Annotated in this window: 423 protein-coding genes, 10 tRNA genes, 4 pseudogenes and 1 riboswitch (2 of these 438 cut by a window edge); of the genes and pseudogenes, 188 read left to right on the top strand and 249 right to left on the bottom strand. The window is 66.5% G+C overall.

The features are described from left to right. On the top strand, positions 1-693 hold the 3' portion of the coding sequence (locus ETR14_RS24800) for a phosphatidylserine decarboxylase (RefSeq protein ID WP_129390402.1). 45 nt of this gene lie to the left of the window's left edge; only the last 693 of its 738 coding nucleotides appear in the window; its start codon lies off the left edge, out of view; its stop codon occupies positions 691-693. A 13-nt stretch (positions 694-706) separates the two neighbouring features. Next, positions 707-1,501: a phosphatidylcholine/phosphatidylserine synthase gene (locus ETR14_RS24795; RefSeq protein ID WP_129390399.1), complete on the top strand. Its 795-nt coding sequence runs from the start codon at positions 707-709 to the stop codon at positions 1,499-1,501. Here ETR14_RS24795 and ETR14_RS24790 read toward each other — a convergent pair. After that, positions 1,449-1,631 carry a hypothetical protein gene (locus ETR14_RS24790; RefSeq protein WP_129390397.1) on the bottom strand — a complete coding sequence of 61 codons (183 nt, stop codon included), beginning with the start codon at positions 1,629-1,631 and terminating at the stop codon, positions 1,449-1,451. The genes ETR14_RS24795 and ETR14_RS24790 overlap by 53 nt on opposite strands. Before the next feature lie 572 nt (positions 1,632-2,203). On the opposite strand from ETR14_RS24790, the gene ETR14_RS24785 reads away from it, so the two are divergent. The 12 genes from ETR14_RS24785 to fabZ all read left to right on the top strand — a co-directional run bounded on the left by ETR14_RS24785 (position 2,204) and on the right by fabZ (position 14,517). Next, the gene (locus tag ETR14_RS24785; RefSeq protein ID WP_129390395.1) at positions 2,204-3,124 is read left to right on the top strand and encodes a hypothetical protein; all 921 of its coding nucleotides are present in this window, start codon (positions 2,204-2,206) and stop codon (positions 3,122-3,124) included. A 182-nt stretch (positions 3,125-3,306) separates the two neighbouring features. Further along, a complete protein-coding gene (rpsB, locus tag ETR14_RS24780) occupies positions 3,307-4,065 on the top strand; it encodes a 30S ribosomal protein S2 (RefSeq protein ID WP_129390392.1) in 759 nt (252 codons plus the stop codon). 199 nt (positions 4,066-4,264) lie between these two features. Further along, complete coding sequence (tsf, locus tag ETR14_RS24775) at positions 4,265-5,197, top strand: translation elongation factor Ts (RefSeq protein WP_129390389.1); 933 nt, start codon at positions 4,265-4,267, stop codon at positions 5,195-5,197. Between the two features lie 252 nt (positions 5,198-5,449). Beyond that, positions 5,450-6,172: a UMP kinase gene (pyrH, locus tag ETR14_RS24770; RefSeq protein ID WP_129390386.1), complete on the top strand. Its 723-nt coding sequence runs from the start codon at positions 5,450-5,452 to the stop codon at positions 6,170-6,172. Positions 6,173-6,175: 3 nt separating this feature from the next. Next, entirely contained in the window at positions 6,176-6,733 is a 558-nt protein-coding gene (gene frr, locus ETR14_RS24765) for a ribosome recycling factor (protein WP_129390383.1), read from the top strand. Positions 6,734-6,792: 59 nt separating this feature from the next. Then, positions 6,793-7,533, top strand: a complete 741-nt coding sequence (locus tag ETR14_RS24760) for an isoprenyl transferase (protein WP_256370218.1) — start codon at positions 6,793-6,795, stop codon at positions 7,531-7,533. Next, positions 7,530-8,372, top strand: a complete 843-nt coding sequence (locus ETR14_RS24755) for a phosphatidate cytidylyltransferase (protein ID WP_129390380.1) — start codon at positions 7,530-7,532, stop codon at positions 8,370-8,372. The genes ETR14_RS24760 and ETR14_RS24755 overlap by 4 nt, the downstream gene beginning before the upstream one ends. Then, positions 8,369-9,535, top strand: coding sequence for a 1-deoxy-D-xylulose-5-phosphate reductoisomerase (locus ETR14_RS24750; RefSeq protein WP_129390377.1), 1,167 nt, complete (start codon positions 8,369-8,371; stop codon positions 9,533-9,535). Before ETR14_RS24755 ends, ETR14_RS24750 begins: the two co-directional genes overlap by 4 nt. Further along, positions 9,433-10,662 carry an RIP metalloprotease RseP gene (gene rseP, locus ETR14_RS24745; protein WP_129390374.1) on the top strand — a complete coding sequence of 410 codons (1,230 nt, stop codon included), beginning with the start codon at positions 9,433-9,435 and terminating at the stop codon, positions 10,660-10,662. The genes ETR14_RS24750 and rseP overlap by 103 nt, the downstream gene beginning before the upstream one ends. Before the next feature lie 80 nt (positions 10,663-10,742). Then, a complete protein-coding gene (gene bamA, locus ETR14_RS24740; RefSeq protein ID WP_243455678.1) occupies positions 10,743-13,406 on the top strand; it encodes an outer membrane protein assembly factor BamA in 2,664 nt (887 codons plus the stop codon). Further along, positions 13,406-14,041 (top strand): OmpH family outer membrane protein, encoded by a 636-nt coding sequence (locus ETR14_RS24735; RefSeq protein WP_243455677.1) that lies wholly within the window; start codon positions 13,406-13,408, stop codon positions 14,039-14,041. Before bamA ends, ETR14_RS24735 begins: the two co-directional genes overlap by 1 nt. Continuing rightward, positions 14,038-14,517 carry a 3-hydroxyacyl-ACP dehydratase FabZ gene (fabZ, locus tag ETR14_RS24730; protein WP_256370190.1) on the top strand — a complete coding sequence of 160 codons (480 nt, stop codon included), beginning with the start codon at positions 14,038-14,040 and terminating at the stop codon, positions 14,515-14,517. Before ETR14_RS24735 ends, fabZ begins: the two co-directional genes overlap by 4 nt. 3 nt (positions 14,518-14,520) lie before the next feature. On the opposite strand, the gene ETR14_RS24725 is transcribed toward fabZ, so the two are convergent. From ETR14_RS24725 to ETR14_RS24710, 4 genes are read right to left on the bottom strand one after another with little or no spacing between them, the layout of a single operon-like run. Next, a complete protein-coding gene (locus tag ETR14_RS24725; RefSeq protein WP_129390371.1) occupies positions 14,521-15,243 on the bottom strand; it encodes an ABC transporter ATP-binding protein in 723 nt (240 codons plus the stop codon). Continuing rightward, on the bottom strand, positions 15,240-16,208 hold the full coding sequence (locus tag ETR14_RS24720) for an iron ABC transporter permease (RefSeq protein ID WP_129390368.1): 969 nt from the start codon (positions 16,206-16,208) through the stop codon (positions 15,240-15,242). The genes ETR14_RS24725 and ETR14_RS24720 overlap by 4 nt, the downstream gene beginning before the upstream one ends. After that, the gene (locus ETR14_RS24715) at positions 16,205-16,993 is read right to left on the bottom strand and encodes an ABC transporter substrate-binding protein (protein WP_165356604.1); all 789 of its coding nucleotides are present in this window, start codon (positions 16,991-16,993) and stop codon (positions 16,205-16,207) included. The genes ETR14_RS24720 and ETR14_RS24715 overlap by 4 nt, the downstream gene beginning before the upstream one ends. Next, complete coding sequence (locus ETR14_RS24710) at positions 16,962-18,842, bottom strand: TonB-dependent siderophore receptor (RefSeq protein ID WP_129390362.1); 1,881 nt, start codon at positions 18,840-18,842, stop codon at positions 16,962-16,964. Before ETR14_RS24710 ends, ETR14_RS24715 begins: the two co-directional genes overlap by 32 nt. 91 nt (positions 18,843-18,933) lie before the next feature. Continuing rightward, a riboswitch (cobalamin riboswitch) is annotated at positions 18,934-19,106 on the bottom strand. Between the two features lie 106 nt (positions 19,107-19,212). Here ETR14_RS24710 and rpmE point away from each other — a divergent pair. Both rpmE and ETR14_RS24700 read left to right on the top strand, forming a co-directional pair. Next, entirely contained in the window at positions 19,213-19,446 is a 234-nt protein-coding gene (gene rpmE, locus ETR14_RS24705) for a 50S ribosomal protein L31 (protein WP_129390359.1), read from the top strand. A 17-nt stretch (positions 19,447-19,463) separates the two neighbouring features. Continuing rightward, positions 19,464-19,985, top strand: a complete 522-nt coding sequence (locus ETR14_RS24700) for a GNAT family N-acetyltransferase (RefSeq protein WP_129390356.1) — start codon at positions 19,464-19,466, stop codon at positions 19,983-19,985. Between the two features lie 6 nt (positions 19,986-19,991). Here the strand turns inward: ETR14_RS24700 and ETR14_RS24695 are convergent, their stop codons facing one another. The 7 genes from ETR14_RS24695 to ETR14_RS24665 form a co-directional block, all read right to left on the bottom strand. Further along, the gene (locus ETR14_RS24695; protein WP_129390354.1) at positions 19,992-21,125 is read right to left on the bottom strand and encodes a hypothetical protein; all 1,134 of its coding nucleotides are present in this window, start codon (positions 21,123-21,125) and stop codon (positions 19,992-19,994) included. A gap of 53 nt (positions 21,126-21,178) precedes the next feature. Next, a complete protein-coding gene (locus ETR14_RS24690; protein WP_129390351.1) occupies positions 21,179-22,024 on the bottom strand; it encodes a MoxR family ATPase in 846 nt (281 codons plus the stop codon). Positions 22,025-22,123: 99 nt separating this feature from the next. After that, positions 22,124-22,795 carry a hypothetical protein gene (locus ETR14_RS24685; protein ID WP_243455676.1) on the bottom strand — a complete coding sequence of 224 codons (672 nt, stop codon included), beginning with the start codon at positions 22,793-22,795 and terminating at the stop codon, positions 22,124-22,126. A gap of 181 nt (positions 22,796-22,976) precedes the next feature. After that, the gene (gene rpoD / locus ETR14_RS24680; RefSeq protein ID WP_129390348.1) at positions 22,977-25,016 is read right to left on the bottom strand and encodes an RNA polymerase sigma factor RpoD; all 2,040 of its coding nucleotides are present in this window, start codon (positions 25,014-25,016) and stop codon (positions 22,977-22,979) included. 20 nt (positions 25,017-25,036) lie between these two features. Beyond that, positions 25,037-26,941, bottom strand: a complete 1,905-nt coding sequence (gene dnaG, locus ETR14_RS24675) for a DNA primase (RefSeq protein ID WP_129390345.1) — start codon at positions 26,939-26,941, stop codon at positions 25,037-25,039. Then, complete coding sequence (locus tag ETR14_RS24670) at positions 26,938-27,354, bottom strand: endonuclease domain-containing protein (protein WP_129390342.1); 417 nt, start codon at positions 27,352-27,354, stop codon at positions 26,938-26,940. Before ETR14_RS24670 ends, dnaG begins: the two co-directional genes overlap by 4 nt. Before the next feature lie 44 nt (positions 27,355-27,398). Continuing rightward, positions 27,399-27,857, bottom strand: coding sequence for a GatB/YqeY domain-containing protein (locus ETR14_RS24665; RefSeq protein WP_129390339.1), 459 nt, complete (start codon positions 27,855-27,857; stop codon positions 27,399-27,401). 143 nt (positions 27,858-28,000) lie between these two features. Here ETR14_RS24665 and carA point away from each other — a divergent pair, with 143 nt between their 5' ends. The 4 genes from carA (at position 28,001) to ETR14_RS24645 (ending at position 33,781) form a co-directional block, all read left to right on the top strand. Further along, positions 28,001-29,167, top strand: coding sequence for a glutamine-hydrolyzing carbamoyl-phosphate synthase small subunit (carA, locus tag ETR14_RS24660; protein ID WP_129390337.1), 1,167 nt, complete (start codon positions 28,001-28,003; stop codon positions 29,165-29,167). A gap of 76 nt (positions 29,168-29,243) precedes the next feature. Beyond that, the gene (carB, locus tag ETR14_RS24655) at positions 29,244-32,582 is read left to right on the top strand and encodes a carbamoyl-phosphate synthase large subunit (RefSeq protein WP_129390334.1); all 3,339 of its coding nucleotides are present in this window, start codon (positions 29,244-29,246) and stop codon (positions 32,580-32,582) included. Between the two features lie 79 nt (positions 32,583-32,661). Next, positions 32,662-33,141, top strand: coding sequence for a transcription elongation factor GreA (gene greA, locus ETR14_RS24650; RefSeq protein ID WP_129390332.1), 480 nt, complete (start codon positions 32,662-32,664; stop codon positions 33,139-33,141). Positions 33,142-33,199: 58 nt separating this feature from the next. Continuing rightward, positions 33,200-33,781 carry a rhomboid family intramembrane serine protease gene (locus ETR14_RS24645; RefSeq protein ID WP_243455675.1) on the top strand — a complete coding sequence of 194 codons (582 nt, stop codon included), beginning with the start codon at positions 33,200-33,202 and terminating at the stop codon, positions 33,779-33,781. Positions 33,782-34,182: 401 nt separating this feature from the next. Here the strand turns inward: ETR14_RS24645 and ETR14_RS24640 are convergent, their stop codons facing one another. From ETR14_RS24640 to ETR14_RS24620, 5 genes are read right to left on the bottom strand one after another with little or no spacing between them, the layout of a single operon-like run. Beyond that, a complete protein-coding gene (locus ETR14_RS24640) occupies positions 34,183-34,401 on the bottom strand; it encodes a DUF4170 domain-containing protein (protein WP_129390326.1) in 219 nt (72 codons plus the stop codon). Positions 34,402-34,459: 58 nt separating this feature from the next. Then, positions 34,460-34,981, bottom strand: a complete 522-nt coding sequence (locus ETR14_RS24635; protein ID WP_129390323.1) for a hypothetical protein — start codon at positions 34,979-34,981, stop codon at positions 34,460-34,462. Further along, the gene (locus ETR14_RS24630) at positions 34,978-35,361 is read right to left on the bottom strand and encodes a hypothetical protein (protein WP_129390320.1); all 384 of its coding nucleotides are present in this window, start codon (positions 35,359-35,361) and stop codon (positions 34,978-34,980) included. Before ETR14_RS24630 ends, ETR14_RS24635 begins: the two co-directional genes overlap by 4 nt. Next, positions 35,358-35,741 carry a phage holin family protein gene (locus ETR14_RS24625; RefSeq protein WP_165356603.1) on the bottom strand — a complete coding sequence of 128 codons (384 nt, stop codon included), beginning with the start codon at positions 35,739-35,741 and terminating at the stop codon, positions 35,358-35,360. Before ETR14_RS24625 ends, ETR14_RS24630 begins: the two co-directional genes overlap by 4 nt. 2 nt (positions 35,742-35,743) lie before the next feature. After that, positions 35,744-36,415, bottom strand: coding sequence for a hypothetical protein (locus tag ETR14_RS24620; protein ID WP_129390315.1), 672 nt, complete (start codon positions 36,413-36,415; stop codon positions 35,744-35,746). A 155-nt stretch (positions 36,416-36,570) separates the two neighbouring features. Between ETR14_RS24620 and eno the strand changes: the two genes are divergently transcribed. The 6 genes from eno (at position 36,571) to ETR14_RS24590 (ending at position 42,208) form a co-directional block, all read left to right on the top strand. Next, a complete protein-coding gene (gene eno, locus ETR14_RS24615; RefSeq protein WP_129390312.1) occupies positions 36,571-37,857 on the top strand; it encodes a phosphopyruvate hydratase in 1,287 nt (428 codons plus the stop codon). Between the two features lie 130 nt (positions 37,858-37,987). Beyond that, positions 37,988-38,305, top strand: a complete 318-nt coding sequence (locus ETR14_RS24610; RefSeq protein ID WP_129390309.1) for a septum formation initiator family protein — start codon at positions 37,988-37,990, stop codon at positions 38,303-38,305. A gap of 186 nt (positions 38,306-38,491) precedes the next feature. After that, positions 38,492-39,553, top strand: a complete 1,062-nt coding sequence (gene pdhA / locus ETR14_RS24605; RefSeq protein WP_129390306.1) for a pyruvate dehydrogenase (acetyl-transferring) E1 component subunit alpha — start codon at positions 38,492-38,494, stop codon at positions 39,551-39,553. Then, positions 39,553-40,959 carry a pyruvate dehydrogenase complex E1 component subunit beta gene (locus tag ETR14_RS24600; RefSeq protein WP_129390303.1) on the top strand — a complete coding sequence of 469 codons (1,407 nt, stop codon included), beginning with the start codon at positions 39,553-39,555 and terminating at the stop codon, positions 40,957-40,959. Before pdhA ends, ETR14_RS24600 begins: the two co-directional genes overlap by 1 nt. A 54-nt stretch (positions 40,960-41,013) precedes the next feature. Continuing rightward, on the top strand, positions 41,014-41,673 hold the full coding sequence (locus ETR14_RS24595; RefSeq protein ID WP_129390300.1) for a squalene/phytoene synthase family protein: 660 nt from the start codon (positions 41,014-41,016) through the stop codon (positions 41,671-41,673). Between the two features lie 73 nt (positions 41,674-41,746). Next, positions 41,747-42,208, top strand: coding sequence for an EF-hand domain-containing protein (locus ETR14_RS24590; RefSeq protein ID WP_129390297.1), 462 nt, complete (start codon positions 41,747-41,749; stop codon positions 42,206-42,208). Positions 42,209-42,217: 9 nt separating this feature from the next. On the opposite strand, the gene ETR14_RS24585 is transcribed toward ETR14_RS24590, so the two are convergent. Continuing rightward, the gene (locus tag ETR14_RS24585) at positions 42,218-42,661 is read right to left on the bottom strand and encodes a GFA family protein (protein WP_129390295.1); all 444 of its coding nucleotides are present in this window, start codon (positions 42,659-42,661) and stop codon (positions 42,218-42,220) included. A gap of 143 nt (positions 42,662-42,804) precedes the next feature. On the opposite strand from ETR14_RS24585, the gene secA reads away from it, so the two are divergent. Then, positions 42,805-45,534 carry a preprotein translocase subunit SecA gene (gene secA, locus ETR14_RS24580; protein WP_129390292.1) on the top strand — a complete coding sequence of 910 codons (2,730 nt, stop codon included), beginning with the start codon at positions 42,805-42,807 and terminating at the stop codon, positions 45,532-45,534. 81 nt (positions 45,535-45,615) lie between these two features. On the opposite strand, the gene ETR14_RS24575 is transcribed toward secA, so the two are convergent. The 3 genes from ETR14_RS24575 to ETR14_RS24565 form a co-directional block, all read right to left on the bottom strand. Next, positions 45,616-46,248, bottom strand: coding sequence for a hemerythrin domain-containing protein (locus tag ETR14_RS24575; RefSeq protein ID WP_129390289.1), 633 nt, complete (start codon positions 46,246-46,248; stop codon positions 45,616-45,618). A 184-nt stretch (positions 46,249-46,432) separates the two neighbouring features. Then, positions 46,433-46,507: transfer RNA gene (locus ETR14_RS24570), tRNA-Asn, on the bottom strand. Between the two features lie 76 nt (positions 46,508-46,583). Continuing rightward, positions 46,584-47,366 (bottom strand): NAD kinase, encoded by a 783-nt coding sequence (locus tag ETR14_RS24565; protein ID WP_371416732.1) that lies wholly within the window; start codon positions 47,364-47,366, stop codon positions 46,584-46,586. A gap of 179 nt (positions 47,367-47,545) precedes the next feature. Here ETR14_RS24565 and ETR14_RS24560 point away from each other — a divergent pair, with 179 nt between their 5' ends. Beyond that, a complete protein-coding gene (locus ETR14_RS24560; protein WP_206185909.1) occupies positions 47,546-49,582 on the top strand; it encodes a bifunctional diguanylate cyclase/phosphodiesterase in 2,037 nt (678 codons plus the stop codon). Next, positions 49,582-49,980 (top strand): hypothetical protein, encoded by a 399-nt coding sequence (locus ETR14_RS24555; protein WP_129390286.1) that lies wholly within the window; start codon positions 49,582-49,584, stop codon positions 49,978-49,980. Before ETR14_RS24560 ends, ETR14_RS24555 begins: the two co-directional genes overlap by 1 nt. An 18-nt stretch (positions 49,981-49,998) precedes the next feature. Here the strand turns inward: ETR14_RS24555 and mfd are convergent, their stop codons facing one another. Then, positions 49,999-53,454 carry a transcription-repair coupling factor gene (gene mfd / locus ETR14_RS24550; RefSeq protein WP_129390283.1) on the bottom strand — a complete coding sequence of 1,152 codons (3,456 nt, stop codon included), beginning with the start codon at positions 53,452-53,454 and terminating at the stop codon, positions 49,999-50,001. Then, positions 53,455-53,721: a succinate dehydrogenase assembly factor 2 gene (locus ETR14_RS24545; RefSeq protein ID WP_129390280.1), complete on the bottom strand. Its 267-nt coding sequence runs from the start codon at positions 53,719-53,721 to the stop codon at positions 53,455-53,457. 71 nt (positions 53,722-53,792) lie between these two features. On the opposite strand from ETR14_RS24545, the gene recG reads away from it, so the two are divergent. Then, a complete protein-coding gene (gene recG / locus ETR14_RS24540) occupies positions 53,793-55,853 on the top strand; it encodes an ATP-dependent DNA helicase RecG (protein ID WP_129390277.1) in 2,061 nt (686 codons plus the stop codon). 29 nt (positions 55,854-55,882) lie between these two features. Here recG and tyrS read toward each other — a convergent pair whose 3' ends face one another. Next, a complete protein-coding gene (gene tyrS, locus ETR14_RS24535) occupies positions 55,883-57,097 on the bottom strand; it encodes a tyrosine--tRNA ligase (RefSeq protein ID WP_129390274.1) in 1,215 nt (404 codons plus the stop codon). Between the two features lie 105 nt (positions 57,098-57,202). Between tyrS and ETR14_RS24530 the strand changes: the two genes are divergently transcribed. From ETR14_RS24530 to ETR14_RS24510, 5 genes are all read left to right on the top strand, one after another. Continuing rightward, on the top strand, positions 57,203-57,847 hold the full coding sequence (locus tag ETR14_RS24530) for a DOMON-like domain-containing protein (RefSeq protein WP_129390271.1): 645 nt from the start codon (positions 57,203-57,205) through the stop codon (positions 57,845-57,847). Continuing rightward, entirely contained in the window at positions 57,844-59,046 is a 1,203-nt protein-coding gene (locus ETR14_RS24525; RefSeq protein WP_129390268.1) for an exo-beta-N-acetylmuramidase NamZ domain-containing protein, read from the top strand. The genes ETR14_RS24530 and ETR14_RS24525 overlap by 4 nt, the downstream gene beginning before the upstream one ends. A 106-nt stretch (positions 59,047-59,152) precedes the next feature. Beyond that, the gene (locus ETR14_RS24520) at positions 59,153-61,018 is read left to right on the top strand and encodes a S8 family peptidase (protein ID WP_206185907.1); all 1,866 of its coding nucleotides are present in this window, start codon (positions 59,153-59,155) and stop codon (positions 61,016-61,018) included. A gap of 54 nt (positions 61,019-61,072) precedes the next feature. Continuing rightward, the gene (locus tag ETR14_RS24515; RefSeq protein WP_129390265.1) at positions 61,073-61,963 is read left to right on the top strand and encodes a serine protease; all 891 of its coding nucleotides are present in this window, start codon (positions 61,073-61,075) and stop codon (positions 61,961-61,963) included. Then, positions 61,933-62,223: a carboxypeptidase-like regulatory domain-containing protein gene (locus ETR14_RS24510; RefSeq protein WP_129390262.1), complete on the top strand. Its 291-nt coding sequence runs from the start codon at positions 61,933-61,935 to the stop codon at positions 62,221-62,223. Before ETR14_RS24515 ends, ETR14_RS24510 begins: the two co-directional genes overlap by 31 nt. Positions 62,224-62,228: 5 nt before the next feature. Here the strand turns inward: ETR14_RS24510 and ETR14_RS24505 are convergent, their stop codons facing one another. Beyond that, the gene (locus ETR14_RS24505) at positions 62,229-63,407 is read right to left on the bottom strand and encodes a VWA domain-containing protein (RefSeq protein WP_129390259.1); all 1,179 of its coding nucleotides are present in this window, start codon (positions 63,405-63,407) and stop codon (positions 62,229-62,231) included. Between the two features lie 108 nt (positions 63,408-63,515). Between ETR14_RS24505 and ETR14_RS24500 the strand changes: the two genes are divergently transcribed. Further along, on the top strand, positions 63,516-64,931 hold the full coding sequence (locus ETR14_RS24500) for a methyl-accepting chemotaxis protein (protein WP_129390256.1): 1,416 nt from the start codon (positions 63,516-63,518) through the stop codon (positions 64,929-64,931). Positions 64,932-64,946: 15 nt separating this feature from the next. Here ETR14_RS24500 and ETR14_RS24495 read toward each other — a convergent pair whose 3' ends face one another. The 9 genes from ETR14_RS24495 to ETR14_RS24460 all read right to left on the bottom strand — a co-directional run bounded on the left by ETR14_RS24495 (position 64,947) and on the right by ETR14_RS24460 (position 71,523). Next, complete coding sequence (locus tag ETR14_RS24495; RefSeq protein ID WP_129390253.1) at positions 64,947-65,951, bottom strand: inorganic phosphate transporter; 1,005 nt, start codon at positions 65,949-65,951, stop codon at positions 64,947-64,949. Positions 65,952-65,958: 7 nt separating this feature from the next. Further along, a complete protein-coding gene (locus tag ETR14_RS29450) occupies positions 65,959-66,603 on the bottom strand; it encodes a DUF47 domain-containing protein (protein ID WP_243455674.1) in 645 nt (214 codons plus the stop codon). A gap of 47 nt (positions 66,604-66,650) precedes the next feature. Further along, entirely contained in the window at positions 66,651-67,079 is a 429-nt protein-coding gene (locus tag ETR14_RS29445) for an NUDIX hydrolase (RefSeq protein WP_243455673.1), read from the bottom strand. Positions 67,080-67,135: 56 nt separating this feature from the next. Next, complete coding sequence (locus ETR14_RS24485; protein WP_129390251.1) at positions 67,136-68,266, bottom strand: CaiB/BaiF CoA-transferase family protein; 1,131 nt, start codon at positions 68,264-68,266, stop codon at positions 67,136-67,138. Next, on the bottom strand, positions 68,266-69,456 hold the full coding sequence (locus ETR14_RS24480; RefSeq protein WP_129390248.1) for an acyl-CoA dehydrogenase: 1,191 nt from the start codon (positions 69,454-69,456) through the stop codon (positions 68,266-68,268). The genes ETR14_RS24485 and ETR14_RS24480 overlap by 1 nt, the downstream gene beginning before the upstream one ends. 61 nt (positions 69,457-69,517) lie before the next feature. After that, complete coding sequence (locus ETR14_RS24475) at positions 69,518-70,801, bottom strand: lipopolysaccharide assembly protein LapB (protein WP_129390245.1); 1,284 nt, start codon at positions 70,799-70,801, stop codon at positions 69,518-69,520. Next, entirely contained in the window at positions 70,767-71,033 is a 267-nt protein-coding gene (locus tag ETR14_RS24470; protein WP_129390242.1) for a hypothetical protein, read from the bottom strand. Before ETR14_RS24470 ends, ETR14_RS24475 begins: the two co-directional genes overlap by 35 nt. 83 nt (positions 71,034-71,116) lie before the next feature. Then, positions 71,117-71,302 carry a hypothetical protein gene (locus ETR14_RS24465; protein ID WP_129390239.1) on the bottom strand — a complete coding sequence of 62 codons (186 nt, stop codon included), beginning with the start codon at positions 71,300-71,302 and terminating at the stop codon, positions 71,117-71,119. A gap of 131 nt (positions 71,303-71,433) precedes the next feature. Next, positions 71,434-71,523: transfer RNA gene (locus ETR14_RS24460), tRNA-Ser, on the bottom strand. A gap of 108 nt (positions 71,524-71,631) precedes the next feature. Here ETR14_RS24460 and ETR14_RS24455 point away from each other — a divergent pair. The 9 genes from ETR14_RS24455 to ETR14_RS24415 all read left to right on the top strand — a co-directional run bounded on the left by ETR14_RS24455 (position 71,632) and on the right by ETR14_RS24415 (position 80,827). Further along, positions 71,632-72,681, top strand: coding sequence for a lytic transglycosylase domain-containing protein (locus ETR14_RS24455; RefSeq protein ID WP_129390236.1), 1,050 nt, complete (start codon positions 71,632-71,634; stop codon positions 72,679-72,681). Positions 72,682-72,768: 87 nt separating this feature from the next. Next, the gene (locus ETR14_RS24450; protein ID WP_129390233.1) at positions 72,769-73,941 is read left to right on the top strand and encodes a D-alanyl-D-alanine carboxypeptidase family protein; all 1,173 of its coding nucleotides are present in this window, start codon (positions 72,769-72,771) and stop codon (positions 73,939-73,941) included. 48 nt (positions 73,942-73,989) lie between these two features. Further along, entirely contained in the window at positions 73,990-74,616 is a 627-nt protein-coding gene (gene tmk / locus ETR14_RS24445; RefSeq protein ID WP_129390230.1) for a dTMP kinase, read from the top strand. A 31-nt stretch (positions 74,617-74,647) separates the two neighbouring features. Continuing rightward, a complete protein-coding gene (locus ETR14_RS24440) occupies positions 74,648-75,646 on the top strand; it encodes a DNA polymerase III subunit delta' (RefSeq protein WP_129390227.1) in 999 nt (332 codons plus the stop codon). A 50-nt stretch (positions 75,647-75,696) separates the two neighbouring features. Continuing rightward, positions 75,697-77,253 (top strand): methionine--tRNA ligase, encoded by a 1,557-nt coding sequence (metG, locus tag ETR14_RS24435; protein ID WP_129390224.1) that lies wholly within the window; start codon positions 75,697-75,699, stop codon positions 77,251-77,253. A gap of 1 nt (position 77,254) precedes the next feature. Beyond that, complete coding sequence (locus tag ETR14_RS24430) at positions 77,255-78,028, top strand: TatD family hydrolase (RefSeq protein ID WP_129390221.1); 774 nt, start codon at positions 77,255-77,257, stop codon at positions 78,026-78,028. Beyond that, the gene (locus ETR14_RS24425; RefSeq protein WP_129390218.1) at positions 78,028-78,792 is read left to right on the top strand and encodes an MBL fold metallo-hydrolase; all 765 of its coding nucleotides are present in this window, start codon (positions 78,028-78,030) and stop codon (positions 78,790-78,792) included. The genes ETR14_RS24430 and ETR14_RS24425 overlap by 1 nt, the downstream gene beginning before the upstream one ends. Further along, complete coding sequence (locus ETR14_RS24420) at positions 78,789-79,403, top strand: TIGR02281 family clan AA aspartic protease (protein ID WP_243455672.1); 615 nt, start codon at positions 78,789-78,791, stop codon at positions 79,401-79,403. Before ETR14_RS24425 ends, ETR14_RS24420 begins: the two co-directional genes overlap by 4 nt. Positions 79,404-79,585: 182 nt before the next feature. Beyond that, positions 79,586-80,827, top strand: a complete 1,242-nt coding sequence (locus ETR14_RS24415) for a class I SAM-dependent methyltransferase (RefSeq protein ID WP_371416839.1) — start codon at positions 79,586-79,588, stop codon at positions 80,825-80,827. A 3-nt stretch (positions 80,828-80,830) separates the two neighbouring features. Here the strand turns inward: ETR14_RS24415 and ETR14_RS24410 are convergent, their stop codons facing one another. Then, positions 80,831-82,252, bottom strand: coding sequence for an ATP-binding protein (locus ETR14_RS24410; RefSeq protein ID WP_129390211.1), 1,422 nt, complete (start codon positions 82,250-82,252; stop codon positions 80,831-80,833). A gap of 667 nt (positions 82,253-82,919) precedes the next feature. On the opposite strand from ETR14_RS24410, the gene ETR14_RS24405 reads away from it, so the two are divergent. Next, a complete protein-coding gene (locus ETR14_RS24405; RefSeq protein WP_129390208.1) occupies positions 82,920-83,591 on the top strand; it encodes a response regulator transcription factor in 672 nt (223 codons plus the stop codon). On the opposite strand, the gene ETR14_RS24400 is transcribed toward ETR14_RS24405, so the two are convergent. From ETR14_RS24400 to ETR14_RS24290, 23 genes are read right to left on the bottom strand one after another with little or no spacing between them, the layout of a single operon-like run. Next, positions 83,588-84,124 carry a hypothetical protein gene (locus tag ETR14_RS24400; RefSeq protein WP_129390206.1) on the bottom strand — a complete coding sequence of 179 codons (537 nt, stop codon included), beginning with the start codon at positions 84,122-84,124 and terminating at the stop codon, positions 83,588-83,590. The two genes, ETR14_RS24405 and ETR14_RS24400, sit on opposite strands and share 4 nt — an antisense overlap. 28 nt (positions 84,125-84,152) lie before the next feature. Next, positions 84,153-84,788, bottom strand: coding sequence for a hypothetical protein (locus ETR14_RS24395; RefSeq protein WP_129390204.1), 636 nt, complete (start codon positions 84,786-84,788; stop codon positions 84,153-84,155). 11 nt (positions 84,789-84,799) lie between these two features. After that, positions 84,800-88,696 carry a hypothetical protein gene (locus ETR14_RS24390; protein ID WP_129390202.1) on the bottom strand — a complete coding sequence of 1,299 codons (3,897 nt, stop codon included), beginning with the start codon at positions 88,694-88,696 and terminating at the stop codon, positions 84,800-84,802. A gap of 18 nt (positions 88,697-88,714) precedes the next feature. Next, on the bottom strand, positions 88,715-90,001 hold the full coding sequence (locus ETR14_RS24385; protein ID WP_129390201.1) for a hypothetical protein: 1,287 nt from the start codon (positions 89,999-90,001) through the stop codon (positions 88,715-88,717). Continuing rightward, positions 89,998-91,602: a hypothetical protein gene (locus ETR14_RS24380; RefSeq protein WP_129390199.1), complete on the bottom strand. Its 1,605-nt coding sequence runs from the start codon at positions 91,600-91,602 to the stop codon at positions 89,998-90,000. The genes ETR14_RS24385 and ETR14_RS24380 overlap by 4 nt, the downstream gene beginning before the upstream one ends. A gap of 20 nt (positions 91,603-91,622) precedes the next feature. After that, complete coding sequence (locus ETR14_RS24375) at positions 91,623-93,614, bottom strand: phage tail protein (RefSeq protein WP_129390197.1); 1,992 nt, start codon at positions 93,612-93,614, stop codon at positions 91,623-91,625. Beyond that, complete coding sequence (locus tag ETR14_RS24370; RefSeq protein WP_129390195.1) at positions 93,611-95,482, bottom strand: baseplate J/gp47 family protein; 1,872 nt, start codon at positions 95,480-95,482, stop codon at positions 93,611-93,613. Before ETR14_RS24370 ends, ETR14_RS24375 begins: the two co-directional genes overlap by 4 nt. Then, positions 95,479-100,446 (bottom strand): baseplate J/gp47 family protein, encoded by a 4,968-nt coding sequence (locus ETR14_RS24365; protein WP_129390193.1) that lies wholly within the window; start codon positions 100,444-100,446, stop codon positions 95,479-95,481. The genes ETR14_RS24370 and ETR14_RS24365 overlap by 4 nt, the downstream gene beginning before the upstream one ends. Continuing rightward, entirely contained in the window at positions 100,443-100,859 is a 417-nt protein-coding gene (locus ETR14_RS24360) for a GPW/gp25 family protein (RefSeq protein WP_129390190.1), read from the bottom strand. The genes ETR14_RS24365 and ETR14_RS24360 overlap by 4 nt, the downstream gene beginning before the upstream one ends. A 1-nt stretch (position 100,860) precedes the next feature. Then, positions 100,861-101,160 (bottom strand): PAAR domain-containing protein, encoded by a 300-nt coding sequence (locus tag ETR14_RS24355; RefSeq protein WP_129390187.1) that lies wholly within the window; start codon positions 101,158-101,160, stop codon positions 100,861-100,863. Continuing rightward, positions 101,160-101,795 (bottom strand): phage baseplate assembly protein V, encoded by a 636-nt coding sequence (locus tag ETR14_RS24350; RefSeq protein ID WP_129390184.1) that lies wholly within the window; start codon positions 101,793-101,795, stop codon positions 101,160-101,162. Before ETR14_RS24350 ends, ETR14_RS24355 begins: the two co-directional genes overlap by 1 nt. After that, positions 101,792-102,910: a phage late control D family protein gene (locus tag ETR14_RS24345; RefSeq protein ID WP_129390181.1), complete on the bottom strand. Its 1,119-nt coding sequence runs from the start codon at positions 102,908-102,910 to the stop codon at positions 101,792-101,794. Before ETR14_RS24345 ends, ETR14_RS24350 begins: the two co-directional genes overlap by 4 nt. Continuing rightward, positions 102,888-103,589, bottom strand: coding sequence for a LysM peptidoglycan-binding domain-containing protein (locus tag ETR14_RS24340; protein WP_129390178.1), 702 nt, complete (start codon positions 103,587-103,589; stop codon positions 102,888-102,890). The genes ETR14_RS24345 and ETR14_RS24340 overlap by 23 nt, the downstream gene beginning before the upstream one ends. Positions 103,590-103,599: 10 nt before the next feature. Then, positions 103,600-104,658 (bottom strand): hypothetical protein, encoded by a 1,059-nt coding sequence (locus ETR14_RS24335; RefSeq protein WP_129390175.1) that lies wholly within the window; start codon positions 104,656-104,658, stop codon positions 103,600-103,602. Continuing rightward, on the bottom strand, positions 104,655-105,104 hold the full coding sequence (locus ETR14_RS24330; protein WP_129390172.1) for a phage tail protein: 450 nt from the start codon (positions 105,102-105,104) through the stop codon (positions 104,655-104,657). Before ETR14_RS24330 ends, ETR14_RS24335 begins: the two co-directional genes overlap by 4 nt. A gap of 1 nt (position 105,105) precedes the next feature. Beyond that, a complete protein-coding gene (locus ETR14_RS24325; RefSeq protein WP_129390169.1) occupies positions 105,106-105,285 on the bottom strand; it encodes a DUF6760 family protein in 180 nt (59 codons plus the stop codon). Then, positions 105,285-105,671, bottom strand: a complete 387-nt coding sequence (locus tag ETR14_RS24320) for a hypothetical protein (RefSeq protein WP_129390166.1) — start codon at positions 105,669-105,671, stop codon at positions 105,285-105,287. The genes ETR14_RS24325 and ETR14_RS24320 overlap by 1 nt, the downstream gene beginning before the upstream one ends. A gap of 12 nt (positions 105,672-105,683) precedes the next feature. Then, the gene (locus tag ETR14_RS24315) at positions 105,684-106,118 is read right to left on the bottom strand and encodes a phage tail protein (RefSeq protein ID WP_129390163.1); all 435 of its coding nucleotides are present in this window, start codon (positions 106,116-106,118) and stop codon (positions 105,684-105,686) included. A 22-nt stretch (positions 106,119-106,140) separates the two neighbouring features. Continuing rightward, entirely contained in the window at positions 106,141-107,673 is a 1,533-nt protein-coding gene (locus ETR14_RS24310; protein WP_129390161.1) for a phage tail sheath family protein, read from the bottom strand. Positions 107,674-107,704: 31 nt separating this feature from the next. Then, positions 107,705-108,802, bottom strand: coding sequence for a hypothetical protein (locus ETR14_RS24305; RefSeq protein WP_129390158.1), 1,098 nt, complete (start codon positions 108,800-108,802; stop codon positions 107,705-107,707). Positions 108,803-108,841: 39 nt separating this feature from the next. Then, positions 108,842-109,534 (bottom strand): hypothetical protein, encoded by a 693-nt coding sequence (locus ETR14_RS24300; protein ID WP_129390155.1) that lies wholly within the window; start codon positions 109,532-109,534, stop codon positions 108,842-108,844. Beyond that, positions 109,531-110,103, bottom strand: coding sequence for a Pvc16 family protein (locus ETR14_RS24295; protein WP_129390152.1), 573 nt, complete (start codon positions 110,101-110,103; stop codon positions 109,531-109,533). The genes ETR14_RS24300 and ETR14_RS24295 overlap by 4 nt, the downstream gene beginning before the upstream one ends. Next, complete coding sequence (locus ETR14_RS24290) at positions 110,103-112,730, bottom strand: ATP-binding protein (RefSeq protein ID WP_165356602.1); 2,628 nt, start codon at positions 112,728-112,730, stop codon at positions 110,103-110,105. Before ETR14_RS24290 ends, ETR14_RS24295 begins: the two co-directional genes overlap by 1 nt. Positions 112,731-113,025: 295 nt before the next feature. Between ETR14_RS24290 and mazG the strand changes: the two genes are divergently transcribed. After that, positions 113,026-113,754 (top strand): nucleoside triphosphate pyrophosphohydrolase, encoded by a 729-nt coding sequence (mazG, locus tag ETR14_RS24285; RefSeq protein WP_243455954.1) that lies wholly within the window; start codon positions 113,026-113,028, stop codon positions 113,752-113,754. On the opposite strand, the gene hflX is transcribed toward mazG, so the two are convergent. The 5 genes from hflX to dusB all read right to left on the bottom strand — a co-directional run bounded on the left by hflX (position 113,751) and on the right by dusB (position 120,455). Next, the gene (gene hflX / locus ETR14_RS24280; protein WP_129390143.1) at positions 113,751-115,067 is read right to left on the bottom strand and encodes a GTPase HflX; all 1,317 of its coding nucleotides are present in this window, start codon (positions 115,065-115,067) and stop codon (positions 113,751-113,753) included. The genes mazG and hflX overlap by 4 nt on opposite strands. Further along, positions 115,064-115,561, bottom strand: a complete 498-nt coding sequence (gene hfq / locus ETR14_RS24275) for an RNA chaperone Hfq (RefSeq protein ID WP_129390141.1) — start codon at positions 115,559-115,561, stop codon at positions 115,064-115,066. Before hfq ends, hflX begins: the two co-directional genes overlap by 4 nt. A gap of 154 nt (positions 115,562-115,715) precedes the next feature. After that, positions 115,716-117,104 (bottom strand): sigma-54 dependent transcriptional regulator, encoded by a 1,389-nt coding sequence (locus ETR14_RS24270; RefSeq protein ID WP_129390138.1) that lies wholly within the window; start codon positions 117,102-117,104, stop codon positions 115,716-115,718. A gap of 2 nt (positions 117,105-117,106) precedes the next feature. Beyond that, positions 117,107-119,356, bottom strand: a complete 2,250-nt coding sequence (locus tag ETR14_RS24265) for an ATP-binding protein (protein WP_243455671.1) — start codon at positions 119,354-119,356, stop codon at positions 117,107-117,109. 100 nt (positions 119,357-119,456) lie between these two features. Further along, on the bottom strand, positions 119,457-120,455 hold the full coding sequence (gene dusB / locus ETR14_RS24260) for a tRNA dihydrouridine synthase DusB (protein ID WP_129390135.1): 999 nt from the start codon (positions 120,453-120,455) through the stop codon (positions 119,457-119,459). Between the two features lie 65 nt (positions 120,456-120,520). Between dusB and ETR14_RS24255 the strand changes: the two genes are divergently transcribed. Genes ETR14_RS24255 through ETR14_RS29435 form a run of 3 tightly spaced genes read left to right on the top strand, consistent with a single transcriptional unit; the run spans position 120,521 to position 122,721 of the window. Next, positions 120,521-121,684, top strand: coding sequence for a bifunctional 2-C-methyl-D-erythritol 4-phosphate cytidylyltransferase/2-C-methyl-D-erythritol 2,4-cyclodiphosphate synthase (locus ETR14_RS24255; protein ID WP_371416731.1), 1,164 nt, complete (start codon positions 120,521-120,523; stop codon positions 121,682-121,684). Further along, the gene (locus ETR14_RS29440) at positions 121,685-122,194 is read left to right on the top strand and encodes a hypothetical protein (RefSeq protein ID WP_243455670.1); all 510 of its coding nucleotides are present in this window, start codon (positions 121,685-121,687) and stop codon (positions 122,192-122,194) included. Next, the gene (locus tag ETR14_RS29435; RefSeq protein ID WP_243455669.1) at positions 122,191-122,721 is read left to right on the top strand and encodes a CinA family protein; all 531 of its coding nucleotides are present in this window, start codon (positions 122,191-122,193) and stop codon (positions 122,719-122,721) included. The genes ETR14_RS29440 and ETR14_RS29435 overlap by 4 nt, the downstream gene beginning before the upstream one ends. Here ETR14_RS29435 and ETR14_RS24245 read toward each other — a convergent pair. After that, entirely contained in the window at positions 122,664-123,167 is a 504-nt protein-coding gene (locus ETR14_RS24245; protein WP_129390129.1) for a type II toxin-antitoxin system RatA family toxin, read from the bottom strand. The two genes, ETR14_RS29435 and ETR14_RS24245, sit on opposite strands and share 58 nt — an antisense overlap. A 24-nt stretch (positions 123,168-123,191) precedes the next feature. After that, on the bottom strand, positions 123,192-124,139 hold the full coding sequence (gene lipA, locus ETR14_RS24240; RefSeq protein WP_129392349.1) for a lipoyl synthase: 948 nt from the start codon (positions 124,137-124,139) through the stop codon (positions 123,192-123,194). Positions 124,140-124,219: 80 nt separating this feature from the next. On the opposite strand from lipA, the gene ETR14_RS24235 reads away from it, so the two are divergent. Further along, on the top strand, positions 124,220-124,855 hold the full coding sequence (locus tag ETR14_RS24235) for a carbonic anhydrase (RefSeq protein ID WP_129390126.1): 636 nt from the start codon (positions 124,220-124,222) through the stop codon (positions 124,853-124,855). Here ETR14_RS24235 and ETR14_RS24230 read toward each other — a convergent pair whose 3' ends face one another. Beyond that, positions 124,856-126,226, bottom strand: a complete 1,371-nt coding sequence (locus ETR14_RS24230) for an amino acid permease (RefSeq protein WP_129392346.1) — start codon at positions 126,224-126,226, stop codon at positions 124,856-124,858. Between the two features lie 190 nt (positions 126,227-126,416). On the opposite strand from ETR14_RS24230, the gene ETR14_RS24225 reads away from it, so the two are divergent. Further along, positions 126,417-126,722 (top strand): hypothetical protein, encoded by a 306-nt coding sequence (locus ETR14_RS24225; RefSeq protein ID WP_129390123.1) that lies wholly within the window; start codon positions 126,417-126,419, stop codon positions 126,720-126,722. 37 nt (positions 126,723-126,759) lie between these two features. Here ETR14_RS24225 and ETR14_RS24220 read toward each other — a convergent pair whose 3' ends face one another. The 5 genes from ETR14_RS24220 to ettA all read right to left on the bottom strand — a co-directional run bounded on the left by ETR14_RS24220 (position 126,760) and on the right by ettA (position 131,300). Then, positions 126,760-127,440, bottom strand: coding sequence for a DnaJ domain-containing protein (locus ETR14_RS24220; RefSeq protein ID WP_165356601.1), 681 nt, complete (start codon positions 127,438-127,440; stop codon positions 126,760-126,762). 52 nt (positions 127,441-127,492) lie between these two features. Then, positions 127,493-128,014, bottom strand: coding sequence for a ferritin-like domain-containing protein (locus tag ETR14_RS24215; protein WP_129390117.1), 522 nt, complete (start codon positions 128,012-128,014; stop codon positions 127,493-127,495). Between the two features lie 72 nt (positions 128,015-128,086). Continuing rightward, complete coding sequence (locus ETR14_RS24210) at positions 128,087-128,716, bottom strand: hypothetical protein (RefSeq protein WP_129390114.1); 630 nt, start codon at positions 128,714-128,716, stop codon at positions 128,087-128,089. A gap of 56 nt (positions 128,717-128,772) precedes the next feature. Continuing rightward, positions 128,773-129,597, bottom strand: a complete 825-nt coding sequence (locus ETR14_RS24205; protein ID WP_165356600.1) for a prephenate dehydrogenase/arogenate dehydrogenase family protein — start codon at positions 129,595-129,597, stop codon at positions 128,773-128,775. Between the two features lie 23 nt (positions 129,598-129,620). Next, entirely contained in the window at positions 129,621-131,300 is a 1,680-nt protein-coding gene (gene ettA, locus ETR14_RS24200) for an energy-dependent translational throttle protein EttA (RefSeq protein ID WP_129390108.1), read from the bottom strand. A gap of 153 nt (positions 131,301-131,453) precedes the next feature. Here ettA and ETR14_RS24195 point away from each other — a divergent pair, with 153 nt between their 5' ends. Continuing rightward, complete coding sequence (locus ETR14_RS24195; protein WP_129390105.1) at positions 131,454-132,851, top strand: M20/M25/M40 family metallo-hydrolase; 1,398 nt, start codon at positions 131,454-131,456, stop codon at positions 132,849-132,851. Between the two features lie 3 nt (positions 132,852-132,854). Here the strand turns inward: ETR14_RS24195 and ETR14_RS24190 are convergent, their stop codons facing one another. After that, positions 132,855-133,268, bottom strand: coding sequence for a cupredoxin domain-containing protein (locus tag ETR14_RS24190; RefSeq protein ID WP_129390103.1), 414 nt, complete (start codon positions 133,266-133,268; stop codon positions 132,855-132,857). A gap of 165 nt (positions 133,269-133,433) precedes the next feature. Between ETR14_RS24190 and ETR14_RS24185 the strand changes: the two genes are divergently transcribed. The 4 genes from ETR14_RS24185 to ETR14_RS24170 all read left to right on the top strand — a co-directional run bounded on the left by ETR14_RS24185 (position 133,434) and on the right by ETR14_RS24170 (position 138,236). Further along, entirely contained in the window at positions 133,434-135,317 is a 1,884-nt protein-coding gene (locus ETR14_RS24185) for a TonB-dependent siderophore receptor (protein ID WP_129390100.1), read from the top strand. After that, complete coding sequence (locus tag ETR14_RS24180; RefSeq protein WP_129390097.1) at positions 135,317-135,880, top strand: YfiR family protein; 564 nt, start codon at positions 135,317-135,319, stop codon at positions 135,878-135,880. The genes ETR14_RS24185 and ETR14_RS24180 overlap by 1 nt, the downstream gene beginning before the upstream one ends. Then, a complete protein-coding gene (locus ETR14_RS24175) occupies positions 135,880-137,628 on the top strand; it encodes an ATP-binding protein (protein ID WP_129390094.1) in 1,749 nt (582 codons plus the stop codon). Before ETR14_RS24180 ends, ETR14_RS24175 begins: the two co-directional genes overlap by 1 nt. 167 nt (positions 137,629-137,795) lie before the next feature. Continuing rightward, entirely contained in the window at positions 137,796-138,236 is a 441-nt protein-coding gene (locus ETR14_RS24170) for a hypothetical protein (protein WP_129390091.1), read from the top strand. Between the two features lie 203 nt (positions 138,237-138,439). Here the strand turns inward: ETR14_RS24170 and ETR14_RS29430 are convergent, their stop codons facing one another. After that, a complete protein-coding gene (locus ETR14_RS29430) occupies positions 138,440-138,778 on the bottom strand; it encodes a hypothetical protein (RefSeq protein ID WP_243455668.1) in 339 nt (112 codons plus the stop codon). On the opposite strand from ETR14_RS29430, the gene ETR14_RS24165 reads away from it, so the two are divergent. Then, complete coding sequence (locus ETR14_RS24165) at positions 138,680-139,285, top strand: Crp/Fnr family transcriptional regulator (RefSeq protein ID WP_371416838.1); 606 nt, start codon at positions 138,680-138,682, stop codon at positions 139,283-139,285. The genes ETR14_RS29430 and ETR14_RS24165 overlap by 99 nt on opposite strands. 241 nt (positions 139,286-139,526) lie before the next feature. After that, positions 139,527-140,744, top strand: coding sequence for a serine hydrolase (locus ETR14_RS24160; RefSeq protein ID WP_129390086.1), 1,218 nt, complete (start codon positions 139,527-139,529; stop codon positions 140,742-140,744). On the opposite strand, the gene ETR14_RS24155 is transcribed toward ETR14_RS24160, so the two are convergent. Further along, entirely contained in the window at positions 140,741-141,643 is a 903-nt protein-coding gene (locus ETR14_RS24155) for a LysR family transcriptional regulator (RefSeq protein ID WP_129390084.1), read from the bottom strand. The genes ETR14_RS24160 and ETR14_RS24155 overlap by 4 nt on opposite strands. Positions 141,644-141,736: 93 nt before the next feature. Here ETR14_RS24155 and ETR14_RS24150 point away from each other — a divergent pair, with 93 nt between their 5' ends. Together ETR14_RS24150 and ETR14_RS24145 are read left to right on the top strand one after the other, a co-directional pair. Further along, entirely contained in the window at positions 141,737-142,591 is an 855-nt protein-coding gene (locus ETR14_RS24150; protein ID WP_129390081.1) for an SDR family oxidoreductase, read from the top strand. A 43-nt stretch (positions 142,592-142,634) separates the two neighbouring features. Beyond that, positions 142,635-143,048 (top strand): RidA family protein, encoded by a 414-nt coding sequence (locus ETR14_RS24145; protein WP_129390078.1) that lies wholly within the window; start codon positions 142,635-142,637, stop codon positions 143,046-143,048. Between the two features lie 80 nt (positions 143,049-143,128). On the opposite strand, the gene ETR14_RS24140 is transcribed toward ETR14_RS24145, so the two are convergent. The 5 genes from ETR14_RS24140 to ETR14_RS24120 form a co-directional block, all read right to left on the bottom strand. After that, positions 143,129-143,205 (bottom strand) — tRNA-Pro (locus ETR14_RS24140). A 70-nt stretch (positions 143,206-143,275) separates the two neighbouring features. Further along, positions 143,276-143,350: transfer RNA gene (locus ETR14_RS24135), tRNA-Ile, on the bottom strand. Between the two features lie 337 nt (positions 143,351-143,687). Next, entirely contained in the window at positions 143,688-145,346 is a 1,659-nt protein-coding gene (locus ETR14_RS24130; protein ID WP_129390075.1) for a HAMP domain-containing sensor histidine kinase, read from the bottom strand. 176 nt (positions 145,347-145,522) lie between these two features. Then, complete coding sequence (locus tag ETR14_RS24125) at positions 145,523-146,743, bottom strand: tetratricopeptide repeat protein (RefSeq protein ID WP_129390072.1); 1,221 nt, start codon at positions 146,741-146,743, stop codon at positions 145,523-145,525. Positions 146,744-146,779: 36 nt separating this feature from the next. Continuing rightward, positions 146,780-148,009, bottom strand: coding sequence for a lipopolysaccharide assembly protein LapB (locus ETR14_RS24120; RefSeq protein WP_129390069.1), 1,230 nt, complete (start codon positions 148,007-148,009; stop codon positions 146,780-146,782). Between the two features lie 199 nt (positions 148,010-148,208). Here ETR14_RS24120 and yaaA point away from each other — a divergent pair, with 199 nt between their 5' ends. Together yaaA and gyrA are read left to right on the top strand one after the other, a co-directional pair. After that, positions 148,209-148,967: a peroxide stress protein YaaA gene (gene yaaA, locus ETR14_RS24115; RefSeq protein WP_129390066.1), complete on the top strand. Its 759-nt coding sequence runs from the start codon at positions 148,209-148,211 to the stop codon at positions 148,965-148,967. Positions 148,968-149,098: 131 nt separating this feature from the next. After that, complete coding sequence (gene gyrA / locus ETR14_RS24110; protein WP_129390064.1) at positions 149,099-151,822, top strand: DNA gyrase subunit A; 2,724 nt, start codon at positions 149,099-149,101, stop codon at positions 151,820-151,822. Positions 151,823-151,899: 77 nt separating this feature from the next. Here the strand turns inward: gyrA and ETR14_RS24105 are convergent, their stop codons facing one another. Then, on the bottom strand, positions 151,900-152,289 hold the full coding sequence (locus ETR14_RS24105; protein WP_129390061.1) for a VOC family protein: 390 nt from the start codon (positions 152,287-152,289) through the stop codon (positions 151,900-151,902). A 40-nt stretch (positions 152,290-152,329) separates the two neighbouring features. Here ETR14_RS24105 and trmFO point away from each other — a divergent pair, with 40 nt between their 5' ends. After that, positions 152,330-153,703, top strand: a complete 1,374-nt coding sequence (trmFO, locus tag ETR14_RS24100; protein ID WP_129390058.1) for a methylenetetrahydrofolate--tRNA-(uracil(54)-C(5))-methyltransferase (FADH(2)-oxidizing) TrmFO — start codon at positions 152,330-152,332, stop codon at positions 153,701-153,703. 39 nt (positions 153,704-153,742) lie between these two features. Here trmFO and trxA read toward each other — a convergent pair whose 3' ends face one another. Both trxA and addA read right to left on the bottom strand, forming a co-directional pair. After that, entirely contained in the window at positions 153,743-154,063 is a 321-nt protein-coding gene (gene trxA / locus ETR14_RS24095) for a thioredoxin (RefSeq protein WP_129390055.1), read from the bottom strand. A gap of 49 nt (positions 154,064-154,112) precedes the next feature. Further along, positions 154,113-157,562, bottom strand: a complete 3,450-nt coding sequence (addA, locus tag ETR14_RS24090; protein WP_129390052.1) for a double-strand break repair helicase AddA — start codon at positions 157,560-157,562, stop codon at positions 154,113-154,115. Between the two features lie 301 nt (positions 157,563-157,863). On the opposite strand from addA, the gene ETR14_RS24085 reads away from it, so the two are divergent. From ETR14_RS24085 to ETR14_RS24075, 3 genes are all read left to right on the top strand, one after another. After that, positions 157,864-158,418: a hypothetical protein gene (locus ETR14_RS24085; RefSeq protein WP_129390049.1), complete on the top strand. Its 555-nt coding sequence runs from the start codon at positions 157,864-157,866 to the stop codon at positions 158,416-158,418. Between the two features lie 215 nt (positions 158,419-158,633). Further along, positions 158,634-159,209 (top strand): hypothetical protein, encoded by a 576-nt coding sequence (locus ETR14_RS24080; RefSeq protein WP_129390046.1) that lies wholly within the window; start codon positions 158,634-158,636, stop codon positions 159,207-159,209. A gap of 217 nt (positions 159,210-159,426) precedes the next feature. After that, positions 159,427-160,479, top strand: a complete 1,053-nt coding sequence (locus ETR14_RS24075; RefSeq protein ID WP_129392343.1) for an NAD(P)-dependent alcohol dehydrogenase — start codon at positions 159,427-159,429, stop codon at positions 160,477-160,479. A gap of 58 nt (positions 160,480-160,537) precedes the next feature. On the opposite strand, the gene ETR14_RS24070 is transcribed toward ETR14_RS24075, so the two are convergent. The 3 genes from ETR14_RS24070 to ETR14_RS24060 form a co-directional block, all read right to left on the bottom strand. After that, a complete protein-coding gene (locus ETR14_RS24070; RefSeq protein WP_129390043.1) occupies positions 160,538-160,867 on the bottom strand; it encodes a YciI family protein in 330 nt (109 codons plus the stop codon). Positions 160,868-160,905: 38 nt separating this feature from the next. Then, a complete protein-coding gene (locus tag ETR14_RS24065; protein ID WP_129390040.1) occupies positions 160,906-161,085 on the bottom strand; it encodes a hypothetical protein in 180 nt (59 codons plus the stop codon). 101 nt (positions 161,086-161,186) lie between these two features. Further along, positions 161,187-161,783, bottom strand: coding sequence for an NADPH-dependent FMN reductase (locus tag ETR14_RS24060; RefSeq protein ID WP_129390037.1), 597 nt, complete (start codon positions 161,781-161,783; stop codon positions 161,187-161,189). A gap of 117 nt (positions 161,784-161,900) precedes the next feature. Between ETR14_RS24060 and ETR14_RS24055 the strand changes: the two genes are divergently transcribed. The 3 genes from ETR14_RS24055 to ETR14_RS24045 all read left to right on the top strand — a co-directional run bounded on the left by ETR14_RS24055 (position 161,901) and on the right by ETR14_RS24045 (position 164,765). Continuing rightward, positions 161,901-162,095 (top strand): hypothetical protein, encoded by a 195-nt coding sequence (locus ETR14_RS24055; RefSeq protein WP_129390034.1) that lies wholly within the window; start codon positions 161,901-161,903, stop codon positions 162,093-162,095. An 87-nt stretch (positions 162,096-162,182) separates the two neighbouring features. Beyond that, positions 162,183-162,488 carry a glycine zipper 2TM domain-containing protein gene (locus tag ETR14_RS24050; RefSeq protein ID WP_129390032.1) on the top strand — a complete coding sequence of 102 codons (306 nt, stop codon included), beginning with the start codon at positions 162,183-162,185 and terminating at the stop codon, positions 162,486-162,488. A gap of 312 nt (positions 162,489-162,800) precedes the next feature. Then, positions 162,801-164,765 carry a prolyl oligopeptidase family serine peptidase gene (locus ETR14_RS24045; RefSeq protein ID WP_129390029.1) on the top strand — a complete coding sequence of 655 codons (1,965 nt, stop codon included), beginning with the start codon at positions 162,801-162,803 and terminating at the stop codon, positions 164,763-164,765. Between the two features lie 157 nt (positions 164,766-164,922). On the opposite strand, the gene addB is transcribed toward ETR14_RS24045, so the two are convergent. From addB to ETR14_RS23995, 10 genes are all read right to left on the bottom strand, one after another. Then, on the bottom strand, positions 164,923-167,904 hold the full coding sequence (gene addB, locus ETR14_RS24040) for a double-strand break repair protein AddB (protein WP_129390026.1): 2,982 nt from the start codon (positions 167,902-167,904) through the stop codon (positions 164,923-164,925). A 15-nt stretch (positions 167,905-167,919) separates the two neighbouring features. Next, positions 167,920-168,678, bottom strand: coding sequence for a nucleotidyltransferase family protein (locus tag ETR14_RS24035; RefSeq protein WP_371416837.1), 759 nt, complete (start codon positions 168,676-168,678; stop codon positions 167,920-167,922). Positions 168,679-168,680: 2 nt separating this feature from the next. Then, entirely contained in the window at positions 168,681-169,679 is a 999-nt protein-coding gene (locus ETR14_RS24030; RefSeq protein WP_371416730.1) for an aminoglycoside phosphotransferase family protein, read from the bottom strand. Continuing rightward, positions 169,664-170,104 carry a tRNA (adenosine(37)-N6)-threonylcarbamoyltransferase complex ATPase subunit type 1 TsaE gene (gene tsaE / locus ETR14_RS24025; RefSeq protein ID WP_129390019.1) on the bottom strand — a complete coding sequence of 147 codons (441 nt, stop codon included), beginning with the start codon at positions 170,102-170,104 and terminating at the stop codon, positions 169,664-169,666. Before tsaE ends, ETR14_RS24030 begins: the two co-directional genes overlap by 16 nt. After that, a complete protein-coding gene (locus tag ETR14_RS24020) occupies positions 170,101-172,455 on the bottom strand; it encodes a PAS domain-containing sensor histidine kinase (RefSeq protein WP_129392338.1) in 2,355 nt (784 codons plus the stop codon). Before ETR14_RS24020 ends, tsaE begins: the two co-directional genes overlap by 4 nt. Positions 172,456-172,612: 157 nt before the next feature. Then, positions 172,613-173,869 (bottom strand): ATP-dependent Clp protease ATP-binding subunit ClpX, encoded by a 1,257-nt coding sequence (gene clpX / locus ETR14_RS24015; RefSeq protein WP_129390016.1) that lies wholly within the window; start codon positions 173,867-173,869, stop codon positions 172,613-172,615. Positions 173,870-174,102: 233 nt separating this feature from the next. After that, complete coding sequence (gene clpP, locus ETR14_RS24010; RefSeq protein WP_106515254.1) at positions 174,103-174,750, bottom strand: ATP-dependent Clp endopeptidase proteolytic subunit ClpP; 648 nt, start codon at positions 174,748-174,750, stop codon at positions 174,103-174,105. A gap of 137 nt (positions 174,751-174,887) precedes the next feature. Further along, positions 174,888-175,811 carry a glycosyltransferase family 2 protein gene (locus tag ETR14_RS24005; protein WP_243455665.1) on the bottom strand — a complete coding sequence of 308 codons (924 nt, stop codon included), beginning with the start codon at positions 175,809-175,811 and terminating at the stop codon, positions 174,888-174,890. Between the two features lie 154 nt (positions 175,812-175,965). Beyond that, the gene (tig, locus tag ETR14_RS24000; RefSeq protein WP_129390010.1) at positions 175,966-177,606 is read right to left on the bottom strand and encodes a trigger factor; all 1,641 of its coding nucleotides are present in this window, start codon (positions 177,604-177,606) and stop codon (positions 175,966-175,968) included. A gap of 59 nt (positions 177,607-177,665) precedes the next feature. After that, a tRNA-Leu gene (locus tag ETR14_RS23995) sits at positions 177,666-177,750 on the bottom strand. A gap of 112 nt (positions 177,751-177,862) precedes the next feature. On the opposite strand from ETR14_RS23995, the gene ETR14_RS23990 reads away from it, so the two are divergent. Further along, positions 177,863-178,795 (top strand): aldo/keto reductase family protein, encoded by a 933-nt coding sequence (locus ETR14_RS23990; RefSeq protein ID WP_129390007.1) that lies wholly within the window; start codon positions 177,863-177,865, stop codon positions 178,793-178,795. Here ETR14_RS23990 and ETR14_RS23985 read toward each other — a convergent pair. From ETR14_RS23985 to ETR14_RS23940, 10 genes are all read right to left on the bottom strand, one after another. Further along, positions 178,792-180,102: an ATP-binding protein gene (locus ETR14_RS23985; RefSeq protein ID WP_129392335.1), complete on the bottom strand. Its 1,311-nt coding sequence runs from the start codon at positions 180,100-180,102 to the stop codon at positions 178,792-178,794. The genes ETR14_RS23990 and ETR14_RS23985 overlap by 4 nt on opposite strands. Positions 180,103-180,134: 32 nt before the next feature. Beyond that, a complete protein-coding gene (locus tag ETR14_RS23980) occupies positions 180,135-180,854 on the bottom strand; it encodes a response regulator (RefSeq protein ID WP_129390003.1) in 720 nt (239 codons plus the stop codon). A 78-nt stretch (positions 180,855-180,932) separates the two neighbouring features. Further along, on the bottom strand, positions 180,933-181,322 hold the full coding sequence (locus ETR14_RS23975; protein ID WP_129390000.1) for an RcnB family protein: 390 nt from the start codon (positions 181,320-181,322) through the stop codon (positions 180,933-180,935). 140 nt (positions 181,323-181,462) lie between these two features. Then, positions 181,463-182,797: a nicotinate phosphoribosyltransferase gene (locus ETR14_RS23970; RefSeq protein ID WP_129389997.1), complete on the bottom strand. Its 1,335-nt coding sequence runs from the start codon at positions 182,795-182,797 to the stop codon at positions 181,463-181,465. 74 nt (positions 182,798-182,871) lie between these two features. Next, positions 182,872-183,135, bottom strand: coding sequence for a hypothetical protein (locus ETR14_RS23965; RefSeq protein WP_129389994.1), 264 nt, complete (start codon positions 183,133-183,135; stop codon positions 182,872-182,874). A 125-nt stretch (positions 183,136-183,260) separates the two neighbouring features. Further along, the gene (locus ETR14_RS23960; RefSeq protein WP_129389991.1) at positions 183,261-183,527 is read right to left on the bottom strand and encodes a hypothetical protein; all 267 of its coding nucleotides are present in this window, start codon (positions 183,525-183,527) and stop codon (positions 183,261-183,263) included. 201 nt (positions 183,528-183,728) lie between these two features. Next, positions 183,729-185,201, bottom strand: coding sequence for an Asp-tRNA(Asn)/Glu-tRNA(Gln) amidotransferase subunit GatB (gene gatB, locus ETR14_RS23955; RefSeq protein WP_129389988.1), 1,473 nt, complete (start codon positions 185,199-185,201; stop codon positions 183,729-183,731). Between the two features lie 130 nt (positions 185,202-185,331). After that, positions 185,332-186,813, bottom strand: coding sequence for an Asp-tRNA(Asn)/Glu-tRNA(Gln) amidotransferase subunit GatA (gene gatA / locus ETR14_RS23950; protein ID WP_129389985.1), 1,482 nt, complete (start codon positions 186,811-186,813; stop codon positions 185,332-185,334). After that, positions 186,813-187,100, bottom strand: coding sequence for an Asp-tRNA(Asn)/Glu-tRNA(Gln) amidotransferase subunit GatC (gene gatC, locus ETR14_RS23945; RefSeq protein ID WP_129389982.1), 288 nt, complete (start codon positions 187,098-187,100; stop codon positions 186,813-186,815). Before gatC ends, gatA begins: the two co-directional genes overlap by 1 nt. Positions 187,101-187,164: 64 nt before the next feature. Further along, positions 187,165-188,853 (bottom strand): DUF4153 domain-containing protein, encoded by a 1,689-nt coding sequence (locus tag ETR14_RS23940; RefSeq protein WP_165356599.1) that lies wholly within the window; start codon positions 188,851-188,853, stop codon positions 187,165-187,167. Positions 188,854-188,986: 133 nt separating this feature from the next. On the opposite strand from ETR14_RS23940, the gene ETR14_RS23935 reads away from it, so the two are divergent. The 3 genes from ETR14_RS23935 to ETR14_RS23925 are packed head-to-tail and all read left to right on the top strand — an operon-like array spanning position 188,987 to position 191,529. Continuing rightward, positions 188,987-190,096: a DUF3089 domain-containing protein gene (locus ETR14_RS23935; protein WP_129392333.1), complete on the top strand. Its 1,110-nt coding sequence runs from the start codon at positions 188,987-188,989 to the stop codon at positions 190,094-190,096. Beyond that, a complete protein-coding gene (gene ruvX, locus ETR14_RS23930) occupies positions 190,093-190,554 on the top strand; it encodes a Holliday junction resolvase RuvX (protein ID WP_129389977.1) in 462 nt (153 codons plus the stop codon). Before ETR14_RS23935 ends, ruvX begins: the two co-directional genes overlap by 4 nt. A 48-nt stretch (positions 190,555-190,602) precedes the next feature. Continuing rightward, positions 190,603-191,529 (top strand): aspartate carbamoyltransferase catalytic subunit, encoded by a 927-nt coding sequence (locus tag ETR14_RS23925; protein ID WP_129389974.1) that lies wholly within the window; start codon positions 190,603-190,605, stop codon positions 191,527-191,529. A 29-nt stretch (positions 191,530-191,558) separates the two neighbouring features. Here ETR14_RS23925 and ETR14_RS23920 read toward each other — a convergent pair whose 3' ends face one another. The 3 genes from ETR14_RS23920 to ETR14_RS23910 are packed head-to-tail and all read right to left on the bottom strand — an operon-like array spanning position 191,559 to position 194,264. Then, positions 191,559-192,911 (bottom strand): SPOR domain-containing protein, encoded by a 1,353-nt coding sequence (locus ETR14_RS23920; RefSeq protein WP_165356598.1) that lies wholly within the window; start codon positions 192,909-192,911, stop codon positions 191,559-191,561. A gap of 13 nt (positions 192,912-192,924) precedes the next feature. Then, positions 192,925-193,521 (bottom strand): hypothetical protein, encoded by a 597-nt coding sequence (locus tag ETR14_RS23915; RefSeq protein WP_129389968.1) that lies wholly within the window; start codon positions 193,519-193,521, stop codon positions 192,925-192,927. A 14-nt stretch (positions 193,522-193,535) separates the two neighbouring features. Then, positions 193,536-194,264, bottom strand: a complete 729-nt coding sequence (locus ETR14_RS23910; RefSeq protein ID WP_129389966.1) for a ParA family protein — start codon at positions 194,262-194,264, stop codon at positions 193,536-193,538. A 205-nt stretch (positions 194,265-194,469) separates the two neighbouring features. Between ETR14_RS23910 and ETR14_RS23905 the strand changes: the two genes are divergently transcribed. From ETR14_RS23905 to greB, 3 genes are all read left to right on the top strand, one after another. After that, positions 194,470-195,522 (top strand): SPOR domain-containing protein, encoded by a 1,053-nt coding sequence (locus ETR14_RS23905; protein ID WP_129389963.1) that lies wholly within the window; start codon positions 194,470-194,472, stop codon positions 195,520-195,522. 167 nt (positions 195,523-195,689) lie between these two features. Then, on the top strand, positions 195,690-195,944 hold the full coding sequence (locus ETR14_RS23900) for a hypothetical protein (RefSeq protein ID WP_243455664.1): 255 nt from the start codon (positions 195,690-195,692) through the stop codon (positions 195,942-195,944). A gap of 52 nt (positions 195,945-195,996) precedes the next feature. Then, positions 195,997-196,497, top strand: coding sequence for a transcription elongation factor GreB (gene greB / locus ETR14_RS23895; protein WP_129389958.1), 501 nt, complete (start codon positions 195,997-195,999; stop codon positions 196,495-196,497). A 36-nt stretch (positions 196,498-196,533) separates the two neighbouring features. Here greB and ETR14_RS23890 read toward each other — a convergent pair whose 3' ends face one another. The 3 genes from ETR14_RS23890 to aspS all read right to left on the bottom strand — a co-directional run bounded on the left by ETR14_RS23890 (position 196,534) and on the right by aspS (position 199,752). Further along, complete coding sequence (locus ETR14_RS23890; RefSeq protein WP_129389955.1) at positions 196,534-196,929, bottom strand: hypothetical protein; 396 nt, start codon at positions 196,927-196,929, stop codon at positions 196,534-196,536. Positions 196,930-197,080: 151 nt separating this feature from the next. Beyond that, the gene (locus ETR14_RS23885; protein ID WP_129389953.1) at positions 197,081-197,860 is read right to left on the bottom strand and encodes a polyphosphate kinase 2 family protein; all 780 of its coding nucleotides are present in this window, start codon (positions 197,858-197,860) and stop codon (positions 197,081-197,083) included. Between the two features lie 74 nt (positions 197,861-197,934). Further along, entirely contained in the window at positions 197,935-199,752 is a 1,818-nt protein-coding gene (gene aspS / locus ETR14_RS23880; RefSeq protein ID WP_129389950.1) for an aspartate--tRNA ligase, read from the bottom strand. A gap of 160 nt (positions 199,753-199,912) precedes the next feature. Between aspS and rnd the strand changes: the two genes are divergently transcribed. From rnd to ETR14_RS23865, 3 genes are read left to right on the top strand one after another with little or no spacing between them, the layout of a single operon-like run. After that, a complete protein-coding gene (gene rnd / locus ETR14_RS23875; protein WP_129392330.1) occupies positions 199,913-201,088 on the top strand; it encodes a ribonuclease D in 1,176 nt (391 codons plus the stop codon). A 2-nt stretch (positions 201,089-201,090) separates the two neighbouring features. Further along, entirely contained in the window at positions 201,091-201,399 is a 309-nt protein-coding gene (locus tag ETR14_RS23870; RefSeq protein ID WP_129389947.1) for an I78 family peptidase inhibitor, read from the top strand. 44 nt (positions 201,400-201,443) lie between these two features. Further along, on the top strand, positions 201,444-201,821 hold the full coding sequence (locus ETR14_RS23865; protein WP_129389944.1) for a putative quinol monooxygenase: 378 nt from the start codon (positions 201,444-201,446) through the stop codon (positions 201,819-201,821). Between the two features lie 22 nt (positions 201,822-201,843). On the opposite strand, the gene ETR14_RS23860 is transcribed toward ETR14_RS23865, so the two are convergent. From ETR14_RS23860 to ETR14_RS23845, 4 genes are read right to left on the bottom strand one after another with little or no spacing between them, the layout of a single operon-like run. Then, a complete protein-coding gene (locus ETR14_RS23860; RefSeq protein WP_243455663.1) occupies positions 201,844-203,307 on the bottom strand; it encodes a Ppx/GppA family phosphatase in 1,464 nt (487 codons plus the stop codon). 14 nt (positions 203,308-203,321) lie between these two features. Further along, positions 203,322-205,484, bottom strand: a complete 2,163-nt coding sequence (locus tag ETR14_RS23855) for an RNA degradosome polyphosphate kinase (protein ID WP_129389941.1) — start codon at positions 205,482-205,484, stop codon at positions 203,322-203,324. Continuing rightward, positions 205,481-206,110 carry a DnaA ATPase domain-containing protein gene (locus tag ETR14_RS23850; protein WP_243455662.1) on the bottom strand — a complete coding sequence of 210 codons (630 nt, stop codon included), beginning with the start codon at positions 206,108-206,110 and terminating at the stop codon, positions 205,481-205,483. The genes ETR14_RS23855 and ETR14_RS23850 overlap by 4 nt, the downstream gene beginning before the upstream one ends. A gap of 1 nt (position 206,111) precedes the next feature. Continuing rightward, entirely contained in the window at positions 206,112-207,350 is a 1,239-nt protein-coding gene (locus ETR14_RS23845; RefSeq protein ID WP_243455661.1) for a heavy-metal-associated domain-containing protein, read from the bottom strand. 114 nt (positions 207,351-207,464) lie between these two features. On the opposite strand from ETR14_RS23845, the gene purM reads away from it, so the two are divergent. Genes purM through ETR14_RS23825 form a run of 4 tightly spaced genes read left to right on the top strand, consistent with a single transcriptional unit; the run spans position 207,465 to position 211,059 of the window. Beyond that, a complete protein-coding gene (gene purM, locus ETR14_RS23840) occupies positions 207,465-208,559 on the top strand; it encodes a phosphoribosylformylglycinamidine cyclo-ligase (protein WP_129389938.1) in 1,095 nt (364 codons plus the stop codon). Next, positions 208,552-209,184 carry a phosphoribosylglycinamide formyltransferase gene (gene purN / locus ETR14_RS23835; protein ID WP_129389935.1) on the top strand — a complete coding sequence of 211 codons (633 nt, stop codon included), beginning with the start codon at positions 208,552-208,554 and terminating at the stop codon, positions 209,182-209,184. The genes purM and purN overlap by 8 nt, the downstream gene beginning before the upstream one ends. Positions 209,185-209,233: 49 nt before the next feature. Beyond that, complete coding sequence (locus ETR14_RS23830; RefSeq protein WP_129389932.1) at positions 209,234-210,133, top strand: hypothetical protein; 900 nt, start codon at positions 209,234-209,236, stop codon at positions 210,131-210,133. Next, the gene (locus tag ETR14_RS23825) at positions 210,133-211,059 is read left to right on the top strand and encodes a hypothetical protein (RefSeq protein ID WP_129389929.1); all 927 of its coding nucleotides are present in this window, start codon (positions 210,133-210,135) and stop codon (positions 211,057-211,059) included. The genes ETR14_RS23830 and ETR14_RS23825 overlap by 1 nt, the downstream gene beginning before the upstream one ends. 82 nt (positions 211,060-211,141) lie before the next feature. On the opposite strand, the gene ndk is transcribed toward ETR14_RS23825, so the two are convergent. From ndk to ETR14_RS23810, 3 genes are all read right to left on the bottom strand, one after another. Beyond that, a complete protein-coding gene (gene ndk, locus ETR14_RS23820) occupies positions 211,142-211,564 on the bottom strand; it encodes a nucleoside-diphosphate kinase (RefSeq protein ID WP_129389926.1) in 423 nt (140 codons plus the stop codon). A 328-nt stretch (positions 211,565-211,892) separates the two neighbouring features. Then, complete coding sequence (locus ETR14_RS23815) at positions 211,893-213,419, bottom strand: M20/M25/M40 family metallo-hydrolase (RefSeq protein ID WP_129389923.1); 1,527 nt, start codon at positions 213,417-213,419, stop codon at positions 211,893-211,895. A 109-nt stretch (positions 213,420-213,528) separates the two neighbouring features. After that, a complete protein-coding gene (locus tag ETR14_RS23810) occupies positions 213,529-214,839 on the bottom strand; it encodes a L,D-transpeptidase family protein (protein WP_129389920.1) in 1,311 nt (436 codons plus the stop codon). A 180-nt stretch (positions 214,840-215,019) separates the two neighbouring features. Between ETR14_RS23810 and ETR14_RS23805 the strand changes: the two genes are divergently transcribed. Both ETR14_RS23805 and ETR14_RS23800 read left to right on the top strand, forming a co-directional pair. Next, positions 215,020-215,814, top strand: coding sequence for a polysaccharide deacetylase family protein (locus ETR14_RS23805; RefSeq protein ID WP_129389917.1), 795 nt, complete (start codon positions 215,020-215,022; stop codon positions 215,812-215,814). Positions 215,815-215,908: 94 nt separating this feature from the next. Then, positions 215,909-216,403 carry a glycine zipper 2TM domain-containing protein gene (locus tag ETR14_RS23800; RefSeq protein WP_129389914.1) on the top strand — a complete coding sequence of 165 codons (495 nt, stop codon included), beginning with the start codon at positions 215,909-215,911 and terminating at the stop codon, positions 216,401-216,403. 61 nt (positions 216,404-216,464) lie between these two features. Here ETR14_RS23800 and ETR14_RS23795 read toward each other — a convergent pair whose 3' ends face one another. From ETR14_RS23795 to ETR14_RS23780, 4 genes are all read right to left on the bottom strand, one after another. Further along, the gene (locus tag ETR14_RS23795; protein WP_129389912.1) at positions 216,465-216,854 is read right to left on the bottom strand and encodes a VOC family protein; all 390 of its coding nucleotides are present in this window, start codon (positions 216,852-216,854) and stop codon (positions 216,465-216,467) included. 81 nt (positions 216,855-216,935) lie between these two features. Next, on the bottom strand, positions 216,936-218,843 hold the full coding sequence (locus tag ETR14_RS23790; protein WP_129389909.1) for a patatin-like phospholipase family protein: 1,908 nt from the start codon (positions 218,841-218,843) through the stop codon (positions 216,936-216,938). 13 nt (positions 218,844-218,856) lie between these two features. After that, on the bottom strand, positions 218,857-219,984 hold the full coding sequence (locus ETR14_RS23785) for an alpha/beta fold hydrolase (protein ID WP_129389906.1): 1,128 nt from the start codon (positions 219,982-219,984) through the stop codon (positions 218,857-218,859). A gap of 50 nt (positions 219,985-220,034) precedes the next feature. Beyond that, positions 220,035-221,324 (bottom strand): ATP-binding protein, encoded by a 1,290-nt coding sequence (locus ETR14_RS23780; RefSeq protein WP_243455660.1) that lies wholly within the window; start codon positions 221,322-221,324, stop codon positions 220,035-220,037. 213 nt (positions 221,325-221,537) lie between these two features. Here ETR14_RS23780 and ETR14_RS23775 point away from each other — a divergent pair, with 213 nt between their 5' ends. From ETR14_RS23775 to ETR14_RS23750, 6 genes are all read left to right on the top strand, one after another. Beyond that, entirely contained in the window at positions 221,538-222,287 is a 750-nt protein-coding gene (locus ETR14_RS23775) for a response regulator transcription factor (protein WP_371416729.1), read from the top strand. After that, positions 222,284-223,603, top strand: a complete 1,320-nt coding sequence (locus ETR14_RS23770) for an ATP-binding protein (protein ID WP_129389897.1) — start codon at positions 222,284-222,286, stop codon at positions 223,601-223,603. The genes ETR14_RS23775 and ETR14_RS23770 overlap by 4 nt, the downstream gene beginning before the upstream one ends. A gap of 90 nt (positions 223,604-223,693) precedes the next feature. Beyond that, positions 223,694-224,389, top strand: coding sequence for a carbonic anhydrase (locus tag ETR14_RS23765; protein WP_129389894.1), 696 nt, complete (start codon positions 223,694-223,696; stop codon positions 224,387-224,389). A 10-nt stretch (positions 224,390-224,399) separates the two neighbouring features. Next, on the top strand, positions 224,400-225,896 hold the full coding sequence (locus tag ETR14_RS23760) for a SulP family inorganic anion transporter (RefSeq protein ID WP_129389891.1): 1,497 nt from the start codon (positions 224,400-224,402) through the stop codon (positions 225,894-225,896). Between the two features lie 110 nt (positions 225,897-226,006). Further along, positions 226,007-227,020, top strand: coding sequence for an aspartyl protease family protein (locus ETR14_RS23755; RefSeq protein ID WP_165356597.1), 1,014 nt, complete (start codon positions 226,007-226,009; stop codon positions 227,018-227,020). A 57-nt stretch (positions 227,021-227,077) separates the two neighbouring features. Continuing rightward, positions 227,078-227,863, top strand: a complete 786-nt coding sequence (locus tag ETR14_RS23750) for a carbon-nitrogen hydrolase family protein (protein ID WP_129389885.1) — start codon at positions 227,078-227,080, stop codon at positions 227,861-227,863. A gap of 16 nt (positions 227,864-227,879) precedes the next feature. Here ETR14_RS23750 and ETR14_RS23745 read toward each other — a convergent pair whose 3' ends face one another. After that, positions 227,880-228,899: a pyridoxal-phosphate dependent enzyme gene (locus ETR14_RS23745; protein WP_129389882.1), complete on the bottom strand. Its 1,020-nt coding sequence runs from the start codon at positions 228,897-228,899 to the stop codon at positions 227,880-227,882. A gap of 179 nt (positions 228,900-229,078) precedes the next feature. On the opposite strand from ETR14_RS23745, the gene ETR14_RS23740 reads away from it, so the two are divergent. Next, positions 229,079-229,540, top strand: coding sequence for an Lrp/AsnC family transcriptional regulator (locus ETR14_RS23740; RefSeq protein WP_129389879.1), 462 nt, complete (start codon positions 229,079-229,081; stop codon positions 229,538-229,540). Here the strand turns inward: ETR14_RS23740 and ETR14_RS23735 are convergent. Both ETR14_RS23735 and ETR14_RS23730 read right to left on the bottom strand, forming a co-directional pair. Further along, complete coding sequence (locus ETR14_RS23735; protein WP_129389876.1) at positions 229,537-230,151, bottom strand: glutathione S-transferase; 615 nt, start codon at positions 230,149-230,151, stop codon at positions 229,537-229,539. The two genes, ETR14_RS23740 and ETR14_RS23735, sit on opposite strands and share 4 nt — an antisense overlap. A 132-nt stretch (positions 230,152-230,283) precedes the next feature. Then, positions 230,284-231,234, bottom strand: a complete 951-nt coding sequence (locus tag ETR14_RS23730) for a LysR substrate-binding domain-containing protein (RefSeq protein WP_129389873.1) — start codon at positions 231,232-231,234, stop codon at positions 230,284-230,286. A 94-nt stretch (positions 231,235-231,328) separates the two neighbouring features. Between ETR14_RS23730 and ETR14_RS23725 the strand changes: the two genes are divergently transcribed. Then, positions 231,329-232,435, top strand: coding sequence for a hypothetical protein (locus ETR14_RS23725; RefSeq protein WP_129389870.1), 1,107 nt, complete (start codon positions 231,329-231,331; stop codon positions 232,433-232,435). Positions 232,436-232,555: 120 nt separating this feature from the next. On the opposite strand, the gene ETR14_RS23720 is transcribed toward ETR14_RS23725, so the two are convergent. The 3 genes from ETR14_RS23720 to ETR14_RS23710 all read right to left on the bottom strand — a co-directional run bounded on the left by ETR14_RS23720 (position 232,556) and on the right by ETR14_RS23710 (position 233,891). Then, positions 232,556-232,816 (bottom strand): hypothetical protein, encoded by a 261-nt coding sequence (locus ETR14_RS23720; RefSeq protein WP_129389868.1) that lies wholly within the window; start codon positions 232,814-232,816, stop codon positions 232,556-232,558. Positions 232,817-232,954: 138 nt separating this feature from the next. Beyond that, complete coding sequence (locus ETR14_RS23715; protein WP_129389865.1) at positions 232,955-233,449, bottom strand: helix-turn-helix domain-containing protein; 495 nt, start codon at positions 233,447-233,449, stop codon at positions 232,955-232,957. Positions 233,450-233,564: 115 nt separating this feature from the next. Then, on the bottom strand, positions 233,565-233,891 hold the full coding sequence (locus ETR14_RS23710) for a hypothetical protein (RefSeq protein ID WP_129389862.1): 327 nt from the start codon (positions 233,889-233,891) through the stop codon (positions 233,565-233,567). A gap of 188 nt (positions 233,892-234,079) precedes the next feature. On the opposite strand from ETR14_RS23710, the gene ETR14_RS29690 reads away from it, so the two are divergent. Continuing rightward, entirely contained in the window at positions 234,080-236,590 is a 2,511-nt protein-coding gene (locus ETR14_RS29690; RefSeq protein WP_165356596.1) for a pre-peptidase C-terminal domain-containing protein, read from the top strand. A 414-nt stretch (positions 236,591-237,004) separates the two neighbouring features. On the opposite strand, the gene csgH is transcribed toward ETR14_RS29690, so the two are convergent. The 9 genes and pseudogenes from csgH to ETR14_RS29590 form a co-directional block, all read right to left on the bottom strand. Then, a complete protein-coding gene (gene csgH, locus ETR14_RS23700) occupies positions 237,005-237,388 on the bottom strand; it encodes a curli-like amyloid fiber formation chaperone CsgH (RefSeq protein WP_129389856.1) in 384 nt (127 codons plus the stop codon). Next, complete coding sequence (locus tag ETR14_RS23695) at positions 237,385-238,113, bottom strand: hypothetical protein (protein ID WP_129389853.1); 729 nt, start codon at positions 238,111-238,113, stop codon at positions 237,385-237,387. Before ETR14_RS23695 ends, csgH begins: the two co-directional genes overlap by 4 nt. An 88-nt stretch (positions 238,114-238,201) precedes the next feature. Further along, a complete protein-coding gene (locus ETR14_RS23690; protein WP_129389850.1) occupies positions 238,202-238,780 on the bottom strand; it encodes a hypothetical protein in 579 nt (192 codons plus the stop codon). Between the two features lie 60 nt (positions 238,781-238,840). After that, positions 238,841-239,341: a hypothetical protein gene (locus ETR14_RS29800; protein ID WP_371416836.1), complete on the bottom strand. Its 501-nt coding sequence runs from the start codon at positions 239,339-239,341 to the stop codon at positions 238,841-238,843. A gap of 612 nt (positions 239,342-239,953) precedes the next feature. Next, positions 239,954-240,316 (bottom strand): annotated as a pseudogene (locus ETR14_RS29795) (hypothetical protein); the annotation flags it as partial. A 104-nt stretch (positions 240,317-240,420) separates the two neighbouring features. Further along, positions 240,421-241,836 (bottom strand): hypothetical protein, encoded by a 1,416-nt coding sequence (locus ETR14_RS23680; protein WP_129389844.1) that lies wholly within the window; start codon positions 241,834-241,836, stop codon positions 240,421-240,423. A gap of 249 nt (positions 241,837-242,085) precedes the next feature. Continuing rightward, positions 242,086-243,012: a CsgG/HfaB family protein gene (locus ETR14_RS23675; RefSeq protein ID WP_243455659.1), complete on the bottom strand. Its 927-nt coding sequence runs from the start codon at positions 243,010-243,012 to the stop codon at positions 242,086-242,088. A 51-nt stretch (positions 243,013-243,063) separates the two neighbouring features. Further along, complete coding sequence (locus ETR14_RS23670; protein ID WP_243455952.1) at positions 243,064-243,414, bottom strand: curli assembly protein CsgF; 351 nt, start codon at positions 243,412-243,414, stop codon at positions 243,064-243,066. Between the two features lie 317 nt (positions 243,415-243,731). Then, positions 243,732-243,863, bottom strand: coding sequence for a hypothetical protein (locus ETR14_RS29590; protein ID WP_256370189.1), 132 nt, complete (start codon positions 243,861-243,863; stop codon positions 243,732-243,734). Positions 243,864-243,920: 57 nt separating this feature from the next. Between ETR14_RS29590 and ETR14_RS23665 the strand changes: the two genes are divergently transcribed. From ETR14_RS23665 to ETR14_RS23640, 6 genes are all read left to right on the top strand, one after another. Beyond that, positions 243,921-245,804: a non-ribosomal peptide synthetase gene (locus tag ETR14_RS23665; protein WP_165356595.1), complete on the top strand. Its 1,884-nt coding sequence runs from the start codon at positions 243,921-243,923 to the stop codon at positions 245,802-245,804. Position 245,805: 1 nt separating this feature from the next. Then, complete coding sequence (locus ETR14_RS23660) at positions 245,806-247,068, top strand: cytochrome P450 (protein WP_129389832.1); 1,263 nt, start codon at positions 245,806-245,808, stop codon at positions 247,066-247,068. Further along, a complete protein-coding gene (locus ETR14_RS23655) occupies positions 247,065-251,096 on the top strand; it encodes a non-ribosomal peptide synthetase (RefSeq protein ID WP_165356594.1) in 4,032 nt (1,343 codons plus the stop codon). The genes ETR14_RS23660 and ETR14_RS23655 overlap by 4 nt, the downstream gene beginning before the upstream one ends. Positions 251,097-251,143: 47 nt before the next feature. Next, positions 251,144-251,824, top strand: a complete 681-nt coding sequence (locus ETR14_RS23650) for a 4'-phosphopantetheinyl transferase superfamily protein (RefSeq protein ID WP_129389826.1) — start codon at positions 251,144-251,146, stop codon at positions 251,822-251,824. 6 nt (positions 251,825-251,830) lie between these two features. Further along, on the top strand, positions 251,831-253,276 hold the full coding sequence (locus ETR14_RS23645; RefSeq protein WP_129389823.1) for a DUF6880 family protein: 1,446 nt from the start codon (positions 251,831-251,833) through the stop codon (positions 253,274-253,276). A 69-nt stretch (positions 253,277-253,345) separates the two neighbouring features. After that, entirely contained in the window at positions 253,346-253,648 is a 303-nt protein-coding gene (locus ETR14_RS23640) for a DUF6665 family protein (protein ID WP_129389820.1), read from the top strand. A gap of 27 nt (positions 253,649-253,675) precedes the next feature. On the opposite strand, the gene ETR14_RS23635 is transcribed toward ETR14_RS23640, so the two are convergent. Together ETR14_RS23635 and ETR14_RS23630 are read right to left on the bottom strand one after the other, a co-directional pair. After that, positions 253,676-254,104, bottom strand: a complete 429-nt coding sequence (locus ETR14_RS23635; protein WP_129389818.1) for a DNA polymerase III subunit chi — start codon at positions 254,102-254,104, stop codon at positions 253,676-253,678. Between the two features lie 5 nt (positions 254,105-254,109). Continuing rightward, positions 254,110-255,591, bottom strand: coding sequence for a leucyl aminopeptidase (locus tag ETR14_RS23630; RefSeq protein WP_129389816.1), 1,482 nt, complete (start codon positions 255,589-255,591; stop codon positions 254,110-254,112). 174 nt (positions 255,592-255,765) lie between these two features. Between ETR14_RS23630 and ETR14_RS23625 the strand changes: the two genes are divergently transcribed. From ETR14_RS23625 to rsmA, 4 genes are read left to right on the top strand one after another with little or no spacing between them, the layout of a single operon-like run. Continuing rightward, the gene (locus tag ETR14_RS23625; RefSeq protein WP_129389813.1) at positions 255,766-257,997 is read left to right on the top strand and encodes an LPS-assembly protein LptD; all 2,232 of its coding nucleotides are present in this window, start codon (positions 255,766-255,768) and stop codon (positions 257,995-257,997) included. A gap of 55 nt (positions 257,998-258,052) precedes the next feature. Next, a complete protein-coding gene (locus tag ETR14_RS23620; protein ID WP_129389810.1) occupies positions 258,053-259,429 on the top strand; it encodes a peptidylprolyl isomerase in 1,377 nt (458 codons plus the stop codon). A 13-nt stretch (positions 259,430-259,442) separates the two neighbouring features. Beyond that, positions 259,443-260,432 carry a 4-hydroxythreonine-4-phosphate dehydrogenase PdxA gene (pdxA, locus tag ETR14_RS23615; protein ID WP_129389807.1) on the top strand — a complete coding sequence of 330 codons (990 nt, stop codon included), beginning with the start codon at positions 259,443-259,445 and terminating at the stop codon, positions 260,430-260,432. A 7-nt stretch (positions 260,433-260,439) separates the two neighbouring features. Then, complete coding sequence (gene rsmA / locus ETR14_RS23610) at positions 260,440-261,276, top strand: 16S rRNA (adenine(1518)-N(6)/adenine(1519)-N(6))-dimethyltransferase RsmA (RefSeq protein WP_371416728.1); 837 nt, start codon at positions 260,440-260,442, stop codon at positions 261,274-261,276. Here the strand turns inward: rsmA and ETR14_RS23605 are convergent. From ETR14_RS23605 to ETR14_RS23585, 5 genes are read right to left on the bottom strand one after another with little or no spacing between them, the layout of a single operon-like run. Continuing rightward, entirely contained in the window at positions 261,273-261,779 is a 507-nt protein-coding gene (locus ETR14_RS23605; protein WP_129389804.1) for a tetratricopeptide repeat protein, read from the bottom strand. The two genes, rsmA and ETR14_RS23605, sit on opposite strands and share 4 nt — an antisense overlap. Positions 261,780-261,810: 31 nt before the next feature. Then, positions 261,811-262,992, bottom strand: a complete 1,182-nt coding sequence (locus ETR14_RS23600; protein WP_129389801.1) for an RsmB/NOP family class I SAM-dependent RNA methyltransferase — start codon at positions 262,990-262,992, stop codon at positions 261,811-261,813. Positions 262,993-263,031: 39 nt separating this feature from the next. After that, positions 263,032-264,489: an IMP dehydrogenase gene (guaB, locus tag ETR14_RS23595; RefSeq protein ID WP_129389799.1), complete on the bottom strand. Its 1,458-nt coding sequence runs from the start codon at positions 264,487-264,489 to the stop codon at positions 263,032-263,034. Positions 264,490-264,516: 27 nt separating this feature from the next. Continuing rightward, a complete protein-coding gene (locus ETR14_RS23590; protein ID WP_129389796.1) occupies positions 264,517-265,995 on the bottom strand; it encodes a M28 family peptidase in 1,479 nt (492 codons plus the stop codon). Between the two features lie 58 nt (positions 265,996-266,053). Continuing rightward, positions 266,054-266,860 carry a CoA ester lyase gene (locus ETR14_RS23585; RefSeq protein WP_129389793.1) on the bottom strand — a complete coding sequence of 269 codons (807 nt, stop codon included), beginning with the start codon at positions 266,858-266,860 and terminating at the stop codon, positions 266,054-266,056. Between the two features lie 127 nt (positions 266,861-266,987). On the opposite strand from ETR14_RS23585, the gene ETR14_RS23580 reads away from it, so the two are divergent. The 3 genes from ETR14_RS23580 to ETR14_RS23570 are packed head-to-tail and all read left to right on the top strand — an operon-like array spanning position 266,988 to position 268,911. Continuing rightward, entirely contained in the window at positions 266,988-267,950 is a 963-nt protein-coding gene (locus tag ETR14_RS23580) for an SPFH domain-containing protein (RefSeq protein ID WP_371416834.1), read from the top strand. Then, positions 267,947-268,447: an NfeD family protein gene (locus ETR14_RS23575; protein WP_129389787.1), complete on the top strand. Its 501-nt coding sequence runs from the start codon at positions 267,947-267,949 to the stop codon at positions 268,445-268,447. The genes ETR14_RS23580 and ETR14_RS23575 overlap by 4 nt, the downstream gene beginning before the upstream one ends. Beyond that, positions 268,444-268,911, top strand: a complete 468-nt coding sequence (locus tag ETR14_RS23570) for a cytochrome c (protein ID WP_165356593.1) — start codon at positions 268,444-268,446, stop codon at positions 268,909-268,911. The genes ETR14_RS23575 and ETR14_RS23570 overlap by 4 nt, the downstream gene beginning before the upstream one ends. Positions 268,912-269,117: 206 nt before the next feature. Here ETR14_RS23570 and ETR14_RS29415 read toward each other — a convergent pair. The 3 genes and pseudogenes from ETR14_RS29415 to ETR14_RS23555 all read right to left on the bottom strand — a co-directional run. Beyond that, positions 269,118-269,351, bottom strand: a pseudogene (locus tag ETR14_RS29415) (DUF2171 domain-containing protein); the annotation flags it as partial. Between the two features lie 24 nt (positions 269,352-269,375). Then, the gene (locus tag ETR14_RS23560) at positions 269,376-269,858 is read right to left on the bottom strand and encodes a hypothetical protein (RefSeq protein WP_129389778.1); all 483 of its coding nucleotides are present in this window, start codon (positions 269,856-269,858) and stop codon (positions 269,376-269,378) included. Positions 269,859-269,934: 76 nt separating this feature from the next. Further along, positions 269,935-271,518 (bottom strand): phosphoenolpyruvate carboxykinase, encoded by a 1,584-nt coding sequence (locus ETR14_RS23555; protein ID WP_371416727.1) that lies wholly within the window; start codon positions 271,516-271,518, stop codon positions 269,935-269,937. A gap of 180 nt (positions 271,519-271,698) precedes the next feature. On the opposite strand from ETR14_RS23555, the gene ETR14_RS23550 reads away from it, so the two are divergent. From ETR14_RS23550 to ETR14_RS23515, 8 genes are all read left to right on the top strand, one after another. Then, complete coding sequence (locus ETR14_RS23550) at positions 271,699-272,409, top strand: response regulator transcription factor (RefSeq protein WP_129389772.1); 711 nt, start codon at positions 271,699-271,701, stop codon at positions 272,407-272,409. A gap of 28 nt (positions 272,410-272,437) precedes the next feature. Then, positions 272,438-273,943, top strand: coding sequence for an ATP-binding protein (locus ETR14_RS23545; protein ID WP_129389769.1), 1,506 nt, complete (start codon positions 272,438-272,440; stop codon positions 273,941-273,943). Further along, complete coding sequence (locus tag ETR14_RS23540; RefSeq protein ID WP_129389766.1) at positions 273,940-274,365, top strand: HPr kinase/phosphorylase; 426 nt, start codon at positions 273,940-273,942, stop codon at positions 274,363-274,365. The genes ETR14_RS23545 and ETR14_RS23540 overlap by 4 nt, the downstream gene beginning before the upstream one ends. Further along, positions 274,362-275,318 carry an RNase adapter RapZ gene (gene rapZ / locus ETR14_RS23535; protein WP_129389763.1) on the top strand — a complete coding sequence of 319 codons (957 nt, stop codon included), beginning with the start codon at positions 274,362-274,364 and terminating at the stop codon, positions 275,316-275,318. Before ETR14_RS23540 ends, rapZ begins: the two co-directional genes overlap by 4 nt. Next, positions 275,318-275,722 carry a PTS sugar transporter subunit IIA gene (locus tag ETR14_RS23530; protein WP_129389760.1) on the top strand — a complete coding sequence of 135 codons (405 nt, stop codon included), beginning with the start codon at positions 275,318-275,320 and terminating at the stop codon, positions 275,720-275,722. Before rapZ ends, ETR14_RS23530 begins: the two co-directional genes overlap by 1 nt. Further along, complete coding sequence (locus ETR14_RS23525; protein ID WP_371416833.1) at positions 275,722-275,991, top strand: HPr family phosphocarrier protein; 270 nt, start codon at positions 275,722-275,724, stop codon at positions 275,989-275,991. Before ETR14_RS23530 ends, ETR14_RS23525 begins: the two co-directional genes overlap by 1 nt. After that, positions 275,991-276,794 (top strand): RNA methyltransferase, encoded by an 804-nt coding sequence (locus ETR14_RS23520; RefSeq protein ID WP_129389754.1) that lies wholly within the window; start codon positions 275,991-275,993, stop codon positions 276,792-276,794. Before ETR14_RS23525 ends, ETR14_RS23520 begins: the two co-directional genes overlap by 1 nt. 100 nt (positions 276,795-276,894) lie before the next feature. Next, entirely contained in the window at positions 276,895-277,299 is a 405-nt protein-coding gene (locus ETR14_RS23515) for a hypothetical protein (RefSeq protein ID WP_129389751.1), read from the top strand. Between the two features lie 59 nt (positions 277,300-277,358). Here the strand turns inward: ETR14_RS23515 and ETR14_RS23510 are convergent, their stop codons facing one another. The 4 genes from ETR14_RS23510 to recR all read right to left on the bottom strand — a co-directional run bounded on the left by ETR14_RS23510 (position 277,359) and on the right by recR (position 280,965). Further along, entirely contained in the window at positions 277,359-277,781 is a 423-nt protein-coding gene (locus ETR14_RS23510; protein ID WP_129389748.1) for a hypothetical protein, read from the bottom strand. A gap of 45 nt (positions 277,782-277,826) precedes the next feature. Continuing rightward, the gene (gene rmuC / locus ETR14_RS23505; RefSeq protein ID WP_243455658.1) at positions 277,827-279,503 is read right to left on the bottom strand and encodes a DNA recombination protein RmuC; all 1,677 of its coding nucleotides are present in this window, start codon (positions 279,501-279,503) and stop codon (positions 277,827-277,829) included. A 276-nt stretch (positions 279,504-279,779) separates the two neighbouring features. Next, positions 279,780-280,319, bottom strand: a complete 540-nt coding sequence (gene def / locus ETR14_RS23500; protein WP_129389745.1) for a peptide deformylase — start codon at positions 280,317-280,319, stop codon at positions 279,780-279,782. A 49-nt stretch (positions 280,320-280,368) separates the two neighbouring features. Further along, positions 280,369-280,965: a recombination mediator RecR gene (gene recR / locus ETR14_RS23495; protein WP_129389742.1), complete on the bottom strand. Its 597-nt coding sequence runs from the start codon at positions 280,963-280,965 to the stop codon at positions 280,369-280,371. An 83-nt stretch (positions 280,966-281,048) separates the two neighbouring features. Here recR and fmt point away from each other — a divergent pair, with 83 nt between their 5' ends. Together fmt and truA are read left to right on the top strand one after the other, a co-directional pair. Continuing rightward, positions 281,049-281,954 (top strand): methionyl-tRNA formyltransferase, encoded by a 906-nt coding sequence (fmt, locus tag ETR14_RS23490; RefSeq protein WP_129389739.1) that lies wholly within the window; start codon positions 281,049-281,051, stop codon positions 281,952-281,954. Then, complete coding sequence (gene truA, locus ETR14_RS23485) at positions 281,951-282,688, top strand: tRNA pseudouridine(38-40) synthase TruA (protein WP_129389736.1); 738 nt, start codon at positions 281,951-281,953, stop codon at positions 282,686-282,688. The genes fmt and truA overlap by 4 nt, the downstream gene beginning before the upstream one ends. Here truA and ETR14_RS23480 read toward each other — a convergent pair. The 12 genes from ETR14_RS23480 to ETR14_RS23425 all read right to left on the bottom strand — a co-directional run bounded on the left by ETR14_RS23480 (position 282,664) and on the right by ETR14_RS23425 (position 298,123). Continuing rightward, positions 282,664-284,592: an XrtA/PEP-CTERM system amidotransferase gene (locus ETR14_RS23480; protein WP_129389733.1), complete on the bottom strand. Its 1,929-nt coding sequence runs from the start codon at positions 284,590-284,592 to the stop codon at positions 282,664-282,666. The two genes, truA and ETR14_RS23480, sit on opposite strands and share 25 nt — an antisense overlap. Continuing rightward, positions 284,592-286,148, bottom strand: a complete 1,557-nt coding sequence (gene xrtA, locus ETR14_RS23475; RefSeq protein ID WP_129389731.1) for an exosortase A — start codon at positions 286,146-286,148, stop codon at positions 284,592-284,594. Before xrtA ends, ETR14_RS23480 begins: the two co-directional genes overlap by 1 nt. After that, a complete protein-coding gene (locus ETR14_RS23470; RefSeq protein WP_129389728.1) occupies positions 286,145-287,350 on the bottom strand; it encodes a TIGR03087 family PEP-CTERM/XrtA system glycosyltransferase in 1,206 nt (401 codons plus the stop codon). Before ETR14_RS23470 ends, xrtA begins: the two co-directional genes overlap by 4 nt. After that, positions 287,347-288,372: a FemAB family XrtA/PEP-CTERM system-associated protein gene (locus ETR14_RS23465; RefSeq protein ID WP_129389725.1), complete on the bottom strand. Its 1,026-nt coding sequence runs from the start codon at positions 288,370-288,372 to the stop codon at positions 287,347-287,349. The genes ETR14_RS23470 and ETR14_RS23465 overlap by 4 nt, the downstream gene beginning before the upstream one ends. Further along, complete coding sequence (locus tag ETR14_RS23460; RefSeq protein ID WP_129389722.1) at positions 288,369-289,214, bottom strand: XrtA system polysaccharide deacetylase; 846 nt, start codon at positions 289,212-289,214, stop codon at positions 288,369-288,371. Before ETR14_RS23460 ends, ETR14_RS23465 begins: the two co-directional genes overlap by 4 nt. A gap of 15 nt (positions 289,215-289,229) precedes the next feature. Then, positions 289,230-290,276: an ExeA family protein gene (locus ETR14_RS23455; protein WP_129389719.1), complete on the bottom strand. Its 1,047-nt coding sequence runs from the start codon at positions 290,274-290,276 to the stop codon at positions 289,230-289,232. A gap of 16 nt (positions 290,277-290,292) precedes the next feature. Next, on the bottom strand, positions 290,293-291,900 hold the full coding sequence (locus ETR14_RS23450) for a hypothetical protein (protein WP_129389716.1): 1,608 nt from the start codon (positions 291,898-291,900) through the stop codon (positions 290,293-290,295). 35 nt (positions 291,901-291,935) lie between these two features. Beyond that, entirely contained in the window at positions 291,936-292,871 is a 936-nt protein-coding gene (locus ETR14_RS23445) for an exopolysaccharide biosynthesis protein (protein ID WP_129389713.1), read from the bottom strand. A gap of 11 nt (positions 292,872-292,882) precedes the next feature. Next, positions 292,883-294,415 (bottom strand): XrtA system polysaccharide chain length determinant, encoded by a 1,533-nt coding sequence (locus tag ETR14_RS23440; protein WP_129389710.1) that lies wholly within the window; start codon positions 294,413-294,415, stop codon positions 292,883-292,885. Positions 294,416-294,468: 53 nt separating this feature from the next. Beyond that, positions 294,469-295,113: an XrtA/PEP-CTERM system exopolysaccharide export protein gene (locus tag ETR14_RS23435; protein ID WP_129389707.1), complete on the bottom strand. Its 645-nt coding sequence runs from the start codon at positions 295,111-295,113 to the stop codon at positions 294,469-294,471. 320 nt (positions 295,114-295,433) lie between these two features. After that, a complete protein-coding gene (locus ETR14_RS23430; RefSeq protein ID WP_243455656.1) occupies positions 295,434-296,669 on the bottom strand; it encodes a pyridoxal-dependent decarboxylase, exosortase A system-associated in 1,236 nt (411 codons plus the stop codon). Next, complete coding sequence (locus tag ETR14_RS23425; RefSeq protein WP_129392309.1) at positions 296,666-298,123, bottom strand: acyl-CoA ligase (AMP-forming), exosortase A system-associated; 1,458 nt, start codon at positions 298,121-298,123, stop codon at positions 296,666-296,668. The genes ETR14_RS23430 and ETR14_RS23425 overlap by 4 nt, the downstream gene beginning before the upstream one ends. A 92-nt stretch (positions 298,124-298,215) precedes the next feature. Here ETR14_RS23425 and ETR14_RS23420 point away from each other — a divergent pair, with 92 nt between their 5' ends. The 4 genes from ETR14_RS23420 to ETR14_RS23405 are packed head-to-tail and all read left to right on the top strand — an operon-like array spanning position 298,216 to position 300,923. Next, complete coding sequence (locus ETR14_RS23420; RefSeq protein WP_129389704.1) at positions 298,216-299,184, top strand: GNAT family N-acetyltransferase; 969 nt, start codon at positions 298,216-298,218, stop codon at positions 299,182-299,184. Between the two features lie 31 nt (positions 299,185-299,215). Further along, positions 299,216-299,494, top strand: coding sequence for an acyl carrier protein (locus tag ETR14_RS23415; RefSeq protein ID WP_129389701.1), 279 nt, complete (start codon positions 299,216-299,218; stop codon positions 299,492-299,494). Then, complete coding sequence (locus ETR14_RS23410; RefSeq protein ID WP_129389698.1) at positions 299,491-300,150, top strand: hypothetical protein; 660 nt, start codon at positions 299,491-299,493, stop codon at positions 300,148-300,150. The genes ETR14_RS23415 and ETR14_RS23410 overlap by 4 nt, the downstream gene beginning before the upstream one ends. Next, positions 300,135-300,923 (top strand): hydrolase 1, exosortase A system-associated, encoded by a 789-nt coding sequence (locus ETR14_RS23405; protein WP_129389695.1) that lies wholly within the window; start codon positions 300,135-300,137, stop codon positions 300,921-300,923. Before ETR14_RS23410 ends, ETR14_RS23405 begins: the two co-directional genes overlap by 16 nt. Before the next feature lie 3 nt (positions 300,924-300,926). Here ETR14_RS23405 and trxB read toward each other — a convergent pair whose 3' ends face one another. Further along, complete coding sequence (trxB, locus tag ETR14_RS23400) at positions 300,927-301,892, bottom strand: thioredoxin-disulfide reductase (RefSeq protein ID WP_129389692.1); 966 nt, start codon at positions 301,890-301,892, stop codon at positions 300,927-300,929. 139 nt (positions 301,893-302,031) lie between these two features. Here trxB and hppD point away from each other — a divergent pair, with 139 nt between their 5' ends. The 5 genes from hppD to ETR14_RS23380 all read left to right on the top strand — a co-directional run bounded on the left by hppD (position 302,032) and on the right by ETR14_RS23380 (position 306,328). Next, a complete protein-coding gene (gene hppD, locus ETR14_RS23395) occupies positions 302,032-303,117 on the top strand; it encodes a 4-hydroxyphenylpyruvate dioxygenase (protein ID WP_129389689.1) in 1,086 nt (361 codons plus the stop codon). Between the two features lie 227 nt (positions 303,118-303,344). After that, complete coding sequence (locus tag ETR14_RS28605; protein WP_165356592.1) at positions 303,345-303,518, top strand: hypothetical protein; 174 nt, start codon at positions 303,345-303,347, stop codon at positions 303,516-303,518. A gap of 55 nt (positions 303,519-303,573) precedes the next feature. Next, a complete protein-coding gene (gene msrA, locus ETR14_RS23390; protein WP_129389686.1) occupies positions 303,574-304,188 on the top strand; it encodes a peptide-methionine (S)-S-oxide reductase MsrA in 615 nt (204 codons plus the stop codon). 430 nt (positions 304,189-304,618) lie between these two features. Next, positions 304,619-305,767, top strand: a complete 1,149-nt coding sequence (locus tag ETR14_RS23385; RefSeq protein WP_129389683.1) for a zinc-dependent alcohol dehydrogenase — start codon at positions 304,619-304,621, stop codon at positions 305,765-305,767. Positions 305,768-305,785: 18 nt separating this feature from the next. Continuing rightward, positions 305,786-306,328: a hypothetical protein gene (locus ETR14_RS23380; RefSeq protein ID WP_129389680.1), complete on the top strand. Its 543-nt coding sequence runs from the start codon at positions 305,786-305,788 to the stop codon at positions 306,326-306,328. 90 nt (positions 306,329-306,418) lie between these two features. On the opposite strand, the gene ETR14_RS23375 is transcribed toward ETR14_RS23380, so the two are convergent. From ETR14_RS23375 to ETR14_RS23350, 6 genes are all read right to left on the bottom strand, one after another. Beyond that, a complete protein-coding gene (locus tag ETR14_RS23375) occupies positions 306,419-309,478 on the bottom strand; it encodes a TonB-dependent receptor domain-containing protein (protein WP_129389677.1) in 3,060 nt (1,019 codons plus the stop codon). A gap of 39 nt (positions 309,479-309,517) precedes the next feature. Continuing rightward, positions 309,518-310,420, bottom strand: a complete 903-nt coding sequence (locus ETR14_RS23370) for a N(4)-(beta-N-acetylglucosaminyl)-L-asparaginase (protein WP_243455655.1) — start codon at positions 310,418-310,420, stop codon at positions 309,518-309,520. Between the two features lie 294 nt (positions 310,421-310,714). After that, the gene (locus ETR14_RS23365; RefSeq protein ID WP_129389671.1) at positions 310,715-312,634 is read right to left on the bottom strand and encodes an alpha-L-fucosidase; all 1,920 of its coding nucleotides are present in this window, start codon (positions 312,632-312,634) and stop codon (positions 310,715-310,717) included. 10 nt (positions 312,635-312,644) lie between these two features. Continuing rightward, on the bottom strand, positions 312,645-314,963 hold the full coding sequence (locus ETR14_RS23360) for a GH92 family glycosyl hydrolase (protein ID WP_129389668.1): 2,319 nt from the start codon (positions 314,961-314,963) through the stop codon (positions 312,645-312,647). Positions 314,964-315,015: 52 nt separating this feature from the next. Next, positions 315,016-317,580, bottom strand: a complete 2,565-nt coding sequence (locus ETR14_RS23355) for a glycoside hydrolase family 3 C-terminal domain-containing protein (RefSeq protein WP_129389665.1) — start codon at positions 317,578-317,580, stop codon at positions 315,016-315,018. Next, complete coding sequence (locus ETR14_RS23350) at positions 317,577-320,189, bottom strand: glycoside hydrolase family 2 protein (RefSeq protein ID WP_129389663.1); 2,613 nt, start codon at positions 320,187-320,189, stop codon at positions 317,577-317,579. Before ETR14_RS23350 ends, ETR14_RS23355 begins: the two co-directional genes overlap by 4 nt. Positions 320,190-320,437: 248 nt before the next feature. On the opposite strand from ETR14_RS23350, the gene ETR14_RS23345 reads away from it, so the two are divergent. Both ETR14_RS23345 and galA read left to right on the top strand, forming a co-directional pair. Continuing rightward, entirely contained in the window at positions 320,438-321,175 is a 738-nt protein-coding gene (locus ETR14_RS23345) for a GntR family transcriptional regulator (RefSeq protein ID WP_129389660.1), read from the top strand. A gap of 38 nt (positions 321,176-321,213) precedes the next feature. Further along, positions 321,214-324,183 (top strand): beta-galactosidase GalA, encoded by a 2,970-nt coding sequence (gene galA / locus ETR14_RS23340; RefSeq protein WP_129389657.1) that lies wholly within the window; start codon positions 321,214-321,216, stop codon positions 324,181-324,183. 444 nt (positions 324,184-324,627) lie between these two features. On the opposite strand, the gene ETR14_RS23335 is transcribed toward galA, so the two are convergent. Beyond that, positions 324,628-324,704: transfer RNA gene (locus tag ETR14_RS23335), tRNA-Met, on the bottom strand. A 231-nt stretch (positions 324,705-324,935) separates the two neighbouring features. On the opposite strand from ETR14_RS23335, the gene ETR14_RS23330 reads away from it, so the two are divergent. Then, positions 324,936-325,358, top strand: coding sequence for a DUF3775 domain-containing protein (locus tag ETR14_RS23330; RefSeq protein ID WP_129389654.1), 423 nt, complete (start codon positions 324,936-324,938; stop codon positions 325,356-325,358). Between the two features lie 21 nt (positions 325,359-325,379). Here ETR14_RS23330 and ETR14_RS23325 read toward each other — a convergent pair whose 3' ends face one another. Further along, positions 325,380-325,904, bottom strand: a complete 525-nt coding sequence (locus ETR14_RS23325; protein WP_129389651.1) for a 2'-5' RNA ligase family protein — start codon at positions 325,902-325,904, stop codon at positions 325,380-325,382. Further along, a complete protein-coding gene (locus tag ETR14_RS23320) occupies positions 325,901-327,844 on the bottom strand; it encodes a potassium transporter Kup (protein WP_371416726.1) in 1,944 nt (647 codons plus the stop codon). Before ETR14_RS23320 ends, ETR14_RS23325 begins: the two co-directional genes overlap by 4 nt. Positions 327,845-328,005: 161 nt before the next feature. Here ETR14_RS23320 and ald point away from each other — a divergent pair, with 161 nt between their 5' ends. Next, on the top strand, positions 328,006-329,106 hold the full coding sequence (gene ald, locus ETR14_RS23315) for an alanine dehydrogenase (RefSeq protein WP_129389645.1): 1,101 nt from the start codon (positions 328,006-328,008) through the stop codon (positions 329,104-329,106). Positions 329,107-329,194: 88 nt separating this feature from the next. After that, on the top strand, positions 329,195-329,407 hold the full coding sequence (locus ETR14_RS23310; protein ID WP_129389642.1) for a DUF3072 domain-containing protein: 213 nt from the start codon (positions 329,195-329,197) through the stop codon (positions 329,405-329,407). 56 nt (positions 329,408-329,463) lie between these two features. Here the strand turns inward: ETR14_RS23310 and ETR14_RS23305 are convergent, their stop codons facing one another. The 8 genes from ETR14_RS23305 to ccmC form a co-directional block, all read right to left on the bottom strand. Next, positions 329,464-330,612 carry a serine hydrolase gene (locus tag ETR14_RS23305; RefSeq protein ID WP_206185905.1) on the bottom strand — a complete coding sequence of 383 codons (1,149 nt, stop codon included), beginning with the start codon at positions 330,610-330,612 and terminating at the stop codon, positions 329,464-329,466. A gap of 70 nt (positions 330,613-330,682) precedes the next feature. Then, positions 330,683-331,315: a tetratricopeptide repeat protein gene (locus tag ETR14_RS23300; RefSeq protein WP_129389636.1), complete on the bottom strand. Its 633-nt coding sequence runs from the start codon at positions 331,313-331,315 to the stop codon at positions 330,683-330,685. Continuing rightward, positions 331,315-331,737 carry a cytochrome c-type biogenesis protein gene (locus ETR14_RS23295; RefSeq protein WP_129389634.1) on the bottom strand — a complete coding sequence of 141 codons (423 nt, stop codon included), beginning with the start codon at positions 331,735-331,737 and terminating at the stop codon, positions 331,315-331,317. The genes ETR14_RS23300 and ETR14_RS23295 overlap by 1 nt, the downstream gene beginning before the upstream one ends. Beyond that, a complete protein-coding gene (locus ETR14_RS23290) occupies positions 331,734-332,261 on the bottom strand; it encodes a DsbE family thiol:disulfide interchange protein (protein WP_129389631.1) in 528 nt (175 codons plus the stop codon). The genes ETR14_RS23295 and ETR14_RS23290 overlap by 4 nt, the downstream gene beginning before the upstream one ends. Continuing rightward, positions 332,258-334,177, bottom strand: a complete 1,920-nt coding sequence (locus ETR14_RS23285) for a heme lyase CcmF/NrfE family subunit (RefSeq protein ID WP_129389628.1) — start codon at positions 334,175-334,177, stop codon at positions 332,258-332,260. Before ETR14_RS23285 ends, ETR14_RS23290 begins: the two co-directional genes overlap by 4 nt. Continuing rightward, positions 334,174-334,614 (bottom strand): cytochrome c maturation protein CcmE, encoded by a 441-nt coding sequence (ccmE, locus tag ETR14_RS23280; protein ID WP_129389625.1) that lies wholly within the window; start codon positions 334,612-334,614, stop codon positions 334,174-334,176. Before ccmE ends, ETR14_RS23285 begins: the two co-directional genes overlap by 4 nt. A 10-nt stretch (positions 334,615-334,624) precedes the next feature. Then, a complete protein-coding gene (gene ccmD / locus ETR14_RS23275; protein WP_129389622.1) occupies positions 334,625-334,756 on the bottom strand; it encodes a heme exporter protein CcmD in 132 nt (43 codons plus the stop codon). Continuing rightward, entirely contained in the window at positions 334,753-335,469 is a 717-nt protein-coding gene (gene ccmC, locus ETR14_RS23270; RefSeq protein ID WP_129389619.1) for a heme ABC transporter permease CcmC, read from the bottom strand. Before ccmC ends, ccmD begins: the two co-directional genes overlap by 4 nt. A 170-nt stretch (positions 335,470-335,639) precedes the next feature. Here ccmC and ETR14_RS23265 point away from each other — a divergent pair, with 170 nt between their 5' ends. Next, complete coding sequence (locus tag ETR14_RS23265; protein ID WP_129389616.1) at positions 335,640-336,551, top strand: DMT family transporter; 912 nt, start codon at positions 335,640-335,642, stop codon at positions 336,549-336,551. 3 nt (positions 336,552-336,554) lie between these two features. Here the strand turns inward: ETR14_RS23265 and ETR14_RS23260 are convergent, their stop codons facing one another. The 3 genes from ETR14_RS23260 to ETR14_RS23250 form a co-directional block, all read right to left on the bottom strand. After that, positions 336,555-337,601, bottom strand: a complete 1,047-nt coding sequence (locus ETR14_RS23260; protein WP_129389613.1) for a Glu/Leu/Phe/Val dehydrogenase — start codon at positions 337,599-337,601, stop codon at positions 336,555-336,557. 38 nt (positions 337,602-337,639) lie between these two features. Then, positions 337,640-337,716 (bottom strand) — tRNA-His (locus ETR14_RS23255). A gap of 170 nt (positions 337,717-337,886) precedes the next feature. Then, complete coding sequence (locus ETR14_RS23250) at positions 337,887-339,146, bottom strand: DUF763 domain-containing protein (protein WP_129389610.1); 1,260 nt, start codon at positions 339,144-339,146, stop codon at positions 337,887-337,889. 213 nt (positions 339,147-339,359) lie between these two features. Between ETR14_RS23250 and ETR14_RS29410 the strand changes: the two are divergent. Then, positions 339,360-340,124 (top strand): annotated as a pseudogene (locus ETR14_RS29410) (S8 family serine peptidase); the annotation flags it as partial. A gap of 155 nt (positions 340,125-340,279) precedes the next feature. Here the strand turns inward: ETR14_RS29410 and ETR14_RS23240 are convergent. After that, on the bottom strand, positions 340,280-341,662 hold the full coding sequence (locus ETR14_RS23240) for an MATE family efflux transporter (protein WP_165356591.1): 1,383 nt from the start codon (positions 341,660-341,662) through the stop codon (positions 340,280-340,282). Positions 341,663-341,759: 97 nt separating this feature from the next. Between ETR14_RS23240 and ETR14_RS23235 the strand changes: the two genes are divergently transcribed. Continuing rightward, positions 341,760-342,764: an LLM class flavin-dependent oxidoreductase gene (locus tag ETR14_RS23235; RefSeq protein WP_129389604.1), complete on the top strand. Its 1,005-nt coding sequence runs from the start codon at positions 341,760-341,762 to the stop codon at positions 342,762-342,764. Here ETR14_RS23235 and ETR14_RS23230 read toward each other — a convergent pair. Next, a complete protein-coding gene (locus ETR14_RS23230) occupies positions 342,761-343,126 on the bottom strand; it encodes an MmcQ/YjbR family DNA-binding protein (protein ID WP_129389601.1) in 366 nt (121 codons plus the stop codon). The two genes, ETR14_RS23235 and ETR14_RS23230, sit on opposite strands and share 4 nt — an antisense overlap. A gap of 68 nt (positions 343,127-343,194) precedes the next feature. Between ETR14_RS23230 and ETR14_RS23225 the strand changes: the two genes are divergently transcribed. Further along, positions 343,195-343,383 (top strand): hypothetical protein, encoded by a 189-nt coding sequence (locus tag ETR14_RS23225; protein ID WP_129389599.1) that lies wholly within the window; start codon positions 343,195-343,197, stop codon positions 343,381-343,383. A gap of 21 nt (positions 343,384-343,404) precedes the next feature. On the opposite strand, the gene ETR14_RS23220 is transcribed toward ETR14_RS23225, so the two are convergent. From ETR14_RS23220 to ahcY, 5 genes are all read right to left on the bottom strand, one after another. Next, positions 343,405-343,704, bottom strand: coding sequence for a DUF167 domain-containing protein (locus tag ETR14_RS23220; protein WP_129389596.1), 300 nt, complete (start codon positions 343,702-343,704; stop codon positions 343,405-343,407). A gap of 13 nt (positions 343,705-343,717) precedes the next feature. Next, positions 343,718-343,792: transfer RNA gene (locus ETR14_RS23215), tRNA-Val, on the bottom strand. A gap of 183 nt (positions 343,793-343,975) precedes the next feature. Next, a complete protein-coding gene (locus tag ETR14_RS23210) occupies positions 343,976-344,251 on the bottom strand; it encodes an HU family DNA-binding protein (RefSeq protein ID WP_129389593.1) in 276 nt (91 codons plus the stop codon). Between the two features lie 226 nt (positions 344,252-344,477). Beyond that, positions 344,478-346,883, bottom strand: coding sequence for an endopeptidase La (gene lon, locus ETR14_RS23205; protein ID WP_129389590.1), 2,406 nt, complete (start codon positions 346,881-346,883; stop codon positions 344,478-344,480). A gap of 175 nt (positions 346,884-347,058) precedes the next feature. Further along, the gene (gene ahcY / locus ETR14_RS23200) at positions 347,059-348,471 is read right to left on the bottom strand and encodes an adenosylhomocysteinase (protein ID WP_129389587.1); all 1,413 of its coding nucleotides are present in this window, start codon (positions 348,469-348,471) and stop codon (positions 347,059-347,061) included. Between the two features lie 190 nt (positions 348,472-348,661). On the opposite strand from ahcY, the gene ETR14_RS23195 reads away from it, so the two are divergent. The 3 genes and pseudogenes from ETR14_RS23195 (at position 348,662) to trxC (ending at position 351,622) form a co-directional block, all read left to right on the top strand. Then, complete coding sequence (locus tag ETR14_RS23195) at positions 348,662-350,254, top strand: NAD(P)/FAD-dependent oxidoreductase (RefSeq protein ID WP_129389584.1); 1,593 nt, start codon at positions 348,662-348,664, stop codon at positions 350,252-350,254. A gap of 149 nt (positions 350,255-350,403) precedes the next feature. After that, on the top strand, positions 350,404-351,132 hold the full coding sequence (locus tag ETR14_RS23190) for an EAL domain-containing protein (protein WP_129392303.1): 729 nt from the start codon (positions 350,404-350,406) through the stop codon (positions 351,130-351,132). Positions 351,133-351,176: 44 nt separating this feature from the next. Beyond that, a pseudogene (gene trxC / locus ETR14_RS23185) lies at positions 351,177-351,622 on the top strand (thioredoxin TrxC). Positions 351,623-351,628: 6 nt separating this feature from the next. On the opposite strand, the gene ETR14_RS23180 reads toward trxC, so the two are convergent. The 3 genes from ETR14_RS23180 to ETR14_RS23170 form a co-directional block, all read right to left on the bottom strand. After that, entirely contained in the window at positions 351,629-353,428 is a 1,800-nt protein-coding gene (locus ETR14_RS23180) for an acyl-CoA dehydrogenase C-terminal domain-containing protein (protein WP_129389581.1), read from the bottom strand. Between the two features lie 58 nt (positions 353,429-353,486). Further along, positions 353,487-353,903 carry a MerR family DNA-binding transcriptional regulator gene (locus tag ETR14_RS23175; RefSeq protein ID WP_129389578.1) on the bottom strand — a complete coding sequence of 139 codons (417 nt, stop codon included), beginning with the start codon at positions 353,901-353,903 and terminating at the stop codon, positions 353,487-353,489. 70 nt (positions 353,904-353,973) lie between these two features. After that, positions 353,974-354,480: a hypothetical protein gene (locus ETR14_RS23170; protein ID WP_129389576.1), complete on the bottom strand. Its 507-nt coding sequence runs from the start codon at positions 354,478-354,480 to the stop codon at positions 353,974-353,976. 250 nt (positions 354,481-354,730) lie between these two features. Here ETR14_RS23170 and purF point away from each other — a divergent pair, with 250 nt between their 5' ends. Both purF and ETR14_RS23160 read left to right on the top strand, forming a co-directional pair. After that, positions 354,731-356,188: an amidophosphoribosyltransferase gene (gene purF, locus ETR14_RS23165; RefSeq protein ID WP_129392301.1), complete on the top strand. Its 1,458-nt coding sequence runs from the start codon at positions 354,731-354,733 to the stop codon at positions 356,186-356,188. Between the two features lie 217 nt (positions 356,189-356,405). Beyond that, positions 356,406-357,116, top strand: a complete 711-nt coding sequence (locus ETR14_RS23160; RefSeq protein ID WP_129389573.1) for an SDR family NAD(P)-dependent oxidoreductase — start codon at positions 356,406-356,408, stop codon at positions 357,114-357,116. A gap of 36 nt (positions 357,117-357,152) precedes the next feature. Here the strand turns inward: ETR14_RS23160 and ETR14_RS23155 are convergent, their stop codons facing one another. The 6 genes from ETR14_RS23155 to tpiA form a co-directional block, all read right to left on the bottom strand. Then, the gene (locus ETR14_RS23155) at positions 357,153-358,175 is read right to left on the bottom strand and encodes a 2-oxoacid:ferredoxin oxidoreductase subunit beta (RefSeq protein ID WP_129389570.1); all 1,023 of its coding nucleotides are present in this window, start codon (positions 358,173-358,175) and stop codon (positions 357,153-357,155) included. Further along, positions 358,172-360,052, bottom strand: a complete 1,881-nt coding sequence (locus ETR14_RS23150; protein WP_129389567.1) for a 2-oxoacid:acceptor oxidoreductase subunit alpha — start codon at positions 360,050-360,052, stop codon at positions 358,172-358,174. Before ETR14_RS23150 ends, ETR14_RS23155 begins: the two co-directional genes overlap by 4 nt. A 233-nt stretch (positions 360,053-360,285) precedes the next feature. Continuing rightward, positions 360,286-360,609 (bottom strand): hypothetical protein, encoded by a 324-nt coding sequence (locus ETR14_RS28600; RefSeq protein ID WP_165356590.1) that lies wholly within the window; start codon positions 360,607-360,609, stop codon positions 360,286-360,288. A 130-nt stretch (positions 360,610-360,739) separates the two neighbouring features. Further along, positions 360,740-362,368 carry a CTP synthase gene (locus ETR14_RS23140; RefSeq protein WP_129389564.1) on the bottom strand — a complete coding sequence of 543 codons (1,629 nt, stop codon included), beginning with the start codon at positions 362,366-362,368 and terminating at the stop codon, positions 360,740-360,742. A gap of 130 nt (positions 362,369-362,498) precedes the next feature. Further along, positions 362,499-362,906 carry a preprotein translocase subunit SecG gene (secG, locus tag ETR14_RS23135; protein WP_129389561.1) on the bottom strand — a complete coding sequence of 136 codons (408 nt, stop codon included), beginning with the start codon at positions 362,904-362,906 and terminating at the stop codon, positions 362,499-362,501. Between the two features lie 161 nt (positions 362,907-363,067). After that, positions 363,068-363,817, bottom strand: coding sequence for a triose-phosphate isomerase (gene tpiA / locus ETR14_RS23130; RefSeq protein ID WP_129389558.1), 750 nt, complete (start codon positions 363,815-363,817; stop codon positions 363,068-363,070). A gap of 153 nt (positions 363,818-363,970) precedes the next feature. Here tpiA and ETR14_RS23125 point away from each other — a divergent pair, with 153 nt between their 5' ends. From ETR14_RS23125 to ETR14_RS23110, 4 genes are all read left to right on the top strand, one after another. Continuing rightward, positions 363,971-365,890, top strand: a complete 1,920-nt coding sequence (locus ETR14_RS23125) for a peptidyl-prolyl cis-trans isomerase (RefSeq protein WP_165356589.1) — start codon at positions 363,971-363,973, stop codon at positions 365,888-365,890. Then, positions 365,887-366,552, top strand: coding sequence for an aminodeoxychorismate/anthranilate synthase component II (locus tag ETR14_RS23120; RefSeq protein WP_129389551.1), 666 nt, complete (start codon positions 365,887-365,889; stop codon positions 366,550-366,552). Before ETR14_RS23125 ends, ETR14_RS23120 begins: the two co-directional genes overlap by 4 nt. A gap of 103 nt (positions 366,553-366,655) precedes the next feature. Next, complete coding sequence (gene lexA / locus ETR14_RS23115; RefSeq protein ID WP_129389548.1) at positions 366,656-367,309, top strand: transcriptional repressor LexA; 654 nt, start codon at positions 366,656-366,658, stop codon at positions 367,307-367,309. 268 nt (positions 367,310-367,577) lie between these two features. Next, positions 367,578-367,928: a VOC family protein gene (locus ETR14_RS23110; protein WP_129389546.1), complete on the top strand. Its 351-nt coding sequence runs from the start codon at positions 367,578-367,580 to the stop codon at positions 367,926-367,928. A 339-nt stretch (positions 367,929-368,267) separates the two neighbouring features. On the opposite strand, the gene ETR14_RS23105 is transcribed toward ETR14_RS23110, so the two are convergent. After that, positions 368,268-369,191: a DUF808 domain-containing protein gene (locus ETR14_RS23105; RefSeq protein WP_129389543.1), complete on the bottom strand. Its 924-nt coding sequence runs from the start codon at positions 369,189-369,191 to the stop codon at positions 368,268-368,270. Between ETR14_RS23105 and ETR14_RS28595 the strand changes: the two genes are divergently transcribed. Next, entirely contained in the window at positions 369,190-369,333 is a 144-nt protein-coding gene (locus ETR14_RS28595; protein WP_165356588.1) for a hypothetical protein, read from the top strand. The two genes, ETR14_RS23105 and ETR14_RS28595, sit on opposite strands and share 2 nt — an antisense overlap. Before the next feature lie 8 nt (positions 369,334-369,341). Here ETR14_RS28595 and ETR14_RS23100 read toward each other — a convergent pair whose 3' ends face one another. From ETR14_RS23100 to dapA, 9 genes are all read right to left on the bottom strand, one after another. After that, positions 369,342-369,785, bottom strand: coding sequence for a hypothetical protein (locus ETR14_RS23100; RefSeq protein WP_129389539.1), 444 nt, complete (start codon positions 369,783-369,785; stop codon positions 369,342-369,344). A 14-nt stretch (positions 369,786-369,799) separates the two neighbouring features. Next, complete coding sequence (locus ETR14_RS23095; protein ID WP_129389536.1) at positions 369,800-371,254, bottom strand: hypothetical protein; 1,455 nt, start codon at positions 371,252-371,254, stop codon at positions 369,800-369,802. 673 nt (positions 371,255-371,927) lie between these two features. After that, positions 371,928-372,992 (bottom strand): recombinase RecA, encoded by a 1,065-nt coding sequence (gene recA / locus ETR14_RS23090; protein WP_129389533.1) that lies wholly within the window; start codon positions 372,990-372,992, stop codon positions 371,928-371,930. Between the two features lie 93 nt (positions 372,993-373,085). Further along, complete coding sequence (locus tag ETR14_RS23085; RefSeq protein ID WP_129389530.1) at positions 373,086-373,889, bottom strand: alpha/beta hydrolase; 804 nt, start codon at positions 373,887-373,889, stop codon at positions 373,086-373,088. 49 nt (positions 373,890-373,938) lie between these two features. Next, on the bottom strand, positions 373,939-374,298 hold the full coding sequence (locus ETR14_RS23080; protein ID WP_129389527.1) for a response regulator: 360 nt from the start codon (positions 374,296-374,298) through the stop codon (positions 373,939-373,941). A gap of 32 nt (positions 374,299-374,330) precedes the next feature. Continuing rightward, the gene (locus ETR14_RS23075; protein WP_129389524.1) at positions 374,331-376,676 is read right to left on the bottom strand and encodes a response regulator; all 2,346 of its coding nucleotides are present in this window, start codon (positions 376,674-376,676) and stop codon (positions 374,331-374,333) included. A 30-nt stretch (positions 376,677-376,706) separates the two neighbouring features. Further along, complete coding sequence (locus ETR14_RS23070) at positions 376,707-377,270, bottom strand: DUF2062 domain-containing protein (protein ID WP_165356587.1); 564 nt, start codon at positions 377,268-377,270, stop codon at positions 376,707-376,709. Next, the gene (gene smpB, locus ETR14_RS23065; RefSeq protein WP_129389521.1) at positions 377,263-377,745 is read right to left on the bottom strand and encodes an SsrA-binding protein SmpB; all 483 of its coding nucleotides are present in this window, start codon (positions 377,743-377,745) and stop codon (positions 377,263-377,265) included. Before smpB ends, ETR14_RS23070 begins: the two co-directional genes overlap by 8 nt. 53 nt (positions 377,746-377,798) lie before the next feature. After that, on the bottom strand, positions 377,799-378,692 hold the full coding sequence (gene dapA / locus ETR14_RS23060) for a 4-hydroxy-tetrahydrodipicolinate synthase (protein ID WP_129392295.1): 894 nt from the start codon (positions 378,690-378,692) through the stop codon (positions 377,799-377,801). Between the two features lie 96 nt (positions 378,693-378,788). On the opposite strand from dapA, the gene ETR14_RS23055 reads away from it, so the two are divergent. Beyond that, entirely contained in the window at positions 378,789-380,816 is a 2,028-nt protein-coding gene (locus tag ETR14_RS23055) for a lytic transglycosylase domain-containing protein (RefSeq protein ID WP_129389517.1), read from the top strand. A gap of 26 nt (positions 380,817-380,842) precedes the next feature. On the opposite strand, the gene serB is transcribed toward ETR14_RS23055, so the two are convergent. Beyond that, positions 380,843-381,721, bottom strand: a complete 879-nt coding sequence (gene serB, locus ETR14_RS23050; RefSeq protein ID WP_129389514.1) for a phosphoserine phosphatase SerB — start codon at positions 381,719-381,721, stop codon at positions 380,843-380,845. On the opposite strand from serB, the gene miaA reads away from it, so the two are divergent. Both miaA and ilvC read left to right on the top strand, forming a co-directional pair. After that, positions 381,714-382,646, top strand: a complete 933-nt coding sequence (gene miaA, locus ETR14_RS23045) for a tRNA (adenosine(37)-N6)-dimethylallyltransferase MiaA (RefSeq protein WP_129389512.1) — start codon at positions 381,714-381,716, stop codon at positions 382,644-382,646. The two genes, serB and miaA, sit on opposite strands and share 8 nt — an antisense overlap. Positions 382,647-382,693: 47 nt before the next feature. Then, positions 382,694-383,677, top strand: a complete 984-nt coding sequence (gene ilvC, locus ETR14_RS23040) for a ketol-acid reductoisomerase (protein ID WP_129389510.1) — start codon at positions 382,694-382,696, stop codon at positions 383,675-383,677. Positions 383,678-383,680: 3 nt separating this feature from the next. Here the strand turns inward: ilvC and ETR14_RS23035 are convergent, their stop codons facing one another. The 6 genes from ETR14_RS23035 to mutL form a co-directional block, all read right to left on the bottom strand. After that, the gene (locus tag ETR14_RS23035) at positions 383,681-384,328 is read right to left on the bottom strand and encodes a hypothetical protein (RefSeq protein ID WP_129389507.1); all 648 of its coding nucleotides are present in this window, start codon (positions 384,326-384,328) and stop codon (positions 383,681-383,683) included. A gap of 78 nt (positions 384,329-384,406) precedes the next feature. Further along, positions 384,407-385,114 carry a hypothetical protein gene (locus ETR14_RS23030; protein ID WP_243455652.1) on the bottom strand — a complete coding sequence of 236 codons (708 nt, stop codon included), beginning with the start codon at positions 385,112-385,114 and terminating at the stop codon, positions 384,407-384,409. A 2-nt stretch (positions 385,115-385,116) separates the two neighbouring features. Next, a complete protein-coding gene (locus ETR14_RS23025) occupies positions 385,117-385,620 on the bottom strand; it encodes a hypothetical protein (protein WP_129389505.1) in 504 nt (167 codons plus the stop codon). A gap of 35 nt (positions 385,621-385,655) precedes the next feature. Then, complete coding sequence (locus tag ETR14_RS23020; protein ID WP_129389502.1) at positions 385,656-387,590, bottom strand: hypothetical protein; 1,935 nt, start codon at positions 387,588-387,590, stop codon at positions 385,656-385,658. Positions 387,591-387,667: 77 nt separating this feature from the next. Beyond that, positions 387,668-388,027, bottom strand: a complete 360-nt coding sequence (locus tag ETR14_RS23015) for a bleomycin resistance protein (RefSeq protein ID WP_129389500.1) — start codon at positions 388,025-388,027, stop codon at positions 387,668-387,670. Between the two features lie 24 nt (positions 388,028-388,051). Then, positions 388,052-389,869 carry a DNA mismatch repair endonuclease MutL gene (gene mutL / locus ETR14_RS23010; RefSeq protein ID WP_129389497.1) on the bottom strand — a complete coding sequence of 606 codons (1,818 nt, stop codon included), beginning with the start codon at positions 389,867-389,869 and terminating at the stop codon, positions 388,052-388,054. Between the two features lie 146 nt (positions 389,870-390,015). Here mutL and ETR14_RS23005 point away from each other — a divergent pair, with 146 nt between their 5' ends. The 10 genes from ETR14_RS23005 (at position 390,016) to ETR14_RS22960 (ending at position 398,626) form a co-directional block, all read left to right on the top strand. Continuing rightward, the gene (locus ETR14_RS23005) at positions 390,016-391,065 is read left to right on the top strand and encodes a rod shape-determining protein (RefSeq protein WP_129389495.1); all 1,050 of its coding nucleotides are present in this window, start codon (positions 390,016-390,018) and stop codon (positions 391,063-391,065) included. A gap of 11 nt (positions 391,066-391,076) precedes the next feature. Continuing rightward, entirely contained in the window at positions 391,077-391,976 is a 900-nt protein-coding gene (mreC, locus tag ETR14_RS23000) for a rod shape-determining protein MreC (RefSeq protein ID WP_129389492.1), read from the top strand. After that, positions 391,973-392,488, top strand: coding sequence for a rod shape-determining protein MreD (gene mreD, locus ETR14_RS22995; protein WP_129389489.1), 516 nt, complete (start codon positions 391,973-391,975; stop codon positions 392,486-392,488). Before mreC ends, mreD begins: the two co-directional genes overlap by 4 nt. Further along, complete coding sequence (gene mrdA, locus ETR14_RS22990; protein ID WP_129389486.1) at positions 392,485-394,419, top strand: penicillin-binding protein 2; 1,935 nt, start codon at positions 392,485-392,487, stop codon at positions 394,417-394,419. Before mreD ends, mrdA begins: the two co-directional genes overlap by 4 nt. After that, a complete protein-coding gene (rodA, locus tag ETR14_RS22985; protein ID WP_129389483.1) occupies positions 394,416-395,528 on the top strand; it encodes a rod shape-determining protein RodA in 1,113 nt (370 codons plus the stop codon). The genes mrdA and rodA overlap by 4 nt, the downstream gene beginning before the upstream one ends. A 138-nt stretch (positions 395,529-395,666) precedes the next feature. Next, entirely contained in the window at positions 395,667-396,491 is an 825-nt protein-coding gene (locus tag ETR14_RS22980) for a sulfurtransferase/chromate resistance protein (protein WP_129389480.1), read from the top strand. 70 nt (positions 396,492-396,561) lie between these two features. Continuing rightward, the gene (locus ETR14_RS22975) at positions 396,562-396,798 is read left to right on the top strand and encodes a hypothetical protein (RefSeq protein ID WP_129389478.1); all 237 of its coding nucleotides are present in this window, start codon (positions 396,562-396,564) and stop codon (positions 396,796-396,798) included. A 96-nt stretch (positions 396,799-396,894) separates the two neighbouring features. Continuing rightward, positions 396,895-396,970 (top strand) — tRNA-Lys (locus tag ETR14_RS22970). Between the two features lie 49 nt (positions 396,971-397,019). After that, a tRNA-Lys gene (locus tag ETR14_RS22965) sits at positions 397,020-397,095 on the top strand. A 463-nt stretch (positions 397,096-397,558) separates the two neighbouring features. Next, positions 397,559-398,626: a DUF6624 domain-containing protein gene (locus ETR14_RS22960; RefSeq protein WP_206185904.1), complete on the top strand. Its 1,068-nt coding sequence runs from the start codon at positions 397,559-397,561 to the stop codon at positions 398,624-398,626. A 92-nt stretch (positions 398,627-398,718) separates the two neighbouring features. On the opposite strand, the gene chrA is transcribed toward ETR14_RS22960, so the two are convergent. Then, positions 398,719-399,975: a chromate efflux transporter gene (chrA, locus tag ETR14_RS22955; protein WP_305851956.1), complete on the bottom strand. Its 1,257-nt coding sequence runs from the start codon at positions 399,973-399,975 to the stop codon at positions 398,719-398,721. A 337-nt stretch (positions 399,976-400,312) separates the two neighbouring features. Further along, the gene (locus ETR14_RS22950) at positions 400,313-401,164 is read right to left on the bottom strand and encodes a family 16 glycosylhydrolase (protein ID WP_129389476.1); all 852 of its coding nucleotides are present in this window, start codon (positions 401,162-401,164) and stop codon (positions 400,313-400,315) included. Between the two features lie 101 nt (positions 401,165-401,265). Between ETR14_RS22950 and ETR14_RS22945 the strand changes: the two genes are divergently transcribed. After that, the gene (locus tag ETR14_RS22945) at positions 401,266-402,051 is read left to right on the top strand and encodes a metallophosphatase domain-containing protein (RefSeq protein ID WP_165356586.1); all 786 of its coding nucleotides are present in this window, start codon (positions 401,266-401,268) and stop codon (positions 402,049-402,051) included. A 15-nt stretch (positions 402,052-402,066) separates the two neighbouring features. Here ETR14_RS22945 and ETR14_RS22940 read toward each other — a convergent pair whose 3' ends face one another. Continuing rightward, positions 402,067-402,786, bottom strand: coding sequence for a hypothetical protein (locus tag ETR14_RS22940; protein ID WP_129389472.1), 720 nt, complete (start codon positions 402,784-402,786; stop codon positions 402,067-402,069). Between the two features lie 165 nt (positions 402,787-402,951). On the opposite strand from ETR14_RS22940, the gene ETR14_RS22935 reads away from it, so the two are divergent. Beyond that, positions 402,952-403,230 carry a YciI family protein gene (locus ETR14_RS22935; RefSeq protein WP_129389470.1) on the top strand — a complete coding sequence of 93 codons (279 nt, stop codon included), beginning with the start codon at positions 402,952-402,954 and terminating at the stop codon, positions 403,228-403,230. Between the two features lie 171 nt (positions 403,231-403,401). Continuing rightward, positions 403,402-403,983 carry an NADPH-dependent FMN reductase gene (locus ETR14_RS22930; protein ID WP_129389467.1) on the top strand — a complete coding sequence of 194 codons (582 nt, stop codon included), beginning with the start codon at positions 403,402-403,404 and terminating at the stop codon, positions 403,981-403,983. A gap of 248 nt (positions 403,984-404,231) precedes the next feature. Here the strand turns inward: ETR14_RS22930 and ETR14_RS22925 are convergent, their stop codons facing one another. Next, on the bottom strand, positions 404,232-404,858 hold the full coding sequence (locus ETR14_RS22925) for an isochorismatase family cysteine hydrolase (RefSeq protein ID WP_129389464.1): 627 nt from the start codon (positions 404,856-404,858) through the stop codon (positions 404,232-404,234). 16 nt (positions 404,859-404,874) lie between these two features. Further along, a complete protein-coding gene (locus ETR14_RS22920) occupies positions 404,875-405,396 on the bottom strand; it encodes a hypothetical protein (RefSeq protein WP_129389461.1) in 522 nt (173 codons plus the stop codon). A 192-nt stretch (positions 405,397-405,588) separates the two neighbouring features. On the opposite strand from ETR14_RS22920, the gene ETR14_RS22915 reads away from it, so the two are divergent. From ETR14_RS22915 to ETR14_RS22900, 4 genes are read left to right on the top strand one after another with little or no spacing between them, the layout of a single operon-like run. Beyond that, complete coding sequence (locus tag ETR14_RS22915; protein ID WP_129389458.1) at positions 405,589-405,825, top strand: 4-oxalocrotonate tautomerase family protein; 237 nt, start codon at positions 405,589-405,591, stop codon at positions 405,823-405,825. Between the two features lie 13 nt (positions 405,826-405,838). After that, positions 405,839-406,909 (top strand): nitronate monooxygenase family protein, encoded by a 1,071-nt coding sequence (locus ETR14_RS22910; protein ID WP_129389455.1) that lies wholly within the window; start codon positions 405,839-405,841, stop codon positions 406,907-406,909. After that, the gene (locus ETR14_RS22905; RefSeq protein WP_129389452.1) at positions 406,906-407,370 is read left to right on the top strand and encodes a DUF3237 domain-containing protein; all 465 of its coding nucleotides are present in this window, start codon (positions 406,906-406,908) and stop codon (positions 407,368-407,370) included. The genes ETR14_RS22910 and ETR14_RS22905 overlap by 4 nt, the downstream gene beginning before the upstream one ends. Beyond that, positions 407,370-408,245: an alpha/beta fold hydrolase gene (locus ETR14_RS22900; protein WP_129389449.1), complete on the top strand. Its 876-nt coding sequence runs from the start codon at positions 407,370-407,372 to the stop codon at positions 408,243-408,245. Before ETR14_RS22905 ends, ETR14_RS22900 begins: the two co-directional genes overlap by 1 nt. A gap of 41 nt (positions 408,246-408,286) precedes the next feature. Here the strand turns inward: ETR14_RS22900 and ETR14_RS22895 are convergent, their stop codons facing one another. The 7 genes from ETR14_RS22895 to ETR14_RS22865 all read right to left on the bottom strand — a co-directional run bounded on the left by ETR14_RS22895 (position 408,287) and on the right by ETR14_RS22865 (position 414,380). After that, on the bottom strand, positions 408,287-409,627 hold the full coding sequence (locus ETR14_RS22895) for an epoxide hydrolase family protein (protein WP_129389446.1): 1,341 nt from the start codon (positions 409,625-409,627) through the stop codon (positions 408,287-408,289). Positions 409,628-409,738: 111 nt separating this feature from the next. Next, positions 409,739-410,557, bottom strand: coding sequence for an enoyl-CoA hydratase/isomerase family protein (locus ETR14_RS22890; protein ID WP_129389443.1), 819 nt, complete (start codon positions 410,555-410,557; stop codon positions 409,739-409,741). A 20-nt stretch (positions 410,558-410,577) separates the two neighbouring features. Then, on the bottom strand, positions 410,578-411,291 hold the full coding sequence (locus ETR14_RS22885; protein ID WP_129389440.1) for an SDR family NAD(P)-dependent oxidoreductase: 714 nt from the start codon (positions 411,289-411,291) through the stop codon (positions 410,578-410,580). Positions 411,292-411,321: 30 nt separating this feature from the next. Continuing rightward, positions 411,322-412,380, bottom strand: coding sequence for an MBL fold metallo-hydrolase (locus ETR14_RS22880; RefSeq protein WP_243455651.1), 1,059 nt, complete (start codon positions 412,378-412,380; stop codon positions 411,322-411,324). 129 nt (positions 412,381-412,509) lie between these two features. Further along, positions 412,510-413,184: an ATP-binding protein gene (locus tag ETR14_RS22875; protein ID WP_129389436.1), complete on the bottom strand. Its 675-nt coding sequence runs from the start codon at positions 413,182-413,184 to the stop codon at positions 412,510-412,512. Positions 413,185-413,308: 124 nt separating this feature from the next. Next, on the bottom strand, positions 413,309-413,998 hold the full coding sequence (locus tag ETR14_RS22870; protein WP_243455650.1) for a response regulator transcription factor: 690 nt from the start codon (positions 413,996-413,998) through the stop codon (positions 413,309-413,311). 10 nt (positions 413,999-414,008) lie between these two features. Further along, positions 414,009-414,380 (bottom strand): response regulator transcription factor, encoded by a 372-nt coding sequence (locus ETR14_RS22865; RefSeq protein WP_129389432.1) that lies wholly within the window; start codon positions 414,378-414,380, stop codon positions 414,009-414,011. Positions 414,381-414,608: 228 nt separating this feature from the next. Between ETR14_RS22865 and ETR14_RS22860 the strand changes: the two genes are divergently transcribed. After that, positions 414,609-415,631 carry an alpha/beta fold hydrolase gene (locus ETR14_RS22860; protein WP_206185903.1) on the top strand — a complete coding sequence of 341 codons (1,023 nt, stop codon included), beginning with the start codon at positions 414,609-414,611 and terminating at the stop codon, positions 415,629-415,631. Here the strand turns inward: ETR14_RS22860 and ETR14_RS22855 are convergent. The 5 genes from ETR14_RS22855 to ETR14_RS22835 form a co-directional block, all read right to left on the bottom strand. Then, the gene (locus ETR14_RS22855) at positions 415,606-419,676 is read right to left on the bottom strand and encodes a PAS domain-containing protein (protein ID WP_129389426.1); all 4,071 of its coding nucleotides are present in this window, start codon (positions 419,674-419,676) and stop codon (positions 415,606-415,608) included. The genes ETR14_RS22860 and ETR14_RS22855 overlap by 26 nt on opposite strands. Continuing rightward, on the bottom strand, positions 419,673-420,299 hold the full coding sequence (locus ETR14_RS22850; protein WP_129389423.1) for an MEDS domain-containing protein: 627 nt from the start codon (positions 420,297-420,299) through the stop codon (positions 419,673-419,675). Before ETR14_RS22850 ends, ETR14_RS22855 begins: the two co-directional genes overlap by 4 nt. Positions 420,300-420,633: 334 nt before the next feature. Then, the gene (locus tag ETR14_RS22845) at positions 420,634-422,754 is read right to left on the bottom strand and encodes a GGDEF domain-containing phosphodiesterase (RefSeq protein ID WP_129389420.1); all 2,121 of its coding nucleotides are present in this window, start codon (positions 422,752-422,754) and stop codon (positions 420,634-420,636) included. 115 nt (positions 422,755-422,869) lie between these two features. After that, the gene (locus ETR14_RS22840; protein ID WP_129389418.1) at positions 422,870-423,310 is read right to left on the bottom strand and encodes an Lrp/AsnC family transcriptional regulator; all 441 of its coding nucleotides are present in this window, start codon (positions 423,308-423,310) and stop codon (positions 422,870-422,872) included. Continuing rightward, positions 423,310-424,335, bottom strand: coding sequence for a cyanophycinase (locus ETR14_RS22835; protein ID WP_206185902.1), 1,026 nt, complete (start codon positions 424,333-424,335; stop codon positions 423,310-423,312). The genes ETR14_RS22840 and ETR14_RS22835 overlap by 1 nt, the downstream gene beginning before the upstream one ends. Before the next feature lie 96 nt (positions 424,336-424,431). Between ETR14_RS22835 and ETR14_RS22830 the strand changes: the two genes are divergently transcribed. Further along, positions 424,432-427,263: a TonB-dependent receptor domain-containing protein gene (locus ETR14_RS22830; protein ID WP_243455649.1), complete on the top strand. Its 2,832-nt coding sequence runs from the start codon at positions 424,432-424,434 to the stop codon at positions 427,261-427,263. Continuing rightward, positions 427,260-428,579, top strand: coding sequence for a M20/M25/M40 family metallo-hydrolase (locus ETR14_RS22825; protein WP_243455648.1), 1,320 nt, complete (start codon positions 427,260-427,262; stop codon positions 428,577-428,579). Before ETR14_RS22830 ends, ETR14_RS22825 begins: the two co-directional genes overlap by 4 nt. Here ETR14_RS22825 and ETR14_RS22820 read toward each other — a convergent pair. Further along, the gene (locus ETR14_RS22820) at positions 428,563-429,486 is read right to left on the bottom strand and encodes a LysR substrate-binding domain-containing protein (protein WP_129389415.1); all 924 of its coding nucleotides are present in this window, start codon (positions 429,484-429,486) and stop codon (positions 428,563-428,565) included. The genes ETR14_RS22825 and ETR14_RS22820 overlap by 17 nt on opposite strands. 122 nt (positions 429,487-429,608) lie before the next feature. Here ETR14_RS22820 and ETR14_RS22815 point away from each other — a divergent pair, with 122 nt between their 5' ends. Both ETR14_RS22815 and ETR14_RS22810 read left to right on the top strand, forming a co-directional pair. After that, complete coding sequence (locus ETR14_RS22815) at positions 429,609-430,373, top strand: class I SAM-dependent methyltransferase (protein WP_129389412.1); 765 nt, start codon at positions 429,609-429,611, stop codon at positions 430,371-430,373. A gap of 92 nt (positions 430,374-430,465) precedes the next feature. Next, positions 430,466-430,804 (top strand): hypothetical protein, encoded by a 339-nt coding sequence (locus tag ETR14_RS22810; RefSeq protein ID WP_129389409.1) that lies wholly within the window; start codon positions 430,466-430,468, stop codon positions 430,802-430,804. A 51-nt stretch (positions 430,805-430,855) separates the two neighbouring features. Here the strand turns inward: ETR14_RS22810 and ETR14_RS22805 are convergent, their stop codons facing one another. Both ETR14_RS22805 and ETR14_RS22800 read right to left on the bottom strand, forming a co-directional pair. After that, positions 430,856-431,272, bottom strand: coding sequence for a DUF2147 domain-containing protein (locus ETR14_RS22805; protein WP_243455647.1), 417 nt, complete (start codon positions 431,270-431,272; stop codon positions 430,856-430,858). A 117-nt stretch (positions 431,273-431,389) separates the two neighbouring features. Then, on the bottom strand, positions 431,390-431,857 hold the full coding sequence (locus ETR14_RS22800; RefSeq protein ID WP_129389403.1) for a GbsR/MarR family transcriptional regulator: 468 nt from the start codon (positions 431,855-431,857) through the stop codon (positions 431,390-431,392). Between the two features lie 176 nt (positions 431,858-432,033). Between ETR14_RS22800 and ETR14_RS22795 the strand changes: the two genes are divergently transcribed. From ETR14_RS22795 to ETR14_RS22775, 5 genes are all read left to right on the top strand, one after another. Then, positions 432,034-432,228 (top strand): hypothetical protein, encoded by a 195-nt coding sequence (locus ETR14_RS22795; RefSeq protein WP_129389400.1) that lies wholly within the window; start codon positions 432,034-432,036, stop codon positions 432,226-432,228. 104 nt (positions 432,229-432,332) lie between these two features. Beyond that, positions 432,333-432,770 (top strand): helix-turn-helix transcriptional regulator, encoded by a 438-nt coding sequence (locus tag ETR14_RS22790; protein ID WP_129389397.1) that lies wholly within the window; start codon positions 432,333-432,335, stop codon positions 432,768-432,770. Between the two features lie 483 nt (positions 432,771-433,253). After that, positions 433,254-433,622: a hypothetical protein gene (locus ETR14_RS22785; protein ID WP_129389394.1), complete on the top strand. Its 369-nt coding sequence runs from the start codon at positions 433,254-433,256 to the stop codon at positions 433,620-433,622. A 32-nt stretch (positions 433,623-433,654) separates the two neighbouring features. Then, the gene (locus tag ETR14_RS22780; RefSeq protein ID WP_129389391.1) at positions 433,655-434,077 is read left to right on the top strand and encodes a hypothetical protein; all 423 of its coding nucleotides are present in this window, start codon (positions 433,655-433,657) and stop codon (positions 434,075-434,077) included. A gap of 19 nt (positions 434,078-434,096) precedes the next feature. Further along, positions 434,097-434,591 (top strand): hypothetical protein, encoded by a 495-nt coding sequence (locus ETR14_RS22775; RefSeq protein WP_129389388.1) that lies wholly within the window; start codon positions 434,097-434,099, stop codon positions 434,589-434,591. Here the strand turns inward: ETR14_RS22775 and ETR14_RS22770 are convergent. Continuing rightward, positions 434,569-435,612 (bottom strand): 2-hydroxyacid dehydrogenase, encoded by a 1,044-nt coding sequence (locus ETR14_RS22770; RefSeq protein ID WP_129389385.1) that lies wholly within the window; start codon positions 435,610-435,612, stop codon positions 434,569-434,571. The two genes, ETR14_RS22775 and ETR14_RS22770, sit on opposite strands and share 23 nt — an antisense overlap. An 18-nt stretch (positions 435,613-435,630) precedes the next feature. Continuing rightward, positions 435,631-436,236, bottom strand: coding sequence for a LuxR C-terminal-related transcriptional regulator (locus ETR14_RS22765; protein WP_129389382.1), 606 nt, complete (start codon positions 436,234-436,236; stop codon positions 435,631-435,633). Between the two features lie 137 nt (positions 436,237-436,373). Here ETR14_RS22765 and ETR14_RS22760 point away from each other — a divergent pair, with 137 nt between their 5' ends. Continuing rightward, on the top strand, positions 436,374-437,306 hold the full coding sequence (locus ETR14_RS22760; protein ID WP_129389378.1) for a class I SAM-dependent methyltransferase: 933 nt from the start codon (positions 436,374-436,376) through the stop codon (positions 437,304-437,306). A 3-nt stretch (positions 437,307-437,309) separates the two neighbouring features. Here ETR14_RS22760 and uvsE read toward each other — a convergent pair whose 3' ends face one another. Together uvsE and ETR14_RS22750 are read right to left on the bottom strand one after the other, a co-directional pair. Beyond that, on the bottom strand, positions 437,310-438,470 hold the full coding sequence (gene uvsE, locus ETR14_RS22755) for a UV DNA damage repair endonuclease UvsE (RefSeq protein ID WP_243455646.1): 1,161 nt from the start codon (positions 438,468-438,470) through the stop codon (positions 437,310-437,312). Continuing rightward, on the bottom strand, positions 438,467-439,519 hold the full coding sequence (locus tag ETR14_RS22750) for a DHH family phosphoesterase (RefSeq protein WP_129389375.1): 1,053 nt from the start codon (positions 439,517-439,519) through the stop codon (positions 438,467-438,469). Before ETR14_RS22750 ends, uvsE begins: the two co-directional genes overlap by 4 nt. Before the next feature lie 129 nt (positions 439,520-439,648). Between ETR14_RS22750 and gloA the strand changes: the two genes are divergently transcribed. The 4 genes from gloA to ETR14_RS22730 all read left to right on the top strand — a co-directional run bounded on the left by gloA (position 439,649) and on the right by ETR14_RS22730 (position 442,085). After that, a complete protein-coding gene (gloA, locus tag ETR14_RS22745) occupies positions 439,649-440,173 on the top strand; it encodes a lactoylglutathione lyase (RefSeq protein WP_206185901.1) in 525 nt (174 codons plus the stop codon). Beyond that, a complete protein-coding gene (locus tag ETR14_RS22740) occupies positions 440,170-441,171 on the top strand; it encodes an NAD(P)-dependent alcohol dehydrogenase (RefSeq protein WP_129389369.1) in 1,002 nt (333 codons plus the stop codon). The genes gloA and ETR14_RS22740 overlap by 4 nt, the downstream gene beginning before the upstream one ends. A 47-nt stretch (positions 441,172-441,218) precedes the next feature. Further along, the gene (locus ETR14_RS22735; protein ID WP_129389366.1) at positions 441,219-441,713 is read left to right on the top strand and encodes a TIGR02281 family clan AA aspartic protease; all 495 of its coding nucleotides are present in this window, start codon (positions 441,219-441,221) and stop codon (positions 441,711-441,713) included. Between the two features lie 189 nt (positions 441,714-441,902). Then, a complete protein-coding gene (locus ETR14_RS22730; protein ID WP_129389363.1) occupies positions 441,903-442,085 on the top strand; it encodes a hypothetical protein in 183 nt (60 codons plus the stop codon). 25 nt (positions 442,086-442,110) lie between these two features. On the opposite strand, the gene ETR14_RS22725 is transcribed toward ETR14_RS22730, so the two are convergent. Next, entirely contained in the window at positions 442,111-442,599 is a 489-nt protein-coding gene (locus ETR14_RS22725; RefSeq protein WP_129389360.1) for a hemerythrin domain-containing protein, read from the bottom strand. 113 nt (positions 442,600-442,712) lie between these two features. On the opposite strand from ETR14_RS22725, the gene ETR14_RS22720 reads away from it, so the two are divergent. Next, a complete protein-coding gene (locus ETR14_RS22720; protein ID WP_129389357.1) occupies positions 442,713-442,955 on the top strand; it encodes a hypothetical protein in 243 nt (80 codons plus the stop codon). A gap of 124 nt (positions 442,956-443,079) precedes the next feature. After that, complete coding sequence (locus ETR14_RS22715) at positions 443,080-443,226, top strand: lmo0937 family membrane protein (RefSeq protein WP_129389354.1); 147 nt, start codon at positions 443,080-443,082, stop codon at positions 443,224-443,226. A 78-nt stretch (positions 443,227-443,304) separates the two neighbouring features. On the opposite strand, the gene ETR14_RS22710 is transcribed toward ETR14_RS22715, so the two are convergent. Then, complete coding sequence (locus tag ETR14_RS22710) at positions 443,305-443,514, bottom strand: hypothetical protein (RefSeq protein ID WP_129389352.1); 210 nt, start codon at positions 443,512-443,514, stop codon at positions 443,305-443,307. 104 nt (positions 443,515-443,618) lie between these two features. Between ETR14_RS22710 and ETR14_RS22705 the strand changes: the two genes are divergently transcribed. Beyond that, a complete protein-coding gene (locus tag ETR14_RS22705) occupies positions 443,619-444,083 on the top strand; it encodes an NUDIX domain-containing protein (protein ID WP_129389349.1) in 465 nt (154 codons plus the stop codon). Between the two features lie 60 nt (positions 444,084-444,143). Here ETR14_RS22705 and ETR14_RS22700 read toward each other — a convergent pair whose 3' ends face one another. The 3 genes from ETR14_RS22700 to ETR14_RS22695 form a co-directional block, all read right to left on the bottom strand. Continuing rightward, entirely contained in the window at positions 444,144-444,353 is a 210-nt protein-coding gene (locus tag ETR14_RS22700) for a hypothetical protein (RefSeq protein WP_129389347.1), read from the bottom strand. A gap of 57 nt (positions 444,354-444,410) precedes the next feature. Continuing rightward, complete coding sequence (locus ETR14_RS28590; protein WP_165356585.1) at positions 444,411-444,551, bottom strand: hypothetical protein; 141 nt, start codon at positions 444,549-444,551, stop codon at positions 444,411-444,413. Between the two features lie 88 nt (positions 444,552-444,639). Then, a complete protein-coding gene (locus tag ETR14_RS22695) occupies positions 444,640-444,846 on the bottom strand; it encodes a cold-shock protein (RefSeq protein ID WP_129389345.1) in 207 nt (68 codons plus the stop codon). Positions 444,847-445,069: 223 nt separating this feature from the next. Between ETR14_RS22695 and ETR14_RS22690 the strand changes: the two genes are divergently transcribed. Then, positions 445,070-445,540 (top strand): nuclear transport factor 2 family protein, encoded by a 471-nt coding sequence (locus ETR14_RS22690; RefSeq protein ID WP_165356584.1) that lies wholly within the window; start codon positions 445,070-445,072, stop codon positions 445,538-445,540. Between the two features lie 30 nt (positions 445,541-445,570). On the opposite strand, the gene ETR14_RS22685 is transcribed toward ETR14_RS22690, so the two are convergent. The 3 genes from ETR14_RS22685 to ETR14_RS22675 all read right to left on the bottom strand — a co-directional run bounded on the left by ETR14_RS22685 (position 445,571) and on the right by ETR14_RS22675 (position 449,596). Beyond that, entirely contained in the window at positions 445,571-446,266 is a 696-nt protein-coding gene (locus ETR14_RS22685; RefSeq protein ID WP_129389339.1) for a hypothetical protein, read from the bottom strand. 190 nt (positions 446,267-446,456) lie between these two features. Then, positions 446,457-447,152: an HAD family hydrolase gene (locus tag ETR14_RS22680; RefSeq protein WP_129389336.1), complete on the bottom strand. Its 696-nt coding sequence runs from the start codon at positions 447,150-447,152 to the stop codon at positions 446,457-446,459. Positions 447,153-447,361: 209 nt separating this feature from the next. Continuing rightward, positions 447,362-449,596, bottom strand: coding sequence for a ComEC/Rec2 family competence protein (locus ETR14_RS22675; RefSeq protein WP_243455645.1), 2,235 nt, complete (start codon positions 449,594-449,596; stop codon positions 447,362-447,364). Positions 449,597-449,651: 55 nt separating this feature from the next. Here ETR14_RS22675 and gltX point away from each other — a divergent pair, with 55 nt between their 5' ends. From gltX to ETR14_RS22660, 3 genes are all read left to right on the top strand, one after another. After that, on the top strand, positions 449,652-451,112 hold the full coding sequence (gene gltX, locus ETR14_RS22670; RefSeq protein WP_243455644.1) for a glutamate--tRNA ligase: 1,461 nt from the start codon (positions 449,652-449,654) through the stop codon (positions 451,110-451,112). Between the two features lies 1 nt (position 451,113). Further along, positions 451,114-452,400, top strand: coding sequence for a citrate synthase (locus tag ETR14_RS22665; protein ID WP_129389326.1), 1,287 nt, complete (start codon positions 451,114-451,116; stop codon positions 452,398-452,400). A 205-nt stretch (positions 452,401-452,605) separates the two neighbouring features. After that, a protein-coding gene (locus ETR14_RS22660) for a hypothetical protein (protein ID WP_206185900.1) crosses the window boundary here: on the top strand, positions 452,606-453,180 show its 5' portion. Its footprint extends 52 nt past the window's final position; only the first 575 of its 627 coding nucleotides appear in the window; it begins with the start codon at positions 452,606-452,608; the stop codon falls past the right edge of the window.

The raw sequence follows: 453,180 nt of genomic DNA, 5'->3' as shown, positions 1-453,180 counted from the left end.
TACCGCTTGCCGAACGTGCACCCGGAAGGGCGCAAGTTCGTCGTCATCGCCGCGGTTATCGCGCTCGTCTTTTTCTGGCTGATCGACTGGGATTGGGTCGGCTGGGTGATGACCGGGATCACCGCCTGGGTGGCCGCCTTCTTCCGGGATCCGATCCGCACGACGCCGAAAGGCGAGGGGCTGGTGATCGCGCCGGCCGACGGCATGGTGACGATGATCGCGTCCGTGCTGCCGCCGCCGGAGATGCGGGGGCCGGACATGCTCGGCGACGCGCCGGTCACCCGGGTGTCGATCTTCATGAGCGTGTTCGACGTCCATATCAATCGCGCGCCGATTTCGGGCGAGATCAAGCGGGTGATCTATGTCGCCGGCAAGTTCCTCAACGCGGATCTGGACAAAGCAAGCGAGGATAACGAGCGCAACCATTTCCTCGTCGAAGGGCATGACGGCACCCGCATCGGCTTCACTCAGATTGCCGGCTTGGTCGCACGCCGCATCGTGCCCTGGTCCAAGGTCGGGGACCATGTCGTCGCCGGGCAGCGCGTCGGCCTGATCCGCTTCGGCAGCCGTGTCGACGTCTACCTGCCCGACGGAACGTCGTCGCAGGTGCTGCTCGGGCAGCGGACGATCGCGGGCGAGACGGTGATCGCCAAGCTCGGCGTCGCCCAGGCACTCGAAGGCGTGGCACAGTGATCGGACGCGGGCGTTGATCGGTCCGGCCGTGCGCGAGCGGCGGGGCATCCCGCTTCGCGCCGTTGTTCCCAATGCGGTGACGGCGCTGGCGCTCTGTTCAGGGCTCAGCGGGGTTCGGTTCGCGATCGCCGAGGATTGGGAGAAGGCGATCGCGGCGATCATGATCGCCGCGGTGCTCGACGGCATGGACGGGCGGATCGCCCGAATGCTGAAGGGGCAGAGCCGCTTCGGCGCCGAGCTCGACTCGCTGTCGGACGTGATCGCCTTCGGCGTGTCACCGGCGATCATCATGCATCTGTGGGCGCTGCAATATTGGCCGCGCTTCGGCTGGCTGTTTGCGCTCGCCTACGCCGTCTGCGCGGCGCTTCGGCTCGCCCGCTTCAACGCCAATATCGATGTCGAGGAGCAGCCGCACAAATCGGCTGGGTTCCTGACCGGCGTTCCGGCGCCGGCGGGCGCAGGCCTGATGCTGCTTCCGCTCTACGTCTGGATCGCCACCAACCGGGAATGGGATTGGCTGCACGACCGCTATCTCGTTGCGGGTTGGGCGGCGATCTCGGCCTTCCTGATGATTTCGAGCCTCGCCACCTTCTCGTGGGGCTCGATCAGGCTGCGCCGCAACGTGCGCTTCACCGCGATCGTGATCATCGCCCTGGTCGCCGGCGCGCTCGTGACGGCACCTTGGGAGACGCTGAGCGTCGCCGCTCTGCTTTATGCGGCGTCGATCCCGTTCAGCATCGCAAGCTATGCCCGCGTCAAGCGGCAGCGCGCCGTCGCGGCGCCCCGGCAAGAGCCGCCGAGCGTCTGATCTCGCGTCCGAGTTCGCCGCGAAGCGCGGCCATGATCTCGGCCCAGGAATTGCGAACGGTCATGTGGCCGATCATGCAGGCGGCGAGCAGGACGAGCGTGAACAAGGCGGCGGCAGTGAAGTGGAACACGGCGGTTTTCCTCTAGATGTCCGGTGCGGGAAACCCGCGGCGTCCGGTGCTGGACCGGTTCGATCAAGATGTTCTCCCTCCGTTCCGCTGTCAATCAGCGGCGGAACGAAATATGAAGATCAGGTAAAAAGTGTGTCCGTCGGAACACAGCGGGAACATCGCGTCGTGTCAGCCGCTCGCGAAACCGCCCAGCTACGCAGGCCGTCGTTGCGGGAAGGCAGTTGACACTAAGTCCACATAGGTAGACTTATCCTCATCATGGTTCGGTGCCGCTCATATCGCTTCCGCTCGCTCCGGCGTTGCGCCGGGCGACAAACAGCGCGTGAGGCGACATCCTGCGGCGGGCCGGAGTGACAGCGGGGCTCGCGCGGCGCGTCGCCGGGCTCCTCGGCCGTCTGCTCGAGCACGTCTACGGCGGACGCCGAACCGAATGGGTGCGCGCAATCCGGAGCGAGATCGCGCAAATCGATGAGGATCGCTCCGCCTTGTCCTTCGCCTTCGGCTGCTTGTGGGGTGCGTGCCGCTCCGTGACGGCCGAGCGGCTTTGCACCATCAGAAGAGGAGTTGCCGGAATGGTACCGCTTTCGTTCGGCCTGCAAGACCCGCGTCGGGTCGGGATCGGCTCCGCACTGGCCTCGACGTGCCTGGGTTTGTGTTATCTCGCTGCTGCGGGCGCACCCGCGCGCTACCTTGTCGTCAATGCCGCCGCCTTTCTGCTCGGCCTGTTCGCGCTTCGGGCGGTAGGCGGCGCGGTATCGCACAACCGCAGGTTCGCGAGCGCCACCATGCTTCTGTGCGGCCACAGCCTGCTGGCGACGTCGCTGTTCGGTGCCGCCGTTGAAGGTGCAACGCGATGGATCTGGGTCGGTCCGCTCAGCGTGCAGGTGAGCCTGGTGCTGGTGCCGTTCATGATCCTCGCCTTCGTCCGGCGCCCGGATGCGCTCGGCGCAGGTGCGATCGCGTTCGCGGCGCTCGCGCTTGCGCTCCAGCCGGATCGCGCAATGGCCGGCGTGCTCGCCGTCGGCTTGGTGGTTCTCGCGGTGATGCGGCCAGGCCTTTGGTCGGTGGCCGCGCTCTGTGCGGCGGTCTGCGCGTTCGCGGCGTCGATCGTGCGCGCCGACGCGCTTCCCGCGGTGCCCTATGTCGATCAGATCCTGTTCTCCGCCTTCGACGTTCACGTCATGGCGGGCGCGGCGGTGGTGCTCGGATCGTTCCTGCTGCTGGTGCCGGCGATCGTCGGCGGGTATCGGGATCCGGAGCAGCGGGTGGTCTACCTGAGCTTCGGAGCGATCTGGATCGGATGCGTGCTGGCTGCCGCGCTCGGAAACTATCCGACGCCGGTCGTCGGCTATGGCGGCAGCGCGATCCTCGGCTATCTTCTCGGCCTCGCCGCGCTGCCCTCGGCGGGATCGGTCCCGGTGCAGGCTCGCCGCCCGTCGCCGCCTAACGATGCAGGCGAGACCCTCTTGCCGAGATCCGCGCTGGCGGCGTGAGCGCCCGATAACCGAGCGACGCAGGTCAGCGCCGCCTGGTGACGCTGCGGCTTGCTTTTCAGGGCCCAAGCCCTTAAGTGCGCGCGCATTCCACATGCGGAGCCATCATACCGGTGGCTGGCGAGCGTCACCGCTCTCCGGTCTTCCGGCTCCGCAGAGGGCTAACCGGAAGGAGAAAGACTATGGCGTCCACCGACGTCTCCATGCAGCAATTGCTCGAAGCGGGCGCGCATTTCGGCCACCAGACTCACCGCTGGAACCCGAAGATGAAGCCGTACATCTTCGGCGAACGCAATGGCGTTCACATCATCGACCTGTCGCAGACCGTGCCGCTGTTCGCGCGCGCGCTCGATTTCGTGCGTCAGAGCGTCGCCCATGGCGGCAAGGTCCTTTTCGTCGGCACCAAGCGTCAGGCGCAGGATCCGATCGCCGAGGCGGCGCGCCGTTCGGGCCAGCATTTCGTCAACCATCGCTGGCTGGGCGGAATGCTCACCAACTGGAAGACCATCTCGGGCTCGATCAAGCGCTTCAAGAGCCTCGAGGAGCAGCTTTCGGGCGACACCGCCGGCCTCACCAAGAAGGAAGTCCTGCAGCTCACCCGTGAGCGCGACAAGTTCGAGCTGTCGCTCGGCGGTATCCGCGACATGGGCGGCCTTCCGGACGTGATCTTCGTGATCGACGCCAACAAGGAAGAGCTGGCGATCAAGGAAGCCAACGTGCTCGGCATCCCCGTCGTCGCGATCCTCGATTCGAACGTCAGCCCGAAGGGCATCGCCTTCCCGGTCCCGGGCAATGACGATGCCAGCCGTGCGATCCGCCTGTATTGCGACGCGATCGCCGACGCGGTCCTCGCCGGCAAGTCGGGCGGCGCCTCCAACCGCGGCGTCGACATCGGTGCGATGTCCGAGCCGCCGGCCGAAGCCGCGCTCGCCGACGCTTAAGCATCAGGGAGCGGGAGGGGCGAACCCTTCCCGCTCCATCGAAGACCAGGGTTTGGAGCCGCCGTGTCACGCGCGGGACTTCAAGACGCCCTAGAGCACATTTTCTCCCGGAACCTTGGCTGACGACGGCAGGGTGGCCGGGATGAACGCCTTTTCATTTTGGCATCGCGCAGCGTGCGCTGAGACAGAGGATAAAGACATGGCGGAAATCACTGCCGCATCCGTGAAGGAACTGCGCGAGCGCACCGGCGCCGGCATGATGGACTGCAAGAAGGCGCTGGGCGAGACCCAGGGCGAGATGGAAGCGGCGATCGACTGGCTGCGCACCAAGGGCTTGGCCGCGGCCGCCAAGAAGGCCGGCCGCACCGCCGCCGAGGGCCTGGTCGGCGTCGCCGTCGCCGGCAATCGCGGCGCGGTCGTCGAAGTCAATTCCGAGACCGACTTCGTCGCCAAGAACGAGCAGTTCCAGGAATTCGTCCGCACCGTCGCCGAGCTCGCGCTGACCGCGTCGGGTACCGTCGAGGGTCTGCTCGCCACCGCATGGCCGGCCGGCGGCGGCACCGTCGAGGAAAAGCTGACCAGCAACATCGCCACCATCGGCGAGAATCAGTCGCTGCGCCGCTCGGCCGTGCTGCAGGTGAATGACGGTGTGGTCGTGTCCTACGTCCACAATGCCGCGGCGCCTGGCCTCGGAAAGATCGGCGTGTTGGTCGCGCTCGAGAGCAACGGCGACAAGGCCGCGCTCGAGACGCTTGGCAAGCAGCTCGCCATGCACATCGCCGCGGCCAACCCGCAGGCGCTGCGCGGCGACGACCTCGATCCGGCGCTGATCGAGCGCGAGCGTTCGATCGCTACCGAGAAGGCGAACGAGAGCGGCAAGCCGGCCGACATCGTCTCCAAGATGGTCGACGGCGCGATGGCCAAGTTCCGCAAGGAAAATGCCTTGCTCTCGCAGCTCTTCGTCATGGACAACAAGACGAAGATCGAGGACGTGGTGAAGGCCGAAGCGAAGAATGCCGGCGCTCCGATCGAGCTGACCGCTTATGTTCGCTTCCAGCTCGGCGAAGGCATTGAAAAGCAGGAAAGCGATTTCGCTGCCGAAGTCGCCGCCGCTGCCGGCAAGACCGCGTAACAGGGGGTCGGACTCCGTCTTGGCGCATGCCGGGCGGAGTCGTTCAAGGGCGGGCCGGATGCGGGAGCGGGAGCTCCGCATCCGCCCGCCCTTTTCCGTGTTCGCCGCCACGCCCGTCGGCGGCGCTCCGGCGCCGTTCGGCCTGCACGCAATCTGCACCCATTTCCCGCCGGGAACATGCTTGGCACCGCCCGCCCGCCTGACTAAGGTGCGCGCCGCCCCCCAATTCTCCAGATCGGATACTCGAAACCCATGACGCGCCCGCGCTTCAACCGCATTCTCCTGAAGCTGTCCGGCGAGGCGTTGATGGGAGACGGCGCCTTTGGCATCGATCCCGAGACGACGTCGCGCATGGCGGAGGAGATCAAGCAGGCCAAGGAAGCCGGCCACGATCTCTGCATCGTCGTCGGCGGCGGCAACATCTTCCGCGGCCTTGCCGGTGCGGCCAAGGGATTCGACCGTGCGAGCGCCGATTACATGGGCATGCTCGCCACCGTGATGAACGCGCTCGCGATGCAGAATGCGCTCGAGAAGATCGGCGTCGACACCCGTGTGCAATCGGCGATCCCGATGGCAAGCATCTCGGAGCCTTATATCCGCCGGCGTGCGGTCCGGCACATGGAGAAGGGGCGGGTGGTGATCTTCGCCGCCGGCACCGGCAATCCCTATTTCACCACCGACACGGCCGCTGCCCTGCGCGCTGCGGAGATGGGCTGTCATGCCTTGTTCAAGGGCACCAGCGTCGACGGCGTCTACGATGCGGATCCCAAGAAGAAGCCCGATGCCCAGCGCTACGAGCATCTCGGTTTCAATCGGGTGCTTGCCGACGATTTGAAGGTCATGGACGCCAGCGCCGTGGCTCTGTGCCGCGACAACAACATTCCGATCGTCGTCTTCAACATCCGCGAGCAGGGCAATCTGGCCCGGGTGCTGCGCGGTGAGGGCACCGCGACGATCGTTCAGAACGAGGAGTGAGACATGCCCGCCTATAGCAAGGCCGATATCCAGCGCCGCATGCACGGCGCCGTCGAAGCGCTCAAGCACGATCTCGGCGGTCTTCGCACCGGTCGTGCCTCGACCACCCTGCTCGAGCCGGTCACGGTCGAGGTCTACGGCGCCCACATGCCGCTGAACCAGGTCGCCACCATCTCGGCGCCGGAACCGCGCATGCTCTCGGTCCAGGTGTGGGACCGCTCCAATGTCAGCTCCGTCGAGAAGGCGATCCGTTCCTCCGGGCTCGGCCTGAACCCGATTTCCGAGGGCCAGACGCTCCGGCTGCCGATCCCCGATCTGACCGAGGAGCGCCGCAAGGAACTCGCCAAACTCGCCAGCCAATATGCCGAAAAGGCGCGGATTGCGGTCCGCAACGTGCGCCGCGACGGTATGGACCTGCTCAAGCAGGACGAGAAGAAGCACGAGATCAGCGAGGACGAGCGCAAGCGGCTCGAAACCGAGGTTCAGAAGCTGACCGACGACACCATCAAGGAGGTTGATGCCGCGGCTTTGGCCAAGGAAAAGGAAATCCTCGGCAAGTGATCGGCAGAGCGGCCAGTGTGCCGCCCCGGCGAGACGCCGGCGGGGCAGGGGACGGCGCCGTGTCCGGGCGGAGCGACGGCGGTACCGTCGTCGCCGGCAACGGCAGTGTTCCGCGACACGTCGCCATCATCATGGACGGCAACGGCCGCTGGGCGAAGGCGCGCGGCCTGCCGCGGGCCGCGGGCCACCGCCAGGGCGCCGAATCGGCACGCAAGGTGCTTCGCGCGGCGGGAGAGGCGGGCGTCGAATGCCTCACCCTCTACGCTTTCTCGTCCGAAAACTGGCGGCGGCCCGAGGACGAGATCAACGATCTCATGGGTCTGCTGCGTTTCTACATCGGCCGGGAGCTCGGCGCCCTGCACAAGGAGGGCATCCGCCTCAAGATTCTCGGCGATCATAGCGCCTTTTCGGCGGAGACCGCGCGGATGGTGGACGATGCGGTCGAGCGGACCGCCGCGAACACCCGGATGACCCTGGCGATCGCGCTGAATTACGGTTCGCGGCTCGAGCTCACCAAGGCGGCGCAGTCGCTCGCCCGGCGGGTCGCGGCCGGAGAGATCGCCCCCGACGATATCGACGAGGCCGGAATCGAGGATGCCCTCGATACTGCAGGGCTTCCGCCGCTCGATCTGGTGATCCGCACCTCGGGCGAGCACCGGCTGTCGAATTTCCTGCTGTGGCAGGCCGCCTATGCGGAATTGCTGTTCGTCGACACCTTGTGGCCGGATTTCGACGGAGACGCGTTCCGGGATGCGCTTTCGGCATTTGCCGGTCGCGAGCGGCGGTTCGGCGGACGATGAGCACGCCGGCGGCGAAACCGAGTTCCGATCTCGCCACGCGGTTCGCCGCTGCCGTGGTCATGATCGCCGTGGCGTGCGCCGCCATCTATTTCGGCGGGTGGCCGTTTCGCCTTCTGGTGGCCGCCGCGGCTGCGATCATGATGGTGGAATGGGGCGACATGCACCGCGCCTCGCGGCAGTGGAGCTGGATCGGTGCGGCTCTGCTCGCAATCGGCCTCGTTGCCGTGTCTGAATGGCTATATCCGGCCGGCGAGATCGACTTCATCGACGGCGCGGAAGCGATCAGTCTGGACAGCTTCGACCAGCTCTGGACCGGACTTGGAATCCTGGGCGGTCTCGCATTGCTGTTTGGATTGCTCACCCGCCGCCTCGCCATGGGCTGGGGCTTTCTCTACATCGCGCTGCCGAGCTTCGCCCTGATCGTGCTCGAATGGGCCCGGTTCGACATCGTCTTCTGGGCGATGCTGGTGACCTGGTCGACCGACATCTTCGCCTATTTCGCGGGACGATCGATCGGCGGGCCCAAGCTTGCGCCGCGGATCAGCCCGAACAAGACCTGGGCGGGGCTGATCGGCGGCATGGCCGGGGCCGGAGTGATCGGCGCGATCGCAGCGTTCCTGTTCGATCTCGGGCCGGTATTCCTGCTCGCCGGCGCGCCGCTCGGCCTGCTCGCCCAGCTGGGCGACCTCTATGAAAGCAGCGTCAAGCGCCGGCTCGGGGTCAAGGACAGCGGCAGCCTGCTGCCGGGCCACGGCGGTATCCTCGACCGTGTCGACGGTCTGCTGCCGGTGACGCTCGCCACCCTTGGCCTGTTGCTGCTGATCCTGGGTACTGCGTGACCCTTCGACGCACCGTCACCATCCTTGGCGCAACGGGCTCGGTCGGCGGCTCGACGCTCGATCTGATCGAGCGCAATGCCGCCGATTACCAGGTGCTGGCACTCACCGCCCATCGCGATGTCGAAGGCCTCGCCGCGGCGTCGCGCCGGGTCGGTGCCGAGCGGGCGGTGATCGCCGACGAGAGCCTGCTACCAGCGCTGCAGGCCGCGCTCGAGGGCAGCGATGTCGCCGCGAGTGCCGGGGAGGGCGCAATCCTCGACGCGGCCGCCGCCGGTGCCGATTGGACGATGGCGGCGATCGTCGGCTGCGCGGGCCTGAAGCCGACCATGGCCGCGCTTCGTGGTGGCCGCACCGTCGCTTTGGCCAACAAGGAATCCTTGGTCTCGGCAGGCGCGCTGATGACGGATGCCGCCGCCGCCAGCGGCGCGAAATTGCTGCCGGTCGATTCCGAGCATAACGCGATCTTCCAATGCTTCGATGCGGCGCGGCCGGAATCGGTGCGACGGATCATCCTGACGGCGAGCGGGGGGCCGTTCCGCACCAGAAGCCTCGACGAGATGCGGGCGATGACTCCGGCACAAGCGGTGGCGCACCCCAATTGGTCGATGGGCGCCAAGATCTCGGTTGATTCCGCGACGCTGATGAACAAGGGCCTGGAGCTGATCGAGGCCTTTCACCTGTTCCCGTTGGATGCGGACGGATTCGACGTCGTCATTCATCCGCAATCCGTGATCCACAGCCTCGTCGAATATGTCGACGGCTCGGTGCTGGCGCAGCTTGGTGCGCCCGACATGCGCATCCCGATCGCCTATGCGCTTGCCTGGCCGCGCAGGATGGAAACCCCATGCGAGCGGCTCGACCTCGTACGCACCGGCAACCTGGCCTTCGAAGCGCCCGATCTGGAGCGTTTTCCCGCCCTCGGCCTTGCCATGGCGGCGCTTCGCGAAGGCGGTGCCGCACCGGCGATTCTCAATGCCGCCAATGAGATAGCGGTCGCCGCCTTCCTTGAAGGTTCGATCGGCTTTCTCGATATAGCTTCTATCTCGGCCGAAACCCTGCGATGCTGCACACCGCCGCCGCCGGCTTCGATCGAGGAGGTGCTCGAGATCGACCGCGAGGCACGCGCGGTCGCGACGGGCGTCAAGAGAAGGTATTTGCGTTGAACAGCCCTAGTCTCCTCTGGACGATCCTCAGCTTCCTGCTCGTCATCGGACCGTTGATCTTCGTCCACGAGCTCGGCCATTATTTCGTCGGGCGCTGGTTCGGCGTGAAGGCGGAAGCCTTCTCGATCGGCTTCGGACGCGAGCTCGCCGGCTGGACCGACCGCCGCGGCACCCGCTGGAAGCTGGCCTGGCTGCCGCTCGGCGGCTATGTCCGCTTCGCCGGCGACATGAACCCGGCCAGCCAGCCTTCGCCAGAATGGCTGGCGCTGCCGCCCGAGGAGCGGGCGCAGACCTTTCAGGCCAAGCCCGTCTGGCAGCGCTTTCTGATCGTTGCCGCCGGCCCGATCACCAACTTCCTCTGCGCGATCCTGATCTTCACCGGCTTCCTGATGGCTTATGGGCAGCCGCGCTCGGAACCCGTCGTCGCCGCCGTGGAACCCGGGTCGGGCGCGCAGGCCGCAGGTATCCTTCCCGGCGACAGGATCACCGCGATCGACGGCAGCCGGGTGACGACGTTCGAGGACATCGCCCGCCACGTGGTGCTTCATCCGGGCGAGACGCTGAAGGTGGAGTTCGTTCGCAACGGCCAGACTCAGCAGGTGACGGCGGTCGCCAGGCCCAAAGTGGAACGCGACAAGTTCGGCAACGAATTCCGACGCGGCCTGCTCGGCGTACGGCAGGGCGAACGGACGATCGAGCGGTTCGGCGTTGCCGACGGACTGGTCGGCGCCGTCCGTCTGACCGGACAGGTGGTCGGCACCACGATCGAGGGCTTGGGTCAGATCATCACCGGCAAGCGTTCGGTGAAGGAGCTTGGCGGCCCCCTCAAGATCGCCAAATTTTCCGGCGAACAGGCCAGCCTCGGCCTGCTCGCCTTCATTTGGTTCGTCGCCGTGATCTCCATTAATCTCGGCTTCATCAACCTGTTGCCAATCCCGATGCTCGACGGCGGTCATCTGTTCCTCTATCTGATCGAGGGCATTCGCCGGAAGCCGCTGAAGCCCGAAGCCCAGGAATGGGCATTCAGAACCGGGCTTGCCGCGCTTCTGGCCCTGATGATCTTCGTCACGGTGAACGACCTGGCGTCTTTTGGGCTGCTCACCAAGCTTGGCGGCTTGATCGACTGAGTGTGATCGGGCAGGGCTGAGGCGACAGGGACAACGGGCCGGGCGTGTGCGCCGGCCGAATCTATTTAGGGCGGGGACCCGTGACAGCGACCAAAATCATCAATCATCGTCGGCGCCTGTGCTCCGTGCTCCTCGTCGGCACGATCCTCGGCGGCACCGGCGTTTCGGCGCACGCGCAACAGGCTGCACAGAGCCCGGCCCCGGCCCAGACGACGGGCGCGCCCGCCGCTACGCCCGCGCCTGCCGCCGCCGTACCCGCCCCGGTCGCCCCGGCCGCGCAGCCGATCCGCTCGATCGCCGTCTCCGGCAATCAGCGGCTGGAGCCGGAGACGGTGATCTCCTACATGAAGCTGCGCGTCGGCGAGACCTATACGCGCGAGCGGCTCGACGAGGCGCTGCGCGATCTCTACGGCACCGAGCTGTTCGCCGACGTTCAGATCCTTGGCAGCGACACCGGCAATCTGGTGATCCAGGTGCGAGAGAATCCGGTGATCAACCGGATCATCCTTGAAGGCAACAAGCGCATCAAGGACGACAAGATCGGTCCCGAGATCAAGCTCGCCCCGCGCCAGATCTTCACCCGCACCAAGGCGCGTGCCGACGTCGCGCGGATCATCGAGCTCTACCGTCGCCAAGGCCGCTTCGCAGCCGAGGTCGAGCCCAAGATCGTGCAGCTCGAACAGAATCGCGTCGACGTCGTCTTCGAGATCAACGAGGGGCCGAAGTCGAAGGTTCGCCAGATCAACATCCTCGGCAACGAGAAGTTCTCGGACGGCGAGCTGCGCGGCCACATGGCGACCAAGCGCACCAGCATGTTCAGCTTCCTCGGCTCGGGCGCCGTCTACGATCCCGATCGCCTGGCCTATGACCAGCAGCAGCTGCGCCTGTTCTACCTGACCGAGGGCTATGCCGATTTCCGTGTCGTCTCCGCAGTCGCCGAGCTGACTCCGGATCGGCAGGACTTCATCATCACCTACGTCGTCGAGGAAGGCGAGCGCTACAAGTTCGGCGACGTCAAAGTCGAGAGCGAGATCCGGGACCTCAAAGGCGAGGATCTGACCCGGCTGCTGCCGATGAAGAACGGCCAATGGTATAATGCCAAGCAGGTCGAGGACACGGTGACCTCGCTGAACGAGAGCGCAGGCCTGTTCGGCTATGCGTTCGCCGACGTCAATCCGCGTATCCAGCGCGATGCCGAGACCAAGACGATGGCGGTGACCTTCCAGGTTGCCGAGACGCCGCGCGTCTATGTCGAGCGGGTCGACATCAACGGCAACACCGTCACCCAGGACAAGGTGATCCGGCGCGAATTCCGTCTGGCCGAGGGCGATCCTTTCAACAGCGTCCGGGTGAAGCGCTCGCGCGACCGCATCCAGTCGCTCGGCTATTTCCAGGACGATCTGGAGGTCACCCAGACCCAGGGCTCGACTCCCGATCGAGTGATCCTCGGGGTCGACGTGCAGGAAAAGGCGACCGGCGAGCTTCAGGTCTCCGCGGGCTTCTCGAGCCTGGAGCGCTTCCTCGTCAACTTGTCGATCCGCCAGCGCAACTTCCGCGGCAAGGGTCAGGAGCTGCGAGCGGCGGTCAATTATTCGAGCTATTCCAAGTCGGTGGAGCTGGGCTTTACCGAGCCCTATCTGTTCGACCGCAACATCGCCGTCGGCGCGGACGTGTTCCGCCGCGACTACAGCAGCTTCAATTACATCGGCAACGAGCGCAACAACACCTACAAGCAGGTCTCGACCGGCTTCCAGTTGCGCAGCGGCATCCCGCTCACCGAATATATGCAGCTGGCCGGCCGCTACGGGCTCAGCGTCGACGACGTTACGCTCGATCGCGATCTGTATTTCACCGATCCCGATGGTCCGAACGGACCGCAGGAGCCCTTCTGCGATCCGCTGCGTGTCGGCCGCTATTTGTGTCAGGCAGTCGGCCAGCGGACGACCTCGTCGATCGGCTATTCGTTCGCATTCGACAACACCAACAACCGCTTGCGCCCCACCCGTGGCCAGCGCGTCGTGCTCAACCAGGATTTCGCGGGTTTGGGCGGCAGCGTCAAATATCTGCGCACGAAGCTCAACGCATCCAAATACTGGCAGCCCTTCGGCAGCTTCGTCTTCTCGGTCAGCGGCGAGGGCGGTTACATCCACAGCTTCGAAAAGGCGGACGAAGTCGGCGAGGATCCGGTGCGCCTGATCGATCGCTTCTTCCTCGGCGAGCCGCAGATCCGCGGCTTCGATATCCGCGGCGTCGGGCCACGCGTGATCCGTCAGTATTTCGATGCCAATGGTCCGATCGAGGACAACAACAACCAGATCGACGACGCGCTTGGTGGTCGCGCTTATTATCTCGCCCGTGCCGAGCTCGAAGTTCCGTTGAGCTCCGGCCTGCGGGAGATGGGACTGCGTCCGTCCTTCTTCGTCGACGCCGGTGCCTTGTTTGGGCTGAAGCGGCCGATCACCACGACGCTGACCAATTGCGTCGACGATCCCGCAGTTGCAGGCACGGTCGAGGCCTCGCAGGTGATCGGCAGCAAAACCTGTCCAACCGGAGCGGTCATCGGCGCGAATTCGTTCGAAGAAATCTACGCCGGCAACACGGCGAAGCCGCGTGTCTCGGTCGGCTTCGGCGTCAACTGGAATTCGCCATTCGGACCGTTCAGGATCGATATAGCCAAGGCGCTTATCAAGGCCGACGGGGATGACACAAAGCTCATTACATTCAACGTAGGGACCGCATTCTAATGAAGAAGATTGTTCTCGGCACCGCCGCCGCCGCGGCGCTTTCGCTCGGCATGTCCGGTGCCGCGCTCGCGCAGCGCAACAACAACGCAGCCGGCGCCGCCGTCCTGGTCGTCGACACCGACCGTGTCATGACCGAGTGCACCGCCTGCCGCGCCGCTCAGACCGCATTGCAGGGCCAGGTCCAGCAGGCCCAGCAATTCGCGCAAGGCCTGGCGCAACCGCTCCAGACCGAGGGCCAGGCGATCGAGGCCGCAGTGCGCGCGCTCAACGGCAAGCAGCCGGATGCCGCTTTGCAGCAGCGCGCGACCGCGTTCCAGACCCGTCAGAACCAGGCGAACCAGCAGATCGGTCAGCGCGAGCAGACGATCCGCTCGACGCAGGCGCACGTCCAGCAGCAGATCGGCACGCGTCTGATCCCGATCATCGAGTCGATCCGTGCGAGCCGCCGTGCGGCGATCGCCGTCTCGAAGAGCTCGACGCTTGCCAACGACAATGCGATCGACATCACCGCCGAGGTGCTGACGCAGCTCAATCAGCAGGTGCCGTCGGTGAGCGTTACCCCGCTGCCGCAGCAGAATGCGCCGGCGGCGCCCGCCGGCACCCAGCCGGCGCAGCCGCAGCCGCAGGGCCGGTGAGCACCGACGACACGGCAAGCACCGCCATCGGGCCGCTGGATATCCGGCGGGTGATGGCGGCGCTGCCGCACCGTTACCCGATGCTCCTGATCGATCGGGTCGAGGAGCTGATCCCGAGGAAGCGGATCGTCGCGATCAAGGCGGTGACGATCAACGAGCCCTTCTTCCAGGGTCACTTCCCGACCCGTCCGATCATGCCCGGCGTGCTGCTCGTCGAGGCAATGGCGCAGGCGTCCGGCGTTCTCGCCGTGGAGTCGCTTGGCCTCGCCGGAACCGGCAAGCTCGTCTACTTCATGGCGATCGACAATGCGAAGTTCCGACGCCCGGTCGAACCCGGCGTCCTTCTTCGTATCGAAGTCGAACTCGTCCAGGATCGCGGTTCGGTCTGCAAATTCGCCGGAAAGGTGCTGGTCGACGGCAAGCTCGCCGCCGAAACCAGCTTCACGGCGATGATTGCGGATCCGCCGAAGGACTGACCTTCATCGATTTGACGGTGGTGTGGCCGGGCGCCAGCCCGACGCGCTCCGCTCGATGCCGAACACGGCCGGAATCACCGGGCCGGCGACCAGCGCAAGCGGGTCTCCGTCCGCGGCGATCCGGCCGTCTTTCATGACGATCAACCGGTCGGCGTAGCGGGCGGCAAGATCGAGGTCGTGCAAGGCGACGAGCACGGCCCGCCCGGCCAGCCGTGCCTCGGCCTTCAGGATCTCCATCAAGCGCAGCTGCCATAGCGGATCGAGATTGGCGACGGGCTCGTCGAGCAGCAGCAATCGCGGCTGTGCCGCAAGCGCCCGCGCCAGCAGGACGCGGCTGCGCTCACCCGTTGAAAGCCGATCGACCCGGCGGGCGGCGAAGTCGGTCAGGTCCAGGGTTGCGAGTGCCGCGTCGATGGCGGCATCGTCGCGGCCGAGGGCGAGGCCGGCGACGTCGCGCGCGCTGAGCGGCCAGGCGATGTCGCGATTGGCCGGCAGATAGGCGAACAGGCGCCGCCGTTCCGCCGGCGGCGCCGCGCGTGCATCGATGCCGCAGATCGTAACCGCGCCGGACGGGGCGCCGATGCCGCTCAGCGCGTGGAGCAGGCTGGTCTTGCCGCTGCCATTGGGCCCGACGAGACAGACGAGGCCCGGACTCTCGATGCGGAGTTCGGTCGGCGCGAGCCGCCCCGGGATGGCCAGGCCGGTGGCATCGAGCAACAGTGTCATCGGCTGAGGCTCCAGCGCATGTGCGCGACCAGCCAGAGGAAGAAGGGGGCGCCGAGCAAGGCGGTGACCACGCCGATCGGCAGCACCCGGCCGAGTGGGGCGGCGCGGGTGACGAGATCGGCGGCCAGCAGCAGTCCCCCGCCGATCAGCGCCGCCGGCAGGATCGCGCCGCCGGGATGCCCCCGGCTGATCCGGCGAGCGAAGATCGGCGCGACGAGACCGACGAAGCCGATCGCGCCGCAGATCGCGACGCAGGCGCCGACCCCGATCGCGGTGAGGGCGACGATCTCGATCCGCAGGCGGCGCAGATCGTGGCCGAGCGACTGGACGACATCCTCGCCGAGCGTGAGCAGGTCGAGCGGCCGGCGGAGACGCAGCAGCAGCAGCACGGTCAACAAAGCAGGGCCGCCGGCGAAGGCCGCTTGCGCGAGGCTGCGGTCGACGAGCGATCCCATCAGCCAGTCATAGGCATCGTAAAAGGCGAAGGGCGAGGGCGCCAGCGCCAGCGCGAGGGTGGTGAGCGCCCCAGCGAGCGCGCTGATCGCGAGGCCCGAGAGGAGCAGGGTCGCCGTTTCCGCGCGCGGCCCGGCCAGCGCCAGCAGGAGCAGGAGGGCGGCGAGGGCGCCGGCGACGGCGCCGACCGACAATGCGAGCGGTGAGGAGAGACCGATCAGGTAGGCGGTGACGACGGCGCCGAGCGCCGCGCCGCTCGTCGTCCCGGTCAGATCCGGGGAGGCGAGCGGATTGGCGAAGAGCGCCTGAATGGCGGCGCCGGCCGCGCCCAGCATCGCGCCATAAAAGAGCGCCAGCAGCGCCCGCGGCAGCCGCAGCTCGACGACGACGGCGCGGCCGAGACCCGGATCCTGATCGAACAGATCACGCAGCACGCTCCACGGCGTCAGCACCGACAGCGCCAGCAGCAGGGCGACGGCGGACGCCAACAGAAAGGCGATCGGCCTGGTCATTTGCGCACCGCCTTCAGCCGGGCGATTTCGCCGCCCAGCAACGGCCCCATGCAGGTCCACAAGCGTCCATCGGTGACGAGCGTTCGTGCCTTGCCCGTCGCCTTGGCAAGCGGATGCGCGAGCCAGCGCTGCTCGCCGGAATATTGCCCCGCGCGATAGTCGCTGCGCAGCAGGATCCGCGGCGGCGCGACCAGCAACTGCTCGAGCGTCAGGCGATCGCCCGGAAGAGGGCGCTGCCGAAGGCCGGCGAGCGCCATCCACTGACCGGCGAGGCTTTCCGGCCCGACGCTGCGACCGCCGCCGCCAAGCCATATGCTTTCGGTCGCTTCATGCGGCGCGCTGCGCTTCAGGGCTTCGATGGCGTTCAGCAGCGGACGGGCGCGGTCCGGCCGGCCGAGCGCCGCGGCGACGGTGCCGATGCTCTTCTCGACGTCGCCGATCGTCTGGGGATAGGGCAGATCGAGGATCCGAATGCCGAGCCGCTCGGCGATGCGCACCCGGTCGCGCGCGCCGCCGCCCATGGTGAGAACCAGATCCGGCCTGAGCCCTGCGACCGAGACCAGGCTGCCGTCATTCGTCCGGTACCGGCGTGCCTGTCGCCACAAGGGCGTCTCCGCCTCCTTCTGGGCGAGATGGGTCACCGACGCGATCTGCTCCGATGCGGCGAGCATCAACAACAGCTCGTCGGTGCACAGGTTGAGCGACGCCGCCCGCCGCGGCGCCGCATCGGCTGCGCCCGCGGCGACGAGCAGACTAATCGCCGAGGCGAAAGCGAAGGCCCGCATAGACTGCCCTTCCCGGCGTGTTGTAACCGACGACGTCCTGATAATCGGCGTCGAGGCCGTTTTCGACCCGTGCATAGGCTTCGATCCCGTCGCCGACCTGCCAGCCGAGCCGCAGCGAGGCGAGGAGGTAATCGTCGAGCGTGACGCGGGGCGAGGGAAAGAGATCGAAGTCGGTATCGCCGCGCTTGCCGACATAGGCGGCGGAGGCTCCCCAGCTGAAGCGCCCCGAAGTGCCGCTGGCGATCAGATTGGCGCTGTGCCGCGGCCGGCGGAGTTCGCGGATCGACGCCACGCCGGCGGTCTTCTGCTCCTCGGCATCGAGGTAGGTGTAGTTGAACGCGATCGTCGCCGCGTCCGCCACGCGCCAGGAGCCATCCACCTCGATCCCCTTGCGCCGGCTTTTGCCTTCGGCATTGGCCGTGCTAGACAGGAAGGTGACGGAGTCGAACGTATCGACGATCTCGTCGGTCAGGCGGTTGGAGAAGCCGGTCAGCCCCGCCGCGAACGCGCCCTGTTGCCAGCGCACTCCGGCTTCCCACCCGCGGGACCGCTCCGGAGTCAGCGCCGGGTTGCCGACGAACGAACCCGGGAAGAAGCCGTAGAGATCATAGAAGCTCGGCTGGGCGATGCCTTCGCCGTAAGCGGCGTGCAGCCGCCACCCTGCCGCCGGCGTGAGCACCATGGTCGCACGCACCGTTGTGGCGTCGCGAAACGCGCTGAAACTGTCGTGGCGAAGCGAGACGTCGGTCGAGACGAGATCGCTCCAGCCGGCATGCCACTCGCCGACCAGCGCGGTCAGATGGCGGCTGCGATCCTGATCGGTGCCGCCGAAATAGATCTGGTCGCGGGCGCGGAAATCCTCCGCTTCGTGTTCGACTGCCGCGGTCAGCCGATGCGCGCCGAAGCCCCGGCTCACCTGTCCGCCCGCGCTCAATCGTTCACCCGATGTGCGGTTGAGCGGCGAGTCGCCCAGCCGGTTGCGATTGCTGCTGCCGAGCCAGCCGAGATCTCCCGACAGCGACCAGCCGCCGATTTCCGCCTTGGCCCAGCCGCGCACGGCCCCGATCCGGTTGCGGGTCTCGTCCAGCGTGTCCGCGCGGGCAAAGGTCAGCGGGTCGGTTCCGTCGAACTCGCTGGTGCCGCCGATATAATGGCCGACGAGCCCAAGCTCGATTCCGGGCGCAGGTCGGACGACACCCTTAAGGCTCGCGCTGAACGTCTCGAAACCGTCCCGCTCGCCGCCGCTGCCGAAGCTGTCTATGCCGTCGCTGCGCAACCAACCCGCGGATCCGGAGACTCCCGCGCCTTCGCTGCCGGCCGCGAACTGGGCCGAGGCGCGGGCGCTGTCGAAGCTGCCATATTCCCCCAGCAGGCTCAGCCGCGTGCCGCCGACGGGATTGGCGGTGTCGAGCGCGATCACGCCGCCGAGCGCTTCCGAACCCCAGAGGGCCGATTGCGGTCCCCGCACGATCTCGACCCGCGACAGAGCATCGGTGGTGAGAAGTTCGAAACGGGCTTCGTTGCCGGCGGCCGGATCGTTGAAGCGGATGCCGTCGACGAACAGCAAAGTGTGGTTCGCCTCCGCACCCCGGATGCGAAGCTGGGTCTGGGTGCCGCGCGGCCCCGTCGTTGAGACCGAGACGCCGGGGCTGAGGCGCAGGAGATCGGCGGCGGAGGGCAATGCGAGCGCCGCGATCGTATCGCCGGCGAAGACAGTCGCGGAGACCGGCGCGGCGTCCGCTTGCACCGGTTCGCGGGCGGCGGTCACGACGATCGTGTCGGCATTCTCCTCGCCGGTGCCGGCGACGGGACCGGCCGCGAATGCGGCGAGAATCAGAACGGCTGACATGCTAACCTCCTTTAATAACGACGAAAATGTCGTCTCGGAGGCATTCGCCGCGATCGGCGAAGTGCCGCGCAGCGCGCAGCTCCCGGCGCGTTGCGGACGACAGGGCGAAGGCAGGTCTCCTGGCTCAAGGGTCGACGCCGGATCCGATCCTTTGCGGATCGGGGCTCGCCGTTCACAGTTGCGGGTACAGCGCCGGTCTTCCACCGGCTTCCCATTTTCACCGCGTCCTTTGCGGGGCGCGGCACCTTCGCTGGCACAGGCGCTAGTCGGCGCCCCCATATCTTGTCAATTCGTCCGCTTTTGGCTACATGCCGCACCGCCTTCCATGAGGCTGGTCGGAACCAGCCAAACCCCAAGGAATATCAAGACGATGAAAGCCGATACCCATCCCGATTACCACATGATCAAGGTGCAGATGACCGACGGCACCGTGTTCGAGACGCGCTCTACCTGGGGCAAGGAAGGCGACACGCTTCAGCTCGACATCGATCCCAAGGTTCACCCGGCCTGGACAGGCAATACCGGTCGCGTGCTCGATCAGGGCGGTCAGGTCGCGCGCTTCAACAAGCGCTTCGGTGGCCTTTCGCTCGGCAACCGCAAGTAAGATCGGTCGTCGGCCGCGTGGTCCCGATCGTCGAGACCGCGCGGCTGCGCCTGCGATCGTTCCGCGAGAGCGACCTCGAAGCCCATGCAAGGATGCTGGGCGACCCCGATTTCGTCCGCCACCTCGGCGGCAAGACCTTCGGTCGCGAGGAAAGCTGGCGCAGGCTGCTTTCCGGGGCCGGGCTGTGGGCCCTGGTCGGCTACGGCTATTGGGCCATCGAGCGGCGCTCCGATAATGCCTTCATCGGCCAGGTCGGCTTTGCGGATTTCAAGCGCGACCTCGAGCCGTCGATCGAGAACATGCCCGAAATGGGCTGGGTCCTTGCCCCCGAGACGCATGGCCAGGGCATCGCCTCCGAAGCCGTCGCCGCAGCGCTCGACTGGGCGCGCCGCGAACTCCCCGGCCGCGAGATCGTCGCGATCATCGATCCCGCCAATGCGCCTTCCATCCGCGTGGCGGAGAAGGCCGGCTTCCACTCCAGGGAAGAGGCAAGCTATCGCGGCGAACCCATTCTGCTGTTCCGGCGCGCGCCGGATTGAAGCGGATCAGCGCGTCCCGTGATCGCGCGGCAGCCGAGGATCGGGCGGCACCGCGATGTTGATCTCGGCGCCTTTGTCCGGGCGCAGCACAACCGTCGCCAGCACTTTCGTCGCGTCCCGATCGGCACCCGTCAGCATCCGCTCGATCTGATCGTTGGCCGGTACGCCATCCCACGCGGAAAGAATGGCGGTTCCGCCGATCCGGTGATGAAGCATCACATGTCCAAAATTCGCGGTTTCGACGACTTCAAGCATCTCGCCACCATCAGACAGGATAACGAGGAGCCGCGTCCGTCCCTCGAACGCAGCGGCCGGCCCAGGTTCCGCCCGCAGAACGAGGTGACCGCTCGAAAGCTTCGCGCTGCACAGGGACGTGGGCACGCGAGAGGGCAGGGGCGTCGTTCCGCCGGCCACCTCCCTGGCGATCATCCCGCTACCGTCGAAGGTAGCGAAGAGTGCCAGCGCAGCGACTTCCGCGCTTGAGGCGGGCTTCCGCCTGGCAGCTTTCGGCGTCTCGGCAGTTGCGCAGGGTCCTACCGCGACAGGTGCTGCAGGGTAGACGAACTTGTCCGACCCGACCTGGATGCCCGCAGCTAGATCGTCGAACGCGGCATCGACATCCTTCCGACGCGCCTCCGGGCCGCTGACCCGAAGCTTGACCAGGTATCGCCCTGCCTTCACGAATCCGGCCCGGCTGGTCAATGTGCCACGATAACGGTCGTAAGCCGTCCGGATGGCGGCTCCTTCGACCCCGGCGACGCGAATGTCGCTGGAGCCCAATGCCTGGACCGGGCTGGTGGAGTTGCTTCGGATCGACCAGTCGGTGGCCAACGCCGCGATTCCGCTGTGGGCGAGGCCAGGCAGATAGACATAGGCTGTCGCGAAGACCTGCCGATCGCCCGATTCGTAGAGGATTGCAGCGTCGATGGCTTCGCCGGGATGGCTGAAGTCCCTCGTGTCGGTGATTGCCAGTCCGCCCGGTTCCGTCGGGAAGCCGACGCCTGCGAGCTTGAGAAGCGCCGTGCGCTCCGAGATCAGCCACTCCGACTTGGCTTGCGCCTGCTGCCCGGTGGCTTGCGCCGCCAGCGGCGTTGCCGATGCCCACAGCAGGGCTGCAAGCGTGAGGAGAGTGTGTCGCATGAGGCCCCATTCCGGGAAGCATCTCACCCTTCTCCCTGGTCGGCAAGCCTGCGCTAGGTACCGGGCCGTCGTGCCATGAAGGCAAGCCGCTCGAACAGCATGATGTCCTGCTCGTTCTTGAGCAGCGCGCCGTGCAGGGGCGGGATCGCCTTGGCGGGGTCGCGCGACTGCAGCACTTCAAGCGGCATGTCTTCGTGGAGAAGCAGCTTCAGCCAGTCGAGCAACTCGCTGGTCGACGGCTTCTTCTTGATGCCGGGCACGTCGCGAACCTGGTAGAAGATGTCGAGCGCCCTGCCGACGAGCAGCTTCTGGATGCCAGGGAAATGGACGTCGATGATCGCCTGCATCGTCTCGCGATCCGGGAACTTGATATAGTGAAAGAAGCAGCGCCGCAGGAAGGCGTCGGGCAGCTCCTTCTCGTTGTTGGAGGTGATGACCACGATCGGCCGCTCGGCCGCCTTCACCGTCTCGCCGGTCTCGTAGACGTGGAATTCCATCCGATCGAGTTCCTGGAGGAGATCGTTGGGGAATTCGATGTCGGCCTTGTCGATCTCATCGATCAGCAGCACGGGCAGGGCCGGACTGGTGAAGGCGTCCCACAATTTGCCGCGGCGGATGTAATTGGCGATGTCGTGCACCCGCGGATCGCCGAGCTGCCCGTCGCGGAGCCGCGCGACCGCATCATATTCGTAGAGGCCCTGATGCGCCTTGGTGGTCGACTTGACATGCCACTCGATCAGCGGCGCCCCGACGGCCCTGGCGATTTCGTGGGCGAGCACCGTCTTGCCGGTGCCGGGCTCCCCCTTGACCAGAAGCGGGCGCCGCAGCGTCACCGCAGCGTTGACGGCGACCTTGAGATCGTCGGTGGCGACATAATCGTCAGTGCCCTCGAAACGCATGCCTGCCCTTTCCGCTTACGTAAGCCGCACGCGATAGGGGAGGGGCGCTGCGGCGGCAAGCGGAGCCGAGCCGGATCAGCCCGGCGGACCCGAAGCGGGTCAGCCCGCGCGCCGAGCCTCGTGACGGGCTTCGAGCACGTCCCAAAGGCCGCGGTGCTGGAGCAGGACCTGTTGCGCGCCGAACAGCAAGGCGCGCTGAACCGCGGCGCTGCCGGCAAAGGCGTCGGCGAGCGTCGCCACGGTGCCGACGTCGCCGGCCATATAGGGCGGCGGCTCGACACCGAAGCGGATCGCCGCCGCATCGAGCACCGTGCGCACCTGCGCCCAATCGAGTACGATCGCCATTGCGGTACCGAGCGCGCAGCCATGCCGTTCCGACTGCGCGAGCATCTCCATCGCATGGCGCTGGGCGATGATCGTCGAGTCGGTGCCTGCCGTCCCGGGCGTGCTGGGAACGGGCCCGGCGGCCACGGCGAGACGCGCGAGATAAGCGCGCTCCCCTGCAAACGCATAGGTCGCCTGCGCCAGCCAGGCGCGCGAGGCCGGCTCCACCGCTCGCGTCGAGGCATGGTCGATGACGCCGGGATAGCGGCCGTGCAGCGTGCACAGATAATGGATGAGATCCGAAAGGCTGCGCGCGCTGTCCTCGCCGCGAAGCAGATCGGGATTGCCGCACCAGGGGTGCGAGGCGCTGCCATCGTCCTCGACGGACGCGATCAGCAGCTGCCCGATCTGGGCGGCTCTTGCCATGCCGAGCGAAGCTGTTGCCATGTCCCTGTGCCTTCCCGAACGGTTTCGAACGTCCTTCTACGCGCCCGACCTATATCAATGCCGTAAAAACGAGGTTTATGCCGCGTTAGGGATGTTGCGGTTTTCCACGAGGTCGGGGCGGGCACAAACAAAAAGCCCCTCCGCGAAGGGAGGGGCTTTTCAACAGCTTGGCGGCCAGATCTTACTGATCGAGGAAGCTGCGCATCTTGCGCGAGCGCGACGGATGCTTGAGCTTGCGCAGCGCCTTCGCCTCGATCTGGCGGATGCGTTCGCGGGTGACCGAGAATTGCTGGCCGACTTCCTCGAGCGTGTGATCGGTGTTCATGCCGATGCCGAAGCGCATGCGCAGAACGCGCTCTTCGCGCGGCGTCAGCGAGGCGAGCACCCGGGTCACCGTCTCCTTGAGGTTCGCCTGGATCGCCGCGTCGACCGGGATGATCGCATTCTTGTCCTCGATGAAGTCGCCGAGGTGCGAATCCTCTTCGTCGCCGATCGGCGTCTCGAGGCTGATCGGTTCCTTGGCGATCTTCATCACCTTGCGAACCTTCTCGAGCGGCATCGACAGACGCTCGGCAAGCTCCTCCGGAGTCGGCTCGCGGCCGATTTCGTGCAGGATCTGGCGCGACGTGCGGACGAGCTTGTTGATCGTCTCGATCATGTGAACCGGGATACGGATCGTCCGCGCCTGATCGGCGATCGAGCGGGTGATCGCCTGCCGGATCCACCAGGTCGCATAGGTCGAGAATTTGTAGCCGCGGCGATATTCGAACTTATCGACCGCCTTCATCAGGCCGATATTGCCTTCCTGGATGAGATCCAGGAACTGAAGGCCCCGATTGGTGTATTTCTTGGCGATCGAGATGACGAGACGGAGATTGGCCTCGACCATCTCCTTCTTCGCGATCCGCGCTTCGCGCTCGCCCTTCTGCACCTGGTTCACGATCCGCCGGAACTCGGCAAGGCTCATGCCGGTGGCCTGGGCGATCTCGGCGATCTCGGTGCGGATGCGCTCGATCGCCGAGGATTCGGTGGAACAGAATGCATTCCACTTCTTGTCCAGATTGCAGACCCGCTCCGTCCAGCCCTCGTCGAGCTCATGGCCCATATAGGCATCGAGGAACGAGCGCCGCGGCACCTTGTGGCGCTCGGCCAGACGCAGCATCTGGCCGCCGAGCGCAGTCAGGCGCCGGTTGTAGCTGTAGAGCTGGTCGACCAGATACTCGATCTTGGCGTTGTGGAACTGAACGCTCTCGACCTCGGCGGTGAGCTGCTCGCGCAGCTCCTGATACCGGGTCTCGTTGCCGCCCGGGAAGGCCTGGCCGGCGCTCATCGCCTCCATCCGCGAGGTCTGAAGGCCGGCGAACTTCTTGTAGAGATCGGTGATCCGCGCGAAGCGCTCGAGCGCCTGCGGCTTCAGCGTCTCTTCCATCTGGGCGAGCGAGAGGGTGTTGTCCTCCTCGTCCTCCTCGAACTGGTTCTCGCGGCGCGCAACCGGGTTGCCGTCCTCGTCCTCTTCCTCGGTGACCTCCTCGACGTCCTCTTCCTCCTTGAAGGAAGGACCTGCGGCGGCCTCGCTGATCTCGCCGTCGGCGCCTTCCTCGACGCCTTCGACCTGCTCGGGCGTGGGGCCCTTGGACAGCATTGCGTCGAGATCGAGGATCTCGCGCAGCTGCATGTGTCCCTCGTTGAGGGCGTTCGACCATTCGATGATCGCGTTGAAGGTGATCGGGCTCTCGCAAAGACCCCAGATCATGGTGTCGCGGCCGGCCTCGATGCGCTTCGCGATCGCGATCTCGCCTTCGCGGGAAAGCAGTTCGACGGCGCCCATCTCGCGCAGGTACATGCGCACCGGATCGTCGGTCCGGTCGACGGTTTCCTTCTTCTTCTCGATGACGAAGCGCTCGCCGTCGCTGCCGTCCTGCTCGTCGATGCCGCCGTCGGAGTCGGATTCGGACGACGAGGAGGAATCCTCATCGTCGCTGTCGTCATTCTCGACGATGTTGACGCCCATTTCGCTGAGCGCGGACATGATGTCCTCGATCTGCTCGGAGGACATCTGGTCCTGCGGCAGCGCCTCGTTGAGCTCGTCATAGGTGATCACGCCGCGCTTCTTGGCGCGGGCGAGCAGCTTCTTGATCGAAGCTTCGTTGAGGTCGATCAGCGGAGCATCGCCCCCGTCCTGCTTGTCTTCCGCATCGACCGCCGTGTTCGTCTTCGCCATTTAAAAGCCTTGTTCCTGTCTCAACTCGCTTCCCCCTCGACCAGGGCCGCAAGCTGCTTTTCCGCCTCGTCCCGCGCCATCCGGAGCCGCTGCTGCTCCTGAAAGGCGGCCTCGTCCCCCGATTCCTTCAGCCATTCGGTCGCCGCCGCCAAGGCGGTTTCGATACCGGGCTGAGCCGCCAATGTGTCGATCACCAGAACGAGATCGCGTTGCGCACGTTCCGGGTCGACATCGCGGCGGGTGAAGGAAAAGGCTAGTCCTCTCTCCTGGCGGAGCGCCTCGGCAAGAGGCGCCACACCTTCGTCGATCAATATGGTATTTAGGCGCTCCTGATCAAGTTCGCCGTGGAGCAGGGCTGCCGATAGAAGCGAATCGCGCAATCGTACAGCATTTGCCTCGACGATGGGAAGCGCCGCGACCGCCTCCGAATGGGCGGCGATCACCTCGGGGTGGCGGACGAGGCCGGCAAGCACCGCGCGCAGCCAGCGCGGATCAAGACCCCCGTTCGCCACGGATTTCGCCTGCTCGGAGACCGGCCGTACGAAGCCGAAGCGGCCGTTCTGAAAGCGGCCGTTCCCGAAACGCCCGCTCTGGGGGCGTCCGGGCTGAAACCGTCCGCCGCCACTCTGATAGGGCGGGCGGCCCTGGTCGCGCTGCGGGCGCTGGGGCCGGGTCAACTCGTCGAAGCGGCGGAGGAGTTCGGCGCGATATTGTTCGCGCACATTGGCATCGCCGATGCTGCCGAGGAGATCGAACAGGCGCTGCTTGAGCCCGGCGCGCTCTTCGGGCGTGGTCAGCGGTTCGGCCGTGATTTCATGGCGCCAGACCCGATCCACCAGCGGCTCCGGTGCCGCGAGCAGCGCCTCCAGCGCATCACGGCCCTTGGCGCGGACCAGATCGTCGGGATCCTGGCCGGCGGGAAGCGTGACGAAGCCGAGCGAGCGGCCCGGTCCGGCATTGGGAAGCGCGCGGAGCGCCGCCCGAACCGAGGCCTTCTGGCCGGCCGAATCCCCGTCGAAGCACAGGATCGGCGCAGGGGAGAGCTTCCAGATCCGGTCCAATTGTCCTTCGGTGAGCGCGGTGCCGAGCGGCGCCACGGCCTCGCCGATGCCCGCCTGATCGAGCGCGATGACGTCGAGATAGCCTTCGACGACGACGATCCTGCGCGCCGCGCGGCTCGCCGGACCCGCTTTGTCGAGATTGTAGAGGGTTCGGCCCTTGTCGAAGAGCGGAGTTTCCGGCGAGTTCAGGTATTTAGGCTCGCCATCGCCGAGGATCCGCCCGCCGAACGCGATGACGCGGCCGCGCTGGTCGCGGATCGGGATCATCAGCCGCCCGCGAAAACGATCGTAAGGCTCACGATCGTCCTCGGGCGCGATCAGCAGCCCGGTCTCGACGAGGGCCTCGTTGCCGAACCGTTTCAGCGCCTCGCGAAGCTTGCCGCGGCTGTCGGGGGCGAAGCCGAAGCCGAACTTGACGATCGTCGACTCGCGAAGCCCGCGCTTCTGCAGATAGGCGCGAGCATGCGCGCCCTCGATCGAGCCCAATTGCGCGACGAACCACGCCTGCGCCGCCTCGACGACGTCGTACAAGCCGGCGGCGCGCTCGGCCTTCTGCTGGGCGCGCGGATCGGGCGCGGGCACCTCGAGACCGGCGGCATCCGCAAGCTCCTTCACCGCCTCCATGAACGGCAGCCCGCGCGCGTCGGTCAGGAAGCGGATCGCATCGCCGTGCGCACCGCAGCCGAAGCAATGGTAGAAGCCCTTCTCGTCGTTGATCGTGAAGCTCGGCGTCTTCTCCTGGTGGAATGGACAGCACGCTTTGTACTCGCGTCCCGCCTTCTGCAGCTTCACCGACCGGCCGATCACGGTCGACAGCGAGGTCCGGGCACGGACCTCGTCCAGGAATTGCGGGGAAAGGCTCATTGCTGTGGCATGTAGGGGCGGGCGGTCTCTGCTCCCCTCCCGCTTGCGGGAGGGGTTGGGGGTGGGGCCGAGGTCAGAGCTTCGAGGATCACCGAGAGCACGCCATCCGTATTTCCAAGAACGTCGTGGTTCCAGAAACGGATTACCCGAGATCCCTTACTCACGAGATAGCGCGTGCTGGATGCATCGGCCGCAGCCTGGTCGTCATGCTGCCCGCCGTCCACTTCGATCACCAGACGGGTCTCGCGGCACAGAAACTCGCAGATGAAGGGGCCGATCGGCATCTGGCGACTGAACTTGAAGCCGCCGAGCTGTCGTTGCCGGAGGCCGGTCCATAACTTCTGCTCCGCCTCGGTGGCGGTGCGCCTCAGCTGTTGGGCCCGAAGGGTCAAGCGCTTCTTGAAGACGACCATCCCACCCCCAGCCCCTCCCGCAAGCGGGAGGGGAGTCTAGCTCCTCACTGGCTCAGCCGTGCCTTCACCAGTCCGCTCGCCTTGCTCATGTCGAGCTGGGCGGCGTGGCGTTCCTTGAGGACGGCCATCACCCGGCCCATGTCCTTGACCGAACTCGCGCCGACTTCGGTTGCGATCGCATCGATCGCTGCCTTGGTCTCGTCCTCGCTCATCTGCTGCGGCAGGAAGGTCTCGATCACCGCCACTTCGGCCTTCTCGGCGTCGGCCAGCTCCTGGCGGTCGCCTTGCTCGTAGAGGGTGATCGATTCGCGGCGCTGCTTGATCATCTTCTGCAGCACTTCGACGACCAGGGCGTCGTCGTCGGTGACGGCATTGGTTGCGGTGCGCTGCTCGATGTCGCGATTCTTGATCGTCGACTGGATGAGGCGGATGGCGGCAGTGCGCTGTTTGTCGCCGCTTTTCATGGCGGTGACGAGCGCAGCCTTGATGTCGTCGCGAATCATATCTCTCTTGGGTCCGCTGTCGGGGAAGGCCGGGGAGGATAGCGGCACATCGAGGGTTTTAATAGATTGACGCTGTGCGCCCGGCGGCCTAGCGGACGGGCCTTAGCGACATCGCCAGAAACTACGAAGGAGTGCCCGCCGCCATGGCTGACGCCACGCAAACGCCTGCGCCGCAAGGAGCGACCGGCGTATTGGTCCTGGCCGACGGAACGGTCATCTGGGGCAAGGGCTTCGGCGCGGAAGGGCAGGCGGTCGGCGAAGTCTGCTTCAACACGGCGATGACCGGCTATCAGGAGGTGATGACCGATCCGTCCTACGCGTCGCAGATCATCACCTTCACCTTCCCGCACATCGGCAATGTCGGCGCCAATTACGAGGATCTCGAAGCGGACAATCCGTTCGCGCTCGGCTGCATCGTTCGGCAGGACGTAACGGAGCCGAGCAATTTCCGCGCCGTGCAGAGCTTCGATGCGTGGATGCGCGCCAACGGTCGGATCGGCCTCGCCGGTGTCGACACCCGCGCCTTGACCCGCAAGATCCGCGAAGCGGGTGCGCCCAACGGCGTCATCGCCCACAATGCCAAGGGCGACTTCGACATCGAGGCGCTGCTTGCCGAGGCGCGTGCCTGGCCCGGCCTCGAAGGCATGGATCTCGCCAAGGAGGTGTCTTGCCACCAGATGTATCGCTGGTCGGGCGGGCGCTGGAAGCTCGGCGCGGGCTATGGCGAGGCGGAGGAGGATGAAAGCCGTCCGCACGTCGTCGCGATCGATTACGGATCCAAGCGCAACATCTTCCGCAACCTCGCCGATGCCGGCGCGCGGGTGACCGTGCTGCCCGCCACGTCCACCTATGACGAGGTCATGGCCCATCATCCCGACGGAATCTTCCTGTCAAATGGGCCCGGCGATCCGGCCGCGACCGGGACCTATGCGGTGCCGGTGATCCGCCAGCTGCTCGAGACGAAGAAGCCGCTGTTCGGCATCTGCCTCGGCCATCAATTGCTCGGCCTCGCGGTCGGCGCGACGACGACAAAGATGCACCAGGGCCATCGCGGTGCCAACCACCCGGTGAAGCGTCTGGAGGATGGCCGCGTCGAGATCACCAGCATGAACCATGGCTTCGCGGTCGAGGCCGAGACGCTGCCGGACAATGCCCGGCCGACCCACATCTCGCTGTTCGACGGCAGCCTTGCCGGCCTCGAGCTGACCGATCGGCCGGCGTTCTCCGTGCAATATCACCCGGAGGCGAGCCCCGGGCCGCAGGATAGCACCTACCTGTTCGAAAAGTTCGTCGACCAACTGCAGAAATAGGAGCTTCGCGCTCCGCACGATCCATTTTCCCGACCCTTGGGCCCGCACGGGACGAGGGAGTAGAAGGTTAGAACCTATGCCGCGCCGCACCGACATCTCCTCGATCCTGATCATCGGCGCCGGACCGATCGTCATCGGTCAGGCCTCCGAATTCGATTATTCGGGTACCCAGGCGGTGAAGGCGCTGCGCGAGGAAGGCTATCGGATCATCCTCGTCAATTCGAACCCGGCGACGATCATGACCGATCCCGAACTCGCCGACGCGACCTATGTCGAGCCGATCACTCCCGAGTTCGTCGCCAAGATCATCGAGAAGGAACGGCCCGACGCGGTGCTGCCGACGATGGGCGGCCAGACCGCGCTCAACACCGCGCTTGCTCTGTTCAAGGACGGCACACTCGACAAATTTGGCGTCAAGATGATCGGCGCCGACGCCGAAGCGATCGAGAAAGCCGAGGACCGGCTGAAATTCCGCGAGGCGATGGACAAGATCGGCCTCGAGAGCCCGCGTTCCGAAATCGCCCATACGCTAGAAGAGGCGGTGCGTGCGCTCGACGTGGTCGGACTGCCGGCGATCATCCGGCCAAGCTTCACGCTCGGCGGCACCGGCGGCGGCATCGCCTATAATCGTGACGAATTCGTCCAGATCGTCACCGGCGGCCTCGAAGCGTCGCCGACCAGCGAAGTGCTGATCGAGGAATCGGTGCTCGGCTGGAAGGAATATGAGATGGAGGTCGTCCGCGACCGCAACGACAATGCCATCATCATCTGCTCGATCGAGAATGTCGATCCGATGGGCATCCATACCGGCGATTCGATCACCGTGGCGCCGGCGCTGACGCTGACCGACAAGGAATATCAGATCATGCGCAACGCGAGCATCGCGTGCCTGCGCGAGATCGGCGTCGAGACCGGCGGCTCCAACGTCCAGTTCGCGGTCAATCCGGCGGACGGACGGCTGGTCGTGATCGAGATGAACCCGCGTGTGTCGCGCTCCTCCGCCCTCGCGTCCAAGGCGACCGGCTTCCCGATCGCCAAGGTCGCGGCCAAGCTCGCCGTCGGCTACACGCTCGACGAGATCCAGAACGACATCACCGGCTCGACCCCGGCGAGCTTCGAGCCGACGATCGACTATGTCGTCACCAAGATCCCGCGCTTCACGTTCGAGAAGTTCAAGGGCGCCGAGCCGTTGCTGTCGACCGCGATGAAATCGGTCGGCGAGGCGATGGCGATCGGCCGCTCGATCCACGAAAGCCTGCAAAAGGCGCTGCGCAGCATGGAGACGGGGCTGACCGGCCTCGACGGCGTAAAGCCGCTCTACGGCGCGCCCCGGGCGGAGATCGAAGCGGCGCTGGCGCGGCCGACACCGGAGCGGCTGCTGACCGCCGCCCAGGCGCTGCGCGAGGGCTTCACCGTCGCCGAGATCAACGCCATCACCCATTTCGATCCCTGGTTCCTCGAGCGCCTGCGCGAGATCGTCGAGGCCGAGGAAGAGGTGAGCCGGAACGGACTGCCGCAGGACGCCGCCGCGATGCGCCGCCTGAAGGCCATGGGCTTTTCCGACAAGCGGCTGGCGGAGCTGGCGGTGCGCTCCGCGCATCTGCCGGGCGGCGCGATGGGCAAGGTCGCCGCCCGCTCCAGCGGGCTGATCCACGACGCCGTCAAGGCGATGACCGGCGCGACCAGCGAGGACGAAGTCCGTGCGCTGCGGCACAAGCTCGGCGTGCGGCCGGTGTTCAAGCGCATCGACAGCGTCGCCGCCGAATTCGAAGCACGCACCGCCTACATGTACTCGACCTATGAAGCGCCGACTTTCGGCGAACCGCAGGACGAGAGCGAGCCGAGCGACAGGCGCAAGGTCGTCATCCTCGGCGGCGGCCCGAACCGGATCGGGCAGGGGATCGAGTTCGATTATTGCTGCTGCCATGCTTGCTACGCGTTGGACGAAGCCGGCTTCGAAACGATCATGATCAACTGCAATCCGGAAACGGTGTCGACCGATTACGACACATCGGACCGACTCTATTTCGAGCCGCTCACCGTCGAGGACGTGCTCGAGATCCTGGACGTCGAACGCTCCAAGGGCGAACTCGTCGGAGTCATCGTCCAGTTCGGCGGACAGACCCCGCTCAAGCTTGCCGCCGCGCTCGAGAAAGCGGGCATCCCGATCCTCGGCACGTCGCCGGACGCGATCGATCTCGCCGAGGATCGCGAGCGCTTCGCCGCCCTCATCAACAAGCTGGGGCTCCGCCAACCGGAAAACGGCATCGCCCGCAGCCGCGAGGAAGCGATCGCGGTCGCCGACCGGATCGGATATCCCGTGCTCACCCGTCCGAGCTATGTGCTCGGCGGCCGCGCCATGGAGATCGTCGACGGGCCGGCGCAACTCGAAGACTATATCGTCACCGCGGTGCAGGTGTCGGGCGACAGCCCGGTTCTGATCGATCAATATCTGCGCGACGCAATCGAAGTCGACGTCGACGCCATTTCCGACGGCAAGGACGTCTGCATCGCCGGCGTGATGCAGCATATCGAGGAGGCGGGCGTCCACTCCGGCGACAGCGCCTGCTCGTTGCCGCCCTACAGCCTGGACACCGCGATCGTCGAGGAGATCGAGCGCCAGGCGCGGGCGCTGGCGCTCGCGCTCGGCGTCAAGGGACTGATGAATGCGCAATTTGCGGTCAAGGACGGCAAGGTCTATCTGATCGAGGTCAATCCGCGCGCCAGCCGCACCGTGCCGTTCGTCGCCAAGGCGATCGGCACCCCGATCGCCAAGATCGCGGCGCGGGTCATGGCCGGCGAGCCGCTGATGAAATTCCTGCCGATCCACCGCGACGTGCCGCATATCGCGGTCAAGGAAGCGGTGTTTCCGTTCGCGCGCTTCCCCGGCGTCGATCCGGTGCTCTCGCCGGAGATGAAGTCGACGGGAGAGGTGATCGGCATCGACAAGGATTTCGCCACCGCCTTCCTCAAGTCGCAGCTCGGTGCAGGCGTCGTCCTGCCGACCGAGGGAACCTTGTTCGTGTCGGTCAAGGACGGGGACAAGGCGCTGGTCGCGCCGGCGGTTCGGGCGATGACAGAAATGGGCTTCAAGGTGATCGCAACCATCGGAACGGCCGACTATCTGCGCGGGCAGGGGATCGCCGTCGCCGAGGTCAACAAGGTCGTGCAGGGGCGACCGCACATCGTCGACAAGATCAAGGACGGCGATGTCGCGATCATCTTCAACACCACCGAAGGCTGGCAGAGCCACAAGGACAGCGCCTCGATCCGCGCTTCGGCGCTGATGGGGAAGGTGCCCTATTTCACCACTGCCGCCTCCAGCGTCGCCGTCGTGCGGGCGATCGCGGTGCTCCGAGAGCGCAGCCTTGATGTTCGGTCGTTGCAGTCCTATTATCAATCCTCCCGAGCGTGATCCTTCACACAATCGAAACTAGATCGGCCGTCTTCACACAAGGGACGGTCCGAAGCGGATTTGGACGAAAGGCTGTACTATGGCGACGGTAGAAAAGATGCCGATGCTGGCTGAGGGCTATGAGAAGCTCCAGAAAGAGGTTCGGCACCTGAAAACCGTGGAACGTCCGTCGATCATCGATGCGATCGAAGAGGCGCGCGGCCATGGCGACCTCTCCGAAAACGCCGAATATCACGCCGCGAAGGAACGCCAGGGCCAGGTCGAGGCGCAGATCGCCGACATCGAGGATCGGCTCAGCCGCGCGATGGTGATCGATCCGACGACTTTGTCGGGCGACAAGGTCGTCTTCGGCGCCACCGTCCATCTGCTCGACGAGAACGACAAGCCGGTGAAGTACCAGATCGTCGGCCAGACCGAGGCGGATGCCCGGGTCGGACGCATCTCCTACAATTCGCCGCTCGGACGGGCGCTGATCGGGCGTAATGTCGGCGACGAAGTCGAGGTGTCGACGCCGTCGGGCGACAAATATTATGCGATCGAGAAGATCGAGTTCATCTAAGCACGTGCGACCGCCTGCCGATTGGAAACGCGCGAGGGTAACGCTCGCGCTCGCGGGGGTGACCGCCGCCGCATGGCTGCTTATCTCGGCCGCCAACCTCACCGACCAGGCGGCGGTCTGGGGCGGCTTCATCCCGGCCCGTGCGTCCGGGCTGGTGCAGGACGCCGGGCTCGCGCCCGTTTTCCTGACCCCGCTGACGGCGACCTTCGTTCATGCGAACTTCGTCCACATCGCCTTCAACCTGCTGATGCTGCTCTTCTGCGGCCGCGCGATCGAACCGATCGTCGGCAGCATGCCGGTGGCCGTGCTTTACCTCGTCGGCGCCTATGCGGCGGCCGGGGCCCAATGGCTGGCGGACCCGTCGGGAACGGCGCCGATGGTCGGCGCCAGCGGCGCGATCTCGGCGCTGCTCGGCGGCTATTCGATGTTCTTCGGCCGCCACCGAGTGAAGATCGCCAACAACAATCTCGCGGTATTGGTCAACGCGCTCTGGCTCGCGGCGGCCTGGATCGGGCTGCAATTGCTGATCGGCCTCACCGCCCAAGGCTCCGCAATCGCGGTCGCCGCCCATATCGGCGGCTTCCTTGCCGGCCTGATCCTGGCCCGGCCATTGCTGATGCTGCGCTGGCGCAAGGCCTGAGGGCCTCCGCACGTTTGAAACAATAATGCCGGATACGCGCTGAGGCTGTGGAAGCCCGCTCTTCACTTCTCATGCGTCGAGCAGTTGAAAGGGAGGGCTTCGACAGGCTCAGCCCGAACGGTGGCTTGGGGAGTGATTCTCGAGCCTTCAGCAGCCTGTATAGGTACAGGAACACAATATCATCTCGGTATCTCCGACCGTGCGCTCCGTAGTGGCACCCCTGGGCTCTGCCGCGCTGGCGAAGCCTGAGAGGCCTTTCACTTTAAGCACAAGAAAACCGTTCGGGCTGAGCTTGTCGAAGCCCCTTCCTTCCTTTTCACGGCGGAACAAGGAGAAGGGAAGGGCTTCGACAAGCTCAGCCCGACCGGCGAATGAGTGTCTTGCGGGCTGAAGGACCGCGCTCAGGCGGTGCCGAGCTGCGGCTCGAGCAGGCGGTGGAGGTGCACCACCACATATTTCATCTCGGCATCGTCGACCGTGCGCTGCGCGTTGGCGCGCCAGGCGTCGAGCGCGGTTGCGTAATCGGGGAAGATGCCGACGACGTCGACCGTCGACATATCGAAATCGAGGCCCTGCGGGTCCTTGACCCGGCCTCCGAACACCAGATGCATTTTGCTCATGGGCTGTCCGATTAGCGGCCGCGCCCCGGAAAACAAGCGGTTCCGGGGCGCGTGCCGATCAATGATTGCTGCTGGTGACGGTTTCGGCGGCAGCACCTGCCGACGTCTTCACCGCGCCGACGGCGCGATCGGTGAACTCGCCGAGTCTGCGCTGCACGGAATCACGGGTGAGCCCGAGTTCGCCGATCTGTTCGCGCCCGGCATCCTTGGCGGCACTGACCGCCTGGCGGGCCGTGTCGTGGATCTTGCGGCCGGCCGGGGCGAGCAGCGCCTGTTCCCGCTTCGAGCGCGGCAGGATGGCACCGGCGACGATGCCGAGGGCGAGGCCGCCGACCACTGCGGCCATCGGATTGGCCTCGATGCCGCTGCCGGTTCGTTCGCCCGCGCTACGCGCCGTCTGGCGGACGCTGTCCAGTGCGGAGCCGGCCCGCTCGCGCGCCGACTCATAGGCGGCCGAGGTGCGCTCGCGGGTATTCTGATAGGCATCCGCCGCGCTCTGGCGGACTCCGGCGAGGCGGCCGCCGCCTTCGTTGCCGTCGTTTGCAGCGGTGCTGGTGTTGCTGTCGCGGATATCGCTCATGCGGTTACTCCTTCATCCGGTTTCCTGGCGACGACGGGCGTGGTCAGGTCATATTGGGGATTGTTGGTATCGAGCCTGGTGGTGACGAGGTCTTCCGGCGGCTTCTTCGCGAAAAGCCAGGAGACCGCCGATTTGATCGGGTTTCGGGCGAGAAAGAGCGTGACCGCGCCGAGCGCCGCAGAGACGGCAACCGGCCGCGCCTTGACCGCCTCCACGGCATCGTCGGCGATTTCGGTCGAGCGCTCCTTGACGCCTTCCCAGGCATTGGTTGCGATCGTGGTCGGGCTGAGGCGCTCCTGAAGGACGGCAATGTCGCCCATCAGCTTGCGCCGTGCGATCTCGGCCTCGCGCCGGGCACGGGTGATCTCCGCAACGCTCATGACAGATGCTCCCCGGCCGCGAGCGCCGCTTTCTCCTCGGCATCGCCGGACAGTGCCGCCAGCTTGCCGGCGCCGTAGCGGACCAGCAGGAAGCCGATAATGCCGACCACGACGAACAGGGCGATGCCGGCAAGCAGCGGCCCGATGTGGAGGGCCAGAGCCAGCATGATCGCCACGAACAGGGCGATCAGCGCCGCGTTCAGCAGGAAGAGCGCCGCGACCAGCGCGATGGCGCCGTTCCGCGCCTTGCCGGCGCGGTGGGCGGCAATCGACCGGTAGACCGCGATCTCCGCCCGTGCATAGGATTTCGCATCCTCGGCGACACGGCCGAAGAGCTCGCCGATCGAGCTTTCGTTCGTATCGCCTGCCCGAACGTCCAAGGTCAGGCTCCCGAGCCGGTGCCGCCGGCGGAGCCCTTGCCGCTCGAGCGGTTGCTGTCGCCGCCGGTTTCGAAGCCGGCCTTCACCACCCGAGCAAGGGCGAAGCCGACCACCGCGGCGACTCCGATCGCGACGCCCGGGCTCTTGCGGACCGCGTCAGTGACGGTGTCGTAGATCTCGTCGACCTCCTTGTTCCGGATCGTCTCGGCGAAGCCGGATACCGCATCGGAGGCCTTGCGCGCATATTCGCCATAATCGCCGCCGAGCCGCTCATCGATCGTGTCGGCGGTGTCGGCGAACACCCGCGAAAGCTCTTCGAGAGCGTCGGTGGCGCGGGTCTTGCCGGTGTCGGCGAATTCGCGAACGCGCCCCCCGGCCTGATCGCGAAGAGCGAAGGCCTGGCTCTTGAGCTGATCGACGACATTGCCGCCGGTGCCGTCGTTGCCATTGCCGCTGCCGGTTGCGGCATTGCCGCCGGCTGCGCCGCTGCCGGAGGCAACGAAGCCGCTGCTCGGCTGGGCACCGGCGGCGGTGCCGCTGCCGATCGTGCCGCCGCCGCCTTCGGTGCCGGACCCGCCGCCGGCGCTACCGGCGCCGGCGTCGCCATTCGTCTCCATGGCGCCGTTGATGATGTGATCGGTCCCTTCGGGGAGCTCGTTCTCGCGAGGAGGCATGATCCGTTTCTCCGTCTGCTTCTTGTGATCCGTTACGGGGCCAAACCGGCAAAGCGGCCCTCTCGTTCCGGCGCGGTGCGACGAAAGTTGCGTCGGAGGCGCCGCGCCGATAAGCGGCCATCACATTCCATATAGTTCATGACGAGGCCGTAACAATGACCGCCATCCTCGACGTCCACGCCCGCCAGATCCTCGACAGCCGCGGGAATCCCACCGTTGAGGTGGAGGTGATCCTGGAGGACGGCAGCAGCGGCCGTGCCGCGGTCCCGTCCGGCGCGTCGACCGGCGCCCACGAAGCGGTCGAGAAGCGCGACGGCGATTCGTCGCGCTACCTCGGCAAGGGCGTCACCCAGGCCGTGGAGGCGGTGCGCGGCGAGATCTCTGCCGCGGTGAGCGGTCTGGAGGCGGAGGATCAGAGCGAGATCGACGCGCTGCTGATCGAACTCGACGGCACCGAGAACAAGTCGCGGCTCGGCGCCAATGCGATCCTCGGCGTCAGCCTCGCCGTCGCGAAGGCGGCCGCCGATGCGCGTGGCCTGCCGCTCTATCGCTATGTCGGCGGTGTCTCGGCGCAGGTGCTACCGGTGCCGATGATGAACATCGTCAACGGCGGCGCCCATGCCGACAACCCGATCGACTTCCAGGAATTCATGGTGATGCCGGTCGGCGCGCCGACGCTCGAGGAAGCGGTGCGCTGCGGCGCCGAAATCTTCCACACCCTGAAGAAGCGCCTGCATGCCGCCGGGCTCGCAACCGCGGTCGGGGACGAAGGCGGCTTCGCACCCAATCTCGCCTCTGCCCGCGCGGCGCTCGACTTCATCATGGAATCGGTCGAGCAGGCCGGGTACAAGACCGGCGACGACGTCGTGCTCGCGCTCGATTGCGCCGCCACCGAATATTTCCGCGATGGCGCCTATCACCTGGAAGGCGAGGGCAGCGTCCTCTCGCCGGCGGAAATGGTCGATTATCTGGCGGCGCTCGCCCGCGATTATCCGATTCTCTCTATCGAGGACGGCATGGGCGAGGACGATCTCGACGGCTGGCAGCTGCTGACGGAGCGGCTCGGAACTTCGGTCCAGCTGGTCGGCGACGATCTGTTCGTGACCAACCCGAAGCGGCTGACCATGGGCATCGAACGCGGCCTCGCCAATTCGCTGCTGGTCAAGGTCAACCAGATCGGCACCCTTTCCGAAACGCTCGAGGCGGTGTCGACGGCGCAGCGCGCGCGCTACACGGCGGTGATGTCGCACCGCTCCGGCGAGACGGAGGACACGACCATCGCCGATCTCGCCGTCGCCACCAATTGCGGGCAGATCAAGACCGGCAGCCTCGCCCGTTCCGATCGGCTCGCCAAGTACAACCAGCTCATCCGCATCGAGGAAGAGCTGGGCACGACGGCGCGCTACGCCGGACGCGGCATCTTCGCCTCGCTGCGGCGCTGACGACCATCAGGGGGCCGGGCCAAGTCGCCCGGCCCTTGCCCGTCTCAGGATCGGGGCGAAAGGTCGGTATTTTCCCGTAAAGCTTCGCAAAAGACTTGATTTGCAGGTCTTTTCCTGATTCTGTCGAACGATGAAGTCTGTTGGAAGAAATACCGTCGACACGATCCGCCGCGCGGCTTTGCCGGCGCTCGCGATTTTGATCATCGCGAACTTCCTCGGCTATGCCGTGATCGGCGCCAACGGCATTTTGAGCTGGGGTGACTATCGCCGCCTGAAGCAGGAGCGGCAGGTCGAACTCGTCCAGCTCCAGGCCGAACATGCCCGGCTGACCCAGCGCGCGGCTTTGCTCGATCCGAAGAATGTCGATCCGGATCTCGCCGACGAGATGATCCGCGGCGAGCTTGGCCTCGTCCGTCCGGACGAAGTCATCATTCCGATCAAGGACTGAGCCGATCAGAGACTAAGCGCGCTCAACGATCGAGCGTCCACCCCGCGATCGGCTCGCCCCGGCGTGGTTTCGCGTGCCTTGCGGCCATGCCGTAGCGACAGGCTCCGGCACAAGTTGCGCACCGGCACGTTTGCCGCCATAGAGCCCGCACCCCAGACGGACCCCTAAGGACAGGATAGCTCCACAGTGGCCAAGGCAGCAACGCGCGCCAGCGAAGACACCGGTTCACCTCCACCGCCCACCCATAATCGCGAACGGCCACCCGAGCCGCAGCGCCATCAGGCGAACCGCGAGGAATTGCTCGAATATTATCGGCAGATGCTGCTCATCCGCCGCTTCGAGGAGCGGGCCGGGCAGCTCTACGGCCTCGGCCTGATCGGTGGCTTCTGCCACCTCTATATCGGCCAGGAAGCCGTGGCCGTCGGCCTCCAGTCGGCGATGGAGCCGGGCAAGGATTCGGTCATCACCGGCTATCGCGACCACGGGCACATGCTTGCCTATGGCATCGATCCCAAGGTGATCATGGCCGAGCTCACCGGCCGCGCCGCGGGCATTTCGCGCGGCAAGGGCGGTTCGATGCACATGTTCAGCGTCGAGCATAAGTTCTACGGCGGCCACGGCATCGTCGGCGCCCAGGTCAGCCTCGGCACCGGCCTTGCCTTCCAGCACAAATATTCCGGCGACGGCGGCGTCTGCCTTGCCTATTTCGGCGACGGCGCGGCCAATCAGGGCCAGGTCTACGAGAGCTTCAACATGGCGGAGCTCTGGAAGCTTCCGATCATCTACGTGATCGAGAACAATCAGTACGCCATGGGCACCAGCGTCAATCGGGCGTCGGCCGAGGACCAGCTCTATCGCCGCGGCGAAAGCTTCCGGATCCCGGGCCTGCAGGTCGACGGCATGGACGTGCTTGCGGTGCGCGGCGCCGCCACCACGGCGCTCGAATGGGTCCGCGCCGGCAAGGGCCCGATCCTGCTCGAGCTCAAGACCTATCGCTACCGTGGTCACTCGATGTCCGATCCCGCCAAATACCGGTCGCGCGAGGAAGTGCAGTCGGTGCGCGACAAGTCGGATCCGATCGAGGCGGTGAAGCGCGAGCTGGCGGCCGCAGGCGTCAGCGAGGACGAGCTCAAGAAGCTCGACGCCGACATCAAGAAGATCGTCACCGAAGCTGCCGATTTCGCCGAGCAGAGCCCCGAGCCGGATGCCGCCGAGCTCTACACCGATGTCCTGGTAGAGACCTACTGATGCCGATCGAACTCAAGATGCCCGCTCTCTCCCCCACGATGGAGGAGGGAACCCTCGCCAAGTGGCTGGTCAAGGAGGGCGACAGCGTCACCTCCGGCACCATCCTTGCCGAGATCGAGACCGACAAGGCGACGATGGAATTCGAAGCGATCGACGAAGGCATCGTCGCCAAGATCCTGGTCGCCGAGGGCACCGATGAAGTGAAGGTCGGCACCGTGATTGCCGTCCTTGCCGCCGAAGGCGAGGATGCCGCCGGCGTTGCCGGCGCGGCGCACGACGGTGGCGGCAGCGGTCAGGAGACCCAGATCGCCGCCTCTCCGGCGGAGGAAGCGCAGGCCCAGCAGGCGACCGTTCAGGCGCATGCCAAGCCGGGCAACGCACCGGCTAGCCTGCAGGTCGAGCCGGAAGTGCCCGAAGGCACCGAGATGGTCCGCCAGACGGTGCGCGAGGCGCTTCGCGACGCGATGGCCGAGGAGATGCGCTCCGACGACCGCGTGTTCGTGATGGGCGAGGAGGTCGCCGAATATCAGGGCGCCTACAAGGTCACACAGGGCCTGCTCGAGGAGTTCGGCGATCGCCGGGTGATCGACACGCCGATCACCGAATACGGCTTTGCCGGCGTCGGCACCGGTGCCGCGATGGGCGGGCTTCGCCCGATCATCGAGTTCATGACGTTCAACTTCGCCATGCAGGCGATCGATCACATCATCAACTCGGCCGCCAAGACCAACTACATGTCCGGCGGCCAGATGCGCTGCCCGATCGTGTTCCGCGGCCCCAATGGTGCCGCCTCCCGTGTCGGTGCCCAGCACAGCCAGAATTACGGGCCCTGGTATGCCAGCGTTCCCGGCCTGATCGTGATCGCGCCCTATACCGCGGCGGATGCCAAGGGCCTGCTCAAGGCGGCGATCCGCTCGCAGGATCCGGTCGTCTTCCTCGAGAACGAACTGCTCTACGGCCAGAGCTTCGACGTTCCCAAGCTCGACGATTACGTTCTGCCGATCGGCAAGGCGCGGATCGCGCGCGAGGGCAAGGACGTCACCCTGGTCAGCTACTCCATCGGCGTCGGAGTCGCACTCGATGCGGCAACCAAGCTCGCCGAGCAGGGGATCGAGGCCGAAGTCATCGATCTTCGTACCCTGCGGCCGCTCGACAAGGAGACGGTGCTGCGCTCGCTCGCCAAGACCAATCGCATGGTCTGCGTCGAGGAAGGCTGGCCGGTCTGCTCGATCTCGGCCGAATTGATGGCGACGGCCATGGAAGAAGGCTTCGACGATCTCGACGCCCCGGTGCTCCGGGTCACCAACGAAGACGTGCCGCTGCCTTATGCCGCCAATCTCGAGAAGATGGCGCTGATCGACATCGACCGCGTTGTCGAGGCCGCGAAGAAGGTTTGCTACCGCTGAGCCGAAGGGGAGGGGGCGTTTCGTCCCCTCCCTGCAGCCGGCCAGGAGCGCGCGATGGCAGATCTCGACCGCGACCGCATCCTGGCGCTGAGCTATGTTCCCGCCGCGCGCCGCGCTTCGGTCGAAGCGCTCTGGAAGCTTGATCTGGCGCTCGGCAATGCGCTTGCAGGCGGCCGCGAGCCCCTGATCAGCCAGATCAAGCTCGCCTGGTGGCGTGAATCCCTCGAGAAGCTCGACCGTGCCCGCGCGCCGGCAGAGCCCGGTCTTCAATCGGCCGAAACCTTGCTCCTGACCAACGGCGTCACCGGCGCTGAGCTCGCGGCGATGGAAGAAGGCTGGTCGGTCCTGCTGACGCCGGAGGTACTCGGCGAGGATCAGCTCGCCCTCTACGCCGCGGCGCGAGGGGGGCGGCTGTTCCGCTACACCGCGCGCCTGCTCGGGGCTACCGCCACTGCCGAGATGGAGAGCGTCGGCGAAGCCTGGGCCTTGGTTGATCTCGCGCGCCACAGTGCCAACCAGCCCGATGCCGAATCGGCAGTTGCGGCCGCCCGGCAGCGGCTGCATCGGCTGCGCTGGCCATCGCGGCTGCGTCCGCTCGGCATGCTCGGTGCGCTCGCGGCGCGGGACGCTGCTCCGGAGCGCCCCTCCTGGGAGGAGCAAGGCGCGCCGCGGCGCATGGTGCGCATGCTCAGGCATCGACTCACTGGCATCTGAACCCGTTTTGTTCTAAACACGGTCCGTCGTCCGAGGGGACGGGTGTGAAGCGTGCTCCAGCGGGAGAAGAGCGATGCTTCGTTATGCAACCGGTGCCGCGTCCGTCTTTCTGTTTCTGCTTGCCGGTTTCTTCCTGTGGAAGAGCCAGGCCGCGGCCGACAATCCTGTGCCCAAGGCACCGAAGGCGCTCGCCGCGTTGACGTCGGACCCGCCGCCCGCGGGAGAAGCCGACGACGGGCGGGCGACCGCGCCGCCCGCGGCAACCGAGAAGAGCAAGGAAGAGAAACGCTTCGCGCGGGCCGACAAGGACAAGGACGGCAAGATCACGCTCGAGGAGCTTTACCTTCCCCGGCGCAAGGCGTTCGCCAGGCTCGACACCAATGCCGACGGCCGGCTCGCCTTCGAGGAATGGTCGGCCTCCACGGCGGAGAAGTTTGCCGATGCCGACACGGACAAGTCCGCCGGCCTCAGCCCGCGCGAGTTCGAGACCACCAAGCCGAAGACGAAGCCCAAGCCGAAGATCTGCGCGTGCTGAGGGGCCGGATCATGCCGGAGGATCGGTTCCGTCCAGCCCGCGTGTGTCCGGGCGGAATTTGGCGTGGCGCGGCAGATCGTCCGACAGCGCGAACCAGCCGATGCGGCTGCCCCAGAAGATGTGGAATTCGGGCGCAATCCTGTCCGGGGCGTCGAGCGTGGCGACGCTGAAATCGACCGTCTCAGGCTGGTGCGCGACTTCCATGGTGAACGGCGTGCCGCATTCGCCGCAGAAACGCCGGAAGCCGAAGCTCGACGAGTCGAAGCGCTTCACCTTGTCGGCGCCCTGGGTGAAGATCAGATCCCCCGCCGGCACCGACGAGAAGACCATAGCCGGCGCGCCGGAGCTCAACTGGCAGGTCCGGCAGTGGCAATAACCGGTGTCGAAGGGCGGGCTCTTGAGCTGGTAGCGAACCGCTCCGCAAGCACAGCCGCCGGTCAGAAGGTCGTTCATGCCCAAGGGCTAAGCGGCGACCGCCAGCGCGTCAATTGACTTGCCATAGGGCCAACCCTACATCCCCAACAACGATTGCAAGGGGGGCGGCGAACCGGCCGCGTCTTGCGCGTGGCCCGCATTCAAGAAGATTAGGATCGCCCATGTTTGGCGGATTTGCCAAAGCCATTTTCGGATCGTCCAACGACCGCTACGTCCGCTCGCTTCGCAAGATCGTCGACCGCATCAACGGCTTCGAACCGACCGTTTCGGCGATGACCGACGACGAGCTGCGCGGCCAGACGGCGATCTTCCGCCAGCGCCTATCGGACGGCCAGGATCTGGACGACATTCTTCCGGAAGCGTTCGCCACCGTGCGAGAGGCCGGCAAGCGCGTGCTCGGCCAGCGCCACTATGACGTCCAGATGGTCGGCGGCATCGTTCTCCATCGCGGCGAGATCGCCGAGATGCGCACAGGCGAGGGCAAGACGCTGGTCGCGACGCTCGCCACCTATCTCAATGCGCTGGAAGGCAAGGGCGTTCACGTCGTCACCGTGAACGACTATCTCGCCCGCCGCGACGCGGACTGGATGGGCCAGGTCTATCGCTTCCTCGGCCTCACTGTGGGCGTGATCGTTCCCAATCTGTCCGATCAGCAGCGCCGGGCCGCCTACGCCGCAGACATCACCTACGGCACGAACAACGAGTTCGGCTTCGACTATCTGCGCGACAACATGAAATATGACCGCGCGGCGATGGTGCAGCGGCCGTTCAACTACGCGATCGTCGACGAGGTCGACTCGATCCTGATCGACGAAGCCCGCACGCCGCTGATCATTTCCGGCCCGACGGAAGACAAGTCGGAGCTCTACATGTCGGTCGATGCGGTCGTGAAGACGCTCGATCCGATCGATTACGAGGTCGACGAGAAGCAGCGTTCGGTGGTGCTGACCGAGGACGGCACCGAGAAGATCGAGCGCGTGCTCGAGGAAGCCGGCCTGCTGGTCGGCTCCAACCTCTACGATTACGAAAACACGCTCGTCGTCCACCACCTGAACCAGGCGCTTCGCGCGAACGTGATGTTCAAGCGCGACATCGATTACATCGTCAAGAACGGCAAGGTCATCATCATCGATGAGTTCACCGGCCGCATGATGGATGGCCGGCGCTGGTCCGAGGGTCTCCATCAGGCGGTGGAAGCCAAGGAAGGCGTCAACATCGAGCCCGAGAATCAAACGCTCGCCTCGATCACGTTCCAGAATTATTTCCGTCTCTATCCCAAGCTCGGCGGCATGACCGGTACCGCAGCGACCGAGGCGGCCGAATTCTACGACATCTACAAGATCAACGTCGTCACCATCCCGACCCATGTCCCGGTGCAGCGGATCGACGAGGACGACGAATTCTACAAGAACCAGAACGACAAGTTCGCCGCCATCGCCAAGGCGATCAAGGAGAAGCAGGAAATCGGCCAGCCGGTTCTGGTCGGCACCGTGTCGATCGAGAAATCGGAGCTCCTCGCCGAATTCCTGCAGCGCGAGGGCGTCCGCCACGAAGTGCTCAATGCCCGCTACCACGAGCAGGAAGCGCACATCGTCGCCCAGGCGGGACGCACCGGTGCGGTCACCATCGCCACCAACATGGCCGGCCGCGGCACCGACATTCAGCTCGGCGGCAACGTCGAGTTCCGAGTCAATGACGAGCTCTCCGACATGGAGGAAGGGCCGGAGCGCGATGCCGCGATCGAGCGTATCAAGCGCGAGATCCAGGAGGAGAAGGCGCGTGTGCTCGCCGCCGGCGGCCTGTTCGTGCTCGGCACCGAGCGCCACGAGAGCCGCCGCATCGACAATCAGCTGCGCGGTCGCTCCGGCCGTCAGGGCGATCCCGGCCTCAGCCGATTCTACCTGTCGCTCGACGACGATCTCCTGCGCATCTTCGGTCCGCAGACCATGTTCGCGCGCCTGATGAACAAGAATCTCGAGGACGGCGAAGCGATCGTTAGCCCCTGGATCTCCAAGGCGATCGAGACAGCGCAGAAGAAGGTCGAAGCGCGCAACTACGACATCCGCAAGCAGGTCGTTGAATATGACGACGTGATGAACGATCAGCGCAAGGTGATCTACGAGCAGCGTGCCGACATCATGGACGCCGACACGATCGGCGACGTCGTCGAGGACATGCGCGCCGAGACCGTCAACGCGATCGTCGGCGAGGCCTGCCCGCCCAACACCTATCCCGAGCAATGGGAGATCGCCCATCTCAAGACCCGCCTCAGCGAGGTGTTCGGTCTCGAGCCGCCGGTCGAACAGTGGATGCAGGAAGAGGCGGTCGATCCGGAGATCTTCGTCGAGCGCATCCAGGCGATGGCCGATGCCCAGATCGAGGAGAAGAAGGCGGCAATACCGCCGGAAAGCTTCATTCAGGTCGAAAAGTCGATTCTGCTGCAGTCGCTCGACCACCACTGGAAGGAGCATCTCGCGATGCTCGATGCGCTCCGCCAGGTCATCCACCTGCGTGCCTACGCGCAGAAGAAGCCGATCGACGAATATAAGCGTGAAGCCTTCCAGCAGTTCGAGCGCATGCTGATCGCGATCCGCGAGGACGTGACCCGCACGCTGGCGCTGGCCTCGATCACCATGCCCGAGCCGGAGCCCGAATATGCCGACCTGCCGGACTTCATCACCCATCACATCGATCCGCTGACCGGCGACGACGACACCGTCGACATCGATGCGTCGAGCGGCAACGTCCTCTCGCGCCTGCCGCCGCTCCAGATCGAGCGTCCCGAACTTCCGCAAGGCGTCGATCTCGCCGAGACGCCGGTCAGCCGCAATGCGCCATGCCCCTGCGGATCGGGCCAGAAGTACAAGCATTGCCACGGCCAGCTCGCCTGAGCTGACCCGGACGAAAAAGAGAAGGGCCGGTGCGGGATGTCCGCACCGGCCCTTTTTCGTTCAGGTCCGCCGATCGGGAGATCAGGCGACCTTGAACCCTTCCTTGTTCATCAGCGCGCTCAGCCGCGCATTCTGCTCGTCCGAGAGCAGCTTGCGGAATGCGGGGAACACCTCTTCCTCCTCCATGCGGATATGCTCTTCGATCATGGCGCGGAAATCGCGCACCCGGGCCAGCCATTCCGGGCTGTTCTTGGGCATGTTCTCGAGCTCGTAGAGGTAGGTCTTCACATAGCCGTGCTCGGCGGTCAGGGCATCGGCGTCGTGGGTGGAATTGGCCTGGCGGAGCGCCGGATAGACGACATTCTCTTCCTCGATGGCGTGCTTGGTCAGCGCATATTTGAGCTTCATCAACAGATGCGAGCGCATCATCGTCTGCTTGTCGTCCGTCGCCTCAATCTTGTCGAAGATCGCGAGGGTGAGGGCATGCTCGGTCTTGAGCGCGTCGAACCAGTCGCCGGTGGCGCCGCTGGTGAACTGCACGAACAATTTGCGCCCGACATTGGCGGCAATGCCGACCGCGGCACCGGCCATTGCTGCGCCGACGAGGACGCCGGTGTTGCCGCTGCCGAACCCGAACGCGGTCTGGCTCTCATTGCTGCTCTTGCCGCTCGAACGCGACTTGCTGCTGCCCTTGGTCTCTGACTTGGTTGCCATATGGCCCTCCTCGTAAATGTTGGCGCTGGAACCCGCAGGAGAGCGACTATGTTCCGGGAGGAGGGGTGCGCGCCGTTCTCCAGAGGAAGAAAGGCGGCCACCTTGGCCGAGAGCCCGCGGGGACGCGGACATGAAAAAGCCCCGGCGAACCGGGGCTTTCGGACCTCAACACCCTGGGGCCTGATGGCTCCGGCGGTAGGATTCGAACCTACGACCAAGAGATTAACAGTCTCCTGCGCTACCGCTGCGCTACGCCGGAATAACCAGACCCTCAGGGTGTGGCGGGCCTATGCCGCAACTTTTCGGACCTTGCAAGCGCCGGTTGTGCGGTTTTTTCAGACGGCGAATTGCTCCATCGTGATCCGCTCGTCGAGCGCATGATCCGGATCGAACAGCAGGGTGAGTTCCTGCTTGCGGTCGACGCACACCGTCACTCGCTCGATCTCGCGGACCTCGCGCTGGTCGGCCACGGCCGAAACCGGGCGCTTGGACGGGTCGATCGCCCGGAACACGATGCTGAACTCGTCCGGGATCAGCGCGCCATGCCAGCGCCGCGGCCGGAAGGGGCTGATCGGCGTCAGCGCAACCAGGTTCGAACCAAGCGGCAGGATCGGGCCCTGGGCGGAAAGGTTGTACGCCGTAGAGCCGGCCGGAGTGGCGACCAGAACGCCGTCGCAGACCAGCTGCGGCAGCACCACGCGGCCGTTGACCGTGATCTCGATCCAGGCGGTCTGGCGGGTCTCGCGGAGCAGGGACACTTCGTTGATCGCAGGATGATCGACGCGCTCGCCGCGGATCGTGATCGCCTCCATGCGGAGCGGCGCGACCTTGAACGGTTTCGCCTGGTTCACCCGCTCGCGCAGGCCCTCGATCCGCCACTCGTTCATCAGGAAACCGACGGTGCCGAGATTCATCCCGAAGACGGGGAGAATACGGCCGCTGCGCAACATCTCATGGAGCGCGTGGAGCAGGAAGCCGTCGCCGCCGAGCGCGATGACCTGCTCGGCCTCTTCGACGGACACGAAGCGGTAATGGCGCCGGAGCTCTGCCTCCGCTTCCTGTGCGGCCTCGGTGTCCGAGGCGAGAAGGGCGGTGGGTCTGTCCGCAGCGGCCATCATCGCAGCGTTGGTAGGCGGTGGGATCGCCGGCGGCAAGCAAAGCCTTCGAAAGCACGACGCCCCATCACGGGTGCTGGACTGTCCCAATAAGACTCACCGTATCTAAACCGATTGTTGAGCCCTCGGCCCGAGAGTAGACCGGGCGCGGCGGACGATTTGCCGCCGGGGAGAATCTCGAAATGCGCGCTGCGGGCGGATCGGCGCCGCTGTTCATTCTGTCCTTCCGTCACCGCGATGAGCTGACGGAGGCGGCGCAGCGTTCCGGCTGGCGGCCGATCGCCGCGCGCAGGGCGGACAATGCGGAGAGCCGCTTCATCGCCTCCGGTGCGCTGGTGGCGATCGTCGATGCCCGCGGGGCGCTGGCGGAGGGACGCGATGCGGTGCGTGCCCTCGCCGACTGCATCGAGACCAACATGGCGGCGATGCTGGTGTTGCTGTCGCGCACCGACGAGGCCGCGCTCGACGACCTTTATGCAGCCGGCGCGACCCATTTCCTGGTCAGCCCCTTCAGCGAGCAGCAATTGCTTCACGGCGTGCAGTTCGCCCAGCGCCTGGCCGAACGGATCGGCGGTGGCCGCGCCCGCCGGCGGACCGACGAAGGCGGAGTCGCCCGCCAGGCGGCGTCGTGGCGCTGGCAGCCCGGCTCGGCAACGGTCGAGCTCAGCCCTGCACTGGCCCGCCGCGCCGGCCTCGGAGAGGAACAGGGGCAGCGGATCAGCCTGCTCGACCTGTTCCGAAAGCTCGATTCGGACGGGCGCAAGGCGGCGAGGGGCGCCGTCGATCGACTGCTTTCCACCGGCCATTCGACCGCCTTCGCCCATGCGGACGTCGATGGCGGCGGCGTGCGGCTCGCCCATCATCTCCGCGTCGAGGCGGAAGGCGTCGTCGGCCAGACCGAAACGATCGCGGCGCCGTCCGATACCGGCGCGTCGCTGTCCCGCGATCCTATGACGGGGCTGCGCGATGCCCGTGCGGCCCGCGCCTGGATCCAGGCGCAGCTGGACGAGCGCGAGGCGGGGAGCGCGCCGGCGCTGATCGTGCTGCTGCTCGCCGTCAGCCGCTTCGACGCGATCAATGCCGCGTTCGGCCGCACGATCGGTGACGAAGTCCTCCAGGCGGCCGGGCGGAGGATCGAGCGGTTCGTCGACCCGGACGGGCGCAAGCGGCTCGTCGCCCGGATCGCCGGCGCGGAATTCGCGGTCGCACTCGCACCGCCGGCGAGCCTGACCGAGGCCCGGTTTCTCGCGGGTCAATTGGTCGAAGCGATCGGCCGCCCGTTCATGTCAGGCGACCACGTCGTTACCCTCGGCAGCCGAGTCGGGATTGCCGCTGCGGACACGGGCGACGACGCGACCCGCCTGCTGCGCCGTGCCAGCGCTGCGCTTGCCGAAGCCAAAACGGCCGAGGCGGGGCCGATCCACGTGCTCGATGCCGATGCCGCGACCGACAGCGCGCTCGGCGATCGCCTCGAGGTCGATCTCCGCCGCGCCCTCGATCAGGACGAGATCGAGATCCTGTTCCAGCCCCAGGTCTCGATCGCCACCCGCAGGATCGTCGGGGCGGAGGCGCTGGCTCGCTGGCGCCATCCGCAATTCGGCGAGCTTGGCGCCGTCACCCTGTTCAACGTCGCCGAGCGCTCCGATTACCTCGTCCAGCTTTCGGATCACGTGCAGCGCAAGGCGATCGCGGCTGCGGCGGCGTGGCCGGGAAGCCTCGGCGAGCTCCGCCTCTCGGTCAACATCACGGCCGCCGACATCGTCCGCCCGAACTTCGCGGCTTTGTTCACGCAGATGGTCGACGAGACGGGATTTCCTGCCGATCGTCTCACCGTGGAGGTTACGGAGAGCGGACTGATCGAGGATCTGGGTACGGCCGGGAATCTCCTGGCCCAGCTTCGCCAGGGCGGCCTCAGGATGGCGATCGACGATTTCGGCACCGGCTATTCGAGCCTCGCCTATCTGAAGGCGCTTCCGCTCGACTATCTCAAGATCGACAAGAGGCTGGTCGAGGATATCGGCGGCAGCCACCGCGACCAGGTGGTCGTGCGCAGCGTCATCGACATGGCCCGTTCGCTCGGCCTTGGTGTGATCGCCGAGGGTGTCGAGACCGAGGACCAGCTTGCCTTGCTCGCGCAGGAGGGCTGCACGCTCTATCAGGGGTTCCTGTGTTCGCCGCCGGTGGACGCCGCGCGACTGGCCGCCCTCGTCGAGGCCTGATGACCGCCCGGGTGATGAACATCGCGGGGCTGTGGATGGGCAGCTTTTCCTATCCCTCCCGGCGCGGGCCGACGACGCCCTTCCTGGCCCGGATCGAGGATGACTCAGGCGCCTTGTCGGGGACGATCATCGAGCCCAACACGATGGGTCCCTCGAGCGACAGCCTCGAAGCCGTGCTGCGCGGAAGCCGTCACGGCAAAGAGGTCGACTTCACCAAGATCTATGACGGCGCCAGCGATGCCGCGCACGCCGTCGATTACGTCGGCCGCCTTTCCGGCGACGGCAACACGATCACCGGCATATGGAGCCTCGCCGACCTCGACGGCACGTTCGAGATGTACCGCGAGGCCGTCTGGGAAGAGAAGGCCGGCCAGGAAGCCGAAGTGGTGAAGCTCTAACGACTCCCCACGGGGACCTTAGCCCACGATCCGCGCCAACCCCTTCGACAGCTGCAGCGCGCCATTGATCCGTGCTGCGGGATCCGGCCAGTTGCGGGTGATCACCAGCTTGCTGTCGGGCCTCAGCTTCGCCGTCCCTTTCAGCCGCTGCACGTAGGCGATCAGGCCCTCGAGATCCGGAAAGCGATCGTTGTGGAAGTGGACGAGCGCGCCCTTGGCGCCGACATCCAGCTTGATCACCGATGCCCGGCGGCAATTGAGCTTGATCTCTATCACCTTCAGCAGGTTGTTGGTTTCGGCCGGCAGCTTGCCGAAGCGATCGATCAACTCGGCCGCGAACGGCTCGAGCTCCGCGGCGGTCTCGAATTCGTTCATGCGCCGATAGAGGCCCATGCGCAGATCGAGATCGGGCACATATTCCTCCGGAATGAGGATCGGCGCATCGACGGTGATCTGCGGCGAGAAATCGTCCGTCGGCTTGAGCTTGCCGCCCGATTTCGCCTCCAGGATCGCATCCTCGAGCATCGACTGGTAGAGTTCGAAGCCGACTTCCTTGATGTGCCCGGACTGTTCGTCGCCGAGCAGATTGCCCGCGCCGCGAATGTCGAGATCGTGACTGGCGAGCTGAAAGCCGGCGCCGAGCGTATCGAGATTGGCGAGCACCTTCAGCCTCTTGTCGGCGGCCTCGGTGACCGTGCGGGTCTCGCGGGTTGTGAAATAGGCATAGGCCCGGGTCTTCGAGCGGCCGACGCGGCCGCGCAGCTGGTAGAGCTGGGCGAGACCGAAGCGGTCGGCACGATGGACGATCAAAGTGTTGGCCGAGGGGATGTCGAGGCCGCTCTCGACGATCGTGGTCGACAGCAGGACATCGTATTTGCGATCGTAGAAGGCGCTCATCCGCTCCTCGACCTCGGTCGGCGCCATCTGGCCGTGGGCGGTGATGAACCGCACTTCGGGCACTTCGTCGCGCAGAAACTGCTCGAGATCGGCAAGGTCGGCGACCCGAGGCGCCACGAAATAGGCCTGGCCGCCACGATAATGTTCGCGCAGCAGCGCTTCGCGCAGCACCACCGGGTCCCAGGGCATGACATAGGTGCGCACCGCCAGACGATCGACCGGGGGCGTCTGGATCACGGACAATTCGCGAAGCCCGGACATCGCCATCTGCAAGGTGCGCGGGATCGGCGTCGCGGTGAGGGTGAGGACATGGACGTCCGCCTTCATCGCCTTCAGCCGCTCCTTGTGCGTGACGCCGAACCTTTGCTCCTCGTCGACGATGACGAGCCCGAGATTCTTGAACTCGATCGATTTGGCGAGGATCGCATGGGTGCCGATGACGATGTCGATCTGGCCGGCGGCGATGCCGTCCTTGGTCTCCTTCGCTTCCTTGGCGGTGACGAGTCGCGACAGACGGCCGATCTCGATCGGAAAGCCCTGAAAGCGCTCGACGAAATTGTTGTAATGCTGGCGCGCGAGCAGGGTGGTCGGACAGACCACGGCCACCTGCATACCCGCCATCGCCGCGACGAAGGCGGCGCGGAGCGCGACCTCGGTCTTGCCGAAGCCAACGTCGCCGCAAACGAGACGGTCCATCGGCCGCCCGGCGCCCAGGTCGCCGACGACGTCGTCGATCGCACGCTCCTGATCCTCGGTCTCTTCATAGGGGAAGCGATCGACGAAGGCGGCAAAGCCGGTGTCGGGCTCCGCCGCGGGTGCCGGCCGCAGCGCCCGCTCGGCCGCGGTGCGGATGAGCTCGCCCGCAATCTCGCGGATCCGCTCCTTCATCCGCGCCTTACGGCGTTGCCAGGCCTCGCCGCCCAGGCGATCGAGCGTCACTCCGTCGCTCTCGTTGCCGTAGCGCGAGAGGATGTCGATATTCTCGACCGGCACGTAGAGCTTGTCGCCGCCGGCATATTCGAGCGCGACGCAATCGTGGGGCGATTTGCCGACCGGGATCTGGGTCAAGCCCTCGTAGCGGCCGATGCCGTGATCGGCATGGACGACGAGATCGCCCGGCGAGAGCGTCGCGAGTTCGCTGAGGAAGGCGTCGGCGGACTTCTTGCGCTTGCGGCGGCGAACCAGGCGGTCGCCGAGCATGTCCTGCTCGGTCAGCAGAGCGAGATCGGCGGTGGTGAAGCCATGGTCGAGCGGCAGCACGGCGAGGGCGACCGAGCCCTGCGCGCCGGCGCCCTGCGCCTCTTGCCAGGTTTCGACTTCCACCGCCTTCTTGAGGCCGTGGTCGGCGAGCAGGCCCTTCAACCGCTCGCGCGCACCCACCGAGTAACTGGCGAGAACCACCTTCTTCTTGCCGCGGCGGAGGCTCGCGACATGCTCTACCACCGCTTCGTAGACATTGACGTTCTGCGATCGCTCCGGCGCGAAATCCCGCGGCGCGTCGACCTCGAAGTCGAGCACGGTGGCGCTCTCCGGCTCGTGGAAGGGCGTGGCGAGGTGGAGCGGCCGATCCTCAATGATCCCCTGCCATTCGTCCCGGCTGAGATAGAGCGTCTGCGGCTCGAGCGGGCGATAGCTTCCCGGATCCGAGGATTGGGCGCGCGTGCGATTCTGATAATAATCCGCGATCGCCTCGAACCGCGCGTCGACCGCGCCGGCATCGTGCGCATCGCGCACGACCAGATCGTCGGGCGAGAGATGGTCGAACAAAGTCGCGAGCCGTTCCTCGAAGAGCGGCAGCCAGTGATCGAGGCCGGCCTGGCGGCGACCTTCGGACACCGCTTGGTAAAGGGGGTCGCCGGTCGCGGTGGCGCCGAATTTCTCGCGGTAGCGCGAGCGGAAACGTTTGATGCTGTCTTCGTCGAGCAGGGCTTCGGAGGCCGGCAGCAGGGTGAAACCATCGACGCTGCCGCTGGTCCGCTGGGTCGCCGGATCGAAGCGACGGACACTCTCGATCTCGTCGCCGAAGAAATCGAGGCGAAGGCCCTCGCTCTCACCGGCCGGGAACAGATCGACGAGTCCGCCGCGCACCGCATATTCGCCGGCATCCTGCACCGTATCCGTCCGCTGGTAGCCGTTGGCGGTGAGCAGGCGGGTCAGCCGATCGAGATCGATCCGCTCACCCGGCGCGAGCCGCGCGACGAGCTGCCGCACCCGGAACGGCGTCAGCGTGCGCTGGGTCGCCGCGTTGACGGTGGTGACGAGCAATTGCGGCTTGTCGCTCTTTCCCTGCAACGCATGCAACGTCGCCAGCCGCTCCGACGAGGCGCGAAGCGAGGGCGAGCTGCGGTCGTAAGGCAGGCAATCCCAGGCGGGAAAGCTCAGCACGTCGAGCTCCGGCGCGAAATAGGTGGCAGCGTCGGCGACGTGGCGCATCGCGGCCTCGTCCGGCGCGACGAACACGGCGCGGCCCTTGGCGGCACGGGCCAGATCCGCGGCGAGCCACGGCAGGAATCCGGCCGGCGCGCCAGCCAGGGTGATCGGCGCATTCGCCGTCAGGATACGTTTGAGATCAGTCACTTATTTTGGGTGCTTTATATAGTTCACCACCTGCAGGCGGCGCATCATCTCGCCATCATATGCCGGCGGCGGAGGCGCGGTGCCGATCGCCCAGGCCATGATGTCGACGTCCTGCTCCTCGAGCAGAGCTTCGAACCAGTCGATCTCCGCCGCGCTCCAGGTCTCGCCATAGGTATCGAAGAACCCGCCGATCAGCAGGTCCGCTTCCTTGGTGCCGCGATGCCAGGCGCGGAAGCGGAGACGTTTCAAACGGGGTTCGCGATCCATGAGGTCCCATAGGAGAGTGTCCGCACGGGCTTTCGGATCCCGGTCGGCGTTGATACGAGGTCCATCTAGTTATGCGCCCCGACATTCTCAATCCGCTGTTCGCCGAAGTGGAGGTGCTGAAAGGCGTCGGCCCCGGCCTCGCCAGGCCGCTCAAGCGGCTCGGCCTCGATCGCGTCGTCGACATTCTCTTCCACCTCCCGGTGAACTGGATCGATCGCAAGAAAGTGGACGCGATCGACATGGCCGATGCCGGCCGGGTGGTGACGGTGGAGGTTACCCCGGTCGATTACCGCCAGAGCGGCGGCAGGGGCCCGTTCCGGGTCGCCGCACGCGATCGCGCCGGCAACATCCTGACGCTGACCTATTTCAACAATCCGGGCTGGGCCCGCAAGCAATTGCCGTTGGGCGAGGCGCGAGTCGTGTCGGGCCGGATGGACAGCTGGGGCATGGAGCTGCAGATGGTCCACCCGGACTATGCGCTGCCGCCGGAGGAAGCCGGTGATCTGCCCGAGCGCGAGCCGGTCTACAGCCTTTCCGAGGGTCTCTCGAACCGGCGCCTCGCCGATTTCGCCGCGCAGGCGCTCGCCCGCTTGCCCGCTCTCGACGAATGGATCGAGCCGAGCGTTCTGACCACCCGGGGCTGGCCACGCTGGGAGGAAGCACTGCGTCTGGCCCATGCAAGCCCCGGCGCCGGCGGCGCGCGCGAGCGGCTCGCTTATGACGAGATCTTCGCCAATCAGCTTGCCTTGATGCTCGTTCGCGCCTCGTCGCGAAAGCGGCGGGGACAGCCGCTCAAGGGCGATGGCCGCCTCCGCGACGCGCTGAAGCTCCCTTACGCCCCGACTGGAGCCCAGAGCCGCGCCATCGCCGAAATCGAGGGCGATCTGCAGCAGGTGCAGCCGATGCTGCGCCTGCTGCAGGGCGACGTCGGATCGGGAAAAACTTTGGTCGCCTTGATGTCGATGCTGATCGCGGTCGAGGCGGGGGCGCAGGCGGCCTTGCTGGCGCCGACCGAGATCCTCGCCCGCCAGCATTTCGAGAACATCACGCGCCAGCTCGCCGGCCTGCCGGTCAACGTCGCCATCCTCACCGGGCGCGAAAAGGGGAAGGCCCGCGAATCGACCCTGATGGGCCTCGCCGACGGATCGATCGACATCCTGATCGGCACCCACGCCATCTTCCAGCAGGCGGTGCAATATCGCCGGCTCGGCCTTGCCGTGGTCGACGAACAGCATCGCTTCGGAGTCGCCCAGCGGATGATGCTGGCGAGCAAAGCCGAGCGGCCGCCCCATCTGCTGGTGATGACGGCTACGCCGATCCCGCGCACGCTGACCCTCACCCAATATGGCGAGATGGACGTCAGCCGCCTGGACGAGATGCCGCCGGGGCGCCAGCCGATCGAGACTCGGGTGATGAGCTGCGATCGCCTGCCCGAGATCGTCGAGGCGCTCGGCCGCCACATTCAAAGCGGCGGCCAGGCTTATTGGGTGTGCCCGCTCGTCGAGGAGAGCGAGAATAGCGACCAGGCCGCAGCCGAGGACCGTGCGGAGACCTTGCGAACGATCTTTGGCGCTGATCGGGTGGGCCTCGTTCATGGCCGGATGAAGGGGCCGGAGAAGGATGCCGTCATGGCGGCATTTCAGCGCGCCGAGCTCAACGTCCTAGTCGCGACGACGGTGATCGAAGTCGGGGTCGATGTCCCCAACGCCACCTTGATGATCGTCGAAGGCGCCGAGCGGTTCGGCCTGGCACAGCTTCACCAGCTGCGCGGCCGGGTCGGGCGCGGGGAGGGGCGCTCGGTCTGCCTGCTGCTGCGCGGCAACGCGCTCAGCGAAACCGGGCGCGCCCGGCTGGCGCTGATGCGCGAGACCAATGACGGCTTCCGGATCGCCGAGGAGGATCTGCGGCTGCGCGGGGCGGGCGAAATTCTCGGCACCAAACAATCGGGCGAAGCGCAATTCCGCCTCGCCGATCCCGAGCAGATCCAGCATCTGGCGCAGATGGCGAGCGACGACGCCCGCTTGCTCGTCGATCGCGACGGCGGGCTCGACGCGCCGCGGGGGCAGGCGGCGCGGGTATTGCTGTACCTGATGGAACGCGATGCCGCGGTGGAGTTGCTGCGCTCGGGCTGAAAACCGGGCCCGCTGCCCGCCGCCCGGGATCAGCGGGTCAGGATGCCGTGCTTCTTCTTGCCGGCCGAAATGCGGACTTCGCCGGTCGCCGTCACCGGTCCGTCTTCGTCGACCTTCTCGCCGTTCACCTTGGCGCCGCCCTGCGCGATCAGCCGCCGTGCCTCGTTCTTCGACGCGACGAGGCCGAGCCCGACCAGGGCGTCGACCAGCATGATCTCGCCGGTCACCGCGAGCGAGGGCAGGGCTTCGCCCGCCGCGCCTTCCTCGAACGTCTTGCGGGCGGTCTCCGCCGCGCCGCGGGCTGCCTCCTCGCCATGGGCCATCGCGGTCGCGGCATCGGCGAGAATTTTCTTTGCCTCGTTGATCTCGCTGCCTTCGAGGCGCTCCAGCCGGGCGATCTCCTCGAGCGGCAGATCGGTGAACAGGCGCAGGAACCTGCCGACGTCGGCATCCTGGGTGTTCCGCCAGAATTGCCAATAATCATAGGGCGCGAGCTGGTCCGCGTTGAGCCAGACCGCGCCGTTCATCGTCTTGCCCATCTTGCCGCCGTCGGCGGTGGTGATCAGCGGCGTCGTCAGCCCGTAGACCGAGGTGCCGTCGACCCGGCGGGCGAGCTCGATGCCGTTGACGATATTGCCCCACTGATCGGAGCCGCCGAGCTGCAGCCGGCAGGCGGCACGGCGCGAGAGCTCGAGAAAGTCGTAGCCCTGGAGGATCATGTAGTTGAATTCGAGGAAGCTCAAAGATTGCTCGCGGTCCAGCCGCAGCTTGACGCTGTCGAAACTCAGCATCCGGTTGACCGAGAAATGCTGGCCGATCTCGCGCAGGAAGGGGATGTATTCGAGCTTGTCGAGCCAATCGGCATTGTCGACCATGACCGCGTCGGTGGGGCCGTCACCGAAACGGAGGAACGGCTCGAACACCCTTTTGATGGATGCGATGTTCGCTGCGATCGTCTCCTCGGTGAGCAGCTTGCGCGCTTCGTCCTTGAAGCTCGGATCCCCGATCTTGGACGTGCCGCCACCCATTAGCACGATCGGCTTGTGACCCGCCTGCTGCAGGCGCCGCAGCATCATGATCTGCACCAGCGAGCCCACGTGAAGCGACGGCGCCGTCGCATCGAAGCCGATATAGCCGGGCACGATTTCCTTGGACGCGAGGGCATCGAGGCCTTCGGCGTCGGTCAGCTGGTGGATGTAACCGCGCTCGTCGAGCAGGCGAAGGAGATCGGAACGGTAGCTCATGGCGGCGCCGGTTAGCATGGGCCCGACTCAACAAAAAGAGCCGGTCTGCAGGCATCGCGTGCCTCTGCGCTTGTCCCGCTCCGCGAGTCTTTCTAGTCCGCTGGGATGCCGCTCAGTTTGCCGCTCGTCTGTCATCCGGCGTCGCCCTGCGGCGCCCTCCGCGGAATCGAAGTCGAGCTCACCCGGCTCGGCGGTCGCCGCGGTGCCCGGCGTCTGGCGCTTCGCTATGTCGCGAACGGCAATCTGCGAGCGCTGGAAGCGCCCTTTCACGTGACGCACAAGGACCGGGCGGACGAGCTTTGGCGCCACACCTGCTTCGAGGCGTTCGTCCGGATCGGGGACAGCGTCGACTATTTCGAATTCAATTTCGCCCCGGATGGACAGTGGAACGCATATCATTTTGAGGATTACCGGACCGGCATGACGCGTGAGGCCGCGGTCGACCCGCCGGGGATCGGCAGCTACATTCGCGACGTGCCGCTCGCCCCGCAGCACAAGGCAGGGCTTGAAGCGGCGGGCGTGGATCCGTTCGACCGCTTCGACACGCCCTTCTTCATGCTCACCGCCACAGCGGATCTGGAACGGACGCGGCTTCCGATCGATCAGCCCTGGCACGTTGGGCTTTCCGCAATCATCGAAGAGCGCAACGGCACCCGCTCTTACTGGGCGTTGAGACACCCGCCGGGCGAGCCGGATTTCCATCATCCGGATTGCTTTCAACTCGAACTTCCACCAGCGAGACCCGCATGAAATTCGGAATCGACCGCCTGCTCGCCGATCGCTCCCTTCGCGCGCCGCTGGAAAACCGGCGCGTCGCCTTGCTCGCCCATCCGGCGTCGGTCACCGAGGATCTTCGCCACAGCCTCGACGCGCTCGCCGCCTGTGAAGGCATCCGGCTTACCGCGGCGTTCGGCCCGCAGCATGGCCTGCGCGGCGACAAGCAGGACAACATGATGGAATCGCCGGATTACAGCGATCCCGTCCACAACATCCCGGTGTTCAGTCTGTATGGCGAAGTGCGGCGTCCGACCGGCCAATCGATGGGAACGTTCGACACGATCCTGATCGACCTGCAGGATCTCGGCTGCCGAATCTACACCTTCATCACGACCTTGCTCTACGTCCTCGAAGCCGCGGCGGAGCACAAGAAGGCGGTATGGGTGCTCGATCGTCCCAACCCGGCCGGGCGCCCGATCGAAGGCCTGACACTTCGCCCCGGCTGGGAGAGTTTCGTCGGCGCCGGCCCGATGCCGATGCGGCACGGCATGACCCTGGGCGAGCTCGGCCGCTGGTTCATCGACGTCTACAAACTGGACGTCGATTATCGCGTGATCGAAATGGACGGCTATCGGCCGGAGGAGGGGCCCGGCTACGGCTGGCCGCTCGACGAGCGAATCTGGATCAACCCGAGCCCGAACGCGCCCAATCTGTCGATGGCGCGCAGCTATGCCGGCACCGTCATGCTGGAGGGTACGACCCTATCCGAAGGACGCGGCACCACCCGGCCGCTCGAGATCTTCGGAGCGCCCGATATCGACGCCCGTGCGATCCTCGGCGAAATGCAGCATCTGGCCCCCGAATGGCTGGCCGGATGCGCGCTTCGCGACATCACGTTCGAGCCGACTTTCCACAAGCATGTCGGCCAGCTCTGCAGCGGCCTCCACATTCATCCCGAAGGGCGCTTCTACGATCATCAGGCGTTCCGCCCCTGGCGGCTGCAGGCGCTGGCGTTCAAGGCGATCCGCCGGCTGCAGCCCAATTACGATCTCTGGCGCGACTTTCCTTACGAATATGAATTCGGCAAGCTCGCCATCGACGTCATCAACGGCGGACCTGCGCTCCGCGAATGGGTCGACGATGCCGGCGCGGCGCCCGGTGATCTCGACGCCCTAACGGCCGGAGACGAAGACGCCTGGCTGGACGCGCGCAGGCCATACCTCCTCTACTGAAGGAGACTCCTCCAAGTCGGACGAGTCCTGCAGTCCCTGGTTGACTCCGTTCCTCGATTGGAGCGACCTTCTCCCGAGCTTGGCAAAGCCGTGGGGGGGCAGGCGAATGGCGCAGGAGAACGGGCCGGCACGCGCCCGGCTGGAACAGAAGCGCCGCCGCGAAGCGGTGCTCCGAAGCCTGTTGTTCGAGATGCAGGGCGCCCGGCGGTTCACGCAGGACACGCCGATCCTTCCCGAGGTCTGGATCTCCTACGACACGCCGGACGATCCATTCGCCGAGCCCCAGGATCTTCTGCTCACGCCGTCTTATGGCGGGCTCGCCGGCCGGGTCGCCCAGGAACTGCGGCCGGTGATCGACGAAGCCCGCACTCTGACAGGACGCCCGCCGGCCCGCATCGTGCACCTTCCGGGGGTCGTCGCGGCGAGCCTCTATCTCGACGAATTGCTGCAGATCGTGCTGCCGAGAACCAATTGGTGGCACGAGCAGATGTTCAAGCATGCCAATCCGGGTGCGCCGAGCGCGCAGCCGGCACCGAGCCAGGAAGATCAGGCGGCGGCGGCGAAATCCACCCTTCCGCTCGGGCTCGATTGGCTGGTGGACGTCGTCGCGTTCCTGGTCGGAACTGGCGATGCCCCCGATGCCGATGATGAGGCGAAGGCCGAACAGGCGGTGATCGGCCATGCCGCCTTCGACACGGAAAGCTTGCCTCCGATCACGATCGGCCGCGTCGCCACCAACCGTCCCGCCGAGCCTGCCATCACCCAGTCGACGCTTGCGGTGAAGGCGGATGCCGCACGGCTGCTGTTCAACGTATCCTGCGCAAGCGTAACCTGGGCAATCATCGATAGCGGCATCGACGGCAGCCACCCGGCCTTCGCCAGCCACGATCCGGTGACCGGCGCTCCGGGGCCCACGCGCGTGATCGGGACCTACGATCTAACCCTGATCCAGCAATTGCTCGATCCCCGCTACATCTCCTCCCTGTTTCGCGAAGGCGCGGCGCTGACACCCGAGCAGCAGACGCTCAAGGCGCGCTATCAGCTCAACCTCAAGCTGCGCGGCATGGCGGATACGGATGCACCGCGCCTCGGCCGGCAGCTCGCCGATCGGCTGGACAACGGCTTCGAGCTCGACTGGGGGCTGATCGAGCCGTTCCTCTGGGTCGAAGCCCCCGGGACCCCGAGCCGCGGCCACGGCACTATGGTCGCCGGAGTTCTCGGTGCCGACTGGCGCGGCGACCAGGCGCCGTATACCGTCCGCATGCAGGGCATCTGCCCCGACATCAAATTATACGACTTCCGCGTGATCGGTGCCGACGGCAGTTCGCAGGAATTCGACGTCGTCGCCGCCCTGCAACTGATCCGCTACCTCAATGCCCAAGCCGACCGGCGGACGATCCACGGCGCCAACCTCAGCCTGTCTACGATCCACGACGTGACTTCTTATGCCTGCGGCAGCACCCTCATCTGTCAGGAATGCGACCGGACCTGGGCGAGCGGAGTGGTTCTGGTCGCGGCCGCCGGCAATCGCGGTCATGAGCGCTACATGCTCGCGGGAGGGGCGGAGCTTGGCGGCTACAACAGCACGTCGATCACCGATCCGGGGAATGCGGAGGGCGTAATCACCGTCGGCGCCACCCATCGGGCTTTCCCTCATCAATATGGTGTCAGCTATTTCTCCAGCCGAGGGCCGACCGGCGATGGCCGGAGCAAGCCGGATCTGGTCGCGCCGGGCGAGAAGATTACCGGGCCGGTTCCGGATGTCGGCCTGACCACCGACGACGGCACCAGCCTCGCGGCGCCGCACGTCAGCGGTGCGGCGGCGATGTTGATGGCGCGCAATGCGGAACTGGCCGGACGACCGCAGCGGATCAAGGAGATCCTGTGCGGCACCGCGACCGATCTCGGCCGCGAGCGCTACTTTCAGGGTGCGGGCATGCTCGACATCCTGAGAGCCCTGCAATCGGTGTGATGCGGCGAGGCGCCGTTCCTCCGGACGGCGGCCGCGGTGAGAGAGGAGACGGCCATGGACTCCAATGATGTCGCCAACCCTGATGGCGGACCGGCGGAACCGCCGATCGCGTCGCCGACCGAAGTGATCACCGTCGAGGTGCCCGGCGCGCCGCAGCCGGATATGCCGGCGCCGAAGCGCCTGCGCATCGGCCCCAGTGATCAGCCGATCACCGGCGACGGGCCTGTCAAGCTCGAATCGATCATCGGCCTCGACGAGCGCACCCAAATCCTCGACACGCAGAATTGGCCCTGGCGGATGATTTGCGCGCTGGCGATCGAGGGACCCTGGGGCAATTTCGTCGGAACGGGCTGGTTCGTCGGGCCGAAGACGGTGATCACCGCTGGGCATTGCGTCTACGAACCCAATGCGATGGGAGGTTGGGCGACGAAGATCACGCTCACCCCCGGCGCCAGCGGCAGCCAGGAACCCTTCCAATCGGTCGTCGCGACGCGGTTCGAGACCACGGACCAGTGGCTGAACGCCCAGGATCCCGATTTCGACATGGCGGTGATCCACCTCGACGTTGCGCTCGGCAGTCAGGTGGGCTGGTTCGGCGTGGCGTCGCTGCCGGACGCCACCTTGCAGAACTTCCAGGTCAACGTCAGCGGCTACCCGGTCGACAAAGGCGGACGCCAGCAATGGTGGGCGCGCAATCGCATCCGCGGGCTGACGCCCAGGCGAGTCTTCTACGATGTCGATACAATGGGCGGGCAGAGCGGCGCTCCGGTGTTCATCATTCAGAGCGAAGGGGCCGCGCCCCAGGTCGTCGGGATTCACGCTTACGGCGTGGGCGGCGCCGTCCCGGCATCGGTGCCCCAGGACGTCAACTCGGCGCCTCGCATCATTCCGGAGGTGATCACGCTGATCAAGCAATGGGTCGCCAAGGACGGCAGCGGCAGCTGATCCGTCCGCGCCTCATCCGCGGCCGCGTGCTTCGCGCCGGCGGCGATCCGGCCGCGGGGGCGTTCGTCATGGTGGCGTGGGGAACGGCGCCGACGCCCGAAATCGGTATCGTCGCGGATGAAGCGGGCTGCTTTCACGTCGCGCTCCCGGAAGGCCGCTTCCGGCTGCAGGCCAATGCCGAAGAGGCGCAAGGCACGATCGAGCTGGAGATCACGCCGCAAGCGCCGAGCAGGGCGGTCGAGATCATCCTCGACGGCTGAGCCGCTCACGTCTTGCGGGTGAGCGTGCGCATCGCCGCGTCCAGCCCCTCGAGGGTGAGTGCGTACATGCGATCCTGCATCAGCTGCCGCACCATCTGCGTGGACTGGGAATAGCCCCAATATTGCTCCGACGTCGGGTTCAGCCACACGGCGGAGGGATAGGTGGTCACCATCCGCTGCAGCCATGTCGCCCCAGCTTCTTCATTATAATGTTCGACGGAGCCGCCGGGGTGGCTGATCTCGTATGGGCTCATCGACGCGTCGCCGACGAAGACCAACTTGTAATCGTGTCCGAACTTGTGGAGCACGTCCCAAGTCGGCGTGCGCTCGGAGAAACGGCGGCGATTGTCCTTCCAGACGCTCTCGTAGACGCAATTGTGGAAATAGAAGAATTCGAGATTCTTGAATTCCGACGTCGCCGCCGAGAACAGCTCCTCGCAGATCCGGATGTGCGGATCCATCGATCCTCCGACATCGAGGAAGAGCAGCAGCTTGACGGCATTGTGCCGCTCGGCCCGCATCCGAATGTCGAGCCAGCCCTTGCGCGCGGTGCCGTCGATCGTGCCGTCCAGATCGAGCTCATCGGCGGCGCCTTCGCGGGCAAACCGCCGCAGCCGGCGCAGCGCCACCTTGATGTTGCGGGTGCCGAGCTCCTTGCTCCCGTCCAGGTTCCGGAACTCGCGTTTGTCCCACACCTTGAGCGCCCGGCCGTGCCTTCCTTCGCCGCCGATCCGCACGCCTTCGGGATTGTAGCCGCCATGGCCGAACGGCGAGGTGCCGCCGGTGCCGATCCATTTGCTGCCACCCTGGTGCCGTTCCTTCTGCTCCTCCAGCCGCTTCTTCAGCGTTTCCATGATCTCGTCCCACGATCCGAGCGACCGGATTTCCTCCATCTGTTCGGGCGTCAGATAGAGTTCGGCCACCTTGCGCAGCCATTCCTCGGGCACCGGCTGGGCGTCGGGTCCGTAATCGGCCTCCAACCCCTTGAAGACCTTGCCGAACACCTGGTCAAATCGATCGAGCAGGCTCTCGTCCTTCACGAAGGTGGCGCGTGCGAGATAGTAGAAATCCTCCGGACGCGACGCGATCACCTCCGCCTGCAGCGCTTCGAGCAGGATGAGATGTTCCTTGAGCGAGGCCGGAATGCCTGCGGCGCGGAGCTCGTCGACGAAGGAGAAGAACATTGCGCCTGTCTACGGCCGGTCCTTGTCGTACGCCAGCCATTCGCTGGTTAACGAGCTTTCAACGTCTCCCGCTTAAGCTGCCGCCGAACCGGAAGTGAAGGGGGACCTGTGGCAAGTTCTGCGATCGAGGCGCCGGATGGCAACGCCATCAACATCGTCGCTCGCAATTGCGGCTCGCTGGCGATCGAGTGCAGCGACGTATCGGGCTATGTCGCCGGGGTTTCCGAACGAATCTCGTCCAATCTGCGCACCCTCGACACGCTCGAGGAAGTGACCAGCCGGCTTCTGCTCGACCAGGCGCGGGTCGCCGAATCGACCGACGAGGCCCGCATCCTCGCCGAACAGGCGCGCGACAAGCTCGGTCAGGGCCGGGCGGCGATCGAGGATACGATCACCATCTTCAGCGGCCTTACCGAACTCGTCGTCCAGCTCGGCGAACGCATGGCCGGCTTCGCCGACGCGATGAGCCGCGTGCAGAAGGTCTCGAGCAGCATCGAAGGCATTGCCTACAAGACCAACATGCTCGCGCTTAATGCGACCATCGAGGCCGCTCGGGCGGGGGAGGCTGGGCGCAGCTTCGCAGTGGTCGCCGCCGAGGTGAAGAAGCTCGCGCACGACACCCGTGCCGCCACCAGCGAGATCGCGGCCACCGTCGCCTCGCTCACCCACGAGGCGGAAGCGGTGACCAGCGAGATCGAGACCGGGGTCGAACGCAGCCGCGAGGCGCAGAGCGGCTTTGCGGCGATCACCACCACGGTCCGCGACGTCGCCGACATCGTCGCCATGGTCGATCGCCAGACGGACGGGATCGCCCAGTCGACCAGCCTTATCCAGCAAAGCGTCGATCGGGTGAAATCGGGCCTGTCCAACTTCGCCGCCGATGCGCGCGAAAATGGCGGACAGCTGCACTCCGCGCACGAACGCCTGAGCCAGCTCGAGCGGCTCTCGGGCGACATGCTCGATCGCCTCGCCAGCTGCGGCGTTCGGATCGACGACACGCGCTTCATCGAGCGGGCCCAGCAGGTCAATCGCGAGCTCACCGCGCTGATGGAGGGCGCGGTCTCCCGCGGCGAGATCGCGACTGACGACATGTTCGACTTCGACTATGTGCCGATTCCGGGCACCGATCCGGTTCAGTTCAACACCCGCTTCAACGACTGGGCCGATCTCCACATCCGGCCGATCCTCGATCGGGTGAGCGCCGAGGATCCGCGCTACATCGGCTGCGTCGTGAGCGACATCAACGGCTACCTGCCGACCCATGTCACCGACCGCTCGCACCCGCAGGGGCCGGACGTCGCCTGGAACATCAAGCATTGCCGCAATCGCCGCAACATGCTCGACGACGCCACCCGCCGCGCCATCGAAAGCGACAAGGAAGCGATGCTGGTCACCTACCGCATCTACCTCGGCGACGGACGCTACCTGCCGGTCAAGAACGTCTTCGTGCCGCTCCGCGTCAACGGACGCCGCTACGGCAATTTCGAGCTCGCCTATCGCGACGAGGCGATGCGGCTGGAATAGCGGAAACGCGCCGGATCAGCGGAACAGCCGCGTCGCCGCGAAGGTCAGCGCGGCGATGATGCCGGCCGCCGGCAAGGTCAGCACCCAGGCGACGACGATGTTGCCCGCGACGCCCCACCGCACCGCCGAGGCACGCCGGGCCGCACCGACGCCCATGATCGCGCCGGTGATGGTATGGGTGGTCGACACCGGAACGCCGAGCGAGGTCGCCGAGAACAGCATGATCGCACCGCCCGTTTCGGCGCAGAAACCCTGGTGCGGGGTCAGCCGCGTGATCTTCGATCCCATCGTGTGCACGATCCGCCAGCCGCCCATCAAGGTGCCGAGCCCCATCGCGGTCTGCGCCGACAGCACCACCCACAAGGGCACATGGAATTCGCCGCCGAGATAGCCTTGCGAATAGAGCAGGACGGTGATGATACCCATCGTCTTCTGCGCATCGTTGGCGCCGTGGCCGAGCGAATAGGCCGCCGCCGAGAGCAGTTGCAGCCGGCGGAAGGCGCGATCGGCGGTCTTGGCGGGAACCGGGCGGACGATCCAGGAGGTCAGCGCGACGAGCAGGATCGCGACGATCATGCCGAGGATCGGCGACAGGAAGATCGCGACGGTGGTCTTGATCACGCCCGAGGCGACGACGACCGCGGTTCCGGCCTTGGTGATCCCGGCGCCGAGCAGGCCGCCGATCAGCGCGTGGCTCGACGACGAAGGAATGCCGAGCGCCCAGGTGATCACGTTCCACGCGATCGCGCCGGTCAGAGCGGCGAAGATCACCGCCGGATCGATGATGCTCGCGTCGATGATGCCCTTGCCGATCGTCTCGGCGACGTGGAGGCCGAAGAACAGGAAGGCGATGAAGTTGAAGAACGCGGCCCACAGCACCGCCAGCTGCGGCGAGAGGACTCGTGTCGAGACCACGGTTGCGATCGAATTGGCGGCGTCGTGGAGACCGTTGATGAAGTCGAAGGCGAGCGCGATCGCGATCAACGCGACGAGCAGCGGAAAGGCGAGGGTGGCTGTCATCGTCCGCTCAAGCGTGATCGATCACGATGCCCTGGATCTCGTCGGCGACGTCCTCCAGCCGATCGAGTACCCGCTCCAGATGGCTGTAGACTTCACGGCCGACGAAGAAGACCATCGGCGTCGTCGTTGCATTCGCCTGGTAGAGCGCTTTCAGCCCCTGCTCGTGCAGATCGTCCGCACGGCCTTCGAGGTGGACGATCTTCTCGGTCAGCTCATGGAGTTGCGCGGCATTCTTGCCGATGTTGCGGAGCAGAGGCACCGCTTCCGCAACCAGGCGCGCCGCGTCGGCGGCAAGGCCGGCGATCTCGCGCATCTGGGGTTCGAAGCTCGACACTTCGTAGAGGGTGATCGCCTTGGCGGTCTGCCACATTTCGTCCACAGCATCGTCCATCGACGAAATGAGGCCGGTGATCGCGCTGCGATCGAAGGGGGTGATGAACGAGCGGCGCACCGCGACGATGACGTCGCGGGTGACGTCGTCGGCACGGTTCTCGTGCGCGCCGATGGCCGCGCAGGATTCTGCGACCGGCGTCTCGCCCTTGAACATCCGAACCATCGCGTCGGCGCCGGCGACGATCGTTTCCGCATGCTGCGCGAACAGATCGAAGAAACGTTCTTCCTTGGGCATCAGCCGCTGGAATGCCTTGAACATGAATTATCCCCGTTGATTGTGCGCGCGCCTAGCAGAGGCGCCGGAGCTTAGCAAAAGCCGCCCTCGAGCCGGCGGAGAAGTTGCTTGAGATCGGGTTCGTCGACGATTTCGGCGGCGTCCGCCGGCGCGAACCAGCGCCGCTCGCGCTCACGTGCCTCGGGCCACGTGGCGAGTTCCTCGATTACGCGCATCTCGAACAATTGGACGTGCGTCGGCACGACGCTGCCGTTCTTGCGCTTCTTGTCGTAGCGATAGCTGCCGAGCGGATCCGGCGCGATGGTGCCGCGGACGCCCGCTTCCTCATAAGCTTCCTGGGCGGCGGACGCCGCCGGCGACAGGCCGCCGATCGGGTTGCCGCGCGGCACCACCCAGCGACGAGTCTCGCGGGACGTGATCAGGAGCACCCTCAGCGCTCCCGCCTCGACCCGCAGCGGTACCACTCCATATTGGACGGCCAACGAATCCTCTCCAGTCATCGTCTCGTCATGCAACAAAAAGCCGGGCGTAACGATCCGTCCGCTTCGAATAACGGTCAATCGGCTGCGCGGTCCTCCACCGGCGACGATGCAAGCGGCGGACTGGCGCGATCGGCGACCTGGCGCTTTCCGTCGATGACGATCGGCGATGCGACGGAAGGAATGCCGCCGAGATCGAGACGAAGACCGCGTGCGATTACCTGCGGATCGGCGAACACTTCGGCGACCGAGTTGATCGGGCCGGCAGGAACGCCCGACGCCGCCAGCGCGGCGAGGAGTTCGTCCTTGCCGCGCTGAAGCAGGGCCGGGCCGAGCGCCGCCGCAAGCGCGTCCCGATGGCCGACCCGCTGGGCGTTGGAGGCGAAGCGCGGATCGTCGGCGATCCCGGTCTGGCCGAGCAGCACGCACAATCGGCGAAACTGCCCGTCATTGCCGACGGCGATGATCACCCAGCCGTCCCGCACCTGGAACGTCTGGTACGGCGCGATGTTCGGGTGGGCATTGCCGAGCCGCTTCGGCGTCTCGCCCGAGACCAGATAGTTCATCGCCTGATTGGCGAGCACCGCGACCTGGGTGTCGAGCAGCGCCATGTCGATGTGACAGCCGCGCCCCTCGGCGGCGCGGCCATGAAGGGCCGCGAGGATCGCGTTCGAGGCATAGACGCCGGTGAAGATGTCGGCGAACGCGACACCGATCTTCTGCGGCTCGCCGGCGGGGTCGCCGGTCAGGTCCATGATCCCGCCCATTCCCTGGATCATGAAATCGTAGCCGGCGCGCGGCGCATAGGGCCCGTCCTGGCCGAAGCCGGTGATCGAGCAATAGATGATCCGCGGGTTGAGCGCCGAGACGGACTCGTAGTCGAGCCCGTATTTGGCAAGGCCGCCGACCTTGAAATTCTCGATCAGGATATCGGCCTCGGCCGCCAGCGCGCGGACCTGCTCCCGGCCCTCGCGGCTCTCGAAATCGATCGCGAGCGATCTCTTGCCGCGGTTGCAGCTGTGGAAATAGGCGGCGCTGCCTTCGCCAGGGACGAAGGGCGGGCCCCAACTGCGCGTATCGTCGCCGCTGCCCGGCCGCTCGACCTTGACCACCTCGGCGCCGAGATCGGCCAGCAACTGGCCGGCCCAGGGCCCGGCGAGGATCCGCGCGAGCTCGAGAACTCGCAGGCCGGAAAGCGGCTTGTCCATCAGAAGGCGGAATGGCCGGTGATGGCGCGGCCGAGGATCAGGCCATGGACGTCGTGCGTGCCTTCATAGGTGTTGACCGTTTCCAGATTGGCGGCATGGCGCATCACCTGGAATTCGGCGGAAATGCCGTTGCCGCCGTGCATGTCCCGGGCGACTCGCGCAATGTCGAGCGCCTTGCCGACATTGTTGCGCTTGATCAGGCTGATCGTGTCGGGGATGAGTTCGCCCTCGTCCATCCGCCGGCCGACGCGCAGCGCCGCCTGGAGGCCCAGCGTGATCTCGGTGATCATGTTGGCCAGCTTCATCTGAACCAATTGGGTGGCGGCGAGCGGGCGGCCGAACTGCTTTCGATCGAGCGTGTAGGTCCGCGCCGCGTGGAAGCATGCCTCGGCCGCGCCCATCGCGCCCCAGGCAATTCCGTAGCGCGCGCGGTTGAGGCACCCGAAGGGGCCCTTGAGGCCGCTGACGTCGGGCAGCAAATTTTCCTCAGGCACTTCGACGCCGTCCATCACGATCTCGCCGGTGATCGAGGCGCGCAGCGACAATTTCTGCCCGATCTTGGGCGCTGAGAGCCCGGGCATGCCCTTTTCGAGAATGAAGCCGCGGATGGCGCCGTCATGGGCATCGGACTTGGCCCAGACCACGAACACGTCCGCGATCGGCGAGTTGGTGATCCACATCTTGGCGCCGCTCAACCGATAGCCGCCGTCGATCCTGGCTGCCCGGGTCCGCATTGATCCCGGGTCCGATCCGGCATCGGGCTCGGTGAGGCCGAAGCAGCCGACCCATTCGCCGCTCGCGAGCTTGGGCAGATATTTCTGCTTCTGTGCTTCCGAACCGTAGGCGTTGATCGGGTGCATGACCAGCGACGACTGCACCGACATGGCCGAGCGATAGCCGCTGTCGACCCGCTCGACGGCGCGGGCGACGAGGCCGTAGCTGACGTAGTTGAGCCCGGCGCCGCCATATTCCGTCGGCACCGTTGCGCCGAGCAGGCCAAGCGCGCCCATTTCCGACATGATGTCGCGGTCGAAATTCTCGTGAAGATACGCCTCGGTGACGCGCGGCTGCAGGCGTTCCTGGGCATAGCCCTCCGCCGTGTCGCGGACGAGCCGCTCCTCGTCGGAAAGCTGCGCGTCGAGCGCAAAGGGATCGGCCCAGTCGAAGCGGCCAATGGCGGTGTCGGACATTCGCGTTCCTCGAAGGAAAGGATGGATTGCTGCACCCCTTCGCGTGTCGAAGGCGGGATGTCTACTGTGAAGCCGTTTCGACCGCCGGCTCGTCGCCGTCGGGCAGGGGGCTCTTGCTCTTCGCCCGCGCCTGCCGGAGCATCGCGCTTGCCGCCGTGGCCAGGCCTTCGTCATGCGGCGACGAGGCGAGCGGAAGCAGCATCGCTTCCGCTTCCGAAAAATGTCCGCGCATGATCATCAGGCTTGCCGCCAGCATGCTGATCTCGTCAACCTGCGGCGCCAGTTGCTGAGCCAGCAGGACGATCTCCATCGTGTTGTCGCTGTCGAACCGGCCGTCGGTGCGCAGGCTCTCCGCGTAGCGCGCCAGAGTCGGGAAATGATTTGGATCGGCCTTGTGCGCCCGGACGAACCAGCCTCGCGCCGCCTTGTAGGCGGGTACGGCATCATCCTCGGCGGCGCGGGCGTCGAGGACATGGCGCATGCCGCGCAGATACAGGAGTTCGACGTCGGACGGCGTCGCCCCTAGCAATTCGTCGGCGAGTTTCGCACCTTTTTCCCGATCGCCGTAGAGGATCTCGGCCTCGGCCAGCACTCGCTTCGCATAAGGGTCCGATGCGAACTTTGCGGCCTCGGCGCGTATGCGGGCGAGATGTTGCGGAGCGTTCTCGTCTCCAACGCCGATGTGCATCGCCGCCTCGCGCAGCAGGAGAGCGTCGGCGGATCCGGGCAGGGTCGACATCGTCACCGGCGGCGGTACCGCCGCGCTCGCGCGGGTGCGGGTGGTGTAGGTCATGCCTTTACGGGCATAGGCTTGAACCGCTCGCCCGAACGCATCGATGTCGCCGAACTGCGCCGTGAATGCCGCCTTCGGCTCCTCGCCATGGACCAGCGCATTGATATAGGCCCTGAATTTGGTCCCGCGCTCGGCATCGCGAAGCATGTAATGGGCGATCAGCCAGCTCTGCGCGTAAAAAGACGCCGTGTCCGGCCCCTTGCGCGGCGGGCGCGCGAACAGGATCTTCTCGACCGGCAGCCATCGGGTCTGGCCAAGCCATGCCGCCCGCCCTTGCGCTGGCCAGCCATATTCGATCGTTTTCGGCTTGAAGCGGGCGGTCATCACATATTCGGCGAAGCCTTCGACATACCAGGGCGGGTAGGCTGTCGGGCGATATTGCATCATGAAGTGATGGGCGATCTCGTGAAACAGGACATGATTGTCCGCGTCGTCCCAATTGTCGGCCTTCTCGTCCACGAAGGCAGCGATCCCGGCCGAAGACGCCGAATAGAAACCGCCGACATTGGGCCCCAGGTCACGCACCGTCTTGAGGTCGCCGGGGCCGCGCACCAGGTAGACGAAGTTTGTTCGGAGAGGGTGGATCCTGGACGCCGGTCAGGCTTCGCAGGAAGCTGTTATAGTCTTCAAGCAATGCGATCTTCGCGCGCAGCTTATCTTCGCCGACCTGACCGTAGAGAATGAAATTCTCGCTCTCGGCCTTCTTCCATGCCGCCACCGCAGGCGTCGTCGCAAGGCATGCCAACAGCAAGGCCGCCATGCCGGCCAATTTCCGCTTCGTCATTATCGGGCCCCTCTCCAATAACTTGGCAGAGGCTAATCGGGCTCATGCGGCCGTGCAAGGCGGATGAGTCGCGCCGACTTCGGTCAGGAGGCCGGCGCCTGCCGATTCGCGGCGGCGTCGGCGATCGCGCTCTTGAGCTGCGATACGGTGAGCCGGCCTTCGAGATGGGCCTGGATTTCCCCGGCGCCGTAGCGCTCGCTCCTGAGCTGCGACTTCAGATCCTGCACGCTGCGACAGCGGCCGGAACGCGCCAGCTCGAACGCGCGCACGACAAGGCTTGGACGATCCACGGAACTCTTCTCCACTCGAGTGCGCCCCAGCGGTAGCGCTACTGGAAAGAGAGTGCCTTAACCTGTGATGCTCGCAGGCGGCGCGATGCGGAACCAGAGTTCGTCGCGATTGGCGGATGGGGTGGGATTCGAACCCACGGTAGGCTTCCACCTACGGCGGTTTTCAAGACCGCTGCCTTAAACCACTCGGCCACCCATCCGTCGATTTTGCCTCTATGCTGGTTAAGGCCGCTCGTGCAAGCGGCGCGGCAGTCGGAAGTTTCGAAGCTTCGAAGGCTGTGGCAGAGAGGTCAACCGGAGGCATGTTCATGCGTATTCTCACGAAAACGGCAGCGGTGGCGCTTGCATGCGCCCTGCCCCTGGCAGGCAGCGCGCCGGCGCAGGCACAGACGGCCGGCTACACCGCTGCGGGCTTCAGCGCTTATCTCCCGGAGCTGCGGGCACAGGCGCTGCGCGAAGGCGTCAGCCGCCGCACGGTCGAGCAGATCTTTCCGACGCTGGTGTTCAGCGCCCGCACCATCGAGCTTGATCAGGCGCAGCCGGGGGGCACTGCCGGCTCCGCTTCGACGCCGCCGTTCGCGCCCTATCGCCAGCGCCACGTCAACCCGGCTTTGGTCAGCGGCGGCGCGCGTCGCTACGCCAACAATCTGCCGCGCCTGCAGGAGATCGGCCGCCGCTATGGCGTCACGCCATCGGTTCTCGTCGCGATCTGGGGCCATGAGACCAGCTACGGCGCCGTGACCGGAGATTTCGATCTGCTCAATTCGCTCGCGACCCTGTCGTACGAGGGACGCCGGCGCGATCTCTTCTCTTCCGAATTCATCGCTGCGCTCAAGATGATCGATCGCGGCGTTCCGCGCAGCCGCCTCAAGGGGAGCTGGGCCGGGGCGACCGGCTATCCGCAATTCCTGCCCTCGGTCTATCTGCGGGTCGCAGCCGACGGCGACGGTGACGGCCATGCCGACATCTGGCAGAGCCAGGCGGACGCGCTCGCCTCGATCGCCAATTATCTCAGCAATGCGGGGTGGAAGCCGAATACGCCTTGGGGCGTCGCCGTGCGCGTTCCGGCCGGCTTCGATCGCTCTGCGCTGCGCGCGCGCGTCACGTCGCCGCGCTGCCAGCGCGTGCACGAGCGCCACACGCGCTGGATGACGATCGGCGAGTGGCGGCGGATGGGCATCGTTCTCGAAGGCAGCGCCTGGCCGCGCGATACCGAGCTCGCCTCGTTGCTCGAGCCGGATGGCCCCGGGCAGACTGCCTATCTGCTCACCACCAATTACCGCACGATTCTCGATTATAATTGCTCGAACTTCTACGCCTTGTCGGTGGGCCTGCTCGCCGATGCGGTGTCGCGCTGAACGCTGGCGAAGCGCGGCCACTGACGTTAAGATCGACGCCATCGCGCTGCAAAGCCTGCCATCAATACCGGGGAACCTGTCTTAGCCATGAAGCGTAACGCTCTCATCATCCTGGCTTTTGGAGCCGCCATCTCGCTCCCGGCAAGCGCTGCAGCGCCGCCTTTCGAGACGGCGGCGCAGGTTGCCTTCATGCTCGATCTTTCCTCGGGCGCGGTGCTCTACCAGAAGAATGCCGACCTTCGCATGCCGCCGGCATCGATGGCCAAGATGATGACCAGCCACATCGCGCTCAATCTGCTCAAGAAGGGCGATCTGAAGCAGGACCAGATGTGCACGGTGCGGCCGGAGACGTGGCAGAAATGGCATGGGCCGGCGGCCGGCTCGACCATGTTCCTGTCGCCCGGCGAGCAGGTCAGCGTCGACAATCTGCTGAAGGGGATCGTCACCCTGTCGGGGAACGACGCCAGCGTCGCGCTTGCCGAATGCATCGCCGGCACCGAGGAAGCGTTTGCGGCGCTGATGAACGAGGAAGCCAAGCGCCTCGGCATGACCAATTCGCATTTCGGCAATTCGAACGGCTGGCCCGACGAAGGTGTAACCTACACGACCGCCCGCGATCTCGCGAGGCTCGCCGAGGCGACGATCGAATCGACGCCGGATCTCTACAAACGCTATTACGAGCTGCAGAACTTCACTTGGGGGAAGACGCTCGGCTCGGGCCAGGCGATCACGCAGGCCAATCGCAACCCCATCCTGGGCCGGATCCAGGGCGCCGACGGGCTCAAGACGGGCCATACGGAAGAGGCAGGCTACGGCTTCACCGGCTCCGCCATCCAAAACGGCCGGCGGATCATCATGGTGGTCGCCGGGCTTTCGAGCTTCAATCAGCGGATCGAGGAATCGGTCAAGTTCATGGATTGGGGCTTCCGCGCCTGGAAGGCGCAGCCTTTGTTCAAGTCGGGCGAAAAGGTCGCGGACGCCAAGGTGCAGCTCGGCGGCGACGACAGCGTCGGCCTGGTCGCGCCGCGCGATCTGGCGGTCACGGTTCCCGCCGGCGTCGTCAGCGGCAAGATCAAGGTCAAGGTCGCCTATGACGGCCCGATCAAGGCGCCGATCAAGAAGGACCAGCAGATCGCCCAACTCGTCGTGCAGAGCGGAGACACGCCGCCGCAGACCATGCCGCTGGTCGCCGACAAGGATGTCGGCGAGGCGGGTTTCTTCGGGCGGATCTGGGCGGGGCTCGCCTCGCTCTTCGCCTGAGGCGCTGTGCAGGATGATGAATGGAGAGCCCCGCGCCGGCCGCAGCGGATGACCGCGGCCCGGTTCATCACGCTCGAAGGCGGCGAAGGGGTGGGCAAGTCGACCCAGCTGCGGCGGCTCGTTGAAAGGCTGCGCGAACGCGGGCTCGAAGTGGTCGAGACTCGCGAGCCCGGCGGCAGCCCGGGCGCAGAAGCGATCCGCCGCCTCCTGCTCGAAGGCGCGGACGAGCGCTGGACCCCTGAAGCGGAGGCGTTGCTGTTCGCCGCCGCGCGCGCCGACCATGTCGCCCGCACGATCCGGCCGGCGCTCGCCCGCGGCGCCTGGGTGCTGTGCGATCGCTTCCTCGACAGTTCGCTCGCCTATCAGGGCGGCGCCGGCGGCCTCGGTGTCGAGGCGATCCGGTCCTTGCACGCGGTCGGCAGCCGCGGCTTCCTTCCCCACCGAACCTTGTTGCTCGAACTCGGCGCCGCCGATGCGGCCAGGCGCCTCAGCGTGCGCGACGCCGGCGGCTCCGATCGCATCGGCGGCCGCGGCGACGACTATCATGCCGACGTCGCCGCCGCCTTCTCGGCGCTTGCCGAGGCCGAGCCCGATCGGTTCCGCCGGATCGATGCGCAGGGCGACGTCGATCAGGTGACCGAGCGGCTGCTGGGCGCGATCAAGGACCTGCTGTGAGCCGGCCCTCCACCCTTGCGAGCGGCAGCCGATGATCCCGCTTTACGGTCATGATCCCGCCGTCGCCTTCTTTCGCGACAGCCTCGACCGCGGGCGTCTCCATCATGCCTGGCTGATCACCGGCGTCCAGGGCATCGGCAAGGCGACTTTCGCGGCCAAGGCCGGGCTGCGCGTACTCGCCGGCGGGCAGGGGGCGATCGATGCTCCCGGCCTCGACGTTCCGGACGTCCATCCTGCCGCGAAATTGATGGCGGCCGGCTCGCATCCGGACCTGATGGTTCTTGAGCGCCTTGCCAAGGACAGCAGCGCCACCGGCGAGCTTGCCCGCTCGATCAGCGTCGATCAGGTGCGCGGCCTCCAGCGCCTGTTCTCGACGACGGCGTCGCTGTCGCCGTGGCGGGTGGTGATCATCGATTCGATCGACGACCTCGAGCGCAACGCGGCCAATGCCTTGCTCAAGAATCTCGAAGAGCCCCCGTCGCATAGCCTGTTCCTGCTGGTCAGCCACGCGCCCGAGCGGCTGCTGCCGACGATCCGTTCACGGTGCCGGCTGCTGCGCCTGTCGCCGCTGGAGACGGACGCAATGGCGGCGGCGCTGCGTTCCGCCGTGCCCGACGCCGACGATGCCGAGATCGCCGATCTGGTCACCGCCGGCCAGGGCTCGCCGGGCCGGGCGATGGCATTTCGCGGGCTCGATATCGCCGGCCTCGACCGCGCGATGGAGACGATCACGCGGGAAGGGGATCCGACCAATGCGCGGCGGGTGGCGCTGGCCCAGAGCCTGGCACTCAAATCGGCACAGCCCCGGTACGAGGCGTTCCTGGCGCGGGCGCCTTCGCTGATCGCCGCAATCGCGCGCAGCCGGCGGGGCGCGGCGCTAGCCGAGTCGATCCGGCTGTGGGAACGCGCCCAGTCGCTCGCGTCCAGCGCTCGCGGGCTGTCGCTGGAGCCCGAAAGCGTCGTCTTCGAACTCTCGGGAATGCTTGCCGCGCTCGCCGACGACACGTCGCCGCGCTTCGCCCGGGGCTAAAGGTCCACGCACTCTACCGCATTCGGCAGTCTGTCGCTAAGGCGCGAGTCATGGTCGACCCTTTCTACATCACCACCGCGATCAGCTACCCCAATGGCGCCCCGCACATCGGGCACGCCTACGAGGCGATCGCCGCCGACGCGATCGCCCGTTTCCAGCGCCTCGCGGGGCGCGACGTCTTCTTCATGACCGGAACCGACGAGCATGGCCTGAAGATGGCGCAGACCGCGCGCGACCGCGGCATCACGCCAGCGGAGCTGGCCGCTGAAATGTCGTCTCTTTTCCGTGCCATGGATGAGAGGCTTGAGATCTCGTTCGATCGCTTCATCCGCACCACCGAAGCCGATCACCACCGCGCAAGCCAGGCGATCTGGCAGGCGATGGCGGATCGGGGCGACATCTATCTCGGCCGCTACGAAGGCTGGTATTCGGTCCGCGACGAAGCCTTTTACGACGAGAAGGAACTGGTCGACGGCGAAGGCGGTGCCCGTCTGTCGCCGCAGGGCACACCGGTCGAGTGGACGGTGGAGGAAAGCTGGTTCTTCCGCCTGTCCGCCTATCAGGACCGGCTGCTTCAGCTCTACCGCGGCCAGCCTGATTTCATCCGTCCGGAGGCGCGGCGCAACGAGGTCATGCGCTTCGTCGAAGGCGGGCTTTCGGATCTTTCGGTCTCACGCACCAGCTTCGACTGGGGCGTTAAGGTTCCCGGTGCCGAAGGCCACGTCATGTACGTCTGGGTCGACGCTCTCACCAATTATCTGACCGGCGTCGGATATCCTAATGGTTCAGAGACTTATCGCAAGTTCTGGCCAGCGGATCTGCACATCATCGGCAAGGACATCGTCCGCTTTCACGCCGTCTACTGGCCGGCGTTCCTGATGTCCGCCGGTCTGCCCTTGCCGCGGCAGGTGTTCGGTCACGGCTTCCTCCTCCATCGCGGCGAGAAGATGTCCAAGTCGGTCGGCAACGTCGTCGATCCGCTCGAACTCGCCGATCGCTTCGGCGTCGATCCGCTGCGCTACTTCCTGCTGCGTGACGTCACCTTCGGTCAGGACGGCAGCTACAGCGCCGAGGCGATCGTGACCCGGGTCAATGCCGATCTTTCGAACAGTTTCGGCAATCTGGCGCAGCGCACCTTGTCGTTCATCGCCAAGAATTGCGGCGGCCGGCTGCCGACCGGCGGCCGACGGGAAGCGGCCGACGACGAACTGCTCGATCTCGTGCGGCGCACCGTCCAGGACGAAGTGCCCGCCGCCTTCGGCGATCTCGCGCTTGCCCAGGGGATCGAGGCGTGGCTCCGCGCCGTCTTCGCCTGCAACCAATATATCGACGCCCAGGCGCCCTGGACGCTGCGCAAGACCGATCCGGAGCGAATGCTGGCGGTTCTCGGCACCCTCTACCAGGCGATCGCCGATCTTGCGGTCGCGATCACGCCGATCATTCCCTCCTCGGCGGCGAAGTTGCTCGATCAGATGGGGATCCCGGCCGAGGAGCGGAGCCTTGCGGCGCTCGCCGATCCCGAGCGCTATGCGCGTCTGGCGGCGTCCGGCTTTGTGCTGCAGCCGCCGACGCCGATCTTCCCGAGGCTCGAGGCACCGGCGGAATAAGATGTTCATCGATAGTCATTGCCACCTCAACTACAAAGGCCTGGTCGAGGAGCAGGATGCGGTGATCGCGCGCGCGCGGTCGGCGGGCGTCTCCGCCATGGTCAACATCTCCACTCGGCGTTCGGAATGGGACGAGGTGATCGCCGTCGCCGCGCGCGAGCCCGACGTCTGGGCGTCGGTCGGCATCCATCCGCACGAGGCGGATGCGCATGCCGACGTCGACACGAAGCTGCTGGTCGAGCGTGCCGCGCACTCGCGCGTGGTCGGCATCGGCGAGAGCGGCCTCGATTATCATTACGACCATTCCGACCGCGAACGTCAGCGGGCGAGCTTTCGCGCCCATCTCGCGGCGTCGCGGGAGACCGGGCTTCCGATCATCGTCCACACCCGGGAAGCCGAGGACGACACCCACCAGATCCTTGCCGAGGAGATGGGGAAGGGGGCCTTCACCGGCGTCATCCACTGCTTTACCGCAAGCGCCGATTTCGCCGCCAAGGCGCTCGCGCTCGGCCTCTATATTTCGATCTCCGGCATCGTGACCTTCAAGAATGCCAGGGATCTGCAGGCCACTGCTAAGGACCTGCCCGCCGATCGGCTGCTGATCGAGACCGATTCGCCGTTCCTGGCGCCGGTGCCGCATCGCGGCCGTCCGTGCGAGCCCGCTTACGTCGCCGATACCGCGCGCTTCCTCGCGGCGCTTCGCGGCGAGACGCTGGAGAGCCTGGCGGAACGGACCAGCGCCAACTTCCGCACCCTGTTTTCGAAGGCAGTCTGATGGACGTTCGCATCCTGGGCTGCGGCACGTCGTCGGGCGTGCCCCGGGTCGGCAACGATTGGGGTGAGTGCGATCCCAGGCAGCCGCGCAACCGCCGTCGCCGTGTCTCGATCCTCGTCCGCCACGAGCGCGCCTCGATCCTGGTCGACACCGGGCCCGATCTTCGCGAGCAATTGCTCGACGCACAGGTGTCGGGTGTCGACGCGGTGATCTGGACGCACGATCACGCCGATCATTGCCATGGCATCGACGACCTTCGGCAGCTCTATCACGCGCAACGGCGTCCGGTGGTCGGCTATGCGCGAGCGGACACGCTGGAGGTGATCCAGAGCCGCTTCGCCTACGCGTTCGACGGCAAGGGGGGCTACCCGCCGGTGGTGGAAGGCAATGTGCTGCCCGATCACCTCAACATCAACGGAATCTCGGTGCAGACCGTGGACCTGCCGCACGGCAGCATCCACAGCGCCGGCTTGCGCTTCGACGCCGGCGGCGCGACGATCGTCTACACGACCGATTTCAACGAGATGACCGATCAGATGGCGTATCGGCTGGAAGATGCCGATGTGTGGATCGTCGACGCGCTGCGCCGCCGTCCGCACCCGACCCATCCCCATCTCAGCCAGGTGCTGGACTGGGTCGCGCAGCTCAAGCCGAAGCGCACCCTGCTCACCCACATGGACAACAGCATGGATTATGACCGGCTGGTGGCGGAACTGCCCGACGGGGTGGAGCCGGCCTATGACGGGCAGGAAATCACTCTGTGACCTTGCACGCGGCGGCCGCCAACGGGGATGACGCGCTCAGCTTCCTCTACCTGCTCGGCTGTCTGGTCCTCGTCGGCAGCGCCTTGCTGGTCCGCCGGATACCGATCGCGCAAGGGTTGAAGATGGCCGGGGCGTGGGTGCTGATCTTCCTCGCCCTATTCGTCGCCTTCACTCTCAAGGACGACTTCACCGCGCTCGGCAAACGCGTGCTGAACGAGCGCGGCGGCGAGGCCCAGGTCGCCGCCGGACGCGCGCTTCGAATCCGCAAATCGCTGGACGGACATTTCTGGGTGACGGCCCGCGTCAATGGAGAGGACGTGCGGTTCCTGGTCGACAGCGGCGCCACCGTGACCAGCCTCTCGGCGGCAACCGCCGCGCGGGCGGGCATCGGCGCGTCGAGCGACCTTCCGGTGGTGGTCGATACCGCGAACGGCATCGTCCAGGCGCAGCGCGGGCGCATCGCGAAGCTTCAGGTCGGCGCGATCGTGCGGCAGGATCTGCCGGTCCACGTTTCCGAGGCCTTCGGAACGATGAACGTGCTCGGGATGAACTTCCTGTCTTCGCTGTCGGCCTGGGGCGTCGAGGGTGAGTGGCTGATCTTGAAGCCCTGAGGCCCGCCGACCGGCTGGGTGGCGCGGAAGAGGGTGGCAGGCCCCGGCTTTGGTGATACGAAGCGAACGCGTTTGCGAGAGCGCGAAGATGTGGCTTCCTGTTCAGGTGGATCATGGACCAACAAGTTCGACATGGCGCGTCCCAGCAGCCCGGCCGGGCCCCGGCCTGGCGGCCTTCTCCGATCTTTCTGTTGGTGGGGCATCTCCGCCGCCTGATCCGGCGGGGCGAATTGCTGATCATCGATCATCGCGGCCGGCCGCATGCGATCGGCGCCCCCGATGAGGCGTTTCCCTCGGTCACCATCCGTTTCGCGGACGCGCGCGTCACCCGCCAGATCCTCAGGGACCCGGCATTGGGGGCGGGCGAAGCCTATATGGACGGACGCCTGATCGTCGAGCGCGGCGAGATCATCGATCTCGTGACCCTGATCAAGGGCAATGCGCAATGGGAGCAGCGCGGTCGGAAGCGAAACTGGCTGAAGCGGAGCGGCCTCAAGGCGCGTGTCGATCGGCTCAACTGGCGCTCACGCTCGCGCCGCAACGTCGCCCATCATTACGATCTCTCGGGCAGGCTCTACGAGCTCTTCCTCGATCCGGACCGGCAATATAGCTGCGCCTATTTTCCGTCGGAGGAGACCACGCTCGACGCTGCACAGGCGGCGAAAAAGGCGCACATTGCTGCCAAGCTGCACCTGCGTCCCGGGCAGCGGGTGCTCGACATCGGCTGCGGCTGGGGCGGCATGGCGCTGTATCTCAACCGCGTCGCCGACGTCGACGTGCTGGGTATCACCCTTTCCGAAGAGCAACTGGCCGTCGCCCGCCGCCGTGCCGAGGAGGCTGGCGTCGCCGACCGGGTGCGCTTCGAGCTGCGCGATTATCGCGACGTCGAAGGTCCGTTCGACCGGATCGTGTCGGTCGGCATGTTCGAGCATGTCGGCCCGCCGCAATATGAGGGTTTCTTCCGCAAATGCCGTGAGCTGCTGACCGAGGACGGCGTCATGCTGCTGCACACGATCGGCCGCTACGGCGCTCCGGGCACGACCGATGCCTGGACGAGAAAGTACATCTTTCCAGGTGGTTACTCGCCGTCCCTGTCGGAGATCCTTGAGGTGAGTCAGAGCACGCGCCTGATGGCGACGGACGTCGAGGTGCTCCGCGTCCATTATGCGTTGACGCTGGAACATTGGTACCGCCGCGCGGAGGAACACCGTGCGGAGATCGAGGCGCTCTATGATCCGCGCTTCTTCCGAATGTGGCAATATTACCTGGCCGGCGCCGCTGCCGCCTTTCGATATGGCGGCCTGTGCAACTTCCAGATCCAGTTCGCCCGCAGCCGTTGGGCGCTGCCGCTCACCCGCGATTACATGATCGAGGAAGAGCGCCGGCTCGGCCAGCGGCCATCGGCGGAGGCGCTGGAAGCCTGAGGGTCAGTCTGCGGCCTCGGCTTCTGCATGCGCCCTCTGATTGGCGAGTCTGAGGCTGAACCGGAAGGTGCAGCCGCCCTCCGGCGCATTGCTGGCGGAGATCCGGCCGCCATGCGATTCGACGATCGTGCGCGAGATCGACAGCCCGATACCCATGCCATCGGCTTTCGTCGTCGTGAACGGCTCGAACAACCGTCCGAGCGCGTCCCTGGAGAGGCCCGGCCCACTATCGCTCACGGAGATTTCGGCCAGGGCGCCGGTCGCCTCCGCCGTCAACCGCAGGGACCGGACCGGCGCATCGGCCATCGCTTCGGCGGCGTTGCGGACGAGGTTTACCAGCACCTGCTGAATCTGGATCGGATCGGCGAGCACATGAAGGGAAGGGGGCACGGACACCCGGACCGTCGGTCGGCGTTCGGCGAAGTTGATCAAGGCGAGCTTCAAGGCGTCGTCGACGAGATCGGCGACCCGCACCGGCTGGGTCTTGGCGGTCTCGCGCGCGCACATTCGGCGGAGGCGGCGGATGATGTCGCCGGCGCGCAAGCTCGCACCCTTGATCGCGCTCAGCGCTGCGAACAGCGGATCGTCCTCAGCCACCTCACGCTGTTTGCAGACGATCTCCGCGGTGGCCGCGTAGTTGGTGATGGCGGTGAGGGGCTGGTTGAGTTCGTGCGCCAGCGTCGATGCCATTGTGCCCATCGCGCTGACCCGCGCGACATGGATCAGTTCCGAGGTGAGGCGGCGAACCTGCTCTTCGGCTGCGATCTGCTCGGTGATGTCGGTACCTTCGCTGAACAGACCGACGATGGCGCCGTCGGAGTTCCGATAGGGGTGGCAGACCCAGTTGATCACGCGCTCGAACTGCGGGTCCTCGTAATCCTCGGCGAGATTGATCCGGACATGCCGGGCCGAGAAGGGCGTTCCCGTTCGAAACACGTCGTCCATGATCGGAATGATGCCGATCCGCAGCACGGCCGGAAACACGTCGGCCACCGTGCGCCCGATCAGCCGCTCGCGAGGCCGTTGCACGAGCGTCTCGTAGGCGGAGTTGACGAACTCGAACCTGTGATCGGCACCGTAGGAGATCGCCATGAAGCTCGGGCTCTGCTCGAACAGGTTGTGAAGCCGGTCGCGTTCGCGCTGAACGCGATCATGCTCGGCAGCCTCGAACGTCATCCGCGCTGCGACTTCGCGCCGAAGATCGCGTGCCCGAAGGATCAGCAGCGCCGTCGAGCACAGGCCGGCGAAGAAGACGACCACGAAGATCTCGTCCAGCTCCCAGGCTTCATGCGTGGCGCTGAACGCGATCAGCTGCTCGAAAAGCTCGTAGCGGAGCGACAGACAGGCGAGCAGGCCGGCCGCGATCAGGATCGACAGCTTTTCGCCACGGCTGGCGATGAAGCGCGTCCATCCTCGATTGACCATGGCAGAGAATTCCCTCGGCGATTTGCCCTCGATCCGGCATCGACCTGCCGCGACAAGAGCGGAGGTTCCTCGCGCCTACGATCGAGACTACAAGCAAGTCTGAAGCCGCAACTCCGTAATTTCCCTGAAAAGTATGGTGTTTCGGCCCAGCGCCTTCGGCCAGGATGACGACCGGGTCACCGCTGCGGGTGAAACAGCCACCGCGACCATCAACCCACATTTTACATAATGTATATTATCGCACTTACGTTCAGCGGAGGTGGGGCTCCTCCGATCGCGATCGGACATCCCGCAGATGCCTCTGCATGCGTTCATTCCCAACCGCGGAACCCGTCCCACTTGCTTGGGACTCAAGCTTCATGGCACACCATATCTTGCACGCTCAAGAGCAACAGCCGCAAATGCACGAACATCGCTAAACCAGAATAGATATTGACCATTGCCGAACCCTGACCCGAAGCATGTGCGATCGATTGACAAATCACTCCGCTAAGCATCGCCAGATGTTGTCCGATCGAAATGATTAGATCATTATGGACCTTTCAGGTCTTGGCGCGTGCACGAACGCGCAACTTAGGTTATACTGCGCCCCTCGGGTGGGATCGATCTGGCTGTACCAGATTGAAAAACGCTCACTTTCTTCGTGTAGGCGAACCCGGAGACGAATGTGCGCGTCGGAATCGTGACGTCGGTCCGTTTGCTGGCAGAAGCGATGACTCGCGCTCTTGCCGCGCGTCCGCGGCCAATCTCCCTGACCGTGGCCTCGAGCCTGGAAGAATTGCACATGCTGGCGCGGCCGCCGGTTTCCGTCCAGCTCGGCATCATCGACACCACCCAATCCTTCGATCTCGAGCCGATTCGGGCCTTTCACAGGACGCTCCCCGATCTGCCGCTGGTCGCGCTCGGCCTCGTCGAAGGCGAAGCGGAGGTGGTTGCCCATGGCTCTGCGGGCTTCTGCGCCTACGTGCGCCGCGAAGACGGTCTGGAGCGGCTCTGCGGGACGATCGAGGACGCGATCGACGGCCGCCTGCGCTGCTCGCCCGAAATCGCCGCAGCGATGATGCGGGGCCTTTTCCGCAGCCCGGCAATCCCGCCTTCGCGGCAGGCGGCCACGGCCCGCGCCGCCCTCACCTCACGCGAACAGGAAGTGGCAAGGCTCGTCAGCCGTGCGCTGTCGAACAAGGAAATTGCCCGCGAGCTCCGGCTCAGCGAGTCGACCGTCAAGCAGCATGTGCACAGCATTCTCGGCAAGCTGGGTGTCGCGACGCGCGGACAGCTTGCCCGATCGATCTACGAGGATTTCGGCAGCGACGCCGCCCTCGCCCGCACCATGCCCTAGGGGCGGTCGGGCCTTTGGCGTCCGACTTCGCTTCGGAGCCCATCGAGCCGCTCGGCGAAGCCCGCCAGACGATTGCCGACGGCGATGCCCGAGCGATTGAGCCGCGTCTGGATCTCGCCGAGCCTTGCCTCGGCGTCGCCGACACGCCGCGGATCCCCCGACAGTCCGTCGCGCAGCACGCCCGGAAGGCTCTTCAGCAACCAGAAAAGCGCCGGCACGGCCTCGGCGGTGATCTCCGTTTCCGGCGTCAGGGGTGCAGCGCGCGCTGCCATGGTCTCGGCGCGAACCACGGCAATCCGGTGCTCGACGCGCGCCCGGACCGTGGCGAGCGCCTCGCCCAGGGCCTCGCGCGCCCACTCCCGCCCCTCCCCCTCGCCCACTTCGTGCAGGCTTGCCCACCGGGCGTCGACGCAGGCAGTGCGCCCGTCGAACGCAGTGATGGCGAGATCGCCTATTGGGAGTTCGTCGCCGACTGCGAACAAGAACCAGCGCGCGAGATCCGCGCTGCGCCAGAGATCGAAATCGGGGTTCATGCGGGAACTCCTAAAACAAGTCGCCTCGTCACTTATGAACCTGGCCCATACCGAGCGCATCACGAGTCTCGGAAACCGCTCCGTCAAGTTCTCGGCGCAACGTTGCCGGGACGGCAGTCCCATAGAGCAACTGCCACCGGAACACCGCGCAATGCTCGGCGGCTCGATCAAGGTAGGAGGGCAGATCGAGGTCGAGCGGGACCAGACTTTGCTGCGCCTGATCGAGGTACACCAACTGCGGCGCGGCGGAGCTCCGAGGATCAAGCAGCAATGCCACGAACTCCTGCTCCTGTACGATATCGAAGGGTCGCGGGCTGGACAGGCACTCGCCCATCCCGATATCCGCCTCGTCGTCACGTTGAAAGAGTTCAATAAGCGACACGACCCGGCAAACGCCTCGGGCCGCGTCAGCCGAATGTTTGCGGACCCACTGTAAAGATAGGCCGCCGGTCTCGGCATAGAAGGTCCGTACGGCGGCAGGGATTTCGTAGTCAGCTATCGCCGCCTCCTCTCGCACTACCTTTTCCCACTCGTCGATTTCAGACGGCGCCATGATGGGCCATTCTTCGAAGCTTGCTTCGAAACCGGCATTTTTTTCCATCGCGCGTGCGATCATCCGCAGTCGTGCCGCTCCGGTCGCATGCCCCTCGCCGCTGCTGCTCATCCGCTTTCATCCTACTTTCCGAATTGGAGCTTCTTATCACCGACCAAACCCAAGACGCTGCCAATGCCCTCGTTCAGTTTCGTATCCGCAGCGCCCCCTCTGCCACGATAGAAATTGCCCATACGATCGATGAAGTCGAGCTCGCTCTTGAAGGCGCCTCCAGCGTCGCGTTCCGTGTCCATGGCCATTGCGAACCGGAGAGGCACTCCTCGCTTCACCAGACCGGCCCGACGAATATCGTTGATGTCAGGTATGAAGTTAGGGTCCAGCGGAGGAGGATGAAGGGTCGCCGCAAATGGGGTGAATGCCTCACCGCGCACCCAGCTTCCCCTGTCGAAGCGGAGCGAACCCCACTCGATAGTAATGCTGCTTGGGAAATCCTCCAGAATGGGGCCGCTGTGGTACGAAACGCTGGACGCATAATAGAGAACCTCGTCCTGGCCGATCCGCGCGATCGCGTCACTTTCGACCTGACGTTCCATCGCTTTATTATCGACCTTCCTCATCGGTGTCGTATTCCAGGGGTCTCCGGGGCCGTGCAGTTTTTCGCTGACGAGGTGCGCAGCCACCCAATATGCAGGACCCCATTGCGCGGTCTTGGCATTCAGCAATTCATGGTCGATGTGGAGAACGTGGTCCCAACCACGCAGCTTGCCCCGCGGCCGACTTCCGCCGGATCCCTTCTTGGTGAGCGGCTCGGCCGTCACGCTGGATGCCTGACCACCGCCGGAGGGTATGATCGTCTTCGGTATCTCGATGAGGTGAAGTGCGATCTGGATGATCTGCAGCTGGGGCCAAAGCAGATCTTCCCAGGATTCCGTCTCGTCATCCTTCGCCTCGATCTCCTTGGGCTTGGGATCCTCCTTCTTGGTCGCAGCCTTGGCAGCTTGAGCTGCCGCCAGCGTGCTTGCCAGGATCTTGCGCGCCTCAATGACCGCTCCGGCGACTCTCTCCTTCCTCTCCTTTGCGTTCGGGCCCTTCAACGAGGCCGCCATATTCTCGTATTTGGTAAGCTTACTCCGGACGGGCCCCTTGTCCGCGCTTGCCATCATCACCTCGACGCTCCCGCCGGTGTCGGCGATCCAGAGCTCGTGTGATTCGTCCTCTGCGTTCCAGTGAACAACTTCGCCAATCTGCCCGTCGAAGCCGCCCTCGGCCTTGTCCTTGTCCTTGTCCTTCTTGCCGATGCCGAGGGCCGCAAGCAGCGCCTTGCCTTTGGCGATCAGCCAGTCGAAGGCGGATTCTATCAGGCCGAGGATCCACTCGCGGAAGCTCTTGATCTGCTTGGCAACCATCTTGGGCAGGTCGCCAAGGCTGAAATAGTCCGCGATGAAGCCGAGCACCGGCGGGATCAGCATCGCCAGGCCGCGTTCGACCGCCTTGGCGAAGCCGCCGACATTGCCGGCGACGATGTCGGCGAGCCCGTTCACGATCGTCTCGATCAGGGTGAAGATTTTGGCCGCGTTCTGGAACACCCATTTCAACACGCGGTAGATCGCCTCGATCGCCTGAAGGATCGCGCCGGCCGGATTGAACAGCAGCAGCAACCGCGCCGCGACCTGTTTGGCGATCGCGGTGACCATGAACTCCACCGCCATCTGCACGACCTGATCGACGATCGCCTGCGGGTTCAATTTCTCCTTGATCATCTCGAAGATGCCTTCGGGCCCCTTCTCCATCAGCAGCGACACGAGCGAGTAGACCTTCTCGATCAGGGCGACGTTCTTCTCGCCGATTTTCTTGGCGATGATCTTGCGGATGTTGGGCCAGGTGATGCCCATGATCTGGAGGAAGAAGGTGACGATGCTCTTCAGCGACAGGTCCTTGGGAACCTGGACGTCCTTGAGGTCGCCGAGAAGCCAGGTCAGGAACCCGCGGATCAGGTGGCTGCCGAAATTGTCGAAGAACAGGCTGAAGCCCTGGCCGATGCCGCTGAGCAGGTTGTTGGCGAAGCCCATCGGATCATCGACGATGTCGTTGATCACCTTCTTGATCTTGGCGACCATCGCCCAGAAGGCCGGCGGCGATATCCCCAGCAGTTCGAGCAGCCCGTCGATGATGAATTTGGCAGGATCGTCGGCGAAGCGGCGGATCGCGTCGGCGATCCGGCCGAGCAGGCCGCCCGCCTTCTTGCGCAGCTCGGAAATTTCGGTGCGAACCTCGTCGACCGCCTCGCTGGCGCGCTGGGAGAGGTCCTTGGTGAACGAATCGCGGGCGGCGGCGACTTCCGTCTTCAGCCCATCGAGCTTCTTCTCGAAGCCCGCCTGTTCCTGCGCAGCCCACGTCTGAAGGGATGGTGGCAAGTCCTTGAAGATCTTTGCGATCCGGGTGCGCGCATTGTCGATGATCGTCTGACAGGCGGCGATGATCGATTCGACCTCCTGCGAGATCTCCAGCAATTTGGCGATGACGCCGTCGCCGAAATTCTTCTCAGCCTTGTCGTAGGCTTCGATCGCCCAATCCGGCAGGCCGGTGATCGCGTCCCAGATTCCGACGACGAACCCGCCGGCCCCGGAATGGCGCTCGTCGATCCGGTCCTGGACGATCTTGAGATCGGCCTTGAACGCACGGGTGTGCGCGTTCTTGGCCTCCTCCCACTTGGCCATCGCATTGGACGAGACGTCCTTGAGCAGCCCCTTCACCGCGCTCTGCGCTTCGTCGAAGATCGTCTTCGCCTCGCCGCCCGCCTTGGCGCGCATCTCGGCTTCGGTGCCGACCATCCCCCGCTGGCCTTCGGCGGTCTTGCCGACGGTGCCGCCGCGCGATGCGGTCAGCGCCGCCAGCGCCTGCGCCTGCAGGCTGCCCATGTCGGCATCGGCCTTGGCGAGGGCCTCCTGCTGTTTGGCGAGGACCAGCGCCGGATCCTCCTTCGCCGCCTGGTCCAGTTCGCCCTGGGCGCTGCGTGCCTCTCCGATCGGCCCGCTCTGGACGAGCTGCGCCGCCGGTTTGTTCATGCCGGCTTGATCCGCCTGCTTGCGCGCGTTCTCGGCATCCTTGTCGAGCGAGACTTTGTCCGCCGGCACGGCGTCCGGCACGCCGGCCCTGGCGTTGATCGGCGGGGTTTCGGCCGCGGCGGGCTGCGGCGGGATCGGCGCGCCCGGCACCGCCGGAGCAGGCGCGGGATTGTCGTTCATCGCGCCGTAATTGGCCTCGACCTTTTTGGTCTCGCCCTCCACCGTCGCGTTGAGCTCGCTCCCTGCTTCCTTTGCCGCTTCCTCGGGCTTGGCCTCCATCAAAGCATCTTCGTCGGGCGGACGCTTGTCCCGGATCACCTGACGGATGCGCTCACAAAGCTTGACGATCGCCGGGTTGGGCGCGGCCTTGACGGTGGCGATCAGCTCCGCCCGCGCCGCGGCGATCCGTTCGGCGTCGGGCGGCGTCACCGCTTGCTGCGCATCCTCGACCTGCTCCGATGCCGGCGGCAAAGTCCCCTGTGCCGCGGCGGTACCGCCGGCGCGCGCCTTGACCCCGGCGATCCGTTTGGCCGTCGCCGGGGACGGCTTGGATGGGGGCTCCGGCACGTGCATGGCGATCGCAGGCCCATTTGCCTCCTTGTCCTCGGCGGCGGGCGCCGCCTCGGCGGCCGCCTTGCCATCCACGGGCACCGCGCCTTTGCCCTTGCGTCGCCCCTTGCCCTGCCCGGCTTCGGCTTCCCCCGCCTTGCGCGCCGTCGAAGCCGGGGCGGCGCCACGGCGATCCGGCGAGGGGCTGAAGGCCGGAAACAGGCTGCCGCCGCTCCGCGTCGCCGGCATTGCCGCGCGCGGGACTGTCAACTTCTGCAGGGCGGCGTTGCCGAGGCGCGCCTGGAGCACCGCGCCCGTCGAGGGCGCGTTCGCCGCCACCGGCTTGCGGGTCGGAGCCCGCGCCGCCGGTGCCGGAGTCTTGGGAGCCTGGCGAACAGGTGGCACGCCCTCACCTCTTTTCGTTCAGCCGCGCCCTTCCACCATCGCAGGCGCTGCGCCTCGCCCGCGCCGACGCTTCGCGGAACCGGCGGGCCCTTGCGGGGCAGCTCCCGGCGCGGTTGCCGAGGCCGCGGAGGAAGCGTCAGTCTGCTGGGCACCGACGTGTTCCGCGGCGCCCTGCTTCTCCCCGGTGGGGCGATCGGCCTCGGGGACGGTGCGCTTCTCCGCAGCCGCCTGGGGCCGCTCTGCGGTGATTGCGTTCGCAGCACCGATCGTGGGCGTCCCGGCTGCCCTTTCGGCGGCGGATGGAACCGCGTCCGCCGTCGCCTGAGCAGGCGCACTACCTGCCGTGGCCCGGCCATCGACCCGAGGCTCGGGAACCTCCGAGTCTTGTCCATATTGGCCGCCACTCTCCTTGGTCTGCAGCCTGTTGCCGGGTCGCCGATCGATCCCGGCGAGCGGATCGGGGAGCAGGCTCGGCCGGACGAAGCGGCGGACTCCATTGTGGAGCACGCCCCAGCCGCGCGTGCTTTCGTCGTCGCCTTCCATCGGGAACCAGTGGACCCAGGCGAGCAGCACGCAGCAACCGCATGCGCATGGATCGCCACAGCCGCAATCGGCCGCGCAGCCGGGGTCGCCGCGATGCGGGCCGTGGCAGCCGAACGGATCCGAACAGCAATCATAGGCCCCGGCCTCGCCATTCGAGGCGGGCAACAGCTTCGAGGCATAAGCGTCGAGGGCCCGCCGCCGGGCATCGTCGCTCTCCGCGCCCTCAATCTCGCCCGCCGGATCGTAGGAGGCGCAGCCGCAGACGCAGCTTGGCGGCTTGGCGGTGACCGAGATGTCGACGATGGAGCGTGTCCGGGTCGCCTGCTGCAAATCCTGCAGATCGTCTTCGTCGCAGACGACCGAGCGCGGCCGGCAGCTCTTCTCGCCGGCACAGGCGATCACCCAGAAGTCGCGGGCACGCGGATCGCCGCGACGTGGTACGCCATCGCGCTCGTCCAGCTTGAAGCGAACCGGCTCGCGCAGGTGCAGCGGGTCGCCGCAGCCGTCGAGGGCAAGACCGGGCGCAACGACGAGTCCGAGCCCGCAATCCTCCTCGGCTTCCACCGTCAGCCCGCAAACGACGCCGCAGCCGAACAGGGATCGGAACAGCAGGCGATTGAGTTCGCGTGTATAATCGACTGCGGCAGTGAGATCGGAATCTTCGAGGATCAGGCCGGGTGCGTAGCGCGGCCGCTCGAGCGCGCCCACCCTCGTCTGCGAGAGTTTCCCGCCTGCGCCGTGGCAATTGCAATCGTGAGTCATTTCGCCTCTCCCTGCTCGACCACGGGCGCGGGGCTCTCGCCCCCTCGCGGCCCCGGCCTGACCCTGAATTCCGACGTGAAGCTGCCGCCAGGGGCGCCGTTGCCGCTGGGCAAGCTGCGGCCGCGGCGATTGGCGTCGAGACACTGGCCGGCGGCATCGATCACGCGGTCGCCATCGAGCGCGATCTCGACGATCACCTCGCTCCGGAATTTGGCGCGCTGGCCGCGCTGAAGCTCGCCATTGTAGAAATAGCCGGAAACGGCCGGCGCGAAGCGGCGGGTGGTGTCCGGCGGATCGCCCGGATGCGGGCCGTCATGGACGACGCTGTCGACCATGATCCTCGAGACGCTGTGATAGCCCTCGTCGTCATCGCCATGGAGCACGCGGATGGTGAAGATGTCCGGCGAAAGCGAGTCGACCCGCACCGGCCCCGAAGTTTCTACCCAATAGCGGGTGAGCGAAGGACCGGGTTCGACTTCGTCGCCCGGCTCCCCCTCCGGCGCCTGGAACATCTCGCGAAAGGCGGCAAACGGCACGACCGCGTCGGCCCGCTCGTGCCACTCGCGCCAGCCGATGTCGACGATCCTGGTGAGATCGCACCCGCGGATCAGATCGAACAGCATCTCGTTGGGCCGTGCCAGCCGGCGCGGACGGCAGGCATCGGTGATCCCGGCGATCACCGGGTCGCCGCAAGGATCGACGGCCACGGTGACGCAGGCGAGCGGTATCCCGGCGTCGAGATCCACCCAGAGGCAGCCGTGCTTGTGCAATTTGTCGCGGCGGCACGGATCGTGGCAGTCCCGCCGTTCCTCCTCGCCGATGCAGAGCGCCTCCCGGCGTTGCTCGCTCCACAGGCAGAGCCGCTCCTGCGGGCCGCGATCGTGGACGCCGGCCTGCGGCAGGAGCGGCAGGCCGTCGTCGTAATCGCCCTGCCGATCCTCCCGCTTCTCCTCGCTCTCGCCGGGATCGCAATGTCTGCACCCGGTGCGTCCGTCGGGGCAGCCCGGCAGGCCGCTACGGCAATCGTCAATCGGCTCGAGCGAGTAGACCACCGTCTCGCACAGGTGGTTGGCCTCGCAGGTCGCGGCGCCGCAACCATCGTCGACACGGATACCGTCGACCGGCACCTCCGCATAATGGGCGCGCAGCAGATGAAGCGGGCCCTCACCGCCTGGCGCCTCGCCGGCCTGCCCCTCACCCCCATCTTCGCGCCGGCTCTGCCGCGATCGCTCCTGCTCCTCCCCGGGCACCGGCTGCGCCTCGTAGCCGCAGGTGCCGCGACCAAGCCAGATCAGGTCGCGTGCCTGCTCGAGCCGGACGGGCTCGCAGGCGAGCAGTTCGCGCCCGGCACGATCGAGCGCGACTCCGGTGCCGATGGTCAGCACAGCCTCGTCGTGGCGGAGCTCGAAGCCGGCGACCACCCCCCAGCCGAGCATCGCCCGGTTGATCAGCCGCCGGCGCCCGATCATGTAACTCTGCTCGGTCTGATAATCGGAGACGGTCAGCAATTTGCCGCGGAAGTAGCGGTTGCGTTCCGTCGGGCTGCAACGGCCGCAAACACCTGCCGTTCTTGGTCCCTCTTCCTCATGTTCGCCGCTCATCCGAGCCTCCTTTTCTCCGGTCAAACCAGCCGATGTCCGATGCGAATGCCGTCGTCCGCCAGGCGCGGACGGCGTTCGCCGGCAAGTGTCGCCGCCCCCAGCCGCTGCCCGTCCCCGAAGCGCAACGGCGCTGGCGCAGCGGGTATCGAAAGCACGTCGGCGGTGACGGGGCGTGTGGTCGCCGTGCCGACGATCCATCGCACCCGAAGCCTCAGCCCTGCCGGAATCAGCGCGGCGAGCACGTGCTCGACGGCCTGGCCGTGGTTTGCGCGCTCGCGCGCCGTCGCGGGGATGACAACGATGATTTCAGGCGACGGCGGAGCGATGAGCCCGTCGCCCGCTGCTCCGCACAGAGGCGTGCGGTTGAGGACGAGCCGGGCGTTGAGGCGGGGCACGCGCGCCGACGCGCCGCTCAGCATCGCCGGCAGCCGGCTCAGCCCCAGCGCGACCGGGATCAGCCTTTCGGTCGTGTCGACGATGCGGAACGCGCGGGCGCCGAACAGCGCTTCGAGCGTCGCCTGCAGACCCGCCCGGGTCCCGCGACCGAGCAGGATGCCGGGTGCGGCGCCGATCAGGCCGCGCTGCATCGTCGTCGAAAGGCCGGGGTGGAACGGAATTCCGAGCATTTCGGCCAGTGCCTCCAGCGCGGAAGACGGGCTCCGCTGGGCGGACAGCCGTTCGGCCAGCTGGCCGATCCGTTCGTCGAGATCCTGTGTCGTGGCTTCGAGAATGCCGACGAGGCGCCTCAGCGTGCCGTCGCCATCGCCCGACGGCGAACGATAGATTGCGGGCAGGTGATCGACGAGGCTCGGCGCGTCATGAAGCACGGCAAGTTCGGAGAGGCCTGGCGCGCACGCAGCTTCGTTGCGGTGCAGGCTGAGTTCGAGCCAGAGCAGATGCCCCTGCGCCTCGTGCAGCGGAAAGGCGAAGCGCTCGGGCGGACCCTCGGCTGTGGTCGCAGCGCCGGAATAGGTCAGCGTCTTGTCCGACCAGCACGGCCGCAGCAGCGCGTCGATGGCGGCGATCCGCGCCGTTTGGGAGAGCGTCTCGTCCGCGGCCAGCGCGTCGATCGCGGATCGGAGGCCCTCGTCCGCGCTGGCAGCCCAGCGCAGCCGAAGGGTCGCGCCTTCCGGAAGACGCGCCGAGGCTTCGGCCCGAAGCCAGGTGCCGGCAAGCGTATCGGCTTCCATCGCCGGAGTGAGCCAACGACGTCCACCCGCGCCGACCAGAGCGGGGTAGAGGCGGCGGACGCCGCCTGGGAAAAGGGCAAGCATGCCCTTGGCCGAGAGCAGGTACAGGAGCGGATCCGCCTGCCAGCGGCCGCGCACGATCGTGTCGCCATTGGCATCGAGCAGCAGGAAACCGGGCTTCTCGCCCGCGGGCGACTGCCACCGCCCCTGGATCAGCACCTGCGTTCCCGCCCCGGCGAGGCGATCGGGCTGGAACGCCGGATCGATCGCGATCTCGACTGCGGCAGCGCTGCCGTCCCCCGCCAGGCGGCGGAGGCGCGCAGATCCGTAAACGAACAGGTTCGACCCTGCCGCGGCGATCTGCTCGCCGGGTTCGGCAAGCGCCAGGCTGCCGAGGGTGCGGCCATTGGCGCCGCGATGCGTCACGTGATCGGCCCGCAGCTCCCAGACGCCACCACGACCGTCGGCCGCGATGTCGATTACCCCGACAGCATCGAAGCTTGCCAGGTGCTGGAGCGATCCGGGGTCGATCCGGACGAGCGCATCCCCGGTGAGCAACCACGCCGAACGATCATCGGCCACCAGGCGACGCACCGGCCCGAGCCGCGGCCCGGCGCAGTCATCGCGGCGCACCACGCCCTCTTCGTCCAGCCAGAGCAGTCCGCCATCGGCGATCGCGACCACCGGCGCCCCCTCGAGCGCAACATCGGCCGGCGCGCCGTCCGCGGGGCCAAGCGTCAGATCTTCGGGCAGCCCGGTGCTGAGGCAGGCCGCCCATTGCTGCGGCGTCTCGAAACGATAAGCGGGGACGGACGCGGTCATGTCAGCGCCTCCCACTCCACGCCTTCGAGCAGGGGCAGCGCACCGCGGCCGACGGGCACGGTGTCCAAGGCTGCGCCCGCGTTCGAAACCAGAGCGAGCGAACGCACCTCTGCGATGCCCGGCACCCGGCGGACCCAACCGGCGACGGCGGTCGCGTCGACGTCGCGCCCCATCGGCCATGCCGTGGTCGAACCGGGATCGAACCGCTGTGCAAGGTCGGCCTCCACCGCCTCGCGAACGTCGGCCGCGAGGGTGCGCGGTGCGAAGACCGCGTCGATACGGATCCGGAAACGCCGCCAGTCCGGCGCAATCACCGCGAGACGCTCTCCGAAGGCGATGCGCGGCCGCACGGCGCGGTCGACCGCGCGCAGCCAGGCCGCCGTTTCCGTGCCATGGTCCGCGCGTGCGACGACAAGGGTGCGGGTGGCGGGGCTCGCCGGGGTCCGCCGCCCCTTTTCCCACCCTTCCTCGACTTCGATCCGGCCCACTCCGAACTGGGCCGGCAGCCCCGCCACGGCGCCCCGCAGCTGGGCCGACGTTGCGAGCAGCCGGGAGTCGCGCAGCCGGGCGCGCGCCCGCGACAATGCCGCGGCCACATCCTCCCGGTCGGCACCGCCGGCGAAGCCCTCGCGGTTGCGGACGACAGGGATCAAGCCATCGACGCGCCAATCGAGCAGGCTTGCGACGTTGCCGCGACGGCCGCAGCTCAGCCGGAGCGACACCGCGAGCGTCTCATCCAGTGCCGGCTTTCGGCCGTTGACCCCGTTGCCGAACCGCAGCGCGATCCCGCTGCCGTCGGCACGCTCGTCCATCGCATAGCAGGCGTCCGCTGGTCCGCACAGATCGAGCGGCGCCGGATGCCATGCGGCGCCCCCTATTGTGCGCACGCGCAGCGCGGCAGGATCGCTGTCGACGAGGGACCATATGGGCGGTGCCGCAGCGTCACCAGCCGACGGCATCTCATCGCTTCCGAACAGGCCCGCCGGCTCGATCATGACGCTCTGCGCGGGGCGATCGTTGCCGCGCAGGACGAGGGCATCGTCGAACGTGGCGCGCTGCACGACCGGAATGGCGTTGACGTCGATGCGGAGCAGCCTCGGCACCAGCGAGGCGGGCTGGCGCGGGCGAAGCACGATTACGCCGCCATCGAGCCGCGCGGCATCGGCGACTTTGAAGACCATGGCACCGCTGGTCTGCATGTCGTGGCTGCTGTCGAAGACACGAACCAGCGGTCCGAAGCCCGTCAGTTCCGCGTCGATGCCGCCAAGGCCGGTCGCGGCCGCGCCCTTCACGTCCGTTTCAAAGCCGAGGGACAACAGGCATTCGCCCGCAGGCGGCTGTGCGCCCGATTTCAGCGCCAATGCAATCGTCAGCGAAGTCCCGGGGGCCGCGCGCGGCCCGAACGGCTGGAAACCGGCCCCTGCGCGGGCGTTGATCCGGGTCACCTCCGACGACCCGCTGCCCTCTCCAAGGGTGATCTGAACGATCTCGATCGGCAGCAGATCGACGGCGGTGACGGTCTCGACCCGAGGCGCGCGGGCCCGAACGGGAACGGTTCGCCGCCCCGCCGGCAGTGGCAGGCTGACCTCGGGCGGCTCTACCGGGTAGACCACGCCGGATGCGGGTACCGCGCCGCGCGGCACGACGCCGAGCAGGGCGGCCATGGCGAGACGCTCGTCCTTGCGATCCCTTGCCAGCGAATAGACCTGACTGTCGGCAATCCAGGCGAGCAGCTCGACGAGCATGATGCCGGGATCGTGGATGTTGTAGTCGGTCCATTGCGGCGCCAGCGCCGGCAGACGGCTGCGCGCGATCTCGACCAGCCGATCGTAATCGATATCGTCGAGGCGGGACACGAACGGGATCATGCCGCGACCTCCTGCGCCGGACGGACGATGACCGCATCGCGCGACAGGGTTGCGAGCACGTCGGCCGGGAAGCGCTCAGGCAGAGGCTCCGCTTGTGCCCGGTCTCGCCGGTCCAGCGCGATTTCGGAGAGGATCGCGCGATCCGCCAGGCCCGCCAGCGCTGCGGCGATATCCACCTTGCCGGGTCGGGCGCCGAGCGGCCAGCCGGTGCCGGCAAGGCCGCCCGTCGCCGGATCGAACAAGGCAGCGAGTGCGGTCCGGACCTCGGCGGCGAGATCGGCAAATCGGTCGGGATCATCCGGGATCAGCGAGACTGTGACCCCGACCGGAAGCAGCCTCGCCCCCGCCACGGTCAGCCGGCCCGGCGCGGCGAGGCCATAGCTTGCGACCTCGCGCACTGCGGCAGCAATCTCCCGCAAGGTGGCGGGCAGCGGCGGCGGCGCGCTGCGTTCGACGACGACCAGGCGCACGCCTCCGCGCCAGGGCTGGGCCCGTGCCTGCACAAGCTGCGGAAACCGCGCCCGGACGAACTCTTCGATATCGGCGAGGGTGACGATGCGTCCACCGTGGCGGAGCTTGGCAGGGGCGCGGCGGCGTGCCGCGTCGATCCCTTCGACATCGCTGCCGCCGGCCGAAGCGTCCAGCGCCGCCACCTTGTCGACTCCGGCCAGCGGCGAAATGGGTGTCAGCACGTCGCCCGCCGCGACATGGTTGCCGCCCGTTCCGGTCACATGTCGATAGGCGACCGCGACCAGCGGCTTGCCGGCCGGCGGGATTCGCCCCCGCACGCCGTCGCCGAAGCGGATCGTACCCTGTTCGGAATCGAGCGCGAAGATTCGCTCGAAGGGACCGCGATCGCGTACGTCCGGGACCGCCTGCCACCGCACCCAGGGCCCGGGACGACCCTCGATCTGCGGGCTGGTCTCGAGCGACTGCGCCTCCTCTTCTCCCACATCTTCCTGGACGAACAGCTGCAGGCTCGTCTCCTCGACCGACGCGGCGGCCAGCCGGAAGGATTGATCCGGCGCCCCCGACGAGCTGCCGACGCTCTCATTGCGGCGGCTGTCCACCGACAGCGCCATGACGGCATTGGGATGCACTGCGTTGAGCTGGGGCGACCATTGCCCGGCGACACCGAGCCGGAGCCAATGCGCCTCGGTGCCGAACAGGGTCGCCCGATCGGGCGGAGCGGCGACGAACAGCGACACGATCCCCGGCTCGCCGGCCGCGCGCGACGTATCGGTGCCGATCTCGACCGGCTCGAACCGGCCGCCGCGCAGCACATGCGCCGTGAAAGCGCCGGAACCGCCGAGCGGCGCAACATCGAGGAAGAGCGTGATCGGCATCGCTGTCACGGGACGTTCGAAGCCGATCAGCAGCGATCGCTCCGCAGGTGCCGACGGCGGATCCTCGCCCGCAGGACCGGACGGCTCCGGCGCGTCGGGCTGCGCATCTTCCCGGCACAGATCGCATTCGAGGTCGGGCGCCGGTGGTTGCGGGGCCGCCGGCGGGTTCATCGCCTCCCGCACCGGGGTGAAGACCGGGAACGGCAGATCGACGTCGTTGGCGCCGGTCCGCTCGATGATGCCGAGATTGTCTTCGGTGAGGATCGTTTCGGGTCGCGCCGGCTCGGTGACGCAATAGCCCATGCGCAGGGCGATGATGTACGGCGCACGGATGGCGCTAAGATCCCGGGTGACGCTTTGCTGCTGTCCGGCACCTGCCGGAATGGTGGTGACGGTGACGCGCGCTTCGCCATAATCGCCGCCGACCAGGCGGGCACGGATCCACCGGTTCTTGCGTCCCCCCACTTCCGTTTCCTCAAGATCCTTGGGAACCCGGAAGAAGATGCCGCCGTCGGACTGGAGGTTGCCGGTGGTGTCGCCCCATTCGAGCGCCCACCAGGACCGGCCGTTCCAATATTCCCAGGAGAGCGCCGGATTGGACGGCTGGTCCGGCCCGACGAAGGACCAGGGTGCCGGCGCGGTGACGAAGTCGACCGCTTCGTCGAGGCCGATCAGATCATGCGACAGCCGCGCCATCAGAACATTGGGTGAGAACGCCTCCAATGTGAGCAGGCGTCGATCCGTCCCGAGCACCGTCAGCGGTCCTTGCCGCAGCCTCTCCTCGATGGTGGCCGGATCGGCGAATGTCATCGCTTCGAAGGCGCCGGATACGTCTGCGGGCTTGAGCAGCGAGAATGGCAGTGGCGCCTCGGTTTGCGGGAAGGATTCCAGCGCCGTCCAGAAAGCGGTGGCCGGTTCGGCATCTGCATCCGGCTCCTCGAGCGGCGCATCGAAAGTCTTCACCAGATCCCAGATCCCGAAGTCGGATGGAGCGGGAAGGCCCGGATCGGCGGTGAGGATGGTCAGAGCTGTGGTTGCGGCTGGAAATGGGTCCTCCGGACTGATCTGGACGATCGCACGGGGATCCCCTTCCTCCTCCTCCCCGTCGGTGACGCCGGTCCACTTGATCTGGAGGTCGAGTTTCTGGCTGAGGTCGAGAGTCCAGAAGTCGACATGGCCGAGGGGCGACGGCACTCCGGCGAACGGGCGCATTGGCATCAGCCGGCGGAAGCGGCCTCCATCGCTCTGCTCCCAGGCATAGGCCTCGCCATTGCTGCGGTCGGAATTGTCCTCCGGAGTCGCGTACACGCCGCTACGGTTGGGAAAGATGGCTTCGGGGGCCAACGTCAGGCGGGCAGTGACCGCCATTTTGATGACACGGCCGGATCCGGCACGGTGGAGCAGGCCGAGATCGGCACGCGGGATCACCGTTCTCGCGCCGCCGAGCACGAAGGCGCGGCCATCGCCGCCCCCGGCACCGATCTGCTCCGGTTCCTCGACGGTGACGAACTCGACGCCACCCGTTCTCGCCACTGGGATCAGCTGCCGCGGCGTCGTGGTCGCGATCATCGCCGACGGTATGCCCTCGACGACGTTCGACCATTCGAAGGTGATCTCCGCCGGCTCGACATCGGCCTCGTCGACCGGGATCGGGACCGGCGCATCGCCAGATTCGAGCTGGTGAAACACGACCTGCCAGCGGTCTTCGTCTCCGGTCCGATCGAAACCACCGACCATGAACGTGCCGCCGGAATCCGGATGCTCCCAGCAAGCGAGCCGTTCGAGCGGCCAGGTCCGGCCGCTGCTTAGTTCCTGCCACTCCGTATCCGGCCAAGCGCGCCACAAGGTGACCGGCGCATCACTCTCTCCCTCGACCACCAAGGCGGCGCCCGTCGCCTGGATCCGCACCAGCCGCTGGACGGGCGCATCGGTTTCGATCGGGTGCAGGGCATAGCCCTGCTCCGCTACCCTCCCCTCGAGCAGCCCCGTTCCCGCCAGTGCATAAAAGACCGGTGAATCGAGGGGGAAGGCAACGATCGCTCCGACGGCACCGATCGGAGTGGCGGGTTCGATCGAAGTCCATGACACCATGTCGCGCGTCACGTCACTGATAAAGAATGGAAAGACGGCGCGCTCGACGCCGTTTTCACGGCCGACGAACAGATGAACGTGAAAGCCGACCAGCACGGCGGAAATGGCCGCATAAGCCGGAAGCGGATCGCCTTCGCGCGGCAGCGGATCGAGCCGCGCGATCCCGCTGCCGAAGGAGGCGCGGTAGACGAGGCCGTCGGCGCCGACCCCGAACACCTGCAGGATGCCGCCGCCCTCAACGCTGGCTAGGCGCCCGAATTTCGGCCCGCCGAGCGTGATGCAGAGGTCGACTTCGGCGCCCGCCTTTCCGAACACCTCCTTCGAACCGATGTAGAAGCTGTCGAAGATCCGCGGCTCGCGGCCGAACGGGTGGTAAGGCTGGTTGGGCACGATCGGCGTGGTCACCGCGATCGCCTCATAGCCGATCGGCTGGCTGTCTGCGGCGATGCTGCAGCGCTGGCCATGCGGCACGCCGCAGCGGCCGCTGCCGGAAACGCTGATCCGCACCTCCTGCGCGCGCGCGGCGGACGCCGACGGGCCCGGCAAAGCGGCGCGGATCCAGAAGCTCGTCCGTCCGCCGACCTCGCGCTCCTCGGGAGCGCCTTTGGCCTTGGCGAGAGCGAGGCCGGAACCGAGTGTCGTCGCCCGCAGCGGGTGCCAGCCGGCTGCGTCGTCGCCCTCGAGCTTGCCCCACCAGCTCCACGCCGCTTCGGCCGGCAACGACAGGCCGGTGACGCCGATCGTGGCCTCGGCCGCGATGTCGAGCAAGGTCGGATGGCCGAGATACAGAGCATGCGCCTGCCGATTGCGGGCGCCGACGGCAAAGGGTGCGAAGGAAATCACTTCGCTGACCGCGCTGCCGTCGGCGAGGGCAGCGCCGAGCAGAGGTGTCAGCGTCACCAGATCGCCTTCCACCGCGACGACGTCATGCTCGGGAGCGTCGGCTGCGGTGCCGAGCCGCAGGGTCATGCCGGCTTCGAGGCCTAGGGCCGGATCGAGCTGGATCTTGGCCGCTCCGGCACCGACGTCACCGCGGACCATGCGGCGCAGCGGCGCCGATCGCGGCAGCTTTCCCGCGACCACGCTCTTCGCGGCGAGAAAGATGGTATCGTCGGCCGCATCGACCGCAGCGAGAGCCGCGATCCGGTGCTGGACGAGCTCGATGCCGTGCTCGGTCTCGAACACGACCGGTCCATCCGGACCATCGACGCTCAAGCGGGTTCCGGCAGGCGCCAGCAATCCGGCGGTCGCACGTTCGGCGAGTTCGAAGGCGACGGGGAGCTTCGCCGGTCGCGCCGGATCGCGGCCGAGGCCCATCGCCGTGTAGAAATTGTCGGCCTGCTTGTCCGGAACACGGTCCAGCCGGAGCGTCACCTCTTCGCCGATCCGCGCCGCCGCATCGAGGATGGCACGGGTGACTTCGCCCGGTTCGGCGGGTTGTCCGTCGCGGGGCAGCGCGATCCGGGCGCGCCGCAGCATGTCTTCGAGCAGGGCGTGGGCACGCCGTCCGTCGAGCGGCGCGCTCATGGCTGTCCTCCTTCCTTGAAAAAGAAGGGGTAGACCAGATTGTCGATCTGGTTGGTCCGGCGGACCCGGTAGGTGATCGAGACGATCAGCATGCCGCTGGTCGCCTGGAACGGATCGACGTTCACGTCCTGGAGCTCGATCCTGGGCTCGAACAGGGTGAGCGCCTCGCGCACCGCGGCCTCGACTCCGAACAGGGTCGTGGCGCTCATCTCCTCGAACACGAGATCGTGGATGCCGCAGCCGAAGCGGGGGCGCATCACGCGCTCGCCGGGCGCCGTCTCCAGGATGATCCGGATCGCTTCCTTGATGTCGCGCTCGTAGGCGGACAGCGCGACATCGCCGCTGAGCGGATCGGTCGCCACCGGATAGCTCCAGCCGATCCCGAGGAAGTCGCGCTGGCGGCCGGCGTCCATCTCAGCCTCCGATCAGCACGGTGGGATCGCCCACTGCGATCGGGTTGGGGGCGCCGGCTTCGACGATCTGGTCGCCTTGGCGGGCTGCGGGCAGTCCGCCGATCAGCACGGTCGCGCTGCCCAAGGCGACCACGCCGCCGACATGCGGCTTGACCCCGTCGACCAAGGGACAGACGTGAACGTCGGCGCCGGCACGCCAGGCCGGCTTGCCGCCGATCAGCACCGTCGGCGCGCCGGGGCCGGGCGCAAGCGGCGAACCGTGTCCGGTGGGATCGCCGACGCGGGCAGCAGGCTGGCCCATCAGTTGATCCTCACGATGCCGGCGCTGGCGCTGAGCGCGCCGCCGCCCTTGAGCTCCAGGGTCGCCGATGCCTCGACGGTGATCTTTGGCGCCTTGAGGTTCAGCGACTGGGCCGCCTCGATCGTCACCGATCCCGCCTTGGCGTCCATCGTCACTTTGCTCATTCCATCCGACAGGCGGATGCCGTCGTCGTCGATCTCGATCTTCTTGCCGTCGTCGAGCTCGATGGTGATTGCGCCCTTCGCCTTGGCATCGTCGAATTTGAGCACGTGGCCCTTGCGCGTGCGCAGCATCCGTATGTCGTTTTCGCTCGTCGCGGCGCCGTCGGGCGGCGCGTCGGTGCGGCTCCACAACGCCCCGAGCACATAGGGATAGCGGATGTCGTTGCGGTCGAACGCGACCAGCACCTCGTCGCCGACCTCGGGCAGCAGATAGAGGCCGCGGCCGTTGCCGGCCATCGGCGTGACCACCCTGGCCCAGTCGGATTCGAAATCGTCTGCCCGCCACGGCAGCTTCAGCTTGACTCGGCCGAGCTGCTCGGGATCCTGATTGTCGGTCACCGTCCCGGTCGCGACGCCGGCGACGCTGCCGCCCGCCTCGCGATGCGCCTCGAGATCGAAGAGGAGTTCGTTCATGCTGCCGGCCTCTCGATCGAGAACCGGGTTCGGTAGCCGCCGCTGTCATATCGGTGGACGGTCTTGGTGACGTAATAGGTCTTGGAGAATTGCTCGCCGAGACCAACCAAAGCGACGCTGGTATCCGGCAGCAATTCGGGAAAGCCGAGAGTCTCGCCGTCGCCCTTGACCAGATCGTTGGTGCGCTTGGCGAGCGCCGCCGCCGCACGCTGGTCGGCTTCTTCCTTCGATTTCACTGGCAGCCTGAGCTCGAGCACCGTCTCGCGGCCGAACGCGGCGCGCTGGATGTCGCCGCCGGGCTTGCCGCCCTGCCCGTCGGCGGTGGCGACTCCGAGGATCTTTTCTTTCTTGAGCTCGTCCCAGCCGTGCACCTCGACCTTGCTGACCTGATTGCCGAGGTTGATCTCCGGTTTGAAGCTGAGCAGGTCGACGCCCCATTTCAGAGTCGCGAGCGGCGGCTCGATCTCGCTGCGGGGTCTGAAATGAAGCTCGTCACCGCTCTTGCGAGGCCGTGCGAAGAACTCCCATTTCTGCTGCGGTGTCGAGAAGTTCTGGGCGAGCTTGCCGAGGAATTCGAGGTCGGTCTGGAGATTGGAATCGAGCGTCACGTTGCTCGGCGGCGTGCCGCTGAACTTGAGCGAAAAGCCGTTCTGCTGCGCCACGAGGGCGACGGCATCGCGCACGCTCTTGCTCTCGAAGCGATGCTCCTTGGTGCCGAGCGTCATCAGATAGGTGGCGTCGGTTCCGGAGACCTCCACCTCGGGCGCGCCGCCTTCGGCAAAGCCGGTGCCGAGCGCCGTGATGAAGCCGGCAAAGAGCGGCGTCTGCTGCGCCCGGTCGCCGTAGCCCATCCGGATCCACACCCGCGTACCGAGCTTCAGAAGCGGCATCAGCGGCTTGCCGAAGGGGGTGAAGAAGTCGCCGCGTTCGGCGTCGAACGCATGCGGGATGGTGAAGCGGAACTGGCCGGCGACGCTGAGCTGGAGATCCACTTCGACCTGGGTGAAGACGAGGCCATGGCTCAGCCGCATGTCCTGGTCGAACGCGCCGAGATCGATCGACGCGCCGGGGACGTAGAGGCCGGGCGCGGCGCTAGAACGGGCGGTTCGGAGCATCGCTCGCCTCCAGCGGCGGCAGCAGCAGCCAGTCGCCAGGCTGCAGGCTGCGGGGTTCGTCCACGTCGCTCGCTTCGGCGATCACCCGCCAGTGACGGGGATCGCCATATTCCTTGTCGGCAATCAGCCAGATCGATTCGGCGGCGTTGATCTGGCGGCGCTTGGTGCGATCGGTCGATTCGAGCCGAACCTGCGGTGCGTCGCGCGACAAGGGCCGGTATTCACGGAAGGCCACGGAGAGGGTCGCCCGGGCAGGCGTGCCGTCGGGGCGGAACAGGTTCGCCTTGCGCCCGATCTTTTCGATGACGGCATCGAAGCGCAACGGCCCCCAGACGAAACGCACCGGCGGCGGCGCGTGCAGTTCGGGCGCGATGTCGAGCAGCGCGGTGAAGGCGTCGATCCGCTCGCGAACGCTCTTCGGCACCCCGCCGGTCAGGCTGAGCAGATCCTCGAGCGGACCTTCCGGGTCGGTATAATCGTCGAGGAAAAGATCCATCGACAGGGTCTGCGCATCGCCGTTGACGAACTGGATGAGCGGACTGCCGAGGCCCGGCAAGGCCGTCGACTTGTAGGCATTGGCCCGTTCCAGACTGTATTCGGCCGGATTGAACAGTACCTGCAGCCGCTCGCCCTTGCGCGATCCGGCACGTATCTCGACATAAGCCTTGGCGAGCCCCATCCGCCCCTCCTCACATGCCGCGGCGCAGCTTTTCGCTGCGCAGCCGCCGGTCGATCCGGCGCATCACTTCATCGACCATCAGATTGACGTCCGGCGCGGCGGGCACCGTGGCCGCGACCGCGATCGGCCGCGCCGCATCCGCCGACGGGATGAAGCCGGCGGCCGCTGCCGCACCGTCGCGCATGTGCGGCTGCAGCAGCGACACGGCTGTGCCCTCCCCGCCACCGGTCCTGGGGGTCGCCCAGACACGCTCGACAGGGCGCGCACGCGCAACGGAGGGCCTCCCTTCCTGCACAAGCTGCGCCGTTCTGGGGGCGGCAGGTGCGACCAGGGAAAGCGGCATGGACAGAGACCTTCGCGCGCGGGACTGCGGCGATGCCGGCGCGATTGGCGCCTGGCGCGAAATGTTGGCCAGCGAGTGGATCAGGGTTCGTTCGCCGCGTGCGACGACGAGCCGATCCAGCACGAAGGTGGAAGGCCGGACTGACTCGAAAGGCATGCCCGAGGAGCCCGCCTGCGCACTCCTGGGGACGCCGCGTTCTGCCGCATCGGCCCCTTGCAGCCGGCGCTCCGTCGGCGATGATCGGCGCGTCAACGCCGCTGGTGCCCGGAACCCCAACGGGGTCATGGCTGCGCCGGGCGCCAAGCGAACGGCCAATTGCTCGGAATTCCCGACGTTCCGCGCCGCAGCCCGCTCGATCCACACCGGATGCTCCGCGAGGATCGGCGCAAGACCGGCCTGTGCCCTCTGCGGCCTGAAAGATGCGAACAGACGTTCGACCAGCCTGGAAGGCTGAAGACGAGTTGCCCTCGCCGCACCGGCGCTCGGCGCCTGATCTCGGCGCGCCCGCAAGGCGGCAGCCGCGCCCGCATGATGCGAGAATGCAAGGTTGAGGGTCAGCGCGAAGTGCGGTGCGTGGCGGATCAGGGTCGCAGCCCGGTTCGGCTGCCGGCGCGGGCGCCGCCAGAACATCGACAGCGGACGCGTGCGCCCCCGCGCCATCGCCTCGCGGGCGAACACGGTGCGCGCCAGCGGACGGACGATGCCGAGGGGCGGACGAGGCGTCATGCCGCCCGGCTCCCGCGAAGCCCGGGTTTCACCAGGAATCCGTTATGGGCGAGCTCGACCGTCTCCGCGACGATCTGGCCCGACGCTGCGTCGAAATCGGCCACCGACCATTTTACCGGGAAGGCGCCATGGACCAGCCAGCTCCACGCCTCACGATCATTCTCGTCGCGCAGCGAGATGGTGAGCATGCGCCGCAGCACCCGGCCCTCGATGACGAGCTGGTGCCACACCAGCATCTCCGGGTCGGCGAGGCCGCGCTCCAGGATGAGGTTGCCGTAGCTGGTCATCGTCACGAGCTTGTGTTCGTGATCGTTGACCCCGCCCTCCCGGAACGTCTCGACCCGCGTTTCGCGCCCGAGCCCGCGCACCTTGGCGAAGCCCGCGACCCGCACCTGATCGAGCAGAACGACGAAGCGGAATCCCGCATAAGGATCGGTGACCGCCACCTCAGAGCCCCGCAAACGGGTCGGCCGGCGCCCCGCTCTGCAGCCGATTGATTGCCGAGATTTCGCGGCACCAGCGCCGCCGCTCGCCATGCGCCATGGTCATCAGCGTCTCGCTGCTCCAGTGGAAATGCGCGGCGATGAACGCCATCTCCCCGTACAGTTCGGCCACGGGGTAGGCCATCAGGCTTCCCCCAGGACGGGCAGGCCCCCCGCCGTCCGGCCGTTGGCGCGCCCCTGCTCGGGCAGGCCGTCCGGCTCGTCGGCGCTGTTGATCGCTTCGTAGAGGCCCCTCAGATAATCGAGGTCGCAGGCGAAGAGCTGCTCGACCAATTGGGTGTCGATGGTCGGCACGCCGCCGAGCTTCACGATTACCCGGGCGAGGATGATGATGGTGAGATAGGCCGGGTTGGATTGCACCCGCGGGTCGCGCAGCGGCAGGATCTCGTCGGCCGCGGTGGCGAGCCGCATCACGCCGCGGCGGTGCAGAACGCCGGTGTCGTCGATGAAGCCCTTGGGCAGGGTGAATTCGATTTCGGTGCGGAACGCGCCCGATGCGATGCGGTCCATGTCGTCCTCCGCTTAACGGGTGCGCTCGATGCCTTCGTTGACCAGCTCGAGCAGCTCGATGAAGACCTCGTTGCCCTTGCCGTTGAGGTCGCTCGGATCGTATTTGGTCGGCCACGCTTCCGAGACGAGGAAGCTCGCCTTGTCGGCGCCGGATTCGTCGATGACGATGATCTTCACCGACTTGCGATTGTCCTTGATGCCGCCGCCCACGATCTTCTTGTGCCACTCGTAGAGCTCGGTGGAGTCGGTCACGCCCCACTTGAGCGTGATGTTGCCGTATTTGGTGAGCCCGGGCAGCTTGCGGACGTGCGTGGGATCGATGCCCTCGCGATAGTCGACCGCCTCGGTGGTCGTCTCGCCGATCGCCACCTCGCTGAAAAAGCCCTGGGTGACCTGGTCGATTTCCACCCTGAAGCGGAAGTTACGGAGCGGGTCGTTGCGTGCCATATGCGCCTCCTCTTGCAGCCGGTCAGGGCTGCGCTTCGGCCGTGTTCTGGAAGATCCGGAAGATGACGAATTCCGCCGGCCGCACCGGCGCGATGCCGATCTCGCAGATCAGTCGGCCGTTCAGGATATCGTCCTGGGTCATCGTCGAACGGTCGCAGGCGATGAGGAACGCCTCCTCCTCGCTCCGTCCCATCAGCGCGCCGTTGCGCCACTGGGTGCGCAGGAACAGCCGGATCGTGTCCTTGACCCGCTCCCACAATCGTTCGTCATTGGGCTCGAACACCACCCATTGGGTGCCCTCGTAGATGGAGCGCTCGAGGAAGATGAACAGTCGGCGGACGCTGACATATTTCCACAGCGAGTTGGAGCTCAGCGTGCGTGCGCCCCACACCCGGATGCCGCGTCCGGGGAAGCGCCGGATGGCGTTGACGCCGCGCGGATTGAGCACCTCCTGCGTGCCGGTATCGACATAATATTCGAGGTCGACGACGCCGCGCAGAACATCGTTCGCCGGCGCCTTCCAGACCCCGCGATCGATATCGGTGCGGGCGTAGAGGCCGAGCACGTGGCCGCTGGGCGGCACCTGCCGGCGGACCCCGCTTTGCAGATCGGCGACGGCGATCCATGGATAATAGAAGGCGGCATATTGCGTGTCCCAGTCGCTTCGCGGATCGAGCGACGCGGCATTGGCGCTGCCGCGCTCGGGATCGATCACGGCGAAGCGGAAGCGGCTCCGTTCGCAGTGCGAAATCACCTTCGAGACGACGTCGACCGGCGCCGCAGGGGCCGTGACGAGCGCGACCTCGCGATATTCGTCGAGATCGAGCGCGGCGAGGCCGGTCCGCCGCTGGCTGTCCGGATCCTGCCCTTCATATTCCGGAACGCCGGGCGCCGCGCCGGCATCGGCACCACCGGAGAGCGGGGTAAGCGGGGTGACGGGAACGTCGGTGACGTCACCGATCACCGACACCTGGATCAGCGCGGACGCGTCCTGGAGCCGCTTCAGGAAGTAATCCGGCGAAAGCGGGTTGTTCCAGACGAGGTCGTTGAAATCCTCGGTGAGCGTCGGCTTGGGCAGCGTGTCGCTCTGCGTCGGATCGAACGGGTCCGGGAAGCTTCCGCCCGGCGGATCCACCTGCCAATAGGCGATACGCAGACGAAAGCCGATCGGATCCGTACCGGTTCTGGTCGAGCTCTCGTCGATCCGGATGAGGATCCGGTCGCCCCATTTCCCGGCACCCAGAGCCGAGAAGCGCAAGGCGCCGATATCCAGCGACGACGTCTCGGCACCGGGGCCGACGATGCGGCAGACGTAGGCGCGCCGGCCGCCATTTTCGAAGAAGCCGGACAGCGCGTAGGGCATGTATTTGCCCTCGGCGAAGACGCTGCCGAAATGGCGCCGATATTCGTTGTAGCTGGTCACCATCAGCGGACGTGTCCGGCCGCGCTCGGTTTCGCCCAGAAAGGCGGCGGTGCTGGTCGCGACGCCTTCGATCGGGCGTGGTCCACGCTCGATCTCCTCGATGAACACGCCGGGTGCGAGATATTCGGGCATGGGAGCCTCCGTTTCGAAGAAAGAGCGAAAATCAGGCCGCCTTCAGGATCTCGGCCGCAGTCTTCTGCCAGCCGTCGTCCTTGAGCTTGTCGGCGCGCTGCTTCAGCGCCGCGGCATCGTCGGGCCGCAGCTTGTAGGCGGCCTCGGCCTCGCCGAGCTTGTCCGCCGCCTCGGCCCAGCGGGTCAGCAGTGTCTTGCGGTGCTCGGCATAATCGAGCGCGGGATCGAGGAAGAGGCTGCCGTCGTCCCGGTCCTTGCCGAGCTTGAGGCGGCGGCGAAGATCGTTGTCGGGCTTCAGCGCCTCGCGCAGCGCCTCAACATTCTGGGCGATCTCCGCCGGCAGCGGCTTGACCCGCAATTGCAGGTGCTTGGGCGCGACCTCGAACCAGAAGGTGAAGATGGCGAGATCGCGATTTTCGTCATTGTTGATCTCAGCGTTGAGCTTGCGGATCTTGTCGGCATATTCGCCGATCAGGGCCGAAGCCCTGGCACCCGGCTTCGACCAGGCGGCGAAGGCGTCGCTCCACCTCTTGGCCGCGCTCTGCGCCTCCGCCCGGGCGCGCTCGCGCTCGCCGTAGCGGCTGCGAAGCCGATCGCCGAGCTGGCGGCGCTCTTCGAGCAACTGCCGCAGGCGCGCTTTGGGATCGCTGAGATTGGCGGCGATCCAGTCGTCCACCTTGTCCGCCATGTCGCCCGCAGTACGCTCGAAATCGGCGTCGGCCGCCTTGAACTTGGCCCAGACGATCCCATCCGGCGCGACCGCCAGCTTATAGTCGTCGGCCGCTGCCCGGCGCGCCTTCTCCTTGTCCCAGGCGGTCGAGTGAATCTCGATCGTCGCGGATTCGATCGCCTTGCGGGCTTCTGCGATCGCAGCCGCCCTGGCGAGATCCTCGACCTTGTCGTCGCGCGGATCGTCCGCCGCGGGCAGCTGCGGCGGTGCCGCACCGCTTTCGGCAGCCGATGCGGGTGCGGCCCCGCCTTGCCGCGTCGCCGCGCCGCTTCGCCGCGCCGGCGGCGTGTCGTCGCTTCCGGCGGAGGCGAGCTGGCGGCCGTCGTCGACGACGTTCCCCTGCCCTTCGGTCGGATCCGTCCCTTCGTTCTGCTGCGCTGTGTCGGCTTGGATGATCATGTTCCGTCTCCTGTCTGGTTCGGGCGGTGTCGACCGCGCTCAGGGCGGATCCTCGCCGAGATCCGCCCAGACGAGCGGGGCCGGCAGCCGATGCAGCCGGTCCCGGCGCAGCGGCAGCAGCGGCGAGAATCTGACGTCGGCGCCACGCGCGATCCTCAGCCAGCCCACCAGGCCGCCCTCGGGGCCCGGCGAGGCGGCGGCGGGCGTCGCCAGGCCGATGTCGCCGGCGACGACGACGAAGCCGCCGCGAAGGTCGGTTCGGCCCTGGTAGGAGCCCGCGATCACCGCCGCCGATCCGGCTTCGCGAAGCTCGATCCGGATCTCGGCCCCGGCGACCGGCGCGCGGCCGACGCCATCCCCGATCAGCATGCCGGCCGCGGCGAGCGCCCCCGCAGGCGGCTCGTAGAGTCCGGTCGGCTCGAGCGTGATGCGGTGGATGAGGCCGGCGCCGTCGTCGCCCGGAGCCCGCTCGGGCGTCGTCCACGCGGTTTCGAACGGCGCAAAGGCGCCGCTGCGCGAGACCCCGCGCACGACGAGATCGCGCGGCGCCGGTGGATCGACGTCGTTCCAGACGAGCCGGCCATTGGAGGCGATCCGGGGCGGACGAAAGCCGGCGAGGGTCACCGCCATGTCGGCACCGGCGAACCGGCCGGTGATCGGATCGACCAAGTCCAGGGCGAACATGGCGCGGCGCTTGATCGAGTCCGGGCTGGGCAGGTCGAGCGCGGTCATGCCGCCTCCTTCCGACCGACGATGGCCTCGTCATCGGTGACCGGCGGGATCGGTTCGGCCGGCGCGCGCGGATCGATCCACACCGGCGAGGCGCGGAAGGCGAAGGACGATCTGCAATTCTCGTTCGGGAACAGGCCCCAGATGCGCGACATCTCGTCGGTGGTGAGCGGCAGCAGCGACAGCCACACCGCGCTCTGCCCGCCGGCAGGCACTGCGAGCGGCGACGCGGCCTCGATCGCCCGGATCGAGTCACCGAGCATCGCGAGGCCTTGGGCGATGGCGGAGCTGGTCTGTGCGCCGAGGCTCAGCAGATAATGGAGCTCCAGCGGCACCGCCGGCGCCATCGATTGCGGCGCATCGCCCAGATTGGGAAAGGGCCGGATTCGCTCGGCGTTGCGCAATTCCGGTGCCGGCGTGATCAGATACAGGAACAGGACGAGGTCCGCCGAGCCGCCGCCATTGGGCGGCCCGACGACGATGTTGAAGGCGCCCGGCGGTACGCCTGGAGCATTGCGCAGCGACGCCTTGATGGCATCCACGATGGCAGCGGTGACGAGATCGATCGCCATCACGCGGCCTCCGCCCGGTGCGCTTGGGCGATCGCGTCGAGCCGCGGCAGCTCCGAATAGGAACCGAGCCGGACGAGCATGGCGCGGGCGCCCTCGAGCACGTGCGCGAACGAGATATGCTCGCCGCTCTCGGCCGCGAGCATGGCGGCGTGCAGCCCCATCAGCCGGATCGTGCCGCCGGTGACGTCGAGCGCGGCCGCGACCTGCTTCAGATCGAAGAAGCCGGTGCGAAGCCGCTCCGGAACCGACTGTTCCCAGATGGCGTGGCGGGCGGCGACGTCCGGACGCGGGAAATCGACCCGGAAGCGCAGCCGCCGCGTGAACGCAGCGTCGATATTCTCGGGATGGTTGGTGGTGAGAATGGCGAGGCCGGGAAAGAGCTGCATGCGCTGCAGCAGATAGGCGACTTCGATGTTGGCGTAGCGATCATGGGCGTCGCCGACGTTGCTGCGCTTGCCGAACAGGGCGTCGGCCTCGTCGAACAGCAAGACGGCGCCGGCGCGCTCGGCATCGTCGAAGATGACGTCGAGATTCTTCTCCGTCTCGCCGATATATTTGGAGACGATGTTGGCGAGATCGATCGCGTAGAGATCCGCCCCGAGCTCGGAAGCGAGCGCATGCGCCGCCATCGTCTTACCGGTGCCGCTCTCGCCGGTGAACAAGGCGGCGATCCCGGCGGCATCGACGAGCGCACGGAAGCCCCAATCGTCGAGCACCGTCGATGCACAGCGGACGTGCCGGAGCACCGCGCGAAGCTGCTCATGCTGATCGGGCGGCAGCACGACGTCGGTGAGGCAGGGAAAGCCCGACGGCCGTTCGCCCTCGCCGGACGTGCAGGATTGAGGTTCGATGCGGCGGGCGAGGCTCGGCGCGCTGGCGCCTGCGGCACGGCGAAAGCCACTGAGCCAATCGTCGTCGTCGGGGACGCCGGACCGGCCCTTTCCGGCGGCAGAGGCCCGTGCCAGCGCACCCGCGTCAGCCATCTGCACCGGTCCGATACGGAAGCGGTCGGAAAGGCTGTCGACGAGCCCGCCTGCAGCCTCGTCACGATCGTCTTCGTCCTCCTCAATTCCCAGGATCGCAGCCACCGCGGCCCGGCGGTCCGCAGCCGTCGGCGGCGGCAGCATCGCGATTGCGAGATCGCCGCGCACCGCCGCCCCGAGCAGCTGCGCCGGATTGGGCGCGATCGCGTAAGGCGGCGCATCGGCAAGGTCGAGCAATGGCAGCAAGGCTTGCCACAAGCCCATGCCGCCCGGCCCACGCAGATCGACGACGAGCCGGCGTCCGGTGAGGTTGGCGGTCGCCACGTGCAGCGCCAGCGTCCGCTCGATCGCGTCTGCGGCGGGCAGCGACTCCGGCGCTGCGATCCGCACCTCCACGCCGGCCAGCGCGCCGGCATCGGCTTCCAGCCAGCCCGGGACCGATCCCGCGAGAAGAACCGCCGCCACTTGGTCGATCCCGCCATGCGCCTGGATCGCGCGCCGCTCGACAAGCCGGATGGTTCGCCGGCGGCCGGTCGGCACGAGGTCGACCGCGTCTGCCGGGAAGCCCTGAAGGAGGCGCAGTTCATCCTGCAGGATCAGGCTTTCGTCCTGCGCATTGAGCAGCCAGTCGACGACGCGGGGTTCCAGGCGCAGCGGTTCGTCCGCGTTCACCGCACCCGAAGCAAGGGTGGCGATCACCCCGCTCTGCCCGAGCAGTCTGTTGCCGGCGATGGCACTCCGAACCGAGAGCGGAGTCGCTCCCTCTTGCGAAGCGGCAATGATCGCGCAGGCGAGACCGAGCGAGGGATAACGGCGCCCGAAATCGTCCTGAAGAACGCCGAACAATCGGTGGAACCGAACGTCGAAATCGCTGGCGGCGACGATCAGGTGCAGCTTCAGCGCGATGTCGTCGTCGCCGAGCAGACGGGCGAGGCGTACCAGCGGGGTCTGGCTCTTCTGCTCCTCCACCAGTCGCTGCCGGAATCGGTCGAATGCCCGATCGGCCGTGTCGCTGCGCCGGCTGGCGATGCCGGCGATCGCGGTCCACCAGCGCTGCAGCGAATCCCAGCTGACGACGAAGCCCGGCGACTCGCTCGGCTTGCCGAGCCACATCTCCATCAACGCCCGCGTTGCGGCCTCGACCCAGGTGAGAGCCGCGCCGAGGCTGCCCGCCACCTCGCTCTCTGTAGCGGGGCCGGTAGGCACCGGCAGGTTCCGCCGCGCGCGCTCGCGGCGGCGCGACGGCGGCAGATGGGCGCGATAGTTGCGGGTGACGCCGACCCGCTTGCTGTCGGTGTCCGCCGCCTCGTCGAGCAGCGAGCGGATCACCACCAGCAATTCGGCGAAATTGGAGTCCTGTACCGCAAGCTGGGCGGTGCCCTGCTCGATCGAGACGGTGACGATGTGCAGGCTGGGGCGAAGCCCGCGAAGTTCGCGGGCTGCGGCCTGGACCTCGGTCTCGCGGCCGATCAGCAGCGCAACCGCGAGTTCCTCCCGCTGGAGCAGCAGCTTGGCTTCGGCCAGGCGCACCGGCCGGGCGGTCGCCAGCGCAAGATCGGGCGCGTCGTCGAGCGTCTCGAAGAGCAGGTCGATCGGATCGCCCTCCCCCACCTTGACGATCAGCAGCGTCCGACTCTCCGGCATCCGCGCACCACCCTCCAGGCGGCCAAGGGTAAGCCGGCGCGACCGCCGTGCCATCGATCGCGACGATCTATCCGGGATCTAGACAATGCGATGCACGGGCCGCGGCCCGCCCCCTTTGATCTCCTCCTTTCGATCTAGATCGTCGGATCGGGCCGACGACGCCGCGCTGGCATCCCTGCCGTGGCTCTGTAGAAGGACGGCGCAGACAATCAGGGACGACACATTGCCAAATCCCCCTCCTGCCGAGCCCGGTACCGAGGATCCTGCGGAGGCGCTCGATGCGCTGGTTGCAATCATGCGGCGCCTGCGCGATCCGGAAACCGGCTGTGCCTGGGACCGCGAACAGACGTTCGAAACGATCGCGCCCTATACGATCGAGGAAGCCTATGAGGTCGCCGATGCGATCGCACGCGGCGACCTGGCCGACCTCAAGGACGAGCTCGGCGACCTGCAGCTTCAGGTCGTCTATCACAGCCGCATCGCCGAGGAACGCGGCGCGTTCGCGATCGACGACGTCATTCGCGCCATCAGTGCGAAGATGATCCGGCGCCACCCCCACATCTTCGGCGACGCGGCCGAGAGCCCCGGCTGGGAAACGCTCAAGGCCGCCGAGCGCGGTCATCACGAGGATCGCAGCGCTCTGGCCGGAGTCGCGCTCGCGCTGCCGGCGCTGAAGCGTGCCGCCAAGATCCAGGCGCGCGCCGCCCGGGTCGGCTTCGACTGGCCGGACGTGTCCGGTCCGCGCGCCAAGATCGACGAGGAGATTGCCGAGATCGAGGCCGCGGCCACCGATGCGGAGCGCACGGCCGAGCTCGGTGACCTGCTATTCTCCGTGGTGAACTACGCCCGCCATCTCGGGATCGATCCCGAAGCGGCCTTGCGAGGGGCCACGGCGCGCTTCGAGTCTCGCTTCCGAAAGGTCGAAGAGATCGCCGACAAGCCGCTGAAAGATATGGACATCGATGCGCTGGAAGCGCTCTGGCAGGAGGCCAAGCGGACGCTTGGATCTCCTGCCGCGGGTTAGGCGGTCTCGCCCTGCCGCGCCTGGAAGCGCGCCCAGTCCGCATCCGAGAGCCGAACCTCGTAGAGCGTAGACAGATCCTCGCTCTGCTGCCCGACGACTTCGCCGTTGGCGTAGAGCCAGGCGATCGCTTCGCCGTCGGTGGCGTCCAGGCGGATCTGCCGCACCGTCGCCCCCTTGCGCAGATGCTCGCCGGCGCAGGCAAGAAGGCGATCGACGCCTTCGCCGCTCAGCGCCGAGATGACCATCACGTCCTCGCGGCGCGCCGCTTCTGCGCGGACACGCTCGACATCGTCCGGTCCCAGAATGTCGATCTTGTTCCAGGCCTCGATCAACGGTGCGCCGCCCTCTTCACGCCGGGCGCCAATCTCGGTCAGCACGCGCTCGACGTCATCGCGCTGCGCATCGCTATCGTGGTGCGAGATGTCGCGGACGTGGATGATGAGGTCGGCCGAAATGACCTCCTCGAGCGTGGCGCGGAAGGCCGCCACCAGCTGAGTCGGAAGCTCCGAGATGAACCCCACGGTGTCGCTGAGGATCGCCTTGTCGAAACCGGGCAGCGGGATTTCCCGCATCGTCGGATCGAGCGTCGCGAACAGCAGATTCTCGGCCATGACGTCGGCCTTGGTGACCCGGTTGAACAGGGTCGACTTGCCGGCATTGGTGTAGCCGACCAGGGCGATCACCGGCCACGGCGCCCGCTGCCGCCGGGCCCGGTGCAGGTTGCGGGTCCGTGTGACCTGCTCCAGCTCCTTGCGAAGCTTGGCCATGCGATCGCGGATCAGCCGGCGATCGGCCTCGATCTGGGTCTCTCCCGGGCCGCCGAGGAAGCCGAAACCGCCCCGCTGGCGTTCGAGATGGGTCCAGCTTCGCACCAGACGTCCCGCCTGGTAGTCGAGGTGGGCGAGTTCCACCTGCAGCCGGCCTTCCGCGGTTGCGGCACGCTCCCCGAAGATTTCGAGGATGAGGCCGGTTCGGTCGATCACCTTCGCCTTGGCGCCGGTCTCCAGATTCTTCTGCTGGATGGGCGTGATCGGGGCGTCGACGATCAGCAACTCGGCCTCATGGCCTTCGAGCACCTCGGCAATGCGTTCCACCTGCCCCTTGCCGAACAAGGTGGCCGGACGGGGCGCCCGAATCTTGAAGTGGATCTTCTCGACCACTTCGATGCCGATCGCCTCGGCGAGGCCCGCCGCCTCATCGAGACGGGCTTCGACGTCGCGCGGATTATCGTTTCCGCCGAGATCCGGCAGAGCGACGACGGCACGGGCGCCGCGGGCGAATTCCGCGTCGGTTTCGCGATTGAAGACGCTCAGGCTGCCGACTCCTCGTCTTCGTGGTCCATGAAACTCACCGGCCGCTCGGGCTGAACGGTGGAGACGGCATGCTTGTAGACGAGCTGGCTGAGGCCATCGCGCTCGAGCAACATGCAGAACAGATCGAAGGCGATGATCTCGCCTTGCAGCATCACGCCATTGACCAGGAACATCGTTACGGGTTCGCCGGAGCGGCGAACCGCGCCGAGAAACACTTCCTGAAGCAGGGTCGGCTTTCGCTTCTCCATCTGCTCGTCGAACGCGCGCTCGATCTCCTCGAGATTGAGCGGCTGTGCCGGCATGATCGTCGAGATGGCGTGCTTGTAGACGAGCTGCGCCTGCCCGTCCCGGCGCAACAGCACCGAGAAATTGTCGAACCAGGTGATGATGCCCTGAAGCTTGACCCCCTTCACCAGGAACATGGTGACCGGAGTCTTGGCGCGCCGGAGGCTGTTGAGGAACATGTCCTGGAGGTTATTGACCTTGTCGGCCATTCCCTTTTCTCCTTATTGGCGGGATGTCGGTCCCGCATGTGATCCTGCCGAAGGCAGCAAAAACATAGCTGGGGCTAAAAGCCCCGGTTTCAATATCGGCATCGGCCTTTCGGACCGCAAAAATCGCCGATCGGCGGATCCCGTTTTGAACCGCTTACTCGCTGTCGTCGCCGCGCGTGTCGGCGATGCCGAGCGCCTTGAGCTTGCGGTGCAGCGCGGAGCGCTCCATGCCGATGAACGTGGCAGTGCGCGAGATGTTGCCGGAGAAGCGGCGGATCTGCACCTTGAGATACTCCCGTTCGAACGTCTCGCGGGCTTCGCGAAGCGGCGTGCCCATGATCGCCTTCACCGCCTCGCCCGGGCTGAGACTGGCCTGCTCGTTGAGCAGTTCCGGCGGCAGCATGTCGATCTCGATCGATCCGACCCGCGCGCCCGGCGCCAGGATGATCGTGCGCTCGATCACGTTGCGCAGCTGGCGGACGTTGCCCGGCCAGTCATAGGCCTGCAGCGCGGCGACCGCGTCGCCCGAGAAGTTCGGCGTCTGCAGCCTCTGCTCCGCGGCATAGCGCGCCGCGAAGTGGGAGACGAGCTCGGGGATGTCCTCGCGGCGCTCGGCCAGCGCGGGCAGGTGCACGGGCACGACGTTGAGCCGGTAGAACAGATCCTCGCGGAAGCGCCCCCCGGCAATTTCTTCCGAGAGCGTACGGGCGGTCGACGATACGACCCGCATGTCGACCTTGACCACGCGCTGGCCGCCGACGCGCGTGAAGCTCTGGTCGGTGAGAACGCGCAGGATCTTCGCCTGGGCCGTCAGCGGCATGTCGGCGATCTCGTCGAGGAACAGGGTGCCGCCATGCGCCTGCTCGAGCAAGCCCGGACGGGCGAGTTCGCCACCCTCCTCGACTCCGAACAATTCCTCCTCGACCCGCTCCGGAGTCATGCGCGCGGCACTGACGACGATGAAGGGGCCCTGGGTGCGGTTGCTCCAGGCGTGGAGCAGGCGCGCCGCCACTTCCTTGCCGACGCCGGCGGGCCCGGTGATCAGGACGCGGCTGCCGGTTCCCGCCACCCGCTTGAGAGTCGCGCGGACGGCGTTGATCGCGATGCTCGATCCGGTGAGCTCGGTCTCCTGGCCGATCTGCGCGCGAAGCGTCGCGTTCTCGCGGCGCAGCCGGTCGGTCTCGGTCGCGCGTGCGACCAGATGCAGCAGATGCCCGGCCTCGAACGGCTTCTCGATGAAATCGACCGCGCCCTGGCGGATCGCGGCGACCGCGGTGTCGAGATTACCGTGTCCGGAAATCATCAGCACCGGCAAGGTCGGATCGCGCCGCTTGATCTCCTCCAGCAATTGCAGGCCGTCCAGCTTGGATCCCTGCAGCCAGACGTCGAGGAGGACCAGCGACGGCCGGCGCTCGGCGAGAGCGGCGAGCACGTCGGTGCTGTTCGCCGCCGTGCGCGTGGCATAGCCTTCATCCTCCAGAACCCCGGAGACGAGGTCCCTGATATCCTGTTCGTCGTCGACTATGAGTATGTCGAGGGCCATATCTAACCGTTTGCCGCCATGTCTCTGTGGTCATCATGTTCGCCCGCCCCGTCCAGGCGTGCGAGGGTTTCCGAGTCGAAGGCGAGCCGCACGATCGTGCCGCCGCCCGGGGCATCCTCGAAGGCGATGCTCCCAAAATGTTCTTCCACGATCTTCTTGACGATCGCGAGCCCGAGGCCGGTGCCCTTCACCCGCGTGGTCATATACGGCTCGGTGATCCGGCCGCGATCGGGCGGCAGGCCGATGCCGCTGTCCTGCACGTCGATGCAGACTCGCCCAGCGCCCTGCCGGATCGTCATCGCGATCGTCTCGGCCGCGCCGAGGCGACCTTCGTCATGCTTCTGCTGGATCGCCTCCACCGCATTCTTGACGACGTTGGTCAAAGCCTGGCCGAGCTGGCGGCGATCGCAGACGAGCAACGGTGCGGGGTCCGGCGCATCGAGGCTGAACGCGATGTCGGGATGGGCGACCTCGTGCAGGAACAAGGCGTGGCGCGCGATCTCGGCCAGGGATTCCTCCCGGAAGATCGGCTTGGGCATCCGCGCGAACGAGGAGAATTCATCGACCATCCGGCGCAGATCACCGACCTGGCGGACGATGGTTCCGGTCAGCTGCTCGAATGTCGCGCTGTCCGAGCTGATCTCCTTGCCGTAGCGGCGCTGCAGCCGTTCGGCGGCGAGCTGGATCGGAGTCAGCGGATTCTTGATCTCGTGAGCGATGCGGCGGGCGACGTCCGACCAGGCCGCACGGCGCTGATCGAGCAATTGTTCGGTGATGTCGTCGAAGGTGAGAACGTGGCCGCCTTCCACCCGGACGCGCTTCACCGCCAGCGTCCTCGGCTCGCCGGCGCTGGCGACCTGGATGATGTCCTCGCGCTCGCCGCCGTCGAGGAACTTGTTGAGCTCGGGAGCGAGCTCGTCGAGCGGCCGCCCGGCCGCCGCATCCTTGTCGGTCTTGAGCAAGGCCTCGGCCGAGCTGTTGGTGAGGCGCACGCTGCGCCCTGCGTCGACCGAGATCACACCGGCGCTGACACCGGAGAGCACGGCTTCCATGAACATCCGGCGGCTGTCGAGCTGCTCGTTGGCGGACACCAGCGCCCCCGTCTGTTCCTCCAGCCGGCGGGTCATCCGGTTGAACGCATTGCCGAGCGTGCCGACCTCGTCCCGCACCGTCGTCGCTGGGACGCGTGCGGAAAGATCGCCGGCCGTGACCCGCCCGGCCGCATCGACGAGTTCCGAGACCGGGCGCACCAGCCGGTCCGCGACCCGGAGCGCGATCCACACCGCGGCCCCGGTGATCAGCAACGAAACCAGCAGCAGGGCCGCGTTGAAGCGAAGCTGGAGGACGCGGGCGCGCGCGACCAGGCTGTTATAGGATTTTAGGACCTCCTCCGCGCGCTGGAGCTGGTCGACCATCGAGGAATCGTGGTCGCGCGCGGCATAGAGGTAGACGTCCTTGCCGAAGGCGAGCGGCGTGATCGCGCCGATCCGGTTCTTCTCGCGAACGACGACGCTGGGCGCGCCGGCCCGCAGGGGCGCGATCCGATCCGGGGTGACCAGTTTCTCGAGCTGGCGATCGTACGGATTGACGAGCGCGAGGGTCTGCACCCCCCGCTCCGGTGTCACCGTGACGATCAGGGCTTCGGAGAGGTTGCGGTAGAGCACCTGCTTACCGAACCCCTCCATGAACTCGAGGCTGTCGATCGGATATTCTTCGAGATAGCCGGCAAGGTCGAGGCTCATCGTGGTCGCTTCCTTTTGGACGCGATCCCGTTCCTGGGTGTAGGCTTGCTGGCCGAGCGCATTGGCATTCTCGATCATCGAACGCGCGCGCGGCGAGAACCAGAATTCGTTGCCGACCTGGAAGATCAGCGAGGCGAACACCACCACCATCAAAGTCGGCACCGCCGCGATCAGCGAGAAGATCGCGACCAGCCGGACGTGCAAGCGCCCCTTGCCGCCGATCGGAGAGCGCGCCGCACGGCGCATCGCGAAGCGCCGGGCGATCAGCACCATCAGCGCCATCGCGGGAACGAGATTGGCGACCAGCAGGGTTGCGACCACCGGCGGGGTGAGCAACCCCTGCTCGCCTTGCTGGGTGCTGATGATGAAGTAGCTGATCGTGACGATCGCGATCAGCACACCGCCGGTGAGCAGCTCGACGATCGGCAAAATGCGCCGACCGAAGGTCACCGCAAGCCGCCGCCGCCAGCGTGGCCTCGTCTCCCCGGGAATCGGCACTTCAGCGTTCACCCGGCAGGGCTACCACAACGTTGTGGCAAAAAGAACACAGTATCTGCGTTGAAACCTACCGCTCCACCGCAGGGTCGGAGGAACTGGTCGCAGGCGCGGATCAGGCCGCGGCCCTGCTCAGCCAGGGTGCATAGAATTCGCGCAGGGTCGCAAGCGCCCGGTTCGGGTCGGCTTCCTTGTTGAACGCGTTGCGGAATTCGGCCGAGCCGTGGAAGCCCCTGGTGTACCAGCCGATGTGCTTGCGGGCGACGTTGACTCCGATCACCGTGCCATAATGGTCGAGCATGTCGCGATATTGCGCGCAGATCACATCGAACTGTTCGTCGACGGAAGGATCCGGCCGGCCTTCGCCGGTCTCCAGCCAGTGCATCACCTGGCCGAGCAGCCAGGGACGACCATAAGCGCCGCGGCCGATCATCACCCCGTCGGCGCCCGACAGCGACAAGGCCGTCTCGACATCCTCAAGACTGCAGATGTCGCCATTGACGATCACCGGCAGCGACACCGCATCCTTGACCTTGCGCACGAACGCCCAGTCGGCCTCGCCCTTGTAGAGCTGGTTCCGGGTCCGGCCGTGCACGGTGATCATCCTGACGCCGAGATCCTCCGCGATGCGGGCGAGTTCGGGCGCATTGAGGCTGGAATGATCCCAGCCCATCCGCATTTTCAGGGTCACCGGCACGCTGACCGCCTTGACGGTGGCCTCGATGATCGACGCGGCGAGCTTCAGATCGCGCATCAGCGCCGATCCGGCATCGCCGTTGACCACCTTCTTGACCGGGCAGCCCATGTTGATGTCGATGATCGCCGCCCCGCGATCTTCATTGAGCTTCGCCGCTTCGGCCATCTCCGCCGGCGCGCAACCGGCCAGCTGCATCGACACCGGATCCTCGATCGGATCCCAGGCGGCCTTCTGCAGCGACTGGCGCGTTTCCCGGATCATCGCCTGACTGGCGATCATCTCGGTGACGGTAAGCCCGGCGCCGTAGCGCTTGACCATCTTGCGGAACGGCCGGTCGGTGACGCCGGTGAGGGGCGCCAGGACCACGGGCGTGTCGATCCGGACGGGACCGATGGAGATGGGCGACAGCTTCGGCATGGGAGCCCGCGAGATAGTGGCAAAGGTGCTGGCGGGCAAGATCGCGCTGCGTTAGGCAGCCGCCGATGAAGATGCGGGGCAAGACAGTCGCGTTGCTGGTCGCCGCCGGCAGCGGCACGCGGGCGGGCGGCGACCTTCCCAAGCAATATCGCCGGATTGCCGGCAAGCCGCTGATCGCCCACGCGATCGAGCATCTGGAGCATCCGGCGATTGACGCCGTTCGCGTCGTCATCGGCCCCGGCCAGCAGGCGCTGTTCACCGCCGCCGCTGGTGGCCGTGTCGCGGAGCCGCCGATCATCGGCGGCGCGGAGCGGCAGGATTCGGTGCGTCTCGGTCTCGAAGCGATCGCGGCCGCCGGCGGTGCCGAGATCGTGCTCATCCACGATGCCGCGCGCCCGTTTCTGCCCGCCAAGGTGATCGAGGCGGCGATCGAAGCCGCACGCCGCTGCGGCGGCGCGGTGCCGGTGCTGCCGGTCGTCGACACGCTGGCTCGATCGGGGGAGGTGCTCGGCGAGGTCGTGCCGCGCACCGGGCTCGTGCGGGTCCAAACCCCGCAGACCTTCCGCTTTCCCGACATTCTCGATGCGCACCGCGCGTGGAACAACGGCATTGCGACCGACGACGCCCAGATCGCCCGCGCGGCGGGGATCGAGGTTGCGGCCGTTGAAGGAGACACGATGCTCGATAAGCTCACCTATGAAGACGATTTCGCGCGGGCGGAGCAGCGCCTGTCCCGTCGTCTGACCAGCCGCACCGGCATGGGCTTCGACGTCCACGCCTTCGAAGCCGGCAGCGGCGTGTGGATGGGCGGGATCCTCATCCCGCACGGCAGGAAGCTCAAGGGCCACAGCGACGCCGACGTCGTCCTGCACGCGATCACCGATGCGCTGCTCGGAGCGATCGGCGCCGGGGACATCGGCCAGCATTTCCCGCCCTCCGATCCGCAGTGGCGCGGCGCAGCATCGTCGCGCTTCATCGAGCATGCGCATGGCTTGATCGAAGCGCGCGGCGGCCGGATCGATCATGTCGATGCAACGATCATCTGCGAGGCGCCGAAAGTCGGCCCGCACCGTGAGGCGATCCGGGCGTCCGTGGCCGCTTTGTTGCGGCTGCCGCCGGCGCGGGTTAGCATCAAGGCGACGACCACCGAGCGGCTCGGCTTCACCGGACGCGGCGAAGGCATTGCGGCACAGGCGATCGCGACCGTCAGCGTACCGGAGGAAGAGTAGATGAAGATCGTGATTGGCGCCGTGCTGCTTGCCGCAACCCAGGCGGCGACCGCCGCGCCGGCGCCGCCGTGCATGACCAAGGCCGAATTCACGGACTTGAGCCTGTTCGTCCTTCCCGCTCTGCTGGAAGGTGCGGCCAACAAATGTCAGGCGCTGCTGCCGCCCGACGCTTATCTGCCGACCGGCGGACGCGCCCTCGCTGCACGCCTTGCCGCCGAAAGCGATACCCACGCCGATGGAGCGACCACCGCCTTCGCGAAGTTCGGCGACGGCAAACTCCCGGACGGCATCAGCGGAGACACGGTCGGGCGCTTCGTGCGGGACATGGCCCGGACCGCACCGTTCAAGCAGATCAGCGCGAGAGAGTGCGCGCAGATCGACGAAGCCGCCGCCCTGCTCGCGCCGTTGCCGCCGCAGAATTTGGCCAATCTGGTGCGCCTGATCCTCATCGCCTCGAGCAAGAAGGACAAGAACCCGCCGGTCCGCTTCTGTCCGACGGAGGCGATGTGAGCGACCGCGAAGATTTCATCCTGCCCACCGAGCTGGTCGAGGCTGCGCGCAAGGTGATCGAGGCCAACCGTGCAGTCGGCAAGAGGATCGTGGTGGCGGAAAGCTGCACCGGCGGTCTCGTCTCCGCCGCGCTGACCGAAATTGCGGGATCGTCCGACGTGTTCGAGGGCGGAATCGTCACCTACTCGAACGAAGCGAAGATGGACCTGCTGCGTGTCGCCGAGGACGTGCTCGACACCTTCGGCGCCGTCTCGATCGCAACCGCCTGGGCAATGGCGCAGGGCGCGCTCGGCAAGACACGTGCGGATACGGCGGTGGCGATTACCGGCATTGCCGGGCCGGGCGGCGGCAGCGATCGCAAGCCGGTCGGCACCGTCGTGTTCGCGCGCGCCCGGCGCGGCGCCGATCCCAAGGAGATCGTCGCCGACACGAAGAATTTCGGCGATCTCGGCCGCGGCGGAATCCGCCGTCAGGCGGCGCTTTGCGCGTTCGAATTGTTGATGCCGGTGTCGCCGCCCTCAGGCTGATGCTGCTCTCCGCCCGGGCCGTACAGCTGATGGGCGCGCTCTTCGAACGCACCGATCATCCGGCGCAGGGCGCGATCGAACATCTGCCCGGCGAGGCTCTCGAAGATCCGCGAGCGGAAGGCGAAATCGACGCAGAAATCGATCTTGGTGCCGCCCTCCCCGTCCGGCTCGAAGCGCCAGTCGTTGTGCAGATATTTGAGCGGACCTTCGACATAGTCGATCTTGATCTCGTGCGGCCGCTGCTTGTGGACGCGGGAGGTGAAGCTTTCCTTGATCGCCTTGAAGCCGACCACGAGGTCGGCGACCATCACCGTCTCGCTGTCCGATCGGATGCGGGTGGCGGCGACCCAAGGCAGGAACTCCTGGTAGCGCTTCACGTCTGCGACCAGATCGAACATCTGTTCGGGCCGGTACGGAAGGCGGCGGGTTTCGGAATGACGAGGCATGTGCTGACCTAACGCCCGTCCGCCTCAACGTTTCCCGGCAAGCTTCGCTTCGCGCGCTGCCTTCATCTTCGCGAAGTCGTCGCCGGCATGGTAGCTCGACCGGGTCAGCGGCGAGGCCGCCACCAGCAGGAACCCCTTGGCCCGCGCGATCGCGGCGTAAGCGGAGAAGGCCTGCGGCGTGACGAACTCGATGACCTTGGCGTGGCGCGGGGTCGGCTGGAGATATTGGCCCATGGTCAGGAAATCGACGTCGGCCGAGCGCATGTCGTCCATCACCTGGTGAACTTCGAGCCGCTCCTCGCCAAGCCCCGTCATCAGCCCGGATTTGGTGAAGATGGTCGGATCGAGCCGCTTGACGCTCTCGAGAAGGCGCAGGGAGGCATAATAGCGCGCGCCCGGACGGATCGTCGGATAGAGCCGCGGCACGGTCTCGAGATTGTGGTTGTAGACGTCCGGCCGCGCCGCGACGATCGCCTCGATCGCCGCCTCCGGCTTGTTGCGGAAATCGGGGGTTAGAATCTCGATCGTGGTCGAAGGCGTGTTGCGGCGCAGCGCCTCGATCACCTTGACGAACTGGCTGGCGCCGCCGTCGGGAAGGTCGTCGCGATCGACCGAGGTGATCACGATATGCTCGAGGCCAAGCTCGGCGGCGGCGGTCGCGACATGCTCCGGCTCGAGCGGATCGACCATGCGCGGCATGCCCGTCTTGACGTTGCAGAAGGCGCAGGCGCGGGTGCAGGTGTCACCGAGGATCATCACCGTCGCGTGCTTCTTGGTCCAGCACTCGCCGATATTGGGGCACGCCGCCTCTTCGCAGACGGTGGCGAGATTGAGGCTGCGCATCAATTTCCGAGTCTCGCCGAAGCCGACGCTGGTCGGCGCCTTGACCCGGATCCAATCGGGTTTGCGAACCTTGCCCTCGGGCTTCGGGGCGATCGGCTGGGCGGAGGCGGGAAGAACGGCGTCGGTCATGCCGGCCAGATAGCGATCCCGGGCCCGACTTGCCACCCCTTCCCCTCCCCGGCTAACCGGCGTCAAACGGGAGGATAGACATGGCCGACTTCAATGCGCTGATCGAGGGTTACCGCGAGTTTCGGGAGACCGGATGGAGCCGCGAACGCGCGCGCTGGTCCGAGCTCGCCGAGGGGCAGAGCCCCGACGTGATGGTGATTGCCTGTTCCGACAGCCGGGTCGATCCCGCCACGATCTTCAACGCCAATCCGGGCGAGATGTTCGTGGTCCGCAACGTCGCCGCGCTGGTGCCCCCGTATCAGCCCGATTCCAACTATCACGGCGTGTCGGCCGCGCTCGAATTCGCGGTCACCCAGCTGCAGGTGCGCGAGATCGTGGTGATGGGGCATGGCTTCTGCGGCGGCTGCGATGCCGCGCTGACCCGCCGTTTCGACTCGGCTCGCGATGGCGAGGGCCACTTCATCGCACACTGGATCGATCTGCTGGACGACGCGCGCGACACCGTGCTCGCCCGCCACGACACGCTCGACCGCGAAGCCTTTCGCGACATGGAGATGGAAGGCGTGCGGATCTCGCTTCGCAACCTCAGAAGCTTCCCCTGGGTCCGCGAGCGCGAGGAAGACGGCCGCCTCAAGCTGCGCGGCGCCTTCTTCGCGATCAGCGACGGCATTCTCCACCTGCTCGACGAGGCAAGCGGCCGCTTCGCCCCTGCCTGATCAGGGCCGGGCGGGTTCCTGTCCGGCGACGCTCTTGCGGGCGCCATAGAGCAGATAGAGGACGATCCCGCCCGCATTCCAGATCAGGAAATAAAGCTGCGTCTTCTGCGGCAGGCTGACGAACAGATACAGGCAGCCGAGAATCGCGCCGAGTCCGACCACCCAGGGGAGCGGCGTTCGGAACTTGCGCACGGCGTCGGGCGCGCGGCGGCGCATGATCAGCATGCAGGCCGAGACCGCGATGAAAGCGGCGAGCGTACCGGCATTGGCGAGCGCGGCGATCTCGTCGAGCGGGAAGATCCCGGCGATGAGCCCGACGATCACCGCCGTGAAGATGGTGATGCGCACCGGTGTGCCCCGGCTCGACACGCGTGCGAGCGAAGGCGGCAGCAGCCGATCGCGCGCCATCACGAAGAAGATCCGGCTCTGGCCGTAGAAGAACGCCAGGATCACGGTCGGCAGCGCAATCACCGCCGACGCCGCAAGATATTTCGCCGCGCCGAATTGGCCGAGCTCTCGCAGGATCAGCGCGAGCGGCTCCGGGCTGTTGGTGAAGCGCGTATAAGCGAGCGCCCCGACCGCGGCCGCTGCCACGGCCATGTAGATGAAGATACAGGCGGCCATCGAACCGACGATGCCGATCGCCAGGTCTCGCGACGGGTTCTTGGTCTCCTCCGCCGCCGTGGCGATCGCGTCGAAGCCGTAGAATGCGAAGAAGATGATCGCCGCGGCCGCCATCACGCCGACTTCCGCGCCGGAGGGGCCGCTCTTGGGAAATCCGTGCGGCATGAACGGATGAAGATTGTCGGCGTCGAAATAGGGCAGAGCGACCGCGACGAAGACGATGAGGGCGATGATCTTCACCAGCACCAGAACAGCGTTGAGCGTCGCGCTTTCGCGTGTCCCGTAGATCAGCAGACCGGCGACGACGGCAATGATGAAGATTGCGGGCAGATTGACGATGCCGCCGAGCGCCGGACCCTGCGCGAGAGCCATCGGGTAGCCGAGCCAATCGTGAAGCAAGGGTGCGGCATAGCCCGACCACCCCACGGCGACCGTGCTCACCACGAGCGAATATTCCAGGATCAGGCTCCAGCCGACGATCCAGGCGACCAGTTCGCCGATCACGACGTAGGAATAGGTATAGGCGCTCCCCGACGCCGGGATCATCGTCGCCATCTCGGCATAGGCAAGCGCCGCGCAGGCGCAGATCAGGCCGGCGATCGCGAACGACAGGATGACCGATGGACCCGCCTTGGCGGCGCCGACGCCGATCAGCGTCAGGATGCCGGTGCCGACGATCGCGCCCACGCCAAGGGCGATAAGATGCGGCCAGCCGAAGCTTCGCTTGAGCCGATGCTCGGGCGCCATCTCATGATCGGCAAGCACCGTCTTGCGTGCATTCCAGTTCCTCACCTGCTCCCTCCGGTCTGTTGTGGCGCGGACAAGACCACGCGCGCCCCGCTTTGTGAAGGGCGTTCCGGCAAAGTCGATCGCACCGGTTGCAAGGGCGCCTTCGGGAATGCCAGAAGGTCTTGCCTGCCGCGGAGACGCCCCGACGATGAAGCCCCTGCCGCCCCTGCTCTCGGCCGCCTTGCTCGCCGGCTGCGCGGCGCAGGTCACCCACCCGACCAAGAGTGTCGCCGAGATGCAGATCGACATCGATCAATGCTCATCCGACGCAAAGCGCAAATATTGGATGGACCCGGTCGCAGCCCTGCTCAATGCGTATGACTGCCTCGAGGCGCGCGGTTACAAGCGAGGTCATGCGGATGTCGCTGCACGGGTTCAAAAGGCGGTCGCTGAAATTCCCACGACGCCCAAGGGTGCGGTTCCCTGCCGTATTCCGTGCCGCTCGGAGCGATGACCGGCCGCAGGGCTACATCACCGGGTTCGGGCCATCATCAGTAGATATAGCCTTCGCGCTCCAGAAATTCGCGCTCGCCGCCCGATCGGCGCGCGGCGGCCGGCTTGTGCGGACGGGGCTTCATCCGGGTAGCGCGAGGTCGCGGCGGCGGGGTGCGGACCTGTGGCGTCGTCCCCTTCGGCGTCTCGGCAGCCGGCGCGGTCCTGAGCAGGGACTTGCCGGTCAACGCCGCTGCGCGGATTTCGGCCGCCACCGCCGGGGGCACCAGCGATTCCTCGGGAAGGATCGGCTGGCTGCGCAGATCCGGTGCCTCGGCGATGGCTTCGCGCTCCGCAGCCGCTCTCGCTTCGGCAAGCTCGGATGCGCGGCCGGCAAGCGCCGCGAGGATGCCGCCGAGCACGGCCGCGACGATCCACCCGCTCCAGCCGAACACGAGGGCTCGCCGGCGCGGCGGCGGCGGCGCGGGCGGCGAGTAGGGCGCAAGCGCGATCTCCTGTTCGCGCACCCACTGGCGCCGATCGTAATCGGTGCGTCGATCGGGGTCGCGCAGGATGGCGAACGCCTGATTGATCTCGGCGGCACTGCCTTCCGCGGAGGAGCCGGCCAGATGATCGGGATGGTATTTCTTCATCAAGGCGCGGTACGCGGCCTCGATCACGACGCCTTCCGCCGCGGGCGAGACGTTCAGGATGTCGTAAAGGCTGCGCTTGGTCGCCATTGCGGTCTTCTTGCCGCAGAAAACCGCGCAGGACCAGCGGGTCCCGCATGCCTCAATGGCTTGCGCCGCCACCGCCGGTCCGCAGCCCGGCATATTTGCGCGTCAGATCGGGCAGGCTGTCCTGCACCCAGGCCGCCATCGCAACTTCCTCCCGAAGGGTCTCGCCGAGCAGAGCGGACGCGCTCGGAAATGCGCCGGTGTCGGCAAGCGCGATCAGCGACGTGTAGCTGGCGATCTCGTAATTTTCGAACGCGGCATTGACGAACTGGTTCTTCAGCACCTCGTCGGGTGCGACGACATGTCCCATCGCCGCCAGATTGCCCATGAACGACAAGGCCATGTCCTTGAGGCTGGAAGACCGCGTGCCGAGCGCGGCAAGGATGTCGTCGAGCCGGCGGATCTGCGCTTCGGTCTCGATCCGGTGGGCACGCAGCCGTTCAGCGATCTCCGGGTAGCGGACGAGGCGATCGAGCTGGCGGTCGATGAGGGCGAGTGCCTGCTGCTCGACGGCGTGAACATTCTGCAGGCCGGTGATGAAGATCGTGCGAATCTGGGAATTCGGCGCGCTGGCCATGTCGAAGCTCCGTAGCAGGGAGTTCCTTCAACGGCGAAATGCTGGTCAACGATCCCTCGTCCGCCCGATTGGTTAGGCGGCGACCTGATCCGGCGGAGACAGATGGGCTCTCAGCCGGTCGGGCGTGCGTGCCGCAAACATCAGGCCTGCGGACAGCCCCGCCCGCTTTCTCTCCCAGATGCGGCTGATATACTCGCCCGCCAGGGTTCCATCGGGCTGGAATTTCAGCGTGAGAAGGCCGCGGCGATCGCAATCCTCCGGTCGCCCTGTCGTGTACGTTACCTCGAAGACGAGATGGATCTCCTGGTCGTCGGGAACATAGTTGGAGGCGACGCTCCGGGCCGTGCCGCGCCGTGCCGACGCGGCGGGTGTTGCGGCCCCGCTCAGACCCGCCTCGAGCGAGTCCATGTCGGGGTACATGTGGACCTGATAGGCAAGCTCCCCATCGCGATCGAGCATGAACTCCATCAGGGCGACGTTTCTGTCGACGAACTTGATCGATTGATGCTCTCGGGTCGCGTAATACCATTTGCCCAGGATCTTGCGGTAGCGGAACCAAAGCATGATCCTTCGAGTGACGCTGAAGACCGCATACAGGCCGATCGCGGACAGGGCGGTGAGAAGCAGTTTCTCCGCAATGCTGTCCATCGAGGCGAAGAACGGGCTGAACACCGCAGTTATCGCCGCGACGAGCGACATCATCCACGCCGCCGCCGATGTGATCTCTGATCTCGTCATGGGCCCCCACCCCTGTTTCGTCAGCCGATATCGTGCCTCACCGCACGCAATTGCGCCAGCCGCTTTTCGCTGTCGCCGGCAGCGCCGCCAAGCAGGCTGCCGAGTGCCTCGAATACCCGCTCTCCCGCACCGGCGATCTCGCCGCCGTTTTGCGCGATGATCCCGCTCCACATCTTCGGATCGGAGGCGGCGAACTGGGTGACTGTCAGGAACGAGTTCGGCAGCAGGCGCTCGGCCAAGGCACGGTCGCTCTCCGGAAGGCTGCGAAAGGCATCGATCATCGCAAAGGAGAGGAGGTGCGGCAGATGCGAGATGAGCGCGAGAACATGGTCGTGCGCATCCGCATCGACGAGCACGACCTCGGCGCCCAGCCGCTCGATGAAGGTGCGCGCATTGGCGAGCGCCTCCGGATCCAGCCCGTCATAGGGCGTCAGCACGAACGGGCGGCGCGTGACGATGTCGGCCGATGCCTCTTCGGGTCCCGTGGTCGTGCCTCCCGAAAGCGGGTGCCCCGGGACGAAGCGCGGACTGCCCCCTTGCTGCCGGACGTCGCGGACGATGCCGCTTTTGATCGAGGCAACATCGACGACGATTGCGTTCGAGGACGCGTACGAAGCGACGTAGGACGCGATCTGATCCGGTGGGGTGCAGACGAAGATCAGATCGCAGTCCTCGAGATCGCCCGGCCCGGAGACCGGGACGATGCCGGCATGCCGTGCGCGGACCTGCGCGAGATGCCCTGCATCCGTGTCGTAGGCGACGATCTCGTCTACGGCGCCCGCCGCGATTGCCGCTTCGATCAGCGAAGCGCCGATGAGACCCGTTCCGACGATACCGAGCCTCACCGTGCGCCGCCCCTTTTCCCGCGTCAGCGCGTGAGCTTGCGGTAGGTCATCCGATGCGGCCGGTCAGCCTCCGGACCCATGCGACGGCGCTTGTCCTCCTCATAGGCTTCGAAATTGCCTTCGAACCATTCGACATGACTGTCGCCTTCGAAGGCCAGGATGTGAGTGGCGAGACGATCGAGGAAGAAGCGATCGTGGCTGATCACCACCGCGCAGCCGGCGAAATTCTCAAGCGCATCCTCGAGCGCGCGCAGGGTCTCGACGTCCAGGTCGTTGGTCGGCTCGTCGAGCAGCAGGACGTTGCCGCCCTCCTTCAGCATCTTGGCCATGTGGACTCGGTTGCGCTCACCGCCGGAGAGCTGGCCGACCTTCTTCTGCTGGTCGGAGCCGCGGAAGTTGAACGCGCCCACATAAGCGCGGGTCGCGACTTCGTGCTTGCCGAGCTTGAAGATGTCGAGCCCGCCCGAAATCTCCTCCCAGACGTTCTTCTTGGCGTCGAGCGCGTCGCGGCTCTGGTCGACATAGCCGAGATGGACGGTCTCGCCGATCCGGATCGAGCCTTCGTCGGGCTGCTCCTGGCCGGTGATGAGCTTGAACAAGGTCGACTTGCCGGCGCCGTTTGGGCCGATCACGCCGACGATGCCGCCCGGCGGCAGGGTGAAGTCCAGATTCTCGAACAGCAATTTGTCGCCATAAGCCTTGGTCAGGCCCTTGGCCTCGATCACCGTGCCGCCCAGGCGCTCGGGCACCTGGATGAGGATCTGGGCCTTGCCGGGCGAACGGTTCTCCTGCGATTCGACGAGTTCGTCGAACGCGCGGATACGGGCCTTGGATTTGGACTGACGGGCCTTCGGGGTGCGGCGGATCCAGTCCAGTTCCTCCTGGATCGCCTTTTGACGGCCCTCCTCCTCGCGCTCTTCCTGCTCGAGGCGCTTGGCCTTCTTCTCGAGATAGCCCGAATAATTGCTCTCGTAGATGTAATAGCGGCCCCGATCGAGCTCGAGCACCCAGTTGACGACGTTGTCGAGGAAGTAGCGATCGTGGGTGACGAGGATGACGTTGCCGGCGTAGTCGACGAGATGCTTCTCCAGCCACTGGACGCTTTCGGCGTCGAGGTGGTTGGTCGGCTCGTCGAGCAGCAGGATGTCCGGCTTCTCCAGCAGCAGCCGAGTGAGCGCGACGCGGCGCTTCTCGCCGCCCGAGAGGCTCTCGACAGAGGCATCGCCGGGCGGGCAGCGGAGCGCGTCCATCGCGATCTCGAGCTGGTTGTCGAGCGTCCAGCCGTCGACGGCGTCGATCTTCTCCTGAAGCTCGCCCATCTCGGTCATCAGCGCGTCGAAATCCGCATCGGCGGGCGGATCGGCCATGATCGTCGAAATCTCGTTGAAGCGGTCCATCATGTCGGCGACCGGGCGAACGCCGTCCATGACGTTCTCCTTCACCGTCTTGGTCGCATCGAGCTGCGGCTCCTGCTCCAGATAGCCGACACGGATGCCTTCGCCGGGCCATGCCTCGCCGGTATATTCCGTGTCGCGGCCGGCCATGATCTTCATCAAGGTCGACTTGCCCGAGCCGTTGGGGCCGATGATCGCGATCTTGGCGTCGGAATAGAATTGCAGGTTGATGTTGTTCAACACGGGCTTGGGGGCGCCCGGGAAGGTCTTGGTCATGTTCTTCATGACGAAGCTGTACTGTGCTGCCATGGCGGCGCTCGTCTCCGGATGATCTGATTGGAAATTCGAGCGCTTACCTAGTGGCTCGGGCGGGCTTTGGCAAACGCTCCGACGCGGCCGTCCTGCACCGCCGCGGACAAGCCCCTTGTGGCATGGGCTCGCCCTTGGCTATCGACACGGCCCATGAACAAGCAGCTCCTCCGCGCCGCCGCCCTCCCCCTCCTTGCGCTGATCGCGCCGGCCGCGGCTCCGGCCCAGAAGGCCGATCGCACCGAACGGCTGCGCGATGCCGCGCTGAAGGGGGACGAGGTCGCCTACGATATCGTCGAGGGGCTCACCACGGAGATCGGGCCGCGGCTCGCCGGCACGCCGCAGGAGGCACGTGCGCGGGAATGGGGCGTGCGCAAGTTGAAGAGCCTCGGCTTCTCGAATGTCCGTATCGAGACCTATCAGATGCCGGTCTGGGTGCGCGGTGAGGAGCGAGCCGAGATCGTCGCACCGTTCCCGCAAAAGCTTGCGGTCACCGCCCTCGGCAACAGCGGCGCCACCCCGGCGACCGGCCTCGACGCCGAAGTCGTCGGCTTCGACAGCCTCGCCGATCTGGAGGCGGCGCCCGCTGCCGCAGTACGCGGCAAGATCGTCTTCGTCAGCCACGGCATGACCGCGACGCAGGACGGCTCCCAATATGGCTATTACGGCGCAGCCCGGCGCACCGGCCCTTCGGTGGCAAGCCGCAAGGGCGCGGCAGCGATCGTGATCCGCTCGATCGGCACCGATCATCACCGCAATCCGCACACCGGCGTACAGATCTGGTCCGAAGGGGTGAGCCCGATCCCGGCGGGCGCGCTCAGCGTTCCCGACGCCGAGCAGCTCCAGCGTATCCTGAAGCGCGGCAAGAGGGTGACGATGCGGCTCACCCTCACCCCGCGCAACATCGGCATGCAGGAGGGCGGCAACGTCGTCGCCGAAGTCCCCGGCACCGATCCCAAGGCGGGCATCGTGCTGATCGGCGGCCACCTCGACAGCTGGGACCTCGGCACCGGCGCGATCGACAATGCCGCCGGCGTCGCGATCACCGCCGCCGCCGCGAAACGGATCATGGATGCAGGCCGCCCACGCCGCACCATCCGCGTCGTCTGGTTCGGCGCCGAGGAGGTCGGCGGCAATGGCGACCAGGCCTATCGCGCCGCCCACGGCAAGGAAAAGGTGGTGTTCGTCTCCGAGTCCGATTTCGGTGCGGATCGCGTCTGGCGGATGGATCCCGGATTCGCCCCGGTCAACGCCGCGCTTGCCGATCGGGTCGCCGCCGCGCTGGCGCCGCTCGGCATCGCCCGCAGTACGCAGGCGGCCAGCGGCGGCGCCGATCTCGGCGAATGGGTGCAGACGGGCGTCGCCGCGATCGACCTCCAGCAGGACGGCACCCGCTATTTCGATTATCACCACACCCCGGACGACACGCTCGACAAGGTGGATCCCGAGCAGCTTCGCCAGAATGTCGCTGCCTGGACCGCAATGCTCTCGGTGGTCGCGAACGCGCCGGAGGAGATCGTGCCGGCCAAGCCTGGTGCTCCGGCGCGCTGAGCCTCACTGCACCAGGATCCGGCCCTTCATGCCGAAAGTGCTGTGAAAGGCATGGCCGCAGCGTAGCGGATATTGTCCTCTCGCGGGCACCAGCGCGACCTCGACGCTCTCGTGCCCGCCGATCTCCACCCCGCCCCTGGCGATCCTGGTCCGATCCTGCGGTCGGATCGCGGCCGCGGCGAAGAACTCCTTCGCGGTGAAATCGTGACCGCCCGATCCGCTATTGGCGAGGTGCAGCAGGGTCGGCTGACCCGCCTTCAAGTTGATGGTGGCTGGCGAGAAGCGAAAACTCGAAAGATCGACCTCCACGCGCTGGGCATGGCTCCAGTCGGGCTCGGCCGCAGCGCTCGGATCGGCGGCGATCAGGACGGCTGCGATCGGCAGCGTCCAGGCGAAACGGAGGGTGGGTGCGATCATCGGACGCGCTCCTTTCGCAACCAAGTCTACGCCCGCGATGTTTGACTTCCAAGCCCCCGCCGGGCGACTTTCTGGTTAGCAGACCATTAGCTCAGTAAACTGATTTGCCACGCTTTTGTCGCCGGTCTAAGGGCGTTGGAACAAGGGGTTGCTTTGAGGTCCGTGATGAAGCGCGTGCGCTGGTGCTTTCTGCCGACCGCGGCCTTGTGCGCGGTCGCCACGATCGCTGCCCGCGCTGAAGCGAATGCCGGCGACGATCTCGCAGCGCTCAGCATCGAGGAACTCGCCCAGCTCGAAGTTCGCGCCGCGTCGAAGCAGGCGGAGCCCCTAAGCCGGGTGGCGACCTCGATGTTCGTCATCACCGACGACGACATCGTCCGATCCGGCGCCACCTCCTTGCCGGAAGCGCTGCGGCTCGCCCCCAATCTCCAGGTGCAGCGCAACAACGCCCGCGAATATGCGATCACCGCCCGCGGCTTCAACGGCGTCGAGACCGCGAACAAGCTGCTCGTCCAGATCGATGGCCGGACGATCTATACCCCGCTTCACTCCGGCGTGTTCTGGGAGCAGCATGCCCCCTTGCTTGAGGATCTCGAGCAGATCGAGGTGATCAGCGGCCCCGGCGGAACCCTCTACGGCCCCAATGCGGTGAACGGCGTCGTCAGCATCACCAGCAAGGATGCGCGCGAGACGACGGGCGGGCTCGCACGGGTGACCGCCGGCCCCGACGAGCAGACCTTCGCCCTGCGTTATGGCGCCGCGATCGGCAGCGACGGCGCCGTTCGCGTCTACGCGAACGGCTTCAACCGCGACGGCATGACCGCCGGCCCGGCAACCGGCGACGAAGGTGATTTCCGGGGCTGGCAGGCGGGCTTTCGCGCCGATCTCGGCTCCGCTGACTCTCAGGTCACGCTGCAGGGCGACATCTACGACAACGACATCAACCTGTTCCCGGGCGAGGGCAATCGCGGGCACAATCTGCTCGTCCGCTGGACCCGCGCCACCGGCAGCGAGTCCGCCGTCCGCGTGCAGGCCTATTACGACGATTTCACCCGAAAATATCTGCGCGCCGTCGACAAGCTGGAAACCTTCGACGTCGAATCCCAGTTCAACACCTCGCACGGCAGGCACGAACTGGTGGTCGGCGCGGGCCTGCGCACCACCAACGATCTCTTCGTCAACGATCTGAACGAATTCCGGCTCACCCCGCCAAGCAAGCGGCTGTGGGTCGGCAACGTCTTCCTGCAGGATCGGATCGCTGCGAGTGACGACCTCGATCTGATCGCGGGAGTGAAGCTCGAGCAATCCTCGTTCACCGGGCTGAAGTGGCTGCCCAACCTGCGCCTCGCCTGGCATCCCAGCGAACGGGCCCTGCTCTGGGCGGCGATTTCCCGCGCGGTGCGGACACCGTCACGTATCGATCGTGAACTCGAAAGTCTGCCGCTTCTCGCGACATCGCCGGATTTCCGGAGCGAGAAGCTGATCGCCTTCGAAACCGGCTATCGCGGCCAGCCCTGGGCTGGAAGCAGCCTTTCGCTGACCTTGTTCTACAATCGCTACGACGACATCCGCACGATAGAGTTCGCCCCCAATTTCCAGACCCCGATCCGGCTCGCCAACAGCCTGAAGGGCAGTTCCTGGGGCATCGAGGCATCGCTTACGCAGCAGATCCTCTCCTGGTGGCGCGGCAGCCTTGGGGTTTCGACGCTCGGCAAAAACTTCCGGCTCAAAAACGGGGCGATCGACATTTCGGATCGTGCCGCTTTGGGGATGGATCCGGATTATCAGCTGATCGCACGCTCGAGTATGGACCTTGGCGAACACGTGCAGTTCGACGTCGCGATGCGGGCGGTGGACGATAGCAACACCACCGGGCGCGGCGACTATGTCGAGGCGGATGCACGGCTCGGCTGGCGGGTCAGCGACGGGCTGGAACTGTTCGTCGCCGGCAGCAATCTCCTCCACGCCAGTCACATCGAGAGCAGCGACCTGCCCCGCGCGCTGAGAATCGAGCGAAACGTTCAGGCCGGGACTCGCGTTCGCTTCTGATGCCCGCCTGGCCATCTTCCCCTGCCCGCTCGCCGGAACTGCGCGGCCTGAGGCTCGCCGCGGCTGCCTTGCTGTGCGCGCTGTCCGGCGCGGCGCCGGCGCAGCCAAGCGACCTCGCGGTGAAGGCGGCGTTCCTGACCAAGTTCCCCGCCTACGTCACCTGGCCGGCATCGGCCCAGCCGGGCGCGGAGGCGCCTTTCGCTCTGTGCGTGATCGGGGACGATCCGTTCGGGCCGCGGCTCGACGCCGCCGCGCGCGGGCAGCAGGTCGACGGTCATGCCGTGCAGGTTCGCCGCCTCGGCAATGCGGCGGCGGCATCCGATTGCCGGATCGCGTTCGTTCAGGCGGCGACGCCGGCGGCGACCAGCGCCGTCCTGGACGCGCTTGCCGACAAGCCGATCCTGACCGTGACCGATCGCGGCGCGGCGCAGGGCATGGTCCATTTCGAGATTGCCGAAGGCCGCGTCCGCTTTCGGATCGACGAAGCGGCCGCGCGGAAAAGCGGCCTGGAGATCAACTCGCGCTTGCTCGCGATCGCATTGAGCGTGAAGAGAGGACCGTGATGTTCCGCTTCGCTCGCTTCGCCAGGCGCTGGCCGAAAGTTCCGGTCGCGGCGGCGTTGATGGCGCTGGTGCTGCTCGCCGTCGGCCTCGCCGTCATCTTCCAGAGCGACCGCGCCTACGGGCTGCAGAAGATCGAGGAAACGCGGGTCCAGGCCGAAATTCTCGCCGCCAGCGTCACTCCGGCGCTCGACTTCGGCGACGCCGCGACGGCACGCGAAGCGGCGAATGCGCTGGGCGTCAATCCGCAGATCGCCGCCGCAGGCATCTACAATCGCGACGGCAGCCGCCTGGCGGGGTTCGAACGCCAGCCCGGCGCGCTTCCCGCGCGCCTCGCCGGCGACTGGGCGCTCGGCGGCAGGCTCGTCCAGGTGGTCGTTCCGGTGGTGCGCGAGCGGGAGACGATCGGCAGCGTCTACCTCTCCTCGGTGCGCGAGCCGACCCTTCGCCGCCTCGCCCGGTACAGCGTCGTCGGCCTGCTGGTGATCATGGCGGTGCTGGTGGTGCTCGTGCTCGGCTTCACCCAGGTCGCTCTGCGCCGCGCCAATTGGGAGCTGGAGGCGCGGGCCGACGCCCTCTCCGCCGCTTATGCCGAGCTCCAGGTCCAGGTCGAGGAACGCACCCGCGCCGAGGACCAGCTGCGCCAATCGCAGAAGATGCAGGCACTCGGGCAGCTGACCGGCGGCATCGCCCATGATTTCAACAACCTGCTGACCGTCATTCAAGGCTCGGCCGACATGCTCCGCCGTCCCGGCCTCGCCGAAGCGCGGCGGGTCCGCTATGCCGAAGCGATCGTCCAGACCGCCGGCCGGGCGGCGGCGCTGACCAGCCAGCTGCTCGCCTTTGCCCGCCGCCAGCCGCTGCGCGCGGAGGTCATAGACCTGAACCAGCACCTGGAAGGCATGGCCGATCTGCTCGATCGCACGCTCGGCGAGCGGGTGAAGGTGGAGATCGCGGTGACGCCGGGCCTTTGCCCGATCGAGGCCGATCCCGCCCAGCTCGAATCCGCGATCCTCAATATCGCCGTCAATGCCCGGGATGCGATGCCGGACGGCGGCACCCTCACCCTGCGCACCGCCCAGGCGGAGCCGCTCGAAGACGGCCGCACCGCGGTGGCGCTCGCGGTCAGCGACACCGGCAGCGGCATCCCGGCCGACGTGCTCGCCCGCGTGTTCGAGCCCTTCTTCACCACCAAGGATGTCGGGCGCGGCACCGGCCTCGGCCTCAGCCAGGTATACGGCTTCGCCGCGCAGTCCGGCGGCATCGCCACGCTCGACAGCGAGGTCGGCGTCGGCACGACCGTCACCCTCGTCCTCCCCTGCACCGCCCGCGACTGCCTCGTTCCTGCGGCGGCTGCGCCCGAGCGCGCGCGCAGCGGCCGGACTGGCACGATCCTCGTCGTCGACGACAATGACGAGGTCGGTCTCTTCGCGGAGACGCTGCTGACCGAACTCGGCCACGAGGTGGTCCGCGCCTCCAGCGGCGCCCAGGCGATCGAGCGGCTCGGCCAGCGCCGCTTCGACATCGTCTTCACCGATGTCGTCATGCCCGGGATGAGCGGGCTCGAACTCGCCGCCAGGGCGCAGCAGATCGCGCCGGCGTCGGCAGTGATCCTCACCACCGGCTATAGCGACGAAATCACCCGCACCGGCACCAACGGCCTGCCGGTCGTATTCAAGCCCTACCGGCTCGACACGCTCGCGGAGATGATCGACGGCGCGCTGGCCGCCGGTGCAACGGCCTCCGGTTGACGGTGGACGCAGGATCGTGGCCTCCACCGGTTCCCGCAGAGAAGGATGTCGCGCGTCGCGACCTGGTGACGCCCGCTGCGGCGGAGCGTGCGGCGCCTGAGATGCCGATGCGTGCCACCGGATGGCGCCACCGCGCGTTAAGGGTAAAGACCGCGATGGAGGTGCCGGTGGAACGGTTTCTGGCGATTGCGCTGCTTGGCTTGGCGATCTCCGCGTGCGGCAATGCCGCGCCGGCGACGGCGGCAAACGGAACATGCTGGCTTGACGCAATGTCCGACGCGGAGAAGCGCGCGCTCGTGCTCGATTATGCGGAAGTGCAGAACAGCCGGGGCCGCGCCGAGGCCGATGCCTGGGCGCAGGAGCAGAAAACGCGATATGAAGAGCGTGCGGCGGCCGACGGCGCATGCGCGCCCGCCGGCCAGGGACAAGGCGCCGCACTTTCGGAGCGAACGAGGGCAGCTGGCCGAGAGGATGCGGCCGACCCCGAGGAGCCGCAGATCCTCAACGATGAGGGCAAGCCGTGCAAGCGGATCGAGCTCGAAAACCAGAACGTGCCGAACGTCGGCGGCTCGATGGGCTGGGCGCTGATCCCGGTCTGCAAGGACTGAGACGGCGCGACGCGTCGCCACGCCCCGCCTATGTCTAACCGAGCGTCCCGGCCCGGCCGACAACTCGCCAGGGAGATTACTATCGGACAACTTGATCGTACTCTCGGGCGTATCGAAATCACGCCTGGGAGCGTGCCGCGCGGCCTTGGTGCCCCGGAACTATCATTAACCTAGGTTGTTCGGTTTCTATCGCCGGCCATTTTTTAGCAGGCCCCGGCGGCTGAGAGACGCGTCCGGTATTCGTGCTCCCGCTTGCCGATAGGGGTGCCACCATGATTGCCGGCTACAGGACATCGTTCGGGGCGTTCCTCGATAAGCTCACCGGTCGATCCCGCCTTGAAGCAGGAGATTGCGAGGCAATCCTCGATCTCCCCGGTGAAGCCGTGCAGGTGCAATGTAACCGCGATTTCGTGCGGCCTGGGGAACGAGTCGATCATGCCTGTCTGATCGTCGACGGACTGGTTGGCCGCTTCGGCCAGAATAGCGACGGCAACCGCCAGATCACCGCCCTGCACATCGGCGGCGACATGGCCGATCTTCATTCGGTAGTGGTGCCCGGCTCGGCAACAGCGCTGCAGGCGCTCGCCGTCACCACCATCCTGCGCGTGCCGCACGAGGCGCTGCGCAGGCTCGCCCGGGATCGGCCCGCCATCGCCGAGGCCTTCTGGCGCGAATGCGTGATCGACGGGGCGATATTGTCCGAATGGGTGGTCAATGTCGGCCGTCGGGACGCGCGCACGCGGACCGCGCATCTGCTGTGCGAGATGGCGATCCGCTGCCGAGCCGGCGTGCTAGGGCGACGCTTCAGCTTCGGCTTTCCGGTCACCCAGAACCACCTCGCCGACATGCTCGCTTTGACCCCGGTGCACGTCAACCGCATGCTGAAATGCCTGCGCGAGGAAGGCGCCGCGGACCTTCGCGGCAAGACCGCCCACGTTCTCGATTGGCAATTGCTCGCCGACATTGGCGATTTCGATCCCTCCTACCTCCAGATCGGCACCGCACCCGCCAAGTCCGCACACCCCTCCCGCCTAGCCCGCACCGCCTGACCCCTAATGCGGGGACATCATACTCATTAGCGAACAGCCTCCCCGGGCGGCGTTGCAAGCCTCTGACAAGCGGGCCCTTTCCAATGAGTATAGTGTCCCCGTTTGAAGGCCGCGGTCGGCATTCGGGGGGCGAGTCGCTGTCGCGGAGCCCCGGACGACGCCTTCGACAGGCGGACGCGGGACGGCTATCGTCTGCGGCGTGCGCGTCGGGAAAGGGCCGGCGCCTGTCAGGGGAGATCGCATGCCGTATCGGGTCGCCGCCGCCTTGCTTCTGGTCGCCGCCGCGCCCCCGATGGCCGAGGCTTCGCCGGTCGAGGCCCCCGGCTTCGACCGCGCACTCGAAGAATTTCGTGCGCTGCACCGCGCCGAGACGCGGCGTGCGGGCATCGCCGGCAGCAGCTTCTACGCGGTGCTGGGCGGCGACATCGTCGCCGCCGACCATCTCGGCGAACAGGATGCGGAGGCGCACGTGCCGGTCGACGCCCGCACCATCTACCATTGGGCATCGATCACCAAGACGATGACCGGGATTGCGATCCTGCAACTCCGCGACCGCGGCCTGCTCAGCCTCGACGATCCGATCGTCCGTTACGTCCCCGAGCTCGCCACCGTCCACAATCCGTCTCGCGACACCGACCGAATCAGCCTGCGCCAGCTGATGAGCCACAGCGCCGGCTTCGGCGGCGCGACCTGGCGCTGGCGCGACCGCGCCTGGCAGCCGTTCGAGCCGAAGAGCTGGGCGCAGCTTGCGGCGATGCTGCCCTATACCGAGGTGGAGTTCCGCCCCGGCACCCGCTTCTCCTATTCCAACCCCGGCATCGTCTATCTCGGTCAGGTGATCGAGCGGCTGTCGGGTGAAGATTTCGAGACCTATGTCGACAAGAACATCCTGAAGCCGCTCGGCATGCACGACAGCTATTTCGACCGCACGCCGCCGCACCTGCTCCGCCACCGCGCCCATTCCTATTTCGTCCGGAACGGCAAAAGGGTGGCCGCGCCGTTCGACGTCGACACCGGCGTCACCGTGTCGAACGGCGGCCTCAATGCGCCCTTGCCCGACATGGCCCGCTACGTCGCCTTCCTGCTCGGCGATCCGGCGCGCGCGGGCGACTATGATCTGGTGCTCAAACGATCCTCGCTCGAGGAAATGTGGCGCCCGCAGATCGCCGCCGGCGAGGATTTCACCCAGGGGCGGATGGCGGCGACCACACAAAGCGGCCTCTCCTTCTTCCTCGACCAGCGCGCAGGAATCCGCTTCGTCGGCCACAATGGGGACCAGAATGGTTTCCGCGCCTATCTCAGCCTCTGCCCCGATCAGCGACTCGGCACCCTGCTCGCCTTCAACACCGAGACGCAGGCCGTGCAGAACAGCCCGGCCAATCGTGACAGCGCCGAGTCGCGGATAGCGCTCGCAACCGACCGGCTGTGCGAGGCGCTCGCCGCCCCGCGCACGGGCTAGACAGACCGGCCGCGCGCCGCCTTCACGCAGTCGAGAAAGGCGCGGAGAGCCGGCGGCACCGCGCGGTGGCCGGGATAGTAAAGCGCCACGGCTTCGGGCGCAGGGGTCCAGGCGGCGAGCAGCTGACGCAGGCGGCCGTCGCGAAGCGCGGCTTCGGCGGCGGGGCCGGCGACGTAAGCGATGCCGAGGCCGGCCACGGCCGCGTCGACCATCAGTTCCTCGTCGTCGAGGATGAGGCTGCCGCCGGCATCGACGACCAGTTCCTGGCCGGCCCGCTCGAACTCCCAGCGATAGAGCTTGCCGCTCGGCATGCGGTGGCCGATGCAGCGATGCCGCGCCAAATCGTCGGGCGTTTCCGGCGTGCCGAAGCGGTCGAGATAGCCGGGCGCGGCGACGCAGACGAACAGCACCGGCTGGCCGATCGGCACGGCGATCATGTCGCGCGGGATCGATCCGGCGAGCCGGACACCCGCATCGAAGCCGGACGCGACGATGTCGATCAATTGGCCTTCGACGACGATGTCGACCACGACCTCGGGAAAGCGCTCCGCCACCATCGGCACGATGTCGCGGACGAGCAAAGAGGCGGCGACACGCGGCGCATTGATCCGCACCGTGCCGGCCACCGCCCCGCGGAATTCCGCGACACCGTTTAGCGCTTCGTCGAGCGAGGCGAGCACCGGCTGCAGCTGAGCGAGCAACTGCATCCCGGCCTCGGTCGGTGCGACACTGCGCGTCGTTCGGTTCAGCAGCCGGACGCCGAGCCGCTCCTCCAGCGCCCGCATCGCATGGCTCAAGGTCGACGGCGCGGTTCCGAGCGAATCCGCGGCGCGCCGGAAGTTGCGATGGGTGGCGACCGCCATAAAGGCGGTGAGATCGTTGAGCGATGGCCGGTTCATTGCTGGCGATCTTGCACCAGCCCATGCCGAACTCAACGGCTAATCCGCACAATCAGGTTGCCCTATCTCCGTGCCACAAGGAGATACGCAACCATGAACAAGACTTGGCTGATCACCGGCATATCGTCGGGCCTGGGACGGCTGCTCGCCGAAAAGGCGCTGGCGCGAGGCGACCGGGTCGTCGGCACCAGCCGCAGCGCCGATGCCGTTCGCGAGCTCCGCGCCGTCTATCCGCGCCGCCTCACCATCCTCGCCGCCGATCTTCGGGACGAGAATGCGGTTCGTGCAGCCGTCGACCGCGCGTTCGCCGCGGAAGGCCGGATCGACATCGTCGTCAGCAATGCCGGCTACGGCCTGCTCGGCGCCGCCGAGGAAGCCGACGACGCACAGGTCCGCGCCATCGTCGACACCAACCTGATCGGTGCGATCGCCCTGATCCGCGCATCGCTTCCGCATCTGCGTCGCCAGGGCGGCGGCCGCATCCTGCAAGTCTCGAGCGAAGGCGGTCAGATCGCCTATCCGGGCTTCAGCCTCTATCACGCGACCAAATGGGGCATCGAGGGCTTCGTCGAGGCGGTCGCGCAGGAAGTCGCGTCGTTCGGCATCGAGATCACCCTGGTCGAGCCCGGACCGGCCCGCACCGGCTTCGGCGACAATTTCGCCCGCACGACCCCGCTCGGCGCCTATGCCGACACGCCTGCCGGGCAGTTGCGCGACGCGCTCGCCGCCGGCGCGTGGACGATCAAGGGCGATCCGGATCGGATGACCGATGCGATGATCGCCCTCGCCGACCAGGGTTCGTCCCTCCCCAAGCGCCTCGTCCTCGGCGCCGACGCCTACGCCAACGTCCGCAGCGCGCTCGCCGCCCGGATCGAGGAACTGGATCGGCAGAAGAGCATCGCCGCGTCGGCCGACTTCACCCCCGAGGAACTGGCGCGCCGCGCCTGACCTCGCTTCTTCCCAACCTTCTCGTCTTGAAAAGGAATTGCCCATGTCCAGACGCGACGCCGTCTTCCCTGCCGATCGCCACGCGCTCTACGATCTCCACCGTTATTCGCCGGCGATCCGCTCCGGCGACCTGCTGTTCGTATCCGGGCAGGTCGGCAGCCGCGACGACGGCTCTCCGGAGCCGGTCTTCGAGGACCAGGTCCGCCGCGCCTTCGCCAATTTGCGGGCGGTGCTCGCCGCCGGCGGCTGCAGCTTCGACGACATCGTCGACGTCACCACCTTCCACACCGATCCGCAGGCGCAGCTCGAGACGGTGATGTCGGTTCGCGCCGCCGAGATCGGTGCGCCGCCCTATCCCAATTGGACCGCGGTCGGCGTGACCTGGCTCGCCGGCTTCGATTTCGAAATCAAGGTGATCGCCCGCATCCCTGCCGAGGCAGTCCCCGGCGCAGATTGACGCTCAGTGGCGATCTGCGCGCCGGAAGGGTTGCGGCGCTGATGCAAGAGACCGACGCAGGCACGGCAACGGCAACAAAATGGTCGGGGAGATAGGATTCGAACCTACGGCCCCCTGGTCCCAAACCAGGTGCGCTACCAGACTGCGCCACTCCCCGACGCGCGCCCCCTGTAGCCGGGTGTCCCGCATGTGGCAAATGCCGAGAATTGCGTCGCCGCGGAGGCGCGTGGTGGGCCCGGCAGGATTCGAACCCGCAACCTAGCCGTTATGAGCGGCCGGCTCTACCATTGAGCTACAGGCCCGTACCCCGCTGGCAGCTTCGCGATTAGCGGAGCCGCCGCGGTGTTGGCAAGCGGCCATCCTTATCCTCCCTGTCCGCAAAGCGGATGGGGATGAGCAAGCCCGTCGTGCCCCCGGCACGACTGCAGGCTGCAGTGCAGCCCGCACTTGCTCATGACCAGCTGAAAGCTGGTGGAGGGGCCTCCGCCGCCGATAGCCCCTCCACCATGCTTCGCATGGTCTCCCTCCCCATCGCCTACGGCGACAGGGAGGATGAGCGCCCCAGATGGCGATTTTCCGAAAACACCAACGCCTCGTCTGCCATCTGGGGCGCGAACGCCGCCGGCGACGAGGATTCCCTTATTGCTGCTGCCCGCTCGACAATTCGGCCGGACCTTCGGGCGGGAGATAGAGGAAGAAGCGCGATCCGCCGACGATCAGGGCGCCGCCGACCGCTTCGGCAAGGTTGCGGACCAGGCGTAGCGCGAAGCCGAGGCCGAGCGCAGGCGCGCCTGGCCAGTCGCCGTCGGGGCTGTAGCCGGGATCGAGCAAGGCGCGCTCGTCGAGGCCGTCGATCGCGTGCGGGCGGTCGATCGCCAGGCAAAGCATGCGCTGCGCGCCCATCGTGCCCATGCCCATCGTCGCTGCGATCACCTCGCCCTCCTGGGCAAGGCCGATCGTGGCGGCGAGCATGCGCGCGAACATCCGCTCGGCCGCGGCCAGTTCGACCTTGGCGGCGGGCAGGTTCTTTTCGATCTCAATTGCGATCCGGCTGCCGCGCTGGCGCGCAACCCGCTCATAGGCGTCGTGCAGCCGGCACAGCAGCGACACGGCATCGACCGGCGCTTCCTCGAATTGCATGACCCGCGTTTCGATCCGGGCCGCGGTATCGAGATCGTCCACGGCCGACAGCAATCGGCCGGCCTGCTCCATGATTTCGGACGCGCGGCCGCGATAGCTTGCCGCCGCAGGCCCCATATATTGGCCGTCGATCATCTCGGCGAAGCCGACGATGGCGTTCAAGGGCGTGCGCAGCTCGTGGATCAGCTGACGCAGCGAATCGGCGGGAAGGTTGGTGCCGTACAGGCCCGCCTTGCCGGCCGCGCCGTCGCCATGGGCGACCTCGTCGACGCGCGGGCGGCGCGCGCTGCCGCGATAGCCGAGAAAGCTGCCCTGGACCGGATCGAAGAAGGGAACGCCGGAGATTCGCCAGTCGCCCGAAACGGCGCCCGTCCCGGCGACGCTGAACCGTGCATCGCGGAACGGCGCCCTCTTCTCGAACGCGCCGGCGGCCTGGCCGTCGACTCCGAACTGTCCGCGGTCGGCGATCGAAGCGATGCTCTGGCCGATCAGCGGTCCGCGCGGCGCGCCTTCGACCCAGACGATGATGCCGTCGGCCCCCGCCTCCCACTGGAAATCGCCGGTGGCGCGCGGCTGCGGCGGCTCTGACGGAGAGGACGGAGCGACGGCCTCGCGATGCCGACGAAAATTCTCGATCCTGGCGACGAGATCGCGGATCTGGGTTTCGCCGGCATCGAGCGAGGGTGCCCGCACCTCCGCCGCGGCGACCGGCGCCACCGTGCCGGAGAGCGCGAAATCGGCAGGGCCAAAGCTCGCCAGCGCATGCTCGACGTCCGGGCCGAGGTCCCGGCGGTGGCGCAGCAGCGCACGTGCCGTCGGGGTCAGGCTCGGCAGCAGAGCGATCCATTCGTCGCGGGTGAGCAAGGCGCCGGAGATGAGCGGCCCGGCGACGGTCGGCTTGTCCTCGGCGAAGAAGGCGACGGCGGCCGCCGACACCCGCCGCCCCGAGAAGCTGCGCGCGGTCGCGCAGCGTGTGTCCGCCGGCACTTCGAGCCGGAAGGCGCGCAGCCAGTCGAGCGCCTGCAGCGCCTGATCGCTGAGGCGAACCGCACGGCGCTGGGCGATCAGGTCGACGAGCTGGCGCCACTTGGCGGCGATCGCAGCGGGGCTTCCCTCCCCCTGCTCCAGCACCGTGGCAATCATGTCGTCGAAGCGCATCGTCCTCAGCTCACGCGAATGGCGGGCATCTGTGCCGCAGAGAGGTTAACAAGGCCGGCACAATCGGGGAAGCGGTCAATTGGGGCCACGGCAGTGCGCCCGGCCCGATCCGGGATGGCCGGGACGAAAAAGGCGCCGGATCGCTCCGGCGCCTCCTCGTTCCGAAACGTTCGGGCTCAGCCGCGCTGGGCGAGCCAGGCCATCCAAAGATTGGCGACCTGGCTGCGAAGGCCGGTCACCGCCTTGAACGCGGTTTCCGCCTCGGCGCGGTTGCCACCGCGAGCCAGAGCGATGCCGAGCCGGGTGTTGACCAGATTGGCGTCGACGCCGCCCTTCTGCAAAGCGAGCCGATAGAGCTCAGCCGCCTTGGTATAATCGCCATAGCCGGCATAGATCCCGGCGAGGTTCGCCGCCAGCTGCCCGTTGGCGGCGCTGCGTGCCTTCGGCTCGACGCCCGGCAACGCCGCCTTGTCTTCCGCGACCCGGCTGTTGACCTTGGTCAGCAGCGCGGCATGCCCCGCGCCGGACTTGCCGGACTTGGCCGCCGCCTCGAGCACGGCCTTGGCCTCGCCCCAATTGCGGTTGTAATCGAGATATTCGGCGAGACGCAGATACTCGCCGGTCTCGAGCGATCCGCTGTCCTGCATCAGGCGCATCAGATCGACATAGGCTTCCTCGTCCTTGGCAATTGCCGGGACCGAGATCGAGACCAGATTCTTGAAATTCTCCGGGCTCGGATAGGCCTGCTGAACTTCGGTCGCGAGCTGGTTGGAGAGTGCGGTGTTCTTCTGCTTGTAGGCGATGCCGAGCGCGTTGCGATACCAGGCTTCGGGCGGCTTCTGGCCGGAAGCCTTGCTCATCGAGATCGCCTTCTGCAGCAGGGTCAGCGCCTCGGCTTCCTTCTTCAGCTCGATCTTGGCGCGGGCGAGATTGACGACGCTGTCGAGATCGTTCGGATTGGCGGCGATCTTCTGTGCATAGAAGGTTTCCGCCGCGCCGTAATCGCCGGACTCGATCGCATTGCCGGCGAGATAGGTCTGGAGCTGGGTGGTCTCGGAAGCGTCGGCGCCGCCGCTGGCGAGGATCGCCTCGACCGCGGCGCGCTGCGCGTCCTTGTTATTCTCCTCGGACGCCCGCTGGAGCTGGAACTTAGCGATCACATATTTGTCGTCGGTGTTCTTCGCCACCGCCTGCGCGGCGGCGAGCTTCTCCGGGAAATCGGCCGCTTTTTCGGTGAGCGACTTCTGGAGGGCCGCGATCGCGTTCTGCGCTTCCTTGCTGAGCTTGAACTTGCGCTCGGGCGCCTTGGCAGCCTTGTCTTGGGCAACGGCCGGGGCCGCAGCGACGCCGCCGACGATCAGCGAGGCGGCGATCGCGAGGCTGGAAACGAACTTCATGACGAACTCTCCTGAGGGGGGATGGTGGTTCGGCGATCAGGCGCGCTGGGACAGCCAGATCAGCCACAAGGCGGCGAGGTCGGCGCGGGGGCCGCCGACCGTGCGAAAGGCAGCGTCGGCATCCGGACGCTGGCCGGCGAGCGCGAGCGCAATGCCGAGACGGGTGTTGCCGACATTGGGATCGATCCCGCCCTTCTGGAGCGCGATGCGATACAGGTCGGCGGCGGCAGCATAGTCGCCGAAGCTCAGATATTGGTCGCCCGCGTCGAGCGCGGCGGTACCGGTCGCTGCCGAGGCCGCCGCGGTGCGGGCCGCGGCGAGCTTCGCCTTGGCAGAAGTGGCGTTCTTCTTGGAGGTGGCGATGGCTTCCTTGAAGGTCGCCTTGGCGGGATCGACCATGCGGTCGTTCACCCCCTCCTGAAACACGGACTGCGCCTCTGCCGGGAGGTTGGCGCTGCCGAAGGCCTGCGCCGCTTCCATATAGTCTCGCTCCCCGGCGAGCGCCTTGGACAGGCGCTGCAGCCGGGTGGCGTCCAGCGTGGTGGCCGCATCGGGCTTCGCATAATCGCGGTAGAGCAGAACCGCGTCGCGCCAGTTGGTCGCATTGGGATAAGCGGCGACCAGCGCGCGGCTGAACTTGATTGCCTGCGGCGCCATCGCATTCATCGTCGCCAGGGTCAGGCCGCGCCGGTACCAGGCTTCAGGTGCCTTCTGGCCGCTTGCCGCCTGAAGCTCGATTGCGCGGTCGATCAGCGCGACCGCTTCGGCATTCTTGCGCAGGTCGAGCTTGACCCGGGCGAGCGCGATCGCTGCATCCGGGCTCGGGGCGAGTTCGAAGGCGCGGGCGAGCGCGGTCTCCGCGCGCTCGCGCTTGCCGGCGAACGAGGCGAGCACGCCCTGGGTCGCGTACAGCGGCGCCTGCTCGGCCACGGGGATCCGGCCGCTCGCCAGCAAATCGTCGACCGCGGCGCCCTGGAGGGCGGTATTGTTGGTCTCGCGGCCGAGGCGGAGCTGCAGGCCGGCAAGCTGGTAGCGCGCATCGGCGCCGCGCGCGGCGGATTGCGCGGTGGTCAGCGCGGCGTTGGCGGCGCTGTAATTACGGGCGGCGAGCGCCGCCTCCAGCGCGGCAAGCGAAGCCCGCTCCTCCTTGGTGAAGCTCGGCCCCGTATAGGGCGCCTTCTTCGCATCCGCCGGCGCGATCGCGACGACCGAGGCGGTGCCGAGCGCGAGGGCGATTCCGAGCGAAAGCCTGGAAACCGAAGCCATAACCGAAATGCCTCCTGATGAACTGCCCCGCAGCGAACACCGCCCTGGAGAGGGTGGCTCTACTATCGTCATTCCCTGCCTGTTTCTAGCGCCCCGGCACTGAACCCCGCTTGAACCGCAAACGGCCGGAAACACGCCACAATCCCTCGCCTCGGGCGGCGGTTTGACAGCAAAGCCGCGGCATCGCTAACCGCACCCGATGCTTGCCGTCATTTCACCTGCCAAGACGCTCGATTACAAGCGTCCCCTGCCCCCGCTCGACCCGACCCAGCCCCGGTTCGCCGAAGAGGCCGAGGCGCTCGCCGCCGCCGCCGCCAGGCTGTCCAAGCCGAAGCTTGCCGGGCTGATGCACATCTCGGAGCCGCTCGCCGCGCTCAACGTCGAGCGCTACCGCGGCTTTGCCGAGCAACCGACGCGTCCGGCGCTCTACGCTTTCGCAGGCGACGTCTATGCCGGGTTCGAGGTGCACAGCGTCGACGATCAGGCGGTGCGCTTCGCCCAGGACCATCTGCGCATCCTTTCGGGTCTCTACGGCCTGCTCCGCCCGCTCGACGCGATCCGTCCCTACCGGCTGGAAATGGGTACCAGATGGGCGCCGGGCCGCAGCCGTAACCTTTATGACTATTGGCAGGGCAGGATTGCCGATCGGCTCGCCGCCGATCTCGCGGAGACGGGCGGCGACACCGTGATCAATCTCGCCAGCAAGGAATATTGGCAGGCGGTCGACGGCAAGCTGCCTGCGAGCGTTCGCGTCATCGAGATCGACTTCCGCGAAGAGGGTCCGAACGGCCTGCGCTTCAACACCTTCGCCGCCAAACGTGCGCGGGGCATGATGGCACGCTACATCTGCGAGCACGGCCTGGTGGACCCGGACCAGGTCAAGGGCTTCGACAGCGACGGCTATGCCTATGACGCCGCCAACAGCGACGACACCCGCTGGCGCTTCCACCGGGGATGACCTTCTAGGCGACGCGTGCGCGCGCGTACGCGTGCACGCGCGGGTGGCGCTCGGCGGAAACAGGCGCTAGGGTCCACCGCGATCATTCCAGACGTCCGTTCGGACGCACCCCGCAGCAACAGGAACAGTAAGTGGCCAGCGTACCGCCGACCATCGACAACAGCGATATCTCTCCGATTTCCATCGTCGACGAGATGAAGACCTCGTACCTCGACTACGCAATGTCGGTGATCGTCAGCCGCGCGCTTCCCGACGTGCGCGACGGCCTGAAGCCGGTGCATCGCCGCATACTCTACGGCGCGCACGAGGCCGGCTTCGTCGCCGGTCGGCCCTACCGCAAGTCCGCCCGACTGGTCGGCGACGTGATGGGTAAATATCACCCGCACGGCGACAGCTCGATCTACGATGCGCTGGCGCGCATGACCCAGGATTGGTCGATGCGGGTGCCGCTGATCGACGGCCAGGGCAATTTCGGTTCGATGGACCCGGATCCGCCCGCGGCGATGCGGTATACGGAGGCCCGCCTCGCACGCGTCGCCTCCGCCTTGCTCGATGATATCGACAAGGACACGGTGGATTTCCAGCCGAACTACGATGCGTCGGAGCGCGAGCCGCAGGTGCTGCCGGCGCGCTTTCCGAACCTGCTCGTCAACGGCGCCGGCGGCATTGCCGTCGGCATGGCGACCAACATCCCGCCGCACAATCTCGGCGAAGTGCTGGCCGCCTGCCGCGCCTACATCCAGAATCCGGCGATCACCGTCGACGAACTGATCGAGATCGTGCCCGGCCCGGATTTCCCGACCGGACCTTTGATCCTCGGCCAGGGCGGCGCCCGCAACGCCTATCATACCGGCCGCGGCAGCATCATCATGCGCGCCCGCCACGTCGTCGAGACCGCGCGGGGCGATCGCCAGTCGATCGTCCTCACCGCCATCCCCTACCAGGTCGGCAAGTCCAACCTGGTCGAGAAGATCGCGGAAGCGGCCAAGGACAAGCGGATCGAGGGCATCGCGGACATCCGCGACGAATCGAACCGCGAGGGCGTCCGCGTCGTCATCGAGCTGAAGCGCGACGCCACCGCGGACGTGGTGCTGAACCAGCTCTGGCGGCACACGCCGGCGCAGCAGAGCTTCCCGGCCAACATGCTCGCGATCCGCGGCGGCCGCCCGGAAACGCTGAACCTGCGCGACATCATCGAGGCGTTCGTCAAGTTCCGCGAGGAAGTGATCACGCGGCGCACCAAGTTCGAGCTGAACAAGGCCCGCGAGCGCGCCCACATCTTGCTCGGGCTGGTGATCGCGGTCACCAATCTGGACGAGGTGGTGCGGATCATCCGCGGTTCGGCCTCACCGGCCGAAGCCCGGGCCGCCCTGCTCGCCCGCGAATGGGCGATCGAGGAGATCGCACCCTACATCAAGCTCGTCGAAGCGGTCGAGCATCAGGCGGATGACGCCACCTACCGGCTGTCGGACGTGCAGGTTCGCGCGATCCTCGAGCTCCGGCTCCACCGCCTGACCGGGCTCGGCCGCGACGAGATTGCCGGCGAACTGCGCGAACTCGCCACTACCATCGCCGAACTGCTCGAAATCCTCGGCGACCGGGTCAAGCTCTATGCGGTCATGCAGGAGGAGTTCGACGCGATCGATGCGGCCTATGCGACTCCGCGCATCACCGAGATCGCGCCGTCTGCGGAAGGGATTGACGACGAGGATCTGATCGAGCGCGAGGACATGGTCGTCACCGTGACCATGGAAGGCTATATCAAGCGCACTCCGCTCGACACCTTCCGCGCCCAGAACAAGGGCGGCAAGGGCCGCGCCGGCATGGCGACCAAGGACGAGGATGCGGTCACCCATCTGTTCGTGACGTCGACGCACACGCCGGTGCTGTTCTTCTCGACCCTCGGCAAGGTCTATCGGATGAAGGTCTGGCGCCTGCCCGAGGGCGGTCCGGCGACTCGCGGGCGACCGATGATCAATCTGCTGCCGCTGGCGGCAGGCGAGACCATCTCCACCGTCCTGCCGCTGCCGGAGAATGAGGAGGAGTGGAGCGCGCTCCACGTCATGTTCGCCACCGCCAAGGGATCGGTGCGGCGCAATTCGATGGACGCGTTCGCCAACATCCGCACCAGCGGCAAGATCGCGATGCGCTTCGAGGAAGGTTCCGACGACCGCCTGATCGGCGTCTCGCTGCTCACCGAAGAGGATGACGTCCTGCTCGCCACCCGCAACGGCCGCGCGATCCGCTTCGCCGCGACCGACGTGCGCGAATTCCAGAGCCGCGATTCCACCGGCGTCCGCGGCGCCCGCCTTGCCGACGGCGACGAGGTCATTTCGATGTCGGTGCTGCGCGGCTTCGATGCGACGCCGCAGGAGCGCGAAGATTACCTCAAGGCCGCGCCGTGGAAGGAGGGCGAGCGCGAAGTGACCCTGTCGCCGGAGCGCATGGCGCAGTTCCAGGCCGCCGAGGAGTTCGTGCTCACCGTCACCGCCAACGGCTACGGCAAGCGCACTTCGGCCTACGAATATCGCCGCACCAACCGCGGCGGCCAGGGCATCACCAACATCGTCAGCTCGGATCGCAACGGACCCGTGGTCGCGAGCTTCCCAGCCCATAGCGGCGAGCAGCTGATGCTGGTCACCGATCAGGCCAAGCTGATCCGGACCACTGTCGGCTCGGTGCGGGTGACCGGGCGCAATACCCAGGGCGTGATCCTGTTCCGGGTCGCCGACGGCGAACATGTCGTCTCGGCGGCACGCATCGAGGAAAGCGAAGAGGAAGCCGAGGTCGTCGTCGACGTCGAGGACCAGACCCTGGCAGCAAGCGACGCCGCGATCGACGGCAGCGCGGAGTAGAGCATGATCGGATCAGGCTGAATCAGCCTGGTCCGAGAATGGTGCATCCATCCTTGGTTTAGCCGGGCTTTCGCGGTCTATTCTTCCCGATGGCAGACGGCTTCGACGTTGATGCCGTCGGGATCGTGGACGAACGCGGCATAATAAGTCGGTCCGTAATGCGGCCGCAGGCCGGGTGCGCCGTTGTCGCGGCCGCCCGCCGCAAGGGCCGCCGCGTGGAACGCGTCCACCTCGGCGCGGGTAACCGCGCGAAAGGCGACATGGGTGCCCTCGCCGACCCGTTCGTTGTCGCCGATCCAGAAGAACGGATTGTCTTCGACCCCGAAGCCCAGGGCGGTGCCACGGCTCTCGGTCTCGCTCGGGCCGACTTCCATGATCAGCGTGATTCCAAGCGGCGCCAGCGCCGCCTCGTAGAAGTGCCGCGAGCGGGCGAGATCCGACACGGCGAAACCGACATGGTCCAACACGGCTTTCTCCTCCTGGTCAAAGCGACTATCGCACGGGCGAATGACACAACAAATCCACATCATCGGCGGCGGTCTCGCCGGATCGGAAGCGGCCTGGCAGCTGGCGGAGGCCGGCGTCAGCGTACGCCTGTCCGAAATGCGCGGCACCGGCGAGCGAAGCCCCGCGCACCAGACCGACGGCCTTGCCGAGCTCGTCTGCTCCAATTCCTTCCGCTCCGACGATGCCGAGCATAATGCCGTCGGCCTGCTCCATTCTGAGATGCGGGCGCTCGGATCGGTGATCATGGCCTGCGCCGACGCGCACAAGGTTCCCGCCGGGTCCGCGCTCGCGGTTGATCGGGACGGCTTTTCCGACGCGGTCACCGCCCGTCTCGCCGCCCACCCGAACATCGAGATCGTGCGCGAACGGATCGATTCGTTGCCGGAAAGCGGGATGACGATCGTCGCCACCGGCCCGCTCACCGCGCTGGGCCTCGCCGAATCGATCGGCGCCGCCACCGGTGCAGATGCGCTCGCCTTCTTCGATGCGATCGCGCCGATCGTCCACCGCGACTCGATCGACATGGACATCGCCTGGATGGCGTCGCGCTGGGACAAGTCCGGCGCGGATGGCGGCGATGGCAAGGATTACATCAACTGCCCGATGACCAAGGAGCAATATCTCGCCTTCCACCAGGGCCTGATCGACGGCGAGAAGACCGAATTTCGGGAGTGGGAGAAGGACACGCCCTATTTCGAAGGCTGCATGCCGATCGAGGTGATGGCGGCGCGCGGCGTCGACACCCTGCGCTACGGGCCGATGAAGCCGGTCGGGCTCGACGATCCCAAGACCGGTCGCTGGCCCTATGCCGTCGTCCAGCTCCGCCAGGACAATGCCCTCGGCACGCTGTGGAACATGGTCGGTTTTCAGACCAAGCTCAAATATGCCGAACAGGTGCGGCTGTTCCGAACCATTCCGGGTCTGGAGAAGGCCGAGTTCGCCCGCCTGGGCGGTCTCCACCGCAACACCTTCATCAATTCCCCGCAATTGCTCGATCGGACCCTGCGCCTCAGGAAAGCGCCGCACATCCGCTTCGCCGGTCAGATCACCGGCTGCGAAGGCTATGTCGAATCGGCGGCGGTGGGGTTGATGGCCGGTCGCTTCGCCGCTGCGGAACTCCGCGGCGAGACCCTTGCGCCGCCGCCTTCTGAGACTGCGTTCGGCGCCCTGCTCGGCCACATCACCGGCGGCGCCGAGGCCGATCTCTATCAGCCGATGAACGTCAATTTCGGCCTGTTCCCGCCGGTCGAGGGCAAGGCCAAGAAGGCCAATCGCAAGCGCCTCTACACGCTGCGCGCCGAGCAGGCGTTCGACCGGTGGCTGGGCCGCGCGCCCGCGGCGGCGCCGGACATGGAAAAGGAGGATGCGGCCTGAGCCGCACCCTCCTTCTCGTGCATCAGAATTCGGTTGCGATCAGAGCTGGCCTTCCAGCCAGGTCTGCAGCTGCGTCTTCGGTGCCGCGCCGACCTTGGTCGCCGCCGGCAGCCCGTCCTTGAACAGGATCATCGTCGGAATGCCGCGAACGCCATATTTGGACGGCGCCTCGGGATTGTCGTCGATGTTGAGCTTCACGACTTCGACCTTCTCGCCGAGTTCGTTGCTGATCTCCTCCAGCGCGGGTGCGATCATCCGGCACGGGCCGCACCATTCCGCCCAGAAATCGACCAGCACCGGCTTCGAGGCGCCGAGCACGTCAGTGTCGAAGGATGCGTCGGTGACACTCTTGGTAGCCATTGCAGTCTCCTGAAAGTTGAGCCTGATGTAGGGTGCCGGGCGCCCCGTCTCAAGCGGCTTGCGGCAGGTACCTGGCAAGGAGGTCGTCCGGCAGATCGTGCAGCACCGGCGCCGACGTATAGAGGAGTTTCGCCTCGATCCGGCGCCCCGGAAAGATCACCCGCAACGCCTCGGCATAGGCGGCCATCTGCCGCAGATGCGGCACCGGAATGGCCTCGGCCGATGCCGGTGCCCGCCGTCCGGTCTTGAAGTCGGCGACGACGATCCTGTCCGGCCCGACGAGCAGCCGGTCGACCGTACCCGACACGACGAGACCGTCGGCGACGACCGCCGCAATCGGGGCTTCTGCCAGCGCCGACGGCCCGAACAGCTCTGCATGCCGCGGATCGGAGATCACCGCGCAGGCATCGTCGACAAGGGACCGGCGCAGCGCCGCATCGTCGACTCCGGCGGCCTGCTGCAGCCAGCGATCGGCACGGGCGCTCCGCTCCGCAGAAGGAACGTCCGGCAAGCGCTCGAACAATTGATGGAGCAGGCGACCGCGCAGCGCGGCGTCGCGCATCGCCGGCGATGGCGGCGGATCGCTGACATCGTCCTCGCCGAGCGCCGACGGCGCCAGCGGCCGCGGTGGCCGCGCTTCGAGTGGCGCGGCGCGTGCCGTCCATTCCGGCAGCACCACCGGCGCCGGCATACGGCGCGGATCCGCCCGGGCAGCCTTCGGCACGTCGCCGTGCCGGAGCGCCCTTCCCCATTGAGGATCCTCCTGCCAGTCGGCGCCGAGGCTCGCCAGTCCGGTCTCGATCGCGCGATACCAGCTGGCGAGCGGCGGCACGCCCTTCGCCATCGGCCCGAGCGCCCCGCCGACGTAGAGGCGTTCCTCCGCACGGGTCAGCGCGACATAGAGAAGCCGCCAATGCTCCTCGCGTTCGTCCCGGTCGAGCCTGGCGATCTGGCCGGTGAGCGGCTCGACCAATTCTTCCTTGCGTGGCCGGAAGATCGGAACCTGGATGTCCTCGTCGGCAAGGGCGAGGCTGGTGAAACTGCCCCCGATGCCGCCCCCCTTGCGATCGGGATCGGCGCAGGCATCGGCGAGGATCAACACGGGCGATTGCAGGCCTTTCGATCCGTGCACCGTCATCACCCGAACTGCGTCGAGCGGCGCGGAGGGATCGCGAACGATCTCGACGTCGCCACGTGCGAACCATTCGAGGAAACGCTGCAGCGAAGGTGCCGAATTGGCTTCGAACTCCAGCGCCGAAGCGAGCAGTTCCTCGATCGGATCACGCGCCTCCGGGCCCAGCCGCTCGAGGAGGGCGCGGCGGCCGCCGGGCGCACCCGACAGGATCGTTTCTAGGAACTGATGCGGCGTCGCATAATCCGCCATGGCGAGAATGGCGGAGAGGCCGCCGATCGTGGCGGCGAGCCGGCCCCGAAACGCCTCGGGCAGGTTCGCCGGATCCGCGGCGAGCGCGCGCACGCGCGGCCACAGCGCACCGTTGCGCCCGAAAGCCGCTTCGTAAAGGTCATCCTGGCTCCAGCCGAACAAGGGGGAGACCAGCAGCGACGCCAGATTGAGGTCGTCGAGCGGCTGCATCGCGAACCGCGCCGCGGCGAGCAGATCCTGCACCGCGAGCGGCGCGGTCAGCAGCAAACGGTCGACACCGGCCACCGGGACATTCTCCGCATGGAGTCGCGCGACGATCAGTGAGGCGAGGTCGCCGCGCCGGCGGACGAGGATCAGGATGTCCTCCGGACGCAGCGGCCGGTTCTTCGACGCGACGAAGAAGGGATCGTCGAGCCAGGCGCTGATCTGCTTCGCGATCTTTCCCGCATAGACGCGGACGGTGTCCGAGACCCACCCCTCCTCGCCCGCTTCCTCCTCCGGTTCGCCCTCGTCGCCGGTGAACGGTGCCCACAAGGTCACCGACCCGGGTCGGCCGGCATGGTGGGCGACGTGCGGATTGGGCGGATCGGGCAGTCCGAGCGCGTCATGGCCGAGTTCCGCGATCACCCGGTCGACCAGGGCCAGGATCTCGGGCGACGAGCGGAAACTGCGGTCCATGGAAAGATCGAGAAAGTCGCGGTCCACCCCCGCCGCCTCGCGTGCGAACCAGGCGCGGGCGACCTCGAAGGCTTTTGGATTGGTGCCCTGAAAGCCGAAGATCGCCTGCTTGTAGTCGCCGACGGTGAAGATGGTGCGCGGGCGCGGCGAGGCGCTCTCACCGGCGAAGAATTCCACGCTGAGCGCGCGGACGATGTTCCATTGCCGCTCGTTCGTGTCCTGCGCCTCGTCGACGAGGATGTGGTCCGTGGCCTGGTCGAGCTTGTAGCGCACCCATTCGCCGATCCCCGGCGTCAGCAGCAGGGATTCTGCGCGGCGGATGAGATCGTCGAAATCGACGGCACCGGCGGCGCGCTTGGCGGCGCCGTAGGCAAGGGCGAAGGTCTGGCCGGCGCGCAGTCCGGCGGCGAGGCACTCGACCAGAGCGGCGGTCCGCCGCATCTGGAGCAGAGTGCGGCAGCATTCCACCAGGCGTGCTGCATGCTCGGCATAATCGGGATCGGCCTTGACGAGGCCGGCGGTTACCTTGCGCGGCTCGCCCGCCTTGGTCAGCACCAGCGAAGCGATCTCCTCCAGGCTTGCGGCCCGCTCGGCATTGCCGCGGCCGCGCCAGGCAGCGACGACCTCACAGCAACTGAGCCCCGTCGCGGTGCCCCAGTTCCGGTTGGCGGCGGTGAGTCGCTCGAGGCTCTGAAGGTCGAACACGTCGTCGCAGCAGCCGTCGGCGATCGCCGTCTCGATATCCCCGCTCGGCAGATCGAAGGCGCGGCGGAGTTTCGCCTCGATGCCCTCGCGCGCGCCGAGCGCCTCCATCGGAGCCGGCGCCCGCGCGCAGGCGCGCAGGAACGCCTCGGCCCCGGCCTCGCCGAGCCGGTGGCTGAGCGCCTGGACGTCGCGGATCAGCGGCAGATCGCTGCCGTCCTCGGCGCGGACCAGCATTTCCGCCAGCGTCTGCCGCGCCAGCAATTGCTCCTCGCGCCCTTCGAGCGGCCGAAAGCCGGGGACGAGCCCGGCCTCGGTCGGAAAGGCGGCGAGCAGGCTCTGCGAGAAAGCATGAATGGTTTGGATGCGCAGCCCGCCGCCGGCGGCGTCGAGCACCCGCGCGAACAGGGTCCGTGCCCGCGCGACATTGTCGTCGTCGTTCGGCTCGCCAAGGGCGAACAGATCCTTACGGAGCTCGCTCGTTTCCAGCCGCACCCAATAGGCCAGGCGCTCATGAATGCGGTCGGCCATCTCGGCGGCGCCGGCCTTGGTGAAGGTCAGGCAGAGGATCGAGGACGGATCGACCCCGGAGAGCAAAAGGCGCAGCACCCGGGCGGTGAGGACGTGGGTCTTGCCGGTGCCCGCGGAGGCCGAAAGTGCCGCGTGCTGGCGCGGGCTGGAGGCGAGCTGCTGCTCGTCCTTGAGCGTGTTGAGCAAACGGAGGCGTCGCGACATGTGCCTTCTCTTCAGGATGTCGGCGCGAAAGTGAAGCCGTGATGGACGCGGCATGCCAACCTCTTTGGACATGCCAGACCCATGAACCTCCAGAACGACCGGAGGGCCAGGTTGCGCCGCCGCCGGCGAGGCTCGAGAAGCGAGGGGAAGCTCGGCAGCACTCCCACGTCGAAAGAGCTCTGTTGAACAGCGCAGACAGATTGGCCAAGTAGCCCGGATGCGATCGCTGTACCTCGCAATTGCGCTCCTCTGCTTCACGCCGACACCGGCATCGGCCTGCTCGGTCGTGCGAAGTTATCATGTGCCGACCAGCCTCGAGCTCGTCGAACGCGCCGATACCATTCTGGTCGGCACAGTGATCGGTGAACGGACGGAGGGAGAGGGACAGGCAGGCCTGGTGCTCGTCCGCCCGACGATGTTGCTCAAGGGTAGCGAATTACCACAGCAGGTGGAGCTTTGGGGCTGGCTGGCAAAATCCGGCGAATTTCTGACGCGGAGCGATCCCAATGAACTGAGGCAACCGAACCCAGACGCGCTGCGCGGCGGCTGCACGCGCTACGTTTTTGAGCGAGACATGAAACTGCTGCTGTTTTTCGAACAGAAGGCAGGGAAGCTGGTTTTCGCCGGCTACCCCTTCGCACGCGTATCCGAGGACGTGCCCTCGGACGACTCGCGCTGGGTGAGGGCCGTTCGGGCCTACACGGCGGTCGCCGCCTTGCCGAAGGGCGAGCGGCGGGCCGCAATGATCGCGAAGCGCGACGCGCTTCGGGCGCGGCGCGACGACAGAGATGCGGCTGCGATCGCAGACGATATCGACCACGAGCTCGCTGCAACGCGCCTGCCCCTGCGGGACTAGATGGCCCTGGATCAGGCTACCGGGATTTCGGGTGTCGGTGCGGGTGTCGGTGACAGCAAGGATGTCGGTGACAGTGCACACAATCACTGCCAAGGTGGTCTCACGCGACAGACCGACCATGGAGGTTGCCGCAGCGGAATAGGGCGACACCGGTTGCGAGATGCGCTCCGCTGGGGAGCGGGCTAAGCGGAATTGGAGCGGAAGAAGGCATTGTGATGGCTGACGACGACGTCACCCGGCTTTTCGACAGCTTGACCATCACGCGCGCAGCGTCCGCCAGTGAAATCGCCGCTGCCGAGGTGGAGATCGGCCCCTTTCCGGCATCCTACAAGATCTTCGCGGAAACTTTTGGGTACGGCACGACCAACGGTCTGTTCGTCATCGAAATGCCGTTCAGCATGTTCGGCAATGATGGCCTTCTCGTTCGTGGCGTTCATCTCCGCGCCCAGGTCCATTCGCTCATCGATGCATGCCGGGACGATTGCATCGAGATTGGCGACATCGATTGCCTCGAACCCTATGACGCCGAGAGCCGTGACGTCGCCTCTTTTTTCGAAGATCTGCGCTTCTACGGCCGCAGCATCAACGGCGAGTATCTGTGCTGGCGCCCTGAGGCGGACGGCTCGTTCAAGTTCCACGTGATCGACCGCGCCTGTCTTTCGATCCGCTTTTCCGGAACGAGCATCATCGATTTCATCCGCAGAACGCAGACCGGCGAGGTGAGGGCATTGCTCGGCTCGGGATATGAGGCACTGCCGCCCACCTTCGAAGGTGCGACTGCGGAGCAGTGAGCACAACATCGATGCGGTGGAGCGGGGCGCCGGAGCGATTCGCGGCCCAGCGGGATCGAGGCCGCGCCAGCCATGGTGCGGGTCGCACGGCGCCTCGCGCGGCGGACCATGAAGCGGGTGCCCCGTGACGCCGGGAGCGCCTTGGCGTCCGCCCCTTGCGCCCCCCCACCCCTGCTCTGCTAAGCGCGCGGCAATCCGGCCACAGGAGCTTCCCATGATCCCGACCCGCGCTTATGCCGCCCAGTCCGCCACCACCCCGTTCGAGCCCTTCTCGTTCGAGCGCCGCGATCCGCGTGCCAACGACGTCGTCATCGCCATCGAGCATTGCGGCGTCTGCCATTCGGACCTTCACACCGCGCGCAGCGAATGGGGCGGCACCATCTATCCCTGCGTCCCTGGACATGAAATCGTCGGCACCGTTACGGCGGTCGGCGGGGACGTCACCAAATTCGCGGTCGGCGACGTCGTCGGAGTCGGCTGCATGGTCGATTCCTGCCTCACCTGCCCGTCCTGCCAAGAAGGCCTCGAGCAATATTGCGAAAAAGGCTTCACCGGCACCTATAACGGCCCGGCCCAGGAAGACGGCGGCAACACCTATGGCGGCTATTCCGACCAGATCGTCGTCCGCGAGGAGTTCGTCCTCAAGATCCGCCACAAGCGCGAGCAGCTCGCCGCGGTTGCGCCTCTGCTCTGCGCGGGCATCACCACCTGGTCGCCGCTGCGCCACTGGAAGGTGGGCCCCGGACAGAAGGTCGGGATCGTCGGGATCGGCGGCCTCGGCCACATGGGCATCAAACTCGCCAAGGCGCTCGGCGCCCATGTCGTCGCCTTCACCACATCGCCCTCCAAGCGCGACGATGCCAAGGCGCTCGGTGCCGACGAGGTGGTCGTGTCGCGCGAGCGATCCGAGATGAAGGCGCATACCGGCAGCTTCGATTTCATCCTCAACACGGTCGCGGCGCCGCACGATCTCGATGCGTTCCTGGCATTGCTGAAGCGCGAGGGCACCATGACCCTGGTCGGCGTTCCCGCCGAGCCCCATCCCTCGCCCTCGGTCGGACTGCTCATCTTCCGCCGCCGCAGCCTCGCCGGCTCACTGATCGGCGGCATCGCCGAGACTCAGGAGATGCTCGACTTCTGCGCCGAGCACGACATCGTCTCCGACATCGAGCCGATCCGCATCCAGCAGATCGAGACCGCCTACGAGCGGATGCTGAAGAGCGACGTCAAATATCGCTTCGTCATCGACATGGCGTCGATCAAGGAGTGAGCCGGCGCGGCGCGGCGCCCGTCTGTGGTGCCGCGCCGCAAAGCCGAAGCGGCGGAACTCAGACCTGCGCCGCGGCGCGCGCCTTGTCCGCTTCTTCCCTGAGGAAGCCGGGCGTCTGTTCGGGCACCATCTTCCGGCTCTCGTAAATCTCCACCGTCTCGAAAATACCCCCGACGAAATAAGGGTCTGCGGCGAGATAGGTGTCGAGCGTTCCGCGGTCGGGCACGTCGAAGACGAACAGGCTGCCGATCATCCGGCCCTGCTCGATCAGCGGGCCGGCATAGACGATCTTGTTCTGCTCATCCGCGACGAATTCGAGATGGGCGGCACGATGCTGCAGTCGCGCCTCGCCGGCGCCCTTGTCCTTACCGATGACGACGAAATGCATGGGTCCAGGCTATACCAAGCGGGCCGCTGCGAACAAGCTCAGCTGGCGCGGTCGTGCACATGCTCGACGTCGAGCGCTTCGTCGACGTCCGGGGGGGTCACGTCGCTGCCAGCGCTTGGCGACGGCGTCTCGCCGGGACCGACAACCTTGGCGGCGGCATCGTCCCGTTGCGCGCTCTGCGCGTCCGGGTTCGTGTCATCGTTACGGGGCTCAGTCATCGCATCTGCTCCTTCGACACTGCTCAACGAAGCCGTTGCCTGTGCGTATCCTCAAAGGCTGCTCGACTGGTCACCGCGGGCATGCGGCTCGCCGCTCCAGTTCAGCTGCGATGGGCGAGATCTTCGGCAAGCAGCCGCCGCGAGCGCACGATCACGTCGACCCAATCGGCGAAAGCGTGCGCCAGGTTCGTGACCAGATCCTTCAGCGGACCGTCCTTCAGGCAATTGTCGTCGCCGAAACTGGCATCGGTGACGTTGCCGAGATAGGCTTCCGGCTGCTGCATTACCGGCATGTTCAGAAAGACGCAGGCCTGGCGCAGCTGATGATTGGCGCCGAAGCCGCCGATCGCTCCGGGAGACACGCTGACGATCGCCGCCGGCTTCTTGTCCCACACGCTCTGGCCATAAGGCCGCGAGCCGATGTCGATCGCATTCTTGAGCACGCCGGGAACGCCGCGATTATATTCGGGCGTGCAGAACAGGATGCCGTCGACGGCCGCGATCCGCTCGCGAAAGCGCACATATTCGGGCGGCGGCGCCGAGTCGCTGTCCTGGTTGTAGAGCGGCAGATCGGCAATCTCGACGATCCCGCAGTCCAGCGTGTCCGAGGCAAAGGCGCAGATCGACTGCGCAACCTTGCGGTTGAGGCTGCCCGCGCGAAGGCTGCCGACGATGATCGCGATACGGTGACGGCTCATGCTCACTCCCCTTTCTGCATGGGCATGCGTGAGCGGAACGGCGCTGTCCACGAAAAGTGACGGCTTGGCGAGGCCGCGCTTGCTCCTTTAGGAGGCGCTGAAGCAAGGAGACGTCCGATGGCCGAGAAAGCGAAGAGCACCAAAACCCGTTCCGGAAAGCAGACCGGCGCCGCGTCGCCGGACCGCGACGCCGGCGAGAGCCGTAACAAGAAGATCGTGACGGGCGCGGCGATCGGCATCGGTTCCGCCGCGATCGTCGCCGCCTTGCTCTACGCCAATCGCCGCGGCAAGACCGACCGGAACGAGGGCTGATCGCCTGAACCGCGCCTGTCGGACGGGTTCAGGCAGGGCTCAAAGGCGGCGGACTAAACACTCCTCAACATCTCGGAGGAGTATCCCATGCGTAAGATCGTCCTGGCCCTCGCAGTCACCAGCCTCACCGTCCCGGCGCTGCCGGCGAGCACCGCCTTCGCGCGCGACACCGGCGTCTATCATGGCCAGACCTGGCGCGGTTCCGATGGCCGGACCTATTGCCGCAAGCCCAACGGAACCACCGGCCTCGTCGTCGGCGGTGCCGCGGGTGCCCTCGTCGGCCGCGAGATCGACAGCCGCGGCAGCCGTGCCACGGGCACCATCCTCGGCGCGGCCGTCGGCGCCCTGCTCGGCCGCCACGTCCAGCGCAACGTCGTCAGCCGCTGCCGCTGAGCCGGCCACCAGCAGCGGCGCGTTCGAGCAGCGGCAGGACATTGCATTTCACGCATGTTCCTGCTACGTTCCACCTGTGCCGCCGGCAGCGAACTCGCCTTTCTTCCGCGAGCCATCGCGCCGTGCCGCCGACTCTCTTGCTGCCGGGCAGAAGCCTCGTCTTTGAAGGCCGGAGACTGATCGATGACGCTCGGCACGTCGGCGTGCCGATGCGAACCCGTCGTGCATGAGAATCGACCGTATTATCGGTCAATACGGTCGATTTTCAGGCGGCGGGACGGCAAGGTCGGGCATCACTGCCGAAGGATCGACATGCGCACTGCCTGCCTCGCCGCTCTGCTGCTCACCGCCGCCTCCCCGCTCCTCGCGCAAATCGCCAGGGTCGACTCGCGCCAGGTCGGCTCGGCCACCCTGCAGAACGTTCCGGAGATACCGGCCGACGTGCGGGACGCGGTGCAGCGTTACCAGAGTTACCGCGAGGCCGAGATCGAGGATTGGCTTCCCGACGGATCGATGCTGATCACCACCCGCTTCGGCGCAACCCGGCAGGTCCACCGCGTCCTCGCTCCGGGCGCGGCGCGGACCCAGCTGACCTTTTTCTCGGAGCCTGTCGGCGGAGTCTGGCGAATCCCGGGCAGCGAGCGCTTCCTGGTCTCACGCGACACCGGCGGTGACGAATGGTTCCAGCTCTACGCGATGGGCCTGACCGGCCCTCCGGTGCAACTGACGGAACCGGGCACCCGCAACCAGTCGCCCGTGCTCGGCAAGGACGGCAAATTGCTCGCATGGTCGCGGGCGGTGAAAGGGTCGAGCGACTATGCGATCCTCGTTGCGAACCCCGCGGATCCGACAAGCCGCCGGGTCGCGTATCAGGGCAAGGGCGCGATCTCGCCTGAGGACATCTCGCCCGACGGCAAGCAAATCCTCCTCACCCGCGGGATCTCGAATCGCGAGATGCGGCTGTCGATCCTCGATGTCGCCACGGGCCAGGCTACCGAACTCGCCTTCACCGCCGCCGAGCCCGCCCGCTATCTGCAGCCACGCTTCGTTCGCGGCGGTGCCGCGATCCTGGCGATCACCGATCAGGGCAGCGACGTGCTGCGTCTGGTCGAGATCGATCTCGCCACCGGCAAGTCTATACAGGTGTCAGGCGAATCGAAGTGGGAGGTGGAGCGGTTCGATCTCAGCGAAGACGGCCGCGTCCTCGCCTATCCCTATAATGAGGACGGTTTCTCGCGACTGGTCGTGCAGGATTTCCGGACACGACGCGCCCTGCCCCAGCCGCAGTTGCCGAAAGGCGTGCTCACCGGCCTCAAATTCTCGCCTGACGGCAAGAGGCTCGGCATCAGCCTGACCAATGCGACCTCGGCTGGCGACGCCTGGACCTGGGACGTGGCGGGCGCGCAGCTGGCGCGCTGGACGCAGTCGGAGCTCGGCGGGCTCGACCCGGCGCAGCTTGCCGAGCCGCGGCTGATCCGCTTCCGCTCCTTCGACGGCTTGTCCGTGCCGGCCTTCGTCTACCGTCCTCGGAACGCGGCGGCGGACACCCGTACGCCGGTAATCATCGACATCCACGGCGGGCCGGAATCGCAGACCCGGCCGATCTGGAATCCCGGGGCGCAATATTTTGCAGATCTTCTCGGAGCGACCGTGATCCTGCCCAACGTCCGCGGCAGCGAGGGCTACGGCAAGGCCTATCTCAACCTCGACAATGGGGCGAAGCGGGAGGACAGCGTCAAGGATATCGGCGCCCTGCTCGACTGGATCGGGCAGCAGCCGGATCTCGATCCGGGCCGGGTCGCGGTCTACGGCCAATCCTATGGCGGCTACATGTCGCTGGCGGTGTCGACCCATTATAGCGACCGCCTGGTCGGCAGCGTCGAGCGCTACGGGATCAGCAACTGGATCTCGTTCCTGCAGAATACCGAGGCCTATCGCCGCGACAATCGCCGCGCCGAATATGGCGACGAGCGTGACCCGGCGATGCGTGCGGTGCTGGAGCGGATCTCGCCGCTCGCCAATGTCGGCGCGATCCGGAAACCGATGCTGGTGATGCAGGGCGCCAACGATCCGCGCGTTCCGCAATCAGAGTCGGATCAGGTCGTCGACCGCCTTCGCGCCGGCGGCGTCGAGACCTGGTACGTGCTGTTCGCGGACGAAGGGCACGGCTTCCAGAAAAAGCCGAACAACGATCTGCGCCGGGAGGTCGAAACCGTCTTCTTACGGAAGTTGTTCGGATCCTCCCCGGAACGGGGAGGTGGCAGCGCGCAGCGCTGACGGAGGGGGTTCGGAGACCTCGTTGACCTGCGCCCTCCTCTCCCCTTCAGGGGAGAGGCCGGGAGAGGGGCAGAGTCCGACCCCGCGCTGAGCTGCGCCGTGAATCTCCCGACTCCCCCTCTCCCCGGCCCTCTCCCCTGAAGAGGAGAGGGTGGCATTACCTCTCCCGCCCGTACCATTCGTCGAGGCGCATCAGCTGGTCATAGTCGCCATAAGGTGCATATTCCGGGTGGAGCTTGGCAGTGAACGGCGCGTCGCCGGTGAGCCAGGCTTCGGCGGCAGCGATGAAGTTGCGGGCGGCGATGGTGGTGAATTCGGCCGGATCGAGGCCGTTGCGTCCGGCGACGGGGCTCGCGACATAGCCGAGCGTGCCTGCCTTCTTGGCGAGCGACCAATATTCGAAGCAGGCCGGCACGCCCTCGATATCGGCGAAGCCGCCATGTTCCGCGATCAGCCCGAGCAAGCCGAGCTGCATCGAATAGCCCTCCCCCACCGCCTTGGGACCGGGCGGAGTGCCGGTCTTGTAATCGACGATCGCGAGGCTGCCGTCGGCAAGGCGGTCGATGCGGTCGGCCATGCCGTGGAGGCGGACGCCGGCGATCCGGTCGGTCTCGCCCCAGGCCTCGGCGCGCAGCGGCACGCGGCCCTTGGCTTCGTTCTCGGCGACTTGCGCGGCGATCCAGTCGATCGCTTCTAGGAGACGCGGCTGCCAGAGGGCGCGCATCAGCGGATGGGCATTGCTGTCGGCCAGCAGCTGTTCGGCCCGCGGCCGCAGCTTGGCAGGATCGCAATCATCCTCCTTCATCCATCGTTCGAGCACCGCATGGACGGCGGTGCCGCGCCAGGCGGCACCGGGATCGGCGTCGGGCATGTCGAGGGCGGAGAGCCGGAGCATCCGGCGGGCATAGAAAGCGAAGGGATCGGCCTTGAGGCGATCGACTTCGGTAACCGAGATGCTTCGCGGGCGGTCCTCGGGCCGCGGCGCCGGCGCCGGCCGCTCTGCCGGAGAATAGGTGGTCGGACGATCGAGCGCCTGTGCCCACTTCTTGTGCAGCGGTGATCGGGTCAGGCCGCCGGTCATCGCTTCGAGCCGCAGCCAGAAACGCGAGGCGACCGCGGGCGCACGCGAGTCGCGCCGGGCGCGGGTGATCAGCACTTGCCGCCCGCCGAGGGCGCAGGCGAAATCGTGGCCGGACAGGCCGATCCGGCGTTCGAGGCTGGGCAGGCCGAGTTCGCTGCGCAGCCGCGGCGCCAGCCACGGATCGGGGGTCGGCAGCTGCGGCCAGGTGCCCTCGTTGAGGCCGGCGAGGATCATCAGGTCGGCCTGCTGCAGCCGCGCCTCGAGCAGACCCAAGATGGCGATGCGCGGATGCTGGCCATAAGGCGGCCGAACCGCGACCGCCGTCATCAATTGCTCGATGATCGCCGGCAAGGTTGACGGCGCGGCATGGCTTGGGCCGTGGGCGGAGGCCGGCTCGACGGCGGTGAGCAGCTCCGCTGCGGCGCGGCCGGCCGGGCCGGCCCAGGCCGCATCGCCGGTCAGCGCCGATGCGGCTTCGCGCAGGGTCGCGAGCAGCCCGGCCACCTGCGCCCGTTCCGTGCGGAAGGCCTGTTCGAGCGGCGCGAGCAGCGGCGATGCGTCTTTCCACCAGGCGAGCGCGGCCTTGCGAAGATCACGGTCGCGGCCACTCCAGTCCGACAGATGCTCGTGGATGCCGGCAAGCCCGGCCGGCGGCCGGGGGCCGCGCAGCGCCAGATCGAGCATGCGTGCGCCGTCCAGCCAGGCGAGCCGCGTCTCCCCCTGGCGAACCAGCGGGTGCTTGAGCAGCGCGAGCAGCGGCACCGGCGCGAAGTGTTCGGCCGCCGCCGCGGCGAGCGCGATCAGCAGGGTCCCCGGCGCGGTTTGCGACAGCGGCCGCCCGGCGCTGTCGTCGGCCTCAATCTCCCAGCGCTCGAGGTGGGCGGAGACGCGGCGTGCGAGCACCCGGTCCGGCGTGACCAGGGCCGCCGTCCGGCCCGGCTCCTCGAGCGCCTCGCGCAAGGCCAGCGCGATCGTCTGCGCCTCCTCGGCCGGGTCGGCCAACTCGAGCGCGCGCACGCCCGACAGCCGGCGGTCGGCCGGCGCCAGCACCTGCCATTTGGAGGTGAAGGCGGCGGGGGCCATGGCGTTGGTGATCGCACGGCTTCGCACCGCCGGCGCATCGCGCCCGCCGCCCCACCGCCACCGTTCGATCTCGCCGCGGCCGACGCCCATCCGGTCGAGCAGCAATTTGAGGTGATATTGGGGATGAGTCTCGATCGATGGGCGCCGCCGGCCGGTCACCGCGTCCGGTTCATGCGGCCCGAGCGCGTCCCACTCCGCCTGCGGCATGGCGAGATCGAAGCCGGGCAGGACGACGCTCCCCTGCGGTAGCCGCGCCACGGTGCGCAGCAGGCCGGCGATGGCCGGCGCGCTGGTGGTGATGCCGGCGGCGCAGACGAAGCCGCGCGGCGGGTCAGCGCGCCAGCGTCGCGCCACCGCGCGAAGCAACCGGTTGCGCCGGTCAGCAAGATCGATGCGGCCGCGGGCGGCGAGCTCGCGCGGCCATTGATCGAGGATCACGGTCAGCCGCGCCAGCGAGGTCTGCCAGTGGATCGACAGATCGGGCAGATCGGCCGCGAATTCGCGCAGCCGCGCCGGATCGACCTCCTCGACCAGCAACTGGTCGAGTGTGCGGGCGAGATCCTCGGCAAGCCGGAGGGCCTCCGCCGCGTCGACGTCCGCCATCTGGCGCTCGATCAGCCGGGCAAGCAGGAACAATCGCTCGACCGGATCGATCGCCGGCGGGATGGGGTCGCCCTCCCCCACCGGATCGAGCGCACCGCCGATGCGCTCGTCGAGCTCGGGATCGCCGACCGGGATCAGCCGCGGAAGCAGCAGGCCGCCGGGCTCCGAGCGGCGCACGAACGCCTCCGAGATCGCCCGCCCCGCCCGGTTGTTGGGGACGAGGACGATGCCGTGGGCGAGGCCGAGCTCACCGCCGCCATGCTGGGCGATCAGGCCTGCGGCGAGCGCGTCGGCGAAGGCGCGATGGGGCGGAATGGTGTAGACGGCAGGGCGGGTCTCGAAGGTCACCGGGCGAGCGTAGCGGCGCGGCATGCCGCTTGGGAAGGCTCAGCCACCCTGCAGCATGTCCTCGGTCTTGCGGATATTGGCCGGTGCGCCGACATCGAACCACAGACCTTCATGGGCGAGGCCGAACAGCCGGCCCGCCTCGATCGCCCGGTTCCAGAAAAGGTTGGTCGAAAAGGGCCCTTCCGGATGCTCGCCCTCGAGCAGGCGTTTCGAGACGATCTGCACGCCGGTGAAGACGAACGGCGCGACCGTGCCCGGCTTGCGGCGGCGCAGCTGGCCGTCCGCCGCCATGTGGAAATCGCCGCGGCCGGGATGGCAGTAGGCGCGGGCGAACGGCACCAGCAGCAGCAGCGCGTCCATCCGGTCCTCGTCCCAGCTCGCCGCCAGCAGGCGCAGCGAATCGATCGGACCGTCGATCCAGAGATTGTCCGAATTGATCACGAAGAATGGATCGGCATCGATCAGCGGCAAGGCATGGATCAGCCCGCCGCCGGTCTCGAGCAATTGTGCCCGCTCGTCCGAAATCACGATCTCGATGTCTGGGATGCGGTGCACCAGATGCGCTTCGAGCGAATCGGCGAGATAATGGACGTTGACCACGGCCTTGTGCACGCCGGCGGCGCGGAGGCGGTCCATGCAATGGTCGATCAGCGGCTTGCCGGCGACTTCGATCAAGGGCTTTGGGCGAGTCGCGGTCAGCGGCCGCATCCGCTTGCCGAGCCCCGCCGCCATCACCATCGCCACCTCGGGAACCTGCGCCGCCGGATCGGGACGAAGCGCCAGCGTCTTGCGGGTCAGGCTCACGGATATTCCCTCCAGGCGTCCGCGCGCTTGTCTGCGGGCACGTTGGCATCGAACCAGGCACGTACCGGCGCCAGCGCCGGGTGTGCGAGGTTGCGCTCGAGATACCCCCAGACCCGGGGCTGCAGCGAGAGATAGAGCGGCTTGGCGTCCCGCTTCCAAAGCCGGGTGAAGATGCCGAGGATCTTGGTGTTCCGCTGGGCGCCGAGCACTTCGTAATGGGCGCGGAACAGCGCCGGATCGGCGACCTGGGCGAGGCTGCAATATTCCGAAAGCATCGCCTCCTCCAGGGACTGGGGCACCTCGCGGCGGGCGTCCTGCAGCAGGGAAACGAGATCGTAGGCGGGGTGGCCGGCAAGCGCGTCCTGGAAGTCGAGCAGGCCGAGCTCGGTCAGGCCGGGGCGCACCATCAGATTGTCGGCATGGTAGTCGCGCAGCACCAGCACGGGATCGTTGGTAGCGACCCGCAGCACGTCGGCCCAGGCTTCGCGCCAGGCGGCGAGATAGCCCTCCTCGTCGACAGAGAACCCGAGCGCGGGCGCGTACCATTCCGGGAAGAGCTGCACCTCGCGGCTCATCGCGGCATCGTCATAGGGCGGGATGTCGGTCGGCGCCGGCTGGCTGCCGAGCCGCGCAAGGATCGCCACCGCGGACCGATAGATGTCGCCTTCGCGGGCGGGATCGCGCTGGAGATAGGGGCCGACCCGGGCATCGCCGAAATCCTCGAGCAGGAGCAGTCCCTGCTCGCGATCGATGCCGAGCGGCCGCGGCGGCGCGAAGCCGCGATCGAGCAGATGCCCCGCGACGCGCAGGAAAGGTCCGATATCTTCATGCTCCGGCGGCGCATCCATCAACACCGCCGTCTCGTCGCCGCGGTGGACACGGAAATAGCGGCGGAAGCTGGCATCGCCGGCAAGCGGCCGAATCTCGGCGCCCCCCCAGCCATGCTTCGCAAGGAAATCGGGGGCGGAAGCGGGCGGAATCATCGGGGCGGCCATCGCGTTTCCCAAGCCGGGGGCAGTTCGGCTGTCAAGGCGCGTGCGCCCTCCCCGTCCCGCGCCAGGCTCAGCCTAAGCGCGTGGCGCCACAAAAGGTCGCCCATCCGCTCGGGCCATTCGATCAGCAGGGCGCCGCCGTCGAGCGCTTCGTCGAGCGCCAGTTCCTCCAGCTCCTGCGTATCGTCGATCCGGTACAGATCGACGTGCCAGATCGGGAGCGTCAGGTCGTCGTAGGGCAGCACGATCGGGAAGGTCGGGCTGGCGACGTCGCCCTCGAAGCCAAGGCCGTACAAAACTCCGCGGGCGAAGGTGGTCTTGCCGGCGCCGAGATCACCGTACAGCGCGACGACGTCACCGGGCCGCAGGCTGCGTGCAAGACGGGTGCCGAGCCGTTCCGTCGCCTCCGGCCCTTCGAGCCGGATCATATCGGTTTCCGCGGCAGCCGGAAGGTGACGGTCGTGCCCGAGCCCGGCTCTGAGACGAGATCGATGCGGCCGCCATGCGCCTCGATGAACTGCTTGGCGAGCGGCAGGCCGAGGCCAAGCGCGGACTCCTCGCCCGATGCGGGACCGGTGGCACGGTTGAAGCGATCGAACACGCGGGTCTGCTCGGAGGCGGGAATGCCGCGGCCATTGTCGGACACGGTGATCTCCGCCACCGAACGGCTGCCCCCGGCATGCAGGAGAACCCGGCCGCCCTCGCCGGTATAGGCGAAGGCGTTCTTGAGCACGTTTTCGAGCGCCTGGCGGAGGCGGCGGCGATCCCCCGTCACACGCCCGGCATGACCCTCGATCCTGACCGCGAATTCGATGCCCTTGCGCCCCACCGAATCGCGGAACATCTCCGCCGCATCCTTGCACATGGTGGCGATGTCGACATCGTCCTCGGCGAGCAGAAGGCTGCCGGTATCGCTCTGGGTCAGATCGAGCACGTCGTCGATCAGCGCACCGAGCCGAGCGACCGACTCGAGGATCGCGCCGACATAGTCCATCGCCGTGAGCGGCAGCTCGCCGGCATAGCCGCCTGCGAGCATCTCGGCGAAGCCGCCGATCGAGGTCAGCGGCGTGCGCAATTCGTAGCTCATGTTGGAGACGAAGGCGGTCTTCAGCCGGTCCGCTTCCTCGAGCGCCGAGGTGCGCTCGCGCAGCGCCGCCTCGACGGTGCGACTGGCGGTGACGTCGAGCATCGTGAAGAGCGCATTGCCGTCGGGCAGCGGCACCGCCGCGAACTCGAACTCGCGGCCGTCGAGGAACGACACCCGTCCGCCGCGCTGCTTGCGCTCCACCGTGGCGCTGCGCACCAACTCCCGCACCAGGCTGGCGTGCGCGGCATTCTTGAGCTTGCGGCCGATATGGGTGGTGAGCGCGTCGATTCGCGGATGGGCGGCAAGCTGCTCCTCCTCGAACTGCCACAGCTCGCGGAAGCGGTTGTTCCAAAGATGGAGGCGCCCGTCGGACGCGAACACGCCGACTGCCTCGAACAGATTGTCGAACGTCGCGGTACGCACCCGCAGCAGGGTGTCGCGGGCGGAGGCGAGCTGAAGCTGTTCGGTCCGGTCCTCGAAGATCAGCAGCAGGCCGCCATCGGGCAGCGGCTGCGCGACGACGCGCAGATGCCGGCCGCCGGGCAGCAGCCAATCCTCTTCCTCGGCATGGAGCGTCTCTGTAAACCAGCGCCCCCGGTCGCGCTTCCACTCGGGATAATCGCGCACCTCGGGCAGGTTGCCGGCCTCCCGCATGCCGTCGAGCAGCCGGTTGAATTCGGGGCCGTCGGCCAGTTGCTCGGCCCGGAGCGAGAACAAGCGCGCGAAGGGCTGGTTGAAGAAGATCAGGCTGCGGTCGCGGCCGAACTGGGCGACGCCCGCCGACAGCCGGTCGAGCATGTCGCGCTGCGCGCTGACGAAGCGGGCGAGATCGGCCCGCGCCTGTTCGCGATCCTCGACGTCGATCGCATAGCCGGCGACCCCCGTGTGGCCGAGCGGCACCTCGACAACCCGCATCATTCGCCGCTCGCCGGCGATGGTCGCCGGCACCGTCCTCGCCGACGGGACCCCGCTCTCCCGCACCATATGCGCCTGACGCACCGCGCTGCCTTCGCTGTCGTCGATCAGCTCGATGCCGCCGCTCGTCACGCTTGCCGCATTCTCCGCCTCGACCGCGCGCACGTAGGCGCCATTGACCATCGCCAGGCGCAGATCGGGGCCGCGATGCCACATCGGGAAGGGCGCAGCCTCGATGAGGCCGGCCAGCGCGTCGAGCGCGCTTGCCAGACGGTCGGCGCGTTCGCGCAACGCCCCGATCTGCTCCTCCGCCTCGGTGGCGTCGATGAACCAGAGCAGCACGGAGCCGGCGGGTGCCGGAGCGGGTGCCGGACCGCCCCGCACCTGGAACACCCGCGCAGATCCATGTGCCCGCACCGCCAGCGAGAAACTGGCCCCGGTGAGCGCCGCCTCGCGAACACGTTCGGCGAGCAGATCGGCCGCGGCCGCTTCCAGCCCGGCATTCTCGCGCGCCAGATCGGCAAGCCGGGCGGGCGGCGCATCGAGGCCGAGCGCGTGGGCGAGCCGGGTCGACGCTTCCGCGCGCCCGTTGGCGTCGGCGATCAGCGGCATCGCCGGCGATGCGGCAAGCAGCGCGCCGGCGCGATCCGCCTGCACGGTTAGCCCGGCCGCGAAATTGGCCCGCCGAGCCGCGCGCAGCGAGAACCACACGGCGAGCGTCAGCCATGCGCCGCAGAAGAGCGCGAGCAGCACTGCGGCCGGGGTAGGAAGCGTCACCACGCCGACTGTCTAGCCGCAAGCGCGGGGATGCGGAAGCAGCCTCTCTGCAGCCCTTGCAGCGGCTCCAAAGCGGGACGGCCAAGCGGGCACGCGCCAACGCAAAAGGCGCGCACCTTGCGGCACGCGCCTTTCGTTGTTCCAACCTGGTGAAAGATCAGGCGGCGTCTTCGGCCTTCTTGGCGTAGATCCGCACCGGCTCCTTGCGGCCGTCGACCACATCCTTGTCGATCAGCACTTCGTCGACGCCGTCCATCGAGGGCAGGTCGAACATCGTGTCGAGCAGGATGTTCTCGAGGATCGAGCGCAGACCGCGCGCGCCGGTCTTGCGCTCGATCGCCTTCTTGGCGACCGACACCAGCGCCTCGTCGGTGAAGGACAGTTTGACGTCCTCCATGTCGAACAGCTTGGCATATTGCTTGACCAGGGCGTTCTTCGGCTCCTTCAGGATCTTGACCAGGGCGACCTCGTCGAGATCCTCCAGGGTCGCGATCACCGGCAGGCGGCCGACGAATTCCGGGATGAGGCCGAACTTCAGCAGATCGTCCGGTTCGCCCTGACGCAGGATCTCGCCGGTGCGGCGCTCTTCCGGCGCTGCGACATAGGCGCCGAAGCCGATCGACTTGCCCTGCAGACGGTCGGCGATGATCTTCTCGAGGCCCGCAAAGGCACCGCCGCAGATGAACAGGATGTTGGTCGTGTCGACCTGCAGGAACTCCTGCTGCGGATGCTTGCGCCCGCCCTGCGGCGGGACCGAGGCGGTGGTGCCTTCCATCAGCTTGAGCAACGCCTGCTGCACGCCTTCGCCCGAGACGTCGCGGGTGATCGACGGATTGTCCGACTTGCGGCTGATCTTGTCGATCTCGTCGATATAGACGATGCCGCGCTGGGCGCGCTCGACATTGTAGTCCGACGCCTGAAGCAGCTTCAGGATGATGTTCTCGACGTCCTCGCCGACATAGCCCGCCTCGGTGAGCGTGGTCGCATCGGCCATGGTGAACGGCACGTCGAGCAGCCTTGCCAGCGTCTGCGCAAGCAAGGTCTTGCCGCAGCCGGTGGGACCCACGAGCAGGATGTTCGACTTAGAAAGCTCGACCTCACCATTCTTCGAGCCGTGGGCGAGGCGCTTGTAATGGTTGTGGACGGCAACCGAGAGGACGCGCTTCGCGTGGCTCTGGCCGATCACGTAATCGTCGAGATGCTTGCAGATCTCCAGCGGAGTCGGAACGCCGTCGCGAGTCTTGACCAGCGAGGACTTGGTCTCCTCGCGGATGATGTCGTTGCACAGCTCGACGCACTCGTCGCAGATGAACACGGTGGGGCCAGCGATGAGCTTGCGCACCTCATGCTGCGATTTGCCGCAGAAGGAGCAATAGAGGGTGCTCTTGGAGTCGCTGCCACTAAGCTTCGTCATAGTCTTCCTATCGGGCGCCTGATGCGCCCTCTGCCACGGGGCCACAGTAGACTGCATTATGCCACAGTCACAATGGCCTATAGATTAACGTCCCGCCCGTGCCACGCCCGCGGCCCGGGAGGAACCCTGGGGAGTGCGCCGGCCGGTTTCTGGTTCCGGCCGAAGCGAATTTCCGGGAGCTCCCCGTCCCGGCATCAGGGCCCTCCCCCGGCGAACCGGGGGAGAGAATGGAATCACGCAGCCTCGGCCTGGTGGGTGGTGTCGCCCTCACCCGGCGCGGGGCGCTTCTCGAACACTTCGTCGACCAATCCGAAATCCTTGGCTTCGGCAGCGCTGAAGAACTTGTCGCGTTCCACCGCACTCTCGATCGCCTCGAGCGTCTGGCCCGTGAACTTGGCCATCAGCTCGTTCATGCGATGCCGGATACGCAGGATTTCTTTCGCCTGGATTTCGATGTCGGTGGCCTGCCCCTGAGCGCCGCCCGAAGGCTGGTGAACCATGATGCGGGCGTTGGTGAGCGCCACGCGCATACCCGGCTCGCCGGCGGCGAGAAGGAAGGCGCCCATCGACGCGGCCTGACCCATGCACACGGTGCCGACGCGCGGCCGGATATATTGCATGGTGTCGTGGATCGCCATGCCGGCCGTGACGACCCCGCCCGGCGAGTTGATGTACATGAAGATGTCCTTCTTCGGATTCTCCGATTCGAGGTAGAGCAGCTGCGCCGTGATCAGCGTCGCCATATGATCCTCCACCTGGCCCGTCACGAAGACGATCCGCTCGCGCAACAGGCGCGAATAGATGTCGAAGCTGCGCTCGCCCCGGTTCGATTGCTCGATGACGATGGGCACGAGGGCGTTGACGATGTCTGGGTGATCCATGGGTGTCGGGAATCCTGCTTTGATTGGATGCGGCCAACATCGGAGCAAAGTCCGGCGTGTTCAACCCCTCCCCGTACGCCCCGGCGCCGGCGATCGCAAAAGGAGGCCGGTCCGGATCGGAGCGGACTGGCGCCGGGTCAGCGTTCCGCGCCGGGCCCCGGGAAGCTCAGATAGAAGAGCCGACGGTTCTCGCGGCGTCCGCGGACGACCGTGTCGAGGATGAGCCCGACCGCGAAGCTCAGCGCCGCGACGATCATCAGGCCAGTGATCAGGATCGCGGTCGGAAAGCGTGGCACCAGCCCGGTCTTGGCATAGGTGATCGCGAGCGGAATGCCGAGAATGATGCCGACCGCGGCGAGGAACAGAGCGAAGCCGCCGTAGAACAGCACCGGACGCTCGATCCGGAAGAGATGGAGGATCGTCTTCATGATCCGCCAGCCGTCGCGGTAGGTCGAGAGTTTCGACTGCGACCCTTCCGGCCGCGCACCGTAATCGGTGACGATCTCGCCGACCGGCATGGCGAGTTCGAGTGCGTGGACGCTGATCTCGGTCTCCGTCTCGAAGCCGCGAGCGAGCGCCGGAAAGGATTTGACGAAGCGGCGGGAGAAGACCCGGTAGCCCGAGAAGATGTCGGTAAAGCTGCGGCCGAACAGGCTTGCGAGCAGCCCGGTGAACAGCCGGTTTCCGAGCCGGTGGCCGCGCCGATAGGCTTCCTCGACGGCGGAACGGCGGGCGCCGACCACCATGTCGAGCTGTTCGTCGACGAGGCGGCGGACGAGTTCGGGGGCGGCGGCGGCGTCGTAGGTCGAGTCGCCGTCGGCCATCACGTAGATATCGGCCTCGATGTCGGCGAACATCCGGCGGACGACATGGCCCTTGCCCTGCATGCGCTCGGTGCGGACGATTGCGCCGGCAGCGGCCGCGACCTCGCGCGTGCGATCCAGGCTGTTATTGTCGTAGACGTACACCGCCGCGCCCGGCAGCGCGGCTCGGAAGCCGGCAACGGTCTGGGCGATCGCCGCTTCCTCGTTGTAGCAGGGAAGCAGCACCGCGATGCGCATGGTCGAGTGAGGCAAGAGCATCCCCGCGTCGCCGGAGTCCGTGTCGGCTCCGGCCCTGCTTAGGACAGACCGGCTTCGATCGACAACCAGCATGCGCGACGCCTTTGGCAGTGAGGAGCCCTCCTCCGCGCGGCACGGAGGAGGGCAATGGGCCTCAGGCCTTCTTGGCGCGGCTCTTCTTGGCGGGCTTGGCTTCGGCCGCACCCTCGTCGGCGCTCACTTCGGCAGCCGGAGCGGCGTCCTCGGCGGGGGCGGCCTTCTTGGCGCGCGGCTTCTTGGCGGGCTTGTCCTCGGCCGCAGGCGCTTCGGCTGCCGGCGCCTCTGCGGCGGGGGCCTCTTCCGACGGAGCCGCTTCGGCAGACTTGGCCTTCTTGGCGGCCTTCTTCTTCGGCTTGCCCTCGGCATGATCATGATCATGATCATGATCGTGGTTGCAGTCGGGGCCGTGCACGTGACCGCCGGTGCCGGTCTCGGTCGATTCGATCTCGGCCTGCAGCTCTTCGCGGCTGACGGCGCGATCGGTCACTTCCGCCTTGGAGAAGAGGAAGTCCACGACCTTGTCCTCGAACAGGGGCGCGCGCAGCTGGGCGGCGGCCATCGGCTCGTTGCGCACATATTCGACGAAACGCTGACGATCTTCGGGGCGATATTGCTGCGCCGCCTGCATGATCAGCTGGTTCATCTCGTTCTGGTTGACCTGAACGTTGTTGCGAGTGCCGATCTCCGACAGGAGCAGACCTAGGCGCACGCGGCGCTCGGCAATCGCGCGGTAATCCTCGCGCTCCGCTTCGATCTCGGCCAGCGCGGCGGCCGGATCCTCTTCGTGGCTCGCCTCATGCTCGAGCTGCTGCCAGATCTGGCTGAACTCGGCCTCGACCATCGACGGCGGGACCTCGAAGCTGTGCGATTCCGCCAGACGGTCGAGCAGCTTGCGCTTCATGTGGGTGCGGGTGAGGCCATTCAGTTCCTGCTCGATCTGCCCCTTGAGCAGGCCGCGCAGCTGTTCGAGGCTCTCGAGACCCATCGCCTTGGCGAATTCGTCGTCGACGCCGCCTTCGCGGGGCAGTTGAACTTCCGTGACCTTGACGTCGAAGGTCGCGTCCTTGCCCTTGAGGTTCTCGGCCGGATAATCGTCCGGGAAGGTGACGTTGAGCGTGCGCTCGTCGCCGGCCTTGACGCCGACCAGCTGATCCTCGAAGCCGGGGATGAGCCGGCCCGAACCGAGCTCGACGCGCATCGCGTCGCCGGTGCCGCCTTCGAACGCCTTGCCGGCAACCTTGCCGACATAGTCGATGACGACCAGATCGCCAGTGGCGGCCTCATGGCCTTCCGGAGCGGGATCGTAGCTCTTCTGGCCCTGTGCCATCCGCTCCAGCGCCTCGTCGACCTCGGCGTCGGTCGGCTCGACGGTCAGCCGCTCGAGGGTCAGGCCCTCGATCTGCGGCTCGGGCACGTCCGGGAGAGTTTCGAGCTCGACGCGGACCACAGCATCCTGGCCGGGGCCGCCTTCCTCGAGCTCGACCGCCGGCTGCATCGCCGGACGCAATTTCTGCTCGGTGAGGAGCTGCTGAACGCCTTCCTGAACGGCGGTGTTGAGCGCTTCCTGCTGAAGCGCCGGGCCGTGCATCTTGCGGACGAGATTGGCCGGGACCTTGCCGGGACGGAAACCGGGCATGCGGATCTGAGGAGCGACCTTCTTCAGCTCGCCGTCGACACGGGCGTCGATCTCGGAGCTCGGGATGGTGATCCGGTAGGCGCGCTTCAGGCCCTCGTTCAACGTCTCGACAGTCTGCATTTCCGCTCTTCTTCTCGTCTCGGGATAAGGCGGCCACGCCAAGAGCGGGCCACGGCGGCTGGTGCGGGCGAAGGGACTCGAACCCCCACATCTTGCGATACTGGAACCTAAATCCAGCGCGTCTACCAGTTCCGCCACGCCCGCTTCGGCCGCCGGTCGCGGGGCTCTATAACAGGCCGGGCAAAAGGGGCAAGCGCAATGGAACCCGCGGAACGAAGGGCATGATCGCGCTTTTGCAGCGCAGCGGAGGTTCATCATGCTATATCGTCAACTCGGCTCCAGCGATCTTCGGGTCTCGGAAATCTCGCTCGGCTCCTGGCTGACCTTCGGCGTCGGCGTCGAAGCGGATCGCGCCAGAACGGTCGTCGATGCCGCGTTCGACCTCGGCATCAACTTCATCGACACCGCCAACGTCTACGGACGCGGCGCCGCCGAGGAATTCCTCGGAGAGACGCTGAAGACCCGCAGCCGCGATAGCTACGTACTCGCGACCAAGGTCTACTTCCCGATGAGCGACCGCGACCGCGGCCTATCGGCGGCGCAGATCGAGAAGCAGCTGGACGCGTCCCTGCGGAGGCTCCAGGTCGATGTGATCGATCTGTATCAATGCCACCGCTACGACGACGAGACACCGCTCGAGGAAACGATGGGAGCCCTTACGCGGGCGGTGCGTTCGGGCAAGGTTCGGTATCTCGGCTTCTCCGAGTGGCCGGCGGACCGCATTCTCGCCGCGGCCGAGATGGCGGGCGTCGAACATTTTGTGTCCAGCCAGCCGCAATATTCGATGCTGTGGCGTGCGCCGGAGGAGGAGGTGATCCCCCTCTCCCGTGAGAATGGCATTTCGCAGATCGTCTGGTCGCCGCTCGCGCAAGGGGTCCTCACCGGCAAATACGCGCCGGGCGCGCCGCCGCCCGCGGGGAGCCGGGCGACCAGCGCCGAGATGGGCGGCTGGATCGACCGCTTCCTCACGGACGATGTCCTCGGGCGGGTCCAAAGGCTGAAATCGCTCGCGGCCGAGGCCGGGCTCAGCCTCGCGCAATTCGCCCTCGCCTGGGTGCTCCGCGAGCCCAACGTGGCCTCGGCGATCGTCGGCGCCTCGCGGCCCGACCAGCTCGCCGAAGATGCTGCGGCGTCGGGCGCGAACGTGGACCCCGCCTTGTTCACCGCAGCGGAGACGGTCCTAGCCTAGGCGGGAAGCACCAGAGCGGCGATCAACCCACCCTCCGCCGCATTGCGCAGCTGCAGAGTGCCGCCGTGACTCTCGGCGGCCGCCTTGGCGATGGCCAGGCCGAGCCCACTTCCGCCGGTCTCGCGGTTGCGGGATTCCTCGATGCGGGCAAAGGGCTGAAGTACGTCGTCGACCCGCGTTTCCGGAATGCCCGGGCCCCGGTCCCGCACTTCGATCCGTACCTTCCCGTCGGCCGATCGCACGTCAAGCCGTGCCGCCCCGCCATATTTCACCGCATTCTCGATCAGGTTGCGAACCGCGCGCCGGAGGAGATTGGGGCGAATGGTCAGCACCTGCCGCGCCCCCTCCTCCATCTCGACATCCTCGCCGAGTTCCCGGAACTCCTCGACCAGGGCATCGACCAGCGCGGTGACGTCCATCGCCCGCGCCTCCTCCCGGTCACGACCGGAGCGGGCAAGGACCAGGATGTCCTCCAGCATGGCGGTCATCTCGTCGATGGTGGCGGCGATCCGGCGGCGCTCGGTCTCGGGCTCCATGCTCTCCGCGCGAATCCGGAGGGAGGCGAGCGGGGTGCGCAGGTCGTGGCCGATCGCACCCAGCATCCGATCCTTTTCGTCGAGCAGGGCGACGACGCGATCGTTCATCGCGTTGAACGCTTCAATTGCCCGGCGAAGGTCGGCCGGGCCGCGTGGCGCGACCGCTTCCGGCGTGCCGCGGCCGGCAAAGCCTTCGGCGGCGCGAGCGAGGTCCCGGAGCGGACGCGCGAGGCGCATCGCAACGAACAATGTCGCGCCGAGCACGATCAGGTAGAGCGCCAGGGTCGCGGCGCCGAGACGATGGGTCAGCCACGGATCGGGACGCGGTGTCAGCAGCCGCCCGTTCAGCCACTGCTCGCCATAGCGCGCCGAAAGGAGCAGCACGGGGCCGCCGGCGCCGCGCCCGCCCCGCGCCCGTCTGGTGCCGTCGAGCGGCTCGCCGCGTATCTGCGCGCGCACCTCGGGCGCGGGAACGCCGTTGCCGGAGAGCGTCTGGGTCAGACGCGCCTCGATCGCGGCGTCGCGGCCGGCGTCTTCCGCAACCGCGCTCTCCCGCCCGACCTCGAAGCGGGCGCCGCGGCGCGAGGCATCCTCCAGCACCGCGAACCGGAATTCCGCTGGCGCCTGGTGCAAATCACTTGCGACTGCAGCATAGCGAGTAATCGCAGGCCCTTGATTTTGCGCGAGGCTAAGTTTCTGACGCTCGTTGAGAATGAGTGCGAAGTTGACCAATTGGGCGACGAGCAACGCGGCGCCGATCAGCAATGCCATTTGCCCGAGCAGGCTCTTGGGGAGGAAGCGCCTCACAGCCGGCGGACGTCGGCGGCGAGCGTATAGCCGCCGCCCCAGACCGTCTTGATCAACTTCGGATCCGTAGGATCCTCCTCAACTTTCCGGCGTAAGCGACTGATATGATTGTCGATGCTGCGTTCAAACGCCGCCAGCTCTCGGCCCTGGCTGAGGTCCAGCAGCTGATCGCGGGTGAGCACTCTTTTGGGATGGGTGACGAAGGCCAGCAGGAGATTGAACTCGCCGGTCGAGAGCGGCACCGCGACATTGTCTTGGTCGACCAGCTCCCGCTCCCCGGTCTTCAGCACCCAGGGTCCGAAGGCGTAGCCGGTCGCATCGGGCGCATGGACCGCCTTGCCGCTGCCGTCGCTGCGGCGAAGCACCGCCTTGATCCGGGCGGCGAGTTCGCGCGGGCTGAACGGCTTGGTGACGTAATCATCCGCGCCGAGCTCGAGCCCGACGATGCGGTCGGTCTCCTCCACCTTGGCGGTGAGCAGGATCACCGGTGTGCCGATCGTCGCGCGGACGAAGCCGGTCAGCGACAGCCCATCCTCTCCCGGCATCATGACGTCGAGGAGGATGAGATCGATCGCATGCGCCGCCAGCACCTGCCGCGCGGCAGCGGCATTCTCGGCCTTGGTGACCCGGTAGCCGTTGCGGCCGAGATAAGCCGCCAGCGGATCGCGTATGTCGCGCTCGTCGTCGACCAGCAGGATGTGGGGCTCGTTTGCCATGGTCCTCCCTTATCGCTCACACCCAAAAAGGCGAAGGCCCCGGGACGTTCCCGTCCCGAAGCCTTTCGATGTTCCGCCTCAGAAGGCGTTGCCGAGCACCGCGCCGATGATGCCGCTGGTGATCGCGACCAGCACCGCATCATTGTTCGACTGGACCCAGCGATAGCCGCGCGGCGCGTCGTAGAGCCGGTAGGCACGCGGATTGTTGATCACCCGGTAGTTGCGCGCATAGCGGCTGTCGAAACGCTCGCCCTTGCGGAAGCTGCGGGTGCCGACGCGGTCGTCGCGGCGAACCTGCTTCACCTTGACCACCTTGCGGCCGTTGTCGCGCTGGACGACACGTTTGGTCTCGATCCGCTCGATCCGGCCATTGTCGCGGCGACCATAAGGCGCCGCCTCGGCGGCGACGGGAATTGCGACGACGGATGCCGCGACGGTGGCGAGAACGAGTGTCTTGAGGGTCTTCACGATTTGTCTCCTTGATGCGCCGTCATCCGGCGTTGAGACATATCTGGAGCCCGCCGGTCGCTCAGCTTTGTCGAGGCGGCGCCGAAAGTGTCGCGATTTGTCGCAGGATACGGTCCCCCTCGGGAGAGCCGAGGCGCAGATCACACCCGCGTCGGCACCTCGGACAGTCCGGCGCTTCCGAATACAGCGCGGTACCGCGCCACCTCCTCCGCAGGGCCGGTCGCCTTGCTGTAATTGTCGCTGAGCTTGACCGCAGGATGCCCGTTCGCCGCCTTGAGCTTGCAGACCAGCGAAATCGGCTTGAGCGCGTCACCGTCGGTCGGATGGCAGCCGAGAAAATCATTGGTCAGCATCGTGCCCCAACCGAAGCCGAGGCGCACCCGCCCATGGAACCGATCGTGCACCGCGACGATGTCGCTGCCGTTCACGGTGAAGCCCGGTATTTCGACGTCCATGCCATCGGAGAAGATGATCAGCTTCTCCTTGGGATCGACGGCCATCCGCTCCCAGAAGGCGATGAGTTCCTCGCCGGCTTCGACGGGCGGCTTGGAATCGGGGCGCGCGCCCGTCCAGTTCGAGACCCATTGCGGCGCGTTGGCGAGGAACTGGCTGGTGCCGAACGTGTCCGGAAGGAAGACGAGCAGGCCGCCGCGGTAGCTGTTCTGCCATTGCTGCAGCACCTTGTACTGCGCCGCTGCCAGACAGGCTTCGTCCTGCGGCGGGCACAGCGCCGCAAGCGCCATCGGCAGCTCATGGGCGTTGGTGCCCCGTGCCTCGAGGCCATGCTTCAGCGCCAGGAAGGCATTGGACGTGCCGGTGAATGCGTCGCCGAGAACCTCCCGGGCGGTGAGAATGCAATGCTCCTGCCACAGAAAGCCATGCCGGCGGCGGGTGCCGAAATCGGTCAGATTGAGGTCGTCGAGCTTGGCCAAGCGCTCGAGCTTGGCGTAGAGCTTCACCTTGGCGCGGGCGTAGAGGATGTCGAGCTGGCTGCGCCCCATCGTCTTCATGACCGCGCGATTGCGCAGCTCGTTGACCACGGACAGGACGTAGATCTCCCAGAACGTGACCTCGGCCCAGCGGCCATGCGTCTCGAAGACGACCTGTCCGCTCTGGGGGTCGATGCCGAGTTCGTAGTCGGGAAGCCGCAGGCGGCGGAGGAAATCGATGTAGGACGGGCTGAACATGCCCTCCTGCCCGTAGAAGGTCTGGCCGCGCAGCCAGATCAGCTCATTGGCCTGGAAGCGGAGCGACCGGACGTGATCGAGCTGCTCCCTGAGCTCGCCGAGATCGATCATGTCGCCCAGGCGCACCGATTTCGTGCGATTCGACAAGGCGAACGTCGCCTCGTCGTTGAAATGCTTCTCCCAGATCATCTGCCCCATCAGGAACTTGTAGAAGTCCGTGTCGAGCAGGGTCCGGACGATCGGATCCATCGGGAAGCTGTGATCCCAGGCGCGGCGGGCGAAATCCATCACGGCTCCTCGTAAGCGACGTTCCGCCGCTCACTGCCCGAAGCCGTCAAAGATGCAAGATCTGGGTCGTCGCCTCAGGCGGCGCGGCCGTGCTTCCAGCCCCGGCGCCCGCGGTCGGCGCCGGCGCCGTGCAGCTTGACCTCGCCGAGCGGCACCGCAGTGCCGCAGTCGTTGCACTCGGCAAGCAGCCGGCCGACCAGCCAGTGGGCGGCGCCGCATTCCGGACAAGTCCTGGTCTCGCCCGGACGATAGGTTACTCGCGCACCCGCGCCATGATCATCATTGGCGGCAGCGCCGCCGTCGTGAAGAAACTCGGAACCCTGTTCGCTCAAGCCCACGCACTCACTCCCTACCCGTCTTCTCTTCGTAGCGAGAGAATGGGGCCAGGTGGAGACTGGTTACCGCGAAATTTTCAATTACTTAGCCGCGTTGCGAAAGAGCCACGGCGAAGTGGGACGATCGGTCACGCGGCGACGTCGAACTCGGCGTCCGGAAAGCGGTCCGGCTTCGCATGCGGCCGGTACATCGTGCCGACTCCGGTCATGCCGGTATCGGCGAGCGCAAGCGCCGTCGCACAGAAGCCGCACTCGGCGGACACGCGTCCGACCAGCCAGTGACTGCGGCCGCAGCCCGGACACTGGTTCACCTCGCCCGGACGATAGACCAGCTGATAACCGCGCATCGACGGATCGTGCGGAAAGGCCCTGCTACCCTGAATGGCTCTCAACATCACTCACTCCCTGTCGCAGAAAAAACGTTACGCCTGCGATGAAACGTTCTATCTCATCGACGAGTTGAACGCGCTATGAACACCGACCGTTGCAGGTCGATGGCGGGATTGGTGCGATATTGTCGCGATTGTGTCCGTGAGGACGCACTCTCGGGCAGAGCGCGGGACGCGCGGCGCGGCCCCGAGGCCGCGCCGCTCCGTTCAGCCGAGGGTTTTCTTCAGCAGCTCGTTGACGACCGCCGGGTTTCCCTTGCCTGCCATGGCCTTCATCGTCTGGCCGACAAAGAAGCCGAACAATTTTTCTTTGCCGCCGCGATATTCAGCGACCTTGTCGGCATTGGCCGCCATCACTTCGGCGATCACCTTCTCGATCGCTCCGGTGTCGGAAGTCTGCTTCAGCCCCCGCTCCTCGACAATCGCGCCCGGATCCTGGCCGGTCTCGAGCATGATCTCGAACACCTGCTTGGACAGAGTGCCGGACAGAGTGCCGTCCGCAACCAGCGCGAGCAGTTCGGCGGCCTGCTTGGGCGTGACCGGGCTATCTAGCAGGCTTCGGCCGAGCCGGTTCAGGGCACCGAACAGATCGGAGATCACCCAATTCGCGGCACGCGCGGCGTGTGCGTCGCCAAGCTGCGCGAGCAGCTCTTCGAACCAGCGGGCGGTGTCCACCTCTGCGGTCAGCACCGCCGCATTGTACGGCGTCAGGCCGAGGCCGGTCTCGTAGCGGCGGCGCTTGGCATCGGGGAGCTCCGGCAGCGACTCCCGGCATTCGGCGAGGAAGGCGTCGCTGAGCTCAACCGGCAGCAGATCGGGATCGGGGAAGTAGCGATAATCATGCGCTTCTTCCTTGGAGCGGAGGCTTCGGGTCTCGACCTTGTCGGGATCGAACAGACGGGTTTCCTGGACGATCTGGCCGCCGCTTTCGAGCACGTCGACCTGACGGTTCGCCTCATATTCGATCGCCGCCATGATGAAGCGGACCGAGTTTACGTTCTTGGTCTCGGTACGGGTTCCGAACGGCGCGCCCGGCTTGCGCACGCTGACGTTGACGTCGGCGCGCATGCTGCCCTGCTCCATATTGCCGTCGCAGCTGCCGACGTAGCGCAGGATCGAACGAAGCTTTCTGACGTAAGCGCCGGCTTCCTCGGGGCTGCGCATGTCGGGCTTCGAGACGATCTCCATCAGCGCCACGCCCGAACGATTGAGATCGACGTAGGAGAAGCTCGGATGCTGATCGTGCATCAGCTTGCCGGCATCCTGTTCGATATGGATGCGCTCGATGCCCACGGTCTTGGCCGAGCTCTCGTCCTTCTCGTCGAGCAGGATCTCGATTCCGCCTTCGCCGACGATCGGGTGGTAGAGCTGGCTGATCTGATAGCCCTGCGGCAGATCGGCGTAGAAATAGTTCTTCCGGTCGAAACGCGACCAGGGATTGATCCTGGCCTCCAGCGCCATGCCGGTGCGCACCGCCTGCCGGATGCATTCCTGGTTGGGCACCGGCAGCATGCCGGGCATCGCCGCGTCGACCAGGCTGACCTGGCTGTTAGGCTCGGCCCCGAATTCGGTTGCAGCGCCCGAGAAGAGCTTGGCGTTGGACGTGATCTGGGCGTGGACCTCGAGGCCGATCACGACCTCCCACTCACCGGTGGCGCCCTGGATGCGATAATTGCTCATGCGTGCGTTCCGAGAACGTGAGCCGTTCGGGCCGAGCTTGTCGAAGCCCTTCCTTTCCCTTCGGCTGCAAGGAAGAAAAGCGCTTCGACAGGCTCAGCGCGAACGGACTCTGCTTCGGGCCAAGAGATGCTCACCACCAGGCCTCCGGGCGTGCGGTGAAGCCGGCACGCTCCTCGAAGGCGAGCGCGGCGTTGAGGACGCCCTGCTCGTCCAGCGGACGGCCGATCAGTTGCAGGCCGAGCGGCAGGCCCTGACGATCGACACCGGCAGGAACCGCCATCGCCGGCAGTCCGGCAAGACTGGCGGGAACAGCGAACACGTCATTCAGATACATTGCGATCGGATCGGCCGTCTTCTCGCCGAGCCCGAAGGCCGCCGACGGCGCCGTCGGGGTGAGCAGCAGGTCGACGCTCTCGAAGGCCTGGTGGAAATCGCGCGCGATCAGCGCCCGCACCTTCTGCGCCTGGTTGAAATAGGCGTCGTAGAAGCCGGCCGACAGCACGTAGGTGCCGATCATGATCCGGCGCTTGACCTCGGCGCCGAAGCCGGCCGCGCGGGTCGCTTCGTACATGTCGGTGAGGTTGCCGTTTTCCGGTGCGACTCGCTGGCCGTAACGTACCCCGTCATAGCGGGCGAGATTCGACGAAGCCTCCGCCGGCGCGATGATGTAATAGGTCGGCAGCGCATATTTGGTGTGCGGCAGCGAGACTTCGACGATCTCGGCGCCCGCGTCGCGCATCCAGGCGATGCCCTGTTCCCAAACGGCGTCGATTTCCTCGGGCACGCCGTCGATCCGATATTCCCTGGGGATGCCGATCCGCTTACCGCGAATATCGCTGGAAAGACTGGCCTCCCACTTCGGCACCGGCAGATCGAGCGAGGTGGAATCCTTGCGGTCGAAGCCTGCCATCGCCTCAAGCATGATCGCGCAGTCGCGGACGTCATGCGCCATCGGGCCGGCCTGATCGAGGCTCGAGGCGAATGCGACCATGCCGAAGCGCGAGCAGCGACCGTAGGTCGGCTTGATGCCCGAAATGCCGGTGAAGGCGGCGGGCTGACGGATTGAGCCGCCGGTATCCGTGCCGGTCACGCCGGGCGCGAGCCGCGCCGCAACCGCCGAGGCCGAGCCGCCCGAGGACCCGCCCGGGGTGATCCCCGCATTTCCGCCGTCGTTCCGGCGCCAGGGCGACAGCACGTTGCCGAAGGCGCTGGTCTCGTTCGACGAGCCCATCGCGAATTCGTCCATGTTGAGCTTGCCGAGCATACCGGCGCCGGCGGCGAACAGATTGCCGCTCACCGTCGATTCGTAGACCGGCTCGAACCCCTTCAGCATGTTGCTGCCGGCGGTGGTCTGATAGCCCTTGGTGGCGAACAGGTCCTTGATGCCGAGCGGGACGCCCGACAGCGGCTTGAGGTCGCCGGAAGCGCGGGCCGCGTCGGCGGCATCGGCGGCGGCCAATGCATGCTCCGGAGTCTCGATGACGAAAGCGTTGAGCGCCCGCCCTGCCTCGACCTGCGCGATGAAGGCTTCGGCCACCTCGCGCGCCTTGAAATTGCCGTCGCGGACGCCGTCGCGAATCTGGGCGACGCCGAGCTGGGTCAAATCGGTCATTATTCGATCACCTTGGGAACGGCGAAAAAGCCGTGTTCGGCCACCGGCGCATTGGCGAGAACGGCCTCGCGAATGCCGCCATCGGTCACCTGATCTTCGCGCAGGCGCAGATGATTGGGGATGACCGCCGTCATCGGCTCGACGCCGGAGACGTCAACCTCCTGCAATTGCTCGACCCAGCCGAGGATGTTGTTCAGTTCGGGCGCGAGCGCCTCGACCTCGGCATCGCTGACAGCAATGCGGGCCAGGCGCGCGATATGGCGGACGGTTGCGGTATCGACGGACATGAAGGCGCGCTAGCATCCACGTTGCGGTGCATCAAGGACGGCGCGCACCCGGCCAGGCCGCCACTCACTCGATCGCGTGTCCGATCGGCTTCCCATCGACATAGATCTTGCGGGCAGTGACGGTCCGCACCTCGATCTTGCCCGCCGGCAAACCGATCACCGGCGGCTGCGCCGGGGCTGCGCCAACTGCGTCGGGCCGCCACGAACCGTCGGATCTGCGATCGAACAGGGCGGCATCGGGCGGGCATTCCTCGCATGACACGCTGAGGAGCACCGCACGTGAGGGCGAGTCGATGACAAGCCGGCACGAGCGGACGCCGCACAGCCCCTCCTTGTTGATCGCGTCCGAAAGCGCGGGCGGCACGCTCGTGCCCTCAGGCGTCACCGCCATCGGGCGCGGTGCGGGTATGGACGGCTCGGCGGCGTTGGACAGCAATTCCCATCGGGTTCGGGCGGCAAGCGCCTCGGCGGCGCGCCTGCGGATGATGGCCGAAGGGCTTCGGGAGAGGGTCTCCAGCGCTCGCCGCCCGGCAGGGCCGAAGTCGAACCGCAAGGCTGCCCAGTCAAACTTATCATGGGCGATGCGGCCCTGTTCCAGCCGCGCCACCTGATCGCGGGCGGAGATGGCGCCGAAGCTCACGATCGGCAGCGCGAGGAAGAGCGTGGTGCCCGACAGACCCGCAGCGAGCAGGACGTTGGTTCGCCGTAGCGCCTCTGCCCAGGATCGTCGTCCCCACGCGATCGCGACCAGGTAGCCGATTGCGAATGCAAGCACGGCACCGACGAAGACGGCCGCCCAAAGGCGATCCGGCGTAAGCCCATATTGGCTGATTCGCCTGGCCGTCGACACTGCGGCAACGCCGCCGAGAGGCAGCCCGACAAGTGCAAGTGCGATCGCCGAAGCGCGAAGGGCACGCTGGTGCGACTCTTCCTCTTCATCGTTTCCCACCACCGCGTTGACCAGGACGATCGCGCCGAGGACCGAGACGAGCAGGATCGGTGTCGTCGCCTTGGTACTCTCCCAAAGTGGTTCGAGGCCGGTGAACGGCAGGGACAACACGAAGAGGACGAGTCCGACCGCAAGAACCGGCGCGAGCACCGAGAGGATTGCCCGGATTACACGCTGCAGCGTCTCGACAACGCCCTCCCGATCGCGGAGCAGGCCGATCGCTCCCCCGAAGGCAGCACAGGCGATCGCGGCGAGGAGCCAACCTTTCTCGATCAGCGTCTGCAAGGCATCGAGCCCAATCAACGCAAACAAGGCGGCGAGCAAGACCGTCAGCAGGATTGCGACCAGCACGAACGCGCAAGCGGCCAGCCCGAGGATCAGATCGGTCCAGATATGGGCGAGAATTCCGGACGGGGAGAGATCGAGCCGCGCACGATCGCGGGCAGCCTGGAACTGCGGCAAGGCCAAGATGACCGCGACGATCGACGAAACAAAGCGCCAGCCCTCGCCCGCGCCCCATTCGCCCGGCGCGCCGTTCGCGCAGACCACGAAGCCGGCGGCGAGGCCTCCGCCGATCGCGAACATCGCCGTCCATCGCCAGCGAAGGCGCTCGAGGCCGAGCGACAACAGGATGCCGGACACGCCGAGAAACGCGGCGACCGACACATCCAACCGGCCTTCCCTCTCGAACGCGCCGCCATCGGTAAGCTGGTGGATGAGTATTCCCGTCGCCGCTCCGAGCACTGCCAGCAATGCTGCGCGCGCCGGCCATGGTCCGTGATCGATGCCGGCTTCCTCGCCCACTCCACTCTCCCCGGTTGCGGCCCACCGCCGGGCCCACCCCGGTGGCGGCCTTCCCTGCCGGCCTGTCTTATTCCTTGCATCCATCCCTGCCATCCGCTTGTGCAGCCCTGATGCAGTTTCGGAGGAATTGATGCTGGCGCGGCGTTTCCTGTGGGTGATTGCGGGGCTTGTCGTGCTGGTTCTGATCGGCCTGATCGCGTTCCGGCTCTACGGTAACGAATTCCTGCGGATGACCCTCGTCCCGAGCGCCGCCTTCGAAGGCGGGCCGCCGCCGGCAACGCGGGTCTACGACAAGGCCGACATGTGGCTCGCGCGGCCGGATGTGAAGCAAAATCCGTCGCTGTGGACCCCGCCGGGCGTGGTGCGCAGCGGCAAGACCGACGCGCTGGTCTTCTTCATACACCCGACATCCTATCTTGAGAAATCGGCCTGGAATGCGCCGCTCGACCATCAGGATTCGCAGTGGCGGGCCCGCTTGTTCGTGCGCAGCCAGGCGAGCGCGTTCAACGACATCGCCGACATCTGGGCACCCAAATATCGTCAGGCGACGTTCGGCGCGTTCCTGACCACGAAGGCGGAGGCGCAGAAGGCGCTCGACTTTGCCTATCGCGACGTCCTCGCCGCATTCGACACCTTCCTCGCGGAGGCGCCCAAGGACCGCCCGATCATCCTGGCCGGCCACAGCCAGGGAAGCCTCCAACTCACCCGCCTGCTGCGCGAGCGGGTTGCCGGCACGCCGCTGGCCAAGCGCATCGTCGCCGCCTACGTGGCCGGCTGGCCGATATCGATCACTGCCGACCTTCCCGCGCTCGGCCTGCCCGCCTGCGAAACGCGCGATCAGGCGCGCTGCATACTCAGTTGGCAAAGCTTCGCCGAACCCGCCGATCCGAAGCTGGTCACCGACGTCTACGATGCTTCGTCCGGTCCGACCGGCATTCCGCGTGCCGGATCGCCGATGCTGTGCGTCAATCCGATCACCGGCATCCGCAGCGGCGAAGCGGCGGCAGAGGCCAATCTCGGCATGCTCGTGCCGAACAAGGAACTCACCGAAGGCAAGCTTACCACGCCGGCGGTGCCGGCGCGCTGCGACGTGCGCGGCTTCCTTCTGATCGGCGAAAACGGACCGGATCTCGGCCCGTACGTGCTGCCGGGCAACAACTACCACGTCTACGATTACGCCCTGTTCTGGGCCAATATCCGTGCCGATGCCGCCGCCCGGCTGGCGGCGTTCCGGCGCCGATGATCACGACCCGGATCGCCGAGTTTCGCGACCTGCTGCCCGAGGGCGGCCGGCTGATGGGCCTGGATGTCGGCACCAAGACGATCGGAGTCGCGCTCTGCGACGCCGGCTGGTCGATCGCGTCCGCCGCGGAGCTGATTCGCCGCACCAAGTTTCAGGCCGATCTCGAGCGCCTCCGGATATTCGCCTCGGCACAAGGCGTCCGCGGGATCGTCATCGGGCTGCCGCTCAATCTCGACGGCACCGACAGCCCGCGCACGCAATCGACCCGCGCGTTCGCCCGCAACGCCCAGCCGCTTGGCCTGCCCATCCTGCTGTGGGACGAGCGCTGGTCGACCCAGGCGGTGACCCGGGCGCTGATCGACGCCGACGCGAGCCGCGCGCGCCGCGCCGAACTGGTCGACAAAATGGCGGCGGCGTACATTCTGCAGGGAGCGATCGACGGGTTGATGATGGGCTGAGCGCCCGGCGCTTGCTCCCTTACCCTCACGGTCCTATCGGGTGCGCTCATGTCCAGCTTCGCGCACCGCCACCTGCTCGGTATCGAGCAGCTCTCCGCCGACGACATCCGCTTCCTTCTCGACGAGGCCGAACATTGGGCCAGGTTCAACAGGCAGAAGCGCAAGCAGGACGATCGCCTCGCCGGCCTCACCCAGTTCAACGTCTTCTTCGAGAACTCGACGCGCACGCTGTTCTCGTTCGAAGTCGCGGGCAAACGGCTCGGCGCAGTTGTCGCGAACTTCCATGCAATCGGATCGTCGGTCCAGAAGGGCGAGAGCCTGATCGACACCGCATTGACCCTCGATGCGATGCAGCCCGACGTGATGGTGATCCGTCATTCGGCGACGGGTGCGCCGGCGGATGTCGCCGATGTCGTCAATTGCGCGGTGATCAACGCGGGTGACGGCACTGGCGAGCACCCGACGCAGGCCTTGCTCGACGCGTTGACCATGCGCCGCCGCAAGGGCCGAATCGAAGGTCTGAAAGTCGCGATCTGCGGCGACATCCGGCACAGCCGGGTGGCCGGCTCCAACATGCGGCTCTTGCCCAGGCTCGGTGCGGAGGTGCGGGTCGTCGGTCCCGCAGCCCTGCTGCCGGACGACACGCGCGGCATCCCGGCCTTCACCAGCCTCGACGAGGGCATTGAGGGCGCAGACATCGTGATGATGCTGCGCATCCAGCGCGAGCGCATGGAAGCGAGCGTATCGGGCTCGCTCGACGATTTTCACGCCCAGTATGGCCTCACCCGCGAGCGGCTGAAGCGTGCCGCCCCGGATGCGGTGGTGATGCATCCAGGGCCGATGAATCGCGGCGTCGAGATCGCAAGCGACGTTGCCGACGATCCAAACCGATCGGCCATTCTCGAGCAGGTCGAGATGGGGGTCGCGATGCGCATGGCCGTGCTCGACGTGCTGACGCGCGAACGGAGAGGCTGAAGCCCCTCCCCCCGGCGTTCGTCGTCGGCTCAGCCGCGGCGGATGTTGGTATATCGGCTTGCCCACTGGACCGGCGCATCGCCGGCGACCGCACGAACGAAGCAGACGCCGCCCTTCGCCTTGACCGACGCGCAGACCTGCGCGGCCTCGCCGCGACTGTCGAACCCGGCCACCGACAGCCGGTGGAACACGCCATGGGGAAGCTTGACCGTGGTCGACAGCGGAGTCTGGCTGGAGAAGCCGTAGCGCTTGTAGGCGGAAGCCCAGGCGCGCTCGACGGCCGCGGGGCTGCTGAACGCGCCGAGCTGGACCGCGAAGCCGCCCGCACCGCGTGCGCTGCCGCCACGCGACAGAACCGCCGGCGAAGCGCGGAAGCTGCGCGCGGCCTGCTTGGCGGGAGCGACCGCGCGGATTGCTTCCGGCTGCGACCCCACCAGAGTGTCCACGGCCGAGGCATAAACCGGCTGGGTTGCTTCCTGGGTATCGCGGGCGGAGACCCAATCCGACATGTCGGCGGTTTGCACCGGCGCCTCGACCGCAGCCGGTGCGGCTTCCTGCGCGTAGACGGCCGCGACCGGCGCGGCCTCGGCCTGCTCGGCAGACGCGAGCGCCGTCCCCGTGTCCGCCGTGGGCGCCAGGGCAAGGCGTGCGGGCTGGCCGGCATCGTCGGCCGCCGGAGTCACGCCGACGAAGGCGGCGACCTGGGCAGCCGGCTGGTTCGGCTTGGCGAGTGCGGCCCATTGCTGGAGACGGCCGCTCAATTGATCCGGTGCGATGTCCTGGGCGGCGGTGGTGCGGGCCTTTTCCCAATCGCCCGAAAGCGCATAAGCCAGCGCCAGATTCTGGCGAACGCGGGCGGCGGCGCCGGCTTCACGGGCGGCCGGCTCGAGCAGCGACACGGCCTTCACGGTTTCGCCGGCGAGCGCATAAGCGAGACCGAGATCGGCCGCCGGTGCCTGCGGCATGTCCTCGAGCTGCGCGATCGCAGCGGCACGCTCGCCGACGGCGATCCGCGTCAAGGCGATCCAGAGACCGGCACGTACGTTGGAAGGATCGAGCGTCAGCACGTCCTGAAACGTGGTCTCGGCAGAGTGGAATCGACCGTTCTTGATGTACAGATCGCCGAGCAGCATGCGGAAGCCGACATCCTGGGGCGACAGCTCGACCGCACGTTCGGCGTGAACGAGGGCACCGGCGAAGTCCGACTGCTGGCTTGCCGCATTCGCCTTGGCGTAAGCGGCCAGAGCCTCCTGTTCGCTCTTCGACTGCTGGGCCGAGACGCTGTTCGGGCGGAAGGCCTTGGTGCCCGGATTGCAGGCGACCATGGTTCCCGCCAAAGCGAGGCCGGCGAAGCCGAATTTGAGGACCTTGCTGCTGTTCATCACTTCACTCCGCTCAGCGGCCCGAGGCTTCGATCGGCAGCCGCTCGGCCAGCGCATCGACTTCGGGAAGAGATTTCAGAAATTCATCGAGGGCGCCGGTGACCAGTTGCTGAGCCGAACGATTCGAGATCGCACAGGCCAGGCGGAGGCGCAGGTGGCGGTCCGGATCGAGCCGGAGCGTGAAAGCTGCCTTGGACTTGGCAGGTATAGCGGCGGTTTGCGGCTGCCGCTTGCTCTGCGCGCGCCGCGGGCGCTGCGGCAGGCTCACCACTTCCGCGGGCGCCGAGACGGGTGCGGGCGCCGCCTCCTCGACAGGCTCGGCCGGCGCGAAGCTCTGCTCGAGCGCGCGGCGATGGGCGACCACCGCCGGCTCGGGAGCCGCTTCGGGGGCGCTGCGCACCGGCGAAGGCGTCAGCCCTGCCGCGCCGGCAAGCGGGGCGATCTCGGGCTGCGCGGCCGCATGGGCCTGCTGGCCCATGTCGTTCCAACCCAGATCCTCGAGGCTGCCGCCGAAGCTGCCGAAGCCCTGCGGACGCATTGCCGGCTTGGCCGTGCCCTTGCGGGCAAGCAGCCCGGAAGAGAGGGAAGCGAAGGACTTGGTGTCGCGCATCGTCCGGTCCCCGGTCACTGGCCGACCACGCGGCGACCGAAGCCGGCAGCGGGACGCGCGGCAGTCGCATGCGACGCCCCGGGAACGAAGCTGCCCGGCGCGGTGAAGACGGTGCGGCGGAAATTCTTCTCGAGCCGGTCGCAGATATAATCCCAAAGCTCCTCCACCTCGCGGGCGGACTTGCTCTTGGGATCGACCTCCATGACGGTGCGGCCGTCGATCATCGATGCAGCGAAATCGGTGCGGTGGTGAAGGGTCACGGGAGCGACGGTACCGTGCTGCGAGAGCGCAACCGCCGCTTCGTAGGTGATTCGCGCCTTGGGCGTGGCGGCGTTGACGACGAAGATGAGCGGCTTGCCCGCGCGTTCGCACAAGTCGACGGTGGCGCCGACGGCACGCAGATCGTGCGGCGACGGGCGGGTCGGAATGACGATGAGCTCGGCAACTTGGATCACGCTCTGGATCGCCATGGTGATGGCGGGAGGCGTATCGATCACGGCGAGCTTGAAGCCCTGGCTGCGCAGCATTTCGAGGTCGGCGGCGAGGCGCGCCACCGTGGTCTGCGCAAACGCCGGCATCTCGGCCTCGCGCTCGTTCCACCAGTCGGCGAGCGAGCCCTGGGGATCGATGTCGATCAGAACGACGGGGCCTGCCCCGGCGCGTTCCGCCTGCACGGCAAGATGGCCCGACAGGGTCGTCTTACCCGAGCCACCTTTTTGCGACGACAATGCCAGTACGCGCATGCTTTCCCCTCACCTCGCAGGTTCGTAGGCCGCCTCTTGCACCAGGCTCGGCTAAATTTCGGTTAACGCGCCAACGACTTGGCGTCACAATGCGTCTGATTCGCCGACTTGATGACGTCATCGAGCCGCCCTGTTCCCGCGTAATGCTAAGAGCGAATTAACAATCTTGGGGTAGCGACCCCGGCAGATACGACGGAGTTCAGCGATGCAGATCACGGGCCGCAAGCTTCTCGCCGCAACGGTGACGGCAGCCCTTCTTCTTGGCGCCGGCACGACCCTGGCGCTCGCCCCCGGGGGCGAGGCTTATGGCGACGGCGCGAAGACGCAGGTGAAGCAGGGCATCGATGCCTGGCAGAAGGGCGATTACGGCGGCGCCGTGCGGACCTGGCGCCCGATCGCCGACGCGGGCAATGCCGACGCGCAATTCAATCTCGGTCAGGCCTATCGCCTCGGCCGAGGCGTCCCGACCGATCTGCGCACCGCCCAAAGCTGGTTCGAGAAAGCCGCGCAACAGGGGCACGAGCAGGCGCAGGCGAATCTCGGCCTCGCCCTCTTCCAAAACGGCGAACGCGAGCGCGCGCTGCCGTGGATCCGCAAGGCGGCCGAGAGCGGTGACCCGCGCGCGCAATACGTGCTCGGCACCGCGATGTTCAACGGCGACCTGGTGCCCCAGGATTGGCCGCGCGCCTACGCCCTGATGCAGCGCGCAGCCGGCCAGGGCATGCCGAACGCCGCCACCAACCTGGAGCAGATGGACAAGATCATTCCACTGGCCCAGCGCCAGCAGGGCCTTGCCCTCGCCCGGCAGATGGAGGAGAAGAGTCCCGCCAAGCCGGCACCGGTTCCGGGATCGATCGGCAAGGCCAACCTCCCGCCCGCCAATTCGGCGATCCAGTCCACGCTCGCCGCGCCCGCCCCCGCCAATTCGGTGCCGGCGCGTGCCACTCCGGCGCCGAGCCGTGCGGCGCAGGCTGCGCCTGCGCCCCGCGCGCCGGTGCGTACGGCCGCAGCGCCGGCGGTGCGCGGCGCCGGCTGGCGGGTGCAGCTCGGCGCGTTCAGCACCTCGGCCAATGCGCAACGGCAATGGGCAGGTCTGCGCGGCAAGGTCGGTGCTTTGGCGAGCCTCCAGCCTTTCTACGTGCCCGCGGGCGCGGTGACGCGGCTTCAGGCCGGCGCGCTGCCCAGCCGCGCTGCCGCGGACAAGGTCTGTTCCGCCGCGAAAAGCGCTGGTTCCGCCTGCTTTCCGGTTGCGCCCTGACCGAGCCGCTTCGGTCCGTCCGATCCGGACCAAAGGGCCGCTATTAACCCTTTTTTCGCCGCGCCCATCTATCGTAGGAGACCGTGGGCAGCCGGGGATTACATATGGGTGCGAGAGCGCGAATCGGTCTGGACGAGAGGATGGCATCGCGCTGGCGGCGCCGGCGGATGTGCATTCTCGTGGCCGAATCGCCGTCGCCCGCAGCCCTTCGCGAAGTGAGTGCGCGAGGCGCCTTCCTCGAGACCAACGCCCGGCCGCCGCTCGGCAGCGCTGTGGAACTGCGTCATCCCGAAGCGGGGACGATCCGGGGTGTCGTTCAGGCGTTCGCCCATGACGGCGTTCGCCTGGATTTCATCTGCAGCGAGCAGTCGGTCGGTTTCGCGCTCGCCGCGATCGCAGCGGACATGAGCCGCCCGCTCTGATCCTTCCTGCTCCGTGCTGGACTTCCGCGGCGAAGCGGAAGACGGAAGGCACATGGCTGACAAACCCAATTACATCACCCCGGACGGATACCGGCGCCTGCGCGAGGAATATGAAGCGCTGTTCGGTACCGAGCGGCCGCAGCTCGTCGAGACGATCAGCTGGGCGGCCGGCAATGGCGACCGCTCCGAAAACGGCGACTACATCTACGGCCGCAAGAAGCTGCGCGAAATCGATCGTCGCATCGGCTGGCTGTCCAAGCGCATGAAGAATGCGACGGTCGTCGATCCGTCACAGCAGCCGACGCGCGACAAGGTCTTCTTCGGCGCCACGGTCATCCTGGTCGACGAGGACGACAAGCACCGCACCGTCACCCTGGTGGGCGAGGACGAGACCGATCCCTCTGCGGGCCGGATCGCCTGGACATCCCCGATCGCACGCGCGATCCGCGGCGCGGCCGTCGGCGACGTGCGCCGCGTGACCCTTCCGGCGGGAGAGCGCGAACTCGAGGTGGTGGAGATCAGATATCCGCCTCGTACGGTCGCCCAGTCCTGACCCGGACGGGAGACGGGTGATCAAGGCGGTCAGGCCTCAGCTCCCTCCGCCGTCCATGAAGCGGACGTGGTTGACCAAGGCCGCCTTCACCTCGCCGTCGGTGAGACGCATGTCGCCGTCGGTGTCGGCGTGGCGGCGGAACCAGATATTGGCTTCGTCGGCGGTGGCGAGCGTGACTCGTCGGTCCTGATCGTCGTCGTAGCGGTCGCGCACCAGCTCGCGGCCCTCGTCGGTGCAGGCCAGCCACGGATCGAGCGCGTCGCCGCCCTCGCCTTCGAAGAAACCGCAATCGTTGCCGAGCCGCTGATAGTCGCGGCCGACATAGGCGTAATCGCCGTAGGCACGGGAATAGCCGCCATAAGTGTCATAGGTCGTACAGGCGGCGGATCCGGCCGCGGCTGCCAACAGGAACATCATCGCGAAGGTGCGCATCTTCGGTCTCCGGCCTTTGCACCGGCGCGCCGAAAGCGCGCTCCGGTGCGCTGTGCTTGCCTCGTCGACGCTGAAACCGGAACGCATTTTCAGGCCTTGGCTCCGCCAAGCTTAACATGAAGCCTGCGGAAAGGTTCATCGTTTCGCTTCGTTAACCATCTTTCCCGAAGACTTCGGCGGCGATCCGCTCCACTTCGGGATCCGCCCTCGGGGCCTTCAGCGGCACCGCGGCCTCCAGCGCATCGGCGACCGCGGTCAGGGCCGCGATTCGGGCTGCCTTCTTGTTGTTGCCGTCGATCACCGTCCAGGGCGCCCAGCGCGTGTCGGTGCGCTCGAACATGTCGGCATAGGCATCGAGATACGCCTTGCGCCGGCTGCGATTGCGGAAGTCGTCCGCCGTCACCTTCCAGCGTTTCCACGGATGGTCGAGCCGCGCCTTCAGCCGCTTGTCCTGAGTCTCCTGGGTGACGTGAAAGAAGAGTTTGACGATCGCGGTGCCGCTGAAATGCTGCTGCGCTTCGAACTCGTTGATCTCATCGTAGCCGCGCCGCCATTCAGGACCGGGCGTGAGCTCCTCGACCCGCTCAACGAGCACCCGGCCATACCAGCTGCGATCGAAGATCCCGATCTCGCCCTTGCCCGGGAGCTTGTTCCAGAAGCGCCACAGGAAATGCCGAGCCTGCTCCTCCGCGCTCGGCGCGGAGATCGGCCAGACGCTGAAGGCGCGGGGATCCCAGCCGGTGGTGATCCGCTGGATCGCCCCGCCCTTGCCGGCGGCGTCCCAGCCTTCGCAGACGATCACGCTGCTCTTCTTGTAGACGATGTGGCTGACCAGAACCCGGGAGAGGCGCTCCTGCAGCACCTCCAGATCCTGGTCATAGTCCCCTTCGTATTTCGTGCCCTGCTCGAAATTCGACAGATCGATCGCCACGCAGTGATGCTCCTTTGCCTCGCCCGCGGCTTCCCCGGGGATCAGCCGAACGGCCATGGCCGCCCGGCCGTTCCTTATTCCGGAGCGACGACCTTGGTCGGATCCTTCTTGGCCGCGCCGGCCGGCTCGACGATCCGGATGTGAAGCTCGCGCAGCTGCTTGGCCGTCACTTCCGACGGGGCGCCCATCATCAGATCCTCGGCGCGCTGGTTCATCGGGAACAGCACGACCTCGCGGATATTGGGTTCGCCCGCCAGCAGCATGACGATGCGGTCGATGCCGGGTGCGGAACCGCCATGCGGCGGCGCCCCGAACTTGAACGCGTTGATCATGCCGGAGAAGTTGGTGTCGACATCTTCCCTGGAATAGCCGGCAATCTCGAACGCCTTGTACATGATGTCGGGGCGATGGTTTCGGATCGCGCCCGACGACAGTTCCACGCCGTTGCAGACGATGTCATATTGATAGGCGAGGATGTCGAGAGGATCCTTGCTCTCCAGCGCCTCGAGCTCGCCTTGGGGCATCGAGAAGGGATTGTGCGAGAAATCGACCTTCTTCGCTTCCTCGTCATATTCGAACATCGGGAAGTCGACGATCCAGCAGAATTCGAACCGGTTCTTGTCGATCAGATCGAGCAATTCGGCAGTGCGCGTACGCGCGAAGCCGGCGAGCTTTGCCGCCTGCAATTCCTTGCCGGCGGCGAAGAAGATGCCGTCGTCGGGCCCGAGGCCGAGCTCCGCGATCAGCTTGCGAGTCGCCTCCTCGCCATGATTCTTGGCGATCGGGCCGCCGAGCTCGCCGCCCTTCTGAGTGATGTAGCCGAGGCCCGCATGGCCTTCCGAGCGTGCCCACTCGTTCATCTCGTCGAAGAAGCGGCGGCTCTTGTCGGCGGTGTTGGGGGCCGGGATCGCGCGAACCACGCCGCCACCGGCAACGATGTTAGCGAACAGGCCGAAGCCCGAACCCTCGAAATGGCGGGAGACGTCGGTGATCACGATCGGGTTGCGCAGATCGGGCTTGTCGTTGCCGTATTTGAGCATCGACTCCTTGTACGGAATGCGCGGGAAGCTTCCGGCCGGAGTCACCGATCGGCCGGCCGCGAACTCTTCGAACACGCCGGCGAGCACCGGCTCGATCGCTTGGAAGACGTCTTCCTGGGTGACGTAGCTCATCTCGAAATCGAGCTGGTAGAATTCGCCCGGCGAGCGATCGGCGCGTGCATCCTCGTCGCGGAAGCAGGGCGCGATCTGGAAATAGCGGTCGAAGCCGGCGACCATGAGCAGCTGCTTGAACATCTGCGGCGCCTGCGGGAGCGCGTAGAATTTACCCGGGTGAACCCGGCTCGGGACAAGATAATCGCGAGCGCCTTCCGGGCTCGATGCGGTCAGGATCGGAGTCTGGAATTCGGTGAAGCCCTGATCGGTCATCCGCCTGCGGATCGAGCTGATCACCTGGGAGCGAAGCACGATGTTGGCGTGGATGCGCTCGCGGCGAAGATCGATGAAGCGGTAACGAAGCCGCGTGTCTTCCGGATATTCGGCCTCGCCGGCGACCGGCAGCGGCAGTTCCTCGGCGGCGGACTGGACCACGACATCATCGGCGGAGAGCTCGACCTCACCGGTGGCAAGGTTCGGGTTGGACGCCTCCGGCCCGCGCGCGACGACGATCCCGGTGATCGTCACCACCGATTCCACGCGGAGGCCGTCGAGTATCTTAAGCGGCTCGCTGTTTGCTTTGGCGACGATCTGGGTGATGCCATAATGGTCGCGAAGGTCGACGAAGAGCACGCCGCCGTGATCGCGCTTGCGATGAATCCAGCCCGAGAGCTTGACCGTCTCCCCGACGTGGGAAGCGCGAAGTTCGCCGCAAGTGTGGGTGCGATAGGCGTGCATGCTGGCCGCTTTCTTATGCGTAGACTGAGTGGTGGTTTCGGCTGCGGCGTTCGCGGCCAAGGCCGGTTTTGTCAAGCCGGAGGCGTTTGTCGTCGCCCCCGGGCAGGTCGCACGCACGCTGGCTTTGTCATCGGCAATGCTGCCCGCTATGAGGCGCGCGATGCATATTCATCCGTTGATTACCGACAGTGAGTCGCTGAAGACCCTCTGCGAACGTCTTGCCAGGTCCGATTTCGTGGCCGTGGACACAGAGTTCATGCGCGAAAACTCCTATTGGCCCGATCTCTGCCTGATCCAGATCGGCAATACCGAGGAAGCGGCGGCCGTCGATCCTAAGGCGGAAGGGCTCGATCTGACCCCGTTGCTCGATCTGATGGTCGACAATGAAGACGTGCTCAAGGTCTTCCACGCCGGCGGCCAGGACATCGAAATCGTCTACAATCTTACCGGCAAGACTCCCCACCCTCTGTTCGATACGCAGATTGCGGCGATGGCCCTCGGCCTCGGCGAACAGGTCGGCTATTCGAACCTCGTCGAAAGCCTGGTCGGCAAGACGCTCGACAAGGGTGCGCGATTCACCGACTGGGCCCGCCGGCCGCTCGACAAGCGCCAGATCGACTATGCGATCGGAGACGTCACCCATCTTGCCACCCTGTTTCCGAAGATGCTCGAGCGGCTTCGCCGCACGGGGCGCGGCGACTGGCTGGACGAGGAAATGGAGCGGCTCGCCGACCCGTCCAATTACGAGAACGAGGCCGATCTTGCCTGGAAGCGGGTGCGGATCTCGAGCCGCAAGGCCGACGTGCTCGGGCGACTGAAGGCGCTTGCCGCCTGGCGTGAGAACGAGGCCAAGTCGAAAAACCTGCCGCGCGGCCGGATTATGAAGGACGAGACGCTCGCCGACGTCGCCTCCCACCCGCCGTCGGGCCAGGAGGGCCTTGCCCGGGTGCGCGGCCTGTCTCCTGCGTGGGGCGGCAACGACATCGGCGGCCGGTTGATGGCGGCCCTCGCCGCCGCGAAACCGCTGCCGGCGGACGAGATGCCGGGACGCGAGGAGCGCGGCCCCGGCCTCGGCAAGGAAGGTGCGCTGGTGGCGGACCTGCTGAAGCTGCTGCTCAAGATCCGGGCGCGCGAGGGCAATGTCGCGGCCCGCCTGATCGCCAAGTCGGAAGAATTGGAAATGCTCGCGTCCGGCCGGCGCGACGGGCTGTCTATCCTGACCGGCTGGCGGTTCGAAGAATTCGGACGCGACGCGCTCGATCTCGTCGAGGGCCGGCTCGCTTTCGCGGTGCGCGGCGGCAAGCTGATGATGACCCGCACGGAACAGGGACAGTGACAATGCGGAAGATGGCGGCAGCGGCGATGCTGCTGATGATGGCGAACGGCTGCGCGAGCCTCTCGGCCGCTTCGGGCGAAGACGCTGCGGCGCATGGCGAGAGTGGCCGCACCTGCAAGGCCGAGGCCGCCCAGAAGCTGGTCGGCAAAGCTGCGAGCGAGTCCCTTGCGGCGGAAGCGATGCGTCTCTCCGGGGCGGGCACGCTCCGCTGGATCCCGCATGACGGCATCGTGACGATGGACTTCCGCGAAGACCGCCTGAACATCGAACTCGACCAGACCAACATGGTGACCCGCATACGCTGCGGCTGAGTCGCGGCGATTGCATCCGCCGGGCGGGTGCCTACAACCGGCGCATGGGCATCGATCGAAGAACCTTCATCGCCGCTTCCACTGCGACAGCGGTGCTGGCCCCGGCCGACGCGAGCGCGACCGCATCGTCACGCTACGGGCTGATCGGCAAGGTGACCGCGAAGCCGGGCAAGCGCGCGGAACTCGCACGGATCCTGCTCGACGGCGTCTCCGGAATGCCCGGCTGTCTCAGCTACATCGTTGCCGAAGACCCGGCCGATGCCGACACGCTGTGGATCACCGAAGCCTGGACCGACAAGGACGCGCATGCGGCGTCTTTGTCGCTGCCGTCCGTGCGGGCGGCGATCGGCAAGGGTCGGCCGCTGATCGCGAGCATGGCCGGTATCGCGGAAACGATCCCGATCGGAGGTCACGGACTCTAGAAGCCGCCGGCGTGCGGGCTGCTCAGAAGGTGGTCACCTCGGTCTTGCTGCCGAGCGCGGCACCGAGACGTCGGAAGCGGCGGTCGACGGTCTCGCCGTAGAGCGCTTCCTCGCCGCGCGGCAGGCAGAGGCGCAGGATGCCCTTGCCGCAGCTGAGTTTGCTGCGGGCGAGGCTCGCTGCGAGACCGCCGCTGAGGCGCTGGCCGAGCCGCATCGCCAGCCCCCACAAGGCCGCGCGGCCAAGATCGGCTTCGCTGCACAAGGCTGCGACCTTCTTGTCCGGCAGGCTGCGGCCGCCGCCGAAATTCGCCCAGAGCGCCTGCGCGATCATCACGCGCCCCGGCGCGTCGACGCCGACCCAATTGCCGTGCAGCGCCATTTCGAGGCCCCGTTCGGCGCGGAAGTCCGGATGGGCCTGCCAGGCGACGTCGGCGAGCAGACAGGCGGCCAGGCGCAGCCGGGCGTGATCGGGCGCATCATCGAAGATCGGCGCGATCCAGGCATCGAGCAGATCGCCATGCTCGCCGAAGCGGCTGAGCCCCCGTCCCGCTTCGCGCGCGGCTTCGAGCAGAGGATCGAGCAGGCGCTCTTCGTCGGAGAGCCGGTGGTAGAGCAGACCCTCGCGAATGCCGAAGCTCGACACGATCAGCTCGCTCGGCTGCAATTCGTCGGCAACGGCGGAGAGAACCAGCTTGGCCGCGGGCAGGGTCGGGATTCGCGAGGCGGTCAGCGTCGGGATCGACTTGGGGTCGGCCTTGTCGAGCAGCCGGATCATCTTGCGGAGCTCTTCAGGCCGCGACGGCGGCATCGGATATTGGTGGGTGATCGGCAACGGATAGCCGGTGGCGATCAGATCGAGCCTGGCCAGCGCGCGCCACGAGCCGCCGACCATGTAGAAGGGGCGCCCCCTGCCGCGTGCGCCCAATCCGGTGTCGGCAAGCGCCTTGCGCAGGGTTGCGGCGACGCGGACTTCGGCCTTCTTGTCCGGCTCGCCGATCCGGAGCACGCCCAGCGGCAGCGAGATGCTGCGGCCGACCTTGCCGCGGCCGACCTCGGCAAGCTCGAGGCTGCCGCCGCCGAGATCGCCGATCATCCCTTCCGCCGCCGGAATGCCGGAGAGCACCCCCTCCGCAGCGAGAACGCCCTCCATCTCGCCGCTGATCACTTCGGGCTCGAAGCCGAGGTCGCGGATCCTATCGAGAAACGCCTCGCCATTGCCAGCATCGCGCGCAGCGGCGGTGGCGACCACCCAGGTTCGCCGCACCCGCATCTGCTCGATCAGCAGCTTGAAGCGCCGCATGGCGGCCAGCGCACGCTCCTGCGCATCCTCGGCGAGACGGCCGGTCTCCGCGAGGCTCGCGCCGAGCCCGGCGAGCACCTTTTCGTTGAAGATGACGTTGGGCGTTCGCGGTGCGCCCGCATAGACGACGAGGCGCACCGAATTTGATCCGATGTCGATGATCGCGATCGGCTCGCGTTGTGGCACTGGCGTGGTGATCCTTATTGACCGCGGTGGATGCGCAGCTTCGGCACAGCACCACTCCGCAACGCGGCGCCGCGCCCGGAGAGAGACGGGTTGGTCATGAAATAACGGTGCAGGTTGAACGGCGGCTCGGCGCCGGGATGAAGGCGCTCGTAGGTGCCGTCCGGATTGAGCCGCCAGCTCTGCTCGTTGTCGATGAGATTGGCGACCATCACCTGATCGAGCACCTGCGCGTGCACGGTCGGGTTCTCGATCCGGAGCATATATTCGACGCGGCGATCGAAGTTGCGCGGCATCCAGTCTGCCGAGCTGATGTAGACCAGCGCCTTGCGATTGGGCAGGTCGTCGCCGTTGCCGAAACACCAGATCCGGCTGTGCTCGAGAAAGCGGCCGATGATCGACTTCACCCGAATGTGGTCGGAGAGCCCGGGCACGCCCGGCCGCAGGCAGCAGATGCCGCGCACGATCAACTCCACGGCGACGCCCGCCTGGCTGGCCGCATAGAGGCTGTCGATGATCGCCGGATCGACGAGCGAGTTCATCTTGGCCCAGATCATCCCCGGACGCCCCGCGCGGACATTGGCGATCTCGGCCTCGATCAGCCGGGTCAGCTCGTCGCGCAGACCGTGCGGCGACATGGTGATGAGTTCCTGGCCCTGCGGCTCGACATAGCCGGTGATGTAGTTGAACAACTGGCCGACATCGCGGCCCGCACGCGGATCGGCGGTGAAGAAGCTCAGATCGGTATACACGCGCGCCGTCACCGGATGGTAGTTGCCGGTGCCGAAATGGCAGTAGGTCCGGTATCCCTTCTCCTCGCGGCGGACGACCATCGACACCTTGGCGTGGGTCTTCCAGTCGATGAAACCGTACACGACCTGGACACCCGCGCGCTCCAGCGCGGTTGCCCAGAGCAGATTCTGCTCCTCGTCGAAGCGGGCCTTGAGCTCGACGACCGCGGTTACCGACTTGCCCGCCTCGGCGGCGTCGATCAGCGCGCGGATCACGGCCGACTGCTTGCCGGCGCGGTAGAGCGTCTGCTTGATCGCGACGACGTCCGGATCCGCCGCCGCCTGCTTCAGGAATTCGACCACCGCCTCGAACGTTTCATAGGGGTGATGGACGACGATGTCCTTGGCGCGGATGGCTGCGAAGCAATCGCCGCCATGTTCCCGGATCCGCTCCGGAAAGCGCGGGTCGAAGGGCGGGAATTTGAGATCCGGCCGATCCTCGTCGACGAGCGCCTGGACGTCGGCGATGCCGAGGAAGCCGCTGGACGAGGTGACGAGCGCATATTTCGCGTCCAGCCCCTCGCTGACCAGCGTCTTGAGATTGTCCGGCATGTCCGCCTCGAAGGCGAGGCGGATGACGCGCCCGCGCCGGCGCCGCTTGATTGCGCTCCGGAAATAGCGGACGAGATCCTCGGCTTCCTCCTCGACCTCGATGTCGCTGTCGCGGATGATCCGGAAGGCGCCGCCGCCGAGCAGTTCGTAGCCAGGGAAGATCGTGCCGATATGGCGCCGGATCAACGTCTCGACCGAGACGTAATGCCCGGCCTTGCCAGGCAGCCGAAGGAAACGCGGCAGCGTCGACGGCACCATCAGCAGCTCGCGGATCGGTTCACCGTCGGAGAGGCGTTTCAGATCGAAGATCAGCGAGAAGCCGGCATTGGGAATGAAAGGAAAGGGATGGGCGGGGTCGATCGCCTGGGGCGTGAGGATGGGAAAGATCTGCTCCCGGAAGTGACGATCGATCCAGGCCCCCTCCTCCTCGGGAATGTCCTCGCCGCCAAGCACGTGAATGCCGGTCTTGGCGAGCTCGTCGCGCAGATCGTGCCACACACGCTGCTGGGCACGGGTGAGACGATCGGCATGGGCCGCGATCGCGATCAGCTGCTGCGACGGAGTCATGCCGTCCGCCGACGCCTCTTCGACGCCCAGGATCTGCTGGCCCTTGAGGCCGGCAACCCGGACCATGAAGAACTCGTCGAGATTGTTGCCCGAAATCGACAGGAAGCGGACCCGCTCCAGCAGCGGATGCGCGGGATTGCTGGCTTCGTCGAGCACCCGCCGATTGAACGCGAGCCAGCTCAGCTCTCGATTGAAATAGGGCTGCTCGGGCCCGAGCGGCAGCTCGTCAAGTTCGACCGACTCGGCAGAGGAGAGAGGGCCGTCGATCATGCCGCCTTCGCCCGCCGGATCAGACCGGCTTCGCCAAGGGCACGCTTCGCGGTCGGCACCGTCATCCGGCCGCCGCGGGAGAGAAGGGCACGATCGAGGGCATCCACGACCTGCTGAACGGCGACATAGGACCTTTCGATCCTCGGTACGATGAACTCGGCGACGTCGGGCGGCACCGCGATGCCGCGGTCGCCGAGCAGTTTGACGATCAGATCGGCGATCAGGCCATCGTCGGGCGCCGCAATCTCGATCTGCGGGGTCGCCGCAAGGCGGGAGCGCAGATCGGGGAGCGCGACGCTCCAGGCGGGCGGCGGGGCGTCGGCGACGATGAGCAGCGGTCGGCGCGTCTCCTGCGCATGATTCCAGGCGTGAAAGATCGCTTCCTCCTCGTGCCGCTCGGCATTGTCGAACAGCCGGCCGCCCGTCTTGCGCACGAAGATGCGGCCGATCAGACTCCGCCCCGATTTGCGCGGACCGGTCAACAGGGTGGCCATGACCGGCCACAGCGTCCAGCGCTTCAGATGATCGAAGGCAGGCCGGTTGGCATCAGACAGGAGAAAATCCTCGTCGCGATCCGCCACCGGCCAATCGAGCGGAAGCGCGATCTGGCCAGCCGCCGGAGCCACGTCACTCGCCCCCGCCGCGACTGATGCGCAGGCTCGATCCCGAGCCTGAGACGCGCCAGCCCTGCGCCTCCAGCGCCCGCTGGAAAGCGGCCGAGTCGCCCATATAGGTCACCCGCATCACCGACGTTCCGCCCAGCGCCAGACTGGTGGTCAGCGCCGAAGTGACGCCGCCGATCCGGCTCACCGACAGCTCGGCACGATTGACCGCCGCGGCATTGGGCGTGTCGACCTGCAGGCTGAAGCTGGTGGCGACCGCAGTCGGGGTCGTCGGCGTGTCAGTCGGCGGCGGCAGCGACGGCTGTGTGGTCGCGACCGGCGCTTCCGGCTCGAACTCCTCGATCGGCGGCGGCTCCGGCACCACCAGCGAAGGATCGGGGGCAAGCTGCCCGCCCGCGAGCGCCTGGCTGTAGATCTGATCCAGCCGGCGGACGCCCTCGTCGAACAGGCGCGCGATCGACGCGCCGTTTTCCGCCTTGAGCTGCACACGTCCCAGGATCCGATTGTCGGGCCCCGCGCGGGCCACGAACATCGCCGTCGCCGGTCCTCCCGGATAGAGGCGGTGCAGATGGACTTCCGGGACGATCACGTCGGCCGCGCCATATTGATCGAGCAGCATCCGCCACCAGCCGCGCCCTGGCCGGCGGGTCTGCGAGACGTTGAGCAGCAGCGGATCGATCCCGGAGCCGGTGGGGCGCACATAGTCGACCGGGCTGTTGACGGTGCGAAAGCGAGCCCAGGCCTTCTGCCATTCGGTGCGCGATTCGAAGCTCTGGAAGGAGGACCCGGTCAGCATCACCGGGATCACCAGCATCGGCGCCGAGCGCTGCACCGGACCGCTGACCCCAAGCAACTGGCCGGTTCGGGCGCGGTCGAACAGCACGCCCAAGGTCGCGATGTAGCGCTTCGGGCCGATCTGCTCGTTTTCGACGACGATGCCCGAGACCATTCCGTTCAGGGTCGAATCGGGCAGATTGGGCGCTTCGGAAATCGGCCTACCGTTGGTCTTCGCCCAGAGCGCTCGCCACGCCTTGGCCTGCGCCTCCCGCCATCCCTCCTGCCGCGCCTTTTCCGCGGTGGGGCCGGCGACGTCGACCTCGACACCGGTCACTTCGAACGTGGAGGCGCTGTCGATCGGCGGCACGCCGCGGTCGGCGCCTTCGAGTTGGGCGTAAACGGCACCGCCGGCGAGGAGAGTCGCGACGAGACCAAGGATCAGGGGCAGACGGGGAAGACGCTTCACGCCCGCCTTTTGGCCGCTCGGGCGGCGAAATCCAAGGGGGATGTGGCCGAGGTCGCCGGTTTCGACCAACCGCCTCCCCTTCCCCTTCCCTCGATCAAAGTCTAAGCGGCGCCCATGAGCGAGGGTGAAAGCTATACATACGCCAAGGCTGGCGTTTCGATCGCGGCGGGCAACGCTTTGGTGAAGGCGATCGCGCCGCTGGCGAAAAGCACGGCGCGACCGGGCGCCGATGCCTCGCTTGGCGGCTTCGGGGGCTTCTTCGATCTGAAGGCGGCAGGCTATCGCGATCCCTTGCTGGTCGCGGCCAATGACGGCGTCGGCACCAAGCTGAAGCTTGCCATCGATTTCACCAGGCACGACGGCGTCGGCATCGATCTGGTGGCGATGTGCGTCAACGATCTCATCGTACAGGGCGCCGAGCCGCTGTTCTTCCTCGATTATTTCGCGACCGGGAAGCTCGAGAGCGGCGTTGCCGAGCAGGTCGTCGCCTCGATCGCCGACGGATGCCGTCAGGCCGGCTGCGCGCTGATCGGCGGCGAGACCGCGGAAATGCCCGGCATGTATGCCGCCGGCGACTACGATCTCGCCGGATTCTGCGTCGGCGCCGTCGAACGCGACGAGGCGCTGACCGGCCATGCTGTGCAGGACGGCGACGTCATCCTCGGCCTCGCCTCGTCCGGCGTGCATTCCAACGGCTTCTCGCTGGTGCGCCGGCTCGCCACGGACAAGGGCTGGAAGCTCGATCGCCCCGCTTTGTTCGATCAGGACGTGCTGCTGGTCGAGGCGCTGCTCGCACCGACCCGGATCTACGTCAAATCTCTGCTGCCGCTGGTCCGCGGCGGACGAATCGCGGCGATGGCCCACATCACCGGTGGCGGCCTGCTGGAGAACATCCCGCGCGTCCTGCCTGACGATCTCCACGCCTTCGTCGATGCCGATGCCTGGCCGCAGCCCCGACTGATGGCCTTCCTCCAGGCACAGGGCAATATCGAGCCTGAGGAGATGGCGCGCACCTTCAATTGCGGAATCGGCATGGCGGTCATTGTCCGTGCGGAGGAAGCGGCGGCGGTGAGCGAGGCGTTGGAAGCGGCCGGCGAAACCGTGCTCCGCATCGGCCGGATCGCTACCGGTCCCAAGGGCTGCACGGTACGCGGCTCCGGCGGAACGTGGTCGGCCCGGGGGGACTGGACCGCGACCCACAATGGCTGAGCCGGACGGGCCGGCGCAGGCGGGTCGAGTCAGGGTCGGGGTGCTGCTGTCGGGCCGCGGCACCAACATGGCTGCGCTTTCCGAATATCGGCGGCGGCAGGAGCGATCCTACGATCTCGTGCTCGCCGCCTCGAACGTTCCGGAGGCGCGAGGGCTCGTCGTCGCACGGACGCTCGGGATCAAGACCTGGGCGAAGAGCCACAAGGGGATCGCGCGCGAGGAGTTCGACGCGCTGCTCGATGCCGAACTCCGCAAGCATGGGGTCGAGCTGATCGCGCTTGCCGGCTACATGCGCCTGCTCTCGCCCGGCTTCATCCGCAGCTGGCAGGGCCGGATCGTCAACATCCATCCCTCGCTCCTGCCGCTCTACAAGGGGCTCGACACCCACGCCCGCGCGCTCGCCGCCGGAGATCAGTGGGCGGGTTGCTCCGTCCACATCGTCACGGAGGCGCTCGACGACGGTCCCGTGCTCGCCCAGGCCAAGGTGAAGATCCGGGAGCGTGACACCGCCGAGACCTTGGCGGCGCGGGTGCTGGAGGAGGAGCACAAGCTCTACCCCCAGGCGCTCGATGCTTTTGCCGCCCGCTTCCGGGACGGACTGGCGCCGGAGGCCGACCTCGCTTAAGCGTCGAAGCGCTGGACGGGGGAACAGTGATCGTGACAGGCGTAGCCGGGTGAGCGGCCATCTCATTCACATCGGCTATGCCAAGGCAGGCTCGCACTTCGTGCGCCACTGGTTCCGGGCGCATCCTCAGCTCGATTTCATGCACAGCGGCATCGCGGGCTTTCGCAACGTGTTCGACCTCGCGCGGCGGAGTGTCGAGCCCAGCCGCGATGTCAGATGGCGAGTCACCAGCGCCGAGGAACTCGCCTCCCCGCGGCCCAACCTGCGCGAGATCGTGTTCGATCGCGACTGGGGCGGACCGATACCGGAGGCGCAGGCCAGGGCCCGAGACATCCTGGCCGAACTTTTCCCGGGCGCGACCATATTGCTCCTCACCCGCGGCTTTCGCACTTTGCTGCTGTCGGGCTACTCGGAATATGTCCGGGAAGGCGGCGATCGCGACTTTTTGGACATGCTCGCGCGCGGGAACGGCTCGGGAGATCAGCGGGGCGAGCATGCCTGGAATTACGATTATCTGATCGGTCTCTATCGCGCGGCGTTCGGCGAACGGGTGATCGTTCTTCCCTACGAACTGCTAAGTGCCGATTCTTCCGCATTTCTGCGCGTGCTGGAAGCGCGCCTCGGCGTCGACAGGTTCGAGCTCCCGACCGAGCGGCTCTATCCGTCGCTCTCGCCGGTCGAACTGTGCTGGTACCCTCGGATCACCCGCGTCGTGCGCCGTCTCCCCCTTCGCGGGCGCGTTCGCGACGCGCTGTACCGGCGCTATGTGCGGGGCGTGACCAGAAATGCCTGGGCGCGCCCGATCGGCGTGCTGCAACGGCTTTTCCCGCGCACGCCGGTCACCGACTCTCTCATTTCAGATGCCAATGTCGAGTTCTTCCGCGGCCGCGCCGACAGCCTCAGGCACGATCCCGTCTATGCGCCCTACGCCCAGGAATATCTGTTCTGATGCGGGCCGGTCCAGTCCATGGCGAGCCCCGTCACCTGATCCACATCGGTTTCGCCAAGGCCGGATCGACCTTTCTCCAGCGCTGGTTCGCCGCTCACCCGCAGATCGGGTATGTAGAGGGTGGGATCGCGGGCTATCGCGACCTTTACGACGTCGCCAGGCAGAGCGCGGAGCCCGTTGCCGGGATCCGGTGGCGGGTCTCGAGTGCGGAGGGGCTGGCGACCCCACACCCGTTCGTGGGTCTTCGCGACATCGACTATCGGCGGATGCATGGCCTGCAGCTGCCAGAGGCGCAGGCCGAGGTCTGTCGCACGCTCGCGGCCCTCTTCCCCGATGCCTCCGTGCTAATGATCACCCGCGGATTTCGCTCGATGATGCTGTCGAGCTATTCGCAATATGTCAGGACCGGCGGCGCGGACGAATTCTTCGCCCTGCGCGAAGGCTTCGGGTCGGAAGGCCATCCGAGCGCCCATGCCTGGGATTATAGCGGTCTCATTCGCCTCTACCGGGCTGCCTTCGGCGACCGCCTGATTATTCTTCCCTACGAGCTGCTCCGCGATGATGCGGGGGCGTTCGTCGAACTGCTGGAGGCGAAGCTTGGCCTCGATCCCTGCCCACCTTCGGTGGAGCGGGTGAATGAAGGCCTCTCCGGCATCGAGATCCGCTGGTATCCGCGCCTGTCGCGGCTTCTGCGCCGATTGCCCATCGGGCGGCCGTTGCGAGACCGCATGTTCATCCAATATTCGCGGGCGGCGACCGCCAACCGGCTCCGCCCCCTGATCCGGCTGCTGCAGTGGATCCGTCCGGCGGAGCCGGTCACGGGTGCGCTGGTCAGCGACGATGTGCTCGAGCGCTTTCGCCCCAAAGCGGAGGCGCTGCGGGGCGATCCGCTCTACGCGCCCTACAAGGACGAGTATCTGCTCTGATCCAAGGAAAAGGCCGGCCCGGTTCAGAACCGGACCGGCCTTGTCAGAAGCGCACCAACTGGTGCGCCGACGCCGCGGCGTCTCAGCCGACGATTTCCTCGGGCTTGAAGAAGAAGTCGATCTCGATCTTCGCATTCTCCAGGCTGTCCGAGCCATGGACCGAATTGGCTTCGATCGATTCGGCGAATTCCTTGCGGATCGTGCCGGCGTCGGCATTGGCCGGGTTGGTCGCCCCCATCACTTCACGGTTGCGAAGGACGGCATTCTCGCCTTCCAGCACCTGAACGACGACCGGGCCCGACGTCATGAAGGTGACGAGGTCGTTGAAGAACGGACGCTCCCGGTGAACGCCGTAGAAGCCTTCGGCCTGCTCGCGAGACATCTGGATCCGCTTGGACGCGACGACGCGCAGGCCGGCTTCCTCGAGCTTGGCGGTGACGGCGCCGGTAAGATTGCGACGGGTCGCGTCGGGTTTGATGATCGAGAAAGTGCGTTCGGTCGCCATGCCGTGAAGCTCCATGATTGGGGTGAAGAATTGGCCGGCGCTTTAGAGGGAGAATGGCGCCGGGGAAAGAGGGGGCCTCCGGAAGGATATCTCACCGCGGGCCTACGTACTTATGCTGCAGTGCAACAAACGCACTCGCAGGCTAAATCGTTGCATTTGCGCAAGGACGCGACCCGCGCCACATGCGCCGCGATTTCCAATTCAATCAGGTGCTTGTCATGCTTAGTCTCGTCGTTCTTGCCTATCGTGCCGTCTCCGGTCGCCTGCAGCTCGACAGCGCCGGCGCGCCCACTCTCTAACGGCTCGACGGCTCGGCGCATCCTGCGCTTCAGGCCTGCGCCGCCACCTCGTAGAGGAGGTCGACATAGGCCATGGTCTGCTCGGTGATGCCGGCGATCTTCGGGTTTGCGCTTTCGATCACGAAATATTCGTCCGGTGCGTGCGCGCCGGCGCCGCTGCCGAGGCCGAATTGTCCCGCCGGCAGGCGCAGCGGATCGCCGGTGAACACCACGCCGGGCCATGAACCGGCATTTCGGACATTGAGCGCCCAGGTCACGCCCGCACGGGTGAGCACTGTCTGCTGCGCCTTGATCAGAGCGGAATCCTCCGGTGTCTGATTCGGCCCGTACCCGCCGGTGACGTTGATCTCGATGTCCGGAAAGCCGTGCTTTTCGAGATGTCTCTTGAGCTTGGCGACGCTGTCGTCCCTGGTCATGTCGGGTACCAGGCGCATCTCCACCTTGGCGACGGCGCGGTGCGGCAGGACCGTCTTGCCGCCCGGCCCGGTATAGCCGGCGACGAGACCCTGGATGTTGATCGTCGGCTGCTCGGCGAGCCGGACGAGCGACTGCTCCCAGCTCTCGTCTTCGATCCAGCGTTGAACGCCGAGGCTCTTCTTGGCATCGGCTTCGCTGCTCTTGCGCGCCGCCTCGGCGATCAGCGCCTTCTGCCGGGCGGTGAGCGGCTGCACGCGATCGAAGAAGCCCTCCACCGCGGGGGTATGCCCATCCGGCTTGATCAAGGTGTTCAGCGCCTGAACGAGGCGCCAGGCCGGGCTGTCGACCCTGGCGAACTGGCTCGAGTGGATGTCCTGCGCCGGCCCCCTACCCCACCGCGCGCTGCTCGACACGATCTCCATCTCCACGGCGCCCTTGGCGCCCAGGCTGATCGTCGCATTGCCGTTCGGCGCCTGGCCGGCGGTCGGAATGATCACGCCGACGCACTTCTTCATCGTCGCGGTGACTTCCGGGTCCTTGATGGCGTTGAGGAAATTGGGCGACGCGATCTCCTCCTCGCCCTCGGCGATCAGGGCCAGGTTGACCGGGAGTTTGCGCCCTGATGCCTTGAAGGCGTGGAGAGCGGCGAGGAAGGCGCCTTCCGGCCCCTTCTGATTGACGGCGCCGCGTCCCATGATCACCTTCCCGACGCCGGGCCGATCGACGATCCGCGCCTCCAGCGGCGGCACCGACCACTCGGCCGGATCGAACTGCTTCACGTCGTACATGAAGTAGATGCCCATCCATTTGGGCGCGCCGACGTCCAGGGTGGCGAATACCGCCGGAACACCGCCGGTCGGCACAGTCCGGACTTTCTGGAAGCCGGCCTCGCGCGCAAGCGTCGACATGTAGGCGACGCCTTCCTCGACCTTGTACTTTTCGGCTGCGATGGTCGGATTGCGGATCCAGTCCTGAATGCGCGCGATCGCGGCCTCGCGCCCCTGTTCGGCGGCACGGCGAAGCGCCGCCATGTCGCCGGAACGCGCGGCCAGGGCCAGCCCGGGCGCGAGCGCCGCCGTCCCGACCGCAGCCGCCTGCAAGAGGGTACGCCGGCTCGTCCGAATGTCGTTCTGGTCCATCGAGTCCCCGCCTCTTCTTGTTTGTCGACAAGAGACGGCAGACCCTCGGCGAGGTCAAGGCACGACAATGGCGGCAAAGCGGAACGGGACGGCGCACCGCCCCGGCCTCTCAGCCTCCCGATGCCGCGGAGCGCTCCTCGGCCGTCGCGTAGCGGTTCACCAAAGCGGCGTCGCGGGAATAGGGATCGGCGCGGAACTGCACGCCGTCGGCCACGGCCTCGGCCGTCAAATAGGTGATGTACACGGGAACCGGTCGATCGAGTTCGACATCCTCTTCGACGTTCGGATCCTTGCCGGTCGGCATCGCGCCGAACAGCCAATCGGCGAGGCGCCTGGCATCCTCGACCCGGACGCAGCCGTTGCTGAGCCAGCGATCCTGTTTGCCGAACAGAGACTTGTCGTTGGTATCGTGAAGATAGATGCCGAAATCGTTGGGCAGCATGAACTTAATCGCGCCCATCGAATTTCCGCGCCCGGGCAACTGACGAATGCGCAACTCGGTCTTGCGGTCGGCAACCGCCTGCCAGTCGACGCTCGCCGGATCGACAGGAGTGGCATCGTCGGTCCAATCGGACAGGATCTCGTATCGCTCGGCCTTGATGTGGCCGAGCCCCTCGCTGAGCACCTTGGGCGCAACCAGGGTTTGCGCCAGATCGGCCGGGACGTTCCAATAGGGATTGACGCTGGCGTAGCGGATCTGCGCGGCCATCATCGGCGTGGCGGAAGCCGCCTTACCGACGATCACCTTCATGCTGTCGCGTACGTCGCCGCCTTCGACCATGAACAATCGCGCAGCACCGACGTCGACGATGACGTAGCGCCCCTGCTCGTCGGTGCCGGGAAGGCTGCGCGCGCGATCGAGGTTCAGCATCAGCACGCGCTCGTAGTAGGCCGCCCCCCGGTTGAGGGACGCGATCGTCCCCTCCCCGGCGATGCCGTCCGCCTTGATCGCGTGCACCTGCTGATAACGTTTTACCGCTCGAGCAAGCGCATCGTCATAGGCACTGCCCGCGGCGACGCCGAGCCGCTCGCGCAGCAGCGCCACCCGCTCGCCCTTGGCGCCCGGCTTCAGCACCGGACCGGCGGGGATCTGGATCTGGGGGAGGCTGCCCCAGCTCGCCCGGTAGCGGACCAGGCCGCGGCGCAGCTGCGTGTAGACCGGGTTTGCGGGCAGGAAGAGGTCGGACGCGGACCCCGCCTCGGCCTCGAGCCCGATCTCCTTCAGCAGGCCCTCCCGCTTGTGAACCGCGGGTGCGATCTCCGAATCGACGAAGATCATGTCGACACCCTGCTGGACGCTGGGCGGTATTTCGACCGGTTCGATGGGGCGGCTGTCGCGGCCGATCGGTGCCGGTGCGGCGATTGCGGACGCACTCACCGTCAGCAAGGCGAGAAGAACAGGCAGGCGCTTACGATTCATCCGGGCTCCATAAGCGCGCGTAGCTGAATCCACCCCGAACCAAATCACCAGATTCCTCCTTGCCCGACCGACAGGCCTTGAGAACGCATGAACGGAGCTGCCGATGCGAGCACCACGCGCAATGATTGTGCGATGCGGGCGCCCGTCCTACGCTCCGATGGTTACCGAGGGGGATGCGAGATGAAGACGCCGATCGCCGCTGCTGCACTGGCATTCGCGCTGCTGTGCGGCGCCTCACCCGCCCTCGCGACCACCAAATGGCCGAACGGCGCCAAGGCAGCAGTGGTGCTTACCTATGACGATGCGCTCACCTCGCAGCTGGATCATGCGGTACCGTTGCTGAATCAGGCCGGGTTCAAGGGCACCTTCTTTCTGTCCAGCGTCAAGCAGCCGGATCTGCCGCGCTGGCGGGCCGCGGCGGCGGAAGGCCATGAACTCGGCAACCACACGATCTTCCACCCCTGCTCCGCCGCAAGCTTCCCCGCCGACCCGCGCTACACATCGGAAGCCTACACGACAGCGAGCATGCTGAAGGAGATCGAGCAGCAGAACGTCCTCCTCACCGCGATCGACGGCAAGCCGCGCCACGGCATGGCGACACCCTGCGGGCAGAGCGTCGCCGGCGGGATCGATTATCTCGAGGCGCTGCGCAAGGCGGATCTCGTCACCTATGTTCGAGGCGTCGACGTCACGCCCGACGATCTCCGCGCCGACGCGTCGAAGCTCGACTTGATGCACGTGCCGGCGCGCGGCTTTCCGGAAAGCGCCACCGGACGCGACCTGATCGCCTTCGCCGAGCAGGGCCGCGACGGCGGCGGCCTTGCCGTGTTCCTGTTTCACGGAGTCGCCGGCGACTATCTCCAGGTGTCCGGCGACGCGCACCGCGCTCTGGTCGAATGGCTCGCCGCGCATCGGAAGGAGGTGTGGGTGACGACGCTTCAGCAGGCGCTCGACTGGGCCAAGGCGCACCCCTGAACCCCTCGATAGCCGGCGATAATCATAGCAGGTTGCAACTTTTCGGCGTGTTCGGCGCTAATTCCGCCGAACATCATCAGCAAGGAGCAGCTTCATGAAGAAGCTCGTCATCGCCGCAGCAATGCTTGCCGGCTTCACCACATCGATGTCGGCGCCGGCCGAGGCTCAGAGCCGCCGCGACGTCCGGGAAGCGCGAGAGCATGCTCGCGAGGAACGGCGGGAAGCGCGCCAGGCGCAGCGGAATTATCGCCAAACCCGCCGCGACTGGCGCCAGTACCGCAATTACGATTACAACCGTTACGAACCCGGCAGCCGCAATTATTATGCCGATCGATACTATCGCGACGGCAGCGCTTATCGCGAGCGGCGGCTCGGCCGCAACGACCGGGTCTACCGCGGTTCGAACGGGCGCTATTACTGCCGCCGCCCCGACGGCACCACCGGGCTGATTATCGGCGGCGCGGCGGGCGCGTTGCTCGGCAATGCGCTGGACAACGGCCGTTCGAGCCTGCTCGGCACCCTGATCGGTGGCGGCGCCGGCGCCCTGCTCGGCCGTGAAGTCGAGCGCGGCAGCGTTCGCTGCCGCTGATCATCCGTCAGGCACAATCGAGAGGGGCGACGCGCCGAAGGTGCGCCGTCCCTTTCCTTGCTTATTGCTCGCGCGGCATCCGGTGCATCGCGCAGAGCTTGTTGCCGTCGGGATCGCGCAAATAGGCGAGGTAGAGGCTGCCGAACGGGCCCTCGCGAGCACCTGGCGGAGCTTCGCAACTGGTGCCGCCATGGGCGAGGCCGGCGGCATGCCAAGCATCGACCATCTCCGGGCTCGACGCTGCAAAGCCGATCGTTCCACCATTGGCATGGCACGCCGGTTCACCATCGATCGGCTTGCTGACGGCGAACGCCCCCGTCCTGCTGCGCCAGAAGACCCGTCCCCGATCGTCGACGAAGCCCGGCGGCACACCCAGCGTGCCGAGCAGCGCGTCGTAGAAATGCTTTGCAGCGTCAACGTCGTTGGTACCGACCATCAGGTGGCTGAACATGGACTCTCCTTCTATACGCAGCGCCTCGAAGCCTGGCTTGCCCGAGGCTGCCGTGATTGTCGATCGAACCGGAAGCGCGTGTCAGTAGGTGGGCGCGATCCGCATCTGAGGTAGAGGACGCGGTGCGTCGGCGGTGAGGTCCGGGCCACGCGCCTTCCAATTCTCGCCTTGCTCAACCAGATTTTCGAACAATTGCTCGGAAGCGATGCGCCGCTCGCGCGTGCGGAACTTGTAGGAGGGCGGCTCTCCCGATCCGGATCGGGGCAAGCTATAGGCCGCCCGATAGGCTGCGATGGTGGGCCCACCGGCGTCGCTCTCCGCAATCTGGATCGTGTAGCGCTGCAGCGCGGAGGCGAGGTTTCGCCAGCGTATCCAATAGTGATTGTCGAAGCTGAAATCGTAGAGCAACTCGCCGGCCCGGCTGCCCTTCGCGGAGATGCGGGTCAACACCTCCTGGGGCATGGCGAGGTTCATCCCGCCTTCGCTGCGATCGAGCGCGATGTGGACGATCCGGTCGCGCTGACCCGGCGCGCGCGACTGCAGCAGATCGCGCCAATTCTGCATCGTCGCGATGATTGCGAACAGAAAGCGGGAGATTTCGCCCGCCGCCAGCGTGCGGGCGATCGGGCGGTAGGTGCGCTGCCAGCCCTGGTTGTTCTCCGTAGGGAGAAACACGGCATCCTCGATCGCCTTTCTTTCCGACGCGGCACCCACCCCGGCGGTGGTCCGGTCACCCTCGGGATAAACCAGATTGATCGCGAAGGTCGGCCACAGCGGCAAGGGCGCGTCGAAGAGGTGGAGAGGAAAGTTGCTGGTGATGCCCCCGTCCGAAAACCAGCAGACCCGCATCGCCGTGATCCGTGTCACCGGGGCATCGCCGCTGGTCGTCAGCCGATCGGTGCTCGCGAGCAACGTCTTTTCCGCGTCTGCGCTCCCCGCGGCTTGCTGTACCGGACGCGACCGGTCCCGCGCGGCGACTTCGTGGAGCGGCACGGCGCTGAGCAGCAGAGGGAAACTGAGGCTCATCCGCATCGCAACGAGCACCGGCATGTCGGCGCCCGTCGGCAGACGATGATAGTCGATCCCGTCCACCCGATCCGGCGGCCCTGCACGCTCGACCATCCACGCGACCAGCTCGGACGGGAACAGACGATCGAACTGGTCACGCCGAAACCAGAATCCACCGGTCTCGAACGGAAGCGTTCGCGGCTCGTGGTGGGATATGCCGGTGGTGATCATCTGCAACGTGATCGCTCGCGCGGTGACGGGCTCGTCAGGATAGCGATCGGCGTTCCAGAGGTCGCCGAAGGTAAGCGGCTCGGCCATCGGCTTGCCGGATAGCTGCTGCAGCACCTGGTGGAGCCATTGAGTGAGAGCCGGCGACGATCGCGGACGTCCAAGACCCGAGCACAGACCGAGCAGGTTGCGCCGGGCGACCCGGGCGAGCCGCAGCAAAGCGAATATGGCGCCGCCGAGATAGGCGCAGAGCAAGGCCGGCACCATTGCGCCGAGAAGTCCCTCCCTGCCCCCGATGCCATAGCCTGCCGCGAGGAACAGGCCGAGCAGACCCAGGGTCTCGGCGGGAGCGGTGGCGAAGACCGCACACAGGACGGCGAGGGACTTCCGCGCGGCGCCCGACGGTCCGGCAACGACGACGAGGGCTCGATACGCGCTCCGCAAGCCCGCAGCCGGCTGGAACAGCGAGGCGATGAACCCTTCCGTAGCAAGGGTCGACGCCACCTGCCCGAGTCCTTCGAACCCGGCCTGTTCAGGCTCGCCGGAAAGGCTTGCGCCGGTGACCTTCTTGCGATCCCCGACTCCGGCAGCGGCCGTCGCTGCGGCGGCGATCGCGCCGGCCGACGTGCCGCCGATATTCTTGAAACGGAAGTCGCGGCTGAGCGCAAGCACGGCATTGGGGTAGACGATCCCGCTGGTGATGCCGCCCTTCATCACCAGGTCGCAATAGCGGGTCGGCCCCTGTGCGCGCATTGCGGTGCTCCCTTCAGTCGCGCGCGGTTCGCGTCAGCAAGGCGGCCAGATCGTTCTTCCAGAAGGTGGCCCAGGTGTGGGTACCGTGGCCGCGTGTCTCGCTGCTTTCCTCGATCATGCGGAAGCGGGCATCCTTCATCCGCGCCACCGCCCGCTGCGGAAAGTCGAAGTTGCGCGGGTTGATGAAATCGTCGGCCGAGTTGATCCACATCGTCGGCGCGGTGATCGCCTCCAGCCTCGGCCAGGGATCGTAATTGCGCGAGGAATCGACCTGGTAGATGAGGTCGTTGGCATCGAGGTTCGCCATCGACGTCTCGATCCGGCCGCGTGCATAATCGGCAGCCGCATCGCGGGTCGGGTAGCTCTTCTGGAGCTGGAGCGGGGCAGTGCCGGCGACGAAAAGCAGCGTTGCGGCGGTGCGCAGACCCTGCGCCGGCTGGGCCGTATAGTCCCCACCCGCCCAGGCCGGATCGGCCTTGATGCCGTCGATCAGCAGCTGCCGCCACATCCGGTTGAGACCGGCGATCTGCACGGGTTCGCACGCGAGCGGCATCAACGCGCGGCTGAACTCCGGGTGGGTCTCGCCCCAGACGAAAGCGTGCATGCAGCCCATCGACGTGCCCATGATCAGGCGCATGCGCTTGATGCCGAGATGATCGCGCAGCAGGCGGTGCTGTGCGTCGACCATGTCGTCATAATCATATTTCGGGAAGCGCACGCGCAGACCATCGGAGGGCTTTGACGATTTGCCGTGCCCGATATTGTCGGGCAGGATGATCCAATAGCGGGTGATGTCGAGCACTTGGCCCGGCCCGTAGAGCTGCTCGGCGAACTGCGGTGAAAGGAATTGCTTGCCGGTGCCGCCGGTGCCGTGCAGCACCATGACGGCGTTGTCGATGTCACCCGCCGCGTTGCGATGCGGCGTACCAAGGGTGGTGTAGTGAATGCGCAACGACGGCAGCGTCTCGCCGGAGCGGAAGCGGAAATTGCGGAGGACATAATCCCCTTCCTGCGTCGGCCAGCTTCTTTCGGGCGGCGCTGGCGAGGTCGCACCGGCGATCGGCGGAACCTGCGGCGTGGAGGGCGGTGACGCCGCGGCCTGAGCCGAGAGCGAGACGAGCAAAGCGGCGAGCGACAGCATTGCGGCAGGCTGCACCGAAGCGCAGCCCGCGCCAAGGGGCTTTCGAGGTCTCAGCGTTCGTGGAACACGGCCGCGGTGGTGGGAAGCCGGATACGTGCGACCAATCCGCCCTCCTTCCGGTTCTCGAATTCGAGCGCGCCGCCGAAACGGAGCAGAAGGCGATGGGCGGTCGGAATACCGAGGCCGAAGCCGGCAGTGTTGCGGGCTCTGGCCTCGTCGAGGCGGAAGAACGGTGTCAGCACATCGGCCAGGTGAGGATCCGGGATGCCGGGCCCGGAATCGTGCAGTTCCGCCAACCAGCCGTCCGCATCATGGCGAAACGACAAGGTCGCCCGCCCGCCATATTGAAGCGCATTTTCGATCAGGGGATCGAGCGCCATCTCGAGGGGTTCGCGGTAAGTGACGATCGTTGCGCGCGGCGTCTCGACGGTCAACTCCTCGCCCCAGCGCTCGCGCAATGCCGCCGCAAGCTCCGGAAGCGCAATCGGCGCCGCCTCGCCGGTGACGTGCTGCGCCCGCAGGAAGCGCTGGAGCGACGACAGCATGGCCTCCATTTCGTCGCTGCTGTCCGCGATCATCGTCCTGATGTCTTCCGCTTCGACGAAGTCGGCGGCAACCTTGATGCGACTGAGCGGCGTCCGCAGATCATGGCTGATCGCCTCGAAGGCGCTCGCCTGGTCGGTGACCATGCGTGCGAGCCGCTCCTGCATCTGGTTGAACGCCCGGCTCAGATTGCGCACATCCCTGGGCCCGGTCTCGGAAAACGACACGCGCGCCCCCTCCCCGATCCGTTCGGTTGCCTCGGCGAGGCGCCGCAGCGGTGCGCCCATCAGCCGCAGCGTGTAGAGGACGGCCATCAGGCAGACGAGCGTCAGCAACAGGGTGATCGTCGCGGCTTTCACCGCGATCGGCCAGCGCGCAGAAAGGTTGGCTGAGCGGAAGTTCAGCCATTTGCGATCGGCCAATTGCATCGATCCGACCAGATGTTCGCGCCCTCCGGTCCGCTCACTGTCGAGATGGAGCCTTCGCGCCGCCAGTTCCGGCTCCCAGCGCAGGATCTCCTGGCGGATCTCCTCGACCGCGGAACCGGGCCGCGGCACCAGCGGAGTTTGATCGACCGAAACCGCAAGGTGGCGGGTGGTCATCAGCCTGGATACCCGCTCCTTGCCGACCAGTTCGAGCCGATGGCTGACGACAAGCAGTTCCGCCGCACGCCGGGCATGATCGGCCCGCGCGGTATGGCGATCGATGACCCGGTAGAAGACCAGGCTGGCGGTCACCTGGAGCAGTGCGAGAGCAAGAATGACGAGACCGACGCGGCCGATCAGGCGCGGCGGCATCAACCTTCTCTCTCCCATCCCGCTCAGCGTCGCTCTCCTCGCCGGCGCGATCCGTCGCACCACCGCCGAAAGTGCTTCGGCTCCGGCGTCGCATCATGCCTAAGTCGTTGCCACGCGCCACTTTACAGGAAACACGGGACGCCAACGTAACAAAGTGTTGCTGACACGGCTATGTGGTTCGTCGCGGTTGCGCAGCGCCGCACCGAAACCTAGATGCGCGGCCATGCTTCCGATTGCCATGGTTCCGAGGGCGTGAGCGCACAGCTCGTTCTGCTCGTCGAGGACGATCCCGCACTGCGGACACTGACGGCGCGCGCGCTGCAGCAAAATGGCTATCGGGTCCGCACCGCGGTGTCGGGTGCGGAAATGTGGGCCGCCCTGGAGGCCGAACCCGTCGATCTGATCCTGCTCGACATCATGCTGCCGGGCACCAGCGGCATCGATCTGTGCCGGATGATCCGCCAGCGCGGTGACGTTCCGATCATCTTCGTGAGTGCGCGCGGCGAGGAGACCGACCGAGTCGTCGGTCTGGAGCTCGGCGCCGACGATTATCTCGCCAAGCCGTTCAGCACCCGCGAATTGGTGGCCCGCATCCGCGCCGTCCTGCGGCGCGGCCGGCTCGACGGCCGCCATGGTGCCGAACGTGCCCAACGGGCGGCGTTCGACGGCTGGGTCGCAGACTTCACCCGCCGCGAGGTGATTTCGCCGACCGGGGCGGTCGTGGAGCTTACCGGCGCCGAATTCGATCTGCTGACCGTCTTCCTTGATCAGCCCCAGCGGGTGATCTCACGCGAACGCCTCATCGAGCTGTCGCGCAACCGGCTCGGCGATTCGTCGGACCGGAGCATCGACGTCCTGGTCAGCCGGCTGCGCCGCAAGCTCTCCACGGATCGGGGTGCGGCGCCGTTCGTGACGGTGCGCGGCGTCGGCTACATGTTCAACGCGGCCGTCGATCGGCAATGATCTTCAAACGTCCGTCCGCGTTGCTGACGCGGATTTTCGGCATTCTCCTCCTCGCGATCGTCTTCGAGTTCGCCGCCAGCACCTTGTTCTACGAACGGGTTGCTCGTCTCCAGGTGCGTGAGGAAGAGGCGCACCGCCTCGCCGAGCATCTCGCCCTCGGATACCGCCTCGTCGGCAGCCGTCCGGCGGCGGAACGGATTGCGCTCGCCGCACGCATCTCCAGCGACAAGTTCCGCTTCGAATGGCGCAAGTCGCCGCCGCCGCTGCCGGCGATCGCGCCCGAGCTTCGCACGATGCGCGACCAGATCGTGCAGTGGGAACCGACACTGGCCCGCTCCGATCTGAGACTCTACCTTGCTGGTGGGCGTGGCCACGTCGTCGCCGGCATCGCATCCCTGCCCGACGGCAGCACCGTTCGGTTCGAAGCGGCCCATGTCGTCGAATCGGCCAGCATCGCAGCCAACCGCTTCCTGCTCGCGATCATCCCGGCCGTGGCGCTCATCATCATCGCCGGGCTGATGATCCGCCGGACGCTGCGGCCGATGGGCGAATTGGCCCGCGCCGCGGAAGCCGTCGGCCAGGGGCGCGAACTGCTCGTCGAGGAACGCGGCCCGGGCGAGGTGCGCCGGGTCATCCGCGCGTTCAACGCCATGCAGACCAGGATCCATCGACTGATCGCCGATCGCACCCAGGCGCTGGCGGCGGCGGGCCACGACCTGCGGACCCCGCTCGCACGGCTGCGCCTGCGCAGCGAGGCTATCGCCGATGCCGATCTGCGCAAGGCGATCTTCGGCGATCTGGGCGAAATGGAGGAGATGATCGAATCGCTGCTCGCCTATTTCGGCGGGGAGACGGATCCGCAGCCGCCGGTGCGCGTCGATCTCGCCGTACTGATCGACACGCTGGTCGACGAGGTGCGCGATCTCGGCGGCGCGGTGACTTATGCGGGACCGCGCCATGCCGAGATGCAGCTCCGACCTGCGGCGATAAAGCGTGCCCTTCGCAACCTGGTCGACAACGGCCTTCATTATGGCGGCGGCGCCGATGTCTCCCTGCGCATGACTAACGACTGGGCGATCATCGCGGTCGAGGATGATGGCCCGGGCATCCCGGAAGACCGGATGGAAGAGGCCCTGCGCCCGTTCTCACGGCTGGACGGCGCCCGCGCGCGCAACACGGCCGGCCTAGGCCTGGGTCTCAGCATCGTGGAGCGCATCGTCCGCAGCGAGGGAGGCGATTTCCGCATCGCCAATCGAAGCGTGCGTGGCCTGCGTGCCGAAATCCGCTTGCCGCTCGCGCCCCCGAAGAACGACTAAGGCAGCAACACTTCCTTACAGACCCGCTGCGCCGCAGCAAAGTTCGCTCCGTATCTGCAGGCTCCGATGCCCAGTGAAGGAGTCACAATCATGAACGAGCTGATCGGCCGCGTCTTCAGTTTCGAAAAGCAGGTTTATGCAGACCAGAGCGCGCTCTACTCGCGGCTCGCCACCGACGGCCAGAGTCCCAAGGCGCTGATGATCTCTTGCGCGGATTCGCGCGTCGTTCCCGAACACATCATGCAGGCGCAGCCGGGCGACCTCTTCGTCTGCCGGAATGCCGGCAACATCGTGCCGCCGTTCGGGCAGATGAACGGCGGCGTGTCGTCGACCGTCGAATATGCCGTGATGGTGCTCGGCGTTCGCGACATCATCGTTTGCGGCCATTCCGATTGCGGCGCCATGAAGGCGATCGGCAAGGATGACGTCCTCGCCTCGATGCCGAACGTCGCCGCCTGGCTTCGTCATTCCAACGCGGCCGCCAAGGTCGTCAGCGATTGCTATCCCGAGCTCGACGGTCAGGATCGCGTGCGCGCGGTGACGCTCGAAAATGTGGTGGCCCAGATCGCCCATCTGCGCACCCATCCTTCGGTCGCCGCCGGTATCGCGCGGGGCGAGATCGCGCTCCACGGCTGGTATGTCGACATCCATGCCGGCGTCGTGCTGGCGCTCGATGGCGAGACCAACCGCTTCGTCACTCTGCGCGAGGACCGCCCGCTGCCGGTCGCGCTGGCCCATGGCGCCCGACTCGCCGCCGCGCCCGAATTCGCCGAAGCCGCCGAATAAGGACGCGATCATGCCCCAATTCGCGCTGCGCGATTTCACCGCGTCCATTGTCGTCTTTCTCGTGGCCATGCCCTTGTGCATGGGCATTGCCCTCGCCTCGGGCGTGCCGCCGGAAAAGGGGCTGATCACCGGCATCATCGGCGGCATCGTCGTCGGCCTCCTCGCCGGTTCTCCGCTCCAGGTCAGCGGCCCGGCCGCGGGCCTGGCGGTGATCGTGTTCGAGATCGTTCGCGACCAGGGCCTGAGCGCGCTCGGCCCGATCCTGCTGCTCGCTGGCCTTATCCAGGTCGCGGCCGGCATCTTTCGCCTTGGCGGCTGGTTCCGGGCGATCTCTCCGGCGGTCGTGCACGGCATGCTTGCCGGCATCGGCCTGCTGATCGTGGCCGGCCAATATCATGTTCTGTTCGATGCCAAGCCGCTGCCGAGCGGGCTCGACAATCTCGCCGCAATGCCGGCGCGGCTGCTCGGCCTGGCCCCCGGTCAGTCGGGCGGCGCCGTTGCCGCCTTCGCCGTCGGCCTGCTGACGATCGGATTCATGCTCGGCTGGGAGAAATTCCGTCCGGCATCCCTGCGCCTCGTGCCGGGCGCGTTGGTCGGGATCGTCGCTGCGACGCTGGCCGCTCTGCTGCTCAGCCTCGACGTGGCGCGGGTAAACGTGCCCGATTCGCTCGCCAGCGCGATCGATTTCCCCGGAACGGAGGTCTTCGCAAGCTTCCTCAACCCGACCATCCTCGTCACCGCTGTCGCGATCGCCTTCATCGCAAGCGCCGAAACCCTGCTGTCGGCAGCCGCGGTGGACCGCATGCATGACGGCGTTCGCACCGACTACAACAAGGAACTGCGCGCGCAGGGCGTCGGCAACCTGCTCTGCGGTGCGGTCGGATCGATCCCGATGACCGGCGTGATCGTACGCAGCTCGGCGAACGTCCAGGCCGGCGCAATGACCCGCGCATCCGCGATCCTCCATGGCATCTGGATCCTCGGCTTCGTTGCCCTGCTGCCGTGGCTCTTGCGCGAGATCCCGATGGCGGCGCTTGCCGGCATTCTGGTGGTGACCGGATGGCGGCTCGTCAGCCTCCAGCACGTCAAGCACCTCCTCCATCAATATGGCCGCTTCCCCGCTTTGATCTGGGCTGGCACCTTCGTGATGGTGGTCGCCTCCGATCTGCTCACTGGCGTGCTCACGGGCCTCGCTTTGTCGATGCTCGAGTTGGTGCCGCACCTGAAGCGTATTCGTCTCAAGGTCGAAGACCGGCAGGAGGCTCCGGTCCGCGAGATCGCCCTGGACGGTGCGGCTACGTTCGTGGCGCTGCCCAAGGTCTCGGCGGTGCTCGATGCCGTGCCACAGGATGAACGGGTCACGATCAATCTGTCGAAGGTGGATCATGTCGATCACACCTTCGCCGAGATGCTCACGGAATGGCTCGGACGGCGCAAGCGGGCCGGCCATGCCGTCGAAGTCACCGGCGCGCGCGGCCGGGTGGCGCAGCTGGTGCACGCCGGATGAGCAGCGTGCGCTGGCGCCTCCCGCCAGCGACCCGGCCAGGGCCTGCCTCTGCCCCCGGCAGGCCCTGGCTTCCATTGACCGGCGGGGGCGATCAACTGCTCTGCCTGCCGGTGATCCTCGCCGGCAGGCCGATCACCGCTCTGCTCGACAGCGGCGCCAGCCGCTCGGTGCTCGATCGCCGGTGGGCCGCGTCCGCCGGTCTGGACTGTCCGACCGGCCAGCAGCTTGCCGGCCTGACCGCCACCGTCAGCGCGCAGACGGCGCGCCCCCTGACGATCAGGATCGGGGACACGCAATTGCCCCCGATCAGCCCGGCCGTGCTCGATCTGGCACACCTTTCAGCAGCCGCACGAACGCGGATCGATCTCGTGCTCGGTCAAGAAGCGTTCCTGCACAATCGGGTCGAGATCGATCCCGATCGCATGGTCGTCCGCTTCTGCCCTCGACAGGCCTCGATCGTCGGCGAGGACTGGCACCATCTGGTGCGGACGCGTGACAAACTCTTCTGCCTCGAAGTCGAGCTCGGCCGCGGCTTGCGGATGCCTGCAGTTGTCGATCTCGGCAGCAGCATCCCTCTCTATGCGGCGCGGAAGTTCGTTGACGGCGCGAATTTGCTTGAGGGGCGCCCGCATTCCACCTCGGCGAGTGTCGGCGTGGAAGGCCTCTCCGTCAGCACCGTCACCCGCCTCTCCCGGCTTAACATCGGAGGCCACCAGCTAACGGAGGTACCGCTCAGCATTCCGCAATGCTGGAATCTGGACGCGCCGATCGTCATCGGCGCACCGCTTCTCTGGAGATTCCATTCGATCCTCGATCTCGGCGCAGGGCGGTTGAGACTGCACCCGGCCGCCGGGTTCGACGCCCCGTTCGTGGCCGACCGATCCGGCCTCCACGTCGTCGCCGGGCCGGATTGCCTCGAGATCATCCACATTTCCCCCGGCAGCCCTGCCGCTGCCTCGGGATTGCAGGTCGGCGACGCGATCGTCACCGTCGACGACGAGCCGATCACCGCTCGGTTTCTCGCCGAGAACCGCAATCTCGGCCGCCGACCGACAGGCATGTCCTACCGGATCGGCGTTCGTGGAAAGCCGCCGCATCTGCTCACCCTTGCGGATTATTATTGATTACGAACAAGCGCCCGAAACATTGCCGGGCGGGCCGTGCCTGCGCTAATTGGCGGCATGCGCATCGGCCTCGCTTCCCTGCCCCATCATGCCGTTCCTGACCATGGCCTTGCCGCCCTTCAGCATCTCTTCATTGATGCGGCGGCGCAGGGCGTTGACCTCATCTGCACCCCGGAAAACTTCCTTCCGGGCATGCGCGGGGTCGGCCTGGATGTCGGTGCCTGGACCGGAGATGATCTTGCACGCGCTGAAACGGCTTTGGCGGCAATGGCCGGGGAAAGCCGCGTCGGCGCAATCATCGGAGTCGAGCGGCCCGTGACGGGCGGCCGGCATGCCTCTGCGCTGGTGATCGGGCCGGACGGTTCCGTGCTCGGGTACCAGGACAAGGTCCAGGTCGATCCGGCCGAGGACGCTCTTTTCGTTCCAGGCGACCGGCGGCAGCTTTTCGAGCTCGCCGGGGTGCCGTTCGGTGTCGCAATCTGCCACGAAGGGTGGCGCTATCCCGAAACGGTCCGCTGGGCGGCACGCCGCGGCGCCAGGATCGTCTTCCACCTCCAATATTCGCCGGCGGCGGAGCAGCCCCTGCCGGACGCATGGGCGCCGTCCGAGGGAACGATGCACGAGAAGGCCGCCATTTGCCGAGCCGCCGAGAACCACGTCTTCTTCGCGACCGTGAACTTCGCCATTCCCAATTGCCTTGCGGGCACGGCGCTCATCGGCCCCGAGGGACAGGTAATAGCCCGCCAGAAACGCGGACAGGCGGGCTTGCTGATTGCCGACGTCGACAGCAGTCTTGCCACCGGACGCTTCGCGGCGCGCTTGCGGGAAGCCGCCTACTCCTGACGACGCACGACGCCGATCAGGCGCTCGGAGCCGCACCTTCGCTGGCGACAAGAAACACTGTGGAAGACCGATCCAGCCGGAAGTGCGCGCGGCGGCAGGGATCGGCGGCAGCGCGCAGCAGCCCTGCGAGACCTGCCGCGCCCGACGGACTTGCCTCAACCCCGGCTTCTGCCGCGAGGATCGGAACCGCTGCGCCCAATTCGGTTTCGCTGACCGTCGCCGCCTCGGCGCCGTGGCGCTGCAATATGGCGAGCGCAGGCACCGAGGCGACGCCGCAGGAAAGCATTTCCGCCGTAGTCACAAGAGATCCCGGGATCGGCTCAGCGACGCCATGGCGGAGTGCGTGCCCGACGCACGCCGCTTGATCCGGCTCCACGACGATCATCCGGATGGGCGGGCCCTGACGCCGGGCGAAAGCCTCCGCAACGGCAGCGGCCAAGCCTCCGACACCAGCCTGTATAAAGGCATGGGTCATGCTCCGCCGCGCCGCCTCTTCGAGCTCGTCGATGATCCGGCGATAGCCGGCGATGACATCCGTCACGACGGGATCGTCGGTGCGTTCCGACGTGTCGGCGATCAGCAAGCCGCCGCCGCCTGCCGCGAACGTTGCTGCCCGATCCACGGCATCGTCATAGGTGCCAGACACGCGAACGATCTCCGCCCCCAATTCCCGGATGCGCGCCGCGCGGCGATGATCGACATCATCGTGCAGGAAAACGATCGCCCGCGTGGCCGCGGCCGAGGCGGCGGCAGCAACGGCCAAGCCATGGTTGCCGTCGCTGGCGCAGACGAGCGGCGGCAAATGCCGGCCGTCCATTGCGAACAGTGACTCCACCGGCGTGCCGGCGAAGCGGGCCAGCGCCGAAAGGCCGGCGGCGAGCCCACCGAGCATCTTGAAATTCCCGAAACTGCGCCTGCTCTCATCCTTGATCAGGACGGCCCCGACCCCGCAGCGAACCGCGATCGCCGGGGCAGCGATCAGCGGAGTGGCGATCGGCGTTCTGAACGCCTCGATGATCTGCGCGCGACTGGTCATGGCGCAAGCATAGGGTGGTCTCGTGCCGCCAGGGCGCGTTCGGAGGCGTTCGTGCGCGTCTTTCGGGTGCTCGGAACGGGAGATATGCGGTCGACCGGCCCGTTTCGCCGCGGCGACCCGCCCTTTTTCGACGTGAAACAGCGTTGCCCTGCTCTATTCTGCCCGTCGAGGAGTTAGGAATGGACGGCTATGACAGACGGATTTTGGCGGCGCTGCAGGAGGATGCGGACCTGACTGCCGAGCAGATGTCCGAACAGGTTGCACTCTCCCCGTCGGCGATCCAGCGCCGCATTCGTCGGTTGAAGGAAAGCGGCGTCATCGAGCGAACCGTGGCGATAACAAATCCACGCAGTCTCGGCTCACCGAACCTGCTGATCGTGTCGCTGGAGGTCGAACGGGAGCGGCCCGAACTGCTTGCCCATCTGCGTCGCTGGCTCGCGGCCGAAGAACAGGTCCAGCAGGCCTATTACGTGACCGGCAACGCCGATTTCGTGTTGATCGTCACGGCGCCGGACATGGAGCGGTACGAAGCCTTCATGACCCGCTTGCTTGCCGACAACAGCAACGTGCGCCGGTACCACACCAACGTCATGCTTGGGCATGTCAAGCGAAGCCTGACGATCCCGGTCCACGATCTCTAGTCGACCGTGTCTCCGGCCAGCGGGGTCGATCGCATCGACGGACGCTCGGCGAAAGCATCGAACCAGGCGGCAAGCTTCGGCCGTGCCGGCCGAAATGGCGGCAGGCCACGAAAATCGAGCCATTCGAGTGTCGTCGCCAGCGCGACATGGCCGATATGGATCGGTGCGTCATAATCGCCGTGCACTTCCAACCAGTCATACGCGGTCTTCAATTTCTCGGCATAACCTGCGGCGAGCGGTGGATAGCGTAAGCCCTCCGGCCGCCGGGCGGTTTCCCAGCGATAGGCGATGCCTGCTTCGGCAAGGCCCTGCGCCAACGCTTGCAGTCGCAGTGCACCGAGCCGTCTCTCGACGCCGATCGGGTAAAGGCTGCGGGCAGCCAGACCATCAAGGTAGAGACAGATGACGTCGGAATCGAACAGCGGCGAACTGCCGGGCCGCAGCAGCACCGGCACCTTGCCGAGCGGGTTCTGGGCGAATACCTCGGCATTGCGCTGCGTCGGACTGGTCTCGTGATGGACGACCTCGATGGCCTCGGCGAGGCCGGCCTCGTGCGCGAAGACCAGCACCTTGCGAGCGAACGGGGAGTGGGTCTGGTAAAGCAGTTTCATCGCGCATCCTCATTTTGCATGCCGCTTGGCGTCCGGCGGCAGCATAAGAGCGCTGCTCCACCGGATTTCGGCGGTTTGGCGGGCCACTTCGCAGTCAGGCGGCGGAACGGCAGGCGCCGATGCGGGAGAGGATCAAGCCGGCATGACGATCGGCCCTACCTTCTCGGCACGTGCGATCAGGTCGGCGCTGGCTGCGCATGCAGCCGCCGCCTCCGCACATAGCCACTCCCGAAACAGGCCGATCTTGCGGCTGCGCTGCCGCGCCACTGGATAGACGAACCAGAAGGCGCGGCCCGCGGGCACGACGAAATCGTGGGCCGCGATCAAGCGCCCCGACTCCAACTCGCTACGGAACAGAATCGGCGAGGCGATCACGATGCCATGTCCGGCAAGCGCGGCGGCGACGTCCAGATATTCGGTCGCGAGGGTAGTGCCGTAAGAGCCTGGCGGAGGACCTGCATCATATCCTCGGCTGCGGTACCAGAGCTGCCACCAATCGGCGCGCCCGAGCCGGGGTACGGCGAGCGGCGCCGCCGGATCGCCGAGACTCCGTGCCGCATCCAAGAGGGCTGGGACGCAGAGCGGCATGAACAGGCTTGGGAAGAGAGGAACCGCCCGCAGACCAGGCCAGCGGCCATCGCCGTTGCGGATGGCAGCGTCGAAACGGCCGCCGGCGAGATCCTCGGGGACATCCGACAGATCGAGTTCGAGCTGGATCTCCGGATGCAGAGTGCGAAAGTGGCCGAGCCGCGGGGCGAGCCAACTTGTCCCGATCGTCGGCAGCGTGGTGAGCGAAAGCCGCCCCTCCTCCGCCTCCGCCGCGCGCACGAAGCTTGCCCGCAGCGCGGCAAAGGCCTTGCTGGCCTCCGTCGCCACCATCTCGCCGGGCTCGGTAAGCTCGACCCGGTGCGCCAGGCGGCGAAACAGGGCGACACCGATCTGCGCCTCGAGTTGCCGGACATGGTAGCTGACCGATGCGGACGACGTGCCGAGTTCCCGTCCTGCCTTGGTGAAGCTGCCGAGCCGGGCTGCCGACTCGAAGGCGCGGATCGAGGCAAGCGAGGGAAACCGGCCGCCGAGCATAAGTCTGATTTAGCCTCCTCGCCCGATCTTCGCATAGCCGGACGGCGCATGGCGATGACAATCTTGCGCAGGCTGAATGGCAGGGAGGAAGAGAATGTATGAGAATCGAGACCCGTCCGGATTGCGTCTACCCCGGAGGGACTTCCTGCATGCCGTCTCGGCTGGCCTCGTCGCTGCGCCGCTCGCCGGCACAGCCCTCTCACGGCAACCGGAGCGCGGAGGCGATGTCGATCTTGCTGCCCGCGCCCACGACTGGGATTGGCTGAAAGGCAATTGGGAGGTCTGGCACCGCCGCCTCAAGGATCGCCTTGCCGGAAGCAACGAGTGGCAGGAATTCGGCGGCAAGAGTGCGCTTTGGCTGGCGCTCGGCGGCCTCGCAACGATCGACGACAATATCGTCGACATTCCGAGCGGAAGCTATCGCGGACTGACCGTGCGGACCTTCGATCCGGTCACCGCCTCATGGTCGATCTGGTGGCTGGACGGTCGCAATCCGGAGCGGATCGATCCGCCTGTCCGCGGTCGGTTCGGAACGGACAGTGCCACGTTCGTCGGCCCCGATACCTACAACGGGCAGCCGGTGACCGTACGATTCCGTTGGCTCGACATTCATTCGCGTCGTCCGCACTGGGAACAAGCATTCTCGCCTGACGAGGGCAGGACCTGGGAGGTCAATTGGGAAAATTTCTTCACCCGCACCGCCGCACTGGCGACGCCGCTTACTCTCTTCGAAACGCGCAACCGCGATTTCGACTTCTTGGTCGGAAAGTGGTTGGTCCGGCACCGGCGATTGACACAGCGGCTTGCGGGTAGCGACTCCTGGGAAACGTTTTCCGGGACGCTCGAAAACTGGCCGGTGCTCGGCGGCCGCGCCAACATCGGCGACAATCTTTTCGCGAAGGCCCACTCGGCTAGGCGCGGCATCGGGCTCCGCGTGTTCGATCCGAAGGCGCAGCAATGGGTGAGTTGGTGGATCGATGGCGCAGACCCGTCGGCGATCGGAAACCCGCTGCGTGGCCGATTCGAAGGCGACACCGGGACGTTCTTCGGCGATGACGTGCAGAATGGCCGGCCGGTTCGCACCCGTGTGACATGGTCGCGGGTCAGCCCCAATTCCGCGCGTTGGGAACAGGCGATGTCGACCGACGGGGGCACGACATGGGAGACCAACTGGATCAGCGACCTGCAACGCCGCGTGTGATCCGGCACCGGCGCATTCCCTCCCCCCGTCTGATCGCCCCGGAAGAACCGGCAGAGGATTTGAGGCCATCGGCAGCGAAGCCTTGGCCTTACTCCCCCGCGATTGCGGGGGTTTAAGGTCTCAGCCTCGGACCGCCAGGATCACGGCGACGATCGCCACCATCAATGCGATTGCCGCGACAAACAGCGCCAGCGCGGCAACCGCCTTCCACGAATCTTCCCGACTGGCCTGCGTGGACGCGGACACCACACCGTCGGGGCGCCGGAGGCCGGCCACATAATAATCGATCCGGACCGGGCTTGCGCCGATGGCGCCCTCGCCGAGGCGGCTCGACGTCGCGAAGACACTGCTCCCCTCAAGTTTCCGCTTACGGGTAAACATCCACATCCTCCTCGCGCCCGGCCGCGTCTGCGCGGTTGCTGCTCCAACGCCGTCTCTCACGGGCGGTGCCGCCTTTCGTCGCAAATTGTGTGAAGGGCGAAGCGCCGGGGGACGAGGCGGGCACGGCGCCGCAGCCGATCAACGAAGACCCTGTGCAGCCCCTGCAGGTTGCTCGCCGTCGAGCTCGGCGCGATCGATCCACTCAAGGTCTTCGAGCGCGAGTTCGCGTCCGTCATCAGCCCGCACGCGCATCGGCGCCATTGGCAGGCCGCTGCGTTTGTCGACAAGCACCTTGCTCCCGCCGGTGGCCGCGCCCCAGCGATCGCCCCACTGCATCAGGGTGATGATCAATGGCGAAAGGCCCTTACCCTTATCCGTCAGGGAATAAACGACCCGCCGGCGATCGATCGGATCGGGTACGCGCTCGAGGATGCCGTGCTCGACGAGCCGGCTCAGCCGATCGGCAAGGATGTTGCGGGCGATGCCGAGCGCAGCTTGAAATTCCTCGAAATGCCGCAGCTTGTTGAAGGCGGCACGCACGATCAGCAGGGACCAGCGCTCCCCGACCACATCCAGTGCCGCCGCGATGCTGCAGTCGATCGGTTGTATCTTGAAGGGCCGGGGCGCTGTCATTGCCTGTACGGTATCGATATTTGGACGCTTGTCACGCCTCGCGCCGCACGCCGCGCACTTGGCTCGTCACCGTTGCCCGACCGCAACAAAGAGGCCTTCAGCACCCAGCATCACCTTAGCGGGAGAACCCGAAGCGCTTCAGCAATTCGGCCCGCGTCGCCGTCTCGCGCTCACCCTCAGGCATCCGGCGAACGTGCTCGTACACGCCGGGACTGACCTCCCGCCACCATGGCAGATCGATCGCGCTCTGACGCTTAAGGTGCGCAAGATAATCGTCGAGGGTCGCGAATACATGGCCCTGGGCAAACGGCAATTTGGCGATGCCCTCTTTCGTCGGAGCGCCTCCCCGGTCGGACCCCACGGAACGCTCCGACGCGTTGGCGTCGATTGCCGGCTGTTCGGGCAAGGGGCGAAAAGGACTGCCTGCGGTCATCGCGGCCAAGAGGAGAACATCCACGATCATTTGTCAATCGTGCCAAATCGGATCAGTTGAGTCTATTGAAAAGGTTAACCAATTATGTTCTGCTGCCCGCATTCGCTCGATTCCCGGCGAACTTCACATGGGGGCCTAGCCACATGGCATCACCGCTAATTCGTTTCGACGCACAAGGTCGCTTTCTCAGCAATTCCTTGCTCGAGAAGTCTGGTCAGGAAATCTACAGCCCGCACGCCATCTCGGATGTGTTGAACCTCGCAGTTCCCTCCTCAATCGCCGATGAGCCGAATGGAACGGTGATTTCGGTCGGCGGCTCGCTCAGCGGTGTGATCGACGCAACGGGAGACGTCGATCGGTACACCGTCAACCTCGTCGCCGGGCAGACCTACAGCGTCTCGCTGCGCGGAACCGGCGTCAACGCGCTCAACGACACGTTCCTGACGATCGGCAGCCCGACCAACACCCTCGTCGATTATGACGACGATGGCGGCAACGGCCTCTATTCCTTCATCACCTTCACCGCCACCACGACGGGCGCTTACTCGATCGTCGCCGAGTCGTTCGCCAACCCGGGCGACCCTGGAACCGGCACCTACACGATCGATGTCCGTCAGCAGGGAACGGACTCGGTCGGCGCGACCAATGCGACTGCGGTTGCGATCGATCTCGGCACGGTGTTCGGCTTCCGCGAGACCGGAACGGACGTGGATCGCTATGCGGTCACCCTCGAAGCCGGCAAGCTCTACACCTTCCAGGTTGCCGGCGGCGCGGATTACGAGACCGACTTCGCTTCGGTTCCGACCGGTGAGCTCGACACGATCCTGCGCCTGCGCAATGCGGCCGGCACGATCGTCGGCTCCAACGACGACATCAACTTCCCGAACGACATCAGCTCCGGCTTCAGCTTCCTGGCGACGTCGAGCGGGACCTTCTACCTCGATGTCACGGCCTATTCGGGACAGACCGGCGGCTACATTCTCGAGAGCAGCCTGGTTGATCTCAGCTCGCTGGACCCGCTCGACTCGATCGATTGGGTCAATGCCGACAACGTTCCGTTCACCGACGTCAACGGTACGCCGACCGCCTACGTCTATTTCGCTCCTGCCGGCCAGAATTTCGGCGAGACGGCTGACGACGGCGTGTCGCCAATGGTCACCTTCGGCTGGAACGACTATGAAAAGCAGCAGGTGATGCAGGCGCTGGAGGAGTATGAGAAGATCCTCGGCGTCAATTATGAGATCACCACTGACGTCAACCAGGCGACCTTCCGCCTGATGACGACCTCCTCCGATGAATATGGCGCCTATTTCTATCCGCAGGATCCCTCCTACGGCACCCAGCAGGGCATCGGCGTGTTCAACGTCGACAGCGGTGGCTGGAACCTGCCAGGTCAGGCAAGCCTGCAGCGTGGCGGCTTTGCCTTTGCGGTCATCCTCCACGAATTCGGTCATGCCCATGGTCTTGCCCACCCGCACGATACCGGCGGCGGCTCGGACGTCATGCTCGGCGTAACCGGCGCGACCGGTTCCTACGGTCTGTTCGATCTCAACCAGGGTGTCTACACCGTGATGTCGTACAACGACGCGTGGGACAAGCATCCGGACGGCCCGTCGCCGTTCACCCTCGCGGGCATCGGCCGCGGCTGGTCGGGCTCGCTCAGCGCCTTCGACATCGCCAAGCTGCAGGAGCGCTACGGCGTTCACGAAGCGAACACCGGCAATGACGTCTATGTGCTGCAGGACGCCAATGCGACCGGGACGTTCTACCAGACGATCTGGGATACGGCGGGCACCGACAGCATCGAATATTCCGGCAACCGCAATGCCCGGATCGATCTGCTCGCGGCGACCTTGGATTATTCCCCGACCGGCGGCGGCGTCGTCTCGTTCGTCGACGACATCTGGGGTGGGTACACGATCGCCAACGGAGTCGTGATCGAGAACGCGTCGGCCGGCGGCGGCGCCGACCAGCTGCTCGGCAACAGCGCGAACAACATCCTGAACGGCAATGGCGGTAACGACATCCTCGTCGGTCGCGGCGGTGCGGACACGCTGAACGGCGGCGATGGTTTCGACACGGTGAGCTATGTCGGCTCCAGTGTCGGCGTAACCGCGTCGCTCGCGAGCCTCAGCGGATCGACCGGCGATGCCGCCGGCGATCGCTTCACCGGCGTCGAAGCCCTGTCAGGCAGCGACTTCGGCGACACGCTGACGGGTGGCAGCAACAACGACACCTTGAGCGGCCTTGGCGGCGACGACACCCTCTCCGGCGGCAACGGTCTCGACACCTTGCTCGGCGGTCTCGGTGCCGACAGCCTCACCGGCGGCAACGGCAACGATACGCTCGACGGCGGCGAGGGCAACGACACGCTGTCCGGCGGCAACGACAATGACACGCTGCAGGGCGGTGCCGGCAACGACACCCTCGACGGCGGCAACGGCAACGACGTTCTCAACGGCGGTGCCGGCGATGACACGCTGAAGGGCGGCAATGGCGACGACGACTTCGTCTTCAACACGGCCGGCACCGACACGATCAGCGGCTACCAGGCACACGAGACGATCGATCTCTCGGCCTTCGGGATCAACAGCTCTGCTGTCACGATTACCGCCGGCAAGATCTTCGTCGAACTCGGCGCGAACGATCTGACGATCTTCGTCCAGGGTGCGAACGTGACCATGGCGGACATCCTGTTCACCGCCTGATCGTTCGAACGCGTTCGAACCGGTCTTAGGAAGTGGCGCCTCGGCTTTAGTCGGGGCGCCATTTTCTTTGCGCGGAGAGGGGCGTGATTGTCGTCTTTTCAAGGCCGATCAAGCCCGGCAACGCGGCCTCGTGGGTGCGTGCCGGCGTAGCGTCACGAACGTCCCGCGCAGGGAACTTCCGAGCTCTTCGCCAGCGACGACTAACGCTTCGCGCAGTGCGGCCGCGACAAGGGCGGCGGTGGCAACTTGGAATGAGCTGCAGCTACGGCAGCCGAGCGCTCGCGCGCGGTGTCGCGTCCGGGATCGATGACGCTGCCGCGCCGATAGGATTCATCGTGGCCGTTTTCCTGAATCGCTGAGTGCTGGTCCGGTCGCGACATGAAAATCGCCCAACCGGTTCAGCGGCTCCGCTTTTCAACGCGCTGCGGCATTCAGCGCGATCTCATAAGGTTCGCCCTGCTCCGGAACGACCTTCAGCAAAGCCGACCAGCCTTTTGCCGGAGCGTTGCCCACATGGAGGCGGACCAAGGTGACGGGCACGCCGGGTTCGAGCCGGGCCCGCCCCGACTGAATCGAGCGGTTGCCGGCAGTGCCGCTCGTCACTTCCAGGCGATAGCTGCCGGCGAAGGGGGCCTCGGATGCGCCGACCACCTTCAATTCCAGCCCGCGATCCGACGGCTGTTCGACAAGGAGGATCGGCCGCGGAGCGGGCGCCTCCGCGGCGCCCGAGCCCGGAGCTGCGGCGATGGCGGCGAAAAACGCGGCGCCGGCCGCGCCAATGCGGTGCCGCTTGGTCATCGCGGCGAGCCCCCGTTCGCGCCGGCGGCGATCGCGCTCACGATCGCGTTCAAGGCCGCGGCATTGACCGCGGGATCCGCGCTGTCGCTCTCGCCTCCGGTCTCCGGCGGCACGTTGCCGCCCCTCAGCACGACGGCAGCGATTCCCTGCGCTTCGAGCGAACCGGTATCCGCCCCGGTATCGCCGAGCTGCCGGGCGGCCTCTCGAGTCGTCGACGGCTGGTTGGTGCGCTGCTCGACGAGGAGCTTCTGCTCGAGAGTCAGTTCCTCGTTGTTGCGCCTTACGAACTCCCCGGCGCGGCGCTCGATCACGCGTGCGCAGGCCTTGTCTTCGGGCAGTCCGCTGCGCAGGGCAGGATCGCAGCGGTCGTCGCCGCCGACCGCAGCGACCGCCCCGGTGCGCCCCTCGCTTGGCTTGGAAAGAGGATCGGCCGGTTCCGCGGTTCTGCCACCCGTGTAGAGCTGTGCGGAACCGCGCTGATTGCCGCGCTCGGCGGTGACCTGGGCCGACGTGGAACGTGCTTCGCCGCTAGCGCTGATCTGGTCCTGAAGCGCAGCGCCCGATCGGGCACGATCACTCCTTCGGACGGCGGTCGAGATCTGCTCGACGGGAGCGCTGCTGCTGGAACCGATCTGGTCGATGGATCCCCTCACCCCCTGTCCATGAGCGGAGGTGGGCAGCGCTGCCGCCGCGATTACCCAATGAAGGCCGTATCCTTTGGTCATCACCTGAGATGTCCGATCTGCGCCCGAGCCAAGAACAACGCCGCGGTGCGGAATATGCCAGTCACAATGGACCGAACCTCACCCGACTTCAATTCGCTTGCGTGATCGAGAGAACCGGATGGCCCTGATCGAGCTGGAAGCTGAGGCCGTTGCCCTGCTGCAGAACGGTGAGCTGCTGTCCGCCCGATTGAATTGCGGTGAGCCGGTTCTGATCCCCCTGCTGCGCGAGATCGGCGACGTTGCCGCCTCCATTCTGAGTAAGATCGATCTGGTTGCCGCGGCCATCCTGCAGCAGCTGCGCGGCGTTGGCGGCGATGCCGTCATTGTGTTGCCGGGCCTGGACGACGTTGAAGGCGCCATTCTGGCTGAGGGTGAGCACATTCGAACCCGAACCGGCTTGAGCAAGCAAGGCTAGGTTCGAGTCGCCGCTCTGACGGGCGTTGATGCGACCGGAGCCGCTCTGGCTGGCTTCGATCCTGTTGCGGCTGCCGGCCTGACGGAGCTCGGCGCGGGCAGCCGAGCCCATCTGCGAGACCCGTGCCTGATTGGAATCGCCGATCTGCTCGACGTAGACGGAGCGATCCGACGTTGCTCCGCTCTGCGCCCAGGCCGGGCACGCGAACGGAAGGAGGGCAAGGCCCAAGACGATCGGCGTACGACGCTTCATGCTCCGCTCCTCCAGAAGAAGGCCGGCCGGTACCCCTGAGGAGTACCGGCCGGTTCATACTTAGTTGCTCGACGGAGCGCCCTGAGTGACCACGGCCGAGTTGCCGGTGCCATTCTGGTTGATCGTCGAGACGTTGCCGTTGCTGTACTGGCTGACGGTCGCGCTGTTGTCCGCGCCATTCTGGGTGATGTAGGACTGATTGAGATCGCCGAACTGATCGACGACGGCGCTGTTGTCGCTGCCGGACTGATCGATGTCCGAGCTATTGTCGCTGCCGTCCTGGGTCAGCGAGGCAAATTGGCCGCTGCCATTCTGGGTCAATGTCGAGCTGTTGTTGTCGCCTGCCTGATCGGTCTCGCCGGTGTGACCCGCGCCGTTCTGAACGATGGCGGAACTGTTGCCCGAGCCCGACTGGGTGATGCTGGCATATTGACCGGAGCCGGTGACGGTGCCCTGGTTGATGGTACCGCTGTTGCCGTCGCCGATCTGATCGACATAGGCTTCCTGGTTCCAGCCGAGCTGGTCGATCTCAGCGCTGTTGTCGCTGCCGCCCTGCGACACGTCCGCAACATGCGAACCGAGCAGACCCTGATCGATGTTCGAGCTGTTGCCGTCGCCACCCTGGTCGACAGTCGCGTCCGACAGAGCGCCGCGCTGCAGAATGGTGGAGCCATTGCCGTTGCCGCCCTGCGTGACGTCGGCGGTGTGCGCAGCGCTGATCGTGCCGCCCTGGTCGATGCTGGACGTGTTACCGTCGCCTTCCTGCTCGACATAGGCGTCCTGAAGACCGCCATTCTGGACGACGGTGGAAACGTTGTTGCTGCCGCTCTGGACTACGCCGCGCACCGTCGCCTCGTCGCCGTCGCCGGTCGAATTGCCGACGCCGCCCTGGGTGATCGTGGAGACGTTGTCGTCGCCCGACTGCAGGACGTTGGCGCTGTTCGCAGCGACGCCGAGAATGCCGCCTTGCTGCGTGAGGGTCGACTGGTTGTTGACGCCCGATTGATCGACGATGGCATCGTTGAAGCCGCTGGTCTGGAACACCTGCGAGGTGTTGCCGCTGTTGCTCTGGTTGACGCTGGCGGTGTTGGTGCTGCCGGTTTGGAGCACGGTCGAATCATTGTCGGTGCCGCTCTGGTCGACATAAGCGGTGTCGTTGCGGCCGCTCTGCTCGACGCGCGAAACGTGGTCGTCGCCGTCCTGGCTCACCTCGGCGAGCGCGTTGTCGTTGATCTGCTTGACGCTCGAATGGCTGTCGCCGTTCTGGCTGACGACCGCGCGATTGTCGTCGTCGCTGCCGGTGGCGTCATCCTGGGTGACGACGGACTCGGCGCCGGCCCCGGTCTGGGTGACTTCGACGACATTGTCGTCACCGCCCTGATTGACGGTCGACAGCGCGCCGCTGCCGGCTTGGGCAACGGTGACCGAACCGTCGCTGCCGGTCTGGCCGACCGTAGAGCTGTTGTTCTGCGCGAAGGCCGGCGCGCACGCCAGGAAAGCAAGCGTCGAGACGCTGGTGAAAAGGATCTTCTTCATGATATTCTCCCCATTGAATATTTTGCCGCGTCCAAGATCATCAGGGATGCGCGGCAGTTAATTCGAAGGCGGCAGGCCGACTAGGTCTGCCGCCTTCCCCCTGCTCAATTGCCCTGCGGAAGTCCCTGAGAGACGATCGCCGAGTTGTTGGTGCCGTTCTGCGTGATCGTCGAGCTGTTGCCGTCGGAATATTGGCTGACTGTGGCCGCGTTGCCGCTGCCGATCTGCGAAAGAACGGAATTGTTGTCGTTCCCGAACTGCTGAACCAGCGCGTCGTTGCCGGCGCCATTCTGGAGGATGTCGGAATCGTTGTCGTTACCGGACTGATCGACATCAGCGTCGTTGGCCGAGGCGGACGCGGTGATCACGCTGTTGGTCTGGTTGATCAGGCTGGTATTGCCGTCGCCGGACTGATCGGTCGACGCCGACATCAGGCGCGCGCTGATCGTGTTGCTGCCGCCATATTGGTTGATCTCGCTCGTGTTCGAGCCGCCCGACTGGATGATCGAGGCGTTGGCGACGCGCGGATCGGGACCGCCGGCTGGGTTAGGCGCGTTGTTCACGCTCTGATTAACCTCGGCATAATTGCTGTCGCCGACCTGATCGATGAAGGCGTCGGACAGCTGACCGGACTGAACGACCTGCGCTTCGTTGTCGTTGCCGTCCTGGTTGACGCCGACAGCGCCGAAATCATCGCCCGCGGCATTGTCGAAGCCCGACTGCAGGACGTTCGACAGGTTGTTGTTGCCGGCCTGCGAGACGTTGAGGTCACCCGAAGAGCCACTCTGGGTGGCATAGGACTGGTTGTCCGTTCCGAGCTGGGTGATCAACGCCTGCTGCCCATTGGTCTGAAAGGCGTTGCCGTTCGAGCGGCCCTGAGTCAGTTCCGAAACGTTCCCGGAGCTTCCCTGGATGACGTTCGCAATGGCGCCGGCGCTGTTCTGGGTGACGGTGGAGTCGTTGTCGTCGCCATTCTGGGTGACGAACGCGGCGCTGCCGGCATCGTCCTGCTGCAGGACTACCGAGCTGTTCGCATTGCCCGTCTGGAAGACGTTGGCTTCGGCATCGGAGAAGAGCTGGTCGACCGACGAGCTGTTGCCGTTGCCGTCCTGGATCAGGCCGACGTGCGGCGAAGCGGCCGTGCTCACCTCGTTCGAGCTGCCCTGCTGGTTGATCGTCGAAACGTTCTGGTCGCCGTCCTGCTGGACGCTCGCGCCGTTGTTCCAGCCATTCTGCGTGATCGTCGAGTTGCTGTCGCCGTCCTGATCGACGATCGCGCGATTGCTGTTGCCGAGCTGGTCGACGTTCGAATTCGCGCTGTTGCCGGCCTGGGCGACACGGGCGATCTGATATTCGCCTTCCTGGTCGATCAGCGAGGTGCCGTTGGATCCCGACTGGTTCGCTTCGGCGGTCTGGTTCCGGCCGTTCTGGCCGATCGTCGAGCTGTTGTTCTGGGCGATGGCGGGCGCGGCGATGAGCAGCGCGGCCACCGACACCGATGACAGGATGGAAAGCTTCATGGTTGCGATTCCTTCAGCATGGGATGATAGCCATGCCACCCGGATTCGGGTGACATGATCGGGTTCAGACGCCTACTTGTCGCGGGCATCGGAGCTGCAACTCCGGTGCCCGCATGATCTGTCGGCCGACTGGGGCTGCAACCCCGTCCGACCCCTGGACTCGTCCGATCGGCCAGCCCCAGGCAGCTCGTCGACCTCTCCTTGCGGCAGCCCCTCTTGGGTGGGCGCGCCGTTGAAACTGGGAGCAGCCTAGCGGCTGCCCCTGGTCGCCTCCTCCTTCATCGGCGGAACGTCACGTGGCTTGATCTTCATCGGCGGCGCCCGGCGCGATTGCGCCATTGCGGCCTGAACCTGCTCTGCGGAAAAGATGCCGTCCCGCTCCTGGGTGTAGCGCCAGAGAAAAGGCCAGCCCGCCTCACGATCGGCGAAATCCCAAAGCTTCAGCTCCACGCCTTCCAGAACGAGGCCGTAGACCGCCTTCTCGATCGCCTGCTGGAGGGCGAGATGATCCGGCTCGTTGGTGGTGAAGCCTGCGTCCGCCTCGAGCAGTTCCTTGAAGGCGACGAAGCGGAATGCATTGGCCCCGATCTGGTGGGACGCGATCGTCTTGGAGGCGGTGACGGTGGTCAGCACCTCTCCGGTCCGCACCGAGACCGCGCGGAGATAGACGGTGACCGTATCCTGACGATATTTGGTGCTTGCGCCGATGCCGAGGAAGCCGGCTCCCGCGCCCCCGGTGACCGTGTTGGTGTCGTAGCCGATCACCCCGCCCTCGATCAGCACGCCGGCGAACAGCATGGCCGGCAGGGCCTGCGGATTGACGGTTTGTTCACCAAGATAACGCTCGCGCATCTCGCGGATGATATTGCGCTCGTTGAGCAGGTTCTTCAGCGACTCGCGCTCGACGATCGTGAACCACTGGCGCTTGCCGGCATCCTGCAGCGCCTTGACCAGGATCGAGCCGCCGCCCTGCGTTACCGCGCGCGAAAGCGTCTGGCCGACGTCGGACGGCTTGAATTGCCCGGTCTGGTCGGTGAAGGAATAGACTGCGACCGCAACCGGCCGCGACGGCGGTGGCAGCGCCGCAAGCATGTTCTGGCTCGGCGTCTTTGCGGGGATCACGGGCAGGCGCGACATCTCGGGGATATCGGAGCGCCCCACCTCGCCAAGGCTCATGCAGCCGCTCAACGCCACGCATCCGGCAAGCAACACCAAAGAGCGCATTGCTCAGTTCACCTCGACAAAGGTCGGAACGATGATCGTCGAGACTTCGCCGGTTTCGTCGTTGGTGATCGTCAGGGTGACGTTTTCGAGCCCGCGATCGAAGCGGATCGTCTGACCACCGAAGCTGATCGTCCCGCTTTGCTGGGGATTTTCGCCGAAGATCGCCTCGGTGATCTGCGAGGACAGAGCGGAAAGCAGGCGCGACTGCAGCTGCCGCGCGAATACGTCCGCTTGCGAGTTGGAACTCGTCGCGGAGGGATCCTTATAGTCGTTCTGGGCATTGGCAACGCCCAGCAAGTGCGCGGAATTGAAGGGATTTCCACCGAAAGTGGGACTCACCGGCTCGTAGCTCAAATCCTGAGCGGCAGCGCCGCCGGAGAACGTGACCAGACACGCACAAGCGACAAGCAAACGGCCGACGACGCGGCTTACTGACCCCATGTACCCCCACCCCTTGACTGGATCGACGCGACTCGGCGTCGTCCTGTTAACCTCCGTTTAATCTTTTTGTCGGCGGGCTGGCACCCCTATTTTTTCGCTCAGGGCAGATTCCCCGGCTCGCAACCATTTCTTCCCTAAGCATAATTTTGCATCGCTCCGTCTTTGTCCCCCTTTGGAACGGCTGGGAGTCTGGGTCTGAACGCTGGTTCGGCCGTTTCCAAAGGCCCCGGTCAGAAGCCAATCCTGCCGCTGCGGATCCAGCCGGCGCCGCCCGCGAACACGAGGCAGCGGCGGCGCATCGCAGCTTCCGATTTCAACGGCCCGGCGCCCGCACTTGCATGGCCCGAATTGTCGCCGGCCATTTGTCGGTGACCAGGGGATTAATCACTTTCAAACTTCTGTGTGGTCTTTGGAGCGCCATGGAAAGCGTGCACCAGCCCCTCGTGCCGACCGCCGCCGATGCCGCGGATCGGACCTTCGATCCGCCTGTAACGGCATCTCATCCGTTGCGGCCGCCGTTCGTGGTCTCAGAAGCCGTGGCTGCCGCCGCGCGGCAATCGCCCGAAGCACCGGCGCTGTTTGCCGCCTGCGGCACCCTATCCTACGCGGCGCTCGACGCGCGTGCCGAGCGCCTCGCCGGGTGGCTGCGCACCCAGGGTGTCGGCCCCGACAGCCTCGTCGGCATCTGCCTGGAACGGTCGTTCGACCAGCTGACCACAGCGCTCGCGACATGGAAGGCGGGCGGTGCCTTCTTGCCGCTGGATCCGGCCTGGCCCGACGAACGCCTGCGCACGATCGCCGACGATGCCGGCTGCGTCCTGATCCTCGGTCGCGACGACTGCGCCGACCGGCTCACGGGCGTCGCGTCTCCCGTTCACGCGCTCGACTGGGACAGGCAGGCGATTTCCGGATGCGAGGCGCTCGACCTCGGCGCGCCGGTAACCACCGAAAGCCTTGCTTACGTCATCTACACGTCCGGGACGACCGGCACGCCCAAGGGCGTCGAGATCACCCACGGCAATCTGTCGCATCTGATCGCCTGGCATCTCGATGCCTTCGCGGTGACCGCGAGCGATCGGGCGACCCATCTCGCAGGGCTCGGCTTCGATGCCTCTCTCTGGGAGGTCTGGCCCTATTTGTGCGCAGGTGCCTCGGTCACCTTGATCGAGGATGCCGCGCGAACCTCGCCCGACCGGCTAAAGGCGGCGCTGCTTGCTCGCGACATCACCATCGCCTTCGTCCCGACCGCGCTGGCGCAGGCGCTGATCGCAGCGGACTGGCCGGCGGACACGCGATTGCGCTTCGTCCTCACCGGTGCGGACCGGCTGACCGCGCGTCCGCGCCCTGGCCTGCCATTCGCTTTCGTCAACAATTACGGCCCGACCGAGTGCACCGTCGTGGCGACATCGGCCGTGATCGCCCCCGATGCCGATCAGGGGCTGCCACCGATCGGCGCACCGATCGGACAGACCTTCGTCCGCATTCTCGATGCTGCCGGTTGCCCCGTGGCGTCCGGCGAGACCGGCGAGTTGTTCATTGGCGGCCCGACGGTGGGCCGCGGCTACCGGCGGCGGCCGGACCTCACCGCAGAGCGCTTCGTCATCGATCCGTTCGGTGCCGGACGCCTTTACCGCACCGGTGACCTTGCGGCGCAGCGCGCCGACGGTCAGCTCGAATTTCACGGCCGCGTCGACGATCAGGTGAAAATCCGCGGTCATCGAGTGGAGCCCGAGGAGGTGGCGAGCCTGCTCGGCCGACACGATCTCGTCACCGCCGCGTCGGTGATCGCCCGGCGAGACGCCGAAGGCGCCGATGCGCTGATCGCCTACGTCGTTCCGAACGGCGCGTTGACGGCCGAAGATCTCCGCGACTTCCTCGCCGCTCGGCTGCCCGAATACATGATCCCGGCGACCTTCGTGCGGATCGACACGCTTCCGCTCACCGCCAACGGCAAGATCGACAAGGCCGCCCTTCCCGCTCCGGACCAATCCAACGCATTCGCGGGTGCCGGCTTTGCCGCGCCGTCCACGCCTGCCGAACTGCGGCTTGCGGAAATTCTGGAGGACGTTCTCGGCCGTGGCGGAGTCGGCGTGGACGACAATTTCTTCCTGCTTGGCGGCCATTCGCTGCTCGGCACCCAGGTCGTGCTCCGCGCCGGCGAAGCGTTCGGGATCGAGCTTGCGCTGCGCGATCTGTTCCTTGCCCCCACGATCCGCCAACTCGCCGCCCATATCGAGGCCGTGCTGCTGCGCATGATCGAGCAGATGAGCGATCAGGAGGTCGAGCAACGTGCCGCCGAGTGACATGAGCCCGAGCGCTGCGCCGCGTCCCGCCCAGGCTGCGCCGGCCGACCCGAGCCTCAGCCTGTTTCAGCTGCTGGACCCGTCGGTGCATGCCGATCCGCATCCCTTCTACCGGCGTCTTCGCGAGGAGGCGCCAGTTCATTGGGATCCGTTCATGCACACCTGGGTGGTGACGCGCTACGAGGACGTCCACACCGTCCTTCATCAATTCTCGGCCGACCGAACGCCGAACCCCGATCAGATGAAGGCGCTCGGCCTGCCGTCGCTCGGCCCGGTCGCGGACGTGATGGCCAAGCAGATGCTGTTTCTGGATGCGCCGGCGCACACGCGCCTGCGCAAGCTTTGTTCGAGCGCGTTCACCCCGCGCCGTGTCGAGGCGATGGAAGAGCAGATCCAGGAGATTGCGGACACTCTGATCGACGCCGTCATCGACCGCGGCCAGATGGACGTCATCGCAGACTTTGCAGAGCCGTTTCCCGCTATCGTCACTGCCGGGCTGCTCGGCGTTCCGCGCGAAGATCATGGCTGGCTGAAGGCCAAGTCCGCCGATTTCGCCGAGATGCTCGGCAACTTCCAGCACAATCCGGACCGCGTGCATCGCGTGCTGAAGAGCGTTGCCGAGCTGACCGACTATTTCCGGGACGCAATCCGCAACCATGGCGACCGGCCCGGTCTCGTCCGCTCGCTGGTCGAGGCGGAAGTCGACGGCAACCGCTTGAGCGAGGACGAGGTGATCGCCAACACCATCGTCACCATGGTCGGCGGACAGGAAACCACGACCAACCTGATCGGCAACGGGCTGCTCACCCTGATCCGCAATCCCGACAAACTTGCCGAGTTGCGCGACGAGCCTCACATCATCGCGACGGCGGTCGAGGAATTGCTGCGCTTCGAAACGCCGAGCCAGCACACGGCGCGGATCGCTCATGCCGACACCGAAATCGGCGGCAGGCTGATCCGCAAGGGCGAGGCGGTGATGGCGGTGATGGCGTCGGGCAATCGCGATCCGCGGCGCTTCGCCGATCCCGATCGGCTCGATCTTCGCCGCACCGAAAACCGCCATCTGGCGTTCGGCTGGGCGGCGCATTTCTGTTTCGGTGCCGCGCTGGCGCGGATGGAGGCCCGGATCGCCTTCACCACCCTGCTCCGCCGGCTGGACGATCTCGCTCTGGCGAGCGATCGGCTGGAATGGCGACCCAATTCGGGGCTGCGCGGGTTGCAAGCGCTGCCGATCACTTTCCGGGCAGTGGGAGCCGCCGCGTGACGGGTGAAGCGCAGCTGTCGGACGCCAAGCGCCAGCTGCTCGAAAAGATGCTGCGCGGCGGTGGCGGCGTCGAGCGTCCGGCGCCGGTCGCCGCCGTCACCAAACGCAGCGAAGGCACGCCTCTGCCGCTCACCGCCGACCAGCGCCAGGTTTGGCTGCACGCGATGATGGCGCCGGACGTGCCGCTCTACAACGAGTCGATCACCATCCACCGCTACGGCAGCTTCGACCGGACGGCGATGCAGCGGGCGATCAACGAGATCTTGCGGCGCCACGAGGCCTGGCGCACCGCCTTCGTCGAGGAGAATGGCGAGCCGGTGCAGCGTGTTCGGGCCGACGTTCAGGTTCCGCTGCCGCTCGACGACGTCAGCTTCCTGCCCGAGGCAGAACGCGATGCGATGGCGATCGCCATCGGCAGCGACGATGCGCGCCGGCCGATCGATCTCGGCGAAGCGCCCTTGTTCCGGGCGCGGATCGTCAAGATCGCCGACGACAATCACCGGCTCTACCTCACCCTTCATCACATCATCTTCGACGGGGTCTCGATCTACCGCGTGATCGTGCCCGAGCTCGCCGCCCTCTACGAGGCATTCGCGGCCGGCGAGGCATCGCCGCTTCCGGAGCCGGCCCTGCAATATGGAGACTATACGGTCTGGCAGCAGACCCATCTCTCTTCCCCGCCGATCCAGCGGCAGATCGACTATTGGCGGTCCACGCTCGCCGATCCGCCGGCGAAGCTGGAGGTGGCCGGAGACCGTCCGCGGCCCCTCGCGCAAAGCCATGCCGGGTCAATGGAGACCTTCCTCATCCCGCTTGCACTCACCGAGCGGCTGAAGGCGCTCAGCCTGCGCGAAGGCGTGACCCCCTATATGGTGCTGCTTGCCGCCTACAAGGCGATGCTGCATCGCTATACCGGCGAGCAGGACATCATCGTCGGCGGCGTCACCGATCTTCGCCGCCGCCCGGAGCTCGAGCGCGTCGTCGGCTATTTCCTGAACACGATCGCGATGCGCTCCCGCCCGACCAGCGGCGCCGCGTTCCGGGACTTTCTGCACCAGGTTCGCGACACCGTTCTCGGCGCGCTCGGCGCCAGCGAGGCCCCGTTCGACGAAGTGGTCCGCGCGCTCGGCATTCGCCGCACGCCCGGCGCCCACCCGCTGTTCAACACCCTGTTCTCCATCGAGCCGCCGGTCGATCCGTTTCCGGAAGGATGGGATCTCACCCAGATGGACGTGGTCGTCGGCGGCGCGAAGTTTGATCTCTACCTCGAACTCGACGAGCGTCCCGACGGCATGCTCGGACGGTTCCTCTACAGCACCGAGCTCTACGATCCGGCGACGATCCGGCGCATGATCGGCCATTGGCTGACCATGCTCGAAGGCATTGCCGACGATCCCGGCACCGCCATCGCCGATCTCCCGATGCTGCCTGCAGAGGAGCACGGGCTGCTGGCGCAAGCCGCACAGGGACCGGAGCGCACCCTCACATCGCAGATGCTGCCGGACGCTGTAGCAGCGATGGCGGAGGCCTGCCCGCATGCAACGGCGATCCGATGCGGCGAGGCGAAGATGAATTATGCTGCGCTGAACGCGGAGGCCAACCGGATCGCGTCCTCGCTCGCCGCCGCGGGCGTGGGCCGTGGCGAGCTGGTCGGCATCTGCCTGGAGCGATCCCCGCGCATGGTCGCGGCGCTGATCGGGGTGTTGCGCAGCGGCGCCGCCTACCTCCCGCTCGATCCCGATTTTCCGGAGGCGCGGCTGGATTACATCGTTCGCGACGCGGGTCTGGCGGCACTCCTCACCGAAGCCGCCCTTGCGCCTCGGCTGCCGGACTGGGGCGTGCCGACGTTGCTGATCGAACAGGCGGCACTCGCAGAACCTTCCTTCGAGGCGCTGCCGGCGTCGGCCCTCGATCTCGCTTACGTCCTGTACACGTCCGGATCGACCGGCCGTCCCAAGGGCGTCGAGATCAGCCACGGCGCCCTCGTCAACCTGCTCGGCTCCATGCAGGAACTGCCGGGTTTCTCCGCGCGCGAGTCGCTGCTGGCGGTGACCACCCTGTCCTTCGACATCGCGGCCCTGGAGCTGTTCCTGCCGTTGCTCGCCGGCGGGACCGTGATCCTGGCGCCGCGTGCGACCGCGCGCGATCCGCTCCTGCTCAGGCAATTGTTCGAGGCAACCGAGCCTGCGGTGATGCAGGCCACTCCGGCGACCTGGCGCGCCTTGATCGAGGCAGGCTGGCGGGGCGCGCCGGGTCTCAAGCTGCTCTGCGGCGGAGAAGCCTTGCCGCGCGATCTTGCCGACCAGCTGCTCGAACGGGCCGGTGAAGTCTGGAACGTCTACGGCCCCACCGAGACGACGATCTGGTCCACGCTCGAGCGTGTCCTGCCGGGCGCCGGACCGGTGGCGATCGGGCGGCCGATCGCGAAAACGCAAACGCTCGTGCTCGATGCGAGCGGCCGAAGGGTCCCGGTCGGCGTGGTCGGCGAACTTCACATCGGGGGCGCCGGCCTCGCCCGGGGCTATCGCGGCCGCCCGGACCTCACCGCGGAGCGCTTCGTCACGAGCCCCGAGATGCCGGGCGAGCGCCTCTACCGAACGGGAGACCTGGCGCGGCTGGCACCGGACGGCCGCCTCTTCTGCCTGGGCCGCGTCGACAACGACCAGAAGATCCGCGGCTTCCGCGTTGCGGTCGAAGAGATCGAAGGCGGGCTTGCGGAGCACCCGGCGATCGCTGCCGCCGCGGTGCGCAGCTTCGTCGATCCCTCGGGCGCACGTGCGCTCGCCGCCTTCTTCGTGGCACGCGGTGCCGAGGTTCCAGGGTCGGGCGAGCTGCGCACCTTTCTCTCGCGAACCTTGCCAGACTACATGATTCCGTCGCGTTTCCAGGCCGTCGAGCGCTTGCCGATGACTCCCAACGGCAAGATCGACAGGAACGCCCTGCCGGAGCCGACCGCCGCCGCCGGTGAAGACGCTTACCTCGCGCCGATCGGCGAAACCGAGGAGAGGCTTGCCGAAATCTGGCGGGCACTGCTGCAGGTCGACCGTGTCGGCCGGAAAGACAGCTTCTTCGAGCTTGGCGGCCACTCGCTGCTGGTCGCCCGCTTGCTTCACCGCATCGACGGCGCCTGGGGGCGGCGGATCGGCATGGCCGAATTCTTCCGGGGCCATCGCCTTTCCGAGCTCGCCGCCACGATCGAGCGAAACGACACGGCGGCATTGGGCGATCTGGTGCCGCTTCAGCCAAAAGGCAGTCGCCTGCCGTTGCTGTGGCTGGACGGAGGACCGTCGATCCGTGCCCTCGCCGAACTGGTCGGGGAGGACCAGCCCTGCTTCGGGCTGGAGCTAGACCCGATCCTCGAATCCGTGCTGGCGCCCGGGGTCTCCTTCGAGGAGATCGCGTCCGCGGTCGTGGCGGCGATCCGGGTCGCTCGGCCGACCGGCCCCTATCTACTCGGCGGCTGGTGCACGGCGGGGATCCTCGCCTTCGAGGTCGCCCGTCAGCTTCGCGCGCAGGGCGAAGAGGTGCCGTTCCTGGGCCTCGGCCACGCGATCAACCCGGTCGCCTTCCTGCGCGTCTCTCCGTTGCGGATGAAACTTTCCAAGGCCCGCTACCACGCGGCAATGTGGATGCGCCTGCCGGGTTCGCAGCGACTGGCTTACGCTCGCGCCCGCGCCCGCGGTGTGCTCGAGGAGACCGGCCTTGCCGATGCCGAACTGCCAGAGACACGCTACCGCAAGTTGCGCGGCGCGCTCGAGCAGGCGGCGTACGGCTATTGCCCGCAACCTTATGGCGGCGACGTCACCCTGTTCCAGCCGATCGATCGCCTGGATGTGCTCGATACTGCGCCGGGCTGGGCCGAGGTGGTCACCGGCCGTCTTCGTGCGCTCGATGTCTCCGGGGAGCACGGAACGATGTTCGATCCGCCCTATATCGAGGAATTTGCAGCGCGCCTGCGCGAAGCGACCCTGCACGCGCAGGCCAGCCCATTTGCGGAGGATGGCCGGTTGTGCGAGGCAGCCGAGTAACGCGTTCGGAATGAGTCGGGCCGACGCCGGGTGAAGGTGCGCCGCGGATGACGATCGATGTCGCGGTCTTCGAATTGGCGCAGGAGCCGATCGCCGCGCTGGTGGAGCTGCTCGACCGGGACGAACGCAGTCGTGCGCAGGCCTTCCGCTTCGACCGCGATCGGGATCGTTTCGTAGCCCGCCGCGGCGCCCTGCGGCGCCATCTTGGTGGGCGTCTGGGCGTGAATCCGGCGACGTTGCGGTTCGCCTGCAACGATTATGGCAAACCGTTCCTGGTCGATTATCCCGAGCTCCATTTCAGCCTTTCCCATTCCGCGGGACTTGCCATCTGCGCGACCAGCACCGCTTCGATCGGCTGCGACATCGAGCATTGCGATCCGAAGCTGGCCGACAGCGCCGTCGCCGAACGGCTGTTCGCCCCTGCCGAAATCGCCGCCTTGTCGTCCCTCCAAGGCGAGCAATGGGTTGGCGGTTTCTTCGCGTGCTGGACTCGCAAGGAGGCGTTCGTGAAGGCGCTCGGCCTGGGCCTCTCCCATCCGCTCGACGCCTTCGCGGTGTCCCTGGATCCGACCGAGCCGCCGCACCTGATTTCGGGAGGGGATGGATGGGCATTGTTCGCCTTCACACCTGCGCCAGGATATCAGGCGGCCGTCGCCTATCCGGAGGGGACCGGCCCGGTGGTCGTGGCGGATACCGAGCTTGATCGGCGCGCCCCGTCCCGACAATGAGGGCCGATGGCCTCGCCCAAGACGCTCAACGCGAAGAATCTCGAAGCGCTCGGCGCTGCCCGTCTCGCGGCCTTGCTGATCGAGGTGACCACCGGCAGCGCCGCCGCGAAACGCCGGTTGCGGCTCGAGCTTGCCGGGGAAGCGGGCGTCGACGCCGTGCGCAGCCAGATCGCGAAGCGCCTCACCACGATCGCAACCGCGCGGAGCATCGTCACCTGGGGCAGGGTCAAGACCGTCGCAGCCGACATCGAGGCACAGCATCGTGCCATCATCGAGCAGGTCGCGCCCGCCGATCCGAAGGAGGCGCTCGCCCTGCTGTGGCGCCTGATCGATGTCGCCAACGCGGTGCTGCCTCGAAGCGAGGATTTCAACGGCAAACTGCTCCGCGCCTTCGAAACCGCGGCGGCCGATCTTGGCCGCCTTGCCGAGGCGGCAAAGGCAGAGCCAGCGGAACTCGCCGAGCGTGCATTCGAGGCTTTGGTCCAGGATGGCCACGACATTCTCGGCACGATGATCCCGAACCTTGCTCCCGCTCTGGGTGCGGAGGGGCTTGCCCGATTTCACGCTCTGGTAATGGCCTGGCGGCCAGAACCCGTCGAGGATGGCGCATCGGGAGCGAGCGAAAAGGCTCGGTTCACGCCCGAGGGTGCAGAGCGGCGGCAGCGCGAACGCGCTGCCCGCGTCATGCTGCAGCAGATTGCGGACGCGCAGGGCGACGTCGATACCTACGCCGCCCTGTTCGACGCACCGGCCCGATCGATTCCGGCGGTTGCTGCCGAAATCGCGCTGCGCCAGCTCGAGACGGGTCGTGCGACGGAGGCGCTGCAGACTTTGGACGCGGCGCCACCGGGCGGCCGAGTGGCCGAGACTACGCGCGGCTGGCACGAGGTCCGAATTGCCGTGCTCGAGGCCCTCGGACGCGGCGAGGAGGCCCAGGCGGCCCGCTGGGCGCGGTTCGAAGCCACCCTCGCCCCCGCCGAGCTGCGCGCCTATCTCGACAAGCTTCCCGATTTCGAGGATTTCGACGCGGAGCAAAGTGCGATTGCCTTTGCCCTCGCCTGCCCGGATCCGCGGCGCGCCCTGGAGTTCCTCGTCGCCTGGCCTGCCCTCGACAAAGCCGATCGTCTCGTCCGCGAGCGTCCGCGTGTCTGGAACGGCGACCATTATGAGCTGCTCACGCCCGCGGCCGAGGCGCTGGAATCGAAATACCCGCTTGCGGCGACGATCCTGAGACGCGCGATGATCGATTTCACCCTCGTGGGGGCAAGGTCCAAGCGCTATCGGCACGCCGCGCGTCACCTAGCCGAATGTGCTCATGCAGCGCCCCGCATCGAGAGCTTGGGTGATCTTCCGAGTCATGACGAATATCTCGGTACGCTTCTCGCCCGCCACGGAAGGAAGATCGGGTTCTGGCAAGAGGTGTCGCGAGAACTGCCGACACCGGAGCCTTGAGGTTTCGGCCCTTGTCGGAACGCAATGAGCGCTTCATCTGCGCAGGCCAACGCTCGTGAAAGCCGCGCCGTGACCTTTCGACCGCCCCGAAGCCTGTCAAACTCGCCCGACGCCGGCCTCGCCGGACTTGAACGGGAAATTCTCGGCGAGAAGGCCGACATCCTGGGCCAGGCCGGACAAAAAGTGCAGCGTTCCATCGCGGCGCTGCGCGACTCGGACGAAAGCGGGCGTACGGAGGCGCTTCGGGATGCGGCACGTGCCGTGCAGGCCTATTTCATCCAGCGGGAGCTTTGTGGGCTTCGCAATCATGCGCCGGTGATCGAACAATATGCGATCCCCCGGGCAGTGCTGATCCGCCTCGGCGCCTGCTAGCCCCCTGGTACAGCCAAGCCCCGGAGGTCAGGGGCCCTGTACCCATTTGCCGCTGTCGTCCTGCTTCCAATAACGCGGCTCTACTCCCTCGCGGCCACGCAGGCCGCGCCAGGCCTCGCGCGCCCCGTCGAGACTTTCCGTGTCGAAGAAGAAATAGGCGCGCTCGAAGCGAAGGGCATCCTCGCGCCAGAGGCCGTCGGCGAGGGCAATCGCGGTGGCTCCGTTGACCGGTTCCGGCTCGGTGGAAAGCAGGATCGGCTGGCTCTCCGCACGCGCCCGGCCGTGCGGCAGAAAGCTGTCCTTGGCATAGGTCCAGAGCTGCTCGTCGAGACGGGCGAGTTGCCCCGCCTCGCCGACCAGCAGCACGCGCGCGCCCTCGGCGAGGAGCCGCTCGCAGATCGAGGGTAGGATCCGCTCGAGGGGCGCCTGGGTCAGGTGGTAGAAATTGACGACCACCTCTCTCAGCGTTCGTAATTGTCCGCGATCAGCCGATCGAGCAGGGCCACGCCATAGCCGGTGGCGCCCTTGGCGTGGAGATGGCCGGGTTTGTCGGCCCAGACCGTCCCGGCGACGTCGAGATGGGCCCATTTAACCCCGGGCTCGACGAAACGCTGAATGAACGTGGCCGCGGTGATCGACCCGCCTTCGCGAGGACCGACATTCTTCATGTCGGCAATCGGAGAGTCGATCAATTTGTCATAGGCCTCCCCTACCGGCATCCGCCACAACCGATCGCCGGTCGCCTGTCCGGCGGCCTGCAGCTGGCCGGCAAGCCCATCGTCGTTCGAGAAGACGCCGGCATATTCGTGACCGAGGGAAATGATCATCGCACCGGTCAGGGTGGCGAGATCGACGAGCACCTCCGGGTGGAACTCGCGTTGAGCCCAGGTGATCGCGTCGCACAGGACGAGCCGGCCTTCGGCGTCGGTGTTGATGACTTCGATCGTCTGCCCGGACATCGAGGTGACGACATCGCCCGGCCGCTGCGCCTTGCCGTCGGGCATGTTCTCGGCAAGCGCGCAGATGCCGACCACGTTCGCCTTCGCCTTGCGGCCGGCAAGCGCGAGCATCGCGCCGGCAACGGCACCGGCACCGCCCATGTCCCACTTCATCGCCTCCATACCGGCCGCGGGCTTTATCGAGATGCCGCCGGTGTCGAAGGTGATGCCTTTGCCGACGAACACCACCGGCTTCGCGGAAGCTTCCCCGCCGCCGTTCCACCGCATTACCAGCAAGCGCGAGGGCTGCTCCGATCCCTGGCCGACGCCGAGCAGGGCGAGCATGCCGAGTTCGCGCATCCGATCCTCATCGAGCACGTCGATCTCGATGCCGAGCGGCTCCATGCGGGCACGGCAGCGCTCGACGAAGCTCACCGGGAAGATGATGTTGGCAGGTTCGGTCACCAGCTCGCGGGTAAAGCAGATCCCGTCCAGCAGGGCGGACTGCGTCTCCCAAGCGGCCTCGGCACCCTCCCCCGCGCCGACGATCACGACCTCCTCGAGGGTGGCCTTCTGCTTGCGGGAAATCTTGGTCCGATAGATGTCGTAGCGCCACGAGCGGGCCGCAGCGCCGAACGCGATCCGGGCCGCGGCATCGGCACCGACGTCGAGCCCCGAAAGGTCGACGACGAGCCGCGTCTCGCCGGACGTCAGCAGACGCGCGGTGAGCGCACCGCCGACGCGCTCGAAAACGCCGGGATCGCTGCGGTTCGATCCGAGGCCGACGAGCAGGAGGCGCCGCGCGGCGCCATTGTCGTCGACGAAGATCTCGGCAATTCCACCGGCTTCGCGCTCGAAACGCTGCGCCTCCGCCGCCCGCGCGGCGAGCGTCCGCGCGCCATCGTTCAGACCGGCGAGGCGCTCGGTCAGCAGATCCTCGCCCCAGACCGGGATGGCGAGGGCATGGGAACCGGTCGGACGCTGGGCGGTGAAGCTGATCTTCAAGGGAGTCACTCCTGTGACAGGATGCAAAAGGTTGATGCTCCTGTAGGCAAACGCCGTGCCCCTTGCCAAGGTCCGCTTGATCTTTGCCGGCGCGCAGGCGGCCAACCGCCATTGCGGCGCGGCCATTCCGATGCAATAGGCTCGGCCTGTCGCCCGACAGATGCGGCGGGGAATGTGAAAAGACCGAACCTTATCTGCCTGACGGCTCTGCCCCTTTTGCTGTGCGCGCCCGCGGCTGCGCTCGCCCAGAGCAGCGAAGCGGCGGGGCCGCCGGCACCGGCCGAACTCGGTACCGACTCGCGCCAGGTCGCGTTCAGTGCCGACACGCTGGCCTATGACGAGACCAACGACGTCGTCACCGCCACCGGCGACGTCCGGATGAACAGCGAGGGGAACAAGCTACGGGCCGATCGCGTCGTGTGGACACGGACGAGCGACGAGGTCAGGGCCGAAGGCAACGTCCGCCTCGTGACGCCGGAGGGGGACGTCGCTTATGGCGAGAGCATCGTTCTCCATGACTCGATGCGCGATGCGGTGGCCGACCATCTCCTCGTCGTCCTCGAAGGCGGCGGTCGCCTGGCCGCGGACCGCGGCGAGCGCAAGGACGGTTATACGACGCTCTATCGTGCCGCCTACACCCCCTGCGCCGTGACGCATCCCGACGGCTGCCCGAAGAATCCGACCTGGCAGATCACCGCCGTGCGGGTCGTCCACGATCCCTACAAGAAGCGGATCCGCTACGAGGGCGCCGGGCTGAACCTGTTCGGAACCCGGATCATCGCCCTTCCCGGCCTGTCGCACCCGGACGGCAGCGGCGGCGGCGGCAGCGGGCTGCTGGTGCCGGACGTGCGCTTCAGCCAATCCAACGGTCTCGAGATTTCGACGCCTTATTACCTCAAGATCGCGCCCGACAAGGATGCGACCATCGCGCCGCACCTCTACACCGACGTGCTGCCGATGATCGAAGGCCATTATCGCCAGCTCACCAGTCTCGGCGCCTTCCAGGTCGCGGGCTATCTCACATATGGATCGCGCATCCCGATCGACGACGCGGCGGGCGTGATCGACAAGGACAAGGGCATTCGTGCCTATATCGAAGGCAATGGCCGCTTTCAGCTCGACCGCGACTGGAGCATCACCGCGTCGGGGCGTTACGTCACCGATCGCACCTTCCTGCGCCGGTACGACATCACACGCGACACCCGCCTGCGCTCGATGGTCGACATCGAGCGGATCCGCGACGACAGCTACATTTCGATCGCCGGCTGGGCATTCCAGGGTCTGCGCACGACCGACAATGCCGGCCAGCAGCCGGTCGTGCTGCCGGCGATCGATGCCCGCTTCCGCCTCGACGATCCGATCTGGGACGGGAAGATCGAGCTTCAGGCGAACAGCCTTTCGATCCTCCGCACCGACGGCCAGGACACGCAGCGCGCCTTTGCCGCGGCGAAATGGGAACGGCGCAGCCTCACCGACTGGGGCCAGGAACTGATCCTCACCGGTTATGCGCGGGGCGACGTCTACCATACCAGCGACGTCGATCTGACCCAGACGGCGCTCTACCGCGGCGAGCGTGGTTGGCACGCGCGCGGCATCGGCGCCGTCGCTGCCGAGTTGCGCTGGCCGCTGGTCGGGTCGTTCATGGGCGGAACCCAGCGGCTGACCCCGCGCGTCCAGATCGTGGCCTCGCCCCCGACCGAGAATCTCGCAATTCCCAACGAGGATGCGCGCGCGGTCGATCTCGAGGATTCAAACCTTTTCGCGCTGAACCGATTCCCCGGCTATGATCGCTGGGAGGATGGCGCGCGCATCACCTACGGCTTCGACTGGGGCTTCGATCTGCCGGGGGTGAGCACGCGGACGACGATCGGGCAGAGCTATCGGCTGAGCGAGATGGAGAGCATCCTGCCACCCGGCACCGGTCTGTCCGACCGCTGGTCGGACATCGTCGGACGAACCAACGTGAAGGTCGGCCACAAGTTGAGCTTCGTCCACCGCTTCCGGCTCGACAAGGACAGTTTCGAGTTGCGCCGCAACGAGATCGACGCCGTCGTCGGTGGCCACCAGACCTACGCCACGATCGGCTATCTGCGGCTCAATCGCGACATCGATCCCTCGATCGAGGATCTTCGCGACCGGGAGGAAATCCGCCTTGGCGGCCGGATCCGCTTCGCCCGCTACTGGTCGCTGTTCGGCTCGACCGTGATCGATCTGACCGATGCCAAGGAGGATCCGACCTCCGGCGCCGATGGCTACGAGCCGGTGCGCCACCGCCTGGGCATCAGCTACGACGACGATTGCATCGAAATAGGCGTGACGTGGCGACGCGATTATGACACCACCGGAGACTTCCGGCGCGGGAATACCTTCCTGTTCCGGGTGGCGCTCAAGAACCTCGGCCGCTAAGCTCGGGTTCAGCATGGCTAAGGCATTTGCAGCGCCTGCTTTTATTGGAGGATTGATGAAGCTCGGGACTTTTCGCAGGGCGGCGCTGATGCTGGCCGGCACGATGGTGGCGGCGACTGCGCTTGCCCAGAGCGCTGCCAATCAGGCTCCAGGCGCCGGTCAGAGCGGCCCGGCCCAAAGCGGCGCCGGCCAGACCGGGCTTGACATCCCTCAGGATGCCCGCTTCCTCGCCAAGGAGGATCCTTCGATCCGCAAGGCGACGGCGATCGTCAACGGCACCGTCATCACCGGCACCGACATCGACCACCGCATGGCGCTGATCCGCATCGCCAACGGCGGCAACATTCCGCCCGAGGAGGAGCCGCGGCTCCGGGCGCAGGTGCTCCGCAACCTGATCGACGAGACCCTTCAGATCCAGGCTGCCGAAGCGCAGGACATGAAGGTCGAGCAGAAAGACATCGACAATTATTTCACCCGCTATGCGCAGCAGTTCAAGCAGTCTCCGCAGCAATTCGCGGCCTATTTGCGCCAGAACGGGTCTTCGGAAACGTCGATCAAGCGCCAGATCCACGGTGAGCTCGCCTGGAGCCGCCTGCAGGCGCGGCAGATCGAGCCGTTCGTCAACGTCTCGCAGGAAGAGGTTACCGAGCTGATCAAGCGCCTGAACGCCGCCCGCGGCACCCAGGAGTTCAAGGTTTCCGAAATTTTCCTGTCGGCGACCCCGGAAACGGCTGCCGAGACCCGCGCCAACGCGCAGCGCATCGTCGAGCAGCTTCGCAAGGGCGCGTCGTTCCGTGCCTATGCGCGTCAATTCTCCGAAGCCTCGACCGCGGCCGTCGGCGGCGACCTGGACTGGGTGCGCTCGGAGCAGCTGCCGGAAGCGCTCGCCGCGGCGGTGAAGCAGATCCCGGTCGGCACCGTCAGCGATCCGATCGCGATTCCCGGCGGCTTCTCGATCATCGCCGTTGAGGACACGCGTCAGTTCCTTACCGCCGATCCGCGCGATGCCGTGCTCAGCCTCAAGCAGATGACGGTGCGCTTCGCCAAGGGCACTGCGCGGCCGGAGGTCGAATCGAAGGTCCAGCAGCTGGTCAGCACCACGCAGTCGATGGGCGGCTGCGGCGGCGCAGAGGCTGCCGCTCAGAAGATCGGGGCCGAGGTCGTGACCAACGATCAGGTGCCGGTGCGGACTTTGCCGCCGCAGATGCAGCAGAGCCTGCTGAACCTTTCGATCGGCCAGGCCACCCCGCCCTTCGGCGCGGTCGACGATCGCATCAGCGTCCTTGTGATGTGCGGCCGCGACGATCCGGCGCAGGCCCGCGAGGTCTCGTTCGATCAGGTTTACGGCCAGCTGACAGAGCAGCGAGTCAACATGCGGGCGATGCGGTACCTGCGCGATCTTCGCCGCGACGCCGTGGTCGACTACCGCTGAGCGGCCGGCCGTCTTGACCAAGCCGCTTGCCGTCGCGCTGGGAGATCCGGCAGGCATCGGCCCCGAAATCACGGCCAAGGCATGGGAGCGGCGACGGGCGGAAGGCCTGTCGCCCTTCTTCGGTGTCGGCTCGCCCGAGGCCGTGTCGGCAGTGTGGGGCGGGCCAATCGAGGTGGTCGCCGGCCCGGACGAGGCCGCTGCCTGCTTCGAGCGGGCCTTCCCCGTGATCCGGGTCGACGGCGGTGCCGACAGCGAGCCCGGCAAGCCGACGCTGGAGGGTGCCCGCAATTCTTTGGACGCGCTCGAGATCGCAGTCGGCCTGACCCGTTCGGGGGCGGCCTCGGCGATCGTGACCGGGCCCGTGTCCAAGGCCCAGCTCTACGCAATCGGTTTCGTTCATCCCGGACAGACCGAATTCGTTGCCGAACGCTGCGGCATTTCGGCCGGCATGGTCGCGATGATGCTCGCCGGGCCCACCCTGCGCACGGTGCCGGTCACCACCCATGTCCCGTTGCGTGACGTTCCCGATCTTGTCACCACCGATCTGATCGTTGCCCGCGGCCGGACGACGATCAGAGGGCTCCGCCGCCAGTTCGGGATCGAACGGCCACGCATCGCCATTGCCGGTCTCAACCCCCATGCCGGCGAAAGCGGGGCGCTCGGCCGTGAGGAGATCGATACGGTCATTCCCGCCATCGAGCGGCTGCGCGAGGAGGATGCCGAGATCATCGGCCCGCTCGCAGCCGACACGATGTTCCATCCACGCATGCGCGCTACCTACGATGCCGCGCTTTGCCTGTACCACGATCAGGCGCTGGTGCCGCTCAAGACCCTCCATTTTGACGAGGGGGTCAACATCACGCTCGGTCTGCCGATCGTGCGCACCTCGCCCGACCATGGCACCGCCTTCGCAATTGCGGGGCGAAACGAGGCGGAGCCCGGCGCGATGATTGCTGCCCTGGCGATGGCAGCCGAATGCGCGCAACGTCTCTACCAGGCCTGAGATGGACATGGGGGCGCTTCCGCCGCTGCGCGAGGTAATCGCGCGGCACGGCCTCAGCGCCTCGAAGGCACTCGGCCAGAATTTTCTGCTCGACGAACAATTGCTCGATCGCATCGCTCGCATCCCCGGAGATCTTGTCGGCAAGCGCGCTTACGAGGTCGGCCCTGGCCCGGGCGGCCTCACCCGCGCTCTGCTCCGCGCCGGTGCCGAGGTGGTCGCGGTTGAACGCGACCGCCGTTGCCTGCCTGCGCTGGACGAGGTGAACGTCGCCTCCGGTGGACGGCTGCGGGTGATCGAAGGTGACGCACTGGCGATCGACGAGCGCTCGGAAGCCGGCGACGGTGCGCATATCGTTGCCAACCTCCCTTACAATGTCGGAACCGCCTTGCTCGTCCGCTGGCTCGGCGGCGAGATCTGGCCGCCATTCTGGGCATCGCTCAGCCTGATGTTTCAGCTTGAGGTTGCCGAGCGGATCGCGGCCAGGCCGGACACGTCGGCTTACGGCCGCCTCGCCGTTCTCGCCCAGTGGCGCAGCGACGCGAAGGTGGCGATGAAGGTTCATCGCTCAGCCTTCGTTCCTCCGCCGAAGGTGATGTCGGCAGTGGTGCACATTGTTCCGAAGGCCGCTCCTGCCGGAGTACGTGCAGCGACTCTGGAGGCGCTCACCGCCGCCGCGTTCGGTCAGCGCCGCAAGATGCTTCGGCAGAGTCTAAAATCGCTGCCCGGTGCGCTGGAGGCTCTCGAAACGGTCGGCATCGACTCGGCGCGCCGCGCCGAGACGCTGTCGGTCGACGAATTCGTCGAGGTCGCGAGAGCCATTCCGGCGGCGGGCAAGATCTCTTAAGGCTTCGGCGCCGTGGTCGGGGCCGGAACCTGGGCTGTCACCACGTCCGCCGGCGGACCCTTGGCGATTACCGATGCCAGCGTCGTGGCCTGCGGACACGGGTTGGCGCAGAGGCTCTTCACCCGTTCCAGATTCTGCTTGGCGCGTTCGACGGCACCGCGCTGGACATAGGCTTCGCCCTGCCCGGTGAGCGCGTTGACGTCGTTGGGCTCGAGCTTGAGCGCTTCGCTGTAGAAACGGATCGCCTTGCCGGGCAGTTTCTGGCTCTGCGCGACGCGTGCGAGGCCGACATAGGCCTGGCGGTTGCGCGGATCGACGGCGAGCGCGCTCTCTAGGAGATCGATGGCTTCGGAATAGCGCGCCCCGGACTGAAGCGTGCGTGCCTGCTCGGTAAGTTGCAGCGAGCGCGCGTCGATCTGGTCGTCGGGCTTTTGACCGTGACCTGCGCTGGCCATCGTCGCCAGGGCGATCGCGGCCGAGAGGGCGATGGGGGTAAGGCGCATCAAAGTCTCCATAAACAGGCCGCAACGAGGTCTAGCATGGCGCCTGCCACCGTGCGACGAAAAAGCCGTCCGTATTGTCACGCGCGGGGGCAAGAATCCGCCCGGTTCGAGCGTCGCTCCCCGCCGTGATGGCAAGCGGCGCCGGAACCAGGGATGAACGCGCCGAAAAGCGGTCTGCCTGATCCCGCCCCTCCTGCCGCAACAGCGAACAAACGGCATAGACGAGAAATCCGCCGGGACGAACGAGTTCCGCCGCAACATCAAGAAGTTGGGACTGAAGCGCCACCAACCGCGCGAGCCGGTCCGGGGTGAGCCGCCAGCGCGTTTCCGGGTTGCGTCGCCAGGTGCCGGTTCCGGAACAGGGCGCGTCGACGAGAACGATGTCGGCCGTACCGCGAAGATCGGCAAGCGCCTCCCGTTCGCGGCCCGGGTTGAGCAGCAGGGTCTCGACGTTCGACACCCCTGCCCGTACCAGTCGCGGTGCCATCCTTGAAAGCCGGCTCCGATCCGCATCGGCGGCAATCAACCGGCCTTTGTTCTCCATCTCGGCGGCGAGTGCCAGCGTCTTGCCGCCGGCGCCGGCACAAAGATCGACGACCGTCTGCGCGCCGTGTGCCTCGCAAGCGAGCGCGAGCAATTGGCTACCCTCGTCCTGCACCTCGACCAGGCCGGACAGCCACGGCTGCCCCTCCTCGATCCGGCTTCCTTCCGGAAGACGAAGTCCGATCGGCGACAGCGGAGTCGGGACGGCATCGGGCAGGGCCTCAAGCGCGACCTCGCGTTCGCCCTTGAGGCGATTGACGCGCAGATCGAGCGGCGCACGATCAAGCAAGGCGGCGCGATCGGCACCGTCGAGCGTCGGATCGAACAGGTCGTCGAGCCAGCGCGGCGCGACCGAAGCGGGCGCGGGGGCCTCATCTCCGGCAATCGGCGCCGGTCCGTGGGGCGAGCCGTCGAACAGCGCGCGAAGCTCCGGCTCCTCCTCCGCGACGCCGAGCATCGCCGCGCGCCCCGACGCGGGCGGTTCGCCGGCGCGACGGATCGCGCGGTAGACCAGTTCGCGCACCGCCCGCCGATCTTTTGACCCGGCGAACCGGCGAGTCTTGAACCAGCGGGTGATCAACGTGTCGGCGGCGGGACCTGCTGTACGTGCGGCGACGATGATCTCGTCCAGCAACTCGATCGCGGCCTGGACGCGGGCTGCCGGGGTCATGCCGCCCGCTCCCCGAGACGGCAGGCGGGCGGGGCCGGCTCAGCGGGTCGGGTAATTGGGAGCCTCGCGGGTGATCGAAACATCATGAACATGGCTTTCGCGAAGGCCGGCATTGGTGATGCGAATGAACTCGGCGCGGGTGCGCAGGTCCTGCAGCGTCTCCGAACCGGTATAGCCCATGGCCGCCTTCACGCCGCCGACCAGCTGGTGGATCACCTCTCGTGCCGGGCCCTTATAGGCGACCTGGCCCTCGATTCCCTCGGGCACCAGCTTCAGCTGATCCTTGATGTCCTGCTGGAAATAGCGATCGGCCGAGCCGCGCGCCATCGCTCCTACCGAGCCCATGCCGCGATAGGATTTGAACGAACGCCCCTGGTACAGGAACGTCTCGCCCGGGGCCTCCTCGGTACCGGCGAGCAGCGAGCCGACCATCACGCACGATGCGCCGGCGGCGAGCGCCTTGGCGATGTCGCCGCTGGTGCGCAGGCCGCCATCGCCGATCACGGGCGTGTCCGTCTTCGCCGCTTCCTCGGCCGCATCCATGATTGCGGTGAGCTGAGGCACGCCGACACCGGCGACGATCCGGGTGGTGCAGATCGATCCCGGCCCGATGCCGACCTTCACCGCATCGGCGCCGGCGCCGATCAGCGCCTTGGTGGCCTCGCCCGTCGCAACGTTGCCGGCGACGACCTGGACGTGGTTGGACAATTTCTTGACCCGCTCGACCGCTGCCGCGACGTCGCGATTGTGCCCGTGCGCCGTGTCGATGACGATGAGGTCGCATTCCGCGTCGACCAGGGCTTCGGTGCGTGCGAAACCCTTCTCGCCGACCGTGGTCGCCGCAGCGACGCGCAGACGACCCGAACCGTCCTTGGTCGCTTCCGGATAGGTGACCGCCTTCTCGATATCCTTGACCGTGATCAGGCCGACGCAGCGGCGATCCTGATCAACCACGAGCAGCTTCTCGATCCGGTTCTGGTGGAGCTGGCGCTTGGCTTCCTCCTGTGTGACCCCGGGCGCAACGGTAACGAGATTGTCCCTGGTCATCAGCTCGGCAACGGGCTGGTTCGGATTTTCGGCGAAACGCACGTCGCGGTTGGTGAGGATACCGGCAAGACGTCCCTGGGCATCGGTGACTGGAATGCCCGAGATGCGGTGGCGCTTCATCAGCTCGAGCGCGTCCGCCAGGGTCTGCTCGGCGGTCATCGTGATCGGATTGACCACCATGCCGCTTTCATAGCGCTTGACCGCGCGCACCGCCGCCGCCTGCTCCTCCACCGTCATGTTGCGGTGGAGCACGCCGATACCGCCCAGCTGCGCCATGACGATCGCCATGTCGGCTTCGGTGACCGTGTCCATCGCCGCCGAGAGGATCGGGATGTTGAGGCCGATATCCTTGGTCACCCGCGTACGGGTGTCGGCCTGGCTGGGGAGCACGCTCGATTCCGCCGGCTTCAGGAGCACGTCGTCGAAGGTCAGTCCCAGGCTGATGTTCATTCTTTCCTCATCACGTTCGGTGGCGGTCTATAGGGGCGGGCGGGCGAGCGTGCCAGCAGCGGGCACGTGCCGGTAGAGATTGGGATCGGTAAGCTTGAGGCCAAGGGCGACGAGCAGATCGGCATCTTCGGCGGCACCGTCGAGAACCAGCCCCGGACCCGGATTATCGCCGGCCTGGTGGTAATTGCCGCCGAGAAACATCTCGAGCAATTTCATGTCGGAGAACGACCCGCCGACCATCAACGTGGGCACGCCGAACTGCGCCAGCGCCCAGCCATCCTGGCGCTGGACGAGCGCATCGGCCTCATCGTCAGTATCGAGGGTCCGCCCAGCCTGCTTCACGGTGGCGTCGACCAGGCTGTCGAGCGCCGGGACGCCCCTGCCCATCACGGCGACCTTTTCGCCTTTCGGGGCGATCGCCACCGTGTCGAGGTTGATCGCAGCGACGATGGAGGAGAGCGGCACCGGCGGACGCGCGGCGAAAGCACGCGCACCGAGCAGCCCGAGCTCCTCGGCCGTCGTTGCGAGGAACAAGGTGTCGCGGGGACGGCGCGGCGCCGCCGCGAGGCCGCGGGCGATTTCGATCAAGGCCGCGATGCCGCTCGCATTGTCGACCGCACCGTTGCAGATCCGGTCCGGCTCGCCTTCCGCGCGGCAAATGCCGAGATGGTCCCAATGGCCAAGGTACAGCAGGGATTCGCCGGAGTTGGCCGAACCCCGCAGACGCCCGATCACGTTGTGGGTTAGCGTCCGCTTCACCTGGGTGTTGGCGTCGATGGTGCCGGACACCTTGAGCCGCCGCGGTGCAAAGCCGGTGTCGGCCGCGGCCTTGCGCAGCATTTCGGGGTCGCCGCCGGCGAAACGGATCAGTTCGATCGCAGCGTCGCGCGACATCACGCCGCGAAGCGAGGGAACGATGCTGGCCTCGAGGACGTCGCGGCCGCGCTCATAGGCCATCTGCACGCTTCGCCACGGCACTTCCGCGGGCGCGACGCTGATCACGGCGGCGGCGCCCCTGCCAGCCAGCGCGGTCACCCGCGTGTCGTAGTCGGGAATTCCTTCGGGGGCTTCCCGCAAGATCAGAACGACCGCGCCCTTCAGATCGATGTTGCCGATCTTGTTGCCATAGCCGACGAACCACAAGGGCGCCGACGAAAGGCTCTCACGCGGCCCATTGCCGAGCAGCAGCACTGCGGACTGGTCCTGGCCGTGGTGGCGAAGCTTGCGTCGCCACGAGACGGTCTGCGTCAGCGGCGTCCGATTGACCAGGGTGACCTGCTGGAGCCAGCCGCCGTCGTCCCCCGCCGGCTCAAGTCCGATCGCCTGCCATTGCGCGACGATATAATCGGTGGTCTTCTTCTCGCCCGTGCTGCCGGGAGCACGCCCTTCGAAGGCATCGCTGGCGAGGATGTCGATGTGGCGTTCGAGCGCGTCGGTGGAAACGCCTGCGGAGAGCGGCGTTGCGAGCGCGAGGAGCAGCGGAAGGAGGACGACTCTGGGGGGCATCCCGCCGCTTAGAGCAGCCGCCCCGCGCCTTCAACCCCGCCATTCCCGGCTTTTCGGCTCAGCCCGCGAGCCGAGCACGCGCGAGCAAGCGCTCAGCCTGCGCGACATGCATGCCCTCGATCATCCGGCCTTCGAACCGCTCGGCACCGCCGGTCGCTGCGGCGATCAGTCGCCGAGCGGCATCGATTTCCTCGACGCCGGGCCCGAAGATGCGATTTGCCGCGTCGATCTGATTGGGGTGGATCAGCGTCTTGCCGTCAAAGCCGAACGCGCGCCCCTCCTCGCACTCGGCGACCAGACCGGCGTCGTCCTCCAGTCGGTTGTAGACGCCATCGAACGCCACGGTTTCGGCAGCGCGCGCGGCAACGACGATTGCCTGCAGTGCGTAGGCCAGTCCGCGCCGGCCGGCACCGGGCGGGAGCCCCAGATCCGCGGCAAGATCGTTGGTTCCGGCGATGAGGCCGGCGGTCCGCCGTGCGATGGCGGCGGCGTCGATCACCCCGGACGCGGTCTCGATCATCGCGAGAACAGGCTTGCCGCTGCGGATCGACTGAAGTTCGGCGGCCGATTGGACCTTGGGCACGATCATCGCGTCCGCCGCGCTGCTGCTGACGGCTGCGACATCTTCCGCGTGCCACGGATCGCCGATCTTGTTGACCCGGATCGCCACCGGACGCCCCCCGAAGCCGGCCGTCGCAGCTTGCACCGCGGCCTCCCGGGCCTCGGACTTGGACTCCGGCTTCACCGCATCCTCGAGATCGAGGAAGATCATGTCGGCGTCCAGCCCCCGCGCCTTTTCGATCGCCCGGGGATTGGACGCCGGCAAGAACAGGAGGGAGCGGCAGAGGCGCAGATCGGTCGGCATCGTCTCTCGATTTCGCTTGGAAGGTCGCCCGCTTGCCTACATTATGCCGGTCTTCGCAAGGGGGAGCTGGGGTCAGATGCTCGAATTCATCATCGCGTTGCTGGTCATCCTCGTCATCCTGTTCCTGATGTCGGGGATCAAGATCGTCCGGCAGGGCTACCATTATACGATCGAGCATTTCGGGCGGTTCACCACCGTTGCCCATCCCGGCTTCAACTTCTACATGCCCTTCTTCTACCGGGTCGGCCGCCGGGTGAACATGATGGAGCAGGTGCTCGACATCCCGGGCCAGGAGATCATCACCAAGGACAATGCCATGGTCTCGACCGACGGCGTCGTCTTCTTCCAGGTGCTCGACGCGGCCAAGGCCGCCTACGAGGTATCGGATCTTTATGTCGCGATCATGCAGCTGACGACGACCAATCTCCGCACCGTGATGGGCTCGATGGATCTCGACGAAACGCTTTCCAAGCGCGACGAGATCAATGCCCGCCTGCTGTCGGTGGTCGACCAGGCGACCGAGAGCTGGGGGGTGAAGATTACCCGGGTCGAGATCAAGGACATCCGTCCGCCCGCCGACATCGTCAACGCGATGGGCCGGCAGATGAAGGCGGAGCGCGAAAAGCGCGCCGTGATCCTGGAGGCTGAGGGCAGCCGGGCCTCGGCCATCCTGCGCGCGGAGGGCGAGAAACAGGGCCAGATCCTCGAGGCGGAGGGTCGGCGTGAGGCGGCGTTCCGCGATGCCGAGGCGCGCGAGCGTGCTGCCGAGGCCGAGGCGAAGGCGACCCAGGTCGTCTCCGACGCGATCGCGGGCGGCAACACGCAGGCGATCAACTACTTCATCGCTCAGAAATATGTGGAGGCGGTCAGCCAGTTCGCGACGTCACCCAACGCCAAGACGATCCTGTTCCCGGTAGAGGCGACGCAGTTGATCGGCTCGCTCGGCGGCATCGGCGAACTCGCCAAGGAAGCTTTCGGCGGCGGCGGCGGCAGCGGCAGCGGCGACAGAAAGACGGCCGCATCCGACAATGCAACGCCGGCCCTTCGCAAGCGCAGCCCCTTCGAGAGCGGCGGGAGCTCGGCCCAGTGAACGATCTGGAGCCGCAGTGGCTTTGGCTGCTGGCGGCGACAGTCCTCGGCATCGCCGAATTGCTGGTACCCGGCGTGTTCCTGGTCTGGCTCGCGGCCGCCGCGGCGCTGACTGGCCTCGCCACTCTGGTGTTCGGAATTCCGGTGGCGGCACAGCTCCTGCTGTTTGCCTTGCTCTCGGTAGCCTCGGTTTATGCCGGGCGGCGCTGGTATGTCGGCAATACGCCGCCGAGCAGTGATCCCTTGCTCAACGATCGTGCCGCCCGCTTGTACGGTGAGATCCTGGTCGTCGTCGCCGACATCGAGAACGGCCGCGGCCGGGTGAAGGTCGGTGACAGCGTCTGGGCATGCCGGGGCCCCGACTGCCCTGCGGGAACCCGGGTTCGCGTCGTCGGAGCCGACGGATCCTGCCTCAAGGTCACTCTCGCCGCGCCTGCTCCGCTGGCGCCGCCGCCGGACGCCGCGAAGGAATTACCAAAGGAAGGGGAAAATCCGTGAAGTCTTCCGCCCTGCTGCTCCTCCTGCCGCTCGCCGCTTGCGGCAGCGCCATCGCCGCCCCGAACGAACGCGCCGCCGCGCCGTCACCGGAGCAGGTGGTCGCGGCGCGGCGCGCCGCATTCACGCTGACCGGCGCCACCTTCGGCAGCATGAAACCGGTGGTCGAGAGCGGCGGGGATGTGAAGCCGCTCGGCTTTGCCGCGCGCGGCCTGAACCTTTGGGCGCAGGCCCTGCCCGGCATGTTTCCCAATGGGAGCCAGTTGCCGACAAGCCGGGCCAAGCCGGCGCTGTGGCAGAAGCGTGCCGACTTCGAGGCCAAGGCGGCCGCGTTCCAGGCGGCCACTGCGGCGCTTCAGAAGGCTGCGGACGCGGGCGACGCAGCAGCGTTCAAGATCGCCTATGGCGAAACCGGCAAGGCCTGCGGCGGGTGCCACAGCGCCTATCGCCAGGAAGCGCCAAGATAAGGGCGCAAGCGGACGCCTTGGAGCCCCCTCTCGGCCGGCTCGGCACGGAAGGGGGCGATCACGGCAGGTCGGGCGCTGCCCCGTCAGTCGCCCCGGCGGCGCTGGTAGAAGAATGCCCCGGCTGCGGCGGCGACGCCGGCTGCGGCGGCACCCAGCCCGATGTTGCGCCAGTTGAAGATGCTGGTTTCGCCTAGCGCCTCGCCGCCTTTCTCCTCCTCGAGGAACGCGGCATTGGCACCGTTGGCCGAGAGGCGGACCTTGCCATCCTCGATCGCGGCGACGAGCCCCTCCGAGAGATAATGATGGTGACTCGCATGCGAGCCGCTGTCGGGCTTGGTCATCTTGATCCGCTTGCCTTCGACCTTGTCGACCGTCCCGACATGGACCCCGTCGGCACCGATGATCTCCATATGCTCGCGAACCTGGCTGAGATCGGCCATCGATATTTCTCCCTCTGGTGGAATTCAGCCGCGATAACGCTCCGCCTCCGTAATGGATGCAGGCAGCGGCGCCTGGTCCGGCGGGACGAAGACGAGCCGTGCCTCGACCGAGAAGAGCCGCTCCCGCGAGTAGAAAGCGAGCGGCCAGACCCGCCGCCCCTCCGGCATCATCAGGAGCGCATTGACCTTCTCTCGCAGCGGCAGCGACTCGTCGGTTCGCGCAAGCACCTGCCGCGCACCGATGATGAAGCACTGGGTGATCGTCTCGTGATAGCCCTGCTTGTCGTCGTTGATCCCGCCGACGCTCTCATTGAAGCGGCGAATGATGGCGGGAAGATCACGCTCCGGCACGATGTCCGGCCGCTCGACCAGCAGCCAGACGCAGGATGCGAGATGGGCTTCGTGCGTCCATTCGGCACGCGTCAGCGCGCAGGCGAGCAATCCTTCGCCGAGATGCCGCACCTCGGCATCGGTCGCGAACAGCCGCGGCGGGAAATCTTCACTCATGCTTTTGCCTCCCCCAAAAAGAAAGGGAGCGCGCCGGCCGCTGCCGACGCGCTCCCCGGATCGTGGTGCTCGGACGTCAGGCGGCGTGCGGTGCAGCTTCCTTGACGCCTTGATCGACATGGGTCTCGAACTTGGCGAAATTCGCGATGAACAGGCCGACGAGCTTGCGCGCGGTCGCGTCGTAATCGGCCTTGTCCGCCCAGGTTTCGCGCGGATCGAGGATCGCGCCATCGACTCCGGGCACCGAAACCGGCACGTCGAACCCGAAATACGGATCCTTCCGGAATTCGGCGCCGTTCAGGCTGCCGTCGAGCGCGGCATTGAGCAGCGCCCGAGTCGCCTTGATCGGCATGCGCTTGCCGACGCCATATTTGCCGCCGGTCCAGCCGGTATTGACCAGCCAGCACGACACGCCGCCCTCGGCGATCCGCGCCTTGAGCAGATTGCCGTAGACGGACGGATGGCGCGGCATGAACGGCGCACCGAAGCATGTCGAGAAGGTCGCTTCGGGCTCGGTCACGCCAATCTCGGTCCCGGCGACCTTGGCGGTGTAGCCGGACAGGAAGTGGTACATCGCCTGATCGGGCGTCAGTCGGGCGATCGGCGGCAGCACGCCGAAGGCGTCCGCGGTCAGCATGACGATATTCTTCGGCGGCGGGCCCATATTCTCGGCCGACGCATTGGGAATGAAGTCGATCGGATAGGCGCCGCGAGTATTCTCGGCGAGGCTGTTGTCGTCGAGATCGAGCGCCCGCGTCTCGGGATCGATCACCACGTTTTCCAGCACCGTGCCGAAGCGCTTGGTGGTCGCGTAGATTTCCGGCTCGGCCTCGGGCGAAAGCCGGATCATCTTGGCGTAGCAGCCACCTTCGAAGTTGAACACGGCGGTGTCGGACCAGCCATGTTCGTCGTCGCCGATCAAGGTCCTGCTGGCGTCCGCAGACAGGGTCGTCTTGCCGGTTCCCGACAGGCCGAAGAAGACGGCGGTGTCGCCGGCGGGACCGATATTGGCCGAGCAATGCATCGGCATCACGCCCTTGGCGGGCAGCAGATAATTGAGGATGCCGAACACCGACTTCTTCATCTCGCCGGCATAAGCGGTGCCGCCGATCAGGATCATCCGCTCGGACAGATTGACCGCGATTACCGTCTCGCGGCGCGTGCCGTGACGGGCGGGATCGGCGCGGAAGCTCGGCAGATCGATGATCGTGAATTCGGGCGCGAAGCTCTCGAGTTCATGGGCGTCGGGCCGCACCAGCAGGGTGCGGATGAACAGATTGTGCCAGGCCAGTTCGTTGATTACCCGAACGCGGACGCGATGCTCCGGCTGCGAGCCACCATAGAGATCGGCGACGAACAGGCTGTCCTTGCTGCCGAGCTCGGCGAGGAAATCCTCGCGCAGCGCGTCGAAATGATGGGGCGCCATCGGCTTGTTGTTGTCCCACCAGATCGTGCCTTCGGTTTCGCCGTCGCGCACGATGAACTTGTCCTGGGCGGAGCGGCCGGTGTGCTTGCCGGTCTTGACGACAAGCGGGCCGTCCTTTGCCAGCACGCCTTCCTCGCGGACGAGCGCCTGCTCGACCAGCTCGGCGGTGTTGAGGTTCCACTGCAGATTGGCGGGCGTGGTGATGCCCTGATCGTCGAGTCCATGACTGGGCACGCGCGTGACCACAAATTCTCTCCCGTTTTCAATGAAGCGAGGCTTTGTACCCCTTCTCCGATCGCGGCCGAATATCGAAGCCCCCGAGGCGCGTCAAAGACAGCGCTGTCAGGTTGGTTGCCCGCTCCAACCGCTTCGGATAGAAGCCGCAGGCATGGCGGCGAGAGGCGATTTTCTGCGATGTCCGTGACGATTGCGCTCGTCGACGACGACCGGAACATCCTCACGTCCGTGTCGATTGCGCTGCAGGCGGAAGGCTTTGCGACTCGCGTTTATTCGGACGGCGAGACGGCGCTGAAGGCGCTGGTCGACAACCCGCCCGATCTCGCCGTCCTCGACGTCAAGATGCCGCGCATGGACGGCATGGAATTGCTGCGGCGGCTTCGCGAAAAGACCGAGCTCCCGGTGATCTTCCTGACGTCCAAGGACGAGGAACTGGACGAGGCGCTCGGCCTCGCAATGGGCGCGGACGACTATATCAGCAAGCCCTTCTCGCAGCGCCTCCTGATCGCGCGCATTCGCGCCATCCTGCGTCGTGCCGAGCTGCGGGCGACGCCGGTCGAAGCCGAGGACCAGGCGCCGGAAGCGGCGCAGATCGTGCGCGGACGGTTGGCAATGGATCCGGCCCGCCATCGCGTCACCTGGGACGGCAAGGATGTGACCCTGACCGTGACCGAATTCATGATCCTGGAAGCGCTCGCCCAGCGCCCCGGCGTGGTCAAATCGCGCAATCAGCTGATGGACGTCGCCTATCAGGACGACATCTATGTCGACGATCGGACGATCGACAGCCACATCAAGCGCCTCCGCCGCAAGTTCCGCCAGGTCGATACCGGTTTCAAGGGTATCGAGACGCTGTACGGTGTGGGCTACCGCTTTGGGGAGGAATGAAGCGCGGACGCGCTGGACCGGGCGCTGGATGCTTTTGCACCGGATCCTCGCGGTCAACATCTTCGCGCTGGCCATCCTTGCAGGGTCGCTTTTCTATCTGGACGGCTTTCGCAGCCGGCTGACGGCCAATGCGGTGCTCGACGCCGAAACCCAGGCGCGCACGATCGCCGATGCAATGAAAGTCGCCGAGCCCGCGGAGCAGCCTTGGCTGATCCGGCAGCTCGGCCAGGACACGCGCACCCGTCTGCGCCTCTATCGCCGCGACGGCACGAGGTGGATGGACAGCTGGGACGGCGCCCATCCAACCTACGAACTGCGTGACCCTGCCCGCGAGCCGCTGCGCAAGGACATTGCGCGGATGCTGGACAATGCCCTCGACGCCATCGTCGGCGCACCCGCCTCCCCGGATCTGGTGCTTCCCGCAGTCGATCGGCTGAACGCCTGGCCGGAGGCCGGCGCTGCCCTGAACGGTCAGCGCACCACCGCGATGCTGCGCCGGGCGCCCGAGGGCACGCCCTATATCTCGGCGGCGGCGCCGGTCGGCACCGATTCGGTGCTGCTGCTCACCCGCAACGCTCGGGACATCCGCGCCATCGTCCGGGACGAGCGCATGACCCTGGGCTTCGTCCTGCTCGCCGTCATCATCGTCTCCGTTTTGCTCTCCCTGTTCCTCGCGCGCACCATTGCGCTGCCGCTTCGCCGGCTGGCGCGCGCGGCGCATCGCGTCCGGCTCGGCCGCGCCCGCGAAGTCGCGGTGCCCCTGCTTCCGGAGCGGCGCGACGAGATCGGGCTGCTCGCCCGCGCCCTGCACGACATGACCCAGTCGCTGCGCCAGCGCATCGACGCCACCGAAGCCTTTGCCGCCGACGTCACCCACGAGCTGAAGAACCCGCTGGCGTCGCTCCGTTCCGCGGTGGAGACGCTCGGCAAGGTCAAGGATCCCGAGCTGCAGCGGCAGCTGCTCGAAGTGGTCCATCACGACGTCGCCCGCCTCGACCGGCTGATCGTCGAAATCGCCGAAGTTTCCAGGCTTGATGCCGAGCTGTCGCGGGCGCGGTTCGAACCGGTGGACCTAGGGGCGGTGATCGAGGCCATGCTGCCCCATTGGGAGCGGCGGGCCGCGGAACGGCAGGTGCGCATCGCCTTCGCCCGGCCCCGCTCCGGCAGCGCCGTCATTCCGGGGGACGAATCCCGCCTCGCCCGCACCATCGACAATCTCGTGGACAACGCGATTTCCTTTTCGCCCCAAGGGGGTTTGGTCGAGATCGGCGCGGCGGAAATCGATGATCAGGTCGTGGTGACCGTCGAGGACGAGGGCCCGGGAGTCCCGGCGGGCAAACGCGCCCAGATCTTCGACCGCTTCCATTCCGATCGTCCCGCCGAGGAGGAATTCGGCCGCCATTCCGGATTGGGCCTGGCCATCGCGCTGGCGACCGTGGAAGGCCATGGCGGCCGCATCCTGGTCGAAGACCGCCAGGGCAAGAGCGGTGCCCGGTTCGTGATCCGCTTCCCGCTGCCGGTGGCGGCGCCGTGACCGAAGCACTCGTCCATGCCTCGACCGTCGCGATCCGCGGCCGGGCCGTACTGATCGCCGGGCGCTCGGGCAGCGGGAAGTCCGATCTGGCGCTGCGCCTGATCGATCGCGGCGCGATCCTCGTCAGCGACGATTATACCCGATTGTGCGCATCCGGCAGCACGCTGCACGCATCGGCACCGGAGCAGATCGCCGGCAAGTTCGAGATCCGCGGCATTGGGATCGTCGAGCAGCCGACGATCGCGGACGCGCCGGTCGCCCTCGTCGTCGATCTCGATCGGGACCCTGAGCGGATGCCGGCCGCCGTGACCCGGTCCTTTTGCGGTATCGAAATTCCGCTGATCGGCCTCTCGGCGCTTGAGGCATCGGCGCCGATCAAGGTAGAGAGCGCCCTCCTCCGCTTCGGACTTTCCCATCCGTGACCGCTCCCGCCGCGAATGCCGTTGCCGATCCCCAACGGATCCTTCTCGTCTCCGGCCTGTCGGGGGCCGGCAAATCCACCGCGCTCAAGACTCTCGAGGATATCGGCTGGGAAGTCGTTGACAATTTTCCCCTGTCGCTGCTCGAGCACCTGCTCGATACGCCGCTCGGACAGGGCAGCTCCCGCCGGCGGCGGCCGCTCGCCATTGGCATCGACAGCCGCACCCGCGACTTCGACGCGCGCCGCATTGTTGAGCAGATCAAGGCGCTGGCGCAGGACCACGAATTTCCGGTCGAGACCCTGTTCTTCGATTGCTCGGGCGCCGAGTTGCTCCGTCGCTATTCGGAGACCCGCCGCCGCCATCCCCTGGCGCCCGATCGCCCCGCAACCGACGGGATCGCCGCTGAGCGCGAGCTGATGGCGCCGCTTCGTCGCTGGGCCGATCATGTCATCGACACCACCGAAACGCCGCCGAATGCGCTTCAGCAGCAGATTCGTCAGCGCTTCGGTGCCGGCGCGCTGGAGACGACGGTGACGATCATGTCGTTCGGCTTCTCGCGCGGCCTGCCCCGCAATGCCGACAGTGTGTTCGACATGCGCTTCCTGAAGAACCCCTATTGGCAGGACGATCTCCGGCCGCTGACCGGTCTCGACCACGCCGTCGGGCAGCACATCGCCGAGGATCCGTCCTACGAGCCGGTCGTCTCGCGGATCGAGGACTTGCTCCTCACCCTCCTCCCCCGCTACCGGGCCGAGGGACGGTCCTATGTCACCATCGCCTTCGGCTGTACCGGAGGAAGACACCGGTCCGTGCACGTCGCCGAACGGGTGGCCGGACTGTTGCGTGAGAATGGATTTTCGCCCACGGTCGACCATCGTGATCTCGCCTCGCTGCCACGCGACGGCGTGGAGGGCGGCCCCGCGGGGGCGGGCCGCAGGAATAGGATGGATTGATGATTGGTTTGGTTCTGGTGACCCACGGCCGACTCGCGGCCGAATTCGTCACTGCGATGGAACATGTGGTGGGGCCGCAGGAGCGGATCGAGGCAATCTGCATCGGTCCGGACGACGATATGGAGGGCCGCCGCAACGACATCGCCGCCGCCATTGGAAGAGCTGACGATGGCACCGGTGTCATCATCCTCACCGACCTGTTCGGGGGAACCCCGTCCAACCTCGCCATCTCGCTGATGAAGTCCGATCGCGTGGAAGTGATCGCGGGCGTCAACCTGCCGATGCTGATCCGCCTGGAAGGCGCGCGCAAGACCATGGACGTCAAGGGCGCGGTCGTCGCCGCCCGCGACGCCGGCCGCAAATACATTTCGGTTGCCTCTGAAATTCTTGGGGAGACGGTCTGATCGTGCCCAGCCGCACCGTCGAGCTGCGCAACAGGCGCGGCCTTCACGCCCGGGCGAGCGCCAAGTTCGTCACCATCGCCGCCGGCCTCACCGCACAGGTCGAGGTTGAGAAGGACGGCACCAAGGTGTGCGGCACCTCGATCATGGGCCTGATGATGCTCGGCGCAGCCATGGGCGATTCGATCACGATCAGCGCCGACGGCGACGACGCCGAGCGGGCGGTCGCGGCGCTGGCAGAACTCGTCGAGGAGCGCTTCGGCGAGGATTGATGCCGAGGCAGATTACCGCTTTCTCCAACCCGCTCGTCAAGCAGGTGCGCGGCCTGCGCGAGAAGAAGAACCGGCGCCGTGAAGGGCTGTTCATCGCCGAGGGCCTGCGCATCCTGACCGAAGCGCGCGACGCCGGCTTCGTACCGGAAATTCTGTTCTACTGGGAACACACCCAGCATCCCCTGCTCGACGCTTTGATCGCCGAAACGGAGGCGAAGGGCGGCGATGTCGTCGAAACCAGTTCCGACATTCTTCACAAGCTTTCCGGCAAGGACAATCCGCAGACCGTGCTCGGCGTCTACCGTGCGCTCGATCTCGGGCTGGAACGGATCGACCGCACCGCCGCACCCTTGTGGATCGTTGCCCAGTCACTGCGCGATCCCGGCAATCTCGGCACCATCCTGCGCACCGGCGACGCGGTCGGCGCGGGCGGACTCATCCTCGTCGACGACTGCGTCGATCCGTTCTCGGTCGAAGCGGTGCGGGCGACGATGGGCGCCTTGTTCACCCAAAGGATCGCCGCCGCGTCCTGGGTTGATTTCGTCGGCTGGCTCCGCCGCGGCGAAGGGCAGTTGATTGGCACCAGCCTCAAGGCCACCCACGATTATCAGCAGCCCGCTTACGCAAAGCCAGCCTTCATCCTGGTCGGCAACGAGGCGCAGGGCTTGCCGGAAGACTATGAAGCGGAATGCGATCTGCTGGTGAAGATGCCAATGCTCGGCAAGGCCGACAGCCTCAACGCCGCAGTCGCGACCGCCGTCATGGCCTATGAAGTGATCAATCAGTGGCGGCGCCAGCGCTGAACCTGGCCTGCGACGGCGTTCGACGCGCGGGGCCCTCATCCCGGCAGGTTTCAAGCCGCGACCGACTGGAACATCGATTCCGGCCATGCTTTTTGGCCGGATGAGTAATCGCGTATCCATGCCGCGCTGGCCCGCCTGGGCGATGCTGGCGATCTGCGGCGCCTTCGCCTACCCTGCGATGACTGCGCCCGTCCCCGACGATCCCGGCCTCGAACATTATGAGGCGCGCGGCAACGAGCCCGGCTGGAACCTCGTCATCGATCACCGCTCGATCGCCTATTTCGGACCCGGCGGGGCGAGCAAGATCGCGGTCGAACGCCCCGATCCACGGCCGAGCCCCTATGGGCGGCGCTACGCCACGAACCGGCTGACCATCGACCTCGTCTACCGAAGCTGCAACGACGACCTGACCGGGCACGGCTACGAACACCAGGTCCTCGTCACCGCCGACGGCAAGACCAGCCGCGGCTGCGGCGGCGCGCGGCGGCAGGACTGGGACGTCTGATTTCCGTCCACTTGGGTTCGGCGCAGTCGCGGAGTTTCACAGACTGCAGGCGCGGTCCGCTAGGGAGCGGTGCCGCGTCTCACCTTCGCGTTTTTCGGGAAGGAAATGGAACATAGGTGCCCGCCGAGCTCCTTCGCCCGCTTGGCAAGGCAGTCCCATGTCGCGCCGATTGTGTCCGGCCGAAGCACGAGATTTGCGGCGGCATCCACCGTCCAGCCCCTCAGCTCTTCGCGGCTCGGCGCCTCCTCCTCGCAAATTCCGACTTCCTCGAGCAATTCTTCCCATTGTGCATCGCTGAGGAGCGATCCCCTTCGCACAAGTGCGGTGAGACTCTGCGCTTCGCAATCGGTTGCAAAAACGCGCGCCGAAACCTCGTCAGGGAAGCCGATTGCGCCCAGCTCCAGGCCATGCGGCTGTTCCAGATCGATCCCGTCCCGCCCGATGGACTCGATCAAGTTCGCGATGAATTCAACGTCGGTCATGTGTCACCCTCCTACTTATGGGCGACAGGAAGCAGCTCGGGTCCGCTACTCGGCAGCCTCGGGCAAGTCTCCGGCATCGAGCTTGGTGAGGGCGCGCGGCGTCGCGTCGATCACCGGCAGCGCTTCGATCTCCTTGGCGCCGCTCGACACTTCCAGCGCTTCGAAGCGCTTGGCCTGGGTCATCACCTGGCTTTCGAGGCTGCCGACGAAGGCATTGTAAGCGCCGGTGGCGAGATCCAGATTGCGGCCGAGGCGGGCGACATGGGCGCCCATCGTGGCGAGCCGGGCATGGAGTTCCTTGCCGAGCTTGGCAATCTCGGCGGCTTCCTCGGCAAGGCGCTCCTGCCGCCAGACGCTGGCCACGGTCCGTGCCAAGGCGACGAGGTTCGTCGGGGTCGCCAGCAGCACCCGCCGTTCGAACGCCCAGTCCCACAAGCCGCCATCCTGCTCGAGCGCCGCGGTGAGGAAATGCTCGCCCGGAATGTACATGACGACATAATCGGCGGATTCGCCGAACTGATCCCAGTAATTCTTGCCGCCGAGCTGCTGGGCATGGTTGCGGATCGACTGGGCGTGCGCTTTGAGGTGGGCGGACCGGATCACCTCGTCGACCGCCTCGCTGGCGTCCAGAAATGCGTTGAGCGAGCATTTGGCGTCGATGATCAGCTTGCGCCCGCCCGGTAGACGCACGATCACGTCGGGCCTCAGCCGACCTTCGTCGGTGTCCACTGAGACTTCGGTGCGGAAATCGGCGAACGCCGAGAGCCCGGCCTGCTCGAGCACGTTCTTGAGGCTCTGCTCGCCCCAGCGCCCGCGCGCCTTCGGGCTCGATCGAAGCGCGTTGACGAGCCGGGCGGTTTCCTCGCGCACCTGGGTCTGGCCGGAGCGGACCAGCTCAACGGCCTCGCGCAGCTCGCGATAGGAGCCGACCCGTTCCTTCTCGACGTTGGAGAGCCCTTCCTCGTAGCGCTTGAGGGTCGCCTCGACCGGCTGGAGAAGCGCCTTCAATTTCTCCTCATTCTGCTTGCCGGCATGGCCGAAACGCTCCTCAGCCCGCTTCAGGAAAAGATCGTGCGCGCCTTCGAGCGCCCGCCCCGCAACCTCACCGAAGCTCTTCTGCAGCTTGGCTTCGATCTCCTTCAGATTGGCGAGCTGCTCCTCGTAGCTGCGCCGGCGCTCCTCCTCACCGCGTTCGAAGGCCGCCTTGGCTTCGGCGAGCTGCTGGCGCTCGGCACGAAGGGTGCGAAGCTCCTCCTCCATCGGGGCGATGCGGGCGGCGGCGGGGCGAAGCGTCGCCGCCTCCTGGGCGGCTGCGTCGCGCTCGGCGGCCAATGTCCTGACCTGATCCTGCAGCGGCTCGACACGCGCCGCGACGGGGCGCAGCGCCGCGGCATCCTGAGCTGCCGAATCCCGCTCCGCGGCCAGCATGCGCACCTGTTCCTGGAGCGGCTCGATGCGTGCCGCCACCGGCCGCAGCGCCGCGACGTCCTGCGCCAGGGTGTCACGCTCGGCGGTAATCGCGCGCAGATGGTCCTGCAACGCCGCTGCCTGCCGTGCGCGCTCCTCCGCCACCGCGAGATCGGCAGCGGCGCGGCGGAAGCCCTCCTGCTGCTCGTCGCGTTCCTTCCGCAAAGCCGCCGCCGAACGGCCGCCCAGCACGAAACCGAACGCAACTCCGGCAATGGCGGCCATGGCGATGACGATGAGTATGAGGCTGTCCATGCCCTGATCCCTGGTGGAACGAAGGGCGAACTTACGCGAGCCGTGTCCCAGGCTCAAGCGGCTGGCGGCGAAGTCCCTGATTTAGCTGTGGAGAAAAGCGGAGGAGCGCCCTGCCCCCCGCGGCGGGCCAAGTCGTCACGAAGTTTCTCGTCATCCCAGCGCACGCTGGGATCTCAGAGACGAGAGGCGCGGTGCTCGCCACAGGCGCTAAGCTCAACTGCGATGAGATCCCAGCTTAGGCTGGGATGACGAGTGTAGTGCAACGATCCAGGTGGTTTACGCAGCCAGCTTGGCGCGCTCCTTGCGGTACTTGGACAGCTTCTTGAGGATCATCTCGCGCTTCAGCCGGGAGAGATGGTCGATGAAGAGGATGCCCTCGAGATGGTCCATCTCGTGCTGCAGGCAAACGGCGATCAGCCCGGTCAGCTCTTCCTCGTGGGCGACGCCGTCGCGGTCGAGCCAGCGCGCACGGACCCGGTCAGGGCGATCGACCTCGGCATACATTTCCGGGATCGAGAGGCAGCCCTCATTATAGGGGACGAACTGATCGGATTCTTCGAGGATCTCGGGATTGATGAAGACCAGCGGCTTGCGGATCGGCTTGCCGTCCTCATCCTCTTCTTCCTGAAGATCGATCACCAGCAAGCGCTTGGGAACGCCGACCTGGATGGCGGCGAGGCCGATGCCGGGCGCGGCATACATCGTCTCGAACATGTCGTCGATCAGCTGACGGATCTCGTCCGTAACCTGTTCGACGGGCGTGGATTTCTGCCGGAGAATGGGGTCCGGTGTCTCAATGATCGGGAGGATGGCCATAGCCGAAAAATAGGTGGGCGGAGGCCGAAAATCAAGCTTATACGGGGCGTTATGAGACCGGACGCCGGGCTCGGAGCGCCTGGGCGAGCGTACCCTCGTCGAGATAGTCGAGCTCGCCGCCGACCGGCAGGCCATGGGCAAGCTGGGTGATCCGCACGGGATAGGTCTCCAGCCGCTCGGCGAGGTAGTGGGCGGTGGTCTGTCCTTCGAGCGTGGCGTTCATCGCCAATACGACCTCGTCGATGCCGCCGGCGGCAATCCGGGCGACCAGTCGGTCGATGCCGAGATCTTCGGGGCGGATCCCCTCCAGCGCCGACAATCGCCCGCCGAGCACGTGAAAGCGTCCCGGAAACAGCCTCGACCGGTCGAGCGCCCAGAGATCCGACACCTCTTCGACCACGCACAGCAGGCGATCGTCGCGCCGCGTGTCGGAGCAGACCGAACAGGGATCCACCGTGTCGACGTTGCCGCAATTGGAACAGACCGAAAGCCGCTCGTTGACCTGCTCGAGCGCGCGCAGCAGCGGCGCCAGCGCCACCTCTCGTTTCTTGAGGAGGTGCAGGACGGCGCGACGCGCCGAGCGCGGCCCGAGCCCGGGGAGGCGCGAAAGCGCCTGGGTCAGCGCATCGATTTCGGGAGAGGCCATGGCGACTAGGTAGCGGCGGCAGCGCACGGTTTCAAATCGCCGTGAAGGATGACGAGCGGCCCATCCCCGGTTAGAGCGCCGCCATGCGCATCGCCTTCATGGGAACTCCCGATTTCGCCGTGCCGACCCTCGCCGCCTTGCTCGGTGCCGGGCACGACGTCGTCGCCGTCTATTCGCAGCCGCCCCGCCCCGCCGGACGCGGCAAGGCGCTGCGCCCCTCGCCGGTGCAGCAGAGCGCCGAAGCGACCGGGATACCGGTGCGGACCCCGCTCACCCTGCGAGACGCCGAGGCGCAAGACGCCTTTCGTGCGCTCGACCTCGATGTCGCGGTCGTCGCCGCCTACGGGCTGATCCTGCCGCTGCCGATCCTCGAAGCGCCGCGGCATGGCTGCCTCAACGTTCACGGCTCGCTGCTGCCGCGCTGGCGGGGCGCTGCGCCGGTTCAGCGCGCCATCCTGGCAGGTGATGCCCATACCGGGATCACGATCATGCAGATGGAGCGCGGGCTCGACACCGGCCCGATGCTCGCGGTCCGCGACACGCCGATCGAGCGCAAGAGCGCCGGCGATCTCACCGACGAGCTCGCGCGGATCGGCGCCGAGCTGATGGTCGACGTCCTCGCCAAACTCGATGCAATCACCCCGATCGTGCAGCCGGACGACGGCGTCACTTATGCGTCGAAGATCGAGAAAGCGGAGGCCAAGCTCGATTTCACTCGCTCAGCGGTCGAGGTCGAGCGGCAAGTGCGTGCCTTCATCCCGGTGCCGGGTGCGTTCTTCGAATATGGCGGCGAGCGGATCAAGGTGCATGCCGCAGAGATCGGAAGCCTGAGCGGCGCGCCTGGAACGGTGCTCGATCACGGTCTCGCAATCGCCTGCGCGGAAGGCTCGATCGTTCCGTCGATCGTCCAGCGCGCCGGGCGCGGCCCCATGACGGCCTCCGAACTCCTTCGCGGCTTCGTCATTCCCGCCGGCGCACAGCTCGGATGACTCGCTTCCGGCTGATCGTCGAGTTCGATGGTGGTCCGTTCATGGGCTGGCAGCGGCAGAACCACGGCCCCTCGGTCCAGCAGGCGATCGAGGAGGCGGTGGAAGCGATCACCGGCGAAGCGGCGATCCTGCATGCGGCGGGCCGCACCGATGCCGGCGTCCATGCCCTCGCGATGTCCGCCCATGTCGAGATCGGAAAGGAGATTGCCCCGTTCCGGCTCTGCGAAGGTCTCAACGCCAAGCTCCGCCCGCTCCCGATCGCGATCCTCTCGGCGGAGATCGTGCCCGACGACTGGCATGCCCGGTTCAGCTGTATCGGGCGTCGCTACGTCTACCGGATCGTCAATCGGCGCGCGCCGCTGACGCTGGACGCCAGCCGCGCCTGGCAGGTGGCGGTTCCGCTCGATGCCGATGCGATGGACGAAGCCGCTCAGCGTCTCGTCGGCCTGCACGATTTCACCACTTTCCGCTCGGTCCAATGCCAGGCCGAAAGTCCGGTCAAGACCTTGGACCGGCTCGATGTCGTCCGCCGCGGCGACATGCTGGAGGTGCACGCCGCCGCCCGCTCCTTCCTGCACCACCAGGTGCGGTCGATGGTCGGCTGCCTGCAGCTGGTCGGTCGCGGAAAGTGGACTGCGGACGATCTGGAGGATGCGCTGGAAGCGCGAAACCGTTCTGCCCTCGGCTACAACGCGCCACCCGACGGGCTCTACTTCGTCGAGGCCCTATATTGAGGCTGATCCTGGCCGAGCCCGAAGATCCGGCCGAGCGACTTGTCGAGCATCAGCAGCTGCCACAGCAACCGGCCATGATCGGCACGCGCAGCCCGGTGATCGGCCGCGGCCTTGGCGATCGCCGCCTCGTCGAACCAGCCGAGCTCGGCCAGGGCCGGGCTGCGCGCGATCGCTTCCGCCGCCCCGGCCAGCGGTCCTCGGAACCAGGCGCTGATCGGCGTCACGAAGCCCATCTTCTTGCGATGGAGGATCTCGTCCGGAAGGTAGCGGCCGAGGGCGCGCTTCATCAGATATTTGCCGGTCCCGCCGCGCAGCTTCATCCGCGTCGGCAGGCGCGCGGCGAATTCGACCAGGCGGTGATCGAGCAAGGGCTCACGTGCTTCCAGGCTCACTGCCATCGAGGTCCGGTCGACCTTGGTGAGGATGTCTCCCGGCAGCCAGATCTTGAGGTCCGCATATTGGGCCCGGCCGAGCGCATCGCGCGCAGGTGCCGCCCGCATCGCCTCGACATAGCGCTGCTCGCCACGATGGCCTTGCAGAGAGCGTCTGAGATCTGACGTGTAAAGCCTTGATCTTGCAAGTGGCGGCGTAACCCCGACCGCAAAGGCATAGGCCTCCTCGCTCGATTGGCCGAGCGCCTGCAACGTCGTCTTGGCGCGAAACATCTGCGGCGCCCAGTCGAGCTTTGGATAGGCATCGCCAAGTCTCCCGACGAGCGCGCGCGCGCCCTGGGGCAGCAAGCCGCGCACCCGCTCCTCGGCCGAGAAGAATTTGTAGCGCCGATAGCCGGCGAAGGCCTCATCGGCGCCGTCCCCGGAGAGCGCGACCTTGACGCGCTCGCGGGCGAGCTCCGAGACGCGGTAGGTGGCAAGGGCCGAGGCGTCCGCGAACGGCTCGTCGAAGGCGTCGGCAAGCGTGTCGATCAGCGCGAAGTCGTCCGCGGCTACCCGGCGCGTGCGGTGACTGGTGGCGAAGCGATCCGCGACGATCTTGGCGAAGGCGGTCTCGTCATGATCGGCCTCGGTGAAGCCGATCGAGCAGGTCTCGACCGCGGCCCGGCTCGCCTCCGCCATCAGCGCGACCACCGCCGAACTGTCGACGCCACCCGAGAGGAAGGCGCCGAGCGGGACGTCGGCGACCATGCGCGAGCGGACGGCTTCCCGCAGACGCTCGACCATCTCCTCCTCGAGTGAGGCCACCGACGCGCGTACCGTGCTGGAGAAATCGACGTCCCACCAGCGCGACGGCTCGGGCACGCGGCGGCCGCGCCGGACAAGCAAAGCATGGCCGGCGGGAAGCTTGCGCACGCCCTCGACAAGGCAGGCGTCGTCGGGGACGTAGCCGAGCGTGAGATAGTCCTCGACGGCGTGCGGGGAGACTTCCCGCCGCAGGAGAGGATGGGCGAGCAGGCCCTTCAGTTCGGATGCGAAGATCAGGCCGCCATCCGCAAGTGTCGCATAGAATAGAGGTTTGACGCCGAGGCGGTCTCGCGCGAGGAAAAGGCTGTCTCGGCTCGAATCGTAGAGCGCGAAAGCAAACATGCCGTTGAACCGCGACAGGCATTCCTCGCCCCATTGCCGCCAGGCGGCGAGGATCACCTCGGTGTCGCTGTCGGTGCGGAAGAAATGCCCTTTCGCTTCCAGCTCCGCGCGAACCTCGCGGAAATTGTAGATCTCGCCATTGTAGGTCAGAGCGAGCTTGCCGTCGGCCGAGAGCATCGGCTGGACGCCGCCTTCCAGATCGATGATCGAAAGCCGCCGGTGGCCGAGGCCGACACCCGGCGCGGTCCAGACGCCGCTGCCGTCGGGGCCACGATGGGCGAGCGTGTCCACCATCGCCCGGATCCGCGCAGGATCGACGGGCTTGGGAACCAGAGGGTGAAAGAGACCGGCTATGCCACACATCAGCGTGGCTGTGGCGCAGTGGAGGCGCCGTCCGCAAGCGTTGCGACTGGCCCAAGCGACGAAAGGAAACCGTCCAACGCCGGGCGGGGGCTGACGCCCTTGGCCGGTTCGGGCGCGGAGACGAGAACCGCCACCGCGCGCTGCGGTCCGCCGAGCAGTCGCACGCGCATCGTCTCGAGCTTCACCGCCGCCGCATTGCCGGTGACGATGCCGCCGACCCGATAGAAAGTCAGGACCTCACGGATCTCGCCGTGCGATGCGATCCGCTCCGCCTTGCCACCGTCAGGCGGCAGCGCGTCGGCTGTCCACGCCCAGACATCCTCCGGACCGACGGCACCCTGGCCGTAGCCGACCAGTTCGCGCCCCTCCGTCTGCCGGGCGAAGACGGCGATGGCGAGGTCGACCTCTTGCCCGGCGGCATTCCGATAACGCTGCAGCCGCAGTGCATCGGCGCCGGCGAAATGGGGCCGCCACGGTCGACCTCGATCCGCCGGCACCTGGGTCCAGCCGCGAACCTGCGGCATCGCGATCTCGTGCGGTGTGGCGCTGCTGCCTGTCGCCGCGATCAGCGCCGACCAGAGCGGCGGTGCGGCGGCAAGCACGACCACGGCGGCCGCAACCTCGATCAGCCTGCGCCTGGTGACCGGCACGGCCGGCAGTGTCGACGGGTCAAACCACGCGTCGCCAACCTTGCGGTCGAAGAACCGCCAGCCCGCAGCCATGATCAGCACCATGACGACCGCGAAGAAGATCCAGCCGTAGAGGATGTGATCGAAGCCGACCGCATATTGGAGGCTGCCGGTGCGCTCGGCGGCGTAGATCGTCCCCCACGCCCGGACGCCGTTGGCGAAGATCGGGATCGCCGTCGCGGCGGCCAGGAAGGCGAGCCGGCGCGCCCAGCTGCGGAAGCAGAGATTGGCGACCAGCGCCCCGTAGGCGATCATGGCGATAAGGAAGCGGACGCCCGAACAGGCTTCGGCGACTTCGAACAGGCCGATCGGCGTGGTGATGAAGATGCCCTCGATGTGGGCGGGCACCTGGCTGAGCTGCAGCAGCAACATGGTGATTTCCGCCGTGACCGTCTGCATCGGCGGCACCGCTTCCTCACCGGCCGGAATGGCGAACAGCAGATAGAAGAGTGGGAAAGCGATGCCCCGCGCAACCGACTTGCCGAGCAGCGCGATCACCGCCCCTTGGAAGATCAGCACGAGCGCGAGGTGCCGGGCGAGCGCCACCCCGCCCGCATCGCCCAGCAGCCACAACAGCGCACCGCCGCCGCCAAGCAGAAGGCCGGGGAGCCATGCGGACGGCGTCAGCTGACGCAGCTCCGGCAGGCGCAGCGACACCAGCCATAAGGCGATCGGCGGCACCAGGAAGCAATGGTTGAACGTCGGGCTGCGCCACCAGATGTGAATCATGTCGATGAGATCATGGTGGAAGAGCAGCAGGAAGGCGCCACAGACGGCGGCGAGCGCAAGCAGGTGCGGGCGCCAGATCCGGCCCGCTGGAGAGTCGGCCGGCCGAGCCGACGCCGCGATCGGCAGCGCGGAATTCATGCCGCTTGTACTCGCCGTGGTATGCCGACGATGTTGGCAAGCGGCGCCAGGCGCACCTCCCAACGATAGGCTTCCTCCATCCGGCGCCGTGCCGCCGCCCCGATCGTTGCTGCGCGGACGGGGTCGCACAGGAGATGGCGGATCGTCTTGGCCTGCGCGTCGGCGGTGTCGGCGACCAGCAGGTCGCGGCCCGGCGTCGCTTCGATGCCCTCGAACGCCGCGGGCGAAGCAACGACCGGGCGCGCCATTGCCATCGCCTCCAGCACCTTGTTCTGAATGCCGCGCGCGATCCGAAGCGGCGCGACAACGACATCGGCGGCGGCGAGCCAGGTGCGCACGTCCGGCACGGCGCCGGTGACGAGGATTCGCGGGTGCGAGGCGAGCCTTCGCACCGCGTCCGACGGGTTGCGCCCGACGATCGCGAACCGTGCCGTCGGCACCGCAGGCAGAACGGCTTGGGCGAACCAGCGCACGGCGTCGACGTTGGGCGCATAGTCCATCTGTCCCGTGAAGACGAGCAATGGTGCTTCCGAACGGGAGCCGCGCTCGAAGCGGGCGTGAGGATCGTAGAAATCGAGGTCGACGCCATTGTGAAGCGCGCGGATGTCGGCATCGGCGAGCGCAGCACGCGCCTTGAACAACGCCGCTTCGGCGTCGCTCACGAACAGGCTCACCGCCGCTCGCGCCGCGGTGGCGCGCTCGAAGGCGAAGAGTTTCTCGGCCTCGCGCTGGTGGATCGGCGCCAGCAGCCCCCCCGCCCCTGCATAAGCCTGAAACTTGGCCGAATCCATGTCGACGAAGTCCATTACCAGCCGTGCCCCCTTGGGTACGAACTGCGCCATTTGCCCCGAGAAGGCGAAGCAGGTGGAGATCGGCCGCTCGCGGCTGATCCGATCGACGAAGCTGCGCAGCTCCCGGCTGTCGAACAGGGTCAGCGACACCGGTTTGCCCGAGGCCAGCGCGCGCAGCGCCGCCGCCGCTCTGCCGGTGCGGCGGATCTCGACGTGCGCCTCGCCCAGGCGACCGCCCAAAGCCGCACCAAGCGCCGGCAGATGCGCCGCGTCCGCCTCGTCATCGGCAAAGGCCGCGAGATGGACGGTGCCCAACCCCGCCAGCGCCTTCAGGATGTTCCACGATCGGATCTTGTCGCCGCGATCCGGCGGGTACGGGATGCGGTGGGCGAGGAACAGGATCTCGCTCATCCGAGCCCCCGGGCGATCGGCGGCCCGATCCGATTGGCGAGCCAGAGCGGCATCTTCTTCCAGGCTGCCACCTGGAGCCGGTATTTCGGACTCAGTGGATTGGTTTGCCGCGCCTCACCCTTCGTCGCGTAAACAAGCGGTTGCGGCGCAAATCCCCAGTTTTTCTTGAAGGCGTAGGCGCCGGTGCCGAGCTTGGAGCGGCCGAAATCGAACCGGTTGCAGCCGCGCGCGGCCGCATGCCGCATCAGGGCGAAATACATGCACTCGTTGGCCCGGAGCGCGCGCGCCGCGGCGGTGCCGCCCCCCCAATAGGGAAAGACCGTGCCGCGGAAATAGAGGCTGAGGACGGCCGCGACCGGCACGCCATCCTTGCGCACGACGAGGATGTCGGCATCGTCGCCGAAGGCCTCCAGCATCGCCGCGAACAGGCTGCACGGGAAGACCGGCGTGCCGAGATTGCGCACGCTCTCGCTGTAGACGCGGTAATGCGCATCCTGGTCGCGACCGACCGAAACCTCCAGCCCCAGGGTCAGCGAACGACGGACCTCCGCGCGCTGCTTGCGCGGAATCGCCTGCAGGATCGCGTCTTCGGCCGACGGCAGATCCCGTACGAAGCCGGCATAGGTATTCCCGCAGCGCGCCCAGTCCGTCGGCAGCACGCCGCCGCGAAGCTCGACGCTGGCGCAGCCGCGCGCCTGTGCCAGCGACCAGGCAGCATCGGCAAGCGCGTCGCCACCGTCGCCGAGAATGCCACCGCCGACGCCGAAGCCGGTCGAGACCAGGGCCGACCCGAACAAAGGCGAGCGCATTTCACTGAGCGGCAGCACGCCCCTGATCTTGCCCACGACATCTTCGGCGACGAGAATGTGCGCGGCCTGGCCGCAGCCGCGCTCGACCGCGCTCGACCAGGCGGGAAGATGGAACGGCTCGGCATCCGGATGGCCGCGCACGAACGCTGCCACCGCTGCGTAATCGGCGGGCGTTGCGGCGCGCACAGTGCGGATCGGCGTCAGCGCGTTCATGCCAGCCGTGCCCGCTCTTCAGAGACGACCTGATCGGTACGACCCCATCGATGAGACTTGAACAATCTCATCAGCTTGGGGCGCATCCTTTCCAGATTGGTGTAATGGCGGATCCGTGATTTGAGTGGCGCGTGCGCGATCCTTGGCTGACCCGGATCGATCTCCCAGGGGTGGAAATAGAAGATTGCGGGCCGTTGCTCGATGCGGTTGACGCGGCCGACGGCCCAGTTGGAGAAGGCATAAGGAAGCAGGCGAAAGAAGCCGCCGCCGCCGGCTGCCATCCTGCGGCCGGCAAACTCGACAGTGGTCACCGGCAATTCGATGAGTTCCGACCCGGGAAGCGGGCGGTGGGCGAAGCGCGGTGCTTCGCGCCAGCCATAATGATCGTGCGCGATCGGCGCGACGCTGGACGAATAAGCATAACCCTCTTCCGCCAGCACCGCGTGGGCCCATGGCGTACGGGCGTCAATCGAGAAGCTCGGCGCCCGATAGCCGGTCGGCGCCACCCCGGCAGCGTCCGCGATCGCCGCATGCGCCCGCTTCAGATCGGCCCGGAACAGAGCAGGAGTCATGGTGAAGACCCGGTCGTGATCCCAGCCATGGCTGGCGATCTCATGCCCCGCCTCGACGATCCGGCGGATCAGCCGCGGGTGGCGCTCGGCGACCCACCCCAGGGTGAAGAAGGTCGCCTGGACATCGGCTTCCGCGAACAAGGCGAGCACGGCGTCCGTGTTGCACTCGACTCGGCGTTCGAGACCGTCCCAATCGGTCTTGTCGATCACGGTCTCGAAGGCGCCGACCTGGAACCAATCCTCGACGTCGACCGAAAGGGCGTTCAGCATGTCGGCTCCCCGCCGTCAGGCGGCGTTGCTGCGATAGCCCGGCGCGTCGCTGTTCTCGACCCACTCGACGAGCAAGGTCAAGACGCGGCGCAGCACGATGTCCTGCTCGTCGATCTTGGCCTCGAGCGCGGCGACTCGCCGTTCCAGCGCAAGATCGCGCACCGGCTCGGCCGGGGTCGCGGGCGCGGCAGACGGAAAGGCGGGTGTCGCCGCCGTGCGTAGCGTGTGCACCCGATCGGAGATGTGCGGCTTGTCGGCGGCCATATCGGCGATCACGGTTTCCACCGCAGCTGCGCCGATCCTGTCGAGCTGCTCGATCGCGCCGTGCAGCAGGATGCGGTTGGCAAGCTGGTTAAGCCGGCGCGGAATGCCGCCGCTGTGGCGGTGCATCGCGGCATAGGCCGCGGCATCGAACGATGGGCGACCGTTCCAGCCGGCGATCGCCAGGCGGTGCACGACATAGGGTTCGATCTCGACCGGCTCCATCGCCTCGAGATGATGGGCGGCGATGACCCTCTGGCGAAGCTGCTCCAGCCCAGCATCGGTAGCCAGCCGATCCCGAAACTCAGGCTGGCCGAGCAGAAATATTTGAACCAACGCACGCCCTTGACGCGTATAGTTCGACAGCATCCTCAACTCTTCGAGGGCCGAGGTGGGGAGATTCTGGGCCTCGTCCACGATCAGCAGGGTGCGCTTGCCGCGATCCGCCTCCTCGCTCATCTGCTGTTCGATGCGGTCGAGCAGCTGCGCCTTGGGAACGCCGGTGGTCGGGATGCCGAGGCCGATCGCGGTCAGCCGGAGCATGTCGTCGCCCTCGACCTGGGTCGACACCAGGCTGATCGCGTTCAGCCGCTCGCGATCGATCGTCGCAAGCAGGTGCGCGACGAGCGTCGACTTACCGGCGCCGATCTCGCCGGTGATGGTGATGAAGCCTTCACCCTGGGCGATGCCGTAACCAAGATAGGCCAGCGCCTTCTTGTGGGTCTTGCTGTCGAACCAGAAGCGCGCATCCGGGGTGAGCTGGAACGGCCGGGCGGAAAGGCCGTAATAGTCGGTGTACATCGTTTTCCGTCCCTTCTCAGAAGGCGTAGCTGAGGCCGAAGAGGAGCGATCCGACGGTGCTGTCGAACTGCCCGGACTGGCTGGTGTAGAGACCCGCCGCGACATGCGCGCGGATGTTGTCGAGGAACAGGCGCCGCTCGTAATTGGCGGTGACTCCGGTCAGGAAGCTGCTGTCGTCGCCGGCGATGCCGCTGTCGAACCAGCCGGCATAGGCACCGACTCCGAAGCTCGACGTGCGCGTCAGCTCGCGGGTCGCCGAGGCGCTCAGGCTGAGGCTCTTGTCGGTAACGCCCTCGAGGATGAAGCTGCTGTCCGGAGGCGCGAGGTACCGACGCGTGTCGTAGCTGGCGCCCAGCCCGAAATTCCAGGGTCCGCGGCCGCCCGAGAGCAGGATGTTGGCGCCGCGGTTGCGGAAGTTGAAGCTTTCGATCGAGCGAAGCGCGTCGTCGAAGCAGGTGCCGGTGCCCGGATCGTTGCCGAAGGTGCAGCCGCCGAGGCCGATCGGCCCACCGGTCAGCGGATCCCGGCGCTGGTCGAAGCGCCGCGGCACGCCCGCAAGATCAGTGACAAGCAACCGACCAAAGCTTGCGACATTATCGTAAACCGAAGCGCTAAGTGCATAGGAATTATTGATCCTGTGCTCGAGCGATCCAACGAAGGTGGTGCCGCCATAACGGTGCCCGACGCGCGCCTGAAGTTCGGTGCGCGGGCTCGGCCGCCAGAGGATGCCGGCGTCCCAGATCAACCCGCTCTCGTCATACGCGACCAGCCGCGGCCGGGAAGGATCGGCGACCAGCCGGCCATTGGCGTCGATCACCGGCAGGCCGGCGGCGTCACGGCGGAAATCCTGGAGCGAGCTCTTCTGATCCTCGACACCGATGCCGCCGGTCACGGCAAGCGTCGGCGAGACCGGCACGACGACGTCGCCGCGCACATATTTGCCTTCGAACGTCGCGTCCAAACGGTTCATGTCCTCGCGGACGTAGCCGCCGCCGACGGTCCAGCCGAACGGCAGTTCGCCCGGGCTCATGCCGACGCTTGCGGTGAGATTGTGGACCGTGCTGCTCGTGTAGCGGTCGAAGCGTCCCTGGTTCGGTCCGACATCGCCGCCGGCCAGGCTGTCGTCATCGTCGACATAAACATAGCCGAGGCGGTAGGCAGCATTGACGGTGAGCGGGCCGGCATGGGTCGACAGGGTCGGGCCGGCATAGACGCTGTAGACCTCCGCGGCGCCGTTGTCGGCGGTGCGGAAGTTCGGCACCGGCTGGCGCGGATCGGCCGAGGCCCGTGCGGCCATCGCGCCGGCATCGAGCGCCAGCACGCCGGGCACGGCATCAAAATGGACCGAGGCGAGGCCCGAATGGCTGTCGTCGTCGGCGACGTCGCCATTCCACCCGATCCGGCGCTGGTAATCGTAGCTGATCGTGGCGGTGAGTCGCTGCCCCTCGTAGCTTGCCTCGACGCCGCCGCCGACGCCGGTATAGGTCAGCACATCGCCGTCGTTGAAATCGGCGGTAAGCACCTGTTCGATCTGCAGATAAGGATGAACGCTGGTCCGGCCGGCACCGCTGACGCTTGCCGAGGCGGCGATCGCGACCGCCGCAGCAAGTGCGATCGAAGCCAAGCTTCGGCCTCTAAGCCACGCTTTCTCGGCTATTTTCATTGGCCATATCCGTAATAGCTGCCGAAGCGGCGGCCGTTGACGGCAAAGCCGGTGCCGTTGAGCAGCAGCCGGATTTGGTCGCAGGCGGAAAGGAGCCCGACCGCTTCGCGCAGATCGGCCTCGCTGGTCTGATCGGCCCGCACCACCATCAGCAGCTGGCCGACATGGCTGGCGAGCACGGTCGCCGGCGACGCCATGAGGGCGGGCGGCGAATCGAACAGGATGATCCGGCGCGGATCGGCCAGACGGGCGAGAAGCCTCCGGGTCCGCTCCGACGCGAGGAGCTCGGTCACGTCGCCGACCGGACGCCCGGCTGGAAGCAGCGACAGGCCGCGCAGGTCCGTGCGGACGACGAAGCTCTCCGGATCGGCGTCGGGATCGGCAAGGGCATCGGTGAGGCCCGGCCCTGCCTCGAGACCCAGCAATGCGAGCACCTCAGGCTTGGGGAAATCCGCATCGATCAGCAGGACCTCGACATCCTTCTCGGCGGCGAGCGACAGCGCGAGGTTGATCGCGCAGAAGGTCTTGCCCTCATTCGGCAGCGCCGAGCAGACGAGTATGTTGCGGGCTTTGTCGTCGCTGCCGGCGAGGTTGCGCAGCAGCTGCCGCTTGACGATCCGGAACTCCTCCGCCAGCGCGCTTCCCGGCGCATCCGGCGCAATGAAGCCGCCTCGCGCCAGTGCTTCAGGATCGATCTTGCCTCCCCGCCCCGCAACGCGCGCTGACACCGTTGCCGCCGCCGGTGCAGGGCGAGGTTCGGGCGCAGGTGTGCGTAAGGGCGCGGCCGGAGCCGCGGGCGCGACCGCGGCCGGTGCTGCAGGCTGCGTGACCTCATGCGGGGCCGAGGGCGGCGTGCCGAGGCCGAAGCCGTAAAGATCGGCCGCCCGCTCGAGGAGCGAACCGCCTGCGCGTAAGGGGCTCTGGTCGTTCATCTTCATGCCCCTCACGCAACCGTGCTTCGCTGCCAGAACTCGACGGCCATCAGCAGCGCGTAGCTTCCGGCCAGCGCCCCTGCCCCGCCACCGAGCCAGAGCAGATGCTGCCGCCTCCTGGCCTTGACCACGTCGGTGACTACCTCGCTGATCGATCCGAGCACCGGCAGGCCGGTGATCGCCTCCAGCCGGCTTTGGGTCGGGAAGGTCGTCTGCAGCTGCCCCCAGACGAAGGCACCGCCGACGCCCGCTGCCAGCGCCGCGAACAGGATCGCGGTCAGCAGGATCGGCCGGTTCGGCGTGATCGGGATGCGCGGCGCGGACGGCGGATCGATGACCTTGAACTTGATCGCCGCGGTTTTGGTCTGGACGTCGCTGCGCAGGCGGACCTGCTCGCGATCCTCCAGCAATTTGTCATATTGCCGTTTCAGCACGTCGTAATCGCGGTTGAGCTGGGCCTGCTGGGCGGCGACGCCCGGCTCGGTCGCCTGCTTCGAGGAGAGCTGGGCGAGATCGGCATCGAGCTGCGCCTTGCGAACGGAGGTCGCCTGAACCTGCGCCTCGCGCTCGGCCAGCATGCCGCGCAGCGACACGTAGGCAGGATTGGGCATGCCGGCGGCACCCGACGGCCCTTCCCGGGCGGCCAGCGGCCGCAGCCGGGCGATCTGTGCCTTGAGCGCGACGACATCGGGATGGGCGTCGGTCCAGCCGCGTGCCGCGGCCTGGGCAAGCTGGGCCTGGAGCAACGCGACCTGCGACGACACCGACCCGTTGTCCGCCCCGGCCACCCCCGGCAACGTGGGCGGCGTGCTGCCGAGTTGCGCCCGCAACGCAACCAGCGAGCTTTGCGCCTGCATCATCTGCTGCTCGACGCCCGAGAGCTCCGCGCGGGCGGCGGCCATGCGAGATCCGATCGAGCCCTCACCCGGAAGCACGCCAAGATATTTCTGCTCGAATTCGACCCGGCGCTGCTCCGCGGCCTGCAGATCCTGCTCGCGGCGGCGAAGCTGCTCGTCGAGGAAGGTCAGGCTTTCGCTGGCCTCGTCACGATCCCCGGACAGGTTCGCTTCCACGAAAAGATCGAGCAGGTTCTGGACGATGCCGGCGGCTAGCTTCGCATTCTGGCCGTTGGAGAAGCCGGAAATGCTGGCCGTCGCGCTGATCTCGAACAGATTGTCCTGCTGGGCCGTGACCTTGATTGCCTTGCGCAGCGCGTCGACCTGCACGGCGAGATCGCGTTTCGTGGCGACGAGATTGTTCAATTCGGTGCGGCGGACGACCTTCTCGAGATTGTCGGTCGAGGTCAGCGTCTGCTTGATCCGGGTGATGTCGTTCTGGCGATCGGCGGCGGTGATGCCGACCTGCGTCGGCAGGATCGACTGGAGCTGGACGAACACGCGCGCCTTGGATTCGTAGCTGTTCGGGATCAGCGCCACGACCAGCCATCCGACCAGGCACAGCCCCCAGGCGACGCCGAGCGCGAGCCAGCGACGCCGCCACACCTGGTGGAGGGCAATCCGCAGCTGTTCGTAAAGTCCGTCCATCCGTGGCGTGATCCTGGTCGAGAGGAGATGAAGCCGTCAGCGTCTTCGGCGGCTCAGAACATGCTTTCCGGGATGATGATCACGTCGCCGGGCTCGAGACGGACGTTGGCAGCGGTGTCGCCCTTCTTGAGCAGTCGCGCGATCTTGAGATCATATTCCTTCTGAGCACCCGAGCCCTTGTCGTGGCGGATCAGCCGGGCACGATCGCCGGCCGCATATTCGGACAAACCGCCGACCTCGATCATTGCGTCGAGCAGGGTCATGTTGGCGCGATAGGGAAGGGAAGCGGGCTTGGCGGTGGCGCCGACGATGCGGATCTGCTGGCCGAACGTGCCCTGGAAGCTGTCGACCATGACCGAGACTCGGGGATCCTCGACATATTTGGTCAGCGCCAAACGCAGATCCTCGGCGAGCTCGGCCGGAGTCTTGCCGGCGGCCTGGAGGTCCGAAATGAGCGGCGTCGTGATCATCCCGTCGGGACGGACCTGCACCTTGCCGCCGAGATCGGTGTTGCGCCAGACGAAGATGTTGAGGCTGTCGAGCGGTCCTATGATATATTTCTCACCGGAAATATCGTCCGAGCCGACGAAGGTCGCGGGCGGCAGCCGGTTGCCGGTGGAGGGCGTCGAAGCGCAGCCGGTGAGCGCAGCCGTGCTGGCGCCGGCGGCGAGAGCGAGCTTGATCATGTGCACGCGCATCAATTTCTTCCTCTTCACGTCCACCGTCGCTGCCTGGAGCACGAACGGCCGCAGATTTGGGTCTGCTATGCTCTGAAGAGGTAAAATTACCGTTAGGAACAATCACCTTTTGGACGCCGTCCCGAACCGGGACTGCTCCTGCAGCGACGGTTAACGATGTCTTTCGATATTCCAGCTGCCCAGAACGAGTGTACCGGCAATCCATTTCGCTCGCACTGCTTCCTGGCTGCGGGGCAATACAGGTCACACCCGCTCGAGGCGAGGACAGCTTTGATCCTGCACTTTGCCGGGAAAGATCCAGCAAGAAGATGAGTGTGTCTTTACATGTTGCCGACAAGAAGTTCACGTGGCGCCGGATGCCCCAGGAACGCCTCAGGACTCGCCGAGCGTCCATAGGCGCCGGCGAGGAACAGCGCGACGAGATCGCCCACCGATGCGGCGGGCATCATGACGTCGTCGGCAAGCCGATCGAGCGGCGTGCAGAGGCAGCCGACGATGCTGACCTCCTCCTCCGGCGCCGCGCCGAAGCGGCTTGCGATCGCCACCGGGAAGTTTCGGCGGACGACCTGGCCGAAATTGCCTGAGGCGGCAAGCTGGTGGTGCATGCCGCCGTCGGTGACCAGGAAGGTCTTGCCGAAGCTGATCTTTCGATCGACGATGCGGGTGAGATAGACGCCCGCCTCCCCGACCAGCCAGCGTCCGAGCTCGATCGCAAATCCCGACGCTGCGAGAATCTTCGGACGGGCCGCCAGCGCGTCATGCAGCGCGGTACCGACCTGCTCGACGTTCAGGGGCACGTCTCCGCTGACGTACGGGATGCCGAAGCCGCCGCCCAGATTGACCATCGGCGGCGGCGCTCCGGCGGCCTCGGCCAGCCGCGCGGCGAGCGCGATCGTCGCCGCCTGCGCTTCGATCAGCGCGTCGGCCGACAGCGCCTGCGAGCCGGCGAAGATGTGGAATCCGCGAAATTCGGCATCGGCGACGATCAATTCGCGCACAAGCGACGGCACCCGCTCGGCATCGACGCCGAAGGGCCGCGCGCCGCCACCCATACGCATGCCCGATCCCTTGATCTCGAAATCGGGATTGACCCGCACCGCAAGCCGGGGGCGGCGGCCGCGCGCCCGGCCGATCGCCAGAGCGCGCGCCGCCTCGCCTTCCGATTCAACGTTCAGTGTGACGCCGGCATCGATCGCCGCGACGAGCTCATCGTCGCGCTTGCCGGGGCCGGCGAAGGAGATATCCGACGGCTCGCACCCGGCGGCGATCGCCATCGCCATCTCGCCCGCCGAGGCCACGTCGAGCCCGTCGACGTGCTTGGACATCCCTCTCAGCAGCGGGGCGTAGGAGTTTGCCTTTATGGCATAATGAAGATTGATGCCGGAGAAGGCCTTGCGAAAGCGACCGATGCGATCCGCAATCATGCAGGCATCGTAGACGAACAACGGCGTGTCCCCAGCCTCGGCGACGAGATGGTCGGCGCGGCGTCCGCCGATCAGCAGCAGCATCCCATCCGCGTCGAACCCGTCTGGGATCGGACCCATCCCCTTGCTCATGCCATCAGCTCCTGCTTCAGCCTTTCGCGATCCAGCTTGCCGTTGGGCGAACGCGGCAAATCGTCCCGCCACAGGATTGCGGACGGTTGCATGAAATTGGGCAACTCGCGCCTGAGGTAGGCGCGGAGCTGCTCGTCCGGTCCCGGGCCGCGGACGATCAATGCGATCGCTTCTCCGAACCGATGGTCGGGGTAACCGAGCGCCACCGCCTCCGCGACGACGCCGCTCGCCACCGCCGCCTCCTCGACCTCGGTCGGGCTGACACGATTGCCGCTGGTCTTGATCATCGCATCCTCACGGCCGACGAAATAGAGCAGGCCCGATGCGTCGCTGCGCACCCGGTCGCCGGACCAGACCGCGAGGCCGCCATGTTCCGAATGCGCGGGTGCCGGTTTGAACCGCTCCGCCGTCCGCTCGGGATCGTTCCAATAGCCTTTCGCCACTAGCGGGCCAGCATGGACGAGTTCCCCCTCCTCGTGCGGCGCCGCGGGCGAGCCGTCGGGGCGCACCGCCATGATCTCGGCGAACGGAATGGCGGTCCCGATCGAGTCGGGATGCTCGTCGAGCAGAGCGGGATCGAGCGACGTTGAGCGAAACGCTTCGGTCAGACCGTACATCAGGTGGATCTCTGCGGCCGGGAACAGCTCGCGCATCCGCCGTACGATCGAAACCGGCACCCTTCCGCCCGAATTGGTCAGCCGGCGAAGCGAAAGAGCGGCACGAGGCGGCCAGGCGGCCTCCACCAGTTGCACCCACAGCGGCGGCACGCCGGCAAGGGTGGTGATGCCGTGCGCTTCGATCGCGCGGATGACGTCCTTGGCCGCGAGATATTCGAGCGGGACCACGGCTGCGCCGGCCGCCCAGCTGGAAAGCAGCTGATTCTGGCCGTAATCGAAGCTCAACGGCAGCACGCCCAACACGCGGTCGGCCGGCGTCAGCCCCAGATAATGCGCGACGCTGATCGCCCCCAGCCACAGATTGGCATGGCTGAGCATCACCCCCTTTGGGCGGCCGGTCGACCCGGACGTGTAGAGCAGAGCGGCAAGAGTCTCCGGATCCGCGTCGGAGAGGCCGAGCCGATCCTCGTCCGCGAGCATCGCCGCGCCGCCCTCCTCATCCAGCACCGGGCAGGACACGTCGTCCGCCGCCAGGCCGGCAAGCCGCGCCTTGCCGCTGATCAGCAGGCCGGCACCGCTGTCGGCGAGGATGTGCGCCACCTGAGCGCGTTTCAGCACCGGGTTGATTGGAACGTGGACGAGCCCGGCCCGCGCGCAGGCGAGCGGCAGTAGTGCGGTCATCCGGCTTTTGGGCAGCCAGCTGGCGACGCGTGCGCCGGGCGCCAGACCTCGGCTGCGGAGCGATGCCGCAAGCCGTCCGATCTGATCCTCGAGACCCGCATAATCGAGCAGGCCCTCACGGGTGAGCAGCGCCGGCGCGGCGGGCGCGCCGCGCATCGGCAGATGGTCGAGCGGTCTTGGTTGGGGATCGGGGGCTTGCACCTTGGCTCCTGGCTGCGCCACATCGTCGGCCCAGGGGGATTAGCGCTTTGACCGCCGAGGTGGAACTGTTCGATGCGTGGGACGCGGTCGCTTCGGCGGCGGGCGGCACGCTCGACGCGCGCCGATCGCTGTTCGCGCGCCTCGCCTGGTTCCGCCTTCTGGCCCGCCACTGCCCGCCCCCCGGTGCCCTGCTCGCAGCGCGCTCGGGAGGCACCTGGCTGTTCCTGGCGCGGAACGGCCGCCGCGCGTCGGCTTATGCCAATTGGTACAGCCTGCGCTTCGGTGCGATCGGCAGCGCCGACGGTATCGCGGCGATTGCCCGGAAGCTTCGCAGCGTGCGGCTCGCATCGATCGAAATGACACCGATCGAGGACCCTGCCCCACTGGCCGCAGCGTTTCGTGCCGCCGGCTGGATCGTGTTCGTTGCTCCGGCTACGACGTCATGGCGGATCGAAACGACGGGCCTGAGCTTCAGGGACTATTGGGCCTCTCGCCCGTCGCGGCTGCGCAACACCGCGGAGCGCCGCGCCAAGGCGATTGAAACGCGTATTTACCGTCGCTTCGACGACGAGGCTTGGCGTGCCTATGAAGAGATTTATCGGGCCAGTTGGAAACCCGAGGAGGGGTCTCCGGCGTTCCTGCGTGCGCTTGCCGAGCAGGAGGGCGATCGTCTGCGGCTTGGGCTCGCCTTTCATCAGGGGCGGCCCGTGGCAGCCCAATTCTGGTTGATCGAGAATGGCATCGCCACCATTCACAAGCTCGCCTATCGCGAGGATGCCAGGCAGCTTTCGCCGGGAACCGTGCTGTCGATGGCGATGTTCCGCGCCGCTCTGGACGAGGATCGCGTCGAAGCGATCGATTACGGGACGGGAGACGAACCCTATAAAAGCGACTGGATGGATACCCGCCGCCTGCTCTGGCGGATCGAGGCTTTCTCACCGAGCACGGCCTCGGGCTTAGGCGGCGCTGCTCGGCGTCTGGTGTCCGATCTTGTCCGGCGAGGCGTGAGACGGTAGGCCGCGCAGACAGTCGAGGGGAATTGGGATCATGGTTGCCGCGTTGAACGACGATCAGGAAGTGGACGCGACCCTGCGCGCGGTGTTGGTCGACGTGCTCGGGCTCGGCGTCGACCAGGTCGCGGCCTTCACGGACTCGACCGCTCTGTTCGGCGATCTTCCCGAGTTCGACTCGATGGCGGTTGCCGGCCTGCTCAGCGAACTCGAGGAACGGCTCGGGATCCTGATCGAGGATGACGAGGTGGATGCCGACATGCTCGAAAGCTACGGCCGGCTTCTGACCTTCCTCAGGGCCAAGGCGCTGCGGTGAACCGCAGCGATCTCGCCTACGATCGCTACACCACCAACGGCAACGAGGAATGGCTGCTGCGGATCGGACCCGCAGACGCGCCGGCCTTGCTGGTCCTGCCGCCGCTCTTCGAAGAGTTGAATCGGCTGCGCGCAACCATCGTCGCGACGATGCGGCTGCTGGCGGAGCGCGGCTGGCGCTGCCTGCTGCCGGATCTTCCCGCCACCGGCGAGAGCATCCGCCCGCTCGAGACGCTCACCTGGGCCGACTGGCGCCGGGCCGCAGCCGATTGCGCGCCCTCCGACTTGCGCGCCACCATCGCCTTCCGCGGCGGCGCCCTGCTCGACGATGCGGTCGCCGTCGGCTGCGCCTGGCGGCTCAGTCCGGTGTCGGGAGCGTCCCTCGTCCGCGATCTCGAGCGTACGGCGCTCACCGACGACAGCGCGACCGGCGGCTATTCGCCCTCCGAGGCACTGCGCACGGACCTCATGGCAGCCATCCCCGCCGTCCCCCCGCGCCTCCGGACGCTAAGGTTGAGCACCGACCCCGCACCAGCCGATTGCCGGATCGAGGCTACCCCCTTTTGGCGCCGAGCCGAACCTCAGACTTCATCTGAACTTACCGACATACTTGCCTCCGACATCGACACTTGGGCCCGCGCATGCGCCGCCTGCTGACGATTGACTGTGGGGGTGCCAGGCTCGGCGCCTCGCTCGATCTCGCGTCCGGCACCACCGGTCTTCTGTTCGTCACTGGCGGCAGCCAGACACGGATCGGCTCGCACCGCTTGTTCGAACGACTGGCGGCGGCGCTCGCCGGCGACGGCACACCCTGCTTCCGCTTCGACCGTCGCGGGATCGGCGACAGCGAAGGCGAGGATGGCGGGTGGCGTAGCAGCGGACCGGACATCACCGCTGCAACTGCGACATTTCGGCGCGAATGCCCGTCCCTCGAACGGATCGTCGGCATCGGCCTGTGCGACGGTGCCACCGCACTTGCCCTGTTCGGGGCCGATGCCGGCGTCGACGGCCTGATCCTGCTCAACCCCTGGCTGGTCGAGACGCGTCCGGGCGAGCTGCCGGCAGCGGCGATCCGACGCCATTACCAGGAACGTCTCACGACTCCTGCGGGCCTGCGAAAAATCCTTTTCGGGTCAGTGTCCTGGAAGAAGGCACTGACAGGCATTCGAAAGATGGCACTGCCCGAGAACCGCGCCCTTTCGGACGAAGCGGCGCAGGCGCTGAGGCGACATGCCGGGCACATCGAAGCGATCCTCGCCAGCGACGACGAAACCGCGATCGCTGCCGAACGGGAACTCGCCCGGCCGGTCTTCGACGGCGTGCTGACCCGAGCCCCGGCGAAGCTCCCCACCGGATCGCACACCTTCGCCCGTCCCGCGGATCTGGAGCGGCTGCGCGCTGCGGTGGAGGCGGCGCTCGCCCGCCTCTGACCCTCAGGCAGCGACGGCGGCTTCGAACTCGGCTTCGGCCAGGAAGCGCTCGGCGTCGAGCGCGGCCATACAGCCGGTGCCGGCGGCGGTGACTGCCTGACGGTAGGTCTTGTCCATCACGTCGCCGCAGGCGAACACGCCCTCCACGCTGGTGCGCGTGCTGCCGGTCTCGACCGCGATATAGCCGTCCTCATCAAGCGCGAGCTTGTTCTTGAACAACTCGGTCGCCGGTGAGTGGCCGATGGCGACGAAGCCGCCATCGACTTCGATCTGCGAAATCTCGCCGCTCCTGGTGTCGCGCAACTGGATGCCGGTCAGCCCCTCCGGGTCGCCGCCGGCGACGAACTTGTCGACCGCCTTGTTCCAGAGGATCTTGATGTTGGGATGCGCAAACAGCCGCTCCTGGAGGATCTTCTCGGCCCGAAGCGTGTCGCGGCGATGGATGAGGGTGACGTCATGGCTGTGGTTGGTCATGTAGAGCGCCTCTTCCACCGCCGTGTTGCCGCCGCCGATCACCGCCACCTTCTTGCCGCGGTAGAAGAAGCCGTCGCAGGTCGCGCAGGCGGAGACGCCTTTGCCCTTGAGATGCTCCTCCGACGGAAGATTCAGCCACTTCGCCTGGGCACCGGTCGCGATCACGAGGACGTCGCCCGTATAGATGGTGCCGCCGTCGCCGATCAGGCGGAACGGACGCCGCGACAGATCGACCTCGACGATATGGTCCCACATCATCTGGGCGCCGACATGCTCGGCCTGCGCCTGCATCTGCTCCATCAGCCAGGGTCCCTGGATGACATCGCGGAATCCGGGGTAGTTTTCGACATCCGTCGTGGTCGTGAGTTGTCCGCCGGGCTGGATGCCCTGAACGACGATCGGCGCCATGCCGGCCCGCGCGCCGTAGATGGCGGCGGAGAGTCCGGCGGGGCCGGAGCCCAGGATCAGCATGCGGGTGGAATGGGTGGCGGTCATGCGTTGTCGTTTCCGAATGTGCGTTTCGCCGCTGAGATAGGGTGCGGGGGTCCTTCCGCGCAACCATCCATTTGCCGCCCCTGCCCGCCACTGGTAGAGGCGCCGGCATAGCGAAACCAAGGACCACGGAGAGGCTGCCATGAACGCGCCGACCAACCTTCACGACAATCCCCTCGGCCTCGACGGCTTCGAATTCGTCGAGTTCACCGGACCCGATCCCGAAGCCCTCGCCGGCCTGTTCACGGCGATGGGCTTCACCCATCTCGGTAACCACCGTTCCAAGAACGTCCGCCATTATGGCCAGGGCGACATCAACTTCATCCTCAACATGGAGCCGGCGGGTCAGGCGGCCGAGTTCCGCCAGGCGCACGGGCCTTCGGCCAACGGCATGGCCTTCCGCGTGAAGGACGCCAAGCGCGCCTTCGAGATGGCGATCGAACGCGGCGCCAAGGCTGTTGAAACGAGGCGCGGCCCCGGCGAGCTCGAAATCCCCGCGATCGAGGGGATCGGCGGTTCCTATCTGTATCTCGTCGACCGCTACGGCGCCGAGCAGATTTACGATGTCGACTTCGAACCCGTCCCCGGAGCGGTCCGGGACGCCAATGGCGCCGGTCTGCACACGCTCGATCACCTTACCCACAACGTCAACCGTGGCCGGATGACCCATTGGGCCGAGTTCTACGAGCGCATCTTCAACTTCCGTCAGATCCGCTATTTCGACATCGAAGGGAAACAGACCGCCTTGCTGTCCAAGGCGATGACCGCGCCGGACGACAAGATCCGCATCCCGCTCAACGAGAGCCAGGACGAGCACAGCCAAATCGAAGAGTTCCTGCGCGAATATAGGGGCGAAGGAATCCAGCACCTTGCGCTTGCCACCGACGACATCTTCGCAACGGTCGACGCGCTCCGCGCCAACGGCATCCGCTTCCAGGACAGCCCCGAGACCTATTTCGACATGATCGACGCTCGCCTCCCCGGCCATGGCCACAGCGTCGAGGAAATGCGCAAGCGTCGGATCCTGATCGACGGCTCGCCCGAGACGGGCGAAGGCCTGCTGCTGCAGATCTTCACCGAGAACATGATCGGTCCGATCTTCTTCGAGATCATCCAGCGCAAGGGCAATCAGGGCTTCGGCGAGGGCAATTTCAAGGCCCTGTTCGAATCAATCGAGCTCGATCAGATCCGCCGCGGCGTCCTGCCGACGGCGACCGATCACGGCTGATACAGCCCCTCCGTAGCATCAAGCCGCCGTTGTGACCTCGACGCCAGCCTGCGGGCACGGCGCCGAGGCACTGCGATCCTTCGGTGAACGGTTTCGATTCAACGGTTAAGCGGCAATTCTCGCGTTGGATTTCCGTTTCTTCGCCTATAATGAGGACATGGGGCGGCGCTGGGCGCGGCGTTGGGAAATTTGCAAGCGGAGGATGTGACGTGGGGGGAGCAATCGCCTTGGCCGTCGGGGTTTTGTCGAGCTACACTTTCTACCGGCTCAAGGATCAGGAAGAGCTGCGCGGTTGGGAGCAGAAGATGCTGCGTCCCGCCGGCTACATGCTCGTCGCCCTTTTCCTGGGGCTGGCCGGTCTCCTGTTCGCGATGATGGCCTTCGATTTCACCCAAGCCTGATTTCGAGAAGCTGCGCGCGGTTGAAGGCGGCGCCGGGACTGACCATCTTCGGGCGATGGCCGCTCATCGACACGCCCTCACCTTTCTTGCAGGATTACTGCTTCTCTTTATCGGCGCCTTAGCACCCGCCGGCGCCGCACCCTCGGCGCAGAGCCAGGCGACAGCAGTCTTCGCTGGCGGCTGCTTCTGGTGCACCGAAGCGGATTTCGAGAAGGTGCCGGGTGTGATCCGCGCGGTCTCAGGCTTCACCGGCGGCAAGCTTGCCAACCCCAGCTATGAACAGGTTTCGGCAGGTGGCACCGGTCATTATGAAGCGGTGACGGTTCTCTACGATCCGAACCGCGTGTCTTACGCGGCTCTCGTCAGCCACTTCTTCAGGACCATCGATCCGACCGATGGCGGCGGCCAATTCTGCGATCGCGGCGACAGCTATCGTACGGCGATCTTCGTCAAGAATGCCGACGAGCGAAAGATCGCCGAAGCCGCCAAGGCGGAGGCGAACCGGGTGCTCGGCGGCAAGGTCGTCACCCCGGTCGTCGCGGCTTCCCGCTTCTACGCAGCCGAGACCTATCACCAGGATTATTACAAGAAGAACCCGGTCCGGTATCGCTACTATCGCTACCGGTGCGGCCGCGATGCGCGTCTCGAGGAGGTCTGGGGAAAACGCTGACCTCAGGTCGCGCTCGACCGATCGTTGCGGCGGCCGCCTTCACCTGGCTTGCCAAACAACGGAGTCGCTACGCACGCTCTCGCGGCTAAAATACTTCATCCATGTGAATTGAGCGGACCTCTTGGCTGCTCGATCCCGCGTTCACGCCCGATGCAACGGTGGTGCCGAGCGCAATCGCCCTGCGGCTCCGGGGGCGAGCGCATCTGCGGGGGTGAGCACGCCATTGCACCGCCTGGCTCTTTCCCTGCGCCCCTGCACACAGAAGGTATCGCCATCAAAGCGGCCCGACTGCCGGAAAATCCTGATGTGAATCAAGATGGTGACACAAAGTACCGGGAGCGTGAGCCGCTCGGGTCCCGTCGCCGGGAGCGGCTGGAACCATGACGTCGCGATCCGGTTAGGGAGCAAAGCGCAACGAAGGAGCTCCCTCATGCTGGCAATGGATTATCGAGGCCCTTACCGGGTCCGGGTCAAAGACAAGCCGATCCCCAGGATCGAGCATCCCCGGGATGCGATCGTCCGGGTCACCCGCTCCTGCATCTGCGGTTCGGATCTCCATCTCTACCATGGCATGGTGCCCGACACGCGCGTCGGCATGACCTTCGGACACGAATTCTGCGGCATCGTCGAGGAAGTCGGCGCAGAGGTCACCAATCTGAAGGCCGGCGATCACGTGCTCGTTCCGTTCAACATCGCCTGCGGCCAATGTCATTTCTGCCAGCAGGGCCTGTTCGGAAACTGTCACGAATCCAATCCTCAGGCGACGGCGGTCGGCGGGATCTACGGCTATTCTCACACGGCCGGCGGCTATGACGGCGGCCAGGCGGAATATGCGCGCGTGCCCTATGCCGATTTCGGGGCGACCGTGATCCCCGACTGGATGGATCCGGACGACGCCGTGCTGCTCACCGACGTCGTCCCGACCGGCTACCAGGCCGCCGAAATGGGCGGTATCCAGAAGGGCGACACGGTGGTCGTATTCGGCGCGGGCCCGGTGGGCCTCATGGCGGCGCGCTCCGCCTGGCTGTTCGGCGCCGGCCGCGTGATCGTGTTCGACCACATCGATTACCGGCTGGAATTCGCACGGACCTTCGGCCCGGCCGAAGTCTACAACTTCAAGGAGGTCGACGACGTGGTCGTCTTCATGAAGAAGACCACCGACGGCCTCGGTGCGGACGTCGCGATCGACGCCGTCGGCGGCGATGCCGCGGGCAACGCGCTGCAGTGGCTGTTCGGCACCAAGCTCAAGCTCGAGGCGGGCAACGCGATCGCGCTGCACTGGGCGATCAACTCGGTGAAGAAGGGTGGTATCGTGTCGATCGTCGGCGTGTACGGGCCGACCGGCAACATGGTCCCGATCGGCAACGTCGTGAACAAGGGCCTGACCCTGCGCGCGAACCAGGCCTCGGTGAAGCGGTTGCTGCCGCGGCTGATCGACCATGTGAAGGCCGGGCACATCAATCCCAAAGCGATGATCACCCACCGCGTGCCGCTGGAGGATGTCGCCGACGCCTACCACATGTTCTCGGCGAAGCTCGACGGCTGCATCAAGCCGGTGCTGATCCCGAACGCGGCCTGAGCGAAGAGGAGCCGAGAGATGAATGCATTGACCGGAAACAAGACGCTCGTCGACACGTCGGCCATCAACGGCTGGGCCGTCGATGCCGATCCCCGCAACGATCCCACCTACCCTTACCGCAACCGCGACCAGGATCCCGGCCTCACCGCCGATTGGGTCCGCCCCCGTGTCCAGCAGTCGAATGTCGAGGTGCTCCAATCGATCGAGCACATCCGGCGGCCGGCGGTGTTCGGCACGTCGACACCGCCGTCGGCGGTCAGCGGCATGATCCGCCGGGTCGCCTTTCGATACAGCGAGAGCAACTGGATGCATTGGCTGCTGCTGATGGGCGCCGACCGAATCAACGTCGTCGAGGGCGTGGTCGAGGATCTGGGCCACGGCAAGGTGCCGAACATCCCCGGCGAGATGGGGGTGCGCGCCGAGTGGAAGCACAACAAGAAAGGCCTGGCGACCAAGGTCGCGGTGATGGCCGCGATCGGCGTCGGCGCCTATGCGCTGTTCAGCCGCGGCAAGGCCCGCCGGCCGGCCCGGGCGAGCGAGGTCGCGCGCCTCGAACTCTGATCAACGAAAAAGCGGACACGATCGCGTGATCGGCCCGCTTCTTCAAGATTTCGCGGCCCGCCCCTTAGGAGGCGGGCCGTTTCGCTTTCGTCAGAAATTGAGCGTTGCGCCAACCGCCAGGATGCGGCCGAGCGAATCGTAGCGTGCCGACAGAGTGTTGCTGCGCGACAGACCATAATTGTACGAGTTCGGCAGGATCGGCGGGGTCTTGTCGAGGATGTTGTTCGCGGAGACCCGGAACGAGAACGCCTCGTTCACCCGGAAGCTTAGCGCCAGATCGAAATAGTCGTAGGCGCCGATGCGATAGAAGGTCTCACGCTCACCAGCCGGCGTGTAGCCGAGCGCCGGATCGCCGGAGTTGCTGACATTGGTCAGCGGGCCCAGGTGCCGCCAATTGACCGAGGCGCTGAAGAAGCGGTCGGCGGTGGTGTAGGTACCGCGAAGGCTGTGGGTCCACTTCGGGATCAGCTGGCTGCAGCCGCCACCATAATAGCCGGTGCAATTATACTTGGCGAGGATCGGCGAATCCTGGCCACCGGCATAGGTGGTCAACGATCCGGCGAAATCGAAGTCCAGGCGACCTGCGCTGCCGAGCGCCAGAGCATATTGGCCCTGGAAATCCCAGCCGTGCGACTTGCTCTTGTAGTAATTGGTGGTGCCCCCGCGGATGAAGCCCGTCGACGGATTGCCGCCGGGCGCGCTGTACAGCGTTCCGTCGGCATTGCGAACGAACATTCGGCAGAAGAACTCGTCGCCGGTGGCAAGGCAGCCGTTCGAGAAATAATCGTAATCGTTGTAGCCGATCGAGTCGTTGAGATCGATCAGGAAGCGGTCGACCGAGAAGGTCAGGCCGGGAACGAAGCGCGGCCGCAACACGACACCGAACGTCTTGGTGTAGGCGGTCTCCGGGTCGACGGCGAAGCCGCCGCGGCGGACGGTGCAGCCGACCTCATCCGGGCAGACAAGGCTGGTGCTGCCGTAGAGATTGTCGGCAAGACCCGTGGCCGCGCAGACTTCGCGCGACGCCGTCGGCGAACCGTAGACAGCGGTGCGGACACCCGTCTTGGGATCGGTGACGTAGGTCACCGTCGGTGCGCAGATATCGTTATAGGCCGTGGTGATCCGATCGTAGCTGATGTTCGAACCCTGGAACGCTTCGACCACGGTCGGAGCGCGCTGGGCCCGGTTGATCGAGCCGCGGAAGGTGATGTCCGCCACCGGTGCCCACAAGGCTTCCGCCTTCCAGGTGGAGAAGGTGTCGGGGTTGCTGCTGTACTTGGACAGGCGATAAGCACCGTTGAACTGCAGCAGATGGGCGAACTTCTTGCGCTCGACGATCGGCACCTGAAGCTCGACATTGCCTTCCCAGACATGCTGCGAAAGCGCGGCGTCGCTGCCGCCATTCTGCTCGCGCCAGATTTCGTCTGCGAAACTCTTCAGCCGGTCTTCGCGATACTCGGCGCCGAACGCGATCGCCACGCCCTGCTCGGCCCAGGGGCTCTTAATGCCGTAGGTGCCGAGATCACCCTGCACGGTGGCGATGCCGTTGTAGAGCGTGTTGATCGTCGTCGACGTGCCGAAATTGCCGTCGACGAAGTATTCGTAAAGGGCAGCATCGTTGCGCGTGGAACGCGGGCTGAAGGCGTCGAAAGGCCGGCAATTCGGATCGGTGCCGTTGACTACGGACGCGCAGGTCAGCGTGCCGTTGACGTTGACGACGTTCAGCGAATTGTTCACCCGGTCGAAATCCGGGAGACCCCAGGTGGTCTCCTGCCGATTACGGGCATAGACGCCACCAACGTCGTAGCTCCAACCCTCGGCGAAGCTGCCGCGCAGGCCGCCGGTGATGCGGAGACCCTTGTTGAGGTAGACGTCTTCGATGTCGGGCACGTTGGCGAAGCGGTAGCGCACGTCGAGCGGCGCCGTAGCGGCGGTTCCGGCGAGATTGCCGCAGATCGTCTGGGCCTGGGCCGGGGACATCAGCGGATTGTTGCAATTCACCTGATACGGGCTGTCGCCATAGGCCGTGTAGCTGAGGGCTCGGGCGGGATATGGGTTGCTCGAACGATCGCGGAACCACATGGCGTTGGCATAGACTTCCGCCGCATCCGAAATCTTGAACGAGGTGAAGCCGCCGGCATTCCAGCGCTCGGCTTCGCGCTGGAAGGAATAGCCGTCATAAGGATTGGCTGCGAGTGCGTCCGTGAAGGGAACGAAGGTGCCGTTGCCGTTCGGATTGTTGACGTAGGCGTTACCGTTATTGGCGCCCGAACGCGGCGAAAGGTAGCCGTAGGGCGTGTAGGTCGAGGTGGAGCAGGTCAGCGGACCATCCTTGACCGTCTCGACCAGCTGGCATCCCGACGTCTCGCGCGCCGAATACGGGACCAGCGCCGCCTTGCGGTAGTTGACGTAGCCCGAGATGTGAAAGCGATCGTCGAACAGCTTGGTGCCGGCGGTCAGCGAGAGGTCGACGCGGCCGCCGTCGGTCGCGAAATTCCGCGCCGGGCTGTCGAAGCCATATTGGCTGGCAACATCCGAGATCAGGCCGGCTTTGTTGTTGTGGGCGTAGAGGTTGTAGTTGCCGTTGATCTGAATGCCTTCGAAATCGTCATTCATGATGAAGTTGACGACGCCGGCGACCGCGTCCGAGCCATAGACGGCCGATGCACCGCCCGTGAGCACGTCGACGCGCTGGATGAGCGCGGTCGGGATCATGTTCGCGTCGATGCCGTTCATCGTGCCGAGGCGCTTGCCGTCCACCAGAGTCAGCGTCCGCTCGAAGCCGAGATTGCGTAGCTTGATGCGCTGGCGACCGTCGGAATCCTGGTAGTTCTGCTGGCTGTCGGGCGCGATCTGCGGGATGCGGTTGAGCACTTCCTCGATGTTGACCGCCGCCTGCGCGCGGATCGACTCCGAGGTGACAGAGGTGATCGGCGCCGCGGCCGTGACGTTGGGACGGTTAATGCGCGAACCGGTCACGACGATGCCGGTGTCGGCGGTTGCGTCCGCGACGGCCTCGCCGGCATCCGCATAGGCAGTGGTTTCCGGAACCGGGCCGCCGGTGTCGTTCAATTCCTGCGCCAATGCGGGGGTTGCAAACGCCGTGGCCAGACAGGTGGAGGCCAACAGCAACCCGTTCACGTGCTTCATTCTGTTTGATTTCCCTTTGGAGAGACAGGTCTGCGATATTCAGCGCGCGCGCGGAGCGCCCTTCAGACTTTCCGCGGCGGACACTCGGGTGTGGCCGTCCGTGTCGGTGACGGCATAGGTAAAGCCGGGCTGGAGCGCGTAGGCGCCCACCTCGCCGCGACGGTCGATCGCCAGGAAGGCGACCTGGGCGTCCTTCACTGCATCGCCGCGGAGCCTGGCGATATGAGTAACGGCCTCCCGGCACGCGGCCATCGGCGACATGCCGGCCCGCATGGAGGAGACAACCCGGGCGGACCCGGCAATTCGCGTCACCTCCTCGCCGACGCCCGTGGCTGTAGCACCGCCGACCCCGGCTTCGACGAGGAGGCCGCAACCCGATTGCGGCGAGTCCCCGATCCGGCCACGCAGCTTGAAGGCCATGCCTGAGGTGGTGCAGGCGCCGGCGAGACGCCCGTCCGTTCCGCAGGCGAGGATACCGATGGTGTCGTGGTCCAGCGCGGAACCGCGCTGATTTTCGCTGTTCGCGACGGGCTTGTACTGAGAAGTCCTGAGCCATTCGCGCCAGGCTGCCTCGGCCTCCGGCGTCAGCAATTTGGTACGGCTGAACCCCTGCTCGAGCGCAAACTGGTGCGCTCCCGCGCCGACCAGCATGGTATGGGGAGTCTTCTCCATGACACGGCGCGCGACCGAGATCGGATGCGCGAAGTCTTCGAGCGCTGCAACCGCGCCGACATTGCCCCGATCGTCCATGATGATCGCATCGAGGGTGACGTATCCTTCGCGGTCAGGGTAGCCGCCGAAGCCGACCGAATGGTTGGTCGGGTCCGCCTCCGGAACCATGGCGCCCGCTTCGACGGCGTCGAGCAGCGAACCGCCCGCCTTGATGCGCGCGAACGCCGCCGCATTGGCGGCGGCGCCGAAATCCCAGGTGGAAACGATCATGGCCCGCTTTTGCTTCAGTGGCGCGGCATGCGCAGCCGCAGCGGCGAACGCGCCACCCATCCCCATTGCCATGGCTCCACGACGCGATGCTTTCATCGAATGTCCCCAATCGCAGCAGCTTTATAACCGGCATGGCACGCTGACGTGACGTCATATCGTTGCCACGGACCAGCGGTGTCATAGCGATGGGATCCATTCAATACCAAATTGCTTTATTGGTGTCATTTTACCGAAATGTGGTGAACGTACCACAATGTGCGAGGGTGCGTGGCAGCGCGCCGCGCCGCCTACCCTTCAGCGCTTGGCGGTGAAGCCGCCGATGCCGGCGATCGCGAGACGGGGTGCCGGGACCGACAGCTCGGCAAAGCGAAGGCGCAGGAAGCGCGCTGCGCGCGGCGCCTCGAACGCAATACGCTGCGTCGACAAGGCGTATGCGATGTTCGAGAATTCGCCGCTTCCGCTTGGTACCCAATTGGTGCCATCGATGCTGAGCGCGGCCTCATAGCCTTTGGGGGGACGGGCATCGCTCATCACGTGCCGGGATGGAGTCAGGCTGAAGCCGGCCAGAGCAACCGTTCCGCCCATGTCGGCGATCACTTCGGCCGGGCTTCCTATGCCGGGCGCCGGAAGGGCCCAGATCGTACCCGCATCGTTGTCGAGCAGCTTCTCGGCGCCCGGCGCGCTAGCGGAGATGATCTTCCAGGCCCTCGTGTCGAGAATGGTCGGATCGGACGAGACGATCGCCGGTACCGGCACTGGGGTCGCCGACCTGAACAAAGAGACTTCGCTGATCGCCGGGCAAACCGGTGCCTCCAATATGCGCAACCGGAGGCGACGCGGCGCGATCGGCTTCGGCAAACGAAGGATGCGCTGAGCGGAGATGCACTCTTGCTCGGCGAGGGTCTGCCACCGGCCGGCCAGTTCCGCGTCGACCGCGAAGCGCGTGACCCGGACGCCGAGCGGCAGATATTCGCGGAGGCGGACGACGTCGAAGCTGGTGCCGGGCTTCAGATCGAGCGTGAGCACCGGATCGGTGACGCCGTCGGGTGACGACCAATAGGTATCGCGATCCCCGTCGAGCACCCGCGCAGGCTCGAAGCCCCTGCCCCGGCTATGGCTTGCATGCGCCACCGCGCTTCTCGCAAGATCCCGTGCAAAGGTGGCGCGGATCGCGTCGCCATAGGATTTGAGGATCTTCACATCCTGATCGGGGATGCGGCCGCGCCGATCCGGTGGGATGTTGAGGTTGAGGTTGGTGCCGCGGCCGACCGACTCGTCGTAGAGCCGGATCAGCCGCTCCGGGCTCTTGACCTTGGAATCCTCATCCGCGTGGAAGAACCAGCCGGGCCGGATCGAGACATCGGTTTCGGCCGGCCACCACAATTCGCCGCCGCGAACGCCGCTATTGCCCTCTTTCTGATCATAGGGCTTGTTCGGCATGGTCGGCCAGCAGGGATCGCCCGCCACCCCGTCCTCGTTGCCGACCCAGCGTATGTCGGCACCGAGCGGATCGAAGGTGCAGGCGTTAGGCTGAAGCCTGTGCACCAAGGCAACGATCGAAGGCCAGTTGTAATAATGTGGCGCATCGATCTTTCGTGCTTCGCACGCGCCGCCATAATAGCCGTCGCCGCCATTGGCGCCGTCGAACCAGAGCTCGAACAGCTCACCGTAGCGGGTGCAGAGCTCAGTCAGTTGCGCCCGATAATAATCGACATAGGCGGGGCGGCCGTATTCGGCGTGGTTTCGGTCCCACGGCGAGAGATAGAGGCCGAACGGAAGCTTCGCGCGCCGGCACGCCGCCGCCATCTCGCCGACGATGTCGCCCTGGCCGCCCTTGTACGGGCTGTTGCGGATGCAATGCTCGGTCAGCTTCGTTGGCCACAGACAAAAGCCGTCATGGTGCTTGGCGGTGAGGATCAGCCCCTCGAGTCCGCCGGCCTTGGCCGCCGCGACGATCTGGTCGGCATCGAAATCGCTGGGGTTGAAGAGCCCCGGATCCTCGTCGCCATAGCCCCATTCCTTGTCGGTGTAGGTGTTGATCGAAAAATGGACGAAGGCATATTGCTCTCGCCCATGCCAGCGCCATTGGCGGGACGTCGGGACGGCGCCGAACGGCTTAGGCGCTGCGGGCGCGGGTGCGGCAAGCGCAGTGCCGGACAACGCGCCTGCGGTGAGTCCGGTGGCGATCAGGGTGCGCCGGGTAAGATCGGTCATTGGCTTCCTCTCAGGCCGGCGCACGGCCGAACGATGGCGGGCGATCGGCCTGGCTGCGGCCGAAGGCGCGGTTGGGCGTGCGCGCCATGGTGAAGCGCAGAGTGCCGCCGGCGGCGAGATCGCGATGGGCGATCCAGCTCCGCGTCCAGGGACGGCCGTTGAACTCCACCGCGGCGACATAAGGCGTGTCGGGTCCATTGCCGGGCGCCTCGACGACCAGCTTGCGCCCCCTGCCCAGCGCCAGCTCGGCGCGCTCGAACAAGGGCGAGCCGAACACGTAGACCGCCTCCACCGGGTCGACCGGATAGAAGCCGAGCGCCGAGAAGACGAACCAGGCGCTCATCTGCCCGCAATCGTCATTGCCGATGATGCCATCGGGATCGTTGCGGTACATTTCCGTGCAGAGGCGGCGCACCATCGCCTGTGTCTTCCAGGCCGCGCCGACATAGGAATAGAGGTAGGGCGCATGCTGATCCGGCTCGTTGCCATGCGCATATTGGCCGACCAGCCCGGCAATATCGGGCGGCGCATTCTCGGGAAGCTCCGACGGCGCGGTGAACAGGGCGTCCAGCTTCGCTTCGAACTTCGCATCTCCGCCGAGATGCGCGATCAGACCGTATATGTCGTGCTGATTGAGGAAGGTCGCCTGCCAGCCATTGGCTTCGGTATAATCGCGCCAATCCGGCGTGGGCATGTGGCCGAGCTGGATCGGATCATAAGGCGCCCACCATTTCCCATCGGCAAATTTCGGACGGGCGAAACCAACGGCGGGATCGATCACGTTGCGCCAGTTGGCGGAGCGGCGCAGCAGCCGTGCGGCATCGTCGGGTACGCCGGATGCCAATGCCAGTTTCGACGAGGCCCAATCGTCATAGGCATATTCCTGGGTGCGGCTCACGCTCTCGTTGACCTTGTCGGCCGGAACGTAGCCGAGCCGGTCATAGAGGTCGCGTCCGTGGCTGCTGTCCTTGTCCGGCGCCGTGAAATCGAAGCTTCGGCGGCGGATGGCCGGCCAGGCGGCTGCATAATCCGCCTCGATGCCTTTGGCCTGGGCTTCGGCGAGCGGCACCACGCCGTGCCAGCCGATCATGGTGCCGGTCTCCTTGCCCTGCAGCGGCCAAACCAAAGGGCCGTACGGCGATTGCGTCGTCTGGCGGATGAGATCGTCGACCAGGATTTTGGCGCGTTCCGGGGCGACCAGGGTCAGCAAAGGATGGACGGCGCGATAGGTGTCCCAGAGCGAATAGCTGCTGAATGCGGCCTGGCCTTGCGGAGCCCGCTGAACCTTCCCATCCAGGCCCGGATAGCGTCCGTCGACATCCGACAGCAAGGTCGGCGCCACCTGGGCGTGGTAGAGCGCCGACGAGAAGATCGTGCGCTGGTCGGCAGTGCCACCTTCCACCCGCACCCGTGCCAAGGCATCGTCCCATGCACGGATCGCCCGACGCCGCACGGCATCGAAATCCCAGCTCGTCGCTTCGGCGGCGAGGTTGGCACGCGCACCCTCCAAATCGACAGCAGAGATCGCGCAGCGCACCAGGATCGGCGCCGCTCCGGCATCGTCATAATGCAGCACCGCCTTGAGCCGCCGCCCCGCCACCCGGGTCGCGCCCGCCGGCTGCTCGGCATCGCCGTCGCCATAGAAGCTGATCCGGTCGGGCCGGCGCGAGAGCTGCATCGCGAAGAAGATTCGCCGTCCCTTGGCCCAGCGGAACACGCGGCGCGTGCCCGTCAAGGTTCCGGCGGAATCCACTTCCAGCAACGCCTCGTCGATCAGCGGCGAGGTCGGGCGCGAATCGAGGACGAGATGGGAAAGGTCGATCAACAGATGCCCTTGTCCCTTGGGAAAACGATAGCGGTGCCAGCCGATCCGATCGGTGACGGTCAGCTCCGCCTCGACGCCGCTCTCCAGCGCCACCCGATAATAGCCCGGCTCGGCATGCTCGCCCGAGAAACGCTGGCGGTAGCCGCTGTCGGGATCTTCGAGCGTTCCCCGCTGAAGCTGCACCGGACCGCGGCCGGGCGCGACCAGAACGTCGAGCATGTCGCCGATGCCGGTGCCGGAAAGATGGGTGTGCGAGAAGCCGATGATCGAGGTGTCGGTGCGATGATAGCCCGAACAGGCATCCCAGCGCTCGACATCGGTGTCGGGCCCCAACTGAACCATGCCGAACGGCATGGTCGGTCCAGGATAGGTATGGCCGTGTCCGCCCGTGCCGATGAACAGATTGGGGGCCGCACGGCGCGGCCCCGCTGCGGCCGCAGGAGCGGCGGCAGCCGCGAGGCCTACGGCCGTGCTGGCGAGAAGTTGACGGCGGGTAAGGTTCACAAGGGCTCCTGGAGAAGGCGCGGCCGGGTGTCGGCAAAGGTACGTCGATCGATCATTTCGGCAGCGCCTGCGCTTCGCCGCCCAGGGCGAATTCGGTCCAGACACCGGCGCCGTCACCGGGCTGGCCACCGCCGAGCCACAGGCGGTAGGTGCCGGGCAGGACCCGGCGGGTACCGTCGCGGGAGACGGTGCTGATGCTTCGCGCATCGAGGGTGAAGCGCACGGTCGCGCTCTTCCCCGGCTTGAGGCTCACCCGGCGGAACCCCGCCAGTTGGCGCTGAAGGACGGGTGTGGTCAGGCCACCCCGCTCGCCGCCGGGTGGCACGACATAGGCCTGGACGACCTCGTCCCCTGCCCTGCCGCCGCTGTTGCGCACCGGCACACTGATCTCGACCGGAGCGTTGGTGCCGGCCGCCTTGGCCTGCGCCTCGCCATATTCGAAGCTCGTGTAGCTGAGACCATGGCCGAAGCCCCACAAGGGCGATCCGGTGAAGAAGCGGTAGGTCCGCTCCTTCATCCCGTAATCGACGAAGGCGGGCAGGTCGGACGCGCTCTTGTAGAAGGTGACGGGCAGACGGCCGGACGGATTGTTGAGGCCTGCCAGGGTCTCGGCGATGGCGGTGCCGCCCGCCTCGCCCGGATACCAGGCGGCGAGGATCGCGTCGGCCATCGCCGGATCGACGGCGACGGCACTGCCGCTGGTCAGGACGAGGACGACCGGCTTGCCGGTGTCGCGCAGGCTCTGGAGCAGGCGCTGCTGCGCCGGCGGCAGCGATATGTCGGTACGATCGCCGCCGACGAAGCCCGGAACGATCACCTGCAAGGCCTCGCCCTCCAGATCGGGCGAGAGCCCCAGCACCGCGACGATCACGTCCGACTCCTCGGCCGCGCGGACCGCCTGCGCGAGCATCGGCTCGGCCGGAGGCAGCCACATCAGGCGCAGCCCCTCATCCTCGCCCTGATGATCGAGCTCAAGGCGAAAATCGTGACGACGGCCGTCGCTTTCGAACGGGATCTCGACGCGACCCTTGCCGAGCGCCCCCTGATGCAGGGGCTTGCCGTCGATCCACAGGCGCACCGCGTCGTGGGCGGTGCAATCCTTCCAGCAGGCCGGGATGTCGATCGCGAGGGTGTAGCGGCCCGCACCGGGCGGCACGAGCGCGCCAGACCAGCGGACGGCAAAGCCCTTGGCGTCGAGCTGCGGCAGCGGCGCGACCCGCGTGTAGTTGAAGTCGATCCGGCGATCTTGCCGAACCGCGACCGGCGTGCCGGCGATTGCGGAACCGGCAAAATATTCGGCACGCAGGCCCGGCTTGCCGTGCGCCTCGAACGCCGTTTCAGGGATCACCACCGGAGCGCCGTCGGCCATGACCGATCCCTGCGCGTAGCGGACGCTCGCAGCACCGAACTGGCGTCGGATACCCTCCAGCGGAGTTACAGGCGCCTTGGCCGTGCCGTGATAATTGGCTTCGAGCACGGCAAGATCGTCGGCACCGGCGCCGATCACCGCAATCCGGCTTTCCGGCTTCAGCGGCAACCGGCCGGGATCGTTCTTGAGCAGCACGATGCCCTTGCGCGCGGCCTCAAGCGCAAGCGCCTGATGGGCAGGCGTTCCGACCGTATCCGGTTTGATCGCGTTCCACGGACTGTCGCCGCCAAGGATGGTACCGAGCGCCTGTCGCGCGGCGAGCGCGCGGGTCAGCGCGGTATCGAGCTCCGCCTCGGTGACGAGCCCGCGCTTCACCGCCTGCGGCAGCGCGGCGTAAGCCGAGCCGCAGTTGAGATCGGTGCCGCCCCGCAGCGCGGCCGCAGCCGCGGCGGCGCCGTCCAGGCGATAATGGTGGAACAGGTGGATGTTGGCGACGGCGTCGCAGTCGGAGACCGTGAAGCCGGTGAACCCCCAATCCTTGCGCAGCCTGGTGATCATCATGTCGGGCAGTGCGCAGGCCGGAACGCCGTGCAGCGAATTGTAGGCGCACATCAGCGAGCGCGCGTTGCCCTCGGTGACCGCCATTCGAAAGGCCGGCAAATAGGTGGATTCGAGATCCTGCGGGCTAGGGTCCACGTCGAAGCCGTCGCGCCCGGCTTCGGGGCCGCTGTGGACGAGGAAGTGCTTGGGAGTCGCGATCACCTTCGGGTGGGCCGGATCGGGGCCCTGCAAACCGCGGATGAAGGCGGTTCCGAGCTGCCCCGTCAGATACGGATCCTCGCCGTAGGTCTCCTGTCCGCGTCCCCAACGCGGATCGCGAAAGATGTTGATGTTGGGCGACCAGATCGTCAGCCCCTCATAGATGCGGCGATCGGCATCGCGCGGGGCCGCATTGAACTTGGCGCGCGCCTCCGTTGCGACGACATCGCCGACCTTGCCGAGCAGTTCGACGTCCCAGGTTGCGGCGAGCCCGATCGCCTGCGGGAACACGGTCGCGTAACCGTTGCGGGCGAGACCGTGCAGGCCTTCATTCCACCAATCGAAGGCAGGCAGCCCCGCCTCTGCATCGGCGGGCGCCGTGCTTTGGAGCTGGGCGGCCTTCTCCTCGATCGTCATCGTCGCCAGGGCAGCGGAGATCGCCTGCGGATCGGGCTCTGCCGCAGCGGCGAGCAGCAGCAACGGGATCATGCCTGCGGCCCCAAGCTGCGGAGCGTAAGCGCGCGGCGGAGGGCCGCGGCGGAGGCGTCGGAGCGCACCTCGATGGTCACGCTCTCGCCCGGCAACAGATCGAAACCATCATCGCTCGGCTGCGCCGCGACGGCGCCGAAATCGAGCATCACGGCGCGGGCGAGCGCCTTTGCGGTGATCGTCACTGTCTTGCCGTCCCAACGGGCGGAGAGGCCCGGCGGCGCATAATCCATGTCCTTGGGCGCGACCCGCTCTATGATCGTGCGCGATACGCTGCGCCCATCCACCAGCAGCTCGGCAACGCCGTAGCTTGCCTTGGGATCGGCGTCCGCGAACAGCTCTGCATCCGGGATGGCGGCGACGTCACGCGCGCTCAGCGGCGCGAGCACGATCGCTTCGCGACGGTCGGCAAGCGGCTTCCCCGCCATGTCGAATGCACGGATGCGCCATTCGGCTTGCACGGGCGTGGTCGCGTCGGAGACGAGCGCGACCCGAGTGCTGCCGTTGCGATGCTCGGTGACGATCGCCTGAGGCGCGAAGAAGCGGCGGGTGGCATGATGAAGCAATTTCCATTGCCCCTCATAGTCGATGCTCGCCCAGGAGATTGCAGGCCAGGTGTCGTTGAGCTGCCAGAACAGCGATCCCATCGTCACGGGGCGGCAGGCGCGATGGTGCCGCGCCGCCATGTCGATCGCCTGGGCCTGGTTGACCTGGGTCAGGTAGACGAGGTCGGCAAAGTCGCGCGCCGGCCGCAACCGCTGATCGAGATACATTTGCAGGCGGGCATTGCCCTCGCCTGCGAGGAACTTCTGGTGGGCCTTCAGCACCGGGCTGTCGATTGCGAGCGCCCCCTTCCCGGCGAAGTTCCGGATCGTCGAGAGATCGGGCATGGCCTGGAACCCATATTCGGACATGAAGCGGGGACAGCTGTCGAGGTAACGCTCGACCGGCTTCGATCCCGACCACACATCCCAGAAGTGACGATCGCCATCCTTGTCGGTGTCGGTGGGCCCCTCGTAATCGGTCGATGGCGATCCCGGCCAATAGGGTATGCCCGGCGACCGGGTCAGCACCGCATCGCGGAGCACGCGATCGAACAGCACTGCCATGCCGACCCCGATCCGCTCCTGCTCGTCCGCGCCGACCTTCTTCTTGTACGCCTTGCGATCGGACCAATTCTCCCAGCCTGAAAGGACTTCGTTGTTGCCGGCCCACACGACCACCGACGGATGCGGCTGCAGCCGCTCGACCTGCTCTTCGGCCTCGATCTGAACGTCGTGCCGGAAGGCCGCCTCCGGCGGGGTAACCGAGCCGCCGAACATAAAATCCTGCCAGATCATCATGCCGAGTTCGTCCGCAATCTCGTAGAAGGTGTCGTCGAGATAATAGCCGCCGCCCCAGATCCGGATCATGTTCATGTTCGCGTCGCGCGCGCTCTCGACCAGATGGCGCATCTGCGCAGTCGGAACGCGGGCCGGGAACATGTCGAACGGGATCAGATTGGCGCCCTTGGCGAAGATCGGCACGTCGTTGACCTTGAAACCGAAGCTGCCATCCTTGCGGATCAGCTCGACCGTGCGAAGGCCGATCTTGCGCTCGACCCGGTCGATCTCGCCTTCGGCATCGGCGACGCTACCTTCGACACGGTAGAGCGGCTGATCGCCATAGCCGACCGGCCACCACCGCCTTGGCGCTGCGACGGCGAGCGGGACGCTGACCTCGTTGGCGCCGGCAGCAACATGTGCGGTTCGCTCGACCGTCTGTTCGGTGCCGTCGGGTGCCGTCAGCGTGGTGCGCAGCCGGACGTCACCATCCTCGTCCGCGACGATGCGGTAACGCGCGACCAGTCTCGCCTCGGCCTGGTTGAGCGCTTCCTGGTCGATCCGGAAGCCGTCCACCCGAGCATCGTCCCACCCCTCCAGCCGCACGGCACGCCAGATCCCGATCGAAACGATCCGGGGACCCCAGTCCCAGCCATAATGGTATTTCGGCTTGCGGATGTACGGGGATGTCTGCTTGCCCTTGGGTTCGTCCCCGAACGCCGATTCATACTCGCCGGGCAGCGGGTTGGCATCGGCTAGCACTTGCGGCTGCAAGGTGCGGATCGGCGACGCGATCTCGATCAGCAGCTCGTTTCGTCCGGCCCTGAGCGCCGGCTTGGCATCCACCCGCCAGCGGCGGTGCGCGTTGCCCGTGCTGAGCAATCTGGTGCCGTTCACCGATATGGTGGCGAAGGTGTCGAGCCCCTCGAAAACGAGATCGAGATGGTCTCGTGCCAGCATCGCCGGTGTCACGTCGATCACCCGTCGGAACTGCCAACTGGTGAGACCGGCCCACTGGATCGCGGCTTCGTTGGTGCCCTTGAACGGATCGGGCACGCGCTTGGCGGCGATCAGATCCTGCTGGACGCTGCCGGGAACATGCGCCGCAAACCAGTCGGCTTCCTGCGGATGCGCCTTCGCGGCCGCGCTGTCGCGTGGGTCGATACGCGCCTGCCATGGCCCGTCGAGCGCAATCGTGTCGCGTCCAGCCGATAATGCGGGTGCCGATGCGAACAGCAGTGCCGCGCCGCTCAGGGCCGCGATCCTGCGCGCCCGAAAAGATACCATGATCAGCCTCCGCCATGCGCCGCTCGGATGCGGCGCTCGGCGGGCGTGTAACCAATCTATGTCATTGCTCACAATAGGTCCGGTGGATCTTTCGCCGCATTTCCGCCCGTTCGCGACAATTTTTCACCCGCTATTTGTCAAAAGGATAAGACCAATATAGGCCGGGGTCGCGAGTTGCCGAACGGTCCCGCTTGCGGTAGCGACGCTTAACAAGAAGAAGCGCGAGGGCGGAGCCGGGGGGAGGAACGATGACCTTTTCGGAACAGGTGGGTCGATTCCGAACCAACAATCCGTCTCCACTCTATCTTCAGCTGCAGCAGCTGATCCGCGACGCAATCGACGGCCATGTGTTGGCGCAGGGCGATGCGATCCCGCCGGAGCGCGAGCTTGCCGCGGAATATGACGTCTCCCGCATCACCGTTCGCAAGGCGATCGGCGGCTTGGTCGAGGAGGGCCTGCTCACCCGGCGTCGGGGTGCCGGGACCTTCGTTGCCGGGCGGGTCGAAAAGAGCTTTTCCAAATTGACGTCGTTCACCGAGGACATGGCGGCACGCGGTCGCAGGGCGAGCAGCAGCTGGATCTCGCGCGGTGCCGGTCAGGTAAATCCCGAAGAGGCACTGATGCTCGGCCTGTCGCCGGCGGCGCCGGTGCTGCGCTTCGCGCGCATCCGCTTTGCCGACGAAGAGCCGATGGCACTCGAATTCTCCACCGTCGCCGGTTACTGCCTGCCGTCCGTCGGTGCCGTGAAGGACTCCCTTTATATCGCACTGGAAGAAGCGGGCACGCGCCCGGTCCGCGCGATCCAGCGACTTCGCGCCGTACCCTTCGGCGGCGAACACGCGCGGATGCTGGGAGTGGATCCGGGGCATGCCGGCCTTCTTATCGAACGCCGCGCCTTCTTGCGCGACGGCCGTCCCGCCGAAGTCACCCGCTCTTATTATCGTGGCGACGCCTACGATTTCGTCGCGGAACTGAGCGACGTCTGACCCTCAGGGCCCGCAGCGGCCGTCCAGGAGCTTGAACTGTGAACCGACGCGAACTTCTTCTCGGCAGCGCCAGCGCCGGCGCCCTGCTCGGCATCGCACCCGTAAGCGCGGCGCCTGTCGGCCGGGATGTCGCCGACGGTTTCCCGATGCCGGCGCCGCAACGGCGCCTGCTGCAGCGCCTTCCCGAGACCGATCCGTCGCGCACGCTTCTCGAACTCGGCTGGCGATTCCATGAAGGCGACATCCCGACACCCGAGCCGCAGGGACACAACGACACCTATCTCAGCGTCAAGGCCGGCAATGCCCGCGGCGCCGCCGCGATGCTCTACGACGACAGCGATTGGGCGGAGGTGCGGCTGCCGCATGACTGGGCCGCCGCGCAGCCCTTCGAGCAGAACGCCAACGTCTCCCAGGGCTTCCGCCGGCGAGGTATCGGTTGGTATCGCCGCATGTTGCGGCTCGATCCCGCCGATCGCGGCAAGACGATCGAACTGCACTTCGACGGCATCGCGACCAACGCCACGCTGTGGGTGAACGGCAGCCTCGTCGCCCACAATTGGTCCGGGTATAACAGCGTCCATGTCGATCTGACGCCGTTCGCGCGATTCGGCGACGAGGAGAATATCATCGCCATTCGGGTCGACGCCGACGCCAAGGAAGGCTGGTGGTACGAAGGCGCCGGCCTCTACCGCCATGTCTGGCTGGTGCGGCGCGCGCCGGTCGCGATCGTCACCGACGGCGTCCATTGCAATCCGGTGCGAAGCGCCGACGCGCACTGGCAGGTGCCGGTTACCGCCACCCTCGCCAACATCGAACGCGAAGCGGCACCCGTGACGGTCGAGGCGATCCTCCTCGATCCCGAAGGTCGCCAGATATCCACTGCGCGTGCCGAGGTGACAATTCCAGTTCTCGATCGGGCCGAGGCGCGGCTCATGCTCGATCCGGGAGCGCCGAGCCTCTGGTCCGTCGAGACCCCCATCCTCTATACCGTTCAGACCCGCGTCATCCGCGCTGGGGCCGCCGTCGACGAGCGCCGTATCGCGATCGGCTTTCGCACGATCCGCTTCGATGCCGACCGGGGGCTGTTCGTCAACGATCGGCCGGTCAAGCTCAAGGGCGTGTGCCTTCACCAGGACCATGCCGGAGTCGGCGTGGCCGTGCCGGACTCGCTGATGGCGTGGCGGCTCGAGCGGCTGAAGGCGATGGGCTGCAATGCAATTCGAATGTCCCATAATGCGCCGGCCGCCGAGTTGCTCGACTGGTGCGACCGGATGGGCTTCCTCGTCATGGACGAGAACCGGATCTTCAACCCAGCTCCCGATTACCTCGCTCAGCTGGAATGGCTGGTTCGCCGCGACCGCAATCATCCGAGCGTGATCCTGTGGTCGGTGTTCAACGAGGAGCCCATGCAGGGCACCGAAGCCGGTGTCGAAATGGTCCGGCGAATGTCGGCAGCGGTCCACCGGCTCGACCGCGCCCGCCCGATCACTGCGGCGATGAACGGCGCTTTCTACAATCCCGCCAACGTCTCGACCGTCGTCGACGTCATGGGGTTCAATTATTATCAGGCCGATTACGACAAGTTCCACCGCCTCAACCCGGCCAAGCCGATGACCAGCTCGGAAGACACCAGCGCATTCGAAACGCGCGGCGCCTTCGCGACCGACAAGGCCGGTCATGTCATCACGTCCTATGACGAGGAAGCGGCGAGCTGGGGCGGCACCCACCGCGACAGCTGGAAAGCGATCGCCGAGCGCCCTTTCGTCGCCGGCGGCTTCGTCTGGACCGGCTTCGACTATCATGGCGAGCCGACCCCGCATGAGTGGCCGACCATCTCGAGCTTCTTCGGCATCCTCGACCTGTGCGGCTTCCCGAAGACCGCCTTCGACATCCATCGCGCCCACTGGATCGACGACGAAGCCGTGGTGGCGATCGCGCCCCACTGGACGTGGCCGGGCCGTGAGGGCGAAAAAATCAAGGTCTTCGTCAGCAGCAATGCCGACACGGTGTCCCTGCGCCTGAACGGCCGACAGCTTGGAACGCAGCCCGTCGACCGGATCATGGGCAACAGCTGGACGGTCCCCTATGCACCGGGAAGGATCGAGGCGATTGCGATGCGGAGCGGCAAGGTTGTCGCACGGGCGGTGCACGAGACCGCCGGCCGACCCGTCGCACTGCGTCTCACCCCGACTCGGACCGCGATGGCCGGAGACGACGAAGATGCCCAGCCCGTCACCATCGACGCTGTCGATGCCAAGGGGCGTCATGTTCCCACCGCCAACCTGCTGACGCGCTTCACGGTCGATGGGGCGACCATAATCGGGATCGGGAATGGCGATCCCAACAGCCATGAGCCCGAACAGACGGCGCCCGGCAGCGGCACGCGGTCCCTGTTCAACGGCCTCGCCCAGATTATCGTCCGCGCCGCCAGTGGCCGAGGTCGCATCACCATCAAGGCGTCGGCAGACGGGCTCAGGCCGGCGACGCTGAGTATCGACCGGGCCGATGTGCCGCCGCGGGCGCAGGTGGCGGCCACGGCGGCCACGTTCGCAATCCGCGAGTGGCGCCGCTCGCCTCGACTTGCCGAACGTCCGTTGCCCAGCCTGGCGCCGCCCGACGGCGACAACAACAGCTGGGATTTCGTGCGCAGCGGTATCGCAACCCCGGCGACACCCGGGGCCGGCTGGCGCGTGTATCGGACTCAGATAATGCCCTGGAAGAAAGTGGCGGCGCAGGGCGGACGAATCGATTTCATGGATGTGGGCGGATCTGCCGAGCTCTGGGTCGACGGCGTCAAGCTCGCCTCGAAGAGCGGCGCGGCGCCTGGCCCGCTCACCGCCCGGCTGCCGTCCGGCGCGGGGCCGCGCAACATCGTGCTGATCGTCGAGGAGCCGGCCGATGCCCCGTCCGGATTGCTGGGCGCGGTTTCGATCAGCACGCGCCGACGGTGGACGAGTCACTCCACGCCCGGGATGGCCGCGTCTCTGGCCAAAGGCATGTTGCCCTAGCTCCGACCGGCCAAGGAGCGGCGGAAACGCTGCGATGCGAGACCCGCTCGCACACAAATGCACGACACCTTTCTTTTATTGGATTCTCTCTGCTACCACCCCCTATGAGCAATATTCGTAGACTAGCCCGCCAAGCGTTGCGGGCCGCTGGGCTCGAAAGAATCCATCACCCGACCTTTGTACCCTCGAATTAGAACAGCTTAGTCGGTCTAGAACAGCGGAATTTTCGTCAGGAAAATCCGCGTGTTCAAAAACGCACAAAATATCGGTTCGCAATCAAGAGGGTAACACATCGACACGCGGAATCTACGGTATTTTGATGGGCGGCTCACTAACCCCCAGTGTCCCCTCTCCAAGCCCTTTTTGGGCCTTCTGAGGCCTTCCTGCGGGTCCGTTCAGGGCATAAAAAAGCCTGCCAACCCTTTTAGAGAGCAAGCTTTTTCGTGGTAGCGGAGGAGGGACTTGAACCCCCGACACGCGGATTATGATTCCGCTGCTCTAACCAGCTGAGCTACTCCGCCCCAAGGCGCCGCACCGCTGCTCGGCAGCGGGCGTGGCGGGGCTATAGGCACGGCCTCGCGCAGCGTCAACTAGGCTCTCGCGGGTCATGATCCAGCAGGCACGAAGGCCAAAGGCGCCCGATCCGTCACGCCGAAGACACAATTTCGGACGCTATATCCTTTCCGTCCCGGAACGTTCGGGAACTCCGCCGCGCCCTTTGTCGTTAGCCGGGCGAAAATGGAGACGTGGCGATGGAATTGTTAACCCCTCTCGAGACGCTTTGCCGGATCATCATCCGGGCGCGCGAGAACGAAGCGCAGGTGCCGGCACAGGATCCGGATGAAGACGCCGACAACGTCGACGATTTCGACGACGACAGCGGCGCCGGCGCGCTATCGACGCTCGAAGACGAACTGAACGACGTCGAGGAGGAACTCCGCGCGACGCTGGACGATCTCGCCGACGATCAGCTGTCGGAGACGCTCGCCCTGGCCTGGGTGGGTCGCGGCACGTTCGACGTCAGCGAATGGGACGACGCTTTCGCCGAAGCCGGCGAGAACGATCCCGAAAGCGCGATCGACGAGCTGCTCGACATGCCCCTGCTCGCATCGCATCTCGAAGCCGGCCTCGCCGCATTCGATTATAGCTGCGACGGCGTCGGCCAGCTGGACTGACGGAGGCCGGAGGGGCGCCTCTCAGCCGCGAAAGACGTAGGTCTTGAGCGGCGCCCAGGGCCCGCCGAGATAGTGCCAGGTGGCCAATCCCCGGATGGCCAGCGGGCGCGGCGTGAAGGTGGCGCGCAGCTGCTGCTGAAGGCGCTTCGCCTCACGCGGCTCCACCTTGTTCTGAATGGTGACGTGCGGACGCCACGGCGCCTGATCCTGCGGGGTCAGCAAGCCGCGCAGCGCCTCCGCGAGATCGTGGCGTATGTCCTCCAGTTCCGCGCTGTCGACGCGCAGCGCCGTGCCCCCACCCAGATCGATGATCCCGCCGACAGCGGCGCGCGGCGCGGCCATCGCCGCGTGACGGGCAAGCCGCTGATCGAGCTCGCGGATCACGCTCGGCGGCAGATGGTGGAACAAGGTGAGATGCGCCGGGACCTGGTTGCGCTCCGGCGGGAAGTGCGCGCGGCGAAGCTCCTGCAGCCAGCCATTGTCGCCGTCTCCGAACGTCGCCGTGACGATCACCGGCGCCGTCGCTGCACCGTCCTCGGACCTCAAATTTCCACCTGGCTGCCGAGCTCGACGACCCGGTTCGGCGGCAGCTTGAAGAATTCCATCGCGCTTTCGGCGTTTCGCAGCATCCAGGCGAACAGGCGTTCGCGCCAGATCCACATTCCCGGGCGAGCCGAGGCGAGCAGCGTCTGCCGGGCCAGGAAGAAGCTGGTGTCCATCATCTTGAAGGCCGGCCCGCAGGTCTCGACACGGGCAAGCGCCGCAGGCACATCCGATTCCTGCATGAAACCGAACCGAAGCACGAGACGGTAGAAGCCGCTGCCGAGATCGGTGAGATCGAAGCGGCGATCCTCCTCGACGAACGGCACATCCTCGATCTTCACGGTCAGCAGCATGACCCGGTCGTGCAGCACCTTGTTGTGCTTGAGATTGTGCAGCAGCGCATGGGGAACGCCGTCCGGCGTCGTGGTCATGAACACGGCGGTGCCCGGTACCCGGGTGGCGCTGCTTGCCGCCGATCTGACGAAGATCTCCACCGGCATCGAGGCCTCCCGCATCCGCGCCAGCATCAGCTGGCGTCCGCGTGCCCAGGTCGTGAGCAGGGTGAAGGCGATCAGGCCGATCAGCAGCGGGAACCAGCCGCCGTCGGGCACCTTGGTCAGATTGGCGGCAAAATAGGCGATGTCGACCAGGAAAAAGAGCGCGAGCAGCGGCACCGCGAAGATCGGGCGCCAGTTCCAGAGCGAGAACAGCACCACGGCGAGCAGACAGGAGTCGATGAACATCGCCCCCGTCACCGCAATGCCATAGGCCGCGGCGAGGTTGCTCGAATTCTGGAAGAACAGGACGAGCAGGGTCACCATGACCAGCAGCGCCCAGTTAATCACCGGAATATAGATCTGACCCGCCGCCGACGCGCTGGTGTGGAGGATGCGCAGACGCGGGATGAAGCCGAGCTGCATCGCCTGCTGGGTGACGGAGAAGGCGCCGGAAATCACCGCCTGGCTGGCGATGATCGTGGCGAGCGTCGCGAGAATCACCAGCGGCAGCCGCAGCATCTCGGGCGCGAGCAGGAAGAACGGGTTCTTGATCGTCTCGTCGGCCGCGGCCGGATCGAGCGTCAGGATCATCGCACCCTGCCCCATATAGTTCAGCATCAGGCTCGGCAGCACGAACCACAGCCAGGACAAGCCGATCGGCTTGCGGCCGAAATGGCCCATGTCGGCATAGAGAGCCTCGGCACCGGTCACGGCGAGAACCACCGATCCGAGCGCGAGAAAGGCTGCCCAACCGTCGACGATGAAGAAGTTGATCGCGTTGAGCGGGTTGATCGTCTCGAGGATGATCGCCGGCCGGTCGACGATGTGGATGATGCCGAGCACCGACAGGGTCAGGAAATAGACCAGCATGATCGGGCCGAAAAAGGCGCCGACTCGCGCGGTGCCGACCGACTGTATCGTGAACAGGCCGACCAATATCCCGACCGCAACCGGCAGCACGAACGGCTCGAAGCTTGACTGGACGGTCGTGAGACCCTCGACCGCCGACAGCACGGAAATCGCGGGGGTGATCATGCTGTCGCCGTAGAAGAGCGCGCAGGCGAACACCCCGAGCAGGATGATTCCGGCCGTCCACTTGCGCGGCCCGCTACGCTCGCTCTTGCGGTTGATGAGCGCGAGCAGCGCCAGACTGCCGCCCTCCCCCTTGTTATCGGCTCGCATGATCACGGCGACGTACTTCAACGTCACCACGATCATCATCGACCAGAAGATCAGGCTGAGTACGCCGACAATCTCCTGCGGCCCGTGCGCGAGCTTGTGGTGACCGGAGAAGGTCTCCCGGAAGGCGTAGAGCGGCGACGTTCCGATATCGCCGAAGACGATACCGATCGCAGACACGGCGAGCGCGACGATGCTGCCGTGCTGAGCATGGGACTCCGAACGCATGTCGGGAGCTGGCGATTGGGCGGCGGCAGTGTCGTTCATGGGTGTTGAAGGCGGTTAAGCCCTCGATATCCTTCACGTCTCGCGCACTGGCCCCGCCAGGCGCGCCGCGCTTAGCACGCTGCGCCTCCCCTTCGCAACGGCGACAAAATCACCGAGCCGGTCTATAGCCGCGCCATCATAAAATAGATGGAGAGCCTCCGATGCGCGTCGGCGTGCCGAAAGAGATCAAGAACAACGAGTTCCGAGTCGGGCTGACCCCGGCATCCGTTGCCGAGCTGGCCAGTGCCGGCCACCAAGTGATCGTCGAAACCCGTGCCGGGCTCGGCATCGACTTCGACGATCAGGAATATGTGAAGGCCGGAGCAAGCATCGTCGCGACGGCGGCAGAGGTGTTTGCCGGTGCCGACATGATCGTCAAGGTCAAGGAGCCGCAGGCACAGGAGATCGCTCTCCTCGAATCCCGGCATCTCTTGTTCACCTATCTCCATCTCGCCGCGGACAAGCCGCAGGCCGAGGGTTTGATGGCGTCCGGGGCCACCTGCATCGCCTATGAGACGGTGACGTCGCACGACCGCTCGCTGCCGCTGCTCAAGCCGATGTCCGAGGTTGCCGGGCGTATGTCGATCCAGGTCGGCGCGCACTATCTCGAAAAGGAGCAGGGCGGCCGCGGCGTCCTGCTCGGCGGCGTTCCGGGAGTCGCGCCGGCGCGAGTCGCGATCCTCGGCGGCGGCGTCTCCGGCGTGAATGCGGCGCAAATGGCGGTCGGCATGCGCGCCGACGTCACCATCTACGACATCTCGAATGCCCGTCTCGCCGAACTCGACATGTTCTTCGGCAGTCAGATCAAGACGGCCTACGCCTCGAAGGCGGCGATTGCCAAAGCCGTGAGCGAGGCGGAACTGGTGATCGGCGCGGTGCTCGTCCCCGGGGCGGCCGCGCCGAAGCTCGTCACGCGCGACATGCTGAAGACGATGAAGCGCGGGTCGGTGCTGGTCGACATTGCGATCGATCAAGGGGGCTGTTTCGAAACGTCGCGCGCCACCACCCATGAGGATCCGGTTTTCGAGGTCGACGGCGTCATCCACTACTGCGTCGCGAACATGCCGGGCGCGGTCGCCCGCACCTCCGCCTTTGCGCTCAACAACGCGACGCTGCCGTTCGTGCTGCGCCTCGCCAATCTGGGCGCGGAGGCTGCCATGGCGGAGGATTCGCACCTCGCCAACGGACTCAACGTCTCCGGCGGCAAGATACGTCACCAGGCGGTGGCAGAGGCGCTCGACCTCGACTTCGTACCGGCCTGAGCGCCGGAACAAATCTGGAACATTTCCGTTGATGGAGAAAGGCCGAGGCGGTGCTTCGGCCATGTCTCCCTCAACGGAAAGTTCAGCCATGTCCGATCGCAACGACACCAATCAGGCCGCTGCCAAGGATCCCGACGACTGGGTTACCGGCGACGAGAGCATGACGGCGCCGCAGGCCTCCTACCTGAAGACCCTGGCACAAGAGGCCGGCGAGGAGTTCGATCCGGAGCTCAGCAAGGCCGAAGCTTCGAAGAAGATCGACGAACTTCAGCAGGAAACCGGACGCGGCGTCGACCACTGACCGGATCCGGCGGCATAGGGGCTTTCGTCTCCTGCGGCGAGAGCCCCGCCTTGGCGCTAAGGCGCGCCGAGCAGCGTCATTCCGCCATACTCCCATCGCCATGGCGCACCCGTCGGACCGATCAGCGTCTCGACGATGCGACCAAAGGCCGGCTCCGCGCGGACGTCGTTGGCGAGCAGGATGACGCAGCGACGGCCTTTCTCCACGCACACCCAGCTGTTGCCGGTGGTGTCGTTATGGCCGCCCTTCATGAAGCCGCGGCCTTGCGGCCCGTCGAACACGATCACGCCAAGCCCGGCGGCGAGATCGGCGCGACGCTGCGCCGGCGGAGCCTCTGGCTGGAGCGAGGGAAACTGGCTTGCGGTGGTGATCGGCAGCTGTGCCTTGACCAACTCGGCGCGGGCGGAAGCCGAAAGGCCCCACCCGCGCACATAGGCAGCTGCGAACTTGGCGAAGTCGGCGATGGTCGTGTCCATCGATCCCGCGGCGCGCACTTTGCTTCGCTCGTCATGCGGCTCGACCTTGCCGGCCACATCGAACCCGTCGGCGAGGTTTGCGGCGAAAGTCGGGCGCCAGATCAGGCTGGTGTCGGCCATGCCGAGCGGATCGAAGATCCGGCGCTGGATGTCCTTGCCGACATCGAGGCCGAGGCCCTGCTCCAGCACGAACTGCAGCAAGATGATGCCGGTCCCGGAATAGGCATAGCGGCTGCCCGGATCGAAGTGGATGCGCAGCTTGCCGTCGGGTTCGTCCCATTCGAAATTCGGGAAGCCGCCGCCATGGGAAAGCAGGACGCGTGGCGTCAGCGTTCGCCAGCGCTCGTCACCGGCGAGATCGGGCCAGGGCCCGTAGCGCGGATCGGCGGGATAGTCGGGCAGCGGCTTGGCAAGGTAACGATCGATCGGTGTGTCGAGCGCGATCCGCTTGTCGTCGACCAGCTGCATGACGTAATAGGCGAACACCGCCTTCGTCAGCGAGGCGCCGTACATGATCGTGTCTGTCTCGAGCGGCGCGCCCGCCGCATTGCGCACGCCGAAGCTGCCGGCATGCACCACCTTGCCGTCTTCGATCAGCGCGATCGCCAGCCCGCGCGCACCGGTGTCGCGCAGTGCCTGTTCCGCCTCCCGCTCGACATCGGCACGGGTCACGCCGGCATCCGCGCCCTGGGCGAGCAAAACACTCGACGACAGCAGCAATCGCAGCAATCCATTGCGCACGAGATCCCCCCGGCCACGCTCATGCTACAAACGTAGCATCAGGTCCGCACAGGTGCAATCAGCGGATCTGTCCGGCCGCCCTCGCCCGATCGATCATTCCGAGCTGACGCACCAGCTCCGCGCGCCATGAGGCGTTCGCCGGTGCCAGGGCCAAAGCGCGCCGCCATTGCTGTTCGGCACGTACGAAGTCCCCGCTCTGCGCAAGTGCGATGCCGTAGAAGAGCGAGGGTCCCGGATGCTTCGGCGCCAGCGCCGCGGCGCGCAGAAAGGCGAATTCCGCCGCGGGAGTCAGGGTGCCGCCGCCATGCGCGACCAGGGCGTCGCCGTAGCCGATCCACAAGGTCACGTTCCGGGGATGGGCGCGGAGCGCCGAACGGATGATCGCGGCACCGTCCTGGGTCTTGCCGCTACGACGATAATTTTCGGACAGGATCAGCCAACGGTCCGCACTGTCGAACTGGCCGAACATCTCCCGGCGCAGCGCCATGAACGGACTGTCCGGCTGCTTCTCCGCAACCTCCATCCGGCGCGGCGCACCTTCCAGGTTCGGCCGTCCCTGCCAGGCATAGCCGGCGAGCGCGAGCAGCAGGGCCGCTGCGACGAACTGCAGCGGCCCCTTCTCCAGCCTGGCGAAATGCCAAAGCGAAGCAAATACCAGCAGGGCCATGATCAGGATGATGAACCAGCCCATCAGCGTGTCCTTCGCCGGAACCGCCCGCGCGCCAGCCACAGGCCGACGAGGAGGAGCAGGATCGGCGCCGCCCAGAGCGGCCAGGTGACCGGCTCAACCGTCGGCTTGTAGCTCACCCAGCTGCCGTAGCGTTCGATCAGCCAGGTCCGGATCGCCTCCGGCTTCTCACCGGCCTTGATCCGCTCCCGCACCATCGAGCGCATGTCACCCGCCATGTCGGCGTCGCTGTCGGCGATCGACTGGCCCTGGCAGACAAGGCACCGCAAACTCTCCATCAACGCCTTCGCCTGCGCTTCCTGCTGCGGATTTTCGAGTTGGCGGTAGGCGTAGGGCGCAGGGGGAGTCGTCGGCTGGCCGGCCGCAGGCACGCCGGTAACGAGCAGGAGCAAGACGGACAGGCGCAAGGCCGGCTGGCGCCTCATCGCGCCGCCTCATACGCCTTGACGATCTCGTCGACATGCTCCGGTCGAATGTCGCCGATATGCTGGTGACGGATGATGCCCCTCCCATCGACGACGAACGTCTCCGGCACGCCCGATGACCCGAGCGCGAACTGCACCTGGCTGCGCGGATCGTCGCCGATGCGCTGAAACGGGTCACCATAATCCTTGAGGAACGCGGCGACGTCGCCCGGCGTGTCGCGAATTGCGATCGCGTCGATCGGGAGGCCGCGCGCCTTCAGCGTCTCGAGTTGCGGGGCCTCGGCGCGGCAGGGAATGCACCAACTTCCGAACACATTGACGAGACGGGGCCGGCCGGCGCGCAGGTCGGCAGCAGTCAGACCGGGATGGCTGCCGACCATCGCCTTCAGGACAAAAGCGGGCATTGGCTTGCCGATCATGCGGGACCGGACGATCGAATCGCCCGGGGCATGCAGCCGGAACGCGAACACGGCAACGATCAAGACGAAGGCGCCGAGCGGCAGGAACAGCAGAATCCGTCTCATGCGTGGCTCTCCCCGTCGCGGCGACGACGGCGAACGCGGCCGATAAGCGACAGCAGCCCGCCGAAGGCGACCAGCGCGCCACCGAGCCAGATCAAGGTGACGAAGGGCTTCCACCAAAGGCGCAGCTGCCAGCGTCCGCCCTCGTCGGCCTTGCCGATCACGGTGTAAAGCTGACCATCGAGACGGGTGGCGATCGCTGCCTCGCTGGTGTCCGTGCGCGGCGCATTGAAGGTCCGCGCCTGCGGCCGCAGCACGAACCCTCCGCCATCTCCCCGGCGAGCGGTCAGCGTCGCCTCCATCGCGGTCCAATTGGGGCCTGCGATCGGCGCCACCGAGTCGAACCGCAAGGCATACGGACCAACGCGAACCGTCTCGCCCGGCCGGGCAGCGATCAGGGTCTCCTTGGTGAACGCCGCCTCGGAGGCCATGCCGGCGAGGCTGACGGCGATGCCCAGGTGCGAGATCACCATGCCCCAGGTGAACAGCGGCGTCCGCCGCAGGTTGCGCTTCCAGAGAGGCGCGAGGCTGGCAGCGCCGACGCCGAAGGCGACGACCAGCCCCACCAGCGGCAGAATGCCAAGCCCCGGGGCGAGCAGCAGCAATGCAAGCAGCGCAAGGCCGGTGATCGCCAGCGGAAGCGCCAGGCGCCGGACCAGATCGGTCACCCGGTCACGCCGCCAGCGCAGCAGCGGACCAGCCCCCATCACCGCCACCAGCGCCAAGGCGATTGGCCCTGCGACGCTGTTGAAATAGGGCGGCCCTACCGACAGCTTCTCGCCCGCGAGCGCCTCGATCAGCAGCGGGTACAGGGTGCCGACAAAGACGATCCCGAGAATCGCCGACAGAAACAGATTGTTGGCGACCAGCGCCCCTTCGCGACTGACCAGATCGAAGGTAGATCCCTCCTTCACCGTCCCCACCCGCAGCGCAAACAGAGCGAGCGCCCCGCCGATGTAGAGCGCAAGCAGCGCAAGGATGAACGCTCCGCGCTCCGGATCGACGGCGAAGCTGTGCACCGAGGTGAGAATTCCCGACCGGACGAGAAAGGTGCCGATCATCGACATCGAAAAGGCGACCACCGCCAGCATCACCGTCCAAGCACGCAGGCCATCGCGGGTTGCAAGCACGGTTACCGAATGCAGCAGCGCCGTGGCCGCCAGCCACGGCATCAGCGACGCATTCTCGACCGGATCCCAGAACCACCAGCCGCCCCAGCCGAGTTCGTAATAGGCCCAATAGGAGCCGGCCGTGATGCCAAGCGTCAGGAAGATCCAGGCGGCGAGCACCCATGGGCGCATCGCCCGTGCGAAGGCCGGACCGACGTCGCGCGTGATCAGAGCGCCGACGGCGAACGAGAAAGCGATCGAGATCCCGACATAGCCGAAATATAAAGTCGGCGGATGGAAGGCGAGACCCGGATCCTGAAGCAGGGGATTGAGGCCATTGCCTTCCAGCGGTGCAGGGAACAACCGCTCGAACGGATTGGAGGAGAAAAGCAGGAAGGCGTAGAAGCCGAGCCCGATCGCCGCCTGGGCCGCCAGCGTCGCGATCAGCGTCCGTTCGTCCAGCCGGCGCTCGAACAGGGCCACTGCGGCGCCGGCGATGGCGAGCACCGTCACCCACAGCAGCATCGAGCCTTCATGATTGCCCCACGCGCCGGCGACCTTGTACAGCCACGGCTTCATCGTGTGGCTGTTTGCCGCGACCAGGCCGACCGAAAGATCGGTGCGCAGGAACAGCTGGATCAGCAGCAGAAAGGAGAGCCCGACCAGCAGCGCCTGCGCGACCGCGATCGGCCGCATGGCCGAGGTCACCTCGCCGCCGCCGGGCCGCAAGGCGACCACCCCGAACAGCAATTGCAGGACCGACATCGCTGCCGCGAGCCAGAGCGCCGCAAGCGCGGTTTCGGCAATCACTTCAGGCTCTCGCTCTTGTGCTCGCCCTTTTTGGCGTCGAGCTGCGGCGGCATGTAATTCTCGTCATGCTTTGCCAGGATCTCGTCCGCGACAAACAGCCCGTCGGGCTGGAACCGGCCTTCGGCGACGACACCGCTTTCCTCGCGAAACAGATCGGGGACGATGCCGCGGTAGCGCACGGCGATCGTGTGGGGGCTGTCGTCGCCGACCACGAAGGCGATCGTCACGCCGTCGGCGGCGCGTCGGATCGACCCTTCCTTGACCATGCCGCCGATGCGAACATTGCGGCCCTGCGGCGCACCTTCACGCGCAACATCGGCCGGCGCGTAGAAATAGGCGGCCTGATCCTTGAGCGCCGACATGGCGAGCAGCACCGCCGCCAGCACGGCGACGATGGCGAGGATGAGCAGGAACAGGCGCTGGGTCTTTGGCTTCACCGCCGGATCCTCATCTCTCGCCGCGCAGGGCATCGACCTGGCGCTCAGCCCGGCGCATCGCCGCCCAGCTGGACCAGACGAGACCGATTGTGCCGATCGCCGTCAGCGCATAAGCGGCGAGGATGAAGGTCCAATGGCTCACGAAAGTCTCCTGAGGCGGGCTTCGACCTTTTGTCGGGCAAGCGCCGCGCGCATTCGCATCAGCACGATCGCTCCGAAGAGCAGGGTGAAGCCGAGCGCCGAGACGAGCAGCGGCCACAGCATGGAGCCGTCGATGCTCGAACTCGCGCGCAGGAACGAGATGCTCTGGCCCTGGTGGAGCGTGTTCCAATATTCGACCGAATAATGAATGATCGGAATATTGATCGCCCCGACGAGGCCGAAAATGGCGGCGATCCGCCCCTCCCCGCCCCGCTCCCGCTCGGCGTCGTCGAGCGCGATATAGGCGATGTAGAGAAAGAGCAGGATCAGCATCGACGTCAGCCGCGCGTCCCATTGCCAATAGGTGCCCCAAGTCGGCTTGCCCCAGAGCGAACCGGTGACGAGACAGATCGCTGCAAACACGGCACCCGGCACCGCGATCGCACGGGCGGCGACTGCCGCCAGCGGATGACGCCACACCAACTGCATGAAGCTGGCGACCGCCAGCCCCGTCCAGCCGCCCATGCCGAGCCAGGCTGCGGGCACATGGACGTAGATGATGCGGACGCTCTCGCCTTGAAGATAATCGCGCGGCGCAACGAACAGGCCGACCCCGAGTGCGCCGAGAATCAGCAGCGCTCCGCCCCAGCCCAGCACGGGCGTGAGCGGTCGCGCGATCTTCAGAAAGCGGGCAGGGTTCGCGAAGATGTGCATTTTGTCCCTCCCTCTAGAGCGTGATCGCCTGTCGGGAAAGCGCTTCGCGCCTTTGGCACGAAAGCGAAATCCGGCGGTTTACCTAGTCGCCACCGCTCGGGCGCGTCGGATCTCGACAGTAAAGGCCCGGACTTGCGCGGCCGGCATGTCGCAGCGCAAGGCCTCACGCAATGGCTTCCCTCCGCCCCGAACAGAATAAGCTTGCCGGCATCGCGCTCAGGCTGTGTGCCGCGACCTGCTTCGCGGGCATGGCCGCTCTGATCAAGCTCGCCCACATGCATGGCCTGCCGACGATCGAGATCGGCTTCTACCGCTTCGCCTTCGGCCTGCCGCCATTGATCCTGTGGATCGCCCTCAGCCGCAACTGGACGGCCTGGCGCACAACCCGCCCGGGCGCCCATGCGTGGCGGGCCGCGATCGGCCTGACGACGATGATGATGGGCTTCAGCGCCCTCGCCTACCTGCCGTTGGCAGAGGCGACCACGATCGGGTTCGCGGCCCCTTTGTTTGCGGTCATTCTCTCGGCCGCGGTGCTCAAGGAGAAAGTCGGCGTGCATCGCTGGACCGCCGTCTTCATCGGCCTCATCGGCGTGATGATCGTGATGCGGCCGGAGGGGGATCGGATGCCGATGGTCGGGCTGGCGCTGGCGATCGGCGGCGCGTTCGGCAGCGGCATCGTCACCATCACCATCCGCCAGATCGGCCGGACCGAGCATACCCAGACCACCGTCCTCTGGTTCACCTGCCTCGCCGTCCTGGTGCTCGGCCTGTTCCTGCCATTCTACGGCAGCGCGCACGATGCGACGACCTGGGGGATTCTGCTTGCTCTGGGCACAGTCGGCGGCATCGGCCAGCTGCTGCTGACCTCGTCGCTGCGCTTCGCGCCCGTGTCGGTGGTGGTGCCGTTCGATTATGCCCAATTGCTGTGGGCGGTGTTGTTCGGCTGGCTGCTCTTCGCCGATCATGCCGCCGCAACGACCTGGGCGGGCGCCGCCGTCATCGTCGGCAGCGGCCTCTATACGGTCTACCGCGAACACAAGCTTGGCCGCGACGCCGCCAAGACGGAAGCGGCCGGGGGCTGAGGTCTACCGGCCGATCAGCCGCTTCGCCATGTCGTCGGCAACTTCGGCCGGGTTGCGGCCGGTGGCGGCGCTTTCCGACCAGATCTGCTCCAGACGCACCGGAACCTGCTCGACGCGGCTCTTGACCCCGGCCGCATCGGCGTCGCGGAGATATTCGGACGAGACGTTGATGATGCCGCCGGCATTGATCACGTAGTCCGGAGCATAGAGGATGCCGCGCTGATGGATGCGCTGGCCGTCCGCGGGCGTGGCGAGTTGGTTGTTAGCCCCCCCGGCGACGATCGGAACCTTGAGGCCCGCAATCGTTTCCTCGGTCAAAATCGCGCCGAGGGCATTGGGACTGAACACGTCGGCTTCCAGCGTCACGATCTCGTCGGGCGCGACCGCGCTCGCCCCGGTCTCGGCAGCGAGCCGGTCGGCACGGGCACGATCGATGTCGGTAAGGCTGATCCGGGCACCTTCGGCAGCGGCACGGCGCGCGACCCCGCCGGCGACGCTGCCCGCGCCCTGCATGGCAATGTGAAGGCCGGCAAGGCTGTCCTTGCCGAGCGCGCGGCGAACTGCGGCCTTGATGCCGAGGAATACGCCATAGCTGGTATGCGGTCCCGGATCGCCGCCGACCTCGCCCTCGCCGACCGGCAGTCCGGCGATGAAGCGGGTGTGCTTCGAGACCGCGTCGAGATCGGCGACCGTGATCCCGACATCCTCGGCGGTCACGTAGGAGCCGGAGAGTTTCTCGACCGCCTTGCCATAAGCGGCGAGCATCTCGGGTGTCTTGGTGCGCGCCGGATCGGCCAGGATCACCGCCTTGCCACCGCCGAGCGGTAACCCGGCCATGGCATTCTTGAAGCTCATTCCCCGCGACAAGCGCAGAGCATCGCGCAGGGCGTCGCCAGGGTCGGCATAATGCCAGAAGCGGACACCGCCGGCGCCGGGCCCCAAATGGGTGGAGTGGACCGCGATGATCGCCCGGAGGCCGCTTGCGCGATCATGGACGAAATGAACGATCTCGTGATCGTCGAAGTCGGGATAGTCCCACGGCGACTGCATCGGGTGATCCTGCTGGGCTCTAGGGGATGCTGCGCAAATGGGGCGATCGACGGGGCTTGAACCCGCGACCCCCGGTACCACAAACCGGTGCTCTGACCAACTGAGCTACGATCGCCACTGCGCACGGGGTGCGCCGCGCACATAGGAGTGTGGCGTGGGAAGCGTCAAGGACGTTTCGTGCCCCTCGGCGCACATCTTCGACCCTGCGGTTTGTTCTGCTCCAAGCCCGCGGCCAGCGGATGTCACACCCAGATGCACCTGGCTATGAAACACCAGTTCGATCAATCATCCGCTGCTGCGAGCGGCGTCTTCGTCCGGTGGTGGCGCGTCGCCGAACACGGTGCGGCCACCATAAGAATGGCTGGCGGCCCGTTCTTCCGCGAGCAGCGCCTCAACGGAAGGACCCGTGACATGGCGCTCCAGTCGCCGCGCCTGCTGATCGAGACGCCTGAGCGCGGCAAGCTCTTCCTCGCGTCCAAGCTTCGCCTTGACGATCGCGCTCTTCATCACCCCGATTGTCTTGTCGTAGACCTTGATCGGCACCGGAAACGGGTGCCCGTCCTTGCCGCCATGGGCAAGCGAGAAGCGCGCGGGATCGCTGAACCGGCACGGCGCGCCGTGCACGACTTCTGCGACCATCGCGAGCGCGCGCACTGTCCGAGCGCCGACCCCAGGCACCATCAGCAGCGCGGCGAAATCCTCCGGCCCCTGCGCCGCGGCCGCGGCCAGATTGCCATGGAGACGGCGCGCGACGACGTCCTCCGCGCGCAGATCGTGATGATCCGGCATGACGAGATGGGGCAGCAGCGGCTGCGCCGTCGGCTGACGGGGCGCAGGCGGATCGAGCCGCGCGAGCTCGCGGACGACTCCGTCGGGTCCGAGATCGGCCAGAAGCGCGAGCTGGCCCCGCCGCGACGCGTCGGCCCGCCGATCGGTAAGGTTGACGATCGTCCCCTGCTCCCGCCCGTCGATCGCCGCATGCGGATCTTCGACGAAGCTGGTCACGTTTTCGGACAGCCAATGGTAGCGGCGCGCCTGCCCGCGCGCATCGTTCATCCCTTGCTGGATCACCACCCAGCGGCCGTCGTCGGTGACGATGAAGCCGTGCAGGTAAAGATCGAAACCGTCCTGAACCGCGGCGCTGTCGACCTTGGCGACAAGCCGGCTGGCGTGGCCGAGAGCACCGCCGTCGAGGCCGACCCGCTCGCCCACCGCGTTCAGTTCGTCCGGAGTCCTGCGACTCTGCTTGCCGCGGCCACCACAGACGTGAATGCCGAGTTCGCCCGCAAGCGGCGCGAGGCCGCGCTTCAGCGACCCCAGCACGCTGGTGGTGATCCCGGACGAGTGCCAGTCCATCCCCATCACCGCACCGAAGGACTGGAACCAGAACGGATGGGCGAGCCGACGGAGAAGTTCGTCGCGGCCATATTCGAGGACGATCGCCTCCGAAATGGCCGTGCCGAGCCTGGTCATCCGTTCGCCGAGCCAGGCGGGCACGTGGCCGCCATGGAGCGGCAGATCGGCACTGCCGGCGCGCTTCGCCATCAGCCGGCACTCGAATGAGAGAAGATGGAGATCATCGTGCGAGCGTAGCAGGCCCGGAACGGAAGGGGAACTCGCAAGCAGGCCGGCCTGGTCTGTGGCTTTCCTGCATCGCAGCCCGAAAACGACATGGCTGCGAATATCCCCGATTGCCAAAGCGCTGATTGTTCAACAGGATCACGGACGAGCGATCTTCCGGGGGGAAGTCAATGAATCATGCCGTCTGCCGCGCTGTCGCGCGCGTCGCCTTTCTACAATGCCAATGAAGCCTTGTGGTGTGCGGAGCGTCGCGTGCGGAACCTGATCCTGTCTTTTGCCCTGTTCGCAGCCGCCGCGCCCACGGGCGCCGCTGCGACGCCCATGGTCGAAGCCAAGCCTCCCTTGGTGGTGGCAGTGATCGACAGCGGCATCGCGCGCACGCCCGAACTCGCCCACGTCGTCACGGCCGAATATGACATGGCCTCGGACGACACCCGGGAGCCGTTCAAGCCGCGCTACGATCACGGCACTCTGGTCGCGACCATCCTGCTTCGCGAGTCCCGGCAGGCGCTGAACATCGTCTCCTTCCGGATCGACGACCCGGCCGGTTGTCCAAAGGGGCTGGTGCCGCCCTGCCAACCGTCGGCCAAGCCGCTGGTCAAGGCGATCCGCAAGGCCGCGAGCCTCGGCGTGGACGCCATCAACATCTCGCTCGCCCTTCGCGACGACAAGGCCATTACGGCCGCAGTCCGCGAAGCGACGGAACAGGGCATTCTGGTCGTGCTCGCCGCCGGCAACGACGGGCGCGAGCGCCCGGGCAATCTCGACATGGCGACCGCCGGTTTCCCCAATGCCGTGCTGGTGGGTGCGCTGGACGATGCCGGCCTGCCCTGGAGCGGAACCAACAAGCCGGGCACCGGCTCCAGCGCCTACAATTACGCGTGGCAGCGCGGGGTCGCCGTGCCTTCGGTCACCGCCGCGGGTGCCGTGACCCGAGTCACCGGCACCTCGTTTGCGACTCCGGCCGAGACGGCGCGGCTGCTGCAGTGCCGCAGCAAGCATGCCATGCAGGGCGCGACCACCGGCTGCGAAATGTCCGTCGCCGTGATCGATCCGAATGCGAGCATCACCCTCGCGGCGGCCGCCACGTCCGCCGATCAGGTCACCAAGCCCAGCCGCTCGCGTCGAATCCATCGGGTCACCATCAGCAGCGCGACCGAAGCCAGACCCGTGGCGAGGCCGGTCCAGATGCCGATCCCGCCCCAGCCGAGACCGAAGGCGAGACCGACCGCGACAGCAAGACCGATCACCCAATAGCCGAACGCCGCATAGGCCATCGGGACCTTGGTGTCGTGGAGGCCGCGCAGCATGCCTGCCGCAACGACCTGGGCGCCGTCCACCACCTGAAAGATAGCCGCAACGAACAGGAAGGAGACGGCGAGCGGGATGACCCGTACACTCGCTGGATCGGACGCGTTCAGGAACAAGGCAACGAGTTGGCCGGGGATGGCGAGCATGGCAAGCGCGGTCAGGCTCATGAAACCGACCCCAAGTGCAAACGCTGTCCAGCCGGCCACGGTCACCCCGTCCCGATCGCTCCGGCCGTAGGCCAATCCGACGCGTACTGTCACGGCCTGCGCGAGGCCCATCGGGACCATGAAGGTCAGCGACGCGATCTGGATGGCGATGGCGTGCGCAGCGATCGAGTCCGCCCCGATCAGGCCCATCAGGAACACGGCGGCGTTGAAGATCGTGATCTCGAGCCCCAGCGTGACGGCGATCGGCAGACCCAGCCGCCAGATCTCGCGGAACCGTTCCCAGTCCGACCGCCAGAAGCGACCGAACAACCGGTAACGGCGGAAGCGCGGATGAAGAAGGATCACCGCCGCAAGGCCGGCGAACATCAACGTGTTGGCACAGGCGCTGCCGATGCCGGCCCCTTGCAGGCCGAGCTTCGGCAAACCGAAATGGCCGAAGATCAGTCCGTAATTCGCGACCGCGTTGAACGCCACTGCGGCCAGCCCGACGACGAAAGACCAGATGGGCCGCTCCAGCGCGGCAATGAAGGATCTTAGCACCAGAAAGAACAGATAGGGCAGCAGGCCCCACTGCATCGCCCTGACGAAACTCTGCGCACCTGCGGCGAGCGCCGGCTCCTGTCCGATCGCGACCAGGATCGCGCCGCTGTTCCAGAGAATGACCCAGACCGGGATTGCAATCGCAAAGGCCGCCCACATCGCCTGTCGCACCGTCCGGCGCACGTCGCGGACGCTGTGGCGCCGTCTGCCGAGTTCCCGCGCCAGCATCGGCGAGGCCGCCGTCATCAACCCCATGCCGAAGATCAGGAAGGCGTTGTAGACATTCACGCCCAGCGTTCCGGCCGCGAGCGTACGCGATCCGGCCCAGCCGAGCAGGATCACGTCGGTCGCATGGATCAGCGCCTGGGCGACGTTAGTGAGGATCAGCGGCCAGGCGAGCGCCAGCGTGGCGCGCACTTCGGCGCGCCACGGGGCGCGTTTCGAGGACCGATCCTGCAGCATGCGCATCCCGTAGGCAGCGCAAAGCTCGGGAGCAAGCATCATCCCGGCACCGTGGCGCGGGGTTGCGAGCGCCGGTGCGCCCTCCCATCTCCTTGCGATGACCCCCCTCTCCATTCTCGATCTCGCGCCGATCGCCGAAGGCGCCGATGCCGGACAGGCGCTGCGCAACGCACTCGAACTCGCCCAAACGGGCGAGCGGCTCGGCTTCCGCCGCTTTTGGATGGCGGAGCACCATTCGATGCCGGGCATTGCCAGTGCGGCGACGTCGGTCGCGCTTGCCTTCGTCGGCGCCGGCACCAGCTCGATCCGGCTCGGCGCCGGCGGCGTGATGCTCCCCAACCATGCGCCGCTGGTGATCGCCGAACAGTTCGGCACGCTCGAGGCGCTCTATCCGGGGCGGATCGATCTCGGCCTTGGCCGCGCTCCGGGAACGGACCGGGCCGCCGCCATGGCGATGCGGCGCAATCTCGCCTCCGACGAGAACCAGTTCCCGCGCGATGTCGTCGAGCTGATGGACTATTTCGTTGCCGATCCGCAGCGCAAGGTCCGCGCGATCCCCGGCGAAGGTCTTGCCATACCGGTCTGGATCCTTGGGTCGAGCCTGTTCGGCGCCCAGCTCGCGGCGATGCTCGGCCTGCCTTATGCCTTTGCCTCGCACTTCGCGCCGGCCGCGATGATGGAGGCGATCCGTGTCTATCGCGAGCGCTTCCAGCCCTCCGCGCAGCTTGACCGGCCTTATGTGATGCTCGGCTTCAATGCGTTCGCCGCCGACACCGACGAGGAAGCGGAACTGCTCGCCACCTCGGTCATGCAGGCATTCGTCAACCTGCGGTCCGGTCGGCCGACCAAATTGCCGCCGCCGCTGCCCAGCTATGGCGAGACGCTGCCGCCAGCGGCAAGAGCGATGCTGGGCGACGTGCTGTCCTGCTCGGCGATCGGAGGGCGTGCGACGGTCAAGCAGGCGATAGAGCAGTTCATCGCCCGTACCGGCGCCGACGAATTGATGATCACGTCCCAGATTTGGGATCACCGCGCGCGGATACGATCCTACGAGATCGTGGCAGACGCCATGATGCCGGGTGGGCTTGCCCGCGCCGCTTAGGAGGTACGGGCGTCCAGCTCCCTGACAAGCCGTTTCGGCGCCTGAGCACGATAGCTTTCGTCGATCCAGTCCTTGAGCTGGTCCAGGCTGGGCATCTCCTCATCGCCCGGCGTCATGGTCACCCATCCGCTCTTGCCGAGGCCGTAGCCGGTCGGCTTTGCAAAGCGCAGATCGAGCGCGACCGAGTGGGTGTAGGGCAGTTTGACAGAAAGGCTGAACGGTTCCCCGTCCGCGGCCAGATAGGCGAAGGTCTTGTCGTTGACGGCGAGATCGTCATGGCCCGGCCAAGGAGATTTGGAATGGGCGCCGGGGAAGCCGAGACCCCATGCGCGCAGTGCCTTCAACACGTCTTCGCCCGTCATCACGCGCCTCCTTTCGGAACATCGACGGTTCTCGCTCTTTCCTATTAGCACCAATGGAGGAGCGGATCATGAGCGACGACAGAGCCAAGATCACCAACGGTCCGAACGAGCGGTCGGTGAACGAGAATATTGCCGGTACCGCGGGAGGCATTCCCGACGATGCTCTGGCGCCGGGCCAGGACCTTCCGGATCCGCCGAGCGACGAGGAGGTCGCACGAATCGCGAAGAAGCTCGGGGCTCCGATTGGCGAGGGATGATGAAGCTCCAGGCGGCCGCTATCAGATCAGCAGCCGCTCGACGTCCGGCACCGTAACCCCCGCAAGACGTACGATCTTGAGCCGTGCCTTGTCGCCGGTCGCAATCGTCACAGCGGATTTCGGCAGACCGAGTGCCGACGCAAGAAACGCGATCAACGCCTGATTGGCCGCGCCGTCGACCGGCGGCGCGGTCAGCCGGATCGCCAGGGCTGCGCGTCCGGCCCCTGCGTCGATGATGCCGGCCAAAGCGTCCTTGCGCGCCCGCGGGGTAAAGCGGACCGCCAGGCGGATCGCGTCACGCTCCACCGTATAGGGTTTCATCGTCGAGAAGGCGTGGTGGGCGCGGTAGGGATTGAACCTACGACCCCACCCGTGTGAAGGGTGTGCTCTACCACTGAGCTACGCGCCCACGCCGGCATCCGCGTGCAACCGGGTCGCGGCGCGGAAGGAAGAACGGCCCGGATCGGGTCGTTGCGGGGTCTCTAATGCGCTGCTTTCCTGCTGTCCAGCGGGGAAAATACGCGGTTCGGCAAGGCGGCGAGACCATGCGGAGCGACGGCTGGCGCGCCCCCGCGCCCGCCCATCGTAAAGCTCAGCGGCTGACCGAATCCTTGAGGCCCTTGCCGGCCTTGAACTTGGGTTGGGTCGACTCGGCAATCTGCATCGGTTCTCCGGTACGGGGATTGCGCCCCGTAGACGCCTTGCGCGTCGAACAGGAAAAGGTGCCAAATCCAACCAGCCGGACTTCGTCGCCGCGCTTCAGCGCATTGGTGATCGCGTCGAACACACCTTCGACGGCCCTGCTCGCATCGCCCCGGCTAAGCCCGGTGGTGTCGGCCACCTGACCGATCAACTCCTGCTTGTTCATCCCTTTGGAACCCCTGCTTATGGAATCGCGGCTGCACGCCTTCGTCCATCTAAAGTCAGGTGCGCCGTGCGAGTCAAAAGGAAAGCGCGGATTTTCCGGAGAAAACCGCGCCTTCCCGGGACAGATTCGTTGCAGGGCAGGAATGATCCATTCATCCTGCGCACCTCATGATGCCCCCTCAACCTGGTGAAGGGTCAGAGGCAAAGGCGCGCCGAACGTCGCCCCGTCAATGCCGGATCGACACGGCCGGTCCATCTTCCTTGCCGAGCTCGGTCGCCGGAACCGTCGCCAGCTCGTCTGCCTCGGTCCACTCGATCGGCACCACCGGCGTTGCAAGCGCCTGTGCGAGAACCTCGTCGACATGGCTGACCGGAAGGATTTCGAGGCCCGCCTTGATCGCATCGGGGATCTCGGCAAGATCCTTCTCATTCTCGGCCGGAATCAGAACCTTCTTGATGCCGCCGCGCAGCGCCGCGAGCAGCTTCTCCTTGAGGCCGCCAATCGGCAACACCCGTCCGCGCAGAGTGACTTCACCGGTCATCGCGACATCGCGGCGCACCGGGATGCCGGTCAGGGTCGAGATGATCGCCGTGACCATGCCGATGCCCGCCGACGGCCCGTCCTTCGGCACCGCCCCTTCAGGCAAGTGGACGTGGATGTCCTTGCGGCCGAACACGCTGGGCTTGACCCCGTAGCTCGGACTACGCGCCTTGACGAACGAGAAGGCGGCCTGGATCGACTCCTGCATGACGTCGCCCAACTTGCCGGTGGTGCGAATCGCGCCCTTGCCGGGCACGGTCACCGCCTCGATGCTCAGCAACTCGCCGCCGACTTCGGTCCAGGCCAGGCCGGTCACCGCACCGATCTGATCCTCTTCCTCGCCGACACCGTGGCGGAAGCGCTGGACGCCGGCGAACTCGCCGACATTGTCGGGCGTGATCTCGACCTTCTCGGTCTTGCCTTCCAGGATCCGGCGCAACGCCTTGCGCGCGACCTTTGCGATCTCGCGCTCGAGCGTCCGCACGCCCGCCTCCCGGGTGTAATGACGGATCAGGGTGCGCAGCCCCTGCTCGGTGAAGGTGAGCTCACCCTCCTTCAATCCGTGCGCCTCGATCTGCTTCTCGATCAGGTGGCGGCGGGCAATCTCGACCTTCTCGTCCTCGGTATAGCCTTCGAGCCGGATGATCTCCATACGGTCGAGCAGAGGCTGAGGCATGTCCATCGTGTTCGCCGTGGTGACGAACATGATGTCGCTCAGGTCGTAATCGAGCTCCAGATAATGGTCCTGGAACTTCGAATTCTGCTCCGGATCGAGCACCTCGAGCAAGGCCGATGCCGGGTCGCCACGGAAATCCTGGCCGAGCTTGTCGATCTCGTCGAGCAGGAACAGCGGGTTCGAGGTGCCGGCCTTCCTGAGGTTCGAGACGATCTTGCCCGGAAGCGAGCCGATATAAGTGCGGCGATGGCCGCGGATCTCGGCCTCATCGCGCACGCCGCCCAGAGACTGACGAACGAATTCGCGTCCGGTCGCCTTCGCGATCGAGCGGCCGAGCGAGGTCTTGCCCACGCCCGGCGGACCGACGAGGCACAGAATCGGCCCCTTCAGCTTGTTGGTCCGGGCCTGCACGGCGAGATATTCGACGATTCGGTCCTTGACCTTCTCAAGGCCATAATGGTCCTCGTCGAGGATCGCCTGCGCCTCGGCGATGTCCTTCTTGACCTTGGACTTCTTGCCCCAGGGCAGGCCGAGCAGGACGTCGAGATAGTTGCGCGAGACGGTCGCTTCGGCCGACATCGGCGCCATCGCCTTCAGCTTCTTGAGCTCGGACGTCGCCTTGGCCTTGGCTTCCTTGGACAGCTTGGTGCGCTCGATCTTGCGGCCGAGCTCGGCCAACTCGTCGCCGTCACCATCCTCACCCTCATTGCCGAGCTCACGCTGGATCGCCTTGAGCTGCTCGTTGAGATAATATTCGCGCTGGGTCTTCTCCATCTGCCGCTTGACGCGGCTGCGGATCTTCTTCTCGACCTGGAGCACGCCCAATTCGCCTTCCATGAAGGCGAAGGTCATCTCGAGCCGGCGCACCGGGTTCAGTTCCGCAAGCAGGGTCTGCTTGTCGGAAACCTTGATGTTGATGTTCGCAGCCACCGCATCGGCAAGACGCGAAGCTTCCTCGATCTGGCCGAGCTGAACGGCAGTCTCGGCCGGAAGCTTCTTGTTGAGCTTGGAATAATTCTCGAACTGCTCGACCACCGAGCGCATCAGCGCCGACACTTCGGCCCCGGCCGGCTCCTCCGTCTCGATTGCGTCGACATCGGCGACGAGGTGGGTCCCCTGCATCGCGATCGCGCTGAGCGACGCGCGCTGCTGGCCCTCGACCAGCACGCGCACGGTGCCGTCCGGCAGCTTCAGCAGCTGCAGAATGGTGGCGATCACGCCGAGATCGTAGAGCGCGTCGCGATCGGGATCGTCCTCGGCCGGATCGAGCTGCGAGACGAGGAAGATCTGCTTGTCCGCCGCCATCGCGCTTTCGAGCGCCGCCACCGATTTGTCGCGCCCGACGAACAGGGGCACGATCATCTGCGGGAACACGACGATGTCGCGCAGGGGCAGGACTGGGAAACTCTGGGTCATTGGAACTCCGCTGAGGCCGGACGGCCATCCTTACCATCATATATGGGGAACGGGCATGCGGCATCAATGGAGCCGTATGTCGCCCTGCCGGCATTCGGAAACCAGGAAGGCGGAAAACAGGAAGGGCGCCCCCGACGCTGCGGGGACGCCCTCCTGAACGCACGAGCGCTGCCGCTTAGTAGCGGTAATGCTCCGGCTTGAACGGCCCTTCGACCGGCACGCCGATATAGGCGGCCTGCTTGTCGGTGAGCTTGCTGAGCTTGACGCCCAGCTTCTCCAGGTGAAGCGCCGCGACCTTCTCGTCGAGGTGCTTGGGCAGGACGTAGACGTCGTTCTGATAGGTCTCGCTCTTGGTCCAGAGCTCGATCTGGGCAAGCACCTGGTTGGTGAAGGAGGACGACATCACGAAGCTCGGGTGGCCGGTGGCGCAGCCGAGATTGACGAGACGGCCCTTCGCGAGAACGATGATCTTCTTGCCGTCGGAGAATTCGACCTCGTCGACCTGCGGCTTGATCTCGGTCCACTTGTAGTTGCCGAGCGCAGCGATCTGGATCTCGCTGTCGAAGTGGCCGATGTTGCAGACGATCGCCATGTTCTTCATCGCACGCATGTGATCGACGGTGATCACGTCGGCATTGCCGGTCGCGGTGACGAAGATGTCGGCGCGGGTGGCCGCCTCTTCCATGGTGACGACTTCATAGCCTTCCATCGCCGCCTGCAGGGCGCAGATCGGATCGACTTCGGTCACGATCACGCGAGCGCCGCCGTTGCGCAGCGAGGCGGCCGAGCCCTTGCCGACGTCACCGAAGCCGGCGACGCAGGCGACCTTGCCGGCAAGCATCACGTCGGTGGCGCGGCGGATCGCGTCGACCAGCGATTCCTTGCAGCCGTAGAGGTTGTCGAACTTCGACTTGGTCACCGAGTCGTTGACGTTGATCGCCGGGAACGGAAGCTTGCCCTTCTTGGCGAGCTCATAGAGGCGGTGAACGCCGGTGGTGGTCTCTTCGGACACGCCCTTGATCGCCGCGACCGTCTTGGTCAGGTAGCCCGGACGCTCGGCGAGGAAACGCTTCAGGGTCGCGACGAAGATTTCCTCTTCCTCGTTGGTCGGCGTGAACAGCTCCTCACCGGCCTCCGCGCGTGCCCCCCAGAGCGCAAACATGGTCGCGTCGCCGCCATCGTCGAGGATCATGTTGCAGGTCTGGTCCTGCCCCCAGTCGAAGATGCGGACGACGTAGTCCCAATATTCCTCCAGCGTCTCGCCCTTGACGGCGAACACCGGCACGCCCGACGCTGCGATCGCGGCGGCCGCATGGTCCTGAGTGGAGAAGATGTTGCACGACGCCCAGCGGACATCGGCACCGAGTGCAGTGAGCGTCTCGATCAGCACCGCGGTCTGGATGGTCATGTGGAGCGAACCGGTGATGCGGGCGCCCTTGAGCGGCTGCGCGGCACCATATTCCGAACGCAGCGCCATCAGGCCCGGCATTTCGGTCTCGGCGATCTCGATCTCCTTGCGGCCGAAATCGGCCAGCGCGATGTCACGGATCACATAATCGTCAAAGCTGGTCTGGGGCTGAGTCGCCACGGACGGTCTCCTGAAAAGAAAAGGCCGCCGGAAGCGGGGCGGCGAACGGCCCGCGCTCTACCCGGAAGCGGGTGAAGATGCAAATATAAAGATATCTTTATATGTGAGTTCCCGCGATCCGGACAAGGCACGAGAGGCGGGCAGCCAAGATCGCCTCGCCGATCCGCAGCAGGGCCGTTATAGGTCCGTCATGACCGAAGCGACATCCGACATACTCATCATCGGCGCGGGCCATAACGGCCTCGCCTGCGCTTACTACCTCGCCGCAGCCGGCATGAAGGTCACCATGCTGGAGCGACGTTCCGTCGTCGGCGGCGCCGCGGTAACCGAGGAGTTCGTACCGGGCTTCCGCAACTCGACGGCGAGCTACACCGTCAGCCTGCTCAACCCCAAGATCATCGACGATATGGGCCTGTACCGGCACGGCCTCCGCGTGGTGCTGCGCAAGATCGACAATTTCCTGCCGACGCTCGGCTCGGATCACCTGCTTTCGGGCCGCAACGGCCTCACCCGCGCCGAGATCGCGCGGCATTCGCCCGCCGATGCGGAAGGCTATGACGCCTATGTCGCGGCGCTGGACTCGGTCGTCGCCTTGCTTCGCGCCTGGCTGCTCCGGGCGCCGCCCAACGCCGGCGGCGGCCTTGCCGACATCCTCTCGCTGCTCAAGCTCGGCAATGGCGTCCGGCACATGGATCTGGAGGGGCAGCGCGTGCTGCTCGATTTCTTTACCAAGTCCGCCGCCGAGATCCTCGAACGCTATTTCCGCACCGACATCGTCAAGGCGCTGTTCGGCTTCGACGCCGTCGTCGGAAACTATGCGAGCCCCCACGCGCCGGGCTCGGCCTACGTCCTGCTCCACCACCTGTTCGGGGAAGCGGCGGGAGTCGCAGGCGCCTGGGGCCATGCCATCGGCGGGATGGGCGCGATCACCCAGGCGATGGCCAAGGCCTGTCGGGAGAAAGGCGTCGAAATCCTCCTCGACACGCCGGTTGAGGAGATCATCGTCGAGCGCGGACGCGCCACGGGCGTGGTCGCCGGCGGCAAGGCCTTCCGGGCCCGCGCAGTCGCCGCGAACGTCAATCCCAAATTCCTGTTCGGCAGCCTGCTGCCCGACGGTGCGGTCGCGCCGGAAATCAGCCGCCGCATGGCCGGATGGGGCGCCGAATCGGCGACCTTCCGGATGAACGTCGCGCTGTCCGAACTGCCGCGCTTCACCAGCCGTCCGAAGCCCGGCGATCATCTCACCGCCGGAATCATCATCGCACCATCGCTCGGCTATATGGATCGCGCCTACACCAGCGCCCGGAGCGAGGGATGGGCGCGCGAACCGATCGTCGAAATGTTGATCCCTTCTACCCTGGACGACAGCCTGGCGCCACCGGGAGGCCATGTCGCGAGCCTGTTCTGCCAGCATTTCCCTTACAATGTCGAAGGCGGCTGGCCGGCGCGGGTCGACGAGGCCGCCGATCACATCATCGACCATGTCGACGCCTATGCGCCGGGCTTCAAAGCCTCCGTGATCGGGCGCCTGGCGCTTTCACCGTGGCATCTCGAACAGCGCTTCAATCTCGTCGGCGGCGATATCTTTCACGGCAAAATGGGCCTCGATCAGCTCTTCTCCGCGCGGCCGATGCTTGGCCATGCCGATTACCGCATGCCGCTCGCCGGCCTCTATCTGTGCGGCGCGGGCGCCCATCCGGGCGGCGGTGTCACCGGCGCGCCCGGCCACAATGCGGCGCACGCGATCCTTGCCGATCGGCGCAAGCTGAAGCGGGTGGCATGACCGCAAATGCCTGATCCAGGTTGCGAACGCGATGTTAACGACGTTCGTGGCAGGAACGTCGCGAACGTTCGCCAAGGATCCCGCTCGTGTCTTTTCCGTCCCCCTGTGCCGGCTGCCGCGACGGCGCCGCGCTCGATTTCGATTTCTCGATGGCACTGCAACCGATCGTGGACGTCGAGACCGGTCTACCCTTCGCCTATGAAGCGCTGGTTCGCGGACTTGGCGGCGAGTCCGCAGGCGAGATCCTGCAGCGGGTGACCTCGGAGAATCGCTACGCCTTCGATCAATCCTGCCGAGTGAAGGCCATCGAAGTCGCTGCCCGTGCGGGCATCCTGAACACCGGCGCGCGTCTTTCGATCAACTTCCTACCGAACGCGGTCTACTCGCCCAAGGCCTGCATCCAGCTCACCCTCAGGACAGCGGCTTCGAACGACTTCCCGACCGACCGACTCATCTTCGAATTCACCGAAAACGAGGAGATGTCCGATCCGAACCACGTTGCGAACATCGTCCAGACTTATCAGGCCATGGGCTTCGGAACCGCGCTCGACGATTTCGGTGCCGGCCACGCCGGCCTGAGCCTGCTCGCTCGGTTCCAGCCGAACATCATCAAGCTCGACATGGAACTGGTCCGCGGCATCGAGACCAGCCTGCCGCGACGGGTCATCGTCGACGGCCTCGCGCGCATGTGCCGGCAGCTCGGCATAACTCTGGTCGCGGAAGGGATCGAGACCGAAGCCGAGCTCGACGCGCTCCGGGCGATCGGCATTCGCTACATCCAGGGGTATCTGATCGCCCGGCCTGCGTTCGAGACGATGCCCGCCTTCACGATCCCGGCTCTCAGCAGCATCCGCCGGGTCGACCGCGGGGCCATGTGACGCGCCGGCTTGAGCATCTCGCCGGGCCAGCGTAGCACGCCGACATGGCTCCCGCCGCTCTACCGGATCCGCTGATCGTTGCGTGCCCCGTCTGCGCCGCGTCCAACCGGCTGCCGAAAGCCCGCCTCGGCGAGGGCACATGCGGCAAGTGCAAGTCCGCCTTGTTCCAGGCCAAACCGATCACCCTCACCGCCGCCAATTTCGATCGGCACGCCGGCACCAGCGATCTGCCGTTGCTCGTTGATTTCAGGGCGTCGTGGTGCGGCCCCTGCCGGCAATTCGCCCCGATCTTCAGGCGGCGGCCGGCGAGTTCGAACCGCAGCTGCGCCTCGGCAAGGTCGACACCGAAGCGGAGCCCGGCCTCTCCGCCCGTTTCGCGGTGCGTTCGATCCCGAGCCTCATCCTGTTCAGCAAGGGCCGGGAGGTCGCCCGCACCGCCGGCGCGATGCCGCTTCAGCAGCTCGCCGCCTGGGTGCGAGGCGTCCTTTAGGTCGGATCAGAACGCCTCGACCGGCAATTCCATCAAGGTGTCGGCGCCGGCTTCGAGCTTCCGGCGCAGCGCGCCGGTTTCCGGCAGGATGCGCTCGGCGAAGAAACGGGCGGTGATCAGCTTGGCGCGGTGGAAATCGCCATCTTCCGACCCGGCCGCGATCGCCGCGGCGCTGGCACGCACCATCCGCAGCCACATTAGTCCCAGACAGACGTGGCCGATCAGGATCATGTACGGATAGGCTGCGGCGCCGGCATGGAGCGGATTGGTGATGCCGTTCTGCATCAGCCACATCGTGGCTGATTGAAGGTCGCCTGTCGCCTTCTCCAGCGCGGACGCGAGGGTTGCGGCCTCGCCCTTCTCGCTCTTCGCGGCGGCGATATCCTCGGCGAGCATCTTCAGGAACGCCTGAATCGCTCGGCCGCCATTGGCGCCGAGCTTGCGGCCGACGAGATCGAGCGCCTGGATGCCGTTGGTGCCCTCGTAGATCTGGGCGATGCGCGCATCCCGGACGAACTGCTCCATGCCCCATTCGCGGATGTAGCCGTGACCGCCGAAGATCTGCTGCGCATTGACCGCCGTCTCGAAACCCTTGTCGGTAAGGTAGCCCTTGATCACCGGGGTCAGCAGGCCGAGCAGGTCGGAGGCTGCTTCCCGCTCCTCCTCCGTCTGCGCCTTGCGGCTGATGTCGACCTGCAGCGCGCCCCACAGAACCAGCGCGCGCCCGGCCTCGTTGTAAGCCTTGGCCTCCATCAGCATCCGGCGCACATCGGGGTGGACGATGATCGGATCCGCCTTGGCGCTGGGATCGCGCAGATCGGGCACCAGCGCCCGCCCCTGCCGGCGGTCCTTCGCATAAGCGACGGCATTCTGGTAGGCGACCTCGCCCTGTGCCAGGCCCTGAATCCCGACCCCAAGCCGTGCCGCGTTCATCATGATGAACATCGCGGCAAGGCCCTTCTCCGGCTCGCCGACCAGATAGCCGGTCGCCTCGTCATAGTTCATGACGCAGGTCGTATTGCCGTGAATGCCCATCTTCTCCTCGATGGATCCGCAAACGACGCCGTTGCGTGCGCCAAGCGAGCCGTCGTCGTTGACCAGGAACTTCGGCACGATGAACAGCGAGATGCCCTTCACGTTGTCGGGCGCGCCGGCGATCTTGGCCAGGACGAGGTGGATGATGTTGTCGGCAAGATCGTGCTCGCCCGACGAAATGAAGATCTTGGTGCCGCTGATCTTGTAGCTGCCGTCCGCCTGCGGCTCGGCCTTGGTGCGGAGCAGGCCAAGATCGGTGCCGCAATGCGGCTCGGTCAGGTTCATCGTGCCGGTCCAGCGTCCCGCGACCATGTTGGGCAGATAGGTTGCCTTCTGTTCCTCGGAGCCCTTCACCAGGATCGAGGCGATCGCCCCCTGGGTCAGGCCATGGTACATCTCGAACGCCTGATTGGCCGACAGCAGATATTCGCTGATCGCCGTGGCAAGGACCTGCGGCAGCCCCTGCCCGCCGAATTCCTCCGGCGCGGACAAGGTCGTCCAGCCGCCTTCGACGAACTGATCATAGGCCTGCTTGAAGCCCTTGGGCGTGCTCACCGATCCATCTTCATGGCGGGTGCAGCCTTCCTCGTCGCCGCTGCGGTTGAGCGGGGCGAGCACCTCGGCGGCGAAGCGCCCGCCTTCGCTCAGGATCGCCTCGACCATATCCGGCGTCGCATTCTCGAAGCTCGGCAGGTTCGAGTAGCGATCGAGCCCGAGCACGTGATCGAAGATGTACCGGGTCTCGCGAACGGGGGCGGTGTAGCTGGGCATTGCATCCTCTCCGGGAAAACGTCTGGTATGGGGCGCCGCCGGCCCGACCGGCAGGCGCTCAGGGGTTCGGGCCGTCGGCGGCCTCGACCATGTCGATGAACCGTTCGAGCTCGGCGATCGTCGAGTCGATGTCGAGCCGCTGCTTCCTCAGCGCGTCGACGCGGCCGCGGCATTTCTCGAGCGTAACCCGGCGCTGCGAGGCGCGGCCGTCGCCGAGATCATAAAGATCGATCATCTCGCGGATCTCGGCGAGACTGAAGCCGACCCTTTTTCCGCGCAGGATCCAGGCGAGCCGCGCGCGATCGCGCCAGCCGTAGATGCGCGAAAGCCCATGCCGGCGCGGCGCGATCAGCCCCTCGTCTTCGTAGAAACGCAGCGCCCGCGGCGTGACGTCGAATTCCTCGCACAGATCGGTGATCGTGTAGGTCTTCTCGCTCGGAGCCTCGAAATCGGAATGAAGCGCGGTGTCGGGCATGGGCAAAGGGGTAGTTTACGGTTACGTCAACGTCAAGCCGCCGGCTCGGCCGACACTGTGGCCGAGGGGCTCAGCAGAGCGGATCTCCGGCAAGATCCTTTGCCCTTGAGGCGTCCGCAGCGCTGGTGCCGGTCCGCGTGAAGCTGATCCCGGTCATGCTGGCACGGGCGCCGCAATAATAAGCGCAACCCTGCGGCAGGCTGGCGGGCAGCGTGATCCTGCCGCCCTCCATCGTCGCCGCGATCGTGCAGCTTGAATCGCCGGTCATGGTCAAACTGAGCTGGTCGCCCTTGCGCACGGCGGTGCCCGCGCCGGCACAGCTGTGCATGTCCGATCCCCAGACGATAAGGCCGAACTGGGTGCTGCTGCCCTTCTCGACCATGCAGAGCTGGTTCTTCTGATCGCCCGTGTTGCTTTCGAACAGACCGGTCAGCGCCGTCGATCCAGCCTCGGCTGCGCCCGCTGCTGCACTCTCGGTCTGCGGCGCGGAGGCGTTTGCCGCGGCCTGGGTGTTGCCGTCCTGGTCGGCACCGCCGCAGCCGGCGACCAGAGCGAGCAACAGGAGCGACTTCTTCATGCTGTTCTCCGGACCTCGTCGATTCGCAGGCGTGATGAAAGGCACGAACCCCGATCATTGTTCCTGCCAGCCACCTGAGGTTCAGGCAACAGCGCGCAAGAGGCGAGCCGTTCCATAATCCACATCGAAATCAAGCGGCCAGGGGCGACAAACCGCCCTGCCCACCCTATATGGCGCGCATCGGTACTACCGAGCGTACCTGTTGGGGGCGGGTCCGGCACGGCAACAGGCATTGCGGGGCGAGATGAACATGCTGACGACCAATCCGTTCGACGATGACAAGCTTCGCGAGGAATGCGGCGTATTCGGCGTCTGGGGCGCCGACAGCGCGTCGGCGCTCGTCGCGCTCGGCCTCCACGCTTTGCAGCATCGCGGCCAGGAAGCGGCCGGGATCACCACCTATGACGGGCACCAGTTCCACTCGCATCGCGCAATGGGCCATGTCGCCGGAAACTTTGATCGCGACGACATCATCCGCAAGCTCGCCGGTCGCGCCGGTATTGGCCACGTCCGGTATTCGACGACGGGCGAGACCGCCATCCGCAACGTGCAGCCCCTGTTCGCTGAATTGTCGTCGGGCGGCTTCGCCGTCGCGCATAACGGCAACCTCTCCAATGCCACCAAGCTCCGCCGCGAACTCAATCGCCGCGGCTCGATCTTCCAGTCGACCTCGGACACCGAGACGATCATCCACCTGGTTGCGACATCGAGCTACCGGACCCTGCTCGATCGCTTCATCGACGCGCTGAAGCAGGTCGAGGGCGCTTACTCGCTGATCTGTCTCACCAGCGAGGGCATGCTCGCCTGCCGCGATCCGCTGGGCATCCGGCCGCTGGTCATGGGCCGCCTCGGCGACGCCTACATCTTCGCCTCCGAGACGGTCGCGCTCGACGTCGTCGGCGCCACCTACATCCGCTCGGTTGAGCCGGGCGAGCTGATCATCGTCTCCGATCGCGGCCTGCGCTCGCACCGGCCCTTCGCGCCGGTCCGCCCGCGTCCGTGCATCTTCGAACACGTCTATTTCTCGCGTCCCGACAGCATCGTCGACGGCTCATCGGTCTATTCGGTGCGCAAGCAGATCGGCGCCGAGCTGGCGGTCGAGAATCCGGTGGATGCCGATTTCGTCGTGCCGGTGCCGGATTCCGGCGTGCCTGCGGCGATCGGCTATGCGCAGCAGAGCGGCATTCCGTTCGAGCTTGGAATCATCCGCTCGCATTATGTCGGCCGCACCTTCATCCAGCCGAGCGATCAGGTCCGTCACCTGGGCGTCAAGCTCAAGCACAATGCGAACAGTGCCCTCATCCAGGGCAAGAAGCTGGTCCTGATCGACGATTCGATCGTCCGCGGCACCACCTCGCTCAAGATCGTCCAGATGCTGCGCGAAGCCGGCGCCCGCGAAGTCCACATGCGGATCGCGTCGCCGCCGACGCGGCACAGCTGCTTCTACGGGGTCGACACGCCCGAGCGTGCGAAGCTGCTTGCCGCACAGATGAACGTCGCGCAGATGAACGACTACATCAAGGCGGACAGCCTTGCCTTCATCTCGATCGAGGGCCTCTATCGCGCCGTCGGCGAGGAGACGCGCGACGACGCGCAGCCGCAATATTGCGATGCCTGCTTCACCGGCGCCTATCCGACCCGCCTCACCGATTTCGAGGAATCGGAGCCCGCAGACCAGCTTGCCCTGCTGGCCGAGCGTTACGCCTGACCAACGCGAAACCTATCCGGGCCTACCTTCCCCGTCGTCATCCCAGCGGAAGCTGGGATCTCGTCGGGTGCCGACGCCGGTGTCTGTAGCGGCCTGAGATCCCAGCTTTCGCTGGGATGACGAGAATGAGGCAACCAGCCGCCTGGTCTGCCCCGCCTCTGGCCAAGCCGCACCTCAGTCCGTAGGGCTCCGGCACATTCAATCACGGAGTTCACCAGTGTCTGACAGGTTCCTCGACGGCCGCCTTGCCCTCGTCACCGGTGCCAGCCGGGGGGTCGGTGCGGCGACCGCCGAAGCGCTGGGCGCGGCCGGTGCGCATGTCGTCCTGACCGCCCGCACCGCCGAGGGTCTCGAACAGGTCGAGGAGCGCATCCACGCCTTGGGCGGAAGCGCGACGATCGCGCCGCTCGATCTGATCGAGAGCGACAGCATCGCCCGTTTGGCGACGGCGATCGCCGGCCGCTGGCAGGCGCTGGACCTGCTCGTGCTGAACGCCGCGACGCTAGGCTCGCTGACGCCGGTGGCGCAGATCGACGGTGCCGAGTTCAACCGGGTGCTGACCTTGAACGTGCTCGCCAACCAGGCACTGATCGCCGGCTTCGACCCGCTGCTGCGCAAAAGCGCCGCCGGTCGCCTGCTCGCCGTGACGTCCAGCGTCGGCCGATCGCCGCGCGCCTATTGGGGTGCCTACGGCGCCTCGAAGGCCGCGCTCGAGACGCTGGTGCAAAGCTATGGTGAGGAGGTCCGCAACGTCGCACCGGTCAAGGTCGCGATCATCGATCCCGGCGCCACCGCGACGACGATGCGTGCCCGTGCCTTTCCGGGCGAAGATCCGGCGACGCTGAAGGGTCCCGCAGCCGTGGCCGCCGCAATGGTGGGGCTGCTCGCGAGCGACTTCGAGACCGGTCACCGCCTCGAAGTCCGCTAAACCGATACCCTCCCCGAGCGCCGCTCGGGGAGATCGTCAGATGACGTGCGGCTCCTTGGTCACTTCCCAGCTCTGCCCCTTGGATACCAGGGCCTGGAGGTCGGGGGTCTTGCCCGCAGCGGCCTGCGCATTCTGCTCGACCACCGCGCTTTCGAAGGTCGGTGCCGGATCCTCGTAGAGGACGCCGAGGGCCGTCGGAAATGCGCCGAACGGCATTTCGACCAGCATGTGCGCGACCGAGCGATTGCGGGGATCGTGGACGAGCACGCCGGCGGACTGCCAGTCGCCGCCTTCGACCTCGACCACCTTCAGCGCCAGCGCCTCGCGATCGAGCGCGATGCCCTTCGTGCCCGCCGCGAAGAGCATCGGCTCGCCGGCCTTCAGCCACAATTGATTGCCGCTATTCTCCTTGGCCGTGAACGGCGCGAACACGTCGTCATTATAGACGATGCAATTTTGGTAGATCTCGACGAACGCCGCGCCCTTGTGGGCATGCGCGGCCTTCAGCACCTCGGGCAGATTCTTGTGGACGTCGATCCCGCGGGCGATGAACCGCGCGCCCGATCCGAGCGCGAAGGCGCAGGGGCTGGCGGGGCGGTCGACCGAGCCGAACGGAGTCGACGGAGAGCGGGTGCCGACCCGGCTGGTCGGCGAATATTGGCCCTTGGTCAGACCGTAAATCTCGTTGTTGAACAGCAGGATCTGGCAATCGAGATTGCGGCGCAGCACATGCATCGTGTGGTTGCCGCCGATCGACAGCGCATCGCCGTCGCCGGTGATGATCCACACCGACAGATCGGGGTTGGCGAGCTTGATCCCGGTCGCGAAGGTTGGCGCCCGGCCGTGGATGGTGTGGAAGCCGTAGGTCTCCATATAATAAGGGAAGCGGCTCGAGCAGCCGATACCGGAGACGAAGACGGTGTTTTCCGGACGCACGCCGATTTCCGGCAGGGTGCGCTGCACCGCCTTCAGCACGGCGTAATCGCCGCAGCCGGGGCACCAGCGCACTTCCTGGTCGGTGGCGAAATCCTTCGCGGTGAGCTTGGTCATCTCGTTCATTGCAGCGCTTCCTGAATGGCCGCCTCGATCTCCGCGATCTTGAAGGGCTGGCCCGAAACCTTGTTCACCGGCCGCGCGTCGACCAGATACTGGTCGCGCAGCACGGTCTTCAACTGGCCCGTATTCATCTCCGGCACGATCACCTTGTCGAAGCTCTTGAGCAGATCGCCCAGATTCTTCGGCAGCGGCCAGATGTGCCGAATGTGGATATGGCTGACGTCGAGCCCCTTGGCGCGGGCGCGGCGGACCGCCTGGTGAATGGGGCCGAAGGTCGAGCCCCAGCCGACCACCGCGAGCTTGCCGCTCGCGCCCCCGAGACACACGTCCTGCTCCGGGATCGAGTCGGCGACGCCGAGCACCTTTTTCTCGCGAATGTCGGTCATCGCCTGGTGGTTGGCCGGCGCATATTCGATGTGGCCGGTATTGGCGTTCTTTTCGATGCCGCCGATCCGATGGGTGAGGCCATAGGTGCCAGGACGGATCCACGGCCGCTTCAGCTTCTCGTCGCGCGCATAAGGGTTGAACCCCGCGCCCTCGGCAGGCACCTCTTCATAGAACTCGACCTTGAACGGCCGATAGCCGGACATGTCTGGTACCTTCCACGGCTCCGCCGCATTGGCGATATAGCCGTCCGTCAGCAGCATCACCGGGGTCATATACTCGACCGCGATCCGGCATGCCTCGATCGCGCAGTCGAATGCGTCGGCGGGCGAGCGGGCGGCGATCACCGGCATCGGCGCGTCGCCGTTGCGGCCGTAGACCGCCTGATAGAGATCCGATTGCTCGGTCTTGGTCGGCAGGCCGGTCGATGGACCGCCACGCTGCGAATTGATGATGACCAGCGGCAGCTCGGTCATGATCGCAAGTCCCATCGCCTCCGCCTTGAGCGCGATGCCCGGTCCGGACGAGGAGGTGACGCCGAGGCTTCCGGCATAGCTGGCGCCGATCGCCGAGCCGATCGCCGCGATCTCATCCTCCGCCTGGAATGTGGTGACTCCGAATTCCTTGAGCCGCGAGAGATGATGGAGGATCGCCGAGGCCGGGGTGATCGGATAGCCGCCGAAGAACATCTTGAGGCCGGCGAGCTGCGCGCCGGCGACCAGCCCCATCGAGATCGCCTCGGCGCCGTTGACGGTGCGATAGAGGCCGGGCTCGGCCGGCGCGGGCTCGATATGATGCTGCGGGATCTGGCCACCGATTTCGGCGGTCTCGCCATAAGCATGGCCTGCGTTGAGCGCCGCGATGTTCGCCTCGGCGAGCTCCGGTGCCTTCGCGAATTTGGTCCGCAGCCATTGCTCGATCGGCGCGCGATCGCGGTCGAACATCCAGAGCGCGAGGCCCAGCGTCCACATGTTCTTACAGCGCAGCGCTTCCTTGTTGCCGAGGCCGAACGGCTTCACGGCATCGAGGGTGAGCTGCGAGATGTTGAACTTGATCAATTGCCACTTGGCGAGGGAGCCGTCCTCGAGCGGATTGCCCTCATAGCCGGCCTTGGCGAGGTTGCGCACGCCGAACTCGCCTTCGTCGGCGATGATCAGGCCGCCGGCCTTGAGGTCGCTGACGTTCACCTTGAGTGCGGCCGGGTTCATCGCCACCAGCACGTCGGGCGCATCGCCGGCGGTCTCGATCGCGGTCGAACCGAAATTGATCTGGAAGGCCGAGACTCCGAAGGTGGTGCCCTGCGGCGCGCGGATCTCGGCCGGGAAATCCGGGAAGGTGGCGAGATCGTTGCCGGCGAGCGCCGTCGAGAGCGTGAACTGGCCGCCGGTCAGCTGCATGCCGTCGCCGCTGTCTCCGGCGAAGCGGACGACGACCGCCTCCGGCGCCGGATGCGCACTGGCTTCTTCGGGAGTGAGGAGATGCGTGGCCGTCGCCATCGGGCAGGGTTCCTGAACTGTCTGTTGCGGCCTCTTCTATCGCCTGAGGCGGCTTCGCCCAAGGTAGATAGTGAAGGCCCGTTTCTCAACGCGCGCCGGGATGAAAAGCACGGCAAACGAGAGGCTTGAAGCGCACGCCGATGACGCGCGCCGGGTATGTCGGGCTCCATAGCGGGATCGACCGGCTTTGACGAGGGGCGGTGCGCCGGAGCGCAGGCGGGCGGGGCGGCGCTCTACCGAGCGCTGGCGCCCGTATTTGCCTCGGCGATCGGGGCGGAGCCGTTGCTCGTCTCGCCTGCCGCCGCGTTGCCGCCGAACACGTCCGTGTCGGCCGCCTCGTCCGCTGCGGCATCGTTGGCGAGTTCCTCGTCCTGGGCAAGAACGGCGGCATTTGCCTCCGCGGCCTCCAGCAGCTCGTTCTGATCGGCAGCGGGAGAGGCTTCGTTGGCGGTGCCCGGCGCGTCGGCGCGGTCGCAGCCGCCGGTCGCGATCACCAACGGAAGCACCCCCGCAAACCGCAGCGCCTTCAGGGCGCGATGCCGAAAACTGCCCGTCATGGTCTTTCTCCCCCGCGCACCGCCGAGCCGGCCGAATCTCGTTGCCGAGAGTACAGCGAGATACAGATCCTGTGAACAGCCGCGGCACCTGCCCAGCGCAGCGGCAGAGCCTTGAACTCCGCGGCTCGGTTCAGACCAGACGGCTCTGCTTGACCGCCGCCTCGATAAAGCTCGCGAACAGGGGATGCGGGTCGAACGGCTTCGACTTCAGCTCGGGGTGGAACTGCACGCCGACGAACCAGGGATGGTCCGGGCGCTCGACGATCTCGGGCAGAGTGCCGTCGGGGCTCATGCCGCTGAAGATCAGGCCGCCGCTCTCGAGCGCGCTCTTGTAATGCGCGTTGACCTCATAGCGGTGGCGGTGGCGCTCGCTGATCGAGGTGCCGCCATAGATCGCCGCGACGTGGCTGTTGCCGTCCAGGGTCGCATCATAGGCGCCGAGGCGCATGGTGCCGCCGAGATCGCCGTTGGCGGCTCTTTTCTCGAGGCCTTCCTTGCCCATCCACTCGGTAATGAGGCCGACCACCGGCTCCTCGGTGTCGCCGAACTCGGTGGTGCTGGCGCCGGCGAGACCGGCGGTGTTCCGCGCGCCCTCGATACAGGCCATCTGCATGCCGAGGCAGATGCCGAAGAACGGGACCTTGCGTTCGCGGGCGAATTGGACGCTGGCGATCTTGCCCTCGGAGCCGCGCTCGCCGAAGCCGCCGGGGACGAGGATGCCGTGCATCGGCTCGAGGTGGGACGGCACGTCCGCTTCCTCGAACAATTCGGCATCGAGCCACTTGATGTTGACCTTCACCCGGTTGGCGAGGCCGCCATGGACGAGCGCTTCGGTCAGCGACTTGTAGGCGTCGGGAAGGCCGACATATTTGCCGACGACCCCGATCGTGACTTCGCCCTGGGGGTTGAACAGGCGATCGAGAATGTCGTCCCAGCGGGCGAGATCGGGCTCGGGCGCGTCCTCGATGCCGAACGCGCGCAGCACTTCGGCGTCCAGCCCTTCGCGGTGATATTGGAGCGGCACCGAATAGATGCTCTTGGCGTCGAGCGCCGGAATCACCGCTTCCTTCCGCACGTTGCAGAATTGCGCGATCTTGGCACGATCGCTGTCCGGCAGCGGCCGATCAACGCGGCAGAGCAGGAGATCGGGCTGGATGCCGAGCGAGGTCAGATCGCGCACCGAATGCTGGGTCGGCTTGGTCTTCAGTTCGCCCGCCGCGGCGATGTAGGGGATCAGGGTGGTGTGGATCGACACCGTCTGGGTGCGGCCGAGATCGTTGCGAAGCTGTCGGATCGCCTCGATGAACGGCAGCGACTCGATGTCGCCGACGGTGCCGCCGATCTCGCAGATCAGGAAATCGAGATCGTCGACCTCGGCGCGGGCGAACGCCTTAATCTCGTTGGTGACGTGCGGGATCACCTGGACGGTTGCGCCGAGATAATCGCCGCGCCGCTCCTTGGTGATGATGTCGCGGTAGATCCGCCCCGTCGTGATGTTGTCCGACTGGCGCGCGGCGACGCCGGTGAAGCGCTCGTAATGGCCAAGATCGAGATCGGTCTCCGCGCCGTCGTCGGTCACATAGACTTCGCCATGCTGATAGGGCGACATCGTCCCGGGATCGACGTTCAGATAAGGATCGAACTTGCGAATGCGGACCTTGTAGCCACGCGCCTGCAGGAGGGCGGCAAGCGATGCCGCCATGAGACCTTTGCCGAGGCTGGAGACCACGCCGCCGGTGATGAAAATGAACCGCGCCATGGGAGTTACCGGATAGTGGGGCGGACCGCGCAAGGGCAAGGCCGCGAATCACGAAGTGGGCGGAATATTTTCACGCCCAGCGACGATCCGGAGGCGTCGCCCCCGGATCCTGCGAGAAGTGACGACGCGCTTATTGCGCGATCGGCACGGCGCCGTTCGACGGGGCGGGTGCCGACGCCGCGCCCGGGGCCGGAGCGCGCTGGGCAGCGCCGGTCAGCGGATCGGTGGCGGGTGCGGCGGGGGTGCCGACGGGTGCCGGCGACACCGGAGTCGGGCTCGGCGCCACCGCTGCGGGATCGATCCGCATCGGCGCACGCTCGATCGCGGCGAGGCCGGCAAGAACGATCGACAGGATCACGAACAGACCGCCCAGGATCGACGTCGCCCTGGTCAGGAAATCCGCAGCGCCACGCGCTGACATCAGGCCCGAGGGGCTGCCGCCCATGCCGAGGCCACCGCCTTCCGAGCGCTGCATCAGGATCACCGCTACGAGTGCGGCGGCGACGAGGGTCTGAACGATCAGGAAGAAGGTGAACATCGAACGTCTTTCAAACGGGTTCGCCGCGACCATGCCGCTGCGCACCGGAGATGTGGGATTTCAGTCGCGCGATCTAGTCGATCGCGGCGCAAGGTTCAACCGCGCGAGTCCCGCGCCGGAACGGCGTTCCGCACGTTCAGCCGGGGAAGCCGCTGCCCGGCTCAGCTGTGCGCCGCCGCCTCGATGATCGGCACGAATTGTTCGGCGGTGAGGCTCGCGCCGCCGACCAGCGCCCCGTCGACATTGTCGACCGCAAACAGCTCGGCGGCATTGTCGCCTCGCACCGAGCCGCCGTAGAGAATACGAATCCGTCCGCCGGCGTCGCCGAAGCGATCGACGAGTGCCCCGCGGATGGCCGCGTGGATTTCACGAACGTCGTCGCAGGTCGCGGTGCGGCCGGTGCCGATCGCCCAGACCGGCTCGTAGGCGACGACCAGTTCGGCGTCGCCGGAAAGTTCGGGGATGGAGCCGGCAAGCTGGGCCGCGCAGCGGTCCACGGCCTGCCCCGCCTCGCGCTCCGCCTCGCTCTCGCCTATGCAGACAATGGTCTGCAGGCCCGCAGCGAGCGCCGCTTCCGCTTTCGCGAGAACCTGTGCGTCGCTTTCCTGCTGCTCGGCGCGCCGTTCGCTGTGGCCGACGATGACCAGCCTCGCCCCGGATTCCTTGAGCATCGCTGCCGAGACGTTGCCGGTGAAAGCTCCACTCGGCTGATGGTGGCAATCCTGGCCGCCGATCGGAATGCCCCCGCCCCGCGCAACCGCCGAGGCGATCAATGTGAAAGGCGGGCAGATCGCAACGTCGACGCCGGGCGCACCGCGGGCGGCGGCGGCGATGGCGCTCAACTCGGCAAGCTGGTGGAGGCTTCCATTCATCTTCCAATTGCCGGCAACCAGCTTGCGACGGACGTGCATCGCGCTCCCCTTTTCTTTCTTCGATCGTGATCTCCGGCCTACCAACCGGCAACGGCCCTGCCAAGCTTGCCCGCTGCCACCGGCCCTTCTATGACCTGCCGCAAAACCAGCTTCCAAGGTACCAAGATGCTCTCCTTCTTTCGCCGCGGCCCAGTGGCCAAGCTCATGCTTCTCGTCCTCGGCATCGGCATCTTCGCGATCGTGATCACCGGCTTCGGCACCGGCGGCAGCGGTCTCGGCGGCCTCGACACCGGCGGTACAGGCGGCGCGATCGCCTCGGTCGACGGGGAGAAGATCACCGCCCAGGAGGTCACCCAGGTCACCCAACAGGAACTGGCCCGCTTCCGTCAGCAGCAGCCGGATCTCGATCTCACCGCATTCCTGCGCCAGGGATCGCTGGAGATCATCGTCGACCAGATGATCGACATGGCAGCAGTCACCGCTTTCGGCACCGACATGGGCCTGGTTGCGACGCGAGAGATGGTCGAGCGCGAGATCCAGCGCGATCCGCGCTTCCGCAACCTCGCCGGCCAGTTCGATCCGGCGACGTTCCAGCGCTTCCTGCAGTCCGAAAAGGTGACCGAGGCGAAATTCCGCGAGGACGTCTCCAACCGCCTGATCCAGCGCCAGCTGGTCGCGCCGGCGGCGGGTTCGGTGTTCGTCCCGCAGGGCTTTGCCGCCCAATATGCATCGTTGCTGCTGGAAAAGCGCTCCGGCCTCGTCGGCGTCGTTCCGGCGGAAGCGATGGGTCCGGGCCGCGAGCCGAGCGACGCGGAGATCGCGACTTTCTATCAGCAGAATATCGGTCGCTACACGATCCCCGAGCGCCGCACGATCCGCTACGCGGTGTTCGGCAAGGACACGGTGGCGGCAGCCACCCAGCCGACCGACGCCGAGATCCAGGCCGCCTTCCAGCGCGATCAGGCGACCTATGGCGCCAGGGAGACTCGGTCGCTGTCGCAAGTCGTCCTCCCCGACGAAGCCGCTGCGCGCAGCTTCGCCCAGAAGGTGACGGGCGGTACCGCTTTCGACGCCGCTGCGCTCCAGGCCGGCTTCGGCGCCGCCGACATTGCGGTCGGCGAGCAGAGCAAGGAGGCGTTCGCGCGCCTCAGCGCGCCGGCAGTCGCCAATGCCGTGTTCGGCGCCGCCAAGGGCGCAACCGTCGGACCGGTGCGTTCGCCGCTCGGCTGGCACGTCGTCCGCGTCGACGACGTCAAGACCGTCGCCGCCCGCCCCTTCGCCGCGGTGCGTGCGGAGATCGCAGCCAAGCTCCAGCAAGCGAAGGCCACTGCCGCGCTCGGAGATCTCTCCGGCCGGATCGAGAATGCGATCGCCGACGGCGCAAATTTCCAGGAGATCGCGCAGCGCGAGAAGCTGGCCGTCCAGGAAACGCCGCCGGTCACCGGATCGGGCGCAGCGCCGGGCAACCCGCAATGGCAGCCGACGCCCGAGCTTCAGCCGCTGCTTCGCACCGCGTTCGAGATCGAGGCCAATGCCGAGCCGGTGGTGGAGGCGATCACGCCCAACGAGCGCTATGCGATGATGATCGTCAGCAACGTCGTCCCTGCCACGGCGCCGCCGGTCGCCCAGATCCGCGATCGTGTGAAGGCGGATCTGATCGCCCGCCGCGCCAACGATCGCGCCAAGGCGATCGCGACCGCGCTGGTGTCGAAGATCAACGCCGGTACCGCACCTGCTCAGGCGTTCGCCGAAGCGCAGGTTAAGCTGCCGGGCGTGCAGCCGGTCACCGCCGCCCGGATCGACATCGCCCGCCAGGGGCAGCGGGTACCGCCGCCGCTGGCCATGCTGTTCAGCCTGCCGCGCGGCAAGGCCAAGCTCATACCGGCCCCCAACGGCGCGGGCTGGTTCGTCGTCTATCTCGACAAGGTCGTGCCCGGCGATGCGAGCAAGGAAGCGGCACTAATCTCCAGCGTGAAGAACCAGTTCAGCGAAGTGATCGGCAACGAATATGTCGACCAGCTCAGCGCCGCCGTGCGTGCCCGCACCAAGGTCAAGCGCAACGAGGAAGCGATCCAGGCGCTCAGGAAGCAGCTGACCGGCGGCGGCCAATGATTGCGGGCTCTCCCGCGTGGGCCCGGCCCACGCGGCGGAGCCGGCCGTTCCTGAAGCGCCCGCAGCGGCGCCAATATGCGGCCCGGATCCTCGTCGTCGACAATTACGACAGCTTCACCTGGAACATCGTCCATTATCTGCGCGCGCTCGGCGCCCAGGTAAGGATCGAGCGCACCGACGACATCAGCGTCGCCGATGCCTTCGCCTACGGCGCCGACGGCATCCTCGTCTCGCCCGGTCCGGGACGGCCGGAGGAGGCCGGCATCTCGATGGCGCTCGTCGCCGCCTGCGCCGAGACCGCCAAGCCGCTGCTCGGAATCTGCCTCGGCCACCAGGCGATCGCCGCCACCTTCGGCGGCAAGGTCGTTCGCGCGCCCAAGCCGATGCACGGCAAGACCTGTCCGGTCCGCCACGACGGAGACTTTCTGTTCGAAGGCCTCCCCTCGCCCTTCACCGCCGCACGCTACCATTCTCTGGTCGCAGAGCCGGCAAGCGTCCCCGACTGCCTGATCGTAAACGCGACGGCGGACGATGCCACCGTGCAGGGGCTTCGCCATCGCACGTTGCCCATCCATGGCGTCCAGTTCCACCCGGAAAGCGTCGCCAGCGAGGGCGGCTACCGGATGCTCCAGAACTTCATCGCCCTGAGCCGCGGCGCCTGAACGTGCACCGATAGCGCTCGCAATTCGAGCCGTGCGTGAAACGAGTTGACAGGCCTGCACCTGTTTCCTACACGTTCCGCATTCGTTCCTTGAGGGCCAGACGATGCTGACGCGCAAGCAACATGAGCTTCTGACCTATATTCACGACAAGCTCGCCGAAACGGGCGTGTCGCCGTCCTTCGAAGAAATGAAGGATGCGCTCGACCTCAAGTCGAAATCGGGCGTGCACCGCCTGATCTCGGCGCTTGAAGAGCGCGGCTTCCTTCGTCGCCTGCCGAACCGGGCGCGTGCGCTGGAGGTGATGCGCATGCCCGACGTCAAGGCCGGCATTGCCAGCCAGCCCAAGGCGCCGGTCAGCACGCCGCAGGCGGCCAACGATGTCATCGAGCTTCCGCTGCACGGCCGTATCGCCGCAGGCATGCCGATCGAGGCGCTGGAGGGGCAGAGCACCCTGCCGGTTCCGGCAGCCCTGCTAGGGCCCGGCGAACATTATGCGCTCGAGGTTGCGGGCGATTCGATGGTCGAGGAAGGCATCCTCGATGGCGACTACGCTCTGGTCCGCAAGACCGACAATGCGCGTGATGGCGAGATCGTGGTGGCGCTGATCAATGAGGAAGAAGCGACATTGAAGACCTTCCGCCGCGAAGGCTCGATGATCCGCCTTGACCCTGCGAACCGCAATTACGATCCCCAGCGCTACCGCCCCGACCAGGTCCGCATTCAAGGGAAACTCGCGGGCTTGCTCCGACGCTATTGAGACGAATTCGATGCGGAAGCCTCGGTCCGGAATAAGCCCGACACAGGCCTGAAGCCCTCCCCTGGGTTGAGAGGGTGGATGGACGCGGCGGAGGCACCACATCGGCCGTCGACCCTCCGCCGGATCCATCTCGCTTCGGCCATCGCGCCTCGAGCCATGACATGATCGGCAAGGGCGTCGTCGTCGCACGCGCGATCGCCGGCGGCCTGTCTCGGTCCACCCCACGCTGCTTCCCACCAGGAGGGAGCGGCAAGATAGGAACAGTGCCATGTCCCGCCTCAATTATGTCGAACTTCCCGTCCGCGACGTCGCTGCTGCCAAGGCCTTTTACGAAAGCGCGTTCGGCTGGAGCTTGACCGAATTCGGCCCGACATATGCGGCGACCCTGACCGGCGATACCGACATCGGTCTGCAGGGCGACGCCGCCGAAGCGACCAAGGCGCCGCTGCCGGTGATCGAGGTCGATGATCTCGACGCGGCGCTTGCCGCGGTTCAGCAGGCAGGCGGGACGCTTACCCGCCCGATCTTCGCTTTCCCTGGCGGACGGCGGTTCCAGTTTCTCGATCCCAGCGGCAACGAAATCGCTGCCGTGAAGTCCGATCCACACCCGGCGGACTGAAGCGGGGCCCGAGGCGCGCTGAAGCCGGCCGGTCTGCCCCACAAGAAACAAAGGCTTGTGGCCCGGGATGCTCCATCGCGACCGAGACCAAGATCGTTTCGGGTTGGATCAGGCTGAGACGTGCATCCTTGTCTCAACCATGTGATCGAGCACGGTCCCCGCCGTCGGCGGAAGCGAAGCGCTTGTGCATCAGTCGATCATGCTCTGGCTGCGCTTGAGGCGCACCGTTGCATCCAGCTCGCCGCGACCGAGTCAATCCGGCGCACGGTTCGACCGGCGCGCCTCCAAACCGCGCCTTCCATACGCGGGATCGTTGGGTCGGCTGAGGCTCGATCCGTGTCAGTGGCGGATCTTGTGGACGATCCAGGCGATGATGCCGCCGAGCACAAGGCCGAACAAGCCGGAGGCCGCGGCGGTGACAAGCCAGGCGACGATCCCACCAACGCCGCCGGCGGCATGGTGCACGGCCTCCGCAACATGATGGATGGCCTCTGCAGGTGCGTGCAGGCCGAGCACTTCGAGGCCGTGGATCAGGATCCCACCGCCCACCCAGATCATCGCCGCGGTGCCGATGATCGACAAGGCGCGCATCAGCACCGGCATGCCTTTCACCAGGCCGCGGCCGATCGTCCGCACCGGCGCCGAACCGCGCTTCGCAAGGTGCAGGCCGATATCGTCCATCTTCACGATAAGGCCGACAACCCCGTAGACGCCGATCGTGATCGCAATCCCGACGATGGCGAGCACGAGCGCCTGGTTGAGGATCGGCGAATTGGCGACGTCCGCCAGCGCGATGGCCATGATCTCGGCCGAAAGGATGAGATCGGTCCGGATCGCGCCGCCGACCTTCTCCTTCTCGAGTGCGGCCGCATCGGTGGTGGCAACCTCCTCCTCGGCATGTCCAGGGCCGCCGAGCGCCTCGATCACCTTCTCCGCACCCTCGAAGCAAAGATAGGCGCCACCCAGCATCAGCAAGGGCGTGATTGCCCAGGGCGCGAAGGCGCTGAGCAGCAAGGCGGCGGGCAGCAGGATCAGCAATTTGTTGCGCAGCGAACCGAGAGCGATCTTGCCGATGATCGGCAATTCGCGCTCCGGCGACAGGCCGACCACATAGCGGGGCGTCACCGCTGTATCGTCGACGACCACGCCGACCGCCTTGGATCCGGCCTTGCCCGCGGCAGCACCGACATCGTCCAGCGATGCGGCGGCAAGCTTGGTGATGCCCGCAATATCGTCGAGCAACGCAACCAGACCGGAGGGCATGTACGAAATTCCCCGCTTGAACGGCCACTTCGGCCGATTCGTCGGAGGCTATTCCCCCGAACATGGCGGCGAGAGCAAGGGGGTTCGGCTCGGGGTGATGCTTTGCCGTCGAAGGCTCGAGCATCACGACCGGAGCGGCTGACCCAACTGCTAGCGGTGAAATCGGATTACGTTCGCAGGGATGGTGTCGACGCCCGGGCGCGGTGCAATCGCGACGACTGCGAAGGCGGTGCGGTCGGATCGAAAGGCGAAGGCTCTCTCCCCGGGCGAAACGCCGGCGCCGATGTCGGGAAGCGGTCGCCAGCCTGCTGCCTTGGCTCCGTTCGCGTAATAGGCTTCGACCCGCGCCAGATCGACCGTGGCCGCTAGGACGTAACGCGCCACTTCCGGGCGACCGAAACGAGGCCCAAGCACGTCGACGACGTGCGCGACAGCAGCAGTGTCGGCGGCTGCGATCGTGTCACCGAACGCATATTCCTCCTGCTGCCGGAAAGCCGATGGCGGGCTCGGCACCTCCGGCTCCATCGGCGCCGCCCGGCAATCACCAAGCAGCAGCGGCAACAGCAAAGCGGCGGCGCGTCGCCCGAGCGCCACGCGCCGCCCTGGCCTCAAGGCTGGGCGGTCCGCTGCACGATGCTGAGGCTAGTGTTGAACGCGTTGCGGATGTCGTCGCCGACGCCGAGCTCGTTGGTGGCGGGATCGACCGGCAAGGCGGCGCGCTCCAGCCGTTGCGCCGGCGCAAGGCCGGGATCCTCCAGCGCCCAGCGCACCGCATAATGGGTCCATTCCTTGGCGACGCTGGCGGCGGTTCCCACCGCATCCTTGGCGGGACCGCCGATCTTCGCCTTGTCGATCAGGGTCAGCGTCGAATCCAGGACGGAGGTCATCATCTCCTGCTGCTTCTTGACGTCGGTCGACCAGGACTGGGCTCCGGCATATGTCGCGCCGACGAAATAGCCGAGGGCGCCGGCATTTTCCCGCCGCTCCTGCGCCGCGCCGCCGGCGACCTTGACCTGTGATGTCGCATCGAGCCGGGCTGCGGGATTTTGATCGAGGCCGTTGCCGAGCTGAAGCTTGGCCATGATCTCGCCAAGCTTCTTCTCCTGCCCCCCTTCCATCAACGCCCGCGAATAGGTGGCGAGATCGGAGCCGTCCATCGTCTCACGATTATAGGCGAGCTCGCGAACCACGCCGGTCGCGTCGCTGTCGATGATCTTGGTGAGGCCGCTCGCAATCGCATTCATGGCATCGTCCTTGCCCCTGATCAGGGGACGTCCGGCGACCCCGTTCGTCTCCCGGACCTGGCGAAGCGTGTCTGCACCGGCATCGAAGATCCGCGCCTTGAGATCTGCGTCGGGTATCGCGGCGGCGGAGTCCATCAGCTTGCCGAAGTCGTCGGTATTCCACGCAACGCTGGGGCTCGCGCCGACCCCGCTGGTCATCGTCTCGTCGACCGAAGCCTTCATCACCGCACGCAATTGATCCGAACTCAGCGCCTTGAACGCGTCATCGGCATAGGTGCTGCCCTTCATGCTCGACAGCACTTGGCCGATGGCGGCCGCCTCGGGATCGCTGCCGTGGCTGGTCACGGTAAGGATGTGGTTCTCGGTCCAGGCCTTGCCGTCCGCCACCTGCCCCTTCAGCGCCTCGACATATTGTACCTTGTGGTGATTGGGCGCGTGCGTAGCGATCGCCGCAGCGAACTCGGTGACGCGCTGATGCCCGTCGGCGCCAGCGTCGGTTTTGGCGAAGGCGTTGCTGACCGCAGCCAGACTTTGCCCGTCGAGCTTTGCCGCAAGATCGTTGAACAGGTCGCGCCGTTCATTGGCGGAATAGCCGCCATTGCCGAACCAGCTGCCATCCGTTGCCTGCCCCGCGAGCTTGTCGAGCTGCCCCTGGCGCTGAAGCTCGTCTACCACCGCGTCCGCGTCGGTCGCGTTGAGGCTCGACAGCTTGCTCTTGACGTCGTTCATCTCGGCATGGGTGACCGTGTTGAACGCGCCATTATCGTCGAGTTTGCTCTTGATGTAGTCGACCGCAGCCTGCTGAACCGGGCTTACCATGGCGCCAATCTCCTCGCGGAAGACGCCGGACTCGGCGTCGACCCATTAGAGCATTGACGAGAGTTCGGCGCGCTCCACGATTCGTTTAGATCGGCAGCGTTCGGCGCACTTTTGGCAGCCTGCAGCCGAAAGGTGTGCCTGGGGAGAAGGCACTCTGAGGGCGTTCGGGCGCGTGTCCATCACCGGATACGAGCGGGATGGTTCACGCAGAACATGCGGTCGACTGCGCGCACGGCGGCGGCGCGAAGTGGCCCTATTCGTCGGGGCGCCGATCCGGTCGGGCGGCAGCAGGCGCTTAGATGCTGGCGCCGTACGCCAGGAAAGTGCCGCTCAGCAGGCTGACTGCGCAGCCCAAGCCCATGATCGCCACGACGGTGAGGCGGAAACGTCCAGTGGGGTCGACAGCCATCTTCTTGCTCCGGTCGCCTCGGCGGGAGCACCAGGGCGGGTGAGCGGAACAATGCGCGGGAGATGGTTACCGCAACATTGCGCCGGCCTGCCGTATGGCTGCGTAAGACTCCTGCAAGCGTCCAAGCACGTCGTCGCAATCTGATGGAACGAGGGCGGAAATCCGCGGATTCGTTCTCGCGGATTAGCGCCTTTCAGGAGGAAGGGCAGCGAAGCCGAAGCTTCCCTGCCCTCATGTCCTGCAATCCTGTCGACAGCCGAACAATCAGACGTCGTCGTCTTCGCTGGGCCCGACCATCAGGGCGTCGGCGACTTCCTCGGTCTTGCCGCGGATCGCCCGCTCCAGGCGCTCGGCCATTTCGGTATTTTCGCGCAGGAAATTCTTGGCGTTCTCACGTCCCTGCCCGATGCGCACCGAATCGTAGCTGAACCACGCACCCGATTTCTCGACGATGCCCGCTTTGACGCCAAGATCGAGGATCTCGCCGATCTTGGAAATGCCTTCGCCGTACATGATGTCGAACTCGACCTGCTTGAACGGCGGCGCGACCTTGTTCTTGACCACCTTCACCCGGGTGGTGTTGCCGACGATATCGTCGCGGTCCTTGATCTGCCCGGTACGGCGGATGTCGAGGCGAACGGAGGCGTAGAATTTGAGCGCGTTGCCGCCCGTCGTCGTCTCCGGATTGCCGTACATGACACCGATCTTCATGCGCAGCTGGTTGATGAAGATCACCAGGCACTTGGATTTGGAGATCGAGCCGGTGAGCTTCCGCAGCGACTGGCTCATCAGTCGGGCCTGAAGGCCGACATGGCTGTCGCCCATCTCACCTTCGATTTCGGCGCGCGGCACGAGCGCTGCGACGGAGTCGACGACCAGCACGTCGATCGCGTTCGAGCGGACCAGGGTGTCGGTGATCTCGAGCGCCTGCTCGCCGGTGTCCGGCTGCGAGACGATCAAATTGTCGACGTCGACGCCGAGCTTCTTCGCATAGACCGGGTCAAGCGCGTGTTCGGCGTCGACGAAGGCGGCGGTGCCGCCATTGCGCTGCGCCTCGGCGATGACGTGGAGGGCGAGCGTCGTCTTGCCCGAGCTTTCCGGCCCATAGACCTCGATCACGCGGCCGCGTGGCAGGCCGCCGATGCCGAGCGCGATGTCCAGCCCGAGCGAGCCGGTCGAAATCGCCTCAATCGCGATCGCTTCGCGCGAGCCGAGCCGCATCGCGCTGCCCTTGCCGAACGCGCGGTCGATCTGCGCCAGGGCGGCATCGAGGGCTTTTTGCTTGTCCATATTGTCAGAAGTTCCAACGACCTTGAGAGATGCCACCATGGCCCGACCACTCCTATGCGAGCCGCGCCGCCCATTCAACGCGTGAGTGCTATGTACTAGACATGTTCCAAAGGAACAAGAGGGGAACGTTAATTAGCGCTTGATCGCCCGCAAAGCGCCATCCATCGCCAGCTGGAATGCCGACCGCTGGTAGATGTCGTTGTGACCGGCGCCGGCGATGGTCCGGTCGAAGACGAGGTTGGGAACCGCCTTTCTGAGAGCGTCGGTACACTCCGGCCGCACCAGAGTATCGCTCCCGCCGGCGAGAATGGCGACCGGCAGGCGCCGCCCTCGCAACCATTCGGCGGATGGCATCGGGTGGCGGAACAGCAGCCGCACCGGCAGCCAGGGATATTGGGTCGCCGCAACGTCCCGGAGCGAATCGAAGGGGGTGACGAGGATCAGACCGGCGAGATTGCGCCGGCTTGCCAGATAGGCGGCGACGCCGGTGCCGACGCTGAAGCCGATCGCAACGATCGGGCGGCCGGGGAAGCGGCGGGCGACCTCATCATGGACGAGCAGCGAATCCGCCGTCAGTGCCGCGGCGCCGGCGCGGCCGGTGCTCGGGGCATAGCCGCGATAGTGGAACACGACGACGTCGTGATCCGGATAGAGGGCGTGGAGATACTCCGCCGCAGCGGCCGCATTCCAGCCATTGCCGCCGAAGCCGAGCAGCAGCGGTGATCCCGCAGCGGCCGGTCCGCCTGCGGCGGGAAGATGAAGCCCGTGCAGCGTCTCGCCGCTGGCCGCCTGCAGCCGCAGGAGCTCCGCACCGGGCGGCATGCGGGCTCCTCCGACCATCGCCGCTGGAAACAGCAGGCGATCCTGGAACAGGAACATCGCCAACACGATGATGAAGTAGAGAAAGACTGGAGCGAGAAGCAGCTTCCAGATCATCGCCGCCCGCCTGCGGCCTCGTCCCCCGCCGCGGCAGGGGCACGCAATGTCACCCGGCGAAAGCCTCGTCGAGGGCCGGTTCGATCGCGTCGATCGTAAACGGCTTTGACAGCACCGGTGCTTCGGCGTGGGCCGGCGGCGGCGGCTCGATATGGCCGCCCGTGGCGAGGATGTAGGGGATGCCCATCTCGCGCAGACGGTCGGCGACCGGCCAGATCCGTTCGCCCTTCAGGTTGACGTCGAGGATAGCGACGTCGAAGCCGCCCTCCCCGACTCGTGCCATCGCTTCAGGCACGCTTTCGCATGTGCCGGCGATACGGTGCCCCATCGAGTCGAGGAAATCCTCGAGCATCATGGCGATAAGCGATTCGTCTTCGACGATGAGTACGGAACGAGCAGTCACGGTGATCGCTTAGTGGCTCCGGAACCGTTGCGAAACAATTATTTCGCGGCGATCGCGTCGCGCGCGGCCTCCGCCAGCTTCTGGACGGAGAATGGCTTGGCTAGAAAGGAGACGCGCTCGAGGTCGATCGACTGGCGAAGCTGCTCCTCGGCATAGCCGGAGATGAACAAGATCGGCAGGTTCGGGTTCATCTCGCGCGCGATCCGCGCCGTCGTCGGTCCGTCCATCGTCGGCATCACCACGTCGGAGATCATCAGGTCGATCTTGGGCTCGCGCTCCAGGATCTCGATCGCCGCCTCGCCATTTTCAGCGAGCAGCACCGAATAACCATGGCGGGTCAGCGCGCGCTCGGCGACGGCACGCACCGTCGCCTCGTCCTCGACGAGCAGGATGGTGCCGCTGCCCCATAGCTCGCCGGCACTCTCCTTGACCTTCCGACTGGTTGCCGGCGTCTCGCTGCGATTGACCGGAAGGTAGATGACGAAGCTGGTCCCCTGACCCGGCTGCGATTCGGCGAAGATGAAGCCGCCGGATTGCTTGACGATGCCGTAGACGGTCGACAGGCCGAGCCCGGTGCCCTTGCCGACCTCCTTGGTCGTGAAAAAGGGTTCGAAGATCTTGGGCAGCACGTTGGCGGGGATGCCGCTGCCGGTGTCCGTGACCCGCAGGGCGGTATATTCCGCGATCGGCAGGATCTCGCTGCCCATCCGCCGAACGTCGTCCGCCGAGACCGAATAGGTCTGGATGGTAAGGGCTCCGCCTTCCGGCATCGCGTCGCGCGCGTTGACGGCAAGGTTGACGATCACCTGCTCCAGCTGCCCGGGATCCGCCCGAACCGACCCGAGCGCTCGGCCATGCTTGACCTGGAGGCTCACCTTCTCGCCGAGCAGTCGCTTCAGCAGGTTCGAGACTTCGGCAATGACATCGGGCAGTTGCAGCACTTGCGGGCGCAACGTCTGCTGACGCGAAAACGCGAGCAACTGGCGGGTCAGTCCGGCGGCCCGGTTCGAATTGGAGCGGATCTGCTGAATATCGTCATAGTCGCTGTCACCGGGCGTGTGGCGCATCAGCATGAGATCGCAATGGCCGATGATCGCGGTCAGGATATTGTTGAAATCGTGGGCGACGCCGCCGGCAAGCTGCCCCACCGCCTGCATCTTGGTGGCCTGCGCCACCTGCCGTTTCAGCCGATCTTCCTCGGTATTGTCCTTGAGCGACAGCAACACGGCGGCATCGCCGAGCCCCCGTGCTCCCGCCACCGTCATCGCCACCGGCTCCTCAGGCTTGGACCGCAGCCGCACCGCGATGTCGCCGGACATCGAGGGACCCCGTGCGAAACGTCGCACCGAATCGGAGACCGCGGCCTTGTCCTCGTCCACGACGAGGTCGCCGGGCCAGGTCGGCTCGGCTTCGCGATCGAGCCCGGCACCACGCCGGAATGCGGAATTGAGATAGATGAAGCGTCCGTCCCGATCCGCAAGCGCGAGCCCGAGAGGCAGAATCTCGAGCAGAGCATTGATGTTGGCGCCGCCCTCCCGACCGAACTCTCCGGCATCCTCGAGCAGCAGGAACAGGCTCGGCCCGGTCTCGGCAGATTCGGTGAGCGGCACCTGGATGATGCGCAGCGGCGTCCCGTTCTTGCCGTCGCGCGCGAACATCAGGGCGCCTTCGGGACTGACGGTGAGCAGATTGGCGAGTGGCGTGCCGAGGCCGGCATGCCCGTCGGTGGCCGCACGCAGCAGGAAGGCACGGCTCGCGGCCAGCAAATTGCCGTCGGGATCTGCTACCAGGCTCATCACGCCGGCGAAGCCGAGCCGGTCGCCGGTTTCGCCGACGACGAGGCGCTCGGCGTCGGCGGCGAGATCGTTGGCAACCGGGCGATCGAGGGTCCAGACGACGTGGCCGTCGTCGAGGCCGGCGATCCGCAGCGAGGCCGACAGGATGATCTCGCCCGCCTGCAGCCCGGTCGCGCCGCCGCGGCCATCCCGGCGGGCGGCAACCAGCAAGGCGTTCATGTCCTCGCCGAGCGGCAGGTCGAGCGGCCCGCGCGCGCCGAACCATTCCTGCCAGACCTCATTCGCAGCGACGAGCCCGCCGTCTCGATCGGTCACTGCAGCGGCAGCCTCTGAACAATCGAGTGCGGCTCGCAGCAGCGACAGATCGGCGAGAGGCCGCGTTTCGGCTGCGGACAATGAACCGCCCGGGCGCCTTCGGCCGAACAGCAGCAGCGGCGCGGCGAGCGCGAGGATTCCGGCGAAAAAGATCGCGGCGAAGGCGGGGTCACCGATCGCCCACAGCAGCAAGCCGGCCGATGCCGCGGCCCCGAGCAGAATCAGCAAAGTCGCGAGAAATGGGCCGGAGCGGGCGGAAGGAACAGAAGCCATGACGTCGGGATAGCAGCGGCGACGCTGCGATCAAATCTCCGGCATGAAGCGGCGGGCACGGCGCCGCCATTTGCGGACCTGCCACCACCGCCAGATGCCGATCGACAGAAAATAGCCGATCACGGCGCAGACCGCTGCGATCACGAACAGCCCGGTGATCAGCGACGGCGCCGCGTCCGAGAGCAGCCAGCGCAGCCATGCCCCGACGCCCGCGTGATGTTCGTACATCGACCAGAAGGTGCCCGTATCGGCACGGAAACCCATCGTGTTGCCGACGAAGATCGCAGCCAGCAGGAAGAAGGGCGTGGTCAGCGGGTTGGACAGGAAGGTCATCAGCGCGGCCAGCGGAATGTTTCCACGAACCGGTACGCACATCAGCGCGGCGCCGACGATCTGCAGCCCCGGTATCATCAGGAAGATCCCGACCAGCAAACCGACCGCGACTCCGCGGGGTACCGAGCGGCGGGTGAAGCGCCAGAATTCGCTGTGGAGAACGCGCTGGCCGAACGGCTTGATCCAGCGGCTCTCGGCGAGATCCTCGCGCCGCGGCATGTTCTCGGAGGCCCAGCGGGCAAGGCGCGACCGCTCAGCCATGCTGGCGCATCAGCCTGCCCTGCTCCCGCTTCCAGTCCTTTTCCTTCTGATATTCGCGCTTGTCGGGCGCCTTGCGACCCTTGGCCAGCGCGAGCTCCACCTTGGCGCGCCCGCGGCTGTTGAAGTAGATCGACAGAGGCACGAGCGTCATGCCCTCGCGCGCCACGGCGCCGTGCAGCTTCGAGATCTCACGCTCGTGCAGCAGCAGTTTGCGGGGCCGCTTCGGCTCATGGTTGAAGCGATTGCCGTGGCTGAATTCAGGCACGTTGGCGTTGACCAGCCAGACCTCGCCATCCTTCACTTCGGCATAACTCTCGGCGATCGAACCCTCGCCGAAGCGCAGGGATTTCACTTCGGTGCCGGTGAGCGCGATGCCGGCTTCGTAGGTGGTGTCGATCGCATAGTCGAAGCGCGCGCGCCGGTTTTCGGCGACGACCTTCTTCTTGTCGAACGTTGCGGGACGGGGACGGGCCATGGCTTACCAGATAGGATCGAAGGACCGCGCACCCAAGCGGCGGATGGCGAAGATCATGCGCGGCGCTCCGAAACGGCGATGCCGGCGTGATCGAGCGCGGCGTCGACGGCACGGCGGCTCGCCTCCGACGGCGGCGTCATCGGCAGCCGCAGATCCATCGGAAAATCCGCGAGGATGCGCGATAATGCATATTTAGTCGGCCCCGGCGAGGCATCCGAAAACAGGGCGGCATGGAGCGGGTAGAGCCGATCCTGCAGCGCGAGCGCACCAGCCCAGTCGCCGTTGAGACAGGCTTCGTGGAAGTCGGCGCAGAGCCTCGGCGCGACATTGGCGGTGACCGAGATCGATCCGACACCCCCCATCGCCATGAAGCCGAGGGTCATGTCGTCGTTGCCGGAAAGCTGGACGAAGTCGGCGCCGCAAGCGAGACGTTGTGCGGAGACACGGGCGAGCTGGCCGGAAGCATCCTTGATCGCGACGACGCTCGGCAGCTTCGAGATCCGTGCCAGCGTCTCGACATTGATATCGGTGACGGTGCGGCCTGGAACGTTGTAGACGACAATCGGAAGATCACACGCTTCGACCAGCATCTCGAAGTGACGGACCAGCCCGTCCTGGTTCGGCCGGTTGTAATAAGGCAGCACGATCAGGGCGGCATCGGCGCCGCAATCCTGCGCCGCCTTCATGTTCTGGATCGCGCTCTGCGTACTGTTCGACCCGCACCCGGCAATCACCGGAACTCGGCCTTTTCCCTGGTCGACGCAGGTGGCGACGACGCGATAATGATCTTCGGCAACCAGGGTCGCCGATTCGCCGGTCGTTCCAACGGGGGCAAGCCCATGACTCCCTTCGGCAATTTGCCACTCGACGAACTCGCGATAGCAGCCTTCGTCGAACGCTTCGTCGCGGAAAGGCGTCACCAGAGCCGGGATCGACCCGCGAAACATCATTGGTCTCCTTCATTGAGACGGCATTGCGTATAGGGTCATATAGCGGGTGGCCGTTCAGGGCCTGATAAGGAGCGGGGTGGCATTCTGTCCAGCATGCAGAAAAAGTTGGCGTTGAGCGGTCTTCTTGGGGTTTCCGCAGCCTCGCTCGCAGCGGTCGCAACCGGCGTCCCGCAGATGAATCCCGCTCGCGTGCTTCCGGCCGCCGTACAGACCGCGGCCGCTCCGGCAGTGGTGCGGCCGGCCTTGCCGCCGGCGCCGCCGCCCCGTGCCTATGTGCCGGCGGCAATCGACAGCGCCCTGTCCCGCTGGAACGCGCTGCGCCAGAGCGACAATCTTCCCTTCTCCTCCTACGCCTCCTTCCTCGCTTCCTATCGCGGCTGGCCGGGAGAGACGGCGATGCGTCGGTCGGCCGAAAAGGCGATCAACGATGCGACGCCCGCGAGCGAAGTGCTCAATTATTTCCGCCTGCTGCCGCCGGTCAGCAATACCGGCCAGGCCAAGCTCGCCTTCGGCCTGCTCAATTCCGGTCAGCCCGACGCCGCACGGGCGGCGGCAAGAACAGCCTGGATCGGCGGCACCCTTTCCGATGCCGACGAATTTCGGATTTTGAGCCTGTTCGGAGCGTCGCTGACACCGCAGGATCATGACGCCCGGGTCGATCGGCTGCTCGCCGATGGCGCGCTGGCGGGCGCGCGCCGTTCGCTCGGTTACGCGTCGGCGGCGCAGCGGCCGATGTTCGAGGCGCGGCTCGCGCTTCAGTCGCGCGCACCCGACGCGGCCACCCGCGTATCGATGCTGAGCGGCTATGAGGGGCATGCCGGCCTCATTCAGGATCGCGCCAATTACCTGCGCAGCAGCGGCCAGAGCATCGCCGCGCGCCAGCTGCTCGCCACCGCGCGGATCACCACTCGTCCAGCCAATCCGGAGACCTGGCTGGAGACCTTGCTGACCAATGCCCGCGCTGCGGCCAATGACGGTCAGTGGTCGACCGCCTACGACATCGCCGCGCGTGCCGACGATTCCTATCCGGCTGGCACCGACGTCAGCGCCCGCCCCTATGGCGAGCGCGACGCCTATACCAGCCTGGTCTGGCTGGGCGGCAATGCCGCCTTGAACAAGCTTGCCAGGCACGCCGACGCGGCTCGGATGTTCGATCGCTACGCCCGCGCCGCCAAGTCTCCCCAGACACGCTCGAAGGGCTTCTATTGGGGCGCGCGCGCCGCCTACGGGGCGGGCCAGCAAGCCCTGTCCGATTCGCTGCTCCAGCAAGCTGCGGCCAGTCCGGACCAATATTATGGTCAGCTCGCGCTGGAACGGCTCGGCCGACGCGTGACTCCGCCCGCCCAGCCGGCCTTCCTTCCGACGGCGGCGGATCGCGCGACCTTCGCCAACCGGCCGCTGGTCCAGGCGACCAAGGCGCTCGGAGATCTTGGCCGGTGGAGCGATCAGTCGCTGTTCGTCCGTGCTTTGGCCGACGAGCTCGACTCCGATCAGGAGCGTATCCTTGCAGGCGAGTTCGGGCGCAGCATCGGCCGCCTCGATCTCGGCGTGTGGGTCGCGCGTCAGGCGCGAAACAGCGGCGCCAATTTCTACGCGCCGTCCGCATTCCCGGAAGTCACCCTGCCCGCCTCTTATTCGCACCAGTGGAGCCTCGCCCACGGCATCACGCGGCAGGAAAGCTCGTTCGATCGCGCGGCGGTCAGCCACGCCGATGCGCGCGGGATGATGCAGCTGATGCCGGGCACCGCTCGCGAGCAGGCCAGGAAGGTGGGCCTTCCGTACGATCTCGGCCGCCTGACCAGCGATCCGAGCTACAACGTCATGCTTGGCACCAGCTACTTCCAGCGGCTGCTCGATCAATGGGGCGGCAACGTGCCGATGGCGGTGGCGAGCTACAATGCCGGTGCCGGCAACGTCGCCAAGTGGGTGCGCCAGAACGGCGATCCGCGTGCCGGCGCCGATATCGTCCGCTGGATCGAGGACATTCCTTATTCGGAAACCCGCAATTACGTGCAGCGCGTTCTCGAAAATGCGGTCGTCTACGATGCCATTCGCGCCCAGCGCTCCGGCGGCAGCGGCAATCGGCTCTCCTTCTACCTCGGCAAGGCCGGGGCCGGCTGAGCCGCCCGTCGGGTCACCGGGCCTGCTCAGTCCGCCCACTCGCTACGCGCATAGCCCTGCGCGTAGAGGAGGACGGTAAGGTCGCCGTGCGCGATCCGGGCGTCGGCGGCGGCCGCCGCCGCAGGCTTGGCGTGGAAGGCGACGCCGAGGCCGGCTGCCTCGATCATCGGAATGTCGTTGGCACCGTCGCCGACCGCAAGCGCCTCGGCAGCATCGAGACTGCGCTCGGCGAGCGCATGGAGCAAGGTCGCGCGTTTGGTGTCGGCACCGACGATCGGCTCGCCGACCGTGCCGTCGAGACGCCCATCGGCACCGAGCAGACGGTTGGCGAGCACACGCTCGAATCCGATCTCCGCGCCGACCGGCTCGGCAAAGGCGGTGAAGCCGCCGGAGACGAGGATGGTCAGCGCACCGTCGCGGCGCATCGTCCGAACCAGCGCGCGGGCGCCGGGCGTCAGGCGCACCCGCTCGTTTCGGCAACGATCGATCATTGCCTCGTCCAGATCCTTGAGGAGCGCAACGCGGGCGCGCAGCGCCTGCTCGAACTGGAGCTCGCCCCGCATTGCCCGTTCGGTGATCTCGGCCACTTCCGCCTTCAGGCCGGCATAATCGGCGAGTTCGTCGATGCACTCGACGGTGATCATCGTCGAATCCATGTCGGCGACGAGCAGCGTCTTGCGGCGCGATGCCTCCCCCTGAACGATGACATCGACTCCGGCGAAGCGCCCCTCGAGCGCGCTGCGGATGGGCGCCGGGTCGGCGGAAAAGAGCAGATCGCACGCCTTGTCGCGTTCGATCCAGCTGCGGCCCATCGGCTCGACGCCGCGATCCCGCAGCAGGTCCTCGGCGGTGGAAATATCCCCGCCCGAAAGCTGGTCTGCTGCTATCAGCGTCGCGATGAACATCTCGTCTCCCTCATCTCCCGAGGTCGCGCTTATTGCGGGACCGACCGCCAGCGGCAAGTCGGCATTGGCGCTGAGCCATGCACGGCAGGTCGGCGGGATCGTCGTCAATGCCGACAGCGCCCAGGTCTATCGCGATCTCCGCCTGGTCAGCGCTCGCCCGGCGCCCGAAGATGAAGCCCAGGCGCCCCACGCCCTCTATGGCTATCGCGACGGCGCGGCGCCCTGCTCGGCGGCCGACTGGGCGGATGATGCCCGCCGCGCGATCGCGGCCGCGCTTGGCGAAGGCCGCCAGCCTGTGGTGGTTGGCGGGACCGGCCTCTACATCCGCACCCTTCTGGACGGCATCGCCCCCATTCCCGCCATCGACCCCGCCATTCGCGAGCATGTGCGTGGACTGGATGTCGCCGCCGCGCATGCCGCCCTGAGCGCCGAGGATCCCGATGCCGCCGCCCGCCTCCGCCCCAGCGACACGACCCGCGTCGCCCGCGCGCTCGAGGTGGTGCGCTCCACCGGCAAACCGCTCTCGGCCTGGCAGCAGGACCGTGTCGGCGGGATTGGCAAGCACATCTCCCTCAAGCCTTTGATCCTGCTGCCGCCGCGTGATTGGCTCTACGAGCGTTGCGATCGCCGGTTCGAACATATGATGTCCGATCAAGGACTTGCCGAAGTCTCCTCGCTTGTCGCACGCGGTCTCGACCCGATGCTTCCGGTGATGCGGGCGATCGGCGTCCGGGAGATTGCGGCGTTCCTGCGCGGCGAAACAAGCCGCGAACAGGCGCTGGAGGCCGGGCGGCGGGCGACCCGCCAATATGCCAAGCGCCAATATACCTGGTTCGCGCATCAGAGCCCGGCGGAATGGCCGCGCTTCACCGTGCCCCTCACCGAAGCAACGCACATACAGGCGCTGGCGCTGCTTGCCGGCTGAGGTGCAGCGGCATTGCGACGCCGGTCGGTAAGGCCTAGCGCCGGTGCATGAACGTCTTCTTCGACAAGGATGCCGATCTGGCGCTGGTGCGTTCGCGGCGCGTGGCGGTGATCGGCTACGGCAATCAGGGTCGGGCCCAGGCGCTCAACCTTCGCGACAGCGGCGTCGATGTCACCATCGCCTTGCCGGAGCAATCGCGGCGGCGCGACCAAGCGCGGGAAGACGGGTTTGCCGTCTTCACCACTGCCGAAGCGGCGGGACGCGCCGACCTCCTCGTGCTGCTCGCCGCCGACGAGGATCATGCGCGCATCTATTCCGAGGAGATCGAACCAAATGTCCGCGACGGCGCGGCCATCCTGTTCGCGCACGGCCTTTCCATTCGCTTCGGATTGATCGTGCCCCGCGCCGATCTGGACGTCCTTCTGGTCGCACCCAAGGGCCCGGGGACGGCGCTTCGTTCCGAATATCAGGCCGGGGCCGGTCTCATCGCCCTCTACGCCGTCGGCCAGGATGCGACAGGAACGGCAAGCGGCCTCGCTTTGTCCTACGCGGCCGCGCTCGGAAGCGGCCGTGCCGGCATCCTGCCGACCACCTTTGCCGAGGAGAGCGAGGCGGACCTGTTCAACGAGCAGGCGGTGTTGTGGGGCGCGATTCCGGAGCTGATCCATGCCGGCTTCGAAACTTTGGTGGAAGCCGGCTTCTCCCCGGAAGTCGCCTATTTCGAATGCCTTACCGAGGTAAAGCTGCTTGCGGATCTGATCTACGCCCGGGGCATCGCGGGGATGCGCGAGGCGATCTCGAACACCGCCGAGTTCGGCGCGCTCGAAGGCGGCACGCGGATCGTCACCCCGGAGACGCGCGCCGAGATGCGCCGCATCCTCGCCGAGGTGCGCAGCGGCCGCTTCGTCGACGGCCTCATGGCGGACGCGAGTGCCGGTTACCCCCGCCTTCGGGCCAGCCGCGCCGATGCCGCCGCGCACCCGATCGAACAGGTGGGACAGCGGCTGCGCGGCTTGACCGGCAAGGCCTGAGGCTCAGCTCGCCGCTGGCGGAATGTTGTCGATGAACAGATCGAGCTGCGACTGACAGCCCTTGTCGATCAACACCTTGGCGAGCCCATCGGGATCGTTCGGAACCGAGGCGAGCTTGACGAGCTTGAGCCGGGTCGGGTCGTCATTGCCGGTCCAGGTCAGCCGATATTCGCCGCCGTCCTGAAGCGGCAGCGCTCGCGGCCAGGCCAGTTCATCCTTGCCGCCCGCCCAGTCGACCGACTGCGCCGCGCCGCCAGGGCCGGAGATCGCAAGCTTCACTGCCGCATCCTTCTCCGGCCGCCACAATTTGACGCCCACGTCCGGGCTGACGCACACGGTGCCGCTCTGCGAGACGTCGACGTGCCACAAGCTCGGGCTCGACGGAATGTCGCCGGAACGCATGGCTCCGAAGCGTCCGCGCGCGTTGAACGCGGCCGCGGCGACACGGGTCGCGCCGAGGGTGAAGGTACCGGGGCCGCGCAGCACGCGGGTCGCGTTCGAAACCAGCACGGTGACGATGTCGCCGGGCTTGAGCGCGATCGGCGCCGCGTCGGCAACAGACCGTCCCGGCGGGTAGGCCGACGAGGACGGCCCGGCCGAGCGGACGACAAGGCCGGCCTGGGCGAGGCCGGGAAGTGCCAGGCTGGTCACAAAGGCCAGGGAAAGAAGTGTTTTCGGAGTTCTCATGACAACGTCACTCCTCTAGATATCTATTTGATTACAGGGACGTCAGCGCATGTTCGCGACGTTGTAGCGGAAGGTCTCGTCAGCGGTGAGGCACCGGCGGGTCGACTTGTCCTCGCCATGTTCGGCGACCGCCTTCTGGCGGTACATGACGTCCGTGAGCAGCTTTCGGGACACGCCCATCTTGATCAGGAAGTCGTTGTCCTCGCTGGCGAGCAGCGCTGAATCCTGTTCCACCGTGGCGATCAGTCCGATCGCCTTGTCGCCGCCGCCCGAGAGCTCGCTCTTGATCGAGTCCCGATCGGACGTGTGGGTGAACATGTGGACGATGAATTGGCCGCCGGGCTCCACGAAGCGGACGGCGCCGCCCATGAACATGAAGTTGCAGGCGGAAAAGCACGCCCATCCCTTGGGGATCCGGGTCGGGATGCCGGATTCGCGAATGATCCGCCCGGCAGCATTGCCGACCCGGGCATTGCCGCCGGGCGAGCGGATCCAGATCTCGTCGATCACGCCGCTCTCCGCGGCAAGCGCCGCCTTGAGCCGCTCCGCGGCGCCTTCGTCGATCGCGCCTTCCGCCCGGAGCACCTTGCGGCCTCCGCTTTCCTCGGCGGTGAAGCGCATCTGGCGGTAGGTCGACCAGTTGAGGCTCTTCGGACAGGTCGGATTGAGCGGGTCGACCGCGTCCTGCGCGATCGCGCCTTGCGCGGACAGGAGGGCGAGCAAGGCGCCGAGCAGTGGCAAAGGGCGCACCGTCAGACCCGCACGTACTTGCTCTCGCCGGGCTTGCGGCACATCGTCTTGGGAGCGGTCGTCTCCTCCCCGTCGACGATGACCACGTCGCTCACCGTCAGGCATTGGCGGCCATCGGCCAGCGTCTCCTGGCCGGTGACGCTCGACGAGCCCGAAACATTGGGCCGCGATTCCGACGTCCAGTTCGAAGTCGTCCCGACGCCGCCGCGGACGGCTTCGTTGGTCGCCTGGGCGGCCTGCTGTTGCTCCTTGCAGTCGAGGATGGCGATCAATGCTTCGGAGAGAAGCTCACCGGTCGGAAGGAAGCTGCCGACACTCCCCATGCTGCCGCCGAGCATGTTGCCGGCGACGCTGCCGAACAGGCCGCCAAGAGCCTTGCGTTTCTTCTTGGTGCCTTCGTCGCATTTCTGCTTGGCAGGCGTTTCGGACCCGGTGGCCAAGGCCATTGGGGCCAGCCCCGGCACGGGCACGAGCAACAACGACGCCACAGTGAGTGCGCGTAACATTCAGAGTTCCCCCATGAACCCTCTCGCCGGCGACCCTACGCCGCCGTGCCGGTCCGGTCAATCCGAAGCCGCTCGCGCAGACCGTCGATCTGGCGTTGGAGGCCGTGCAGCGTCGCGGTGACGCTGCGCTCCCGCTCCTCGCGCTTCATCACCATGCGGACGGCGCGCGCGACCGGATCCATGATCTCGATCAGCGCATCCCGCTCGGCACTGCTGAGGCAGGACCGATCGGGACGCGCGCCGACCAGGATCCAGCCGAGCAGCGGCCCCTCCTCCGCCCGCAACGGAATCCGGATCGAGAAGAGCTTGTCGACGGCGTCGAATTGCAGGCTGAAGTCGCCCGGAGACGGCTCGGCTGCGAGCCACGACGCGACCTCCTCGTCGCTCACGCCCCGTGCCACGACCAACTTGCCGTCGACCACCGCCGCCAGCCGGCGCGGGCGGACACCACTCTCGATGCGCTTCAGCACCTCCGACGTGACCTCGCGAAGCGGCGCGAAGTGGCGGATGTCGCGCAGGCATTCGGGCAGGCCCTGACGAAGATCAACGAGCTTGCGGTGGAATCGCCGCTCCGTCCAGGCCTGCACTCGTTCGTAGACCGGAACCACCAGGATCGTGGAAACGGCGGTGCCGACAATCGGGGCGATCGAGCCGGCATTCTGGCCGAAGCCGCGGAGAATGATTTCCTTCACCCCTTCCATCACTCCGGCGAAGGCGGCGCCGAGTATGAGGGTGATCAGCGCCACCGAGATCGACCGGCTGATCACCGCCTCGGCATCGTAGAGGCGGTATTTCATCAGCGCGATCAGCAGGCCCGATTGCAGGATCAGGAATGCCAAAGCGAAGGTGAAACCGGCCGTCATCTCCAGCGCCAATTGCTGGCCGAGGCCGTTGGCGTCGTTTTTCAGCATGTCGATGGTCAGCGACACGCCGAGCATCACCGCATAACCGGCGAAGCCGAACAAGGCCCATTTGAGCTGCTGGCGTTCGTCGCTCTGCGGCGTTTGACGAAGCCTTCGGAACAGGGTGTCGACGGCGATCGCCATGAAGGCGATGAACAGCATTCGGTAAATGTTCCCCCCGACGAAAAGCAGGATCGGAAGCGCTGCGATCACCGCCAGCACCCAGCGCGGCCGCAGACGTCCGAACGGGAACAACAAGACCCCGGTCAGCAGAAGAATATTGGCGAGATCGTAGAGCAGGCGCGGCACCGCTTCCGCACCGAGCCCCTGCAGTGCGGGCTGCGCGAGCATCGTCGCCAGGAAATTGTAGGACGGCTGCTCGCCGGCCATGGTCAGCAGGATGGCGAGGCTGACGATCGAGCTCTCGACGTCGGCTTCGCGGCGCCGGCAGAGGAACCAGGCACAGGCGAGCAGGAACGGATAGACCGGCAGGTGGGCGAGATCGGTAAAGTCGAGCAGCCGGCCCGGCACGCCGCTCGCCGCGGCCGCCTGCTCGATATGGTTCTCGCCGGTCAGGATCTCGACGTTCCGCCGAGCGCCGTCGGTGCCGCGCAGGGTGAGCAGCAACGGCCGGTCTTCGCCGGCGCAGAGCAGAGGTGCGAGCAGCCCGTAATCGAGCGCGGTCGTGCCAGGCGGCACCGCGGCTTCCTCGTTGCCGGACAGACAGCGCAGGCGGTCGCCGGGACGCTCGGGAACGACGGCGGAGATCGGAATGGTGTCGATCGCGACGATGTCGTCGCCGGCCCGAACGCCCGCCGACGCGGCAGCGCTGCCGACGGTGAAGCGGACCCGTGTCAGATCCTCGGCGTCGAGCGCAAGGCCGGCGCGGCTGCCGGGGATCAGGCTGCTGTTCGGCGACGGCGCCGTCAGGCGTAGCCAGACACCGCCGATCGGCCCCACGATGGCCAGCAACAAGGCCGCGAACCAGATCGGCCGAAACAGCCACAAGGCCCGGCGACTGAAATCCGGTATTCGTTCAGGCAGTCTCGGCCGAAAGCGCGTCACCATCCCCCCGATGCCCCACACATCCACCCCGGCTGGATAGCATGTCGGCGCCGGGGAAGAAGCCCTTTGCGATCGGCGGCCTAATTCTGGATCAGGCGGAGGAGCGAGCCGTCGAGATCGATCACCGCGCCGACCAGACCGCCCCAGGATTCGCGCCGAGGCGGGTGAAAACGCGGGAAGCCGGTGCGTGCTTCCGGGATGTCGGCCGCGCGGACCGCCGAGACCAGAGCATCGAGATCGTCGACACGCAGGCACGATCCGAACGAACTCGTCGCCGGATCGAGATCGGGATAGGGGAAGAATTCAAGCCGGAGATCGCCGCGCACCAGGATCATCCAGGCGGGATCGCGCCAGCTGCGGGTGAAGCCGAGCTTCCCGTAGAAGGCTTCGGTCGCATCGAAATCGCGGGCCGGCAGATTGGGCGTGGCAAGATCAACCATCGTCTCAGCTCCCAGGATCGGCGGCTACTTGCGGCCGAACAATTTCTCGATGTCGCCATGGGCGAGCTTCACCCAGGTCGGCCGGCCATGGTTGCACTGCCCGGAATGGGGAGTCACCTCCATCTCGCGCAGCAGCGCGTTCATTTCGGCGACGGACAGAATACGGCCGGCGCGGACCGACCCGTGACACGCCATCGTCGCGGCGACATGGTCGAGCCGCTCCTTGAGCGAGAGCGCCTCGTCGAAGGCGGCGAGTTCGTCGGCGAGATCGGTGACGAGGCCGATGACGTTGCCGTTGCCGAGCAGCGCCGGCGTTGCCCTGACCAGCATCGCCCGCGGACCGAACCGCTCGAGCTCCAGCCCCATCTCGGCAAGCTCGCCGATCCGTGCTTCGAGCCGGTCGCACGCGACTTCGTCGAGTTCGACCACTTCCGGCAGCAGCAGCGCCTGCCGGGCGACGCCGCCGTCGGCCATCGCCCGCCGCATCCGCTCCAGCACCAGCCGCTCATGGGCCGCATGCTGGTCGACGAGGACGAGGCCGTCCTCGGCCTCGGCGACGATATAGGTCGCGGCGACCTGGCCGCGGGCGACGCCGAGCGGGAAGCGCCGCGCTTCCGGGGGCGCGGCCGTCGCCGCCTCGGCCCGCGCCATCGGCGCCGGCGTATAATCCTGCCGCGCTTCCCAGACGCCGCTTGCCTGCGACGGGAAAGCGGGCCTTGCGAGCGTCGCCTGGCCGCCGTTCCAGCTGCCGGCGCCGGACGGCATCGAATGCATCTGCTCCCACAGCGGCATCGCCGCGGGCGGCGGGGCGATCGGTTCCTGCTGCCAGGCGACCTCCTGCGGGCGCTGGACGCTGCGGTGCCCGGCCGCGTCCAGCGCGTGGCGGAGGCCGCCGATGATCAGGCCGCGGATCAGCGCCGGATCGCGGAACCGCACCTCCGTCTTGGCCGGGTGGACGTTGACGTCCACCTCCTCGCCGGGAAGATCGACGAACAGAGCAACGACCGGGTGGCGATCGCGGGCGAGCATCTCCTGGTAGGCGCCGCGCAGCGCACCGATCAGCAGCCGGTCCTTCACCGGGCGGCCGTTGACGAACAGATATTGATGGTCGGCGATGCCGCGGTTGAACGTCGGCAGCCCCGCAACCCCCCCGAGCCGGGCGCGGCCGCGCTCGTAATCGATGCCGACGCTGTTCTCGGCGAGCCCGCGATCGGTCAGCGCGGCGACCCGCGCCGGCCGATCCTCGCCAGGCGGAACGGAGAAATTGCGGCGGCCGTCATGTTCCAGGGTGAAGCCGACGTCGGGCCGCGCCATGGCGAGCCGCTTCACGACATCGACGCAGGCTGCATATTCCGAGCGCTCGGAGCGCATGAACTTGCGCCGGGCCGGCACGTTGGCGAACAGATCCTCGACCAGAATGCGAGTGCCCGGCGGCAGCGCCGCCGGCCCTTCCCCCGCCAGCCGGCCATTGTCGACGATGCGCGACCAGCCGTCGGCGCCGCGAACACGGCTTTCGATCGCAAGCCGGGCGACGCTGGCGATCGACGGCAGCGCCTCGCCGCGAAAGCCGAGGGTGGTCACCGCATCGATCTCGTCGTCAGGCAGTTTCGAGGTGGCGTGGCGCTCCAATGCAAGCGCCATCTCGTCCCGGTCCATGCCGCAGCCGTCGTCGATCACCTCGATCCGGCCGAGCCCGCCCTGGCCGAGCGAAACCCCGATCCGGGTGGCCCCTGCATCAATGGCATTCTCGACCAGTTCCTTCAGCGCACTGGCCGGCCTTTCCACCACTTCACCGGCGGCGATGCGATTGACCAAATGCTCAGGAAGTCTGCGTATTGACATGGTTTCTACTCTAGCCCAAGCGGCGGCTTCCCGCGAGCGTTAACGATCCTGTGGCGCGCGCGGCGGGCGCACCCTATAGAGGCAATATTCGCGCGGGACCGCTGTTATTCCGGTTCCGTGGACGTCAGGAAGCGAGACCAGTCATTATGCCTTTCCCGCGGTTTTCGAAGCTGTTCAAAATTCCGTCGCATGACATGGCGATCGATCTCGGGACCGCCAATACGGTCGTCTACGTCCGCGGCCGCGGCGTCGTCTTGAACGAGCCGTCGGTGGTCGCGATCGAGACGCTGAACGGCGTCAAGCGGGTCAAGGCGGTCGGCGACGACGCCAAGATGATGATGGGCAAGACTCCGGACCAGATCGAGGCGATCCGTCCGCTGCGTGACGGCGTCATCGCGGACATCGATGTTGCCGAGCAGATGATCAAGCATTTCATCCAGAAGGTGCATGGCCGCCGCCGCTTCCCGCGCTGGCCGGAAATCGTCATCTGCGTGCCCTCGGGATCCACCTCCGTCGAGCGCCGCGCGATCCGCGACGCCGCGTCGAATGCCGGCGCAAGCCAGGTGTGGCTGATCGAGGAGCCGATGGCGGCCGCGATCGGCGCCGACATGCCGGTTACCGAGCCGATCGGATCGATGGTCGTCGACATCGGCGGCGGCACCACCGAAGTCGCCGTGCTGTCGCTGCGCGGCCTCGCGTACACCACCTCCGTCCGGGTCGGCGGCGACAAGATGGACGAGGCGATTTCCTCCTATGTCCGCCGCAACCACAATCTGCTGATCGGCGAAGCCACCGCCGAACGGATCAAGAAGCAGGTCGGCATCGCCAAGCCGCCGGTCGACGGCGACGGTCTCACCGTCCACATCAAGGGCCGCGATCTCGTCAACGGCGTGCCCAAGGAGATCACGATCAACCAGCGCCAGATCGCGGAAGCACTGTCGGAGCCTGTCGGCACGATCGTCGAGGGCGTCCGCATCGCGCTCGAGAATACGGCGCCGGAGCTTGCCGCCGACATCGTCGACCAAGGCATCGTGCTCACCGGCGGCGGCGCTTTGCTGCAGGGGCTCGACGAAGTGCTGCGCGACGAGACCGGCCTGCCCGTCACCGTTGCCGAGGATCCGCTGACCTGTGTCGCGATCGGCACCGGACGCGCGCTCGAGGAAGAGATCTTCCGCGGCGTCCTCCAGACCGCCTGATCGGAAGCAGCATGGCGCCGCCGTCGACACGGCGCCCCGGATTTTCCCGCAGGGCGCAATACGGTCTCTTTCTCGGCTACGTCGTGGCGGTGGCGGGCGTCCTGTTCGCGCTGATGCTGCTGACCGTGTCGGTGATCGATCCGCGCGGGTTCGGTGCCTTGAAGGGCGCCGCGCTCGACGCCACCAGCCCGGTGACGTCGGCGGGCCGCGGCGTGGTCAACTTCTTCGGCGGCATCGGCAGCACCATCGGCAATTACTTCAACGCCGGTGCGCAGAATGACGATCTCAAGCGCCAGCTCGCCTCGGCGCGGCGCAAGATCATCGACGCCCGCGCGACCGAGCTCGAGAACCAGCGGCTGAAGGCGATGTTGAAGCTCAGCCAGAGTGTCGGCGAACAGGTCGCCGTCACCCGGGTGGTCGGTTCCTCGTTCGATTCCAGCCGGCGGCTGGCGACCCTTTCGGCCGGTTCCGGATCCGGTATCGCACCGGGGCAGCCGGTGCGCGCGCCCGAGGGCCTGATCGGCCGGGTGATCGAGACGGGGCGCTGGGCATCGCGCGTGCTGCTGGTCAGCGACGGCGCGAGCAGCATTCCGGTGCGGCTGGTGCGCGACGGCACGCCGGCGATCGCGCAGGGCCGCGGCGACGGCAGCATCGATCTCAAGACGCTGGAGGTCGGCACAAATCCGTTCCGCCGCGGCGACATCCTGGTCACGTCCGGCGTCGGCGGGGTCTATCCCCCCAACGTCCCGGTCGCGGTGGTCGTCCGGGTGGAGCGCGAGCGGACCATCGCCCGCCCCCTCGCCGATCCGTCCACGGTCGATTTCGCGATGGTGCTGCGGCCGTTCCAGCCTGCCGCGGACCAGCCCTTGTCGAACGCGACGACAACGGCGCTGCAGGGCGCGGCGCAGTGAGCCGGATCGCCGGGTCCGAACGCGACGTCGCCTGGTGGAGCGTGCGGCGCCAGCTGGTGCCGGTGCTGAGCACGCTGGTCGCAATCCTGCTCGATGCCCTGCCGATCGTCAGCCAGACCCCGCTCGTCCCCGATTTCGCCTTTCTGGTGCTGATCGCCTGGCGGCTGCTGCGTCCCGAGCTCTGGCAGGCCTATGTCGCCTTGCCGCTCGGCTTCTTCAACGATCTCATCGCCGGCCATCCGCTCGGCCAATCGATGGCGATCTGGACGGTGACCTTCCTCGCGTTCGACCTCATCGATCTGCGGGTCGGCTGGCGCGATTATTGGACAGACTGGCTGTTCGCCTCCCTCGCCATTGCCTTTCACAGCGCCGCCGGCTGGTACGTCGCCTGGGTTGCCGGTAGCCGAACCGACTTCCTGATCCTGGCGCCGCAGCTCGTGCTGTCGCTCTTCTTCTATCCGCTGGCCGCGCGCATCGTGCTCGGCCTCGATCGCTGGCGACTGGTGCGATGAGGCGGCGCAACGCCCCGATCATCACCGAGAATAGCCAGGTCTATACTTTCACGCGGCGGGCGATGGTCCTTGGCGCGGGTCAGGGCCTGCTCGCTGCCGCCCTCGCCGGCCGGATGGCCTATATCGCGATCGCCGAGAACGAGCGCTACAATCTGCTTTCGGACGAGAACCGGATCCAGATGCGGCTGATGCCGCCGCGGCGCGGCTGGATCGTCGATCGGCATGGCCAGCCGATCGCGATCAACCGATCCGATTTCCGCGTCGACCTTATCCCCGACCGGCTTCACGATCCCGACAAGATCCTCGGCGAACTCGCCCGCTTGCTCGAGCTCTCGCCGGACGAGCTCGATCGCATTCGCGCCGAACTCAAGCATGCGGCGGGCTATCAGCCGGTGCCCGTCGCGGAGAATGTGCCGTTCGAGAAATATGCCGCGGTGACCGTGCGCCTGCCCGAGCTGCCCGGCGTCGCGCCTCTGCGCTCCTTTTCGCGCTTCTACCCCGATGGCGCCGCAGTCGCGCATCTCGTCGGCTATGTCGGCACGCCCAACCGCAAGGAATATGAAGCCGAGAACAAGAGCCCGCTGCTGATCGCCCCCGGCTTCAAGATCGGCAAGGAAGGGCTCGAGAAGACGATGGAGCAGCGACTGCGCGGCAAGCCCGGCGCGCAGCGGATCGAAGTCACCGCCCGCGGCCAGCTGGTGCGCGAGCTCTCCACCCTCTCCGACGTATCCGGACAGCCTCTGCCGCTGACCATCGACGGCGGCCTGCAAACCTTCGCGGCCCGACGGCTGGGTGAGGAATCGGGCTCGGTGGTGGTGATCGACTGCCTGACGGGTGACATCCTCTGCCTGGCCTCGATGCCGGCCTACGATCCCAATAGCTTCACCGACGGCATCAGCCAGAACGAATGGAAGATGCTCGCCCAGGACGAGCGCCATCCGCTGATCAACAAGGCGCTGAACGGCCTCTATCCGCCGGGATCGACGTTCAAGCCGATGGTCGCGATGGCGCTGCTCCAGGCCGGCATCGATCCGACCGCACGCGTCAACTGCCCGGGCGGCTTCCAGCTCGGCAGCCGCTTCTTCCGCTGCCTCGGCCGGCACGGATCGATGACCATGCACACCGCGCTCGCGAAGAGCTGCAACACCTATTTCTATTCGATGGGCCGGCGCGCCGGGATCGACGTGATCTCGGCGATGGGCCGTCAGCTCGGCTTCGGCCAGAAGTTCGATCTGCCGGTCGTCTCCCAGAATTACGGGACGATGCCGAGCGCCGAATGGAAGCAGCGCAAATATAAGGACGATTGGTCGCAGTCCGACACCCTCAACACGTCGATCGGCCAGGGCTATGTGATCGTCAACCCGCTGCAGCTTGCTGTCATGGTGTCGCGGGTCGCCTCCGGGCTCGATCTGCAGCCGCAGCTGCTCCGCGCCAATCGCCCGCCTCCCAAGCCGCTGCCCTTCGCCAAGGAGCATTTCGAAACGGTGCGCTCGGGCATGTGGGAAGTCGTCAACGGCGCGGGCACCGCCGGCCGCAGCCGGCTCGAACTGCCCGGCGTCGAGATGGGCGGCAAGACCGGTACCGCCCAGGTCCGCCGCATCGTCGGGTCCCAGCGCGGCCAGAGCGGCGAGTGGAAATATCGCGATCACGGCCTGTTCGTCTGCTTCGCACCAACCGCTTCGCCCCGTTATGCGGCATCGGTGGTGATCGAGCACGGCATGGGCGGCGCCCGCGCGGCGGCGCCGGTCGCCAAGGACGTGCTCACCTATCTGTTCGACAAGGAGCGGGCGATGGCCTCGCTGACCAGGTTCGAGGAGCAATGGGGCGGCACCATGGCGCAGCGCATGGAAGCGCGCACCAACCGCTGGCTCGCCGAGAAGGCGGCCGAGAAAGCGGCGCTCGAGGGCGGCACCGGCGGGGGTGCGCGATGAGGGGCGCCTCGTTCGTTCCGGCACCGGTCGCTACCCTGCCCTGGGGCATGCTCTGGATCGTGTTCGCACTCGGCGTTTCGGGCGTGCTCGCGCTCTATTCGGCGGCGGGGGGTTCGTTCACCCCGTGGGCGGCATTCCACGCAGTCCGGTTCACCGCCTTCCTCTGCATGGCGATCGTGATCTCGCGCTTCAAACCCGAAACCTTCCACGATCTCGCCTTCATTGCGTATGCCGGCGGCATCCTGCTGCTGATCCTGACCCTGCTGCTTGGGGCGATCGGCGGCGGTGCGCGGAGCTGGCTCGAGCTCGGCTTCGTCCGCCTCCAGCCCTCCGAGCTGATGAAGCCGATCATCGTGTTCGTCGTCGCCCGTTTCTACGCCCGGGTGCCGCCCCGGGAAATCCGGCGCTGGTCGGCGATCTGGCCCATCGCTGTCTTCCTCGGTCCGCCCTTGCTGCTGATCCTGCTCCAGCCGGATCTCGGCACCGCGATGCTGATCATCCTCAACACGATCGCGCTGATGTTCCTTGCCGGACTGCCGCTGCGGCTGTTCATCGGCGGCGGCCTCGCGGTCGGAGCGGCGCTGCCGATGATCTACAATTTCCTGCTCCTGCCCCACCAGCAGAAGAGGGTGCTGATCTTCCTCAATCCGGAGGCGGATCCGCTCGGCGCCGGCTACCACCTCACCCAGTCCAAGATTGCGATCGGATCGGGCGGCCTGTTCGGAAAGGGCTATCTCAACGGCACCCAGAGCCACCTCGAATATCTTCCCGAGCAGCATACCGATTTCGTCTTCTCGGCAATCGCGGAGGAATGGGGGCTGATCGGCGGCTGCGTGCTGATCGCCCTGTTCTTCCTGCTGGTGCGCTGGGGCATGAACGTCGCCATCGAATCCAAGGGCCGCTTCGAGCGGCTTTCCGCGGCCGGCCTCACCCTTACCATCTTCTTCTATCTCGCGATCAACCTGATGATGGTGATGGGCCTGGCGCCGGTCGTCGGCATCCCCCTCCCCCTCGTCTCCTATGGCGGATCGGCGATGCTGACGGTGATGATCTGCCTCGGCGTGCTGATGGCGATCGACCGCGGCAACAAGCGAGATACGCGTCGCTAACCTCCGCCTCGGCGCTTCCGTCTGCCGCGTTGACAAGGCCGGCGCGTTCGCGTGAATATCCGGCGATGGGGACGGCGGTCTCCCCACGAGGCGACAGCCGAAGACTCGCGTCCTCCCATTGTCGAACAAGGACGCTGCATGCCCGCGTTGAACAGCATCGCTCCCGAAAAGCTCGCCCGCCTGGTCGGCACGCCCGCCGCGCCGGCGATCATCGACGTTCGCCCGGGCGAGAAGACCCATCGCGTCCCGAGCGCGATCCGCTTCTCCGCTGAGGAGGTGGAGCATTGGTCCCCGACGCTCGACGCCACGTCTGCCGTCGTCGTCGACGAAGACGGGCGCACGTCCGCCCACGGCATCGCCGCCTGGCTGCGCTCCGAAGGCATCCCGGCGGAGGCGCTCGACGGCGGTTTCGAGGCGTGGCAGGCAGCTGGGCTGCCGCGGATCGACATCGACAAGCTTCCGGCGAGGGATAGCCAGGGTCGGACCCTGTGGGTCACGCGCGCCCGGCCCAAGGTCGACCGGATCGCCTGCCCGTGGCTGATCCGCCGCTTCGTCGATCCGCGCGCACGCTTTCTGTTCGTGCCTGCCGCCGACGTTCTCGCCGTTGCCCGCGACCGCAATGCGGCGGCGTTCGACGTCGCCCACGAAGACGTCTTCTGGAGCCATCGCGGGGAGCGCTGCACGTTCGACCTTATGATCGAGATGTTCGGGCTTGGCGACTTTGCGGCGATCGACCATCTCGCGGCGATCGTGCGGGGAGCCGATACCGGGCGGCCCGATCTGGTACCGGAGGCGGCCGGCCTGCTCGCGATGTCGCTTGGCCTGTCGCGCATGTATGCGGACGATCTGGAGCAGCTCGACGCCGGCATGCTCCTCTACGACGCGCTCTACCGCTGGTGCCGCGACGCCAGGGGCGAGACCCACGACTGGACCTCGCATGCGCCCCGCGAGGTGCGGGCATGAGCGCCGCCTCGGGCCGCGTTCGGAACGTGCCTGCTGCCAGGCACGGCTGATGCGATAATGGCTGTTCGGGATGGCGCTCGGCGCCATCGCAGGGCCCGTCTGCGCGCAAGCGAGCCACGGATTTCAGCTCTCGGGATCGTCGCGCCTCGGCTACGAGGCGGTCGACGGCCAGGCACGGGCCGGGTTCGATGGGAAGGACGGCCTCATCAACCTGCGCACGCTCGCCCCAGCACTCCGCCTGGAGCTCGATGCGGTTCTGCACGGCAAGGACGCTCCAATCGGACGCTGGACGAAGTACGGTCCTTGAACGCCACCCTTTCATTCCGAGAATGTGGATAAGGGCAAATGCGTGGTTGCAATCGTTCCGGAGCGACCGTAGAGGGCCCTCCAGCCGCAAGGCATTGGACGCATAGCTCAGTTGGTAGAGCAGCTGACTCTTAATCAGCGGGTCCTAGGTTCGAGCCCTAGTGCGTCCACCACCTTCTTCGAAGACCCCAGGCGAAGGCTCCGGCCCGGCCCGAAGGCATCGGACGCATAGCTCAGTTGGTAGAGCAGCTGACTCTTAATCAGCGGGTCCTAGGTTCGAGCCCTAGTGCGTCCACCACCTTCTTCTCACGCCAATCCTCATCAGCATGGCAGCCGCGCGTGTGACGGCGTCAATCCCGCTTTTGCGCGACCGTATTGACCGAAATTACGGTCGTTTTTCACGATTGCCCGTGAAGCGACGCAGTCGCGCCCGCGAAGCACGCTGCCGCACAGCGCGTGCGAGAGACCGGCGTCGCAAGACGGCTCACCGCCGAACAACTGTCTCCACAGCAGGGCCATCCGGGACAGCCGCGCGCACAGCGACTGTCCCGGCTTGGCCGTTCCCGTTTACATTTTCAAAGACGTGCTCAGAACCCGCTAGGCACGGTCTCATCTCCGCCCAGCCCAACGAAGGAACGTAACACGAACATCTGTCTTCCACAAGGGAGGCAGGTGCTTCTCTCCTCGACGCGGTCGCGCCAGCTCGGCATCGTCCACGCAGACGCATTGCGCGTTGACGCCAATCTTGCGAGTTTAACGAGATGGGCAGGCTCTTGATCATAACCGTGGCGCTGGCGAGTCTGTCGGCGGCAGCGACGGCGGCTCCGCCGCCGCCCACCTCGCTCGCGCCCTATGTTCGCGGAGGCGATTTCGAACCCGGCGATTACGGATGGATGCGCGGCCGTTTCGCGGACTCAACGCCCGCCGACAAGGCTGCATGGAGAGAGATCGGAAATTGGCTCACGGCCTGCCACGAACAGGATGAAGCGGATCGGCGCGCGAAGCTCGCCGAACTGAATGTGGCCGGTGCCAGGATCGAGCGGAACGCGATCAGCGATCCGCTTTGCGCGGCCGTCGCCCACCTGCCCCAGCCGCTCGCGGCGAACACGTTCGCCGAATTCCAGCAGGCCCTCGCCGCCGCGAAGCCGGTGGCCGACACGTATCTGATGGCGGTTGCCGAGGCCGAGCGGATCGGGCGGCCACGACGCCCCGATCTCGCCGACGCGCTGCTCGCGCGGCCGCTCGGCGAGCAGATGCTGCGCACGGCGACCGGCTGGGGCGATGGGGTCATGAAGGACGCCCCGGCGTTGACGCCCGATGCTCGGGCCATCGTCGTCGCACGGATCGGGATCGCCTTGAGCAAGCGTGACCACGACAATACGGAGTGGCTGAAAGCCATCGTCTCCGAACAGGGTTGGCCGAGAATTTCCGAAGTGGGCGAGCCTGCTTCGCAACAAGCCTGGCTGCTCGTCCAGCATGCGGATGCCGATCCGGCGTTCCAGCTTCAGGCGCTGCGGCTGATGGAGCCCTTGGTTGCGACCGGCGAGGTCGGCAAGCGCAACTATGCCTACCTCTACGATCGGGTGATGCTCAAGATCACGGGAAAGCAGCGCTTCGCGACGCAGGCCATGTGCCGCGCCGGCAAGCGCTTGCCGCAACCGGTGGAGGACGAAAAAGCGGTCGATCGCTTGCGCGCCGAGTTCGAGCTCGACCCACTACCGTCCTACCTCGCCGGAATGAACAAGACGTTCGGCGAATGCCGCCCGGATCCGCCCGCCATGCCACCAGCCGGCGCTGTGTCCGGCGATGCCAAGGCACCGGACGCGTAGCTCAAGCGTCGCACCTGTGGCTCGACGAGGGCGTCCCGGACGAATAACCGATGCGCCGCTCGAGGTCCTCACCTCGAGGCCAATGTCCGCTGCTATGCGAGAGCAAGTCCACCGGCCAGAGCTCCAGCGGCAAGGACGACCGGTGTCGCCAGCTTGCTCTTCCAGCGATACATCACCGTCAGCGCGACCGCGAAGATCATTGCACTGAGCAACAGATTGGGCGTCCGCACCGCGGTCTTTTGGCCAAGGTCCAGGACGGTGATCGTGATCACGCCTACTACGCCGGCCGCCACGCCTGAAAGGAACAGCTGCAGACGCTTGTGCTCGGCCACCGCCTCGAGATGCTCGTAGAAGACGAGCGAGAAAGCGAATGCCGGCAGGAACATGCCGGCGGTGATCGCCAGCGCCCCCGCAGGGCCGCCGCAGATCCAGCCGACGAAGGTCGAAAAGATGACCAGCGGCGCCGGCAGGACACCGGAGAGTGCGAGCCCGTCCAGGAACTGGGCGTCGGTCATCCAGCCGCGCCCGACGGTGTCGTTGCGGACGAACGGAATCGCGGTATAGGCGCCGCCGAACGTCAGCAGCCCGCCCTTCAGCCCCGCCAGGAACAGAGACATCGTCGTGGGGGCCGCCTCGCGCATCGCCGCTCGCGCCGCCGGGATGGTCTCGTCCGGGAAGATCGTCCATGCGGCCGCGACCGCGCCGACGAGCAGGACGAGTGACGTCAGGGCATAGCGCCCGGTCGATCCAAGGGCATAGGCCGCCCCCGCCGTGGGCAACACGATCCAGAAACTCACACCCAGGAAGGATGCCGCGGCTGCAGCGAGCGCCGCGATCCAGAGCCAGGCGTCGAGGAGAATGTGCTCGCCGATGCGGTGCACGGCGCGCACGATGACGGCCAGCACGGCCGCCTGGACGCCGAGGAAGATCGCGCCGAACAATGTCCCGTTGATCGGAAGGCGCGTGTAGATCCATGCGAGCAGAAGCATCAGCACGAAGCCGGGCAGCATGAAGCCGAGCCCCGCCAGCACCCCTCCGAGACGCCCTTTCGCGCGGATCCCGAGATGGACGCAAAGCTCGTGCGCTTCCGGTCCCGGCAACACCTGCATCACGGCAAGCCGCTTGTTGAAGTTAGCACTGCCGATCCACTTTTCGTCGTCGACGAGCTCGCGCCGGATCATGGCGATCTGTGCGACCGGCCCGCCGAAGGCGAGCATCCCGAAGCGAAGGAAGCGCAGGAACAACGCGGCGTAGCTCAGCTCTGGCGGCCGCGCCTCAGCCGCATCGGCCGGCGCAGACGTGATCACGTCCGGCACCACTGCAGCATCGCTATTGGTTTCATCGATCACGGCCGCGCCCCTTGCGGCGGCTGGGAGACCCAGGTGTCATCGTCCGACCACAGAGCGACGATGCCCCGACATCGGGGGCACCCGGTCACAGGCTCAGGCTCGTTCGGAGGAATGGCATCGATTGCAGGCATGAGGCGTCCTCTTCAAAATCAGGACGCGATGCTTCAGCCTGTCGCCTCATGGGGTGATCGCAGCCCCCATCGCCTCTGTAAACCGGGGTCGGCGGCGTCTGTCAACGGGTGCGATCGCCCGACGCGCGCTTCGTCGCACCGCTACGCTGGGGTGCGGCGGCAAGCCCTCGCATTCCCGCCCGAGGACCCGATTGGCGTGGCGGGGATCAACGCCGGCTCGTTGCCGCGCCGCCGGTCCCGGCCGTCCGCTGGTAGACCCGAACATGGTCGATCTCGAATCGGATCGGAAAGATGCCGTCGTCGACATCGCCGCCCATCTCGCCGCCGATGGCAAGATTGAGCAGGAGATATTGGGGTTTGTCGAACGGCCATTGCGCCGTACCGGTCTTCGCGTTGACGTATCGGTGATAGGTCTTGCCGTCGACGGCGAAGGTGATCGCCTCCGGCGTCCAGTCGATCTGGTAATCGTGGAAGGCGTCGCAAGCGTCGGGTATGCGCATCTGGCCGCTCTTGCCGAAGGTTCCCGCCGTCGACCGATTGTGAATGGTGCCGGAGACTTCACCCGGAGCCTTGCCGACATGCTCCATGATGTCGATCTCGCCCCCGTCCGGCCATCCCGCAGCAGCCCCGAGCATCCAGATGGCCGGCCACGATCCCTTGCCGCAGGGCAATTTGGCGCGGATTTCGAAGACGCCGTAGGTCCACTCGGCCTTGCCCTTGGTGATGAGACGGGCGGAGGTGTAACGCTGGCCGCCTTGGTCCGGGCGATCCGCCAGGCTCTCCTTGCGGGCGGTGATGATCAGCCTGCCGCCTTCGATCCTGGCATTTTCAGGACGGTCCGCCGCATAATATTGCAGTTCGTGATTGTACCAACCCGCCTTGTTGGCGTGTGTATCATAGCTCCATTTGGCCGGATCCGGGACGCCCGCCCCGTCGAACTCGTCGGACCATGCGAGCGTGTAGCCGAGCCGCTCCCGCGCGGAGGAAGGACCGGATGCCAGGGCGATCGCCGCGGCTGCGATGCGGACGAGGGTCCGGGCTGAATTCCTGCAGATCATGTCTCTTCTTAAGAGGGGATTTGAGACCGCACCATAGGCCGCCGCTTTCGGAGCCTTGGCGCCACGATTTGCGCCCGCACGATCGGCGGTATAGCCACGAGATGCGGCGCTGCGCCGCGCTTGAACCGGAGCTGCCGCTGCACAGCTTCACGGGGACGATGCTGCAACGGGACGATGCCATGCGACTGCTCGACCGGCTTCTTCGCTTCGCACCCGCCCTCCCCCACCGGCACCGCCGACGCACCGGAGAGGTGCGTGTGACCGTGATCAGCGATACGCATTGCCTGCACGACGCCTTGCGCCTTCCGGCTGGGGATCTGCTGATCCATTGCGGCGACATGTTCGATCTGTCCCGCCGGGAAGGGGGGGACCTCGCCAGAATGGATGACTGGTTTGGCAAGCAGCCATTCGAGCGGATCCTGTGCACCGGAGGAAATCACGACCAAATTCTCGAGCAGGCGAGAGCCTCGAACCCGCAGCCGTTCCGGAATGCGCACTATCTCGAGGATGAGATGCTCCACTACCGAGGCCTGCGGATCTATGGGGCGCCGTGGGTGCCCGGCCTCCCCACCCACGCCTTTCCGAAGACGCGTTCCGCGCTGGCGGAGGCCTGGGCGCGAATCCCGAACGAAATCGACATTCTGGTGACGCATACGCCGCCCAGAAACGTGCTCGACAGATCGACGCGTGGAACCTCCTTCGGCTGCCCCGAACTCGCTGAGGCGGTCCGCCGAACAGCGCCGCGCATCCACTGTTTCGGCCACGTTCACGCCGGCGCCGGACAGACGGCCCGCGACGGCACCCTGTTCATCAATGCATCATCGGTGCGAAGCGCAGGCGGCGCGCTGCGGGCACCGATCAGCTTCACACTCGTGCCGCGCGCGTGACGGCGCTGCGGGCGGTCATTCGAATCGCACGTTGGCAATGTCGATCCAGACCATCAGCATCTCGCGTACGGGCTGACGGTCCGGACCGCGGACGTAAGCGCGCCGTCGCGTCGGCAGGCGCAGCCCCTCGACGGCGACATAGTCCGAGACCAGCTGCGCCGCCGGGAAGCCGCCGGCGACGTTGACCTGGTAATCATGGCGTCGAAGCATGAGATCAGGACCGAAATAGAAATCCTGGGTCTGGCTGTGGGTTTCGATCGCACCCGGGAATCGGGCTCGCAATACCCGCCAGCTCTCTTCACCTTCCTGCCAAGCGTCCGCCTCCTCGACCGCGACGCCCGGCATGGTCAGCAGGAACGGCGTCGTGAAGTAGGTCCAGAGCGCCTCGCCGTTGAAGTAAGCGCGGTGGAGCGGATCCCACAGCGTCGACATCTGGTGGCCCGCGAACGAGTCGCGCGGTGCAAAGCGCTCGCCAAGCACCCTCCCGTCCAGCGTCTCGACTGCGACCCGATCCGGCGTGAACACGCTCAACTGATCGGGCGCGCCGTACGGATGGAGGCTGGCGCGCTGCTCGTGCAGCGAGATCGAGATCCGTCGCGTGTCGGCATCCTGGTCGATGCCCTTCAACGCGAAGAATCCGCCGCCGCTGACGATGTCGGCGTCGACCGTTCGGACGCGGCGCCACGCCTCCATGCCGCCATGGGCGGCGATCACGTCGTCGAGAAGATCGGTCATAGCGCATGGCTCCGCATCTGGATCGGTGAACAGAGAACCGCATTTCGCCGCGCGCAGCCGCCGGGACCACCAGACCAAGGTATCGCCGACACCAAAAGAGGATGGCGGCCAGTGGGAAAGCGGCCATGGTGGAGCAGACGACAGGGTCAACCAAGGGAAGACCAAATGCTCTTCGCCGCCGAAGCCCTTTTCAAGCCCGGTATCGAGCCGGAGCGAGATCGACTCCACGAGGCGTTCGGCGGCCATCTCGCGCAGCTGGCGCTCGGCGTCCGGCTGGCCGGGGTGCTGCGCGACAAGCATGGCGAACGCCGCGGCGTTCTGCTGCTGGTGGAAGCGCCGGACTGGGCGTCGGCGGAGGCGTTCGTCGCCGCCAGCCCTTATGCCGGCCTGTATGCGCGGGTCGAAATCTCAGAACTGACCATCGAAGCCGGCAGGCTCGTCTAGCGCGTTGCCGCGCTCCGGCAACACCTAGGTGTCGGCGACACCTAGGTTCAATCGCGGGCGAGCCCAGCCGCGCACAGGATCACCGGGCGGGCCGAGCGGTCCGCGTGAGTCAGGCGATCCGCTCTCTCCACTATGTCGGGACGACGCGCGCCATCAGATTGGGAATAGATCATGAACCGACCGAACATCGCCATCATCATGAGCACGACCCGGGCGGCGCGCTTCGCCGACACTGCGGCGGCGTGGCTGTATGCGATCGCCGCCGCGCGGCAAGACATGCATGTCGAGCTGATCGACCTTCGTGAGTTCTCGATGCCGTTCTTCGACGAAGCCGCGTCCAACGCGTGGATACCGTCCGAGAATGCAGAAGCGCGGCGCTGGCAGCAGAAGGTCGCCGCCTTCGACGGCTATGTCTTCGTAACCGCCGAATATAATCGCAGCATCCCGGCCGTGCTCAAGAACGCGCTCGATTATGCCTATCCGGAATGGAACCGGAAGCCGGCCGCCTGCCTGGGCTATGGCAGCGTCGGCGCCGCCCGCGCGATCGAACAGCTGCGGCTGATCTGCATCGAGCTGCAGATGGCGCCGACCAGGACAGGCGTCCACATCCAGGGCGCCGATTTCTTTGCGGCGCTGCAGGACGGCAAGGACCTGAACACGATTCCCTATATCGGACAGAATGCGGAGACGATGCTGGAGGAGCTTCGCTGGTGGGCAAATACGCTTGCCGAAGCGCGAGGGCGGGACGTGTGAATAGATCCCGTCCGGATTTCCTGGGGACGTGACAAAGTCGCGATAAGAAGAAGAAGAAGAAGAGCCACCCCCCTACCCCTCCAGGAAGTCCTGGAGGGGAGGCCCCCAACAATGCTTCGTTGATGCTTGCGGAATCGGGCCCGAGCTTCTCCTTCCCCATAGTCTTCATTCAGGGTGACCGGATAGACAATGACGTTCCGCCGCTGTGTGGAGGCGCGGGGTGGTGACCCGCCCGCGCCTCCTACCGTCTATGCGGACGGCAGCGCCGCCAGAAGTTGTTCGGTGGTCAGGATGGCGTGGGCGAAGGTCGGGCCGTTCAGTTCGTGCGCGGCATGCATCAAGTCCATCGAATAAGCGGCCGTTGCATCGCGGATCAAGGTGACGTGGTAGCCGATCTCCATCGCGTAGCGCGCGGTGGATTCTATGCAGGTGTTGGCGAGCAGACCGACGATGACGACATGGCTGATCCCGCGCTGTTTGAGCTGCTGGTCGAGATCGGTGTTGGCGAAGCCACTCTGGCCCCAATGCTCCTTGGCGACGATGTCGCCGGGTTGCGGCACGAAATCCGGGTGCCAGGCTCCGCCCCATTCGCCGCGGGCGAAGGAGTGGCGGCGCATGATCGCGATCTGCGTCGGATTGGGATGGTGCCAATCCTCATAGTCGCCCGGCTCCCAGCGGCGGTGCGGCGCGATCGCGACCTGGATGCCTGCGGAACGAGCCGCGGCCTGGAGCGCCTTGAGATTGGCGAGCAGCCCGACCGCCTCGGCGACCTCCTGGACCCGCGGCCAGACCTTGCCGCCTTCGGAAAGAAAGTCGTTGTAGGGATCGACGAGCAGCAGCGCGGTCGACGCGGCATCATAATGCGGAGGTTTCATCGCCTGTCTCCCCGGTTCAGCGCAAGGCCGCGCGCGCGATGCTTGCTGCAAAGAGCGGAGTCTCGCCCTGGTTGTGGGCTATCGACATCGGCTGCCGCTGGCTTCGAAACACGTCGAACGGTATGCCCTGGCGATCGAGCAACTCGATCAAGGCGTCGGTCGCGGTCGAGCGGACATGGTTGGTGAATTCGCAGCTTTCCGCGTCGATCTTGCGTACGCGCAATTCCCATAGAACGTTGATCGTCGTGCGGCCCGACGGGGTGAATACGTCCGACACCGATTCAAGGACGAGATGATCCCTCTCCCCGACCTTTTCGACATAATGCTGGACCATCAGGCTACCGCCGATGATCTCCACATTGATCGACATCCGCTTACCGTCGGGCGCCGTGGTGAAGCCCGCCGCGACATGGGCCGGCGAGCATCCCTGATATTCCGCGTCTGGCAGGCCGAACGCCCAGGCTGGAAGATCGACCTTTTCGATCGGCGCGTTGACGATAGCGGTGAAGCTGGAGTCGACGATTTCCGGGTTGCTCATAAGAGGCTCCTTACCTGCCGGGCACAGCAAGAGGCTGGCCCTTGGCGGTGACGTAGGGCGCGCGAATGCCGGCACGAATTGCGCTTTGGTGTGTAGATACCATCGTCTCATTCCGCGGCAGCGCCGGTTCGGCCATTCATCAGAGATGACGAGGCGACACTCCGCCGCCTCCGCCCGAACAGGAGACCGAGCGTGCCGATCGTCACCGTCCAATTGACCCGCGAAGGCACCGAACCCGGGGTCGATCACGTCACCGCCGAGCAAAAGGCCGCCATCTTCCAGGGCATGAGCCAGGTCCTGCTCGACGTGCTCGGGAAGCCGCATGCCTGGACCTGGGTGGTCATCCAGGAGGTCGACGTGCAGGACTGGGGCTGGGGCGGGTTGCCGGTGCTGGAGTATCGCAAGCAGCTCGCCCAGGAGCAGCAATGACGGACCCGATGCCATGAACACGCCTTCGCCCCTGCTGGTGCAGCTCGGCATCCAATTGCCGATCATCCAGGCGCCGATGGCCGGGGTTTCGTCGCCGGCGATGGCGGCGGCGGTCAGCGCGGCCGGCGGGCTCGGTTCGATCGCTGTCGGCGCGGTCGATGCAGCGGCAGCACGATCGATGATCGAGGCCGTCCGCGCGCAGACGTCTGCGTCGTTCAACCTCAACCTGTTCTGCCATGTCCCGGCGCGAACCGACCCCGACAGAGAGGATGCCTGGATCGCGCGGATACGGCCCGAATTTCAGGCGTACGGCGCCGAACCTCCGGCCTCGCTCTCCGAAATCTACCGCAGCTTCGTCGAGGACGATGCGATGCTGCGGATGCTGATCGAGACTCGGCCGGCGGTGGTCAGCTTCCATTTCGGGCTTCCCTCACCTGTGGCGATCGCCGCGTTGCGTGCAGCCGGGATCCGGATGATCGCCACCGCCACAAGCCTCGCGGAAGCGCGCAGCATCGAAGCGGCCGGGCTGGATGCGATCGTCGCGCAGGGCTGGGAGGCCGGCGGCCACCGCGGCTGCTTCGACCCGGATGCGCCGGACGACAAGCTGGGGACAGTGGCGTTGACCCGCCTGCTGGTGCGGGCGAGCACGCTGCCGGTGGTCGCCGCCGGCGGGATCATGGACGGCGCAAGGATTGCAGCGATGCTCGCGATCGGAGCCGCCGCCGCCCAGCTCGGGACGGCGTTCGTCTCCTGCGACGAGAGCCTTGCCGATGCCGGCTATCGCGCCGCGCTCTCCGGCGCGGCGGCGCATCACACGGTGATGACGCGGGTGATCTCCGGACGCCCCGCCCGCTGTCTCGCCAATCGTTTCACCGCCCTCGGCGAGGAGATTCCGAATGCCGCGGTTCCCGCCTACCCGATCGCCTACGACCTCGGCAAAGCGCTTCATGCCGCGGCCAGGAAACGGGGCGAGAGCGGCTATGGGGCACAATGGGCCGGCCAGGGCGCACCGCTGGCGACGCCGATCGACGCTGCGAGCCTGGTCCGCCGGCTGGTCGACGAAATGAAGGCCGCTATCGGATGAGCCGCGACGTGCCGGCGCTTCGTCCGCTGTTCACACTACGCGTGCTGGTCGACGGTCTGCACGCACCGGGCGGCCCGCCAGGCCTGCAGCGCCGGATCGGCACCATCCCAGGCGGTTCGTTCGAGGGGGAGCGCCTGCGCGGCCGGGTCTTGCCGGGCGGATCCGACTGGCAAATCGAGCGGAGGGACGGCGTGATCGCGCTCGACGCCCGCATTCTTCTGCAGACCGACGACGAGGCACTGATTGCGATGACCTATAGCGGCCTCCGCCATGGTCCGGCCGACGTGATGGCGAGGCTCGGCCGCGGCGAGAGCGTCGATCCCGCGGACTATTATTTCAGAATCGTCCCGACTTTCGCCACATCGGCCCCGCATTATCAATGGCTCAACCGCATCGTCGCCGTCGGCACCGGGCGCCGCGATCCCGAAGGACCGCTCTATCAGATTCACGAGATCTGCTGATGGGCAGCCCACCACATCACACCAGCTATCATACGGTACGGGTCGACGAGGTCGACATCTTCTATCGGGAAGCGGGAGAACGTAGCGCGCCGACAATCGTCCTGCTCCACGGCTTCCCGTCTTCGTCGCGCATGTACGCGCCGTTGTTTCCGGCGCTCGCCCAGCGCTATCGTCTGATCGCGCCCGATTATCCCGGCTTCGGCCACAGCGGGGCGCCCGCGCCTTCGGCCTTCACCTATACGTTCGATCACCTTGCGGAGACGATGGAGAGCCTGCTCGAAGCGCTGGGCATCGAACGTTACGTGCTGCTCATGCAGGATTATGGCGGTCCTGTCGGCTTCCGCATCGCCCTGCGCAATTCCGAGAAGGTGGCGGCGATCATCGTCCAGAATGCCAATGCCTACCGAGAGGGACTCGGCGCCAAATGGGCGGGCATCGCCGCTTACTGGGCGGACCCGGCCGGCCATCCGGGGATCGTCGAAACCTTTCTGTCGCTGGACGCGGCGAAGCAGCGCCATATCGGCAACAGCCCCAACCCCGAGCGCTATGATCCCGACAGCTGGACGGACGAACATGCGATGCTGACCCGTGCCGGTGTGCGTGAGATCCAGGCGGCCCTGCTGTACGATTACAGGACCAACGTCGCCGCCTATCCGGCATGGCAGGCCTGGCTGCGCGCCCACCGGCCGCCCACCCTGGTGCTGTGGGGGCGCTACGATCCGTCCTTCATCGTGCCCGGCGCGCTCGCCTACGCGCGCGACGTTCCTGATGCCGAGATCCACCTGCTCGACGCCGGCCATTTCGCCCTCGACGAGCAGGCCGACCAAGTCGCGGCACGCATTCTGGACTTTCTGGACCGTCGGCTGCCGAAGTGACAGGCAATGGGAGAGCGGATCGCGCCGCTCTCCCCGCATCGTCAGCGGAGCGAACGAAAGCTCTCGCGCAAATCCTCGACCAATGCCTGGGGCTGCTCCCACGCCGCGAAATGCCCACCCTTGGCATGACGCCGGTAGAAGAGCAGGTTCGGGAACGCCTTGCGGGTCCAGCTCTCCGGCGCAGTGTAGATTTCGTCGGGAAAGGCGCTGACCGCGACCGGCAGGGTCACGCCCTTGGGCGCGAAGAATGCAAGCTTGCTTTCCCAGAACAGCCGGCCCGACGACAGACCCGTTCCGGTCAGCCAGTAAAGCGTGATGTTGTCGAGGATGTCATCGCGGCTGAGGCCCTCCTTCGCGCCGTCGAACACCCGGTTGATCAGTTTCTGGCTTTGCGGATCATGATCGATCATCCAGGCTGCAAGTGCGATCGGGGAATCGTCGAGGCCGTAGAGCGTCTGTGGCCGCGCCCCCATTTCAAGCGCGTAGCCGACCCGGTTCTTGTAGAAGAAATCGAGCTGGTCCCACGCATATTTCTCGTCACCGGTAAGGCCGATCGGCGCCGGTCCGCCGGAGAGTGCCGCCGAAATCGCATCCGGCAGCGTACCGGGCATGTTGGTATGGATGGCAAGCAGGCCCTGCGGCTTCTGCAGCGCCATCTGCTCGTTGATGGCGTCACCCCAGTCGCCGCCTTGCGCGACGTAACGGGTGTAGCCGAGCCTCTGCATCAGAACCGCCCAGGCCCGTGCGACGCGCTGCGGATCCCAGCCGAGCTCGGTCGGCGCCGCCGAGAAGCCATAGCCGGGGATGGAGGGTATGACGACATCGAACGCATCCGCGGCGCTCCCGCCGAACGCGGTCGGATCGGTCAGCGGCTTGATGATCTTGAGCTGCTCGATGACCGAACCGGGCCAGCCGTGGGTGACGATCACCGGCAGGGCTTTGGCGTGCTTCGACTTGACGTGGATGAAGTGGATGTCGACGCCGTCGATGTTGGTCACGAACTGGGGATATTGGCCGAGATCGGCCTCCGCCCTGCGCCAGTCATAGCCGTTCGCCCAATAGTCGGCGAGCTTCCGCATCGTCTCGAGCCGAACCCCCTGGCTATCATCGGCCACCAGTTCGCGGCTCGGCCAACGGGTTGCCTTGATCCGCCGCTTCAGCTCCCGCAGATCCTCCTCCGACGCCCGATATTTGAACGGCCTGATTGCCGACGTCGCCGCGCTGCCCTGTTCGGCAATATTCGAAGGTGCCGCGGCCAGATCTCCGGACGCCGCCCCATTTGCCGATGCATGCGCAACCGACGGCAGCAAGAGGCCGAAGCTACCGGCAATCGCCGAGCCGACAAAATGACGACGCTGAAACAATGCTAGACTTAGAGACATGATCGTTTCCTCTTCCGGTATTGGTGATAGTGAAGGAAACATCATTCGATTATTGAGGCGCGCGAGCCATTGTACAAAGGTACATATAGACCAAGGTGCCGCCGGATTCACTCAAATTCCCGCCGCGTGGCGGCCGAGATCGAGCTCGACGGCGGACCGCGTCTGCAGGCCTGCATCCAGCAGCCGTGCCAGACTGGCCTTCGCCGCCGGGCGCGCGACCGAACGGAAATAGCACTCGAGCGCCGGTGGGAACACGGCATCCTCCGGCAAGGTGACCTGGTCGACGAAGCGCTTCGCCTCGACCAGTGTCTCCTTGTCGAACCCGGAAAGGCGGCGCGCAAAGCGATCGACGAACGTGTCGAGCTCCGCATCGGGCAGCGCTCGATTGACGTAGCCGTATCGCTCGGCCAGCGCACCGGGGAAATCGTCGGCACCGAGCACGATTTCGATGGCGCGGCCGCGACCGACCAGCGGCCCCAGCCGCGCCATCGGATTGGCCCCGGGGACCGCGCCGACGGCGACTTCGAACTGCCCGAGGATCGCCTTTTCCGCACTGGCAAAGCGGATGTCGCACGCCAAAGCGAATTCGCTGCCGGCACCCCGCGCGCGTCCACGGATCGAAGCGACAGAGACGACCGGCGCGCGCGCGAGGCGGGCGAGCACGTCCAGCCAGGGATGCATCCCGGTCGGCCCCGGCCCCATCGCCGCGGTGCGCGCCCGATCGGTCAGCACATCGTAATGAGCAAGGAAGAAGTCCGGGTCGGCGCTCTCAAAGACGATCACCTTCACATCGCGATCGCTTTCGAGCCGCGAGACCAGATCGGACAGTTCGACGATGGTCGCGAGGTCGATCAGGTTGATCGGCGGGTTGGAGAAGGTCGCCCGCAGATAGCCCGGTGCCGGCGAGGAAATGTCGAGCTGCTTGGCCATGACAGGCTCCTTGCGAAAGATCAGTGGCCGGCGGACTGGCCGCCGTCGACATGGAGGGTCTCGCCGGTGACGAAGCCGGCGCGTTCGAGGTAGAGCACGGCATCGACCACTTCGGAGATCTCGCCCATGCGCCCGACCGGGTGAAGCGAAGCGAGGGTTGCATGGGTTTCCGCCGGGTGCATCGGAGTCTTGATGACGCCGGGGGCGACCGCGTTCACGCGAATGCCGCGGGCGGCATATTCGATCGCGAGGCTGCGCGTCGCCGCGTCGATCCCGCCCTTGGTCAGCGATGCCAGCACCGATGGCACCGCCGAAAGCGGCTGGTCGGTGAGCGCCGTGGTAATGCTGACGACGTGACCGCCCTCACCCTGTTTCTCCATCGCGGCGACCGCAGCCTGCGTGATGAAGAAGAAGCCGGCGAGGTTGGTCGCGACGACCCTGGCATAATCGCCGGCATCGTAGCGGGTGAACGGCTTGGCCACGAAGATGCCGGCATTGTTGACCAGCGTATCGAGCCGGCCGAAATGTTGGAGGGCCCGTTCGACCACGCGTGGGCCCGTATCGGGGTCGCCGATATCCCCTTTCACGGTGAGCAGGCCCGGATCGCTCGAATGGCCAATCGAGCGGGACGTGGCGACGACACGATAGCCGAGCTCGCGATAGCCGCGCACCAGATCCTCGCCGATGCCTTGCGATCCGCCGGTGACGAGGGCGACTTTGTGCTGGGTGGTCATTATATTGCTCCTGAAAATGGGGAAAGGTGCTCAGTCGATGCGCAGGCTCTGTTCCATCGCGTAGCATTGGTCCCAGATGTAGACGTCGAAGCCGGCGAGCCTCGACTGCCACTTGGGCGCCACAGCATTGACGCACTGGATGACCACGCGGTCGATGTAATTGTCGAACACCGCCCACGCGTTGCTCGCGTCTGCAGGGTCGATCTCGCGGCCGGGCTCGGTGCTCTTCAGCGCCGCCGCGGCCGCCGCCTTGACGTCGGCCATGAAGGCGAGCTGCAGCGCGACATCGGCGTGGGTGCCGACCCGGCTGACATGGCCGCCGACGATGGTCTCGAACGGGAGACGGTCGATTTCGGCTACCTGAGCGAAATAGCCCGGTACGTCCTGCGCAAGGGCGAAGCGGCGCCACGGCATCCAGCCCGGAAACACGACGTCCACCACCATGAGCACCTTCTGCTCGGGCGCATAGATGAAGATGTTTCCGGGCTCGTGGGCGATGCCATGGTAGCTGAGTTCGAGACGCTGGCTGCCCACCGTCAGCGTGTAGCGATCCTTGAAGGTGACCGTGGGAACCGGGCGGTTCGGATCCTTCGCGCGAGCCAACAGGCGGGCCGTCTCCTCATGCCCGATCAGCACCGGGTGCCCGCCGAGCGCGGTGACGCCGCCGATGTGATCGATATGAGAATGGCTGTAGACGACGTGCGTGATCGGCAGCGCCGTCACCTCGGCGATCGCGGCCCGAAGATGCTGCGCATAGGTCGGCGGCGCATCGACCACCACCACCCCGGTCTCATAAACCAGGAACATGGACTGGTAGGCATTCTCCGTCACCATGTAGAGGCCGCGGCCCAATGGCTGCAGGCGATAGCCTTTGGCCGGGTCGATCGGGGGCGCGCGATCCTCGGCCGGCACCGGAAGGTAGCGATCCGGGCGAACGCCGATCGGCGCAAGCGCGGGCATGTTCGCATAGGGTGTGCCGGCGGCGCCCGCCGGAGCCTGGGCGGAGGCCTGGGCAGATTCGAACAGAGCGAGTGCCGCGCACGTCGCACCAAGTAGAAGAGACGATAATCGCGCATGCTTCACAGTCATGACCCGTTCCTTAGATCATCCGCACCCGTCGCGGACCACGAAGTACAGTTAAACGACGAAGCAGAATGCGTAATTGAACGAAGGTATCGACGATACGATCGTGTCGGGCGTGGCGCAAAATAGCGAAAATCAGGAACTCTTCAGCGAATTCCGGGTCAGCGTGAGGCAATCGGCGTCCTCCCGCACCGGCAATTGCACACGCGCGATTGCTCCGCCTTCGGTGAAGATCCATTCCACCCCGCCGCCGAGCTCGGCCACGAGTGCCCGGATCAGTCCCTGCCCTCGACCGGGAATAGCCCGCGACGGCGGACGTCCGTTGTCCCGCACCTCGCAGGTCAGCAGGCCCGACTGCTCCGACACCTCGACCGAGATCAGACCGCCGCTGCCCCGCAAGCCGTGCCGCGCGGCATTGCGGATCAGTTCGACGAGCACCAGCCCGATCCGCCAGCAGCGTTCGGCGGCAAGCCTGATCTCGACGGTGCGGACCCCGAGATGCACGTCGCGCTCGGCAAGGGTCGCTCTGGTAAAGGCGTCGCAGATGCGGGCGACATGGTCGCCGAGATCCGCCTCTCCGTCCACCGCGGGAGGCATCAGCGCACGATGGGATTCCGCATGGTCGTGCAGCCGGGCTGCGGCCCTGGCCAGCACCGCCTGGGCGGCCGGATCCTCTACGCGCGACGCCGCCAGCGACAGGGTCGCGATCGCCTCCGCATATTCGTTGACGACCCGATGATTGATTTCCTCGACGAGCTTCAACGAACTCGGCGGCAGCAGCACGTCCGGCGCGGAATCACATCCCAGCATCTCTACCCTCCTCGCGGTCGACCTTCGACCGGTGAGGACGTTGTGCGGGTAATGGGACGGGGGACGCTATCACACCATGGTGTGGCGGAGACCTACGTATCGGTGGCCTCGACGGGACTCCGGACTATTCCTCCAGGCGAAGTTTCGCGCTCATCTTGACGAGATCGGCGAAGGAACCAGCCTTCATCTTCTCCATCACCCGGCCGCGGTGGGCCTTGACGGTGATCTCGCTGATGCCGAGATCGCCGCCGACCTGCTTGTTGAGCCGCCCTGCGACGATCAGCCGCAACACCTCCCGCTCGCGCCGGCTGAGCGAGGCATAGCGCGCCTTGATGGCACGCATGGCTGCCCGCTCTCGAACCGCGATGCGGCTCTGCGCGATGGCCCGCTCGACCGCCGCGAACAGGATTTCTTCGTCGAGGGGCTTGGTCAGGAACTCGGCCGCTCCGGCCTTCATCGCCCGCACTGTCATCGGTACGTCGCCATAGCCCGTCATGAAGATGATCGGCATCTCGGCACGACGATCGGCGATCCGGGCCTGCAGATCGAGCCCGCTGAGGTCTGGCAGGCTGACGTCCAGCAACAGGCAGGAGGGGCCTTCCGGCGCCTCCGATTCGAGGAAGGCCGTCGCCGACTCGAAGCTCTTCACCGTCCAGCCGGCGAGTTCGAGCGCAGGCTGAAGCGATTCCCGGATAGAGACGTCGTCGTCGACGATGATGACCATCGGGTTCGCCTCGGACATGGCCGTCCCTCCAGCCGTCAGGTGACCAGCCCCATTGGACGTGCGATTGCTGTGCGCGGCGAGAGCATACATCGGCAAATCCTCATTCGCGTTCGAGCGCGAGCCTGACCGCATCGAGGATCGCGTCCTCGCTGAACGGCTTGATGAGGCAGGCAACAGCCCCGCTGGCGAGCAAAGCGGACCAGCCTTTCTCATCGGAGTGCGCGGTGATGAATATGATCGGTATCCGGTGGCCGAGGCGGCGGAGCGCCTGCTGAAGCTCGGGACCGCTCATGCCGGGCATCGCCACGTCGAGGATCAGGCAATCGGCGGCACCGCATTCACCGGACGTCAGAAACGCTTCCGCCGACGCAAATGGTCTTGCATCGAAGCCGAAAGATTTCAGCAATTCGGGCAAGGATTCTCGCACGGATTCGTCATCATCCACGACGGCGATCATCTTGCGATCTTCCATGGGGCTTCCCTTGGCTCCCGCCGAACGATCCTGCGCGTGAGATCCTCCTTCTGGTCAGGCCAACGAGCAGATCATGAGCCGCCGGACCAGCGTCGTCCATGCATACTTTGGTGTCGGTGCTCGGAACCCGCGGGCGCTGCGCGGCCGCGACCTAAACCTTTGGACAATGGCAGCGGCTTCGCAACGATGCGATCCGGCATGCCCCGCATGGATCCAAGGACAAAATGCATGCAGATCGATCTGAAACGCCGCGAACTGCTCGGCGCCGCACTCGCCGGAGCAGCGATGACGGACTGGCCGGCGCTGGCGAAGACCCATTCTGCAGGAGCGACCGTGGCTGCGCCGAGACCAAAGCCCCTGCCGCTTCGCTCGATCCGCGCGGGCGAGGTCGAGATCGGCTATGCCGAGCTTGGCGCGGCCGACGGGCCGCCCGTCATCCTGCTGCACGGCTGGCCCTACGACATTCACAGCTTCGTCGAGGTCGCGCCGATGCTGGCGCAGCACGGCTACCGAGTGCTGATCCCCTATCTGCGCGGCTTTGGCACCACCCGCTTCCTTTCGGACGACACCATGCGAAATGGACAGCCGTCCGCGGTTGCAGCGGATACGATCGCGATGATGGACGCGCTGGCAATCCCGAGCGCACTCGTCGCCGGCTTCGACTGGGGCGCCCGCAGCGCCGACATCATCGCCGCTTTATGGCCCGAACGGTGCAAGGGCCTGGTGTCGGTGAGCGGTTATCTAATCGGAAGCCAGGCGGCGGGCAAAAAGCCGCTGCCGCCGGCAGCGGAATTCCAGTGGTGGTATCAATTCTACTTCGCGACGGAGCGGGGCCGCGACGGCTACGCCCAGTATCGCCGCGACTTTGCCAAGCTGATCTGGAAGCTGGCCTCGCCGCAATGGCATTTCGACGACGCGACCTTCGACCGTTCGGCGGCGGCCTTCGACAATCCCGACCATGTCGCCATCGTCATTCACAACTATCGGTGGCGCCAAGGCCTCGCAGACGGCGAGCGGCGCTACGACTCGCTCGAACAGCGGCTTGCCGCCGCGCCGACGATCGCGGTGCCGGCGATTACGATGGAGGGCGATGCCAATGGGGCGCCGCATCCGGATCCAGCGGCTTATGCGACGAAATTCACCGGCCGCTATCAGCACCGCCTGATCCGCGGCGGCATCGGCCATAATCTGCCGCAGGAGGCGCCGCGCCAGTTCGCCGAGGCGATCATCGATCTGGCGAAGCCCGCATAGAGCGATCGAGCGATAAGTCCCCGGCAGCGGGGTCGGAAGCCTGCGCCACCGGCACCGAAAAGGAGAAAGCGGTTCCGGCGCGATCGCTCTCCACCCAGAGCCTGCCGTCATGGTGTTCGAGGATCGATTTGCTGACCGACAGGCCGATTCCCATTCCGCCGGCCTTGGTGGTGTAGAAAGGTTCGAAGACCCGCTTGCTATCCTCGTCGGCGAGTCCCGGCCCGGTATCGCGCACGGTGAGCTCCACATGCACGGGAGAAACCTGCTGCGTCTCGATCACGATCAGACGCTGCCGATCCGTGACCTCGTCCAACGCATCCGCCGCATTCAGCACGAGGTTGAGGATGACCTGCTGGAGCTGGACCCGATCGCCCGCGACGGGAAGCAGGTCGTCGAACTCCGCCGCGATGACGATGCCCCGCCGCTGGAGATCCTGCGACGACAGCGCGACGATCTCCCGCGCGGCATCGTTGAGATCGAGGGGCTCGAACGCTTGCTCCGTTTTCCTGAACAAAGATCGCAGCCGCCTGATCACTTCGGTTGCGCGATTGCCGTCGCGCAGCGTTCGCCGCGCCGTGGCGATCGCTCCATCCACATCCGGCGGATCGGCGGCGAGCATGCGCAGGCACGTGTTCGCATTGGTGATAATTCCGGCAAGGGGCTGACTGACCTCATGGGCGATCGATGCGGTGAGCTGCCCAAGGCTGGTCACGCGCGCGACATGAGCAAGCTCGCCCCGCACTCTCTGGAGCGACTCTTCGGCCTGTCGGCGCCGGGTGACGTCCTGGACGGCACCGACGCATTCGCGGCGGCCATCGGCCTGCTGAATCATCTTCGCGAATGCGTGAACATGCTTGATCCTGCCGTCCGGCATGCGCAGCCGCATTTCGTAATCGATACTGTCCACCCCCTGTGCGAGTGCGCCCACCTGCTTCTCGAAGATCGGCAGGTCATCGGGATGGAAGCGGCTTCGGAAGTCGGCGCCGCGCAACCGGCGCTCGGCCTCGAGCTCGTGGATCTCGCGCAACTGATCGGAATAGGCGATCTCGTCGGTCTCGACATCCCACGCGAAGGATCCCGTCATGCTGACCCGCTCGCCGGCCGAAAGATAATGGGCGCTTCTCCGCAGTTGATCCTCGGCATGCCTGCTTTCGGTCACGTCCTGGATCGAGCCGATGACGATCGGGCGATCCGGACTGTCTTCCTGGAAGTGCGCGACCGCGTGCAGGTATTTCATATTGCCCCTGGGGGTGACGATCCTGAAGCTCTCGTCGAAATCGACGCGGTCGGCCATCGACCGGCGGAAGCCCGCGTCGAAAGCCGGCCGATCCGCGGCATGGATGCGATCACGGAAGGCGGCGAAGGTCGGCGCGTGCTTCCTGTCATATTCGAGGATAGCATAGAGTTCGTCGGACCAGACGTGCGTGTCTGCCTGGACGTCGGTGGTGAAGCTGCCGGTGCGACTGAGGCGCTGCGCCTGGCTGAGATGCTTGTGCGCTTCACGCAGCGTCCGCTCACGGGCGGCAAGCTCGGTCTCGACCCGCTTCCGGTCTTCGATATCCGTGTTGATCCCGTACCATTTGACGACGTTACCGTCGGCGTCGTGCAGCGGACTGGCCTGGAACCGGAACCAGCGATAGCTGCCGTCATGCCGCTGGAGGCGCGCTTCGGCCTCTGCACCCTGCCCGCTGTCGCGGCAGAGCGCCCACACTTCGCCGAGCGCGGCGAGATCGTCGGGATGAACCAGCCCGATCCACTGCCACGCCGCAAGGTTGTCTCGGGTACGGCCGACATAGTCGAGATAATGCTGGTTAAAGAAATCCGCCGTTCCATCGGCCTCGGCGGACCAGACGAGGGCCGGAATCGTATCGATGGTCAGCCGCAGGGTCTGCTCGCTGGCCTTCAACGCATCCTCGGCCACCTTGCGATCGTGAATGTCGTTGACGACTCCGTGCCACGCCAGGATCGCCCCGAACTCGTCGCGTAGCGGCTGCGCCTGGACCTCGCACCAGCGATAGCTCCCGTCCCTGCTGATGAAGCGCACCTCGTGTCGATAGGACGTGCCGGCAGCGACGGTGCTGGTCCAGGCTTCGATGGTCGGTTCGCGGTCCTCCGGATGCACCAGGTGGACCCATTCTTCCGCCATGATCGTATCGTCGCTGCGCCCGAACCAGTGGCGCAATTGCGGATTGAGGTAGTTGACGAGGCCGTCGGCACCGGCGCCGAACAGGTTCTGCGGGATCGTCTCGGTCAGGCGACGCAAGTTCAGTTCGCTCTGGCGGAGGCGTTCTTCCGCTTGCTTCATCTCTTCGATGTCGATGATGACGCCGAACCATTTGACGCTCCCGTCGCCCTCCTCGAGCGCGCTCGCCCGGTTCAGCACCCAGCGATAGCTGCCGTCGGCGCCCCGGATGCGGGTCTGCGCTTCCATGGGGTCGCCCGAGGCGAGCGCTCCCCGCCACTGCGCCATCGCGTGTTCGACGTCCGCCGGATGGGTCACGGAGGCCCAGTCCCAGCTCTGAAGCGCTTCGGTGCGAAGCCCGAAAAATTCGCGATAATGCTTGTTGTGGAAATCGGTCTCGCCGTCGCCGCGCGCCGACCAGACATAAGCCGGGATCGTATCGATGATCTGGGCGAGATGCCGCTCGCTCGCCTTCAGCGCATCCTCGGCGAGCTTGCGATCGTGGATGTCCGCGCACGATCCGTACCATTTGACGATCCTCCCTTCGGCGTCGCGGAGCGGCAACGCCAGGGTCAGGATCCAGCGATGGCTCTGATCGGCGACATGGAAGTGGCGGACTTCGACGGAATAAGGCTCACCGGTCTCGAGGCTCCTTCCCCAGACTTCGGCCGCACGGTCACGGTCGTCAGGATGGAGCAGGTTCACCCATCCTCCGCCGGCGACTTCCTCTGCGGTGAGGCCGCTATATTCGAGCAGCCGTTCGTTGCAGTAGTCGATGTGGCCGTCGGGCGTCGCGCTCCACAGCATTTGCGGGATCGTCTCCGATTGCTCCCGTAGCCGCTGTTCGCTCGCGCGCAGCGAGACTTCGGCGCGCTTGCGATCGTCGACATCCGTCAGCAGCACGTGCCAGGCGACGATCGCACCGCTCGCATCGCGCAGGGGACGGCCCCGATTGTCGAACCAGCGATAGTGCCCGTCGAAGCGGCGGAGTCGCTGCTCGATCTGATAGGGCGTGCCGGCCGCGATCGAACCGCCGAAGATGTCGGCGACGTGCGGCATGTCGTCAGGATGGACGATGCCGTTGGTGCCCCAGCCACGCAATTCCTCGAGGCCGACGCCGCAATACGCCTCGATCTGCCGGTTCACCTGCTCGACGCGACCGTCCGGCCCGAGCACCGCGACGAAACCCGGCAGATTCTCGATCAGGGCGGTCGCATTGAGTTCGCTCGCCCGCAGGGCCTGCTCCGCAAGCCGGCGATCGGCGATTTCCGCCTCGAGCGCCGCATTGGCTTCGGCAAGCTCGCGGGTTCGCTGCGCCACGCGGGCGTCGAGTTCCTCGGTGCGGCGGCGCTGCGCCTGCTGCAGCCGCGCCTCCTGCAGGTTGAGCAACGCCTGGTTGGCCCCGACGTTGAGCAGCAGCCGCTCGCCATGCGTGGGGAAGTCGGCGCGTGTGCTCGCCGCCACCAGCGTGCCGAACCGCCGATCAAGGCCAAGCGGCACGAAGGCAAGCGACACCTCGCCGCCGAGAAGCCGGCTGCGCCTCACCCCCACCGGGGTTCGTGCTTCCTCCTCGATCAGTTGACGAAGTTGCTCCCGGAGAAGGCTGGATCCAGTCGGGTAATTGTCGCCGGCGAGCAGGATCGTCCCGGTGCCTTCGACCTCTTCGACGAGGTCGAGGACGAAAACGTCGAGCATGGACATGCCGAACAATGCTTCGGCGAGCCGGCGAAGCGCCGGGCCCGCTTCGCCGCCGCGCGATGCGGCTCCGACGCCGATCAGGCCGACGAGATCGTTCATCTCGCGCTTCAGCCGCGCAGTCTCGGTCGCGGGGCCCGTTTCCACGTCTCCGTCGGCGCGGATCATCGGCCGGTGCCGGCAATCTCGCCCCTCCGTGCACGCAGGAACGCGCCGGGCTCGATGAAAAACGGATTCTGCTGCACGGCATCGCCGATCAGCACCATCGGATGGGTGCGCAGGATATCGATCAGCATGTCGCCGGAAAGCATCTTCAGATCGTACACGCAGATCACGATGTCACGATGGCGCCGCCAGATCTCGTTCACGCGCGCCTCGAATTCGATCAGTTCTTCGTGGTGCGGCGACTGCCCCGCCCAGTCCATGTTGCAGACGATCCGGCTGATGGGGAAGGTGCCGTCGCCGCCGGCCATGGCTTCGAACGCGGCCACCATCCGGTCCTGGTCGAAGCGTCCGCCGCTCAGATAGACGTCATCATTGCGACGAACATCGAGCTGCCCGCGCTCACGGGCGGCTGGCAGGTCGATGCCCGCCTCCGCCAAACGCGCAAGGTGGCGCGATTCCTGATCGGGTGTGATGATGTGGACCGCCTTTTCGCCGCGCGTGAAGCCCTCGGCTATGAACGGCAGCAAGGTGCGATAGGCCTCGTCCTCCCCATTGAAGAAGGCGCAGGCATGCCTGACGTCTTCCGATGCCGTACAATCCAGATGCATCCCGGTCGCCTGATTCATGCGACATCCCCCGCAGGCTGAAGATCGCGCTCGAAGCGCCCGGACGTCGCACCCGTTCAGGCTCGTCAGGGCGAGCAATCCTATGACATGGACGTGTTCCGCGAAGCAAGCATCGGCGATCCCGCCCCTGCGGAGATGCGCTGGCATGGCATGACAGCTCAAATATCATCGACAGGTGGAGCAGTCGGGCCTGCCGATAACACTGCAACAATCGCAACTTGGCGGACGCCATGTGCTTGGCACGGCGTATTTCCTTGGTTCACAGCGGCGCTGATGACTTCAAGTGTTTCGCCGGCGTACCGCGCTTGTCCGGGAAGTTTGACCGTCTTCGCAATCAGGCCCGGCAGGATGTCGCAGGGAGCGGCGCCTGCCGGTTTCCGCCCTCTGCCGCGACAGGGCACGATCGGCTTTCCTCCGCTGCCCCCTGCCCTTCGCCGCGCCTCCTTGCGCAGAAATCGATCAGTTCCTCGATTTCCAGTGCCGGCGCGACGAGGAAGCCCTGGATGCGGTCGCAGCCCATCACCCGCAACATGTCCCTCGCCGCCTCCGTCTCGACGCCCTCGGCGGTGACGTCCATGCCGAGTCCGTGGGCAAGGTCGATGGTGGAGCGAACGATCAACGGATCGCGGCGGCTCTCGACGAGCTCGGTGATGAACTGCCGATCGATCTTGAGCTCCTGCACGGGCAATTGCTTGAGATAGGCGAGCGACGACGTGCCGGCGCCATAATCATCGATCGACAGGCGGATGCCGGCGTCGGCGAGCAGGTGCAGATTGGCCAGTGCGTTCGCCGGATCGTCGATCACCGCGATCTCGGTGACCTCGAGCCCGATCTCTCCCTCTGCAGTGCCGATCAGCGCAAGCATCCGCCTGGTGAACGCCTCGTCTCCGACGAGGCGGGCGGGCATGTTGACGTGAACGGGAAGGCGGATCCCCGACTGACGCAGAAAGGCCTGGTCGGCGATCACGCGATGCAGCACCCATTCGGTCATGTCGCGAATGTCGCCGGTTTCCTCGGCGATCCGGACGAACTCTTCGGGTCCGATGCTGCCGCGCACCGGATGCCGCCAGCGGATCAGGGCCTCGACCCCGTCGATGGCATCGTCGCGGATCCGGATCTTGGGCTGGTAGCGCAAGGTGATCTCGCCGTTGGCCAAACCTGCGCGCATGTCTCGCATCAGCGCCAGCCGGTCCGAGGGATCGCCGTAATCAGCCTTGCTGAACAAGGCGCGCCGGTGCCGCGCATTCCGGGCCTGATCGAGCGCGATCTGCGCCTGTTCGCCGAGCACCCGCAGCTCGTCCGCCGATCCCGGCCCCGCATAGCCGATCGTGACGGAGAGATCGACGACATGGTCGCCGACCGCGATCGCCCCTTCCGCGGCAATTTGGAGCCGTTCGATCACGTCTGCGGCGTCGGCGGCATTGGCGCCGTCGAACGCAATTGCGACGGTATCGGGGGCGATCCGCTCGATCGCCAGCTCGCCGATCGAAGCGCCCAGCCGCTCGACCAGTTCCCGCACCAACTGCGCCCCCATGGCATGACCGATCGTCGCCCGCATCGCCGCAAAGCGATCGATACTGAGCGCGGCGGCGAACACGGTGCGGCCCCTGCCATCCAATGGTCCGGGCCGCTCGAGCAGCCGGCGCCGCCAGGTGCCGTGGGCCGTATCGGCCGCCGCGGGCGCATGCGTCGCCCGGATCGAGGCAGCGCGCCGCTTGGCCGCGTACATGGCGGCGTCGGCGGCGCTCAGGGTCTCATCGATCGCGGTACCTGCAACGACCCCGGCCATGCCCACGGAGGCGCTCAGAGTGACGGTGAGATCCTCGGCGATTGCGATCGGCCTACGCGCCGCCTGCGCGATCCGCCGCGAAATCCGCTCCGGAAGATCGCTCTCCGGATCATGGTGCACCACGGCGGCGAATTCGTCGCCGCCCAAGCGCACGATCAGCACCCCGTCATGGTCGGTCTGAACCGCGCGCAAGCGGGCACCGATTTCGCGCAGGACGATATCGCCGGCGCGGTGGCCGTGGGTGTCGTTGACCGCCTTGAAGTGATTGAGATCGCTGATCAGGACCGTGAGTGCGCTGCCGCCTTCCCCGGCATTGCGATGATCGGCCACGAATTCGGCGAGCGCGCGGCGATTGGGCAGGCCGGTCAACGGATCGAGGCGGGCGGCTGCGATCGCCTGCGCCTGAAGCGACTGGACCTCGGCCATGGCAACCGAAAGCCGGCGGCTGGTGCGCCACGCGAGCCAGGCACCGGCGAGCGCGAACCCGAGCAGCGCGGTCAGCACCTCGTCCACTTCGAAATGCTCGTATCGTGCCGAGAATGCGCGGAACCGCTCGAAGAAGTCCAGCGATGCGGCGATGGAGGCAAGCGTGCCGGCAATCGCGAAAACCAGAATCCGCTCGGCGCGAATCGATAGTGCGTCCGAGGATTGGCTCCGAAAGGTCACGCTCACTCCTGTGCATCCTCGTCGCCGAGGCGCGCCGAACACCCATTCGCCTGGAATTCGGTGCTGACCGAGAGACTTAGGCTGCCGTCGTTAACAGGTGGTTGATGAAGCGGGCTCAGCGCTGCAGCTTGGTCGCCAGGATCACCGAAGAGGTCGTCCGCTCGACCCCCTCGATCGCGCCGATGGCGTCGAGCAGGTCGTTCAGGCGGGTGAGATCCGGGGCTTCGACGATCGCGATCAGATCATATTCCCCGGCGATCGCGTAAAGCCCGGCAAGTTCCGACATCGTCGCCAGCGCATCCTGGGTCACGCCGATAGCCTTGGGCAAGACCTTGATCATGACATGGGCGCGGATCAGCCGCCGGTCATAGGCATCGCCGAGACGCACGGTGTAGCCGAGGATGGTCCCTGCCCGCTCCAGCCGCTCGATGCTGCTGTAGATGGTGGAGCGGGACACTCCGAGCGCCAGCGCGAGCTCCGAGACGTTCCTGCGCGCATCCTCGCGAAGCAGCGCCAGAAGTTGCCGATCGACATCTTCCGGCGCCCGGGCCGTCATCAGCGCGCCGCCGGCCCCGGCCCGGGTGCGCCGACAAGCACGCCTTGCCGGACTTCGGCCTCTCCGGAGAAAGCGGGATTGGTGACGCGCATGGTGCCGAGGTCCAGGATGCTGTCCGCCCCGACACCCGTAATCCGGATCCGCCGCCAGTCCAAGGGCATCCCAGGCGCAAGAGCCGGCCGTCCCTGCGGTTCGACCAGCCACGCAAAGCCGCCATCGGGCGTGTGCAGGCGCGCAGTCCCATCGGCTTCGACGCACAGGGCGCTGCCCTCGTCGACGCCGAGTCCGATCGCCTCGGGATCGACCTGCCGCGCCTTGGCGAGAAACGCGATCAGCCGGCCGAGCCGGTCGCGCGCGCTGAAATGGGTGTCGGTGACGACATGGGCGAGCCGCGGCATGTGCAGGAAATCGCCGACCAGCGTGACTGCCGCACCACCCGGATCGGCCAGCGCGGCCGGGCTGTCGATGCTGCCGCCGTCGAGCGCTCCGTAGCCGATGCCGCCGAGAATCGCGAGACCGGCGCTGGTGCCGCCGATCGGCTTGCCCTTGCGGACATGGTCATCGAGCAGCCGAGCGACCGCCGTACCCTTCCAGAAATTGACGTAATTGGCCTGATCGCCGCCGGCGAGGAAGATGCCGTCCGCCTTGGCTAGGATGGCGAGCACCGCCGGATCGGAAGCGGCGCTGCGGTGGTGGAACACCAGGGTCTCGACCGAGGCGACGCCGCCCACCTGATTGTAGAATTCCTCGCCCGCCTCGCCCGCGCCGGAGGCGCGCAGGACGACGATGTGACCATGCCCCGCCTGCGCCGCGAACCAGCGGAAGGCGCCGTAATCCCAGTCGCCGCCGCCGACGAGAAGCAGGCCGGGGGCGGTGGCGGAAGGGCGCGCGGCCTTCGCAGCGCCGATTTGATAATGTTCGTAGGCGGGCTTGGCCGGACGTGACGCGGCGGGCGTCCAGGCAAGCGCCGCGATCATGGCGGCGAGAAGCCCGAACAGTGTCCTCCTGGCGACAGGTTCAATCATTTCGTTCGACGCACCCGACACTATGAATATTTGTCATTCCAATCTGATGGACCCCGGTGTCAATATGTCTCGTCAAATCACGAGGGGGAAGTGTTCGTGCGTCATCGGAAGATCATCGGCCTCGCCATGGCCGGCTGCAGCCTGGTCGTGCTCGCCGGAGCCGCGGCTGCCCAGACCGGCGAGGCCGTGGATGTGGGCGCAGCGGCCGTGGGCGAGGAGACGGCCGGCGGCGAGATCGTCGTGCTCGGCTCGCGCATTCCGCGGGTGCAGGCCGAAGGGCCGGCGCCGGTGACGACGATCACCTCCGAGGACATCCTCCGCAACGGCTATCAGAGCGTGCCCGACGTGCTGCGGGCGATCACCCAGAATGGCGGCGAGACGCAGAGCCAGCAGAGCTTCTCCGGCGCCGATTTCACGCCCGGTGCGCAGCAGGTCGATCTGCGCGGGCTCGGCCCCAACCACACTCTGGTGCTGGTCAACGGCCGCCGGATCGCCGACTTCCCGCTGCCGTTCAACGGCAACAGCAATTTCACCGACATTTCCAACATCCCGATCGGCCTCATCGAGCGCGTGGAGATCCTGAGCGGGAGCGCGTCGGCGATCTACGGCTCGGACGCGATTTCGGGCGTGGTCAATTTCCAGCTCAAGTCCAGGCCGGACGGCACCCGGATCGACCTTCGCTACGGCGACACCGAAGACGGCGGCGGCGCATCCTATCGGATCACCGCGTCCACCGGTTGGCAGAGCGGGGCCTTCACGGGCCTGCTCGGAGTCGAGTTCCTCGATCAACGGCCGCTCTGGCAATATCAACGCAAGCGCCAGGATTCGACGGCCGACAATCCGACCACCGAAGCGCCGCTGGCCCGCCGCACCTTTCTCCGCACCGACGAGGATAGCGGCTATATCGATCCCGGAGCGGCGACCTGCGCCGGCCTCGCCGACCTCAACTTCGGCACGACCTATTATGCCAGCCGTCCGCGCTACGACACGATATCGGGGCCGGGCCGGTTCTGCGGTAGCAACGAATCGGTTGCGTTCGGAACGATGATTTCGAAGCGCAGGTCGGTGTCCGCCTACAGCGCGCTCAGCTACAAGCTCGGCGATCGTACCGAACTCTTCGCCGATCTCCAGTTCAGCTATTCGCGGCTGAAGCTGTTCCGAGACGTTCTCGACTGGTTCTACGTCTCGCCCGACGGCAATGAGGAAGGGACCTTCTTCAATCCCAATCTGTCGCCCGACGACACCTATAGCGGCGCCCAGCTCGACAATTGGAGCCGCCAGTTCACGCCGGAGGAGATGGGCGGCCTCAAGGCCGGACTGACCCGCAACAATGCCCTGAGCTACACCATCACGCCGGGTATCAAGGGCAGCTTCGGCACCGATGACCGCTGGTCCTACGAGGTCGCCCTCAACCATGCCGAATACCGCTCGACCGTCCACTTTCCGCAGGTGGTGATCGACAAGGCCAACGCCTTCTTCCTCGGCAGCCAGCAGGGCGTCGATCCGGACAGCGGCTATGCGATCTTCGATGCCGATCCGACCCGGCTCTACACGCCGCTCACCCCGGACGAGTATCGCTCGATCACCGCCGATTCGGTCTACCGGCCGAAGTCGTGGGTGAACAATGCGTCCGCCACGATCAACACCACCCATCTGTTCGCGCTTCCGGCTGGGCCGGTCGGCTTCGCCGCGGTGATCGAGGCTGGCAACCAGGGCTACGACCTCAGGCCCGATCCGCTCGCGCTCACCCAATATTATGTTGGGCTGATCGATTCGGACGGCAGCGGCAAGCGCCGTCATTGGGGCGCGGGCGGCGAACTTCGTGTGCCCGTCTTCTCGTTCCTCGAGCTGAACGGTGCCGCGCGCTACGATCATTATGCCTTTGCCGGCAACGGCTTCGGCAAGGTGACGTGGAACCTCGGCGCACAATTGCGGCCGACCCGTGCCCTGCTGCTCCGCGGCGCCTACGGCACCGGCTTCCGGGCTCCGGACCTGAACTACGTGTTCCGAGGCCCCGGCAACACCCACCCCTCCGCGACCGATTATTATCTCTGCCGAACCGAAGAGAGCGACGTCGACATCGGCGATTGCGGACGCGCCGACGAAGGCATCGTCTCCCGCCGCAACGGCAATCGCGATCTCCGGCCGGAAACGTCGAAATCGCTCAACGCCGGCATCGTCTGGCAGCCGCGCCGCTGGTTCGACGTCTCGGCCGACTATTTCCGGGTGGAGATGAAGAACCAGGTGCTCGACATGAACATCGATAGCCTGCTGCGCGACGAGGCGGACTGCCGGATCGGTACGACGTCGTCGGGCGCGGCCGTCGACACCGGCTCGCCGACCTGCCTCGACGCGCTTGCCCGGGTGCAGCGTTATGCCGGCGGCGCCCTCGACGGAGAATTGCAGGGCGTGTCGATCGCGCCGATCAATATCGCGCAGGAGAGCACCGACGGCATCGACGTTGCCGCCCACCTGCGTTCGCCGCAGACCGGCATCGGCAGCTTCGCGCTGAGCGCCGCCTACACCTACGTCTTCAGCCACAAGATCCGGCAATATCCGGGCGATCCGGTGATCAACAAGCTCGCTTATGAAAGCGGCTATTACATCCCCCGCGACAAGGGGACGGCGAGCCTGACCTGGAACGTCGGCAAGGTCTCGACCACGCTCACCGGCATGCGCCTCGGCAAGCTGCCCAATTATGACGAGGATGCCTACATAAAGGCGAGCTATCTGTTCAATCTGTCGGCCCAGTACAGCTTCACGGACCGGATCCGGCTGTCGGGCACCGTTAACAATCTGTTCGACAAGGCACCGGTCAAGGACCCGACCTATGCGAGCTATCCTTATTACGACATTTCGTGGTTCGACGGGGTCGGCCGCAGCTTCTATCTGCAGCTGACCTACAAAATGGGCGGGAAGAAATTGTGATCGGAAGAACGGTTCTGGGCCGCGCGGCCGCTGCGGCAGCGGCCGGCGCCCTGCTGATCGCCGCAGCGCCGGCGGCGGCGCGCCTCTCCGCCGCGGAAAAGACGATCGGGCGGACGGTCGACGGCGAGTTCGAGCGCTCCGTCGGTCTCCTGCAGCGGCTGGTCGACCAGAATAGCGGCACCCTGAACCTCGAAGGGGTCACCGCCGTCGGCGCTATGATGCGGGCGGAGCTGGAGCCACTGGGCTTCACCGTCACCTGGAAACCGATGGCGCAGGTGCAGCGCGCCGGCCATCTGATCGCGACCCATGCCGGCAAAGCAGGTGCGAAGAAGCTTTTGCTGATCGGCCATCTCGATACGGTGTTCGAACGCGATTCCCCGTTCCAGACGTTCGTTCGCAAAGGCGATCTTGCCGAAGGGCCCGGCGCCGGCGACGACAAAGGCGGCCTGGTGGTGATCGTGGCGGCGTTGCGCGCGATGCAGGCCGCCGGCACGCTCGCCGGGGCCGACATCGAGATCGTGCTGACCGGCGACGAGGAAGATGCGGGCAGCCCGCACAGCCTCTCCCGCGCCGATCTGGTCGCGGCCGGCAAGCGCGCCGACATCGCGCTCGATTTCGAAGGGCTGGTCACACAGGACGGCAAGGACATGGGCTCGATCGCGCGCCGGTCCGTCACCGATTGGACGCTGACGGCCAGCGGCCGGACCGGCCATTCCTCCCTCATCTTCACGCCCGAACAGGGCGATGGCGCCGTCAACGAACTGGTGCGGATCCTCGCCGCCTTTCGCAAGGAACTGCCCGAGCCCAACCTCACCTTCAATGCCGGGGTGATCGCCGGCGGAGCGCGCGCCGCGATCGACGAGAGCGGCACCGGCAGCGTTGCGGGCAAGTCCAACATTATCCCGGCAACCGCGATCGCGCTCGGTGATTTTCGTACCTTGAGCAACGCGCAGACGGAGCGCGTCCGCGCCAAGATGATGGCGATCGTCGCGGCTCATGCGCCCGGTACGGACGCGAAGATCGAATTCGGCGAAGGCTATCCGGCGATGGCGCCGACCGAAGGCAACAAGGCCCTTCTGGCTGCTCTCAATGCGGTCAATCGCGATCTCGGCCTCGAGACCATGGCGCCGCTCGATCCGCTGAAGCGCGGCGCGGGCGACATCTCCTTCGTTGCCGGCGATGTCGACGGCCTCGTCGGCCTCGGCACCTTCAGCACCGGCGATCACGCTCCGGGCGAGACGGTCGATCTCGCCAGCATTCGCCGCCAGGCCAAGCGCGCGGCGATCCTGATGTCGCGGCTTAGCGCCCCACGCTGAGCGTCGGCCGCGCCCGTTCGAGCGTGGCGGCCTGCCGAGCTAATTCTTCGACGAGCGCCCGCGCGTGCGCACTGAGATCGTCGAACCGGCGGGCACAAAGGGCCAAACGTCGATCCGCCCAGGGATCGGCGAGCGGGACGATGACGAGCGTCGACGACTGCGCCGGCAGAGCGGCTGACAAGGGCATGATGCCGAGACCAATTCCGGCTTCGACCAGACCTGCCATGGTTTCGAAGCTGCGCAGCCGCACGCGGTAGCCGATGCGGCGGCCGAGACGAGCCGCCTGATCGGCGAGACTCGCGTGCAAGGCACCGGCGCTGAGGCCGACGAAAGGCTGATCGAGAAGTTCGGCGAAGCGGATCGTCTCGCGACCGGCGAGCGGGTGATCCGCCGCCGCCACCAGCACCAGCCGATCGGTAAGGATCGGACGGGTTTCGAGGATCCCCGCATCGACCGAATGGCTGGCCAGGCCGAACTCGGCGCGGCCCTCCCCCACTGCGGCGATGACGTCGACGCTGGTCCGTTCCTCGATCTCTATGTCGACCTGCCTGTGTGCGGCGAGTAAGGCGCGGACCGACCGGGGGACGAGCTCGACCAAGGCGGCGCTGTTCGAGACCATCCGGATTTCGCCCTTCATTCCGCCTGCGAAGGTGGCAAGTTCGCCACGCATGCGCTCGGTCTGCGCGAGGATGGCGCGGGCATGATGGAGAAGCGTGCGTCCGGCCGGCGTGGGCACGACTCCGCGCCGGCCGCGCTCCAGCAAGGCGGTGCCCAGCAGCGCCTCCATGCCGCTGATCCGGGCGCTTGCCGAGGCCAGCGCGAGATTGGCGGCGGCGGCCCCGCGGGAAATGCTGCCGGCGTCGACGACCGACGCGAAGAGACGAAGATCAACCAGATCGAACCGCATGATAGCCTTCGGCCAGGACGAAACCTGTCCTCGGATATCCCGCATTGTGCCGTGCATCCGCAAGAGAGAAGGTGCGGATACCCCTCGGATCTACCTAAGTCTCACATTGAAAGGAGAGAGATGTGACACGCAGCCACGACGTCCTCGTCGAGCAGCAATTCGGGCCTCAGGCCCAGGCCTATGTTGCGAGCGCGGTGCATGCGAGCGGCCCGGATCTCGATCGTCTCGAAACCATCGCGCGCGACCGGTCGCCGGCACGTGCGCTCGACCTCGGGTGCGGCGGCGGCCACGCCGCATACCGGATTGCGCCGCACGGGGCGGAGGTAGTCGCCTGCGATCTCTCCATCGACATGCTCGAAGCCGTCGCCGCGGAAGCGGCGCGGCGCGGTCTCGCCAATGTCCTGACCTGTCAGGCCGCCGCGGAACGGCTTCCGTTCGAGAGTGCAGCGTTCGACCTGCTGGTTTGCAGGATGAGCGCGCACCATTGGCATGATCTCGATGCAGGGTTGCGCGAGGCTCGTCGCGTCCTCGCACCGCAGGGCGCGGCGATCTTCATCGACGTGGTCTCGCCGCCCCATCCGGCACTCGACACCCACTTGCAGACGATGGAATTGCTGCGCGACCCAAGCCACGTCCGCAACTACCGGATGGACGAATGGTCGGCCGCGCTCGGCCGTGCCGGCTTTGCGGTGCAGCGCGTCGCCAGCCATAAACTGCCGCTGGAGTTCAGCGCGTGGGTGGCGCGGATGCGGACGCCCCCCGTGCAGATCGATGCGATCCGTGCGCTCCAGCGCCAGGCGTCTGCGACCGTGCGAGATGCGTTCGCGATTAGCGACGACGGCAGCTTCACGATCCCGGTCGCGACCTTCGAGTTGGCCCCCGTCTGAACGCAGGCGCCATCTCGAAAGCGATTAGGCGGGCCACGCCTTGTTCGTGCCGCATTGTTCCCGGAAATTCGGACCGGATCGGGAGGCGAAGCATGGACGTGGCCTGGCTGTTGATGCTGCAGACGGCAGCCGCTTCCTCGGCACCGGTGCCGTCGGATTTCGACCTTGCCAAGATACGGGCAGCGGACACAGACCTGTCGATCACAGGCCGATGCGCCGCCAGCAACGCCGCCGAGATCGTCGTGTGTGGACGGCGCCGCAGTCCAGATGCGGACCGCGACCGCTACCGGCCCGAATTTGCGGAGAAACCGCTCCGTGCGGAGATCGGCATCGGCGGCGGGGCGACCGCACGCGCCTTCGTCGATTCCGTCGCAATGCCGAACGGCGAGGTCAGCAAGCGGGTCATGGTCGGCGTCAAACTGCCTTTCTAGAGCTCGACACTAGAGCATGATCGTTCATGCTGGTTCGACCGCAGCGTCGCCTCAGCCGATCCGGGTCCAGGTCTGAGTCTTGCACAAGAACTTGCCGATCAGGCAGCCCTTGCCGGTGATCGAGGTGGCGCTGTTCGCGGTCATGCTGCCCGAGAAGGTGCGGCCCATGTCGGGAACGAACACCTGCCCGGTCCAGACGCCGGGGCGCACCTGCTTGAACTGGCGGAACAGCTGGGTGCCGACCAGCTTCTGGGTTCCGGCCGCACGCGCCTTGGCCTCGGCCTTGGGCGTCGCCCAGACCACCGTGCCGCAAACGGTGGTGCCGCACGGCTGCATGCGCACATGCACGTTGTTCTTGGGGTTGCGCCACACGCCCGTCGCCTCAATCGGGGCGGCCGCCTCGGCTATACCGGAAATGCTGGAAATCGCTGCCGCCGCGGCGGCCAAAGCGACGTACGCCTTACGCACTGTCTCTCTCCTGATGGAAGCTGAAGGTGATTGAAGGCCGCTGCGGCCGGACATCCGGATCAAAGATGGACAATCATTACGTTCAGTCAATACTGAACGACGCACTTCGGGCCTGTCTCAAGGACTTGGCGCGGTTCGGATGCTGTTGGCGAGTCGCCGCGCCGACGTCGCAAGCGCATGCTGAAACTCTGAGAAGGCACCCAGGCGGCGGCGCGCGCCCGCGGAGGGCTGGTCGAGGTCCGCGACGATCTTTTCGGTCATGCGCGCAGCTTTGTCGGCACGATCCGCCATCTTGTACAAAAGGCAGACATAAGGCGCATCCACCATACGGAAATAGTCCTGCCGCTCGCCGGCGACGCTCGCCCGCTCGATGACACCCATCTGGGCGAGCAACCGCGTGTTCGTGCTGACGCTGGCCCGGCTGATCTTCAATCGATCGGCGAGCGCGGCGAAACTGAACGGACCTCCCTCCAGGATGAAGAGGCCCAGGATCCGGCTGGCAATCCGCGGCAGCCCGTCGGCTTCGAAGTGCAGGCCCATGCACTCGACATAATCCTCAGCCGCCTTGCCCGCTTCATTGGTCATGCCGACTAGATAAGCGTTCAGTTCGTTCAATCAAGGCTGAACAGATTGACCGCCGGCGATCGTTCCTCGTCCGGAGTTTCCTTCCCCCGGGACTACAATCGTGCAAGGCCGGGACAGGCCCATGCCGGATCACGAAAGACGCTCGCCTGCGAGCGCCTCTCGTTATACAAGGGGGCATGAACCAAGCGACCAACCCGGACCGTCAGGCGATCGTCGACCAGGCGCTCGAGCATCTTCGTCAGGCGATCGAGCTGTGCGACGCGATCGGGGAAACCGTTCCCGCCTGCCATCTGCAGATGGGATTGGACATGCTGCAGGGCTATGAGGCGGCGCACGTCGGCAGGCCTCTCGCCGCGGGACGGGCCCACTGAGCGCGGCACACGCCTTGAACGGGGCCGGCCATCGTCCGCGGTTGCACCGGGCGACACCTGCTTCGTATCGAATCGACAACCCAAATGCCTTCGGAATTCTCGCGGTGAATGATCCTACGCTCTTGCTGTCGGAAGGGCAGAAGAACTGCCTGCGGCTGGTTGCGAAGGGCATGTCGTCCAAAGAGATCGCGAAGGAAACCGGCCTCACTCCGCAGACGGTCGACACCTACGTCAAGGCATCCATCTCCCGCCTCGGAGCGGCGAACCGGCGCGAGGCGGCGCGCGCCCTGGTCGCCTGGGAGCAAGGCGGCGCCGGAGAGCCGGTCCCGGCGGTCGAAGCTGAACTGGTGTCCAATGCGGGCGAGCAATCCTCTGCTGAATCCTGGTCGCGCTGGCTCGGCCTGCCTCCACTCGGCGGGCGTGAGAATAATCTGAGTTGGACGCAAAAGACGGTACAGGCGCTTCAGGTCGCGATCGTTGCCGCGGCCACCCTGATCGCGATCGCTCTGGCCATGGCGGGAATGCTCAAGACCTTCAGCTGATCTCCGGTTCTCGCGACGGTCGCGCGCTGCGGGACCATCTGCCTCGTTGCCCATGGCGCTAACTTTGAAGGTGTCCGCCGGGATGATCCGGTGGCTCAATCTCCCAGCACGAGAACCGAACCCGCCAGCCCTACACGGCGCACCGACCGCGCGGTCTCCAATTTCGCGTCCAGCCCTGGGTTACGGTGACGACCAGCGCGGCGCACGGTTTCTGGTGCTCAGGCCCGAAAATCCTAACTTTTCCGGCATATCCCAACAATTGGGATCACCATTGCGGCGGGTTGCCGGGATCGTCCCCGAGCGGCGATGAAGGACCCAACGGCACGAGATGCCTTGCGGTGCAAGCCTTCTCGTGTCGGTGTCGTACCGGCATCGATGGTCCAGGGCCGAACAGATTCTGTAACGAGTCCGGTTCCAAGCGCCCAGGCCCAGCGAAGCCGTCCGAGCCACCCAAAGCCGCCGCCGCGGCATGAGGAGATGACCATGTTCAATTTTCGTCCGGGTGCAGGCGCCGTCGTCGCCGCCGATTCCAAGAATGCCGTCGCCGCGGTCGACGACGCCCTGTTGAACAGCGTACGCATGTATGCGTCGATCATCGAAGCGACGACCAGATCGGATCTTCCGGCCAACCAGAGCCAGAAGTTGCTTGCATCGATGACCGAGAGCCTCAATTCGGTGGTAAAGGGCCGTGGCGAGATGGTTGCCACGATCCGCCACCTCGCCGCGATCAAGGCACAGAGCAACTTCGCTCCCGATAATTATGGCTGTCCCGAAGGCTGGGATGTGCTGGCTGGGGCCGCCCCGGCGGGCGAGAAGCGGCAGATTGCCAAACTCGAGCCCACCCGGGCTTGACCGGTCTGAGCCCCGCGTGATCCTGGCGTCCTATGCTCATCGGTCTCCTCTTCTGGCTGCTCGCCGGTCTGTCGTGCGGCTATGCCATCGTCTTCGGTGGCAAGGACGGCCGATGGGCAGCGTTCCTGATCATTGCGGCGGCCTTGATGACGATCCCGGCCGCGCGCGTCGGCCGGGCGTGGGGGAGCACGGAGATGGCGATCTTCGCAGTGGATTCCGTGCTTCTCTTTGGATTCTACGGCCTGATGCTGGCCAGCCGAAGATTCTGGCCCATTTGGATTACCGGCTTTCACCTGATCGCCGTGGCCACGCATTTCAGTACGATGCTCGCGCCCGCCTTCACCCCTGCAATCTACCGAGCGCTCGAGAGCATGTGGGCCATACCCATTCAGCTCACCCTTCTGCTCGGCGTCGAACTCGATCGTCGTGCCGCCAAGCGGCCGCTGTCCCCCTGAATTGATGTCTCCGGAGAATATGATGAAGAAGCTCCTGCCCCTGGCCGAGGCCCCGCCGATGGAGCGCCGTGCGGAACGGCCGCCACCGTTCGGCAGCGTGCCGGAACGCGCACGCGGCCAGTTGCGCCTGGTCAACGGCACCGGCGTTCCGGAGGATCCGCGCGACATCGAATATGGCGAGATCGCGCGCCACTATCTGCGCGCCCGTCGGCAGCGCGAAGCCCGGCTGTCCGCCCAGTTGTTCGCAGATCCGGTCTGGGACACGATGCTGCATCTGTTCGCCGCCCGCACCGAGGGCAAGGCGATCACGGTGACCGATGCCTGCGCGGCCGCCTGCGTGCCGCCGACGACTGCGCTGCGCTGGTTCACCAAGATGGAGGAAACCGGGCTTCTCAATCGCCGGCTCGACCCGCGGGATGCGCGCCGCGCCTATCTCGAACTCACGCCCGACGCGATGGATGAAATCCGAAGCTGGCTGCAGCACACCTTCCTCAACGGTCCGCACCTGCGCTGAGCGGGCGCGGCGCCAATGCCTGCTCCGCCCGCACCGGGTGGAGCGGGATCCCGCCTTGCTCCAGCGCATTCAGGTTGGCGATCGTCGTCTCGGCGATCGCACGCAGCGCCTCCTCCGTGAAGAAGGCCTGGTGACCGGTGATCAGCACGTTCGGGAACGTGAGCAGCCGCGCAAACGCATCATCCTGGAGCACCTGACCCGAAAGATCCTCGAAGAACAGGTCGCCCTCCTCCTCGTAGACGTCGAGCCCCAGATAACCGATCCGGCCGCACTTCAGCCCGTCGATGACGGCGGCGGTATCGATCACCGCGCCGCGGCTGGTGTTGATCAGCATCACCCCCGGCTTCATCGTTGCGATCGCGGCGGCATCGATCGCATGCCGCGTCTGCGGGGTCAGCGGGCAATGCAGGCTGACGATGTCCGCACACGCAAGCAGATCGGCCAGCGGCACGTAGCGCCCGCCGATCCGCTCCAGTTCCGCTGACGGAAACGGGTCGCTTGCCAGGATGGTGCAGCCGAACCCGGCGAGGATCCGCGCCAGAGCCAGGCCGATCTTGCCGGTGCCGACGATGCCGGCGGTGCGGCCGTGCAAATCGAAACCGAGCAGGCCGTCCAATTCGAAATTGCCTTCTCGGACGCGCGCATAGGCGCGATGGATCTTGCGATTGAGCGAGAGGATCAACGCCGCCGCATGTTCTGCCACCGCATGCGGCGAGTAAGCGGGCACGCGCCCGACGGGCATGCCCAGCTCTCCGGCTGCGACGAGATCGACATTGTTGTAGCCGGCGCTGCGCAACACGATGCCGCGAACCCGCAGCGCGTGGAGCGCAGCCAGAACCGGGCGATCGACGACGTCGTTGACGAACGCGCAGACCGCGTCGCTGCCGGCAGCCAGCGAGACCGTATCAGGCCCGAGATGCGGCTCCAGGAACACCAGTTCGTGGCCGGCGCCGGCGGCGGCATTGGCCGCCTCCAGGTGGACGCGGTCGTACCTTTTCGTGCTGAACACCGAAACACGCATCGCCTCGACTCCGAACCTTCAAATGCCGGCTTCCACGGCGAGCCGAACGGCATCCGCCGACGACCGGGCGCCGAGCTGCGACAGCAAGGCGGCGCGATGCATCTTCACCGTCTTCTCGGAAATGCCGAGTTCATAGGCAATCTGCTTGTTGAGCAGCCCGCTCGCCATCAGCCGTAGAACTTCCTGCTGACGCGGCGTGAGCTTCGCGACATGATCCCGCGCGCGAACGGTGCGGGGATCGAGCCCCTGCGCCTCCGGCACTTCCATCTGCGATCCGATATAATAGCGGACGCTGCCGTCCCCTGCGAAGATCGGCGCGACCATGACGGCGTTCCGAAAGGCGGTGCCGTCCTTGCGATAGTTGAGCAGCTCGACCAGCACCGGGCGCGCGGCATGCACGGCCTCGCGCAACGCGACGGTACCCTCGTCCTCGCTGTCGACGCCGCGGAGGAACCGGCAATTGCGGCCGATTACCTCCGCTGCCGAATAGCCGGTCAGGCGTTCGAACGCGTCATTGATGCCGATGATCGGATTGTCGGCCTGCCGCGCATCCGTCACCACCGTCGCGATTGCGCTGCGGTGGATCGATTCGAGCAAAGCCTCGTGTTCGTCTTCTCCTGACATTGCGCCGAACATAGGCGCTGCGGCGCGCACGAAAAGGCAGATTTTGCGCAGCGTCTGCAGGAGGAACCATCGCGCAACTCCGCGCGATTAGCTGCCATGCCCCGGCCGGGGCATGGCCCATCCCTTCAGGAGCATCGATGGACACGCATTCCGCCGATCAGGATCTGCTGCAACTTCTCGCGGCGCTCGATGCCCGCGGCTATCGCTTCACCACGGTCACGCCCGCGACCCATGCACGATTGCTCGCCCGCGACGGCGATCACCCGGCGCGCACGCTCCGCGACGTCTTCGGCTGGAACCGCTGGTTCGATCCCGCGCTGCTGCCGAGCGACATCCTCGATCCGCTTCGTCGGGCCGGGGCGGTCGACTCGCGCGACGGACGCTTGAAGAGCAAGCTCAGAGTCGCCGCGATCGGCGACTCCCTGTTCCTTCATTCCGCCTTTCCGACCGAGGCTGCCGATTCCGTCTTCTTCGGCCCCGACACCTACCGGTTCGCCCGCCTGATCGAACAGGAGCTGCGCGGCGGCCCTCTTTATGCCGACATCGTCGACATCGGTGCCGGCTCCGGCGCCGGTGGGCTGATCGCGCGCCATGTCCTTCCCGCAGCGCGGCTGATCATGACCGACATCAATCCCGAGGCGCTGCGGCTGGCGCGGGTCAACGCGGCCCATCTCGGCATCGCGGTCGACCAGATCGAGGCGCCGGGTCTGGAGGGCGTCGATGGGCCGATCGACCTCGTTCTCGCCAACCCACCTTATGTCATGGACACGGCCGAACGCGCCTATCGCGACGGCGGCGACATGCACGGCGCCGCATTGTCGCTCGAATGGGCGCTGTCGGCCGCGGAGCGGTTGCGCCCCGGTGGCAAGATGCTGCTCTACACGGGCGTTGCGATCGTCGATGGCGAAGACGCTTTCGAGGCTGCCCTGCGCAGGGCGCTGCCTGAGCACGGCTGCACCCTGCGCTACAGCGAGATCGATCCGGACATCTTCGGGGAGGAGCTGGACGAGCCGCCTTATGCCGAGGTCGAGCGGATCGCCGCCGTCGCGGCGATCATCGAACGGGGCTGAAACTCAGGCGAGTGCGGGTGCAGCCTGCGCTCCTTCGTCGACGTCGGCGTCCGTCTCGGCGGCAACGCCCGCGTCCAGGCGGCGTTCGTCGGCCTCGAGCTGATCGGCCTGCGCCGGAAAGATGCCGAACCGCGCCGCGACATCGGGCGCGAAGCGCAGGAGATCGGGACGCAGTTTGAGCAGGCTGATGTCCTTTGCCTTGCCTTCCATCATGACGTCGAAATCCAGGCCTTCGGCGATGCGCATGAAGGTCGCGAACTCGAATGGATTGGTGAAATCGGCATGGCCGGTCCAGATCGGCGGCAGCAGCACGGTTTTCACCCGGCTGGTCGCCTTCACCGCGCCTCTGGTGGCACCCGCGCCCTTTCCGCCGCGTGCCGCGGCCGCCCGCTCGGCATCCTTCACCTTGCGCTTGACCTCGCGAAGCTCGGTACGCGGCGAGGAGAAATGGATCTTGGGCCGAACCCCGTCGGGCCAGCTGCGCAGGAACGCCTCCAGCGTCGGGCGGAGTTCGAGCCGCTCCGGATTGAGGCACCAGAAATGCTGGTGATCGAAGACCAGCCGGACTCCGGTGCGCTCGTGGATCCAGAGCACGTCCGCCGCGGAGAAGCGGATGTCGTCATTTTCGAGCACCAGGCGCTTGCGGACATGCTCCGGACAGGCGTTCCAGCCCTCGATCCAGCGCGCGCGGCTCTCCTCGTGATTGCCGTAGACGCCGCCGACATGGGTGACGAGCACCGCCTCGGGGCCCATGCCCATCCGGTCCAGGATCTCGGCCTGCGACGCGAGATCCCAAACGCTCTTGCCGGTGAGCTTCGGATCGGCGCTGTTGAGCAGCACATATTGCGAAGGGTGGAAGGACAGGCGGATGTCGAGCGCCCTTGCCTTCGCGCCGATCTGGGCGAGTTCCGAGTCGCTCTCCGCCACCATGTCATGGAATTGGGGCATGTCGGGATGGGTGGCATAGGGCGCGAGATCCGAGCTCAGCCGGTACATGTCGATCTTCACTTCGGCGAGATAGTCGAGGATCGAATCGACATATTCGAGCGAGGTCTTGAGGTGCGGATCTTTCTGCCAGCGCCGCGTGTCGTTGCTCTTGAGATCGGGCCGGCCCATCACCTTGACCGGAAAGCCGAGCCGGAGCGGCCTGCTGTACATGTTCATGATTCCACTTGCTCCTCGGGAAAGCCGAGCTTCGAGATGAATTCGTTCCAGACCGGATGCGGCAGTGCGCCGCCGGTCGCCTGACGATGGCCGTTGCCATAGTGGCCGTCGGCCCCCTTGGGCCGATGCGCGTCGAGAAAGGCGATGAGGTCGCGGCCGCTGGCGCTACGCGCGGCGAAGTGGACCCAACCGGGGCGGTACCCTCCGTTGGCGGCGATGACGATCCGGTCGCGCAGCCGTCCCCGCCATTGCTGCGCGATCAGGGGATGAATCTGGCAAGGGGAATCGAACCGGATCAAAGCCACCTCTCCGCGCACGTTCGGCGGGACGCGGCGGGCGCTCTCCAGTTCGCAGGCGACCTCCGCCTTGGCGGCATGAAGGCGCGCGGTGTCGGCGTGCACGCCCGAAAGCAGTTCCTTCGGGCTGTCGCACGTGAGCAGGAGTGAGAGCGCCGGACCGGCATCTGCGGCCGCGGTGCGGCGCGGCGCATTGATCAGGGCCACGGCATTGCGCAAAGCGGTCTTGCCGTAGCGCGCCTGAGCTTCGGCGAGTTCGGGGAAGCCGGCATCGACGGCCATGTCGCCGATCAGACCGATCGCTGCCAGCCACAGCAGATCCTCCGCCGGTGCAAGCCCGGACGCGCACCAATAGGCGATCAGGGCGCTGGTCGGCTCGGGTTCGACGCCGTTGCCGCTGAGCACCAGTGCTCCGTCGGGCGCGCCCGTCGGCACATGATGATCGACGAGGATGGTCGGGACTCCGGCCAGCAGAGCACCGGAGCGAACGCCGAGATCGGCGACGATCAATCCACCGGGTCGCCGGGCGGCGAGCTCCGCGCGCATGGCGTCCGACCAGGCATTCTCGCCCTTGCCGACGATCCGGGTTTCCGCCGGGCGGCCCGCCCGCTCCATCGCCCGGGCGATGAGCGCGATCGAGGCAAGGCCGTCGGCATCGAAATGGCCGAGGATCAGCGGCGCTCGCTCTCTCGGAAAGCCATCCACCGCATTCGCAAAGGCGCGCCCGATCGCTTCGGCATCTCTGGTACGCATCTCGGCCACGGCGGATGAACGGCGGAGCGCGGCATCGGTGCCGCTGCTGGTCTAAAGCCTGTAGGGAGCAACCCGGCCCGCCGGCCGTTCGCCGACCGACCATCCACGACTGGCGCCATGGAGACACCAATGCGAGATCCCGCGACGCGCGGCTTCACCCTCAACCAGACGATGCTGCGCATCCGCGATCCGGAGCCTTCGCTGAACTTCTACACGCGCGTGCTCGGCATGACCTTGCTGCAGCGCCTCGACTTCGAGGAGATGCGCTTCTCGCTCTTCTTCCTCGCCTTCCTCGGAGAGGAAGAGAGTGTCCCCGACGATCCGGCCGATCGTGCACGCTTCATCTTCTCGCGCGAGACGACGCTGGAGCTCACCCACAATTGGGGCACGGAAAGCGACCCCGGCTTCAGCGGCTATCACAATGGCAATGCCGAACCGCGCGGCTTTGGCCATCTCGGCATCAGCGTTCCCGACGTCGCCGCCGCCTGCGCCCGTTTCGAGGCGCTCGGCGTTCCGTTCGTGAAACGCCCCAACGAGGGCAAGATGAAGGGGATCGCGTTCATCAGCGACCCGGACGGCTATTGGATCGAGATTCTCTCGCCCGATGGAATGCGCGGAACGGTCGCGGCACAAGCGGAAAGGATTACGGCATGAAGGTCGTCAGGCTGGAGGCTCCGGGCGGTCTGGATCGGCTTCGGATCGTCGATGAGGAAGAGCCGGGCGCACCAGGCCCGGGCGAGATCCGGGTGCGGCTGCGGGCGAGCTCACTCAACTATCACGATTACGGCGTGGTGAGCGGACGCATGCGGGCTGCGGACGGGCGAATCCCGATGTCGGATGGTGCCGGCACGGTCGAGGCCGTCGGCACCGGGGTGACCGAATTCACGGCCGGCGACGCCGTCGTCTCCTGCTTCTTCCCGACCTGGCTGGAGGGGCCCCCGACCGTTCCGGATTTCTCGACCACTCCGGGCGACGGCCTCGACGGCTACGCACGCGAGTCCGTGGTCAGACCCGCGACATGGTTCACGCCGGCACCAAAGGGCTACAGCCACTGCGAAGCGGCAACGCTCACCACCGCAGGCCTCACCGCCTGGCGCGCCTTGGTGGTCAATGGCGGGCTAAAGGCCGGCGACACCGTCCTCGTCCTGGGCACCGGCGGCGTGTCGATCTTCGCGCTGCAGCTTGCCAAGGCAATGGGGGCGCGCGTGATCGCGACCTCCTCGTCCGACGCCAAGCTCGAGCGCCTCCGGGCGCTCGGCGCCGACCATGCGATCAACTATCGCAGCAATCCCGATTGGGGCGCCGAAGCCTTCCGATGGAGCGGCGGCGTCGATCATGTCGTCGAGGTCGGCGGTCCCGGCACCCTGCCCCAGTCGATCGCCGCAGTCCGCCTCGGCGGCCATATCGCGCTGATCGGGGTGCTGACGGGCGCGAGCGGCGACGTGCCCACCGCCTTTCTGATGGCCAAGCAGGCAAGGTTACAGGGACTGATCGTCGGCAGCCGGCGCGACCAGATCGACTTCGTCCGGGCGCTCGACGCGACCGGCCTCAAGCCGGTGGTGGATCGCAGCTTCGAACTGGGTGCGATCGCCGACGCCTTTCGGCATCAGGAAAAAGGTGCGCATTTCGGCAAGATCTGTCTCGACATCTGAACGCGGCTTAGTGCTTCGTTCACGCTCCGGCCTTACGCTGCGCGGCTATGCAGAAGTCGCTCCTGTTCGTGATCGCACTCGGCATCGGCATCGGCTTCCTGGTGCCGACCGACGACCGCGCCGCGCCGCTGGCGCGGGAGACCGCGGCGCCGAAAGCCGATGCAGCGCCGACGCCTGCCGCCGTGCGGGAGACGGTGCTCGAGCGCAGCGACGGCGGTCACTTCTACGCCAATGTCGAGGTTAACGGACAGCTGGTCCGCTTTCTCGTCGACACCGGCGCGACCGGCGTCGCGCTGGCCGAAAAGGATGCCGCGCGCATCGGCATCCCCTTCTCGCGCTCCGAATATGAGGTCGTCGGAATGGGCGCCTCCGGGCCGGTCCAGGGCAAGAGGGTGACGCTCGCCAGCGTTCGCCTCGACGGCAAGGAAGCACGCGGGGTATCGGGCGTGATCCTCGGCGGCGGCGACATGTCCCTGCTCGGCCAGGCCTATCTCGGCCGTTACTCGGTCGAGATGCGCGGCGACCGGATGCGGATCTACTGACCCCAGGGCTATTGATCCCAAGGCGATTGGCTTTGCACGCGCGCGCGCCTATTCAGCGTCGAAGCCAAGGAGACATGACATGGCCAAGGGTCAAGTGAAGAGCAACAAGGAAGCCCGTAAGCCCAAGAAGGAGGTCAAGAAGACCATCGCCGCAAATCCGTCGACCAAGGGCAAGCTGGCGAGCGACTGATGGCCAAGGAGGATTTCGTCCGCCATCGGCAGCCGTGGAAGAGCGAGGAACTCGCCAAGCTGCGCACGCTCGCCGCCAAGGGCATGGGCCTCAAGGCGATCGCCAAGGCTCTGACCCGGAGCGAGGAATCGGTCCAGGAACGCGCCAAGACCGACGGCATCGGGATCGCCAAGCTTCGCTAGCTCGAACGCGCCCGACGGGCGCTGATCAGCGGCCGCCTATCCGTTCCTTGATCGCGAACGCCTCCCGGGTCCAGTTGCGCCCGGGAAGGCCGCTGTGCCGGGTGTCGATGCCGTTGCGCTCGACCAAGGGATAGAGTTCCGTCTCCTCGCGCGTCATCCGCGCCCGCATGGTCTGGAGCAGATCCAAGGTCTGCGTGCGATACGTGTCCCACTCCCCCGAGACCCGCTCCGGCGTCCAGCTCTTCGCATGATCGGCATAGGGGCCGAAGCTGGTGACCAGATCGTCCTGAAATGCCTCGGCGATGCGCCTGACGTGCGCGCGAGGATCGTCGCGCAAGGCGGCGTAGAGATGCCGCTCCTCCAGCGCGAGATGCTGCATCATCGTGCTGCCGAGAGCCCAGCGGGCGGCGGCGAGCGACTCAGGATCGGGCACATCGGCCGACACGAGCAACGCCTCCAGGCAATCCGCGCATGCGCGCAGGCGGGCATGGTCCGCCAGCATCCTCTCGATCATGTCCAGGCCCTCTCCAAGCCTCTGTTTGGATCAGGCTATGCCAAGGAGATTAACAATTCGCAGCGCCGGAACCTGCGGCTGGGCGGAGCGCTTCAGCGGCAAAGGAGACTGACATGGCCAATCTACTCGGCGCTCTGATCGGCGCTGCCATCGACCGGGGCGACGGCGACAGCGGCATCAAGGGCGCGATCGTCGGCAGCGTCGCGGAAGGCGCCATTCGCGTCCTTGCACCGGTGGTGGCGACCTACGCGCTCGGCTGGGCGGTGCAATATGGCGTGCGCAAGGCATGGCATGCCGTTGCCGGCGAAGATCCCGTCGACAGCGAATCCGGGAGCTTGCGGGCGCGCAGCGCCTGAGCAGCCGGGCTCCCCTTGCCCCTGTCCACGCGGGGTTTGTTGACCGTCCGGAACGAAACCGTCGCGTCCCGGTTCTTCCCGCAACATCCACCCTCCCCGGCTTCGGCCCACGAAAGGCGCTGACATGATCTGGACCCTGATCGGTATTCTCATTCTGCTGTGGATCCTGGGCTTCGCGTTCCAGATCGGCGGCGGCTTGATCCATGCGTTGCTGGTGATCGCGTTGATCGTATTCATCGTGCAGTTGATCACCGGCCGCCGCAGGCTCTGACCGACCCAATCGACGATCCAAGAGAAGGGCGGAGGCGCAGATTGCGCCCCCGCCCTTTCGTTCATGTGCGACTTCGCCTCAATTGTTCGGAGTCGGCGGCTTCTTGACCACACCGCCGGCCCACTCGATCTCCGCCGAGTCCGGCACCGGCGCGTCCGGTACCGTGCCAATCGACGCTGATTGCGCCACTTGCTCCTCGGGTCCAGCGTCGTCGCCGCCGCCCTGGACGCCGCCAATCTCCTCGGTGATGGACTGGTCGAGATCATCTTTGCTGCGTTCGTCGGTCATTCTCGTCTCCTTCATCGGCCCGCCAACGCACGAAGCGGCCGAGCGTCGCACGCGCGCCTGCCCCGGCGTTGCCGGCCGAGCGGCGGCATGAGAAAGTCGCAACAATGACCAGCACGGCTCCCGCACCCTGTCAGCTTCCATCTTCGACGGAGGCCCGCACGCCCAGCATTCGCATCGCCGCGGCGCTGATCGATGACGATGACGGGCGGCTTTTGCTCGTGCGCAAGGCCGGCACCGGAGTCTTCATGCAGGCCGGCGGGAAGATCGAACCGGGCGAGACTGCGGTTGCGGCGCTTCGCCGCGAGTTGCTCGAGGAGATCGGCTTTGCCCTGGCCGATGCTGATCCGGCCTATCTGGGACGCTTGGTTGCGCCAGCCGCCAACGAGCCGGGATGCCTGGTGGAGGCCGAGCTCTTCCACATCCGCGCATCGTTCGCGCCGGAGGTGAGCGCGGAAATCGCCGAGGCTGGCTGGTTCGCACGGGACGAAGCGATCACCTTGCCGCTTGCGCCGCTGACGCGGGACCGGGTGCTACCGCTCGCAGCAACCCTGGCGGGGCAGTATCGATGACGAGGGACACGAACTGCGCCGTCGCCGCCGCCCTGCAGAGCGCAGGGCGGCCGACACGCGTCAGCTGGTCGAGAACTGGCCCGGCTCGGCGCCGAAATGCGCCTTGGCGTGCGCCCGCGCCGCAGCCGCGGTCTTGAAACGCTCGTCCTGCAGGATCGACGTTACCAGCGGATAATTTTGCGAATTGTAGCGCGTCTCACGCACTGTCAGGCGAAAGTCGCCGCTGTCGTCTTTGGCGATACAGAAAGGACGTTGGGCGGTTCTGGACATGCTGGGCTCCTGTGCTGCAGTGAAAGTCAGACGACGCGTGGCGCCGTCCGGTGAATATCAGCCGATCGTCTCGGAAACGATCCTGCGCAGATCGTCTGTCGAGAGAATAGGCGCGGGGCGTTCCGAGGGAGGCGGTGCCGTGCCGCCGAAGAGGAGGCCGAGCTTGGGCCGTTCGGGCCGTTGATTGTGGTTGTTCATGCGTTCCTCGGGCGATCGCCCGTTTCCATTGTTGTAGGCCAACGTCTCACCGGAGCGCGCGATCCTCGCGCCGCCGCGGAGCCTGCGATCAGGCCCGTTCGAGACCGGTCGCAATCGTGCGGCCCTTGCCGTCCGCATCGAGGGCGTAGCTGATCCTTTGATTCTTGTTCAGGCCGGGAAGCCCTGCGGCCTCGACCGCCTTGATGTGCACGAAGGCATCGGGCCCGCCGGCATCATTCGAAACGAAGCCGAAGCCCCGATCGTAATTGAAGAACTTGACGGTGCCGATGGCCATGTCCGTCCCCTTTCGCGATGTGATAACCGCGCGCCTGCGGCGCGGCGGAGCCAGAAGCGTGAAAGGAAGAAGGGGCTCTCGATCGGAGCCGACAAATTCCGTCGCAGGCGACGTTAGCAACAGCTAAGTAGGGGCTACCGGCCTAAAAAGCAACGGCATGGGGAAGTTTCAAGTGGCGCGTGCGCGACGATGTGCACAGGATTGCTCGGAAGGAGTCGGCAGAATGCGGCGATCCACACGTGCGACGATCATTTCCGCAGCGCTTTCATGGGCCGTCCCCGTCGCGGCTTCCGCGCCCGCGCCGGCCTCGCCGATGGAGCGCGAGCTCCTCGCCTTTGCCGACCGCTTCGACCGCGCGCAACTGACCAAGGACCGCGCGGCGCTGGAGACGATGGTCGCCGACGATCTCGTGTTCGTCGAAGGCAGCGGGCGACGCAGTGGAAAGGCCGCGTTCATCCTTGGCTGGATGGGCCCCGACGAGCGCTACGATCCGATCGTACTCGTCGATCGGGTGGTGGTGCCGCTCGGGCCCGACGCCGGAATCGTCGGCGCCGAGACGATCCTGCGCGGAGTCTCCGCCGGCAAGCCTTTCTCCAGCCACTTCCGCTTTGCCGACACGTTCAAGCGGGTCCGTGGACGCTGGCAGGTGGTGCACATCCAGGTGACCAGGATACCAGCCCCGCCCAACGAGTAAGCGACGGGGGCACGAACTCAGGCCGACGGCTTACTCTGGAACACCCTGTGTGTAGTCGATCCGGATCCGCACCCAGGCGCCGACCAGGGTCCGGCCGCCGACCCGCGGCGGCATCACCCGGAACTGCCAGGCCGCCTGGCGGACCGCACCGGCAAGGCCCGATCCTGCAGGCGACTGTTCCAATTCCTCGCAATCGTCGACCCGGTAGTTCGCGATCGTCCGGCAGGCGATCATCCCGAATCCGGTCGCTGCCCTCAGCCCCTTGGGAAAGTATGCCGAGAGTTCTGCCCGAGTCGGCTTGCGCTGCCACTGGGCCGGGAACAGGCGTTCCTTGCCGGGAATGCTGCCGCCTTCCAGCGCCGCCGGCGCGCCGCTGTCGCCGGTGGCGAGGTGGGTCCCGGCGGAGGGAGCGCCCTTGGGAAGCTGGGCGAGGTCGAATTTCTCCATCCCCTCCATCAGCTTGAACGAATAGCCTTCCGGCACGGCCGGCGGATTGGCGGGCGCAGGCGCCTTCGGCGGCACCGGCGCCGGCGGCTTCTGCGCGCCGGCGGCGGGCTCCGGCGTCGGCTTGTCGCGCGGCTGCGGGTTTGGCGAAGGGATCGGATCGTTCGGCAGCAGCCTGACCTCGATCGCACCTTTCCTGGGCTCCAGGATCCGCATCGCCGGCGGTGCCATCTGCCACAGCAACAGGAGCAGCAGGGCGTGCAGCCCAACCACCAGAAACATGGAGACTGCACGGCGACGGTGCACGGCAGGATCGAGGGACGCGGGAGTCATTCGGGGCACGCTTATGGCGTCGGCCCGCCGGCGACAATCGACACTGTCCGCACCTCTCGCTCCCTCGCCCGGGCGCACCCGTCGCCGCGCGCCGAGGCTGGCGGCGCTGCGGTGCACACAGGATGAACGCCCATATGGGTCAAGCGAGACGGTCGAGCCAGTCCGGCAATTCGGCGAGGCTGGCGAGCGCGCGGTAGCGCGGATGATCGACGGGCGCTTCGGCCGCTTCGTGCGCCCAGACAAGTTCGAACGGCACGAACGCCGCATAGGCGCCGGCATCGAGTGCCGGCAGGATATCGGAGCGCATCGAATTGCCCGCCATCACCGCCTGCTCTGGAAAAGCGCGGTAACGCCTGAAGATCCGCCGGTAGGTTTCCGTTTCCTTCTCGCTGACGATCTCGACCCCTTCGAACAGGTCGCCGATACCGGAGGCGGCCAATTTCGCCTCCTGATGGTGCAGGTCACCCTTGGTCACCAGGATCAGTCGGCCACGCTCCGCAAGCTGCGGCAGCGCATCCTCGACGCCCGGCAGCATCTCGATCGGATGAACCAGCTGGTCGCGGCCGAGCGCCAGGATGTCTCGCATCGTCGCCGCGGGCAGATCATCGCCTGCAATCTCGGCCGCGACCTCCATCATCGACAGAATGAAGCCTTTGACTCCATAGCCGTAGACCGACAGGTTGCGATGCTCGACCCTGTCGAGATGCGCCTGCACCTTCTCAGGCGACGCGAACGGCGCAAGCAGGCCGGAGAAATCGCCGAAGGTGCGGCGAAAATAGGTTTCATTGTGCCAGAGAGTGTCGTCGGCATCGAGACAGATGAGAGTGATCGGCACGGACCTTCCTTTTCCGCGCCCGCATAATCCGGCGGGCGTCGAGACGCCAGCCGGGACGCGGGCCGGAGCACGCGGTCCGCGCCCTCGAGTTGCGGTCCATTACGGTAGAAAGCTTCCGTTTACCGGCCTATGATACCGGTATCACCAATCTTCCCAGGATGTTGTGAGCGTGTCGGTACCAGCCTTGATCCCTGCAGAGTTGGAGCGCTTCACCGTGTCGCCGCCCTGGGCTCGCGAGCAGCAGGACGAGGCTCGCCGCGCCAAGGCGCTCCTGGAGCTGCGCCGGCGGACCGCCGCCGCGAAATAGTTTTTGGGTCGGGCACCGCAGCGGTCGCCCACGGATGCTCTCCCTGCAGTTCCGCCACCGTCAGCACCTTCGGCGCCGCGCCCAGCTTGATCGCGAGTCCGCCCGTGCGGCGGAGGAAGACGGCATCGGCCTTCAGCCAGCGCGGCACGCACGTGACCGGTAGCCGGCGATCGGAGACGACGATATCGGCTGCGGCGCAGGCGCGCTGCAGCGGCTCGAAGTCGACCATATTGGGTGAGCGGGTGGCGAGAATCCGCCATCGCGTGCCGTCCGCCTCGACCTCGGCCGCGCACAGATCGGCGCTGCATTGCGCCGCCGGCAACATGTCGAGTTCGATCGGCTCCGACTTTATCCCCGCATTTTCCGATAAGGTATCGCGCACGTAATCGCCCGCTTTCGGCCGAAGAATGGCCAGGTCGCCGCGTGCGGTTCGGATCGCGAGATGGGTGCCGTCGCCGGTGACGAGGAGATCGGGCGGCGGCGTCGCCACCGTCCAGACCAGGCCTGCCACGAGCGGCGGGATGCCGAACAGCCGCCACCGGGTCCGCCACAGCAACAGCCACAGCCCGCCCGCCGTGATCAGGCCGAACGCACCCCGCGGCATGCCGGGCAGCATGGCGACGGCGCCTGGTGCACCGGCGGTGGCATGGGCGAGCCAGAGCAGGAAGCCGAGCGCCTTGCCGGCGAGCCACCAGCAGGGCGCGCCGAGGCCGGCGAGATCGAGGAGCAGAGCGAGACCCTCGATCGGCATCACCACGAAGGTGGTGAGCGGGATCGCGACGATGTTGGCGAACGCGCCGTAGATCCCGGCCTGGTGGAAATGGAACAAGGCGATCGGCGTGAGAGCGAGTTCCACCGCCAGGCCGGTGAGGATCAGTCCCAGAAGAAAGCGGCCGGCTTTCACCGGCAGCGCCTCGTCCCGACGCTCCAGCAGCGCGCGGATCCTCGGGTGATCGAGAATCACGACGATCGCCGCGATCGCCGCGAAGCTCAACTGGAAGGAGGCGCCGACGACGCTCTCCGGCCACAACAGCAGCACGATCAGCGCGCCGACGGCGACGAGCCGCAGGGTCAGCGCCTCTCGGCCGAGCGCGATGCCGAGCAGGATCAGCACCGCCGCGACACAGGATCGGATCGTCGGCACCTCGGCACCGGTGAACAAGGTGTAGGCGATCCCGGCGAGCGCCCCGACGCCGGCGGCGATCACGACGAGGCGGAAGCGGAGCGCAAGCGTCGGGCTGAGCGCGAGCAGCTTGAGGGTGAGCAGCATCACCGCGCCGACCACGGCGGTGAGATGGAGCCCGCTCACCGACAGCAGGTGGGCGAGCCCGGATCGCCGCATCGCCTCCGCGTCCTCCTCCGGAATGCCGGCCTGATCGCCGGTCGCGAGCGCCGCGGCGATGCCCCCTTCCCCGCCCCCGAGCCGGCTGCGGATGTGATCGGCCATGCCCTGCCGAGCGTTGGCGAGACGGGCGCGCCAGCTGCGCTCGGTCGGCGCCGCGATCAAGGTGACGTCGAGACCGCGCGCCGTGGCGCCAACCCCCTGGAACCAGGCCGCGCGCGAGAAATCATAGGCGCCGGGCACCGCCGGTGGCGGCGGCGGCATCAGCCAGGCGCGCACCGACACCCTGGCGCCCGGCTCCAGTGCCTTCGACGCCTTCTTGTCGTCGAGATTGATCCGGATCCGGCGCGGCAAGGATGGGTCCGCCGGCCGGACGACAAAGCGAACCATCTCCTCGGCAGGCATGGACTGGGCGGTGTCGATCACGGCTTCGAAGGTCATGACCTTCTCGCGGTGAAACACCGGTCCGGCGACTCGCTCCGCCTTCCACCAGATGTTGGCGCAGCCGATCAGAGCCGCCAGGAAGAAGATCGCAACCGCCCGCGCCCAGCGGCTGCCGGGCGCCAGCGCGGGCGGCGCGAGAATGCCGGCCAGAGCCATTGCCAGGAACGCCGTCCAGCCGCTCGCATCGGGAAGAACGAACCAGGCTGCCGATCCGAAACCGAGCCCGACCGGCACCCACAAGGGCAGCTGATCGCGTTCCCGATCGGCAAGCGCCTCCAGCCGCACCCGCCATCCGCCCGCCTCGCGCGGCGTCCCACGCCGGTGCAGGAGTCCCGCAAGGCGCTCGCCCAAGCCCCTTTGTGGCGGCGAAGCCGCTATGCTAGGGGCGCATCCGTCACTGGCGGCCATGGCCGCATCCTTGGAGAAACGGCGCTTGAGCGCAACCCAATCCCCGCGCGAGGTCGTCACCCGCTTCGCGCCGTCGCCGACCGGCTTCCTGCATATCGGCGGCGCCCGCACCGCCTTGTTCAACTGGCTGTTCGCCCGCCATCACGGCGGCCGCTTCCTGCTGCGGATCGAGGACACCGACAAGGCGCGATCGACCAAGCCGGCGATCGACGCGATCCTGGAAGGCATGCGCTGGCTCGAGCTCGATTGGGATGGGCACGAATATTATCAGTCGCAATTCTGGGCGCGCCACGCGGAAGTGGCGGAGCAATTGCTCGCCCGCGGCCACGCCTATCGCTGCTACATGACTCAGGAGGAGCTCGCCGCGGCGCGCGAAGAAGCGACTCGCGAGCGCCGGCCGTTCCGGATCAACAGCCCGTGGCGGGACTGCGCGCCGGATGCGGCACGCCCGGACGCTCCGTTCGTCATCCGGCTCAAGGCCCCGCGGACCGGCGAGACGGTGATCGACGACAAGGTCCAGGGCGTCGTCCGCGTGCAGAACGAAGAGCTGGACGATTTCATCCTGCTGCGCTCCGACGGATCGCCGACCTACATGCTCGCTGTGGTCGTCGACGATCACGACATGGGCGTCACCCACGTCATCCGCGGCGACGACCATCTCAACAACGCCTTCCGCCAGCTCGCCATCATCAAGGGCATGGACTGGCCGGAGCCCGTCTACGCCCACGTGCCGCTGATCCACGGCCAGGACGGCGCCAAGATGTCGAAGCGCCACGGCGCCACCGGCGTGATGGACTATCACGAGATGGGCTTCCTGCCCGAAGCGGTCGCCAACTACCTGCTGCGCCTCGGCTGGGGCCATGGCGACGAGGAGATCATCGGCCGCGAAGACGCGATCCGCTGGTTCGATCTCGACAATGTCGGCCGCTCGCCGTCCCGCTTCGACACCAAGAAGCTCGAGAATTTGAACGGTCATTACATCCGGGAGGCCTCCGATGGCCGGCTTGCCGGGCTGATCGCGCCCCGGATCGAGCAGATGCTGGACGCTCGACTCGACACGGCAGAGATTGCGCTGCTCGCCAAGGCGATGCCCGAGCTCAAGCCGCGTGCCAAAAACCTCAACGAACTCGCGGAAGGCGCAACCTTCCTTTATCGCGAGCGTCCTCTCGATCTGGACGACAAGGCCGCGCAGCTGCTCGGCGGCGACGCGCCACGATTGCTGGCCCGTATTCATGCGGGCCTCTACGCGCTTGACGAGTGGAGCACCGAGGCGACAGAGGCCGTCATACGAAGCGTGGCCGAAACGGCCGAGGTCAAGCTCGGCCAGGTCGCGCAGCCGCTTCGAGCGGCACTTACCGGCCGGGCGACCTCGCCCGGCATATTCGATGTTCTGGTGCTGCTCGGCCGGGAGGAAAGCCTCGCCCGGATTGCGGACCGGATGAAGACCGACGGAGAATAATATGGCGAACGACCAGGCCACTCTCGATCTCGGCGGCAAGAATGTCGCCATGCCCGTGCGACAAGGCACGGTCGGCCCCGACGTCATCGATATCCGCAAGCTCTATGGCCAGACCGGCGCGTTCACCTACGATCCGGGCTTCACCTCGACAGCGGCGTGCGAAAGCGCGATTACCTATATCGACGGCGATCAGGGCATCCTGCTCCACCGCGGCTACCCGATCGATCAGCTCGCGGAAAATTCGAGCTTCCTCGAAGTCGCCTATCTGCTGCTCAACGAAGAGCTGCCGACCAAGGACGAGCTCGACAAGTTCGGCTACACCATCTCGCGCCACACCATGCTGCACGAGCAGCTGGCGACCTTCTATCGCGGTTTTCGGCGCGACGCTCACCCGATGGCGATCATGTGCGGCGTGGTCGGTGCGCTGTCGGCTTTCTATCATGATTCGACCGACATCACCGATCCCAAGCAGCGGATGATCGCAAGCCACCGGCTGATCGCCAAGATGCCGACGATCGCGGCGATGGCGTACAAATATTCGGTCGGCCAGCCGTTCATGTACCCGCTGAACGAGCTGTCCTACACGGGCAACTTCCTGCGGATGACGTTCGGCGTTCCGGCCGAGACCTATGAGGTCAATCCGATCGTCGAGCGGGCGATGGAGCGGATCTTCATCCTCCATGCCGATCACGAGCAGAACGCGTCGACCTCCACCGTACGCCTGGCCGGCTCGTCCGGGGCTAATCCGTTCGCCTGCATCGCGGCCGGCATCGCCTGCCTGTGGGGCCCGGCGCATGGCGGCGCCAACGAGGCCGCACTCAACATGCTGCGCGAGATCGGCCGGGTCGACCGCATCCCGGAATTCATCGCCCGCGCCAAGGACAAGGAGGATCCGTTCCGCCTGATGGGCTTTGGCCACCGCGTGTACAAGAATTTCGATCCGCGCGCGAAGGTGATGAAGGCGACCGCCGAAGAGGTGCTCAACGAACTGGGCGTCACCGATCCGATCTTCGACGTCGCTCGCGAACTGGAGCAGATTGCGCTCAAGGACGAGTATTTCATCGAGAAGAAGCTCTACCCGAACGTCGATTTCTATTCGGGCGTGATCCTGTCGGCGATCGGTTTCCCGACGTCGATGTTCACCGCGCTCTTCGCCCTCGCCCGCACCGTCGGCTGGGTGGCGCAGTGGAACGAGATGATCTCGGATCCCGAGCAGAAGATCGGCCGTCCGCGCCAGCTTTACACCGGCTCGGCGCAGCGCGACTATGTGGCGATCGACCAGCGCTGAACCCGGCGCTTCTGACTGAAAAAGAGAGGCGGACGCCCCAATCGGGGCGCCCGCCTTTTCTTTCCGACGGGTGGGAACGGCCACCATCACAACCTGTAACATTAGACACCCTTTGCCTCAGGCCGCGGCATCCGGCTGAAACGCTGGAGCCGCACAAGCCCTTCCATCGAGCGGCGCTTCGCCGCAGAGGAAAGAGGACGACACGATGTTCCTGGCCGCCGCTCTTGCGATCGCCGCCGCCGCTCCGGCCGAGCCGTCGCTCGCCGAGGTTCGCGCCGCCACCGAGCGCTTCAAGGACGTCAAGGTCGCGCTCGCCGAAGGCTATGTCGCCGATCCCAGCAATACCTGCCACGTCGCCAGCCACATGGGCCGTCCGGCAGAGCTCGGAGGCATGGGCATCCATTATTTCCGGCCCGATCTGCTTGCCATCGACAGCCCGCCGGCGGCGCGGATCAGCGGCAGCGCCATCCACACCGATTTTCGCAAGCCCGCGATCCTCATCTACGAGCCGAATGCGGAGGGCGTGCCAGAACTGATCGCCGTCGAGAACGTCGTCTTCGAGAAAGCCTGGACTGCCGCCGGCAACGCCAAGGCGCCGACCTTCCAGGGCGTCGCCTGGGACCACATGGTCGACGATCCGACAACCGCGATCGACGAGGCACATGGGTTCGAGCCGCACTACGATCTCCACGTCTGGCTGTTCCGCCCGAACCCGGCGGGAATGTTCAAGCCGTTCAATCCGGCAGTGACCTGCGCGCACGCCAGGCCGGCGCACATGGC

Source organism: Sphingosinicella sp. BN140058 (assembly GCF_004135585.1).
GTDB lineage: Bacteria > Pseudomonadota > Alphaproteobacteria > Sphingomonadales > Sphingomonadaceae > Allosphingosinicella.
This window is presented reverse-complemented; position numbering and strand designations above follow the sequence as displayed.

What these genes read in the sequence shown, in the direction of transcription:
- purF (WP_129392301.1), top strand. Translation starts at nt 354,731, where the DNA reads ATGCTGACGACCAATCCGTTCGACGATGACAAGCTTCGCGAGGAATGC.
- ETR14_RS23240 (WP_165356591.1), bottom strand. Translation starts at nt 341,662, where the DNA reads ATGCTGCAGGATCGGTCCTCGAAACGCGCCCCGTGGCGCGCCGAAGTG.
- ETR14_RS24640 (WP_129390326.1), bottom strand. Translation starts at nt 34,401, where the DNA reads ATGAGCAAAATGCATCTGGTGTTCGGAGGCCGGGTCAAGGACCCGCAG.
- ETR14_RS24030 (WP_371416730.1), bottom strand. Translation starts at nt 169,679, where the DNA reads ATGGCCGCCCCGATGATTCCGCCCGCTTCCGCCCCCGATTTCCTTGCG.
- ETR14_RS24305 (WP_129390158.1), bottom strand. Translation starts at nt 108,802, where the DNA reads ATGATCATCCAAGCCGACACAGCGCAGCAGAACGAAGGGACGGATCCG.
- ETR14_RS24470 (WP_129390242.1), bottom strand. Translation starts at nt 71,033, where the DNA reads ATGACGAAGCGGAAATTGGCCGGCATGGCGGCCTTGCTGTTGGCATGC.
- ETR14_RS23725 (WP_129389870.1), top strand. Translation starts at nt 231,329, where the DNA reads ATGTATGAGAATCGAGACCCGTCCGGATTGCGTCTACCCCGGAGGGAC.
- ETR14_RS23260 (WP_129389613.1), bottom strand. Translation starts at nt 337,601, where the DNA reads ATGCAGTCGCCGTGGGACTATCCCGACTTCGACGATCACGAGATCGTT.
- ETR14_RS23815 (WP_129389923.1), bottom strand. Translation starts at nt 213,419, where the DNA reads ATGGACCAGAACGACATTCGGACGAGCCGGCGTACCCTCTTGCAGGCG.
- ETR14_RS24715 (WP_165356604.1), bottom strand. Translation starts at nt 16,993, where the DNA reads ATGCGGGCCTTCGCTTTCGCCTCGGCGATTAGTCTGCTCGTCGCCGCG.
- ETR14_RS23375 (WP_129389677.1), bottom strand. Translation starts at nt 309,478, where the DNA reads ATGAAGCACGTGAACGGGTTGCTGTTGGCCTCCACCTGTCTGGCCACG.
- ETR14_RS23120 (WP_129389551.1), top strand. Translation starts at nt 365,887, where the DNA reads ATGATTGCGGGCTCTCCCGCGTGGGCCCGGCCCACGCGGCGGAGCCGG.
- ETR14_RS23515 (WP_129389751.1), top strand. Translation starts at nt 276,895, where the DNA reads ATGAGTAATCGCGTATCCATGCCGCGCTGGCCCGCCTGGGCGATGCTG.
- ETR14_RS24315 (WP_129390163.1), bottom strand. Translation starts at nt 106,118, where the DNA reads ATGGCACGCAACGACCCGCTCCGTAACTTCCGCTTCAGGGTGGAAATC.
- ETR14_RS24225 (WP_129390123.1), top strand. Translation starts at nt 126,417, where the DNA reads ATGAAGCCCCTGCCGCCCCTGCTCTCGGCCGCCTTGCTCGCCGGCTGC.
- ETR14_RS23020 (WP_129389502.1), bottom strand. Translation starts at nt 387,590, where the DNA reads ATGGTGACGCGCTTTCGGCCGAGACTGCCTGAACGAATACCGGATTTC.
- ETR14_RS29590 (WP_256370189.1), bottom strand. Translation starts at nt 243,863, where the DNA reads ATGGCCGGCGACAATTCGGGCCATGCAAGTGCGGGCGCCGGGCCGTTG.
- ndk (WP_129389926.1), bottom strand. Translation starts at nt 211,564, where the DNA reads ATGGCGACCGAACGCACTTTCTCGATCATCAAACCCGACGCGACCCGT.
- ETR14_RS24235 (WP_129390126.1), top strand. Translation starts at nt 124,220, where the DNA reads ATGGCCGACTTCAATGCGCTGATCGAGGGTTACCGCGAGTTTCGGGAG.
- ETR14_RS24335 (WP_129390175.1), bottom strand. Translation starts at nt 104,658, where the DNA reads ATGACGCCTCGTCCGCCCCTCGGCATCGTCCGTCCGCTGGCGCGCACC.
- uvsE (WP_243455646.1), bottom strand. Translation starts at nt 438,470, where the DNA reads ATGAACATGTACAGCAGGCCGCTCCGGCTCGGCTTTCCGGTCAAGGTG.
- ETR14_RS23720 (WP_129389868.1), bottom strand. Translation starts at nt 232,816, where the DNA reads ATGTTTACCCGTAAGCGGAAACTTGAGGGGAGCAGTGTCTTCGCGACG.
- ETR14_RS24325 (WP_129390169.1), bottom strand. Translation starts at nt 105,285, where the DNA reads ATGGCCTACCCCGTGGCCGAACTGTACGGGGAGATGGCGTTCATCGCC.
- ETR14_RS24480 (WP_129390248.1), bottom strand. Translation starts at nt 69,456, where the DNA reads ATGTCCGACACCGCCATTGGCCGCTTCGACTGGGCCGATCCCTTTGCG.
- tsaE (WP_129390019.1), bottom strand. Translation starts at nt 170,104, where the DNA reads ATGATCCGGCTCGAAGGGCCGGAGGCGACGGAACGGCTCGGCACCCGT.
- ETR14_RS24350 (WP_129390184.1), bottom strand. Translation starts at nt 101,795, where the DNA reads ATGAACGAACTCCTCTTCGATCTCGAGGCGCATCGCGAGGCGGGCGGC.
- ETR14_RS24545 (WP_129390280.1), bottom strand. Translation starts at nt 53,721, where the DNA reads ATGGATCGCGAACCCCGTTTGAAACGTCTCCGCTTCCGCGCCTGGCAT.
- ETR14_RS24080 (WP_129390046.1), top strand. Translation starts at nt 158,634, where the DNA reads ATGGCTGACGACGACGTCACCCGGCTTTTCGACAGCTTGACCATCACG.
- dusB (WP_129390135.1), bottom strand. Translation starts at nt 120,455, where the DNA reads ATGCCGAAGCTGTCGCCCATCTCCATCGGTCCCGTCCGGATCGACACG.
- ETR14_RS23290 (WP_129389631.1), bottom strand. Translation starts at nt 332,261, where the DNA reads ATGAGACGGATTCTGCTGTTCCTGCCGCTCGGCGCCTTCGTCTTGATC.
- ETR14_RS23380 (WP_129389680.1), top strand. Translation starts at nt 305,786, where the DNA reads ATGAATGCATTGACCGGAAACAAGACGCTCGTCGACACGTCGGCCATC.
- ETR14_RS22740 (WP_129389369.1), top strand. Translation starts at nt 440,170, where the DNA reads ATGAAGGTCGTCAGGCTGGAGGCTCCGGGCGGTCTGGATCGGCTTCGG.
- ETR14_RS23425 (WP_129392309.1), bottom strand. Translation starts at nt 298,123, where the DNA reads ATGCGCGGCGCGCCCGCCGCGCCGGCGCTGCTCACCCGTGAGGGCCTG.
- ETR14_RS22750 (WP_129389375.1), bottom strand. Translation starts at nt 439,519, where the DNA reads ATGCGTACCAGAGATGCCGAAGCGATCGGGCGCGCCTTTGCGAATGCG.
- ETR14_RS24600 (WP_129390303.1), top strand. Translation starts at nt 39,553, where the DNA reads ATGCCGATCGAACTCAAGATGCCCGCTCTCTCCCCCACGATGGAGGAG.
- ETR14_RS24670 (WP_129390342.1), bottom strand. Translation starts at nt 27,354, where the DNA reads ATGGTCGTCTTCAAGAAGCGCTTGACCCTTCGGGCCCAACAGCTGAGG.
- trxB (WP_129389692.1), bottom strand. Translation starts at nt 301,892, where the DNA reads ATGACCGCCACCCATTCCACCCGCATGCTGATCCTGGGCTCCGGCCCC.
- ETR14_RS23265 (WP_129389616.1), top strand. Translation starts at nt 335,640, where the DNA reads ATGGCTTCCCTCCGCCCCGAACAGAATAAGCTTGCCGGCATCGCGCTC.
- ETR14_RS23750 (WP_129389885.1), top strand. Translation starts at nt 227,078, where the DNA reads ATGCGCATCGGCCTCGCTTCCCTGCCCCATCATGCCGTTCCTGACCAT.
- ETR14_RS23855 (WP_129389941.1), bottom strand. Translation starts at nt 205,484, where the DNA reads ATGATCGACGGCCCTCTCTCCTCTGCCGAGTCGGTCGAACTTGACGAG.
- ETR14_RS23110 (WP_129389546.1), top strand. Translation starts at nt 367,578, where the DNA reads ATGTCCCGCCTCAATTATGTCGAACTTCCCGTCCGCGACGTCGCTGCT.
- ETR14_RS24425 (WP_129390218.1), top strand. Translation starts at nt 78,028, where the DNA reads ATGGACGTTCGCATCCTGGGCTGCGGCACGTCGTCGGGCGTGCCCCGG.
- ETR14_RS24590 (WP_129390297.1), top strand. Translation starts at nt 41,747, where the DNA reads ATGCTTCGTTATGCAACCGGTGCCGCGTCCGTCTTTCTGTTTCTGCTT.
- ETR14_RS23365 (WP_129389671.1), bottom strand. Translation starts at nt 312,634, where the DNA reads ATGACCGATCTTACCCGGCGCACCCTGATCGCCACCGGACTCACCGCA.
- ETR14_RS23620 (WP_129389810.1), top strand. Translation starts at nt 258,053, where the DNA reads ATGAAGCTCGGGACTTTTCGCAGGGCGGCGCTGATGCTGGCCGGCACG.
- ETR14_RS24395 (WP_129390204.1), bottom strand. Translation starts at nt 84,788, where the DNA reads ATGAGCAGCAGCGGCGAGGGGCATGCGACCGGAGCGGCACGACTGCGG.
- pyrH (WP_129390386.1), top strand. Translation starts at nt 5,450, where the DNA reads ATGACGCGCCCGCGCTTCAACCGCATTCTCCTGAAGCTGTCCGGCGAG.
- gatB (WP_129389988.1), bottom strand. Translation starts at nt 185,201, where the DNA reads ATGAGCAATTATCGCATCCAGGGCGCCACCGGTGAGTGGGAGGTCGTG.
- secG (WP_129389561.1), bottom strand. Translation starts at nt 362,906, where the DNA reads ATGTTCACCTTCTTCCTGATCGTTCAGACCCTCGTCGCCGCCGCACTC.
- ETR14_RS24690 (WP_129390351.1), bottom strand. Translation starts at nt 22,024, where the DNA reads ATGCGTTTCGAGGGCACTGACGATTATGTCGCCACCGACGATCTCAAG.
- addA (WP_129390052.1), bottom strand. Translation starts at nt 157,562, where the DNA reads ATGTCGCGACGCCTCCGTTTGCTCAACACGCTCAAGGACGAGCAGCAG.
- ald (WP_129389645.1), top strand. Translation starts at nt 328,006, where the DNA reads ATGCGCGTCGGCGTGCCGAAAGAGATCAAGAACAACGAGTTCCGAGTC.
- ETR14_RS24520 (WP_206185907.1), top strand. Translation starts at nt 59,153, where the DNA reads ATGGCGCAGGAGAACGGGCCGGCACGCGCCCGGCTGGAACAGAAGCGC.
- mazG (WP_243455954.1), top strand. Translation starts at nt 113,026, where the DNA reads ATGCGGCGCCTGCGCGATCCGGAAACCGGCTGTGCCTGGGACCGCGAA.
- ETR14_RS23905 (WP_129389963.1), top strand. Translation starts at nt 194,470, where the DNA reads ATGCAGATCACGGGCCGCAAGCTTCTCGCCGCAACGGTGACGGCAGCC.
- ETR14_RS23530 (WP_129389760.1), top strand. Translation starts at nt 275,318, where the DNA reads ATGATTGGTTTGGTTCTGGTGACCCACGGCCGACTCGCGGCCGAATTC.
- ETR14_RS24515 (WP_129390265.1), top strand. Translation starts at nt 61,073, where the DNA reads ATGGACTCCAATGATGTCGCCAACCCTGATGGCGGACCGGCGGAACCG.
- ETR14_RS28595 (WP_165356588.1), top strand. Translation starts at nt 369,190, where the DNA reads ATGTACGAAATTCCCCGCTTGAACGGCCACTTCGGCCGATTCGTCGGA.
- ETR14_RS23250 (WP_129389610.1), bottom strand. Translation starts at nt 339,146, where the DNA reads ATGGCGAAGCGCGCCGGCAGTGCCGATCTGCCGCTCCATGGCGGCCAC.
- ETR14_RS23085 (WP_129389530.1), bottom strand. Translation starts at nt 373,889, where the DNA reads ATGATCTGGAAGCTGCTTCTCGCTCCAGTCTTTCTCTACTTCATCATC.
- rseP (WP_129390374.1), top strand. Translation starts at nt 9,433, where the DNA reads ATGCTGCACACCGCCGCCGCCGGCTTCGATCGAGGAGGTGCTCGAGAT.
- ETR14_RS23405 (WP_129389695.1), top strand. Translation starts at nt 300,135, where the DNA reads ATGCGCCGCCTGCTGACGATTGACTGTGGGGGTGCCAGGCTCGGCGCC.
- miaA (WP_129389512.1), top strand. Translation starts at nt 381,714, where the DNA reads ATGAACATCTCGTCTCCCTCATCTCCCGAGGTCGCGCTTATTGCGGGA.
- ETR14_RS23870 (WP_129389947.1), top strand. Translation starts at nt 201,091, where the DNA reads ATGCGGAAGATGGCGGCAGCGGCGATGCTGCTGATGATGGCGAACGGC.
- ETR14_RS23230 (WP_129389601.1), bottom strand. Translation starts at nt 343,126, where the DNA reads ATGACGGGCGAAGACGTGTTGAAGGCACTGCGCGCATGGGGTCTCGGC.
- ETR14_RS22780 (WP_129389391.1), top strand. Translation starts at nt 433,655, where the DNA reads ATGCTCATCGGTCTCCTCTTCTGGCTGCTCGCCGGTCTGTCGTGCGGC.
- smpB (WP_129389521.1), bottom strand. Translation starts at nt 377,745, where the DNA reads ATGGCCCGTCCCCGTCCCGCAACGTTCGACAAGAAGAAGGTCGTCGCC.
- ETR14_RS23585 (WP_129389793.1), bottom strand. Translation starts at nt 266,860, where the DNA reads ATGCCGACCGATCTGCGCCTCTGCCGCTCCCTCCTGTTCTTGCCGGCG.
- ETR14_RS22860 (WP_206185903.1), top strand. Translation starts at nt 414,609, where the DNA reads ATGCAGATCGATCTGAAACGCCGCGAACTGCTCGGCGCCGCACTCGCC.
- ETR14_RS23825 (WP_129389929.1), top strand. Translation starts at nt 210,133, where the DNA reads ATGCGGGCCGGTCCAGTCCATGGCGAGCCCCGTCACCTGATCCACATC.
- ETR14_RS23770 (WP_129389897.1), top strand. Translation starts at nt 222,284, where the DNA reads ATGATCTTCAAACGTCCGTCCGCGTTGCTGACGCGGATTTTCGGCATT.
- ETR14_RS23665 (WP_165356595.1), top strand. Translation starts at nt 243,921, where the DNA reads ATGGAAAGCGTGCACCAGCCCCTCGTGCCGACCGCCGCCGATGCCGCG.
- truA (WP_129389736.1), top strand. Translation starts at nt 281,951, where the DNA reads ATGACTCGCTTCCGGCTGATCGTCGAGTTCGATGGTGGTCCGTTCATG.
- ETR14_RS22895 (WP_129389446.1), bottom strand. Translation starts at nt 409,627, where the DNA reads ATGTCTCTAAGTCTAGCATTGTTTCAGCGTCGTCATTTTGTCGGCTCG.
- ETR14_RS22785 (WP_129389394.1), top strand. Translation starts at nt 433,254, where the DNA reads ATGTTCAATTTTCGTCCGGGTGCAGGCGCCGTCGTCGCCGCCGATTCC.
- ETR14_RS24525 (WP_129390268.1), top strand. Translation starts at nt 57,844, where the DNA reads ATGAAATTCGGAATCGACCGCCTGCTCGCCGATCGCTCCCTTCGCGCG.
- ETR14_RS22810 (WP_129389409.1), top strand. Translation starts at nt 430,466, where the DNA reads ATGGACGTGGCCTGGCTGTTGATGCTGCAGACGGCAGCCGCTTCCTCG.
- ETR14_RS24195 (WP_129390105.1), top strand. Translation starts at nt 131,454, where the DNA reads ATGAACAAGCAGCTCCTCCGCGCCGCCGCCCTCCCCCTCCTTGCGCTG.
- ETR14_RS22935 (WP_129389470.1), top strand. Translation starts at nt 402,952, where the DNA reads ATGCTCTTCGCCGCCGAAGCCCTTTTCAAGCCCGGTATCGAGCCGGAG.
- ETR14_RS22850 (WP_129389423.1), bottom strand. Translation starts at nt 420,299, where the DNA reads ATGAATCAGGCGACCGGGATGCATCTGGATTGTACGGCATCGGAAGAC.
- ETR14_RS24125 (WP_129390072.1), bottom strand. Translation starts at nt 146,743, where the DNA reads ATGAAGTTCGTTTCCAGCCTCGCGATCGCCGCCTCGCTGATCGTCGGC.
- ETR14_RS23480 (WP_129389733.1), bottom strand. Translation starts at nt 284,592, where the DNA reads ATGTGTGGCATAGCCGGTCTCTTTCACCCTCTGGTTCCCAAGCCCGTC.
- ETR14_RS23795 (WP_129389912.1), bottom strand. Translation starts at nt 216,854, where the DNA reads ATGTTCAGCCACCTGATGGTCGGTACCAACGACGTTGACGCTGCAAAG.
- ETR14_RS23605 (WP_129389804.1), bottom strand. Translation starts at nt 261,779, where the DNA reads ATGCGCCTTACCCCCATCGCCCTCTCGGCCGCGATCGCCCTGGCGACG.
- ETR14_RS23600 (WP_129389801.1), bottom strand. Translation starts at nt 262,992, where the DNA reads ATGACCCCGGCAGCCCGCGTCCAGGCCGCGATCGAGTTGCTGGACGAG.
- ETR14_RS24410 (WP_129390211.1), bottom strand. Translation starts at nt 82,252, where the DNA reads ATGGTCAATCGAGGATGGACGCGCTTCATCGCCAGCCGTGGCGAAAAG.
- rmuC (WP_243455658.1), bottom strand. Translation starts at nt 279,503, where the DNA reads ATGGACAGCCTCATACTCATCGTCATCGCCATGGCCGCCATTGCCGGA.
- ETR14_RS24385 (WP_129390201.1), bottom strand. Translation starts at nt 90,001, where the DNA reads ATGACTCACGATTGCAATTGCCACGGCGCAGGCGGGAAACTCTCGCAG.
- ETR14_RS22715 (WP_129389354.1), top strand. Translation starts at nt 443,080, where the DNA reads ATGATCTGGACCCTGATCGGTATTCTCATTCTGCTGTGGATCCTGGGC.
- ETR14_RS23900 (WP_243455664.1), top strand. Translation starts at nt 195,690, where the DNA reads ATGTGCATTCTCGTGGCCGAATCGCCGTCGCCCGCAGCCCTTCGCGAA.
- ETR14_RS23385 (WP_129389683.1), top strand. Translation starts at nt 304,619, where the DNA reads ATGCTGGCAATGGATTATCGAGGCCCTTACCGGGTCCGGGTCAAAGAC.
- ETR14_RS22885 (WP_129389440.1), bottom strand. Translation starts at nt 411,291, where the DNA reads ATGACCACCCAGCACAAAGTCGCCCTCGTCACCGGCGGATCGCAAGGC.
- ETR14_RS23800 (WP_129389914.1), top strand. Translation starts at nt 215,909, where the DNA reads ATGAAGAAGCTCGTCATCGCCGCAGCAATGCTTGCCGGCTTCACCACA.
- rnd (WP_129392330.1), top strand. Translation starts at nt 199,913, where the DNA reads ATGCATATTCATCCGTTGATTACCGACAGTGAGTCGCTGAAGACCCTC.
- ETR14_RS22700 (WP_129389347.1), bottom strand. Translation starts at nt 444,353, where the DNA reads ATGTCCAGAACCGCCCAACGTCCTTTCTGTATCGCCAAAGACGACAGC.
- ETR14_RS24065 (WP_129390040.1), bottom strand. Translation starts at nt 161,085, where the DNA reads ATGACTGAGCCCCGTAACGATGACACGAACCCGGACGCGCAGAGCGCG.
- ETR14_RS23760 (WP_129389891.1), top strand. Translation starts at nt 224,400, where the DNA reads ATGCCCCAATTCGCGCTGCGCGATTTCACCGCGTCCATTGTCGTCTTT.
- ETR14_RS23435 (WP_129389707.1), bottom strand. Translation starts at nt 295,113, where the DNA reads ATGCGCGTGCACATGATCAAGCTCGCTCTCGCCGCCGGCGCCAGCACG.
- ETR14_RS23345 (WP_129389660.1), top strand. Translation starts at nt 320,438, where the DNA reads ATGACCTTTTCGGAACAGGTGGGTCGATTCCGAACCAACAATCCGTCT.
- ETR14_RS23320 (WP_371416726.1), bottom strand. Translation starts at nt 327,844, where the DNA reads ATGAACGACACTGCCGCCGCCCAATCGCCAGCTCCCGACATGCGTTCG.
- ETR14_RS24320 (WP_129390166.1), bottom strand. Translation starts at nt 105,671, where the DNA reads ATGGACCGCATCGCATCGGGCGCGTTCCGCACCGAAATCGAATTCACC.
- ETR14_RS22940 (WP_129389472.1), bottom strand. Translation starts at nt 402,786, where the DNA reads ATGACCGATCTTCTCGACGACGTGATCGCCGCCCATGGCGGCATGGAG.
- ETR14_RS23150 (WP_129389567.1), bottom strand. Translation starts at nt 360,052, where the DNA reads ATGGCGACGGCCACGCATCTCCTCACTCCCGAAGAAGCCAGTGCGCAT.
- ETR14_RS24185 (WP_129390100.1), top strand. Translation starts at nt 133,434, where the DNA reads ATGAAGCGCGTGCGCTGGTGCTTTCTGCCGACCGCGGCCTTGTGCGCG.
- trmFO (WP_129390058.1), top strand. Translation starts at nt 152,330, where the DNA reads ATGACACAACAAATCCACATCATCGGCGGCGGTCTCGCCGGATCGGAA.
- ETR14_RS29445 (WP_243455673.1), bottom strand. Translation starts at nt 67,079, where the DNA reads ATGACTGGAGAGGATTCGTTGGCCGTCCAATATGGAGTGGTACCGCTG.
- ETR14_RS22710 (WP_129389352.1), bottom strand. Translation starts at nt 443,514, where the DNA reads ATGACCGACGAACGCAGCAAAGATGATCTCGACCAGTCCATCACCGAG.
- ETR14_RS24755 (WP_129390380.1), top strand. Translation starts at nt 7,530, where the DNA reads ATGAGCACGCCGGCGGCGAAACCGAGTTCCGATCTCGCCACGCGGTTC.
- yaaA (WP_129390066.1), top strand. Translation starts at nt 148,209, where the DNA reads ATGCTTGCCGTCATTTCACCTGCCAAGACGCTCGATTACAAGCGTCCC.
- ETR14_RS23310 (WP_129389642.1), top strand. Translation starts at nt 329,195, where the DNA reads ATGTCCGATCGCAACGACACCAATCAGGCCGCTGCCAAGGATCCCGAC.
- ETR14_RS24735 (WP_243455677.1), top strand. Translation starts at nt 13,406, where the DNA reads ATGAAGAAGATTGTTCTCGGCACCGCCGCCGCCGCGGCGCTTTCGCTC.
- ETR14_RS24360 (WP_129390190.1), bottom strand. Translation starts at nt 100,859, where the DNA reads ATGGACGCCGGCCGCCAGCGCGACTTCCTCGGGATCGGCTGGAGCTAT.
- ETR14_RS24695 (WP_129390354.1), bottom strand. Translation starts at nt 21,125, where the DNA reads ATGCGACACACTCTCCTCACGCTTGCAGCCCTGCTGTGGGCATCGGCA.
- ETR14_RS22795 (WP_129389400.1), top strand. Translation starts at nt 432,034, where the DNA reads ATGAACCAAGCGACCAACCCGGACCGTCAGGCGATCGTCGACCAGGCG.
- ETR14_RS24295 (WP_129390152.1), bottom strand. Translation starts at nt 110,103, where the DNA reads ATGGCGATCGATCTCGTCACCGCTGCCATCGTGGATGCCATCAAGGCG.
- ETR14_RS23590 (WP_129389796.1), bottom strand. Translation starts at nt 265,995, where the DNA reads ATGCCCCCCAGAGTCGTCCTCCTTCCGCTGCTCCTCGCGCTCGCAACG.
- ETR14_RS23445 (WP_129389713.1), bottom strand. Translation starts at nt 292,871, where the DNA reads ATGAACGACCAGAGCCCCTTACGCGCAGGCGGTTCGCTCCTCGAGCGG.
- ETR14_RS23790 (WP_129389909.1), bottom strand. Translation starts at nt 218,843, where the DNA reads ATGCGCGCACAGGGGCCGACCCGCTATTGCGACCTGGTGATGAAGGGC.
- ETR14_RS22770 (WP_129389385.1), bottom strand. Translation starts at nt 435,612, where the DNA reads ATGCGTGTTTCGGTGTTCAGCACGAAAAGGTACGACCGCGTCCACCTG.
- ETR14_RS23465 (WP_129389725.1), bottom strand. Translation starts at nt 288,372, where the DNA reads ATGAACGCGCTGACGCCGATCCGCACTGTGCGCGCCGCAACGCCCGCC.
- ETR14_RS24145 (WP_129390078.1), top strand. Translation starts at nt 142,635, where the DNA reads ATGTCCAGACGCGACGCCGTCTTCCCTGCCGATCGCCACGCGCTCTAC.
- ETR14_RS24300 (WP_129390155.1), bottom strand. Translation starts at nt 109,534, where the DNA reads ATGACCGCGCTCGACCTGCCCAGCCCGGACTCGATCAAGCGCCGCGCC.
- ETR14_RS24375 (WP_129390197.1), bottom strand. Translation starts at nt 93,614, where the DNA reads ATGACCGCGTCCGTCCCCGCTTATCGTTTCGAGACGCCGCAGCAATGG.
- secA (WP_129390292.1), top strand. Translation starts at nt 42,805, where the DNA reads ATGTTTGGCGGATTTGCCAAAGCCATTTTCGGATCGTCCAACGACCGC.
- fmt (WP_129389739.1), top strand. Translation starts at nt 281,049, where the DNA reads ATGCGCATCGCCTTCATGGGAACTCCCGATTTCGCCGTGCCGACCCTC.
- ETR14_RS24620 (WP_129390315.1), bottom strand. Translation starts at nt 36,415, where the DNA reads ATGCCTCCTCGCGAGAACGAGCTCCCCGAAGGGACCGATCACATCATC.
- ETR14_RS23300 (WP_129389636.1), bottom strand. Translation starts at nt 331,315, where the DNA reads ATGGGCTGGTTCATCATCCTGATCATGGCCCTGCTGGTATTTGCTTCG.
- ETR14_RS23805 (WP_129389917.1), top strand. Translation starts at nt 215,020, where the DNA reads ATGAAGACGCCGATCGCCGCTGCTGCACTGGCATTCGCGCTGCTGTGC.
- ETR14_RS23510 (WP_129389748.1), bottom strand. Translation starts at nt 277,781, where the DNA reads ATGACCGACGTTGAATTCATCGCGAACTTGATCGAGTCCATCGGGCGG.
- ETR14_RS23970 (WP_129389997.1), bottom strand. Translation starts at nt 182,797, where the DNA reads ATGGATTTCGCCCGCCGCGCCTGGGATCACAGCTTCCCGATGGATCCG.
- hfq (WP_129390141.1), bottom strand. Translation starts at nt 115,561, where the DNA reads ATGGCCGACAAGGTCAATAACCTCCAGGACATGTTCCTCAACAGCCTC.
- ETR14_RS23195 (WP_129389584.1), top strand. Translation starts at nt 348,662, where the DNA reads ATGACCGAAGCGACATCCGACATACTCATCATCGGCGCGGGCCATAAC.
- ETR14_RS23025 (WP_129389505.1), bottom strand. Translation starts at nt 385,620, where the DNA reads ATGTTACGCGCACTCACTGTGGCGTCGTTGTTGCTCGTGCCCGTGCCG.
- ETR14_RS24485 (WP_129390251.1), bottom strand. Translation starts at nt 68,266, where the DNA reads ATGGACAAGCCGCTTTCCGGCCTGCGAGTTCTCGAGCTCGCGCGGATC.
- ETR14_RS22875 (WP_129389436.1), bottom strand. Translation starts at nt 413,184, where the DNA reads ATGCTGGGATGTGATTCCGCGCCGGACGTGCTGCTGCCGCCGAGTTCG.
- ETR14_RS23775 (WP_371416729.1), top strand. Translation starts at nt 221,538, where the DNA reads ATGCGCGGCCATGCTTCCGATTGCCATGGTTCCGAGGGCGTGAGCGCA.
- ETR14_RS24050 (WP_129390032.1), top strand. Translation starts at nt 162,183, where the DNA reads ATGCGTAAGATCGTCCTGGCCCTCGCAGTCACCAGCCTCACCGTCCCG.
- ETR14_RS23210 (WP_129389593.1), bottom strand. Translation starts at nt 344,251, where the DNA reads ATGAACAAGCAGGAGTTGATCGGTCAGGTGGCCGACACCACCGGGCTT.
- ETR14_RS22905 (WP_129389452.1), top strand. Translation starts at nt 406,906, where the DNA reads ATGAGCCGCGACGTGCCGGCGCTTCGTCCGCTGTTCACACTACGCGTG.
- ETR14_RS24400 (WP_129390206.1), bottom strand. Translation starts at nt 84,124, where the DNA reads ATGAACCCCGATTTCGATCTCTGGCGCAGCGCGGATCTCGCGCGCTGG.
- ETR14_RS23175 (WP_129389578.1), bottom strand. Translation starts at nt 353,903, where the DNA reads ATGCCCGACACCGCGCTTCATTCCGATTTCGAGGCTCCGAGCGAGAAG.
- ETR14_RS29450 (WP_243455674.1), bottom strand. Translation starts at nt 66,603, where the DNA reads ATGTTCAAGGCATTCCAGCGGCTGATGCCCAAGGAAGAACGTTTCTTC.
- ETR14_RS24685 (WP_243455676.1), bottom strand. Translation starts at nt 22,795, where the DNA reads ATGGCAACAGCTTCGCTCGGCATGGCAAGAGCCGCCCAGATCGGGCAG.
- ETR14_RS23455 (WP_129389719.1), bottom strand. Translation starts at nt 290,276, where the DNA reads ATGTACACCGACTATTACGGCCTTTCCGCCCGGCCGTTCCAGCTCACC.
- ETR14_RS22855 (WP_129389426.1), bottom strand. Translation starts at nt 419,676, where the DNA reads ATGATCCGCGCCGACGGAGACGTGGAAACGGGCCCCGCGACCGAGACT.
- ETR14_RS24455 (WP_129390236.1), top strand. Translation starts at nt 71,632, where the DNA reads ATGCGTATTCTCACGAAAACGGCAGCGGTGGCGCTTGCATGCGCCCTG.
- ETR14_RS23105 (WP_129389543.1), bottom strand. Translation starts at nt 369,191, where the DNA reads ATGCCCTCCGGTCTGGTTGCGTTGCTCGACGATATTGCGGGCATCACC.
- metG (WP_129390224.1), top strand. Translation starts at nt 75,697, where the DNA reads ATGGTCGACCCTTTCTACATCACCACCGCGATCAGCTACCCCAATGGC.
- ETR14_RS24595 (WP_129390300.1), top strand. Translation starts at nt 41,014, where the DNA reads ATGGCAGATCTCGACCGCGACCGCATCCTGGCGCTGAGCTATGTTCCC.
- ETR14_RS23890 (WP_129389955.1), bottom strand. Translation starts at nt 196,929, where the DNA reads ATGCGCACCTTCGCGATGATGTTCCTGTTGGCAGCCGCGGCCGGATCC.
- clpP (WP_106515254.1), bottom strand. Translation starts at nt 174,750, where the DNA reads ATGGATCACCCAGACATCGTCAACGCCCTCGTGCCCATCGTCATCGAG.
- mreC (WP_129389492.1), top strand. Translation starts at nt 391,077, where the DNA reads ATGGCGCCGCCGTCGACACGGCGCCCCGGATTTTCCCGCAGGGCGCAA.
- tsf (WP_129390389.1), top strand. Translation starts at nt 4,265, where the DNA reads ATGGCGGAAATCACTGCCGCATCCGTGAAGGAACTGCGCGAGCGCACC.
- ETR14_RS24610 (WP_129390309.1), top strand. Translation starts at nt 37,988, where the DNA reads ATGAAGTCTGTTGGAAGAAATACCGTCGACACGATCCGCCGCGCGGCT.
- ETR14_RS23190 (WP_129392303.1), top strand. Translation starts at nt 350,404, where the DNA reads ATGGCACTGCAACCGATCGTGGACGTCGAGACCGGTCTACCCTTCGCC.
- ETR14_RS24725 (WP_129390371.1), bottom strand. Translation starts at nt 15,243, where the DNA reads ATGACACTGTTGCTCGATGCCACCGGCCTGGCCATCCCGGGGCGGCTC.
- ETR14_RS23005 (WP_129389495.1), top strand. Translation starts at nt 390,016, where the DNA reads ATGCCTTTCCCGCGGTTTTCGAAGCTGTTCAAAATTCCGTCGCATGAC.
- ETR14_RS29440 (WP_243455670.1), top strand. Translation starts at nt 121,685, where the DNA reads ATGAAGATCGTGATTGGCGCCGTGCTGCTTGCCGCAACCCAGGCGGCG.
- ETR14_RS24220 (WP_165356601.1), bottom strand. Translation starts at nt 127,440, where the DNA reads ATGGCGACCAAGCGCAGCCTTTACGACATCCTGAACGTCTCGCCCGCG.
- ETR14_RS23075 (WP_129389524.1), bottom strand. Translation starts at nt 376,676, where the DNA reads ATGGCTTCTGTTCCTTCCGCCCGCTCCGGCCCATTTCTCGCGACTTTG.
- def (WP_129389745.1), bottom strand. Translation starts at nt 280,319, where the DNA reads ATGGCCATCCTCCCGATCATTGAGACACCGGACCCCATTCTCCGGCAG.
- ETR14_RS24785 (WP_129390395.1), top strand. Translation starts at nt 2,204, where the DNA reads ATGGTACCGCTTTCGTTCGGCCTGCAAGACCCGCGTCGGGTCGGGATC.
- ETR14_RS22820 (WP_129389415.1), bottom strand. Translation starts at nt 429,486, where the DNA reads ATGCGGTTCGATCTGGTTGATCTTCGTCTCTTCGCGTCGGTCGTCGAC.
- ETR14_RS29430 (WP_243455668.1), bottom strand. Translation starts at nt 138,778, where the DNA reads ATGAAGATCGGCCATGTCGCCGCCGATGTGCAGGGCGGTGATCTGGCG.
- ETR14_RS23695 (WP_129389853.1), bottom strand. Translation starts at nt 238,113, where the DNA reads ATGACCAAAGGATACGGCCTTCATTGGGTAATCGCGGCGGCAGCGCTG.
- ETR14_RS23920 (WP_165356598.1), bottom strand. Translation starts at nt 192,911, where the DNA reads ATGAACAGCAGCAAGGTCCTCAAATTCGGCTTCGCCGGCCTCGCTTTG.
- trxA (WP_129390055.1), bottom strand. Translation starts at nt 154,063, where the DNA reads ATGGCTACCAAGAGTGTCACCGACGCATCCTTCGACACTGACGTGCTC.
- ETR14_RS22960 (WP_206185904.1), top strand. Translation starts at nt 397,559, where the DNA reads ATGGGCAGGCTCTTGATCATAACCGTGGCGCTGGCGAGTCTGTCGGCG.
- ETR14_RS22705 (WP_129389349.1), top strand. Translation starts at nt 443,619, where the DNA reads ATGACCAGCACGGCTCCCGCACCCTGTCAGCTTCCATCTTCGACGGAG.
- ETR14_RS24510 (WP_129390262.1), top strand. Translation starts at nt 61,933, where the DNA reads ATGGGTCGCCAAGGACGGCAGCGGCAGCTGATCCGTCCGCGCCTCATC.
- ETR14_RS22800 (WP_129389403.1), bottom strand. Translation starts at nt 431,857, where the DNA reads ATGACCAATGAAGCGGGCAAGGCGGCTGAGGATTATGTCGAGTGCATG.
- ETR14_RS23745 (WP_129389882.1), bottom strand. Translation starts at nt 228,899, where the DNA reads ATGACCAGTCGCGCGCAGATCATCGAGGCGTTCAGAACGCCGATCGCC.
- recR (WP_129389742.1), bottom strand. Translation starts at nt 280,965, where the DNA reads ATGGCCTCTCCCGAAATCGATGCGCTGACCCAGGCGCTTTCGCGCCTC.
- ETR14_RS24070 (WP_129390043.1), bottom strand. Translation starts at nt 160,867, where the DNA reads ATGCATTTCGTCGTCATCGGTAAGGACAAGGGCGCCGGCGAGGCGCGA.
- ETR14_RS24720 (WP_129390368.1), bottom strand. Translation starts at nt 16,208, where the DNA reads ATGACCAGGCCGATCGCCTTTCTGTTGGCGTCCGCCGTCGCCCTGCTG.
- purM (WP_129389938.1), top strand. Translation starts at nt 207,465, where the DNA reads ATGAGCGAGGGTGAAAGCTATACATACGCCAAGGCTGGCGTTTCGATC.
- ruvX (WP_129389977.1), top strand. Translation starts at nt 190,093, where the DNA reads ATGATCACGACCCGGATCGCCGAGTTTCGCGACCTGCTGCCCGAGGGC.
- ETR14_RS28590 (WP_165356585.1), bottom strand. Translation starts at nt 444,551, where the DNA reads ATGAACAACCACAATCAACGGCCCGAACGGCCCAAGCTCGGCCTCCTC.
- ETR14_RS22880 (WP_243455651.1), bottom strand. Translation starts at nt 412,380, where the DNA reads ATGACTGTGAAGCATGCGCGATTATCGTCTCTTCTACTTGGTGCGACG.
- ETR14_RS23560 (WP_129389778.1), bottom strand. Translation starts at nt 269,858, where the DNA reads ATGAGTGAAGATTTCCCGCCGCGGCTGTTCGCGACCGATGCCGAGGTG.
- ETR14_RS23650 (WP_129389826.1), top strand. Translation starts at nt 251,144, where the DNA reads ATGACGATCGATGTCGCGGTCTTCGAATTGGCGCAGGAGCCGATCGCC.
- ETR14_RS23180 (WP_129389581.1), bottom strand. Translation starts at nt 353,428, where the DNA reads ATGCCCAGCTACACCGCCCCCGTTCGCGAGACCCGGTACATCTTCGAT.
- ETR14_RS24575 (WP_129390289.1), bottom strand. Translation starts at nt 46,248, where the DNA reads ATGGCAACCAAGTCAGAGACCAAGGGCAGCAGCAAGTCGCGTTCGAGC.
- mrdA (WP_129389486.1), top strand. Translation starts at nt 392,485, where the DNA reads ATGAGGCGGCGCAACGCCCCGATCATCACCGAGAATAGCCAGGTCTAT.
- ETR14_RS24585 (WP_129390295.1), bottom strand. Translation starts at nt 42,661, where the DNA reads ATGAACGACCTTCTGACCGGCGGCTGTGCTTGCGGAGCGGTTCGCTAC.
- gloA (WP_206185901.1), top strand. Translation starts at nt 439,649, where the DNA reads ATGCGAGATCCCGCGACGCGCGGCTTCACCCTCAACCAGACGATGCTG.
- ETR14_RS24365 (WP_129390193.1), bottom strand. Translation starts at nt 100,446, where the DNA reads ATGAGCGCGCCGCTCGACGGACGGCGTGCCCACGCCCTGCTCGAAGAC.
- msrA (WP_129389686.1), top strand. Translation starts at nt 303,574, where the DNA reads ATGGCCGCTCATCGACACGCCCTCACCTTTCTTGCAGGATTACTGCTT.
- gatC (WP_129389982.1), bottom strand. Translation starts at nt 187,100, where the DNA reads ATGTCCGTCGATACCGCAACCGTCCGCCATATCGCGCGCCTGGCCCGC.
- ETR14_RS24190 (WP_129390103.1), bottom strand. Translation starts at nt 133,268, where the DNA reads ATGATCGCACCCACCCTCCGTTTCGCCTGGACGCTGCCGATCGCAGCC.
- ETR14_RS23715 (WP_129389865.1), bottom strand. Translation starts at nt 233,449, where the DNA reads ATGACAGCGCCCCGGCCCTTCAAGATACAACCGATCGACTGCAGCATC.
- ETR14_RS23660 (WP_129389832.1), top strand. Translation starts at nt 245,806, where the DNA reads ATGAGCCCGAGCGCTGCGCCGCGTCCCGCCCAGGCTGCGCCGGCCGAC.
- frr (WP_129390383.1), top strand. Translation starts at nt 6,176, where the DNA reads ATGCCCGCCTATAGCAAGGCCGATATCCAGCGCCGCATGCACGGCGCC.
- ETR14_RS23415 (WP_129389701.1), top strand. Translation starts at nt 299,216, where the DNA reads ATGGTTGCCGCGTTGAACGACGATCAGGAAGTGGACGCGACCCTGCGC.
- tpiA (WP_129389558.1), bottom strand. Translation starts at nt 363,817, where the DNA reads ATGCACGTCCGTCGCAAGCTGGTTGCCGGCAATTGGAAGATGAATGGA.
- ETR14_RS23055 (WP_129389517.1), top strand. Translation starts at nt 378,789, where the DNA reads ATGCAGAAAAAGTTGGCGTTGAGCGGTCTTCTTGGGGTTTCCGCAGCC.
- ETR14_RS24150 (WP_129390081.1), top strand. Translation starts at nt 141,737, where the DNA reads ATGAACAAGACTTGGCTGATCACCGGCATATCGTCGGGCCTGGGACGG.
- ETR14_RS22695 (WP_129389345.1), bottom strand. Translation starts at nt 444,846, where the DNA reads ATGGCCATCGGCACCGTCAAGTTCTTCAATTACGATCGGGGCTTCGGC.
- recG (WP_129390277.1), top strand. Translation starts at nt 53,793, where the DNA reads ATGCGCCCCGACATTCTCAATCCGCTGTTCGCCGAAGTGGAGGTGCTG.
- ETR14_RS22765 (WP_129389382.1), bottom strand. Translation starts at nt 436,236, where the DNA reads ATGTCAGGAGAAGACGAACACGAGGCTTTGCTCGAATCGATCCACCGC.
- gltX (WP_243455644.1), top strand. Translation starts at nt 449,652, where the DNA reads ATGGCCGCATCCTTGGAGAAACGGCGCTTGAGCGCAACCCAATCCCCG.
- ETR14_RS22775 (WP_129389388.1), top strand. Translation starts at nt 434,097, where the DNA reads ATGATGAAGAAGCTCCTGCCCCTGGCCGAGGCCCCGCCGATGGAGCGC.
- ETR14_RS23865 (WP_129389944.1), top strand. Translation starts at nt 201,444, where the DNA reads ATGGGCATCGATCGAAGAACCTTCATCGCCGCTTCCACTGCGACAGCG.
- ETR14_RS24230 (WP_129392346.1), bottom strand. Translation starts at nt 126,226, where the DNA reads ATGGCGCCCGAGCATCGGCTCAAGCGAAGCTTCGGCTGGCCGCATCTT.
- rpoD (WP_129390348.1), bottom strand. Translation starts at nt 25,016, where the DNA reads ATGGCGAAGACGAACACGGCGGTCGATGCGGAAGACAAGCAGGACGGG.
- ETR14_RS23470 (WP_129389728.1), bottom strand. Translation starts at nt 287,350, where the DNA reads ATGAGCGAGATCCTGTTCCTCGCCCACCGCATCCCGTACCCGCCGGAT.
- dapA (WP_129392295.1), bottom strand. Translation starts at nt 378,692, where the DNA reads ATGTTTCGCGGGTCGATCCCGGCTCTGGTGACGCCTTTCCGCGACGAA.
- addB (WP_129390026.1), bottom strand. Translation starts at nt 167,904, where the DNA reads ATGCCGCGCCGCTACGCTCGCCCGGTGACCTTCGAGACCCGCCCTGCC.
- carB (WP_129390334.1), top strand. Translation starts at nt 29,244, where the DNA reads ATGCCGCGCCGCACCGACATCTCCTCGATCCTGATCATCGGCGCCGGA.
- ETR14_RS28600 (WP_165356590.1), bottom strand. Translation starts at nt 360,609, where the DNA reads ATGACGGGCAGTTTTCGGCATCGCGCCCTGAAGGCGCTGCGGTTTGCG.
- ETR14_RS22890 (WP_129389443.1), bottom strand. Translation starts at nt 410,557, where the DNA reads ATGGCCAAGCAGCTCGACATTTCCTCGCCGGCACCGGGCTATCTGCGG.
- ETR14_RS24175 (WP_129390094.1), top strand. Translation starts at nt 135,880, where the DNA reads ATGTTCCGCTTCGCTCGCTTCGCCAGGCGCTGGCCGAAAGTTCCGGTC.
- ETR14_RS23960 (WP_129389991.1), bottom strand. Translation starts at nt 183,527, where the DNA reads ATGTTGAGAGCCATTCAGGGTAGCAGGGCCTTTCCGCACGATCCGTCG.
- ETR14_RS23910 (WP_129389966.1), bottom strand. Translation starts at nt 194,264, where the DNA reads ATGCGCGTACTGGCATTGTCGTCGCAAAAAGGTGGCTCGGGTAAGACG.
- ETR14_RS23430 (WP_243455656.1), bottom strand. Translation starts at nt 296,669, where the DNA reads ATGAGCAAGGGGATGGGTCCGATCCCAGACGGGTTCGACGCGGATGGG.
- tyrS (WP_129390274.1), bottom strand. Translation starts at nt 57,097, where the DNA reads ATGAGCTACCGTTCCGATCTCCTTCGCCTGCTCGACGAGCGCGGTTAC.
- ETR14_RS22865 (WP_129389432.1), bottom strand. Translation starts at nt 414,380, where the DNA reads ATGGAAGATCGCAAGATGATCGCCGTCGTGGATGATGACGAATCCGTG.
- ETR14_RS23765 (WP_129389894.1), top strand. Translation starts at nt 223,694, where the DNA reads ATGAACGAGCTGATCGGCCGCGTCTTCAGTTTCGAAAAGCAGGTTTAT.
- ETR14_RS23095 (WP_129389536.1), bottom strand. Translation starts at nt 371,254, where the DNA reads ATGGTAAGCCCGGTTCAGCAGGCTGCGGTCGACTACATCAAGAGCAAA.
- ETR14_RS24245 (WP_129390129.1), bottom strand. Translation starts at nt 123,167, where the DNA reads ATGCCTCGTCATTCCGAAACCCGCCGCCTTCCGTACCGGCCCGAACAG.
- ETR14_RS22730 (WP_129389363.1), top strand. Translation starts at nt 441,903, where the DNA reads ATGGCCAAGGAGGATTTCGTCCGCCATCGGCAGCCGTGGAAGAGCGAG.
- aspS (WP_129389950.1), bottom strand. Translation starts at nt 199,752, where the DNA reads ATGCACGCCTATCGCACCCACACTTGCGGCGAACTTCGCGCTTCCCAC.
- recA (WP_129389533.1), bottom strand. Translation starts at nt 372,992, where the DNA reads ATGGTGGCATCTCTCAAGGTCGTTGGAACTTCTGACAATATGGACAAG.
- ccmC (WP_129389619.1), bottom strand. Translation starts at nt 335,469, where the DNA reads ATGCACATCTTCGCGAACCCTGCCCGCTTTCTGAAGATCGCGCGACCG.
- ETR14_RS23730 (WP_129389873.1), bottom strand. Translation starts at nt 231,234, where the DNA reads ATGCTCGGCGGCCGGTTTCCCTCGCTTGCCTCGATCCGCGCCTTCGAG.
- rpsB (WP_129390392.1), top strand. Translation starts at nt 3,307, where the DNA reads ATGGCGTCCACCGACGTCTCCATGCAGCAATTGCTCGAAGCGGGCGCG.
- ETR14_RS24255 (WP_371416731.1), top strand. Translation starts at nt 120,521, where the DNA reads ATGAAGATGCGGGGCAAGACAGTCGCGTTGCTGGTCGCCGCCGGCAGC.
- ilvC (WP_129389510.1), top strand. Translation starts at nt 382,694, where the DNA reads ATGAACGTCTTCTTCGACAAGGATGCCGATCTGGCGCTGGTGCGTTCG.
- ETR14_RS24440 (WP_129390227.1), top strand. Translation starts at nt 74,648, where the DNA reads ATGATCCCGCTTTACGGTCATGATCCCGCCGTCGCCTTCTTTCGCGAC.
- ETR14_RS23675 (WP_243455659.1), bottom strand. Translation starts at nt 243,012, where the DNA reads ATGAGCCTTGGCGAGGTGGGGCGCTCCGATATCCCCGAGATGTCGCGC.
- ETR14_RS23690 (WP_129389850.1), bottom strand. Translation starts at nt 238,780, where the DNA reads ATGAAGCGTCGTACGCCGATCGTCTTGGGCCTTGCCCTCCTTCCGTTC.
- ETR14_RS23780 (WP_243455660.1), bottom strand. Translation starts at nt 221,324, where the DNA reads ATGCCGCCGCGCCTGATCGGCCGCGTCGGTCTCGTCATTCTTGCTCTC.
- ETR14_RS24380 (WP_129390199.1), bottom strand. Translation starts at nt 91,602, where the DNA reads ATGAGCGGCGAACATGAGGAAGAGGGACCAAGAACGGCAGGTGTTTGC.
- ETR14_RS24710 (WP_129390362.1), bottom strand. Translation starts at nt 18,842, where the DNA reads ATGTCAGCCGTTCTGATTCTCGCCGCATTCGCGGCCGGTCCCGTCGCC.
- ETR14_RS24505 (WP_129390259.1), bottom strand. Translation starts at nt 63,407, where the DNA reads ATGTTCTTCTCCTTCGTCGACGAGCTCCGCGCCGCAGGCATTCCGGCC.
- ETR14_RS22945 (WP_165356586.1), top strand. Translation starts at nt 401,266, where the DNA reads ATGCGGCGCTGCGCCGCGCTTGAACCGGAGCTGCCGCTGCACAGCTTC.
- rodA (WP_129389483.1), top strand. Translation starts at nt 394,416, where the DNA reads ATGAGGGGCGCCTCGTTCGTTCCGGCACCGGTCGCTACCCTGCCCTGG.
- ETR14_RS24450 (WP_129390233.1), top strand. Translation starts at nt 72,769, where the DNA reads ATGAAGCGTAACGCTCTCATCATCCTGGCTTTTGGAGCCGCCATCTCG.
- ETR14_RS24630 (WP_129390320.1), bottom strand. Translation starts at nt 35,361, where the DNA reads ATGAGCGTTGCGGAGATCACCCGTGCCCGGCGCGAGGCCGAGATCGCA.
- ETR14_RS24340 (WP_129390178.1), bottom strand. Translation starts at nt 103,589, where the DNA reads ATGGGGCTCGCCAAGGCTTATGTCGAGATACGTGCCGGATCGCGCAAG.
- ETR14_RS24060 (WP_129390037.1), bottom strand. Translation starts at nt 161,783, where the DNA reads ATGAGCCGTCACCGTATCGCGATCATCGTCGGCAGCCTTCGCGCGGGC.
- ETR14_RS24005 (WP_243455665.1), bottom strand. Translation starts at nt 175,811, where the DNA reads ATGCGCATCGCGGTGCTGCTTCCCTGCTACAACGAGGAAGCGGCGATC.
- ETR14_RS23350 (WP_129389663.1), bottom strand. Translation starts at nt 320,189, where the DNA reads ATGGTATCTTTTCGGGCGCGCAGGATCGCGGCCCTGAGCGGCGCGGCA.
- ETR14_RS23545 (WP_129389769.1), top strand. Translation starts at nt 272,438, where the DNA reads ATGCTTTTGCACCGGATCCTCGCGGTCAACATCTTCGCGCTGGCCATC.
- rpmE (WP_129390359.1), top strand. Translation starts at nt 19,213, where the DNA reads ATGAAAGCCGATACCCATCCCGATTACCACATGATCAAGGTGCAGATG.
- ETR14_RS22975 (WP_129389478.1), top strand. Translation starts at nt 396,562, where the DNA reads ATGGCGCTCGGCGCCATCGCAGGGCCCGTCTGCGCGCAAGCGAGCCAC.
- greB (WP_129389958.1), top strand. Translation starts at nt 195,997, where the DNA reads ATGGCTGACAAACCCAATTACATCACCCCGGACGGATACCGGCGCCTG.
- ETR14_RS24155 (WP_129390084.1), bottom strand. Translation starts at nt 141,643, where the DNA reads ATGAACCGGCCATCGCTCAACGATCTCACCGCCTTTATGGCGGTCGCC.
- ETR14_RS23785 (WP_129389906.1), bottom strand. Translation starts at nt 219,984, where the DNA reads ATGCTGTCGCTCGCCGCTTTGCTCGTCTCGCTCTCGGCTCAGGCCGCG.
- ETR14_RS22835 (WP_206185902.1), bottom strand. Translation starts at nt 424,335, where the DNA reads ATGATTGAACCTGTCGCCAGGAGGACACTGTTCGGGCTTCTCGCCGCC.
- ETR14_RS24635 (WP_129390323.1), bottom strand. Translation starts at nt 34,981, where the DNA reads ATGAGCGATATCCGCGACAGCAACACCAGCACCGCTGCAAACGACGGC.
- clpX (WP_129390016.1), bottom strand. Translation starts at nt 173,869, where the DNA reads ATGACGAAGCTTAGTGGCAGCGACTCCAAGAGCACCCTCTATTGCTCC.
- ETR14_RS24270 (WP_129390138.1), bottom strand. Translation starts at nt 117,104, where the DNA reads ATGGCCCTCGACATACTCATAGTCGACGACGAACAGGATATCAGGGAC.
- ETR14_RS23015 (WP_129389500.1), bottom strand. Translation starts at nt 388,027, where the DNA reads ATGGTTGATCTTGCCACGCCCAATCTGCCGGCCCGCGATTTCGATGCG.
- ETR14_RS23330 (WP_129389654.1), top strand. Translation starts at nt 324,936, where the DNA reads ATGGAATTGTTAACCCCTCTCGAGACGCTTTGCCGGATCATCATCCGG.
- ETR14_RS23550 (WP_129389772.1), top strand. Translation starts at nt 271,699, where the DNA reads ATGTCCGTGACGATTGCGCTCGTCGACGACGACCGGAACATCCTCACG.
- ETR14_RS22685 (WP_129389339.1), bottom strand. Translation starts at nt 446,266, where the DNA reads ATGTTTCTGGTGGTTGGGCTGCACGCCCTGCTGCTCCTGTTGCTGTGG.
- ETR14_RS23645 (WP_129389823.1), top strand. Translation starts at nt 251,831, where the DNA reads ATGGCCTCGCCCAAGACGCTCAACGCGAAGAATCTCGAAGCGCTCGGC.
- ETR14_RS23520 (WP_129389754.1), top strand. Translation starts at nt 275,991, where the DNA reads ATGCCGAGGCAGATTACCGCTTTCTCCAACCCGCTCGTCAAGCAGGTG.
- ETR14_RS22900 (WP_129389449.1), top strand. Translation starts at nt 407,370, where the DNA reads ATGGGCAGCCCACCACATCACACCAGCTATCATACGGTACGGGTCGAC.
- ETR14_RS24565 (WP_371416732.1), bottom strand. Translation starts at nt 47,366, where the DNA reads ATGATGGCCGCTGCGGACAGACCCACCGCCCTTCTCGCCTCGGACACC.
- ETR14_RS23810 (WP_129389920.1), bottom strand. Translation starts at nt 214,839, where the DNA reads ATGAATCGTAAGCGCCTGCCTGTTCTTCTCGCCTTGCTGACGGTGAGT.
- ETR14_RS23740 (WP_129389879.1), top strand. Translation starts at nt 229,079, where the DNA reads ATGGACGGCTATGACAGACGGATTTTGGCGGCGCTGCAGGAGGATGCG.
- ETR14_RS23735 (WP_129389876.1), bottom strand. Translation starts at nt 230,151, where the DNA reads ATGAAACTGCTTTACCAGACCCACTCCCCGTTCGCTCGCAAGGTGCTG.
- ETR14_RS22690 (WP_165356584.1), top strand. Translation starts at nt 445,070, where the DNA reads ATGCGGCGATCCACACGTGCGACGATCATTTCCGCAGCGCTTTCATGG.
- ETR14_RS24560 (WP_206185909.1), top strand. Translation starts at nt 47,546, where the DNA reads ATGCGCGCTGCGGGCGGATCGGCGCCGCTGTTCATTCTGTCCTTCCGT.
- lon (WP_129389590.1), bottom strand. Translation starts at nt 346,883, where the DNA reads ATGACCCAGAGTTTCCCAGTCCTGCCCCTGCGCGACATCGTCGTGTTC.
- ETR14_RS22930 (WP_129389467.1), top strand. Translation starts at nt 403,402, where the DNA reads ATGAACCGACCGAACATCGCCATCATCATGAGCACGACCCGGGCGGCG.
- xrtA (WP_129389731.1), bottom strand. Translation starts at nt 286,148, where the DNA reads ATGAATTCCGCGCTGCCGATCGCGGCGTCGGCTCGGCCGGCCGACTCT.
- ETR14_RS23370 (WP_243455655.1), bottom strand. Translation starts at nt 310,420, where the DNA reads ATGATCGTTTCCACCTGGGATTTCGGCGCCGCCGCCAATGCGGCGGCG.
- hppD (WP_129389689.1), top strand. Translation starts at nt 302,032, where the DNA reads ATGAACGCGCCGACCAACCTTCACGACAATCCCCTCGGCCTCGACGGC.
- ETR14_RS23155 (WP_129389570.1), bottom strand. Translation starts at nt 358,175, where the DNA reads ATGAACGAGATGACCAAGCTCACCGCGAAGGATTTCGCCACCGACCAG.
- ETR14_RS24215 (WP_129390117.1), bottom strand. Translation starts at nt 128,014, where the DNA reads ATGGCCAGCGCGCCGAATTCCCAGATTCGCACGATCTTCATCACCGGC.
- ETR14_RS24290 (WP_165356602.1), bottom strand. Translation starts at nt 112,730, where the DNA reads ATGCCGGAGAGTCGGACGCTGCTGATCGTCAAGGTGGGGGAGGGCGAT.
- ETR14_RS23440 (WP_129389710.1), bottom strand. Translation starts at nt 294,415, where the DNA reads ATGGACGGACTTTACGAACAGCTGCGGATTGCCCTCCACCAGGTGTGG.
- ETR14_RS23170 (WP_129389576.1), bottom strand. Translation starts at nt 354,480, where the DNA reads ATGAAGAAGTCGCTCCTGTTGCTCGCTCTGGTCGCCGGCTGCGGCGGT.
- ETR14_RS22920 (WP_129389461.1), bottom strand. Translation starts at nt 405,396, where the DNA reads ATGAGCAACCCGGAAATCGTCGACTCCAGCTTCACCGCTATCGTCAAC.
- ETR14_RS23220 (WP_129389596.1), bottom strand. Translation starts at nt 343,704, where the DNA reads ATGAAACCCTATACGGTGGAGCGTGACGCGATCCGCCTGGCGGTCCGC.
- ettA (WP_129390108.1), bottom strand. Translation starts at nt 131,300, where the DNA reads ATGGCAGCACAGTACAGCTTCGTCATGAAGAACATGACCAAGACCTTC.
- purN (WP_129389935.1), top strand. Translation starts at nt 208,552, where the DNA reads ATGGCTGAGCCGGACGGGCCGGCGCAGGCGGGTCGAGTCAGGGTCGGG.
- ETR14_RS22725 (WP_129389360.1), bottom strand. Translation starts at nt 442,599, where the DNA reads ATGATCGAGAGGATGCTGGCGGACCATGCCCGCCTGCGCGCATGCGCG.
- carA (WP_129390337.1), top strand. Translation starts at nt 28,001, where the DNA reads ATGGCTGACGCCACGCAAACGCCTGCGCCGCAAGGAGCGACCGGCGTA.
- ETR14_RS23985 (WP_129392335.1), bottom strand. Translation starts at nt 180,102, where the DNA reads ATGGCATTGCTGATCGGCGCCGCGTTGCTCGTCGCCCAATTGGTCAAC.
- ETR14_RS23680 (WP_129389844.1), bottom strand. Translation starts at nt 241,836, where the DNA reads ATGAAGCTTTCCATCCTGTCATCGGTGTCGGTGGCCGCGCTGCTCATC.
- tig (WP_129390010.1), bottom strand. Translation starts at nt 177,606, where the DNA reads ATGCAGACTGTCGAGACGTTGAACGAGGGCCTGAAGCGCGCCTACCGG.
- ETR14_RS22760 (WP_129389378.1), top strand. Translation starts at nt 436,374, where the DNA reads ATGGACACGCATTCCGCCGATCAGGATCTGCTGCAACTTCTCGCGGCG.
- ETR14_RS22735 (WP_129389366.1), top strand. Translation starts at nt 441,219, where the DNA reads ATGCAGAAGTCGCTCCTGTTCGTGATCGCACTCGGCATCGGCATCGGC.
- ETR14_RS23355 (WP_129389665.1), bottom strand. Translation starts at nt 317,580, where the DNA reads ATGATCCCGTTGCTGCTGCTCGCCGCTGCGGCAGAGCCCGATCCGCAG.
- ETR14_RS22870 (WP_243455650.1), bottom strand. Translation starts at nt 413,998, where the DNA reads ATGTATGCTCTCGCCGCGCACAGCAATCGCACGTCCAATGGGGCTGGT.
- ETR14_RS22925 (WP_129389464.1), bottom strand. Translation starts at nt 404,858, where the DNA reads ATGAAACCTCCGCATTATGATGCCGCGTCGACCGCGCTGCTGCTCGTC.
- ETR14_RS23990 (WP_129390007.1), top strand. Translation starts at nt 177,863, where the DNA reads ATGCTATATCGTCAACTCGGCTCCAGCGATCTTCGGGTCTCGGAAATC.
- ETR14_RS24370 (WP_129390195.1), bottom strand. Translation starts at nt 95,482, where the DNA reads ATGATCCCGTTCGTGTCCCGCCTCGACGATATCGATTACGATCGGCTG.
- ETR14_RS23295 (WP_129389634.1), bottom strand. Translation starts at nt 331,737, where the DNA reads ATGAGGCGCCAGCCGGCCTTGCGCCTGTCCGTCTTGCTCCTGCTCGTT.
- gatA (WP_129389985.1), bottom strand. Translation starts at nt 186,813, where the DNA reads ATGACCGATTTGACCCAGCTCGGCGTCGCCCAGATTCGCGACGGCGTC.
- ETR14_RS23580 (WP_371416834.1), top strand. Translation starts at nt 266,988, where the DNA reads ATGTCGGGGATCAAGATCGTCCGGCAGGGCTACCATTATACGATCGAG.
- serB (WP_129389514.1), bottom strand. Translation starts at nt 381,721, where the DNA reads ATGTTCATCGCGACGCTGATAGCAGCAGACCAGCTTTCGGGCGGGGAT.
- ETR14_RS24055 (WP_129390034.1), top strand. Translation starts at nt 161,901, where the DNA reads ATGGCCGAGAAAGCGAAGAGCACCAAAACCCGTTCCGGAAAGCAGACC.
- ETR14_RS23225 (WP_129389599.1), top strand. Translation starts at nt 343,195, where the DNA reads ATGAGCGACGACAGAGCCAAGATCACCAACGGTCCGAACGAGCGGTCG.
- ETR14_RS22840 (WP_129389418.1), bottom strand. Translation starts at nt 423,310, where the DNA reads ATGACGGCCCGGGCGCCGGAAGATGTCGATCGGCAACTTCTGGCGCTG.
- ETR14_RS24665 (WP_129390339.1), bottom strand. Translation starts at nt 27,857, where the DNA reads ATGATTCGCGACGACATCAAGGCTGCGCTCGTCACCGCCATGAAAAGC.
- dnaG (WP_129390345.1), bottom strand. Translation starts at nt 26,941, where the DNA reads ATGAGCCTTTCCCCGCAATTCCTGGACGAGGTCCGTGCCCGGACCTCG.
- ETR14_RS24045 (WP_129390029.1), top strand. Translation starts at nt 162,801, where the DNA reads ATGCGCACTGCCTGCCTCGCCGCTCTGCTGCTCACCGCCGCCTCCCCG.
- rsmA (WP_371416728.1), top strand. Translation starts at nt 260,440, where the DNA reads ATGGGGGCGCTTCCGCCGCTGCGCGAGGTAATCGCGCGGCACGGCCTC.
- lipA (WP_129392349.1), bottom strand. Translation starts at nt 124,139, where the DNA reads ATGACCGACGCCGTTCTTCCCGCCTCCGCCCAGCCGATCGCCCCGAAG.
- ETR14_RS24430 (WP_129390221.1), top strand. Translation starts at nt 77,255, where the DNA reads ATGTTCATCGATAGTCATTGCCACCTCAACTACAAAGGCCTGGTCGAG.
- ETR14_RS24160 (WP_129390086.1), top strand. Translation starts at nt 139,527, where the DNA reads ATGCCGTATCGGGTCGCCGCCGCCTTGCTTCTGGTCGCCGCCGCGCCC.
- ETR14_RS23235 (WP_129389604.1), top strand. Translation starts at nt 341,760, where the DNA reads ATGACCCCCCTCTCCATTCTCGATCTCGCGCCGATCGCCGAAGGCGCC.
- eno (WP_129390312.1), top strand. Translation starts at nt 36,571, where the DNA reads ATGACCGCCATCCTCGACGTCCACGCCCGCCAGATCCTCGACAGCCGC.
- ETR14_RS22665 (WP_129389326.1), top strand. Translation starts at nt 451,114, where the DNA reads ATGGCGAACGACCAGGCCACTCTCGATCTCGGCGGCAAGAATGTCGCC.
- ETR14_RS24495 (WP_129390253.1), bottom strand. Translation starts at nt 65,951, where the DNA reads ATGACAGCCACCCTCGCCTTTCCGCTGCTCGTCGCGTTGATCGCGATC.
- ETR14_RS23460 (WP_129389722.1), bottom strand. Translation starts at nt 289,214, where the DNA reads ATGCTGAACGCCCTTTCGGTCGACGTCGAGGATTGGTTCCAGGTCGGC.
- ETR14_RS23070 (WP_165356587.1), bottom strand. Translation starts at nt 377,270, where the DNA reads ATGGCTGAGCGGTCGCGCCTTGCCCGCTGGGCCTCCGAGAACATGCCG.
- ETR14_RS24530 (WP_129390271.1), top strand. Translation starts at nt 57,203, where the DNA reads ATGCCGCTCAGTTTGCCGCTCGTCTGTCATCCGGCGTCGCCCTGCGGC.
- ETR14_RS23140 (WP_129389564.1), bottom strand. Translation starts at nt 362,368, where the DNA reads ATGGCGCGGTTCATTTTCATCACCGGCGGCGTGGTCTCCAGCCTCGGC.
- ETR14_RS24310 (WP_129390161.1), bottom strand. Translation starts at nt 107,673, where the DNA reads ATGCCCGAATATCTCGCACCCGGCGTGTTCATCGAGGAGATCGAGCGT.
- mutL (WP_129389497.1), bottom strand. Translation starts at nt 389,869, where the DNA reads ATGTCAATACGCAGACTTCCTGAGCATTTGGTCAATCGCATCGCCGCC.
- ETR14_RS24355 (WP_129390187.1), bottom strand. Translation starts at nt 101,160, where the DNA reads ATGGGCCAGCCTGCTGCCCGCGTCGGCGATCCCACCGGACACGGTTCG.
- greA (WP_129390332.1), top strand. Translation starts at nt 32,662, where the DNA reads ATGGCGACGGTAGAAAAGATGCCGATGCTGGCTGAGGGCTATGAGAAG.
- ETR14_RS22910 (WP_129389455.1), top strand. Translation starts at nt 405,839, where the DNA reads ATGAACACGCCTTCGCCCCTGCTGGTGCAGCTCGGCATCCAATTGCCG.
- ETR14_RS23915 (WP_129389968.1), bottom strand. Translation starts at nt 193,521, where the DNA reads ATGCGCGACACCAAGTCCTTCGCTTCCCTCTCTTCCGGGCTGCTTGCC.
- ETR14_RS23925 (WP_129389974.1), top strand. Translation starts at nt 190,603, where the DNA reads ATGTCCAGCTTCGCGCACCGCCACCTGCTCGGTATCGAGCAGCTCTCC.
- ETR14_RS22980 (WP_129389480.1), top strand. Translation starts at nt 395,667, where the DNA reads ATGCCCGCGTTGAACAGCATCGCTCCCGAAAAGCTCGCCCGCCTGGTC.
- ETR14_RS23980 (WP_129390003.1), bottom strand. Translation starts at nt 180,854, where the DNA reads ATGGCAAACGAGCCCCACATCCTGCTGGTCGACGACGAGCGCGACATA.
- ETR14_RS24130 (WP_129390075.1), bottom strand. Translation starts at nt 145,346, where the DNA reads ATGCGCTTCGACGACATGATTGCCACGGTGCTGGAGCAGGGGGAGGGA.
- ETR14_RS22950 (WP_129389476.1), bottom strand. Translation starts at nt 401,164, where the DNA reads ATGATCTGCAGGAATTCAGCCCGGACCCTCGTCCGCATCGCAGCCGCG.
- guaB (WP_129389799.1), bottom strand. Translation starts at nt 264,489, where the DNA reads ATGAACATCAGCCTGGGACTGACCTTCGACGACGTGCTCCTGAAGCCG.
- ETR14_RS24345 (WP_129390181.1), bottom strand. Translation starts at nt 102,910, where the DNA reads ATGCTCCGAACCGCCCGTTCTAGCGCCGCGCCCGGCCTCTACGTCCCC.
- csgH (WP_129389856.1), bottom strand. Translation starts at nt 237,388, where the DNA reads ATGACCAAGCGGCACCGCATTGGCGCGGCCGGCGCCGCGTTTTTCGCC.
- lexA (WP_129389548.1), top strand. Translation starts at nt 366,656, where the DNA reads ATGCTGACGCGCAAGCAACATGAGCTTCTGACCTATATTCACGACAAG.
- ETR14_RS24210 (WP_129390114.1), bottom strand. Translation starts at nt 128,716, where the DNA reads ATGATGTCGCTCGTCGCGGCGATAACTGCGGTGTTCAGCCCGTTCTTC.
- tmk (WP_129390230.1), top strand. Translation starts at nt 73,990, where the DNA reads ATGACCGCGGCCCGGTTCATCACGCTCGAAGGCGGCGAAGGGGTGGGC.
- ETR14_RS24180 (WP_129390097.1), top strand. Translation starts at nt 135,317, where the DNA reads ATGCCCGCCTGGCCATCTTCCCCTGCCCGCTCGCCGGAACTGCGCGGC.
- ETR14_RS22720 (WP_129389357.1), top strand. Translation starts at nt 442,713, where the DNA reads ATGGCCAATCTACTCGGCGCTCTGATCGGCGCTGCCATCGACCGGGGC.
- ETR14_RS24120 (WP_129390069.1), bottom strand. Translation starts at nt 148,009, where the DNA reads ATGGCTTCGGTTTCCAGGCTTTCGCTCGGAATCGCCCTCGCGCTCGGC.
- ETR14_RS24555 (WP_129390286.1), top strand. Translation starts at nt 49,582, where the DNA reads ATGACCGCCCGGGTGATGAACATCGCGGGGCTGTGGATGGGCAGCTTT.